Genomic DNA, 406,662 nt, shown 5'->3' on the forward strand with positions numbered 1-406,662 from the left:
GGCCTGCGGTACAGGGTGAGACGGAGCCGGTAGGAGGTCAGGCGCAGGCCGGAGGCCGCGTCGTCGATGGAGAAGGTGTCCGTCCAGATGGTGCTTCTGCCGTCGGTCTGGTCGTCGACGGAGGTCCGTTTGATGTCCTGGTCGCCGGCCGCCCAGCGGCCCATGACGTACCAGGGGGTGTCCGTGCCGTCGGAGTACGTGCCCTGCAGTTCCACCTGCAGCCAGGTGCCGGCCGGGGTGTGGGCGTTCCAGGAGGCGATCGCCTCGGTCGCGGGGACCGAGAGCCGGTGGACCGGGCCGGTCCAGGTGGCGTACTCCCAGGTGGCGGTGGTGCCGGTGTGCGGGTCGGCGTAGTCGGTGGTGCCGGCGGGGGCGGCGATCTGGAGGCCGGGGCGCAGGCCCGCGAAGGGGCGGGTGCCGTGGGAAGCGCCCGAGCGCCAGTCGATGTACGTGGTCCAGGCGCGGTAGTCGACCGGGCGGGTGGAACTCGCGGCCGTGTGTGCGGTGGTGGCGGTGCGCTCCGTCGCGGCGGCCGTCGGGGCGGTGGCGCCGGCCACGGCGGCGGCGACCGCGGCGGTCAGGACGGATCTGCGGGACAGGTGTTCGGCACTGCTCATGAGTGGGAGACCCCCAGGTGTCCGAGTCGGGGCGGGAGCGGGTCCGTGCACGGCAATGGGCCCACTATGGCCGCGGGGACCGGCGCCTGCCAGCACTTCGGCACACGCCACGGCTACCAATATTGGTCTCTGCCAGTGGCATCACCTGGGGCCCTTGCAGCGGGGCGAGCCCCCGGCCCTCGGCACCGGGGGCGAGCCCCTGTGCGTCAGATCAGGTCCATCGCCGCCACCTCGTCCGGCCGGCCGTAGCTGACCGGCCCCTGGAAGCGGCGGCGGGCCGTGGCGAACCACCACAGGGTGGCCACGAGCAGGACCACGGCCAGGGCGACGGGCGCGTAGTTGAAGGAGTCGACGGTGATCGGGGAGGCCTGCGGCAGCATGAACAGCACGCTGCTCAGGGCGATCCAGGTGACGGCCACGATTCCCACCGGGCGGCCCCAGCGGCCCAGGTGCCAGGGGCCCGGCTGGAACTCCTCGCCCAGGCGCAGACGGAGCAGGATCGGCACGGCGTAGGCGAGGAACAGCCCGACGACGTTGACGCTGACGATGGCGGTGAAGGCCGTGTGCGACCACCAGCCGGGCAGGACCAGTGCCAGGGAGCAGGCCACGGCCAGCCAGACCGCCTTGACGGGGGTGCGGGTGCGCGGGGAGACCGAGTGCCACCAGCGGGAGCCGGGCATGGCGCCGTCCCGGGAGAAGGCGAAGATCTGCCGCGTGTTGCTGGTGAGGTTGGCCAGGCCGCAGAAGAGCATGGCACCGATCACGATCAGCAGGAGGGCCTTGGCGGTGCCGAGGCCGAGCGCGTCGATGAGGATCTGCACGGGCGGTGCGTCCGCGGCCGCCACATGGCCGTAGTCGCGAATGCTGAGGACCAGGGCGAGCATGAGGATCAGACCGGTGACGGCGGAACAGCCGATGGCGCGGGTAATGCCTCGCGGTGCGTTGACGGTCGCCCGGACCGTTTCCTCGGACATGTGGAAACTGCCGTCGAAGCCGGTGAAGGTCCAGCTGGTGACCAGCAGGCCGAGCATGCCTCCGTAAAGTCCGCTCGTGAAGCCGGTGTTGTTCGCGAAATGCGTGACGAAGGACGCGGGACGGTGGTGGTCGGGGACGGCCACGAGAGCCGTCACGATCACCACGAGACCGATGAGCAGCCACCATACGGAGATCCGGTTCAGGACGGCGACCAGCTGGACCGTATAGGTGTTGGCCAGTCCCTGGACCACGATGATCAGCGCCGTGATCAGCACCGTCTGGTGCGCCGTGGGCCGGTAGGAGGGCCACTGGAGGGCGATGAAGGCCTGGACGAAGGTGGCCGCCGCGTAACCGGTGGCCGCGGTGCCGCCGACCTGGCCGACGAAGTTCAGCCAGCCGGTGAACCAGGACCAGGCTCCCTCGTGCCGTTTGGCGAGTTTTCCGGCCGAGAAATACAGCGCACCACTCGTCGGATAGGCGGAGGCCACTTCGGCCATCGCCGCACCGATGAAGAGCACCATGACGGACACGCCGATCCAGCCGAATACGAGAATGCGTGGACCGCCCGCGTTCATCCCGAATCCGAAAGACGAGAAAATACCCGAGATGACGTTGATGATGGTGAAGGATATGGCGAAGTTGTCGAACGCCTTGAAGCGCCGGGTGAGTTTTCTGGGATAGCCCATCGCGTGCAGGGTGGCGTCGTCGTCGAGGGCGTTCGGGTCGGCCTCGGCATGGGCCGTCGTCCGCTCCGGCATGTGTCGGCCTTTCTCTCGGTGGGGGGTGGGGCGAGGTCAGGGCGTGGGGGGCACGGGCAGGCCGCAGGCGCGCCGGGCCCGGGAGAGCTGCTCGACGGGGTCGCCGAAGACGCACCACGGCATGCGTGAGGCGTAGGGACCCATGGCGGTGAGGACCGCGCGGGCCTCGAACTCACGCCCGCCCTGGACCAGGGCGTGGGCGAGGTAGGCCAGGTCGAGTACCGGGGTGAAGCGGTGACCGGCCACCGTGGGCAGCCAGTTCTGGTAGATGGCGAGCGCGGTGGAGCGCCACTGCGGCTGTTCCCAGACGCGGCCGGCGAGCAGTCGGGCCGGGTCGTGGCTGTCCACCAGGGCGACCAGCGGCAGCAGCCGCAGCGCGGAGTCGGCCGGTGCCCGCTGGCCGAGGAAGGCGGCGACGTCCCAGGCCGCGTTGACCGAGCCGCCGTACCGGGTGAAGAAACAGGCGAGGAAACGGTGGTGGGCCTCGCGGTGCCAGGGGTCGAGGGAGAGGATGTGGGCGAACAGCCGCCAGGGTCCGGGCGGGGCGGTGAGCAGCCCCTGAGGTGCCGGATCGCGCAGCCGGTGCAGCCGGGCCATGGCCAGTTTGGCGACCCATGGGGTGGGGTCGGCGGGGGCCATGGCCGCGGCCCGTTCGCAGGCGGACAGTGCTATCCGCTCCAGCGGTTCGGCCCGCGGGTCGAGGGTGTCGGCGGCGCGCAGCGCCCTGAGCACGGCCACCCGCGCCCACACCAGCGCGGCCTCGGGTACGGGCTCCTCGGCCAGCCAGTGCTCGGCGAGGTCGGAGTCGGCGGCCTCGGAGGCCACCACCAGCGAGCGGTGGGCCCGAAGCGCGAAGTCGTCGCGGGTCTCGGCGAGGGCGGCCCGGGCGCTCGCCCAGCGGCCGGCCCGGACGTCGACGCACGTGCTCGCGAGAACGCGGTCGTCCGCCGCCGGGTGCCAGACATACTGCCCTTCGAATAACCCAGCGGCCATCTACCCCGTCCGTCCCCGTACGACGCCTCGCAGTTGCGCATCAGGCACTTTACTCATCACCGGGCACAACCGGAACGCCGTTTTCGATATGTCCACCGATGGATTCCCGGCGGGAATAGGGCGGGTTTGGTGGGCGTTCGCTCGGTAGTTCAATTCGACACTATTCGAGGGGTGCCTATCGGGGCAGGTGGGGGCGGCCGCTAGAATGTTCCTCGCACATATGCCGCCACCTCGCCCCGGGAATCGCCATTCACGCCCTCGCCGCCCGCATCCGGGACCTCCCGCCGTCCTGCGGCCCCGTCCGCCTGGTCGGCGTCGACGGGCACGCGGGCTCCGGGAAGTCCACGTTCGCCGGCCACCTGGCCGCGGCGCTGGGCGGCGCCCCCGTGCTGCACCTGGACGACATCGCCAGCCATGAGCAGCTGTTCGCGTGGGACGGACGGCTGCTGACCGAGGTGATCGAGCCGCTGACCCGGGGCGCGACGGCCTCGTACTCCCCCTACGACTGGCGCGCCCGGCGCTTCGGTCCCGCCCGCGCGCTGCCGCCGGCGCCGGTGGTGCTCGTCGAGGGCGTGGGGGCCGGCCGCCGGACGCTGCGCCCGCACCTGGCCCGCCTGCTGTGGATGGAGGTGCCCCGCGAGGAGTCATGGGCCCGGGGGCGGGCCCGGGACGGGGAGGAGCAGCGGGAGTTCTGGGCCGGATGGGTCGAGGCGGAACACCGGCACTTCGCCGGAGACCCGTCGCGGCCCTTCGCGGATCTTCTGGTGCGGCAGTTGGCGCAGGGATACGAGGTGCTCACGACGCCCGCCGGGACCCTTGAAACGGACCGGAGCGTCACTCACCGTGACGGATCACCGGCGATGTGGTGAACCTGTGAAGACCCTTGCGGAGGAACTTGGCTGAGTACCTCAACTCCGCTTGACCGGGGGACCATACAGGTCTTACGTTCTCAATGTGCGGTCGAGACGGACCGCCCGCAGTCGCGAAGCCCCCGGTTGTTCCCCCGTGATCGGGGGCTTCGTTCTGCCCGCGTTCGGTTTTCCGGACGCTGCGTGACGCCGTTCGCTCACCCTCGGTCACCGGCGCACGACGCGCCCCGTCTGCTCCCGCCTCCCCGAACGCTCCCTGCCGCACCCTTCGGCGGGCGGCGGCCCCACGGGTACGATGACCTCGGTGCGACCTTCGAACGGCTGCTTCGCGCACCTGCAACTCCGGTCCGCGGCACAGCGGTTCGGCCAGAGGCTGCCGCCGGGTGGATGCCCGGCGGCGTACGGGGGCACGGTTTGTGGGGGACGTGATGGACTTCGGCACGCAGGGCCCCGAGGCCCCGGCCGACCTCGCCTGGCTGCGCGGCGTGGACGCCTACACCATGGGGGCCTATCCGCAGGCCGAGGAGGAGTTCCGGGCCGCGGTGCGGATGGATCCCGGGATGGCCGACGGCTGGCTCGGGCTGCACGCGCTGCGCGTCGACACGACGACCGCGCTGCTGAAGATGTTCCGGCACCGGGACCGCTTCGGCGAACAGCGCGCCCGGCACCGCCGCACCCTCAACTCCTGGTACTGGCTGGGCTGGTGGGTGCAGCCGGTCCTGGAGAACCCCCGCGATCTGCTGCTCGCGCACGCCTCGCACTGGCTGGACGGGCGGCACGTGCCCGAACTGGACCGGGCGCTCGCCGGACTGCCGCCCGTGGACACCGACCCCCACGTCCGCTTCCTGCACGCCTGCCGCGCCTATCTGGTCAAGGACTGGGAGCAGCTCGTCCGGCACACCGACCCACTGGTCGACGACCCGATGCTCGGCATCGAGGCCGGCCTCTTCGGCGGCATGGCCCGGGTCCGGCTGGAGATGTACGGGCAGGCCGAGCCGCTGCTGTCGGCCTCCCTGATGCGCTGCCGCAGCGAGCAGCCGCAGCGCAAGGAACTCAGATACTGGCTCGCCAGGGCCCACGAGGGCACCGGCCGCAGCGCCGCCGCCCTTCCGCTGTACAGGGCAGTGCACCGGGTCGATCCGGCCTTCATGGACACCTCCGCCCGGCTCGCGGCCATCGCCGAGGGCGACGGATACGACGACACCGCCGATCTCGCGGCGATCACCCTCACCGGCCTCGGGCAGGACTCCGTGGACGGCTCGGACGTCCTGGATCCGCTGTTCGGCACCGAGGGCCGCGACGTGAAGCTCGACCAGCCCGATCCGGCGGCCTCCGGTCTGCTCCCCTCGGCCGCCGACCCCGCGGTACGGGAACGGGCAACGGTCGCCGCCGGACCGCTGCCCAGCGGACCCACCGACCCCGCGCTGCTCGAGGAGGCGCTCGCCGAGCTCGAGCGCATGGTGGGTCTGGAACCGGTGAAACGCCAGGTCAAAGCCCTGTCCGCCCAGCTCAACATGGCTCGGTTGCGGACCGGGCAGGGGCTGCCCGTGCAGCCGCCGAAACGCCACTTCGTCTTCTCCGGCCCCTCCGGCACCGGCAAGACCACCGTCGCCCGCATCCTCGGCCGCGTCTTCTACGCCCTCGGACTGCTCGGCGGCGACCATCTGGTGGAGGCCCAGCGGGCCGACCTGGTCGGGGAGTATCTGGGCCAGACCGCCGTCAAGGCCAACGAGCTGATCGACTCCGCGATCGGCGGGGTGCTGTTCGTGGACGAGGCCTACTCGCTGTCCAACTCCGGGTACGGCAAGGGCGACGCCTACGGCGACGAGGCGCTGCAGGTGCTGCTGAAGCGGGCGGAGGACAACCGGGACCACCTCGTGGTGATCCTCGCCGGCTATCCCGAGGGGATGGACCGGCTGCTCGCCGCCAACCCCGGGCTGTCGTCGCGCTTCACCACCCGGGTGGACTTCCCGTCGTACCGGCCCGGGGAACTCACCGAGATCGGCAAGGTGCTCGCCGCGGAGAACGGTGACCTGTGGGACGACGAGGCCCTCGACGAGTTGCGCTCGATCGCCGGACACGTGGTGGACCAGGGGTGGATCGACGAGCTCGGCAACGGGCGGTTTCTGCGGACGCTGTACGAGAAGAGCTGCGCGTACCGGGATCTGCGGTTGTCCGCGTATCCCGGCACGCTGTCGCGGGACGATCTGGCGACGCTGCGGCTGCCGGATCTGATGCAGGCGTACGGCGAGGTGCTGTCGGGGCGGGGACCGCAGGATCCGTCGGCGCTGTGACGGATCCCGTGGCCCGCTCCTGCCGGCCCGCAGCCGGGCAGGCGGCACATCCCGCGGCAGGCGGCACATCCCGCGGCAGGCGGCATTGCCCGCGGCTGCGTCGGCTACGTGGCCAGGACCTCCTCCTGGTCTCCGCTGCCGCGGGGTTCCGTGAGGCGGATCTCCGTCGCCACCCTGTGAGCGGGGTCGCGTACCTCGCCCACCAGGAGTTCCAGCACGTCCTCCAGGGCCACCACGCCCAGCACCTTGCCGGAGGGGTCGGCGACCTGGGCCAGGTGGGTGGCCGCACGGCGCATGACGGTCAGGGCGTCGTCCAGCGGCAGCTCCGAGCGGAGCGTCGCCATCGGCCGCCATATCCGCTGCGGCACGGCGCGGTCGGAGTCCTCCAGGTCGAGGACGTCCTTGACATGCAGGTAGCCCATGAACGGGCCGTTCTCCGCGGCGACCGGGAAGCGGGAGTACCCGGTGCGGGCGGTGAGCGCGACGACCTCGCCGGGGGTGACCGACGGGCTGACGGTCACCAGCGCCTCACGGCCGAGGAGCACGTCCAGGACCGGGCGGGAGCCCAGCTCCAGCGCGTCCTCCAGCCGCTCCTGCTCCTCGGGGTCCAGCAGTCCGGCCTGGCCGGAGTCCTCCACCAGGCGGTTGAGCTGCTCGCTGGTGAAGGCGGCCTCGACCTCGTCCTTGGGTTCGACGCGGAAGAGCCGCAGGATGCCCTTGGCGCAGGCGCCGAGCGCCACGGTGACCGGCTTGCAGACCCGGGCGAAGGCGACCAGGCCGGGGCTGAGCCACAGCGCGGCCTTCTCCGGCGCGGCCATGGCGAGGTTCTTCGGCACCATCTCGCCGATGACCAGGTGGAAGAAGACCACGGCCGCGAGCGCGATGACGTAGCCGAGCGGGTGGACCGTGCCGTCGGGCAGGTGCATCCAGGCGAACACCGGCTCCAGCAGGTGCGCCACCGTCGGTTCGGCGACGGCGCCCAGGGTCAGTGAGCAGACGGTGATGCCGAACTGGGCGGCGGCCATCATCTGCGGCAGCCGCTCCAGGCCGTAGAGCACCTGGCGGGCCCGTGCGGTACCGAGCGGTTCGATCTGGCTGCGGCGGACGGAGACGAGCGCGAACTCGGCGCCGACGAAGAAGCCGTTGGCGAGGACCAGCAGCGCGGCGAAGAAGAGTTGGAGGACGCTCATCGGGCGGCCTCCACCATGCTCGTGACGGCGTCGGTGACGGGCGCGGTCCGCACCAGGCGGACGCGCTCGGCGCGGTAGTGCCCGACCTGGCGCACGGACAGCCGCCAGCCCGGCAGCTCCGCCCGGTCGCCGGGGGCCGGGATCCGGCCGAGCAGGTCGGCGACCAGGCCGGCGACGGTCTCGTAGGGGCCTTCGGGCGCGTCGAGGCCGATGCGCTTGAGCAGGTCGACGCGGCAGCCGCCGTCGACGTCCCAGGCGGGCCGGCCGTCCTCCGGCGGTGCGGGAGCGAGTTCGGGCACGTCCTTGGCGTCGTGCTCGTCGCGGACCTCGCCGACGAGTTCCTCGACGATGTCCTCGAGCGTGACGACGCCCGCGGTGCCGCCGTACTCGTCGACGACGACCGCGATGGGCTGCTCGCTGCGCAGCTGGGCGAGCAGCGGCTGCACCGGCAGGGTCTCGGGGACCAGCAGGGCCGGACGGGCGATTCGGCGGACCGGGGTGCGCAGCCTGTCGTGCACCGGGACCGCGAGGGCGTCCTTGAGGTGGACCATGCCGACGATCTCGTCGATCTTCTCGTGGTAGACGGGGAAGCGGGACAGGCCGGTGGCGCGGGTCAGGTTGACGACGTCCTCGGCGGTCGCCGAGGACTGCAGGGCGCTGACCTTCACGCGCGGGGTCATGACGTGCTGCGCGGTCAGCTCGCCCAGGGACAGCGTGCGGACGAACAGGTCGGCCGTGTCCTGCTCCAGGGCGCCGGCCTGGGCCGAGTGGCGGGCCAGGGAGACCAGCTCGCCGGGGGTGCGCGCGGAGGCCAGCTCCTCCGTGGGCTCGACGCCGAGGGCCCGCACGAGCCGGTTGGCGACGGTGTTGAGCGCGGCGATCACCGGGTGGAACAGGCGCGAGAAGAGGTGCTGCGGGCCGGCGACGAACCGGGCGACCTGCAGCGGCCTGGACACCGCCCAGTTCTTGGGCACGAGCTCGCCGATCACCATCTGGAGCGCGGAGGCGAGCAGCATCCCCACGACCACGGCGACACCGGAGACGGCGCCCTCGGGGACGCCGATCGCGGTGAAGGGCCGGCTCAGCAGGTCGGCCAGCGCCGGTTCGGCGAGCATGCCGACGACCAGGGAGGTGATGGTGATGCCGAGCTGGGTGCCGGACAGCTGGAAGGACAGCTCACCCAGCGACTCGACGACCGTACGGGCGCGTTTGTCGCCGTCGGCGGCCGCCTTCTCGGCGTCCGGACGCTCGACCGTGACCAGGCCGAACTCGGCCGCGACGAAGAAGCCGTTGGCGAGGATGAGCAGGAAGGCCGCTCCCAGGAGCAGCAAGGAGATGGTCATGATGCCGCCGCCTCCACGTGCGCGCGGACCTCGGTGTCGGGGTCCGCGCTATGTCGGCAGGGGGCGGCGCAGGTACTACAGGACGATCCGTCCATCGCCGGAGGGAGTCACTCCTCGGGTAGCAGGAGCCCCTGGCACCGGTCGGAGCTCAGGGGCGGAGGCGTCGCGAAAAACGCCTCCGTCAACAGATTAATCAAGACCCGGCCCTGTGTGTCAGGGTGGACGTCCCCGAGTCAGCCCTGAGGTTCACCCCTCGGACCGCTCGGGGTCGTGGACGGAGCGGGCCTCGACGAGGGCGCGCAGGGCGCGTGCGTCGGCGATCGCGCGCTGTTTGGCGATGCCGGGCTGGATGCCGAGCGCGGGCAGGCTGGTGCCGTCGCTGAGGTTGAGGAACACCCACGGGTCGCCGGGGCGCAGGTTCACCTGCAGGATCTCCGGCCACTCCAGATGGCGCCTGCTGGCGATGTTGACGACGGTGACCCCGGAGTCGTCGACGACGACCTTCGGCCGGGCGAGCAGCACCAGCACCCCGAACAGGAGTGCGCCCGTGAAGACGAAACTGATGCGCTCACCGGGGCTGAGCTGCTCCAGCAGCAGCGCTACGACCGTGATCACCACGAAGATCGCCACTCCGGCCGTGAGCAGCACCGCACGGGTCTGCGTCGGCCGGAACGTGACGGGGAGTGCGGGCAGGTCGGACATCGTCGTGGACCCTCTCTGACCTTCTGCGTGCCTCTCGTGACCGTCCGGCCGTTCAGAGGCGGCAGGCGTGGATGGCCGTGGTCAGGATGGCGCGGGCGCCGATGGCGTACAGGTCGTCCATGATCCGCTGGGCCTCCCTGGCCGGGACCATGGCGCGTACGGCGACCCAGCCCTCGTTGTGCAGCGGGGAGACGGTCGGGGACTCCAGGCCCGGGGTCAGCGCGACGGCCTTCTCCAGCTGCTCGACCCGGCAGTCGTAGTCCATCATCACGTACGTCCGGGCGACCAGGACGCCCTGGAGGCGGCGCAGGAACTGCTGCACCTTGGGTTCCTCGGCGTCCGCGCCGGTGCGTCGGACGACGATCGCCTCGGACTTCATGATCGGCTCGCCGATGACCTCCAGGCCGGCGTTGCGCAGCGAGGTGCCGGTCTCGACGACGTCGGCGATGACCTCGGCGACGCCCAGCTCGATGGCGGTCTCCACGGCGCCGTCGAGGTGGACGACGGCGGCGTCGATGCCGTTGTCCGCGAGGTGCTTGGCGACGATGCCCTCGTAGGAGGTCGCGACCGTCATGCCGTTCAGGTCCGCCACGCCGTTCGCGGTGCCGGGCTTGGTGGCGTAGCGGAAGGTGGAGCGGGCGAAGCCGAGGGGCAGGATCTCCTCGGCGTTGGCGCCGGAGTCGATGAGCAGGTCGCGGCCGGTGATGCCGATGTCGAGGCGGCCGGAGGAGACGTAGATCGCGATGTCGCGGGGGCGGAGGTAGAAGAACTCCACCTCGTTCTCCGGGTCGACGATCCGCAGTTCCTTGGACTCGCGGCGCTGCTGGTAGCCGGCCTCATGCAGCATGTCCGCCGCAGGGCCGGAGAGTGAACCCTTGTTGGGGACGGCGATGCGCAGCATGAGGTCGGCTTCCTTTGCGTGAAGGGGGTTTCTACGGCTTCTTACAGCAGGCGGGTTACAGATGGGCGTAGACGTCGTCCAGGGAGATGCCGCGGGCGACCATCATCACCTGGACGTGGTACAGCAGCTGCGAAATCTCCTCGGCGGCCGCCTCCTTGCCCTCGTACTCGGCGGCCATCCAGACCTCGGCGGCCTCCTCGACGACCTTCTTGCCGATGGCATGCACCCCCTTGCCCACCAGCTCGGCGGTGCGGGAGGTGGCGGGGTCGCCGTGGGCGGCCTTGTGCTGGAGCTCCGTGAAGAGCTCCTCGAACGTCTTCTTGGACATGGTGCTGCTAACCCTACGCGCTCCGGGCCGCTCCTCAGCGCCAGGGTTCGGATACTGAACGCAGCGTGGCGGCCGTCGCGACCGCCGCGGTCACCGCCTCGTGGCCCTTGTCCTCGCTGGAACCCTCCAGGCCGGCCCGGTCCAGGGCCTGTTCCTCGGTGTCGCAGGTGAGCACCCCGAAGCCGACGGGCACGCCGGTCTCGACCGACACCTGGGTCAGGCCGTTGGTGACGCCCTGGCAGACGTAGTCGAAGTGCGGGGTGCCGCCGCGGATGACGACACCGAGGGCCACGATCGCGTCGTAGCCGCGGCCCGCCAGCACCTTCGCCACCACCGGGAGCTCGAAGCTGCCGGGGACCCTGAGCAGGGTCGGCTCGTCGATCCCCAGCTCGTGCAGGGCGCGCAGGGCGCCGTCCACCAGTCCGTCCATCACCTTCTCGTGCCACTGTGCCGCGATGACGGCGACCCTGAGGTCCCCGACGTTCCGGACGGACAGTTCCGGTGCACCCTTGCCGCTCACGTGTCTCCTCAGTTCCTGGTCTTACTGGTCTTACTGGTTGCCGCAGGTGGCCGCGGTCGCGGCCACGGAGGCCGGCGCAGCCTCGGCCGCGGCGGCCGCCGCGGCCGGGGTGTCCAGCCAGGGCAGGTCGTGCCCCATCCGGTCCCGCTTGGTGCGCAGGTAGCGGAGGTTGTGCTCACCCGCCTGGACGGGCATGGGCTCCCGTCCGGTGACCTTGATGCCGTGGCGCAGCAGCGCCTCGGTCTTGTCGGGGTTGTTGGTCATCAGGCGGACGCCGGTGACCCCGAGGTCCTCGAGGATCTGCGCGCCGGCGCCGTAGTCGCGGGCGTCGGCGGGCAGGCCGAGTTCCAGGTTGGCGTCCAGCGTGTCGCGTCCGCGCTCCTGGAGCTCGTAGGCCCGCAGCTTGGACATCAGGCCGATGCCGCGCCCCTCGTGGCCGCGCAGATAGACCACCACTCCCCTGCCCTCGGCCTGGATGCGTTCCAGGGCGGCGTCCAGCTGGGGGCCGCAGTCGCAGCGCAGCGAGCCGAAGACGTCGCCGGTCAGGCACTCGGAGTGGACACGGACCAGGACGTCCTCGCCGTCGCCGATCTCGCCGTGGACGAGGGCGACGTGCTCGACGCCGTCGGCGGTGGAGCGGTAGCCGTACGCCGTGAAGACACCGTGCCGGGTGGGCAGGTTGACCTCGGCCTCGCGGCGGACGGTCGGCTCGCCGACGGGGGACTCGCTGCCGCGCCGGTAGGCGATCAGGTCCGCGATGGAGATGATCGTCAGACCGTGCTTGCGGGCGAAGACCATCAGCTCGGGCAGGCGCAGCATCCGGCCGTCCTCGCCGGCGATCTCGACGATCGCACCGGCCGGGCGCAGCCCCGCGAGCCGGGCCAGGTCGACGGCGGCCTCGGTGTGGCCGTCGCGGACGAGCACGCCGCCGGGCCTGGCGCGCAGCGGGAAGACATGGCCGGGGCGGACCAGGTCGGTCGGCTCTGCCGTGCCGCTCGCCAGCAACTGGAGGGTGGTGGCGCGGTCGGCGGCGGAGATACCGGTGGTGACGCCGTGGGCGGCGGAGGCGTCGACGGAGACCGTGAAGGCGGTCTTCATCGACTCGGTGTTGTCCTCCACCATCTGCGGCAGCCTGAGCCGGTCCAGTTCCTCGCCCTCCATGGGAGCGCAGATCAGACCGCGGCACTCGCTCATCATGAAGGCGACGATCTCGGGGGTCGCCATCTCGGCGGCGATGACGAGGTCGCCCTCGTTCTCGCGGTCCTCGTCGTCGACGACCACGACGGGACGGCCGGCCGCGATGTCGGCGACGGCCTGCTCGACCGGGTCGAGCGTGAAGTCCTCGCCGGCGTCGGTGCCGTAGGCGCCGGTGCTGTAGGCGTCGGTGTTGTACAGGATGGGTGCCGCGGTCATGCGGGCGCTCCTTCCGGGACGGGCTGCGCGGCTCGGCGGGAGCGCAGCCACCAGTCGCGCATGCCCCACAGGACGAGCGCGCCGTAGATGACGTAGACGAAGCCGGAGAAGGCGAAGCCGTTGGCGAAGTTGAGCGGGACGCCGACGACGTCGACGAGCAGCCAGGCGAACCAGAACTCGACCATGCCGCGCGCCTGGGCGTACATGGCGACGATGGTGCCCACGAAGATGTAGGCGTCGGGCCAGGGGTCCCAGGACAGGGACGGGTAGGCCTTGAACAGGGCGGCGACCACGACCGTGCCGACGGCGGCGGCGCCGAGCAGGACCGCCCGCTCGCGCCAGGTGGCGAACCGTACGGCGATGTGGCCGTCCGCCGCCTGGTCCTTGCCGCGGTTCCACTGCCACCAGCCGTAGACCGCGACGACCATCACGACGATCTGCTTGCCGGCGCTGCCGGAGAGATGGGCGGTGGCGAAGGCGGCGAAGAGGATCAGACCGGACAGGAACTGGGTGGGCCAGCTCCATATGGAGCGGCGCCAGCCGAACGCCAGGCCGATCAGGCCGATGACGTTGCCGATCATGTCGGACCACTTGATGTGCTGGCCCAGGAGGGTGAAGGCCTCGGAGTTGAGCCAGTTCACTTGCCGGCCCCCTGCGCACGGTCGCCGAGCAGCCGCTCGACGTACTTGGCGACGACGTCGACCTCGAGGTTGACCGGGTCGCCGGGCTGCTTCAGACCGAGGGTGGTCAGGGCGAGGGTGGTGGGGATGAGGCTGACGGTGAAGTGGTCGGCGCCGGCGTCGACGACGGTGAGGCTGATGCCGTCGACGGTGATGGAGCCCTTCTCGACGACGTAGCGCGCGAGGTCCGCCGGCAGTGAGATCTTCACGATCTCCCAGTGCTCGGAGGGCGTGCGGTCCAGGATCGTGCCGGTGCCGTCGACGTGTCCCTGCACGATGTGCCCGCCGAGGCGCGCGCCGACGGCGGTGGGGCGTTCGAGGTTGACACGGGAGCCGACGGCGAGGACGCCGAGGCTGGAGCGCTTGAGGGTCTCCGCCATGACGTCGGCGGTGAACTCGTCGCCCTCGTGTTCGACGACGGTGAGACAGACCCCGTTCACGGCGATGGAGTCGCCGTGCTGTGCGCCCTGGGTCACGACGGGTCCGCGGAGCCTGAAGCGAGCGGCGTCGCCAAGGTTCTCGACGGCGGTGACCTCGCCCAGCTCTTCGACGATTCCGGTGAACACTTCCCGGGTCCTCCTGCCTCTTCGGGCACGGACTCCGGGGCTGCCGATGACGACAGAGGACACGAACGAGAACACTCGGTACGGCGACGCCGGACGGCAACTCGCCGTGAGGGCGAGCCCGTAGACGGCGGCGCGCACACATACGTGCCCGCTCGCCGCGCACTGCCTCCCATCCGGACTTTAACCGTCGGTCCAGGAATTCCACCTGGTCAACCGGCCGCTGGAAGCGACCGGGTCGCGGACTGTAACCGCCGGTTCGGACTTTCACCGACCCCGGAGTGCGCTGCTACTGGTACGAAGCCAGTCTGCCACGCCCGCCCGACGTTCATACAGACGAACGGTGTGGGTTCGCTCACAGAGCGCATCGCCGCTCGAGCGGCCCTGACCTCGACCGCGACGCGACCGCGACGCAGCCGCACGGAAACCTGGTCGATCGAAAGGCCCGGCGGCGGGCAAGGGCCGTCGTCACCGCCGCCGGACCGGCCTGTGCAGGAGTCAGACACTAAAAGGACTAGACCAAAGCGTCAACCGTCAACATCTCGGCACCGGGCGCGAGTTCGGGCCCGTTCGCACCTGCCCGTGCCTCCCCACGCCTGCCGGGCCGTGCACACGGCGTGCGCGGTGATCCGGTGGCGCGAGCGGCGGGTGATGATGATCCCGGACAAGCGGGAATGGCTGACCCGGGGCGTTCGTCTGGGAGCGCCGATGACGGAGTGTGCGGAACGTCCGGAGGGACTGAACAGCATGACCATGATCCTGGTGACCGGCGGCACCGGAACGCTCGGCCGCCTCGTCGTCGAGCGGCTGCGCACGGACGGACACGAGGTGCGGGTGCTCAGCCGGCACGCCGAGCCGTACGCCGTCGATCTGCGCGAGGGCGGTCCCGCGCTGGACGCGGCCGTCGCCGGCGTGGACACGGTCGTGCACTGCGCGAGCTCGCCCAGGGGCGGCGACGAGGAGGCGGCCGCCCATCTGATCGCGGCGGCGCGCAGGGCGGGTGTGGGCCACCTGGTCTACATCTCCATCGTGGGGGTCGACCGGGTCCCGCTCGGCTACTACGAGACCAAGCACGCCGTGGAGCAGCTGATCGAGGAATCGGGCCTGGGCTGGACGGTGCTGCGGACCACCCAGTTCCACGACCTGCTGGCCACCCTGTTCCGGGCCCTGGCCAAGCCGCCGGTCATGCTGCTCCCGGCGGGCGTGCGCGACCAGCCGATCGAGGTCGCCGAAGTGGCCGCGAGACTCGCCGAGTTGGCGACCTCCGCGCCGGCGGGCCGCGTCCCGGACATGGGCGGCCCGGAGGTCCGCACCTTCGACTCCCTGGCCCGCGCCTACCTGAAGGCCACGGCCCGCCGCCGCCCGGTACTCACCGTCCCCCTGGCCGGCAGGGCCTACCGAGGCTTCCGCGAGGGCGGCCACCTCACTCCCGCTCAGACCGTGGGCAAGCGAACGTTCGAGGACTTCCTCGCCACGCGTTTCGGGGGCGGTGGCCGCCGGGGCTGATGCCGGTTGAGGGGTGCGGGCGGGGCCGCGGGAGGCGAAGCCGCCGCCGGGCCAGGGGCGCAGGGGGACCCGGGAGGCGGAGCGGCCGCCGGGGCGCAGGGGGACCCGGGAGGCGGAGCGGCCGCCGGGCCACCGGGTCGGGCGGGCGAGGCCGGGTCCGGGGGTGCAGGGGCGGAGGCCCACCGGGACAGGGGCTGGGGTCACCGAGTCTGGCTGACGAGTGGGCAGAGCCTGGGGGTGCAGGAGCGGAGCCCTCACCGGGACAGGGGCGGAGCCCTCACCGGGCCGGGGGTGGGGTCACCGAGTCTGGCTGACGAATGGGCAGATCCTGAGGGTCCGGGCAGCGCCCCGCCGGGGGCCGGGGCAGAGCCCGCCGGGGGCCGGGGCAGAGCCCCGGGCGGGCGCCTCTGGAGTTACCGAGTCGGGTGGGTGGGTGGGCCCGCCGGTGCGAACAACTCGTCCTGCGCGCGTTCCCGCGCCGTCAGCAACGCCCCCCGCAACACGGCCCCGCCCCCCAACGCGCTCGCGCGCACCTCCGTCCGCAGCGGCGACATCCGCCCGACCCGCTCAGCCACGCGCCCGGCGAGCACGTCCCCGCCGGCCTGCCCGATCTCCCCGCCCAGAACCGCGCACCCGGGATCCAGGACGGCCACGACGGAGGCGACACCGAGGGCGACCCGGTCGGCGAGGGCGTCCAGGAAGTCCGCGGCTCGGGCACCGCCCCCCGGGGCGGCCTCTTCCGCGGACCCCTCTCCCAGGGACGCGGCCGCGCGGCGCACCAGCTCGGCGGCGGCCGGCTCCCGGCCCCCGTGCTCCCCCGACAGCCCGTACGCCCCCGCCAGTTCCGTCACCGCCGCCGACCCGGCCAGCGAGTGGAAGCCACCCGCACAGTCCGTCGCCGACGGCACGCCACCGGTACCGGGCACGGGCAGGAAGCCGATCTCGCCGGTGCCGCCGGAGGCGCCGCGGCGCAGCGTCCCGTCCAGGACCACCGCCGCACCCGTGCCGTGGCCGAGCCACAGCAGGACGAAGGTGTCCCGCCCCCGGGCGGCTCCGTCCCGCTGCTCGGCCAGCGCCGCGAGGTTGGTCTCGTTCTCGACGATGACCCGGGCCCGCGGCAGCCGCTCCTGCAACGCGGCCACCAGCCGGCGGTGCCAGGCGGGCAGGCCCGTGGAGTCGCGCAGCTCGCCCGTGTCCGGGTCGATCAGGCCCGGCGCGCCGATGGCCACGGTGTGCAGCTGCTCCGCCCCCGCCTCCTTCGCCACCCGCTCCACCAGCGTGACCGCCTGCTCGACCGCGGGTCCGGTCCCGGTGTCCCCACCGATCGGCACGGACGCCTCGGCCAGCTCCCGCCCGAGCAGGTCGGACACGGTCACCGAGACGCTCTCGGTGCGTACGTCGAGGGCGGCCAGATGGGCGCGGTCGGCGACGATGCCGTACAGCCGTGCGTTCGGGCCGCGCCGCCGCTCCCCCGCCTCCCCCACCACGGTGATCAGGCCGGAGACCGTCAGGCGTTCGACGAGATCGGCGACCGTCGGCCGGGACAGGCCGGTGAGCTGCTTCAGCTGCCCTGCCGTCAACGGTCCCTCCTGCTGCAACAGCCGCAGGGCGAGCCGGTCGTTGATGGCCCGGGCGGTGCTCGGGGATGCGGGCATGCCGGGAATCCTCCCAGATCTGCGGGGCCGCGACGCGGGCGGCGCCGGGTATCCCCTATCTATCAGGCAGGGTCCCTGATAGTTTACGCCCGCGGCAGGACAACGAGCCCGCGGCGGGACACACGGGAGGGGCCGGACAATGAGTGCAGTGGTCGACGAACAGCGCGAGGTGCGGCGCGCCCGGTACGCCGTGGCGGCCGTCTTCGCCGTACACGGCGCCGTCACGGGTTCGTTCGCCACCCGGGTGCCGTGGATCCAGGACCACGCCTCGGTCAGCGCCGGGCAGCTCGGCCTCGCCCTGGCCTTCCCCGCGCTCGGCGCCTCCGTGGCGATGCCGCTCGCGGGCGGCATCACTCACCGCTTCGGCGCCCGTACCGCCCTGCGCGGCCTGCTCGCCCTGTGGACGCTCTCCCTGGTCCTGCCCGCCCTCGCCCCGAACCTCCTCACCCTCTGCCTGGCACTTTTCGTCTACGGCGCCTCGGCGGGCATGGCGGACGTCGCGATGAACGCCCTCGGTGTGGAGGTCGAGAACCGGCTCGGCCGCTCGATCATGTCGGGCCTGCACGGCATGTGGAGCGCGGGTGCCCTGACCGGCTCGGCGGCCGGCACGCTCGCCGCGCACCTGGGCTCGGACGCTCGCCTGCACCACGTCCTGGCGGCCGGCGTGCTGACCGTGCTGGGCCTGGTCGCCTGCACCTGGGTGCTCGATCTTCAGCCGGCCGAGGACGAGGAGCCGCCGCCCCGGTTCGCGCTGCCGCCGAAGTCGGCGCTGCTGATCGGCGCGATCGGGTTCTGCGCGGTGTTCGCGGAGGGCGCGAGCCTGGACTGGTCGGCGGTGTACCTGCGCGACCAGCTGGACACCTCGGCCGGTCTCGCGGCGGCCTGCACCACCGGATTCACCCTCACCATGGCGGTCGCGCGGATCGCGGGCGACAAGGTGGTGGACCGGTTCGGCTCCGTGCGCACCGTGCGGGCGAGCGGTGTCCTGGCGGTGCTCGGCGGCCTGCTCGTCGTCGTCGCGGGTCATCCGGCGGTGGCGATGACCGGCTTCGCGCTGATGGGCCTGGGCATCGCGGTCGTGGTGCCGCTGTGCTTCGCCGCGGCCGGCCGCAGCGGGCCGAACCCCAGCCAGGCCATCGCGGGTGTGGCGACGATCACGTACACCTCCGGCCTGGTGGCGCCGAGCGCGATCGGCGGACTCGCCCAGGCGACCAGCCTGGTGGTGTCGTTCGGCCTGGTGACGCTGCTGGCGTGCGGTCTGGCCGCGTTCGCGGGGGTGCTGCGGGCGGGCGACCGGGACCGCCCGAAGGTCAGCCGGCCGGCCGCAGCAGTTCCCGACCCGCGGCCCTGAACTCCTCGCTCCAGGGCGCGGGGCGCAAGGTGGCCGAATCCAGTCGGACCAGGACGCGGCCTCCGCGGGCGTACGTCACCGCGCCGTCGGCCGAGCAGAAGCGGAAGCCGTACGTCAGGCCGGTCCTGCCCAGCCGGTCCAGCCACAGGTGGACGGCGTACGCACCCGGCCGGGTCACCGGCGCCTCGTAGCTGATCCGCAGCTCCTTGACCGCGTTGCAGGCGTCCCCGGCGGCCGCCCAGTCGCCCTCGAAGCGGAAGCCGTGCCCGTGCCACAGTTCGGACCAGGCCCGTTCCACCAGCAGCGGGTAGCGGGCGTTGTGCAGCAGCCCGAGCGCGTCCAGGTCGTCGAAGTGGACGGCGACGGGGATCAGCCGGCCGTACGACAGGGCGGTGGCGACGGGTGCTTCGGCGGTCACGGCGGGGCTCCTGAACGTGCTGGTGAGGAGGGGGTACGACCCCTCATCCTAAGCGGACGCTCAGGAACGTCGGCAGGGAAGGTGCTGGTCGCTTGCCCGGAACCCGGACAATGGGTTTCGGACATCTTCCCGTTCAGAGAAAGCGAAACCCCACCATGGACCTCGGCGTGCGCTGGAAACTGCACGGTGACGGGCGCACGCCCGCACCAGGAGCGGTGGTCCGGCCCGACGAACGGCTCTCCTGGCCCCGCACGGTCGGACTCGGCGCCCAGCACGTCGTGGCCATGTTCGGCGCCTCCTTCGTGGCCCCCGTGCTCATGGGCCTCGACCCCAACCTCGCGATCATGATGTCGGGCGTCGCGACCGTGATCTTCCTGCTCGCCACCCGCGGCCGGGTGCCCAGCTACCTGGGCTGCTCGCTGTCCTTCGTGGGCGTCGCCGCGGTCATCCGGGCGCAGGGCGGCACGAGCGCGACCGTGACGGGCGCGGTCCTCGTGGTCGGCATCGCCCTGTTCCTGGTCGGTCTCGCCGTACAGCGCTTCGGTGCGCGGATCATCCACGCGGCGATGCCGCCGATCGTCACCGGCGCGGTCGTGATGCTGATCGGCTTCAACCTCGCCCCGGTGACCGCCTCCACCTACTGGCCGCAGGACCAGTGGACCGCGCTGCTGGTGATGCTGTTCACCGGGCTGGCCGTCGTCTGTCTGCGCGGCTTCTGGTCCCGGATCGCGATCTTCCTCGGCCTGGTCTTCGGCTACGCCGTCTCCTGGGTCTTCGACCAGCTCTTCGGCAAGATCCACTCCGTCGACGGCAGCGGCAAGCTCACCGACCACTGGCGCCTGGACCTCTCCGGCGTCGGCAAGGCCGACTGGATCGGGCTGCCGTCCTTCCACGGTCCGGCCTTCCACTGGTCGGCGATCCTGGTCGCGCTGCCGGTCGTCATCGCCCTGGTCGCGGAGAACGCCGGGCATGTCAAGGCGGTCGGCGAGATGACCGGCGACCCGCTGGACGACAAGCTGGGCACGGCCATCTCGGCGGACGGTGTGGCCTCCATGCTGTCGACGGCCGTGGGCGGCCCGCCCAACACCACGTACTCCGAGAACATCGGCGTGATGGCCGCCACCCGCGTCTACTCCACCGCCGCCTACTGGGCCGCGGCCGGGTTCGCGCTGCTGTTCGGCATCTGCCCGAAGTTCGGCGCCATCGTGGCCGCGATCCCCGGCGGTGTCCTCGGCGGCATCACCGTCATCCTGTACGGGATGATCGGGCTGCTGGGCGCGCAGATCTGGATCAACGCCAAGGTCGACCTGCGCAACCCGCTGAACCTGGTGCCGGCCGCGGCGGGCATCATCATCGGCGTCGGCAACGTCACCATGAAGTTCACCGACACCTTCTCCCTCAGCGGTATCGCGCTGGGCACGCTCGTCGTCATCACCGGCTACCACACGCTGCGCGCCTTCGCGCCCGCGCACCTGAAGCAGCAGGAGCCGCTGCTGGACGAGGGCACGTCGTCGTACGACGTGCAGAGGCGGGCCGGCACCCAGCGCGCCCAGTCGTAGGCACGGGCCCCAGGCGCGCACCAGGCGAGCGTTCCCCCGTTCCGGGGAAGCGCCGGGCCCGTCGGCACCCGGTCCGGGCCCGGCCTGGGACGCTGCCCCCATGGGGCAATCGGCACAACTCACCCGTCGGCTGGACACAGTGGACGCGGCCCTCGCCCGAATGCGCGAGCTGGACGCCGCGCTGCCGGAGCGGGACGGGATCGCGGTCTTCAACCGGGTCTATCTCGCCGTCACCGAGGCGGTCGACCGGCGCCTGGCGGCCGGGCGGTTCGCGGACCCGCGGGCCGCGGCCACGCTGGACGTACGGTTCGCCGAGCGGTATCTGGCCGCCGTGGACGCGGCGGCGGAAGGGCGGCGCGCGCCGGCCTGCTGGCGGCCGCTGCTGCAGTTCCGCCGCCATCCCGGTGTGCGCCCACTGCAGTTCGCGCTCGCGGGCATCAACGCGCACATCGGCCACGATTTGGCGCTGGCCGTCGTGGACGCGTGCGGCACGCTGGCGTGCGAGCCGGCCGACCTGGAGGGCGACTTCGACCGCGTGGGCGACCTGCTCGTCGCACTGGAGGAGCGGGTCCGGGAAGACCTGATGCCCGGTCCCGACCTGCTGCAGATCGCCGACCCGCTCACCCATCTGCTCGGCGCGTGGAGCCTGGAACGGGCCCGGGACGCCGCCTGGTCGGCCGCGCGGGCGCTGTGGGCGCTGCGCCGGCTGCCCGACGTGGCCGAGGAGTTCGCTCAGCGGCTGGACGCGGCGGTCGGCTTCGCCGGGCGCATGATGCTCACCCCGCTGCCGGACTAGACCCGACGGGAAGACCGGGACCCGACGGGAAATCCGACGGCCGAAGACCTGCGAAGGCACGTACCGGGGAACTCCCGCGTGATCACTGTACGTTGATCGGTGGAAACGGACGATCACGAAGGAGCTCACCGCCATGGCGATCCGTCTGGGACTCGGCCTTCCGCAGAACCGGCAGTACCACCTCGGCAAGGACGTGCCCGACGTGGCACGCGCCGCGGAACACATCGGCTACGAGAGCCTCTGGGTGTACGAGCGGGCCCTTTTCCCGGAGCCCGCCACCCAGGGGCTGTACGGCATCGAGGGCATGCCCTGGCCCGACTCCTACCGCCATGTGGCCGACCCGCTGGTCACGCTCACCCTGGCCGCGGCGGCCACCGAGCGGGCCCGGCTGGGCAGCAGCGTGCTGGTCGCGCCGCTGCACGCGCCGTTCCAGCTCGCCAAGGCCCTCGCCTCGCTGGACGCGGCCAGCGGCGGCCGGGTGATCGCCGGGTTCGGCACCGGCTGGTCCCTCGACGAGTACGCGGCCACGGGCATCCGGCCGATCAAGGAGCGCGGCAAGGTGCTGGACGAGGTGATCGACGTGTGCCGGGCGGTGTGGGGGCCCGACCCGGTGCGCCACCACGGCAGGATCACGGAGATCGACTCGGCCGCGGTCGGCCCCAAGCCGGCCCGGCCGATCCCGATCCTGCTGGCGGCGAGCACCCGCAAGGCGCGGGAGCGGCTCGTCGAGCACGCCGACGGCTGGCTGCCGACCGCCATGGGCGTCGAGCAGGTCGCCGGCGAGTGGCACGCGGTGCAGGACCTGGCCGCCGAGCGCGGCCGGCAGCAGCCGATCCAGACGGTGCTCCGGGTGAACGCGCGCTACTCGGCCAAGTCCCACGAGGGCGCGAACCGGCGCCCGTTCCACGGCAGTCCCGACCAGCTCGTCGAGGACCTCGTCGCGTACGCGGAGATCGGGCTGGAGGAGATCCTCGTCGACCTGCAGAGCACCGTGCGGGACGCCGAGGAACTGAAGGACGTGGCCGCGGAGGTGTACGAGAAGGCCCGGGCGGCCGGGCTGTGATCCCGGCCGCCCGGGCCTGCCGGGGCTGACCGGCCGAGGAGTTCTCTGCAGCCGGGCTCGTCCCCGGGGTGTCTGTCAGCCCCTGAAGCGTCGCTCTTGGCCGATCGCGAACACACCGGCGGTGCCGCTCACCGAACACGTCGCGGACGACACGCGGTTGCGGTAGCGCCACGGGCCGGTGATCGTCCATTTCGCGCCACCGCTGTTGATACAGGTGACCACGGTTCTGTGCTGGCGTACTCCGCTGCGACTGTCGCACTTCACGTTGCCGGTCTGCCCGGAGTTGCTCGGCCAGGACGAGCAGTCCTCACTCGCGGCGGCGGCGGTCTCCCAGGCTGTGGAGGTGGCGAGGAGGCCGGCCGCGAGAACCGGTACGAGCAGCAGACGTGTCTTGTTCCTCATGTGATCGATTGCCTTCGTTCTCAGAGGTTCCGGGTGGTGAGGCGCTTGCCGTCCTGGGCCACGAGGATGAGGTTCCACGCGGTGGCGTTGTCGCCGCCGTCGCCGTCCCACCAGGTCGCGAACGTGTCGGCCAACCGCCTCAGGTCGGTCTTCGCGCTCTTGTCGGTGTAGGCAGTGGTGAGTTCGACGTCGTAGTCGCGGTCGCCGAGGTGGACGAGAACCGCCTCGGCGGCCTGCTGCGCGGACTGCTTCGCTCCGTTCTCTGCGGCCCAGGACCGGAAGCGGGCCAGGAGGTCCGGGTCGGGTTGGCGGCGTGTCACCGGCCCCGCGGGCGGACGACGCTCCGTTCCCGTTCCCACTGCCTGCTTGCAGCCCATCACCCAGGCTCCGCGGTCCTTCTCCACCACGTTCCGCGGCTGGGCCGTGAGGGACCGGCGGACGCAGCCGCCCCACACCGCCTCGCGGACCGCGGCGCCCTTGCCGCCGTCCTCGAAGAGCTGTTTGCCGGTGCGCCATCCGGCGTCGTAAGCCGCCTCGTAGCCGTGCGCTTCGGTGGCACGGGACGCGGTCGCTTCCGGCTTCGGGCTGCTGCCGCTGTCGCAGGACACGGCGGCCAGTCCCAGTAGGGCCGCCGCGATCGACAGCCCGACCGGCCGTGCCTGTGTGGGTGAGCGCATGCCCCGTTTCCCCTCTCGGTGCCTTTGACGTCCGTCCCGTTAGAGGCCCCATACGAAGACTTGGTTGCTCCATGGAATCGCCTTTACGCACGAGACGGGGTGTGGGTAGGGTCCAAGATCGCAAAAGACCGGGCCGAACTGACCAGGGCCCGCAACACACCTGAATCAGGGGGAACTTTGAGGCTGAGACACAGCCTGGCGGCCGCCACCGCGATAGCCGCCACCTTCATGTCGACGTCCGCATGGGCCGAGCCCGCACCCGCTCCCGTGACGGCGTCCCCCAGCAGCTCACCGCTCGCCGGGCAACCGTCCGCCGCCCCGTCGAAGGAGGCGCCCCCCGCGACTCCTGCGTCCTCCCCGTCCTCCAGGAACACTTCGGCGACCACACCGCCGGCCTCTTGGTCCGGATCGCCGGACACGCCCGGCCCGTCGCCGAGCACGAGTGGCACGCCCGAGGACGATCCGGCATCGGCGACGGAGCTGGAGAAGTTCTGGACCCCGGAGCGGATGGCCCAGGCCGTCCCCGTCGAGGAAGACCAGCTCCTCCCGGAGCGGAAGGCCGGCGCGAGCCGGACCAAGCCTGACGCGGCCCGCGGGAAGGCCGTCAGCGGGACTTCGCCTTCGCACACGTTCGAGGGCATCAAGGAGGTCGGCACGTTCTTCTGGCAGGACAGCGACCTGAAGTACCGGTTCTGCGCCGGCACCGTGGTCCCCTCCCCGGGCAAGGACCTGGTGCTGACCGCCGCGCATTGCTTCGACAGCACCGACCAGACCAAGAAGCTTGTGTTCGTGCCCAAGCACCACCAGGCCGATCCCAAGCCGTACGGGGTGTTCCCGATCAACGTCGGGCAGATCTACGCCGACCCCCGCTACCTGCGCAAGGGCGGTGACCACGACTACACGGACCTCGACTTCGCCCTGCTGAGGACCGAGCCGCGCTCGGACGGGAAGAAGGTCCAGGATGTCGTCGGAGCGATCCCGATCGGATACGGCACCGGCTTCGACCATCCCAGGACCAGGGTGATCGGCTATCCGTGGCTGCCGGACGACGACGGCAAGTACAAGCCGCACCAGGACCCGCTCGACTGCACCTCGCCGATGAAGAAGTTCGCCACCGCAAGCTCCGGTGGCTGGAAGGGCGGCACGTTCTCCCAGATCGACTGCAAGGGCTACGTCCGCGGAACCTCCGGCGGCCCGTTCATCATCGGTGGCGACCACCCGCAGGTCATCGGTGTGACGGGAGGGTGGCAGACCGGCGGGCACAGCGACGACACGTCGTACTCCTCGTACTTCGACAGCGACCTCAAGCGGATCTACGACGCCGCGGTGGCGGGGAAAATGCCTGCCCCGGTCGTGCTGCCGGCCGCGTCGACGTGGAAGCACGCCAGGGACATCGCCTCGGGCTATTTCGCCCTCGGCGGTCCGGTCTCGCAGGACCGCATGGACATGTTCGTCCTCTGGTCGGACGGCGAGCTGACGATCTACCGCGGCGCGGACAAGGGCCTGAACTACTTCGACAAGGAGATCCGGGTCCAGAAGCCGAACAAGCTGTGGGCCGACCACGCCAAGCAGGTCGTGGCCGGTGACTTCACCGGTGACAACGGCTCCGACCTGATCGTGCTGTGGTCGGACGGCGAGGTCACGCTGTACCCGTCGGTGGACGAGCACGGCTTCCACGGCGAGAAGCAGATCGTCGCGCCGAACGAGACGTGGAAGCACGCCGAGGCCATGACCGCCGGCCGGTACGGCGGGAACAAGTGGCAGGACGACCTCGTCGTCCGCTGGTCCGACGGCGAACTCACCGTGTACCAGAACACAGGCACGAGCCTCGGCAAGGAGATCAAGGTCGTCAACCCGAACAAGCTCTGGACCCACGCGGTCGAGATCGGCTCCGGCGACTACACGCAGGGCGACACCTGGGACCTCGTGGTGCGCTGGTCCGACGGCGAGCTGACCTGCTACGACGACTTCACCGGCACCGGTGACACCTGGGGTGAGCACAAATGGAAGGCCCCCAACGACCTGTGGGAGCACGCCATGCTCGTCACGGGCGGGGACTTCAGCGACAACCCGTGGCCGGACGACACGCTCGTCCGCTGGTCCGACGGTGAGCTGAGCCTCTACACCGAGGGCAACGCATCCGGGATCGGCACCGAGCACCAGCTCGTCGCCCCCTGACCGGAACCCACAGCGGGCTCCGCGACCACAGCGCTCGCGGAGCCCGTCGGGATGATCCGCCGCGTGACACGGAGCGGAGGATGCGAACCGGCGGACCGAGCCATGTCGAACGACCGGTCCGGCTAGTCCTCGGGGAGTTCCACGGGCGCGATCTCGTCGTAGACGTCGCCGGGTCCGGGGTTGGCCGCGTCGGTGGCCCCGCCGAGGTGGTGCATGACGCCCCAGACCGCGTTCAGCGCGGTCTGGACGGCGCCCTCGGCCCAGCCCGCGGTCCAGGAGATGTCGTCGCCGGCGAGGAAGATGCCGCGCTTGTCCTCCGGCAGCCGGTCCTGCATGAAGTGGGTGAACAGGCGCCGCTGGTAGCGGTAGTGGCCGGGCAGGTTGGCCTTGAACGCGCCCATGAAGTAGGGCTCGTTCTCCCAGGAGACCGTCACCGGGTTGCCGATGATGTGCTTCCTGATGTCGACCTTCGGGTAGATCTCGCCGAGCGACTTCAGCATGACCTCCATCCGCTCGTTCGCGGACAGCGGCAGCCACTTCAGGCTGTCGTCGCACCACGTGTAGGACAGGCAGATGACGGCGGGCCGGTCCGGGCCGTTGTCGAGGAGGTAGGTGCCGCGGGTCATCCGGTCCGTCAGCGTCATCGACATGACGTCCCGGCCCGTCTCCTCGTCCTTGTCCAGCCAGAACGGCCGGTCGACCGGGACGAAGAGCTTGGAGGACTCCATGTAGTGGGTGCGCTCGATGGCGGTCCAGTGGTCGATCGGGAACAGCTCGTCGTCGCACTGGATCTTGGAGAGCAGCATCCAGGACTGGGCGGTGAAGATCGCCGCCTGGTAGGTCCGGATGTCGCCGCCTGCGTCGGTGACGGTGATCTGGTTGCCCGCGGTGCGGTGCAGCCGGGTCACGGCGGGGCGCGGCTCGCCGTCGACGTGCAGGGACCTCAGCGAGGTGCCGTACGGCCAGTGGACGATCTTCTCCGGCTCGCGCTCCCAGAGCCTGAGCGGCAGCTGCTGAGAGCCCCCGACGATGCCGCGGTGGTGGTCGTCGGCCTCGGTGTAGACGACGCGCAGGATCTCCAGGATGGAGTTGGGGAAGTCGGTGTCCCAGCCGCCGGTGCCGAAGCCGACCTGGCCGAAGATCTCCCGGTGCCGGAAGGACCTGAAGGCCTCGGAGTCGCACAGGAAGCCGTAGAAGGTCTGGTTGTCGAGCTTCTCGACGAGCTGGGACCAGATCTCGCGGATGCGCCTGACGTCCCGCTCGCGCATGGCGCGGTTCATGTCGGAGAAGTCGGCGCCCTCTTCGAGGCACCTGTTCCAGGCGTCGGCCACGTCCCGGTAGACCTGCGGCAGGTCGTCGATGGTCTCGGCGTAGTGCGACTCGCCCTTGAGGTCGACGACGGTCGAGGGGGTCGCCTCCGCGAGCGGGTTCGGGAAGGACCTGGTCTCCAGGCCGACCAGGTCGATGTAGTGCTGGAGGGCCGTGGAGGACGGCGGGAAGCGCATCGCGCCCATCTCGGCGGTCAGGAACTCGTCGCAGCCGTCGAAGCCGACGGTGCGCAGCCGGCCGCCGATCCGGTCGGCCTCGTAGACGACGGGCTTGAGGCCCATCTTCATCAGCTCGTAGGCGGCCACGATGCCGGACAGGCCGCCGCCGATGATCGCGACCTCCGTGCCGTGCCCGGTGGCGGGTATCTGGCCGAGGCCCGCCGGGTGGGCGAGGAAGTCGTCGTACGCGTACGGGAAGTCCGGGCCGAACATGGTGATCGGCGGCTGCTGCTCGTCTGCGTGCTCGACGGCGTTGGGCACCGTGGACGTCATGGGGTACGGACTCCTTGCGCGGGGAAGAGCGGGAAGAACGGGTGGGGGTGGCTGCCGTGAGAGGTCAGGAGAGGGCCCCGTAGAGGGCGGGGCGGCGGTCCCGGAGGTACGGGTTCGCCTCACGGGAGGCGGCGAGCAGGGCCGGGTCCACGTCGGCGAGGACCACTTCCTCGGCCTGACCGGCCCGGGTACGGGCGACTCCGTCGGGACCGGCGAGGGTGGAAAGCCCGGCGAAGTCGAACCCGCCCTCGCGGCCGACCCGGTTGGCGTACGCGACGTACATCTGGTTCTCGAAGGCGCGTACGGGCACGAGGGACTCGGCGACGAACTGGAACGGGTGCATCAGCGCCGTCGGAACGAGCAGCAGGTCGGTGCCGGCCAGGGCGTGGCCGCGGGTGTTCTCCGGGAACTCCACGTCGTAGCAGATCAGCAGGCCGACGGTCAGGCCGTTCAGCTCGGCCTGGACGACCGGCTGCTCGCCCGCGGTGAAGTGCTCGCGCTCGAAGCCGCCGAAGAGGTGGGTCTTGCGGTAGTTGGCCAGGCGCGTGCCGTCGGCGGAGATCAGCTGGGCGGAGTTGAAGACCGCCTCGCCGTCCCGCTCGGGGTAGCCGTAGGCGATCGCCAGACCGTGCCGGCCGGCCAGCTCCGCGATCGCGTCGGCGGAGCCGCCGTCGGCGGGCTCGGCCAGTCGGCCGATGTCGTCGCCGATCGCGTACCCGGTCAGGAACATCTCCGGCGCGAGGAGCAGCGCGGCGCCCGCGGCGGCGGCGCGGCCCGCGGCCGCGTCGAGAACTTCCAGGTTCTCGGCGACGGCACCGGGGTGGCCGGAGCTCTGGAGCAGGGCGGTGCGCATGCGGGATCCTCACCGGTCAAAGGGGGTGTCGGGGGGTCGGTTAGACGGTACGGTCGGGCGGCTCGCGCGGACAAGCGGGAGCTGTTGCGCGGCGGTGGGCGGATCGTTGCGTAGGGGGTGGGATGGGCGGCGATTCGTTGCGTGGGGCTCCGCCGGGGCCGGGGCTCTGCCCACCCGCCCGCCCGACTCGGTTGCCGCAGAGGTGGCCGTCCCGGGGCTCCGCCCCGGACCCCGGCGTGGGCTTCGCCCCCTGTACCCCCAGGCTCTGCCCACTCGCCCCCCGACTCGGTCACTGCCGACGGGGGCCGCCCCCGGGCCCCGGAAGTTACGTCGGGGAGCCCGAGGAGAAGCGGCGGAGCAGTGGGGACAGGACCAGGACGGACTTCGTGCGTTCCACGAAGGGCTCGCCGGCGATGCGTTCCAGGACTCGCTCGAAGTGGCGCATGTCGGCGGCGAAGACCTGGGCGACCGCGTCCGCGTCGCCGGTGACGGTGGACGCGGACACGACCTCCTGGTAGCGCTCCAGGCCGCGCTGGATGGTCTCCGGCGATGTGTTGCGCCGGCAGTAGATCTCGACGTAGCCCTCGGTCTCCCAGCCGAGGGCGGCCGGGTCGACGCGGACGGTGAAGCCGGTGATGGCTCCGGTGGCGCGCAGCCTGTCCACGCGCCGCTTCACGGCGGGCGCGGACAGGCCGACGAGCTGCCCGATGTCCGCGTAGGAGCGGCGGGCGTCCTCGGCAAGGGCGTGCACGATGCGTTCGTCGAGATCGTTCAGCACGGGGTGTGGGTCACTTCTTCGGGATCGGGCGCTCGGTCACTTCTCCGCCGTCACGAGGCTCGGCTCGGCCGCGAGGCGGGAACGGCGGTAGCCGTACACGAAGTAGAACACGAGCCCGACCGCCATCCAGACTCCGAAGACCACCCAGGTGACGGCGGACAGGCTGCCCATCATCCAGACGCAGAAGGCGAAGCCCACCGCGGGCAGCAGCGGCGACAGCGGCACCCGGAAGGTGCGGTGCATGGTCGGGCGGGTCCGGCGCAGCACCACCACGGCCACGTTGACCAGCGCGAACGCAAAGAGGGTGCCGATGCTGGTGGCGTCGGCGAGCTGGCCCAGCGGGATGGCCGCCGCCAGGACACCGCAGAACAGGGAGACGATCACCGTGTTGGCACGGGGCGCCCCCGACTTCGGGTGGACCCGGGAGAACACCTTGGGCACGAGGCCGTCGCGGGACATGGCGAACAGGATGCGGGTCTGGCCGTACAGCACGGTCAGGACCACGCTGGCGATGGCGATGACCGCGCAGAACGCCAGCAGGGTGCCCCAGAAGCTCTGACCGGTGACGTCGCGCATGATCTGGGCGAGGGCCGCCTCGGAGTCGTTGAACTTCCGCCATGGCTTGGCGCCCACGGCGACGGCGGCCACGAGGACGTACAGGGCGGTGACGATGACCAGGGACAGCATGATCGCCCGGGGCAGGTCGCGCTGGGCGTTCTTGGCCTCCTCGCCGGCGGTCGACGCCGCGTCGAAGCCGATGTAGGAGAAGAAGAGCGTCGCGCCCGCGGCGCTGACGCCGCTCATGCCGAGCGGCATGAAGTGGGAGTAGTTGCCGGAGCGGAAGCCTTGGACACCGATCGCGCAGAACAGCACCAGCGCGGCGATCTTCACGCAGACCATGACCGTGTTGGCCCGCGCGGACTCCTTGGCGCCACCCATCAGGAACACCATCGCCAGCAGGACGACGATCAGCGCGGGCAGGTTGAAGACGCCGCCGTCGCCGGGCGGCGCCGACAGGGCCGCCGGGATGGTGACGCCCAGGGTGCCCTTGAGCAGCTCGTTGAGGTACTCGCCCCAGCCGACGGCCACGGCGGCCACCGACACGCCGTACTCCAGGACCAGGCACCAGCCGCACACCCAGGCGATCAGCTCGCCCATCGTTGCGTATGCGTACGAGTAGGAGGAGCCGGAGACCGGGATGGTGCCCGCCAGCTCGGCGTACGACAGGGCCGAGAAGAGGGCCGTGAGACCGGCGATCACGAAGGACAGGGTGACGGCGGGACCGGCCTTGGGGACGGCCTCCCCGAGGACCACGAAGATGCCGGTGCCCAGGGTGGCACCGATGCTGATCATGGTGAGCTGCCACAGGCCCAGGGAGCGTCGCAGGGTGCCGCCTTCGCCGTGGCCACCCTCCGCGACCAGGCGTTCCACGGGCTTGCGTCGCATCAGGCGCGCACCGGCGGACAGGGGGACGGTTCTGCGGTTCTGCGGTGGTGCGCCTTGATCGAGCACGCGCGGCTCCTTGTCGCTGCGGGTCTTCGAGCGGCCGGGACCGGTGGCCCCCGTCCCGCGGGGAGCCACCGAGCGGGGTCCCTGCCACGCCACGTACAGCGCAGAACCTTACGAGCCGGGGCGTTGCCCCTGTAATGCAGCAACCTTGCGCATCCCCGCAAGATCGTTGCGTTCGCGGGGACTGTGCGGGTGTTCGTTGCGCGGGGGCTTTCGTCCGTTGCGCACGAGACGGGCGGGACTGTCCGGAGTCGCCGGACACGTCGGACACGCCACACACGCCGACGGCCCCCGCTGTCCCGGCGAGGGAGAGCGGGGGCCGTGCGGAGACGGAAGAGCGGGGGCCGTGCGGAACGGCGGCCGGCTCAGGTCCAGCTCGCGTGCAGCGGCTTGCCCTCGGCGTAGCCGGCCGCGCTCTGGATGCCGACGATGGCCTTGTCGGCGAACTCCTCCAGGGAGCCGGCACCGGCGTAGGTGCACGAGGAGCGGACGCCCGCGATGATCGAGTCGATCAGATCCTCGACGCCCGGGCGGGCCGGGTCGAGGAACATGCGGGAGGTGGAGATGCCCTCCTCGAACAGCCCCTTGCGGGCGCGGTCGTACGCCGACTCCTCCGAGGTCCGGTTGCGCACCGCGCGCGCGGAGGCCATGCCGAACGACTCCTTGTAGGCGCGTCCGCCGGCGTCGTGCTGGAGGTCGCCCGGAGACTCGTACGTGCCCGCGAACCAGGAGCCGATCATCACGTTGGACGCGCCGGCCGCGAGGGCCATGGCCACGTCCCGCGGGTGGCGGACACCGCCGTCGGCCCACACGTGCTTGCCGTACTTCTTCGCCTCGGCGGCACACTCCAGGACCGCGGAGAACTGCGGCCGGCCCACGCCGGTCATCATGCGGGTGGTGCACATGGCGCCGGGGCCCACACCGACCTTGATGATGTCCGCGCCCGCGTCGATGAGGTCCTTGACGCCCTCGGCGGAGACGATGTTGCCGGCGGCGATCGGGACCTGCGGATCGAGGGCACGCACCAGCTTGATCGCGGTGATCATCGACTCCTGGTGGCCGTGCGCGGTGTCGATGACGAGCGTGTCCACGCCCGCGTCGAGCAGCTGCTTGGCCTTGCCGGCCACATCGCCGTTGATGCCGACGGCCGCGGCGATGCGCAGCTTGCCGTTCTTGTCGACGGCCGGGGTGTACAGCGTGGCGCGCAGTGCGCCCTTGCGGGTGAGGATGCCGGCGAGCCTGCCGTCCTTGTCGACCGCGGGGGCGTAGCGCCGGTTGTGCGCGTCAAGGGTGTTGAAGGCCTCGCGCGGGTCGATGTCGGCGTCCAGCAGGAGCAGGTCCTTGGACATGACCACTTCGAGCTGGGTGAAGCGGTCGACGCCGGTCAGGTCGGCGTCGGTGACGACACCGACGGGCCGCTGCTCCTCGTCGACGACCACGCCGGCGTTGTGCGCCCGCTTGGGCAGCAGGGCGAGGGCGTCGGCGACGGTCTGGTGCGGGGCCAGCACGATCGGGGTGTCCAGCACCAGGTGGCGGCTCTTCACCCAGGAGATGACGTCGGTGACCACGTCGATCGGGATGTCCTGCGGGATGACCACCAGGCCGCCGCGCCTGGCCATCGTCTCGGCCATGCGGCGGCCGGCGATGGCGGTCATGTTGGCGACGACGAGCGGGATGGTGGTGCCCGTGCCGTCCGGCGAGCTGAGGTCCACGCCCTGACGCGAGCCGACCGCGGAGCGGCTCGGCACCATGAACACGTCGTCGTACGTCAGGTCGTACGCGGGCTGGATGTCATTGAGGAAACGCACGTGCTGCACATCCCAGTCGATCAGAGGTGACCCCCGGACAGGTCTGCCAGGGGGAAAGAGCACGTACTTCATTGTCCCATGACGGGCACGTTGTCAGGGCCTGTCATATGGCCCAGGCTGCCGCGGAGGTGTTTAGGACGATCCTCCAAGGGCCGACGATCCGCCGAGGGCCGGGGCGACGGTGAGCGCGGGAGTGCGCTCGGCCGCCTCGGCGAACACCTGCCGCGCCGTGCACCACTCGCCCAGGTTCGCCTCGGCGTACGCCCGCCGGCCCCGTACGACGAGCAGCAGCCCCTGGCGGGCGGCCGCCCGGGGCCGGACGGTGCGGTCGGAGAGGCAGTCGGCGAGCGCGTCCCGGTTGCGGCCGAACCAGTCGGGCAGCGCCAGGGCCCGGGCGGTGCGGTCCATCAGGGCCGCCTGCCCGTGACGCCGTCGAGGTCCAGGGTGACCGGTAGCCGGCCCGCCAGGTCGTCGCTCACCTCGGCTTCAGCCCCCGTCCGGGTCCGCCCGGGCCAGGGCGGGCTTCGGAGCGGGTCCGGCCGTCATCAGGGAGTCGGCGGCCGAGGTGTCCGTGACCAGGCTGGTGACCAGACCGGAGCGCAGCACCGCGTCGATCGCCGGCGCCTTGCGCTGCCCGCCCGCGATCGCGACGACCTCGGGGATACGGCGCAGCTGCTCGGCCTTGACGGTGATGCACCGCTCCCCCAGGTCCCGGCCGATCCGGCGGCCCTGGGCGTCGAAGAGGTGCGCGGACATCTCGGCGGCGACACCGAGCGAGGCGTAGTGCGCGCGCTCCTCGTCGCTGAGCATGTCGTGCACCGTGGAGATGCCCGGCTCCCAGGAGCCGATGGACACGCAGGCGACCGTGACCTTGTCGAAGTACTCGAAGGCCCGGGCGATCCCGGTCTGGTTGCGCAGCGCCGCCGCGGTGGCCTCGTCGGGCAGCAGCATCGGCGCGTAGATGGGGTGGGCGTCCCCGCCGGAGACCTGGGCGGCGCGGCGGACGGCCTCCACCGAGCCGCGTTCGGCGGTCCCGGCGTCGTACACGCCGGTCAGCTGCACCACCGTGCACGGGGGCAGCCGGTCGAGGGCCGCCGCCATGTGGATGGTGGACCGGCCCCAGGCCAGGCCCAGCACATCGCCCTCGTTGACGAGCTCGCCGAGCAGGTCCGCGGCGACCTCGCCCAGGTTCTCCGGGTCGGGGGTCTCCTCGGCGTCGGCCGGGGATTCGACCACGACGGCGTGCCTGAGGCCGTAGCGGGCGCGGAGCGCGTCGGAGCGCTCGGCGTCCAGTTCGGCCGGTACGCGGATCTCGATGCGCACGAGGTCGCGTTCGAGGGCGGTCTCCAGGACCCGGGCCACCTTGAAGCGGCTGACGCCGAACTCCTCGGCGATCTGGATCTTGGACTTGCCCTCGAGGTAGAAACGGCGGGCCATGGCCGCCGCCTGCACCAGCTCAGCGGGTCCCATCCGCACTGCTGACCGGCCCGCCGACATACCCGACACGGCGATCTCCTCACTGCTGTTCACATTCTGGATTCGCCGTTCATCCTTGCAGATCCGGCGCTCTTGATCAGCCCTGATGAGAGCCGTTCACGTACCTGATGCCCAGTGGTTGCACGCCCACGACATGCTCGGTGGTTCCACTCCATGATGGCCTCCGTGGTCGCACGCGTGTGTCCGGTGGCCGTGTGTTCAGTGGCCGCACGCCCACGACGCCCCGGAGGTGGCCGCCTCCGCCTGTGCCCGCAGTGCGCGCACCGCCTCGGCCGGGTCCTGCGCCCCGTAGACGGCCGAGCCGGCGACGAAGACGTCGGCGCCGGCCTCCGCGCAGCGCTCGATCGTGGCGGCCGACACCCCGCCGTCGACCTGGAGCCACAGCTGGAGGCCGTGCTTGCTGATCAGCTCCCTGGTACGGCGGATCTTGGGCAGCATGATGTCGAGGAACGCCTGGCCGCCGAAGCCCGGCTCCACCGTCATGATCAGAAGCATGTCGAGCTCGGGGAGCAGGTCCTCGTACGGCTCGATGGGCGTGGCGGGCTTGAGCGCCATCGAGGCCCTGGCGCCCTTGGCGCGGATCTCGCGGGCCAGCCGCACCGGGGCGCCGGCCGCCTCGACGTGGAAGGTGACCGAGGAGGCGCCCGCCTCGACGTACTGCGGGGCCCACCGGTCGGCGTCCTCGATCATCAGGTGGCAGTCCAGCGGGGTGTCCGTCGCCCGCGCCAGGGATTCCACGACCGGAACGCCGAGCGTGAGATTCGGGACGAAGTGGTTGTCCATCACGTCGACGTGGAGCCAGTCGGCCCCTTCGACCGCCTTCGCCTGCTCGGCGAGGCGCGCGAAGTCGGCGGACAGGATGCTGGGGTTGATCTGCACGGCCATGCCCCAAGCCTGCCATGTCGCCGCGCTCGGCTGTAACGGCGGTCCTCACCGGTTGCGTTTTGTCCAACGGCCGGTGGGGGCTGGTCGCGCGCAGGCGGCGGAGCCGCACGTCGATACGGCCCCGCGCCGGTGGGTCGGCTGCCTCCAGCGGTGTTTCAGGCAGTTCTGCGGATCAGGGCCAGGTACATCGCGTCCGTGCCGTGCAGATGCGGCCAGAGCTGGACGTCCGGGCCCTCGCCGAGGGCCGGGACGCCCGGGAGCAGGGGGCGGGCGTCGATCAGCTCCGTCTCCGGGCGCTGCTTGAGCACGTCGGCCACGACGGCGCGGGTCTCCGCCAGGTGCGGGGAGCAGGTGGCGTAGCCGACGACGCCGCCGACGCGCACCGAGTCGAGGGCGGTGCGCAGCAGGGCGCGCTGGAGGGGGGCGAAGTTGTCCAGGTCCTCCGGGCGGCGGCGCCAGCGGGCCTCGGGTCGGCGGCGCAGGGCGCCCAGGCCGGTGCACGGCACGTCGACGAGGACCCGGTCGAAGCTTCCGGGACGCCAGGCGGGGCGTGTTCCGTCGGCGGCGACGACCTGGTACGGGCCGGGGTTCCCGGCGAGCGCCTTGGCCACCAGTCCCGCCCGGTGGGGCTGCTTCTCGGAGGCGAGCAGCACGGCCCCTCGCTCGGCGGCGAGGGCGGCGAGCAGGGCCGCCTTGCCGCCGGGTCCGGCGCAGCCGTCGAGCCATCGCGCGTCGGGGCCGTCGAGGGGCGCGTTCGCCAGGGCCAGCGCCACGAGCTGGCTGCCCTCGTCCTGAACGCCGGCGCGGCCCTCCCGTACGGCGTCCACGGCGCCCGGCTCCCCGCCCTCGGTGAGCCGCACGGCGTGCGGCGACCAGCGGCCCGGCACCGCGGCCTCCTCGCGCAGCAGCTCCTCGGTGGTGGCCCGGCCGGGCCGGGCCACCAAGGTGACCTCGGGCCGCTCGTTGTCGGCCTCGAGCAGGTCCTCGATGCCGGCGCGGGGTCCGCCGAGGGAGTCCCACAGGGCGGAGACGACCCAGCGGGGGTGGGAGTGGACGACGGCGAGGTGGTCCTCGGGGTCGTCGTCGTAGGGCGGGGCGACCTTCTCCAGCCATCCGTCGAGGTCGTCCCGGGCGACCTTGCGCAGCACGGCGTTGACGAACTTGGCCCGCCCGTCGCCGAGCACCACCCGGGCCAGCTCGACCGTGGCGGACACGGCGGCGTGGCTCGGGATGCGGGTGCCGAGCAGCTGGTGGACGCCGAGGCTGAGCACATCGAGGACGGGCGGGTCGACCTCCCTGAGCGGCCGGTCCACGCAGGCGGCGAGGATCGCGTCGTAGGTCCCCTGCCGGCGCAGCGTGCCGTACACCAGCTCGGTGGCGAGCGCGGCGTCCCGTCCGTCGAACTTTTCGGGTCCCTCCTTCTCGCGCGCCTTGCGCAGCAGGGGCGGCAGGACGAGGTTGGCGTAGGCGTCCCGCTCGTCCACGGCGCGCAGCGCCTCGAAGGCGAGGATGCGGACGGGGTCCTTCTGCGGCCTGCGGTAGGGCTTGGCGGGCTTGCGGGGCCGACGGGGGGTGTCGCTCACGAAAAAGGTGCTCCGGATGTCTGGGGCGCCGCGCACGGATGCGCCGCGCACGAATGTGCTGGGCACGGATGTGCTGGACCTGGGTGCGCGTGGCCCGGGTGTGCTCTCCGACCAGGCTACGTCCCGCAGCCGACCGCTGGTCGGCGGCCGAGGGGTCAGCGGGGGCGGCGCCCGGGTGTCCGCAGGGGCGGCGGGGGCAGCGGCCGAGGAAGCTGTCCGCTCGGCGGCCGACGAGATGGCCTGGTCGGCAACCGATGTGCCTGCCCGCTCGAGCGGCGGCCGACGGCCCCGGCCCAGGCAGCGTCCGACGAAACTGCCCACTCGACGACCGACAGGACTGCCTTATCGACGGTCGACGAACTGCTGCCCGGCCAGCGGTCGACGAGACTGCCCGGTCGGCGCCCGACGAACCGCGCGAAGGCGGACGGGACTGCCCGGTGTTGCGGTCGGCGAGGCCGTCGGTGGTCAGTGTCCGAGGGTCTCGCCCTCGGTGATGCGCACGCCGCGTGCCCAGTCCGCCGCTCGCATCGGCTTCTTTCCCTGGGCCTGCACCCACAGCAGTTCGACGGCGTGGGAGCCGGTGCCGACGTGGAGGTGGTTCTTGCCGGCGGCGAGCGCGCCGGGGGCGAGGTCGGTCCGCTGCGGCGCGAGGGCGACCTGGATCAGTTTGAGCCGTTCGCCGCGGAACGTGGTCCAGGCGCCCGGGGCCGGCGTGCAGCCGCGCACCACCCGGTCGACGCGCAGGGCGGGGGCGCTCCAGTCGATCCGGGCGTCCTCGACGGTGATCTTCGGCGCGAGGGTGACGCCCTCGGCCGGCTGCGGTACGGCCTTCAGGGTGCCGTCCTCGATGCCGTCCATGGTCGCGACGAGCAGCCCGGAGCCGGCGAACGCCAGCCGGGTGAGCAGGTCGCCGCTGGTGTCGGTGGGCCGGATCCGCTCCGTGACGGTGCCGTAGACCGGGCCGGAGTCCAGGCCCTCCTCGATGAGGAAGGTGGAGGCACCGGTGATCTCGTCGCCCGCCATGAGGCTGTGCTGCACGGGCGCCGCACCGCGCCAGGCGGGGAGCAGGGAGAAGTGCAGGTTGACCCAGCCGTGCGCGGGGATGTCCAGCGCGGGCCTGGGCAGCAGGGCGCCGTAGGCGACGACGGGGCAGCAGTCCGGGGCGATCCGTGTCAGCCGCTCCAGGAACTCCGGGTCACGCGGCCGCTCCGGCTTGAGCACCTCGACGCCGGCCTCCTCGGCCCGCTCGGCGACCGGGCTCGCCACCAGTCGGCGCCCGCGTCCGGCCGGTGCGTCGGGGCGTGTGACGACGGCGGCCACCTCGTGCCGCCCGGAGGCGAGCAGAGCGTCCAGGGCGGGAACGGCGACCTCGGGGGTACCGGCGAAGACGAGCTTCATGGGCGGGTGCGGCCTCTCGGTCGGGGCTGGGCGGGCAGCACACCAGTCTATGACCATGAACGGACAGCCGCGGCGGACGAGCGGCGCAGCGCACGCCCGTGGGGGCGTACGCATATGCCCTTACGCCCCCACACCGTGACCAGCGGAGCGAAAGCGCGTTGGTCAAGACAGAGTTGACCACCAGGGGCCGCGCTCGTGCGGCTCGATTCCTTTCAACGCCGGTTCGAGAGGCTTGTTCATGGCCGACCACGCAACCCACGACGCCCAGGCCCGGGCGAGCCTGCACTTGCTGGTGCGGGACATCGAGCGGGTCCGTCGGCAGGTGGACGCGCTGCGCACGCTCACCGCCCAGTTGGGCAACGTCTACCGTCCGCGCCGCTCCGGTCCCTCCACGGGCTTCGTCGTCTACGGACGCGCCCCCGCGCCGACCGTCCGCCTCGCGCAGGAGCTGCGGGACAGTGTCGAGACCCTGGTCACGGCCGCCGTGGACTTCGACCGGTCACTCGGCTTCTCGTGGGACGCCGTGGGTTCGGCGCTCGGCGTCACCAAGCAGGCGGTCCACCGTCGTTACGGCGCGCGCCGTGCCGCCGCGCAGGCGGCCGCCGAGACCGAGCGGGGCGCGGAGCCCGCGGGCACCCGCACGATCAACGTCGGCACCGGTCTTCCCACGATTCCGGCGGTGCCCACGGCCCGCTCCATGCCGACCCAGCCGACGGCAGGCAGCCCGTCGCTGCGCGAGGACGCGCGGCCCACGGCGTTCCCCGGACCGCGCAACGGCTGAGCGCGGGCGGGCAGCACTCACCTGACGGCCACTCACCGATGCACTCCCCGGAGGTTCCGGGAGGGCATCGCACATGGGTGACACGCGCCGGCCACCCGTGACGACCTGTCACCCGCTGCCCGTCAGCTCACCGGGTCCAAGGGGTCCTAAGTCATCTCACCCCTATCCGTCACCGCGGCCGACGTCCGTCACCTCAGCCGATGTCCGGCGGGTCGATCCGCACCCACACCGGCTCACCGCTCCCGCAGGCCGTGCGCGCCGCCTGAGCGGCCTTCAGGGCGGCGGCGAGTGCCGCTCCGCTGCCGGGCGGGACGCGGATCAGCGCCCGGTCCCACTGCTCGCCGGGCGGTGGCGCGCCCGACCGCCGGGGCCGTCCGGGCGGGGTGACCGGAAGCGGCACCGGGCCCAGGATCTCTGCCTCGCGCGGCAGTTCGACCGCGCGGAGGAAGTCCGCGACCACCTCCGGCGGGCCCGACACGGCCGCCATCCGGGAGACCGGGGGGAACCCCAGTTCGGCCCGCTCGGCGCGCTCCCGTACCGCGTGTCCGACGGGGTCCCAGCGCACCAGGGCCTGCACGGGCCGCAGCGTCGGCTCGGCGACCACGACCACCGTGCCACCCGTCTCCTGCGGGCGGACGAGCGCGGCGGCCCCGATCCACCGGCGCAGCGCGTCCTCGCCCGCACGCAGATCGGGGCGCCCCAGCATGGCCCAGCCGTCCAGCAGCAGGGCCGCCGCGTACCCGCCCTCGGCGACCGGCTCGGCGCCCGGTGTGCTCACGACCAGCGCGGGCGCCGCCGGGACGGTGTCCAGCACGTGCTCGCGGCCCGAGGTGCGCACCGGCACGGCGGGGAAGGCCCGCCCGAGCTCCTCGGCGGTCCGGCGGGCCCCGACGACCTGTGCCCGCAGCCGGAACGAGCCGCACTCCGGGCAGTGCCAGGAGGTCTCCTCCCGCCCGCACCATCCGCAGCGGAGCAGGACCGCGTCCTGCCCCTGGAGGGGGCCGGCGCAGTGCCGGCAGCGGGCGGGCGCGCGGCACTGGGCGCAGGCCATCCGTGGGACGTACCCCCGCCGGGGAACCTGCACCAGCACCGGGCCGTGCCGCAGGCCCTCACGGGCGACCTGCCAGGCGAGGGTGGGCAGCCGCGCGGCCCGGGCCGCCTCGTCCCGCGCGAGGTCCCCGTCGCCCACGGTGCGCACGAGCGGGGCCGCCCGCCGCACCTGTTCGCGCGCCGCGACCAGGGGCCGCGCCCAGCCGGTCTCGACGAGTTGGGCGGCCTCGACGGTGCAGCTCCAGCCGCCGAGCAGGAAGCCGCACCCGTCCAGCGCGGCGCGCAGCAGCAGCACCTCCCGCGCGTGGGGCTGGGGTGCGTGCTGTTCGCTCAGGCTGTCGTCGCCGTCGTCCCAGAGGGCGACCAGTCCGAGGTCGCGCACCGGCGCGAACATGGCGGCGCGGGTCCCGACGACGGCCCGTACGGAGCCTCTGCTGACCGCCAGCCACTGCCGGTACCGCTGCTCGGGGCCGGCGTCGGCGGTGAGCAGCGCGTGCCGGCCCTCGCCGAGGAGGGAGGTCAGCGCGGCGTCCACCCGGGCGGCGGCCCGTCCGTCCGGTACGACGACGAGGGCGCCCCGCCCCGATGCGAGCGTCGCCGCGACGGCGCGGGCCAGCTCCTCGCTCCACTGCGGCCCCGGCAGGGTGTTCCAGACGGCCCTGGGGGTGCCGCCGGAGGCCAGTGCGGCGAGGAAGGCGCCTCCGTGCTCGTACCGGGCCCAGGGGCCGGCGTCCGGGTCGGGCGGCGGGGGCAGCGGAGGAGGTGACGGCTGCTGCTCGGCCCGAGCGCTGCGCGGCGGTACGGCGAGTTGCAGTACGTCGGCGACGCTGCCGGCGTACCGGTCGGCGACGGCTCTGGCCAGCCCGAGCAGCTCCTCGCTCAGCACGGGCTCGGGCGAGACGACCTGGGCGAGCGCGGCCAGTGGCCCGGAGTAGTCGGACTCGGCCCGGCGCTCGATCAGGAACCCGTCGATGAGTCCGCCGCCCTCGCGCCGGCCCTCCCGCACGCGGTGCCGTCCGGCGCCGAACCGCACCCGCACCCGCACGCCCGGCTGGGCGTCGGCGTCCAGCTCGGCGGGCACGGCGTAGTCGAAGTAGCGGTCGAGGTGGAGCACGCCCTTGTCGACGAGCACCCGCGCGACGGGCAGCCGCTCGGCGAGCGCCGCTCCCCGCCAGGTGCGGGGCTTGGCGCGGGGCTCCTTCGCCTTGCGCACGCTCTCCCGAATGAGCGCGAGCTGCTCCGGCGGTGCCCCTTCGGCCCCGCCGTCCCCTTCTGTCCGGGACGCCCCGTTCTCGCTGCTCACGCTTGCATTCTTACCAAACGGCACTGACATTGATGCTGATACTCGGGTTCCTCCGTACCGGCTGAGCCATGACGCGCATGCGTCGAGGCCCGGCTCCCGTGACCGGGATCCGGGCCTCGACGGATGGACGGCGTGCAGGCCGAGGGGCTGCTTACAGGCCCGCGGCCTGGCGGAGGGCGTCCACGCGGTCGGTGCGCTCCCAGGTGAAGTCCGGCAGCTCGCGGCCGAAGTGGCCGTAGGCGGCGGTCTGGGCGTAGATCGGGCGGAGCAGGTCGAGGTCGCGGATGATCGCGGCCGGACGCAGGTCGAAGACCTGGTCGATGGCCTTCTCGATCTTCTCGGGGTCGATCTTGTGGGTGCCGAAGGTCTCCACGAACAGACCGACCGGCTCGGCCTTGCCGATCGCGTAGGCGACCTGCACCTCGCAGCGGGAGGCCAGGCCCGCGGCCACCACGTTCTTCGCCACCCAGCGCATCGCGTACGCCGCCGAGCGGTCGACCTTGGACGGGTCCTTGCCGGAGAACGCGCCGCCGCCGTGGCGGGCCATGCCGCCGTAGGTGTCGATGATGATCTTGCGGCCGGTCAGGCCCGCGTCACCCATGGGGCCGCCGATCTCGAACCGGCCGGTGGGGTTGACCAGCAGGCGGTAGCCGTCGGTGTCCAGCTTGATGCCGTCGTCCAGGAGAGCCTTCAGCTCGGGCTCGACGACGAACTCGCGGATGTCGGGGGCCAGCAGGGAGTCCAGGTCGATGTCGCTGGCGTGCTGCGAGGAGACCACGACGGTGTCCAGGCGGACCGCCTTGTCGCCGTCGTACTCGATGGTGACCTGGGTCTTGCCGTCCGGGCGCAGGTAGGGGATCGTGCCGTTCTTGCGCACGTCCGACAGACGCTTGGACAGCCGGTGGGCCAGGAAGACCGGCAGCGGCATCAGCGTCGGCGTCTCGTCCGAGGCATAGCCGAACATCAGGCCCTGGTCGCCGGCGCCCTGCCGGTCCAGCTCGTCGTCGTCGCCCTCGACCCGGGTCTCGTACGCCGCGTCGACGCCCTGCGCGATGTCCGGGGACTGCGCGCCGATCGACACGGACACGCCGCAGGAGGCGCCGTCGAAGCCCTTCTTCGAGGAGTCGTAGCCGATCTCCAGGATCTTGCCGCGGACCAGGGTCGCGATGTCCGCGTAAGCCTTGGTCGTGACCTCACCGGCCACGTGCACCAGACCGGTGGTGATCAACGTCTCCACCGCGACCCGGGAGGTCGGGTCCTCGCGCAGCAGTGCGTCGAGAATGGTGTCACTGATCTGGTCAGCGATCTTGTCGGGGTGACCCTCGGTCACGGACTCCGAGGTGAACAGGCGACGGGACACAACGCTCCCTGGGGTTGCAGCGGCTGCTGGCTGATCATTGGTGGACGGCACGGGGGGCTGCGCCCTGCGCCGTCCGGAAAACAGTTTATCGGTCGCGCTCGGCCACGGGCCCACCCGTCTCGCCTCTCGGGCCCACTGTGACCTGCGGCACGGGCATTGTGCCCAATGCCCGGCGACCTTGAACAGGGTGCCGCCGCCCGAGTACGGAGTCCGGGTGAACCGGCCGGGGCGGGGTTTCAGCGCAGCCGGGCGGCCACGAGGTCCCACACGGTCTCGGCCAGGGCCTCCTTCGGCCCGTGCGGCACGGGGGTCTCGCCGCCGTCGGCGGCCAGCACCACGGCCTCGTTCTCCTCCGCACCGAAGGTCTTGCGCTCCCCCACCTCGTTGACCACGAGGAGGTCGCAGCCCTTGCGCGCCAGCTTCTTGCGGCCGTTGGCGAGGACGTCGTCGGTCTCGGCGGCGAAGCCCACGATCACCTGTCCGGGGCGCGCCCGGTCGGCCGATATCTCCGCGAGGACGTCCGGATTGCGCACCAGGGCGATGGGCTCCGGTTCCTGGTCGTCCTTCTTCTTGATCTTCCCGGTCGCATACGTCGCGGGCCGGAAGTCGGCGACGGCGGCGGCCATGACCACCGCGTCGGCGTCCCGGGTCGCCTTGAGCACCGCCTCGCGCAGCTCCACGGCCGTCCCCACCGGGACGACGTCCACGCCCGCCGGGTCGGGCAGGCCGGTGGTGTTGGCGGCGATCAGGGTCACCCGCGCGCCCCTGGCCGCCGCCGTGCGGGCCAGGGCGTAGCCCTGCTTGCCGGAGGAGCGGTTGCCGAGGAAGCGGACCGGGTCCAGGGGTTCCCGGGTGCCGCCGGCGCTGATGACGACGTGCCGGCCGGCCAGGTCGGGCTCGGTCACGCCCCGGGCCAGGACGCGACGGCAGATCTCGAAGATCTCCGCCGGGTCGGGCAGCCGGCCCTTGCCGGTGTCGACGCCGGTGAGCCGGCCGACGGCCGGTTCGATGACGACGGCGCCGCGGCGGCGCAGCGTCGCCACGTTCTCCTGCGTGGCCGGGTGCTCCCACATCTCGGTGTGCATGGCCGGGGCGAAGACCACCGGGCAGCGGGCGGTGAGCAGGGTGTTGGTCAGCAGGTCGTCGGCGAGGCCGTGGGCGGCCTTGGCGAGCATGTCGGCCGTGGCCGGGGCCACCACCACCAGGTCGGCGTGCTGGCCGGTACGGACGTGCGGCACCTCGTGGACGTCGTCCCAGACCTCGGTGGCGACGGGGTTGCCGGACAGGGCGGACCAGGTGGCGGCGCCGACGAAGTGCAGCGCGGAGGCGGTGGGGACGACACGGACGTCGTGTCCGGACTCGGTCAGCCGGCGCAGCAGCTCGCACGCCTTGTAGGCGGCGATGCCGCCGCTGACCCCCAGAACGACCTTGGGCTTGCTCACCGGGCCTCCCGCACTCGGCACACACGACACGCACGCCTCGGCTCATCGGCGTACGCGTCCATGCTGCATCATCGCCGCTTCGTCGCGGGACGAGCCTGCCCCGCACCCCCGAGCACACCACAGGCCCGGCAGCCGCGCTGCCGGGCCTGTGGAAAAAACACTTACTGCCCCGGGCCCTCGACGGCCTCGGAGGTCAGCAGACCCGCGTTGATCTCGCGCAGGGCGATGGAGAGCGGCTTCTCGTGGACGTGGGTGTCGACGAGCGGACCGACGTACTCCAGAAGACCCTCGCCGAGCTGCGAGTAGTACGCGTTGATCTGGCGGGCACGCTTGGCCGCGTAGATCACGAGGCTGTACTTCGAGTCGGTGGCCTCGAGGAGCTCGTCGATCGGCGGGTTGATGATGCCCTCGGGCGCGGAGATGGAAGAGGACACGCTCTACCTTCCGATGGATGGGAAAGATTCAGTCGGTGTGCGATCACCCGGTGCGACCACCACGGTGACCGTCACGATCACACAACGTCCATCAAGGCTAGCAGCTCGCGCGCCACGTCCTCGACGGAGGTGTTGACCAGGGTCGTATCGAACTCCGGCTCGGCCGCCAGCTCGACCTTCGCCGCCCGCAGCCTGCGCTCGATCACCTCGGGCGGCTCGGTCCCCCGGCCGGTGAGGCGGCGCACCAGCTCCTCCCAGGTGGGCGGAGCGAGGAACACCAGCTGGGCCTCGGGCATGGACTCGCGGACCTGCCGGGCGCCCTGGAGGTCGATCTCCAGCAGGACCGGCTCGCCCGCCTCCAGGCGGTCCAGCACGGCGGCGCGCGGCGTGCCGTAGCGGTTGCCGGCGAACTCGGCCCACTCCAGCAGCTCGCCGTTGGCGATCAGCTTGTCCATCTCGTCGTCGGTGACGAAGAAGTAGTGGACTCCGTGCTGCTCGCCGGGGCGGGGCTTGCGGGTCGTCGCCGACACCGAGAGCCATACCTCGGGGTGTTCTTTGCGCATATGGGCGACGACCGTGCTCTTGCCGACCCCGGAGGGGCCGGAGAGCACGGTCAGCCGCGGACGTGCGTCCGGGGGGACGGGGGACGTCCCCCGGGGTGTTACTGCCATGCAGCGATTATTCCAGCAATCCCGGAGTGCCCGGGACTCCCTTCCCGACGGGGCGGGGTTCAGGAGCCGGTGCTGCCGAACTCACGCTCCAGGGAAGCGATCTGGTTGGAGCCGAGGCCGCGGACCCGACGGCTCTCGGAGATGCCGAGTCGCTCCATGATCTGCTTGGCGCGGACCTTACCCACGCCCGGCAGGGACTCAAGAAGGGCGGACACCTTCATCTTGCCGATGACGTCGTTCTCCTGGCCCTGCTTGATGACCTCGTGCAGGGAGGCGCCGGAGTGCTTGAGTCGATTCTTGACCTCGGCCCGCTCCCGGCGAGCCGCGGCGGCCTTTTCGAGCGCGGCTGCGCGCTGTTCAGGGGTAAGGGGCGGAAGAGCCACGCCTACGTCACCTCGGATGTCGAACTGTCGGATACGGACCGGTGAGGAACCTAGTCGCCCCACACCTGGGGAGCCACGAGCAACACGCTTGCCCGTTCTCCCCCACTGCCTCGAGGGCGTGGGAGGTGGCCCCACTCGACGGAGACTAGCGGTCAAGGACGCCAGAGTCAGCGAGAACAGAGGAAAAGTCCTGGTCAGCCTCAGTGAGGACGGACATTTAGGACATATTGCCTCGGATTTGAGAATGTATCCAGCCTCAAGCAGCCCCGGATCGCGCCCGGAAACTCATCCGGCGGCCACCGCGACCCGGATCTCGTCGGCGAAGCGTTCCGCCGCGTCACGCAGCGCGACGACGTCGGGACCGTGACGAAGAACACCCCGGCTGACGTTCGGGACCACCGTGCGCACCGCGGGGCCGAAGACCGTGGGAAGATCGGCCGGGGTCGCCCCCTGCGCGCCGATCCCGGGCGCCAGCAGCGGTCCGTTGATGTCCAGGTCGTACGACGACAGGTCGCCGAGCGTGGCCCCCACCACCGCGCCGAAGGAGCCCATCGGGCTCTCCCCCGCGTTCTCCCGCGCCAGGTGCGCGAGCATCGTCGCGCCCACGTTCCGGCCGTCGGGCCGGACGGCGTGCTGCACCTCGCCGCCCTCCGGGTTGGAGGTCAGCGCCAGCACGAACAGGCCCGCGCCGCTCTCCCGCGCCAGCTCGACCGCCGGCCCGAGCGAGCCGTACCCGAGGTACGGCGAGACGGTCAGCGCGTCCGAGAACAGCGGCGCGTCCTTGTGCAGGAAGGACTCGGCGTAGGCGGCCATGGTCGAGCCGATGTCGCCGCGCTTGGCGTCCATGACGACCAGTGCCCCGGCCGCCCGCGCCTCCTGGACCGCCTTCTCCAGGACGGCCACACCCCGGGAGCCGAAGCGCTCGAAGAAGGCGCTCTGCGGCTTCAGGACGGCCACCCGGTCGGCCACCGCCTCCACGACCGTGCGGCTGAACCGCTCCAGACCGGCCACGTCGTCGCTCAGGCCCCACTCGGCGAGCAGGGACGCGTGCGGGTCGATGCCGACGCACAGCGGGCCGCGCTCGTCCATGGCGTGGCGCAGCCGGGCGCCGAAGGGTTCCATCGGGCTCATGCCGTCTTCCCTGCCTTCTTCACATCGGCGTTCTTCACATCGGCCGTCGTCACGCCGGCCTTCCTCACATCGGCGCCGACCGCGTCGGCGAGGGTGGCGTACGGGCTGGTGCGCAGGCGCGCGGCGAGCCCCTTGTGGATCGCGCGGCCCCAGAAGGGCCCCTGGTAGATGAAGGCGCTGTAGCCCTGGACCAGCGTGGCGCCGGCCAGGATGCGCTGCCAGGCGTCCTCGGCGTCCTCGATGCCGCCCACGCCGACCAGGGTGATGCGGTCGCCCACGCGCGCGTAGAGGCGGCGCAGCACCTGAAGGGAGCGCGCCTTGAGCGGGGCGCCGGACAGCCCGCCGGTCTCGCCGGCCAGGGCCGGGTCGGAGCGCAGTCCGAGTCCCTCTCGGGCGATGGTGGTGTTGGTGGCGATGATGCCGTCCAGGCCGAGTTCCACGGCGAGGTCGGCGACGGCGTCGACGTCCTCGTCGGCGAGGTCGGGGGCGATCTTCACCAGCAGCGGCACCCGGCGCCCCGGCACGACCCGGTCGGCGGCCTCGCGCACGGCGCTCAGCAGCGGGCGCAGCGCCTCGGTGGCCTGGAGGTTGCGCAGGCCGGGGGTGTTCGGGGAGGAGACGTTGACGACCAGGTAGTCGGCGTACGGGGCGAGGCGCTCGGCCGACTTCACGTAGTCGCCGACGGCCTCCTCCTCGGGGACGACCTTGGTCTTGCCGATGTTGACGCCCACGACCGTCCTGAAGACGGGTGTGCGCGAGGCCAGGCGCGCGGCGACGGCCAGCGAGCCGTCGTTGTTGAAGCCCATGCGGTTGATGAGCGCGCGGTCCGCGACCAGCCGGAACAGCCGCTTCTTGGGGTTGCCGGGCTGCGGCTCGCCGGTGACGGTGCCGATCTCGACGTGGTCGAAGCCCAGCATCGACATCCCGTCGATGGCGACGGCGTTCTTGTCGAAGCCGGCCGCGAGCCCGAAGGGGCCGTGCATGCGCAGGCCCAGGGCCTCGGTGCGCAGCTCCTTGAAGCGGGGGGCGAGGGCGGCGGCGAGCAACGTGCGCAGCACGGGGATGCGGACGGCGAGACGGATCCAGCGGAAGGCCAGGCGGTGGGCCTGCTCGGGATCCATGCGCCGGAAGACCAGACTGAAAAAGATCTTGTACATGGTGTCCTCACGAAGAGGGGGACACCGTTTCCGGTGTCCCCCTCGGGGCTGCTAGTCGCGGGCCGCGGTCAGGAATTCGGCGTGTTCCTGCAGGGAGCGCACGCCCACGTCGCCGTGGTTGAGGGCGTCGATCCCCTGGACCGCCGCGGCGAGCGCCTGGACCGTCGTCAGGCACGGCACGGACCGCGCCACGGCCGCCGTACGGATGTCGTAGCCGTCGAGGCGGCCGCCGGTGCCGTACGGGGTGTTGACGATGAGGTCGACCTCGCCGTCGTGGATGAGCTGGACGATGGTCCGCTCGCCGTTCGGGCCGGTGCCCTCGGACTGCTTGCGCACGACGGTGGCGTTGATGCCGTTGCGCCTGAGCACCTCGGCGGTGCCGGAGGTGGCGAGCAGTTCGAAGCCGTGGGCGACCAGCTCCCGGGCCGGGAAGATCATCGAACGCTTGTCCCGGTTGGCGACCGAGATGAACGCGCGGCCCTTGGTGGGCAGCGGCCCGTAGGCGCCCGACTGCGACTTGGCGTAGGCCGTGCCGAAGACGGAGTCGATGCCCATGACCTCGCCGGTGGAGCGCATCTCCGGGCCGAGGACGGTGTCGACGCCGCGGCCCTGGATGTCGCGGAACCGCGTCCACGGCATGACCGCCTCCTTGACGGAGATCGGCGCGTCCAGCGGCATGGTTCCGCCGTCGCCGTTCTTCGGCAGCAGGCCCTCCGCGCGCAGCTCGGCGATGGTGGCGCCCAGGGAGATGCGGGCGGCGGCCTTGGCCAGCGGCACCGCGGTCGCCTTGGAGGTGAAGGGGACCGTGCGGGAGGCGCGCGGGTTGGCCTCCAGGACGTAGAGGATGTCGCCGGCCAGCGCGAACTGGATGTTGATCAGGCCGCGCACCCCGACACCGCGCGCGATGGCCTCGGTGGAGGCGCGCAGGCGCTTGATGTCGAAGCCGCCCAGCGTGATCGGCGGCAGGGCGCACGCCGAGTCGCCGGAGTGGATGCCGGCCTCCTCGATGTGCTCCATGACGCCGCCGAGATACAGCTCCTCGCCGTCGTAGAGGGCGTCGACGTCGATCTCTATGGCGTCGTCCAGGAACCGGTCGACCAGGACCGGCCGGGAGGGGCTGATCTCGGTGGACTCGGCGATGTACGCCTCCAGGCGCGCCTCGTCGTAGACGATCTCCATGCCGCGCCCGCCGAGGACGTAGGACGGCCGGACGAGGACCGGGTAGCCGATCTCGTCGGCGATCGTCTTGGCCTGGGCGAAGGTGGTGGCGGTGCCGTGCTTGGGGGCGGGCAGGCCCGCCTCCGCGAGCACCCGGCCGAAGGCGCCCCGGTCCTCGGCGGCGTGGATCGCCTCGGGAGAGGTGCCGACGATCGGCACACCGTTGTCCTTCAGGGCCTGGGCGAGGCCCAGCGGGGTCTGGCCGCCCAGCTGGACGACGACACCGGCGACCGGGCCGGCCTGCCGCTCCGCGTGAACGATCTCCAGGACGTCCTCCAGGGTGAGCGGCTCGAAGTACAGCCGGTCGGAGGTGTCGTAGTCGGTGGAGACGGTCTCCGGGTTGCAGTTGACCATCACGGTCTCGTACCCGGCGTCGGACAGCGCGAAGGAGGCGTGGACGCAGGAGTAGTCGAACTCGATGCCCTGGCCGATGCGGTTGGGGCCGGAGCCCAGGATGATCACCGCGGGCTTGGTCCGGGCCGCGACCTCGGTCTCCTCGTCGTAGGAGGAGTAGAAGTACGGCGTCCGGGCGGCGAACTCGGCGGCGCAGGTGTCGACCGTCTTGTAGACCGGGCGGATACCGAGGGCGTGCCGGACCTCGCGGACGACGTCCTCGCGCAGGCCGCGGATCTCGGCGATCTGCTGGTCGGAGAAGCCGTGCCGCTTGGCCTCGGCCAGCAGGTCGGGGGTGAGCTCGGGGGCCTCGGTCAGCTCGTCCGCGATCTCCTTGATCAGGAAGAGCTGGTCGACGAACCACGGGTCGATCTTCGTGTACGCGAAGACCTCCTCGGGCGTGGCGCCCGCGCGGATGGCCTGCATGACCGTGTTGATGCGGCCGTCGGTGGGCCGTACGGCCTCGCGGAGCAGCGCGTCCTTGTCGCCGGTCTCGCCGACGAACGTGAACTGGCTGCCCTTCTTCTCCAGGGAGCGCAGCGCCTTCTGGAAGGCCTCGGTGAAGTTGCGGCCGATGGCCATGGCCTCGCCGACCGACTTCATGGTGGTGGTCAGCGTGGAGTCGGCCTGCGGGAACTTCTCGAAGGCGAACCGCGGGGCCTTGACGACGACGTAGTCCAGGGTCGGCTCGAAGGAGGCCGGGGTCTCCCGGGTGATGTCGTTGGGGATCTCGTCGAGGGTGTAGCCGACGGCGAGCTTGGCGGCGATCTTGGCGATCGGGAAGCCGGTCGCCTTGGAGGCCAGGGCCGAGGAGCGGGAGACACGCGGGTTCATCTCGATGACGATGACCCGGCCGTCGGCGGGGTCGACCGCGAACTGGATGTTGCAGCCGCCGGTGTCGACGCCGACCTCGCGGATGACGGCGATGCCGATGTCGCGCAGGATCTGGTACTCGCGGTCGGTGAGCGTCATCGCCGGGGCGACGGTGATCGAGTCACCGGTGTGCACGCCCATCGGGTCGAAGTTCTCGATGGAGCAGACGACCACGACGTTGTCGTGCTTGTCACGCATCAGCTCCAGCTCGTACTCCTTCCAGCCGAGGATGGACTCCTCCAGGAGTACCTCGGTGGTCGGGGAGAGCGCGAGACCGGTACCCGCGATGCGGCGCAGCTCCTCCTCGTCGTGCGCGAAGCCGGAGCCGGCGCCGCCCATGGTGAAGGACGGGCGGACCACGACCGGGTAGCCGCCGAGCTCGTCGACGCCGGCCAGGACCTCCTCCATGGAGTGGCAGATCACCGAGCGGGCGGACTCGCCGTGGCCGATCTTCCGGCGGACGGCCTCCACGACCTCCTTGAACTGGTCGCGGTCCTCGCCCTTGTGGATGGCCTCGACGTTGGCGCCGATCAGTTCGACGCCGTACTTGTCCAGGACGCCGTTCTCGTGCAGCGCGATGGCCGTGTTGAGGGCCGTCTGGCCGCCCAGGGTGGGCAGCAGGGCGTCGGGGCGCTCCTTGGCGATGATCTTCTCGACGAACTCGGGGGTGATCGGCTCGACGTAGGTGGCGTCGGCGATCTCCGGGTCGGTCATGATCGTCGCCGGGTTGGAGTTGACGAGGACGACCCTCAGCCCCTCGGCCTTGAGCACGCGGCACGCCTGGGTGCCGGAGTAGTCGAACTCGGCGGCCTGACCGATGACGATCGGGCCGGAGCCGATGACCAGGACGGACTGGATATCGGTGCGCTTAGGCACGCTGGCCCTCCATCAGGGAGACGAAGCGGTCGAACAGGTAGGCGGCGTCGTGCGGGCCCGCTGCCGCTTCGGGGTGGTACTGGACGGAGAAGGCCGGCTGGTCGAGCAGCTGGAGCCCCTCCACGACGTCGTCGTTCAGGCAGACGTGCGAGACCTCGGCGCGGCCGAACTTGGTCTCGCTGACCTTGTCGAGCGGCGCGTCCACGGCGAAGCCGTGGTTGTGCGCGGTGACCTCGACCTTGCCGGTCGTACGGTCCTGGACCGGCTGGTTGATGCCCCGGTGGCCGTACTTCAGCTTGTAGGTGCCGAAGCCGAGGGCGCGGCCGAGGATCTGGTTGCCGAAGCAGATGCCGAACAGGGGCGTCTTCCGCTCCAGGACGGCGCTCATCAGCGCCACCGGGCCGTCGGCGGCCGCCGGGTCGCCGGGGCCGTTGGAGAAGAACACTCCGTCCGGGTTGACGGCGTAGACCTCGTCGGCCGTGGCGGTCGCGGGCAGGACGTGCACCTCGATGCCGCGCTCGGCCATGCGGTTCGGGGTCATGCCCTTGATGCCGAGGTCGATGGCGGCGACGGTGAAGCGCTTCTCGCCGATCGCGGGGACGACGTACGCCTCCTGGGTCGCGACCTCCTCGTACAGGCTCGCGCCCTTCATGTGCGGCTGGGCCTGCACACGCGCGAGGAGCTCGGAGTCGGCGGCGGTCCCCGCGCCGGAGGCGCTGTCGAGCGCAGCTCCGGAGAAGATGCCGGCGCGCATGGCGCCGCGCTCGCGCAGATGGCGGGTGAGTGCGCGGGTGTCGATGCCGGAGATGCCGACCACGCCCTGCCGCTCCAGCTCGTCGTCCAGGGAGCGCTTGGCGCGCCAGTTGGACGGCACGCGCGCGGGGTCGCGCACGACGTAGCCGGAGACCCAGATCCGCGCCGACTCGTCGTCCTCGTCGTTCCAGCCGGTGTTGCCGATCTGCGGGGCGGTCGCGACGACGATCTGGCGGTCGTACGACGGGTCGGTGAGGGTCTCCTGGTAGCCGGTCATGCCGGTGGAGAACACGGCCTCGCCGAAGGTCTCCCCCACGGCCCCGTAGGCGCGGCCGCGGAAGGTACGGCCGTCCTCCAGGACGAGTACGGCGGGAAGCGCCCTGTTCCTCTGTGAGGAGCTTCCCCTTGTGGAGGTCGTCATCGTGCGCCTTCCGTGTCGTTGATCATCTGGTTCAGGGTGTCGGCCCACTCGGTGTGCTCGGCGGCGTGGTCGGAGCGGAAGCCGGAGTCGATCAGCTTGTCGCCGTGCGCCCAGGTCACCACCAGCAGTCCGCCCTCGGTGAGGACCTTGCCGGCGATGCCCTTGTCGAGCCGGGCGCCGCGCAGCGCGGCGGCGGGCACGAAGAAGTCGGCCGCCCCGGGGCGTACGACGTCCAGGCCCGCGTCGGACAGGGTGAGCTGGACCCGGCTGCGGGTGCCGAGGCCGTGGGCCACGATGCGGTCCAGCCACTGCCCGGCGGTGGTGGAGCCGTGGTAGCGGCCGCTCATCGTCAGTCTCGCCTCGCCGGTCTCCTCGGGCGCGCCGGGCAGCGGGGGCAGGTCGCTCTGGAGCGTGCCGCGCCACTTCCAGCCCTCGCGCATCAGCCAGTAGACGAGCGCGATGAAGAGCAGGAGTCCGACGAGCCAGCCGATGCGGGCCGGCCAGTCGGTGACGTCGGCCGACTTCTGGGCCTCCGCCAGCAGGATTACAGGTGTCACGTGAGCTTCCCGTCGACGAGCGTGGCCTTGCCCCGGAGCCACGTGTGGGTGATACGGCCCGGCAGCTCACGTCCCTCGTAGGGGGTGTTGCGGCTGCGCGAGGCGAAGCCCGCGGGGTCCACCTGCCCACGGTATGCCGTGTCGACGAGGGTGAGGTTGGCGGGCTCACCAGCCGAGACGGGACGGCCGTGGCCGCCGGCCCGCCCGATCCGGGCCGGCGTGAAGGACATGCGGTCGGCGATGCCCGCCCAGTCCAGCAGCCCGGTGTCGACCATGGTCTCCTGGACCACCGACAGCGCGGTCTCCAGGCCGACCATGCCCATGGCGGCCGCGGCCCACTCGCAGTCCTTGTCCTCGTGCGGATGCGGGGCGTGGTCGGTGGCGACGATGTCGATCGTGCCGTCGGCGAGCGCCTCGCGCAGGGCCATGACGTCGCGCTCGGTGCGCAGCGGCGGGTTGACCTTGTAGACCGGGTTGTAGGTGCGCACCAGTTCGTCGGTGAGCAGCAGGTGGTGCGGGGTGACCTCGGCGGTGACGTCGATGCCGCGGGACTTGGCCCAGCGCACGATCTCGACGCTTCCGGCGGTCGACAGGTGGCAGATGTGGACGCGGGAGCCGACGTGCTCGGCGAGCAGCACGTCGCGGGCGATGATCGACTCCTCGGCGACGGCCGGCCAGCCGCCCAGGCCCAGCTCGGCGGAGACGACGCCCTCGTTCATCTGGGCGCCCTCGGTCAGCCGCGGCTCCTGCGCGTGCTGGGCGACGACCCCGCCGAAGGCCTTCACGTACTCCAGCGCGCGGCGCATGATCACGGCGTCGTCGACGCACTTGCCGTCGTCGGAGAAGACGGTGACCCCGGCGGCCGACTCGTGCATGGCGCCGAGTTCGGCGAGCTTCCTGCCCTCCAGGCCGACGGTGACGGCACCGATGGGCTGCACGTCGCAGTAGCCGTGCTCCCGGCCGAGCCGCCAGACCTGTTCGACGACGCCGGCGGTGTCGGCGACGGGGAAGGTGTTGGCCATGGCGAAAACGGCCGTGTAGCCGCCGGAGGCAGCGGCCCGGGTGCCGGTGAGGACCGTCTCGGAGTCCTCGCGGCCCGGCTCGCGCAGATGGGTGTGGAGGTCGACCAGGCCCGGCAGGAGCACCTTGCCGCCGGCCTCGACGACCTCAGCGCCTTCCGCGCTCAGGCCGGTACCCACCTCGGCGATGGTCTCGCCGTCGATCAGCACGTCCTGCGGCTCGCCGCCGAGCACCTTCGCACCACGGATCAGGATCTTGCTCATGGGGGTTACTTCTCCTCAGTGGTCCGGGTGTGGGTGACGGCGGGCTCGTTGCCGCCGAGCAGCAGGTACAGGACGGCCATCCGGATGGAGACGCCGTTGGCGACCTGCTCGACGACGGTGCAGCGCTCGGAGTCGGCGACCTCGGCGGTGATCTCCATGCCGCGGACCATGGGTCCGGGGTGCATCACGATGGCGTGCTCGGGCATCTTCGCCATGCGCTCGGCGTCGAGGCCGTAGCGCCGGGAGTACTCGCGCTCGGTCGGGAAGAAGGCGGCGTTCATGCGCTCGCGCTGGACGCGGAGCATCATCACCGCGTCCGACTTGGGCAGGGTGGCGTCGAGGTCGTAGGAGACCTCGCAGGGCCAGGTCTCGACGCCGACCGGCAGCAGGGTGGGCGGGGCGACGAGGGTGACCTCGGCGCCGAGGGTGTGCAGCAGGTCGACGTTGGAGCGGGCGACCCGGCTGTGCAGGACGTCGCCGACGACGGTGATCCGCCTGCCGTCCAGGTCCTGGCCGAGTCCGGCGTCCCTGCCGATCAGCCGGCGGCGCATGGTGAAGGCGTCGAGCAGCGCCTGGGTGGGGTGCTGGTGGGTGCCGTCGCCGGCGTTGATGACGACGGCGTCGATCCAGCCGGAGGTGGCCAGGCGGTACGGCGCCCCCGAGGCGCTGTGCCGGATAACCACCGCGTCGACGCCCATGGCCTCCAGGGTCTGGGCGGTGTCCTTCAGGGACTCGCCCTTGGACACCGACGATCCCTTGGCGCTGAAGTTGATGACGTCCGCGGACAGGCGCTTCTCGGCGGCCTCGAAGGAGATCCGGGTGCGGGTGGAGTCCTCGAAGAAGAGGTTGACGACGGTGCGGCCGCGCAGGGTGGGCAGTTTCTTGATCGGCCGGTCGGCGACCCGGGCCATCTCCTCGGCGGTGTCGAGGATCAGGACGGCGTCGTCGCGGGTGAGGTCGGCGGCCGAGATGAGATGACGCTGCATCTGTCAGGCTCCGTAAGGCAGTTCAGGAAAGGGAGATTCCGGGCAGGCGAGGGCGCGGCGAGCCTGCGCGCAGGGGCGTACGGCGGGCCGCACGCGCGCGTGCGCTAGTGCTGCTGACGGCCCTGGGCGGTCGGCTGGGCGCCGAGCAGCACGGTGTCGCGGCCGTCCTCCTCGGCGAGGTGGACCTTGACCGTCTCCCGCAGCGACGTGGGGAGGTTCTTGCCGACGTAGTCGGCGCGGATGGGCAGCTCGCGGTGGCCCCGGTCGACGAGGACGGCGAGCTGCACGGCGCGGGGGCGCCCGATGTCGTTCAGGGCGTCGAGGGCGGCGCGGATGGTGCGGCCGGAGAAGAGCACGTCGTCGACGAGGACGACCAGCTTGCCGTCGATGCCGTCACCGGGGATCTCCGTGCGGGCCAGCGCACGCGGCGGCTGCATGCGCAGGTCGTCGCGGTACATGGTGATGTCGAGCGAGCCGCAGGGAACCTTGCGCTCGGTGATCTGCTCCAGCTTGGCGGCGAGCCGCTGGGCGAGGAAGACGCCCCGGGTGGGGATGCCGAGGAGCACCACGTCGTCGGCGCCCTTGGCGCGCTCGACGATCTCGTGGGCGATGCGGGTCAGCACCCGCGCGATGTCGGGGCCTTCGAGCACGGGCCGCGCGGCGGACGCCTGCGGGTTCGCGTGCGAGTCCTGCTTGTCCATACGAAACGGACCTCCTTCTCCGCCTCACGGGACGGACCTTAAAGGACGTCGGATTTGCGCCATCAACGGTAGCAGGTGCCGCGGGCCGCTCCGGTCGCGCCCCCGGTCACCCCGCACCGTCCCTCTTGTCACCCGTTTGTCACCCCTTCGGCGTAACCGGCTGCCGTTACCACGGAAGAGGCGGGGCGGACCATTCGGCTTGACGCGGCAGAGTAACGCTGCGTAACCTCACAGTGAGTTACCAGCCGCGCGGACGGAACCACTGCCGGCCGCGTCGACACAGTGTCCGGGGAGCCATATGTCCAGCGAATACGCCAAACAGCTCGGGGCCAAGCTCCGGGCGATCCGCACCCAGCAGGGCCTTTCCCTCCACGGTGTCGAGGAGAAGAGCCAGGGACGCTGGAAGGCGGTCGTGGTCGGCTCGTACGAGCGCGGCGACCGTGCCGTGACCGTGCAGCGCCTCGCCGAACTGGCGGATTTCTACGGGGTCCCCGTGCAGGAGCTGCTGCCGGGCACCACCCCGGGAGGCGCCGCCGAGCCCCCGCCGAAGCTGGTCCTGGACCTGGAGCGGCTGGCCACGGTGCCGGCCGAGAAGGCAGGCCCGCTCCAGCGGTACGCCGCCACGATCCAGTCGCAGCGCGGTGACTACAACGGCAAGGTGCTCTCGATCCGTCAGGACGACCTGCGCACACTCGCCGTCATCTACGACCAGTCGCCCTCCGTCCTCACCGAGCAGCTGATCAGCTGGGGTGTGCTGGACGCGGACGCCCGCCGCGCGGTCGCGTCCCACGAGGAGGGCTGAGCCCCAACCTGCCTCGGCAGGCCTCAGGGACTTCAGCAGAAACGTGCCGCCGGGGTGGCCGGAACAACACCGTTCCGGCCACCCCGGCGCCGTTCTGCGGGCCTGAAGGGGCCCAGGTGGACTGGAGGGGCACGCACACGCCGGAGGGCCCGCAGCGGTGTCGCTGCGGGCCCTCCGGCGTGTCTGCGCGTGTCGCGCTCGTTCTCGGCTACGCCTCGCTGCTCGCGTCGCGGCGCAGCGAGGGCTTGAGGTCCTTCAGCCGGCCGAGCAGACCGTTGACGAACGAGGGCGACTCGTCCGTGGAGAACTCCTTCGCCAGCTGCACCATCTCGTCCAGCACGACGGCGTCCGGGGTCTCGTCGACCCAGATCAGCTCGTAGGCGCCGAGCCGCAGGATGTTGCGGTCGACGACCGGCATGCGGTCCAGCGTCCAGCCGACCGCGTACTGCGCGATCAGCTCGTCGATGCGCGTCGCGTGCTGGGCGTAGCCCTCGACCAGCTGCATCGTGTACTCGCTCACCGGAGGCTGCCGGGTGTCGCTGCGGGCGTGCCGGATCCAGTCCGCGAGGACCGTCAGGACGTCGGCGCCGCGCTGGTCGCCCTCGAAGAGGATCTGGAAGGCACGCTTGCGGGCCGTGTTGCGGGCAGCCACGGTTAGCTGGTCACCCGGCCAAGGTAGTCGCTCGAGCGCGTGTCGACCTTGATCTTCTCACCGGTGGTGATGAAGAGCGGGACCTGGATCTGGTGGCCGGTCTCCAGCGTGGCGGGCTTGGTGCCGCCGGTGGAGCGGTCGCCCTGGAGGCCGGGCTCGGTCTCGGCGATGGTCAGCTCGACGGCGGCCGGCAGCTCGACGAAGAGCACCTCGCCCTCGTGCTGCGCGACGGTGGCGGTGAAGCCCTCGACCAGGAAGTTGGCGGCGTCACCGACGGCCTTGCGGTCGATGTGCAGCTGGTCGTAGGTCTCCATGTCCATGAAGACGAAGTACTCGCCGTCCATGTAGGAGAACTGCATGTCGCGCTTGTCGACGGTGGCCGTCTCGACCTTGACACCGGCGTTGAAGGTCTTGTCGACGACCTTGCCGGAGAGCACGTTCTTGAGCTTGGTGCGCACGAAGGCCGGGCCCTTACCGGGCTTGACGTGCTGGAACTCGACGACGGACCACAGCTGGCCGCCTTCGAGCTTGAGCACCATGCCGTTCTTGAGGTCGTTCGTGGAAGCCACGGTTGCTTCAATCTCCTGGACTTACGTGGACGACCCCGGGGCACGCGCCGAGCGGCGCCGGGGAGGTGCGGGTGCGACGTGCCTGCACTTCCCTGGGGTCGCTACAGCGCGAGCAGCTCCTTGGTCGTGATGGTGAGTAGCTCGGGTCCGCCGTCCGCCTCGGGGCGTACGACGAGCGTGTCATCGATCCGGACACCGCCCCGGCCCGGGAGGTGGACCCCCGGTTCGACGGTGACCGGCACGCAAGCGTCCAGTTTACCCATGGCCGCGGGGGCCAACTGCGGGTCCTCGTCGATTTCGAGTCCGACACCGTGTCCGGTGAGCGGCTGCAGGCCCTCCGCGTACCCGGCGGAGTCCAGGACCTGACGTGCCGCGCGGTCCACGTCCCGGTAGGCGGCGCCGGGCGCCAGCGCCTCCCGGCCGGCCCGCTGAGCGGCGAAGACCAGGTCGTACAGCTGGATCTGCCAGTCCGCCGGGGAGGTGCCGATCACGAACGTACGGCCGATCTCGCAGCGGTAGCCCCGGTAGGCCGCGCCCAGGCACACGGAGAGGAAGTCGCCCTCCTCCACCCGGCGGTCCGTGGGGCGGTGGCCGCGGCGGCCCGCGTTCGGACCGGTGGCCACGGACGTCGGGAAGGCGGGGCCGTCGGCGCCGTGGTCGACCAGCCGCCGCTCCAGCTCCAGCGCCAGATGCCGCTCCGTGCGGCCCACGAGGATGGACTCCAGCAGTTCACCGAGGGCCTGGTCGGCGATCTCCGCGCCGATTCTCAGACACGAGATCTCCTCCTCGTCCTTGACGACTCTCAGCTGCTCCACCGCGCTGCCCAGGTCGGCGAGGCGGGTCCGGGGGGCCACCGAGGTGAGGGCCCGGTGGCGGGCCACGGTGAGGTGGTGCTCCTCCACGGCGAGCGAGTCGGCGCCCTGGGACTCGGCGAGGCCGGCGGCGGCGACGGCCGGGTCGCCGCCGGGCTGGGGCAGGACCTGGACCCCCAGCGCCTCGTCGGGACGCCCTTCGTGGGGCCGGTCGTCAGGTGGGCTCTGGCACACCAGAAGGTCCTCGCGCTTTCCGAGGAGCAGGACGGCACCGTGCGGGGCCGCGCCCGCGAGGTACCGCACGTTGGCGGGTCGAGTCACCAGCGCCGCCGCGCTGCCGCCCGCGTTGCAGCGCTCCCGTAGCCGGGTTCGGCGGGCCGCGTACACCTCTGACATGAACCGAGCGTAAGAGTCGTGGCCGGATATTGCCGTTCGGGAGGGGCCGAGTGGGTCTGCCCCCGGCGGTGGGTGCGGATTCTTCGCCGGTGGGCCGAGTCGTACGGGGTGCCCGACGGGTGCGCCGGGGGGCGGGGGCGCTCGCCCTCGCCGGAGGGATGCCTCCCCCGGAGGGGGTGGTACCCCCAGCGCCCACCCGTGCCGCCTGGGGGTACCACTCGGGCGTTGAGCACTGGGGGGAGCACGACTGCCCGCGGCTCTGTCGCTGAGCTGCCGCAGCTACGGCGGCTCTCTTACCAGGTCGGGGGGCTGGCTATGGCTCTGGCCAGGACCTCGTCCAGAAGGTGGGCGGTGGTCGGGATGTCGAGTTGGGAGTTGTCGATGATGGGGAGGCCGGAGCCGTACCAGCCGGCCATGCGGCCGTGGATGCGGGCGACCTCCTCGTCGGTGAGGCGGCGGTTGCCGGTGCGCTCGGCGTTGCGCTCGAGGACGACGTCCAGGCCGGGGAGCAGGACGACCGGGAGCAGGCCGGGTCCGACGTGCCGTTTCCAGCCACCGAGGCCGACGACCGGGCGGTCGGGGAACACGGCGTCGTCGAGGATGCAGGAGATGCCGTTGGCGAGGAAGTTGCGCGCGGCGAAGCCACAGGTCCGGCGGGCGAGGCGGTACTGCGCCTCGGAGTTGTCGTTCCACCCGGACTGCGGGTTGGCGAAGCCGGAGCGGACCCATTCGCGGACGTCGTCGAGGCTGATGTGCGCGGTGGGGACCCGGCGGTGCTCGGCCCAGTGCTTGGCGACGCTCGTCTTGCCGGCGCCGGCGGGTCCGATCAGCAGCACCGCGAGGGTGGTGGTGGTCGGGTCGGGCACGGCGTGGGCGGGCGGTGCGGCCGGGAAGGCGACCGGGCCGCCGGGCGGCAGCCGGACGTGGCCGGTGGCGTCCGGTGGAGGCGGCGGGGCCTGCACCGGTGGCGCGTGCGGAACCGGTGGCTGCGGTGCCGTCGGCGCTCCGGGACGCCCCGGTGCCGGGGGCGGCGAGGGAACGGGGGCCGAGCCCTGGTGCGGGCCCGGGTGGTGCGCACCGGGGTGCGGACCCGGGTGGTGCGCGGCCGGCGGCCAGCCCGCGGCCGGTCCGTGCCCCGGCTGGTGGGGCGGCGGCAGCGGCGGACCCACTGCGTGCTGCATCCGGTGCCACTCCGTCTCGTACAAGGCAATGGGCGCTGGCAGCGGGCCCGTTCCCGCTTCCCTACCGAACGGTACCGTTCCCGGCCGCCGTTTGGTGAACGGCCGGGGACGGCCCGAAGTGCCCGCCGACCCACGGCGTATCGGACGGACCGCCCTTCGGGGGACTTACTGCCCCACCTCGCCGTAGGCGGCGAGCAGCACGGCCGGGTCCGGGCCCTCCAGGACGGTGGGCTTGGCGAGGCCGTCGAGGACGATGAAGCGCAGCAGGTCGCCGCGCGACTTCTTGTCGACCTTCATCGTCTCCAGCAGCTTGGGCCACTGGTCGTAGCGGTAGTGCAGGGGCAGGCCCACGGATTCGAGGACCGTACGGTGGCGGTCCGCCGTCGCGTCGTCCAACCGGCCCGCCAGACGGCCGAGTTCGGCGGCGAAGTGCATGCCCACCGACACCGCGGCGCCGTGCCGCCACTTGTACCGCTCGTTCTTCTCGATGGCGTGTCCGAGCGTGTGGCCGTAGTTGAGGATCTCGCGCAGACCGGATTCCTTCAGGTCGCTCGACACGACGTCGGCCTTCACCCGGATGGAGCGCTCGATCAGCTCGGCGGTGTGCGGGCCGGCCGGGGTGCGGGCGGCCTCGGGGTCCGACTCGACGAGGTCCAGGATCACCGGGTCGGCGATGAAGCCGGCCTTGATGACCTCGGCCAGGCCGGACACGTAGTCGTTGACCGGGAGGGAGTCCAGCGCGGCCAGGTCGCACAGCACGCCCGCGGGCGGGTGGAAGGCGCCGACGAGGTTCTTGCCCTCGGCGGTGTTGATGCCGGTCTTGCCGCCGACGGCCGCGTCGACCATGGCGAGCACGGTGGTCGGGATGGCGATCCAGCGCACTCCGCGCAGCCAGGTGGCGGCCACGAAGCCCGCGAGGTCGGTGGTGGCGCCTCCGCCGACGCCCACGATGACGTCGGAGCGGGTGAACCCGGACTGGCCGAGCGCCTTCCAGCAGTAGGCGGCGACCTCGGCGGTCTTGGCCTCCTCCGCGTTGGGCACCTGGACGGCCACGGCCTCGAAGCCCTGCTCGGCCAGGTCGGCGCGGAGCGCGTCACCGGTCTCGGCGAGCGCCTCGGGGTGGATCACGGCGACCCTTTGAACACCACTGCGGCGCGAAGCGCCTCGTTCGAGGGTGGTGGTGGGCGACGGGTGGGACCTCTCCCCGATCAGACCGGCCAGTTCGCCCAGGAGTTGACGTCCCACCAGGACGTCGTAGGGCTCGGTGCCCGCGGTACCGCCGACGTGGATCCGGGTGACTGCCTCGCTCATGCCTGCTTCAACTCCACTGCGTCCAGGACGGCTTGCGTGACTTCCTCGGGCGTACGGCCGTCGGTGGGCACCACGGCCGCGGCGACCTCCTCGTACAGATGCCGGCGGGCCTCCATCAGCTCGCGCCACTGCTTGCGCGGGTTGACCGCGAGCAGCGGGCGGGCCGCGTTCAGCCCGGTGCGCCTGACGGCCTCCTCCACGTCCATCGACAGGTAGACCACGCGCACTCCGGCCAGCAGCGCGCGCGTGTCCGGGTCGAGGATCGCGCCGCCGCCCAGCGCCAGCACACCGTCGTGCTCGGCCAGCGCCCGGCGTACCGTCTGCTTCTCGATCGCCCGGAAGGCGGGCTCGCCGTCGTCGACGAAGATCTCGGCGATGGTGCGGCCCTGCTCGGTCACGATGTCGTCGTCGGTGTCCCGGTAGCCGAGCCCGAGACGGCCGGCCAGCAGATGCCCGACGGTGGACTTGCCCACGCCCATCGGGCCCACCAGGACGACGACCGGCGTCCCGCTCATCGGATGGACAGGTTGTCGAGGTACGACCGGACATTGCGGCGGGTCTCGGCCACGCTGTCGCCGCCGAACTTCTCCGCCACCGCGTCCGCCAGGACCAGGGCGACCATCGCCTCGGCGACGATGCCGGCCGCCGGCACCGCGCACACGTCGGAGCGCTGGTGGTGGGCCTGGGCCGGCTCGCCGGTGGCGACGTCGACGGTCTGCAGCGCCCGCGGCACGGTCGCGATCGGCTTCATCGCGGCCCGCACCCGCAGCAGCTCACCGGTGGTCAGCCCGCCCTCGGTGCCGCCGGAGCGGCCCGTGGCGCGCTTGATGCCGTCGGCGGTGGTGAGGATCTCGTCGTGGGCCTTGGAGCCCGGGACGCGCGCGAGGTCGAAGCCGTCGCCGACCTCGACGCCCTTGATCGCCTGGATGCCCATGAGCGCCGCCGCGAGCCGTGCGTCCAGCCGCCGGTCCCAGTGCACGTGCGAGCCGAGGCCCACCGGCACGCCGTAGGCCAGCACCTCGACCACACCGCCGAGGGTGTCGCCGTCCTTGTGGGCCTGGTCGATCTCGGCGACCATCGCCTTCGACGCGTCCGCGTCCAGGCAGCGCACGGGGTCCGCGTCCAGCTTCTCGACGTCCGCCGGGGTCGGGTACACGCCGTACGGCGCCTTGGCCGCCGCCAGCTCGGCGACGTGGCTGACGATCTCGATGCCGGCCGTCTCCTTCAGATAGGACCGGGCCACCGCGCCCAGCGCGACCCGGGCGGCGGTCTCCCGGGCGGAGGCCCGCTCCAGGACCGGCCGTGCCTCGTCGAAGCCGTACTTCTGCATGCCCGCCAGGTCGGCGTGGCCGGGGCGGGGGCGGGTCAGCGGGGCGTTGCGCGCGAGCTCGGCCAGCTCCGCCGGGTCGACGGGGTCGGCGGCCATGACCTTCTCCCACTTCGGCCACTCGGTGTTGCCGACCATGATCGCCACCGGCGAGCCGAGGGTGAGGCCGTGCCGGACGCCGCCGAGGAAGGTGACCTCGTCGCGCTCGAACTTCATCCGGGCGCCGCGTCCATAGCCCAGGCGCCGCCGTGCGAGGTGGTCCGCCACCATCTCCGTGGTGATCGGCACGCCGGCGGGAAGGCCCTCCAGCGTCGCCACGAGTGCGGGTCCGTGGGACTCCCCCGCGGTCAGCCAACGCAACCTGCTCAACGGTGCTCCTCATGCTCGCGCCTGGAACTGCGACGGCGCGACCGGGTGCGCGGCCCGGGCCCGCCACCTACGATCCTCCCACGTCCGGGCTCCGGGACCGGCCGCCGGTCCAGCAGGCGGACGGGCGGCGGACGGCGCCGACGGCGCAAGCGGTGGCCGGTCCGCGCCGCCGGCCGGCCGCCGGCGGCGGGAGGTCAGCGTTCCGCGAGCGCCTTCTCACCCGCCCGGCGCATGGCGTCCAGCGGGGCCGGAGCACGCCCCGTCATCTGTTCCACCTGGAGGACCGCCTGGTGGACCAGCAGGTCGAGACCGCTGACGACGGCGCCGCCGGCCATGGACCAGCGGGACGCGAGGGCGGTCGGCCAGGGGTCGTACAGGACGTCGAAGAGGGTGGCGGGCCGCTCGGGTACGGCCGTGGCGAGCGCGTCGGTCGTACCGGCCGGGGTGGTGGCGATCACCAGGGGGGCGCGCAGGGCGTGCTCGGCGTCCGACCAGTGCGCGGTACGGACCTCCACTCCCAGTCGCTCGCCCCACTGGCGCATCTCGGCCGCGCGGGCCTCGCTGCGCACATAGGCGACGACCTCGCCGGTGCAGACGCGTGCGAGTGCGGCCAGCGCGGAGGACGCGGTGGCGCCGGCGCCGAGGATCACCGCCGACTCGACCTGCTCGATGCCGTGCTCGCGCAGGGCGGCGACCATGCCGGGAATGTCGGTGTTGTCCCCGGTGCGCCGGCCGTCCTCGGTGCAGACGACCGTGTTGACCGCCTCGACGGAGGCCGCCGTGTCGCTGATCTCGTCGAGCAGCGGGATGACGGCCCGCTTGAGCGGCATGGTCAGCGACAGCCCCGCCCACTCGGGCCCGAGCCCGTCGAAGAAGGCGGGCAGTGCTTCCTCGTCGATCTCGAACCGGTCGTACGACCAGCCGGCGAGCCCCAGCTCCTCGTAGGCCGCGCGGTGCAGCACCGGGGAGAGGGAGTGGGCGATGGGCGAACCGAGCACGGCGGCCCGGCGGGCGTCAGTTGCCCGAGCTGGCATCGAACTTGTCCTTGAGCTTCAGGAATTCGGCGTACGTCTTGGCGAACTCGGTCTTGTTCATGCCGTCGGTCGCCACGAAGTAGATCCAGCCCTCGTCGGTCGGGTTCAGCGCCGCCTTCAGTGCGTCGTCGCCGGGGTTTCCGATCGGTCCGGGCGGCAGGCCCTTGTGGGTGTAGGTGTTGTACGGGCTCTGGTTGCTGTTGATCTCTTTTTCGCTGATGTGGATGTTGCTCTCGCCCTTCAGGTAGTTGAAGGTCGAGTCGAACTGCAGCAGCTGGTTGGTCTGGGTGTTCGTCGGCTTGAGGCGGTTGTAGACGACCTCGGCCATCATGCGGAAGTCGTCGTGGGTCTTGCCCTCGGCCTGGACGAGGCTCGCGACCGTGACCAGCTCCAGCGGGTTGGAGAGGCCGAGGTCCTTGGCCTTCGCGGCCAGGTCGTAGCGGTTGTAGGCCTGGTCGGCCTGCTTGACCATGTTCCGCAGGACCGTTTCGGGCTTCATGCCCTTGGCCGCGGGATAGGTGCCCGGGTAGAGGAAGCCCTCCAGCGGATCCATGATCTGGCTGCTGTTGTTCGCCCAGCCGGGCAGGCCGAGGGACTTGTACTGCTTCGTGGCGATCTTCTTGGTGGTGCCGTCCGCCAGGTCGAGCTGTTTGTCGATCGCCTCGTACACCTGGGCGTTGCGTTCGCCCGGTTTGACAAGGACATTGCTCTGGCTGCGGGGATCCAGCATCAGCGCCACGGCGCTCGCCGCCGACATCTGCTTCTTGAGCTGGTAGGCGCCCGCCTGGATCTGCTTGCCCTTGGGGTTGTCCGACTGGGCCGCCACGAAGGCGTCGACGCTCTTGACGACGCCCGCCTTCTTCAGCTCGCGCCCGATGTCATAACCCCCGAAGCCCGGCTTGATCTCGACGGTCACGGTCTCGTCGGTGCCGTTGCCCGTGTAGTCCGGCGCCGGGCCGAAACGATTTTGGTAGAACTGGTACCCGTAGTACCCGGCACCGGCCACGCCGCCGCTGAGCACCAGCGCGACGACCAGGCAGGCGCATCCGTTGCGGCGCTTCTTGCCGCCCGTGCCCTTCCCCTTGCCGCCCCGCCCCTTGCGGTCGCCGCGGCCCCTGCCCTCGTTCGGGTCGTCGCCGTCGGGGTCGTCCTCGTCCTCGCCGCCGCCCGCGAAGAAGGCGTGGTCCTCCTGGCCGGGGCCGGGTTCCGGATCCCAGTCGGGTCGCTGTTCGGGTTCGGGGGCCCTGCGGTTCGGCGGCTCCGGCGGCGGATAGGCATCCGGAGTGCCGTAGAGGTCGGGCTGCTCGGCGCCGTAGGACATGGCCTGCTGCGCGTACGGGTCCCCCGGGCCGGCGGCGTACGGCATCTGCGGCTGGGCTCCGGTGCCGTCCCAGCCGCCCTGGTGCTGCTGCTGGTACTGCTGCTGGTCCTGGGCGTGGGGTCCGTACTGCTGGTCGTACTGCTGGTGGCCCTGCTGACCGTAGTGCGGGGACTGCTGGGCGCCCTGCCCGTCGTACTGCTGGTGCTGTCCGTCGTAGCCCGCCTGCTGCTCCTGGCCCCACTCTCCGTAGTGCGGCTGCTGCGGATGGTGATGCCGGCCGCCGTAGGGGGACTGCGGACCGGTGTGGCCCTGCTGTCCTCCCCATCCGCCGTCCCCGTACAACGGGTCCTCCGGATGCCACGGTTCGGAGCCTGGGCCCCGGCCATACTCAGTCATCGATCCCCTAGAGCCGCGAGGCGGCGGCCATGCGGCCTTTCGTCCGGCCACCGTTCCACCTCTTGCTGTGCGCCGGCTGTTCGAACACCGGCGCATCGCGCGGAACGTTACCGTATCGCGATCAGATGACCACTTCGACGCCCTCGCCGGGTGCATTGCCTGACACCCGTTCGGATTCCAGGGCCTGCTGCAGAATGATCACCGCGGCGGCCTGGTCGATCACGGAGCGTCCCTTCCTGGACTTCACCCCGGAGGCCCGCAGGCCCTGACCGGCCGTCACGGTGGTCATCCGCTCGTCCACCAGGCGCACCGGCACCGGGGCGATCCCCTTGGCCAGCTCGCCCGCGAAGGCGCGGACCTTGACCGCGGCCGGGCCCTCGCCCCCCTTGAGGGAGCGGGGAAGGCCGACGACCACCTCGATCGGCTCGTACTCCTCGACGAGCTGCCGCAGGCGGCGGTGGGCCGCCGGGACGTCCCGGCCGGGGACAGTCTCCACCGGGGTGGCGAGGATCCCGTCGGGGTCGCACGAGGCGACCCCGATCCGGGCGTCCCCGACGTCGATCGCGAGCCGGCGGCCTCTGCGCATTTCCGACCGTTTCCTTACTTGGCGGTTTCGGCGACGAGCCGCTCGACGGCGTCCACGGCCTCGCCGACGGCGGCCGGGTTCTGGCCGCCGCCCTGGGCGACGTCCGGCTTGCCGCCACCGCCGCCGCCGAGGGTCTTGGCGGCGGTGCGGACCAGGTCACCGGCCTTCAGGCCGCGCTCGCGGGCGGCCTCGTTGGTGGCGATGACCGTCAGCGGCTTGCCGTTGCCGACCGTGAAGAGGGCGACGACCGCGGCCCGGCCGCCCTGGATGCGGCCGCGCACGTCGAGGACCAGCTTGCGCAGGTCGTCGGGGGTCGTGCCGTCGGGCACCTGGCCGGTGACCACGGCCACGCCCCGCACGTCCCTGGCGGACTCGGCGAGACCGGCGGCGGCCTGGAGGACCTTCTCGGCGCGGAACTTCTCGATCTCCTTCTCGGCGTCCTTCAGCTTGCCGAGCATCGAGGAGACCTTCTCCGGAAGCTCCTCCGGGCGGCCCTTGATCAGCTCCTGGAGCTGGGCGACGACCGTGTGCTCACGGGCGAGGAAGTTGTAGGCGTCCACGCCCACCAGGGCCTCGATACGGCGCACACCGGAACCGATGGAGGACTCGCCGAGCAGCTTCACCAGGCCCAGCTGGGCGGTGTTGTGCACGTGCGTGCCGCCGCACAGCTCCTTGGAGAAGTCGCCGATGGTCACCACGCGGACCCGCTCGCCGTACTTCTCGCCGAACTCGGCGATGGCGCCCTGCTTCCTGGCCTCGTCGATGCCCATGACCTCGGCGCTGACGTCGAGGTCGCGGGCGAGCACCTCGTTGATCTTCTGCTCGACGTCGGTCATCACGGCCGTCGGTACGGCGGACGGCGAGCCGAAGTCGAAGCGGAAGCGGCCGGGCTGGTTCTCCGAACCGGCCTGGGCGGCCGTCGGACCGAGGGCGTCGCGCAGGGCCTGGTGGGTGAGGTGGGTGGCCGAGTGGGCGCGGGCGATGGCCTTGCGGCGCCGGGTGTCGATCGAGGCGTGGGCCTTGGCGCCGACGGTGACCTCGCCGACCTGGACGACGCCCTTGTGGACGTACACGCCCGGCACCGGCTTCTGGCAGTCGCGGACCTCGATCACGGCACCGGAGTCGACCTTGATCCGGCCGGTGTCGCCGATCTGGCCGCCGCCCTCGGCGTAGAACGGGGTGCGGTCCAGGACGACCTCGACCTCGTCGCCCTCGGTGGCGGCCGGGGAGGAGACGCCGTCGACGAGGATGCCGACGATCGTGGACTCGCCCTCGGTGTCGGTGTAGCCGATGAAGTCGGTCTCGCCGGCGGTGTCGGCGATCTCGCGGTAGGCGCCCATGTCGGCGTGGCCGGTCTTCTTGGCCTGGGCGTCGGCCTTGGCGCGCTCCCGCTGCTCCTTCATCAGGCGGCGGAAGCCCTCCTCGTCCACGGAGAGGCCCTGCTCGGCGGCCATCTCCAGGGTGAGGTCGATCGGGAAGCCCCAGGTGTCGTGGAGCAGGAAGGCCTTGTCGCCGGAGAGGACGGTGCCGCCGGCCTGCTTGGTCTCGGTGACGGCGGTGTCGAGGATGTTGGTGCCGGCCTTCAGCGTCTTCAGGAAGGCGTTCTCCTCGGCGATGGCCACCTTCTCGATGCGCTCGCGGTCGGTGACCAGCTCGGGGTACTGCTGGCCCATCATCTCGATCACGGTGTCGAGGAGGTCCTTGACGACCGGGCCGGTGGCGCCGAGCAGGCGCATGTTGCGGATGGCGCGGCGCATGATGCGGCGCAGCACATAGCCGCGGCCCTCGTTGCCGGGGGTGACACCGTCACCGATGAGCATGGTGGCGGTGCGCATGTGGTCGGTCACGACACGCAGGGAGACGTCCGAGTCGTGGGCGTCGCCGTAGCGGACGCCGGTCAGCTCGGTGGCCTTGTCGATGACGGCCATGGAGGTGTCGATCTCGTACATGTTCTGCACGCCCTGCAGAATCATGGCGAGCCGCTCCAGGCCGAGGCCCGTGTCGATGTTCTTGTTCGGCAGCTCCCCGAGGATCTCGAAGTTCTCCTTGCCGGTGCCCTCGCCGCGCTCGTACTGCATGAAGACGAGGTTCCAGATCTCCACGTACCGCTCGTCGTTGACGGCGGGGCCGCCCTCGACGCCGAACTCCGGGCCGCGGTCGTAGTTGATCTCGGAGGAGGGGCCGCACGGGCCGGGCACGCCCATGGACCAGTAGTTCTCCTTCATGCCCAGGCGCTGGATGCGCTCCTTGGGCACGCCGACGACCTCGTGCCAGATGCGCTCGGCCTCGTCGTCGTCCAGGTAGACGGTGACCCACAGGCGCTCGGGGTCGAGGCCGTAACCGCCCTCGTCCTGGGAGCCGGTGAGCAGCTCCCAGGCGAGCTTGATGGCGCCTTCCTTGAAGTAGTCGCCGAAGGAGAAGTTGCCGCACATCTGGAAGAACGTGCCGTGCCGGGTGGTCTTGCCGACCTCTTCGATGTCGGGCGTGCGCACGCACTTCTGCACGCTGGTGGCGCGCGGGTAGGGCGGCTTGACCTCACCCAGGAAGTAGGGCTTGAAGGGCACCATGCCGGCCGGGACGAGGAGCAGAGTCGGGTCGTCCGCGATGAGCGACGCCGAAGGGACGACGGTGTGCCCGCGCTCCTCGAAGAAGCTCAGCCAGCGGCGGCGGATCTCAGCCGACTCCATCAGTGGTCCTCATTCCGGTTGTACGAGTACGTCGGGTACGTCGAGCCGTCGACGTACTTCGGGCTGTCGTGGTTCTCGATGGCGGCGTGCCGCCGGGGTACGGGGAGTTCGGGTCCGACGGGCGCGTCGATGCCGAGCGCCTCGCCGAGTTCGGCCTCCCGCTGGGCCATGTTGTCGCGGACGTCGAGCGCGAAGCCCACGGCGCGGTCCTTGAGCCGGTGACCCGCCTCGAGCGCCTTGTTCGCCGCGGTCGCGGCGACGCTCTCGGGGGTCAGCTGCCTCAGCTTGCGGTTGACCTTGGTGGTCGCCCACACACCGGCGGCGACACCGGTGGTGAACCAGAACGTACGGCGGAACATCGCTAGTCCTTACTTCTCCCGGTTGTTCCGCTTCCCCCGCCGCGCGGCCGGGACGGTGCGGCCCACGATCACGGTACGCCTCGACGTCCTGGCGGGCACGTCCTCCTTGCGGCCGCCCAGCGCCCGGCGCACGCCGTAGCCGAAGGCCGCGACCTTGACCAGCGGGCCGCCGAAGGTGGAGGCGACGGTGGTCGACAGCGCGGACGCGTTCGAGGTGACCTCCTGGACGTCGGAGGCGATCGCGTCGACGCGGTCGATCTGGGTCTGTGCGGAGCGCACCGCCCGGGAGGCGTCGGCCAGCAGCGGAACGGCCTGGTCGGTCACGTCCGCCACGAGCTTGGCGGTCGCCCTGAGCGTCTGGGCCAGCCTCGCCAGCGCGACCGCGAGGAAGGAGACCAGGATCGCCCAGAACACGGCCACCAGGATCCCGGCCACCTCTCCACCGGACACTGTGCGCACCCGCTCCCTGAAACGCGTCTGAACAACGAGCCTGAACATCGAGAAAGTCGTGCCCCGAGCCTATCGCGCCGGGGGTGGGGCTCCGTACCGGATTAGCGCTTGTGCGCGGCGGCGCCGGGAGAAGCGGTTGTACGGACTGAATACGCTTCAGTACGCTCCGTGTTCCATGCGAGACGGCATGCAGGATTCCACGCCGGGCTCCCCGCCCGAAGGGGACGGCACGGACGGACCGGGGCGCGGCCCGGTGGGCAATCTGCCCGTGGAGCTCGACGCGTTCGTGGGCCGCTCGGCCGAACTCGGCGCCCTGGCGCGGGCGCTCGGCACCGCGCGGCTGGTGACGGTGACGGGCGTGGGCGGGGTGGGCAAGTCGCGGCTCGCGGCGCGCGCGGCGGCGCGCGCGGCGCCCGCGGACGGGGTGTGGCGGGTGGAGCTGGCGGCGCTGAGGGATCCGCGGTTCGTCGATCACGCCGTCGTGGAGGCGCTGGGCCTCACCGACCACACGACACGGCCGCCCCGCGAGACCCTGCTCGGCCATCTCGCCCGGCGCCGGCTGCTGCTGGTCCTGGACGGCTTCGAGCATCTGGCGGACGCGTGCGCCGAGCTGGTGGCCGAGCTGCTGCGGCGGGCACCGGACCTGACGGTGCTCGCCGTGGGACGCAGGCCGCTGGGCGTGGCCGGTGAGCGGCTGTTCCCGCTGGCGCCGCTGGCCGAGGAGGACGCGGCCTTGCTGCTGGCCGCACGGGCCGCGCAGCAGGGCGTGACGGTCGCCGCCGGGGATCCGGCGGTACGGGAGGTGTGCCGGCGTCTGGACGGGATCCCGCTGGCCGTCGAGCTGGCCGCGGGGCGGCTGCGGGCGCTGTCGCCCGCCCGGCTCCTGGAACGGCTTCAGGACCGGTTCCGGCTGCTGACCGGCGGCGGCCCGGACGCCCTGCCCCGGCATCGGACCCTGCGCACGACGATCGGCTGGAGCCACGAGCTGTGCGCGCCCGGGGAGCGGCTGCTGTGGGCGCGGCTGTCGGTGTTCGCCGGGCCGTTCGACCTGGAGGCCGCCGAGTACGTGTGCAGCGGCGGCGGGCTGCCCGCCGAGGACGTCCTGGACCTGCTGACCGAGCTGCTCGCGCAGTCGGTGCTGAGCCGAGAGGAGACACCGGCCGGCGTGCGCTACCGGATGCTCGACACCGTCCGCGCCTACGGTGCCGACTGGCTGGCGGCGGCCGGGGACACGGACCGGCTGCGCCGGCGGCACCGCGACTGGTACGTCGGCCTGGCCACCTGGTGCGAGCTGGAGTGGTTCTCGCCCCGGCAGTCCGAGGTGGCCGCCCGGATCGAGGCCGAGCTGCCGAATCTGCGCGAGGCCCTGGAGTACTGCATGACCGGCCCGGACGAGGCGCATCTGGGCCAGTACCTGGCGGGCAGCCTGTGGTTCTGCTGGGCGGGGTGCGGGCGGCCGGCAGAGGGCCGGCACTGGCTGGCGCGCGCCGTCGAGCTGCACGGCTCCCACGAGCAGTCCCGGCTCAAGGCGCTGTGGGTGCTCGCCTATGTGGCGATCCTCCAGGGCGACACGGTGCCGGCGCTGGCCGCGCTGGAGGAGTGCCGCCGGACGGCCGAACGTTCCGCGAGCGCGCGGGCACTGGCGTACACGGAGCACCGCACCGGCTGTCTGGCGCTGGTCTCGGACGACATGGAGCGCGCGGAGACGCTGCTGCGCTCGGCGCTCCAGCGCTACCGGGAGCTCGGCGAGCTCAACAGCGCCGTGCTGATGGGCCAGGTGGAGCTGGCGATGACCCGGGCGTTCCAGGGGGATCTGCCGGACGCGGTGCGGCTGTGCGAGGACGTGCGCCGGGTCTGCGAGGACCACGGGGAGCGCTGGACCCGCGCCTACGCACTGTACGTCCTGGCGTTCGCGGCCTGGCGGGAGGGGAACCTGGCGGAGGCCCGGGAGCTGCTCGTGGACTGTCTGGGCAGCGCGCACGGCTTCCGTGACCTGCTGGGGTCGGTGCTGGCGGTGGAGCTGCTGGCGCTGGTGACCGTGACCGAGGGCGCCGCGGCGGAGGCGGCGGTGCTCCAGGGCGCGGCGGGCGGGATGTGGCCGTCGGTGGGGCTGCGGCTGTTCGGGTCGGTGTACTACAACGCCCCGCACGAGCTGTGCGAGGCGACGGCCCGGGACCGGCTGGGCGACGAGCGGTACGAGGAGTGCGTGCGGCAGGGGGCGGCGCTGGGCCGGGAGGAAGCCGTCTCCCGGGCACTGCGGCGAACTGGTGCGCCGTCGCCGGCGGCGTTGCCGGCTCAGCGCGGGCCGGAGGTCCACGGGAGGGCGGACATGCGTCAGCCCGCCGCCTCGCCCACCCGGAAGGGCGGGGAGACGGCGGGCTGAGCCGAGCCGCTGGTGCTACGTCCGGCTGGTGATCAGCGGGCGTAGTACTCGACGACGAGCTGCTCGTCGCAGACCACCGGGATCTCCTTGCGGTTCGGCTCGCGGTCCAGGCGGAACGCCAGGGCCTTGAGGTTCACCTGCAGGTAGCGCGGGGTCTCGCCCTCGGGGGCGAAGCCGCCCTCACGGGCGATCTGGAAGAGCGTCTTGTCCTTGGAGCGGTCGCGGACCTGGACCACGTCGTCGGGACGGACACGGAAGGACGGCTTGTCGACCTTCTGGCCGTTGACCTGGATGTGGCCGTGGACGACCATCTGGCGGGCCTGGTAGATCGTGCGGGCGATGCCCGAACGCAGGACCAGCGCGTCGAGGCGGCGCTCGAGCTCGACGATCAGGGCCTCACCGGTCTTGCCCTGGACCTTGGAGGCACGCTCGTAGGCGCGGACGAGCTGGCGCTCGGACACGTCGTACTGCGCACGCAGACGCTGCTTCTCCAGCAGACGGACCTTGTAGTCCGAGTTCTGCTTGCGGCCGCGGCCGTGCTCACCCGGCGGGTAGGGGCGGGCCTCGAAGTACTTGACGGCCTTCGGGGTCAGGGCGATGCCGAGGGCACGCGACTTCTTGACCTTGGGGCGGGACTGGTTCGCCACTGTCTTTCGTCTCTTTTCGTAGTGTTCCGGCTTGTCAGGGTTGAGGGAGGTCGCATCCGCAGCCGGGGAATCCCACCGGGTCCGCTCGGGACCTGGAGGGCAGCCGCTCCCCTGGTCTGGGCACATACGTGCAGCACGCGAGTGGCCCACCTCCCGCTCCCAGGGCTCTGGGTGGTGGTGGGCTGCCCGCGACACCGTTCATCGGTGCGCGACGCTCCTGGAGTCCGCTCCCCGGGGCTGGCCCGGGACCGGGTCTCCGGCTGGGTGTCCCGCTCTGACTGCGCGGAACTCAGCACTTCGGGTCAGTCTACAGGGCGTTCAGGTGCGCTTTCGACCGAGGTGCTTGCGCGTCCATTCCACCGCGTCGGCGTAGCGCGCCTCGGCGCCGTGTCTGCTCGGGGAGTAGTACTCGCGGTCCTTCAGGGCCTCGGGGGCGTACTGCTGGGCGGCGATGCCCTCGGGCAGGTCGTGCGGGTAGACGTAGTCCTTGCCGTGCCCGAGCTTGGTCGCGCCCTTGTAGTGGCTGTCGCGCAGATGCGCCGGGACCGGTCCGGCCAGTCCCTTGCGTACGTCGTCCAGGGCGGCGCCGATCGCGGTGGTCGCGGAGTTCGACTTGGGCGCGAGGGCCAGGGCGACGGTGGCGTGGCTGAGGGTGAGCGCGGCCTCGGGGAAGCCGATCATCGCGACGGCCTGGGCGGCGGCCACCGCGATCGGCAGCGCGTTCGGATCGGCGAGGCCGATGTCCTCGCTGGCGGAGATCATCAGGCGGCGCGCGATGAACCGCGGGTCTTCGCCGGCCTCGATCATCCGAGCCAGGTAGTGCAGCGCGGCGTCGACGTCGGAGCCGCGGATGGACTTGATCAGGGCGCTGGCCACGTCGTAGTGCTGGTCGCCGTCGCGGTCGTACTTCACCGCGGCCCGGTCGACGGTCTCCTCCAGCGTGGTCAGGCCGATCTCGCTCTCGCCCTTGTCCAGGGCGGCGCCCGCGGCGGCCTCCAGGGCGGTCAGGGCCCGTCGGGCGTCACCGCCGGCGATGCGCAGCAGGTGGTCCTCCGTGTCCGCGGGGAGGGTGACGGTGTCCTTCAGGCCCCGCTCGTCGGTGAGCGCGCGGCGCAGCAGGCCGCGGATGTCCTCGTCCGTGAGCGGTTCGAGGGTGAGCAGCAGGGAGCGGGACAGCAGCGGGGAGATCACCGAGAAGTACGGGTTCTCCGTGGTGGCGGCGATCAGGGTCACCCAGCGGTTCTCCACCGCCGGGAGCAGGGAGTCCTGCTGGGCCTTGCTGAAGCGGTGGATCTCGTCGAGGAAGAGGACGGTCTCCTGGCCGTACCCGCCGGAGGCGCGGCGGGCGCCGTCGATGACCGCGCGGACCTCCTTGACGCCCGCGGTGATCGCCGACAGCTCCACGAAGCGCTTGTTGGTGGCCTTGGAGACGACGTACGCCAGCGTGGTCTTGCCGGTGCCGGGAGGGCCCCACAGGATCACCGAGGAGGGCCCCGCCGGTCCGGTCGCGCCCTCGCCGACCAGCCGGCGCAGCGGCGAGCCGGGCTTGAGCAGGTGCTGCTGGCCCACCACCTCGTCGAGGGTGCGCGGGCGCATCCGGACCGCGAGGGGGCTGGCGGCCGGGTCCTTCTCCTGACGTTCTTCTGCTGCGGCGGTGAACAGGTCGGGCTCCACGCTGAAACCCTATGGCACCGCACTGACAACGCCGTCGGGGCCGGGTGGTGGGCCCTGCCGGTCAGGCCCAGAGGCTGCTGCCCCAGCGGGTCAGGATCAGCATGGCGATGACGCCGCTGTGGGTGACCGGGAGCACCCAGGTGAACTCGCCGAGGAAGTTCTTCACGGCACGCGGCGCGGGCAGGAAGTCGTTGCGGATGTTGAACGAGGTCACGTACCAGAACATGGTGAGCGTGGCGACCCAGGCCAGCGAGCACCACAGGCACAGCGCGTTGATCCGGTACAGCGACTCGAACTGCAGCCAGGTGACGAAGCACACCCCGAACAGCGTGCCGAAGTTGAACGTCAGCCAGTACCAGCGCGGGAAGGTGGCGCGGGCCAGCAGGCTCATGCCGACGCAGATCACGATGCCGTAGCAGACCAGGCCGAGCAGCGGGTTGGGGAACCCGAACACGGCGGCCTGCTTGCTCTCCATGACGCTGCCGCAGGACACGATCGGGTTGAGGCTGCAGCTGGGGGTGAAGGTCTTGCCGCTCAGCTTGCCTTCGAGGATCTTCTGCTTGTCGATCGTGATGACCCACGCGGCGAGCAGCCCGGCCGCGCCGGTGATCACCAGCAGCAGCGCGAAGGCCCGGCTGCCGCCCACCGTCCGCGGTCCGGCCACCGCGCGGTCCGTCGCGGGGTCCGTGGAGACGTCCCTCACTGTCGTCTTGCTCATCACGCCGATTCCGTCACTGGAGAGGTGGACCTTCTTCGGGCACGGCCATTGTGCCGTACGCGCCGGTGTCTCCACCGTTCGTTGGACATAAGGAAGTACGCACAGGCGTCCCCGAACGTTCGAAATCGCCTGGCAGGACGAATCGGCACCCGCGGGGTTGACGTCGGTGCCCCGGCAGGCGAAGCGCGCCGGTGCGACGGTGGTGAGCCTGGCGGCCGTGTGCCGCCGGGCTCACCGTGCGTCTCCTCAGCCGAGCCGTGACTCCAGCTCCGCCACGATCTCGTTCACGCCGATCGCCGTCTGCTCGCCGGACTCCATGTCCTTGAGCTGGACGACACCCTCGGCGAGGTCGCGCTCGCCGGCGACGAGGGTGTAGCGGGCGCCGCTGCGGTTGGCGTTCTTCATGGCGCCCTTGAGGCCCTTGTTGCCGTAGGAGAAGTCCGCCGCGATGCCCACCTTGCGCAGCTCGGTGATCTTGGCGAACAGCACCCGGCGCGCCTCCTCGCCGAGCGGGACCGCGAACACGCTGGTGGTGGCGGGAAGCTGGAGCTCGACGCCCTCCGCCTCCAGGGCCAGGACCGTACGGTCCACGCCCAGGGCCCAGCCCACCGAGGGCAGCGCGGGGCCGCCGATCATCTCCGACAGGCCGTCGTAGCGGCCGCCGCCGCCCACCGCGGACTGCGAGCCCAGGCCGTCGTGGACGAACTCGAAGGTGGTGCGCGTGTAGTAGTCCAGGCCGCGGACCAGCTTGGGGTCGTCCTCGAAGGCCACGCCCTGGGCCACCAGCAGGGACCGCACCTCCTCGTGGTACGTCTTGCAGGCGTCGCACAGGTAGTCGCGCAGCAGCGGGGCGCCGGTCAGCTGCTTCTGGACGGACTCCCGCTTGTCGTCGAGGACCCGCAGCGGGTTGATGTCGACGCGGCGGCGGGTGTCCTCATCCAGGTCCAGGCCGCGCAGGAAGTCCTGGAGCGCGGCCCGGTAGACCGGGCGGCACTCCTTGTCGCCCAGGCTGTTGAGCAGGATGCGGAAGTTCCTCAGGCCCAGCGAGCGGTACGCCTGGTCCGCCAGGACGATCAGCTCGGCGTCGAGCGCCGGGTCCTCGGCGCCGATCGCCTCCGCGCCGACCTGGGAGAAGTGGCGGTAGCGGCCCTTCTGCGGGCGCTCGTAGCGGTAGTAGGAGCCGGAGTACCAGAGCTTGACCGGCAGGTTGCCCGCCTTGTGGAGGTTGGCCTCCAGGGCGGCGCGCAGCACGGAGGCGGTGCCCTCGGGGCGCAGCGCCAGCCTGTCGCCGCCCTTGGTCTCGAAGGCGTACATCTCCTTGGTCACGATGTCGGTGGACTCGCCTACACCGCGGGCGAACAGCTCGACGCTCTCGAAGCCGGGGGTCTCGATGTAGCCGTAGCCGGAGTTGCGCAGCGGGGCGGCGATCGCCTCGCGCACCGCCAGGTACTTCGCGGAGTCCGGCGGGATCAGGTCGTACGTGCCCTTGGGGGCCTTGAAGGTGCTCACGAAGCCTCTCGTCACATTCCTCGTCGGGGAGCGTCGGCTTGCGCTCCCGGGCCGGCGGCCACCTGCCGCAGATAGGGGTTGGTGGCGCGCTCCTGGCCGATGGTCGTCTGGGGGCCGTGGCCGGACAGCACCACGGTCGAGTCGTCGAGCGGCAGGCACACGCGGGCCAGCGAGTCGAGCATCTCGGCCGTGTCACCGCCGGGCAGGTCGGTGCGTCCGATGGAGCCGGCGAACAGCAGATCCCCGGAGAAGAAGACCGACGGGACGTCCGCGGTCTCGGGCATCTGGAAGGTCACCGACCCCTTGGTATGGCCGGGCGCGTGCGCGACGGAGAACGAGAGACCGGCCAGGTCCAGCCGGGCGCCGTCGGCGAGTTCCTCGACGTCGTCCGGCTCCCCCACGGTCAGCTCGCCCATCAGCGGCATCCCGATGGAACGGCCGAGGGCCTTCTCGGGGTCGCTCATCATGTACCGGTCGGCCGGGTGGATCCAGGCCGGTACGCCGTGCGCTCCGCACACCGGGACGACCGAGGCGACATGGTCGATGTGGCCATGGGTGAGGACGACGGCGACGGGCTTGAGCCGATGCTTCTTCAGTGCTTCCTCGACGCCTTGGGCGGCCTGATGGCCGGGGTCGATGATCACGCACTCCTCACCGGCGGCGGGGGCGACGAGGTAGCAGTTCGTCCCCCAGGCCCCGGCGGGGAACCCGGCAATGAGCACGATCGTCCTTCGTTTGTGTCGATACGGGCGGCTACAGGTGTGGTCAGAGCCTACCGGCGCTGCCGGATCCTCAGCGAACCCATATACGGTACGGGGCACACACAGGCGTTCGGCTCACAGGACGCACCAGTACCGGTCGACACATGAGACGCATGAGGAGAGAACCCGGTGGTCAGCCAGGAGCAGCGGCGGCGTCAGCTCGCCCGGGAGAAGTTCTTGCGGCAGCAGCAGCGGCGTACCGCCGCACGGCGCAAGGCGCGCACGCGCAACTCGGTGATCGCGTCGGTGCTCGGCGTGGTGGTGATCGGCAGTGTCGCGCTGTACACGACCGGTGTCATGAAGAACGACAAGAAGGACGACAAGGCCAACGCGAGCGCGGACGTCACCCCCAGCGCCTCGGCCACCAGCAAGGCACCGGACCCGTGCGAGAAGCCGGCCAAGGGCTCGGTGAAGAAGCTGAGCTGGAAGAAGGAGCCGGCGATGACGATCGACACGTCGGCGAAGTACACCATGAAGCTCGCGACGACGTGCGGCGACATCGATGTGGCGCTGAAGGCGGCCGCCGCGCCGCACACCGTGAACTCGTTCGGCTTCCTGGCCGGCAAGGGCTACTTCGACCACACCAAGTGCCACCGGCTGACCACGAACGGCATCTACGTGCTGCAGTGCGGCGACCCGACGGGCACTGGCACCGGCGGACCCGGGTACACGATCCCGGACGAGAACCTCAAGGACAAGAGCCTGAAGGGCAACGTGTACCCGGCGGGCACGGTGGCGATGGCGAACCAGTACAACGCCTCCAGCAACCAGGGGCGCCACACTGGAGGCAGCCAGTTCTTCCTGGTCTACCAGGACAGTCAGCTGCCGCCCAACTACACCCCGTTCGGTACGGTTTCCGAGGCCGGGATGAAGGTGCTGAAGAAGATCGCCGCCGCGGGTGAGAACACGGGCGCCGGCGACGGGGCCCCGAACGCGACGGTCGTGATCAACAAAGCCACGGTCACGAAATCCTGAGCGTCAACTGCGTAATTTCGGTCGCGCTGGATGCGGACAGGCAAGGCGCCGTTCGCCTATGTTGGCCGTGACGAAACTGTGGACGATGCCCGGGGGAGCTTCGAGGCCCCCTAGCAGGCATCATGTGGAGGAGGCGCTGTGAGCAGCGACCCGTGGGGCCGCGTCGACGAGACGGGGACCGTGTACGTGCGGACGGCCGACGGCGAGCAGGTCGTCGGTTCCTGGCAGGCCGGCTCCCCCGAGGAGGCGCTGACCTACTTCGAGCGCAAGTACGAGGGCCTGGTTGTCGAGATCGGCCTCCTCGAGAAGCGGGTACGGACCACCGACCTGTCGGCGAAGGACGCCCAGGCGGCGATCGACCACCTGCGCGAGCAGATCGACGCGCACCACGCGGTCGGTGACCTGGACGCCCTGCGTGCCCGGCTGGACAAGCTGGTCGAGACGGTCGAGGCGCGGCGCGAGGAGCGCAGGGCGCAGCGCGCCCGTCAGGCGGACGAGGCCCGGCACGCCAAGGAGGCGCTCGTCGTCGAGGCGGAGGAGCTGGCCCGGTCGGACCAGTGGCGGGCGGCCGGTGAGCGGCTGCGCGCGCTGGTGGACACGTGGAAGGGGCTGCCGCGCCTGGACCGCAAGTCCGACGACGAGCTGTGGCACCGCTTCTCCCACGCGCGGTCGGCGTTCTCCAAGCGGCGCAAGGCGCACTTCGCGCAGCTGGACGCACAGCGCGAGGAGGCGCGCAAGACCAAGGAGCGGCTGGTCGCCGAGGCCGAGGCGCTGTCGGACTCGACGGACTGGGGTCCGACGGCGGCCCGCTACCGCGAACTGATGGCGGAGTGGAAGGCCGCGGGCCGCGCCCAGCGGGAGCACGAGGACGACCTGTGGAACCGTTTCCGCGGTGCCCAGGACGTCTTCTTCGCCGCCCGCAGCTCGGTGTTCGCCGAGCGGGACGCCGAGCAATCGGAGAACCTGAAGCTGAAGGAGGAGCTGGCCGAGGAGGCCGAGAAGCTCCTTCCGATCACGGATCTGAAGGCCGCGCGGGCCGCCTTCCGCTCGATCAACGAGCGCTGGGAGGCCATCGGCCATGTGCCGCGGGACGCCAGGCCGCGGGTCGAGGGCCGGATGCACACGGTGGAGCGGGCCCTGCAGGAGGCCGAGGAGACCGAGTGGCGCCGGACGAACCCCGAGGCTCGCGCGCGTGCCGAGGGTCTGACCGGTCAGCTGCAGGCCGCCGTGGACAAGCTGAGGGGCCAGATCGAGCAGGCCCGGAGCCAGGGCAACGCCGCCAAGGCGGACAAGCTGGAGAAGGAACTGGAGGGCCGCCAGGCACTCCTGGACCAGGCCCTGAAGGGTCTCCAGGAGTTCGGCGGCTGAAATCGGGCGGCTGACCGGCCCGTTGCGTCGCGAGAGGGCCCCGTACGGTGCGTACGGGGCCCTCTCGGCGTCGTGGGTACGGCGGTCACGCCCGGCTGCGCGCCGACGTCACCCGGTACACGTCGTAGACGCCCTCCACGCCGCGGACCGCCCGCAGGACGTGGCCCAGGTGTTTGGGGTCGCCCATCTCGAAGGTGAAGCGGGAGGTGGCGACGCGGTCGCGGGAGGTCTGGACGGCCGCGGACAGGATGTTGACGTGCTGGTCGGACAGGACGCGGGTGACGTCCGAGAGCAGCCGGGAGCGGTCCAGGGCCTCGACCTGGATGGCCACCAGGAACACCGAGGACTGCGTGGGCGCCCACTCGACGTCCAGGATGCGCTCGGGCTCGCGGGACAGTGACTCCACGTTGACGCAGTCGCTGCGGTGAACGGACACACCGCTGCCGCGGGTGACGAAGCCGATGATCGGGTCGCCGGGCACCGGCGTGCAGCAGCGGGCCAGTTTGACCCACACGTCCTCGACGCCCTTGACCACCACGCCCGGGTCCGCGCTGGAGCGGCGCTTGCGGCCGCGCCCGCGCGCGGGCGGCATGCTCTCGTCGATCTCCTCGGTGGCCGCCTCCTCGCCGCCGAGGGCCTGGACGAGCTTCTGCACGATGTTCTGCGCGGAGACATGGCCCTCGCCGATCGCCGCGTACAGCGCGGAGATGTCGGAGTAGCGCATCTCGTGCGCGAGCGTGACCAGCGAGTCGCCGGTCAGGATGCGCTGGATCGGCAGGTTCTGCTTGCGCATCGCGCGGACGATGGCGTCCTTGCCCTGCTCGATCGCCTCGTCGCGGCGCTCCTTGGAGAACCACGCCCGGATCTTGTTGCGGGCCCGGGGCGACTTGACGAAGCCGAGCCAGTCGCGGGACGGTCCGGCGCCGGTCGCCTTGGAGGTGAAGACCTCCACCAGGTCGCCGTTGTCCAGAGTGGACTCCAGCGGGACCAGGCGGCCGTTGACCCGGGCTCCTATGGTGCGGTGGCCGACCTCGGTGTGGACGGCGTACGCGAAGTCCACCGGGGTGGCTCCGGCCGGGAGCGCTATGACGTCGCCCTTGGGCGTGAAGACGAAGACCTCGTTGCGGGAGAGGTCGAAGCGCAGCGACTCCAGGAACTCGCCGGGGTCCTCGGTCTCCTTCTGCCAGTCCAGCAGCTGCCGCAGCCACGCCATGTCGTTGATGGCGTCCTTGTCCTTGGCGGACGACTTGGGCGCGTCGGTACGGACCTTGGAGGCGCCGGCGACGGCCTCCTGCTTGTACTTCCAGTGCGCGGCGATGCCGTACTCGGCGCGGCGGTGCATGTCGAACGTGCGGATCTGGAGTTCGACCGGCTTGCCGTTGGGTCCGATGACCGTCGTGTGCAGCGACTGGTACATGTTGAACTTGGGCATCGCGATGTAGTCCTTGAACCGGCCGGGGACCGGGTTCCATCGCGCGTGCACGGTGCCGAGGGCCGCGTAGCAGTCGCGGACGGTGTCGACCAGGACACGGATGCCCACCAGGTCGTAGATCTCCGCGAAGTCACGGCCGCGGACGATCATCTTCTGGTAGACGCTGTAGTAGTGCTTCGGGCGGCCGGTGACGGTCGCCTTGATGCGGGCGGCGCGCAGGTCGGCCTGGACCTCGTCGGTGACGATCGCCAGGTAATCGTCGCGCTTGGGGGCGCGCTCGGCGACCAGGCGGACGATCTCGTCGTACATCTTGGGGTAGAGGATCGCGAAGGCGAGGTCCTCCAGCTCCCACTTGATGGTGTTCATGCCCAGCCGATGGGCGAGCGGCGCGTAGATCTCCAGCGTCTCGCGCGCCTTCTTCTCCTGCTTCTCGCGCTTGAGGTAGCGCATGGTGCGCATGTTGTGCAGGCGGTCGGCGAGCTTGATGACCAGGACGCGGGGGTCCTTGGCCATGGCGACGACCATCTTGCGCACGGTCTCGGCCTGCGCGGCCTCGCCGAACTTGACCTTGTCCAGCTTGGTGACGCCGTCGACGAGCAGGGCCACGGTGTCGCCGAAGTCGCGGCGCAGCTGGTCCAGGCCGTACTCGGTGTCCTCGACCGTGTCGTGCAGCAGGCCGGCCATGAGGGTGGCCGGGTCCATGCCGAGCTCGGCGAGGATGGTGGTCACCGCGAGCGGGTGCGTGATGTACGGGTCGCCGCTCTTGCGCTTCTGACCACGGTGCCAGCGCTCGGCGACCTGGTAGGCGCGCTCGATCTGGCGCAGCGTGGCGTTCTCGATCTTGGGGTCGTTGCTGCGCACTATCCGCAGCAGCGGTTCCAGGACCGGGTTGTAGGGGTTGGCGCGCTGGACGCCGAGGCGGGCGAGGCGGGCGCGGACGCGGTTGGAGGAGCCGGAGCGGGTGGGCTGGCCCGAGGACGCGCGGACGGCCGGGGACTGGGCGGGCTTGGGGCGCGCGAGCTCGGCGGGCTTGTCGACGGGCGCGGCGTGGGCGTGCTCGGCCGTCCCGCGGGCATCGTTCTTCGCGTGCGACGCGCTCGGCGCGGGCTTCGCCGCGGACGCCGAGGCGGACTCGGGCTTGGCGGCGGTCAGTGGCTGGGCCTCGTCTGGCAAGAGGGCTCCTCGTGCGCGATCCGGGTCCCCCGGTCAGGCTCCGGAGATCCCATGGTAGCGATCGGGCCCACCGGCTTCAGCCGCAGGGTAAATCGCTCTGCCTGGTCTGTGGTAGTTTCCGTTCCTCCCGCAAGGGATCGGTTCGGGCCGGACCGCAACCTTTGGGTCGGAAGCCCCCTCCGGGGGAGCGGAGTCACGGTAGCGATCCCGGGCTGCCCGCGGGCTCGCCTTCAGGCCGCTGAGACGGCCTTCTGCAGGAAGAAACGCACGAGGCGGGTTCCGGATTCCTCCGGAGCCCGCCTCGCGGTGTCCTGCGCTTTACATGGCCTTGCGCGGAACCGTCCGCCCTCGCGCGTCAGATCTTCAGCAGGGACTCCAGCGGGGCGCCGGCCAGGGCCGGCTCCAGGCGGGCGCGTCCGCCGAGGAAGCCCAGTTCCATCAGGACCGCCACGCCGGCGACCTCGGCGCCCGCGCGGCGGATGAGCTCTATGGAGGCCTCTGCCGTGCCGCCGGTGGCGAGGACGTCGTCGACGACCAGGACGCGGTCGCCGGCGGCCAGGTCCTCGGCGTGCACCTCGATCTCCGCCGAGCCGTACTCCAGGTCGTAGGCCTGGCTGAGGGTGGCTCCGGGGAGCTTGCCCGCCTTGCGCACGGGGATGAAGCCGAGGCCCGCGCGGACGGCGACCGGGGCGCCGAGGATGAAGCCGCGGGCTTCCAGGCCGACGACCTTGGTGGCGCCCTGCCGGGTGCCGATGCCGGCCAGGGTGTCGGTGAGCGCGGTGAACGCCGCCGGGTCGGCGAGGAGCGGGGTGATGTCCTTGAACATCACCCCCGGCTCCGGGTAGTCGGCCACATCGCGGATGCGGCTGAGCAGCAGCTCCTGGACGTCGGTCATCGCGGTCACCGGCGCTTCCCCGAGGGTCGGCCACGGCCCCGGCTGCGCGAGGCGGGCTGGTTGCGCGGGCCGACGACCGCGGGCGCCGCGTCCTCGGGCTCGTCGGCGAACGACGACTCGGCGGACCGGTCCGCATCCGGCTCGCCCTGGGCGGCGGCCTGCGCCCGCTTGGCCAGGACCCGCTTGCGGAGGGCCTTCATCTGCGGCTCGCGCTCCTTGAGGTCAGCGACGAGCGGCGTGGCGATGAAGATCGAGGAGTACGCACCGGCCGCGAGGCCGACGAACAGCGACAGCGAGATGTCGTTGAGCATGCCCGCGCCGAGCACACCGCCGCCGATGAAGAGCAGGCCCGCCACCGGCAGCAGCGCGACCACGGTGGTGTTGATCGAACGCACCAGCGTGCCGTTGATGGAGCGGTTGGCGAGGTCGCTGTAGGTCCAGCGGGTCTGCCGGGTGATGTCCTTGGTCTGCTCCTTGAGGCTGTCGAAGACGACGACAGTGTCGTAGAGCGAGTAACCGAGGATCGTCAGCAGACCGATCACCGTACCTGGGGTGACCTCGAAGCCGACGAGGGCGTAGATACCGCTGGTGATCGTGATGTCGTGGATCAGGGCGACCAGCGCGGCCAGCGCCATGCGCCACTCGAAGGCGATCGCCAGGTAGATCACGACCAGGATCATGAAGATCGCCAGGCCCTGCCAGGCCTTGTTGGCGATCTGCTCGCCCCAGCTGGGGCCGACCAGGTCGGCGTTGATCTGCTCGGAGTTGACCTTCAGATCCTTGGACAGCTCGTCCTTGATCTGGTCGGACTTGCCGGTGTCGATGCCGGCGATCTGGATGCGCAGGCTGCCGTCACCGAGCTTCTGCACGATCGCGTCGTGGCCGGAGGCCTCCTCCGCGTACGTCTCGGCCTGGCTGACCGAGGTGCTCATGTGCTTCGGCGTGGTGAAGACCGCTCCGCCCTGGAACTCGATGCCCATGTTCAGGCCGCGCACCGCCAGGCCCAGGATGGCCGTGATGGTGATCAAGATGGAGATGCCGTACCAGATCTTGCGGTTCTTGACGAAGTCGTAGCCGACCTCGCCACGGTGCAGTCGGGCGCCGAGGTTGCCGAGTTTCGACATCTCTCACGCCTCCTTCGTCTCGACGGAGCCGGCGGCAGGACCGGAGGGACGGCGGGTGCGGCGCAGCGGCGGCTTGGCTCCCAGACTCTTGGGGTCGAGGCCGGACCAGCGGTGGCCGTGTGCGAAGAAGTTCCTGCGGGCGAGGATCGTCATCAGCGGCTTGGTGAACAGGAAGACGACGACCACGTCGAGCAGGGTGGTCAGGCCGAGCGTGAACGCGAAGCCCTGGACCTTGCCGACGGTGACGATGAAGAGCACCGCGGCGGCCAGGAACGACACGAAGTCGGAGACCAGGATGGTGCGCCGGGCCCGGGGCCAGCCGCGCTCGACGGCGGGGCGCAGCGAGCGGCCCTCGCGGATCTCGTCCCTTATGCGTTCGAAGAACACGATGAACGAGTCCGCGGTGATGCCGATGGCCACGATCGCACCGCAGACGGCCGGCAGGTTCAGCGCGAAGCCGATGGCCGGGCCGAGCAGCGACATGATCACGTAGGTGAGGATCGCGGAGACCAGCAGGGAGGCGACGGCGATCATCGACAGGCCACGGTAGTACACCAGCAGGTAGAGGACGACCAGGGCCAGGCCGATGGCGCCCGCGATGAGGCCGGCGTGCAGCTGGTCACCGCCGAGCGCGGCGGTGACGGTGGTGACGCTGTCCTCCTTGAAGGTCAGCGGCAGAGCACCGTAGGACAGCATGTTCGCCAGGCTCTGCGCCTCCTGCTGCGTGAAGCGGCCGGAGATCTCCGCGCTGCCGCCGGTCAGCGCCTGGCTGACGTACGGGTCGGAGACGACGTTGCCGTCCAGGACGATCGCGAACTGGTTCTGCGGCGACTGGTTCTGGGCCAGCTTGCCGGTGATGTCCGCGAACTTCTTGGCGCCCTTGGAGGTGAACTCCATGGTGACGGTCCAGCCGGAGGCGTTCTGCGTGTTGAAGACCGCATCGGCCTTCTTCACGTCCGTGCCGTCCACGGCGGCGGGGCCGAGGAGGTACTTCTGCCACAGGCCCTGCGAGTTCTGGCCGCAGGCCACGGTCGGGTCGGTGGGCTTGACGCCCTTGCCGGCGGTGGCGCGGGCGTCCTGCTTGGAGCAGTCCAGCGCGGCGTACTGGGCCTGGAGCTTGGCCGCGGCGTCGTTGGAGGAGCCGCTCGCGGACGGGGCCGGGCTGGTGGAGGCCTTGGGGGTGCCGGAGGCCTTCGGGGTGGCGGTGCCGCCCGCGGAGGGGGTGGCGTCCGCCTTCAGGCCGTCGGTGACGGCGCGGCCCTGCTGGCTCGCGGTCGCCGAGGGGGTGGCGGAGCCGGTGGAGGTCGCCTTGTCGCCGGTCTTGTCCGTGGCCTTGTCGCCGGGCTTGCCGGAGGCGCTGGAGGAGGCGCTCGGCGACGGGCTGGCGGCGGCGCCGGTGGAGACCTCGGTGGCCAGGACCGGGCGGAAGTACAGCTTCGCGGTGGTGCCGACCTGCTCCCGGGCCTGCTTGGAGTTCGTGCCCTTGGGGATGTTGACGATGATGTTGTCGTTGCCCTGGGTCTGGACCTCGGCCTCCGAGACACCAAGACCATTGACACGGCGTTCCATGATGTTGACGGCCGTGTCCATGTTGGTCTTGTTGATCGCGGATTCCTGACCGCGCTCGGGGACCGCCCGCAGTGTGATGCTCGTGCCGCCGGCCAGGTCGATGCCGAGACGCGGCGTGGTGTTACCGGAGGCGAACATGCCCCCGGTGAGCGCCACGATGGCGATCAGGATGAGGGCCAGCGAGCGCCATGGCTTGCTCTGGGCGCTCGCGCTCCGGCCCTTCTTAGGTGCTGCCACCTTCTCGTACTCCCTCTCGGGCCGCTCCGCGCCGGTGGGCCCGGGGGGCGGCCATGACATGGTGTCGGGCTCCCGCAGGAAGTGAAACACGTGCCAGGGCGCGCGGGCGGTACCGCGCGCCCTGGGTGGTGACTACTTCGCTTCGGAGTCGCCGTCGGTCTTCTTCGGCTCTTCGTCCGTCTTCGCCTCGGCGGGGGCGTCGGCCGGCTCCTCGGCCGCGTCCTTCTTGCCGAGGTCGATGGGCTTGTCGTCGGAAGCGTCGGCGGCGGGCTCGTCGGTCTCGGTGAGGGAGGAGGCGTCGTCGGGAACGATGTCGGCGTCGGACTTCAGCTCGTGCTCGATGCCGTGGACGATGCGGTTGTACTCGTCGTCGGACAGGACGGTCGCGATGGCGTTCTTGGCGAACAGCAGCTCCACGCCCGGTCCGGCGTCCAGGAGGACCGTGTCGTCATTGACCTCCTTGACCGTCGCGTACATGCCCCCGATGGTGCGGATACCGCTTCCGGGCTGCATCTGGTTCCGCATTGCGGCCGCCTGCTGCTGCTTGCGCTTGGCCGACCGGGTCATCAGGAACATGGCCCCGATGAGCACGATGAACGGGAGGAGGGTCACGAGACTCACGGGTCGGAACTTCCTTCACACGACCGCGAAAGTGAGCGGCCTGATGGTTGGGGGTATGTGTGCTGCCGACAAGGGCGGCATCGGCGGAGTCTAAGCGAGTCCGCGTGCAAGGAACAACGCTCAGCATGGCACCTGGGTTCCTCGCCCGGCCAATGGATCGCCGTCACGCCCCGAACAGGTCCTGTTGTCCGTTTCCCGCGGCTGACGAGCGGGGCGGGGTCAGGCCCAGGTGCGCCCAGGCCGCCGGCGTGGCGACCCGGCCGCGCGGGGTGCGGGCCAGCAGGCCCTCCCGGACGAGGAAGGGCTCGGCGACCTCCTCCACGGTCTCGCGCTCCTCCCCCACGGCGACCGCGAGCGTCGACAGTCCCACGGGCCCGCCGCCGAACAGCTTCAGCAGCGCCTGGAGGACGGCCCGGTCCAGCCGGTCCAGGCCACGGGCGTCGACCTCGTAGACCGCGAGAGCCGCCGCGGCGACCTCGCGGGTGACGATCCCGTCTGCCTTGACCTGGGCGTAGTCGCGCACCCGGCGCAGCAGCCGGTTGGCGATCCGGGGGGTGCCGCGGGAGCGGCCGGCGATCTCGGCGGCGCCGTCGGTCTCTATCTCGACGTCGAGCAGGTGCGCCGAGCGGTGCACGACGCGCTCCAGCTCCACGGGCTCGTAGAACTCCATGTGGGCGGTGAAGCCGAAGCGGTCGCGCAGCGGGGGCGGCAGCAGGCCCGCGCGGGTGGTGGCGCCGACCAGGGTGAAGGGGGGCAGTTCCAGCGGGATGGCGGTGGCGCCGGGGCCCTTGCCGACGATCACGTCGACGCGGAAGTCCTCCATCGCCATGTACAGCATCTCCTCGGCGGGCCGGGACATGCGGTGGATCTCGTCGAGGAAGAGCACCTCGCCCTCCTGGAGGGAGGACAGGATGGCCGCGAGGTCGCCGGCGTGCTGGATGGCGGGGCCGGAGGTGATGCGGATGGGTGCGTCCATCTCGGCGGCGATGATCATCGACAGGGTGGTCTTGCCCAGGCCGGGGGCGCCGGAGAGCAGCACGTGGTCGGCGGTGGCACCACGCGCGCGGGCGGCGCGCAGCACGAGGTCCAGCTGCTCGCGGACCTTCTCCTGGCCGATGAACTCACCGAGGTCCTTGGGGCGCAGGGCGGCCTCGACGGCCTGGTCCTCGCGGTCGGCGGCCGAGCCCACCAGCCGCTCGGCGGCGGGGGTGTCGGTCGTGTCGTCCCAGTTCATGTGGTTCGCCTCAACGGTGGTGGGGTCAGCGGGCACGGTTCAGGGTCTGCAGGGCGGCCTTCAGCAGCTGCCCCACCTGCGGTGTGCCGTCGGCGGCCTCGGCCTGCGGGGCCACGGCGGCCACCGCCTCGTCGGCCTCGCGGGTGGCGTAGCCGAGGCCCATGAGGGCGGCGTGCAGCTGGTCGCGCCATCCCTGGGTGACCGGCGCGCCCACCGCCGGGGCGCCGGCCGGCTCGCCCAGCCGGTCCTTGAGCTCCAGCAGCAGCTTCTGGGCGCCCTTCTTGCCGATGCCCGGGACGGCGGTGAGGGCCTTCTCGTCGCCGGTGGCGACCGCGCGGCGCAGCGCGTCCGGGGTGTGCACGGCGAGCATCGCCTGGGCCAGGCGCGGGCCGACGCCGCTGGCGGTCTGCAGCAGCTCGAAGACCTGGCGTTCGTCGTCATCCGCGAAGCCGTACAGGGTCAGGGAGTCCTCGCGCACGACGAGGGAGGTGTGCAGCTTGGCGGGCCGGCCGACGCGGAGCGTCGACAGCGTGTTCGGCGTGCACTGGACGGCCATGCCGACGCCGCCGACCTCGACGACCGCTGCGTCGGGGGCGAGCGCGGCGACGGTGCCGCTGACGAAGGCGATCATGCCGTACGGCCTTTCGTTGCATGGACTGTGTGGCGGGCGACCGCCTGCTGGAGCCGGTTCTGCGCGGGGGCGCGCCAGATGTGGCAGATGGCGAGGGCGAGGGCGTCGGCCGCGTCGGCCGGCTTGGGCGGCTCGGCGAGCCGGAGCAGCCGGGTGACCATGGCGCCGACCTGTGCCTTGTCGGCGCGGCCGCTGCCGGTGACGGCGGCCTTGACCTCGCTGGGGGTGTGCAGGGCGACGGGGATGTCCCGCCGGGCGGCGCACAGCATGGCGACGGCGCTGGCCTGAGCGGTGCCCATGACCGTGCGCACGTTGTGCTGGCTGAAGACGCGCTCCACGGCGACGCACTCGGGCCGGTGCTCGTCCAGCCACTGCTCGATGCCCTGCTCGACGGCGAGCAGGCGGTGGCTGAGGTCGGCGTCCACGGGCGTGCGGACGACGCCCACGCCGAGCATGGTGAGCGGGCGGCCCGCGACTCCGTCCACGACGCCGACTCCGCAGCGGGTCAGCCCGGGGTCCACCCCCAGTACACGCACGCGCCCCTCCCCTCTTTGCGGCTGAACCGCCGCCGCTCTCGCGGACCTGGCTGAGCACCGTCGTGGTTCCTCAATCGATGGTTGCGGTCCGTGGACGGTGATCTACGGATGACCGCCAGGCTAGCCGCTGCCACCGACAACGCCGGCGGGCCGGTGGTACGTGTCCCACCGGCCCGCCGTAATTCCGCTGAACCCGCGGAGCGTTACGCGCCGACCTTCTCCATGATCTCGTCGCTGACGTCGAAGTTGGCGAAGACGTTCTGCACGTCGTCGCTGTCCTCGAGCGCGTCGATCAGTTTGAAGATCTTCTTGGCGCCCTCCTCGTCCAGCTCGACCTGGACGGAGGGGACGAAGTTCGCCTCGGCGGACTCGTAGTCGATGCCGGCGTCCTGCAGAGCGGTGCGGACCGCGACCAGGTCGGTCGGCTCGCTGATGACCTCGAAGTTCTCGTCGAGGTCGTTGACCTCCTCGGCGCCGGCGTCGAGGACGGCGGCCAGGACGTCGTCCTCCGTCAGCTCGCCCTTGGGGACGATCACGACGCCCTTGCGGTTGAAGAGGTACGACACCGAGCCCGGGTCGGCCATGGAGCCGCCGTTGCGGGTCATGGCCACGCGGACCTCGGAGGCGGCGCGGTTGCGGTTGTCGGTGAGGCACTCGATGAGCACCGCGACGCCGTTCGGCCCGTAGCCCTCGTACATGATCGTCTCGTAGTCGGCGCCGCCGGCCTCGAGACCCCCTCCGCGCTTGATCGCGGAGTCGATGTTCTTGTTCGGGACCGACTGCTTCTTGGCCTTCTGGACGGCGTCGTAGAGCGTCGGATTGCCCTCGAGGTCGACGCCGCCCATACGCGCCGCGACCTCGATGTTCTTGATGAGCTTCGCGAAGAGCTTGCCGCGCTTGGCGTCGATCACGGCCTTCTTGTGCTTCGTCGTGGCCCATTTAGAGTGGCCGGACATCTGCCTGTCTCCTTCGCGTAACCCAACCTCTGCAACGAACTCCAGAGATCCTACAAGGACTCCGGTGCCCGGTCGGCCCGCACCATGTCGACGAACAGGGAGTGCACGCGGTGGTCGCCGGTCAGTTCCGGGTGGAACGACGTGGCCAGCGCGTTGCCCTGGCGGACGGCGACGATATGGCCGTCGTGCTCGGCGAGCACCTCGGCTCGGGCGCCGACGGACTCGACCCAGGGGGCGCGGATGAAGACGCCCTCCACAGGATCGCCCGTGATTCCCTTGACGTCGACCGCGGCCTCGAAGGACTCGTTCTGCCGTCCGAAGGCGTTGCGCCGGACGATCATGTCGATGCCGCCGATGGTCTCCTGGCCCGAGCGCGGGTCGAGGATCTTGTCGGCCAGCATGATCATGCCGGCGCAGGTGCCGTAGACGGGCATGCCGTCCCGCACGCGCGCGCGGAGCGGGTCCATCACTCCGAAGAGGACGGCCAGCTTGGAGATCGTGGTGGACTCGCCGCCGGGGAGGACGAGGCCGTCGACCTCGGCGAGCTCTTCGGGGCGCCGCACCGGCCTGGCCACGGCATCGGCCGCGGCCAGGGCGACGAGGTGCTCCCGTACGTCGCCCTGGAGGGCCAGGACGCCGATGACAGGGGCTTCGTTGGACATGCGTGAGGAACCTTCTCGCGGCTGCTCTTCGCTGCTGACCCGGCTTACCAGCCGCGGTTGGCGTAGCGCTCGGACTCGGGCAGGACGTCGCAGTTGATGCCGACCATGGCCTCGCCCAGATTGCGGGACGCGTCCGCGATGATCTTCGGGTCGTCGTAGAAGGTGGTGGCCTTCACGATGGCGGCGGCGCGCTTGGCCGGGTCGCCGGACTTGAAGATGCCGGAGCCGACGAAGACGCCCTCGGCGCCGAGCTGGCGCATCAGCGCGGCGTCGGCCGGAGTGGCCACACCGCCGGCGGAGAAGAGGACCACCGGGAGCTTGCCCAGCGCGGCGACCTCCTTGACCAGCTCGTAGGGGGCGCGCAGCTCCTTGGCGGCGGCGTACAGCTCGTGGTTGTCGAAGCCGCGGAGCTTGGCGATCTCGTTCTTGATCTGGCGCAGGTGGCGGACGGCCTCGACGACGTTGCCGGTGCCGGCCTCGCCCTTGGAGCGGATCATCGCGGCGCCCTCGGCGATGCGGCGCAGGGCCTCACCGAGGTTGGTGGCGCCACACACGAAGGGGGTGGTGAAGGCCCACTTGTCGGAGTGGTTGACCTCGTCGGCCGGGGTGAGGACCTCGGACTCGTCGATGTAGTCGACGCCGAGGGACTGGAGCACCTGGGCCTCGACGAAGTGGCCGATGCGGGACTTGGCCATGACCGGGATGGAGACGGCGTCGATGATGCCCTCGATCATGTCCGGGTCGGACATGCGGGCCACGCCGCCGTCCTTGCGGATGTCGGCGGGGACGCGCTCCAGGGCCATGACGGCGACGGCGCCCGCGTCCTCGGCGATCTTCGCCTGCTCCGGCGTGACGACGTCCATGATCACGCCGCCCTTGAGCTGCTCGGCCATGCCGCGCTTCACCCGGGCGGTGCCGGTCTCGGGGGTCTGGGCGGAGTCGGAAAGCGTGGTGGACACGGGTGACCTCACTCGGTGAAAAGAGGGTTTGGTGCACCGACGAGGAAACGGGAATGGACCAGTCCACGGCAAGGGCCAATGGGAACCCGGTGGATCCTTTTCACCGCGCGGCGCCCGTTTCGCGCCATCGTGTGGGTGCCCGGCTACCGCTCCCCGTTCTCCTGAACGGCCCTGGTCAGGGTGGTGTGGGCGCTGAGCGGTGAGTCGGCGGAGATCAGCAGCCGGCGGGCGGTGAGGGTGGAGCCGTCCCGCAGCCGCAGTTCCACCGGCTCCCGAAGGGCCACCGCGATGTCCGCGGCCCCGGCGACGGTGCACACCACGTCACCGTCGCCGCCGGGCACCGGCCGGACCCCGCGGCCGGGCGCGGACGCCGTCCGGCGCGAGACCGACCGTACGGCGCTCAGCGGAAGCACGATCTCGTCGAACAGCCCGGCGCGGATCATCAGCGCGCCGGCGGTGAGCCGGTGCGGACGGCGCCGGGTGACGGCCGCGAAGAACAGGGTCAGGTCGATGAGGACCGCCATCCAGACCAGGTGGAAGGGCTGCCAGGCGGGCGGGATCATCGAGACGTCCATGAGCGCCTCGACCACCACCTCCATGCCCACGAAGGCGAACACCGAGCTGCGCAGTACCCCCGAGTGGCCGATGACGACCTCCCCGGGCCCTGCGAGGGGCCGCCTGGTCAGCCAGGCGGTCAGGTCGCGCAACGCCGGTCCCAGCAGGTCCCGCGCGGTCCCCGTCACCTCGATCGCCATGTCGCCCCTCCGGTCGAGCCGCTTCGTCCGGAAACGATCACATCACGGACTGCCACGGCGTGACAGAACGGCACAGGTCATCCCCTGGCCGGAAACATTCGGCGGCGGAGGCTACTGGCGGTCCACCAGGGCCGTCGGTGGTTCGTCGTCCATTTCGAAGGCCATGGGGAACGGGGCGTGTCCGGCCAGTCTGAACCAGCGCACCTTGCGGTGTTCGCGGAGTCTGCGGGCCGCGCCGACGGCGTCGTTGTGGAAGCGGCGGGCCATCGGCACCCTGCGCACCGCCTCGGTCAGCTCGTGCGCCGCCTCCTCTCCCCCGGGCGCCTCGCGGACCGCCTCCACCTGCTGTGCCTCGGCGAAGACCGCCCGCAGCGCCTGGCTCAGCTCGCTCTCGGCGACCTCCCGCTGCTCCTCCTCGGACTGCCGGGCGGCGTGCGCGGCCTCGTACAGCACGATCGAGGCGGCCGGGTCGAGCACTCCGGAGGTGGCCAGCTCCTGGGCCACCGACGCGCGCCGCAGCAGCTGGGCGTCGAGCGCGGCACGTGCGGCGTCGATCCGGGCGTGCAGCCGGTCCAGCCGACCCGCCGTCCAGCTCAGATACAGGCCGATGACGACCAGCGCGACGAGGATCCAGATGAGCGTTGCGGTCACGGGCGGCAAGGCTACAGGGCGCTCCGCTGGGGGCGCCGGGGCCGGTGGGACGGTGGATTTTCAGGTGCCGTGGGTCGGTGTGGCCGTCCTTGGGGGCGGCCGCCCCCAGACCCCCGCTTCGGCCTGAACGGCCTCGTCCTCAAACGCCGGACGGGCTGGACTTCGCCCGCTCCGGCCCGCATCCCCTCGTTCTCAAACGCCGGACGGGCTGCTTTTTCCCGCCCTCAGTCGTGCCCGCAGGCCCGTGGCCCGGTCGTCCGCGGCGACCGCCGCGGCGCCGGCCGTCACGGTCTCGTACACCGACAGGATGTCCGCGCCCACCGTCGACCAGTCGAAGCGGCGGACGTGGGCGCTGCCGTGGGCGCGGAGTTCGGACCGGCGGGCCGGGTCGGCGAGGAGGCGCACGGCGGCGTCGGCGAGGTCGTCCGCGTCCTCGTTGGTGAACAGTTCGCCGGCCTTGCCCTGGTCCAGGACCTGGGCGAAGGCGTCCAGGTCGGAGGCGAGGACCGGGGCGCCGGCGGACATGGCCTCGACGAGGATGATGCCGAAGCTCTCGCCGCCGGTGTTCGGGGCGACGTACAGGTCGATGCTGCGCAGGAAGCGCGCCTTGTCCTCGTCGCTGATCATGCCGAGGAACTCCACACGGGAGCGCAGCTCCTTCGGCAGCGACTGGACCGCCTCCTCCTCGTCGCCGCGGCCCGCGACCAGGAGCCGGGTCTGCGGCCGGGCGGCGAGGATCTCCGGCAGGGCCCTCATCAGTACCGGCAGGCCCTTGCGGGGCTCGTCGATGCGGCCTATGAAGCCGATCGTGTCCCCCTGCCACTCGGGCCGGGGTTCGGCCCGGGCGAAGAAGTCGACGTCGACCCCGTTGGGGATCACCACCGCGTCGCCGCCCAGGTGTTCGACGAGGGTGCGCCGGGCGTACTCGCTCACGGCGATCCGCGCGCTGATCTTCTCCAGTGCGGCCTGGAGGATGGCGTACGCGGCGATCATCGCCCGCGACCGGGGGTTGGAGGTGTGGAAGGTGGCGACGATCGGGCCCTGCGCGGCCCAGCAGGTCAGGAGGCCCAGCGAGGGCGAGGTCGGCTCGTGGATGTGGATCACGTCGAACCGGCCCTCGTGCAGCCAGCGCCGTACCCGGGCCGCCGAGAGGAAACCGAAGTTCAGGCGCGCCACCGAGCCGTTGTACGGCACCGGCACCGCGCGGCCGGCCGAGACGACGTAGGGCGGCAGCGGGGTGTCGTCGTCGGCGGGGGCGAGGACGGACACCTCGTGGCCGAGGCCGATGAAGTACTCGGCGAGGTCGCGGATGTGGAACTGGACACCGCCCGGCACGTCCCAGGAGTAGGGGCAGACGATGCCGATCCTCACGTCCGCTCCCCGTCGGCCGGGCGGGGCTCGAGGTCTCCGAGCCACAAGCGCTGCAGCATGTGCCAGTCCTCCGGATGGTCGGCGATCCCCGTGGCGAAGGCATCGGCCAGCGCCTGTGTCATGGCAGACGTCTTCTCGGCCCGGGTACCTGTCTCCGGTACCTCGATCGGGGGATGGACGCGGCCCTGCATGACGGGTGAGTCGTCGTACCAGAGGGTGACGGGCAGCAGCAGGGCGCCGGTCTGCTGGGCCAGCAGGGCGGGTCCGGCCGGCATGCGGGCCGTCTCGCCGAAGAACTTCACCTCGACCCCGGAGGCGGACAGGTCGCGGTCGGCGACCAGGCAGACCAGGCCGCCGGCGCGCAGTCGCCGGGCCAGCGCGCCGAACGCGGAGCCGCCGCTGTGCGGCAGGACCTCCATGCCGAGGCCCTCGCGGTAGGCGACGAACCGGTCGTAGAGCGATTCGGGCTTCAGGCGCTCGGCGACCGTGGTGAACGGCGTCCGGAGCTCGGTGGTCACCCAGGCGCCGGCCAGGTCCCAGTTGGCCAGGTGGGGCAGGGCGAGGACGACGCCCCGGCCGGAGGCGAGCCCGTCGGTGAGGTGGTGCACGTCCTTGGGGGCGAAACCGGTGCGCACGCGCTCGGGGCTCCAGGCGGGCAGCCGGAAGGACTCCATCCAGTAGCGCAGATACGAGCGCATGCCCGCACGGGACAGCTCCGCCAGGTGCTCGGGGCTCGCGTCGGGCACCACGCGCGCGTAGTTGGCCTCCAGCCGCAGCACGCCCTTGCCGCGCTGCTTCCAGGCGAGGTCGGCGATGGCGCGGCCGAGCCGCACGGCGACCGGCTCGGGCAGCTTCTTGACGGTGCTCCAGCCCAGGCCGTACAGGGCGTCGGTGAGACGGTCCCGGGCGCTCATGTGGCCGCCCCGCTCCCCTGGTTCTCCTGCCGTGCGGCGGCGGCCTCCGCCTCCTCCGACTCGCGGCGGACGGTGACGACCCGCTGGATCAGCGTGACCAGGCTGCCGGCGGCGACGATCCACAGCGCGACCGGCAGCAGGTACTGGATGCCGGGCACGCCGAACTTGTGCAGGCCCGCGAAACCGGCCGCGACCAGCGAGATCACCAGCCGTTCGGCGCGCTCGACCAGCCCGTTGACGGCGACGGGCAGGCCGATCGACTCGCCGCGCGCCTTGGTGTACGACACCACCTGGCCGCTGGCCAGGCAGAAGATCGACACCGCGCACAGCACGTTGTCGTCGCCCCGGCCCGCGTACCACAGCGCGAAACCGCCGAAGATCGCGCCGTCGGCCACCCGGTCGAGAGTGGAGTCGAGGAAGGCGCCCCAGCGGCTGGAGCGGCCGAGCTGGCGGGCCATGTTGCCGTCGACCAGGTCGGAGAACACGAACAGGGTGATCACGACCGTGCCCCAGAAGAACTCGCCCCGGGGGTAGAAGACCAGCGCGCCCGCGACCACTCCGGCGGTGCCGATGAGCGTGACCGTGTCGGGGCTCACGCCCCGGCGGATGAGAAACGCGGCGAACGGTGTGAGGACACGCGTGAAGAATGCACGCGCGTACTTGTTCAGCATGGCCTTCCCGAGGGTCGGTGTCGCCGGGCGGCCCCTGCTGGCCACCGGCGGGCCCAATCGTAGCCACGCGCGCGCGTGGGCGACGTCCGGGCACCCGCGGGGCCGCTCGGCGGCCACCGGCCCGGCGCGCGCGCCCGCGGCCCGCAGGCGCCGGTTGACGCTGTGTGACGGCCGGTCCGGGCGGGATCGGGTCGTTCGTATGGACGCGGCATGACGGGAGTGGAAAGCTCGAATCAACCGCGGGCGTCGCAGGAGCCGCCAGTGACGCGGTGCCGCGTGTCCGCGCCCACAGTGACCTCACCGTGCACGGGAGGCAGGATCATGGGCGACAAGGCGCACACACACCCCGGAGCCGCCGGCAGGGCGATGGCGGCCGACCAACCCACGTCCCTACGGAATGTGGTGCTGGTCGGCCACTCCGGTTCGGGCAAGACGACCCTGGTGGAGGCTCTCGCGCTGACGGCGGGAGCGGTGAACCGGGCGGGCCGCGTCGAGGACGGCGGCTGCGTCTCGGACTACGACGAGATCGAGCACCGGCAGCAGCGCTCGGTGCAGCTCTCCCTGGTGCCGGTGGAATGGGACGGCATCAAGATCAACCTACTGGACACCCCCGGCTACGCGGACTTCGTCGGGGAGCTCCGGGCCGGTCTGCGCGCGGCGGACGCGGCCCTCTTCGTCGTCTCGGCCTCCGACGGTGTGGACGGCTCGACCCGGATGGTGTGGGAGGAGTGCGCGGCCGTCGGGATGCCGAGGGCCATCGTGATCACCCACTTGGAGGCCGCCCGCGCGGACTTCGAGGAGATGACCCGGGTGTGCGCCGAGGCCTTCGGCGCGGACGACCCCGACGCGGTGCTGCCGCTCTACCTGCCGCTGCACGGCCCCGAGGGCCCCGACGGGCACATGCCCGTGACGGGACTGGTCGGGCTGCTGACGCAGAAGCTGTTCGACTACTCGACCGGGGAGCGCAAGGAGTCCGAACCGGGCGAGGACCAGCTGCCGCGCATGGACGAGGCCCGTGCCCGGCTGATCGAGGGGATCATCTCCGAGAGCGAGGACGAGACCCTCATGGACCGCTACCTCGGCGGCGAGCAGGTCGACCTCGAGACCCTGATCAAGGATCTGGAGCGGGCCGTCGCGCGCGGGGTCTTCCACCCCGTGCTGGCCGCCGCCCCCGCGGCCGAGGGCGCGAAACAGGGCATCGGCACGGTTGAGCTCCTGGAACTGATCACCCGGGGCTTCCCCACTCCGCTGGAGCGCGAGGCGCCCGTCGTCACCACGCTCGACGGCAAGCCGCGCGAGCTGGCGCCGTGCGACCCGGACGGGCCGCTGGTCGCCGAGGTCGTCAAGACCTCCTCCGACCCCTACGTCGGCCGGGTCTCCCTCGTCCGGATCTTCTCCGGCACTCTGCGGCCCGACCAGACGGTGCACGTCTCCGGGCACGGGCTGACCGACCGCGGCCACGAGGACCACGACGTCGACGAGCGCGTGGGCGCCCTGTCGATGCCGTTCGGCAAGCAGCAGCGGCCCGTGACGCACGCCGTCGCGGGTGACCTCGTGTCCGTGGCGAAACTGGGCCGCGCCGAGACCGGTGACACCCTCTCCGCCAAGGACGACCCGCTGCTGATGGCCCCGTGGGAGATGCCGGACCCGCTGCTGCCGCTCGCCATCCAGGCGCACAGCAAGGCCGACGAGGACAAGCTCTCCCAGGGCCTGGCACGGCTGGTCGCCGAGGACCCGACGATGCGCCTGGAACAGAACCAGGACACCCACCAGGTGGTCCTGTGGTGCCTGGGCGAGGCCCACGCGGATGTCGCCCTGGAGCGGCTGCGCAGCCGCTACGGCGTGCAGGTCGACGTCGTGCCGCACCGGGTCTCCCTCCGGGAGACGTTCGCGAACCGGTCCGCGGGGCGCGGCCGGCACGTCAAGCAGTCCGGTGGGCACGGTCAGTACGCGATCTGCGAGATCGAGGTGGAGCCGCTGCCGGGCGGTTCGGGCATCGAGTTCGTCGACAAGGTCGTCGGCGGGGCGGTGCCCCGGCAGTTCATCCCGTCGGTGGAGAAGGGCGTGCGCGCCCAGGCCGCGAAGGGGGTCGCCGCCGGGCATCCGCTGATCGACGTCCGGGTCACGCTGCTGGACGGCAAGGCGCACTCGGTGGACTCCTCCGACGCCGCGTTCCAGACGGCGGGCGCGCTGGCGCTGCGGGAGGCCGCGGCGGACGCGAAGATCCATCTGCTGGAGCCGGTGGCCGAGGTGAGCGTGCTGGTCGGGGACGACTACGTGGGCGCCGTGATGAGCGACCTGTCCGGGCGGCGCGGCCGGGTGCTGGGCACCGAACAGGTCGGCAGCGGGCGCACGCTGGTGCGTGCCGAGGTGCCCGAGATCGAGATCGGCCGGTACGCGGTCGACCTGCGGTCCCTGTCGCACGGCACGGCCCGCTTCGACCGCCGCTACGCCCGGCACGAGCCGATGCCGCCACAGGTCGCCGACCGGGTCCGCGAACAGGAGCGCGAGGCCTCGTAGTCGGCGCGCCCGGCGCACAACCGGGCGTCCGCGCAAGGCTGCGGAACGCTTCGCTCCGCAACAGCCCCGACAGGCGGGCGGCTTCGGCCGTCCGCCTCCGCGTGTCAGTGGCTGCGGATACGCTGATGACCTGATCAACAGGTGTGCGGGGCAGGGAAGTCGGGAAGGCCGCAAGGGTCTGCCTGATACCCGGCAGGAATTGTCAGACGGGCCGCGGACGCGGACGCGGCGGCAGTGGGGGCGGTCAGTGACGGACGGATTCGATTTCAGTCCCGGGGCACAGGTGCCCCTGTCGGGTGCGGCGGGACAGACGGCGGCGACCTACGCGCTGGCCGCGGCCGCCTACCGGGACGACGAAGTGGCCCGGATCAAGGAAGCCGACAACGAATGGCACCAGTCCGAGGTCAAGCCGCCTCGCCCGTGGGCGAAGATCTTCCGCCCGCTGCTCGGTGAGGCCTACGCCCGTGCGGTGATCGACCGCATGCTGGGCGCCGGGCGCAAGCCGCTCATCCAGTCCTTCGGCCTGGAACCCCAGGTCGTCGTCGAGCACTGCCTGGCGGCCCACCGCATCCGCCGTGAGCGCGACAACTGGCTCACCGCGGTGACCGTGCTGTGCGGGGTGCTCTTCCTGCCCGGGTTCCTGGTCTGGCTGCTGGTCTTCACCCTGCGCACCACGATGAGCAGGCGGGAGGACAAGCGCGCCGGCCTGCTCGCCACGCTCTTGCTGGTCGCCGTGGGCGCCCTCGCCGTGCTGTTCCTGATCAGGCTGCCGTTCCACGGCTTCTGGGCGTGGTACGCGCGCGTGGCGGTCGTCATGCCGGTCGTCGGCTGGTTCTGGGCCCGGCAGATCTGTGAGCGCACCGCGCGGGATCTGCGGGGGCGCTGGGAGAGCCTGCTGTCGGGCGGCGCCGTGGGTGCCAAGATCCCCGAGGCGGTGCCCGGGAACCCCGGCGACGCGGCCGAGCAGGTCCGCAAGGAGCTCGCCCGGCTCAGCGCCGAGCAGCGGTCCAACTCGGTCTTCTACGCCGGCCCCAAGGGCATACTCGGCATGGGCACACGGTGGGGCAGCTGGCAGCTGGCCGAGGACCTGGTCTCGGCGGAGCCGGGCAAGGACTTCCACCCGTTCCGCAGCTGGGACGTGATCACCGCGATCCAGGGCGGGCTGGCCATGCTGGAGCGCACCCCGATCAACACCGGTGGCTTCCCCAAGCCGTCCATCACGCACTGGATCGTCACACCGATCGGGGAGAAGGCCAAGGAGGTCTCCCGGCCCAGCGGCACGGACGTGGAGGCGTACACGATCCGGACGCACGCCATACAGGACATCTGCAACAAGCAGCAGTTCGGCAGCGGCGACCGGCACTACCTCGGCGTGCAGTGGACGCTGTGGGACGGCCACCTGGTGATCACCATGCTGATCACCGTGACGGTGCTGCACGACACCCTGCGCATCGAGGTCACCGGGCATGCCCTGGGCCCGCTCAACCCCTTGTTCAACGAGAAGCCCGCGGCCAAGGAGAAGGAGGTGCAGAAGCCGTTCCGGTTCTGGGAGACCCGCAAGGTGAAGCTGCCGCTGGTCGACACCGACGAGGTGGTACGTCTCGCCGCCCGCGCACCCCTGACCTGGTACCCGCCGCTGCTCAACTGGCTCGGCGGCAGCCTGACCCTCCCCGAGCCGTTCGGCCTGCGGCACGCCTGGGCCGACCAGCCCTGGCGCCATCGGTTCATGGCCGACGACGCGCTGCGCGCTGCCACTCCCGTGCTGCGGGTGGTGCACGCGGCGGCGCTCAGGACCCTCAGGGAGAACGGCGTGGACGTGGAGAAGTTCGGCACCCGCTCGTCGATCCTCAGCGGGAATGTGCAGGACGTGATCCCGAAGAAGGCGGACGTCTACGACGCGTGATGCCTCCGGCGGTCAGGGGGCCGGGCAGGGAGGCGGATGACCGTTCCAGGGTTACGGGTGACCGTTCCGGAGGTTGCGGGTGACCGTTGCGGGGGCGCTGCCCCCGTACCCCGCTCGGTGCCCCGGCTCATGCCGTCGGCCAGGCCTCCGCCAGCATCTTCCTGGTGTCGGCCAGCAGCTGCGGCAGCACCCTGGTGTGGCCGACGACCGGCATGAAGTTCGTGTCGCCGCCCCAGCGGGGCACGATGTGCTGATGCAGATGGGCCGCGATGCCGGCGCCGGCGACCGTGCCCTGGTTCATGCCGATGTTGAAGCCGTGGGCGCCGGAGGCGGTGCGCAGGGCCCGCATGGCCTGCTTGGTCAGCTCCGCAAGCTCGGCCGTCTCCGCCTCGGTGAGGTCGGTGTAGTCCGCGACGTGGCGGTACGGCACGGTCATCAGGTGGCCGCCGTTGTACGGGTACAGGTTGAGCACCGCGTACACCTGCTCACCGCGCCGGACGATCAGCCCGTCCTCGTCGGACTTGGCCGGTATGGCGCAGAAGGGGCAGCCGTCTCCGGCCCCGGGGCCGCTGGGCTTGTTCTCGCCCTGGATGTAGGCCATCCGGTGGGGCGTCCACAGGCGCTGGAACGCGTCCTGCGTCCCCACTCCGATCTGCTGCTCCGGCTCACGCGTCATGCGTGCAGCATATGGCGTCGGGCCCTGGCCCAGGGCCCGGCCCCCGGTGAGGCAGATCACCGGGGGCCGGGCCGTACGGCTGCCGTGGCCGCCGCCGTCGCCGATCAGACCTGTACGCGGTCCTCGACGACCTTCACGATCTTCGCGATGGCCTCGTCGATCGGGATGCCGTTCTCCTGGGAGCCGTCGCGGTAGCGGAAGGAGACGGCGTTGTTCGCCATGTCCTCGTCGCCCGCGATGACCATGAAGGGGACCTTCTGCTTCTGGGCGTTGCGGATCTTCTTCTGCATCCGGTCCGAGGAGGAGTCGACCTCGACGCGCAGGCCCTTCTTCTTCGCCTCCGCGGCGAACTTCTCCAGGTACTCCACGTGCGCGTCGCCGATCGGGATGCCGATCGCCTGCACCGGGGCGAGCCACGCCGGGAACGCACCCGCGTAGTGCTCGAGAAGCACGGCGAAGAACCGCTCGATGGAGCCGAACAGCGCGCGGTGGATCATGACCGGACGCTGCTTGGAGCCGTCGGCGGCCGTGTACTCCAGGTCGAAGCGCTCCGGCAGGTTGAAGTCGAGCTGGATCGTCGACATCTGCCAGGTGCGGCCGATGGCGTCCTTGGACTGGACGGAGATCTTCGGGCCGTAGAAGGCGGCGCCGCCCGGGTCCGGGACCAGCGGCAGGCCCTGCTTCTCGGCGACCTGGCGGAGGGCCTCGGTGGCCTCCTCCCAGGCCTCGTCGGAACCCACGAACTTCTCCGGGTCCTTGGTGGACAGCTCCAGGTAGAAGTCGGTCAGACCGTAGTCGCGCAGCAGGTTCAGCACGAAGGTGAGCGTCTTGTCGAGCTCGTCGGCCATCTGCTCACGGGTGCAGTAGATGTGCGCGTCGTCCTGGGTGAAGCCGCGGGCGCGGGTCAGGCCGTGCACGACGCCCGACTTCTCGTACCGGTACACGGTCCCGAACTCGAACAGACGCAGCGGCAGTTCACGGTAGGAGCGGCCGCGCGCGTCGAAGATCAGGTTGTGCATCGGGCAGTTCATGGGCTTGAGGTAGTAGTCCACGCCCTCGTCGAGCTGCATGGGCGGGTACATGCCGTCGGCGTACCAGTCCAGGTGGCCCGAGGTCTCGAAGAGCTTCCCCTTCGTCGCGTGCGGGGTGTAGACGAACTCGTAGCCCTCCTCCTCGTGGCGGCGCCGCGAGTAGTCCTCCATGACCCGGCGGACGATGCCGCCCTTGGGGTGGAAGACGGCGAGGCCAGAGCCGATCTGCTCGGGGATGGAGAACAGGTCGAGCTCGTGGCCCAGCTTGCGGTGGTCACGCTTCTCGGCCTCGACGAGGAAGTCCAGGTACTGCTTCAGCTCGTCCTTGGACGGCCATGCGGTGCCGTAGATGCGCTGGAGCATCGGGTTCTTCTCGCTGCCGCGCCAGTAGGCGCCCGCGTTGCGCATCAGCTTGAACGCGGGGATCAGGCGGGTGGAGGGCAGGTGGGGACCGCGGCAGAGGTCCTTCCAGCACAGCTCGCCGGTCTTGGCGTCCAGGTTGTCGTAGATCGTCAGCTCGCCGGCGCCGACTTCGACATCCGCGCCGTCCTCGGCGGAGGCCGAGCCCTTGAGGCCGATCAGCTCCAGCTTGTACGGCTCGTTCGCCAGCTCCTCGCGGGCCTGCTCGTCGGTGACCACGCGGCGGGAGAACCTCTGCCCCCGCTTCTGGATCTCCTGCATCTTCTTCTCGATGGCCTTGAGGTCATCGGGGTGGAAGGGCCTGTCGACGTCGAAGTCGTAGTAGAAGCCGTCCTTGACGGGCGGGCCGATGCCCAGCTTGGCCTCGGGGAAGAGCTCCTGCACGGCCTGCGCCATGACGTGCGCGGTGGAGTGGCGCAGGATGTTCAGGCCGTCCTCGGAGGAGATCTCGACGCCCTCGACGGTCTCGCCGTCCTTGACCTCGTAGGCGAGGTCCTTCAGCTCTCCCCCGACGCGGGCGGCGATGATCGAGCGCTCGCCGGCGAAGAGGTCGGCGGCCGTAGTGCCCGTCGTCACCGTGCGCTCTTCCCGCTCGGAATCGCGTTGGATGATCACACGGACGTCTGACACCGGTCTCTCCTGACTGCAGGTGGGGTGCGGCGCCATACCGGGAGCGCGCGCAATAAGCGATCGTACCGACCCCGGGCCCCCGACCGCGAAACGGTCTTCCCCGGCCGGGTCCCCGCTCGGTCCTCCCGGCCCGCGGCTCAGGGCCTGTCCGGCGGATCACGGCGCGGACGCGGGGCCCGGCACGCCCGTCCGCGGCGTCGCCGCCGGTCGCCGGCTCCCCCAGCGCCGGACGAGCAGGTGCCCCCATCGCGTCGACGCCTCCCCGCCGTGCAGCTGTACGCACGAGCCCCGAGCCATCCGGCTTGACCGGCGCCGCTCCTCACCTGCACCTCGATCCGCCGGACACCCCCTGGTCGCCCCTAATCGCGGTCCTCGTCCGGGTCTTCCTCGCCGAAGAAGTCGGTGTCGTCCGTGGCCTCCTGGAGGGACTTCATCAGCCGGTCGCGTTCCTCGTCGTCCACCCGGACCGGGGCGACCTCGCAGGCGCCGGTGAGGCGGCGGAAGCCGCCTCGGCTCTCCAGGCGGCCCAGGACGCGGACCGGCAGGCCCACCAGGTGGGCGTGGCCGGCGATGCGGTAGTCCTCCTCCTCCAGGGCCACGCGGACGTAGGGCACCTCGGCGCCGGAGATCACCCGCAGCCGTACGGTGCCCTCACCGTGCGGCTGCGACCGGCGCAGGCGGACCACGGTGCCGGTGATCCGGACGGGCACGGACGGCTCCGCGCGCAGATAGCGGGCGCCGGCCTCGCGCAGCACGGGCAGGTCGCCCGGCGAGAACTCGACGGTCCCGGCGGCGCAGTCCGCGGGCACACCGGCGGCGGGCGCCCAGTCGACCGTGATCCTGGCTCCCTCGGTGCCGCGCACCAGCGCGACCAGGGCCTCGGTGAGCTCACGGCTGGCACCGGCCCGTACGGCGCCGTCGAAGGCGTCCAGGGCGCCGGTGGCGCGCCGGTAGTCGACGGCCTCGCGCACGGCGTACAGGGCCTGGTGGAGCCGTACGGCGAGCGGCCGGGCCGGGGCGACCGGGACGAAGGCGGTCAGGCTGCGGCCGCCGGCCGCGGAACCGACGAGGACGTGGTCCAGGGAGGCCGCGGCCGAGCGCCGGTGCCGGGCGCCGTAGTAGCCGGCCCGGGCGCGCGTGGCGAGCGCGGCGGCCAGCAGCATCTGCCGGGCGGCGCCGCGCAGCCGCTCCTCGACGGTCCAGGGCGCGGTGCCCGCCGGGCCGCCCGGGACGTCCCGCCACCAGTGGATCTCGTCGCTGGGCACGGCGAGCGCGACCAGCACCGCGTGGCCGGACGGCGTGCCGCTGCGTGCCAGGGCGTCGAGCGCCTCCCCGAGCAGGTCGTCGCTGTCGGGGAAGGCGCGGCTGACGGGCACCAGCAGGCTCGTCCCGGCGCCGCCCGGCCCCGGCGGCGTCCAGCGGCCGTAGCGTCCGGCGGATCCGCCGCGCCGCTGCCAGCCGTGGCGCAGCAGCAGGGCGGCGAGCACGGCGGGGTCGACGTCGGCGGGCCGGGGAGGACGGTCCCAGGGAGCGTCGACGGGGTGCGGGCGCACCGGGCGCAGCGGCTCGTCGACGGGGCGGTGCGTCATGGTCTGCCTCCGGTCCCGACCCGCGTCATGATCTCGCACAGGGCCCGGTCGTCGAAAATCCGCGAGGTTGGTACGCGCACGGTGGTGCGGTGCCGGCCGGTGATCGGGTGGCCGGCCAGGTTGACCCAGTAGCAGCAGTGCCTGAGGTCGAGCCGGTCGTGCCCGGCCCGCAGCCACTGGTCCTGGGAACGCGGCACGATCATCACGACCAGGATCTTGTGCACGGACACCGGGGTGCGGGCGAGCTTCGCGAGGTGGTCGTTGTCGAGGGTGAAGGAGAAGAAACGTCCCGGCGGGTGGGGTGGCACCTGGTACGTGCACTTCAGCTGCACCTTTATGGTCACCTCGTCGTCGACGGTGTGACCGGGGGCGCTGTGGCTTATGTGCCAGTCGATGCCGTTGTCCGGGAAGGGCTGCGACAGTGAGCAGCCGGCGGCCGCGGCGACCGCGTGCAGATACCCCACCTGCAGTGTCTCCATGCAGGCGGTGGTGGCGAGTGTGCCGCGCAGGGTGCCCGCCCGCTCGGGCAGCAGCCCGCCCCGCTCGGGCTGCGCAACCGTCATGACCAAACAGCCTTCCGCGCCAGGTGAATTTCCGGGTGCATTGCCGGGTGGTTCCCCGCATCCCCGCTGCGGGTCCGTGAACTGCAAAGACCCGTACTCCTGTTGTCTCCTTCCGGCGTACGGCGCAAACGGCCCGGGTATCACCAAACGGGCAGAAGACGGTACGTCAGCTGCCGTGGGTGAGCGAGGAGTTGTGGTCGACATGACGTGCTGCTGGTACGAGGGGCCGCTGGCCGCCTTCGACACCGAGACCACGGGCGTCGACGTCGAGACCGACCGGATCGTGTCGGCCGCCGTCGTCGTCCAGGACGCCCCGGGCGCCCGGCCGCGGACGGCCCGCTGGCTGGTGAACCCGGGAGTGCCGGTGCCCGAGGCGGCGACGGCGGTGCACGGGCTGACGGAGGACCATCTGCACCGCAACGGGCGCTGGCCGGCCCCGGTGATGTACGAGATAGCGGAGGAGCTGGCGGAGCAGGCCGCGCTGGGCCGCCCGCTGGTGGTGATGAACGCGCCGTTCGATCTGACGCTGCTCGACCGGGAGTTGCGCCGCCACCGGGCGTCCTCGCTGGACCGCTGGTTCGAGACGTCGCCGCTGTGCGTGCTGGATCCGCGGGTGCTGGACAAGCACCTGGACCGCTACCGCAAGGGCCGGCGCACCCTCACCGATCTGTGCGCGCACTACGAGGTCGAGTTGGCGGACGCGCACGACGCGGCGGCGGACGCGCTGGCCGCCCTCGAGGTCGTCCGCGCCCTGGGCCGCCGCTTCGCGGCCCGCCTGGACCGCCTGACCCCCGCCGAACTGCACACCCTGCAGACCGGTTGGCACGCGGCACAGGCCCGCGGCCTCCAGGCGTGGTTCGCGCGCAGCGGCACGGAGGAGACGGTGGACCCGGCGTGGCCCCTGCGGCCGGAGCTTCCCGCCGCGGCCTGACACGGTCCTCCGCCGGTGCGCCCGACGGTCTCCGGTGGCGCGCACGGGCGTCATCTCGGGGGCCCGGCGCGATTCCGGCGGGCGCACCGGCACGACTCCGACCGGCGGGGCACACCGGCACGGCTCCGGCGGACACACAGGCCCGTCTCCGGTGGGACGCGGGTGCCCCCCCGTTGCCACGGTTGTGCCCCCGCACGCTTATTGACAGCCGACAGTACCGGCTCGTAACAAGATGGGAGCGCTCCCACGGCCTCGGTCGAGCCTCCCTCACCTCCTCCCACCGTGGATCACGGCGCTCGCACGCAACACGTCCCGCCTCGACCCACCGCGACGAAGGTGAGAACCGCCGTGCACGTTGCTGAACCGCACCTCCCCCCACCGCTGGGCCGCGGGGCCCGGACACCGCTGGGCAGACCGGGATCCACGCGCCGGGCCCTCGCGGCCGCGGCGGCGGCCGCCGCGCTGCTCGCGGGCACCGGCCTCGTCCCTGCCGCCGCGGCCGACACGTCCACCGCCACCGACACGTCCACCGCCTCAGGTACGTCCACCGCGACCGCCACATCCGACGCGGTGGACGTCACCGTCAACGCCGGGCAGGGACTCGGCACCATCCCGGACACCGCCTACGGGCTCAACAGCGCGATCTGGGATGCGCACATGAACACCGCCGACACCCAGGACCTGGTCAAGGCCGCCGGCATCGGCATGCTCCGCTACCCGGGCGGAAGCTACGGCGACATCTACCACTGGAAGACGCACACCGCGCCCGGCGGCTACGTCGCGCCGGGCACCGACTTCGACTCCTTCATGGGCACCGTCCGCAAGGTGGGCGCCCAGCCGATCCTGATCGCCGACTACGGCTCGGGCACGCCCGAGGAGGCGGCCGACTGGGTGCGGTACGCCAACGTCACCAAGGACTACGGCGCCAAGTACTGGGAGGTCGGCAACGAGCTGTACGGCAACGGCCATTACGGCGCCGACTGGGAGACCGACGAGCACGCCGACTCCTCTCCCGCCGCCTACGCCCACGGGGTCGTCGACTACGCCTCCGCCATGAAGGCGGTGGACCCGGCCGTCAAGGTCGGCGCGGTGCTCACCACCCCGGGCAACTGGCCGGACGGTGTGATGGCGAGCGGCGAGAGCGCCGACTGGAACCACACCGTCATCCCGATCGTGGCGGGCAAGGCCGACTTCGTCATCGTGCACTGGTACCCGGGCGGCTCGGACGCGGCCGGGATGCTCCGCACACCGTCCCAGCTCGCGGGCGAGTTGCAGCAGCTGAGGGCGGAACTGGACGCGGCGGGCGCGGGGGACACCCCGATCGCGCTGACCGAGACCAACTCCAACGTCCTGATGGACACCCAGCCCACCGCGCTGTTCGCCGCCGACACGTACTTCACGGCTCTCACCAACGGCGTGTTCACGGTGGACTGGTGGAACACCCACAACGGCCCCGGCGCCGTTTCCACCGCCCCCGACGGGGCCACCGACTACGGCGACATGGGCCTGCTGTCCAGCGGGGGCTGCACCGGCGACGTCTGCGAGCCGCCGGTCAACACCCCGTTCCCGCCGTACTACGCCCTGCAGATGCTGAGCCGGACCGGCCGGCCCGGTGACCAGCTGGTCAACGCGGGATCGACGAGCGAACTGGTGTCCGCGCACGCGGTACGGCAGGCCGACGGCGACCTGAGCGTGCTGCTGATCGACAAGGACCCCTCGGCGTCGCACACCGTGGACCTCCACCTGAGCGGCTACACGGCGGACGGCTCCCCCGCCGACGTGGCGGTCTTCCGAGACCGGGCGTCGTCCATCGACACCGCCACCGGCGACGGCAGGACCCAGACCCTGCCGCCGTACTCGATCACCACCGTCACCCTGCATCCGAAGAGCGGCACCGCCTCCGCGCTGAGCGCGCCGGGCGCCCCGAAGGTCACCTCGGCCACGGACACCACGGCGACCCTGTCGTGGTCCCCGTCCCCCGGCGGCACCCCCGTCCGGTACGAGGTCTACCGCCGGCAGGGCACCACCAGCGAACTGCTCACCGACACGACCTCCACGACGGCGACCGTGCGCAACCTTTCCCCGGGGGCCACGTACACGCTCAACGTGCTGGCCAGGGACGCCGACGGACGGCTGTCACGGGCCTCGGCCCCGGTCACCGTGCGCACCACGTCACCCGCCGAGTCGACCTGCGCGGTGTCGTACCGGTTCATCGGGGGCTGGGGCAGCGGCTTCAACACGGAGGTCACCGTCACCGACACCGGACCGAACCCGATCGACGGCTGGACCCTGGCCTTCTCCTTCCCGGACAGCGGGGTCTCGGTGACGGGGTACTGGAACGCGAAGGTCACCCAGTCGGGCCGGAACGTGATCGCCACCCCGGAGTCGTACAACGGCAAGCTGGCCGCCGACGGCGGGAACTCGGTGTCGTTCGGCATCACCGGTGCCAACTCCGGCGCCTACTCGCCACCGACGGTGTTCACACTCAACGGCACGGTCTGCACCACGGCCTGACCCGGGCCGGCCGGGATCCGGTGCGACCCGGATCCCGATGCCGGACGACAAAAGAGCCGGTCCGCTTGGTGCGGACCGGCTCTTCCCGGTGGGCGATACTGGGTTCGAACCAGTGACCTCTTCGGTGTGAACGAAGCGCTCTCCCACTGAGCTAATCGCCCGGGAACGCACTGAACAATACAGGTCCCGGCGGCCTACGTTCAAACCGCTCCGAGGTACGCCGCCAGCCCGCGCCGCCCGGCACGCATCATCAGCCGGTGGTTGAGCCGGAAGAGCGGCCGCCCCGGCACCGCGAACCGCCTGAGCAGGGGTTTGCGCACGTCGACCTCCTGGTCGTAGCGGGCGACGGTGCCCGTGCCCCGCGCGGTGAGCGTCCAGCGGGCCCAGCCGTCGACGTCGCCGGTCATCGCGGCCTCCAGCACTCCGGCGGCAGGGTCCCGGCGCACCTGGTGTGCGGTGAAGGCCAGGTCGTACGGCAGGAGGGAGCGGATCCGGATCACACCGGTGGTGTCGTCGGTACGACGCACCTCACGCACCTGCCGCCACCAGCGCGGATAGTCCTCGACCCGCTCCAGCGCGGCGAAGACGGCGGCAGGTGGCGCGGGCAGGGTCCACAGGCAGCGGAAGCGGTAGTGGGTCCGGTCCATGGCCGTCAGTCTGCCCGTCCCGGACTTTCGCCCCTCCGTGATCTGAGTACGCGTACTCATGCCGTACGACGTGACGTCGGCCACACTGAGCGCGCGAGCGCCGCCGCCCGTGCGGCGGCGCTCCCCCGACGCCGGCCGGGGCGTCCTGTCGCCGAGCAGCGCCAGGTTCTCGATGGCCGCGAGGCCGTAGAGCGCGGTGTCGTTGCTGGACGCCCAGGCGGCCTCGCCGCCCTCGACCAGGGTGGCCGGCCCGGTCAGCCTCTCGGTCCTCCACGGCGAGGACTCGGTGTAGCCGTCGGAGCCGTGGAACTTGGTCCAGGCGCGCTGGGCGAGCGCGGCGTCACCGGTCTGTACGGCGGTGTAGGCGTCGAGGCGCGAGTGGCCCTGGAAGAGCAGCAGGCTGCCGAAGTCCGAGCCGTAGCGGGCCTTCCGTTCTGCCTTGGTGGCGTTGAAGTAGCGGCAGTAGTCCAGGCAGACCTGGGCACCGCCGGCTCAGCGGCGCCGGTACCGTTCCTCCACGGCGACGGCCGCCGCCGCGACGGTCCCGAGCACCGGGACCGCCAGCGGGGCGATGAACAGGGCGGAGCACACGGTGAGGACCGCTCCGCCGACCAGCAGGAAGGATCCGGCGGGGTCGCGCACGGTACGGCGCCCGGCCGCGCCGAGCAGCTCCCGCCAGCGCTCCCCCGGACTCCAGACGGCCGCCCCGCGCAGTCCGGCCACGGCGACCCCGATCAGCGCGAACAGCCCCGCGGCCCCCATCAGCGGCCCGCCGGGCAGCCCGGTCCGTACGGCCTGGACGTCCACCCAGGCCAGCACCGCGACGACCCAGCCGGCGAGCCCGACCGCCCAGCCTCCGCGCAGGGCGGCCCGGACGTCGGAGGCGAACTCCCGCCGGCCGCCGCCCTGGTGCGTGGCGCGGCGGCGCAGATGCCGGGCTCCGGCGGCGAAGGCTGCCGGGTAGGTGACGACTCCGAGAGAGGCCACCGCGATCCAGACACCGGTCAGCAGACACTCGGCGAAGACAGCCGTCGATGCGGGCGGCCTCGTCCGGTTCGCGGGGCAGGGTGCGCATGAACTGCAGGATGAGGAAGACGAAGAAGGCCTCCGTGGCGAGGTACTTGCCGAGCAGCAGCGGCACGTAGGTGTTGGTCAGCTCCAGCTTCTGGAACATCACGTACTGCGGGATCAGCAGCACGTGGTACGGCAGCAGGAGCGTGCCGATCATGAGGGAGAACAGCAGGTTGCGCCCGGCGAGCCTGATGCGGGCGAAGGCGTACGCCGTCACCGAGGAGGAGATCAGGACGCCGACGACGGCACCGAGCGCGCTCCGTCGTGTAGCGGACGGTGAAGTTGTCCCAGGTGAACTCCGAGGCCCCGTGGCCGGCGGAGAGCGAGGACTTGGGTAGTCCTGGGCGACGACCTTCGGGTCGGTGACGATGCCGGCCTTGACACGGCTGTAGCCGTCCTGCCACCACTCCGTCAGGTCGGCCCTGTCGAAGCCGAGTCCGTCCTTGGTGAAGAACGCCTTGCCGTTCTGGCGGAGGTAGAGGTCGTACAGGTACATGATGCTGAAGCAGCCGGTGTCCCCGGGAACCTTGGTCTTGTCGTGGATCGTCTTCAGGGCCTTGAAGAAGTCGTCCCAGGTCCAGCCGGAGTGCGGCTCCACGCCCGCCTTCTGCCAGACGTTTTTGTCGATCACCAGGGCCATCGTGTCGGAGCCGACCGGAATGCCCAGCTGCTTGCCGTCGACCTCGCCCACCTCGGTGACACCGGCACGGAAGTCGTCCAGCTTGAGATTGCCCGCCTGGATCTGCGGTCTCAGATCGAGCAGGACTCCCCTCTTGTCGTACTTCCGAAGAAAAGTGACGGCGTTTTGGAATACGTCCGGGGGATTTCCACCGGAGGCCTGCGTCTGGAACTTCTCCCAGAAAGACTGATAGGTCTGAAAGTCCGTCTTGACCTTGATCTTCGGGTACTTCTTCTCGAAGAGGGCGATGGTCTGGTCGATCTTCTTGGCGCGCTCCTCTGCACCCCACCACGAGTAACGGATCGTCACCGTCCCGTTCCCGGAACCGCTTTCGCCGCCGCATCCGGTCGTCGCCCCGACCCCGAGCGCGGCCACCGAGGCCCCGGCCGCCTTGAGGATCGTTCGCCTCTCGAGATTCCGGGCGGGTGCCTCCATGCGGGGTGTGTGCGGCCGGCCGTGGCGGGGAGCGGCGTGGAGCTGGGGAGTGCGCGGCAGGGACGGCGTCGGCCGGGGGCGGGGGGCCGGTGCGGCACTTGAGGTGCTTGAGGTGGCTGAGGTGGTCGGTGTGGGATGTCGGGCGACCACCGTGCGGCGTGCGGGCAGCCCGGCGCGGCCGGCGCCAGGGCGTGGTGGCTTTCGCCGTCGACGCTCGCCGGCTTGATCGCCGGATTCGGCGGCCTGGTCGCCGGGTTCGGCCTCCGAGGCCGGACGTCCGACGGCTCCCCGGCCGCCCTCTGGGCGGATCCGCAGGTCCTGCGCGCGTGGGCTGTGAAACAGCTGGTCGGGGTGGTGGCCTCGATCGTCGTGACCGGCGCCGAACGGGCCCCTGGCCCGCCTCCGGAGCCGGCCTCGGAGCTGCGCTGCGGGTCCGCACACGACCGCGGCCCGTCCGCTGGTCGCAGACGGGCCGCCGTGTCCGGGTGGGCGATACTGGGTTCGAACCAGTGACCTCTTCGGTGTGAACGAAGCGCTCTCCCACTGAGCTAATCGCCCGGGCGCAGGAAGAACATTACCGCATGTCAGGGTGTGCCCGGGACCAGAGGCTGCCCCCCGAGGGCCGGTCACTGGTCCTTGATGCTCCAGGGCATGACGAGGCCGAACTTCCAGACGTACACGCCGAGCAGCGCGGCGATGATCACGAGGCCGATCACCGTCAGGATGATGTTGCGGCGGCGTACCTTGGGATCGAGCGCCCGATGGGCCGCCTCGGTGACCTTGCGCTTGGTCCAGCGGAGCACGAGCTGGGCCCACACGAACTCGGTCGCCCAGATCGCCATGCCACCGAAGATCACCACCCAGCCCGGACCGGGCAGCGGGAGCATGACGATGCCCGCGGCGACGACCGCGAGCCCGACGACGAAGACGCCGACCTGCCAGCTCATGTGCAGCACACGCCGTGACCGGATGAACTCGGGCGCCCGCGAACCGAGCCCGCGCCGGTCCTCCCCCTCGCCCGCCTTGGGCTCCATCATCGCTCCGTCCGACGCCGCGGCAACTTCGTTCCGCTCGTCACTCCCCGTATTCATGTGTCTGAACCCTACCGGAGGGAAACCACAAATCGCGTCACCGGAATGGCCCCACCTGCCGCACGGCTTCTCGGCCGGAAGAGTTACCTAAAGCCAGGCAAAACACTCAGAGGGGTTTACAACGGCACCGTAGGTGGCATGTCGATTTCGCCGACGTGCGAATCCCCGAGCGCACACTGAGCGAAAGGCCCTGGCGCTTATGAACACCACGGTCAGCTGCGAGCTGCACCTGCGCCTCGTTGTGTCGAGCGAGTCCTCCCTGCCTGTCCCCGCAGGCCTGCGGTACGACACGGCCGACCCCTACGCCGTGCACGCCACCTTCCACACCGGAGCCGAGGAGACCGTCGAGTGGGTGTTCGCCCGCGACCTCCTCGCCGAGGGGCTTCACCGTCCCACTGGTACCGGCGACGTCCGTGTCTGGCCGTCGCGCAGTCATGGCCAGGGCGTCGTCTGCATCGCCCTGAGCTCCCCGGAGGGCGAGGCCCTGCTGGAGGCCCCAGCGCGGGCCCTGGAGTCCTTCCTGAAGCGAACGGACGCGGCCGTGCCCCCCGGCACGGAGCACCGGCACTTCGATCTGGATCAGGAGCTCTCGCACATCCTCGCGGAAAGTTAACCGACAGGCCCTTCGGGCCCCCTCGACTGCCCGTTGCCGTCCACTCGGGGAGACGGCTCGGGCCAGGACAACCGCATATGGGATGCACCTGCACCGGTTCCCCGCGGGGGGCCGGTGCCGGTGTGCGCGTGTGCGGGTGTCCGCGCGCCGCACGGGTGACGGTGAAGCCACTACCATCGGCCAGCATCGGCGGGCATGTGCCCGATTCCCCAGGCCTTGGGAGCGAAACGTGCTGATCACCCACGACACCCGGTGCGCGCTCGACACCGTGGTGGATCTGGTGAACACCGCACCGGAGGACGAGTCGGCGTCGGACGGGCTGGCGGACGTCGCGGCGCTCCAGGACTTCGTACGAAGCCACAAAATGAGCGATGTCGGGGTGCTGTCGGAGTTCGACCTGTCGGCGGTGCGCAGGATCCGCGGCCGGTTCGCCGGGATCTTCGCGGCGGCTGACCCCCGTACCGCCGCGGGGATGATCAACGAGCTGGTCGCCGCCGCGGGCACCACGCCCCGGCTGACGGACCACGACGGCTACGACTGGCACGTGCACTACTTCGCGCCCGGCGCCTCCGTCGCCGACCATCTGGCGGCGGACTGCGGCATGGCGCTCGCGTTCTTCGTGGTGGCCGGGGAGCAGGAGCGGCTGCGCCGCTGCGAGGCCCCAGACTGCCGTCGTGCCTTCGTCGACCTCTCCCGCAACCGCTCGCGGCGGTACTGCGACAGCCGTACGTGCGGCAACAGGCTGCATGTGGCCGCGTACCGGGCGCGACGCAAGGAGTCGGCGGGCTGAGGCCGCCTCGGTGCGGTGGCCCCGGCGGTGTCGTGGTCCCCGGCGGATGACGCCGAGGACCCACGGGTACGGCTCACAGCAACAGCAGGTCGTGCAACGCAGCCATGAGCAGCAGACACCCGATCACCGCAAGGAAGATCATCAGCGGCGGCTGGGAAAGGGCGAAGAGGCACCCGCGCGGCTCGTCCTTCGGCGGCGCGGCCTCGCTCTGTGTCGTGTCCACCATCTCGCGGCGATGATGGCGCAGCCGGCACCCGCGACGCGATCAACACGCCTGGAATGTACGGGAGTTCGTCGGATTTTTCGATCTTCGCTTCGGATCGGCCCGGGTCCTGATCGTTTCCTGGGAGACCATGATCAGTACGCGCCGTCGTGCCGGCCCGCCGACGTACCGACGTGCCGGACGCGCAGGTCACCGCCGTCGGGCGGCCGTCATATGCCGTGCTTCTTCAGGATGGCCTCGATGTCGCTGAAGTCGTCCTCGCCGCGGGAGGTGCCCTTCGCCGGGCGGGCGGCGGGACGGTCGGCCGGGCGGGTGGCGGGGCCCAGGGACGGTGCCGATGCCGCCGGAGCCACCGCGTCCCCCTGGGCGGCGCGGGCGGCCGCCCTGCGCTCCTTGCGCGTGCCGCCGCGTCGGCGCTCCACCCCGCGGGTCGTCGCGAAGAGCACCCAGGCGCAGCCGAGCAGGCCGAAGCCCGCCCACGCGGTCGGGCTGAAGGCGGTGTCGGCGAGCCAGCCGACGACGCCGGTCATCACCAGGCCGATCGGGACGAGGGAGTAGGCGGCGATACGGGTCGCCGCGAGGAATCGCTTGCGGTAGGCCGTGACCGCGGCAATGCCCAGGCCGGCCGCGGAGACGGCGGAACAGACGGTCTCGGCAATCATCCGGTCCTCCAGGGCAGCGCTCACCGGTCGGGCAGTTCGTCCCTTCCATCCTGCACCGTCCACTCCCCGCAAGGCCACGCCTCGGGCGGACATCAGGGACATCTCCGGGTCTCCTCCTCCCCAGGTGCCGGCCCGGCCCGCCGCTGGACGCTGCCATGGCCGGCCCACCCGCATGATCCTCGGGGTGAGATCCCGTAGGGGCCCGCACGGCGCATCGGCACACACGTGCCGTCCGGCGGTCCGGCCCCTGTCCGCCCGGCCCGGACGCATCGGCACCCGTCCAGCGGCCCAGGGGGCCCGGCCAGGTCCCGCACGGTCAGCCCCCGGTCGGCGGGATCCGGGATCCATCCACAGGGCCCGCCCGCATCGAGCCCTGCCCCACGGCATGGCTCGGCCCGAGTCCTGACCGGAGGCCCCGGTACATCGGGTCCCAGCGAGCCCCGACGTGTCGGCCCCCGCCCCCGTCGGCCCAACCGACCAGGCCGGACCATGTCCCGACCGGTGGCCAGATGGCTGCCGGCTGGGTGACTCCCGGTGGCCGGGTGGCTGCCTGCGGGTGGCCGGGGGTGCCGCCAGTGGCCGGGGGTGCTGCCGGTGGCCGGGTGGCTGCCTGGCGGTGTCCGGGGGTGCTGCCCGTGGGCGGGGGTGCTGCCGGTGGCCGGGTGGCTGCCTGCCAGTGGCCGGCGGTGCCGCCCAGTGGCCGGGGTGCTGCTGGTAGCCGGGGTGCTGCCGGTGGGTGGGTGGATTGGGTGATGGGGTGGGGGGCTGGGAGACTGGGGGACATGAGCGACTCCTCCTCCGCGTCCGCCGTTCCCGTTCTCGACGTCTGGTGCGAGCTGCAGTGTCCGGACTGCCGCACCGCGCTGGACGATCTGCGCGCCCTGCGTTCCCGCTACGGCGACCGGCTGGAGCTGCGGCTGCGGCACTTCCCGCTGGAGAAGCACAAGCACGCCTTCGCGGCCGCGCAGGCCGCCGAGGAGGCCGCCGAGCAGGGGCGGCTGTGGCCGTACGTGGAGGCGGTGCTCGGCCGCGTGGCGGAGCTGGACCGCAAGGGCGAGCCGCTGCTCGTCGAGGTGGCCCGTGAACTGGCTCTTGACGCGGAGGAGTTCGACACCGCGCTCGTCGACGGCCGGCACATCCTGATCGTCGACGCCGACCAGGCCGAGGGCAAGGCGATCGGTGTCACGGGCACGCCGACCTACGTCGTCGGCGGCGAGCGCCTGGACGGCGGAAAGAGCCAGGAGGGCCTGCGCGCACGCATCGAGGAGATCGTGGACCGTCTGCTGGCCGAGGCCGAACGGCCGCACTGACCGACCAGGCCCGGTCGGTCAGCCGGGGTGGGCGGGCCTCCCCTTCTCGTCCCCCGCGTGCGGCTCCTACAGGAGTTCCTTGTAGAGGGCGTAGAGCACCGGGCGGTAGCCGAGGGAGTCGTACAGGCGCTCCGCGGGGGTGTTGCCCGCGAAGACGTTGAGGCCAAGGACGCGCTTGCCCGCGGCCACCGCCTGGGCCTCGGCCAGGAGCATCAGGGAGCGGCCGTGCCCCCGGCCGCGCAAGCGTTCGTCGGCCTCCACGTCGTAGACGTAGGCCTTGTCGTCGCCGACGGCGAGCCAGAGGGTGCCGACCGGGGTGCCCTCGTGTTCCAGGACACTCAGCAGCATGCCGGGGGTCGCCGGCCCCTGGGGCAGCAGCCGGGCGTGGTCGGACTCCGACTTGGCCCATGCCTCGTCGGCGGGTACGCCGCGGTCGATCCAGCTCTGGGCGTATCCGGCCTTGCCGTGTTCCAGCCACGGCCCGTACTCGGCCTCCGTCAGCGGTCTGCCGCGGCTGCCGGCCGGCAGTTCGGGCGCGGTGGTGCCGAGCTGCTTCTCCATGCCGCGGTTGCGCTGGAGGTAGCCGAGGGCCGTGACGAGCCGGACCGCGGCCTCCTCGTCGGCGGGCACGGCGATCTCGATCCGCTTGCAGCCCCAGCCGCGCGCCACCTCCTCGGCGGCGAGCGCGGCCACCGTGCCCCGGCCCCGTCCGCGGTCGGGTTCGTCGATGCGCAGCTCCAGGATGCGGGCCACGGCCGGTCCGAAGACCGGGTGCGTCGAGAGATGGGTCACGCCGACGGGACGGCTGTTCACGCACACCTGGTAGCGGCGTGAACGTGTTCCGTCGGCGTGGTGCTGAAGCGGCTCGGTGGGCCGCAGGGTGGTGGTCATCAGGGTTGTTCTACCCGCGACCGGTCCCCGTGTCAGCCGCATTTCCGCGGCTTCGGCGGATCTCGGGAAGGGCCTACGGGTCCTGGTCGTGCCCCGACCGTTCGTCGAAGACGCGCATGGCCTTGGCGGTCACCGGGCCCGCCGTGCCCGGCAGTTCGCGGTCGTCCACGCGGTGGACGGCCTGGACGTCGCGCAGCGTGGAGGTGAGGAAGACCTCCTCGGCGCGCTGAAGGACGTCCAGCGGCAGGTCGGTCTCCTTGGCGCCGGTCCACTCGATCGCGAGCTCGCGCGTGATGCCGGCGAGGCAGCCGGAGGCGAGCGGCGGGGTGCGGAGCTCGCCGTCGAGGACGACGAAGACGTTGGAGCCGGTGCCCTCGCAGAGCTGTCCGACGGTGTTGCCGAAGAGGGCCTCGGAGGCGCCGTGTTGGTGGGCGCGGGCGAGGGCGACGACGTTCTCGGCGTAGGAGGTGGTCTTCAGGCCGGTGAGCGCCCCGCGCTCGTTGCGGGTCCAGGGAACCGTGACGACGGCGGTGGAGTCGGGGCGGCGGGTCGTCTCGCCGAGAGCGACCACGAGGGTCGGACCGTGGTCGCCGCGGTCGGAGCCGAGGGGGCCGTGGCCGCCGGTGTAGGTGATGCGCAGCCGGCCCAGCGGCATCGGGTTGGCCTCGAGGACGGCGGCGCAGGCGCGGCGGACCTCGTCGTGGTCGGGGTCGGGCAGCCCCAGGCCGCGCGCCGAGCGGCTCAGCCGGTTCAGGTGACGGGTGAGCGCGAACGGCTCTCCGTCGACCGCCTTCACCGTCTCGAAAATCCCGTCGCCCACGGTCAGCCCGTGGTCGAGGACGGAGACGCGGGCGGACTCGATGTCCCGCAGCCCGCCGTCGAGCCAGATCTTCACTGTTGCCGTCCCTCTCCACTGTCCTCGTGCGACCTGTCGTACGGGGTCTCGTACGACAGGTCGTCATGACGTCTCGTACGCATCCCCGTACGTGCCCGACGCTACCGCGAGCAGCCGGGCCGCCTTCAGCTCGGTCTCCCGCCACTCCCCCTCGGGGTCGGAGTCCCAGGTGATGCCGGCGCCGGCGCCGAAGCGCAGGACGGCCGTGCCGCCCGGGGCCCGGTCGATCCAGAAGGTGCGGATGCCGACGGCCAGCTCCCCCACGCCCCGGTCGGCGTCGACCCAGCCGATGCCGCCGCAGTAGGGGCCGCGGGGTGCCGTCTCCAGGGCGTCGATGATCCGCAGCGAGCTCGACTTGGGGGCGCCGGTGATCGAGCCGGCCGGGAAGGCGGCGTCGAGCAGTTCCGGCCAGCCGGCGTCGGCGCGCAGCTCGCCGCGGACCGAGGAGACCAGGTGGACCAGGCCGGGGTGCTTCTCGACGGCGCACAGGTCGGGGACGGTGACGCTGCCGCCGGTGCAGACGCGCCCGATGTCGTTGCGGACCAGGTCCACGATCATCACGTTCTCGGCGTAGTCCTTCTCCAGGAGTTCCGCCTCGGTGCGGGCCGTGCCCTTGATCGGACCGGACTCCACGGCCCGCCCGTCACGGCGCAGGAAGAGCTCGGGGGACGCGGTGGCGATCTCCACGCCGTGTCCGGGCAGCCGAATCGTTCCGGCGTACGGCGCGGGGTTGCCGCGGGCCAGTACGGCGGTCAGGGCGTCCACATCGGCGTCGGGCGCGATCGGCGCGGACAGCACCCGGCAGAGGTTCACCTGGTAGACCTCGCCGGCCGCGATGTGCTCCCGGATGCGGCGCACGCCCGCGGTGTAGGCGGCGAGGTCCAGTGACGACGTCCAGTCACCGGCCGCCGGGCCCCGCCACGCTCCGGGCACCGGGGCGGGCACGGCCTCCTCCCGCACGTCCCGGAAGCGGGCGCAGGTCAGCCGGCCCTCGTAGTCGGCGGCGACGGCCCAGAAGCCGGCGGAGTCCAGGGCCGCGGGGTCGCTGGTGACGTCGGTCAGGCCGGTGGCGACACGGTCACCGAAGCGGGCGAGAGGAGCGAGGTCGTGCACGTGGCCGAGTCTATGGGGGGTGTCCCGCGGGTGACCCGGGCGTGTCCTCCCGGGGGCCTGACATGGTCCTCACCTGGACGCAGCGCAGCACGCTGCACAAACGCGTTTTTGTACTGGCCCGGGAATCCGCTAGAGTTCAACACGTCGCCGGGACGCGCAAGCGAACCGAAACGACAGGCGGACGTAGCTCAGTTGGTAGAGCGCAACCTTGCCAAGGTTGAGGTCGCGAGTTCGAGCCTCGTCGTCCGCTCGAAGGAAGTGGGGACTCCCGGTCCCCTACACTCCTGGTGGAGTGGCCGAGAGGCGAGGCAACGGCCTGCAAAGCCGTCTACACGGGTTCAAATCCCGTCTCCACCTCCAAGGACGATTAGCTCAGCGGGAGAGCGCTTCCCTGACACGGAAGAGGTCACTGGTTCAATCCCAGTATCGTCCACTGGTCCGCAAGGACCTTGATCCGCGAGGGTCCCCGCGCGATTAGCTCAGCGGGAGAGCGCTTCCCTGACACGGAAGAGGTCACTGGTTCAATCCCAGTATCGCGCACGCAGTGCCCATGATCCGCTCCCATACGTGACATCGGAGCGATCGTGGTCCCGAGGACGATTAGCTCAGCGGGAGAGCGCTTCCCTGACACGGAAGAGGTCACTGGTTCAATCCCAGTATCGTCCACACGCCAGGAAGCCCCCGGCCGTCTCGTACGGCCGGGGGCTTCGTCATGCCGCGGATCAGCTGGAGAACAGCATGTGGCCGAAGCTCTTGTGGCGGTGGCCGTGGCCGTGCCCGTAGTGCCCGTGACCGCCGCCGTGCGGGGCGCCCCAGGCGGGGGCGGGCGGCGCCGGGTAGGCCTGCGGGGCCGGCGGAGGCGGCGCCGGCTGGGACCACTGGGACTCCAGGCGGGTCAGCGCCTCCAGCTCGCCGTAGTCGAGGAAGATGCCGCGGCAGCCGCTGCACTGCTCGATCTGGACGCCGTTGCGGTTGTAGGTGTGCATCGGCGCATGACACTTCGGACACTGCATGGTCGGCTCAACTCCTCGCCGTAGGTTCTGCTTCGGGTTCCGCCAGGACAGACTCCGTCCGGCCGCGGCCCGGTTGCACCCTACTTCGCCGGGTCACCGGCCAACTCCACGGGAACACCGCTCATTCGGTCACAGGCGTCCACCACGGCCTCCTCCACCTCGTCCAGCGGCCGGTGCGCCGCGCTCGCCTTGGCGACCGCCAGCGCGCCGGTCTGCACGGTGAGCGCGCGAGCGGCGGTGTCCAGGGCGGCCCACGGGTCGCCGTCCGCGGGAACGGCCGGTCCGCCCGCGGCACGGTAGGCGCCGAGGAAGCGCGTCCACTCCTCGGGCGGCAGCAGTCCGCAGGCGAACCAGGCCGCGGGGCGGGCCAGGTCCCAGGCCGGTACGCCGGTGCCGAGGTCGTCCACGTCGATCAGCAGCCAGGGCCCGCTCGGGGCCGGGTGCCGGACGAGCTGACCGAGATGCAGGTCGCCGTGGCAGAGGGCGCCGGAGGCGGCGGGCGGCATGGGCGCCTCGGCGCGGGCCCAGCCGGGCAGGGCGGCCCAGGCGCGCAGGATCGGGCGCGCGGCGGGGTGGCCGGGGGCGGCGGTGCGCAGCCGGGCCACTGCGCGGGCGGCCTTCTCGGGGCCGCGCATGGAGGGCAGGCCCGGCGGGACGGGGCTGCGGTGGAGGCGGGCCAGGAGCGTGGCGGCGGCTTCCCAGGGCGCGGCCTCGGGGGTGTCGGGGTCCACGGGCGTGCCGTACGGCCAGAAGGTGACGAGGCGGTCGCGGAGTGTGGTGGGAGTGGTGGCCGCGGAGGGCGGCGCGGGCAGCGGGGACAGCAGGATGCCGGGGAGGCGGGCGGCCGTGGTGAGGCGGAGGGTGAGTTCGGTGGGGTCGGTGCCGGGGGCGTGGGCCTTCGCGACGGTGCCGGCGTGACGGACGACCGTGGCATCGGGGCGGGTGGCGAGGACGGTTGCTTCGCAGGGGCAGTTCCTGCCGTCGGCGTGGGCCGCCCTTGCGGCCTGTGCGGTCAGCTCGGGCAGGAGGGGGGCGGTTGTCACGGGACTCCCTGGGGTGCTGCGGCGACCGTGAGCTTACGTGGATGGGTGTACGAGGTGCCCGTGCCCGTGGGGTACTGGGGGCGGTGGAAGTGCTTGCCCGCGCTTGCGGGGTGCCTTCCCCACGCTCGAACGCGCTCGCGCTCGAACGCGCTCGCGCGGGGGCGCCCCCACCGCCCACCCATGCCGCCACGGGCTACCTCCCAGGCGTTGAGGACCGGGGGAGGCACGACTGCCCGCAGCTGCGTACGTCCGTGGGAAATGACAATGCCGGCGCAGCTCCCCAGCTGCGCCGGCATTTTTGCCGTCCGCCGCACCCCCGTCCCCACGGGGTTTCATGGGTGGATGTCCCCGCCCGGACCGCTCTTCCGGGCCTGGGGTCGCCGCTCAGCGCCCCAGCATCACACCCACGGACGACGCCTGTGTGGCCACTGTGTCCCAGCCGTCGAAGACCAGCAGGAGCAGGGCCGCCAGGGGAAGGGCCATCACGGTCGCCACCAGGGGGTGGCGACGGCCCGTACGGCGGGGGCGTGTGCGGAGCAGTGTCCGCGGTGCCGTGTGGGCCATGGTCCCTCTCCTGACCGTCTCGGTTGTCATTGGCAGCGGCGGGTGTCTGACCTCGGGGGACGAGTGCTGCACCCGCCGCTTGACCTCAAATCTAGGCGTGCGGCGACGGCCGGACGTCATGCCCTCGTACCGATTGCCGGGCCTCCCGGAGGATGAGCCATGAGCTGGGGACTACTCCCCAGGGTGGAGACGCGGTCCGTGGTCTCGGGGTCTTCCCGGAGGGGCCGTCCGGAGTGTCCCGGCTTTTCCTGCCCTCGGGTGGTGACTTCGCTCACTTCCGGCATGTCCCGGAGCGTCACCCTCCGCGCCCGTCGCCCCAGCCGGCCCGCCACTCCCTGGCGCCTGCGCGCCGGGTCCCCGGACTCCGCGCCCCTCTCCGCCCGATCACCCTCCGGAGACCCAACCCCCTTTGCGCGTGCGATGGTTGGGATCATGGGCCGAGTCGGGACACTGAGGCCCTCCGGCTCCTGACCGACCTTCAATTGCGCTGCCCCGTACCGACAATCGATCGGGTAGAGCGGGCGCGGCCTCTGCGCGCGAACGGCCCCGGAAACGTAAGCTGTGGCTCGTCACAGGGACCGGGCAGCGGGGATGAACATGGCGATGATGCGCCTGAGGCGCGAGGACCCGCGCGTCGTCGGCTCGTTCAGGCTTCACCGACGGCTCGGCGCGGGCGGGATGGGCGTGGTCTATCTCGGCTCCGACCGGAAGGGTCAGCGGGTCGCGCTGAAGGTCATCCGGCCGGACCTGGCGGAGGACCAGGAGTTCCGCTCACGGTTCGCCCGCGAGGTGTCCGCGGCCCGGCGGATCCGGGGCGGCTGCACGGCCCGGCTGGTGGCGGCGGACCTGGAGGCGGACCGCCCGTGGTTCGCCACGCAGTACGTGCCCGGCCCCTCCCTGCACGACAAGGTGGCCGACGACGGTGCCCTGAGCGCGGCGGAGACCGCGGCGATCGGCGCCGCCCTGTCCGAGGGACTGGTCGCCGTGCACGAGGCCGGAGTGGTGCACCGGGACCTGAAGCCCTCCAACATCCTGCTGTCCCCCAAGGGACCGCGGATCATCGACTTCGGCATCGCCTGGGCGACCGGCGCCTCGACGCTCACCCACGTCGGCACCGCGGTCGGCTCACCGGGCTTCCTCGCTCCGGAGCAGGTGCGCGGCGCCGCGGTCACCCCGGCCACGGACGTCTTCTCGCTGGGGGCGACGCTGGCGTACGCGTCGACGGGCGACTCGCCGTTCGGGCACGGCAGCTCCGAGGTCATGCTGTACCGGGTGGTGCACGAGGAGCCCCAGCTGCACAGCGTGCCGGACGCGCTGGCTCCGCTGGTGCGGGCCTGTCTGGCGAAGGACCCCGAGGACCGGCCCAGCACGCTGCAACTCTCGCTCCGGCTCAAGGAGATCGCCGCACGCGAGGCGCAGGACCTGGGCGATCTGCGTCCGCCCGCGCCGCGCTCCGCCGAGGCCGACCGGCCCACGGGCCGGCTCGTGGACACCTACCCGGACGAGCTGCGCGCCACCTACCCGGAACAGCAGCGGGCCGGCCGCCCCGAGCACCAGCGGCTCCGTCGGCGTCCCCCTGCCTCCTCCTCCAGTACGCCGCCCCCGCGCGGCACCGTTCCGCCCTCGCGGGGTGGCACCCCGTCGCGCACGGCCGGTGCGCCCCGCGACACCGGCGCGCCGCGCGGGACCGGCGTGCCCGCCCGGTCCACCGGTGGGCGGTCCACGCCGGTGCCCCGCAACGGCGGGCGTCCGGTCGGCGGCAGCCGGCCCGCCCCGCGCGGCGGCACCCGGCGGCCGGGGCCGCGGACCACGGCGACGGGCCTGCGGCCGGCCAATCCGAGGCTGCTGCGGCAGCGGCTGTTCGTGTTCGTGGTGGTGACGCTGCTGGTGGCGCTCGGCATCGCGGCGGCGCAGGGCTGCCAGGGACCCTCGCGCGGGCTCGGCGGCGACGGCGGCGTACAGGTGAGGCAGGGGCAACAGGCGGGACCGGAGCACGCGTCGACGGCTACGGCCGACGGGCCGGTCGAGCAGTCGTAGCACCCGGTGCCGACCGACGGCCCCCGTGCCCGTGTCGTTCCTGGGTCGTCGTACGCCGTCCTGCGTCGTCGTGCGTCATCCTGCCTACGTCTCGGGGCGCCCCGTCGCCACCGCGTAGAAGGCGACGGCGGCCGCCGCTCCGACATTGAGGGAGTCGACGCCGTGGGACATGGGGATGCGGACCCACTCGTCGGCGGCCACGAGGGCCTGCCTGGACAGGCCCTCGCCCTCCGCGCCGAGCATCAGGGCGACCCGGTCCATCCGGTGCGGGGCCACGTCGTCCAGTGCCTTGGCCTTCTCGTCGGGGGTGAGGGCGAGGAGGGCGAAGCCGGCCTCGCGGACCGAGTCCAGGCCCCCCGGCCAGCTGTCGAGACGGGCGTACGGCACGGAGAAGACCGCGCCCATCGAGACCTTGACGCTGCGCCGGTACAGCGGGTCGGCGCAGTCCGGGGAGAGCAGGACGGCGTCCATGCCGAGGGCGGCGGCCGAGCGGAAGATCGCGCCGATGTTGGTGTGGTCGTTGACCGATTCCATGACCGCGACCCGGCGGGCCGTGCGCAGCAGCTCGGCGGCCGTGGGCAGCGGCTTGCGCTGCATGGAGGCGAGCGCGCCGCGGTGTACGTGGTAGCCGGTCACCCGTTCGGCGAGTCCCGGATCGACCACGTAGACCGGGGCCGGGACCTCCTCGATGACGTCCCGCATGACGTCGACCCACTTGGCGGACAGCAGCATCGAGCGCATCGTGTAGCCCGCGTCCCTGGCCCGGCGGATGACCTTCTCGCCCTCGGCGATGAACAGCCCCTCGGCGGGTTCGCGTCTGCGGCGCAGCTCGACGTCGGTCAGGCCCGTGTAGTCGGTGAGACGCGGGTCGTCGGGATCCTCGACGGTGATGAGATCGGCCACAGGGTGATACTGCCTTGTCCTGTCTGCGGTGCGGGGGGCTCGGAAGCGGTGGGTTCCCCGGGGCTACTCGGAGGCCGACGGGCCCACGGCGACGACCGCGCCGATGACGATGACCGCGGGCGGCTTCACGTCCTGGGCGCGTACGGTCTCGGCGACCGTCGCCAGGGTGGCGTCGACGCGGCGCTGGGCCGCCGTCGTGCCCTCCTGGACCAGGGCGACCGGGGTGTCGGGGGACCTGCCGTGGGCCACGAGCGTCTCGGCGATCTTCCCGATCTTGTCGACGCCCATGAGGATCACGAGCGTGCCGGTCAGCTTGGCCAGGCTCGGCCAGTCGACCAGGGAACGCTCGTCGTCGGGCGCCACATGGCCGCTGACCACGGTGAACTCGTGGGCCACCCCACGGTGGGTGACCGGGATGCCCGCCGCGCCCGGCACCGAGATGGAGCTGGAGATGCCGGGGACGACGGTGCAGGGGATGCCGGCCTCGGCGAGCGCCTGGACCTCCTCCATGCCCCGGCCGAACACGAAGGGGTCGCCGCCCTTGAGCCGGACCACCGACTTGCCCTGCTTGGCGTGCTCGATGAGCGCGTGGTTGATGGCCTCCTGGGCCATGTAGCGGCCGTAGGGGATCTTCGCCGCGTCGATCACCTCGACGTGCGGCGGGAGTTCGGCGAGCAGGTCGCGCGGGCCGAGGCGGTCGGCGATGACGACATCGGCCTCGGCGAGCAGCCGGCGGCCGCGCACGGTGATCAGATCCGGGTCGCCGGGGCCGCCGCCGACGAGGGCGACGCCCGGCGTACGGGTGCGGTGGTGCGGGGCGACCAGGGTGCCGTCGCGCAGGCCCTCCACCACGGCGTCACGGATGGCGGCGGTGTGCCGGGGGTCGCGGCCGCGCGCGCTCGTGGTGAGCACGGCGACGGTGACGCCCTCGCTGTGGCCGGTGGCCGGGGTCCAGGCGGTGGCCTGGTCGGCGTCGTCGGAGCGGACGCACCAGACGCGGTGCCGCTCCGCCTCGGCGGAGGCACGGGCGTTGGCGTCGTGGTCGCTGGTGGCGATCAGGGCGTACCAGGCGTCCGCGAGGTCGCCGTCCTGGTAGGGGCGCCGCTCCCAGGTGATCTCGCCCGCGTCCGCCATGGCTTCGACGGAGGGGGTCGCCTCGGGCGACACGAGGACGATGTCCGCGCCCGCGGCGATGAGCGCCGGAAGACGGCGCTGGGCGACCTGGCCGCCGCCGAGGACGATCACGCGGCGGCCGGTGAGGCGGAGGCCTACGGGGTAGGCGGGGTGTTCGGCCATGTGGGTGCGGCTCCTCTTGGGGCGGTGCAGAGGTCCTGACGTGCGGATTTTAAGGTGCGCGCGGGTTTTGGCGGGCAGGTGTCCGATGGCTGGGCAGCGTGGCCGGGTACGGCCTTGGGGCGGTCGTGGCCACCCGTTCCGCCTGGGGTCACCTCCCAGGCCCTCAAGGCACTGGGGGAGGAACGGCTGCCCACGACCACCGGCACTGCTGTACCCGGAGTCCCCGCTTCGGAGGTACCGCTACTTCTCTGTTACGCCCGCCGAGTCGAACGTCGCCACCTCGTGCATCGCTCGCGCCGTGCTCTGCACCAGCGGCAGGGCGAGCAGGGCGCCCGTGCCCTCGCCGAGGCGGAGGTCGAGGTCGACCAGGGGGCGCAGGCCGAGCTTGTTCAGGGCCGCGACGTGTCCCGGCTCGGCACTGCGGTGGCCGGCGATGCAGGCCGCGAGCACCTCGGGGGCGATCGCGCGGGCCACCAGCGCGGCGGCACCGGCGCTGACGCCGTCCAGGATCACCGGTGTACGCAGCGAGGCGCCGCCGAGGAGCAGGCCGACCATGGCCGCGTGCTCGAAGCCGCCGATCGCGGCGAGCACGCCGATGGGGTCGGCCGGGTCCGGCTGGTGGAGGTCCAGGGCGCGGCGGACGACCTCGGTCTTGCGGGCCAGGGTCTCGTCGTTGATGCCCGTGCCCCGGCCGGTGACCTCGGCCGGGTCGGCGCCGGTGTAGACGGAGATGAGGGCCGCGGACGCGGTGGTGTTAGCGATGCCCATCTCGCCGGTGAGCAGCGCCTTGTTGCCCGCCGCGACCAGGTCGCGGGCGGTCTCGATGCCGACCTCGATGGCCTTCTTGGCCTCCTCGCGGCTCATCGCGGGGCCGGTGGTCATGTCGGACGTGCCCGCGCGCACCTTGCGGGGCAGCAGGCCGGGCGTGGCCGGCAGGTCGGCGGCGACGCCCACGTCGACCACGCAGACCTCGGCGCCCACCTGGGCCGCGAAGGCGTTGCAGACCGCTCCCCCGCCGAGGAAGTTGGCCACCATCTGGGCGGTGACCTCCTGCGGCCAGGGGGTGACGCCCTGGGCGTGCACGCCGTGGTCGCCGGCGAAGATCGCCACGGCCGCGGGCTCGGGGATCGGCGGCGGGCACTGCCGGGACAGCCCGGACAGCTGGGCGGAGATGATCTCCAGCATGCCCAGCGCGCCCGCCGGCTTGGTCATCCGCTTCTGCCGCTCCCACGCCTCGCCGAGCGCCTTGGCGTCCAGCGGGCGGATCTGGGCGACGGTCTCGGCGAGCAGGTCGTGCGGCTCCTCACCGGGCAGGGCGCGGCGGCCGTACGTCTCCTCGTGGACCACCCAGGACAGCGGGCGCCGCTTGGACCAGCCTGCCTGCATCAGCTCGGGCTCGTCCGGGAACTCGTCGACGTATCCGACGCACAGGTAGGCGATGACCTCCAGGTGCTCGGGCAGGCCGAGGGCGCGGACCATCTCGCGCTCGTCGAAGAAGCTGACCCAGCCGACGCCGAGGCCCTCGGCGCGGGCGGCGAGCCACAGGTTCTCCACGGCGAGCGCGGCGGAGTACGGCGCCATCTGCGGCTGGGTGTGCCGGCCGAGGGTGTGGCGGCCGCCCCGGGTGGGGTCGGCGGTGACGACGATGTTCACCGGGGTGTCGAGGATGGCCTCGATCTTCAGTTCCTTGAACTGCTTGGCCCGGCCCTTCGGCAGCGACTTGGCGTAGGCGTCGCGCTGCCGCACGGCCAGTTCGTGCATCGCGCGGCGGGTGTCGGCGGAGCGGATGACGACGAAGTCCCACGGCTGCGAGTGGCCGACGGACGGGGCCGTGTGCGCGGCCTCCAGGACGCGGAGCAGCACCTCGTGCGGGATCGGGTCGCTGCGGAAGCCGTTGCGGATGTCGCGGCGCTCGCGCATCACCTTGAGCACGGCCTCGCGCTCGGCCTCGTCGTAACCGGGCGCGGCCGGACCGGTGGACTGTCGTGCTTCCGCCACTGCGGCCGTGCTCTCTTCCTGGTGTTCTTCCTGGTCGGCGACCTGGGTGTCCAGGTCGTCCGCGTGCTGGACCACCGCCGGGTCCGGCTCCTCGCCGGGCGCGGCGGGAACGGTGTCGCCGTCGCGGGGGGCGGGGACCATGGCGACCGGGTCCTGCGAGGTCCCCTCGGCGGGCCGCGGCTCCGGTTCCTGAGCGGCCTCCGGCCGCTGCACGGGCTGGGCCTGGGCCTGGGGGTGGGCCTGGGGCTGCGGCTCGGTCTGGGCCTCGGGCTGGTCCGTCGGCACGACGAGCGGGTGCGGGGGCGTCGGGGCCAGGTGCGGGGTGGTCGGCACCGAGCCTTCGACCGGCACGAACTGCCCCAGCGGCAGGCCGGGTCGGGCCTGGGCCGGGACACTGCTGGGGAGCGGGGCGCCGCCGGGGATGTGTGCGTCCTGCGTGCCGTCCTCGGGGAAGGCCGCGGCGGGTGCGGGCGCGGATGCGTGCTCCCCGGGCGCCTGCTCTGTGGTGGGGGGTGCGTCGCTGTGGGGGGCTTCAGGGACTGCCTGGGCCTCGAGGTGTGCCTCGTGATGCCCCTCGGGAGTCGCGGGCGCCTCGGCGACCGCCGGCATCTGGGCCAGGGGGGCCGCCTCGCCGGCCGGGGCCGCCTCGGGAACGACCGGCCGGTCCTGCTCGGCGGCCCGGTGGTGGCCGGCCGAAGGTTCGCCGCCTTCGGCGGGCGTCGCCGGCTTAATCGCACCCTCGGCCTCTGGGTGGGGCGTGGCCTCGGGCTCGGGTACGGGGACGGGCGCGACCTCCGTCGGCTGCGGGGCCGTCTGTGTGACCGACGCGTCCGCGGGGAGCTGCTCGGGGGCGGGAGCCTGCTCGGCAGGAGCCTCCACCGGTCCCGTGACCTGCACGCCTTCCGTGGCCTGCGCGGCCTGCGCGGCCTCCACGCCTTCGGGAGCCTGCACGCCCTCCGGACCGTGACCGGCCTCGGGAACCCCCTCCACCCCGGTGGCCTGCGGGGTGCGGGTCGCCTCGGGCGCCTGCCCACCGTGCGTGGACCGTGCGTCGTCCGGCGCCGGGTCGGCCTCGGCGGCGGGCGCGTCCGGAGCCTGGTCCGGCTCCGCTGCCGGTACGGCCTCGGCCGGAGGCCCCACGTACCCGGCGTCGGGCACCTGTGCGTCCGAGACGCCGTGGGCGCCCACCGGCTCCTGGCCCGCACCGGAAGCGTGCACGTCGTCCACGCCGCCCGTGCCGTCCGTCACCTGCGCGAACTCCGCGCCGTGAGTCTCGTGCGCGGCCCGCGCGTCCTCCTGCACGCCCGTCTGGTCCTGCGGCAGTTGGCCGCCCTCCGCGGCGTGTCCGGCAGCGGGCACGGCGGCACCGGCCTGGGCCGCGAGCCGGGCCACGGCGGCCTGGGCCGCGCCGACCGGCTCGCCGTCTCCCGGAACAACCGTTTCCGCAGCCGCCACCTGTGTCCGCACCGGAGGCGCCACGGGCGCCTGCACGCTCTGCGCGGCCTCCGTACTCTGCGCGGCCTGCACATTCTGCGTGCTCTGCACGCCCCAGGGAGCGGCGCCCTGCGGGGCCGTCTCCGGCGGCTGCTGTACGTCGAGGTACTCGGGCCCGACGGTGGGCGGCCCGGAGTGCCGGACCGGTGCGCCCGCGGGGCCGCGGTCGGCCAGGGAGCGGACGGGGCTCGCGGAGACGTCGGGGATCGGCGGGCCGAGGTGCAGGGGCCGCCGCGGGGGCGTCGCCGCGGCGGGTGGCGCAACGTGCGGCGTGGCGGTCGGGTCGGGGTGCAGTACGCCGGCGAGGTCGACGGAGCCGCTGTCCCGGCCGGCCGTCTCGTGCGGGCCCGGCTGGTGGACGGCCTCGACGACCGGTTCCGGGGCGGGCGGGGGCACTTCGTTGCCCCACGCGCCCTGGGAGCCGGGCAGCAGCAGGTCTTCGTCCTCGGCGGGAGACTCGGAGAGGTAGGTGTACGCGCCGTGCGCGGGGACGCCCGGCTGCTCCACCATGCCTGCGCTCTCCGGCTGCCCCTCGCCCGGGACCTGGCCGGTGTCGGTCATGCGTACCCCTCGCCCATCGGTTAGTGCTTCTACGACCAGCTCACCGGGAACGGCGCACCGACCGCCCCCCAGTGAAGAACGAGCGTCCCCGCCCGGCGGCACGAACGACCCGCCGTAAAAGGCGACAAAGCCATTGAGTGGCATTGTGGCGGTCGTTCGGCCGCGGCGACAGCGTGATCCGCCACGGTCCGCTGTGGACTGCGCCACGTTGCGCGTCCCCTGGTTCTGCCGTACCACACCCACCGCAAAACGGGCGGGTTTTCCGGACATTGACGAACGAAGTTCCGGACCACCCAGTGCGGTACAACGATCGGCCAGCCTACCGCGCGCGGTACGACGATCCGATCACGGGGCGCGGTCGGGGAGCACACCGCAGAGCAGGAAAGCGACGCTCCGCTCCGTCTCCGCCCAGGCGCGGGTGTCGAGTTCGACGGACTGCAGCAGGGCGCATTCGACCTGGTAGCCGTGCTCGGTCAGGTCGCGGCCGACGAGTTCGGCGGCGTCGCGGTTGGAGGCGTGCGCGACGATGCGCTGCGGGCGCCGGTCGGCGACCGCGGAGACCACGGCGGCTCCCCCGCCGCCGACGCGGACGACGTCCGGTTCGGGCAGGTTCTCCAGGATGTGCGGGGCGGTGCCCTGCACCACTTGCAGCTGGACGCCGAAGCGGCGTGCGGTGGCCTCGGTGCGGGCGCAGGACTCCGGGTCGCGGTCGACGGCGATGACGGCGGCGCCGCCGCGGGCGGCCTCGGTGGCGAACGCCCCGCTGCCGCAGCCGATGTCCCAGACGAGGTCGCCGACGCGCGGTCCCAGCCGGGCGAGCTGAGCGGCCCTCAGCAGATCCGTTTCTCCCTCGCCGAGCGGGCCGCCGTGGGAGGCGTAGGAAGCGGCGGGCTGGGTCCAGCCGCGCGGTCCGGCGGCGGGGTCGCGTCCGGCGATCCAGCCGCCGCCCTCGCCGGCCCCGGCCCGGCCGCCGATGACGATGACGACGTTCGGGTCGCGCCAGGTGTGGTCGGCGGCCTTGTCGGAGGTGACGACGGTGACCTGTTCGCGTTCGGTGCCGAGTTCCTCGCAGATGACGAAGGTGCGGTGCACGCCGTCGAGGAGCAGGCCCAGTTCGGCCGGTCCGGCGCCGGGCGCGGTCAGCACGGCGACCTTGGTGTGGGCTCGGCACACGTTCACCGCGCGTCGCAGGGTGCGCTTGTGTGCGACGACGACCTGTGCGTCGTCCCAGGGCATTCCGGCGCGGGCGAAGGCGGCGGCCACGGAGGAGACGGCCGGGACGACCTCGACCTCCAGGCCGAACTCCGGCGCGCGCAGGGTCCGAACCACCCCGAAGAAGGCCGGGTCGCCGTCGGCGAGCACCACGGCGGTGCCCCGGTGGGCGGCGATACGGCGGGCGGCGAGGGCGACGCTGCCGAGGCGGATCCGCTCGGCCGATGGCGGCACCTCGGGCAGCGCCAGGTGGTGGGCGGCGCCCGCCACCAGCGTGGCGGCGCCGAGTGCGCCGCGCGCCGCCTCGGTCAGCGGCGAACCGTCCCAGCCGATCACCGTGACCCGGTCGGCCATCGTCGTCAGTCTCCTGGGGGTCTTCTCAGGGTGTTGTTCGCGAAGGTCGTCAGGGCGACCCGCAAGGCGGCCCCGTGAGAGTACCCCGGTTCGATCGTGCGCCGGAGCGCGGGGCGGGGCGCGTCGCCGAAGGTTGTCGCCGGATCCCGGTCAGTTCCAGTCGGCGTACGACGTGAAGCCGCCGGTGTCCGCCAGCTGCTCGCCCACGCCCTCCAGGTCCTCGGGCAGCAGGCTCCAGACGATGAGGTCGGTGCGTACGTCGGTCCACTCGCCGTCCCCGTTCTTGGCGCGGGCCATCCACGCGCCGCGCAGCACTCCCTCGCTGACGCAGCCGATCTTCTGGGCGACCTGCTGGGAGGCGGTGTTGTCGGCGGCGGTGCGCAGCTCCAGGCGCTCGAACCCGCGGTCCTGGAAGACCCACTGGGCGGTGGCGAGCGCGGCCTCGGAGGCGTAGCCCTCGCCGCGGGCCCAGGGGGCGACGACATAGGCGATCTCGGTGGAGCGCACCCGCCAGTCGGTGTTGCTCAGATGGACCGTGCCGACCAGGCGCTGGGTGAGGAACTCGTCGACGGCGAAGACTATGCCGCGGCCCTCCGCCCGTTCGGCGGGGGCGCGTTCGGTGATCCAGGCGCGAGCGTCGGCCTCGGTGTAGGGGTGGGGCACGGAGGTCCAGGCGGTGACCAGCTCGTCGTTCATCATCTCGGCGAAGGCCTCGATGTCCGACTCCTCGAAGGGGCGCAGGACCAACCGCTCCGTGCTGATGGAGACGTTGGGGAAGGTGCTCGTCATGCGCCGCTCCGTAACCTTCGGTGAACCTTCAGGGACTGCTGAACTGCCCAGCATGCAGCATGGAAGCACCGGAACGCACCACGGGGTCCTCCCCCACTGCCTGAAGGGCGTGGGGGTACCCCCACCTGGTGAGGGAGTTGACCCCGTGCCGGACGCCGGGCGGTGGCGGTGTGCCGGTCAGAAGGCCGGGACGACCGCGCCGTCGTACTTGTCCTCGATGAACTTCTTCACCTCGGGCGAGGTGAGCAGCTCGGCGAGCTTCTTCACGCGCGGGTCGTTCTCGTTGCCCTTCTTCACCGCGAGGAAGTTGGCGTACGGGTTGCCCTTGGCGGACTCGGCGACGAGCGCGTCCTTGGCCGGGGAGAGCTGGGCCTCCAGGGCGTAGTTGCCGTTGATCACCGCGGCGTCGACGTCACCGAGGGAGCGCGGCAGCTGGGCCGCCTCCAGCTCCTTGAACTTGACGTCCTTGGGGTTGGACGTGACGTCCTTGGGGGTCGCCTCGTATCCGGCGCCGGCCTTCAGCTCGATGACGCCGTTGGCCTCCAGCAGCTTCAGCGCGCGGGCCTCGTTGGTGGTGTCGTTGGGGAGGGCGATCGTGGCGCCCTTCTTGAGGTCCGCGAGCTTCTTGACGCTCTTGGAGTAGAGGCCGAGCGGCTCCAGGTGCACGCTGCCGCCGGGGACCGGCACGATGTCGGTGCCGTTCTTCTTGTTGAAGTCGTCGAGGTACGGCTTGTGCTGGAAGTAGTTGGCGTCGACCTGGCCCTGCTGGACGGCCGTGTTCGGGGTCACGTAGTCGGTGAACTCCTTGACCTCCAGCTTGAGGCCGTCCTTCTGCGCCAGGTGGTCCTTGACGTAGGTGAGGATCTCGCCCTGCGGGGTGGGGGTGGCGGCGACCGTCAGGGGGGCGTCGGCGTCCTTCTTGCCGGAGTCGGAGCCCGAGCCGCAGGCGGAGAGCCCGAAGGCGAGGGCCCCGGCGGCCAGGACGGCGGTGGTGATCTTGGCGGTGTTACGCACGAAAAGTGCCTTTCCTTGGTGGTGCGGCCCCGTGTCGGGTGACGGGGAGTTCGGGGGGGAACGTCCGTGAGCCGGGGCGGCGTCAGGCGACCTTGCTCACCTCGGCCGGCGCGGGCTCCTTGGCCTTGAGCAGCCGCAGCCTGGGCACCGGGCCGGAACGGCCGCCGCGCCGGTGCAGGGAGCGGGCGCCGAGGTCGCCGGCGAACTGGATGACGGAGATGACGACGGCGAGGATCGCCACGGTGATCCACATCAGCTGGCTCTCGAAGCGCTGGTAGCCGTAGCGGATGGCGATGTCGCCGAGGCCGCCGGCGCCGACGGTGCCGGCCATCGCGGAGTAGCCGATGAGGGCGACGACCGTGGTGGTGGTGGAGGAGATGAGGGACGGCAGGGACTCCGGTACGAGCACCTTCCGTACGACGGTCCAGGTGTTGCCGCCCATCGACTGCACGGCCTCGACGAGACCGCCGTCCACTTCGCGGACGGCCGTCTCGACCAGGCGCGCGAAGAAGGGGATGGCGCCGATGGCGAGCGGCACGATGGCGGCCTCGCGGCCGATGGTCGTCCCGGTGACCCAGCGGGTGAAGCTCATCAGCGCGACCATCAGGATGATGAACGGCATCGACCGGGCGATGTTCACGATCTGCCCGATGAGCTTGTTGGCGACGACGTTCTGGGTCAGCCCGCCCTTGTCCGTCAGGACGAGCAGGATGCCGAGGGGGAGCCCGCCGGCGACGGCGATGAGCGTGGACCAGCCGACCATGTACAGCGTGTCCCAACACGCCTGGGACAGCAGCGGCTGCGTCTCGGACCAGGTCACAGCTCGGCACCTTCCTTGACCAGAACGGGCTTGCCGTCGCCCACGACGTCGATCTGCAGGCCCTGCTCGCGCAGGAAGCCGATGGGCACGACGTTGTCCTCGTAGCGGCCGGGCAGTTCGATGCGCATCCGGCCGACCTGGAGGCCGCCGACGGTGTCGATGGCGGCGCCGAGGATCGATATGTCGATGTTGTAGGTGCGCGCCAGCTGCGAGATGACGGGCTGGGTGGCGGCCTCGCCGTGGAAGGTGACGTCGACGACGGTCCGGTTCTCGCCGGTGGCGTCGCCGCCGACCGGGAAGAGCGCGGCGGCCAGCTGGGAGCCGGGGGTCGCGAGCAGCTCGCTCACCGTGCCGGACTCCACGATGCGGCCCCTCTCCATGAGCGCCGCGGAGTCGCAGATGGACTTCACGACGTCCATCTCGTGTGTGATGAGCAGGACGGTCAGGCCGAGCTGCCGGTTCAGGTCGCGCAGCAGCTGGAGGATGGAGCGGGTGGTCTCGGGGTCCAGGGCGCTGGTGGCCTCGTCGGAGAGCAGCACCTGGGGATCGCCGGCCAGGGCGCGGGCGATGCCGACGCGCTGCTTCTGGCCGCCGGAGAGCTGGGCGGGGTAGGCGCCGGCCTTGTCGGCGAGGCCGACCAGGTCGAGCAGTTCGAGCGCCCTGCGGGAACGTTCCTTCCCCGACTTTCCGAGGATCTCCAGGGGCAGCTCGACGTTGTCCCGCACGGTGCGTGAGGACAGCAGGTTGAAGTGCTGGAAGACCATGCCGATCCGGCTGCGCGCCCGGCGGAGTTCCTTGCCGGCGCGCGGCCCGCGGCCGGCGAGGGCGGTGAGGTCCTGTCCGGCGACGGTGACCGTGCCGGCGGTGGGACGCTCCAGGAGGTTGACGCAGCGGATGAGCGAGGACTTTCCGGCGCCGGACTGGCCGATGACGCCGTACACCTCGCCTTCGCGGACGTGCAGGTCGACGCCGTCGAGGGCGGTGACCTCGCGGCCGCGCGAGCGGTAGACCTTGGTGAGGCCCGATGTGGTGATCACGTTGGGTTTCCGTCACTGTCGAGTGCGCGGGCGTGGGTGTGCCCGGGCACGGGTGCATGCGGTCGGGAACGCGGCAGGGTTCTCGCCGTGGCGGTGGAACCGGGGAGAACGTGTGCGCGGGGGCGGGGCTCAGCCGCGGGTCCGGACGTACCGGGCGTGCCGGACGAAAGGGCGGACGCGATGAGCGGGCACTCGCTTCGGGGCGCGAGGCTCAGGTGGTGCAGGGGCCCTCTAGAAGGCGCACATTCGACGCTCGGGACACATACAACGAGCACCGGGCGTCATGGTCGCCCCGGTCGCAGGGATGCGGTCGCTCGTCGTGGTCATGCGGCCAGTAAACCAGACCGGCACCGCTGACCCGGCATCGCCGTCCGCATAGTGGACACCCGTGGAACACCCGCGCCCCTCGCCCCCGTCGCCGCCCATGACCAGCACGGACAAGCCCCCCGCGCCACCCGTCCCCGTGCCGCCACCCAGTCCGCCGACGACCCGCTGTGGCCGACACCACGACACCGCCCCACCCGCAGACCGTCCGAACCTCCCCGGTCCGGGCATCCCGCCGCTGCCGCCGGGACGCGAGCCCGCGGCCTCCCAGGCAGACACAGGGACCAGGCCGGGCGGGCAGGAACCCGGGTGGGCGGGGGGCTGGGGGCGGGGTGGGCGTGGAGGGGGGATTGCGTCGTAATAGGGTCACAGCATGCTTGATGCCCTGACGCTGGTGACCGGCGTCGCCGCGTTGCTGCTCGCCGCCTGGTGCGGGTGGGCGGCCTACCGTGACCAGCCGACTAAGGACTGGCACTTCATCGGGATGGCCGTGGTCTCGCTGCTGGCACTGATCCAGCTGGTGATCGGGATCGTGGCGCTGGCTCGGGGCGAGAAGGCGGACCAGGGGACGGCGATCTTCGTGGCGTATCTGCTGGGCGCCTTCGCCTGCGTCCCGGCGGCGGGCGTCATGTCGCTGGCCGAGCGCACGCGCTGGGGTTCGGTGACGGCCGCGGCCGGCGGTGTCGTCCTCGCCGTCCTCGAAGTGCGGCTCTATGACATCTGGGGAGGGTGAGATGGCCACCGTGGAAGAGCAGAAGCCGAAGCGGCTCATCAGCGGGCCGGGCATGCTGCTCGTCTGGCTCTACGGCGTGATGGTCGTCGGTGCGGTCTCCCGCTCCGTCTACCAGATCGCCACCGACTTCGACCGGGCGCCGCTGGCCTACTCGCTGTCCGCCGTGGCGGGCGTGGTCTACGGCTTCATCACGTACTCACTGGTGCGGGGCGGGGAGACGGCCCGCAAGGCGGCGCTCGTGTGCTGCGCCGCCGAGCTCGTGGGCGTGCTGACGGTCGGGACCTGGACGCTCGTCGAACCGTCCGCCTTCCCCGACGCGACGGTCTGGTCGGACTACGGCATGGGCTACATCTTCATCCCGGTGCTGCTGCCGCTGTCCGCGCTGTACTGGCTGCGCACGTCCCGCGACGTCGGCGGCGTCACGCGGTAGCCGCGTAGGTCCCCGCCGGCTTCTCCAGGACGATCACCGGTACCCCGTCGGCACCCTCGGAGGTGCCCACCGGCTGGTAGCCCACGCGCCGGTACAGGCGCAGGTTGCCCTCGCTGCGGTGGCCGGTGTGGAGGCGGAACATGGTGGCGCCGCGCTGCTCGGCGAGCGCGGCCTCGACGGCGCGCAGCAGCCGGGCCCCGATGCCGTGCCCCTGCAGGCGCGGGTGGACGCAGAGCTTGCCGATGGAGGCGGCGCCGTCCTCGGCGACCCGGCCGCGCACCGAGCCGACCACCTCCTCGCCGAGCCGTGCGACGAACACGCAGTCCCCGGCGACCTCCTGACGGACCGAGTCCAGGCTCTGGACCAGCGGGTCGATGCGGTAGTTGCCATACAGCGCCGCCTCGCTCTGGAAGCACAGGTACTGCAGCTTGAAGATCTGCTCCGCGTCCTGCTCGGCCGCCGCAGAGATGGTCACGCTCATGCCCATGTGCGCACGCCTCCCGCTCACCTGATCACCGGTCGTCCATCACTCCTATCCCCGCGGTTCGCGGGCCGCAACCTCCGGCGTCAGCAAACGACGCAGACATCCCAGACATCTGGAGCGTTCCGGTCCGAGACTGCCCTGTGAGATACCCAACTCCCCCGCGATCTCCCGGTAGGTGAGGTCCCTCGGCGACAGCAGCGCCTCCAGCAGCCGGGGGCAGCGGCCGGGCAGCCGGCGCACCGCCTCGCGCAGTGCGCGCCGGCGGGCCGCCGCCAGGACGAGGTGTTCGGGACCGCGCTCACTGTCGTCCGCGGGCTCCAGGCCGTACGGCCGTTCGATGCTGATCGTGCGTCGCGTGCGGCGCGCCTCGGAGCGGACGGCCTTGCGCAGCCAGCCCTGCGGATCGTGCGGCGGTCCGCCCGCCTCCAGACGCTCCAGTAGCCGCAGCCAGACCGCCTGCTCCAGGTCGCCCGGCTCGGTTCCGGCGGCATGTGCCTCGGCCGAGGCCTCGGCGACAAGCAGGGGACGCAGGGAGGCGAGCAGGTCGTGTGTCATATGCGGCACGACGCGGCCGCCCCGGCGAAAGTTGCCGGGACGGCCGTCGATCCACTCCGACGAGGGCGGGGCGGGCTCAGTTGTTGACGGACCGGCGGGCGAGGAAGTCCGCACGGGCGAGCAGTCCGGTGTCGGCGTTGTCGGTGAAGATGCCGTCGATGCCGGTCTCGAAGTACCTCTGGAACACGCCGAAGACGTCACCGTAGGCGTCCGGGTCGCTGCCCTTGCGGAAGGCCGGCGGCAGGAAGGGGTTCTCGTTGCGGACCGTGTAGGGGTGCAGGACCAGGCCCACGGCGTGGGCGTCCCGAACGAGGCTGCTCGGTTCGGTGAGGTTGCCGCTCGCGTCCTTGGGGATGACGAGGTCCACGGTCGGGCCGATGCCCCGGGCGTAGGAGGCCGTCTCCCGCAGGCCCTTCCTGGTGATCAGGTCGGCCACGGTGCGGGAGGCTGCCCCTTCGACGGAGTCGCAAGGGGCAGCCAAGGAGAGCAAGTACGCTGGGTGAGGTGCTTGGTCTCGGGTTGGAGTTCTCTCCCAGACGAAGCTGGGAGACTCTCGCCTGGATCGCTCCGGAGAGTTTGACAGGTCATGCCTGTCCGACGACGACCCTCCCGGCCGCCGGAGCAAGTACGTGACTCGCTCAGGTTGTTGGGGACTTGACTGTCGCCCCCGACGTGCACCGGGCGTACCAGCTACGTTACGGAGTGCTTCGACGGTGCTCCACACCGCAAGCCAAGGACGCATTTCTCCTCAGCGGGATGCGTTCGACCGCGCGCAGCGTCTTCAGCTCGGCGAAGGTGAAGTCCTCGGTGAACCAGCCGGTGGTGGGCACGCCGTCGAGCGTCTTGGTGGTCTTCCGGTCGGCGAACTCGGGATGGTCCGCGACATCCGTGGTGCCGCCGATCTCCGGCTCGTGCCGGCAGACGAGGTGACCGTCCTTGGTGGGCACCAGGTCGCCGGCCTCGACGAGGTCGGCGCCGAGGTCGAGGGCCAGCTCGTAGGAGCCGAAGGTGTGCTCGGGCCGGTAGCCGCTGGCGCCGCGGTAGCCGATGACCGTGGGCACGGGCAGGCTGCCGAGGCCGCCGCGCCGGCGACCCGGGCTCCCGCTCGCGGCGGCCCTGGCCGCGCCGGGCAGCCCGAGGACCGCTCCGCCGGCCCCGAGCACCGCGGCCCCGAGCAGCGCCCTGCGCCCGGTCCCGCTCGCCTCTCCGTCGGACTCCCGCGCCCCGGCCCGCCCGTCCGGCGTCTGCGTCCCCATGGACCGCTTCCTGCCTCTCGTGTCCTGCGTGGCGCGCCGATGGTAGGTGGGCGTGGATGACCTGTGGGAGACCTCGTACCGAACACCGGGGTGACGCGGGATGTCGCCTGGGACACGGCCCGGATGAGGCCCTGCGGCGGGACGGGACGTGCCCTGGGCAGGCCGGCACGCGAGCTCCGTCACACCGCCACACACCGGTTACCGGGAGGCAACGTGCCCGCTCCGCAGGTGAACGTACGTCAACAGTGCGTAAGACCTGGTGAGCCCGATGTGCAATCCGGACCGCGCCGCGAGTATCGTCCTCACCTGCACAGACTCATACAGCTTCCCCAGACAATCCCTTGACACCGGAGGGCCCGTTGTCCCGCTTCGCGCTCATCAAGGCAGTGCTCGGTCCGATCATGCGCCTGATGTTCCGCCCACAGGTGGAGGGCGCGGAGCGCATCCCCGGCGACGGCCCGGTCATCCTGGCCGGCAATCACCTGACGTTCATCGACTCGATGATCCTGCCGCTGGTCTGCGACCGTCAGGTCTTCTTCATCGGCAAGGACGAGTACGTCACCGGCAAGGGACTCAAGGGCCGGCTGATGGCCTGGTTCTTCACCGGCGTCGGCATGATCCCGGTCGACCGCGACGGCGGCAAGGGCGGTGTCGCGGCGCTGATGACCGGCCGCCGGATCCTGGAGGAAGGCAGGATCTTCGGCATCTACCCCGAGGGCACCCGCTCCCCCGACGGCCGCCTGTACCGGGGTCGCACCGGCATCGCGCGGCTGACGCTGATGACCGGCGCGCCCGTGGTCCCCTTCGCCATGATCGGCACGGACAAGATCCAGCCCGGCGGCGCGGGGATCCCCCGGCCGAGCCGGGTCACGGTCCGCTTCGGTGAGCCCATGGAGTTCTCGCGGTACGAGGGCATGGACCGCGACCGCTATGTGCTGCGGGCGGTGACCGACTCGGTGATGACCGAGGTGATGCGGCTGTCCGGGCAGGAGTACGTGGACATGTACGCCACCAAGGCGAAGGCGGCGTAGGCCTCCGGCGGTTGGGCGGTTGTGCGCCGTAGGCGGTTGCGCCGTAGGGGTGCGTGATGTCTTCCGGGTGCGGGTCCGTTGTGGTTGCTCGCGCCCAGGCGGCGGAGCCGCATGTCGATACAGCCCCGCGCCCCTTCAGGTACCTACAGTTTCTGTCCCTTCAGCAGGACCCACGCCGCTGCCGCCGCTCCCAGCAGGACCGCCGCGCCCGCGCCCGAGGCCAGGTGGAGGCCGTGGACGAAGGAGTCGCGGGCAGCCGAGAGCAGTTCCTGAGCGGTGTGTGCGGGCAGGTTCGCTGCCGCCTCCACCGCGCCGCCCAGTGACTCGTGAGCCCGGGACGGCGTACCCGGCGGGCCCGGGAAGCCACGGTAGGCGGCGGTGACGATGGAACCGAGCAGGGCGATGCCCAGGGCCGCGCCGAGTTCGTACGCCGTCTCGGAGACCGCCGAGGCGGCGCCCGCCTGCTCCTTGGGCACACTGGAGAGGATCACGTCGGCGGTGACCGTGAACGAGAACCCGGCGCCCACGCCGACCACCAGCAGGGCCGCACCCAGCAGCGGGTAGCCCGTCGCGGCGTCCAGCGTCGTCAGCGCGGCCAGCGCCAGGCCGACGGCGGCCAGACCGCCCGAGACCACGGCCCGTACCGAGAAGCGCCGGGCGGCCCGGCCGGCCACCAGACCGGCCGCCACCGCGCCCACGGCCGCGGGGACTTCGGCCAGGCCCGCCTCGAACGGCCGCCTGCCCTGTACCAGTTGCAGGTACTGGGAGAGGAAGAAGACCAGGCCGGACATGCCGAGGACGGTCAGCAGATCGGCGAGGACCGCACCGCTGAAGCCGCGGTTGCGAAAGAGCCGGATGTCCAGCAGCGGTGTGGGCAGGGTGAGCTGCCGGCGGACGAACCGGTGCAGCGCGGCCGCGCCCACCGCTCCCGCGCCGAGGACCGCCGGGGTTAACCCGTGCGCGGCGGCCTCCTTCACGGCGTAGACGACGCCGATCACGCCGGCCAGGGACAGCAGGACGCCGGCCAGGTCCCACGGGCCCGGGTCCGGGTTGCGGGACTCGGGCAGCAGGCGGACGCCGACGAGGACGAGGACCGCCATCACGGGCAGGTTGATCAGGAAGACCGAGCCCCACCAGAAGTGCTCGAGGAGGAATCCGCCGGCGATCGGGCCGACGGCCGTGCCTGCGGAGGCGGTCGCGCCCCAGATGCCGACCGCGAGGCTGCGCTCGCGCGGGTCGTGGAAGAGGTTGCGGATCAGGGCGAGCGTGGCGGGCATCAGCGTGGCGCCCGCGACACCGAGCAGCGCCCGGGCGAGGATCATCAGCTCCGGTGTGGTCGCGTAGGCGTTGAGCACGGAGATCGCGCCGAACGCCGTGGCGCCGCCGAGCAGGATGCGCTTGCGGCCGATGCGGTCGCCGAGGCTGCCCATGGAGACGAGCAGACCGGCGATGACGAACGAGTAGACGTCGCCCATCCACAGCAGCTGGGTGCCGGAGGGCTCGAGGTCCTCGCTGATGTAGGGGGTCGCCAGGGCGAGGACGGTCGCGTCGACGGCCACCAGCAGCACGGCGAGCACGAGGACGGTCAGCGCGAGCCACCGGCCCGGCCGCTGCTCCGTCTCCGTCGCGGCCGCCGGCCGCAGGGTGCTGGTCATGGTTCCTCTCTTCGCAGGGCACCGCCGAGCAGCAGCTCGACGATCATGTGGGTGAAGTCCTTGGGGGCGACCCGGCCGTCCTGCGCGGCCCAGGCACAGGAGGCGATCAGCCCGTAGAGCGCCTCGGTGAGCCAGACCGGGCTGAGATCGATGCGGAACTCGCCGCTTTGCTGACCGCGCACGAACACGGTGCCGATCCGCGCGTCGAGCCGGGCCCATCCGGGGTCCCCCTCGGTTTCCCAGAGCTGGTTCTCCCCGTACAGGAAGGCGAGCAGCCCGGCCGCGGGCTGGATCTCGCGCACCAGTCTGCGCACCGCGTCGCTCGCCGGCCCGTCGTCCAGCCGGGCCCTGGTCAGCGCGGCCTCGCACTCGGCGATGCCGAGCGCCTCCAGCGCCCGGACGAGTGCGTCGCGGCCCGCGAAGTGGCGGTGCAGTGTGGCCCGGCTGATCCCGGCGGCCTTGGCGACCTCGTCCATGGTCGCGGTGGACTTGCGGGTCAGCAGGGCGGCTGCACTGCGCAGTACGTGTTCACGATCGAGGGCCATGAGACGAGCATAGCCCATGTGAGACATTCACGTCTCATCATAGGCGCGAGCATCTCAGGTCTGGCGGTCGGTGACGTGGTCCGTCAGTGCCAGGGCAGCTGTCCGCGGTGCTCCCAGTAGGCGCGCGGGTCCTCCACGAGCGTGGCGAGGCGGGCCAGCTGGTCCGGGTCGAGGTCGACGACGGCCGCGTGGAGGTTGGAGGCGAGCTGGGTGACGGTCGCGGCGCCGGAGAGGACGACGCCGGCCCAGGGCTGACGCAGGATCAGGGCGAGGGCCACGGCGTCGCAGCCCAGCCCCGTCTCGGCGGCGACGGCCTTCAGCGCGTCCGGGGCATGGGGCTCGGCGAGCCTGCCGTTGGCCATGCCCTCCTTGACGATCACCGTCAGTCCGGCGTCGTGCGCCTCGGCGAGGGCGGGGCCCACCGAGGTCTCCAGGGCGTTGTACGTCGACTGCACGGTACGGAAGAGGGGCTCGCCGTCGACGGTCACCTGAAGCGCGGCGCGGACCGTGTCGGCCTGGGCGGGGCCGCTGGTGGAGAAGCCGATGGTCAGGCCGGAGGCGGCGGCCTCGGCGAGCCTGGCGTGGAGTTCCTTGTCGGTCAGGGCCGGGCTGTCCGGGGTCAGCGAGTGGATCTGGTAGAGGTCGAGCCGGTCGCCGAGCAGTCCGGCGGTCTCGGCGCGCTGCCGCTCGTAGGCCGCGAGGCTGTGGTCCTTGACCTCGTGCCGCTCGGCGTCGGTGGTCCAGTCGGCGGTGTAGGTGTAGCCCCACTTGCTGCCGATCACGACGTCGTCGATCTCGGGGTGGGCGCGCAGCCAGTCGGCGAGGAACTCCTCGGAGCGGCCGTAGGAGCGGGCGGCGTCGAAGTAGCGGACGCCCTGCGCGTAGGCCGCCTGAAGCAGTTCGTGGGTGCGCTCGCGCAGGGCGTCGACGGTGCGGCCGGCCGGGAGGTCACCGTCGCGGCCGAGGTTGATGTATCCGGGGCGCCCGACGGCGGCGAGGCCCAGGCCCAGGTGACAGGTGGGAGTCGTGGCTGCGGCCAGGCGGGCGAAGGGCATCGCGGGCTCCGTTCGGTCGGCTCCTTACGGCTCAGACCAACGTAACCCGCGATGTCCCGGTGGCGACCGAGGCGCTACTTCTTGGCGTTCGCCCACTGGTGCTGCGCGGCGACGTCCGCCTTCACCTCGGCGAGCTGGACGGCGACCGCGCTCGGGGCGGTGCCGCCGCGTCCGCTGCGCGAGGCGAGGGCGCCGGGGACGTTCAGGACGGTGCGCACCTCGGGGGTCAGACGGTCGGAGATCTTCGCGAACTGCTCGTCGGTCAGCTCGTCCAGCTCCTTGCCCTCGGCCTCGGCGGCCTTCACGCACTCGCCGGCGACCTCGTGCGCCACCCGGAACGGCACGCCCTGCTTGACCAGCCACTCGGCGATGTCGGTGGCGAGCGAGAAGCCGGCCGGGGCCAGTTCCTCCATGCGCTCGCGGTGCACGGTGAGCGTCGCCATCATCCCGGTGAAGGCCGGAAGCAGGATCTCCAGCTGGTCGATGGAGTCGAAGACCGGCTCCTTGTCCTCCTGGAGGTCGCGGTTGTACGCCAGCGGGAGGGCCTTCAGCGTCGCCATGAGACCCGTCAGGTTGCCGATCAGGCGGCCCGACTTGCCGCGCGCCAGCTCGGCGATGTCCGGGTTCTTCTTCTGCGGCATGATCGACGAGCCGGTGGAGAACGCGTCGTGCAGGGTCACGAAGGAGAACTCCTTCGTGTTCCAGATGATGACCTCCTCGGCGATCCGGGAGAGGTTCACGCCGATCATGGCGGTGATGAAGGCGAACTCGGCGACGAAGTCACGGGAGGCCGTGCCGTCGATGGAGTTCGCGGCGCTGCCGTGCTCGAAGCCGAGGTCCCGGGCCACCGCCTCCGGGTCCAGGCCCAGAGAGGAGCCCGCCAGGGCCCCCGAGCCGTACGGCGACACGGCCGTGCGCTCGTCCCACTGGCGCAGCCGCTCGGCGTCCCGGGACAGGGACTGCACATGGGCGAGGACATGGTGGGCGAAGAGCACCGGCTGGGCGTGCTGGAGGTGGGTGCGGCCGGGCATCGCCACGTCCGGGTGGGCCTCGGCGAGGCCGACCAGCGCGTCCTGGAGGTCGGCGATCAGGCCGCCGACGATCCGGGCGTGGTCGCGCAGGTACATGCGGAACAGGGTCGCGACCTGGTCGTTGCGCGAGCGGCCGGCGCGCAGCTTGCCGCCGAGGTCCGGGCCGAGGCGCTCCAGCAGGCCCCGCTCCAGCGCGGTGTGGACGTCCTCGTCGGCGATGGTGCCGGTGAAGGAGCCGTCGGCGACGTCCGCCTCCAGCTGGTCGAGCCCGGCGATCATGCGCCGCAGCTCGTCCTCGGTGAGGAGACCCGCCTTGTGCAGCACGCGTGCGTGGGCGCGTGAGCCGGCGATGTCGTAGGGCGCGAGCCGCCAGTCGAAGTGGACGGACGCGGACAGCTTCGCCAGGGCCTCGGCCGGACCGTCGGCGAAACGGCCGCCCCAGAGCCGTACGTCACCGCTGTTGCTGCTCACTTGGTCTCCTTCGATCGGGCAAGCTGCGCGCCGTGCGTTGCGAGAACCAAGCGCGCACGACGCGCTGGGCGGGAACCGGGCCGGCGCAACCTCGTGCTTTCGGGCAACCGGGCAGGTTCCGTCCCGGCTGGTGCTGAGGGAGCAAGACCATTCGGGTCGCTGACCTGGGGGGCTTCCTGAGCCAGGAATCCCCCTGCTTTGGCTGGGGGAGGGTTCAATTGCGCTGCTCCTAGAGAGATGCGGATGTGCGGCCGCTCCCTGCCCGTGAGCGAGGAGGCGGTTGTCACGCTACTGCCTACGCGAGGTCACGCTTGGCGGCGATCTTCGACGACAGGCTGTGGATGTCGATGAAGCCCTTGGCGGCGGACTGGTCGAAGGCGTCGCCGGTGTCGTAGGTGGCGAGGTCGAAGTCGTACAGCGACTGAGCCGAGCGCCGGCCGGTGACGACCGCGCGGCCGCCGTGGAGGGTCATCCGGATGTCGCCGGAGACATGCCGGCCGGCCTCGTCGATGAAGCCGTCCAGGGCGCGCTTGAGCGGGGAGAACCACTGGCCGTCGTAGACGAGTTCACCCCAGCGCTGTTCGACCTGGCGCTTGTAGCGGGCCAGTTCGCGCTCGACGGTGACGTTCTCCAGCTCCTGGTGGGCGGTGATCAGGGCGATCGCGCCGGGGGCCTCGTAGACCTCGCGGGACTTGATGCCGACGAGACGGTCCTCGACCATGTCGATCCGGCCGATGCCCTGGGCGCCGGCCCGCTCGTTGAGCTGCTGGACCGCCTGGAGGACGGTGACGGGCCTGCCGTCGATCGCGACCGGGACGCCCTTGGCGAAGGTGATGATCACCTCGTCGGGGTCGCGCGGGGCGGCCGGGTTCCTTGTGTACTCGTAGATGTCCTCGACCGGCGCGTTCCAGATGTCCTCGAGGAAGCCGGTCTCGACGGCGCGGCCGAAGACGTTCTGGTCGATGGAGTACGGGGACTTCCTGGTGGTCGCGATGGGGAGGTTCTTCTCCTCGCAGAACGCGATGGCCTTGTCGCGGGTCATCGCGTAGTCGCGGACCGGGGCGACGCACTTCAGGTCGGGGGCGAGGGCGGCGATGCCGGCCTCGAAGCGGACCTGGTCGTTGCCTTTGCCGGTGCAGCCGTGGGCGACGGTGGTGGCGCCGTGCTTGCCGGCGGCGGCGACCAGGTGCTTGACGATCACCGGCCGGGAGAGTGCGGAGACCAGCGGGTAGCGGTCCATGTAGAGGGCGTTGGCCTTGATCGCCGGGAGGCAGTACTCGTCGGCGAACTCGTCCCTGGCGTCGGCGACCTCGGCCTCCACGGCACCGCAGGCGAGGGCGCGCTTGCGGATGACGTCCAGGTCCTCGCCGCCCTGGCCGACGTCCACCGCGACGGCGATGACCTCGGCGCCCGTCTCCTCGGCGATCCAGCCGATGGCGACGGAGGTGTCCAGACCGCCCGAGTAGGCGAGTACGACGCGCTCGGTCACGGGTCTCTCCTCACAGTGCCCTGGCTTCTATGCATGAGTATGCAGAGTCATGCATGATTCGTCAATCGGCGCCGCCTCCGGCAACTCGAAGCGGACGTCCAAATTCCTTAGACAGCCGAAAGAAGTGCCCCGATAATCGTTGGACATGGGAAAGACCTATGAGCGCATAGACGGCAGGCTGCGCACGTTCATCGAGGAGCAGCCCCTCTTCTTCACCGCGACCGCCCCGCTGTCGGGCGACGGCACGGTCAACCTCTCGCCCAAGGGCCTCAAGGGCTGCTTCGCGGTGCTCGACGAGCACACCGTGGCCTATCTGGACTTCGCCGGATCCAACGCGGAGACCATCGCCCACCTGCGGGAGAACGGCAGGATCACCCTCATGTGGTGCGCCTTCCAGGGGCCGCCCAACATCGTGCGCGTGCACGGCCGGGGCGAGCCGGTCTTCCGCGACGACCCGCGTTTCGCGGAGCTCCTCGCCCGCTTCCCGGACATCGACGCCACCGCGCACGGGCTGCGCGCCGTCATCGTCGTCCATGCCGAACTGATCCGGGACACCTGCGGGTACGCGGTCCCCTTCATGGCGTACGAGGAGGACCGCGATCTGCACGGCAGGCGGTTCGCCCGCGAGGACGACGCCTCGCTGAGCGAGTACTTCGCCCGGAAGGAGCACGTAGCCACCAGCCTGGACGGGCTGCCGGGGCTGCCGTTGCCGCTGCCGCCGTCGCCGGTCTGAGCGGCGTGGTCAGCCGGTGCCGCCGCCCACCGCGTCGCCCGGCAGCCGCACCGTGAACGTCGTCGAACCCGTGCGGCTCTCCAGCTCCACGGTTCCGCCGTGGGCCTCGGTCACCGCTGCCACGATCGACAGACCGAGGCCCGCTCCGGCTCCGGCGCCGGCCGAGGGGCCGGTGCGGCGGCGGTCGGCGCGGGTGAAGCGGTCGAAGACGCCCGGGCGGATCTCCTCCGGGACGCCGGGGCCGTCGTCGTGGACGGACAGGGCCGCCGTGGCCGCGTCGGCCTCCAGGGTGACCGTCACCTTCGTACCCTCCGGGGTGTGCAGACGGGCGTTGGCCAGCAGGTTGGCCAGGACCTGCTGAAGCCGGTGGGCGTCGCCGGTCACCGTCACCGGCTCCTCCGGCAGGTCCAGCGCCCAGCGGTGCCCCGGGCCCACGGCCCGGGCGTCGGTCACCGCGTCCAGGACCAGGCGGGTGAGGTCGACCGGGCGGCGCTCCAGGGGACGGCCGGCGTCCAGCCGGGCCAGGAGCAGCATCTCGTCGACCATCTCGCCCATGCGCGCGGACTCGGCGGCGATGCGTTCCAGGGCGCGCGACACCTCGGGCGGTACCGGGCCGGGGTGCAGCAGGGCGAGTTCGGCGTGGCCGCGCACCGAGGCCACCGGGGTGCGCAGCTCGTGGCTGGCGTCGGCGGCGAAGCTGCGCAGCCGCTCCTCGCTGGCGTGCCGTTTGGTGAGCGCGTCCTCGACGTGGTGGAGCATCCGGTCGAAGGCGGTCGAGACCCGGCCCACCTCGCTGTGCGGGTCCGCCTCGGGTTCCCGGGGCGGCAGCGCCACCTCGCCGCTGGCCAGCGGCAGCTCGCTGACCCGGGTGGCGGTGGCCGCGACCCGGCTCAGCGGCCGCAGCGACCAGCGCACCCACAGGGCGCCGACGACTCCGGCTGCGGCCAGGGCGAGCCCGAAGACGCCGCCGGCGACCAGTTCCAGCCGGTGGACCGTGGCCCGTACCGGCTCCATCGGCAACCCGGTGACCAGCACGTCGCCGTCCCGGCCGGGCCAGGCGGCCAGCCGGTAGTCGCCCAGCGCCGACAGGCGCACGGTGTGGCCGTGGCGGTCCACCGGCAGCGTGGCCAGGGCCTCGCGGTCGGCGGCGGTGAGGGGGATGGCGAAGTCGGGGTGGGATCGGGAGGGGACGACCGCCGCGTGGGTCACCGCGCCGCCCAGCAGCCGGGCGCCGAACGTCTCGGCGGCCTGGCGGCGGGTGTCGCCGTGTTCGTCGCCGTCGTGGTCGGAGGGCTTGCCCGTGCCGGTGCCGGTGCCGGTGCCGGTGCCGGTGCCGTGTTCCAGGCTCTGCGCGAAGCTCGGTCCGGTCTGCTCCAGCTGCTGGTCGAGCCGGCCAATGAGGAAGCCGTTCAGCTCGACGACCGCGGCCACGCCGACGGCGGCGCAGCCGACGGCGAGCAGTACCACCAGGCCGAAGGTGAGCCGGGCGCGCAGCGTACGCGGCCGGGGCAGCCGCCCCGCCCGCCGTGCCACCCGTGCGAGCCGCGCCCTCACCGGACCGCCGGCTTCAGGACGTAGCCCGCCCCGCGCACCGTGTGGATCATGGGTTCGCGGCCCGCGTCCACCTTCTTGCGCAGGTAGGAGATGTACAGCTCCACCACGTGGGCCCGGCCGCCGAAGTCGTAGGACCAGACCCGGTCCAGGATCTGTGCCTTGCTGAGCACCCGGCGGGGGTTGCGCATCAGGAAGCGCAGCAGCTCGTACTCGGTCGGGGACAGCTCGATCAGCTCCCCGGCCCGGGTGACCTCGCGCGCGTCCTCGTCCATGACCAGGTCGCCCACGGTCAGCCGGGGGCCGTCGTCCGGCTGCCGGGCCATCCCGGCGCGGCGCAGCAGCCCGCGCAGCCGGGCGACCACCTCCTCCAGGCTGAACGGCTTGGTCACGTAGTCGTCGCCGCCCGCGGTGATCCCGGCGATGCGGTCCTCCACCGCGTCCCGCGCCGTGAGGAAGAGCACACAGACGTCAGGGCGCACGGCGTGCAGGTCCCGCAGCACGGCGAAGCCGTCGGTGTCGGGCAGCATCACGTCGAGCACGACGGCGTCGGGCCGCAGCTCACGGGCGCGGGCGACGGCGGTGGCGCCGTCACCGGCGGCTTCGACCTCCCAGCCCTGGTAGCGCAGGGCGCCGCAGAGCACCTCGGCGAGGTCCGGGTCGTCGTCGACGACCAGGACCCGGACGGGGGTGCCGTCAGGTCGGGTGAGCACGGGGAGACCGGGAGCGGCCGGGCGGGATGCGTTCATGGCTCTTCCAGCATCGCCGGTCGCGCGGCGGGGCGGTGCGTGAGGTGCCTCTGAGTTTTCTGTGAGTGGTGGCCGCGGCCCCCGTTCTCAGAGCTCTTTCAGAGGTTCGGCCCGCACAGTGGCGTCCTGGACCGGTGAAAGGACGTACGACAGATGACCACGGTGTACGAGCGACGGGCCGCACCGCCCGTCCCGGTGGTGCCCCGGCGTTCCCCGGCCGGTGCCGTACTGGCGCTGTTGTGGGCCGGGGCCGCCGGGGTGGTCGGCCTGTGGTGGTACGGCACCCCCTCCGTCGTCGGCTCGGCGGGCCTGCTGACCGGCGCGGGACGCATCGCGGGCCTGCTGTGCGGATACGCCTGCGCGGTCCTCGTCGGGCTGATGGCCCGGGTGCCGCTGCTGGAGCGGAGGGTCGGCTCGGACCGGGTGGCCCGCTGGCACGCGATGGCCGGCCGGTACACGGTCTGCCTGCTGGTCGCGCACGTGGTGCTGATCGTTCTCGGCTACGCGGCCCAGGACCGGGCCTCGGTCTGGCACGAGGCGCTCTCGATCGTCCTCGACTACCCGGAGATGCTGAAGGCCACCCTGGGGACGGTGATCCTCTTCGCCGTGGGCGTCACCTCGGCGCGCGCGGTGCGGCGCCGCACCAGCCACGAGTTCTGGTACTACGTGCACCTGCTCACCTACGCCGCCGTCTTCCTGGCCTTCGGGCACCAGCTGGCGCTGGGCGACCAGTTCAACGGCCACACCGTGGCCACGGCCGCCTGGTACGTGCTGTACCTCGGCGTCGCGGCCCTCGTGGCGTGGTTCCGGGTCCTGGCGCCGGTGCGGCTCAACCTGCGGCACCGGCTGCGGGTCGAGTCGGTGCACCGGGAGGCGCCCGGGGTGTACTCGGTGGTCGTGCGCGGCCACCGGCTGGACGAACTCGGGGCCCGGCCGGGTCAGTTCTTCCGCTGGCGGTTCCTCGCCGAGGGCATGGGATGGACCTCCACGCCGTACTCCCTGTCCGCGCCGCCCCGCCCGGACCTGCTGCGCATCACCGTGAAGGCGCTCGGCGACCACAGCGCGGCCGTGCCGCTGCTGCGGCCGGGCACCCGGGTGTGGGCGGAGGGCCCCTACGGTTCGCTGACCGCCGACCGGCGCACCGCGCACAAGTCGCTGCTGATCGCCGGCGGTGTCGGCATCACCCCGCTGCGGGCGCTGTTCGAGACGCTTCCCGGTGAGGTCACCCTGCTGTACCGGGCGCGCACGGCGGGGGACCTCGCCCTGGGGGGCGAGCTGGAGGCGATCGCGCGGTGGCGCGGGGCCCGGGTGCTGTACGCGCTCAACGGCCCGAGCGGGGAGCGCCCCGCCATCACCGTCGCGTCCCTGCGGGCGTCCGTCGCCGACCTGTCCGGGCACGACGTGTACCTCTGCGGTCCGCACGCCTTCGCGCAGGACCTGTACGAGGTGCTGCGCGCCGCCGGGGTGCCGGACCGGCGTATCCACCACGAGTCCTTCGAGCTGTGAGGCCCCGTTGCACGCGTTGAAGAAGAACCGTCCGCTGCGCCGTGTCGTCCTGGCGAGCGCCGCCACCGTCTCCGGGCTGGTGATGCTGTTGTCGCTGAAGCCGCACACCCCGCCGGAGATCGCCGCGGTGCCCGCCCCGGCCGCGTCCGCCGGCGCCGGTGCCTCCGCGGGCTCCGGCGGCGGATCCGGCAGCGGATCCAGCAGCGGATCCGGCAGCGGATCCAGCAGCGGATCCGGCAGCGGGTCCAGCAGCTCCAGCGGCACGAAGACCGTCACCGGCGAGACGGTGCAGACCCGCTGGGGTCCGGTCCAGGTGCGGATCACGCTGAAGAACGGCCGGATCACCGACGTGACCGCCGTCTCCTACCCCACGGACAACCCACGGGACCAGGAGATCAACAGCTACGCCCTCCCCCAGCTGAGGCGGGAGGCGCTGGCCGCGCAGAGCGCGGACATCGACTCGGTCTCGGGAGCGACGTACACGAGTGGCGGTTACCGCCAGTCGCTCCAGTCGGCACTGGACTCCGCCGGGCTGTGAACACTCGGCGCACGCGCCACGTATGTGTGGGCGGCCAAGGGTCCAATCCCACGGAGGAACCGTGACCACCACGCTCGCAGGAGGCCGCGCCGCCCGGCGCCAGACGATGCGCCGCATCCGGCCGCGCCGCTCCCCCGCCGTGCCGCTGCTGCTCGCCGTCGGGGCGGGCGCGGCGGGCGTCGTCTGGCTGTGGTGGATGAACACCCCCTCCATCGCCGACACGAACGGCAAGATCCTCAACGCGGGCCGCATCACCGGCCTGCTCGCCGGCTACCTGATGGCGCTGGTCGTGCTGCAGATGGCACGTGTGCCCGCCCTGGAGCGGCGAGTGGGCTCCGACCGGGTCGCCCGCTGGCACGCGATGAGCGGCCGGTACATGCTCTGCCTCGTCCTCGCACACGTGTTCCTGACCATGTGGGGCTACGCGCTCCAGGCGGGCCGGTCGCTCGGCGACATCGTCCGGCAGACGATCGACTCGGTCGACCAGCTGCCCGACATGGGCAAGGCGGCCATCGGCACCGGACTGCTGCTGGTCGTCGGGCTGGTGTCCGTCGGCCCGGTCCGCCGCCGGATGCCGTACGACACCTGGTACCACGTGCACCTGTTCACGTACGCGGCGGTGTTCCTGACGTTCTGGCACCAGATCACCACCGGCAACGACTTCGCCGTCGAACCGGTCGCCAAGACCTTCTGGTACGGGCTGTACGGCGGGGTGACCGCGCTGGTGGTCTGGTACCGGATCCTCACCCCGATCCGGCTGAACACGAAGCACCGGATGCGGGTCGAGGCGGTCGTCGAGGAGGCCCCGGGGATCGTGTCGGTACTGATCGGGGGCCGGAAGCTGCACCGGATGGGCGCGGAGGCCGGGCAGTTCTTCCGGTGGCGGTTCCTGGCGCCCGGCATGCGGTTCAGCTCCCACCCGTACTCGCTGTCGGCGGCGCCCCGCCCGGATCTGCTGCGCATCACCGTCAAGGCGATCGGCGACCACAGCGCCCGGCTGCGCGAACTCGAGCCCGGCACCCGGGTGTGGGCGGAGGGCCCGTACGGCGCGCTGACCGCTGCCCGGCGCAGCCGCGGCAAGGTGCTGCTGGTCGCGGGCGGTGTCGGCATCACCCCGATGCGGGCGCTGTTCGAGACGCTGCCCGGCGCGGCCGGTGACATCACCCTCCTCTACCGGGCCAACAGCACCCAGGACCTGGCCCTGTGGGACGAGCTGGCGAAGATCGCCGACGAACGCGGCGCCCGGCTGATGTACGCGGTCAACAGCCCCGACGGCGAACGCCCCGACATCTCCGCCGAGTCCCTGCGGCGGAAGATCGCCGACATAGACCGCCACGACGTCTTCATGTGCGGCCCGCCCGGTTTCGCGCAGTCGGTGTACGAGGCACTGCGCGGCGCGGGGGTTCCCGCGCGCCGCATCCATCACGAGTCGTTCGAGATGTAGCGACGGGACGTCAGGAGCTCATACGCGATGAGGAAGAGCCACCCCGTTCGGCGCGCGGTGCTCGCCGGCGCCGCCACCGTGTCCGGGATCGTGCTGCTGCTGTCGCTGAAGCCGGCCTCCGGCCCGGCTTCCGCCTCGGCCGTCGGCGCGGCCCCCCAGCAGACGGCGGCGGCACAGCCGTCCGCGGCCGCGCAGGAGTCGCCGCAGGGGGGCAGCGGTGCCCAGCGCACGGGCACCCGGACCGTCACCGGGGACGCGGCCCAGACGCAGTACGGCGCCGTCCAGGTCCGGCTGACCGTGAGCGGCGGGAAGATCGTCAAGGCGGAGGCGGTGCAGGCGCCCAAGGGGGGTCTCAGCGACCAGAAGACCGCCATGGCGGTCCCGAAACTCAACCAGGAGGCGGTCGCCGCGCAGAGCGCGGACATCGACGCGGTGTCCGGGGCGACCTACACCAGCGGCGGCTACCGGAAGTCGCTGCAGTCGGCTCTGGACCAGGTCCATGGGTGAGGCCGTGGCGGAGCCGGTGAACGCTCCCGCCGCGGTGCGTCACGCGGAGGAGGTCATGGGGACGGTCTTCTCCTTCGACGTCCGCGGCGGGGAACCCGAGGCGGTCGGTGCGGCGCTGCGCGAGGCGGTCGCCGGGCTGCACCGCGCCGACAGGCGGTTCAGCACCTATCGCCACGACAGCCAGGTCTCGCGGCTGGCGCGCGGTGAACTCACCGTGGCGGACTGCGATCCGGAGGTCGCGGAGGTCCTGGAGCTGGGCGCCGAGGCGGAGCGGATCAGCGAGGGCTGGTTCAGCCTGCGCTACCAGGGGCGGCTGGATCCGACCGGGATCGTCAAGGGCTGGGCGGCCGAACGGGCGGCCCGGCGGATCGCGGCGGCGGGTGCGACCGGGGTGAGCGTGAACGGCGGCGGGGACGTGCAGCTGCTGGGCTCCCCGGAGGCGCAGCGGGCGTGGCGGGTGGGCGTGTCGGATCCGGTGCGCACCGGCGGCCTGGCGGCGGTGGTCTCGGCGGCCGGCGCGGAGGAGTTGGCGGTGGCCACGTCCGGGACCGCCGAGCGGGGGGCCCATATCGTCGATCCGCGCACCGGCCGCTCGGCGGTGACCGACCTGGTGTCGGTCACCGTGGTCGCGCCACGGCTGACCTGGGCGGACTGCTGGGCGACCGCCGCGTTCGCGATGGGCTCGCGGGAGGGGCTGGCCTGGTTGCAGGCGCTGCCGGAGGTGGAGGCGCTGCTGATCACGGCGGGGGACGAGGTGCGGTGCACGGACGGGTTGGCCGCCTGGCTGGGTTGACGCACGCCTGCGGGCCGCGTGCATGCGTCGGCCTGTCGCGCCGTCGTGCCGCGGGGTCGGTGGGGCGCTCACCGAGTGTGCGGGGTGCCTCCCCCACGCTCGAATGCGCTCGCGCGGGGGCACCCCCACCGCCCGCCCGTGCCGCCCCGGGGTACCTCCCAGGCGTCAAGCACTGGGGGAGGCACGACTGCCCGCAGCTGAGCTAGTGGCCGTTCTGGGCCAGGCGCAGCAGGTGGTCCGCCAGGGCCTGGCCGCCGGTCGGGTCGCGGCTGATCAGGAGCAGGGTGTCGTCGCCGGCGATCGTGCCCAGGATGTCCTGGAGCTCGGCCTGGTCGATCGCCGAGGCGAGGAACTGTGCCGCGCCGGGAGGCGTGCGCAGGACGACGAGGTTGGCGGAGGCCTCCGCGGAGATCAGCAGCTCCTGGGAGAGCCGCCGCATCCGCTCCTCCTTCGCCGACTCCCCCAGCGGCGCGCGCGGCGTGCGGAAGCCGCCCTCGCTCGGCACGGCGTAGATGAGGTCGCCGTCCGTGTTGCGGATCTTCACCGCGTTCAGCTCGTCCAGGTCCCTGGACAGGGTCGCCTGGGTGACGCTCAGCCCGTCGTCGGCGAGGAGCTTCGCCAGCTGGCTCTGCGAGCGCACCGGTTGCCGGTTGAGGATGTCCACGATCCGGCGGTGGCGTGCGGTGCGGGTCTGCGGCACGGCGGGACCGGTGGCCCCGGCGTCGGCGTACCCGTTGTCCTGTGCCTGACTCATCGTCGTCTCATTCTCCGGATCGTCCGTCCCCGTCGGCCACGTCCAGGACGCCGGGCAGCGCCCCGAGGAAGGCGTCCGCCTCGTCGTCGCGGAGGTTCAGCGGCGGCATCAGCCGTACGACGTCCGGGGCGGGCGCGTTCACCAGGAACCCGGCCTCCTGGGCCGCCTGCTGCACCTGTGGCGCGTGCGGCCCGGTGAGCACGATACCCAGCAGCAGGCCCGCGCCCCGGACGTGGGAGACCAGCGGGTGGCCGAGGGCCTCGACGCCGCCCCGGAGCTTCTCGCTCTGCCGCTTGACGTTCTCCAGCAGCCCCTCGTCCGCGATCGTGTCCAGGACGGCGAGCCCGGCGGCGCAGGCGACCGGGTTGCCGCCGAAGGTCGTGCCGTGCTGGCCGGGCTGGAGCAGTTCGGCGGCCCGTCCGAAGGCGACGGTGGCGCCGAGCGGCAGCCCGCCGCCGAGCCCCTTGGCGAGCGTGACCACGTCGGGCAGGACTCCCTCGTGGGCCTGGTACTCGAACCAGTTCCCGGTACGGCCGACGCCGGTCTGGACCTCGTCCAGGACCAGCAGGGCACCCGTGGCCGCGGTGATCGCCCGGGCCGCCTTGAGATAGCCGGCCGGGGGCACCACGACCCCGTTCTCGCCCTGGATCGGCTCGACGATCACCAGGGCCGTCTCCTCCGTCACCGCGGCGGCCAGCGCCTGCGCGTCGCCGTACGGGACGTGGGTGACGTCACCGGGCAGCGGCACGAAGGGGGCCTGCTTGCCGGGCTGGCCGGTGAGCGCGAGGGCGCCCATCGTACGGCCGTGGAAGCCGCCCTGGGTCGCGACCATGTGGGTGCGCCCGGTCAGCCGGCCGATCTTGAAGGCGCCCTCGTTGGCCTCGGCGCCGGAGTTGCAGAAGTAGACCTTGCCGTCCCGGCCGAAGAGCTGGAGCAGCCGTTCGGCGAGGGCGACGGGCGGCTCGGCGATGAAGAGGTTGGAGACGTGGCCGAGGGAGGCGATCTGCCGGCTGACGGCCTCGACGACGGCCGGGTGCGCGTGACCGAGCGCGTTGACCGCGATCCCGCCGACGAGGTCGAGGTACTGCTTGCCGTCGGCGTCCCACAGCTTGGCGCCCTCGCCGCGCACCAGCGGCAGGCGCGGGGTGCCGTAGTTGTTCATGAGCGCGCCCTGCCACCGCACGGTCAGCTCCTGGTTGCTCATGACTCCCCCTGTTCGTCCGGCACGACCATGGTGCCGATGCCCTCGTCGGTGAAGATCTCCAGCAGGATCGAGTGCTGGACCCGGCCGTCGATGACGCGGGCGGTGTGCACTCCGTTGCGTACGGCGTGCAGGCAGCCCTCCATCTTCGGCACCATGCCGGAGGACAGCTCCGGCAGCAGTTTCTCCAGCTGGGACGCGGTGAGCCGGCTGATCACCTCGTCGGAGTCCGGCCAGTCCTCGTAGAGGCCCTCGACGTCGGTGAGGACCATGAGGGTCTCGGCGCCCAGTGCCGCAGCGAGTGCCGCAGCCGCCGTATCAGCATTGACGTTGTAGACATGTCCGTCGTCCTGACTGCGGGCGATGGAGGAGACGACCGGGATGCGGCCGTCGGCGAGCAGCGCCTCGATGGCGCCCGTGTCGATGTCGGTGATCTCGCCCACCCGCCCGATGTCGACCGGCTCGCCGTCGATCTCGGGGGTGTGCTTGGTGGCGGTGATGGTGTGCGCGTCCTCGCCGGTGAGGCCGACGGCGAGCGGGCCGTGCTGGTTGAGCAGCCCGACCAGCTCGCGCTGCACCTGCCCGGCCAGCACCATCCGTACGACGTCCATGGCGTCCTCGGTGGTGACCCGCAGGCCCGCCTTGAACTCGCTGACGATGCCGTGCCTGTCGAGGGCGGCGCTGATCTGCGGGCCGCCGCCGTGCACCACGACCGGCTTGAGGCCGGCGTGCCGCAGGAAGACGACGTCCTGGGCGAAGGCGGACTTCAGTTCCTCGTTCACCATGGCGTTGCCGCCGAACTTGATGACGACGATCTTGCCGTGGTGCCGGGTCAGCCAGGGCAGCGCCTCGATGAGGATCTGTGCCTTCGGCAGGGCCGTGTGCTTACGAGTCGGGGACTTTCGCTCTTGTGGGTGATTGACCGTCATAGCCGACTTTCGGAAGGATCTCGGACCAGCCGCCGGGCGGGCGGTGTTGGCCTGCGGAGGCGATGTAAGACTCATCCCGGACTCGTCCGGGGCGAGCAGTCGCCGGTGAAACAGGAACCCTCGTCGGCGACGACGGGGACCCGCGACAACCAAGCGGGCACGTCAAGACGAGTACGCGCTGTTCTCGTGGACATAGTCGGCCGTCAGGTCGTTGGTCCAGATGGTCGCAGACTCACTGCCTGCCGCGAGGTCCGCCAGGATGTGGACCTCGCGGTAGCGCATGTCGACCTTCTCGCGGTCCTCGCCGACGGAGCCGTTCTTGCAGACCCAGACGCCGTTGATGGCGACGTTCAGCCGGTCCGGCTCGAAGGCGGCCCCGGTCGTGCCGATCGCGGAGAGCACACGGCCCCAGTTGGGGTCCTCGCCGTGGATGGCGCACTTGAGGAGGTTGTTGCGGGCGATGGAGCGGCCCACCTCCACGGCGTCGTCCTCGCTCGCCGCGTTGATCACCTCGACCTTGATGTCCTTGGAGGCGCCCTCGGCGTCGCCGATGAGCTGCCGGCCGAGGTCGTCGCAGACCTGCCGGACCGCCTCGGCGAACTCGTCGTACTCCGGGGTGATGCCGGAGGAGCCGGAGGAGAGCAGCAGCACGGTGTCGTTGGTGGACATGCAGCCGTCGGAGTCGACGCGGTCGAAGGTGACCTTGGTGGCCGCGCGCAGGGCCCGGTCCAGGGTCTGGTCGTCGAGGTCGGCGTCGGTGGTGAGGACGACCAGCATGGTGGCCAGGCCCGGGGCGAGCATGCCGGCGCCCTTGGCCATGCCGCCGACGGTCCAGCCGTCCTTGGTGACCACGGAGGTCTTGTGGACGGTGTCGGTGGTCTTGATGGCGATGGCGGCCTTCTCGCCGCCGTGCTCGGAGAGCTGGGCGGCGGCCGTCTCGACGCCCGGCAGCAGCTTGTCCATCGGGAGCAGCACGCCGATCAGGCCGGTGGAGCAGACGGCGACCTCGATGGCGCCCCTGCCGAGGACCTCCGCGGCCTTCTCGGCGGTGGCGTGGGTGTCCTGGAATCCCTTGGGGCCGGTGCAGGCGTTGGCGCCGCCGGAGTTGAGCACGACGGCCGACACCTGGCCGCCCTTCATGACCTGCTCGGACCACAGCACCGGCGCGGCCTTGACGCGGTTGGAGGTGAAGACGCCCGCGGCGGCGCGGCGGGGCCCGTTGTTGACCACGAGGGCCAGGTCCGGGTTGCCGTTCTCCTTGATCCCGGCGGCGATGCCCGCCGCCTGGAATCCCTTGGCTGCCGTGACGCTCACGGTGCGACTCCGATCGTGGAAAGTCCGGTCTCCTCGGGAAGTCCGAGGGCGATGTTCATGCTCTGCACGGCACCGCCCGCGGTGCCCTTGGTCAGGTTGTCGATGGCGCTGATCGCGATGACGCGGTGCGCGGCGGGGTCGTACGCCACCTGGATCTGCGCGGCGTTGGAGCCGTACACGGAGGCGGTGGCGGGCCACTGGTCCTCCGGAAGGAGGTGGACGAAGGGCTCGTCGGCGTAGGCCTTCTCGTAGGCGGCGCGCACGGACTCGGCGGTGACGCCGTCGCGGGCCCTGGCGCTGCAGGTGGCGAGGATGCCGCGGGGCATCGGCGCGAGGGTGGGCGTGAAGGAGACGGTGACCGGCGCGGCCGCGGCCGCGCTGAGGTTCTGGATCATCTCGGGGGTGTGCCGGTGGCCGCCGCCGACGCCGTACGGCGACATGGAGCCCATGACCTCGGAGCCGAGCAGATGGGGCTTGGGTGCCTTGCCCGCCCCGGAGGTGCCGGAGGCGGCGACGATCACGGCCTCGTTCTCGACGAGGGAGCCGGCGTAGGCCGGGACGAGGGCCAGGGAGGCGGCGGTGGGGTAGCAACCGGGCACCGCGATGCGCTTGGACCCCTCCAGCGCAGCGCGGCCACCCGGAAGTTCGGGGAGGCCGTAGGGCCAGGTGCCGGCGTGCGGGGAGCCGTAGAACCGCTCCCAGTCGGCCGGGTCCTTCAGCCGGAAGTCGGCGCCCATGTCGATGACCAGGACGTCGGGGCCGAGCTGCTCGGCGACGGCAGCGGACTGGCCGTGCGGCAGCGCGAGGAAGACGACATCGTGCCCGGCGAGTGCCCCGGGGGTGGTCTCGGCGAGCACCCGGTCGGCCAGCGGCAGCAGGTGCGGCTGGAGCGCGCCGAGCCGCTGGCCGGCGTTGGAGTTGCCGGTCAGCGCGCCGATCTCGACCTCGGGGTGCGCCAGCAGCAGACGCAGTGCTTCTCCGCCCGCGTATCCGCTCGCTCCGGCGACCGCCACACGTACAGCCATGGACCCTCCTCCTCGATGGCATGACTATACGTATCGCTGCACGTTTATGCAATCTCCTCCGCGGGGTCGGCCTTGGGCAGCATGATCCAGCGGGAGACCACGAAGGTCACCGGGATCGCGGCCGCCGAGGCGAGCAGGGGGGCGAACCGGCTGCCGGCGTGCAGCATGTCGACGATCACGTACACACCGGCCGTGGTGATCACGAAATTCGCGGCGTTCGTCAGCGGGAACAACAGGAATTTCCGCCAGGTCGGCCGGGTCCGGTAGGTGAAGCGCGCGTTCAGGAAAAAGGAACCGATCATACTGAGCAGGAACGCGAGAACGTGCGCCAGGAGGTAGGGCAAACGCGTGAGGAACAGCAGGTAAAGGCCGTAGTACGTGCCGGTGTTGACGACGCCGACCACGGCGAAGGTCGCGATCTGTCTCGGCATCTGTCTCGGCATCTGTCTCGGCTTGTTTCTCGGCGTGTTTCTCGGCGTCTGTCTGGACATCCGCCTCGGCGTCGGGCGGGTCGTCGCGGTACGCATCAGGGAATGAGGTCCTTCGTCCGTTCCACGTTGGTCGCCTTCACCAGGAAGTGCGGGCGTCCCTTGACCTCGTAGTAGATCCGGCCGGTGTACTCCCCGATGACGCCCAGCATCACCATCTGCACCCCCGCGAGCGCGGTGACGGCGGTGATGATGGTGACATATCCTGGCGTCTCCACGCCGTTGACGAGCGCGGCGCCCACGATCCACGCCGTGTAGAGCCCGGCACACGTCAGCAGGGCCATGCCGAGGTGGAGGGCGGCGCGCAGCGGCCTGTTGTTGAACGACAGCAGCCCGTCGAGCCCGTAGTTGAGCAGGGACTTCAGGGTCCAGGAACTGCGGCCGTGCTCGCGTACGGCGTTCTCGTACTCGAAGGTGGTGCTGGGGAAGCCCACCCACGCGAACAGGCCCTTGGAGAAGCGGTTGTACTCGGTCAGGGCCAGCACCGCGTCCACCACGCGCCGCGACAGCAGCCGGAAGTCACCCACCCCGTCGACCAGTTCGACGTCGACGAGCCGGTTGACCAGCCGGTAGTACAGACGGGCGGTGAGGGTGCGGGTGAACCGGTCGCCGCGCCTGCTGCGCCGGGCGAGGACCTGGTCGTAGCCCTGGCCGCGCAGCTCGACCATGCGCCCGATCAGCTCCGGCGGGTGCTGGAGGTCGGCGTCCATGACCACCACCGAGTCACCGGAGGCGTGGCGCAGACCGGCGAGCAGGGCGGCCTCCTTGCCGAAGTTGCGGCTGAAGGAGACATAGCGGACGCGCGGGTCGCGGTCGGCGAGCTGTTCCAGGAGGCTGAGCGTCCGGTCGCGGCTGCCGTCGTCGACGTAGACGAACTCCATGTCGTGGCCGAGCGGCAGCAGGTCGTCGGCGACCTTCTGCACGGCGGCGTGGAAGCGTTCGATGACGTCTTCCTCGTTGTAGCAGGGGGCGACGATCGAGATGAGCATGGTTCTCTCCGGGGGCGCGGTCAGAGGGCGCTGGTGGTGCGCTCGCGCGGGCGTGTGGTGGTGCGGAGCGCGGTGCGGTGTGCGGCCCGCCGTCCGCGGACGGCGGTGACGGTGCCGAGCAGGACGAGGGTCAGGAGCGAGACGCCCCCGACGGCCGCGCCCAGCCGCAGGCCGGGCGGGTGGAAGGTGCAGGTGACGCTGGTGGCGGAGCCGTCCAAGGGGACGGCGATCAGGCCGTAGTACGTCTCGGCGGGTGCGGCCGGGGCGCTGCCCGCGGCGCACCGCCAGCCGGCGATCCGGGGAGCGGCGAGGACGGCGGTGCCCTTGCTGCCGGCCGGGAGCTGGGCCCGCACCGTGCCGTCGGAGACGGTCACGTCGGTGGCGCCGGTGGTCTTGAGCCGCTGGACGGCGTCGTGCAGCCGCGCGGTGTCCAGGCAGCCGACCGCGCCGTCCGGGACACTGCCGGTCCGGGTGGGCGACAACTCGATCCGTACCCGGCCGGACGGCGGGGCCGTGCCGAGCCGCTGCATGGCGGCGATCTTGGCGGCGTCGGAGGTGAACCGTCCGGTCAGCGGGCGGGCCGGGGTCGCGGTGAGGCGGGCGGTGCCCGAGAAGTGCGGCGCCCACAGGTAGACCTCGCTGCCGGCCGGGCACTGGGCCGCGACGGTCGGCCGGTGTGCGGCGGCTGCCTTCGTGCGGGGGGCCTCGATCACCACGCCCGGCCGGTCGCCGGCCGCCCGGGCGGGCTGCCCGCCGTCGCCGGTGCGCACGGTCAGCGGGGGCACCGTGTAGACGCGGGTGCCCAGCAGGAGTTCCTGGTTGCGGTAGGGCGACGGCCCGAAGGCGGAGACGCCGGTGCGGGCGGAGGGCGAGGTGGACGGCCGGACGGTGACCAGGGGCGGCACGTCCTGCCGGGACACGGTCACCGGACTGCGGTCGCGGGGGTTCCACCTCTGGTGCTGGTCCGGCGGGGAGTGCACCCGGGCGCCCACGGAGAAGATCGCGTCGGTGACGGCGTTGTCCAGGCTCTGTATGTTCCGGCCGCGTGAGGTCCAGCCGTCGCCGAGGGCGGTGAGGGTGCGGCTGAGGACGTCGGCGGTGAGGCTGCTGTAGTACTGGGCGCCCTGGCCGCCCACCACCATCGGGTCGTTGCCCACGGTCTGCTCCCGGCCTGGGTCGGTGCGGTAGGCGGGCCAGCCGTCGGCCTCGGCTATCGCGTCCGCCTGACGCTGCTGCCGGCTCCCCCAGGGCGCGTAGTCGTCCAGGTGGTCCAGCCGCAGCCGGGTGGCCACGGCGGAGGTGGCGGTGGCCTCGCCCAGCTGGGCGCCGACCAGGAGGACGACGGCGGAGCCGACGAGCAGCCGGCGGCGCCTCCCCGCCGCGGGTGCGCCCTCGGCGGACCCGCCGGCCCGGTCGAGGCCGAGCAGGACCAGCCCGCCCAGTGCGCCGACCGCGGCGAGCGACAGCACCGGCCAGGCGAAGGAGCGCACCAGAGCGCTGCGGCTCGCGACGGCGGCGATGAGGGCGAGCAGCGCGGCGGCCGCGGTCAGCGCGCGCCGGTCGGGCACGCCGTAGGACAGCGTGTGCCAGGCCGCGATCACCAGCAGCGCGCACAGCACGAACGTCTGCCGGTAGGGGCTGCCGTTGGGGGTGGTGAAGGCGTGCCAGGCCAGATGGGTCGGCGTCCACTGCATGGACAGCGTGACGGCGACCGTCAGCAGGCTCCACCCGGCGCGCACCCGTACGGGGGCCGCCCGGTGGAAGGGCAGGGCGAGGGCCGGCAGCAGCGCGGTGGTGCCGACGAAGAGCGCCGGGCTGCCGAATCCGTACGTCGTCGGCAGCAGGCGGGCCAGCAGGTCCTGTGTGGCGACCGGGGCGAAGTGCGTGACCCGGCCCGGGTAGGCGTGTTGGGTGCCGAAGTAGATGACCGTGACCAGTGGCGCGGCCAGGCCGACGCCCAGGGCGACGGTGACCCCGGCGCGGCCCGCCGCGGCGAGCGCCCGCCGGCGCGGGAGACCGGAGAGCCACAGCCGCAGCAGCAGGACGAGGCCGGCACCGATGGTGGCCATGTACGCGGTGTAGAAGTTGGCGATCCACGCCAGCGCCACGATCAGCACGCCGAGCAGCCGGTGCCGTCCGGTGAGTGCCCATTCGCCGACCAGGCACAGCAGTGGCAGGGCGATGAGGCCGTCGAGCCACATCGGGTTGTACGAGGCGTCGGCGAGCGACCAGCCGCACAGGGCGTACGCGGCGCCCAGCAGCCCCGCCGCCCACCAGCGGCCGGGACGCAGCCTGAGCAGCAGCCAGGCCATGGCGGCGCCGGCGCACGCCGTCTTCAGGACGGTGACCACATAGACCGCGAGGTCGATCTCGTTCCTCGGGAACAGGGCCACGAGCAGGGCGAACGGGCTGCTCAGGTACGTGCCGAGGTCGGGCAGGAAGCTGGAGCCGAACCCGGACTGCCAGTTGACGAGCAGGCCGCCGTCGGCCCGGCCGTGCAGCAGGTCCCACAGATGGGCGTGGAACGGCACGTACTGGTTGCCCAGGTCGTTGACCGCGCGGGTGCGCGGGCCGAAGGGATAGCTGCGGGCGACGGCGTCGGCCGCGCAGAACGCGGTGACGGTGATGGCCGCGGCCAGCAGTGCGGCGGCCTGTCGCGGTCTGCCGCGCAGGGTTGAGCGATCCATTCTCGGCGGGCCCCCAGGGAATTCGGTACGTACAGCGCCTCTTGTGGGGACGTCACTCCCGGTGCGCTTTTGGTTCGACCGATTAGACCGGGCGTATTTCCCCATGGTTGGGGCACCTTCGGTGAACGGTGGACGAATGATGAATGACGAATACGCGCGGGGTGCGCCGAAACAATTCGGGACGCACTCCGTTCACCGAAAGGAAAACGGAACGCGTCCCGAGCATGATGCGGGGGTTAAGGAGCCGGGGCTACTTCCGCCTGATCCGCAGGAAGGTGACGGAGTTCGCCGGGAAGGTGTATGTGAAGCGGTCGGTGACGCCGGTGACGGTGGACGTGACCGGCGCGACAGGCGTGGCGGTCTCGGTGTTGACGGCGTCGGGCGCGGCGGCCGGCGTGGTGCCTCGGCCCCGGAAACGACCCTCGCCCCGCCCAGGTCGACCGCAGTACGGGCGGCCGGGGACTGGGCGTTGACGACCTTGACGATCGGTTCGCCGGTCCTCGCGTCGCGGGTGACGACCTGGCGGAACGGCTCGGCCGGCTTGTCGTCGGCGAAGCCGCCCCACTGCTGCCCGTCGAGGTAGAGGGTGACCTGGCGGCCGCGCACCTTGATGTCGATGTCGTAGGCGCGGCCGGTCTCGATCGAGCCCGGCTTGGCGATCAGTGTGGACTTGCCGCCGTCCACGCCCGCTCGACCGCGGTCCGGGTGTTGTTCCGGCCGCCGAGGTTCCACCAGTAGTAGTTCCCGGTGTCCTTGACGCCGAAGGCGATAGGGAAGCGGTATGAGCACGTCAATGGGCCGACAACGCACCCCGTAAGCTCGATCGCGAACCGCGACCACGACGAAGGGCACGGTGATGGAGGTCGAGTTCCAGCCGGTGGCCGACGTACTGGCCCACCTTGCCGGGCGGTGGCGCGTGGAGCGCGAGGTCCGGGACCTGACGAGCGGTGACACGGGGCGCTTCGCGGGGGTCACCGTCTTCAGCGCCCTGGCCGGCGGCGGGCTGCTGCACGAGGAGTCGGGGACATTCACCTGGCGGGGCGTGTCCCGGCCCGCGACGCGTACGCTGCGGTTCCTGCCGGGGAGCGTGCCGGGGACGGCCGACGTGCGGTTCGCTGACGGGCGGCCCTTCCATCTGCTGGATCTGACGACGGGGCGGTACGTGGCCGAGCACCCGTGCGCGGCCGATCTCTACCGCGGCGAGTTCACCGTCCGGGACGCGGGCCGCTGGCGGTCGGTGTGGCGGGTCGGCGGTCCGGCCAAGGACCTGGTGCTCACCACCGACTATGTGCGCGAGGGCTGAGCGCAGGCGCCGTCGAGGCGGAGGTTCCAGCGGCCGGAGCGGCCGCTGACGGTGGTCGCCGACAGCGGGCGGACGTCGATGTTCCAGTAGGTCGAGGGCGGGGCCTTCAGAGCGTAGACCAGGGCGGCGCGGATCACCGAGGGCTCGGCGACGGCGACGATCCGGCCGCCGTCCTCCACCGGCCGGGTGTCGAGCCAGCCGCCCACCCGGGCGATGAAGGCCAGAAGGGACTCCCCGCCGTGCGGGGTCGAGCGCGGGTCGGCGAGCCAGGCGTCCACGGCCTGCGGCTCGCGGGCCATCGCCTCGCCCAGCGTCAGCCCGCGCCAGCGGCCCATGTCGCAGTCCCGCAGCGCGAGCTGGACCAGCGGGGCGTACCCCAGGGCATCGCCGGTGGCCCGGCTGCGCGGGGTCGGCGAGCAGTAGCGCAGCTCGGCCGCCGCCAGCGCCAGCAGCTCTCCGGCGACGCGCTGGACCTCGTCCCAGCCCGCCTGGTCCAGCGGCCGGTCGTCCTCGAACCGCTCCGCGAGCAGCGGTGAACTGCGTGCGGCGGCCACGAACGTCACCCTCAGTGGCATGCGGTGATGGTGATCCTCTTGTGTCAGCAGGTCAAGGGGCGACGAGCCCTGAGTTCTGAGGCGTGCGGTGCCGCTCAGTCGAAATAGTGCGCCATCCACTGGTCCGGCCGTTCGAGCGGGCGGAAACCGAGCTTCTCGTAGACCCCGTGCGCGTCGTGCGTGGCGAGCAGGACGCGCTTGAGGTCGTACGGCCGCAGGTGTTCGCGTACGGCCCCCACGAGCGCCGTCCCGATGCCCTTGCCGCGCACCGCGCGGTCGACATACACGTCGCACAGCCACGCGAAGGAGGCCAGGTCGGTCACCACCCGCGCACAGGCGACCTGGCGCCCCGACACCACCTCGTACACCCCGAAGTTGAGCGACCCGGCGATGGCCCGTTCCTGCTTGTCGCGTGAGCGCCCGAGCGCCCAGTAGGCGTCGGTGGACAGCCAGCGGTGCACCCGCTCGACGTCGATGCGGGCGGGGTCGGCGGAGATCTCGTAGCCCTCGGCGAGGCTCGGCGTTTCGGTCCTGGACGTCGGCGTGTCGGTCATGGGCGAGAGATTCCCAGGTCACGGGAGCGGGCGTCGAGGGGTTTTCGCCGGGAGCACCTCGTCGCAGGCCGCCCGCAGCCGGCGTACCCCCTCCGTGATCTCCGCCGTGCCGGCGACCGCCGCGAAGCTCAGGCGGAGGTGGGGGGCCGGGGATCGGCGCTGAAGTAGGGGCGCCCGGGGATGAGGGCGACGCCGGCGCGCAGGCTGGCGGCGGTCAGGGCGGCTTTGGCCGTGCCCGGTGCCGCGCTGGCGCTGGCGTACGAGCCGGTGCACCTGGGGTGGCACAGCGTGGCGGGGCTGCTGTGGGTGGCGGCCGGATCGCAGTTCCTCGGGCTGGTCGTCTGGTACCGGGGCATGGCGGCCGTGGGCATCCCGAAGGCCAGCCAGTTGCAGCTGGCGCAGCCCCTGCTCACACTGGTGTGGTCGGTGCTGCTGCTCGGCGAGCATCCGACGCCGGCCGCCGCGCTGACGGCCGTCGCCGTGCTCGTCTGCATCGCCGTCACCCAGCGGGCGCGCGGCTGACCGACGCCACCGGTTCCGACCGCACACCGGCCCCGGCCGCTTCACCGGTTCCGGCCGCGCTCCGCGCCGTAGACTCGAAGCCGAGGACGCTGCTCCCGCATGTGGTGAGGAGGCCCTGCAGATGCGAGCAACCGTGGGCGACAAGCTCGTCCAGCACGGCCGAGTGGTCGGCCAGCACGACCAGGTCAGCGAGGTCGTCGAGGTCATGGGCCAGGAGGGCAACCCTCCGTACCGCGTCCGTTTCCCGGACGGGCACGAAGCCGTGATGTCACCGGGCCCCGACTGCCAGGTCCGGCACGAGGAGAAGAAGCAAAGGTCGAAGTAGCCTCAGCGCGGGGGGTTCGCCGGCTGCCGGTAGTGGTCGGCGACCACCCGTGCCATCGCCCCGGACGGGTCCGCGGCGACGTCCTTCGCGGCGAAGAACACCTGTCCGCGCACCTCCGGATACGTCCTGGCCAGGGTGAGATGGCGGGACAGCTCGTCCGGGTTCCGCCAGGCCGTGCCCTGCGTCGCGTCGCCCGCCTTGTACAGCGCCTCCCCCACGTACAGCTTCGTACGGCTGTCCCGCGCGACCTGGGCCCACCAGGGCACCAGCTTCGCGTAGTCGGCGGCCGGCCGGCCGATGGACCAGTACAGCTGCGGGACGATGTAGTCGATCCAGCCCTCCCGGACCCATCTGCGGGTGTCCGCGTACAGGTCGTCGTACGTCTGGACGCCCGCCTTCGTGTCCGAGCCGCGTGTGTCGGTCGAGGCGTTGCGCCACACCCCGAAGGGGCTGATCCCGAACTGGGTGCCGGGCCGCAGCCGCCGGATGCGGGCGGCCGTCTCGCGCACGAGGCGGTCGATGTTGTCGCGCCGCCAGGCGGCCCGGCTCGCGAAGGCGCGGCCGTGGCGGGCGTAGGCCGCGTCGTCGTCGAAGGACTCGCCGGCCACCGGGTAGGGGTAGAAGTAGTCGTCGAAGTGGACGCCGTCCACCGGATACCTCCGTACGGCGTCGGACATCGCCTGCTGTACGAAGGCCCGGACCTCGGGCAGGCCCGGGTTGTAGTACAGCTTGCCGCCGTAGGGCACGACCCAGTCGGGGTGCTTGCGGGCCGGGTGGGAGGCAACCAGCCGGGACGGGTCGGCGTGCAGGGCCACGCGGTACGGGTTGAACCAGGCGTGCAGCTTCAGTCCGCGGGCGTGCGCCTCCTCGACGGCCGTGCCGAGCGGGTCCCAGCCGGGGTCCTCACCCTGGGTGCCGGTCAGCCACTGCGACCACGGTTCGTACGGCGAGGGCCACAGCGCGTCGGCGGTGGGGCGCACCTGGAAGATCACCGTGTTGAGCCGGCGGCGCACCGCCGCGTCGAGCAGGGCGGTCAGCTCTCCGCGCTGCCGGGCCACGCCGAGGCCGGTGCGCGAGGGCCAGTCGCGGTTCGTCACGGTCGCCAGCCACATGCCGCGCATCTCGGCGACGGCCGTGCGGGGGCGGCGGGTGCGGGAGGCGCCCGGTGGCTGGGGTGCGGCCGGTGCCGCGGCGGCCGCCTGCGCGATCGCCCAGGTGGTCAGGGCGGCGACGGTGAACGCCCGTCGCGTCACTCGGCTCGTCACGGGCTCCCCGCACGCCGTGGATCCGCGCCGTCACGGATCGTGTACGGGCTCAGCATGCACGACCCGGGCGATCGATCATCGCTGCGACAGGGGTAACGTGCACGATCGGAGCAGGCACCGCTCACATGGACCGCCTGCCCCACGCCGTAGATCAGCGCCTGCGAGCGCGCCCCAAGAGCGCGCCGGTGTCGCGCATACAACGGAAAGGGACGATGTGACCGACATCGAACGCGTCGGAGTGGTGGGCTGCGGCCAGATGGGCGCGGGAATCGCCGAGGTGTGCGCCCGGGCCGGTCTGGACGTGAAGGTCGCCGAGACCACCGGCGAGGCCCTGGAGTTCGGCCGTGCCCGGCTGTTCAACTCCCTGGCCAAGGCGGCCGAGCGCGGCAAGATCACCGAGGAGGAGCGGGACGCGACGCAGGCGCGGCTGAGCTTCACCACCGACCTCGGCGAGTTCGCGGACCGTGATCTGGTGATCGAGGCCGTGGTGGAGAACGAGCAGGTCAAGACGGAGATCTTCCAGGTCCTGGACCAGGTGGTGACCCGGCCGGACGCCATCTTGGCCTCCAACACATCCTCCATCCCGCTGGTGAAGCTGGCGGTCGCCACCGCGCGGCCGGACCAGGTCATCGGCATCCACTTCTTCAACCCCGCCCCGGTGCAGAAGCTGGTCGAGCTGATCCCGGCGCTCACCACCTCGGAGGGCACGCTGAGCCGGGCGCAGCTGTTCACCGAGAAGGTGCTCGGCAAGCACGCGATCCGCGCCCAGGACCGCTCCGGCTTCGTGGTCAACGCGCTGCTGATCCCCTACCTGCTCTCCGCGATCCGGATGTTCGAGTCGGGCATCGCCAGCCGCGAGGACATCGACAACGGCATGGAGCTGGGCTGCGCCCACCCGATGGGCCCGCTGAAGCTGTCGGACCTGATCGGCCTGGACACGGTCGCCTCGGTGGCGCAGAGCATGTACGACGAGTACAAGGAGCCGCTGTACGCCGCTCCCCCGCTGCTCCAGCGCATGGTCGACGCCGGCCGGCTGGGGCGGAAGACCGGGTCGGGGTTCTACACCTACTAGCGAGTGCGGCGACGCCGCCAAGTGGCGCTGTTCCAGGACGACTTCAGCCGGACCAGCACCCATGGCGGCGCTGCCGTGGGGGGCTCTCGCGGCGCCCGCGAGGTCCTCATCCGCGCGTCCTCGCCCTGCCCATCTGGACTGCACGGAGATACGGCCTGGTGAGCGGCATCCACCGACGCCAAATAGGCTCCGACCTGGGGTTTTATGTCTTTCGAAGCTGTCTGTCGACGGTCAGACAATTCCCCATGATCTGCATGATCAGCGTCAGGCAATTCCCCACTCCCGTGGCCGCGATTCCCCACCGGGGCGCTGACCATCGATGGTGCTGCTGACCGCGCTGGGACCGGCGTGAGAACGGTGCTGTTGATCCGCCGACGATGCCATCTCATCCGCGGAGGCTCGGGCGCTCGTCTAGGGTGACGCAATGGGGTTTGAGCTGCGGGAACGGTGGAGCGCACAGCCGTTGTGGGTGAGATGGGTTCTCGCGGTGTACTTGATCGGCCTCATTGAGGGCACCGGTTCTCACGTCGCCGATCTGGTGCGTGGCGGCATCTGTGCCTATGCAGCGTTTCATCAGGTTTCTGTGCAGGTGTTCTTCGTCAGCTTGGTGATCCTCGATCCGTTGGCTGCCGTGCTGGTGGGGCTTGTGCGGCGGGAAGGGATCTGGCTGGCGAGTGCCGTGATGGTGTTGGACGTCAGCGCGAACTGGTGGGGCAATCGGCACTGGCTGAGGGACGACCCTGCGCAGTTGCTCTGGCTGTTGCCCATCACCGTCTTCGGCTTGTTCGTTGTTGCGTTCGCGGTGCCCTTGCACCGCGCGGTTGCCGGGGCGGCGAGCAGGTCGCCGGCGGCTCTGCCGTCGGCCTGACGGCTCACGATTCTCAACCGCTGCCGCCGGTCTTGGGCCGCAAGGACAGTCTTCGATATTCCCTGTTTCAGGTGGTTTGGGCAGCTTTTAGGTCTTCCTTGCGAATCGGTCGCGTTCCCCATGGGCATGCCGGTGCCCGGGTTGAGGGTCTGGGCCTCTCGGAGCCGTTGCGGTCCCTTGACCTGCGAGCCGAGAGGTCGACGGACGCACCGGATGGCAAGGAGAACATTCACCGTGGTCGACATTGTCGAGATCTACGTGCATTGGTACGCGGGTCGGTCGAAGAGTCAGGTGTCCGCCTCGTTGGGGGTGGACCGCAAGACGATCAGGAAGTATCTGGCGCCGGCGGAGGCGGCCGGGATCACCCCCGGCGGGCCGCCCATGAGCGAGGCGGACTGGGCCAAGCTGCTCAAGAGCTGGTTCCCGGAGCTGGTCGGCCGGAGGCTGAACCAGGTCCGGTGGGGAGAGATCGAGCCGCACCGCGACTACGTCAAGCAGCTGCTGGAGACCACGACGGTCACCACGATCCATCAACGGCTACGGGATGAAGGCAAGTTGAAGGTGTCGTTGTCGACGTTCCGCCGCTGGGTGCACGAGAACCTGCCAGAGGAGGCGGCCCGGTCGAAGGTCACGGTGCTACGGGAGAACGTCGAGCCGGGCTCGGAGGCCCAGATCGACTACGGTTTCCTGGGGCGGTGGATCAACCCGGCCACCGGGAAACGTCACCGGATCTGGGCGTTCGTGATGGTGCCGGCTGATCAACTCCAGCCACCAGGTCATCATGAACGGCCCCAGCTACCGGCCCAACAAGCGGCCGAAGGGAACCACCGAGCCCCCGACCAAGTAACTGAAGCCGACCCCAGGGGCTGGGGAATTACGTGACCACGTCCCCTGGGGAATTACGTGATCGTCGACATTCGGATCGCTGCCCATCTCCACGAGGAGCCGCTCGACGAGGGGGCGCGTAATCGGGTCCTTGTCGAGGACGGGCCAGCCGGTGAGCTGGGATATGAAGCGCGCGAACTCCGACTTACCGCTGCCCGCGTAACCACCGACCATCATGAGTGTCGGCTTGTTCGGGTCACCACCGGTGTGCCGTCGCTTCCAGGCGTCGAGGATGCGCTGCTGCACGCCCTGCCCGTCCGTGTCCTCCGTACCGGGCGAGAGTTGGAGCAGGGCTCGCTCCACAGCCAGCACATGGGCTCCGTTGTGTGGCTCGGTCGACGCGGTGAACCTGAGCGCCCTGGCCTCGTCGGGAAGAGCGTTGCGGAAGCCGAGTTCGGGCTCGGTCGCGCGGTAGAGCAGGCAGTACGCGCGGCGGTAGTGCGGTCCCGGGTAGACCTCACCCTGCTCGTGCTGCCAAAGAGTCTGGAAGTTGGCGGCCGGTACTGTGAGCCCTGCGGCCCGGGCCACCTCACGTAGTTGCTCGCCCGCCCCTTCGAGCGTCAAACCGTGGGCTTCCCGTTGCTGTCTCAGCTTGTCCGGGCGCCACCCCGGGCGACTCTTCCCCACTTCGCCTACCGCCTGCCCATCCCTGGTCATGATCCGGAGCCTAGGTCAGCCTCTCACGAACGCGTGTGATAGCGGATGTTGAAAAGTCAGGTCACAAGCCCATGAGCATTCGATGAGCAACTTCGGCAACAGCTCGTGATACTCCGTGGACCTTTGAGCCGCTGTCATGGTCACACTGACGCGGTCGTTGCTCGCCCGCCTCGGTCTCCACTATCCGTACGAGTTCGGAGGGGCTCCGCAGTGGCTGTCGACGTTGCTGTCCTGCTGATCCTCGGCATCGTGATCGTCTTCTCATGCCGCGGAGGCGGGCTGAAGGCAGGGCACGCCTTGGTCTGTGCTGTTTTCGGCCTCTACCTGGCCGGGACTCAGAACATAGGGCCTTTCGTGAAGGACGTCACGGCGTCGGTCGCGTACCTGCTGTCGGGACTGAGACTGTGATCGCGACAGCGGCCCCCGGTCCCGGAGATTCTGCGCTCCTTGATCGGGCTTCCGGTGCAGATCTGGGCCAGCGCACCCGCCGGTGTCGGCGCTGCCAATGTCTACTCAGCCGATACAACGAGGACCATTACTGCGGCGGTTGTGCACGCGCGACACGGCATCAACCTGCACCGGCTCCCCGCGTACCGCCCGCCGTATGGGCTCGTGCCGACGTCCAGGAAGCTCTGGTCGCTCGCGACTTCGGCAGGCTGTGCCAGCTCGTGCGTACAGTCAGCGGCTTACGGCAGTGCGACATGGCCAAGCTCTCCGGGCTGAGCCAGGCCTTCCTGTCCATGCTGGAGTCAGGCGCGCGACGGCTGACGAACATCGACAAGATCGTCGAACTGCTCACGGGACTCAACACTCCAGCGGAGTTCACCGGCCCCATGCTCCGAACGCCGAACGGTGCGGGTAATGAGTCCGACGAGTGGCCTGACGCGCGTGCGTAAGCGAGTAGTGGAAGGCCCGTCCCACGTGCAGTGCTCCGCAGTACGGCCAAGTCAGGCACGCCGCGCCGGCACTCTTGCGCTGACCTCTGCTTTCAGGGGATGCGCTCAGACCAAGTCCACATGATCGATGACACGCCAGCGATAGGCCCGGTCTTCTCGGCGCATCTCGACAAGATGTAGGTGGTCGACCGGCACGCTGACACTGTCGATGTCGCGGAGCGGGCGGATCGCCTCCCGGACGATGCTGGCGTCCGTCGGGCGGTTGCAGTACGCGATGCCGATATGTGGCCTCAGTGCCGCGGTCGGCTTCCTGAAAGGCAGTTGGCATTGCGCCCCTGTGTCGGACAACTGGGAGTGCAGGTCAAGCACCGGAGTCCACGGGGCAACGCTGTAGCGGACCGCACCGCGGGACGCGGTCATGGGTACGGCCTGGAGCCGGAACCGGCCTGTCGGCATCGCGGCAGTGGTGGCGAGGAGCGTGTCCAGTTGCTCCAGCGATACTTCTTCGATCGTGCCGATCCGGCCAAGGGTCAGATGCAGGCCATCGGCATCGACGGAGTCGAAGTTCAGGTCCCGGATCTTGTCCTGGCAGTGTCGAGCGTGCTCGGCGAGCGCCGAACCGGCGGGAAAGACGAGCATCCAGTAATAGGCGCGCGTCGACGGAGTCCACCCACGCCGGTCCCAGTGGTTGCTCATCTCCTCCACTCGGTCGAAGGCCGCCCAGTCGTGTGCCGCGATGGCCTTGGGGTCAGCCATGTCCGGCGGCGGGGCGGAAGGAAACGCGCTGGTGTCGTGACTGAGCAGCACCCGGTGCCCTTCTCTTACGGCTATCGCTCGAGAGTGCCATCTTGGCAGAGTTGGTCACCGCTTGGGTCAAGGGAGCGTTGTGCCAGCGTCGTAGGGACTCGGCGTAGTCCCTCACAGCCGGCACCTGATGCCAGGCTGCCGCAGTGGCGTGAAGTTCACCGGCGCGCTGGATGACCGATCGTATCGGCGGACCGCCCCCGGCTTCGAGGACCTCCAAGCCAAGCATCATGGCGTGCTCCACGTCCGGCTGAGGGCCGGCGAGGAGCGCAGTGGCCACGTCCAGGCGAACCAAGGCCCGGCTCCAGGCGGAGTCGGACTGCTCGACGAGTTCGTCGACCTGCTCCGCGTACTGGATGACCTCCCGGGTGTTGCCGAGGGCGACATGCGCGGTGGCGGCGTTCGCCAGGGTGCGGGCGATGCTGTACGGGGAGAAGGCTATGCACGGTGTCAGAGCGTGCCCTGTCAAGGGGCTGCCCGACCCTTACGACGCCGCCTCTCCCCGCCAGACGTTCGCGCACTGGGACGCCCCCTTCATCGCGTGGATGGAGGCGAACGGGCTGGAGAGCGACTTCTGCACCGACCTGGACCTCCACGAGGGTCGGCTTCTGTACGACGGATACCGCCTTCTGGTCTCCGCTGGACACGACGAGTACTGGAGCGCCGAAGCCCGCCGGAACGTCACCGCCTTCCGCGACGCCGGCGGCAACATCGCCAATTTCGGTGCCAACACCTGCTGGTGGCGGGTGGACGTCGCTCCGGGAGGTGCCGGGCTGAGCTGCGACAAGTTTCCTCCCGGGGCCTCCGCCTCGACGGACCCGGACAGCTCGTACGGCTGCCCGGACCACTGGTGGGAGTCCGAGCCCGAGAACGCCCTGCTCGGCGTGAGCTACCGCAACAGCGGCGGCCACTGGGACGGCCCACGCGCACCGCTCGGGTTCACCGTGACAGACGGGGACCACTGGATCTTCTCCGGTACCGGCTTGAAGACGGGCGATGTCTTCGGACACGAGGCAGCCCTGGTCGGCTACGAATGCGACGGGGCAGCCTACGAACTCGACGCGGTCGGCCGACCGCGTCCGACGGGCCAGGACGGTACGCCTGAGAACTTCGAGATCCTCGGCATCGCTCCTCTGCCCCCTGACTGGAGCTTCCCTGCCCGTGAACCGGCGACCAGCCCCCGCGCAGCCACCCTCGGCCTGTACACCGCAGCCGGCACGGTCTTCACGGCCGCGACCACGGACTGGGCGCGCCTGCTGACCACCGACCCTCAGGTCGCCTCCATCACCCGCAACGTCATCACTCGGCTCTCCTGACGAAAGGATCAACGTGTCCGAGTACCCGCGTCCACTCAGCGTGGTCATCGGCGTCAACGGCATCGGCATGGGGCACTCCGTCAGGCAGAGTGTGATCGCGCAGTACCTCCGCGACCGCGGACACCTCGTGCGGATCGTCACCAACGGCTCCGCCCGCGTGGAGTACTTCCGCGATCTCGGCTTCCCCACGTGGGACGGGTGGATGCCGACGCTTCCTGCACGGGGCGACCGCTTACACGCAGGGGATGCCGTGCGCGCCAACATCTGGCAGGCACCCGCCGGTGCCGCCAAGCACCTGCGCCTGCGCCGGATACTTCGGTACACCGGTGTCCCGGACGTGTTCATCACCGACTACGAGCCCAACACCCCGCGGCTGGCCTAGCACTTCGGAAAGCCGCTGATCTCCGTCGACCAGCAGAGCAAGTATCGGCACCTCGACCTGCCCCCTGTCGGCCGGTACGCCCGCACCGCTGACGAGCAGCGTCTGCGCTACTTCGCGCCCCACGTCGATCGGTCGTTCATCTGCTCCTTCGTCCCCCTCAAGGCCGACGACCGGAAGCTGGAGTTCATCGCGCCTGTCGTCCCCGACGTGATTCGGTCCGCCCGGGTCAGCACCGAGCCCCTCGCTACGGCCTACTTCTCACGCTACTTCGACCACGGTCCGGAGGAATCCGTCCGGGCCCATGCCGAGGTCTTCCGCAAGCACGTCCCGGATCGCGCCCTTCGCATCTACGCCCAGGCGTCAGAGACCAGGGGTCTGCGCCAGTACGCCGGCGACAGGATCGAGATCTGCACCTTCGACCGCGAGGCGTTCATCGCCGACATGGCACGCTCCGAGGTGGTCTTCTCCAACGCCGGCTTCAACCTCATCAGCGAAGCCTTCGTCCTCGGCAAACCGGTCCACCTGATCCCCCTCCCCACCTATGACCAGCACTGGTGCGCCAAGGTCGTCCACGAAGCGGAACTGGGCACCGCATCACCGCACATCGTCCCCGGAGCTGTACTCGACTTCCTCAGCCGGAGCCGGGAACTTCACAACAACGTCGTACGCCACCGGGACCAGCACCTCCTGGCCGACCCACGGGAACGGATCGCCTCCTGTCTGGAGACACTTCCCGCGACCAGCCAGCGGCCCCTCGCACCGTCCGTGCGGTAGGCGGCCATGGCGACTCCCCCGCTCCTCGTATCCCTCGGCATCGGAGTACCAGCGGCTGCCGTCGTGACCTGCTATCGCTTTGTGGTCTCTCCGGCGGTACGAGCCCTCGCCCGCCGTCGCCGGGTCCTGCTGGCCGTGGTCATCGCACTTCCTCTCGCGGTAATGGCCGCGTTCCGGCCGTCACCCGAGCCCGGCCGACTGCGCTGGTTCGTCATCACCGTGATCGTTCTGCTCACCTGGCAGGGGGCGACCAGCGACTACGACGTCACAGAGCCCATCGAGCCCCAGCGCCTCGACAAACGGCTCCTGCTCCTTCTCGCGGCTGCCTCGTGTCTGTGGCCGGCGGCCCTGTTGCCGTGGATGGCCATGTACTGCGGCAGGCTGCGCGGCTGGAAGCACCACGCGATGATGCCCCTTCGTCTACTCAAGGCGTACCTAGCCTGGTTCTTCGTGGCGATGCTCTTCGGTGCCTCGTGTTCCGTAGCGGCACTGCTGCTGGTCCTCGGCTGCGTCTCGTTCTCCCACTACGTCAAACCGGTATGGAGCAAGGCCCGCCTCGGTCCGCACCTCTGGTCGTGGGCCTGGTACAACCGCACCCACTACCTCATGGCCTCCGCCTACTCCTGGGGTTGGGCACGCTTCCTGCGAGCCGAGACCACGGCCCGAGTGCTGCGCCGGGCACGCGTCCTCGATCGGCCCGTCAACTTCCTCACGATGGCCGTCGAGGCTGCTGGGCTCATCGCGTTCCTCGACCGCCGTCTGCTCATCGTGCTGCTCCTGGCAACCGCCCTCTTCAACGTTGTCGTGGCCCTCGCCTCCGGAATCCTCTTCTGGGAGAACATCGGCGCCAACGTCGCCCTCGCGATCACCGTCACGCTGCTTCCCGGTGCGGAGTACAGCCCGGCGTTCGGCGCGGCCGGCACACTGATCGCGCTCGTCCTGCTCCTGCTCAGCAGCGCCGACCTGCTGTGGCAGCCCTGGCACCTCGGGTGGTGGGACTCGCCCTTCACGGCACGTGTCCACTGGCAGGTCGAGACCGTCTCAGGGGCGAGGTTCGGTCTCTACAACGACTTCATGTGCCCCTACGAGCGCGAGTACGGCCGCGTCCTGGGCTACTTCCTCACCGACGAGCCCGTCCTCCACGGCCACCTCGGCATCGTCTGGGACCGGGAACTGCGTGACCTTCTCGTCCAGGCGGACGGCGACCGGGACCGACTGCACGCGCTCAAGCAAACCCACGGACGCGTGCAGGCGGACGGGCAACAGGCGCGCGAACACATCGCCTACCTGACCAGGATGTTCACCCAGCTCAACGCCGGCGCGCAGAAAGGTCCCCTGTCCCGATCACTACGCCGCCTCAAGGCCCCGGGCGGCCAGCTCTACAGGTGGGGCGACCTTCCTCCCTACCGCGGTGAGGAACCGGTCCGCCGCATCACGATCCGCTACGAGGAGCGGTTCTACCGCCCCTCCACCGGCGACTTCGTCCTGCTCACCAACCGCACCGTGCAGGAGATCGACCTCCTGGCACCCAGCCCAGACCACGGGAGTACCTCATGCGCAAAGTCTTCGTCGACTGCGGCGCGAACCTCGGAATCGTGCTGAACCGCTTCATCCACGAACTTCCCGACCACGACTTCTACGCGTTCGAGCCCAACAAAGACTTGCACCCTTCCATCCACCAGCAGGTCGCGCAGGCGTCCTACTCTCCGCGCGTCAAGATCTCCCAGAGCGCGGTATGGACCCACGACGGGACGATCGACCTCTTCCTCGGCCACCACGAGAGCTCCACCGTGATGCCCGGCAAGCGCGTACCGCCGGTGTACGACCAGCAGATCGACTACAGCTCACCTGTCCCTGTCCGCGCGACCGACTTCAGTTCGTGGCTGCGCCGGACCGTCACCGCCGACGACCACGTCGTCGTGAAGATGGACATCGAGGGCGCCGAGTATCCGGTCCTCAGCAAGCTGCTCGCCGACGGGACGATCAACCTCGTCTCCGTGCTGTACATCGAGTGGCACTACGACCGCTTCCCCGCCATGAGTCGAGCCGACCACGACCAGGTCGCAAACGCCGTATCCGCCTGTGTCGAAGTCCGCGAATGGGACTGACCCGAAGGAGGGGGCACCACGCCATGCACTCGAAGCAGATCTACCTGATCAAGCACGGTGAAACAGAGGAAAACCTGCGGGGCATTTACCAGGGCCAGGCGGTCGGCGGCAGCCTCAGCCAGCGCGGAGTCGACGACATCCGCAAGGTCGGCGACAGCCTGGCAGCAGCCGGCATCACCGTGGACCAGATACTCCTCAGCCCGATGTCCCGCTGTCGGCAGTCCGCCGCGCTGCTGACCGCCACGCTCGCCCCCGCCGACGTACGAGTGGACGAGCGCCTGGCCGCCAAGAACAGCGGCTACCTCGGAGGCCGGCCCAGGGACCTCGCAGCAGCGGAAGCGAACCGCCGAGGCGTCCCCATCCACCAGGTCCGCACGCCGGGCGGCGAGTCGTCCGAGGACGTGCAAGCCCGCTACATGCACCTGTGGGACGACGTCTGTGCGGGGCCGAACCGCACGACCATCCTCGTCGGGCACGGCGGAGGAATCGCCTGCCTGCTGCTACGGCTGACCGGGCAGGGCTTCGATCGCTACCTCGATCACGTTCCCGGATCCGCCGGCGTTACATGGGTTGAGGTTGACGACACCGCTCCTCGAATCCGGCTGATGAACGTGCCGGGTGCGGATCTGCCCGGTCAGCTCGGCACCCGTACCGACCGATGAGAGCGCGGCCGGTACGGGTGCGAGAGATGCGGTCAGGCCTCCTCGGAGCCGCCGAATCGCTCCCGGTAGGACTCCAGATCCTCCTCGGTGATCTTGGTGAAGAGCACCGGCGGAACGGTGAACGCAGTCCCGGCCGGAACGGTGTCCAGGGCCTTGGCCTGCTCGGCGGTCACCCACTTCGCGGTGTCGCCCTCCAGCGCGAAGGCGCCACGCATGGCAGCAGCAGTGGACGGAATGAACGGCTCGGAGACCACCGCATACAGGCGGATCAGGTTCATCGCGGTGCGCAGGGTCAGCGCGGCACCGTCCGGGTCGGTCTTGATCTCCAGCCAGGGCGCCTTCTCCTCCAGGTAGGAGTTGCCCGCGGACCACAGCGCGCGCAGCGCAGCGGCGGCCTTGCGGAACTGGAGCGCCTCCATGTGCTCCTCGTATTCGGCGAGGAGCCGCGCGATCTCCTCACCCAGCTTCGCCTCCGCCTCACCGGCCGAGTGGCCGGCCGGGACCTCATCGCCGAACCGCTTGCGCGAGAAGGAGAGGACGCGGTTAACGAAGTTCCCCAGGGTGTCAGCCAGGTCCTTGTTGACCGTGGCGGTGAAGTGCTCCCAGGTGAACGACGAGTCGTCGGACTCCGGGGCGTTGGCGATCAGGAAGTAGCGCCAGTAGTCGCCGGGAAGGATCTCCAGGGCCGCGTCCGTGAAGACGCCTCGCTTCTGGGACGTGGAGAACTTGCCGCCGTAGTACGTCAGCCAGTTGAAGCCCTTGACGAAGTCGACCTTCTTCCACGGCTCGCGTACCCCCAGCTCGGTTGCAGGGAACATCACCGTGTGGAAGGGGACGTTGTCCTTCGCCATGAACTGGGTGTAGCGAACGGTGTCGTCGGCCTCGTACCACCACGACTTCCAGTCACGGACCTCGCCATCCGAAGCGGCGTCCGCCCACTCCTTCGTCGCGCCGATGTACTCGATCGGGGCGTCGAACCAGACGTAGAAGACCTTGCCCTCGGCCGCGAGCTCCGGCCAGGTGTCGGCAGGGACCGGGACGCCCCAGTCCAGGTCGCGGGTGATCGCCCGGTCGTGCAGTCCCTCGGTCAGCCACTTGCGGGCAATGGAGGAGGAGAGCTGCGGCCACTCCTCGCCGACCGCGTCGATCCACGCCTCGACCTCGTGCTGGAGCTTGGACTGCAGCAGGAAGAGGTGCTTTGTCTCGCGGACCTCCAGCTCCGTGGAGCCGCTGATCGCCGAGCGCGGGTTGAGCAGGTCGGTTGGATCGAGGACACGGGTACAGTTCTCGCACTGATCGCCACGGGCCTTGTCGTAGCCGCAGTGCGGGCAGGTGCCCTCGACGTAGCGGTCCGGCAGGAAGCGGCCGTCGACAGGCGAGTACACCTGACGGATGGCGCGCTCCTCGATGAAGCCGTTGTCGTTCAGCTTGCGCGCAAAGTGCTGGGTGATCTCGACGTTCTGCTGCGACGAGCTGCGCCCGAAGTAGTCGAAGGCCAGCTCGAACCCGTCGTACACGGCCTTCTGCGCGTCATGGGCCTGAGCGCAGAACTCCTCGACCGAGAGTCCGGCCTCCTTGGCGGCCAGCTCGGCCGGCGTGCCGTGCTCATCGGTGGCGCAGATGTAGAGGACGTCGTGGCCGCGCTGGCGGAGGTACCGGGAGTACACATCCGCCGGAAGCATCGACCCGACCATGTTGCCCAGGTGCTTGATCCCGTTGATGTAGGGAAGCGCGCTGGTGACCAGGTGTCGAGCCATCCTCGGATGCTCCATTTCATACGTACGGCGCCGGAGCCGGTGCCACGGCGGGCCAAAGTCGGGGCGCCGCAGCCGTCACGATCGCTCAGCTCGCGGCTTGACGTCACTCACTGTGACGATACGGGTCTGCAGGCCACCGCCATCGTATCGAACCAGCGGTTTGCCCTTCCCGCAGGTTTCGCGCCCTGCTCGCACAGCGCCAAGAAGGCACTCGGCCGTCCGAGACAGGCGGCCAAGCGAGTCTCGTACGGCCGAGGCGCCTCCCATCTTAGAGCGTCCGCAGCGCCGACGGTCTGCATGCACCGCGCTCGTCCCCGTCCGAAGCCCAAGAGGTGGACAGCGTGATCGAATACCGCGAGTTCCAGCAGCTCCGCGTCGTCGTAGTCGGGCAGGGATACGTCGGACTCCCGCTCGCCGTCAGAGCCGCCGAGATCGGGCACCGGGTCGTCGGCTTTGATGTGGACGCCCAGCGCGTCAAGCGGCTCGTACGCGCGGAGTCATACATCGAAGACATCCCGGACTCACGCCTTGCTCCGCTCCTTGCCGCCGGCGTCTATCTCCCGACCATCGACGCGGCCGACTGCGCGAACTTCGACGTAGCGATCGTCACGGTCCCCACGCCCCTTCGGGACGGGGCCCCGGACCTCTCCCACGTCGAGGACGCCGCACGGATGCTTGGCCAACACCTCACACGCGGAGCGACCGTAATCCTGGAGTCCACTACGTACCCCGGCACGACCGAGGAAGTCTTCGGCCCACTCCTCGAAAACGCCTCCCGCCTGACCGCCGGCCAGGACTTCCACCTCGGCTACAGCCCCGAGCGCATAGACCCCGGAAACTCCACGTGGAAGCTGGAGAACACGCCCAAGGTCATCTCGGGCATCGACCCCGCGTCCAAGGAAGCCGTCCACCACTTCTACGCGTCCCTCGTCGAGAGGGTCGTCCCGGTCACCAGCTGCAAGGAGGCCGAGCTGACCAAGCTGCTCGAGAACACCTTCCGGCACGTGAACATCGCCCTCGCGAACGAGCTGGCGATCTTCGCCCACGAACTAGACATCGATGTGTGGTCGGCGATCGACGCGGCCTCCACCAAGCCGTTCGGATTCATGCGCTTCACCCCGGGCCCGGGTGTTGGAGGCCACTGCCTGCCCATCGACCCTTCGTATCTCTCCTGGCGCGTCCAGCGCACCCTGGGCCGCAACTTTCGCTTCGTCGAGCTGGCGAACGACGTCAACAACCACATGCCCGACTACGTGGTCCGGCGCCTCATCGACGGCCTCAACCGGCGCAGGAAATCCGTCAACGGCTCTCGGATCCTGCTGCTCGGCCTCGCTTACAAGGCCAACACCGGGGATGCCCGTGAGACTCCGGCAGCCCGTATCGCCGAGCTGCTCATCGGCATGGGTGCAGTGGTCCAGGCGGCCGACCCTCACGTCCTCGACGACGCTCACCCTCGGGCCGCCGACCTGGAGAGGCTCCAGCGAGTCGAGGTAACCCCCGAGTGTCTCGCGGCAGCCGACGCAGTGGTCCTGCTCGCCGACCACGACGCCTTCGACTTTCCCCTGATCACTGCACATGCCCCGTACATCCTCGACTGCCGCCGTCGGCTCGCCGGCGCGCACGTCGACTCTCTCTGAAGGGAAGCCACGTGAAGATCGTGATCACCGGCGGCGCCGGGTTCATCGGCAGCAACCTGGCCCGGACTTTGTTGGAATTCCGCGAAGTCAGCCAGATCCGTGTGATCGACAACCTCTCCACCGGTGACAAGGAGAACATCGCGGGTCTCGACGTCCACTTCTTCGAGGGCGACATCCAGGACGCCGCCCTCATGGAGCGGGCATTTCACGGCGCGGACGCCGTCGTCCACCTGGCCGCCCTGCCGTCCGTGCCTCGATCCGTAAAAGACCCCCTGGCCAGCCACCACGCCAACGCGACCGGAACCCTCCAGGTCCTCGAAGCAGCCCGTCGGGCCGGCAACCTGCACGTGATCGCCGCATCCTCGTCCTCTGTCTACGGCGCGAACCCGTGTCTCCCGAAGCACGAAGGCCTCACCACCGCCCCGACGAGCCCATACGCGGTCACCAAACTCGCCACGGAGGCATACCTGGGCGCGTATCACCACAGCTTCGGCCTGCCGGTACTCCCCTTCCGCTTCTTCAACGTCTACGGGCCCGGCCAGCGCGCCGACCACCCCTACGCCGCAGTCATCCCCAAGTGGATTAGCGCCGCCCTCAACGGACACGTCGTCACCGTCCACGGTGACGGCACCCAGACACGCGACTTCACGTATGTAGGCACAGTCTGTGAGGTTCTCGCTGACGCTGTCCTGCGCCGGGTCGTCGAACCCAAGCCCGTGAACCTGGCCTTTGGCACTCGCATCTCCCTTCTGAGCCTTATTCCGGAGATCGAAGCCGCAACCGGGCTCCGGGCTGTCACGGAGCACAGAGCCCGCCGTGTCGGGGATGTCCCTCACTCCCAGGCGGACCACTCACGCCTGCGTGCCCGCTTCCCGACGATCAGACCCACACCCCTGCAGGAGGGGATACGAGCAACGGCCAATTGGATCAGTCGCGCAAACGAGCCCTCCGTATGTGGAGGGCGATAACACCGCTGCGGGTTGCCGGGCACCTCGCGGTTCCCCTCATAAATTCCGGGGATCCGAGCATCCATGCCGCCTTCACGTCCCCTATCCGGTCGCGGACGAGCCCGCGACAACGCAAACCGATCATCGTCCGGCTGGTCCTGATCACCTCGCAGGGCAATCGAATCAACGACTCGATGTGGAACAGGCTGAGCTGGCGGCCCGCACTCGCAACGACCGGTGTCCTGAAGAAGGTCGGCGAGAAAGTCAGGACATACGGAGGCCACAGCCGTCGGTACCCCATCTACGAAGTTTCCAGGGAGGACATGTTCCACGTCCTCCGGCACACGTACGCCAGCACCCAGCTCGAGGCAGGCGAGTCGATCGTGAGCGTGTCGGCGTGGCTCGGGCACGCTTCGCCGCAGACCACACTGACGCACTACGCTCACTTCATGCCCGGAGCGGGCAAGCGGGGCCTCGCCGCCATGGACGAGTGGTTCGGTCAAGATCCACAACCGAATGTCCCTGAGAAGTCCCTGGGCGCCCCGCAGGCCCGCAACAGGCCATGAAACCGCAGGTGAGAGCGGTAATCGCGCGCACGGACAACGTGTACGCCGAGTACAAGGAGCCGCTGTACGCCGCTCCCCCGCTGCTCCAGCGCATGGTCGACGCCGGCCGGCTGGGCCGCAAGAGCGGCTCGGGCTTCTACACCTACGGCTGACCCCGGCTCCGGGGGGTCGCGGCCGGCCCGGCTCCAGGGGGGCGCGGCCGGCCCGGCTCCGCGGGACGGGCCTCCGGCTGCCGCCTGGGCCCGGCACCGTACGGCGGGATGCCGTACGGTGCCGGGCCCGCGTCATCCGAGCCGGAGGTGGTGCAGGAGCAGTAAGGCGGCCGCCATGTTCGCGGCCGGGACCTCGCCACGGGCGACCATGTCGGGGACGAGCTTGAGCGGCACCCACTCGCGGCGGTCCGACTCGAAGTCGTCCACGGGATGTCCGACGTACTCGCCCTCGTCCGACCAGTAGATGTGGTGCCGGGCGTCGGTGAGGCCGTTGGACGGCTCCACGCTCATGAGGTGGTGCAGGGTCCCCGGCCGCCAGCCGGTCTCCTCCTCCAGTTCCCGGGCGGCGGCGCGGGCTATGTCCTCGCCGTCCTCGACGACGCCCGCGGCCAGTTCCCAGCCCCAGCTGTCGGTGATGAAGCGGTGGCGCCACAGCAGGAGAACCTCGTTGGCCTCGTTGACCACCGTGGCCACGGCGACGGGCCGCAGCCGTATCAGGAAGTGGTCGAGGTGCCGGCCGTCCGGCAGCTCGACGTCCGCGAGGTTGACGGTGAACCAGCGGTTTTCATACACAGTTTGTTCGTTCTGTTTCGTCCACTGCACGGTTCTGCCACCTTCCGTCGGGTCAGTGGCAATATCGCAGCCGGAGCGGCCGGGCAGCAGGCGCACGGTGCGCCACTCACGGCGCACGGTTCATCACAGCGGCACGCGCAGCGCCCCGTCGATGAGTTCGGCCGCCTCGGCGGTGCCGGCACAGCCGCTGCGCACCAGGTGCTCACGCACCGCCCGCAGCCTGTCCCGCAGCCGCTGCGACTCCATCCCCCGGGCCTGCTCGGCCATCCGCACGGCGGTGGCCACCGCCTTCTCGGCGTTGCCCCGGCGCAGCTCGATCGTGCTGAGCATGGCCAGCCGGTGCACCCGGCCGCGGTCGTGCGCCGGGTTGTCCACGGCGGCCGTGGCGTGCTCCTCGGCGGCGGCCAGCTCGCCGAGGCTGAGCAGCGCCTCCGCCACCTGCACATTGACCAGGCCCGGTTGGACATAGCCCGTCTCGTCGGGCTCGTATCCGCGCCGGATGCGTTCGGCGGCGGCCTCGGCGCGCCGGATGCAGGACAGGGCGCTCGTGCCGTCGCCGAGGTGGGCGTACGCCTTGGCCTGCATCGCGTACAGGTCGGAGGCGAGCGCGGGCGTGATGTGCTTGCCGGCGGCGCGCAGCGCGGCCTCCGCGAAGGCGACGGCCTGCCGGTGCTCCCGCATGAACAGCGACTGGTTGACGAGCAGCGCTATCACATAGGCGCCGAGTCCCCGGTCACCGCTGGCCTTGGCGAGCCTGAGCGCCTGGTGGAAGTAGCGCTGGGCCAGGCCGTGCGCGTCGGAGTCGTACGCGCAGATCCCCGCGATCGCCACCAGACCGCCGGTCGCCCGGTGCAGTTGGCGGCCGGTGGCATCGGTGTAGCCGCCGCGCAGCAGCGGCGCCGCCTCGGCGTTCAGGAATCCCACGATGCGGCTGCGGGTCGCCACACCGCCGGCCTTGCGGTACATCTGCTCGTAGTGCGTGCGGGCCGCGCGCAGCATCTCGATGTCGGCCGGGGTGACCCGGTGCCGGCCGCCCCGGGAGACGTCCACGTCCTCGGGCGGGTTCTCCCACTCCCACACCGGCATCACCGCGGGCGTCCCGGTCACGGCGGGCGCGCCCAGGACGTGCGGACGCTGCTGCTCGTCGGAGCGCCACAGGGCGGTGGCCCGCTCGACGAAGCCGGACAGCGAGGTGCCGTGCGGCGCGGACGGCTCACCGGGCACGCCCAGACCGATGTCGTCGAGCGTGACGGGCCGGTGCAGCCGGGCGGCGAGCACCTCGCAGATCAGGTCGGGCACCTGGCCGCGCGGCCGCTGGCCCTTCAACCACCTCCCCACCGCCGTGTGTTCGTACCGCAGTGCGAGTCCGCGTGCCCTTCCCGCCTGGTTGACGTGCGCGGCGAGACCCGCGTGCGACATCCCCGCCTCGTCCAGGATCGCGTCGAGCAGAGTGTTGGGCTGCATGTCCTGCCCCCCGGTGGCTCGGTGCCGACAGCGTAGTGCGTTCGGTTTCACACGGGGTGTGAACGGAGTGCCCGCATCCGCACCGTACGCGCGCTGTCGCGGAGCGTGGGCAGTCGGTTGACTGAGATGCCTCGTCAAGAGGCCGGCCGGGCCGCCGGCTCCCCCTCGTACAGTGCGGCGGCCCGTATCCGCGCCGCCCGCTCCGCCGCCTGCCCGACACTCCGTGGCGGGGCGGGTGGCTCCGCCGGTTGCGCGGGGCGACTACTGGCTCGGGGCTCTCGGTTGTTCGTCGGCTGCCGGTTCGCGGGGGCTGGTCGCCCCCCGCGGCGGAGCCGCTATCCGTAGAGACCCGCGCCCCTTTCTGCACGCACCTGGAGTACCAGAACCGCTGTGTCGTCCGTGGGGCGTTCGCCCGTGTGCTGCAGGAGCTGGGTGAAGACGGTGCGCAGGACGGTCTGTGGGGGCAGGGGGCCCGCTCGGGTTGCCTCGGTCAGTACCGACGGCAGGGGGAAGAAGCGGCCCTCGGTGTTCCGGGCGTCTTCCACACCGTCCGTGTAGAGGACCAGGGTCTCGCCCGGGAGCAGCGGGCCGGGGTTCTCGGTGGGGAGATCGCGGGGAAGGGGGAACGGGCCCAGGGGCGGCAGTGGTTCCGTGCGGGAGACAGGATCCGCCTCTGTGCCGTTCAGCCGGTACGGCCAGGGGTGGCCGCAGTTGAGCGTGTGCAGGGTGCCGTCGCCGGCGATCTGCAGGAGGAGCACGGTGACGAAGTGCTCGGGCGCCTCGGGGTCCGGTTCCCGGTCGCGGACATGGCGGGCCAGTGCGCGGTCCAGGCGGCGCAGCACGCCCCCGAGGTCGGGCTCGTCGTGGGCGGCCGAGCGGAAGGTGCCCAGCACGGCGGCGACGGTACCGAGGGCGGCGAGGCCGTGGCCCCGGACGTCGCCCATCACGACGCGTACGCCGTGCCGGGTGGCGATCACCTCGTACAGGTCGCCGCCGACGGCCGCGCCCCGGTCGGCGGGCAGCTGGGCCGCCGCCAGGTCCAGCCCGGCCACGCGCGGCGGCAGGGGCCGCAGCGGCACGCTCCGGGCGGCACCCACGGCGGCGCGGGCCTGCCGCAGTTCGCGCAGGAGCGCGCGCCGGGCGTGGAGGACGAGGCCGGTGCCCACCGCCAGGAACGCGGCGCCCGGCCGCATCCGGCGCGGAGCCCCAGCCCTGATGCGGATCACGACGATGACCCCCAGACGGCGCCGACAGCGCGGACCGGCCCTGGGCCCTGTCGTCACATTCCCGTCGTGCCAGACGCCGCCAGGCAGGCGGGAATGCGACGACAGGGCCCAAGAGACCGGTTGCGATTCTGTCGAGCGCACGGGTCGTGGGGGCGGGATCGCCTTCAGTTCTCACCCGAACGAGTGAGCACCCTCCGGACGTGCATTTATGCAGGTCACAGCGGAGGGGCGAGCCCGGCGTACCGGACCCGCCCCTCGGTGACGCGGCCTCAGCCGCGCAGGACCGCCCCGGTCCGCTCGGCGGCCAGGGCCACCGCGGCGTCCCGGGCGGCCGACGCCTCGTCGACGGTCAGCGTGCGGTCGGGAGCGCGGAAGCGCAGGGCGTACGCCAGCGACTTGCGGCCCTCGCCCAGCTGTTCGGCGTTCTCGTAGACGTCGAACAGGCGGATGGCCTCCAGGAGCTCACCGGCGCCCTCGCGCAGCGCGGCCTCGACCTCGGCGGCCGGGACCGGCTTGTCGACGACGAGGGCGACGTCCTGCGTGGCGACGGGGAAGGAGGAGATCCGCGGCGCGCGCACGATCCCGTCCCCGGCCCGCTGGATCAGGTCGAGGTCGACCTCCATCGCACAGGTGCGCTCGGGCAGGTGCATCGCCTTCACCACGCGCGGGTGCAGCTCACCGGCGTGGCCGACGAGCGTCCGCACGCCGTCCACCTCGGCGTACAGCGCGGCGCAGCGGCCGGGGTGCCACGGGGCGTGCTGGTCGGAGCGCACGGTCAGATCCGTACCGGCCTCGCGGGCCACCAGGCGGGCCGCCTCGATGGCGTCCGCCCAGTCGGTCGGCCGGCCCTTGCCCCACCAGCCGGCCTGCTCGCGGGCGCCGGCGAGCACCACGGCGACCCGGCGCGGCTGGTGCGGCAGCGCGGTGTCGAGGGCGGCCAGCTCCTCGTCGGTGGGCCGGCGGTCGGCGGGCAGCCGGGCCGGGATCTCCTCCTGCCCGGTGGGCCGGAAGACCAGGCCGGTCTCGAACAGCGCCAGGTCGTGGCTGCCGCGTCCGTCGTTGCGGCGCAGCGCGCCGAGCAGGCCCGGCAGCATCGTCGTCCGCAGGGACGGCTCCTCGTCGGAGAGCGGGTTGACGAGGCTGACCACGGTGCGGCGCGGGTCGTCGGCCTCCAGGCCGAGCTGGTCGAGGGCGGCCTCGCCGATGAACGGGTAGTTCAGCGCCTCGACGTAGCCGGCGCCGGCCAGCGCGCGGCCGACGCGGCTGTGCAGCCGCTGCCGGTCGGTCAGGCCGTGCCCGGGCAGGGGCCTGGGCAGCGTGGAGGGCAGGTTCTCGTAGCCCTCCAGCCGGATGACCTCCTCGGCCAGGTCGTTCGGGTCGGTCAGGTCCGGCCGCCAGGACGGGACGGTGACGATCAGCTCGTCCTTCCCGCCCGTCTCCCGACCACCGCCCCTCAACGACGCGTTCCACGCGGCAGCAGTTCCTACGACGTCGCAGCCGATCTGCTGGAGCCGGCGTACGACGGTCTCGCGGCCGTAGGTGACGCCGGCGACCTTGTCGGGGTGGTCGGCCGGGATGGTGATGGTGCGCGGCGCGGAGGGCGCGACGACCTCGGTGACCCCGGCGTCGGCGGTGCCGCCGGCGAGCAGGACCAGCAGGTCCACGCAGCGCTGGGCGGCGGCCGAGGCGGCCTGCGGGTCGACGCCCCGCTCGAAGCGGCGGGAGGCCTCCGAGGACAGCCTGTGCCGGCGGGCGGTGCGCGCGACGGCGACCGGGTCGAAGTGGGCGGCCTCGATGACGACCTCGGTGGTGGTGCCCTCGGTGTCGTCGATCTCGGTGTGGGCGCCGCCCATGACGCCCGCGAGGCCGATGGGGCCGCGCTCGTCGGTGATGACCAGGTCCTCGGTGGACAGCGTCCGGGCGACACCGTCGAGGGTGGTGAGCTTCTCGCCGCGCTCGGCCCGGCGCACGCCGATCGCGCCCTGGATGCGGCCGCGGTCGTAGGCGTGCAGCGGCTGGCCCAGCTCCAGCATCACGTAGTTGGTGATGTCCACGGCGAGCGAGATCGGGCGCATGCCCGCCTTCTGCAGCCGGCGCTTCAGCCAGATCGGGGACCGGGCCTCGGGGTCGAGGCCGGTCACCGTGCGGGCGGTGAAGCGGTCGCAGCCGAACGGGTCGGCGATCTGCACCGGGTGCCCGAAGGCGTTCGGCGCCGGTACGTCCAGCAGCGCAGGGTCGAGCAGCGGGCGGCCGTAGGCGATGGCGGCCTCGCGGGCGACGCCGCGCAGGGACAGGCAGTAGCCGCGGTCCGGCGTGACGGCGATGTCCAGGACCTCGTCGACCAGCTGGAGCAGCTCGATGGCGTCGGTGCCGACCTCGTGCTCGGGCGGCAGCACGATGATGCCGTGGCTGCCGTCGTCGCCCATGCCCAGCTCGTCGGCGGAGCAGATCATGCCGTGCGAGACCTTGCCGTAGGTCTTGCGGGCGGCGATCGCGAAGCCGCCGGGCAGTACGGCGCCGGGCAGCACCACGACGACCTTGTCGCCGACGGAGAAGTTGCGGGCGCCGCAGACGATCTCCTGCGGCTCACCGGTGCCGTTGGCCTGGCCGACGTCGACGGTGCAGAAGCGGATGGGCTTCTTGAAGCCCTCCAGCTCCTCGATGGTGAGCACCTGGCCGACGACGAGCGGCCCCTTGAGGTCGGCGCCGAGCTGTTCGACGGTCTCGACCTCGAGGCCGGCCGAAATGAGCTTGGCCTGGACGTCGCGCCCGGTCTCCGTCGCCGGCAGGTCGACGTACTCCCGCAGCCAAGAAAGCGGGACCCGCATCAGATCTCCATCCCGAACGGCCGGGTGAACCGGACGTCACCCTCGACCATGTCTCGCATGTCTTCGACGCTGTGGCGGAACATCAGCATCCGCTCGATGCCGAACCCGAAGGCGAAGCCGCTGTACCTCTGCGGGTCGACGCCGCAGGCGGTGAGCACCCGCGGGTTGACCATGCCGCAGCCGCCCAGCTCGATCCAGCCCTCGCTGGAGCAGGTGCGGCAGGGCCGGTCGGGGTTGCCGACGGACGTGCCCTTGCAGACGTAGCAGAGCATGTCCATCTCGGCGGACGGCTCGGTGAACGGGAAGTAGTTCGGGCGCAGCCGGGTCTTCATGCCGGCACCGAAGAGCGACTGGACCATGTGGTCCAGGGTGCCCTTGAGGTCCGCCATGGTCAGGCCCTCGTCGACGGCGAGCAGCTCGATCTGGTGGAAGACCGGGGTGTGCGTGGCGTCGAGCTCGTCCGTGCGGTAGACCCGGCCGGGGCAGACCACGTAGACCGGCGGCTCGCGGTGGAGCAGGGAGCGGATCTGCACCGGCGAGGTGTGGGTGCGCAGCACGACGCCGCTGTCCTCGCCCTTGCCGCCCTCGACGAAGAAGGTGTCCTGCATGGTGCGGGCCGGGTGGTCGGGCGCGATGTTGAGCGCGTCGAAGTTGAACCACTCGGCCTCGACCTCGGGGCCCTCGGCGATCTCGTAGCCCATGGACACGAAGACGTCCGCGACCCGCTCCATCATGGTGGTCAGCGGGTGCCGGGCGCCGGCCGGCACGCGGTCGTAGGGCAGCGTGACGTCGACGGCCTCCTCGACCAGCACGCGGGCGTCCCGCTCGGCCTCCAGCTCGGCCTGGCGGCCGGCGAGGGCCTTGTTCACCGCGCCGCGGGCCGTGCCGACGCGTTTGCCGGCGTCGGCCTTGGCGTGCGGGGGCAGGGCGCCGATCTCGCGGTTGGCGAGGGCCAGCGGGGAGGCGGGGCCGGTGTGGGCGACCTTCGCCTCGTGGAGCGCGTCGAGGGAGTCCGCGCCGGCGAAGGCGGCGAGCGCCTCGTCCCGCATGCGCTCGATCTCTTCCGGTTTCAACGCCTCGACCTCGACAGGGTCGTACGACTTATTGGGTGCCGACATCTCTTCCCGTGCTTCCGATTGTCCCCCAGCTGACGCTGGGAGGTGCCCCCAGGCTGACAGTCCCCGTCACCGGCTCATGGACATTCCGTCTCCGGTGGTGGGACACAAAGGTGCCAAAGGCCGAGTCTAACGGGGCTGAGGAAAGCGGATGCGCCCGTGGGTCCTCGGCCGGTGTCAGAGCAGGTGCGCCGGGGTGCCCACGGGCAGGGTAAATCGGAACCGGGCGCCGCCGCCGACGGCGCGGCCGACCGTGATCGTTCCACCGTGGGCCTCGACGATGCCCTTGACGATGTAGAGCCCGAGGCCGGTGCCGCCGCGCTTGCTGCCCCGCCAGAAGCGGGTGAAGACGCGGTTCATGGACTCCTCCGGGATGCCGGGCCCCTCGTCGCTCACCGTGACGGACGTGGCCGTGTTCTCGACGTGCTCTGTGTGCTCTGTGTGTTCTGTGTGTTCTGTGTGTTCTGTGTTCTGTGCGTTCTCTGTGTTCTCGCTGTTCCTGGGGTCGTCCCCGTCGCGGGGGGACGGCGCCGCTGTGATGTCAATGGTGACGGTTCCCTCGCCGTGCCGCACGGCATTTTCGATGAGGTTGCTCAGCACCTGGTCGATCTTGTCCGGGTCGGCCCACAGCTCGGGCAGCGGCTGCTCCGTGCGGACCAGGAAGCGGTCGGCGGGCTGGCCTGCGGCGACGTAGGCCTGGACGTGCCGGCCGACCGCGGCCCCCATGTCGACGAGCTGGCGGCGCACCTCCAGGCGGCCGGAGTCGATGCGGGAGATGTCGAGCAGCTCGGCGATGAGCCGGGTGACGCGGTCGGCGTCGGCGTCGACGGTCTCCAGCATCAGCCGCTTCTGGTCGTCGGTGAACCTCTCCCACTTGGCGAGCAGCGTGGCGGTGAAGCCCTTGACGGAGGTCAGCGGGGAGCGCAGCTCGTGCGCCACGGTGGCGATGAGCTCGGCGTGGCTGCGTTCGGTGCGGCGGCGGGCCTCGGTGTCCCGCAGGGAGACGACGACGCGGCGCACGGGGCCGGTGGGGTGGTCGCGGACGTACCGGGCCGAGACCAGGACTTCCCGGCCCCCGTGCAGCAGGAGGTTGCGCTCGGGCTGGCCCACGCGGATGGCGAGGCCGCCGTAGGGGTCGGTCAGCTGCCACCAGCGGCGCCCTTCCAGGTCCTCCAGGGGCAGGGCCTTCTCCAGGTGCTGTCCGAGGGCCTCCTCGGCGGGGACGGCGGTGATGCGGGCCGCGGCGGCGTTGAAGCAGATCACCCGTCCGTGTGCGTCGGCGACGACCAGTCCGTCGGGCAGGTCGTCGGGGTCGACGCCGAGTCCGGTGGGACCGTCGGGGCCGACGCCGAGTCCGGTCGGACCGTCGGTGCCGAGTCCGCCGGGATCACCGGCGCTCCCGGGCGCGGGCGGCCGTCGCGCCTCGCGCCTGCCCGGTGCACCGCTGGTGCCGACACTCATCCCCGTACCCCACCCTTCCCACTGTGGGCCCCGAGCTGGTCAGCCTACTAGTAGTCCGTGACGGAGCGGCATCCTCCGGAGGCGCGCTGTGCACGGGCCGAGGCGTAGAGACATACGGCGGCGGCGGTCGCCAGGTTCAGGCTCTCGGCCCTTCCGTGGATCGGGACGCGGACGACGGCGTCGGCCAGGGCCCGGGTCTCCTCCGGCAGGCCCCAGGCCTCGTTGCCGAACACCCAGGCGGTGGGCCCGCCCATGGTGCCCTTGTCGAGCTCGTCGTCGAGGTCCTGCTCGCCCGCGCCGTCGGCGGCGACGATGCGCACCCCGGCGGCCTTCAGGCCGGCGACCGCCTGCTCGACGGGGACGCCCACGGCGACCGGCAGATGGAACAGCGAGCCGACGGAGGCGCGCACGGCCTTGGGGTTGTACAGGTCCACGGAGGCGTCGGTGAGGACCACCGCGTCGGCTCCGGCGGCGTCGGCGCAGCGCAGCACGGTGCCCGCGTTGCCTGGGTCGCGCACGTGGGCGAGGACGGCGACGAGGCGGGGGCGGGCGGAGAGGACCTCCTCGAACGGCGTGTCGAGGAACCGGCAGATCCCGACGAGACCCTGCGGGGTGACGGTGGTGGAGATGTCCGCGATGACGTCCTCGGAGGCGAGGTGGACCCGGGCGCCGGCACCGCGGGCCTCCCCCACGATGTCGGCGTAGCGCTCCGCGGCCTCGACGGTGGCGAACAGCTCGACGAGCGTCGTCGTCCCGTCCGCTCCCCGGTGCCCGGCGGCTTCACGCACGGCCTGCGGCCCCTCCGCGAGAAACAGCCGGTCCTTGCCCCGGAAGTTCCGCTTGGCCAGCCGCCGGGCGGCGGCGACACGGGCGGAGCGGGGGGAGATCAGGTCGGGCGCGGCGGGGGGCATGGGGAGCTTCACCTTCGGTAGGAACAACACAACGGACCCGCAGGCACAAAGCCCACGGGTCCGTACCGTCACGTCGGCCTAGAGCCGGTGCGGCGTCACGCCGCCTTCGGCGCGTTGACGTCGCTCGGCAGGGCCTTCTGGGCGACCTCGACGAGCGCGGCGAACGCGTTGGCGTCGTTCACGGCCAGCTCGGCCAGGATCTTGCGGTCCACCTCGACGTTGGCGGCCTTCAGACCCTGGATGAAGCGGTTGTAGGTGATGCCGTTGGCGCGAGCGGCGGCGTTGATGCGCTGGATCCACAGCTGCCGGAAGTCACCTTTGCGCTTCTTGCGGTCGTTGTAGTTGTAGACCAGCGAGTGGGTGACCTGCTCCTTGGCCTTGCGGTACAGCCGCGAGCGCTGACCGCGGTAGCCGGAGGCCTGCTCGAGGATCGCCCGGCGCTTCTTGTGGGCGTTGACTGCCCGCTTGACGCGTGCCACTTGATTAACTCCTTGTAGCGGGGTCGTGGTTGTCCTCACACGACCCGGAAACGAATGGGTCCCGGTCCCGACGTACGGCGCGGCGGGTCAGCTGTGCGCGGGGCTCAGCCGACCGGGCGCCGCCGCGTCACTTGCCGAGAAGCTTCTTGATCTTCTTGGCGTCGCCCGGGGCCATCTCGGCGTTGCCGGTGAGGCGACGCGTCAGACGGGACGACTTGTGCTCGAGCAGGTGGCGCTTGCCGGCGCGCTCACGGAGCACCTTGCCGGAGCCGGTGACCTTGAAGCGCTTGCTGGCACCGCTGTGCGACTTGTTCTTCGGCATAGCGCCGTTCTCTCCTCGTCGGTGGCGCTCCGGTGCCCGGTCACGAAAACCGGGCACGGTGGAGCGTCGCTCTCAATGTTTTCGGTTACATCCTGGGACGCGGGTCCCGGGGGTCACGCCTCGGCGGGCTCCTCGGCCGACGCCTCGACGTCCGCGGCGTTCTGCGAGCGGCCGGGGTTGGCCTTCGCTTCGGCCTTGCGGGCCTCCTGCGCCTGGCGGGCCTCGGCCATCGCCTCGGTCTTCTTCTTGTGCGGACCGAGAACCATGATCATGTTGCGGCCGTCCTGCTTCGGGTTCGACTCCACGAAGCCGAGGTCCTGGACGTCCTCCGCGAGCCGCTGCAGCAGCCGGTAGCCCAGCTCGGGCCGGGACTGCTCGCGACCACGGAACATGATCGTGATCTTGACCTTGTCGCCCTGCTTGAGGAACCGGACGACGTGACCCTTCTTGGTGTCGTAGTCGTGCGGGTCGATCTTCGGCCGGAGCTTCATCTCCTTGATGACCGTGTGCGCCTGGTTCTTGCGCGCCTCACGGGCCTTCATGGCCGACTCGTACTTGAACTTCCCGTAGTCCATGAGCTTGCACACGGGCGGGCGGGCGTTCGCCGCGACCTCGACCAGGTCCAGGTCGTACTCCTGCGCAAGCTCCAGTGCCTTCGCGAGCGGCACGATGCCGACCTGCTCGCCACTGGGACCGACAAGTCGCACCTCGGGAACGCGAATCCGGTCGTTGATGCGGGGCTCGGCGCTGATGGATCCTCCTCGGTAGCACCACGCGACGGTCTGGCGGACAGCCGCGTACGTCTGTGTTCGTAAGACCTAACCGCGCCGAAGCAACAAAAATGCCCCGGACGATCACAGGCGGGGCTCCAAGCACTACCGGAGCACCGACGCGATGATCGCGGGGCGCGCTTTCGGGCGACTCCATCGTCCGTACGGAACGATGGTGGCCGCCTGACCGGGTGACCCGCCGTCCCGGAGGACGGTCAGGTGGGAGATCGGAGCCTCCACTTGTGGGCCGAGCACGTGCGTGTCCGGCCGGTCGGAAACCAGATTAGCAGGATCGCTTGACAAGGACTAATCGAGAAACCGTAATCCGGAACCGCCTATCGTGTGGGGCATGAGTGAGACCCCTCCTGAGACCCCCGACTTCGACGCGATGACCCGCGACATCGCCGAGGTCCCCGCCGTCGAGGTGATCGTGACGGTCGCCGTCAACCTGATGAGCGCCGCCGCCGTGAAGCTCGGTCTGACCGAGGAGGGCGACAAGTACAAGGACCTGGACGAGGCACGCAAGCTGATCACCGCGCTCGCCGGGCTGCTGGACGGCAGCGCGACCGAGATCAGCTCCTTCCACGCGGCGCCGCTGCGCGACGGCCTGAAGTCGCTCCAGCTGGCGTTCCGCGAGGCGTCGCTCGTCCCGGACGAGCCGGGCCAGGGCCCGGGCGAGAAGTACACCGGGCCGGTCTACGGCTGACCCGCTTCCCGCCCGCCCGCCGCCCGGCGCGGCGGGCGGGTCCCTTCACTCCTTCACGTACAGGGGCTCGCCCGGCGGCGTCGTCCCGGCCGGCAGCAGTGCCAGGTCGAGACCGCGCACCAGGCGGGCCCTCAGTGTGTCGCTGGCGGCCAGCCGCTCGGCGACGGCGCGGGCGGCCGGGGCCGCGGCGGCATCGGGGTCGAGGACCAGGGCGAGGGTGCCGTCGGCCCGGCCGGGGCCGAGGTGGGCACGGAGCACGGCCGGCTCGGCGGCCACCGCCTCCCGTACGGCCGCCACGACCGCAGGGTCGGCGAGCGGGTCGGTCGTGGTACGGCCCTCGGCGAGCGCGAGCAGCGTGGGCCCGGTCAGCTCGAACGGCACCGGTCCGGCCAGGTCCAGCACCACCGTGTCCGCCTTCTCGTGCGCGGCGGCCTGAAGGGCCTGGCGCAGGGGTACGGCCACGGGGCGGGCCGCCGGGTCCCAGCGGGCCAGGGAGTCGGTGGAGGTGAAGGCGGGCAGCGCCGTGCGCTCGCCGGCCTTCAGGGTCGGCACGGCCATGTCGCTGGTCTTCTCGCGGCGCAGCCCCCGCTCGTCCTCCTCCACCTCGCCGAGCACGGCCACGACGGGGACGAGCAGCCGGGCGCCCTTGAGCGCCTCCAGGACGGGTCCCACGGCGGTGCGGTCCTCGGCCCAGGCGGCGAGCGCCGCGCTCAGCCGGGGGTCGGCGGAGCCGTCGTCGTCGGAGAAGCCGGGGTCGGGAATGTTCTTGTTCGCCACGGCTACGACCCTATCGGGGGCCGTGCACGGTCCTGTCCGGGACCCTTCACGGATTTCTCAGGGTCCCCTGACCCGTGTCTCACGCCGGTCTCACGGCGCGCACAGTCACCGCCAGAAGCATCCCGGGCATGGAGTCCCCGTCCGCCGGCGGCCGCCGTCGCCGCCATGGCCGTCGCGCGCGCCCGTCCCGGCGCCGGCCCCTGCTCTGCGCGGCCCTGGTCTGCGTCACCGTCGTGGGCGGTACGGCGGCGGGCACCGCGTATGTGAGAGCCAGGGGCTCCGCGGGGCCGGGGGCCGTAGGGTCGGCGGCGTCGGCGTCCCCGTCGGCATCCGCGTCGGCATCCGCGTCGGCATCGGCGAGTGGGAGGGCATCGGTGGAGACCGTGACGGACCCGGCGGCGGACCGTACGGCGCTGCTGGCCGAGGCGATGAAGTCGGTGGCGCCGGAGGACGGCGCGACGGTGTCGGTGGCGGTGCTCGATCTCGGCTCCGGGCGGAGCGCCGGCTACGGCGACGGCACGTTCGACACGGCGAGCATCGTCAAGGTCGACATCCTGGCGGCCCTGCTGCTCCAGGCGCAGGACGCGGGGCGGCGGCTGACCGCTCAGGAGAAGACGTACGCCACCGCGATGATCGAGGACAGCGACAACGACTCCGCCTCGGCGCTGTGGCGGATCGTCGGCGGGGCGGACGGCCTGGACGCGTCGAACCGCCGCTTCGGGCTGGCTGACACCTCCGGGGGCGACGGCGCGCTGTGGGGCCTGACGCGGACGACGGCCGCCGACCAGCTCGCCCTGCTCAAGCAGGTGTTCGGCGACGACTCGGACTCCGAACTGAGCGCGGCCTCGCGGACGTACGTCCAGAGGCTGATGGGGCGGATCGCCGAGGACCAGCGCTGGGGGGTGTCGGCGGCCGCCGACGGCTCCGCGTGGGCCCTGAAGAACGGCTGGCTGCCGCGCAGCACGACCGGGCTGTGGGTCGTCAACAGCATCGGTCGCGTGACGGCCGACGGCGACGACTACCTGGTGGCCGCCCTGTCCCAGGGCAACACCACGAAGGAGAAGGGCATCTCGCTGGTGGAGGGGGCGGCGCGGGCAGCGGTGTCGGTGTTCGCGGGCGGGGCCTGATTCCGCTGCCGGGACCGGCCCGGGCTGGGCTGGGGGAGGGACTTTCGCCACACCCCCTAGCGGTGGAAGCGGGCCTCGCCGTCGCCTCCGTCGTCTTCGCGGCGGGCGCGCCACAGGACGACCGCGACGACCAGCAGCACTCCCCCGACGCTGCCGGCGAGAGGCCCGGCCCAGCCGGAGGCGGTGTCGTCCGGCTCGGCGGTGTCGGGGCCGGGGCCGAAGTACCTCTTGCCGTACGCCACCGCGTGCAGGCCCTGCGGTTCGAGGCGGTCCGCGGCCTTCAGGGCGGCCACGGGGTCGACCATGCCGAAGCCGCGGGAGTCGTCACGGCCGCCGACGGGGGCGTTGCGGGCGGTGTCCTCCAGGAGCTTCTTGATCTGCGCGGGCGTCAGCCGGGGGTGGGCGGCCTTGATCAGGGCGGCGGCGCCCGAGACGAACGCGGAGGCCGCGCTCGTGCCCCAGCCCTCGTAGTACCGGTGGTCCGGGTCGGCGATGACGATGTCGACGCCGGGCGCGCTGACCGCGGCGTACCAGCGGCGGGTGGAGAAGTCCGCGCGGGTGCCGTAGCGGTCCACGGCGGTCGCGGCGATCACACCCGGGTAGGCGGCCGGGTAGGAGATGTGGTCGCCCTTGTCGCCGCCGTTGCCGGCCGAGGCGACGACGACGGTGCCCTTGCTCAGCGCGTACTGCACGGCCTCGTCCTCGGCCGGCTCGGGGTGCGCGGAGTCGGAGTCGTCGCCGAGGGAGAGGTTGATGACGTCGGCGCCGTGGTCGGCGGCCCAGCGGATGCCGTCGGCGAGGGCGTTGCCGCGGGTGGTGCGGGCCCGGGTGCGGGCGGAGTCGCCGTCCTCCAGGATCACCCGGACAGGAAGGATCTTGGCCTCGGGGGCGATGCCCATGACGCCGTCGGTGTGACCGGGGCCGTGGCCGTGCCCGGCGATGATGCCGGCCATGGCGGTGCCGTGGCGGGCCCAGGTGCGGTCACCGGGCCGGGCACCGAAGCCGATGAGGTCCTTGGTCGGCAGGACGTTGCCGACGAGGTCGGGGTGGTCGCTCTCGACGCCGGTGTCCAGGACGGCCACGGTGACGCCCTTGCCCTTGGTGACGCGCCAGGCCTGCTGGGTGTGCATGGCGTCCAGAGCCCACTGCTGGGCGCGGATGCCGTCGGCGTGCGCGGCGGTGGCCGGGACGAGGGCGAGGGAGGCGGCCAGGAGGACGCTCAGCGCGCCGCTCCTGCGGGTGATGACGGCTCTCACGAGGGTTTCTCCGTGTCCGTGGCCGAATCGACGTTCCTGCGCAGGGTGCGTTCGATGCGGTCGGCCAGGCCCTGGGCCTCGTTGCCGAGGCCGGCCTGGGCGGGGGCCGTGGTGGCGCCGGAGCGCATCGCGTCGGCGGCGGGCTGTGGGGAGTCGACCATGCGGCCGTCGGCCCAGCCGGAGACGGCGTAGACGACCACAGGGGCCTCGGTCAGCACGGAGATGGTCCAGGAGGCGCGCTGCTTGTCGCCGAAGGCGGCGGCGACGGTGTCCGCGGCGGCGTACGGGCGGGGCATGAGGTCGGTGCGCCGGGCGAGGCCCTCGTTCCGGAACCGGGCGGCGAGGGACCTCATGGCGGGTGCGTCGGCCTTGGTGAAGAGCATCCCGACGGTGGTGACGTAGCTCTGGGTGGCGTCGGTGTAGGTGGCGCGGAGCAGGCGTGCGCAGCCGGCGGGGGCCAGGGCCTTGCGCAGCAGCGGGTCGAAGGCGTTCGCGCAACCGCTGTCGGGTGCCACGGCGACGCGGGTCCAGGTGCGGTCGGCCCCGCCGGGGCCGGCGCCGCCGCCCTCCACCGTGGGCGGGAACAGCTGGTCGACGGGAATGCTGTGCCACAGGCCGCCGGCCGTGGCGAACGCACCGGCCGCGCGACCCTCCCCGGAGTCCCCGGTGAGCCAACTCCCGGTCACGGCACCGCCGATGAGTCCGAGCCCGAGCACGAGGCACGCCGCCGCCACGGCGGTCCGCGCCCGCACCCGTACGCCGAGCGCACGCCCCCGCCCCCGCTCGTCGTAACCCTCGGGCTCCCCGAGCCGGACCTGGGCCCGCGCCGCACCGGGCACGGCGGCGGTCCCCGCGAAGGCGCTCCACGACAGGGCGGGGTCGGGTGCCACGCGCGGGCCCGGCGACACAGTGGCGGACCCCGCGGCTGCCGCCGGGCGCGCCGGTCCCCCGACGCCGGGCACCGGGCCGAGGCCGCGGTCCGGCAAACCGCCCGCTGGGGCACCGGCGGGCGGGCCGCCGACGGCGAACGTGTCCGTGTCCGGGGCGGCGGAGTCCCGTCGGAGGTCCCCGCGGGAAGGCGCGGCCGGCGACCCGGCAGCCGCGCCGGACCGGCGGGCGGAGAGAGGGCGCAGGCGCGCGGTGGTCTCCGACGGGGTCTCGGCGGGTACGGCAGCCCGCGGCGCGGCCGGCGACGGACGGTGTCCCGGCTGCGCCGGCACGGCACCAGGCACATCCCCGTCCGGCAACTCACGCCCGGAGACCGGCGCCACACCGGGACGGACCTGACCCCCACCGTCACCGGCGGCGGACGGCCCGGCATCCGAGGTACGCGGCGCGGCCGGGTGGCCCGTCCGGGTCGGCTCCGAGTGCCGCGGCGGGCCGGTGAGGCCGGCGCGGGCGCCGCTCTCGGCCGCGGCGGGCTCTCCCTGCCCACCGGAGCACGGCCCGGCCGGACGGCCGATCCGTGGCGGCGCGTCGGGGAAACGGGCGGAGGCGGCGGGCGGGGGTGGTGTCATCGGAGCCGTGTCGCGCCGGGCCGGAGGCTCGAACGCCCGGAAGCGGGATCGGGCGGCCGCGGCGCGGGCATCTCCGCCGACGCGGCCGGTGCGCGGGGGCGTGAGGCCGGAGCCGGGTACGGCGCCGGGCACGCCGGGCCCGTTCCACGCGGCGGCCTGCCCCGCCGAACCCGGCTCGCCGCCTCGGTCCGCCGCCTCGCCGCCCGCCGAACCACCCGACACCTCCGGACCGTTGCCGGTGCCTTCCGTCGCGCTCGCCGGCCGCTCGCGTGGCCCCTCGGCTGGGTTCGCCGGTATGGCGGAGTGCGGCTCGCCGGGGGGTTGCGAGGTGCCGTCGGGAGGGGTGGACGGGCGTGGGGGTTTCGGGGGGCGCGGGGGGATCGGGGCGTGGCGCGCTTCCGTGCTCATGCACCCCCCGTTTCCTCGTGCCCGGGCCGTTCTCTCCGGCGCGGTCTTCCTCGTGGCCCCGCCCGGCGGCGGCTCGTCGTCACCGGGCACGCATACCCGTACGAGCGAAGTGCCATCCCGGCTCAAGGGCGCGGCCGCGAGCGTTCCGCCGTTCCGGCGTACGTGCGCGTCACTCTACGGGCTGATCCCAGGTGAGCGGGAACCAGTCCGCGGGCCCGGGGCATCTGCCCGGAACGTCCCCCTACCCTGCGGTAATCCTCTCTGGCAGGCTTCGTTCATGACCGCGCGCGCCGCCGACCGGGCCCGTTACGACCGGGCCACCGCCCATCTCGACGCCCCCGTCGCGATCGTCGACCTGGAGGCCTTCGACGCCAACGCCGACGATCTCGTCCGCCGCGCCGCCGGCAAGCCCGTGCGGGTGGCCAGCAAGTCCGTACGCTGCCGGGCGCTGCTCGAACGCGTCCTCGCCAGGGATGGCTTCGCGGGCGTCATGTCGTTCACCCTCGCCGAGTCGCTGTGGCTGGCCCGCTCCGGGTTCGAGGACGTCCTGCTCGCCTATCCCTCCGCCGACCGGGCCGGCTTCGCCGAACTGGCCGCCGATCCCAAGCTCGCCGCCGCCGTCACGGTGATGATCGACGACCCGGCGCAGCTCGACCTCGTCGACGCCTCGCGCGAGGGCGGACGCGAAGTCGTGCGGGTGTGCCTGGAGTTGGACACCTCGCTGAAGCTGCTCGGCGGACGGATCCGCGTCGGCGCGCGCCGCTCGCCGCTGCACTCCCCCGCCCAGGTCGCCGAGATGGCCCGTACGGTGGCGCGGCGGCCGGGGTTCCGGCTCGTGGGCATCATGGCGTACGAGGGTCATGTCGCGGGCGTCGGTGACGCGGTGGCCGGACGGCCGCTGCGTTCGCGCGCGATCCGGCTGATGCAGGCGGCCGCGCGCCGGGAGCTGGCGGAGCGGCGGGCCGCGGTGGTGCGGGCGGTCCGGGCGGTGGCGCCGGAGCTGGAGTTCGTCAACGGCGGCGGCACGGGCAGTGTCCAGCACACCGCGGCGGAGGACGCCGTCACCGAGATCGCCGCGGGCTCGGGGCTGTACGTCCCGCGCCTGTTCGACAACTACACGTCCTTCCGCGGCCGTCCGGCGGCGCTCTTCGCCCAGCCGGTCGTGCGGCGCCCCGGGGTCGGGGTGGTCACGGTGCTCGGCGGCGGCTACCCGGCCTCGGGAGCGGCCGGTGCGGACCGGCTGCCGGTGCCGTATCTGCCCGAGGGGCTGCGCTACGACCCCCAGGAGGGCCCCGGCGAGGTGCAGACTCCGCTGCTCGGCTCGCCCGCCGACGACCTGCTGATCGGCGACAAGGTGTGGTTCCGGCACGCGAAGGCGGGCGAGCTGTGCGAGCGGTTCGACACGCTGCACCTGGTGAAGGGCGACCGGGTGACGGCGACCGTGCCGACGTACCGGGGCGAGGGCCTCACGTTCCTGTGAGCACCCCCGCCGGGCGGCCGGCCCTCCGGTTCAGCCGGCCGGGCCGATGCTGCTGCCGACGCCCCCGCTCGTGCCGGCGTCGCCGAGGGGCCGTATGCCCTTGGTGATCCTGTCGATGTCGGACAGGGGCGGCCCGTCCGCGCCCGCGTCGAGGACGAAGCGGACGACGACCGGCGCCTCGCTGCCCACGCTGGACGGGAAGACCAGCGACTCGACGTAGCCGCCGGGGCCCTGGGCGGTGCTGACCCGCCAGCGCACGAAGTACCCGGCGCGGCCCGCGACCGCGATCTGACCGGAGGCGACGGCCCGGTGGGAGGTGATGCCCCCGTAGAGGCGCTGTCCGGCCGCGTTCTCGTCGTACGCGAGGTCGGCCGCGTTCTCGATGTCCTGCTCCGCCAGGGCCTTGGGCGGGGCCGCGTCGGTCGCGGTCGCCGTCAGTGTCAGGACCAGGCCGTGCCGGCACAGGCCGGTGCGGGTCGGGCAGTCGTAGGTGCCGTGCGTCGTCATGACCACGTTGTCGTCCGCGACGTACTGCGGCTTCTCCCAGCCGTCGGGCACCGGCAGCGTGATGCCGTTGAGCTGGTCGACGGCGACGGACGGGTCGCCGGTGGCGGTCGCGGACGGGGCAGCGGACGACGGTGACGGGGAGGTCGCGGCGGTGGAGGGGCCGGCCGCCGTGGCGGAGGTGTCCGAGGCCGCCGTCCGCGCGCCGGTGCCGCCTCCGTCGTCGCGGCCGAGCACGACCGCTCCCGTGACGATCGCGGCGACCAGGACGGCCCCGGCGGTGGTCAGGGCCACCGCCTTGGCCCGGGTCGGGCCCCCGCCGGCGGGCGGCGGGGGTGCGGGCGCCGGCGAGGGCTGGGCCTGGGGCTGGGGCTGGGGCGCCTCGGGGGCGCGCTGGTGGTCGGTCCAGGCCGTTCCGTCCCACCAGCGCTCCAGATGCGGGGCCGACGGATCGCGGTACCAGCCGGGCGGGGGTGTCATGCTCACCCCCGGAACTGTAGGAGGACCCTCCCCGGCCCGGCCACAGTGGCCTACAGCGGAGTGACGTACGCCCCCGCGATGCCCCCGTCCACCAGGAAGTCGGTGGCGTTGACGAAGGAGGAGTCGTCGCTGGCGAGGAAGGCGACGGCGGCGGCGATCTCCTCGGCCTGGGCGAACCGCCCCAGGGGGATGTGCACGAGCCGGCGCGCGGCCCGCTCCGGATCCTTGGCGAACAGCTCCTGGAGGAGCGGGGTGTTGACCGGTCCGGGGCACAGGGCGTTGACCCTGATGCCCTCCCGCGCGAACTGGACGCCCAGTTCCCGGGACATGGCCAGCACGCCCCCCTTGGAGGCGGTGTAGGAGATCTGCGAGGTGGCCGCGCCCATCCGGGCCACGAAGGAGGCGGTGTTGATGATGGAGCCCCGGCCCTGGCGCCGCATGTAGGGCAGGGCGGCCTTGCAGCACAGGTACACGGAGGTGAGGTTGACCTCCTGGACCCGCTTCCAGGCCTCCAGCCCGGTCTCCAGGATCGAGTCGTCGTCGGGCGGTGAGATACCGGCGTTGTTGAAGGCGACGTCGACGCTGCCGTAGGTGTCGTACGCCGCCTGGAACAGCGCCTCGACCTGGTCGGGATCGGTGACGTCGACCTTGACGAAGAGCCCTCCGGTCTCCTCGGCGGCGGCCTTGCCGCGGACCTCGTCGACGTCGCCGCAAACAACGTGCGCGCCCTCGGAGGCGAGCCGGCGCGCGGAGGCGAGGCCGATGCCGCTGCCGGCTCCGGTGACGACGGCGGTGCGGCCGACCAGGCGGCGGCAGACCACGGCCTCGGTGTCGGGAATGGTTGCGCTCACTGTGCGGGGCCCTCCGTGCTGATGAAGACGTTCTTGGTCTCGGTGAAGGCGGTCAGCGCGTCCGGGCCGAGTTCGCGGCCCACGCCGGACTGCTTGAAGCCGCCGAACGGGGTCCAGTAGCGGACGCTGGAGTGCGAGTTGACGGACAGGTTGCCGGCCCGCACCGCCTGGGAGACGCGCAGGGCGCGGCCGACGTCCCGGGTCCAGATGGAGCCGGAGAGGCCGTACGGGGTGTCGTTGGCGAGGCGGATCGCGTCCTGTTCGTCGGTGAAGGGCAGCAGAACGGCGACCGGGCCGAAGATCTCCTCGCGGGCCGCGGCGGAGTCGTGCCGCTCCCCGGTGAGGACGGTCGGCGGGAACCAGAAGCCCGGCCCGTCGGGCGCGCTGCCGCGCAGGGCGGGGGCGCCCTCGGGGACGTAGGACCGTACGCGGTCGAGCTGCTGACGGGAGATCAGCGGGCCCATCCGGGTCCGCTCGTCGGCCGGGTCGCCCACGACCACGGCGGTCAGCGCCTTCGCGAGAAGCTCGCGGACCTCGTCGTACACCGGCTCCTGGACCAGGATCCTGGTGCGGGCGCAGCAGTCCTGGCCGGAGTTGTCGAGGAAGGAGAACGGGTCGACGGCGGCCTCGAGGTCGGCGTCGGCGAAGACGACGTTGGGGCTCTTGCCGCCGAGTTCGAGGGTGACGGGCTTGGTGTGCCGGGCGCAGCGCTCCATGACCTCGCGGCCGGTGCGGGTGGAGCCGGTGAACACGATCTTCGCCACGTCGGGGTGGTCGACGAGGGCGCGTCCGGCGGTGTGGCCGTGACCGGGCAGGACCTGGAAGAGGTGTTCGGGCAGGCCCGCCTCCAGGGCCAGTTCGGCCAGCCGGAGCGCGGTGAGCGGGGTGGCCTCGGCGGGTTTGAGGACGACCGCGTTGCCGGCGGCGAGCGCCGGGAAGGACCCCCAGCCGGCGATGGGCATGGGGAAGTTCCAGGGTGCGATGACGCCGACGACTCCGAGGGGTTCGAGGAAGGTGACGTCCCAGCCGCCGGGGACCGGGATCTGCCGGCCGAGGAGGCGTTCGGCGCCGCCGGCCGCGTACAGCAGCAGGTCGCGGGCGTTGCCGGCCTCCCAGCGGGCGTTGCCGAGGAGGTGCCCGGCCTCGCGGACCTCCAGCTGGGCCAACTCCTCGAGGTGGGCGTCGACGACGTCGGCGAAGCGGCGCAGCAGCCGGGCCCGGTCGGCGGGGGCGGTGGTGGACCAGGCGCGCTGGGCGGCCACGGCCCGTTCGACGGCGCGGTGGACGTCGCCCGTATCGGCGGCGGGGACGGTGGCGACCACCTCTTCGGTGGCCGGGTCGAGTACCTGGAGTTCGTGGGACGGGTCCTGGTCGGGCAAGGATGCCTCACATGCGTTCGGGGGAACGGCTCACGCGCGGTCGGGGAAACGGCTCACATGCGTTCGAAAGAGCGGCGCAGCTCCCAGTCGGTGACGGCGGCGTCGAAGGCGTCCAGTTCGACGCGGGCCATGTTGCGGTAGTGCGCGACCACCTCGTCGCCGAAGGCGGCCTTGGCGAGGGGGCTGTTCTCCCACAGCTCGGCGGCCTCGCGCAGGGTGGTGGGGACGTGCTCGTAGTCGGCGGTGTAGGCGTTGCCCGGGCAGGGCTCGGGCAGGGGCAGCTTCTGCTCCAGGCCGTGCAGGCCCGCCGCCACCAGTGCGGCGACCGCCAGGTGCGGGTTGACGTCGCCGCCGGGCAGGCGGTTCTCGAAGCGCAGGGAGCGGCCGTGGCCGACGACGCGGAGGGCGCAGGTGCGGTTGTCGTGCCCCCAGGCGACGGCGGTCGGCGCGAACGAGCCCGGCTGGAACCGCTTGTAGGAGTTGATGTTCGGGGCGTAGAGGAGGGAGAACTCCCGCAGCGCGGCGAGCTGTCCGGCGAGGAAGTGCCGCATGAGGTCGGACATCCCGTCCCCGCCGCGTGCCGCCATGGCGTTGGTGCCGTCGGCGTCGGCGAGGGAGAGGTGGATGTGGCAGGAGTTGCCCTCGCGTTCGTTGTACTTGGCCATGAAGGTGATGGAGACGCCCTCCTGGGCGGCGATCTCCTTGGCGCCGGTCTTGTAGATCGCGTGCTGGTCGCAGGTGACGAGGGCCTCGTCGTAGCGGAAGGCGATCTCGTGCTGGCCGGGGTTGCACTCGCCCTTGGCGGACTCGACGGTGAGACCGGCGCCCGCCATGTCGTTGCGCAGGCGGCGCAGGAGGGGCTCGATCCGGCCGGTGCCGAGGATCGAGTAGTCGACGTTGTACTGGTTGGCCGGGGTGAGCCCGCGGTAGCCGGCGTCCCAGGCCTGCTCGTAGGTGTCCTTGAAGACGATGAACTCCAGCTCGGTGCCGACCTGGGCGGTCAGGCCGTGCTCGGCGAGGCGGTCCAGCTGGCGGCGCAGGATCTGGCGGGGCGCGGCGGCGACCGGGGAGCCGTCGTTCCAGGCGAGGTCGGCGACGACCAGGGCGGTGCCCGGGTGCCAGGGGACGCGACGCAGCGTGGACAGGTCCGGGCGCATGGCGAAGTCGCCGTAGCCGCGGTCCCAGGAGGACATGGCGTAGCCGTCGACGGTGTTCATGTCGGTGTCGACGGCGAGGAGGTAGTTGCAGCCCTCGGTGCCGTGGTGGAGGACCTCGTCGAGGAAGAACCGGGCGGCGAACCGCTTGCCCTGGAGCCGCCCCTGCATGTCGGGGAAGGCCAGGACCACCGTGTCGATCTCTCCGCATCCGACCAGGGCGTGCAGTTCCTCTACGGCGAGCGGAGGTGTGCGGTCTGCCACGGGCGAGCCTCCTCAAGGCTTCATCGACCGGCGCCGGGAGCCATAAGGTATTGCCGGGAACCATTGCCTGGGAAGGGGGCGCGACCGGATGGCGCGGGACACGGGCGCGGAAGGGCCGGGCGACCGGCTCATGGCGGTGCTGCGGCCGGTACGGGCGGGCAACGGTTTCGAGGAGGCCCTGGAGCAGGTGCTTCAGGTGGTGCGGCTCGGCCTGGTGCCGGCCGGCGGGCGGCTGCCCGCGGAGCGGGAGCTGGCGGAGCGGCTGGGGATCAGCCGGGTGACGCTGCGCGAGGTGCTGAAGGTGCTCCAGGAGCAGAAGCTGGTCCAGGCGCGGCGCGGGCGCTACGGCGGGACGTTCGTGCTGCCCCGCACGGACGCGGGCGGCGGCGACGAGCTGCGGCGCCGGGTCGCCGTTGTCGACATCGAGGACGTGCTGCGCTTCCGCGAGGTGCTGGAGGTGGGCGCGGCGGGGCTGTGCGCGGCGCAGGGACTGACGGGTGAGCGGGCCCGGCGGCTGCGCGAGGCGCTGGAGCGCACCTACGACGCGCCGCTTTCGGACTACCGGCGGCTGGACACGCTGCTGCACCTGACGCTCGCCGAACTGTGCGGCTCGCCGAGCCTGGCCGCGCAGTACGCGGCGGTCCGGGCCACGGTGAACGACCTGCTGAACTGCATACCACTGCTGGTGCGCAATCTGGAGCACTCGCAGCGCCAGCACATCGCCCTGGTGGAGGCGGTGCTGGAGGGGGACGCGGACGGGGCGCGGGAGATCACGCGCGAGCACTGCGCGGGCACGGCGGCGCTGCTGCGCGGCTTTCTGGCGTGACGCAGGAGTCCCCAAAGGTATGGACGTACACCTTTGCGGAGCACACCCTCAGGGGCCTGGGAGGACCGTATGACCGGAGGACGACCGCTGATCGGCATCAGCACCTACCTGGAGGCCGGTGCGCGCTGGGGCGTGTGGGAGCTGGACGCGGCGCTGCTGCCGGCCGGCTATCCACGGCTGGTGCAGCGGGCGGGGGGTCTCGCGGCGATGCTGCCGCCGGACGTGCCGGAGCGGGCGGCGTCGGCCGTGGCCCGGCTGGACGGGCTGGTGATCGCGGGCGGCCCGGACGTCGAGCCGGTGCGCTACGGCGCCGAGCCGGACCCCCGTACGGGACCGCCCGCCCGCGTCCGGGACGCCTGGGAACTCGCCCTGATCGAGGCCGCGCTGAGCGCGCGGGTGCCGCTGCTGGGCATCTGCCGGGGCATGCAGCTGCTGAACGTCGCCCTCGGCGGCACCCTGGTCCAGCACCTGGACGGTCACGCCGAGGTCGTCGGCGTCTTCGGCGACCACCCGGTCACACCGGTCCCCGGCACCCGATACGCCGCGGCCGTCCCGGAGGAGACGACCGTCCCGACCTACCACCACCAGGCCGTCGACCACCTCGGCAAGGGCCTGATCGCCTCTGCCCACGCCCCGGACGGCACCGTCGAGGCCATCGAGCCGGCGTCCACCGGCCACTGGGTGCTCGGCGTCCAGTGGCACCCGGAGATGGGCGACGACCCCCGGGTGGTGCGCCACCTGATCGACGCCGCCACCGCTTCCTGAGACGCGCGCCGGCCGCACCGGGACCCAGGCGGCAACCACTTCGCGAGGAGCGCTCTTGCTGCCGCCCCGCGCGACCGTCCACCGCCTCGGCGAGGGCCTGATCGCCTCGGCCCACGCCCCGGACCGCACCGTCGAGGCGGCCGGGTCGACACGCATGAGGCGCGCGGCGGCCGGGCTCCTGAGGTGTGCCGTACCCGAGTGGCCCCGATGCGCGAGTGCGCCCGTGCGCGGGTTGCCCGTGCGCGGGTTGCCCGTGCGCGAGGTGCCCGTGCGCGAGGTGCTTCGTGCCCCCGTCAGCCGGTTCCCGAGCGGGTCAGGGACAGCAGATCGCGGGCCGGGCCCGCCGGGCGGTGGCCGGTGGGCCAGACGGCGCGCAGGTCGCGGCGGAGGGCCATGCCTTCCACCGGGATGGTGACCAGGCGGCGCAGGGAGAGTTCGTCGCCCACCGCCAGTTCGCTCAGCACCGCCGGTCCCGCCCCGCTCACCGCCGACGCCTTCACCGCCGTGGTGGAGGACAGTTCGATCAGCGGGCGCGCCAGGCCGCCCAGCGCAGCGTCGAGGACCTGCCGTGTCCCGGAGCCCTTCTCCCGGAGGATCAGCGGGGTCGAGGCGAGTTCCGCCGCGTCCAGCGGGCGCCGGCGGCGGGCCCAGGGGTGCGCGGGAGCGGTCACCACGATCAGCCGGTCGTGGGCGATCACCACCGAGTCCAGTCCGGCCGGCACCGTCAGCCCCTCCACGAACCCGAGGTCCGCCTCGCCCGCCAGCAGCCGCTCGGCGACCATCGCCGAGTTCCCCGCGAGCAGCGAGACCGCCGTGTCCGGCCGGTGCGCCCGCAGCGCGATCAGCCAGCCGGGCAGCAGATACTCCGCGATCGTCATGCTCGCCGCCACCCGCAGTCGCGAGTCCCGCCGGTCCCGCAGGGCCTGCGTGCCCGCGTCGAAGGCCTCCGCCGCCTCCACGACCCGCCGGGCCCAGTCCGTCACCAGCGCGCCCGCGTCCGTCAGCCGTGAGCCGCGCGGCGAGCGGTCCACCAGCGCCAGCCCCAACTGCCGCTCCATGGAGCGGATCCGGCTGCTCGCCGCCGGCTGGGTGATGCCCAGCTCCCGGGCCGCCCCGCCCAGACTGCCCAGTCGCGCCACGGCCAGCAGCAACTCCAGCGCGCCCAGATCCGGAACCCGGTGGGCCAGCGACGCGGCCACGGACGGCCGCCCGGCCCCGTTCCCTGCGTTCACGCCCGTGTTCCTCATAAAGCCAGCTTATGCCCCGATAGAGACAAACCCCCTGGTGGGGGCCCCGGGCCTGCGAAAGCCTCACATCATGGTCACCGCAGCCCACTCCCTGGCCCCCCGATCGCCGTCCCCTCGGTCGCCGTCCCTCCGGTCGTCCGTCCCGGCCGCGCCCCGGCCCCGCGTTCCCGCGCTCCGCCATCTCGGCCCCAACTGGTACGGCTCGGTCATGGGCACCGCCGCCGTCGGCACGGCGGGTGCCGCGCTGCCGGTCCACCTCCCGGGCCTGCGCGCCGTCTGCACCGCCGTCTGGGCACTCTCCCTCGTCCAGCTGGCGGTCCTGCTGGTGGCCCGCGTGCTGCACTGGGTCCACCACCGCGACCAGGCCCGCGCCCATCTGCTGGACGCGGCGGCGGCCCCGTTCTACGGCTGTCTGTCCATGGCGCTGCTGGCCGTCGGCGGCGGCGCGCTGTCCGTCGGCCGGGACTGGATCGGCACCGGCGCCGCGCTCGCCCTGGACACCGTGCTGTTCACGGCAGGGACAGGCGTCGGACTGGTGGCCGCCGTGGCGGTGCCGTACCTCATGGCCGTGCACCACAGGATCGAGCCGCAGCAGACGACGCCGGTGTGGCTGCTGCCGGTCGTCGCGCCGATGGTGTCCGCGGCCCTCGGCCCCTCCCTCGTGAGCCACCTGCCGGCCGGGCAGGGGCGAGAGACCCTGCTCCTGGCGTGCGTGGCGATGTTCGGGCTGAGTCTGCTGGCGACGCTGGCCCTGCTGCCGCTGATCCTCGGCCGGCTGATCGTCGCGGGACCGCTGCCGCTCGCGCTCACCCCGACGCTGTTCCTGGTCCTGGGCCCGCTCGGGCAGTCCACCACCGCCGTCGGCGCGTTCGCCGATACGGCCCGGGGTGCCGTACCGCCCCCCTACGACACCGGCTTCGCGGTGTTCGCGCTGCTCTACGGCGTTCCCGTGATGGGCTTCGCCGTGCTGTGGTTCGCCTTCGCCGCCGCGCAGGTGGTGCGCGCCGGCCGGCAGGGCATGGGCTTCGCGATGACCTGGTGGTCCTTCACCTTCCCCGTCGGCACCTGCGTGACCGGTGCCTCGGCTCTCGCCCGGCACACCCACCTCGCCGCGTACGACACCCTCGCGGTCGCCCTGTACGCGGTCCTCGTCACCGCCTGGGCCGCCGCGGCCGTGCACACCGCCCGCGGACTGGTCAGCGGCTCGCTGCTCGCAGCGCCCGCGCCAGCACCCGCGGAGCCTCGGCCAGCGACGGCCCGTACCACGTCAGGTGCCGCCCGCTGACCAGCGCGCACGGCAGCCCGGGGAAGGCCTCCGGCCCGTCGCCCGCGGTGAAGCGGTACGGCTCGTCGGGGAGGACGACGACGTCCGGGGCCGCCGCCCGCAGCTCCTGAAGCGGGATGCGCGGGTAGCGCTCGGCGTGGTCCGCGTACAGCTGGTCGACGCCGAGGCGGGCGAGGACGTCGCCGGCGAAGGTGTCCCGGCCCAGCACCATCCACGGCCGGCGCCAGACCGGCACGATCGCGGTCGTACGGCGCTCGGCCCCGTCGTGCTCCGGCGGCGCGGTCCAGGCGCTCTCCGCCTCGTCCAGCCATCGCGGCCGGCCCGCCGCCCCGCAGGCCGCCAGGACCCGCGCCAGTTCCCGGAAGCCCTGCGGCACGTCCCGCACCTCGGTCACCAGCACCTCCAGGCCTGCCGCGCGCAGGGCGTCCAGGTCGGGTGCGCGGTTCTCCTCCTCGTTGGCGATCACCAGGTCGGGGGCGAGGGAGACGATCCGGTCGACGTCGGGGTTCTTGGTGCCGCCGACGCGGACCACCTCCAGGTCCGCCGGACGGACGCACCACCGGGTGGCACCGACCAGCACGCCGGGCAGCGTCGCGGCGACCGCCTCGGTCAGTGAGGGCACCAGGGAGACGACCCTCATCACCGTGTCCGGTCCTGCACCGCCTCGATGTGCTCCGCCACCGCGACCACGATCACCCGGGTGTCGGGCACGGTCGCCCGCCAGCGGTGGCGGACCCCGCCGGTCAGGTACATCGTGTCGCCGCGCGCCAGCCGGTAGGCGCGGCCTTCCGCCTCTATCTCCACCGCGCCGTCGGCGACGTACATCAGCTCGTCGTTGCGGTGCTGGAACTCGCGGCCCGCGTCGTGGTCGCCGGTGAACTCGGAGGCGTGCAGCTGATGATGACCGCGCACCAGGGAGCGCACCCGGGGTTCGGGCACCAGCTCGGGGACCTCGGTGACCTCGGCGCGTACGACGTCGACGCTGCACGCCGGGTCGGCCGCCGCCAGCAGCTCCACGGCGGTGGTGCGCAGGGCGTCGGCGACCTTCTCCAGGGAGCTCCTGCTGGGGCGGGCCCTGTCGTTCTCGACCTGGCTCAGGAAGGGCACCGACAGGCCGCTGCGCTCGGCCACGACGGCGAGGGTGAGGTCCAGCGCGCGGCGCCGCCGCCGTACGGCCGCGCCCACTCGAAGGGACTGCTCTTTGTGGTCGCCCATCGCTCCGGCTCCCTCCTTCGCTCGTCGTTCCGTTCGTCGTTCCGTCCGCCGTCGGCGGGCCCGGTCAGGTCCGGTTCCGGGTCCGGTTCCGGGCGCGGTGTTCCTGATGACTTCTCTGCACCCTACGCATGTTCGGCAAACCGTTTCACGCGGCCGTCACATCCCCGTAAGACGGGAGGGCCGCGGACCTCATGGTTCGCGCCAGCGGTTCGGCGCCGCTGCGGGGGTGCTGTGCGGCCCCCGGAGCGGATCGGCACCGGTGAGGTCTTCCGGAAGCCCACGGGCCCTCGAGCCCAGGGTAGGGGGGTGGCTCTGCGTGGTTGTCCGGATTCCTACCGTGCACAGGCCGAGGGGCGGACCCTTCCCCACGGCGTCAGGACCGTGGAGAGGGCCCGCCCCTCTCAGGTGTACGACTCTCGGACGTACGGTGCGACGGTGGCGGCTTAGCCGGAGGTCATCCGCTGCTCGACGTCCGGGTGCTGCTTCAGCCAGGCGTCGACCGCTTCGTCCTCGTGCCCCTGGCCGCGCTTGTTGATCTCGCTCTCCAGGCTGCCGAGCTCGTCCTCGCTCATCCTGAAGTTCTTGATCCACTTCGTGAGCTGCGGGTACCGCCCGGGGAAGTCCGCGCTGGAGATGGTGCGGATGGTGTTGCCCTCGCCGAAGAGCTTCTTGTCGTCCTTCAGCTTGGTGAGGCCGTAGCGGCTGTACGCCCAGTGCGGCGACCAGAGCACGACGGCCACGGGCTTCTTCTTGGCGTACGCGCGCTTGAGCTCGGCGAGCATCGCGGGCGTGGAGCCGTCGACGACCTTGTACTCCTTGTCCAGGCCGTAGCCGGGCAGGACCTTGGTCTTGAGCAGGTTCATCTCGCCGGTACCGGGCTCGATGCCGATGATCTTCCCGCCGAAGAGGGAGGACTTGCCCTTGAGGTCCTGAAGGGACTTCACGTCCTTGACGTAGGAAGGCACCGCGATCTCCAGGGAGGTCGGCTGGTACCAGGTGCCCAGGTCCCTGAGCTTGTCCTTGCTCTTGTCCCAGTAGTTCTTCTGGGCGTACGGCAGCCAGGCGTCGAAGTTGAGGTCGATGTCCCCGCCGGCCATGCCGGTGTAGACGGGGCCGACGTCCATCTGCTTCAGGTTCAGCCGGTAGCCGCGGCGCTCCAGGACGTGCTTCCACAGACGGGTGACGGCGATGTCCTCGTCCCACGGGAACCATGCGACGTTCAGGGCGCGGGAGGCCTCGGCGGGCTTGGCGCCCGAGCCGCCGGGCAGCGGGGCGAGCTTGTCGACGAGGCCGGGCTGGGACTTCAGCCAGGTGCGCACGGCGTCCTGCTGCCGGCCCTTGCCCGCCTTGTTGATCTCGGCCTCCAGGCTGGTGAGCTGCTTCTCGTCCAGCTTGAAGTTCTTCAGCCAGGTGCCGACGACCGGGTTGTCGGCCGCGAAGCCCTTGCGGGCCAGCGTGTGCACGCCGTCCCCCTTGCCCCAGGCGCCCTTGGGGTCCTTCAGCTTCTTCAGGGAGTAGTCGTTGTACGCCCAGTGCGGCGACCAGAGCGTGACAACGATGGGTTCCTTCTTGCTGTAGGCGCGCTTGAGCTCGGCCAGCATCGCGGGCGTGGAGCTGTCGACGACCTTGTACTCCTTGTCCAGGCCGTAGTCCTTGAGGACCTTGCTCTTGAGCAGGGCCATCTCGCCGGCGCTGGACTCGATGCCGGTGATCTTCCCGCCGAAGAGGGAGGACTTGCCCTTGAGGTCGTCGAGGGAGTCGACGCCCTTCACGTACGACGGCACGGACAGCTCCAGGGACGTCGGGCCGTACCAGGAGCCGAGGTCGTCCAGCTGCTTGCCGTACTTCTTCCAGTACTGGGCGTGGGTGGTCGGCAGCCAGGAGTCGGTCTCGAAGTCGACGCTGCCCTGGGCGAGCGAGGTGTACAGCGGGCCGGCGTCGAACTGCCGGGCGCCGACCTGGTAGCCGCGCTGCTCGAGGATCTCCTTCCACAGGAAGGTGGAGGCGACGCCCTCGTCCCAGGGGATGTAGCCGATGGTGAGCTTCTTGCCCTTGCCGATGTCGTGGCCGTCGGCGGTGGCCGTGGCGCCGGAGCCGGAGCCGCCGAAGACGCCCATGCCGCCCGCGATCAGGCCCAGGACCACCACGCCGATGACGGCGATCTGCGGGCGCGGCCGGTAGGACCAGATCTTCAGGCCCTGGGCGGCCCGCGCCCTGGCGGCGGCACGCCGGCCGAGCGGCGAGACCTGGGTGCCCAGGGCACTGGTCATCCGGTCGAGGTAGATCGCGAGGATCACGATGGCGACGCCGGACTCGGAGCCGAGACCGACGTTGAGCTGGCCGATGGCCTCGTTGACGTCGCCGCCGAGGCCGCCGGTGCCGACCATGCCGGCGATCGCGGCCATGGACAGCCCGAGCATGATCACCTGATTGACGCCGGCCATCACCGTGGGCAGGGCCAGCGGCAGCTGGACGCGCAGCAGAGTGTTGCGGGGCGTGGTGCCGAACGCCTCGGCCGCCTCGACCAGTTCCGCGTCGACCTGGCGGATGCCCAGCTCGGTCATGCGCACGCCCGGGGCGAGCGCGAAGATCAGCGTGGCGACGATACCCGCGGAGGCGCCCGTGCCGAAGAACAGGATGGCCGGGATGAGGTAGATCATCGCGGGCAGCGTCTGCATGAAGTCCAGCACCGGCCGGACGACGGCGCTGACCCGGCTGGAGCGGGCCGCCCAGATGCCCACCGGCACCGAGATCACCAGGGCGATGATGGTGGCGACGAGCACCAGGGACAGGGTCACCATCGCGTCCGACCACAGCTCCATCGAGTCGATGAAGGCGAAGCCGACGAAGGTGAGGACACCGGCGAACAGACCACGCAGCCACCAGGCGAGCACGGCGAGGATGCCGGCGAGCAGCAGCGGCTCGGGCGCCTGGAGGACGGCGTCGATGCCGTCGTAGGTGCCGGTGAAGACGGCCTTGAAGAAGTCGAAGAGCCAGGCCATGTGGTCGAGCAGCCAGTCGACCGCGGAGTTGACCCAGTCGCCGAGCGGGATCCTAGGCACGGGCCACCTCCTTCTCGCCACCCTGGTCCCGCGGTGCGTCGCAGCTCACGGGGGCGGGGTCCGATGCGTCGCCGAGGAAGCCGACGAGCCGCTGCCGGGGTACGACGCCGACGACGGCGCGGTGCTCGTCCAGGACGGCGACCGGGTGGGAGAGCCGGGCGCTGATCGCGCACAGCTCGGTGAACGGGGTGTCCGGCGTCGCGGTGTCGCAGTCGCAGTCCGCCTCGTCACCGCGCACCTCGTGGTCCATGACCGCCTCGGCGGTCAGCACGCGGGAGCGGTCGACGTCCTGGGTGAAGGAGGCGACGTAGTCGTCGGCGGGGCGCAGCAGGATGTCCTCGGCGGTGCCGGTCTGCACGATCCGGCCGTCGCGCATGACGGCGATGCGGTCGCCCAGGCGCATGGCCTCGTTGAGGTCGTGGGTGATGAACACGATCGTCTTCTTCAGGGTGTGCTGGAGCTGGAGCAGCTGGTCCTGCATGTCGCGGCGGATCAGCGGGTCCAGCGCGCTGAAGGACTCGTCCATCAGCAGCAGGTCGGCGTCGGTGGCGAGCGCGCGGGCGAGGCCGACACGCTGCTGCATGCCACCGGAGAGCTCGTCCGGCCAGGACGCCTCCCACCCGGCCAGGCCGCACAGGGCGAGCGCCTCGTCGGCGCGGCGTTCGCGCTCGGCGCGGGGCACGCCCTGCACTTCCAGGCCGTAGGCGGCGTTGTCCCGGACGCTGCGGTGCGGGAAGAGCGCGAAGTGCTGGAAGACCATGCTGATCTTCTTGGAGCGGACCTCACGCAGCTCGCGGGCGCTGAGCGCGGTCAGGTCCTGGCCGTCGAAGCGGACCTGGCCGGCGGTGGGCTCGAGCAGCCCGTTCAGCATCCGCAACAGGGTGGACTTGCCGGAGCCGGACAGTCCCATCACGACGAAGATCTGTCCGGGTTCCACTGTGAAGGACGCGTCGATGACGGCGGCGGTGGTGCCGTCGGCGCGCAATTCCTCGCGGCCGGCTCCTTGGCGGAGCTTCTCCACTGCCTCGTCCGGTCGTCTGCCGAACACCTTGTACAGGTGTTCAGCTTGAAGCCTGGCTGACACACGCACCTCTCACCTCGGGGCCAGGGACGGGAGACGAAGGACGAATAACAGTTGAATAACGCAACCACCTTCGCTCCGGCCCGCGCCTGCCCCCGCACCCCGGCGGCAAACCCGAAAGTGGCCCGCTTCACACTCCGTCACCCTCACCCGTACTGAACCCGCCTTTCCCGCACGAGCCGGTGACTGCCGGTGACTGTCAGTGCCGTACGGCATGATGCGGGACGTGACCGGACGACTGATGCTCCTCGACACCGCCTCCCTGTACTTCCGCGCCTATTTCGGCGTCCCGGAGTCGATCAAGGCCCCGGACGGCACGCCGGTGAACGCCGTGCGCGGGCTGCTGGACTTCATCGACCGCCTCGTCAAGGACCACCACCCCGACCACCTGGTGGCCTGTATGGACGCGGACTGGCGGCCCCAGTGGCGGGTGGAGCTGATCCCCTCCTACAAGGCGCACCGCGTCGCCGAGGAGCATGCCGGCGGCCCGGACGAGGAGGAGGTGCCGGACACCCTCTCCCCGCAGGTCCCGGTCATCGAGGCGGTCCTGGACGCCCTCGGCATCGCGCGGGTGGGCGTCGAGCGGTACGAGGCGGACGACGTGATCGGCAGCTACACCGCCCGCGCGAGCGGCCCGGTCGACATCGTCACCGGCGACCGAGACCTGTACCAGCTGGTGGACGACGCCCGCGGGGTGCGCGTGCTGTACCCGGTCAAGGGTGTGGGCACGCTGCAGACCACCGACGAGGCGGTGCTGCGGGAGAAGTATGGGGTCGACGGCAGCGGGTACGCGGATCTGGCGCTGCTGCGCGGCGACCCGAGCGACGGACTGCCGGGCGTGCCCGGCATCGGGGAGAAGACGGCGGCCCGGCTGCTCGCCGAGTTCGGCGACCTGGCCGGGATCCTGGCCGCCGTCGACGAGCCGAAGTCCCGGCTCACGCCGTCCCAGCGCAAGCGGCTCGACGAGGCGCGGCCGTATCTCGCGGTGGCGCCGACGGTCGTGCGGGTCGCCGCCGACGTCCCGCTGCCGGACGTTGACACGACGCTGCCGCGCGCCCCGCGCGACCCGGCGGCGCTGGAGGAGCTGGCCGGCCGCTGGGGCCTGGGGGGCTCCCTTCAGCGGCTGCTCACCACGCTGGCGGCGTGACGGGATCGCCGACGCCTGCTCATGAAGCCGGGAAAGAGAGGGTGTTCACCGACGGAAGATGCTAACTTAGGTAAGCCTAAGCATGGGGAACAGGGAGGCCGTCATGGCAGATCGTCCGGCGCGCAGGCCGCGCAGGGCCCACACCGCGCAGGTAGTCCGCACCGAACGGCTGACTCCGCACATGCAGCGCGTGGTGCTCGGCGGTGAGGGTCTGGCCGGCTTCTCGGCCGACACCTGCACGGACCACTATGTGAAGCTGCTGTTCCCCGCCGACGGCGTCACCTACCCCGAGCCGTTCGACATGGAGCGGATCCGCGCGGAGTTCCCGCGCGAGCAGTGGCCGGTGACCCGGACCTACACCGTGCGCGCCTGGGACCCCGCGCACCGCGAGCTGACCCTGGACTTCGTGATCCACGGCGACGAGGGCCTGGCCGGCCCCTGGTCGCTGCTGGCCCGGCCGGGCGAGACCGTGCGCTTCATGGGCCCCGGCGGCGCCTACGCCCCGGACGCGAGCGCCGACTGGCATCTGCTCGCCGGCGACGAGAGCGCCCTGCCGGCGATCGCCCGCTCCCTGGAGGCGCTGCCCGCGGGCGCCACGGCGCACGCCTTCGTCGAGGTCGCCGGCCCAGAGGAGGAGCAGAAGATCGACTCCGACGTGGAGGTGGTCTGGCTGCACCGCGGGACACGGCCGGTCGGCGAGGCGCTGGTGGAGGCCGTCAGGGCGCTCGAGTTCCCCGAGGGCCGGGTGCACGCGTTCGTGCACGGCGAGGCCGGTTTCGTGAAGGAGCTGCGCCGGCTGCTGCGGGTGGAGCGCGCGATCCCGCGCGAGGACCTGTCGATCTCCGGCTACTGGCGCCTCGGGCACAACGAGGACGGCTGGCAGGCCTCCAAGCGGGAGTGGAACGCCCGGATCGAGGTGGAACAGGAGAGCGCGGCGCCGGCCGCATGAGGCACGCCCCACCCAGGGCGTGTTTCGAAAGTCCCTCCCCCGCCCTTCGGCCGGGAGGTGCCCCCAGGCCCGCGGCGCCTGGCACGGCACCTCGCCGCGTTGTCGGGACCGTCCACGTACGCCCAGTACGCGGACGACCCTCCGCCTTGCGATGCTCCCCCACTGCCTGAACGGCGTGGGAGGTGCCCCCAGCACCAGACGCCGCGGGCCCCGCCCTTCGGGCGGACGACGCTGCTTTCGAAACACGCCCTGGTCGGCGCATGAGACAGCCACCTCGTAGGCTTCGGGCGATGAGACGCAAGACCCGCACCCCACCCGCTCCCCTGCCCCAGCGACACGGGGTGGACCCGGTGCGGGTGCGGCTGCCCGCCCAGGGGGCGTGGGCCACCGTGCGGGAGCATCTGGTGGAGCGGCTGTCGGGGGCCGGGCCCGGTGTGATCGAGGCGATGTTCGAGGCCGGGCGGATCGTCGGCGCGGACGGGCGGGCGGTCGCGTACGACGCGCCGTACGAGCCCGGGATGTTCGTGTGGTTCCACCGGGAACTGCCCACGGAGGTGCCGGTGCCGTTCCCGCTGGAGGTGGTCCACCGGGACGAGCACCTCGTCGTCGTGGACAAGCCGCACTTCCTGGCCACCACCCCGCGCGGCATGCACGTCGCCGAGACCGCGCTGGCGCGGCTGCGGCGCGAGCTGGGCATCCCGACGCTCGGCGCCGCGCACCGTCTGGACCGGCTCACCGCGGGCCTGGTGCTGTTCACGGTGCGCCCCGAGGAGCGCGGCGCGTACCAGACGCTGTTCCGTGACCGCCGGGTACGCAAGGAGTACGAGGCCGTCGCGCCGTACGACCCGGCGCTCGCCCTGCCCCGGACGGTGCGCAGCCGGATCGTGAAGGAGCGGGGGGTGCCGGCCGCCCGGGAGGTCCCGGGCGAGCCGAACGCCGTGACGCGCGTGGAGCTGGCCGAGCACCGTGCGGACGGCCTCGCCCGGTACCGGCTGGTGCCCGGCACCGGGCAGACGCATCAGCTACGGGTGCACATGAGCGCGCTGGGCGTGCCGATCCTCGGCGATCCGCTCTATCCGGTGGTGACCGGCCCCGTCCCGCCCGGTGACTTCCGGCGCCCGTTGCAACTGCTCGCACGGGAGCTGGAGTTCACCGATCCGGTGACGGGGACGGCCCGCCGTTTCCGCAGCGCCCGGACGCTCGAGGCCTGGTCCGGTGCCACCGGGTGGGCGGGGCAGTGGCCGACGGACGGCACCGGGACCGGCTCTTGGCCCGGTCAGTAGCCGCGCCACCAGCGCAGGAACCGCTGCCAGACGCCCCGGGAGCCACTGTGTTCTCCGGCCTCGCCGGTGCCCGCGGGCGGTACGACGTCGGGCCGTACGGGATCGGGCGGTGCGGGCCAGGGCTGCCGCGCGGGAGTGCCCGCGCCCTGGGGGGCCGGTGCGTCGGCGTGCGGCCCGGATTCCGCCCGTACGGTGCTGATCTCCCAGGCGGCCCGCGGCTGCGGCACCGGCATCGGGGTGTGGCTCGGCTGCGACATCACGTCCTGCTGCGGCTGCGGGGTGAACCGCACCGGCAGTTCGACCAGGTGCTGCGAGGCGATCGACTCGGTCCAGCGCAGCTCCTCCTCGGCGCAGTCCAGCTGCACGTCGGTCAGTCGCATCAGCAGCTTGTCGACGCCGACGTCGGCGATGGCGCGGCCGATGTCCTGTCCGGGGCACTCGTGCGGGCCGCCGCTGAAGGCGAGGTGGGAGCGGTTGCCCATCATGTCGGCCGTCGGGTCGGGGCGTACCCGGGGGTCGACGTTGGCCGGCGCGATGCCCAGCAGCAGCCCGTCGCCGGCGCGGATGCGCTGGCCGCCGAGTTCCGTCTCCTGCTTGGCGAAGTAGCCGAGGATGGTGCTGAACGGCGGCTCGTCCCACAGGGACTGCTCCACCGCCTGCGGCACCGTCATCTGTCCGCCGTTGAGCTGGGCGCGGAAGCCCGGGTCGGTGAGCACCCTGCGGAGGGTGTTGGCCAGGAGGTTGGCGGTGGCCTCGTAGGCGGCGATGAGCACGAGCCGCAGGTGCTGGGCCACCTCGTCGTCGCTCATTCCGGCCGGGTGCTCGACGAGGTGGCTGGTGAAGTCCTCCTCGGGCCGGGCGCGGCGGCGGGCGACGAGCCGTCGCAGGCAGCCCATGATGTACTCGTTGCTGGCGATCGCGGTCTGGGTGCCCTTGAGCATGTCGCGGGCCGCCTGCACGATCCGGTCGTTGTACTCCTCGGGCATGCCGAGGACGTCGCACATCACCGCCATGGGCAGATGCTCGGCGAACTGGTCGACGAGGTCGGCCCGGCCGGTCTCGCAGAACCTGTTGACCAGGAGCTGGGTGGCGCGGCCGATGGTGCGGCGCAGGCTGCGGTGGTCGATGGTCGCGATGGCCGCGGTGACCGCGGCGCGCAGCCTCTTGTGCTCGTCGCCCTCGGCGTGGGAGCAGATCGGCTGCCAGGCGATGTGCGGCATGAGGGGGTGGTCGGGTTTGACCATGCCGTCCTTGAGCGGTGTCCAGACGCGGCTGTCCCGGGTGAAGTGCGAGGGCGTGCGCACCATGTGCAGGTTCTCGGCGTGGCCGAGGACCACCCACACGGGCACGTCGTCGTGGAGCAGTACGGGCGCCACCGGACCGTACTTCTCTCGGAGTTGCTCGTACAGCGCCCGGAGGTCGGGGGCCTCGTGGAGCCGGTGCAGCCCCCCGGGCCCGATGCCGTGCGCGGGGCAGCCGGGGGGCGGGGCCGGCATGCGCTCGTCCGGACCGGTCAGGAACTGGGATTCAGACGTCACAGCGGTCGCTTTCGGGACGAAAGGAGATGAAGAAGGGAAGGAGACGGGGAGACCGGGTCGGTTCAGCGTCGTCTCAGCGTTCGGGTCAGCGGAGCGAGCCGGGTTCGGTTCAGCGTCGTCTCAGCGTTCGGTTCAGCGGAGCGAGCCGGTCATGGTGAGGGAGTGCAGATAGCGCATCAGGGTCAGCAGCACGTCCCGGCTGGAGGCGCGGCGGCGGACGTCGCACTCGACCATCGGGATCTCCTCGGACAGGTCGAGCGCCGAACGCAGCTCGGTCAGGGCGTAACGGGGCGCGTCCGGGAAGGAGTTGATGGCCACGACGAAGGGCACTCCGCGCTCCTCCAGTCGCCCCATGACGTCGAAGCTGACCTCCAGGCGCCGGGTGTCGACCAGGACGACCGCGCCGAGCGCGCCCTCGAACAGCCCGTTCCACAGGAACCAGAAGCGCTGCTGGCCGGGGGTGCCGAAGAGATAGAGCACCAGTTGGTCGGTGATGCTGATGCGGCCGAAGTCCATCGCCACGGTGGTGGCCGTCTTGGACTCGGAGCCGTAGTTGTCGTCGATGCCGATGCCGGCCTGGGTCATGGTCTCCTCGGTGGTCAGCGGCCTGATCTCGCTGACCGAGCCGACCATCGTCGTCTTGCCGACCCCGAAGCCCCCGACGATGACGATCTTCGCCGCGGCCTGGGCCGTGTGCGGCAGATGGTCCTCGGCGCGTGGACCGGGGAGGGTGTCAGAGCCGTTGTAGTCCATGCATCACCGCTTCGAGGAGGGAACGGTCGGGGAGCGCCTGACGGACGATCGGGGCGCGCGCCTGCACCAGTTCGGCCGTCAGCAGTTCGGTGATCAGGACCGTCATCGCGCTGAACGGCAGGTTGAGGTAGGCCGACAGTTCGGCCACGGACAGCGGAGCGCCGCACAGCCGCAGCACCGCCGCCTGCTCCGGCGTCGCGGACGGCGGTGGATCGGCGCGCGCCACGACCAGGGTGACCAGGTCGAGCGCGGCGCGTGCGCCGTCCTCGTCGGCGCCGGCGACCACGTAGAGCCGCTCGGGGTTCTTCTGCCGGCCCTTTTTGGCGGGTTTGGCGGGCGGCGGCGGTTCGGGTGCGGGGTAGCGCCTCTGGCGTCGCGGAGGAGTCATACGGTCTGCCCGTTGCGCCGGGGCGGACTGGTGAGATGGGAGCCGATGCGGACCACCAGGTCGCGCATGTGGGCGCTCATCGTGCCGGGTTCGGTGCGGACGTCGGCGAGCACCGCGAGGTAGGCGTTGGCACCGGCGGACATCAGGTAGAAGTAGCCGCGGTCGATCTCGATGATGACGAGCTTCATCCGGCCGTCGCTGCCCGGGATCTCCACGGCGACGGCGCTCGCCAGGCTCTGCAGGCCGGCGCAGGCCGCGGCGACCCGGTCGGCGGAGTCGGGCTCGCCGCCGTAGCGGGCGATCCGCAGGCCGTCGGCGGAGAGCACCACGATCATCTCGATGCCCGGCACGGAGTCGTGGAGCTGCTTGAGCATCCAGTCGAAGTTGGCGCGCTGCTGGATCACTTGAGGTCCCCCTCGTCGTCGGCCTCGGCGCGGGCCGGCTTCTCGATCAGGTGCAGGAATGCGGTCGGGTCCTGGGTGAACGCGGTGGGGTCGGGGTGCGGGTTGTCCTTCTTCAGGCCGTCCCAGAAGGCTTCGACCCACATGCCCGGCGGCGGTTCCTCCACGGCCGGCTCGGGCTCCGGTTCGGCCGACGTCCACACCGACCGGCCCTCCTCCTCGGCGCGCTGGGCGGCGTACTGTTCGGCGAAGCGCTGGCTGAGCGGGATCTTGACCTTGCTGCGGCGCTGCGGCAGGCCGTTCGCCGTCCACTCGGTGACCTCGGGGACGTCGTCCTCCATCGGCACGGTGGCGGGGATGCGCGGGCTGGTGGGGCGGCGCTTCTTGGGGGCGCGCTTGGGGCCCTCCAGCGCGTCCTCGCCGGGGTGGGGAATGGAGGTGGCGCCGATGCCGTGGGCCAGGCCGGGGGCGGGCTCGGTGGTCATCATGTTGCTGGGCACGATGAGTACGGCACGCACCCCGCCGTAGGCGGAGGGCCGCAGGGAGACCTGCATCTTGTACGCCGTGCACAGCCGGCCCACGACCGCCAGGCCCAGCCGGGGTTCCGCGCCGATCTCCTGGAGGTCGATCCCGGCCTTGGCGGCCTCCAGCATGCCCTCGATCCGGGCCCGGGACTCCTCGTTGAGGTTGACGCCCGCGTCCTCGATCTCGATGGCGACGCCGGACTGCACCTCGATGGCCGTGACGTGCACCTTGGTGTGCGGGGGCGAGTAGCGGGTGGCGTTGTCCAGGAGTTCGGCCGCGGCGTGGATGACCGGCTCGACGTCGGTGCCCTTGATGTTGACCTTGGCGATGGAGTGCAGCTCGATGCGCCGGTACTCCAGGATCCGGGACATGGCGCCGCGCAGGACGCTGTAGAGGGTGACGGGGTTGGGCCACTGGCGGCCGGGGCGGCCGCCGCCGAGGACGGAGACGGAGTCGGCGAGGCGGCCGATCAGCGCGGTGCCGTGGTCGATGCGCAGGAGGTCGTCGAAGACCTCGGGGGTGCGGCCATGGTCCTCCTCCATCTCCCTGAGTTCCATGGCCTGCTGGTGCACGATGGCCTGGACGCGGCGGGCGATGCTGACGAAGGAGCGCTGCGTGGAGTCACGCATGTTCTCCTCCTGGTCCACGATCTTGAGGATCATGCGGACCACCGCGCGCTGCGACTCGGGCAGGTGCCGCCACTCCGGGTCGCCGTCGATGATGTCGCGCATCACCTCCCGCACGGTGTGGTTGCCGCGCAGATAGGCGACCGCGTTGGGGATGATCTCCGTGCCGAGGTAGGTGATCTGGGCGTCGTGGGAGGCGATGCGCCGCTCCAGGTACTCGGTGCGTTGGGCGAACTCCGCCCGCTGGTCCCGGATGGTGCGCCCGCGGCGCACCGCTTCGGCGCCGGTGAGGAGTACCAGCAGGATGGCGACGGCGCCGCAGCAGCCGACGGCGAGGCGGGCGGAGTCCGTCACCAGTGCGACGGCGGCTCCGGAGGCCGCCGCCATGACCATGGCGGGCAGCAACAGCACACGCGTGTAGGGAAGTTCGCGGCCGCCGGGGGGCGATTGGACACTCACCATGTAAGCCCTCTGAGACGAATCGGCTGGGGTTCGGGGCAGCTTCCAGTGGGGTATGTCATGGAACTGTCGGCATCTTCGGGATGTTTGGGAACGAGCGCACGAATACGGATCAACTCGGTGCGCTGCGGGCGAGCTTAGTCCGACCGGATCATCGCCGTGTCATATTCGGCAAGCGCCTGAAACCGGGCGCGGGACAGGAGTACCCTCGGGCCGTTTGTACGCCGCGAATTCGTTCGAACACGAACCGTGACAGCGAACGGACATGCGAAAGGCGCTCGCCGTGCCGGTGAGGGAACAGCGAGGGGCGTGACCTGCGCGGCTCGGCCGCACTCGGTCACGCCCCACGGCTCAGGAACCGGTCAGGACCCGAGGGCCCGGGGCCTACCCGACCGACGAGTAGGCGACGACACCCCGCAGCAGCCCCTCGACCGCCTTGCGGGCGTTCTTCGCCACCGTCGAACCCTCGGCGGGAGCCGCCGCCGAGATCTGGCCCAGGACGTCGATCACCTGCTTGCACCAGCGCACGAAGTCGCCGGCCGGCATGTCCGCCTCGCGCAGCACCTCGTCCAGGCCCTTGCCCGAGGCCCACATGTACGCGGCCCAGGCGAAGCCGAGGTCGGGCTCTCGCTGGCCGACGCCCTCGGCCTGGTTGATCCGGAACTCCTCCTCCAGGGCGTCCAGCCGGCCCCAGATGCGCACCATCTCGCCGAGCGCGGCCTTCGCCTTGCCCGAGGGCAGCTTGGGCGCCAGGGCGTCGTCACCGACCCGGGCCTCGTAGACCAACGCCGAGACACAGGCGGCGAGTTCGGCCGGGCTCAGGCCCTCCCACACGCGCTCGCGCAGGCATTCGCTGGCGAGCAGGTCCAGTTCGCCGTACAGCCGGGCCAGGCACTTGCCGTGCTCGGTCACCTCGTTGCCGCGCAGGTAGTCCAGCTCGCTCAGCAGTGACACGATGCGGTCGAAGGTCCGGGCGATGGTGTTCGTACGGCCCTCGATGCGGTGCTCCAGCTGCTTGGTGTCGCGCAGCAGCCGGTGGTAGCGCTCGGCCCAACGGGCGTGGTCCTCACGGTCGTTGCAGCCGTGGCAGGGGTGGGCGCGCAGGGCGGTGCGCAGCCGGGCGATCTCCCGGTCGTCGGCCGCCTGGGAGCGCCGTCCCCGGTGCCGCTCCGGCCGGATGTGCCCCGCCTTGGTGCGCAGCGCGGAGGCCAGGTCGCGGCGGGACTGCGGGGAGCGCGGGTTGAAGGACTTCGGGATGCGCATCCGCTCCAGCGCCTCGACGGGCACAGGGAAGTCGATGGCCGCCAGCCGCTTGACCTGCCGCTCGGCGGTCAGCACCAGCGGGCGCGGCCCGTCGTGGTGCTCGAAGCCCCGGTGGCCGTTGGACCGGGCGGCGGGCAGGCCCGGGTCCAGGACCAGCGCCAGCCCCGCGTACTTGCCCGTGGGCACGTGGATGACGTCGCCGGGCCTCAGCCTCTCCAGGGCGACGGCGGCCTCGGCGCGGCGCTGCGCGGCGCCCTGGCGGGCCAGCTCGGTCTCGCGGTCCTTCAGCTCCCGGCGCAGCCGCGCGTACTCGGAGAAGTCCCCGAGGTGGCAGGTCATGGCCTCCTTGTAGCCGGCCAGGCCCTCCTCGTTGCGCTGCACCTGCCGGGAGATCCCGACCACCGACTTGTCGGCCTGGAACTGCGCGAAGGAGGTCTCCAGCAGCTCGCGGGAGCGGTGCCGGCCGAACTGCTCGACCAGGTTGACCGCCATGTTGTACGACGGCTTGAAGCTGGAGCGCAGCGGGTACGTGCGCGTGCCGGCCAGGCCCGCGACCTGCTCGGGGTTCATCCCGCGCTGCCACAGCACGACCGCGTGGCCCTCGACGTCGATGCCGCGGCGGCCGGCCCGGCCGGTCAGCTGCGTGTACTCGCCCGGGGTGATGTCGGCGTGCTGCTCGCCGTTCCACTTGACGAGCTTCTCCAGCACCACCGAGCGGGCGGGCATGTTGATGCCGAGGGCGAGGGTCTCGGTGGCGAAGACCGCCTTGACCAGGCCGCGCACGAACAGCTCCTCGACGACCTCCTTGAAGGTCGGCAACATGCCCGCGTGGTGGGCGGCGATGCCGCGCTCCAGGCCCTCCAGCCACTCGTAGTAGCCGAGGACGTGCAGGTCCTCCGGCGCGATGTGGGCGGTGCGCTCCTCGACCAGGGCGCGGACCTCCTCCCGCGCCTCCTCGTCGTTGAGCCTGAGGCCCGCGTACAGGCACTGCTGGACGGCGGCCTCGCAGGCGGCGCGGCTGAAGATGAAGGTGATCGCGGGCAGCAGACCCTCGGAGTCCAGCCGCTCGATGACCTCGGGGCGGCTGGGCGTCCAGATCCGGGAGCGCTGCCGGCGCTCGCGCTCGCGGTCGGCCTCGCGCATGTTCCGGCCGCGCCGGCGGTCGGCGTAGGTGGGGCGGCTGGCCTCCAGGCGAGCCATGCGCGTGAGGTCGGGGTTGACGGCCTTGCGGTGGCCCTCGCCCTCCTCGAACAGGTCGTACATCCGGCGTCCGGCCAGCACGTGCTGGAACAGCGGCACGGGCCGGTGCTCGGAGACGATCACCTCGGTGTCGCCGCGGACGGTGTCCAGCCAGTCGCCGAACTCCTCGGCGTTGGACACGGTCGCCGACAGTGACACCAGGGTCACCGAGGCGGGCAGGTGGATGATCACTTCCTCCCAGACGGCGCCGCGGAAGCGGTCGGAGAGGTAGTGCACCTCGTCCATGACCACATGGCCGAGGCCGCGCAGGGTCTGGGAGCCGGCGTACAGCATGTTCCGCAGCACCTCGGTGGTCATCACGACCACGGGGGCGTCCGCGTTGATGCTGTTGTCGCCGGTGAGCAGGCCGACCTTGCCGCTGCCGTAGCGACGGCACAGGTCGGAGTACTTCTGGTTCGACAGCGCCTTGATGGGGGTCGTGTAGAAGCACTTCCTGCCCTGCTGGAGGGCGAGGTGGACGGCGAACTCGCCGACGATCGTCTTGCCCGAGCCGGTGGGCGCGGCGACCAGCACGCCCTTGCCCGCCTCCAGGGCCCGGCAGGCCTCGATCTGGAAAGGGTCGAGGCCGAAGTCGTACATCTCGCGGAAGCCAGCGAGCGCGGTGGCCTGCTCGGCAGCTCGCCTGCGCGCTGCCGCGTACCGCTCGGCCGGTGAGAGGTCCTGAGTCATCGTGCTTTCGAGCGTACCGGGCCGCACTGACAACAGGACGATCATTATCCGGATCACCCCGGGAACACGGAAAGGCCGGCCGCTCGCGGTGGGGAGCGGCCGGCCGTGTGCCTTCGGCGGGGGGCTCAGGTCACGTCGTCGTAGCCGTTGACCCGGTCCGGGCCGGACTGCTCGGGCAGGCCGCGGCTGGCGCTGACCGGTTCGACGCCGCCGACGTCCTCGGGGGTGAGATCGAGCTCGGAGGCCTCGTCGTCGGACGGACCGGCCTCCTCACGGCGGCGCTTGCGGCGATCGTTGAGCAGTGAGAAGCCGACCGCGCCGAAGTACAGCACCCAGATCGGACCGGCGAGGGCCAGCATCGACAGCGGGTCGGTGCTCGGGGTCGCCACGGCAGCGAAGACGGTGATGCCGAGGATCATGGCACGCCACCAGCCGAGCATGCGCCTGCCGGTGAGTATCCCGGTGAGGTTGAGCATGATCAGCAGCAGCGGCAGCTCGAAGGAGAGACCGAAGACGACCACCATGCGCGTGACGAGCTGGAGCAGGTCGTCGAGCGGCAGGAAGTTCCTGATGGACCCGTTCGGCGTGAAGTCGATCAGCACCTTCGCGGTGGTGGGCAGCACCCTGTACGCGAAGAAGGCACCACCGAAGAACAGCGGGGCGCCGGTGAAGACGAAGGCGTAGGCGTACTTCTTCTCGTGCCGGTGCAGACCGGGCGCGACGAACGCCCACAGCTGGTAGAGCCAGATCGGCGACGCGGCCACGACGCCGGCCATCAGGGAGACCTGGAGGGCCAGCGTGAACGGTGCGAGGAGGCCGTTGATCGTGATCTCCGCGCACTGGTGCTTGCCGCTGGACCTCGCCAGCTGTTCGAACGTCTCAGGGCAACCGATCGAGTCGAGGATGGGCCTCGTCAGGAAGTTGATGATGTCGTTGTAGAAGAAGGCGGCGACGATCGTGACGACGACGATGGCCAGCATCGCCTTCGCGAGCCGGTTGCGGAGCTCGCGGAGGTGGTCCGCGAGAGGCATGCGCCCCTCGGGATCCCTCTCCTTCTTGCGGGCAGGCTTGAGCAAACCCACATCCTCATCTCGTGCGGCAGGCCGGAGGAGCCCGGCCGTGCGTCAGCGCTGGGTGGTGTCCGTCGGCTCGTTGACCGGGCGCGAGCTCGTCACGTCACCGGGGGCGGCCTGGATCGTGCGCTGCGCGGGGGGCTGCTCGTCGGCCGGCGACGGCGCGGAGGAGGTGGCGGTGTGCCCCTCCTCCTTCATCGCCTTGGCCTCGCTCTTGAGGATGCGGGCGGACTTGCCGAGCGAGCGCGCCATGTCCGGAAGCTTCTTCGCGCCGAACAGCAGGATGATGACGACGAGGATGAGAATGATCTCGGGGGCTCCGAGCCTTCCGAACATAAGTCTTTACCTTCTCACCGAGGCGGCTGGGTGGGATGCTGTCCGACCGGTCGGACAGGTGTCCGAGCGATCGTTCTGGCAGCGATCGTAACGCTCAGGGGTGAACGTGAGGCAATCCCTGTGCGTACTCCCGTCCGCGGCCCGGGCCTCGTTCTCCGGTCCGCCTTCAGCAGCGTACCTGGCGCAAGCGGCAGCATGACAGGGCGAAAGCCGTCCGCGCCGCACGCCCACGGAACTCTTACCGGGCGTCGTCCGAGGGGCGTCGTCCGCGGGGCTCACAGCGACTCCGCCGACCGGGCGGCGCTCAGACTCGCCCGCTCCAGCTCCTCGGCGGCCCGGCTGATACGGCGCGCCGACTCCGAGACCTGACTGCCGAGCCGCCGCGCCTCGACGAAGACCCGCACGGCGAGGACTCCGAGGACGGCGAGACCCAGGAAACCCGCGGCTACCGCGAACATCGGCCAGAACATGCCCACGAGACTAGACCGTCGAGTGCAGGCGCAGCGTCCTGACCCCGCCGCCGGTGAGCAGCTCCACGATGCGCTCGCCGGCCGGTTTGCGGACCGCCGCACCGCAGTCGGGGCAGGTGAAGGAGTAGAAGGTGGTGCGCCTGCTGGCGCCGATGGCCAGGCGCAGCGCGCTCGCGGCGAGCTCGAAGCGGCCCCGGCAGTCGGGGCAGCCCGCCCGGAACACCACCGGGGCCACACTCCTCATCCCGGCGAACGCCGCCGCCACCGACATCCCGCGCGCCCCGGACACCACCGACTCGCTCAAAGCCCCTGCTCCTGCCTGTCGTACCGCCCGTCCAACCCGCCGGGCCCCGCGGGCACGCCCCGGACTTCCGGCGCGGCACGCCCCGAGGAGCCCACGGCCTGCGAGGCACCGGGAACGCCCGGGGACCCCGCGGCGCCCGGGGCGCCGGGAACACTCGGAGAGCCGGCAGCGCCCGGGGAGCCCGGGGCGTCCTCGTCGCTGCCGCCGGCCCGCGTGTTCCCGGCGTGGTCGGCGTCCGCCTCGCCCGCCGCGCCGCCCGCGTCGGCCACGCCCGTCACGCCCGTCACGCCCGTCGCGTCGTCGTAGGCCGCCAGTGCGTCGGAGGCCGCCTGGCGGGCGCTGGCGGCCAGGTCGTGTGGAGCGACGATCCGGCCGTCCCGGCCGAGGCGCAGCGCCAGGCGTCTGAGCGAGGCCGGGTCGGGGGTGCGCAGACTGATACGCAGCCCGCCGTCGGGAAGTTCATCTGCGCTGTCGTGCGGGTAGTACTCGGCGACCCAGCGACCGCCCGGGCCCACCTCGACGACGACCTCGGGGTCCTCGGCGGCGGGCTGCACCAGCGCCTCGGACAGGTCGCGCAGCTCTATCTCGGGAGGCGCGGACGGCTCATCGAGGATCTTGATCTCGGCGACCCGGTCGAGCCGGAAGGTGCGACGCGCCTCGGAGCGGCGGCACCAGGCCTCCACGTACGTGTGCCCGACGCTGACCAGGCGGATGGGGTCGATCTCGCGCTCGGTGACCTCGTCGCGCGCGGGCGAGTAGTAGCGGATCCACAGGCGGCGGCGCTCGGAGATCGCCCGGTCCACGTCGGCGAAGACCCCGCCCTCGGACTCGAAGGTCACCGACAGGCGAGAGCTGGCGCCCGCCGCCTCACCGGCCGCCGCCTCCACCTTGGCCGTCGCCCGCAGCAGCGCCTGCCGGTCGCTCTCGCGCAGTCCGGGAAGGGTGGCCACCGCGCGGGCGGCCACCAGCAGGGCGGTCGCCTCGTCGGCGGCCAGCCGCAGCGGCTCGGCCGCCTCGGCGCCGAGCGCGGCCGGGTTGTGCCACCAGATGCGCTCGCCGTCGGTGTCGATGTCGAGCAGGTCGCCGCCGCGGAAGCTGGTGCCGCACATGGGCAGCACGTCGAGGTCCGAGACCAGCTCGTCCTCGGTGATGCCGAAGGCTCGCGCCACGTCCTCGATCCGGGCGCCGGGGCGCTCCCTGAGATACGTCACCAGGGAGAGCATCCGCCGGGTCTGGTCGATGGCGTTCACGGGCCTGACCGGTTTGCCTGCCACAGTGTTGCTCGCTCCCCCTCAGCCCTTGGCCACGGCACGCAGCCGGTCCACCACGTCCGCCCGCAGCTCGGCGGGCTCCAGAACCACCACGTCCGGTCCGAACTCCACCAGCCAGGCGTCCAGCCCGTGCCCGTACGGGATGTCCAACTCGTCCCACCCGTCGCCGAGTTCCCGTACCGCCGAGGCCTTCGCCCGAAGGGGGTAACCCGCGCCCGAGCGCAGCCGGATCCGGGCGGAGCGGTCGGCGATCTCGCCCGCCCAGCTCGCGACGGTCTCGCGGACGGTGACGACGTCGGGGACCGGGGCGGTGAAGCCGGTGCCGCGGGCGCGGACCTTCCCGGTGATCCGGGAGAGCCGGAAGACGCGCTCGGCGCCGCGGTCGCGGTCGAAGCCGGCCAGGTACCAGTGGCCGCGCCAGCACTCCAGCGCCCACGGCTCGACGTGCCGGGTCTCCGGGCGGGCGGCGCTGGCCTTGCGGTAGTCGAAGACGACCGGGCGGCGGTCGCGGCAGGCCAGCATCAGCGGCTCGAAGGCGGCCTCGTGCACCGGGATGCGGGGCTCCAGGGCGCCGTGCGTCTCGTAGGGGTCGACGTCCTCGGGCAGCCCGGCCGCACGCAGCTTCTGCAGGGCGCCGCTGGCGGCCCCGGCGAGGCGGGCCTGCTGCCAGACCTTGGCGGCCAGCCCCAGCGCGGCGGCCTCCTCGGCGTCCAGGGTGATGGGCGGCAGCCGGTTGCTGTCCCGGCGGGCCAGGTAGCCGACGTCGCCGTCCAGGCTCTCGACGGTCTCGATGACCAGCCCCAGCTCACGCAGGTCGTCCTTGTCCCGCTCGAACATGCGGTTGAAGGAGTCGTCGGACCCCGCTTCGAGATAGGCCTCGATGGACTCGCGCAGCTCACGCTTGCTGAGCGGCCGCCGCGCCCCGAGCAGGCACAGCGCCAGGTTCATCAGCCGCTCGGCCTTGGCAATGGCCATCGGTGCCCTTCGCCTTCCTTATGGTGCTTACGACCGATGACCGTACCGCTCCGGGACGCGGTGGCAAAAGCCGAGGGCCCACGCCCGAACAGGCATGGGCCCCAGGTGATCGGAACCCGCTGGATCCGTGTGGGATCCGAAGCAGGTCGGTCAGACCCCGAGCAGGTCCACGACGAAGATCAGTGTCTCGCCGGGCTTGATCGCCGGGGTCGGGCTCTGGTTGCCGTAGGCGAGGTGGGCCGGGATGGTCAGCTGGCGGCGACCGCCGACCTTCATGCCCTGCACGCCCTGGTCCCAGCCCTTGATGACACGGCCGGCACCCAGCGGGAAGCGGAAGGGGGTACCCCGGTTCCAGCTGGCGTCGAACTCCTCACCGGTGCTGAAGGCGACACCCACGTAGTGGACGGTGACGGTCTGACCCGCCTTCGCCACCTCGCCGTCGCCCTCCCAGATGTCCTTGATCTCCAGCTCCGCCGGGGGCTCGCCGCCGGGGAAGTCGATCTCGGGCTTGTCGATGCTCACGTCTCTGGCTCCTGCTTTGTCAGCGATAAGGCAACAGGCACAGTCTTGCATCCCCCGCGCCTCACATCGCGGCGAGGATGTCCACGGTGAACACCATCGTGGAGTCCTTCTGGATGCCGCTGTTCGGCGGCGGATTGTCGCCGTAGCCCAGCGACGGCGGAATCACGATCAGGACCCGGCTGCCCACCTTCTTGCCGGTCATGCCCTGCGCCCACCCCTTGACGACCTGCTGGAGGGAGAACGAGGCCAGGGTCTTCTTCTGGTAGGTCGAGTCGAACTCCTTGCCGCCGTCCCACAGCACGCCCTTGTACTGGACGAGCACCGTCTGGTCCGCCTTGACCGCCGGACCGTCGCCCTCGATGACGTACTCGGACACGAGGTTCTTCGGCGCGGCGGCCTTGGGCACGGTGATGGACGGTGCCTTGCCGTCGGTGTTGGTGCCCACCTTCGGCAGGTCCGCCTTGTTCTGCGGCACGGCCTTGCCCTTGGCCGAGCTCGTCGCGTTGAAGGTGTTCTGCACATCGACGACGAACACCAGCGTGTCGGTGCCCTTGATGCCCGCCTGCGCGTTGCCCTGGGGGCCGTACCCCCAGCTCGGCGGCACCGAGAACAGGAGCCGGCTGCCGGCCTTCTTCCCGGCCAGCGCATAGCGCCAGCCGTCGATGATCGACCCCTGGGAGAGCTGGATGATCAGCGGCGCCTTGCGGTCGTAGGAGTTGTCGAAGACCTTGCCCGAGTCCCAGATCTGCCCCAGGTAGTGCGCCTGGACGTAGTCGTTCTCCGCCACCGTGCGCCCGCCGCCCGCGATCACGATCTTCAGAGCGAGGTCCTTCGACGGCTCACCGGTGCCCTTGGCCACGGTCGGCTTCTGCCCGAACTTCGTACCCGCGGTGATCGCCGGCAGCGGCCCGGAGACGATCTTCGGCGGCGGCGCGGCCGACGTGGCCGAGGCGGACGGCGACGGGGAGGCGGTCTCACTGGCCTTGCCCGAGCCGGCGTTGTCGTTGCCACAGGCGGCCAGAGTGACCAGCCCCGCGGGGACGGAGAGAAGAAGAGAGCGTCGGCGCACGGTGGGGGCCTCGTAATCGATCGGTCTGTTGATGACGTGCGCGCAACTCTACGATGCCGCAAGGGCGCCGTACGCGAAACGTACGGCGCCCGTGTGGCGTTCCGGTAATTCGTGCGGACCGTGCTCGACAGCCCACACACGGCTCACATTCCGGCGATCAGCTTCTCCACCCGGTCGTCCACCGAGCGGAACGGGTCCTTGCACAACACCGTCCGCTGCGCCTGGTCGTTGAGCTTGAGGTGGACCCAGTCGACGGTGAAGTCCCGCCGCTGCTCCTGCGCCCGCCGGATGAAGTCGCCGCGCAGCCGCGCCCGAGTGGTCTGCGGCGGAACCGACTTGCCCTCGAAGATCTTCAAGTCGTTGCAGACCCGGGTCGCTTGGCCCTTCTTCTCCAGCAGGTAGTACAGGCCACGACGCCGGTGGATGTCGTGGTAGGCGAGGTCTATCTGGGCGACCCGCGGATGCGACATGGTCATGTTGTGCTTGGCGCGGTACCGCTCGATGAGCTTGTACTTCATCACCCAGTCGATCTCGGTGCCGATCCGGTCGAGATCCTCCGTCTCGATCGCGTCCAGCGTCCGGCCCCACAGCTCCAGCACCTGCTCCACCGTGCCGGTGCGGATGCCGCGCCGCTCGCAGAAGTCCAGCGCCTTCTCGTAGTACTCCCGCTGCACCTCCAGCGCCGAGGCCTCCCGGCCACTGGCCAGGCGGACCTTGCGGCGGCCCGTGATGTCGTGGCTGACCTCGCGGATCGCCCGGATCGGGTTCTCCAGGGTGAGGTCGCGCATCACCGTGCCCGCCTCGATCATGCGCAGCACCAGGTCGGTGGCGCCGACCTTGAGCAGCATGGTCGTCTCGGACATGTTCGAGTCGCCCACGATGACGTGCAGCCGGCGGTAGCGCTCGGCGTCCGCGTGCGGCTCGTCGCGGGTGTTGATGATCGGCCGGGAACGCGTCGTCGCCGAGGAGACGCCCTCCCAGATGTGCTCCGCCCGCTGGCTCACGCAGTACACGGCCCCGCGCGGCGTCTGCAGCACCTTGCCCGCACCGCAGAGCAGCTGCCTCGTGACCAGGAACGGAATGAGGATGTCCGCGAGCCGCGAGAACTCCCCGTGCCGCGCCACCAGGTAGTTCTCATGGCAGCCGTAGGAGTTGCCCGCCGAGTCGGTGTTGTTCTTGAAGAGGTAGACGTCGCCCGCGATTCCCTCCTCGTGCAGGCGTCGTTCCGCGTCTACCAGGAGTCCTTCCAGAATGCGCTCGCCGGCCTTGTCGTGGGTGACCAGTTCGATCACATTGTCACATTCGGGTGTCGCGTATTCCGGATGTGAGCCCACGTCGAGATAGAGCCGGGCGCCGTTTCGCAGAAAGACATTGCTGCTGCGGCCCCATGACACGACACGGCGGAAGAGGTACCGCGCCACCTCGTCAGGCGACAGACGGCGCTGTCCCCTGAACGTGCACGTGACACCGTACTCGTTCTCCAGCCCGAAAATGCGGCGGTCCATGAGTGAACATTACGCCCGATCCCCCGAGCTGAAACGGGGTTCGACAGCACGATTTGGATCATTTTCCGATGAAGCAGCAACGACCGCACTCCCGGCGGGAGCTGCGAGGACCCGCCCGGTGGCCACAAGCACCAGCAATGACACGGCCCCCGCCGCGCCCGGCACCGCGAATCCCCACAGCGCGCCGCCCGCCTGGACCACGGGCCCCGCCACCCCTGTCCCCACCGACGCCCCCACTGTGAACGTCGTCACAAGCCAGGAGAACGCCTCGGTGACCGTCCCGCTCGGCGCGTGCCGGTCCACGATGATGAACGCACACGCGATGCACGGCGCCAGGAACACCCCGGACAGCACCGTCAGCGCCACCATCGCCACCGCACCCGGCATCAGCATCAGCGGCAGATAACACATCGCCAGAAGGGCCACCAGCACCCGCAGTCGCCGCTCGGGCACACCGCTCCACCGCCGCGCCCCGTAGACCGTCCCGCCCATCAGCGCGCCCAGACCCAGCGCCGCCATCAGCCAGCCGTACACCGCGTCCCCGCCGTGTCCGTCCGCGTACGGCACCGCCGCCACCGTGATGGACCCCAGCGCGATCCCGACGAACAGGAACGCCCCCAGCAGCGCCAGCAGGCCCGGCGAGCGCAGCGCCCCGAGCCAGTGCGCCTCCCGCGGCGCCGAACGCCACTGCCGGGACGGCGGCGAGAGGACCACCGACAGCGCGCCCAGCACCCCGACCACGTTCAGCACCACCAGCGCGGCCCGCGCCGACCACAGCGAGACGCACAGCGTCACCAGCAACGGCCCCACGGTGAACATGACTTCCTGCGCCACCGCGTCCATCGCGTACGCCGTGTGCACCTGGCCCTCCTTGCGCAGGACACTCGGCCACAGCGCGCGCAGACCGCCCTCCAGCGGCGGAGTGAACAGCCCGGCCGCCGCCACGGCCGCCCAGGCGAGCACCGGCGGCTCGGTGCCGGTCAGGGCGAAGACGGTCATCGCCAGGGCCGAGGCGACCGCGGCCGGCAGCTGCACCCGCGGCTGTCCGTACAGGTCCACCAGGCGGCCCAGCACCGGCTGGCCGACCGCGTTGGCCACCCCGTACACCGCGGCCAGCGCCCCCGCCAGGCCGTACGTCCCGCCCTCCGCGCGCACGAACAGCACGATCGCGATCGCCGCGGTGGCGTTCGGCAGCCGCCCCACCAGCGTGCCCGCCAGCAGCCGGGTGGCGTGCCGCGCCCCGAGGATCTCCAGATACCCCGCGAATCCCGCGGCCATCGCACGCCTCCCAGGCTCAGGTTTTACGTATAACGTCGTCCGCCATACGTACCATGTGCGCAGTTCACCGGTCCAGACGCCCGGACCCTCGGGCCAGGACCACCGGAAACGACCGCACGACGACGACCGCGAACGACCGGACGACGAGGAGCAGGCCCGCGGTGGCACCAGCAAGCACGCGCCCCACCAGCCGTGACGTCGCCCAGGCCGCCGGAGTCTCCCAGGCCGCCGTCTCACTCGTCCTCGGCGACAAATGGCGCGGCCGGGTCTCGCAGGCCACCGCCGAACGGGTACGGCAGGCCGCCCACGACCTCGGCTACCGGCCCAACCTCGCCGCCCGCAACCTGCGCCTCGGCCACACCCGCACCGTCCTCCTCGTCGTCCCCGCCCTGACCACCGAGTTCTTCGCCGGCGTCTACACCGGCGCCGCCCGCGTCGCCGCCGAACACGGGTTCGGCGTCGTCCTCTACCCCTCCCCCGAAGGCATCGGTCCGGCCCGCAACCCCTTCGCCTCCGCCCAGGCCGCCCTGGACGGCGTCATCGCCTCCTCCATGGCCGCCGACGCCCTGACCGCCATCCGCGGCGACCAGCTCCCCCTGGTCATGCTGGACAGCGACCCCGAGGGCAGCCTCGGCGCCGCCACGGTGAACCTGGACATCGCCGACGGTGTACGCCAGGTCGCCGACCATCTGCTCGCCCTCGGCCACCGGCACTTCCTCCACCTCGCGGCGGACGTGCCCTCCTGGACCTTCGAGGTACGGGCACGGGAGCTCGCCGCCCGCGTCGGCGCCGTACCGGGCACCTCCGTCGGCACCGCCCGCGCCCCCATCTCCATCGAGGACGCCCACGCCGCCACCGAGGCCGCCCTGAGCGCCCCCGGGCGCCGGCCCACCGCCCTGGTCTGCGACGACGACAAACTGGCCGCCGGCGCCTACAAGGCCCTGCGCCGTCTCGGCCTGCGCGTACCCGACGACATCTCCGTCACCGGCCTCGACGACCTCGCCCTCGCCGGCGCCATCGACCCCGAGCTGACCACCGTCCGCCTGGACGCGGAACTGTTCGGCGAACGCGGCATGCACGCCCTCCTGGCCGTGCTGGAGGGCCGCGCACCGCTCGGCGGGGACATCCCCGTCGAACTGGTGGTACGGGGCTCCACGGCCCCGCCCAGAGCCTCCTGAGACACCGGTGCCCCGGAGCCGGCGTCCGTGACGTCGGCTCCGGGGCACCGGAGCGAGGGACTGCTCGTGAGGACCACCCGGAAGGGCTACTCCTCCTCGGAGCCCGAGGAGTCGGCCGAGTCGTCGCCGTCCTGCGAGGTGTCCGCCTCGCCACCCTCCAGCAGACGCGCCAGCTGGCGGCCCACGATGCGCTTGAACTTGCGCTTCTGCGGACGCGTACGGTCCAGCACCGCCACCTCCAGGCGCTCCGCGGGGATCTCCCGCTCGCTGCCGTTGGTGTCGCGGGACAGGGCCTGCACCGCCAGCTTCAGCGCCTCGGCCAGCGTCATCCCGTCCCGGTGACGCTGGTCGAGATAGCTGCTGATCTGCTCCGCGTTTCCACCGACCGCGACCGAGCCGTGCTCGTCCACGATCGACCCGTCGTGCGGCAGCCGGTAGATCTGGTCGCCCTCCGGGGTCTCCCCCACCTCGGCGACCACCAGCTCCACCTCGTACGGCTTCTCCGCCGCACTCGAGAAGATCGTGCCCAGCGTCTGGGCGTAGACGTTGGCAAGACCGCGGGCCGTGACGTCGTCCCGGTCGTAGGTGTAACCCCGCAGGTCGGCGTAGCGAACACCACCGATGCGCAGGTTCTCGTACTCGTTGTACTTGCCGGCCGCGGCGAACCCGATCCGGTCGTAGATCTCGCTGAACTTGTGCAGCGCGCGGGACGGATTCTCACCGACGAACACGATTCCGTCGGCGTACTGCAGCACGACCAGGCTGCGACCGCGGGCGATGCCCTTGCGGGCGTACTCCGCCCGGTCGGCCATGGCCTGCTGAGGTGACACATAGAACGGCGTCGACACCGGTTATCCGTCCCTTTCTGTAGAAGTCACTCGATCACCCTGGACAAGAGCGGCCACCGGCTACAGCAGCGCCGCCCGCGGGCCGTCGGGCTGCTCCAGACGCCGCTGGAGCACCGAACGGGCGATCTCGGAGGCCTCGTCGTCGGTGAGCCGGCGGAAGCCGTCCTCGGTGATCACGGTGACGATCGGATAGATCCGGCGGGCGACATCGGGACCACCGGTCGCCGAGTCGTCGTCTGCCGCGTCGTACAGGGCCTGCACCACCAGCGTCGTGGCCTCGGCCTCGGACAGGTCCTCACGGAAGAGCTTCTTCATCGCGCCGCGCGCGAAGATCGACCCGGAACCGGTCGCCGCGAAGCCGTGCTCCTCGGAGCGGCCGCCCGTGACGTCGTAGGAGAAGATCCGGCCCTTCTCGCGGTCCAGGTCGTACCCAGCGAACAGCGGCACGACGGCCAGTCCCTGCATGGCCATGCCCAGGTTGGAGCGGATCATGGTCGACAGCCGGTTGGCCTTGCCCTCCAGCGACAGCTGCGCCCCCTCGACCTTCTCGAAGTGCTCCAGCTCCAGCTGGAACAGCTTCACCATCTCCACGGCGATACCGGCGGTGCCGGCGATACCGACGGCCGAGTACTCGTCCGCCGGGAACACCTTCTCGATGTCCCGCTGCGCGATGACGTTCCCCATGGTCGCCCGGCGGTCACCGGCCAGCACGACGCCCCCCGGGAACGTCGTGGCGACGATGGTCGTGCCGTGCGGAGCCTCGATCACGCCCTGCACGGGCGGCAGCTGCCGCTTGCCCGGCAGCAGCTCCGGCTGGTGCTCGGAGAGAAAGTCCATGAACGAGGAGGACCCAGGCGTCAGGAAGGCAGCTGGTAGACGCCCGGTGCTACGAGTGTTGGCTTCCACGCGTTTCCTTCCAGGTAGTCGGCAGCTCGGTACGCGGCTCCGGGATCGTCCCGCAACAGGCCGAGGCCGGAATTGCAGTTGAAGCACAGTACGCCACGGACCCTACCCGCCTTGTGGCCGTGATCCACATGAACGGCGGAAGCCTGCGGGCGGCTCGCACGGAGCCCTCGCCCAGCCCCCCGCGCACGGTGGCACCGCCCGGAAGCGAAGGCTGCGCGCGGTGTGGCCTCACCGCACCGCACGCAGCGCTTCGCCGACCGGATCGTCCGCCGGGGCTCCACCCGCCCTCCTTCGAATCGAAGGAGGAAGCGGCCTACTGGCCGCCCTTCTGAACGAATGACCGCACGAAATCCTCTGCGTTGGACTCGAGCACATCATCGATTTCGTCGAGGACGTCGTCCACGTCGTCGCTCAGCTTCTCGTGGCGTTCCTTGAGGTCCTCGGCGGCCTGTGCGTCCTGGACCTGCTCCTCGACCTCCTCGGTCGAGTGCGTGGCCTTCTGCTGCCCGCCACCGGTGTCCTTCGTTGCCATAACCCTCACCCCGCTCAGTTCGCCCGACATGGTCGGCATTACGGCCGATCGGTGATGATCAGACCCTACAAGCCGGGTCCGACATCGGCCCCGTGGTTTCTCCAACGTACGGGGGCCGTCTCGATGATTCCCGGCCGGAGGGATTTCCACCCTGTCCGGCCGGTCCGCCTCCGGGTACCCGCTCAGCCGCCGGACAGGACCCTGACCAGGTCCTCCGCGGTGCGGCAGCGGTCCAGGAGCTCCTTGACGTGATTACGCGTTCCGCGAAGCGGTTCCAGGGTCGGGACGCGCTGGAGCGAGTCGCGGCCGGGCAGGTCGAAGATGACCGAGTCCCAGGAGGCCGCGGCGACGTCGTCCGCGTACTGCTCCAGGCAGCGGCCGCGGAAGTAGGCGCGGGTATCCTCAGGCGGCTTCCTGCGGGCCCGGTCGACCTCGGACTCGTCCAGCAGGCGCTTCATGCGTCCGCGGGCCACGAGACGGTTGTACAGGCCCTTCTCGGGGCGCACGTCCGCGTACTGGAGGTCCACCAGGTGCAGGCGGGCGGCGTCCCAGTCCAGGCCGTCGCGGCGCCGGTAACCCTCCATGAGCTCCCGCTTGGCGACCCAGTCCAGCTCGCCGGCCAGGCTCATGGGGTCGTTCTCCAGCCGGTTGAGGGTGTCCTCCCACCGGGCCAGGACGTCCTTGGTCTGGTCGTCGGCGTCCGCGCCGAAGCGCTCCTCGACGTACTTGCGCGACAGCTCGTAGTACTCCATCTGGAGCTGGACCGCGGTGAGTGTCCGGCCGCTGCGGAGCGTGATCAGACGCTTGAGGGACGGGTCGTGCGAGACCTGGTGGAGGGCGCGTACGGGCTGGTCGACGGCCAGGTCGACGGCGATGAAGCCGTCCTCGATCATGGACAGGACCAGGGCGGTCATGCCCAGCTTGAGGTAGGTGGAGATCTCGGAGAGGTTCGCGTCGCCGATGATCACGTGCAGCCGGCGGTACTTCTCCGCGTCGGCGTGCGGTTCGTCGCGGGTGTTGATGATGGGGCGCTTCAGCGTCGTCTCCAGGCCGACCTCGACCTCGAAGTAGTCGGCGCGCTGGCTGAGCTGGAAGCCGTGCTCGTGGCCGTCCTGACCGATGCCGACGCGGCCGGCGCCGGTGATGACCTGGCGGGAGACGAAGAAGGGCGTGAGGTGGCGCACGATGTCGGAGAAGGCGGTCTCCCGCTTCATCAGGTAGTTCTCGTGCGTGCCGTAGGAGGCGCCCTTGTTGTCGGTGTTGTTCTTGTAGAGATGGATCGGCTGGGCGCCGGGCAGCTGGGCGGCGCGTTCGGCGGCCTCGGCCATGATGCGCTCGCCGGCCTTGTCCCACAGGACGGCGTCGCGCGGGTTGGTGACCTCCGGGGCGCTGTACTCGGGGTGGGCGTGGTCGACGTAGAGCCGCGCGCCATTGGTGAGGATGACGTTGGCCAGGCCGATGTCCTCGTCCGTGAGCTGGCTGGCGTCGGCGGCCTCGCGGGCGAGGTCGAAGCCGCGGGCGTCCCGCAGCGGGTTCTCCTCCTCGAAGTCCCAGCGGGCCCGGCGGGCCCGGTGCATCGCCGCCGCGTAGGCGTTGACGATCTGGGACGAGGTGAGCATGGCATTGGCGTTGGGGTGACCGGGGACGGAGATCCCGTACTCCGTCTCGATGCCCATTACTCGCCGTACGGTCATGCGGCCCTCCTTGCCCGGCGGCGCCCTCGGTCGTGGGCGGCGCTCAAGTACCGCTGGTGCTCGGGTGCCTGTGCGGTGCCCGTCCCCGCACTGCGCGACCCGGCGGTACGAAAGAGCCTAGAACGCCTTTGCGCTGGTGGGGAGATCATTTGCGTCATTGCCTGCTCCGTGCGTGCGCCCCGAAAAACAGGTCGGCTGCGGGTACCCGCCGAGGGCACCCGCAGCCGCCCTGCTTTTACAGGTACTGTCCGGTGTTCGCCACCGTGTCGATGGAGCGTCCGGTGTCCGCGCCCTGCTTTCCGGTGATGAGGGTGCGGATGTAGACGATCCGCTCGCCCTTCTTTCCGGAGATCCGGGCCCAGTCGTCCGGGTTGGTGGTGTTCGGCAGGTCCTCGTTCTCCTTGAACTCGTCCACGCAGGCCTGGAGCAGGTGGGAGACGCGGAGGCCCTTCTGGTTCTTCTCGAGGAAGTCCTTGATCGCCATTTTCTTGGCGCGGCCGACGATGTTCTCGATCATGGCGCCGGAGTTGAAGTCCTTGAAGTAGAGGACTTCCTTGTCGCCGTTGGCGTAGGTGACCTCCAGGAAGCGGTTCTCCTCGGATTCGGCGTACATCTGCTCGACCGCGGTCTGGATCATGGCCTGGACCGTGGCGTCCTTGGCGCCGCCGTGTTCCGAGAGGTCGTCCGCGTGCAGCGGAAGGCGCTCGGTGAGGTACTTCCCGAAGATGTCCTGGGCCGCTTCGGCGTCCGGACGCTCGATCTTGATCTTCACGTCGAGCCGGCCGGGGCGCAGGATGGCCGGGTCGATCATGTCCTCGCGGTTGGAGGCGCCGATCACGACCACGTTCTGCAGGCCCTCCACGCCGTCGATCTCGGCGAGCAGCTGGGGGACGATGGTGTTCTCCACGTCCGAGCTGACGCCGGAGCCACGGGTGCGGAAGAGGGACTCCATCTCGTCGAAGAAGACGATGACGGGGGTGCCCTCGCTGGCCTTCTCCCGGGCTCGCTGGAAGACCAGGCGGATCTGCCGCTCGGTCTCGCCGACGTACTTGTTCAGGAGCTCGGGGCCCTTGATGTTGAGGAAGAAGCTCTTGCCGGCGGCCTGGCCGGTGACCTCGGCGACCTTCTTGGCCAGCGAGTTGGCGACGGCCTTGGCGATGAGTGTCTTGCCGCATCCGGGGGGACCGTAGAGCAGCACACCCTTGGGCGGGCGCAGTTCGTGCTCCTTGAACAGGTCCGGGTAGAGGTACGGCAGCTCGACGGCGTCGCGGATCATCTCGATCTGGTTGCCGAGGCCACCGATCTGGTCGTATCCGATGTCGGGCACCTCTTCGAGGACGAGCTCCTCGACCTCGCTCTTGGGCACGACCTCGTAGACATAGCCGGACCTGGGCTCGAGCAGGAGGGCGTCGCCGGCGCGGATGGTCACGTCCAGCAGCGGCTCGGCGAGCCGCACCACCCGCTCCTCGTCGGTGTGCCCGATGACCAGGGCGCGCTCACCGTCCTCGAGGATCTCCTTGAGGGTGACGATGTCGCCGACGCGCTCGAACTCCATGGCCTCGACCACGTTGAGCGCTTCGTTGAGCATCACTTCCTGGCCGCGCCGGAGCTCGTCGACCTCGACGCTGGGGCTGACGTTCACCCGCAGCTTGCGGCCGCCGGTGAAGATGTCGGCGGTGCCGTCCTCGTTGGCCTGCAGGAAGACGCCGAAGCCGGCGGGCGGCTGGGCGAGCCGGTCGACCTCTTCCTTGAGGGCCACGATCTGGTCGCGGGCCTCGCGGAGAGTGTTCGCGAGGCGTTCGTTCTGCGCGGAGACGCCGGCCAGGTTGGTCTGCAGCTCGACGATCCGCTCTTCGAGAATCCTCGTGTGTCGCGGAGAGTCGGCGAGCTTGCGTCGCAGGACGGCGATCTCCTGCTCAAGGTAGGCGATCTGCCCGGCCGGGTCTTCGGACCCTCGTCCCGGGCGGATGCCGCGGTTCATGTCGTCGTCGTGGGCTGCCACGGTCCTCACCTCCTCCAAGGGGAGCTGGACGCTTCCAGACCCTACCTGGGTGGGTGTCGATTGAAACCCCTAGATCACAAAGACGGTCGGGGTGTGTCCGATCTTCACCCTTGCGCTCTCCCTCACGCCAGGGGAATACCCACCGAACATGATTGGAAAGCGAACAGAGATAGTCTCGAGATGTTCAACACCCGTCAGAGCTGGCCTGATTCCCGTGCGGCTCGACGTGATACGGCAGGAGAGATGAACGTGCAGCAGCGGACCGCGGACGGTGGCGAGGCACTGGAGGTCTGGATCGACCAGGATCTGTGCACCGGTGACGGCATCTGCGCACAGTACGCGCCGGAGGTCTTCGAGCTGGACATCGACGGCCTGGCCTATGTGAAGGGCGCGGACGACGAGCTCCTGCAGGAGAAGGGGGCGGCAACGCCCGTGCCGCTGGCGCTTCTCACGGACGTCGTCGACTCGGCGAGGGAGTGCCCGGGCGAGTGCATCCATGTGCGTCGCGTTTCGGACAAGGTCGAGAGGTACGGACCTGACGCGGGGTGACCGCACGAGCGCCTGCCGTCACTACTGTCTGATTTCTCACACCCCTGCGGGCGCGGTGTCAGACGCCGCGCGCCTGTGCGGGCGCGGAGCGGACGAACGCGCCGTTCTGCCACCGCCACTTCACGCTGTCCTTCACATCGGGGCAGCAATTGGGCACGTCGGGCGAGGAGTAGCCGAGGAGGGTGGCCGTTATGTCGCCGGCCCGCACGGCGAAGTCGGTGACGGTGTACCGGTCCTTGGGGTCGACGAGGGTGGCCACCACGCGCGGCGCCTTGGCCCCTTCGGCCTGGGTGAGGACGTAGACGGCGTCGGGCGGGGTGCCCATGGAGGCGTCGCAGTGCACGACGGCCACGGTCTCCGGCCGGCCGTCCTGGTCGAGGTCCCCGGAGGCCTTCTTCGCCACGACGGCCTTCACGGGGCCGCACTGGAGCGGGAAGGTCACGCCTGTGGTGGCGGGTGCGGCGGCCGCGGGCGCGCTCTGGGCCCGGGTGCCGGCGTCGGCGGTCTGGGCGGCGGTGGCCGAGCTCGGCTGAAGGGCCGAGGAGAGGGCGATGACACCGGCGACGGCCGTGGCGGTGGCCACCCAGTGGATGGGGCGCGTGTGCGTGTGTGCCAGTTCCGGAACGGCGGGGTGCTGCACTAGGAGTGTCTCCTGTGAGGGCTGTGCCGGTGGGGGTGGCCAGCATCGTGCCACACGTCACAGTGCGGGGGAACGGCGGGGTGGGTTCTTGTGACCGGCCCGTGCCGCCGCCGGGCGGCGGCGGCAGGTTCCTGGTGCGGGTTCAACGCGGGGGCGCCGTGGCGGAGTTCCCTGTTCGGCAGGGGGAACTCCGCCACGGCGCCCGTTCGTTGGCTGCGGCAGGGGGCCGCGTCAGCGGCCGGTGCCTCCGTCGGCGTTGGGGCCCTCGTAGTCCTCGCCGTAGGCGCCCTTGGCGGGGCGTCGGCGGCGCATGGGCGGCTCGACGCCGTCCGCGAGGCGGCGGGCGGTGAGCAGGAAGCCGGTGTGCCCGATCATCCGGTGGTCGGGGCGGACGGCCAGGCCCTCGATGTGCCAGTTGCGGATCATCGTCTCCCAGGCGGTCGGCTCGTTGAAGCAGCCGATCTCGCGGATGGACTCCACGGTCCGGGCGAGCTGGGTGGTGGTGGCGACGTAGCAGCACAGGATGCCGCCGGGGACGAGCGCCTTGGAGACGGCCTCCAGGCACTCCCAGGGGGCGAGCATGTCGAGGATGACGCGGTCGACCTCGGTGTCGGACAGGTTGTCCTGGAGGTCGCCGACGGTGAGCTGCCAGGCGGGGTGCGGGCCGCCGAAGTAGCGCTCCACGTTCGCCTGGGCGATCTCGGCGAAGTCGGCGCGGCGCTCGTAGCTGTGCAGCATGCCCTGGTCACCGATGGCGCGCAGCAGGAAGCTGCTGAGCGAGCCGGAGCCGACGCCGGCCTCCACGACGCGGGCGCCGGGGAAGATGTCGGCGAAGGCCAGGATCTGCCCCGCGTCCTTGGGGTAGACGACGGCTGCCCCGCGGGGCATGGACAGGACGTAGTCGGGGAGCAGGGGACGCAGCGCGAGGTAGGCGACGTTGCCGGTGGTGCGGACAACGCTGCCCTCGGGTGCGCCGATCAGTTCGTCGTGCGGGAAGGAACCCTTGTGGGTGTGGAAGTTCTTCCCGGCCTCGAGCGTGAACGTGTAGTGGCGGCCCTTGGGGTCGGTCAGCTGTACCTGGTCCCCGACCTTGAAGGGCCCGCGGCGGCGGGCAGCACCGGTCGGTTCGGACATGTGACCAGCCTACCGGTCCCCGGGGGGCCCGCCGACCACGTGGGCGGCGGTCTCTAGGCGGACGCGGAGGGCCGGGCCATGGCCTTCACGAAGGCCCGCTCGACGTCGGCGGCGGACAGCACGCCGTAGATCTCCCCGGTCTCCTCCACCACGAGGTACTCGGTGGCCGGGGTGGCGCGCAGCACGTCCAGGAGCTCCTCGCCGGCCAGCTCGGCGGAAACGCGCATGCCGTCGGTGAGGTCCTGGGCGAGCGCGCTGGCGTAGACCCAGGGGCGGCGGTGTTCGGGTACGCCGACGATGGCGGACTCGCGGACCAGGGAGAGCGGCTCGCCGTGGCCGTCGACGACGACGAGCGCGCGGGCGCCGGCGGCGTTGGCGCGGCGCAGGGCCTCGGCGAGGGAGGTGTTGGTCTCGACGGGGACCGCGCGCCGGGTGAGGGTGCGGGCGCGCAGTTCGGGGAGGTGTTCGCGCAGGCGGGCCATGCGCAGGCTGTTGCCGGCGCCGGTCCAGATGATCGCGGCGATGATGGCGGCGAGCAGGGCGTCGGTGACGGTGTCCATGCCGACGCTGTCCTCGGCGGTGGAGCCGAGGGCGCCGGACTGGCTGAGCAGGGGCAGGCCGATGAGGACGGAGACGGCGAGGAGCCGGCCCACCCAGGCGGCGGCGACGGTGCCGGTCATCGGCCGGCCGGTGATCTTCCAGACGACGGCGCGGAGCATGCGGCCGCCGTCGAGAGGCAGGCCGGGCAGCAGGTTGAACGCGGCGACGATGAGGTTGGAGACCATCAGGGCGGCCAGCAGCACGCCGAGGACCGTGCCGCGTTCGACGGGCTGGAGGGCGAGGTAGAAGACGCCGGCGAGGACCAGGGAGAGCAGGGGGCCGACGAAGGCGAGGACGAACTCGCGGCCGGGGGTCTCGGCCTCCTTCTCGATCTCCGAGACACCGCCGAAGAACTGCAGCTGGATGCGGCGGACGGGGAGTTTGAAGCGGATCGCGGCGAGGGTGTGGGCGAGCTCGTGGACGAGGACGGAGCCGTAGAAGGCGACCGCGAAGAAGAGGGAGACGAGGTAGCGGGCGGCGCCGAGCTCGGGCAGCACGCGGTCGAGCTGGCCGCCGAAGACCCAGGTGATCAGCGCGGCGACAAGGAACCAGCTGGGCCCCACGTAGACGGGCACGCCGAACGGCCGCCCCATGAGCAGCCCGCCTCCGGGCTCCCGGGCCCGCCGGGGCGGCGGTGCCTGGCCGGCACCACCGGCGTGGGCGTGGGCGCGGTCGGGGTGGGTGTCGTGCTCGGCGGGGCCGGGGGTGGTCGCGGGGTCGGTACCGGTGCCGGGGCCGGCGGCGCTGTCCCGGAAGGACTCGTCGACGGGATCGGCCGGGCCGTCCGGGTGGCGGTCGCCCCGGTCGTCGGGGGCGGAGGAGTCCCGCGCGGGAGGTCCGTTCTCGTCCGGGGCGTGCTCGTCTCCCGCTCCGGGGCCGGGGTCGTGGCCGGGTGACTCCGAGCGGGCGGTGCCGTCGTGGGGTGCCGGGGCCGAGGGGCCCGTGCGGGGTTCGGTCGGCTCGTCGTTGCCGGACCGCGGCTGCCCGCTCCCGCCGCTCACGTCCACGGTGTCCCCTCGTTCGAAGCGCGTCTTCCGTGCCTGGCGGCCGGAAGGTCTCGGGTCGATGGTATGCGGCCGTGGCGAACGGTTCCGCCCGGCACCCCTGTGTTCTGCCCGCTGCCGTGCCCGTCGTCACCCCGGGCCGGGCCCCGCGGCTGGGTCACTGTCAGTGGCGGGCCGTAAGGTCTGTGGCATGGAGACGACCACGGCGGGCGGGACGGAACCCGACGGTACCGAGACCGCACCGGCCGCTGAAGGCACGCCGGCACCGCCACCGGCCCCGGACCGGACGCCGACCGTGACGGCGGACACCCCGATGCCCGCAGTGGACGGGTTCGGCGCGGACGGGGCCGATACGGACGGGGCCGATACGGACGGGGCCGGTGGGGACGGGGGCGAGGCGGCGAACCGGGCGGCCGGCGCCGCAGCGAGCACGACTGCGGAGAGCGGCGACGCGGGTGTGGGCCCGGCGGCGCAGGCGGTCGCCGGCACAGTGAGCACGGCCGGGCCGGTTTCGTTGTCGCCGTCTCGGGCCGGGGACTTCATGCAGTGCCCGTTGCTGTACCGGTTCCGGGTGATCGACCGGCTGCCGGAGAAGCCGAGTGAGGCGGCCACGCGGGGCACGCTGGTGCACGCGGTGCTCGAGCGGCTCTTCGACGCGCCGGCCGCGGAGCGGACCGCGCCCCGGGCCAAGGCGCTGATCCCCGGCCAGTGGGACCGGCTGCGGGAGTCCCGGCCGGAGCTGGTGGAGCTGTTCGCCGACGACATGGACGGCGAGCGGCTGGCCCGCTGGCTGACGGAGGCGGAGCAGCTGGTGGAGCGCTGGTTCACGCTGGAGGACCCGACCCGGCTGGAGCCGGCCGAGCGGGAGCTGTTCGTCGAGACGGAGCTGGACTCGGGGCTCAGGCTGCGCGGGATCATCGACCGGGTGGACGTGGCGCCCACCGGCGAGGTACGGATCGTCGACTACAAGACGGGCAAGGCGCCCCGGCCGGAGTACGCCGAGGGCGCGCTGTTCCAGATGAAGTTCTACGCCCTGGTGGTCTGGCGGCTGAAGAAGATCGTTCCGCGGCGGTTGCAGCTGGTGTACCTGGGCAGTGGTGACGTGCTGACGTACGACCCGGTCCCGGCCGACCTGGAGCGGGTGGAGCGCAAGCTGCTGGCGCTGTGGGAGGCCATCCGGCTGGCCACCGAGACCGGTGACTGGCGGCCGCGTCCCACGAAGCTGTGCGGCTGGTGCGACCACCGCGCCCACTGCCCGGAGTTCGGGGGCACTCCCCCGCCCTACCCGCTGCCGCTGCCCCGGGGACGGACCGCTGCGCAGGTGCAGGGCAGAATGGGGCCGGAGTAGGGCCCCAGCGAAGGAGACTCACGTGGCCATCCGCGTCCTACTGGTCGACGACCAGCCGCTGCTGCGCACCGGGTTCCGGATGATTCTGGAGGCGGAGCAGGACATCGCGGTCGTGGGCGAGGCCGGAGACGGCCTCCAAGCCCTGCACCAGGTGCGGGCCCTGCAGCCCGATGTGGTGCTGATGGACATCCGCATGCCGCGGATGGACGGGGTCGAGGCGACCCGGCAGATCACCGGGCCCGGGCGGGACGGCCCGGCGAAGGTGCTGGTGCTGACCACCTTCGACCTCGACGAGTACGTGGTGGAGGCGCTGCGCGCGGGCGCGAGCGGCTTCCTGCTGAAGGACGCCCCGGCCAACGAGCTGGTGCAGGCGATCCGGGTGGTCGCGGCCGGCGAGGCGATGCTGGCGCCGAGCATCACGCGCCGGCTGCTGGACAAGTACGCCACGCATCTGCCGTCCGGGGACGAGCCGGTGCCGGACACCCTGCACACCCTCACCGAGCGTGAGGTCGAGGTGCTGAAACTGGTTGCGCGCGGGCTGTCCAACGCGGAGATCGCCGCGGACCTGTTCGTCAGCGAGACGACGGTCAAGACGCATGTCGGGCATGTGCTGACCAAGCTGGGGCTGCGCGACCGCGTGCAGGCGGCGGTGTACGCGTACGAGAGCGGTCTGGTGCGGCCCGGAGCGCAGTGAGCAGGGCGGCACAGCGGAAACACTTCCTACGACGCGAGGCGCCCCTCCCCGAAGTTCGGGAGGGGCGCCTCGTCGTACCGGCGGCGGTGTGGCTCAGTTGCTCACGCCGCGGCCGAGCGTCCACAGCTGCAGCGTGGAGGAGGAGTTGAGCGCGTACGCGGTGCCCGTGATGGCGTCACGGGCGGCGACGTACTGCTTGCCCTGCCACAGCGGGATCACCGGGACGTCGCGGGCGACGATGTTCTGGATGTCCGTCAGGCTGGAGGAGCCGCGGTCGGCCTCACGCCGGGACTGCGGGATCAGGGTGTTGCGGATCTCGCTGTTGGCGTACGGCGAGCCGAGGAAGTTGTCCTTGTCGAGGAACGGCGCGAGGAAGTTGTCGGGGTCCGGGAAGTCCGGGAACCAACCCATGCCGTAGACCTCGTACTGGCCCTTCTGCTCCGCCGGGCGGAACTTCCCCCACGGCGTGCCCTGGATGCTGACGTCGAACAGACCGCTGGCGTTGAGCTGCTGCTGAAGGATCTCGAATTCCTTCTTGGTGGCCGTGCCGTAGTGGTCCGTCGTGTAGTGCAGCGTCAGCTTCACCGGAGTGGTGATGTTCGCCTTGGCCAGCAGGGACTTGGCCTTGGGGACGTTCGGGTCGCCGTACTTGTTGAAGAACGAGTTGGAGTGGCCGGTGACGGTGGCCGGCACCAGCGAGAAGAGCGGTTCGGCCTGCGTGCCGTAGACCTTGGCGACGAGTTCGCTGCGGTTGATGACCTGGGCCATCGCCTGGCGCACCGCCTTGCTCTTCACCGACGGGGCGTCGGTGTTGAAGGCGAGGTAGCGGATCTCCAGGCCGGGCATCTCGACGAGGTCGACGTTGCTCTCACCGGCATTGGACAGCTTCTGGATCTGCTCCGGCGACATGGTGCGGGTCATGACGTCGATGTCACCCTTGTTCAGGGCGTCACCCATGGCGTCCGGGTCGGAGAAGGAGCGGATCTCCACCTTGTCGTTGTTGAGCTGCAACGTCCCCTTGTAGTTGGGGTTCTTGGTGAAGACGGCGTCGACCATCTCCCCGTTCTTGACGTCGGCCTTCATGGTGTAGGGGCCGGAGCCGTCCACGGCGAAGCCCTCGCGCAGCTTGTTCTTCTCGTAGTCCTTGGGGTTGACGATGCCCGCGACGGGCGTCGTCAGCTTGTACGGGAAGGTGGCGTCCGCGGTGTTGAGGTGGAAGATGACCTCGCGGTCGCCCTGCGTCTCGACGGTGTCGATGGTGTTGAGCAGGCCGGCCACACCGCTGTCGCCCTTGATGGCGCGGGCGCGGTCGATGGAGTACTTCACGTCGGCCGCGGTGAGCGGGTCGCCGTTGGCGAACTTCAGGCCGTCGCGCAGGGTGCAGGCGTAGCGCTCGTTGCCGCTGTCGGTGAATCCGCACTTCTCGGCTGCCTCGGGGACGGGGTTGCCGTCGCCCTTGGGCATGATCATCAGGGTCTGCACCGTCTGGCGCAGGACGTTCCAGAGCCCGGCGTCGTAGGCCCACGCCGGGTCGAGGGGTGCGGGGGCTTCCTTGGAGGCGGCGAACCGGTCCGTGGTGCCGACGACGATGGCGTCGTCACTCTGGCTGCCGCTGTCGGACCCGCCGCAGGCGGCGAGTACCGGCGCGAGCAGACCGGCCACGGCCGGCAGCACCAAAGTCTTGCGGTTCATGCTCGAGTTTCTCCAGGGCTGTCATATCCGTGTACCCGGCATGCAGGGGTGGTGCGGCCGTTCACGGGAGTGGGGCGATGTTCTCGCGACGAGATTAGTCCGCGCCCGCAGGAGGGTTCGCGGCCACCGGAGTTGAGTCGCCATCACGCAGCGGAATCAGGTGTGGACGCACCGAAAACGCGCCACTGGAATGATTCGTGCAGCCTCTCATCAATCGGGACACAAAGACGCGCGGACGGCGCCTCGCACGAGGGGGGCTGCACACGCCGACGCCCCTGTCGACCCCCTATTGAGTGGTGAACGTCACACCACTGACTCGAGGCGGGGATATCGGGATTCGGCCATCCCGTGGCCGGGGCCCTGCTCGGGCCTCATCGACGAGACACCCCCTAGCCCTCCCCTAGCCCAGGTACGTCATCAGCCCCTGGAGGAACGGCAGGTCGACCTCTTCCAGCGAGGTCACGACGGTGCGCCGGGGGGCCGGGGCGATGGGGGCCACGGAGGGGACGGCGACCACACGGCAGCCGGCGGCCTCGGCCGCGGCGACCCCGGTGGCGGTGTCCTCGACGACCGCGCACCTGGCCGGATCCACTCCCAGGCGGGTGGCGGCCAGCAGATAAGGCTCCGGATGCGGCTTGGTGCGTGCCACCTCGTCACCGGCCACCGAGAAGGAGAAGTACTCGGGCCCGAGCGAGATCATGACGCGGTCGATGATGCGCCGGTGGGAGGCGGAGACCAGGGCGGTGGGGATCTCGTGCGTCGACAGCTCCGCCAGCAGCCGCGCCGCGCCCGGCATCAGCGGCAGGGCGCGGTCGATACGGTCCTCGAAGCCCTGGTTGAGCAGCACCGTGAGCTCGGCGAGGGTGATGGCGGCGCCGGTGGCCTCGATGAGGAAGCCCGCGCTGCGGGTCATGGGGCCGCCGACGACGACATGTCTCCAGGCATCGTCGAGTCTGTGGCCGAGGGCCGCGAACACCTCCACCTCGACGTCCCACCAGAAACCCTCCGTGTCCACCAGGGTTCCGTCCATGTCGAGGAGCACTGCCTCCAGGGCGGAGCCTTCGGCCGTGCGGGTGCCTGGCGCGGGGACCGTACTGGTCATCCGGCGTACCTCCTTGAGGGACGATCAGGCCGGTTCCCGCGCGGGGAACCGGCCTGCAGTGGACCGACCAGTCTACGACGTGGAAGGGACAAACGCCTCGTCGAGACCGCGCCCGGCCGGGATGTCCCCTGTTCAGCGGTCTCAGCGCGCGTTGAAGTACTTGGCCTCCGGGTGGTGGATCACGATGGCGTCGGTGGACTGCTCGGGGTGCAGCTGGAACTCCTCGGAGAGGTGCACCCCGATCCGCTCGGGCTCCAGGAGCGCGGCGATCTTGGCACGGTCCTCCAGGTCGGGGCAGGCGCCGTAACCGAGGGAGAAACGGGCTCCCCGGTACTTCAGAGCGAACATGTCTTCGATGTCGCTCGGGTCCTCCCCGGCGAAGCCCAGCTCGGCGCGGACGCGTGCGTGCCAGTACTCGGCGAGCGCCTCGGCCAGCTGCACTGACAGACCGTGCAGCTCCAGGTACTCACGGTAGGAGTCGGACGCGAACAGCCGGGCCGTCTCCTCCCCGATCTTCGAGCCGACAGTGACGACCTGGAAGCCGACGACGTCCCGCTCCCCTGACTCCTCCGGGCGGAAGAAGTCCGCCAGGCACAGGCGGCGGCCGCGGCGCTGGCGCGGGAAGGTGAACCGGGTGCGCTCGTTGCCCTCCTCGTCCAGGACGATCAGGTCGTCGTCCTTGGACACGCACGGGAAGTAGCCGTGGACGACGGCCGCCTCCAGCAGGTTCTCCGTCTGGAGCCGGTCGAGCAGGCCGCGCAGCCGGGGACGGCCCTCGGTTTCCACCAGCTCCTCGTACGTCGGCCCGGCGCCGGTGCGGGCCTGGCGCAGGCCCCACTGGCCCTTGAACAGGGCGCCCTCGTCCAGCCAGGAGGCGTAGTCCTTCAGCGGGATGCCCTTGACCACCCGGGTGCCCCAGAACGGAGGCTCCGGGACCGGGTTGTCGGTGGCCACGTCCGAGCGGACATGACCCTCCTGCGGCCGCTGCTCCTCCTCCACCACCGCCGCGGTGGCGCGGACCCGCCGCTGCCGCAGTTCGGGCAGCTTGGCGCCGGGCACGCCGCGCTTGACGCCGATCAGGGCGTCCATCAGGCGCAGGCCCTCGAAGGCGTCGCGGGCGTAGCGGACCTCGCCCTGGTACAGCTCGTGCAGGTCCTGCTCCACGTACGCGCGGGTCAGGGCGGCGCCGCCGAGGATGACCGGGTAGCGGGTGGCCAGGCCGCGGGCGTTGAGCTCCTCCAGGTTCTCCTTCATGATCACCGTGGACTTCACCAGCAGCCCGGACATGCCGATCACGTCCGCCTTGTGCTCGTCCGCGGCCTCCAGGATCGCCGAGACCGGCTGCTTGATGCCCAGGTTGACCACGTTGTAGCCGTTGTTGGACAGGATGATGTCGACCAGGTTCTTGCCGATGTCGTGCACGTCGCCACGCACGGTGGCCAGCACGATCGTGCCCTTGCCGGCCTCGTCGGTCTTCTCCATGTGCGGCTCGAGGTGGGCGACGGCCGCCTTCATGACCTCGGCGGACTGGAGCACGAACGGCAGCTGCATCTGCCCGGAGCCGAACAGCTCACCGACGACCTTCATGCCGTCCAGCAGGGTGTCGTTGACGATGTCCAGCGCCCTACGGCTCTGAAGCGCCTCGTCCAGGTCGGCTTCCAGGCCGTTGCGTTCGCCATCGATGATCCGCCGCTTCAGCCGCTCCTCCAGCGGCAGCGCGGCCAGCTCCTCGGCCCTGCCCGCCTTCAGGGACTTGGCGGTGGCGCCCTCGAACAGCTGCATGAGCTTCTGCAGCGGGTCGTAGCCCTCACGGCGGCGGTCGTAGATCAGGTCCAGGGCGGTGGTGACCTGCTCCTCGTCGAAGCGGGCGATCGGCAGGATCTTGCTCGCGTGGACGATCGCGGAGTCCAGGCCGGCCTTGACGCACTCGTCCAGGAAGACGGAGTTCAGCAGGATCCGGGCGGCCGGGTTCAGGCCGAAGGAGATGTTCGACAGACCGAGGGTCGTCTGCACCTTCGGGTGCCGCTTCTTCAGCTCGCGGATGCCCTCGACGGTGGCCAGGCCGTCCTTGCGGGACTCCTCCTGACCGGTGCAGATGGTGAAGGTCAGGCAGTCCACGAGGATGTCCTCCTCGCGGATGCCCCAGTTGCCGGTCAAGTCCGCGATCAGCCGCTCGGCGACCTCGACCTTCTTCTCGGCGGTACGGGCCTGGCCCACCTCGTCGATGGTCAGCGCGATCAGCGCCGCCCCGTGCTCCCGGGCGAGCTTCGTGACCTTCGCGAACCGCGACTCGGGGCCGTCACCGTCCTCGTAGTTGACGGAGTTGATCACCGCGCGGCCGCCGAGCTTCTCCAGCCCGGCCTCGATCACGTCGACCTCGGTGGAGTCCAGCACGATCGGCAGCGTGGAGGCGGTGGCGAACCGTCCGGCCAGCTCGGCCATGTCGGCGACGCCGTCGCGGCCCACGTAGTCCACGCACAGGTCGAGCATGTGCGCGCCCTCGCGGATCTGCTCCCGGGCCATCTCCACACAGTCGTCCCAGCGGCCCTCGAGCATGGCCTCGCGGAACTTCTTCGACCCGTTGGCGTTCGTCCGCTCCCCGATCGCCAGATAGGACGTGTCCTGGCGGAAGGGGACGGTCTGGTAGAGGGAGGCGGCGCCGGGCTCCGGGCGCGGGCTGCGCTCCAGCGGGGCCAGGTCCCGCACCCGCTCCACCAGCTGCCGCAGATGCTCCGGGGTCGTACCGCAGCAGCCGCCCACCAGCGACAGGCCGTAGTCGCGGACGAAGTTCTCCTGCGCGTCCGCCAGGCCCTCCGGGTCCAGCGGGAAGTGCGCGCCGTCCTTGGTCAGGACCGGCAGACCCGCGTTCGGCATGCACAGCAGCGGGATACGGGAGTGGCGGGTGAGGTAGCGCAGGTGTTCGCTCATCTCCGCCGGGCCGGTGGAGCAGTTCAGGCCGATCATGTCGATGCCGAGCGGCTCCAGCGCGGTCAGCGCCGCGCCGATCTCCGAGCCGAGCAGCATCGTGCCGGTCGTCTCGAACGCCATCGACACCAGCAGGGGCACCTCGATGCCGGCGGCCTCCATGGCCCGGCGGGCGCCCAGTACCGAGGCCTTCGTCTGGAGCAGGTCCTGCGTGGTCTCCACGATCAGCGCGTCCGCGCCGCCCGCCAGCAGCCCCTCGGCGTTGGCCTGGTAGCCGTCGCGAATGGTGGCGTAGCCGACGTGGCCGAGGGTGGGCAGCTTGGTGCCGGGGCCGATCGAGCCGAGCACCCAGCGGGTGCGGCCGTCGCGGGCGGCGTACTCGTCGGCGACCTCCCGGGCGATGCGGGCGCCCGCCTCGGACAGCTCGTGGACCCGGTCGGAGATCTCGTACTCCGCCGCGGCCGTGTGGTTGGCGCCGAAGGTGTTGGTCTCCACGCAGTCGACGTCCGCCGCGAAGTAGGCGTCGTGGACCGAACGGACGATGTCGGGCCGGGTCAGGTTCAGAATCTCGTTGCAGCCTTCCAGGTTCTGGAAGTCCTCGAGCGTGGGCTCCTGGGCCTGGAGCATGGTGCCCATCGCTCCGTCGGCCACCACCACTCGGGTGGCGAGCGCCTCGCGGAGGGCGGACACACGGGTCCGGCTGTCGGCGGAAGGGGTCGGCGGCAACGAGGCCATGAAGGGGCTCCCTTAGGTGCGACGGCTGTCGGCTTTGCGCCTTCCCCGGTGGTTCGCGAGGACTCACACCGGAGCCTCCCGGGGAAGGCGCACGCGGCAAGCCTAGCCGGGTCGGCCACCCGATGGTCAGAGCGTCCACCACGCGGACGAGGATGACCGCCGGGCCACTCGCGGGAGGCCCGGCTCGTAACAGGTGTCGACCGACCATTAGCGGAGAGTCGACATGGACCGGTAGTGTTCGACATTGCCGAACGGCGGCGACGAAATCGGCCGCCGGCGGTCGAAGGGGACGGAGGCAGGACGGCGATGGCACGGAACATCCAGTCGCTCGAACGGGCGGCCGCGATGCTGCGCTTGCTCGCGGGCGGCGAACGACGGCTCGGCCTGTCGGACATCGCCTCTTCTCTGGGCCTCGCCAAGGGCACCGCCCACGGCATACTGCGCACCCTCCAGCAGGAGGGGTTCGTGGAGCAGGACGACGCCTCCGGCCGCTACCAGCTCGGCGCGGAGCTGCTGCGCCTGGGCACCACCTACCTCGACGTGCACGAGCTGCGGGCACGTGCCCTGGTGTGGACGGACGACCTGGCGCGCTCCAGCGGTGAGAGCGTCTACCTGGGGGTTCTGCACCAGCAGGGCGTGCTGATCGTGCACCACGTCTTCCGCCCGGACGACAGCCGGCAGGTGCTGGAGATCGGGGCGATGCAGCCCCTGCACTCCACGGCCCTGGGCAAGGTCCTGTCGGCGTACGACCCGGTCGCGCACAGCGAGGCCGTGGAGGCCGACCGCAAGGCGTTCACGGACCGGACCGTGTGCGACATGGAGGACTTCGAGCACATCCTCGACCTCACGCGCGCGCGGGGGTACGCGGCCGACGTGGAGGAGACCTGGGAGGGCGTCGCGTCCATCGCGGCACCCATCCACGACCGGCGCAGGATGCCGGTCGGCGCCGTCGGGATCACCGGAGCGGTGGAGCGGGTGCGCCGGGACGGCGAGCTGCGCCCCGAGCTGATCGCGGCCGTGCGGGACTGCGCCCGCGCCGTCTCGAGGGATCTGGGCGCCGGGCGGTTCTGAGCGCCGCGGGAAGGCCGCGGGAAGAGCGCGGGAGGCCGGTACACCGTCGGTGTGCCGGCCTTTCGCGTGCCCGCGGCGGACTTTCACGTGCCCGTGGCGGACTTTCACGTGCCCGCGGTGGACGGGTCCCGACCCGGCGATCAGTAACGATCGCGCTTTCGACTACAGAACTCTTGACGCCCGTGTCACAGCGAGGTGAGACTCGCGTCCATCGGTCGGCATTGTCGAACACCTTGCGGCAATACGCGCTAGAGTGTGGCAGCGCCAAGGGCCGGCATCGCTCTCACCCCCGAGGGCGCCAGACCCCCGGAGGGACCCGGGGTTCGGCTACCCCTGGACGAAGGACAAAGGAGTCGCGGGTGTCCAGCTCCGACATCTTCATCGGCGAGACCATCGGTACCGCCATACTCATCCTGCTCGGCGGCGGCGTGTGTGCCGCCGTCACCCTGAAGGCCTCCAAGGCCCGTAACGCCGGCTGGCTCGCCATCGCCTTCGGGTGGGGTTTCGCCGTGATGACGGCCGTGTACATCTCGGGCCCGCTCTCCGGGGCCCACCTGAACCCGGCCGTGACGGTGGCCCTCGCCATCAAGGACAGCGACTGGTCGAACGTACCGACCTACTTCGCCGGTCAGCTGCTCGGCGCCATGATCGGTGCGGCCCTGGTGTGGGTCGCCTACTACGGCCAGTTCCACGCCCACCTGACCGACAAGGAGATCGTCGGCGGCCCGGGTGCGCAGGCCACCGCCGCCAAGGCGGTCGAGGCCCAGGAGAAGGGCGCCGGCCCGGTGCTCGGCATCTTCTCGACGGGCCCGGAGATCAGAAACGTGGTGCAGAACCTCGCCACCGAGATCATCGGCACCGTCGTGCTGATCCTGGCGGTCCTGACCCAGGGCCTGAACGCCAAGGGCGACGGCCTCGGTGTCCTCGGCGGCCTGATCACCGCGTTCGTGGTCGTCTCCATCGGTCTGTCGCTCGGCGGCCCCACGGGCTACGCCATCAACCCGGCCCGTGACCTCGGCCCCCGCATCGTGCACGCGCTGCTGCCGCTGCCCAACAAGGGCGGCTCCGACTGGAGCTACGCCTGGATCCCGGTCGTCGGCCCGCTGATCGGCGGGGCGATCGGCGCCGGTATCTACAACATCGCGTTCGCCTGACGACCGCCGCGCTCGCGGCCCCCGGGCGGCGAGCGCCGCGGCGGACCTCATGCGTCCGCACCACCGCGCCGTACCACAGCACCACTGATCACCGACCACGGACCACGGACCTTCAGGACCTCAGGACCCTCAGGAGCACACAGTGACCGACGCCAACACCGCCGGCATCGCATCCCACGGGCACGGCCCGTTCATCGCCGCCATCGACCAGGGCACCACCTCCTCGCGCTGCATCGTCTTCGACCGGGACGGCCGGATCGTCTCCGTCGACCAGAAGGAGCACGAGCAGATCTTCCCCAAGCCGGGCTGGGTCGAGCACGACGCCGCCGAGATCTGGACCAACGTCCAGGAGGTCGTCGCCGGCGCCATCGAGAAGGCCGGCATCACCCGCGACGACATCAAGGCCATCGGCATCACCAACCAGCGCGAGACCACCGTGCTGTGGGACCGGAACACCGGTGAGCCCGTCCACAACGCCATCGTCTGGCAGGACACCCGCACCGACGCCCTGTGCAGGGAGCTCGGCCGCAACGTCGGCCAGGACCGCTTCCGCCGCGAGACCGGCCTTCCCCTCGCCTCCTACTTCGCCGGTCCCAAGGCCCGCTGGCTGCTCGACAACGTCGAGGGCCTCAAGGAGCGCGCCGAGGCGGGCGACATCCTCTTCGGCACCATGGACACCTGGGTCATCTGGAACCTGACCGGTGGCACCGACGGCGGCAAGCACGTCACCGACGTGACCAACGCCTCCCGCACCATGCTGATGAACCTCCACACCATGGAGTGGGACGACAAGATCTGCGAGTCGATCGGCGTCCCGATGCAGATCCTGCCGGAGATCCGCTCCTCCGCCGAGGTCTACGGCGAGATCACCGGCGGCAAGCTGGGCGATCTGCTCGGCGGCATCCCGGTGGCCTCCGCGCTCGGCGACCAGCAGGCGGCCCTGTTCGGCCAGACCTGCTTCTCCGAGGGCGAGACCAAGTCCACGTACGGCACCGGCACCTTCATGGTGATGAACACCGGTGACAAGATCATCAACTCCTACGCGGGCCTGCTGACCACCGTCGGTTACAAGATCGGCGACCAGGACACGGTCTACGCCCTGGAGGGCTCGATCGCCGTCACCGGCTCGCTGGTGCAGTGGATGCGCGACCAGATGGGCCTGATCTCCACCGCCGCCGAGATCGAGACGCTCGCGCTCTCGGTCGAGGACAACGGCGGCGCGTACTTCGTGCCGGCCTTCTCCGGCCTGTTCGCCCCGCACTGGCGCTCCGACGCCCGCGGTGTGATCGCCGGCCTGACCCGGTACGTCACCAAGGCGCACCTCGCGCGCGCCGTCCTGGAGGCCACCGCCTGGCAGACCCGGGAGATCGCCGACGCCATGACCAAGGACTCCGGCGTCGAGCTGGCCACCCTCAAGGTCGACGGCGGCATGACCGCCAACAACCTGCTGATGCAGACGCTCTCGGACGTCCTGGACGCCCCCGTGGTGCGCCCGATGGTCGCCGAGACCACCTGCCTCGGCGCCGCCTACGCCGCCGGCCTCGCCGTCGGCTTCTGGACCAGCACCGACGACCTGCGCGCCAACTGGCGCCGGGCCGCCGAGTGGACCCCCCGCATGGACGCGGAGACCCGCGACCGTGAGTACAAGAACTGGCTCAAGGCCGTCGAGCGGACCATGGGCTGGCTCGAGGACGAGGAGTAAGAAACCGCAATGACCAGTCAGTCCACCCTGCAGTCCGTGCCTGCCCTGGGGACGCGTCCGGCCTCCGGCTCCCACGCGAGCCGGGCCGAGACCCGGGAGCAGCTCTCCAAGGCGACGTACGACCTCCTCGTGATCGGCGGCGGCATCCTGGGCATCTCCACCGCCTGGCACGCCGCGCAGTCCGGGCTCAGGGTGGCTCTGGTCGACGCCGGCGACTTCGCCGGCGCCACCTCCTCCGCCTCCTCCAAGCTCCTCCACGGCGGTCTGCGCTATCTGCAGACCGGCGCGGTGAAGCTGGTGGCGGAGAACCACTTCGAGCGCCGTGCGGTCTCCCGCCAGGTGGCCCCCCACCTGGCGAACCCGCTCACCTTCTACCTCCCCGTGTACAAGGGCGGGCCGCACGGCGCGGCAAAGCTCGGGGCGGGCGTGTTCGCCTACTCCGCGCTCTCCGCGTTCGGTGACGGCGTGGGCCACCTGCTCTCCCCCGCCAAGGCGGCGCAGGACGTGCCCGAGCTGCGCACCGAGAACCTCAAGGCCGTGGCCGTGTACGGCGACGACCAGATGAACGACGCGCGCATGGCGCTGATGACGGTCCGCGCGGCCGTCGAGGCGGGCGCGGCCGTCCTCAACCACGCCGAGGTCACCGGCCTGCGCTTCACCAGGGGCCGGGTCACCGGTGCCGAGCTGAAGGACCGGCTGTCCGGCGACGAGTTCGGGGTCGACGCCCGGCTTGTGCTGAACGCGACCGGCCCGTGGGTCGACCACCTGCGCAGGATGGAGGACCCGAACGCCGCGCCGTCCATCCGGCTGTCGAAGGGCGCGCACCTGGTCCTGAAGCGCACCTCCCCCTGGAAGGCCGCGCTGGCCACCCCGATCGACAAGTACCGGATCACCTTCGCCCTCCCCTGGGAGGACATGCTGCTGCTCGGCACCACCGACGAGGAGTACGAGGGCGACCCCGCGGACGTCGCGGTCAACGACAAGGACATCGCGCAGATACTCGACGAGGCCGCGTACTCCGTCCGCGACCAGCAGCTCGAGCGCGACCTGATCACGTACGCCTTCGCGGGCCTCAGGGTGCTGCCGGGCGGCCCCGGCGACACCGCCAAGGCCAAGCGCGAGACCGTGGTCACCGAGGGCAAGGGCGGCATGCTGTCCGTGGCGGGCGGCAAGTGGACGACCTTCCGGCACATCGGCCGTACGGTGATGAAGCAGTTGGAGTCGCTGCCCGGCCGGCCGCTGGGCGAGGACTTCGAGCCGATCTCGACGCTGCCGAGGAAGCTGCCGCTGCCCGGCATCGCCAACCCGCGCGCGGTGGCGCACCGGCTGCTGGTGGACCGTCCTGCGCCCGGCCCGCGGATGGCCGCGGACACCGCCCGGCACCTGGCCACGCACTACGGCTCGCTGGCGTTCGACATCGCCCGCCTGGCCAACGAGAACCCGGAGCTGGGCGAGCGGGTCCACCCGGACGCCCCGGAGATCTGGGCGCAGGTCGTGTGGGCCCGGGACCACGAGTGGGCCGAGACGCCGGACGACGTGCTGCGCCGCCGTACGACGCTGACGATCCGCGGCCTGGCCACGGACGAGGTGCGGGCCAAGGTCCAGGACCTGCTCGACAGGAAGTGAGCGTGGTCGCCGTGGGGCACCGCCAGGCCCCGCCGGCCTGAGGACCGAGGGCCGGCCCCCGCCGCATCGGGGGCCGGCCCTCGCCGTTCCGGGTCCCACGCGTTCTGGATCATGGGTGTTCGACCGTCTCGGACGGGGCAGTGATGCGTTCACTCCCCCGTGCAAGGGGGCTGCTGGCGCCCCCGCGGCACGCCGTAAGGTTGGTGGGTCAAGCGAGGGCACGTCGGAAGGAGGCACTGGGTGATCGAGCTCGAGGGGGTTCCCGAGCTGATCGACCCGGTCATGGTGGCCGCGTTCGAGGGCTGGAACGATGCCGGCGACGCCGCCTCCACCGCGGTCGCGCATCTGGAGAGGGAGTGGAAGGGCGAGGTGTTCGCGGCGCTGGACGCCGAGGACTACTACGACTTCCAGGTGAACCGCCCCACGGTGTTCATGGACGGCGGCGTGCGCAAGATCACCTGGCCGACCACACGGCTGTCGGTGGTCCGGATCGGCGGCGACAAGCCGCGTGACCTGGTGCTGGTGCGCGGGATCGAACCGTCCATGCGCTGGCGCTCGTTCTGCAACGAGCTGCTCGGCTTCGCGCACGAACTGGGCGTGGAACTGGTGGTCATCCTCGGTGCGCTGCTCGGCGACACCCCGCACACGCGTCCGGTCCCGATCAGCGGGACCACGTCCGACACGGACCTGGCCCGCCGGATGGACCTGGAGGAGACCAAGTACGAGGGCCCCACGGGCATCGTCGGCGTACTGCAGGAGGCCTGCACGCACGCGGGTGTCCCGGCGGTCTCCCTGTGGGCGGCGGTCCCGCACTACGTCTCGCAGCCGCCCAACCCCAAGGCCACGCTGGCCCTGCTCAACCGCCTGGAGGACCTGCTGGACCTGCGGATCCCGCTCGGCGAGCTGCCCGAGGACGCGCGCGCCTGGCAGGTGGGCGTGGACCAGCTGGCCGCCGAGGACAGCGAGGTCTCCGAGTACGTCCAGACGCTCGAGGAGGCCCGGGACACCGCCGAGCTGCCGGAGGCGTCGGGCGAGGCGATCGCCCGCGAGTTCGAGCGGTATCTGCGGCGCCGGGACGGCGGCGGTCCGTCGTCCGGCGGGCACGCCACGGCGGACGGCGGCGAGGGCGGCTCCTATCTGCGGGACAGCCCCAGCGGACGGACCCGGCCGCCGAAGCCCCCGAAGCCGGAGACCGGGACGGGCCCGGAGACGGGGCCGGACACCGACGACGAGGACTCCTCGGAGGACTGACCCGGACCAGGACAGACATCAGGGGCGGTGCGCCGTGCGGCGCACCGCCCCTGATGGTGTCGTCGGCCGGGTGCCGGCCGTCGGAGAGCCGTCAGAGGGCCACGCCCAGCAGGGCGTCCACGGCCCGCGAGACCAGGCCCGGAGCACCGGTGTCGGTGCCGCCGTGCTCCTGCTGGAGAGCCACCCAGCGGTCGACCGCGGTGAGCGCGGCCGGTGCGTTCAGGTCGTCGGCGAGGGCGTCGCGGATCTCCTCGACCAGCGCGTCGGCGGACGGGCCGTCGGGCCGGGAGACGGCGGAGCGCCAGCGGCCGAGCCGGGCCACGGCGTCCTGGAGGACCTGGTCGGTCCACTCCCAGTCGGAGCGGTAGTGGTGGGCGAGGAGCGCCAGCCGGATGGCGGCCGGGTCGACGCCGTCGCGCCGCAGCCGCGAGACGAAGACCAGGTTGCCCTTGGACTTGGACATCTTCTCGCCGTCCAGCGCGACCATGCCGGCGTGGACGTAGGCCTTGGCCATGGGGAACTCGCCGGTGAGCACCTGGGCGTGCGAGGCGCCCATCTCGTGGTGCGGGAAGGCGAGGTCGGAGCCGCCGCCCTGGACGTCGAAGCCCATCCCGAGGTGGTCGAGGGCGATGGCCACGCACTCGATGTGCCAGCCGGGCCGGCCGCGGCCGAGCGAGCCGCCGTCCCAGCTGGGCTCGCCCTCGCGGGCCGCCATCCACAGCATCGCGTCGAGCGGGTTCTTCTTGCCCGGGCGGTCGGGGTCGCCGCCGCGCTCGGCGGACAGCAGCCGCATCGCGGCGGCGTCCAGGCGGGAGACCTCGCCGAAGTGCGGGTCGGACTCGACGGAGAAGTAGACGTCGCCGTCGAGCTCGTACGCCGCGCCCAGGTCCCGCAGCCGTTCGACCAGCGGGACGATGCCGGGTATCGCCTCCACGGCGCCTATGTAGTGCTTCGGGGGCAGCATTCGCAGGGCGGTCATGTCCTCGCGGAACAGGGCCGTCTCCCGCTCGGCCAGCTTCACCCAGTCGACGTCGTCGCGCTGCGCCCGCTCCAGCAGCGGATCGTCGACGTCGGTGACGTTCTGGACGTAGTGAACCTGCCGCTTGGTGTCGAGCCACACGCGCTGAACGAGGTCGAACGCGTTGTAGGTCGCCGCGTGACCCATGTGGGTCGCGTCGTACGGCGTGATGCCGCAGACATAGATACGGGCGACGGGACCGGGCTGGAGGGTGACCAGACCGCCGGTCGCGGTGTCGTGGATCCTCAGGTCGCGGCCCTGACCTGGCAGGGCGGGGACCTCGGAAGCGGGCCAGGCATGCATGTCATGAGCGTAACCGGACCGCGGTCCCGTCCACGAACCGGACCGCTCCGGATGACCGGTAAGGCACTCTTGCGGGATCCCGGCGCGTGTGCTCGGCCACGCGCCGGGCGGCCCCGCTACACCGGTGGCCAGGGAATCGCCGGCCAGTCGCCGTTCGGTCCGGGGTGGGTGCCGGAGGCGAGGAGGGCGTCCACACGCGCGCGCGTGGCGTCGATCTCGGCCGGAGTGATCAGGTCGGCCAGCCGGACGGCGAGACGGCCGCCGTCGCTCAGGGCGTCCTTGAGGCCCTTGAGGACGTCGAGGGACTCCGGGGGCAGGGGCTCGCCCGCCCAGCCCCACAGGAGGGTGCGCAGCTTGTTCTCGACGTTGAAGGTGACGCCGTGGTCGATGCCGTACAGCCGCCCCTGCGCGGTGGGCAGCAGATGGCCGCCCTTGCGGTCGGCATTGTTGATCACCGCGTCGAGCACGGCCAGCCGGCGCAGCCGCTCGTCGTCGGCGTGCACGAGCAGCGCCGTGCGGCCCTCGCCGACCTCGGCGAGGGCGATCGCCTTCCAGCCGGGCCCGGGTTCCTCGGCGTCGACCAGCGCGAGCAGCTCGGCGTCGCCGCCGTCACCGTCGCCGTCGGTGGCCACCTCGATCCACAGCTGGACCATGCCCTCGCCGTAGGGGCCGTCGCGCAGCACGGTGGGCGGGATCAGGTCCCAGCCGGTCGCCTCGGAGACCTCGTAGGCCGCCACCTCGCGGCCGGCCAGGGTGCCGTCGGGGAAGTCCCACAGCGGGCGCTCCCCGGCGACCGGCTTGTACACGCACGACGCCTCCCGGCCGTCGTGGGCGATCGTGCAGAACAGCGCCGCGTTCGAGGCGTCGCGGATACGGCCGCGCACGGTGAGCTCGCCGTGGCAGAGCAGCTCGACGGAGGCCGCGTGGGACGGGGGTGTCACGCCCCGCGGCGGTATCCGTTCTGGCGCGGACATACGTGTCCTTCCGGGTCCAGGGGCAGGCTGCACAGCGGGCACGGCGGCCGCCCGGCGTTGACGACGTCGAGGGCGCGTTTGGCGAAGGCCCTCGCCTGGGCGCCGGTGAGACGGACCCGCAGCATCGGGGGGCCGTTCTCCTCGTCCTGGAGCAGCCGCTCCTCGGCCTCCGCGAGGTCCTCCTCGGACTCGGCGTCGAGCTCGACGAGGGCCTGTGCCTCGACGATCATGCGCTGCTCCTCGCCGTCCCAGGCGAGCGCCATGGTGCCGACGCGGAACTCCTCCTCGATGGGGGTGTCCAGCGGGGCGGTGTCGGTGATCTCGGTGGGCGCCATCGCGGGGACGGCGGCGTTGCCCCCGCTGCGGCGCACGACCTCGTCAAGCAGCTCGTCCATGCGTTCGGCGAGCGCGGCGACCTGGGTCTTCTCCAGGGCCACGCTGGTCACCCGGGAGCCGGCGGTGGCCTGGAGGAAGAACGTACGGCGCCCGGGCAGTCCGACCGTGCCGGCCACGAAACGGTCCGGGGGGTCGTAGAGGAACACCTGACGGGACACGTCCTGTCTCCATGGGAATCGTGGGAATCGGGGAAAACGATCGGGAAACGACGGAAAGGGACGGCTGGGGCGAAGAGGGCGAAGGCGACGAGTGCTGTGGGAACGGGCGGACGCTTCGGGTCGGGACGCCGACGGGGACCGCTTCACCCTACTGCGGCCGACGATCACGGTGCGCCCGCGCCGCCTCCGACCGGTGCGTCGTCACCGGGCGGCTCCTCGCGCGGCACCAGGGACGCGAAGTCGCCGGTGTCGCCGAGCCGCACGAGGAACGGCCGCAGCCGGGTGTAGCGGATCGCGGTGACGGAACAGGGTTCGACGGAGATCCGCTGGAAGAGGTCGAGATGCAGACCGAGCGCGTCCGCGACGAGGGACTTGATGATGTCGCCGTGGGAGCACATCAGGTACACCGCGTCGGCGCCGTGGTCGCGCTCCACGCGCGCGTTCCACTCGCGTACGGCCTCGGCGGCGCGGGTCTGCATCGCGCGCAGGGACTCGCCGCCGGGGAAGGCCGCCGCCGTGGGATGTGCCTGCACCACCTCCATCAGCGGCTCGTCCTTGAGCTCGCTGAGCTTGCGGCCGGACCAGTCGCCGTAGTGGCACTCCCCGATCCGTTCGTCGGTGTGCGCGGCCAGGCCGGGCCGCGCGTCCAGGAGCGGCTGTACGGTTTCCTGGCAGCGTTGCAGCGGGCTGGTGACGACCTCGGTGATCGGCAGCCCGTCGAGCCGGCCGGGCAGTGCGGCGGCCTGCTCGGCGCCGCGTTCGTCGAGGGCGACGCCGGGCGTCCAGCCGGCGAGCAGGCCCGCGGTGTTGGCGGTGGAACGTCCGTGCCTGACAAGGATCAGCGTGGGCATGCGGCCAGAGTAGGCGTACGGGCGGCTCCGGCGTCGGCCGGACGAAAGGAGAACACACTCCGTGATCGTCGACTGTTGCATCTACCGTGACGGGCACCGCGCCGAGGGTCCGCGGGACTTCTCCGACGCCCTGGCCGAGGCGCGGACGGCCGGGGGCTTTGTGTGGATGGGGCTGCACGAGCCGAGCGCGGAGGAGTTCGACCTGGTCAGCGCCGAGTTCGCACTGCATCCGCTGGCGGTGGAGGACGCGCTGAAGGCCCATCAGCGGCCCAAGATGGAGATCTACGACGACTCGCTGTTCGTGGTGCTGAAACCGGTGGTCTACGAGCCCCGCAGCGACGCCGTCTCGACCGGCGAGATCATGATCTTCCTCGGTGACTCGTTCGTGGTCACGGTCCGCCACGGCGAGGGTGTCGGGTTGAACGTCGTACGGCGCCGCCTGGAGCGGGAGCCGGAGATGCTCGGCAAGGGCCCGACGGCGGTGCTGTACGCGATAGCCGACTCGGTCGTCGACCACTACCTGGACGTGGCGACCGAGTTGCAGACCGACCTGGAGGAGCTGGAGGCGGAGGTCTTCTCGCCCGAGCGGGGCAGCTCCCGGCACACGGCGTCCGGGATCTACAACTTCAAGCGCCAGATCACCGAGTTCCGGCGGGCCACGGGTCCGCTGGGACTGCCGATGTCCCGGCTCGGCGGCACGGCCCAGAGCGCCTTCGCCACGGCCGTCCCGTTCGTGGACGACAAGGCGCGGCCCTTCTTCCGGGACGTCAGCGACCACCTCACCCGGGTCAACGAGTCCGTGGAGAGCCTGGACCGGCTGGTCTCGGACATCCTGTCGGCGCATCTGGCGCAGACCAGCGTCCAGCAGAACGACGACATGCGGAAGATCTCCGCATGGGCGGCCATGGCCGCGGTCCCGACGATGATCGCCGGGATCTACGGCATGAACTTCGAGCACATGCCCGAGCTGCACTGGATCTGGGCGTATCCGGCGGTGATCGCCCTGATGGCGGTCCTGGAAGTGCTGCTGTACCAGCTGTTCAAGCGGCGGGGCTGGCTGTGACGCGGGGCCGGGTGTGACGGCGGGGTCCGCGACGACGCGGGAGGCGGCCGTGCTCAGGCTAACTCGGGGGCCGGGGTGCGGGGACCGCCGAGGGCGTCGCGCCGCTCGGGCATGGCGAGGGTGACCATGCGGTGCCAGCCGGCGAGGCGTTCGTAGGCGTAGACCGCGTGGATGCCGGCCGCCAGCAGGGCGGAACGCGTCCGTGACCACCCGAGGATGCGGCCCATGCGGGCCATGACGGCCAGGCTCACGTCGCGGTGGACGCGGATCTCGGCGAGCGCGCAGGTGCGCAGGGTCCGCTGGATGGTGCGGCCGTGTCCGGCGGCGGCGAGGCGGAGCAGTTCCTCGTGGCAGTAGGCGAGGTGGTTGTCCTCGTCGCCGGCGATCATCTTCACGGCGCGGCCCAGGTCGGGGTGGTCGCCGAAGTGCCGGCGCAGCAGGTCCATCTGTTCGCAGGCGCGCTGTTCGGTGACCCGGCTGTGCGCGAGGTAGACGATGATGTCGGTGTCGCTGAGCGGCTCGTCGGATCTGAGCCGGTCGTGCGCGAGGCCGATGCCCCGCCGTTCCAGGAGCATGGTGTAGTCGGTCTCCGGGGGCACCGCGACGAGGTCCAGGCCGCGTTTCCTCAGCAGGGCGCGGAAGATCCGGCCGTGTTTGTCCTCGTCCGCCCCGTGGCGCGCGATCTTGGGGGCGAGTTCGCGGGCGGTCGCCGGCACGAGCGCGGCGATCCGTCCGTTCTCCCAGCCGCCCTGCGCCTCTCCGCCGGCCGCGATCGAGCAGAACAGACGGAACGACTCGTCGTGGTCGAGGATCTCCTGGAACAGACCCCTGGGTGAGAGCATCGTGGGCCACCTCCCTGCCGGACCGCCGGACCGTCGCCAAGGACGAGTCAAGGCGAGTCAAGTGGGGGTGCGGGGGTGCCGCAACAGGTGCGGGGGCGGGCTGCGCCGAACGGAGCAGCGGCACGCCGGAGCCGGCCGGGTGCGGCGGGGCGTAACCGCACGGCCCCGGGCGCGTTGTTCTGGGTGACGGCCGTGGCGGGGAAGACCCCCCGAGCCCCCACCACGGCCGCAGAAAACCTGGGGAGGCCGCCGACGGGCCTCCGACCGCGCAGTGCCGCTGCCCGCCGTCTGCTTTCGGCCGCCCGCTGCCTGCTTTCCGCCGCTGCCTACGCCAGCCCGGCGCGCTCCAGGGCCTCGGTGCCGGCGCGGAGCGCGGCGATCCGCTCGTCCAGGGTGAAGCCCGCGGGGGCCAGGGTGAGCGTGGTGACGCCGGCCGCCGCGTAGGCCTGCATCCGGTCCGCGATCCGGTCGACGGAGCCCAGCAGCGTGGTCTGGTCGATGAGCTGCCGCGGGACGGCGGCCGCGGCGCCCTCCTTGTCGCCGGACAGGTACTTGTCCTGGATCTCGGCGGCCTCCTTCTCGTAGCCCATGCGCTGCGCGAGCTGGTTGTAGAAGTTCTGCTTGCGGCTGCCCATGCCGCCGACGTAGAGCGCGGTGTAGGGGCGGAAGGTGTCGGCGAGGCGGGCCACGTCCTTGTCGTCGCCGAGGGCGAGCGGCAGGGTCGGGCAGACGTCGAAGCCGTCCATGGTCCGCCCGGCCTTCTCGCGGCCGGCGCGCAGGTGCTTGAGGGCCGTCTCCTCGAGGTGGTCGGAGGAGGGGAAGATGAGCAGCGCGCCGTCGGCGATCTCGCCGGTCTGCTGAAGGTTCTTGGGGCCGATCGCGGCGATGTAGAGCGGGATGTGCTCGCGCTGCGGGTGCACGGTCAGCTTGATCGGCTTGCCGGGGCCCCCGGGCAGCGGAAGCGTCCAGTGCTCGCCTTCGTAGGTCAGCCGCTCGCGGCTCATGGCCCTGCGGACGATCTCCACGTACTCACGGGTGCGCGCCAGCGGCTTGTCGAACCTGACGCCGTACCAGCCCTCGGAGACCTGCGGGCCCGAGACGCCGAGGCCGAGGCGGAACCGGCCGCCGGAGAGGGAGTCGAGCGTGGCGGCGGTCATCGCGGTCATCGCGGGCTGCCGGGCGGGGATCTGGAAGATGGCCGAGCCGACGTCGATGCGCTCGGTCTGCGCCGCGACCCAGGCGAGCACGGTGGCCGCGTCCGAACCGTAGGCCTCGGCCGCCCAGCACACGGCGTAGCCGAGCCGGTCCGCCTCCCGGGCGACGGCCAGATTGTCCGCGTCCATCCCGGCACCCCAGTAGCCGAGGTTGATCCCGAGCCGCATACCGATCCCCTTACCCATGAGTAACGTGCCCTGTGCGCCAGACCCTAGCGCGTGGCCGTGGCGTACGGCAGGCCACGACGCGGGTGTGACCCGTGCCTCCCCGGCCCGGCGGCACGGGGGAAAGTCGGGTTGTCCACAGGTAACCCATGTGCCGGCCGTGGCCAGTAATCTCGGCGTTCATGGAGCAGAGGCATCTCGGCCGTACGGGCCTGCGCGTGTCCCGCATCGGCCTCGGCACCCTGACCTGGGGCCGGGACACCGACGAGCACGACGCCGCGGACATGCTGAAGGCGTTCTGGGAGGCGGGCGGCACCCTCGTCGACACGGCCGACGTGTACGGCGACGGAGAGGCCGAGTACCTGCTCGGGCGGCTCATGGAAGGCCTCGTGCCCCGCCACGACCTGGTGGTCTCGACGAAGGCGGGCAGTGTCCCGGACCCGGACCGCCGCTTCGACGGCTCCCGCGGCCATCTGCTGGCGGCGCTGGACGCCTCGCTCGCCCGCCTCGGCACGGACTACATCGACGTGTGGCACGTGCACGCCTACGACCCGCGCACCCCGCTGGAGGAGACCCTCCAGACCCTGGACCTGGCCGTGAGCAGCGGGCGGGTGCGCTACGCCGGAGTCTCCAACTTCTGCGGCTGGCAGCTGGCCAAGGCGGCGACCTGGCAGCTGGCCGCGCCGGGCGCCCGTACCCGGCTGGCCAGCACCCAGATGGAGTACTCGCTGCTCCAGCGCGGAGTCGAGCGCGAGGTGCTGCCGGCCGCGCTCGACCTGGGCATCGGCCTGCTCCCCTCCTCCCCGCTGGGCCGCGGCGTACTCACCGGCAAGTACCGCAACGGGACCCCTGCGGACTCCAGGGGCGCCTCCGAGCACCTCGCGCCGTTCGTCGAGCCGTACCTCGACGACACGGCGAGCCGGATCGTGGACGCCGTGACCACGGCGGCGGACGGGCTGGCGGTGACCCCGCTCCAGGTCGCCCTCGCCTGGGTCCGGGACCGGCCCGGCGTGGCCGCCCCGATCATCGGCGTGCGCACCGCGCAGCAGCTCACGGCGGCATTGTCAGTGGAGGCGCTTAGTCTTCCTGACGAGATCTGCCGGGCGCTCGACGACGTGTCGGCGCCCGTGCACCGCTATCCCGATCACGACTGGAGCACGCTGTGAGCACGGAGCCGGAGACCACGGAGGGCACCGAGCCGGGGACCCCGGACACCGCGCCGCAGGACGCCGCCCCGGACGACGGCCCGGCGACGCAGAACACCGACCCGGCGTCCGAGAGCACCGACCCCGCGGCGGAGAACCCGGCGACGGAGAACACCGACCCGCCGGCCGAGGTCCCCGGCTCCGGCACCGACACCGGCGCCGCGGACGACGGTGGCGCCGCGGACGACCGTGGCGGCGCCGCGGCCGAGAAGTCCGAGGCCGAGGCCGAACTCACCGCGCAGCGGATCGAGCGGGAGCGGATCGAGCGCCGGAAGGCGGAGAAGAAGGGGCCGATCGAGAGCGGGAGCAAGCTCAGCGGCACAGCGGCCGATCTGCTCGCGGCGGTGCGGGCCGTGGAGAGCGGCGCCAAACCCCCGGCCACCGCCTTCGCCACGCCCGAGGCGGAGCCGGTACGCCGCAGACCCGCCCCCGAGCCGGTACAGCGACCGGGGCCGGTGTCGGCCGAGGCGGCCACCGCTCCCGCGGCCCCCGCGCCGCAGACCGTCCAGGCCGTGCGCCAGGTGCTGAGCGAGGGCGGCGCCCCGGAGACGCTCGCCCTCCCGGCGGCCGCGGCCCTCGGCGAGGGCGCCGAGGAGCGGCTGCGGGCCGACCCCTGGCAGTTGCTGCGCGTCACCGGGGTACGGCCGGAGCAGGCCGACGGCTTCGCGCGGGCCCTGCTCGGCGCGGACTGCGGCCCCGAGGACGAGCGACGCGGCCGGGCGTTCACCGTCTGGCTGCTGGAGCAGGCGGCGCTGGCCGGTCATACGTCACTGGAGGCTCAGGCCCTCACCGCCGCCCTGGCCCAGCGCGGGGTGCCCGACCCGGACGCGGCGCTGCAGGGCGCGCTCGCCGAGGGCGACGCCCTGGTGTTCCAGGACGCCCTGGACGAGCCGGGCGCGCCTGCCGCCCAGGACGGCGACGAGGACGACTCGGAGCGCCCGGTGCGAATCCTCGTCGGCCTGGAGCGGTACGCGCTCGCCGAGGAGAGCCTCGCCGACGGGCTGGCCCGGCTGGCCGACTCGGTGCCGAAGGAGGACGGCCCGGCGGAGGACTGGGAGCGGGCCGCCGCCTCCGCCCAGGGCTCCGCCGCCGAGCTGATCCGCGCGGTCGCCGCGCACGGCCTGGTGCTGCACACCGGCGGCGAGGCGTCGCGCGTCGAGCCGGCCCGTCTGCTGGACGAGGCGCACCGTCTCGGGCTGCGCGCCTGGGCCGCCACCCACAGCCCGCTCGGCCGCGACGGCTTCGCGGAGCTGACCGCCCAGGAGCGTGGCCCCGCGCGAGCGGACGGCCCCGCCGTCGTCACCGTGGCCGGCCTGCTGTCCGGTGCCGAGGGACCCGGTCGGGACGCCGACGGCGCGCTCGACCTGGACCTGCTCGTCGTGCTCGACGCCCCGCAGCTGGACGTGGAGACGGCGGCGCTGCTCGTGGAGTCGCTGCCGGACGGGGCGCGGCTGGTGCTGGCCGGGGACCCGGCGGTGCTGTGGTCCGTGGGTCCCGGGCGGGTCTTCGCGGATCTGCTGGCGGCCCGGGTCTGCCCGCACGTCGCCTCCCGGGTGCCCGACCCCGGACCGCTGGGCGAGCTGGTCTCCGGTATCGGCGTCGGCGAGCTGAACCAGGTGGAGGCGCCGGGCAAGGAGGTCGTGATCGTTCCGGTGCGGGACGCCGGCGAGGCCGTGCACCGGACCGTGCAGCTCGTCGCCGACTCGGTGCCCCGGGCGATCGGCGTCCCGTCCGAGCAGACCGTGGTGATCACCCCCGGTCACGGCGGTGCGGCGGGCACGCGCGCGCTCAACGCCGCGCTCAAGGAACGTCTCAACCCGGGCCCCGGCCGTTTCGGCGGGTTCGACCCGGGTGACCGGGTCGTCTACTCCCCCGTCCCCGGCCGTGTGTTGCCCGGCCATGTGGTGGGAGCCGACGCCGACGGCCTGCGTCTGTCGTGCTCCGGCGCCCCCGTGGTAGTGCCGAAGGAGCGCGTGGACGGCTGGGTGCGGCACGGATGGGCGCTGACCGCGCACCAGGCCGTGGGCAGCCGGTGGCCCGCCGTGGTCGTGGTGCTGCCCGGCGACGCGGCGCAGGCGCTCAGCCGGCCGTGGGTCTACACGGCGTTCGGCCGGGCGGGCCGGCATCTGTCCGTGGTGCACGGCGTGGAGCAGGCGCTTCCGCGCGCGGTGGCCGAGGTGCCGGCCAGACCCCGCACGACCAGGCTGCCCGTCCTGCTGGGCACGCAGACGCACGCGGAAGCACAGGCACCGGCACAGGCACCCGCAGGGGACTGAGACGAGGCAGCGCCCGGGCGGTGGTCACGGAATCCACCTTCCGTGACCACCCCGGCCGACGGCGGACTGCTCAGCGCTCTCGCGCCTCCAGCGGCTCCAGTTCCTCGTCGTCCAGGTCGTCGTCCTCGTCGAGATCGGTGTCGAGGTCGTCGTAGTCCTCGATCTCGTCGTCCTCGACGCCGTCGCCCCCGTCCGGTTCGTCCTCGTCCACGTCCAGTTCCTCGTCGAAGACCGCGCTGACGTCGAAGCGGCAGACCACCCGCTGCGGATCGACGTGCTCGAAGGGCGCCTCGAGCCATTCGCCCGGGTCCGCCGGCTCGTCCGAGGCCGTGACCCACAGGGTCGAGTCGCCCTCCTCCAGGCCGAACTCCTTGTGCCGGGAGGCGATCTCGTCCGGTTCGAACTCGCCGAACAGGGTGCCGAGCGCCCCGTGCACCGTGCCGGAGGCGCCCTCGCCGATGCCCGTGCCGGTCTCGACGTCCGCGGCCTCCACACGCTGGGCCTGGGACAGCAGCCGCTGAGGCTCGGCCACGGCGTAGTCGCGTCGGATCAGCACGCTGATCGCGTTCGGCTCCTCCGGGCCCGTGTACGGCGGCAGCGTGTCGTCACCGGGGATCTCGAAAGGTGTGACCTCGTCGTAGCGGTCGTAGAGCAGCTCGTCGTAGGCCTCCGCGGCCGCGGCCAGCTGGTTGAACGCCTCGTAGACGGCCGGGTCGTCCTCCCCCGACCTGCGTTCGACCGCGGCGAGATGGCGGTCGAGCGCGGCCTTGACCGCCTCGGCGGCGGCGCGTACCTCGGCAGCGGTGGGCTGCGCAGCATCAGACATAGTGCAGACGCTATCCGTACCGGGCCCCAGCCCGCACAATAGATGCGATGCCGGAATACGAATTTGTCGACGTGTATGTACCGCGCGGGGTCTCCCGCAAGGAGACGACGCGTCTGCTGACGGACCACGCCGAGTACGGACACTGGGAGTTGTACCGTCTGAGCCTGCTGCGCGACGGCAGCCGCAGGGTGCGGTTGCGCCGGAGGATCATCCGCCAGGTGCGCGCCACGTGGTGAGCTGAGACGGACCGGACCACAGCGAGCCCCGCATACGCGGGGCCCGCTGTGTCGTGCACGCGCACGCGTGTGGCCGTCGGACGCGTTCGGACACCCTTCTCACCGGACCGGGCGCCCTCCCCCGATCAGGCCGAGGCCCGCGCCCTGCGGTACAGCACGGTGCCGGCCAGCAGCGCACCGGCGCCCGCCGGCAGGGCGAGGCCCATCGGCAGGTCACTGCCGGTGTGGGCGAGCTGGGCCCCGCTGCCCGGCGCGGTGACGGTCTGCGTGCCCGGCTGGTTGACGTGCGTCGAGCCGCCGGGCGTGTTCCCGCCCGTGGCGGGCGGCGTGCCCGGGTGACCCGGTGTGCCCGGAGTTCCGGGGTGACCCGGCGTACCCGGGTGACCGGGCGTCCCGGGATTCCCCGGGTGGCCGGGGTGGCCAGGGTGACCGGGGTGGCCAGGGTGACCGGGGTGCCCCGGGTGACCGGGCGGGTTGCCGCGGCCGCCTCCCGGAGGCGTGTGGTGCCCGCCGGAACCACTCGTGTCGGCGCACTCGTTGCCCAGGGCGGCGTTGCCCACGCCGATCACATTGACGCTGTTGCCGCACACGTTGACCGGTACGTCGACCGGCACCTGCACGTGGTTGCCGGAGCCCACGCCCGGTGAACCGCCGGTGTGTCCGCCGGCGTGCGCGCCGCCGCCCGAGCCGCCGTGCCCGTCGTGCCCGCCGGACGAGCCGCTGCCGCCGCCCTGGTTGACGCATGTGTTGCCCGCCGCCGGGTTGAGCAGCCCGACGACGTTCACCGTGTTGCCGCAGACGTTCACCGGCACGTGCACCGGCACCTGCACGGTGTTGCCGGACAGCACGCCCGGCGAGCCGGACGCGGCACCGGCCGCGCCCGCGTCGGCGTGTGCCGCGCCGCTCGCGGCGGCGATGACGCCGGTGGCCGCGGCCACGGTCAGCAGGCCCTTGCGGGTGACCTGTCGCATTTTGCTGAATCCCTGCCTTCGACTTTTCCTTGCGAACCTTCCGGAACGCGCGTTCGCGTCCGGCGGGAATCCGCCGTCGTGACCGCGCGAGAAAACCGGTCGGCCCCGGAGCGCATGGCGCACGCTCCAGGGCCGACGAGTTCAGACCCCCACGGAGTCGATGGAGTCAGACCCTCACGGGGCGGGCCACGACGTCACTTGTTGATGCAGGTGTTGCCGAAGGCGGGGTTCAGCAGCCCGATCACCGAGATCGTGTTGCCGCAGACGTTCACCGGCACGTGCACGGGCACCTGGATGACGTTGCCGGAGACGACGCCCGGGGACTGCACGGCGGCGCCCTGAGCTCCGGAGTCGGCGGCGGCCAGGCCCGCGCCCGCGAGGACCAGCCCACCGGTGGCAACCGCGGCAGCGACGACCTTCTTGATCATTATTCCTCCTAGTTGGCAATAGCGATCTCATGTTGCCGATCGCATTACCTGTAACGAGGAGGGAGTAATGGAGCTACGAGCTTATGGTCGCATTCACCCTTCCCGGTCGTCGCCGCACACGCGGCCGATTACCGATGTCAACCGAATGATGACCGGGGTCAGGACGCGTCGATGAACCGGTCCAGGACCCGCACGCCGAACTTCAGCCCGTCCACCGGCACCCGCTCGTCCACGCCGTGGAACATGCCCGCGAAGTCCAGCTCCGGCGGCAGCTTCAGCGGCGCGAAGCCGAAGCCGCGGATGCCCAGGTCGTCGAAGGACTTGGCGTCGGTGCCGCCGGAGAGCATGTACGGGACGGCCTTGGCGGCCGGGTCCTCGGCGAGCAGCGCCGACTGCATCGCGGCCACCAGGTCCCCGTCGAAGGTGGTCTCGACGGCCTTGTCGGAGTGCACGTCCTCGCGCTTCACCTTGGGCCCGAGGATGCGGTCCAGGTCGGCCAGGAACTCCTCCTCGTACCCGGGCAGGAAGCGTCCGTCGACGTGGGCCGTGGCCTCGCCCGGGATGACGTTGACCTTGTAACCGGCGCCGAGCTGGGTGGGGTTGGCGGTGTTGCTCAGGGTCGCGCCGATGAGCTTGGCGATGCCGCCGAGCTTGGCGAGGGTGCCCTCCATGTTCTCCGGGTCGAGCTCGGTGCCGAGGGCGTCGCCGAGTTCGTCGAGGAAGGCCCGGGTGGTCTTGGTGACCCGCACCGGGAAGTTGTGCCGTCCGAGCCGGGCGACGGCCTCCGACAGCTCGGTGATCGCGTTGTCCCGGTGGATCATCGAGCCGTGCCCCGCCGTGCCGGCCACGGTCAGCTTCATCCAGTGCATGCCCTTCTCGGCCGTCTGGATCAGGTAGAGCCGCCGCTGCTCACTGACGGTGAAGGAGAAGCCGCCGACCTCGCTGATGGCCTCGGTGACGCCCTCGAACAGGTCCCGGTGGTTGTCGACCAGGTGGCGGGCGCCGTACGTGCCGCCCGCCTCCTCGTCGGCGAGGAAGGCGAGCACGATGTCCCGCGGGGGCCTGCGTCCGCTGCGCAGCCGGTCGCGGACGACGGCCAGCGTCATCGCGTCCATGTCCTTCATGTCGACCGCGCCACGGCCCCATACGCAGCCGTCCGCGACCTCGCCGGAGAAGGGGTGGTGGGTCCAGTCGTCGGCGTTGGCCGGTACGACGTCGGTGTGGCCGTGGATCAGCAGCGCGGGCCGGGACGGGTCCTCGCCCTCGATGCGGGCCACGGTGGAGGCCCGGCCCGGGTGCGACTCGAAGATCTTCGCCTCCAGTCCCACCTCGGCGAGCTTCTCGGCGACGTACTCGGCGGCCTTGCGCTCGCCCGGCCCCGAGTGGTCGCCGTAGTTGCTGGTGTCGATCTGGATCAGCTCGCGGCAGAGGTCCACGACCTCGTCCTCGCCGGTGACGCCCCTGGCCGTGTCCGTCTCGCTCACGCTGCTTCCTCCCGCTGTGTACCGGTGGCCCACCTCGGGTGAGGGTGGTCCACCTCGTGTGCCGGTGGTCAGCTCATCCTCTCCCCTGCCCCGGCCCCGGCCCAAGAGCGGTCCCGCCCCGTCACACCCCGTTCGCAGCGGACCATGGTCTCCACCGGCGGTGATCGGTGATCGGGCACGCGCGAAAGCCTGGTAATGTTTACGTCGTCGCCGCGGGGAGAACCCGCTCGGCGCGCATCCTGTCCGGGTGGCGGAATGGCAGACGCGCTAGCTTGAGGTGCTAGTGCCCTTTATCGGGCGTGGGGGTTCAAGTCCCCCCTCGGACACAACAAGGAGCGGTGTCGACCGGAACGGTCGGCACCGCTCCTTCATGTGCTCACACGTGGACCGGCTTCGTGCGCTCATACGTGGGCCGGCGCCATGTGGTCCGTGAACCAGTCACGGGCCAGGTCGGTGACCTGTTCCAGTGCGCCCGGCTCCTCGAAGAGGTGGGTCGCGCCGGGCACGACGGAGAGCCGGTTCTCGCAGGTCAGCTGGGACTGGGCGGCTCGGTTGAGGTCCAGCACGGTGTGGTCGGCGCCGCCGACGATGAGCAGCGTGGGAGAAGTGACCACCGCCAGCCTGGGACCGGCCATGTCGGGCCGGCCGCCGCGGGAGACGACGGCGGCGATGCGCGCGTCCGGTTCCGCGGCGGCCCACAGGGCGGCGGCGGCCCCGGTGCTGGCGCCGAAGTAGCCGATGGCGAGCCCTTCGGCGGCGCTCCGGCCGCTCAGCCAGCCGGTGGCGTCGGCGAGCCGGGCGGCGAGCAGCTCGGTGTCGAACACATTGGCCCGGTCGCGCGCCTCCTCCTCGGTGAGCAGGTCGAACAGCAGCGTGCCGAGGCCGGCCCGGTTCAGCCCGGCGGCCACGAACTGGTTGCGGGGGCTGTGCCGGCCACTGCCGCTGCCGTGCGCGAAGAGCACGACGCCGGACGCGTCCGCGGGCACGGTCAGATGCCCGCCGAGCCGTACGGTGCCGGCCACCACCTCGACCTCCTGGTCCACGGACTCGGGGTCCCCGCCGGACGCCTCCGTGACGGAGGGCTGCCGCCGCAGACAGGCGACGACGTCCTCGTCCTCGAGCTGACCGAAGTCCTCGTAGAACTGGCCGACCGCGAAGAAGCCGGGCGGAGTGTCCAGGGAGATGAGCTCGTCGGCCTCCCCGGCGAGCCGTGCCGTCCAGTCCGGCGGTGCGACCGGCACCGCCAGCACGGTCCGCGCCGCCCCCCTGGCCCGTACCGTCCGGCAGGCGGCCCGAGCGGTCGATCCGGTGGCCACCCCGTCGTCGACCACCACGACGGTCCGGCCCTCGACGGCGAGCGGCGGGCGTCCGCTCCGGTAGCGCTCGGCGCGCCGGACCAGTTCCTCGCGCTCGCGTTCCTCCACGCGCGCCAGCGCGTCCGGGGGCACGCCCGCCCCGCGCATGACCACGTCGTCGACGACGCGGACGCCGTCCTCGCCGATCGCGCCCATGGCCAGCTCCGGCTGGGAGGGCACCCCCAGTTTCCGTACCAGGCAGAGGTCCAGCGGTGCGCCGAGCGCCGCCGCGACCGCCGCGGCGACCGGTACGCCCCCTCGGGGCAGCCCGAGCACCACGACGTCCTGGCCGGCGAGGTGCGCGAGGCGGGCACCCAGCCGCCTGCCTGCTTCGTCACGATTCGGGAAGAGCACCGCTGAACTCCCTCACTCCCTGGGCGACCAGAGCGGAGCGGGAGGTGTGGCCTCCGGTGCCCCCATCGCCTCGATGTCGCCCGCGGCGTTGCGCAGCAGCTCGCGGCCCAGCGCGATGAGCGCCCGGCCGGCGGCGAGTTCGTCACCGATCTCGGGCACGGCCGAGTCGTAGGGGTTGCGGCGGGCCTCCGCGCAGGTCTCCACGACGTTGTCACCGGTGTCCAGGACGATCCGGGCCGTGGTCTCCGGGTCGTGCTCGGACAGGTACAGGTTCAGCCGCCACTCCTTGACGGACTGGAGCCGGCTGTCGACGGGTCGCGTCATCGTCCGTCTCCCCTCGGTTCCCGGGGCGGGACGGCGGCCCGGTGCGGACACCGGCACACCGTTCCGCCTCTTCCACTGTGCCTCGCGCAGCCGGTGACCGCACGGGTGTCCGAAGCGGGCCGGGTCGAGGGCGGGGCAGGGCCGGGGCTCCGGCGGAAGGCGGGCAGAATGTGGGCCATGACCACACGTTCCTGCCCGTGCGGGCGGTCCGAGCCGTACGAGAGGTGCTGCGGCCGCTACCACGGCGGCACCGCCGCCGCGCCGACCGCCGAGGCCCTGATGCGCTCGCGGTACTCCGCCTTCGTACGTGGGGACGTGGGGTATCTGCTGCGGACCTGGCATCCGCGGACCCGGCCCGCGCGGCTGGAGCTGGACCCGGGGATGCGCTGGACGGGCCTGGAGATCCTCGGCACGACGGACGGTTCCGCGTTCCACACCACCGGGACGGTGACGTTCCGGGCGTCCTACCGGGGCGGTGCGCTGCACGAGCGCAGCCGGTTCGAGCGGGTCGACGGGGCGTGGGTGTACGTCGACGGGGACCTCCTGAAGTAGCCCGCCGGCCGTGGCGACAGGCCGCCGGGACGGCTAGGGGGTGTCTCGTCGATCAGGCCGTCAGGGAGCGGTGGCTGGTGGTGGGGGTACCTCCCACGCCGTTCAGGCAGTGGGGGAGCACCGCGAGGCGGAGGAGGGAGTCGATGCGGAGCATCGGCGACCGACGACAACGCGGCGAGGTGCGGTGCCGGCCACCGCGAGCCCGGCATGATCGGCGAGACACCCCCTAGGGCGCCAGGATGTCCAGTTCGTGCAGGGCGCCGACGGTGATCTCCCGGGTCAGCCGTTCCGCGCGTTCGGCGTCGCACTCGCGGACGGCCTCGGCGACCTGGACGTGGAGGGTGACGGCGGCCGGGTCGGGGTCCTCGAACATGACCTCGTGGTGGGTGCGGCCGGCCAGGACCTCGGCGACGACGTCGCCGAGGCGGGCGAACATCTCGTTGCCGGAGGCGTTGAGGATCACGCGGTGGAAGGCCACGTCGTGGAACAGGTACTCCTCCAGCCGGTGGCCGCGTGAGTTGGCCACCATGCCGAGGGCGCACTCGGTGAGCTCCGAACACTGCTCGGGTGTGGCATGCATGGCGGCGAGCCCGGCGGCGACCGGTTCGACGGCCGAGCGCAGCACGGTCAGCGAGCGCAGCTGGCGCGGGCGGTCGGCGCCGGCCAGACGCCAGCGGATCACCTGCGGGTCGTAGACGTTCCACTCCGACTGCGGGAGCACGGTCACGCCGACGCGGCGGCGGGAGGCGACCAGGTGCATGGACTCCAGGACCCGTACGGCCTCGCGCATCACGGAGCGTGACACGTCGAAACGCTGCGCCAGCTCGTCGGTACGCAGGACGCTGCCCGGCGGGTACTCGCCCGCGGTGATGGCGGGGCCGAGGGTGTCCAGTACATGGCCGTGCAGCCCCCGGCCCGGTGTGCTCATGCACTCAGCGTACGGGGTGGGTCACGGATCTAAAAAGTCAGACTTATATGTCACAGACTCTTGAATTCGTCGTACCTAATGGGTTTCAGTGTGGCGACGCCGGATGTCGGCGTCCCATGTCGAGGAAGACAGCGAGGCAGTGATGCGCACCCCCCACGTCGTCGTGGTGATGGGCGTCGCCGGCACGGGCAAGACCACCATCGGTCCCCTGCTCGCCGACCGGCTCGGCGTCCCGTACGCCGAGGGCGACGACTTCCATCCGCAGGCCAACATCGACAAGATGACGGCCGGTGTTCCGCTCGACGACGACGACCGGTGGCCGTGGCTGGACGCCATCGGCGCCTGGGCGCACGGGCGGGCGGGTCTCGGCGGGGTGGTGAGCAGCTCGGCGCTGAAGCGGTCCTACCGCGACCGGCTCAGGGCAGCGGCTCCCGGCGTCGTCTTCGTCCATCTGACGGGCGACCGGAACCTCATCGAGGACCGGATGACGCACCGCCAGGGCCACTTCATGCCGACGGCGCTGCTGGACTCCCAGTTCGCCACGCTCCAGCCGCTCGAAGCGGACGAGCGGGGTGTCGCGGTGGATGTCTCCGGGTCCCCGGAGGAGATCACCGCGCGCGCCGTGGCCGCTCTCGACGACCTCGACAGCTCCACGCGGCCGGCCCGGGTCGAACCGTCCCCGCGGTAAGGCCTGTCCCCCACGGTCACCGACCGCCGCACCACCTGTCCCCACCGTCCCACTTCACCCCCAAGGGAAACCCGTGACCAGACTCAGCGTCGAGATGCTGGCAGCGGACGCGCCCCCGCCGATCACCTCGGCCGGACACGCTCAGCTGGGCATCGCCGTCCTGGCGGGCATCGCCGTCATCGTTCTGCTCATCACCAAGTTCAAACTGCACGCCTTCCTTTCGCTGACCATCGGGTCACTGGTGCTCGGCGCGGTCGCCGGGGCACCGCTGGACAAGGCCATCACCAGCTTCACCACCGGCCTCGGCTCGACGGTCGCCGGCGTCGGCGTGCTGATCGCGCTGGGCGCGATCCTCGGCAAGCTGCTCGCCGACTCCGGCGGCGCGGACCAGGTGGTGGACACCATCCTGGCGAAGGCCGGGGGCCGGGCGATGCCGTGGGCGATGGTCCTGATCGCCTCCGTGATCGGCCTGCCGCTGTTCTTCGAGGTCGGCATCGTGCTGCTGATCCCGGTCGTGCTGATGGTCGCCAAGCGCGGCAACTACTCCCTGATGCGGATCGGCATCCCGGCGCTGGCCGGTCTGTCCGTGATGCACGGCCTGATCCCGCCGCACCCCGGCCCGCTCGTCGCCATCGACGCGGTCAAGGCCAACCTGGGTGTGACGCTGGCGCTGGGCATCCTGGTGGCCGTCCCCACGGTGATCATCGCCGGTCCGCTGTTCTCGAAGGTGGCGGCCCGCTGGGTCGACGTCCCCGCCCCCGACCGGATGCTCCCGCAGCGTGCCTCGGACGACCTGGAGCGCCGTCCGGGCTTCGGCGCGACGCTCGCCACCGTGCTGCTGCCGGTCGTGCTGATGCTGGCCAAGGCGCTGGTGGACATCGTCTTCGACGACCCCGCCAACATGACCCAGCGCGTCTTCGACGTCATCGGCTCCCCGCTGATAGCACTGCTGGCCGCCGTCATCGTCGGCATCTTCACGCTGGGCCGCCCGGCCGGGTTCACCAAGGAGCGCATCACCTCCACCGTCGAGAAGGGCCTGATGCCCATCGCGGGCATCCTGCTGATCGTCGGTGCGGGCGGCGGCTTCAAGCAGACGCTGATCGACTGCGGGGTGGGCCAGATGATCCTGGACATCTCCAAGGACTGGTCGATCCCGGCGCTGCTGCTGGCGTGGCTGATCGCGGTGGCGATCCGGCTCGCGACCGGTTCGGCGACCGTGGCGACCGTCTCGGCGGCCGGTCTGGTCGCCCCTCTGGCGGCCGACATGTCGACCACCCACGCCGCCCTGCTGGTCCTGGCCGTCGGCGCCGGCTCGCTCTTCTTCAGCCATGTCAACGACGCCGGCTTCTGGCTGGTGAAGGAGTACTTCGGGCTGAACGTGGGGCAGACGATCAAGACCTGGTCCGTCATGGAGACGATCATCTCCGTGGTGGCCGGCGGTCTGGTCCTGCTGCTGTCCCTGATCATCTAGAGCATCCGGGAGTACGGCCATGACGGCTCACCCCCTCTTCGACATCGGCGGCCGTACGGCCCTGGTCACCGGCTCCTCCCGCGGGATCGGGCTGGCCCTGGCCCGCGGGCTGGCCGAGGCCGGCTGCACGGTCGTCCTCAACGGACGCGACGGCGAGGCGCTCGCCAAGGCCGCCGCCGGCCTGCCCGGCGACCGTGTGCACACCGCCGCGTTCGACGTGACCGACGGCGCCTCCGTGGCGGCCGGGATCGCGGACGTCGAGGAGCGGGTGAGCCCGCTGGACATCCTGGTGAACAACGCGGGCATGCAACTACGCGCGCCGCTGCTCCAGTTCACGGACGCGGACTGGCACCGGATCCTGGACACCAACCTCACCAGCGCGTTCCTGGTCGGCCGGGAGGCCGCCCGGCGGATGACGGAGCGGGGCCACGGCAAGATCATCAACATCTGCTCGCTGCAGAGCGAGGTGGTCCGCCCCGGCATCGCGCCGTACGCGGCGACCAAGGGCGCGCTGAAGATGCTCACCAAGGGCATGTGCGCCGACTGGGGCCCGTACGGGGTGCAGGTCAACGGCCTCGGGCCCGGCTACATCGAGACCGAGCTGACCCGGCCCCTCGTCGAGGACGAGGAGTTCAGCGCGTGGGTGCGCCGCCGCACCCCGGCCGGCCGCTGGGGCCGCACCGAGGACCTGGTGGGCGGGGTGCTGTTCCTCGCCTCCCCGGCCGCGGACTTCGTCTCCGGGCAGGTGCTGTACGTCGACGGCGGCATGACGAGTGTGCTCTGAAGCGGCCCTGGGAGGCGCGGGCGATGCGTGCGGTGGTGATCCACGGTCAGGGTGACCTGCGGGTCGAGGATTTGCCGGTGCCGGTGCCCGGCCCGGGGCAGGCGCTGGTCGCCGTCCGCTACGGCGGGGTGTGCGGCTCCGACCTGCACTACTGGCGGCACGGCGGGGTCGGCGACTTCCGTCTGAAGGAGCCGATGGTGCTCGGCCACGAGGTGGTGGGCACGGTCGTCTCCTACGGCCCCGAAGCCACCGGCCCGCGGCCGGGTACGGCGGTGGCCGTGCACCCGGCGACCCCGTGCGGCACCTGCCCGGAGTGCGCGGGCGGGCGGCGGAACATCTGCCGTGACACCCGCTACCTGGGCAGCGCGGCCCGCTTCCCGCACGTCCAGGGCGCTTTCGCGGCGCGAGTGGCCGTGCCCGCCGAGCAGTTGAGACCGCTTCCGGCCGGGCAGTCGCCGCGCCGGGCCGCGCTCGCCGAGCCGCTCTCGGTGGCGCTGCACGCGCTGCGGCGGGCGGGCGAGGTGGCGGGACGCCATGTGCTGGTGACCGGTGCCGGGCCGATCGGCTGCCTGGTGGTCGCGGCGGCGAAGGCGGCGGGCGCCGCCCGCGTGACCGTCACCGATCTGCTCCCGCGGGCGCTGTGGTACGCCTCGGCGGTGGGCGCGGACACGGTCGTACGGGCCGACGACCCGGACGACGCCGGGTGGCCGCCGGAGGTGGACGTGGCCGTGGAGGCCTCCGGGGTGGCGGCGGGGCTGGACACCTGTCTGCGGCTCGTGCGGCGCGGCGGGGTGGTGGTCCAGCTGGGCATGCTGCCGCCCGGCCGGTCCCCGTTCGCCGGGAACCTGGTGGTCAGCCGGGAGATCGAGCTGCGCGGCGCGTTCCGCTTCGACACCGAGTTCGACGAGGCCCTGCGGCTGCTGTCCGTCGAACCCGCCTTCGACGCGCTGCTGAGCGCGGTGGTCCCGGTGGACGACGCCGAGTCGGCGTTCGTGCTGGCGGCCAACCGCGACCGCGCGTGCAAGGTGCTGCTGCACTTCGGGGACTGAGCGGGCCTCACCCCTTCCACAGCGGGTGCTCGCTGTCCGCCCACTCCCGGCGCACCAGCCCGGTGCGCAGGCCCCGGCGGGCCTCAGGGTCGCCGAGGGCCATGCCGATGTGGCCGGCCAGGACGATGCCGATGGTCAGGGCCAGCCAGTCGTGGACGAAGGTGGCGCTGGTGCGCCACTGCAGCGGGGTCAGGTGGGTGAACCACATCAGCAGGCCCGTGCCGAGCATGACCAGGGTGGCCCCGGCGATCCAGGCGGCGTAGATCTTCTGGCCGGCGTTGAACTTGCCGGCCGGCCGTGCGGAGGGGCGCCGGTCGCGGCGCAGGGCGGCGCGCAGCCAGACCTTGTCGTGCGGGCCGAAGCGGTTGAGGAAGCGCAGGTCGGCGCGGAAGGCGCGGGAGGCCAGGCCCAGCAGGACGGGCACCGGCAGGGTGAGGCCGGCCCACTCGTGGACGCGGACGACCAGTTCGCGGCGGCCGACGAGCACGGCGAGCTGGGGAATGTAGAGGCAGGCGGCCGTGACCACGCAGATGCTCATCAGCAAGGCCGTGAGGCGGTGCACCCATCGTTCGGCGCGGGTGAAGCGGCGGATGTCGGTGCCGGGCGGGGCGGGGGTCTCAGCTCGTAGGGACATCGCTGCGTCCGTTCGAGCGGCCGACCCAGGCGTCGACGTCGTAGCCCCGCTCCTCCCAGTAGCCGGGCTCGACCGCGTCGGTGACGGTGATGCCGGAGAGCCACTTGGCGGACTTGTAGAAGTACATGGGGGCGACGTAGAGGCGGACCGGGCCGCCGTGGTCGTGGCCGATGTCCTTGTCCTGCATGCGCAGGGCGACCAGGACGTCGGCGCGGCGGGCCTGGGCGAGGGTCAGGCTCTCGGAGTAGGTGCCGTCGAAGCAGGTGAACCGCACCGCCTTCGCCGTGGAGCGGACCCCGGCGGCGTCCAGCAGGCGGGAGAGGCGGACGCCCTCGAAGGGTGTGCCGGGGACCCGCCAGCCGGTGACGCACTGGACGTCGCGGACCATGCGGGTCTGGGGCAGGGCTCTGAGGTCGGCCAGCGTGTACGACGTCGGGTGGTCGACCAGGCCGTCGACGGTCAGGCGGTAGTCGGTGCCGTCCTTGTGTGGGACGGAGGCGGCGACCGAGTAGTAGCGGAAGCCGCCGCCGTTGGGCAGCAGGCCGGTCAGGCCGGTGGGGTCCTTGCCGGAGGCGGCGCCGAGGACGCCCTCCAGTCCGCGTTGCAGGGTGGGCGCCGCGGCCACGCCGAGGGCGCCCAGGGCGAGGGTGCCGAGGAAGACGCGGCGGCCGACGGGGCGGCCCTCCGCCTCGGACGGTTCGGGGTTCACCCCTACATTCGAGCACCCGTGCCCCGTGGGGGCCAGGGATCACGGGTGCCCGTCAGACTTCCGTCATCGTTTCCCGTGCCACGGCGCCACGAAGCCGTGACGCTACGTCGGCGTGGCACCACGGCTTCGTGGCGCTACGACGCCGACTCGGCCGCCTTCTCCAGCTGGAACGCCTCGTTGCCGAGCCCGATCCCGGCGTGGGCCTCGGGGCGGCGGACGCGCAGGACGGCGCCCTGCACCAGGCCGACCACGGCGGCGAGACCGATGATGCCGGGCAGGAGCCGGCTGAGCGCCGAGTCCGGGCCGGTGCCGACCAGGACGTCGAAGTCCTTGACCGTGTAGAAGGCGATCACCAGCAGGGCGATTCCGGCCAGCGCGGAGGTGACCAGCCGCCAGGCCTGCGCGGCCGCCGCACCGCGCCGGGCGAAGAAGACGATCACCGACAGGGAGGCCGCCGCCATCAGCAGGATCACGCCGAGCGCACCGATGTTGCCGCCCCAGGTGAACAGGCGCAGCACGGGGGCGGTCGGGTCGCCGGTCGGCTTGCCGTCGGTGACCGCGAAGGCGACCACCACGACCAGCGAGAAGACGGTCTGCGAGAGCGAACCGGCGGCGGGGGCGCCGCTGGTGCTGGAGGTCCGCCCGAACGCCGCGGGCAGCAGTCCCTCGCGGCCCATGGCGAAGGCGTACCGGGCGACGACATTGTGGAAGCTGAGCATGGCCGCGAACATGCCGGTCACGAACAGGATGTGCAGTACGTCCGTGAAGGTGCCGCCGAGCCGTGACTCGGTGAGCGAGAACAGCAGCCCCGCGCTCTCCTTCTGCGAGGTGCCGACGATCGCCGACGGTCCGGTGGCCACGGTGAGGGCCCAGCTGCTGACCGCGAAGAAGACGGCCACGCCGGCCACCGCGAGGAACATCACGCGCGGCACCAGGACGTGCGGGCGGCTGGTCTCCTCGGCGTACACGGGGGCCTGTTCGAAGCCGAGGAAGGCGGCGATGCAGAAGCACAGCGCGGTGCCGATGCCGGCGCCGCTGAGGGTGTCGGGGTTGAAGGCGTGCAGCGACAGGCCCTCCTTGGCCGGGTCGCCGATCGCGGCCGCGTCGAAGATCACGACGAGGACGACCTCGATCACCAGCAGCACGCCGAGCACGCGCGCGTTGACGTCGATCTTCAGCCAGCCGAGCGCGCCGACGACGGCGACGGCCGCGAGGGCCGGTATCCACCAGGCGAGGGTGACGTCGGCGTAGGTGGCGAACAGGTTGGAGACCTCGAAGCCGAAGATGCCGTAGATGCCCGCCTGGAGGGCGTTGTAGGCGACGAGGGCGACGAGGGCCGCGCTCGCGCCGGCCGTGCCGCCCAGGCCCCGCGAGATGTAGGCGTAGAAGGCGCCCGCGTTGTGGACATGGCGGCTCATCTCGGCGTAGCCGAGGCTGAAGAGGACCAGCACCACGCCGAGGATCACGAAGAGCAGCGGCTGGCCGACGATGCCCATCACCGCAAATGTGGTGGGCATGACACCGGCGACCACCATGAGCGGGGCGGTCGCGGCCAGGACGGAGAGCAGCAGGCCCCCCGTGCCGAGGCGGTCGGCGCGCAGCGCGCGCTCCTGCCCCTTGAAGGTGCTGATGCCGCCGCCGTCGGCGGTGGGTCTGCTCGTGCTCGAACTGCCCGTCGTCATCGGGGATCGTCCTTTCGGCCTCGGGATCTCGACTCGCGCTTCGGTCGTACTGCGTCGTACGTGCGGGCTTGCGGCTTGCGGCTTGCGGCTTGCGGCGTTCGGGCTTGCGGCGTACGAGTTCGGCGGGTCACACGGTGCCGAGCGCACCGGCGCGGGCGGTGCGGAACGCGACAACGGGGTCCCGCTCGGGATACGACCACGGGGCGGGGGTGGCGTGGTCCCCGATGCGGTGGAACAGGGCGGCAGCCTCGGCGCCCCGGCCCTCGCAGTACTTGGCGTGGGCCAGGTAGTTCAGGTCGACCATGCGACGTGGGTGCCCCTCCTGCCCCCACTCCAGCCACCAGTCGAAGGCCGTCTTCATCACCTGCCGGGCCCGCCGGCCGGCCCAGTGCCCGGAGGAGCCCGGGTCGGGCGGCGCCTGGCCGCCGGCGGCCAGGGCGCGGTAGCGCTCGGCGTGCGCGACCACGGGCAGGATGGCCAGCGGCGAGTCGGCGGGTGCCTGCTCGGCGGCCCAGTTGGCGAAGTCGTAGACCTCGTGCAGCGGGTCCGGGCCCGCGGCCGCGTGGCGCTCGGCGAGCGCCGCCACCATCACATGGTGGGCGTGGTGGTGGTCGGGGTGGCGCAGGCGCACCTCGTCGAAGAGGCGGACCACGTCCTCCTCGGCGCCGAGGCTGCGTTCCAGCAGGAGCAGGCCGAGCCACGGAGTGGGGTCGGCGGGCGCGAGCGCGCTCGCCGCCCGGCAGGCCTCGCGGGCCCGCTCGGGTCTCTCCTTGCCGCGCAGGGCGCTCTGGACCAGACACAGGCCGAGCAGTACGGAGGCGTCCGCGGACTCGGGCTCGGCGAGCAGCCAGTCGCGGACCCACGGGGCGGCGTGCGGCTCCTGGGCGAGCACGGTGACGCGGTGGCCGCGGCGGTCCCAGTCGTCACCGGTGCGGACGAGCAGCGAGCGGACCGCCTGCCACCGGCCCTGAGCCAAGGCCGCGCGGGCACCGACGAGTTCGGTGTCGTCGAGAGCGTCGTCGAAGACCTGGGCCGCACGCTTGCGGCCGCGGCCGAGGGGAGGCGGGGGTGGGGACACCGCGGGACTTCCTCACGCGCTCTTTATCTGTGCTGTGTTCAGACTGGGCTCATGTCGCTGCGGCGCCGTGGCCGTGTGGTGCGGTCGGCCTTGTTGCCCCGGCCGTCGGCTCGCCATCGACTGATCACGGAAAGCAAACCCTCAGCCCCTGCTCGGAGTCAAGGGCGATCGGCGCGTTACACGCGTCAACTGGACTAGTCCATGCGGCACTTGTGACGGAAACCGACACCCGCGCCGTCCGGGCGGCCGCACGATCCGTCGCGGGGTCAGGTCCCGGGCCCCGCCTCACCCGTGTGGCCCACGCCATGGCGCGGGCCCGGGGCGCGTCCCACCATGGCCGTACGGCCGTGCCGCCGCCCCGGCGCCGCGGGCTCCCGTGGCCGGGCCGACTGCCCGGATCCGGGTCCGCGCGGCGGCGGGCCGCGCCACGGGACGCTACAGTCGGCCACTACGCACCCCGTGGCCCGACCGGATGATCGAGGTACGCAGCGTGTCGGTTCTGGTTCTGATTCTCGCCGTGAGCGCCGCCTGCTGCCTGGGCTTCGGATTCGTGCTCCAGCAGAACGCGGCCCAGCGGGCGCCGCTCAGCGACTTCCTCTCCCCGCGGCTGCTGCTGGACCTGGTGAAGGTCCCCCGCTGGCTCGGCGGTCTCGGACTGATGATCGTCGGCATGGTGCTGGGCGCGATAGCGCTGGGCCGGGGCGAGATCTCGCTGGTGGAGCCGCTGCTGGCGACGAACCTGCTGTTCGCGCTCGCGCTGTCCCGCAGACAGACCCGGCAGCCGCTGGGCCGGCAGGGCTGGTGCGGACTCGTGCTGCTGGCGGGCGGTGTGACGGCGTTCATCCTCGGGGGCCAGCCACGCGCGGGCAGCGCCGTCACCGACCCGCTGCGCCACTGGCTGATCATCGGCATCGTGGTGGGCCTGGCCCTGCTGCTGACCACCTTCGCCAAGCGCTCCCGGCTCAGCTGGGGGCCGGTGCTGCTGGCGGTGGCCGCCGGACTGCTGTACGGCGTGCAGGACGCGCTGACCCGGGTGAGCGGGCAGCGGTTCTCGGCGGGCGGCTGGACGGGGCTGCTGACCGGCTGGCAGCCGTACGGACTGCTGGTCATCGGCATCCTCGGGCTGATCCTGGTGCAGAGCGCCTTCGAGACGGCGCCGCTGCGCATGTCGCTGCCCGCGCTCACCGCCGCCGAGCCCCTGGCCGGGATCGCCTGCGGAGTGGGCTTCCTCGGCGACCGGCTGCGCACCGACGTCGGCGCGCTGACCTGGGAGGCGGCCGGCCTCGCCGCGATCGTCACGGGCATCGTCCTCCTCGGCCTGCACCCGGCCATGCCCTGCGGCCCGGCGGTGCGCACCGAGCGGCGCGACCTCCAGCGCCGCTGACCTTCGGCCGTTCGCGGCGGCCGCTGCTTGGATACCGGTATGAACCCTGCGGAAAACCCCGAGGAAAACCCTGCGGACGAGATTCTCGACATCGTCGACGTCGACGACCGGGTCGTGGGGCGGCTCCCGCGCGGCGCGGTCTACCGCGAGGGGCTGCGCCACCGCTGCGTCTTCGTGCAGGCCCGGGACGCCGACGGCCGGCTCTTCGTGCACCGCCGCACCGCGACCAAGCTGGTCTTCCCCTCCCGCTACGACATGTTCGTCGGCGGGGTCGTCTCCGCCGGCGAGAGCTACGACGACGCGGCCCTGCGCGAGGCCGAGGAGGAACTGGGGGTGACGGGGCTGCCCCAGCCGGAGTATCTGTTCAAGTTCCTGTACGACGACGGCGCCGGCCTGAGCTGGTGGTCGGCGGTGTACGAGGTCCGCTGCGAGCTGCCGGTGCGGCCGCAGGCCGAGGAGGTCGCCTGGCACGCCTTCCTGCCGGAGGAGGAGGTGGAGCGCCGGCTGGGCGAGTGGGAGTGGGTGCCGGACGGTCTCGCGGCCTACGAGCGGCTGCGGTCCTACCGGTCGGCCCCGGCCGAGTAGGGTCCCTCGCGTGATCGGATTCGTACGGAACGCCCGGCTGTGGTTCGCCCCCGAGGAGGTCAGGCAGGACGGCAGCACCCCCGACTACCGCTTCTCGCTGGCCAACGAGCGCACGTTCCTGGCCTGGCTGCGGACCGCCCTCGCCCTGATCGGCGGCGGTTTCGCGGTGGACCAGTTCCTGCCGCACCTGCGCTGGGCCTGGCGCATCGGCCTTGCCCTCGCCCTGCTGGCCGTGGGCGTCCTTTGCGCGCTGCGCGCGATCAACCACTGGGTGCGCTGCGAGCGGGCCATGCGGCGGGGCGAGGATCTGCCCACGTCCCGGTTCCCGGCCCTGCTGAGCCTGGTGGTCGCGTTCGTGGCCGTGGCCATGGTCGTCGTGGTCCTCGCCGGCTGGGCGGGCTGAGATGGGCGCGACGAGCGGTGTGGCGGGCGCGGGCGGGGACGGTACCGGCGGCGACGGCGCGGGGGCGGCGGAAGCGGTGCGGGATCCCGGCCTGCAGCCGGAGCGGACGCGGCTCGCCTGGCGGCGTACGACGCTGTCCAGCACCGTGGCGACCGTACTGGCCGTGAAGGCGGCCCTGCACGGCGGCGTGTCGACCGCCGGTGCCGTCGTCTGCGGCCTGTGCTGTGCGCTCTGGCTGGGCTTCCTGCTGGTCGCCCAGTTCCGCATCCACTCCCTGGCGCGGACGGCCGTCCCGCCGGCCATGGCCCCGCGGCTCGCCACGGCGGCGGTGCTGTGCACGGCCGGCGTGGCGGTGTGCGCGGTTGGCCTGATCGTCTGAAGCGTGCCGCGAAAGCCCCACGCTCCCAGGGCATGTTTCGAAAGTAGCGTCGTCCGCCCGAAGGGCGGGGCCCGCGGCGTCTGGTGCCGGGGGCACCTCCCACGCCGTTCAGGCAGTGGGGGAGCATCGCAAGGCGGAGGGTCGTCCGCGTACTGGGCGTACGTGGACGACCCCGACAACGCGGCGAGGTGCCGTGCCAGGCGTCGCGGGCCTGGGGGCACCTCCCGGCCGAAGGCTGGGGGAGGGACTTTCGAAACACGCCCTAGGGGCGCAGGGCCCGCAGCAGCAGGTCGGCCAGGTGGTCGGCGACCTCCTGCGGGGAGAGCGGGCCGTCGGGGCGGTACCAGGTGGACAGGTGGTGGACGGAGCCGAAGTGGTAGTCGACCACCAGGTCGGCGGGTGTGGCTCTGGAGAAGACGCCCTGTTCCTGGCCCTCCTCGATGAGCGCGCGGAACCGCTCGTGGTAGCGCCGGCGCTCGGAGCGCACCTGCTTGTTCTTCTCCGGGCTGAGGTGGTGCATGGAGCGGAAGAAGATCATCGCGTCGTCGAGGTTCTCGATGGTCGTCACCACGACGTCCGCCGCCGCGTCCCGCAGCCGCTTCTCCACGGGGGCGTCCATGCCCGCGAAGTGGTCCAGGCGCTCCTGCTGGACGCGCAGCACGCGCGCGTACACCTCGTGCAGCAGGTCGTCCTTGGAGCCGAAGTAGTGATAGAGCGCCCCCTTGGTGACGCCGGCCGCCTCCACGATCTCCTGGACCGAGGTGCGGTCGTAGCCCTGCTCGGCGAAGAGCCGGGTGGCGGCCGCCAGGAGCCGCTGCGGCACAGGAGTCCCGGCTGAGTCCGTCGTCCTGGGCACTGCCGCCACCTGCCTTTCCGTTCTGCTGCTAGTCGTCGTCGGTACGGGAACGCAGCTCCCGACGGAGGATCTTCCCACTCGCCGTTTTCGGCAAGTCGGTCAGTATCTCCACCTGACGCGGGTATTTGTAGGCGGCCAGTCTCTCCTTGCAGTACACCGCGAGTTCATCCGGGTCCGCCGTGGCGCCCGGACGCAGGCTGATGTAGGCCTTCACGGTCTCCCCGCGGTAGCCGTCGGGCACCCCGACGACGGCCGCCTCGCGCACCGCCGGATGGGTGTAGAGCACGTCCTCGACCTCGCGCGGCCACACCTTGAAGCCGGAGGCGTTGATCATGTCCTTCTTGCGGTCGACGACGTACAGCCAGCCCTGCTCGTCCATGAACCCGATGTCACCGGTGCGCAGCTCGCCGCCGGGGAAGGTCTCGGCGGTGGCCTCCGGGCGCCGCCAGTAGCCGGACACCACCTGCGGCCCGCTGACGACGATCTCGCCCGGCTCGCCGAAGGGCACCTCCTGCCCCTCGTCCCCGACGATCCGCACCACGGTGTCGGGGCCCGGCACGCCGACCGCGAGCGTCCCCGAGACCGGGTCCACGGGGGCCTCCCGGCCCGGCGGCACGGAGGCGCAGGGAGCGGTGCACTCGGTGAGGCCGTAGCCGTTGCGGATGTACGGCCCGAAGCCGGCCCGGAACTTCTCCACCAGCGCGGGCGGCAGGGGCGCGCCGCCGGAGGAGATGACCTGGAAGGAGGAGAAGTGGTCCGGGGCGACGGCCGGGTGGGCGGCCAGCGCCATGAAGGCCGTGGAGGGGCCGACCGTGTAGTGCGGCCGGTGCTCGGCGAACGCGTCCAGGACGACGCCCGCCTCGAAGCGGTACGCCAGCACCAGCGTGCCCGCGCTGTTCAGGCAGGCGCCGAACTGGCAGATCATGCCGGTGATGTGGAACAGCGGCGCCAGCGCGAAGTAGACCGGTGCCTCGGGCAGGCCCAGGCCGGTGCGCTGCCGTTCGGCGTTGTACATGATGTTGGCGTGCGTGTTGGTGGCGCCCTTGGGGGTGCCGCTGGTGCCGGAGGTGTAGCTGATCAGCGCGACGCCGTCGGGGGCGGGGTCGCGGTCCTCGGGCGCCCGGTGACCGGCGCGGGCGACGGTCACCAGGTCGTCGGCGTCCGGCGCCTGCGGGAGCCGTTCGAAGGTGAGCACGCGGGCGTCGTCGCGGGTCTGGAAGTCCAGCTCGCAGCCGGTGAGCGCGATCCGCACCGGGGAGTCGGCGGCCGTGTCGCGCAGATACGACTCCCAGGCCCGGTCGGAGCAGATCAGCGCGGCCACCTCGCCGTCCTTCAGGACGTGGGAGACCTCGGCCGACTTGTACATCGGGTTGACCGGGACGACGGTGGCGCCCGCCTTCCAGGCACCGAGCACGGCGAGCACGAAGTGCGGGGAGTTCTGGAGCAGGACCGCCACCCGGTCGCCCGGCCGAAGGCCGCGCGCGGCGAGGTGGCCGGCGACCGAGTCGCTCAGCTCGTCCACCTCGCGGTAGCTGAGGCGGGCGTCGAAGTAGGCGAGGAAGGTGCGGTCCGGGGCCTGGGCGGCCGACCGGCGCAGGGCGTGCACGAGGGAGTCGGCGGGGTCGACCGGGGCGCGCTGGGCCTCGTCGAGCAGGTGCAGCCAGGGCTTGGCCGCGTAGCGGGAGGCATACGCGCCGGTCACCGGGCCTCCTCCCACCTCTGCTGGATGCGGTTCATGTTCGTCAGCCAGCGGTCGGGGTCGGCGGCGCGGGCCCGGTAGAAGCCGGCGACCTCGGGGTGCGGCAGGATCAGGAAGCGGTCCTCCTCGATGCCCTTGAACAGGGCGTCGGCCACGTCCTCCGGCTCGATGGCGGTCGGCTGGAGCACCAGGTCACCGGCGCTGCCGGTGGCGGCCAGCATGTCGGTGCGCACGCCCTGCGGGCAGATCGCGTGGACGTTGATCCCGCGGTGCCGGTACGTCAGCGACAGCCACTCGGCGAAGGCGTAGGCGCCGTGCTTGGTGACGCTGTAGGGGGCGGCGCCGATCATGGTGAGCAGTCCGGCGGCGGAGACGGTGGCGACGAAGCGGCCGCTGCCGCGTTCCAGCCAGGCCGGGAGCAGTGCCTCGGCGGCGCGGACGTGGGCCATGACGTTGACGTCCCAGGCACGCGCCCAGACGTCCTCGCCCGAGGCCTCGGAACCGCCGGAGGCGACGCCGGCGTTGGCGCAGTAGACGTCGACCGTGCCGCCGAGCGCGTCGCGGGCCTCGGTGATGATCGCGGAGGCGTCGCCCGGCAGCGCGATGCCGCCGATCTCCTCGGCCACGGCCCCGGCCCGCGCGGCGTCGAGGTCGTTGACGACGACCCTCGCGCCCTCGGCGGCGAACCGGCGGGCCAGCGCGGCCCCGATGCCCCCTCCGGCCCCGGTGACGACCACTCCCGCACCCTGAACGGCTTGCACCATCGGTCTCCTTCGACACGGCTGCGACGCATCGGCGCATCGGCTCTGCCACAACACACTAACCGGTCGGTATGTGCCAGGGAAGAGGCGACCCGCAACCGGCGCCGCCAGTGGTGTGGACCATAGACGGTACCGACGGTTCGTTCCCTGCCGCCCGGGGCGCGCGCTAGCGTGCGTGACCATGACACGTGCAGCGATCACGGAGGTCACCGCATGAAGCTGTCCAGACGGAGTCTGCTCGCCACCACCGCCGCCGTCGCGGCCTCGACCGTCCCGGCCGCCCAGGCCCAGGCGGCCCCGCAGGACCGGGGCCGGCCGCTGCGCACCGGCTTCGAGCGTCTCGCGGCGGGCGGCTACGCGCAGCTCGCCGGGCAGCGGGTCGGCATCGTCACCAACCCGACCGGCGTCACCCGGGACGTGCGCCACATCGTGGACGTCATGCACGCCGACCGCCGGGTGAACCTGGTCGCCGTCTTCGGCCCGGAGCACGGCTTCCGCGGCACCGCGCAGGCGGGCGGCTCCGAGGGCCGCTACGACGACCCGGCCACCGGGCTGCCGGTGTACGACACGTACAACAAGAGCGGGCAGCCGCTCGCCGACGTCTTCACCGCCTCCGGCGTGGACACGGTCGTCTTCGACATCCAGGACGTGGGCGCGCGCTTCTACACCTACATCTGGACGCTGTACGACTGCATGGAGGCCGCCGCGCTGGCCGGGAAGCGGTTCGTGGTGCTCGACCGGCCCAACCCGGTGACCGGGCGGGAGGCGCTGGGCCCGGTGCTGCACAAGGAGTTCGCGACCTTCGTGGGACGGCAGCCCATCTCCCAGGCGCACGGCATGACGGTCGCGGAGCTGGCGCGGCTGTTCAACGGGGAGTTCCTGGCCACGCCGGTGCCGCTGGAGACCGTCCTGATGACCGGCTGGAAGAGGTCGGAGTTCTACGACGCCTCCGGGCTGCCCTGGGTGCCGCCGAGCCCGAACATGCCCACCCCGGACACCGCCCTCGTCTACTCCGGGACCTGTCTGTTCGAGGGCACCAATCTGTCCGAGGGCCGCGGCACCACCCGCCCCTTCGAACTGCTCGGCGCGGAGGGCGTCGACGGGCGCTGGGCGGACGCGGCGAACGCGCTCGGGCTGCCGGGCGTGCGCTTCCGGGAGGCCTACTTCGCGCCCACCTTCTCCAAGTTCCAGGGCAAGACGGTCGGCGGGGTGCAGATCCACGTCCACGACCGGGCCGCCTACGACCCGGTGCGCACCGGGATCGCGCTGCTGGTGACCGCCAAGCAGGTCTGGGACGGCTTCGCCTGGCGCTCGGACAACTGGATCGACAAGCTCACCGGCTCCACGCAGGTCCGCACGATGATCGACGCCGGGGCGGACACCGACGAGGTGGTCGCCGGCTGGCGGGACGAACTGGCCGCGTTCCGCAGGATGCGCGCGGAGTATCTCCTCTACCGGTGAGCGGGGAGGCGATTCCTGTGCCCGGATGAGCCGTGACGTATGGCCAACTCCTCCTGTTGGCAGGACGATGCACCACACATCGCACCGCTTCGGGGGACGAGGGGGTCGGCAGCCATGGCGGATCCGGGGATGAGCGTGGCTCCCTACTGGGAGCTCACCTTCGACGCGGACGGGGACGTGGACGGCCCCGAGCGGGACCGGCTGCTCGCCGGGGTCACCGCCCGGGGCGTGCGCGACCTGATCGTCTTCGCGCACGGCTGGAACAACGACCGCTCGGGCGCCACCCGCCTCTACAGCGCCTTCTTCGCCCCCGTCCCGCGGCTCGCGCCGGCCGCGCGGATCGGGTACGTGGGCGTGGTGTGGCCGTCGATGCGCTTCAGCGACGAGCCGATCCCCGACTTCCCGCGCCCCGGCGCCGCCGCGCCGGTGCCCCGCCCGGCCCTGGACAAGAACACCCGGCACGCGCTCCTGGAGACCTTCCCCGGCCGGGCCACGGTGGTCGACCGGCTCGCGCGGATACTGGACCAGCATCCGCGCGAGGAGGCGGGCCTGGAGGAGTTCGGGCGGCTGGTGCGGCTGCTGGTCGAGGTGGTGCCGCCGGGGCCGCAGGGCCTGTTCGCGGCGGACACGGAGGCGGAGGGCGTGCCGCAGAGCGAGCCGGGGATCTTCTCGCGGCCCACGGCGGACGTCTGCGCCGAGTTCGCGCGGGCCCTCGCCCGGCTCGAGGCACCGGACGGACGGGAGTCCTTCTCGCTGCCGAACCCGTGGGACGGCGCCAAGGAACTGCTGCGGCAGGCGACGTACTACGCGATGAAGCGCCGGGCGGGCACGGTCGGCGAGCGCGGGCTCGGCCCGGCGGTCGGCCGGCTCGCACAGGCGGCGCCGGACCTGCGGGTCCATCTGGTCGGGCACAGCTTCGGCGGGCGCCTGGTGTCGTTCGCGCTGCGCGGGCTGCCCGCGGGGGTGCGGGCGGTGAAGTCCGTGACCCTGCTGCAAGGCGCCTTCTCGCACTACGCGTTCGCCGCCCGGCTGCCGGACGACCCGCGTGCGGGCGGGGTGCTGCAGGGCCAGGAGCACCGGATCGACGGCCCGTTGGTGTGCTGCCACTCCCGCTTCGACTCGGCCCTCGGCACGTTCTATCCGCTGGCCTCGCGCATGGCGGACGACGACCGGTCGGTGCTGGGCGTCGACGTGGGCGCCGCGCTGGGGGCCAGGTGGGGTGCCATGGGGCACGACGGGGTGCAGGCGGTGCCGGGCACGCGCGCGTGCACCCTCGCCGCCGCCCTGGGCGCGCCGCTGCCGGCGTCCGGGTGCGTGAACGTCGACGCGGCCGAGGTGGTCCGGCGCGGCGGGCCGCCGAGCGGCGCGCACAGCGACATCGTGCACCCGGAGCTGGCGCGGCTGGTGCTGGCGGCGGGCCGCGTCCGCTGACCCGCCGCCAGCCCTTGTCGTCGGACCCGGGCGGGCCTCACCGGTGGGAGGTGAACTCCACCACCTGCTGATAGGTGGGCCGGTTCTGCCAGCTGATCCGGTAGTGCTTGATGCCGCCCAGGGGACGCTGGGCGATCGAGTCGGCGCACCACTGGTCGCCCGCCGAGCACTGGTCGTCGCCCGGGTAGACCTGGGCCGCCGTCATGCCCGCCGCCTGCTTCAGGGTGCCGAGCAGGACGTCCCGGCAGCCGCTGAGGCCGCCGCCGCCGCAGTACTTCTGTGCGAGCGGTCCCGGCACCGGCTCACCGAGCACCGCCCGGATGTCCTTGTCGACATAGCTCCACCAGCCGTACTGGAAGGAGCTTCCGGCGTGCGCGCCGGTGGGGCCGTGCCCGGCGGACGGGGCCTCGTCGATGGGCAGGTTGCCGGTGAAGGCGGTGTACAGGTCGCTGCCGAGGCCCGGTTCGAACTCGGCCTTCACCAGCAGCGGCCACCAGGCGTCCAGGATCCGGATCGCGTCGGCGTCGGCGTACGTCTTCGAGCCGGCCGAGGTCTCGGTGCGCCGGGCGCCCGCGGACACCCAGGCCCGCAGCCTGCTCACCGCCGTCGCCGTCGCCGGGTCGGTGACCTGCGCGCTGTCGATCACCTTCAGCAGCTTCGGCAGCACGTCCTCGGTCCGCAGATCGGCCAGGGCCGCGTCCGCCATGGCCTTGGTGAGCCCCGCTCTTGTCACGCCGCCGGACGCGGCCGGCTTCTTCACCCGGTCCTCCAGCAGGTTGCCGCGGTGCACCGACCCCTCGCCCCAGGGCGCGGCCGTGTAGCCCTCGGCCTGCTTGTTGTTCCAGGAGATGTAGTAGTCCTGGTCGATGGAGCTGGGGTGCGCGGAGGACGGGGTGTAGTCGGCGGTGTTGGTGGCCGGGTCCCAGTTGCGCCACTCGTACGCCGGCCGCGCCCACACCGGGAACTCGGCGTCGACGCCGCTCGCCCGCACCGGGTTGTCGCCGCTGTTGTAGTAGGCGGTGTGCCGTGAGTCGGCGTAGAACCAGTTGAACGTGTAGTTGATGTGCTGCGCGGCCTGCTGGAAGTCCTGCGGACCCTTGACGAAGCCGGGGTCGTTGAGCATCTGGAAGCCGATGATGGAGTCGGCCTCGTGCAGATAGGAGGAGCGCAGGGTGGTGTAGGCGACCTTCTTGCCGCCGACCGTCGCGCGGTACTGGACGGGGCCGTACTTGGTGCGCCACACGCGCATGGCGTACGAGCCGGCGGCCGTGCCGTCGGCGACGGTGGGCTTCCAGGCGTTCTTCTGCTCGACCTGGTCCATGGCCGTGCAGGTGCCGTGGTAGAGGTAGTGGTGGTCGTCCTGGCACAGCTCGACGGCGTACGTGTCGATGATGTCCTGGCCGGAGGTCGTGGCGCTCCACGCGTAGTCCTGGCCGCGGCCGAGCTCGACGTACATGCTCAGGCCCGCGAAGGAGGCGCCCCGGGCGCTGATGCCCGGTCCCTGGATCTCCTGGAGCAGCAGCAGCTGGGGCGCGAAGTAGCCGGTCTGTGGGCCGAAGACGGCGACCGGGTGGCCGCTCGCGGTGTGCTCGCCGCTGACGACGAGGGCGTTGGACATGCCGCGCCGGGCGGAGGAGAGGGAGGTCTTCGCGGCGGTGGTCGAGGCACTCTCGGCGGCGGTGGTCGCCGCGCTGCCGCCGCGGTCGTACACGAGCGGCTCCTGGGTCACCGAGCCGGCGTCCGGCAGCGCCTCGCCCTGGGGGCTGTCCGGCTTGGCCGCGTACGGGAAGCTCCGGCCGTCGTGGACCGTGAGGACGGCCTCGGGGTCGTTGCGCTCGCGGAAGGACTCCCAGACCCTGGTGCCCTCCTCGACGCCGTACTTGGCCTGGGCGGCCAGCAGGGAGAGGGCGTTGTTCACCTCGCCGCCCCCGCCGGAGCCGAACAGCGAGCCGACCACGGAGGCCAGCGCGACCAGGTCGGTGACCTTGAAGTGCTCGATGGTACCGGCGTTGGTGATGGCGTCCTTGTGGCCGGTCAGGACGTACTCGCCGGGGAAGTAGCGGCCGGAGTCGGAGGCGTCGATGTAGGCGTTGACGCCCGCGAGATAGGCATGGACGTCGGCGAGGGCCTGCTGCCCGCGCGCACCGTTGCCGGCCACCGCGTTGTCGATCTGCGCCTGGAGGTCGGCCTCGGTGTACGGGGCGTTGCGGTAGAACTGCTGCTCGAGGCCCTGGTTGGCGGCTGCGCCGCCCGCGAAGGAGGTCAACTGGCCGCGGCCGACGTGCCGGAAGACGTCCATGAGCCACAGCCGGTCCTCGGCGGCGGCGTACCCGGCGCCGAACTCGGTGCCGTAGCGGGTGGTGCCCGTGATGTGGGGCACACCGGTCTTCTTGTCGCGGACGATGGTGACGTCACCGCGTCCGGCGGGCTTCTCGGTGGAGGCGACCTGGTCGGCGGGGACTCCGAACGAGGCGTCGTCGAAAAAGGCGTTCACCTTGTCGTCGGTGAGTGCCGGGTAGCCCTTGGCCAGGTCGGCGTAGGGGCCGAGCTGATCCTCGGCGTGGCCGGGCTGGGTGCCGAAGGCCTGGTTGAGGAGGATCTGGGCGAGCGTGGCGTTGCCGTTCTCACCGGGCGGCAGGATGTCCGAGCACCGGCCACCGCAGTAGTCGTTCGCGGCCGTCGCCGCGGGTCTCGCCTCGGCCGCCACCGCTGGGGAAAACGGTGACAAAAGACCGGTAATGAGGACGCATACGGATGCCCTCTTCAGGAACCCGTGGAATCTGCGGGGAGTTCTCACTGTGTCGAGCGCGAAGTGTGGGGTGCGCCGTGGCATGGCAGCAGCTCCTCCCGACGGGGGTGGGGAGGGACGTTACCGGCGGTATCCCCGAGTTGGAAGATGAGCATGCGTCACTTTTTGGAGTCGTCTCGTGGCGGACATGACGGTCAACCGGGGCGGAGTTATGGCGGACATCGGAAATCGGATGGAGCCGGATCGCCGGTCGGCACGTCTACTCGGCGACGTCCGTACGACGACTCCGTTCGACGGACCGTGCGACGGGCCGTACGACGACGCCGAAGTGACCGAAGTGCAGGTGCAGGTGTGACGGAGGTGCAGGGCGATGGCCGGTTTCCGGAGTCTGGCGAGACAGGTGAGGGACCCGCGGTGCGATCTGGCGCTGCGACGCTACTCACTGCGCAAGTGCCTTGAGCGGTTCGCTCCCTACGGGCACAGGGCGACCTGGGACCATCTGTGCTCGCGGGCCGGGTTCGGCCCCGAGGACCGCTCCCCCGACCCGGCGCGGCTCGTGGCCGCACTGGAGGAACTGGAGGAGGCGCGTTCGGTGTGGCTCGACTACGAGGTCGAGTTCGCCCGCCGCCGCAGAAGGGAGAAGCACGACGGGCTGCGCAGGCCGGGCAGCGTGGACGACTGGCACCGGCTGACCTGGGGTGGTTTCGGGGTCGCCTGGTGTGACGACCCGCGGGTGCACCCCGCCGAACCGCTGGCCGAGGTGCTGCGCCGGCTGATCGCCGCGCTGGAGCGCGAGCCGGGTGCGGGCTGCCCGGTGTGCGGCGGGGAGCGGCTGGTCTGGAAGTACGGCCTGGACCATGAGCCGTCGACCGGGCCGGTGTGCGTGGACTGCGGCATCCTGGTGCCGCGGCCCGTCCTCACTCCCGAGGCGCTGGCGTGTGCCAGGCGGGGCAGGCTGCTGGTGTCGGCCTGAGCATGGCGAGGAGTTGGCAGCTACTCGCTGGGGAGCGTACACGAGGACGGTTTAGCTCGATCGTGTGATGGTCGGCCTGCGGGCCTGCGGGCTTGCGGGCTTGCGGGGGCCTGGGCCGTACGGACTACGGTGATCAAGCGATCTGGGACGCCAGGTACGGCGCTGGCGTGCGGGGCCCCCGCTCCACCGGAGTGATGGTTCGGGGCCTCCCCGTCGCCTCTGGCCGTACGCACATGGCCAGGTCGTGAGGGAGCCGGCCTCTCGGGATCGGACCACGGACAGGATCCGTGTCGCCACCCCGGGGTCGAGTACGCCGGGGACCTGGGGGTACCTCCCACGCCGTTCAGGCAGTGGGGGAACGCCCAAGACCGTTCGGGGCGTGCGGCTGAGCGGGCTCACTCCTGCTCAGTCCACAGAAACGGTCCGCAGGGGGTGCCGCACCTCTCCGGAGACGGGGGGAACGGTCGTGATGCAGGTCTGTCTCAACGGGTCCCGCACGGCGGCGGACGGCGCGGTGGTGCCGCTGACGCCGGAGGCGATGGCCGAGTCGGCGGCCGGCGCCGTCGCGGCCGGGGCCACGGAGGTCCATGTCCATCCCAGGACGCCGTGCGGGCGGGAGAGCATGTCGCCACGCGTGGTCGCGGCGACGGTGGAGGCGATCCGGGCACGGGTACCGGTGCCGGTCGGGGTGACCACGGGCGCCTGGACGGAGCCCGATCCCGCGGCCCGACCGGCGCGCGTGCGCGACTGGACGGTGCTGCCCGATGTCGCCTCGGTCAACTGGCACGAGCCGGGCGCGGAGGAGCTGGCCGCGGCGCTGCTCGCGCGCGGCGTCGGCGTGGAGGCGGGCATCTGGTCCGGCACGGACGGCGCGGCCCGGTTCGCGGCCTCGCCGCTGGCGCCTGGCGTGCTGCGCGTACTGGCGGAGGTGACGGACCCGGCCCCGGAGACGGCTGCGGAGTCCGCCCGGGCGCTGCTCGCCGAGCTGGGTGACGCGCACGGGCGGCCCGTGCTGCTGCACGGCGAGGAAGGCGGCGCGTGGTCGGTGCTGCGGGTGGCCGGGCGGTTGGGGCTGGCCGCGCGGACCGGTCTGGAGGACACGTTGGTCCTGCCGGACGGGGAACGGGCTCGGTCCAATGCTCAGTTGGTGAGTGAGGGATTGGTGCGGTACGGGGCGGGGCGGCGGAGGCGATCGTCATAGCTGCGGGCAGTCGTGCCTCCCCCAGTGCCTGACGCCTGGGAGGTACCCCCCCACGGCGGCACCTGTGGGCGCAGCGGCGCCCGCACGGTAGGTAAGCGCACCGCCGGCTACGGCTGCCGGTTTCGTTCCACCATCAGGCGGGAGCCCACCTGGCGTTGGCCGATCGCGTCGTCGGGGTTGGAGAGCACGCAGGTGTCCAGGGACAGGCAGCCGCAGCCGATGCAGTCGGTGAGGTGGTCGCGCAGCCGGTTGAGCTGCTTGATGCGCTCGTCGAGCTCGGTGCGCCAGGCCTCGGACAGGCGGGCCCAGTCCTCCCGGGTGGGAGTGCGTTCCTCGGGGAGTTCGGCGAGCGCCTCGCGGATCGTGGCCAGCGGGATGCCGACGCGTTGCGCCGCCCGGACGAAGGCGACCCGGCGCAGGGTGTCACGGGTGTAGCGGCGCTGATTGCCGGCGGTGCGGCGGCTCCTGATAAGGCCCTTGGACTCGTAGAAGTGCAGGGCCGAGACCGCGGCGCCGCTGCGCGCGGACACCTGCCCGACGGTCAGCTCGTGGATCTTCTCGGGAATCTGGGGCACCCCTCAGAGCCTACCCACCGTGTCGCTCCCCGTTCTCCGTTGACATGGGCCGCCGACCCGAGCATGCTAAGCAGTTGCTTAGACATGATGTGCGACGCGAGAGGCCGGGACATGGCAGAGCCGAGGATCTTCACCTCCGCCGACGACCTGAAGGCGGCGGTGGGCGAGCAGCTGGGGTACACCGACTGGCTGGAGATCGACCAGAAGCGGATCGACCTGTTCGCCGAGGCGACCGGCGACCACCAGTGGATCCACGTGGACCCGGAGAAGGCCGCGGCCGGCCCGTTCGGCACCACCATCGCCCACGGTTATCTGACCCTGTCGCTGCTCCCCCTGTTCGGGCCGCAGCTGATCGCGGTCGAGGGCGTGAGGATGGGCGTCAACTACGGCACCAACAAGGTGCGCTTCCCCGCCCCCGTCCCGGTCGGCTCACGGCTGCGCGCCACCGCGACGATCTCCGGCGTGGACGACGTGGCGGGCGGGGTGCAGGTGACCGTCGCGTTCACCGTGGAGCGCGAGGGCGGGGACAAGCCGGTGTGCGTGGCGGAGTCGGTGTCCCGGTACTACCTGTAGGACCACGCCCTTCGCCCTGTCCGCGGGGCTACGCCTTGTGCCCCGTCCACAGGGCTATTTCGCCCCCACCATGCGCAGTACGAGGTCGGCGTAGAGCGCGCCGACCTCCTCGGGGGTGCGGGGGCCGTTCACGCTGAACCAGCGGGCCACGTCGATGCACAGCGACAGCACGGCGAGGGTCGTGCCCTGCACGTCGAGCACGTCGAACTCGCCCGCGGACACACCGTCCTCGATGATCCCGCGCACCTCGGCGTCGACCTGGCGGCGCAGGGCGACGATCTCGGCGCGGGCGTCGGGGCCGAGCGCGTCGAGTTCGTACTGCACGATCCGCGCGGTGGTGCGCCGCCCGGCGTGCCAGCGGACGAAGGAGCTGACGGCGTCGGCCAGCCGCTCCTTGGCGCTGCCCTCGCGCTGTGCCGCCGTGCGCAGGATGTCGAGGGCCTTGTCGTGGCCGATCCGGCTGATCCGGTGAAGCAGCTCCTCCTTGGTCTTGTAGTGGATGTAGAGCGCGGCCGGGCTCATGCCGGCCCGTCCGGCGATGTCGCGGGTCGTCGTCGCGTGGTAGCCGCGCTCGGCGAAGGCCTCCACGGCGGCGACCAGCAGCCGCCGGGCCGCGTCAGGGCTGACCTCGTCCCACGGCTCCGCTTCGCCGCCGGTCGTCTCCTCCGCCGTACTCATCGCTCGCTCGCCCCTCTCGGTGACAGGAGCACCACCATACCGCCGACGGTGAGCGGGCGCTTAGTGCGGCCTGCGGCGGGGGTTCACAGCTTCTCGAAGGGGTCGTGCTCGGCGAGCAGCTTCTCCAGGCGGGCCTGGTCGACCCGGCTGACGATCTGCCCGGCCTCCTGCCGGTCCCGGATCACCTTGGCGAGGGTGAAGGCGGAGGTGACCAGGTAGAGGACAGCGATGGCGAGGAAGGCCCGCACCCAGGCGTCGGTGTTCAGCTGGTAGATGCCGACGGCGGTGGCCGACATGGCGACGGCGAAGGACGCGACGGCCTGGCCGTAGAAGGCGACCGTGTTCTGCTGCTTGACGGGTGTGTCACTCATGGCAGAGAGCATCGGCGAACGTGGCCTGCGCCACATCCGCCGAGATACTCAGAACATACTCAGAACGCCGAAACGCCCGTCAGCGCCCGGCCGATGACCAGCTTCTGGATCTGGCTGGTGCCCTCGTAGAGGGTCATCACACGGGCGTCGCGCAGCAGCTTGCCCGCCGGGTACTCGTCGATGTAGCCGTAGCCGCCGAAGACCTGGAGGGCGTTGTTGGCGGCCCGTACGGCGGCCTCGGAGGCGAACAGCTTGGCCTTGGAGGACTCCACGGCGAACGGCTGCCCTCGGTCGATCAGATCGGCGACCCGCCAGGTCAGCAGGCGGGCCGCGTCGACGTCCACGGCGATGTCGCTGATCAGCTCCTGGACGAGCTGGTGGTGGGCGATGGTCCTGCCGAACTGCTCGCGTTCGCCCGCGTACCTGACGGCCGCCTCCAGCGCGGCCTGGGCTATGCCGACGCAGCCGGCGGCCACCGACATCCGGCCCTTGGCGAGGGCGGACATGGCGACCGAGAAGCCCTTGCCCTCGGGTGCCAGCATCGCGGAGGCGGGGACGCGCACGTCCTCGAGCACCAGCTCGGCGGTCGCCTGGCCGCGCAGGCCCAGCTTGCCGTGGATGGTGCGGCGGGTCAGGCCGGGAGTGTCGGTGGGGACGAGGAAGGCGGTCACGCCCTTGTGGCCGGGGGCGTCGGTGGAGCGGGCGAAGAGCAGCACGACATCGGCCCAGGTTCCGTTGGTGATGAACATCTTGGTGCCGTTGATGACGTAGTCGTCGCCGTCGCGCACCGCCCGGGTGGTCAGGTTGCCCGCGTCGGAGCCGGTGCCGGGCTCGGTGAGGCCGAAGCAGCCGACGTACTCGCCGGAGGTCAGGCCCGGCAGCCAGCGCCGCTTCTGCTCCTCGCTCCCCCAGGCGGCGATCGTCTTGGCGACCAGGCCGAGCGAGACGGACACGATGCCGCGCACGGAGGAGTCGCCTCGGCCCAGCTCCTCGGTGACCAGGCAGTACGCCAGATGGTCCCCGCCCGAGCCGCCGTACTCCTCGTCGATGGTCAGGCCCAGGAAGCCGATCTCGCCGAGCTTCTTCACGATGGCGCGGTCCACTTCCTCGGCGCGGTCCCAGGCGACCACGTCGGGTGCGATCTCGCGCTCCACGAAGTCCCGGGCGAGCCGCCGGATCGCGGTCTGCTCCTCGCTGAGCTCCAGGTTCACCACGAGATCACCCCACAGACGACGTCGGACGACGCCAGACGGACGCCGGATGGACGCCAGATGACAGATCTTGAAAGCCGTACATTTAAATTAGCACTGCTAGTTTAATGCCGCAGCCCTACTATGTGCGCCATGGCCCGACCACGCAAGCCCCTCCTCAGCACCGACCGCATCGTCGCGACGGCACGGGACCTCGTGGACGGTGAGGGCCTGGCGGCCGTCTCCACGCGCCGGCTCGCCGCCGAACTCGGCGTCAGCGGACCCTCGCTCTACAACCACTTCCGCACCAAGGACGAGATCCTGGAGGCGGTCGCGGACTCGGTGAGCGCCCAGGTCGACCTGTCGATGTTCGAGGACGGCCGTGACTGGCGGAGCGCGCTGCACGACTGGGCCGTCTCCTACCGGGCCGCCCTGCGCGACCATCCGAACATCGTCCCCGTCCTGGCCCGCGGCCCCGGCCGACGCCCCGCCGCACTGCGGCTGGCCGACGCGGTCTACGGCGCGATGGTCGGCGCGGGATGGCCGCCGGCCCAGGCCACCTCCATCGGCGCGCTGATGCGGTACTTCGTCATGGGCTCCGCGCTCGGCTCCTTCGCCGGGGGCTTCGTGGGCGACGCCGGCGCCTACGACCCCGCCGACTATCCGCACCTCGGCCAGGCCCACCTGCTGGCCGACCAGCAGGAGAAGATCGACGAGCGGGCCTTCGAGACGGGGCTCACCGCCCTGCTGGACGGCCTGGCACAGCAGTACGAGCAGGTCGGGCGGACCGCGCAGGCGACGTAGCCACACGGTGGCGGCACAGTTCGGCAACCGCCGAACCGTCCGTGCCGCATGCTGGACGCATGACCACCAGGGACCGTACCCACGACCCCCAGGCGCCCGGCCTGGCGGCGCTCGCCGGGCTGATCGCCGACGAGACCCGGGCGGCCTGTCTGCTGGCGCTGCTCGACGGGCGGGCCTGGACCGCGGGCGAGCTGGCCCGGCACGCGGGCGTGGCCGCGTCGACCCTCAGCGAACACCTGGGCAAGCTCGTCGCGGGCGGCCTGCTCAGCGAGGAGCGCCAGGGCCGGCACCGGTATGTGCGGCTGGCCGACGCCCGGGTGGCCCAGCTGGTGGAGGACCTGGCCGCCCAGGTCTCCCCGGGGGCTCCGCGCCGCCCCCGCTCGCTGCGGGAGTCGAGCGCCGGGTCGGCGATGGCCCGGGGCCGCACGTGCTACGACCATCTCGCGGGGCGGCTGGGCATCGCGGTGACCGATGCGCTGACCGTGCGCGGACTGCTGCGGCAGGACACGGGGTTCGCGCTCACGGAGGCGGGGCTGTTCTGGTTCGACTCCGCCGGCATCGGCCTCGACCGCGGGGGCCGCCGTCCGCTCGCCCGCGCCTGCCTCGACTGGACGGAACGCCGCCCGCACCTGGCGGGCGTCGCGGGTGCGGCCCTGTGCCGGCACGTCCTGGACACCGGCTGGTGCGTACGCATCGGCTCGGAGCGTGCCGTCAAGGTCACACCGACCGGCGAACGCGCCCTCTCCGACCTACTGGGCATCGAGGCATCGGCCCTGCGCTGAACTCGCACCGCTCCGGCTCCCTCCGGCTCGGCCCGCTCCCGTCCGTCCCCGTCCCTCCAAGCGGTCCGCCGGTCCCACCGAGCCGCCCGAACCCCTGGCCGGCCCGGTCCACCGAGCAGACCGGCCCCGCGGAATCCACCGCGCCGTCCCCTACTCCGCCCGATCCCGCCGGGGCTCCGGTCCGCCGGGCCACCCGGCCCCACCAGGTCCTCCGCCCGCCCGGTCCCCCGGTCCGACAGGTCCGCCGGGCCGTTCGCACTCCACGCGACCCCGTCGTGCCCGCCGGAGCCGACAGGCTGCCCGGTGCGCAGGTACGCCGGTGCTGGACGGTCCACCGTCCGGCCGGTTCAGGCGTGCCGGGGACCGCAGGGCTTCGTGTCCGAAATCCGCGAGCTCTTTGTCTCTGCCCCGCCTAGCCTCGGGAGGCATGATGAACGTTCCCCAGTCCCGACTCGCCACTGCTGCCGCCACGGTGACCGTGGTGTTGTGGGCCTCCGCCTTCGTGTCCATCCGCAGTGCGGGCGCCGCGTACTCGCCGGGCGCGCTGGCGCTGGGGCGGCTGCTGGCCGGGGCCGTGGCGCTCGGCGCGATCTGTCTGGTACGGCGGGAGGGGTGGCCGCCGCGGGCGGCCTGGCGCGGGATCGCGATATCCGGGCTGCTGTGGTTCGGCTTCTACATGGTCGCCCTGAACTGGGGCGAGCAGCAGGTGGACGCCGGGACCGCCGCCCTGCTCGTGAACGTCGGCCCGCTGCTCATCGCCCTGCTGGGGGCGCGGCTGCTGGGCGATCCGATGCCGCCGCGGCTGCTGGCGGGCATGGCGGTGTCGTTCGCGGGCGCGGTGACCGTGGGCCTGTCGATGTCCGGCGAGGGCGGTTCCTCCGTGCTCGGGGTGGCGCTCTGCCTGCTCGCCGCCGTGGCGTACGCCTCCGGGGTCGTGGCGCAGAAGCCCGCGCTGGGCCGGGCGAGCGCGTTGCAGGTGACGACGTTCGGCTGCCTGGTCGGGGCGGTGGCCTGTCTGCCGTTCGCCGGGCAGTTGGTCCACGAGGCCGCCGACGCCCCGCTGTCGGCGACGCTGAACATGGTCTATCTCGGCGTGTTCCCGACCGCGCTCGCCTTCACCACGTGGGCGTACGCCCTGGCCCGCACCACCGCGAGCCGGATGGGCGCGACGACGTACGCCGTGCCCGCGCTGGTCGTGCTGATGTCGTGGCTGGCGCTGGGCGAGGTGCCGGGGCTGCTGACGCTGGCGGGCGGCGTGCTGTGCCTGGCCGGCGTGGCGGTGTCGAGATCGCGGGCCCGGACGCGGGCCGGGTCGGGAACCGGGGCGGCGGCGCCCGGCGCCGCGGTCCCGGAGACGGTTCCGGAGCCGCGGCCCGAGCGGACCTGAGGGTTCAGCGTGAGCGAGCCCTGCCCGCGCCCCTGCCCCACCACCGCGCCAGCGGGCAGGGCTGGACGCAAACGCGACATCACCGCCAGTGATGCCCCGTTGCGCGGGCCCGGGACTTCAGTCCCGGGCCATTGACCAGCGGCACCATCAGGAGGGACACGAGACCGCCGCTGAAGACCGCGGCGATCTGGTAGCCAGCGGAGGCCCGACTGCACTAGAAGACCACCAGCGCCCGGCCGCCCTTCCCGGCCGTCATGTTCTCGAAGGCCGCCGGGATGCCGTCCAGGGCGATCCGATCCGTCACCAGCGCGCCCAGGTCCAGGCGTCCGGCGCGGACGTGCTCGGCGAGCACGGGCAGGTCCTCGGCCGGGTCGGAGTTGCCGTAGACGCAGCCGGAGAGGGTGCGGCCCCAGTGGAAGATCTCCAGGGCGTTGAAGGCGACCTGCTCCTCCTTGCCGCCGATGCCCACGACCGTCGTACGGCCGCCGCGGCGGGTGGACTCCCAGGCGGCGCGGATGCTGACCGCGCGGCCCACGCACTCCACGGAGACGTCGACGCCCTGCCTGCCGGTGAGGGCGCGGATCTCGCGGGGGGTGTTCTCGGAGGCGACCACGTAGTCGGTGGCCCCCGCCCGGCGCGCGAGTTCCTCCTTCTCCGGGGAGACGTCGACGGCCACGATCTTCGCGGCGCCCGCGATCCTCGCCGCCTGGAGGGTGGCCAGGCCCACTCCGCCGACGCCGAACACCGCCACCGTCTCCCCCCGCCGGACCCGCGCCGAGTGGTGGACGGCTCCGTAGCCGGTGAGGACGGCGCAGCCGAGGAGGGCGGCGTCGGTGAGCGGGACGCCGTCCGGGAGAGGCAGGACGCAGGGGGCGGCGACGACCGTCTCCTCGGCGAAGGCGGCGACGTTCAGGCCGGGGTGGAGGTCGGCTCCGTCGGTGGTGCGGGCGTGGACGGCGGCGGCGCCGTTCAGGGCGTTGGCGCACAGCCAGACCTCGCCGAGCGAGCAGGCGTGGCAGCTGCCGCAGGAGGGCGCCCAGTTGAGGACGACGGCGTCGCCGGGCGAGACGTGGGTGACGCCTTCCCCGACGGCGACGACGGTCCCGGCGCCCTCGTGACCCAGGACGGCCGGGACGGGCACCCGCATGGTGCCGTTGGTCAGCGACAGGTCGGAGTGGCAGACCCCGGCGGCGGCGAGGCGCACCCGGACCTGGCCGGGGCCGGGTTCGGGCAGCTCGATCCCGGTGATCTCCAGCGGGGCGCCCACGGCGGGCAGGACGGCGGCACGTACGGCCATGGCTCGTGACTCCCTTAGAACTGGAGGGACTTGGTCTGCAGGTACTCGGTGAGCCCGTGCGTGCCGAGTTCACGGCCGACGCCGGACTGCTTGTAGCCGCCGAAGGGGGCGAGAGGGTTGAACCGGCCGCCGTTGATGTCGACCTGACCGGTGTCCATCCGGCGGGCGAAGGCCACCGCCTCCGCCTCGTCGCCCGCCCAGACGGCGCCGGCGAGCCCGTAGACCGTGCCGTTGGCGATGCGCAGGGCGTCCTCCTCGTCCTCGTAGGGCAGGACGCACAGGACGGGACCGAAGATCTCCTCCTGGGCGACGGTCATGTCGGGGGTGACGTCGGCGAGGACGGTGGGGCTGACGAAGTAGCCCTGCTCGCGCGGGGATCCGGGGCCGCCCGCGACCAGCCGCGCCCCCTCGGCGACGCCCTTCTCGATGTAGCCGCACACACGCGCCCGCTGCCTGGCGTTGACCACCGGGCCGATCCGCTCGCCGTACTTGGCGGCGGCCGCCGCGGCCAGCTGGACGGCCTCGTCGTACTGGTCGCGGTGGACCAGCATGCGGGTCCAGGCGCTGCACGTCTGACCGGAGTTGGACATGACGTTGGCGACGCCGACGTTCACCGCCTTGGCGAGGTCGGCGCTGGGCAGGATGACGTTCGCCGACTTGCCGCCGAGTTCCAGGGCGACCCGCTTGACGGCGGCGCCCGCGACGGCACCGATCCGCTTGCCCACGGCGGTGGAGCCGGTGAAGGAGACCAGGTCGACGTCCGGGTGCTCGGCGAGCGCCTGTCCGGCGACCGGGCCGAGTCCGGTGACCAGGTTGAAGACACCGTCCGGGATCCCGGCCTCGTGCACCGCCTCGGCGAAGAGCTGGGCGGTGAGCGGGGTGTCCTCGGCGGGCTTGAGGACGACGGTGCAGCCCGCGGCGAGCGCCGGGGCGACCTTGGCGACGATCTGGTGCAGGGGGTAGTTCCAGGGGGTGATGGCACCGACCACGCCGACCGGCTCGTGCAGGACCGTGGAGTTGCCGACCCGCTCCTCGAAGGCGTACGTCGCCGCCAGGTCGGCGTAGGAGCCGGCGACCGCGATGGGCACGCCCGCGTGCACGGTCTGCGAGAAGGCGAGCGGGGAGCCCAGTTCGACGGTGACCGTCTCGGCGATCTCTTCCTTGCGGGCCACCAGCACGTCCCGGAGGGCGGCCAGGCGGGCGGCCCGCTCGGCGGGCGGGATGGCGGCCCAGGCGGGGAAGGCGGCGCGGGCGGCGCGCACCGCCGTGTCGACGTCCTCGGCGGTGCCGGCCGGGACGGTGGCGATGACCTGTTCGTCGGCCGGGTTCACCACCTCGATGACGTCCGGGCCCGCGGCGGGGCGCCAGGCGCCGCCGATGTACATGCCGTCGTGTGCCTTCATCGTGCTGGTGCTCCTCCGGTGCGGGGCGTCCTCCGCGTCCCCGGGGGCCACGGGCGTGTGGTCCGGGGGCGCGTCGTCGCGCGTCACAACCTACCGACAGCCACATAAACTAGCGCCGATAGTTTTTTCGCACCAGACACCCCGGCCCGCACCAGACACCCCGGCCCGCACGGAGGCCGCTGGGAGGTCACTGCCCGCCGACAGCCGTACCGCCGACCCGCCCCGCCCCGCCCCGGCTCACTCCTCCAGGTCGGGGACGTGGTCGGGGGCCGGGCAGATGCGATCGCCGTGCTGGTCGAAGACGAACAGGTGGGCGAGGTCGACGAGGAGGGGGACCTGCATGCCGTGGCGGAGCTGGATGTCGGGGGTGGTGCGGACCACCAGGTCGCCGGGCAGGCGCGGCTCGGTGGCGGAGGCGAGTTCCGGTAGTACAGCGGTGGTCCCGGTGGGGCGCTCGAGCACGCCCACGGAGCCGGCGCGCAGGGCGCCGGCCCGTTCACGCAGGCGGTCCAGGACCGTGCCGTCGCGGCGGCGGCGCCGGTCCGGGCGGCCGGCGGGGCGCGGGGCCTCCAGGTCCGGTACGACGGCGGGCTGGGAACCGGTGTTGAAGTGGACGAGGACCTCGTGGCCCTGGAACTCCAGGTGCTCCACCAGTCCGGTGATCGGCACCTCGCCGGACCGGGCGGCGGCGGGCTTGGCGATCCGTACGGCCTCCGAGCGCAGGCCCACGATCACCTCGCGGCCCTGCTGCACGCGCAGCATCTGGTGGTCCAGGGACAGGGGTTCGGGCAGGCGCAGGAACTGCTTGCCGAGGCTGATGGTCATGGCCCCGCCGAGCGGGGCGCGGACCAGGCCGCGCAGCAGGTTGATGCGCGGGGTGCCGATGAAGGCGGCGACGAAGACGTTGCGGGGCAGCGCGTAGACCGTGCGCGGGGTGCCGACCTGCTGCAGGACGCCGCCGCGCAGGACGGCGACCCGGTCGCCCAGGGACATGGCCTCGGACTGGTCGTGGGTGACGTAGACCGTGGTGACGCCCAGTTCCCTGGTGAGCTGGGATATCTCGGCGCGCAGATGGTTGCGGAGCTTGGCGTCGAGGTTGGACAGCGGCTCGTCCATCAGGAAGGCGGAGGGGTGGCGGGCGATCGCCCGGCCCATGGCGACGCGCTGGCGTTCGCCGCCGGAGAGCTGGCCGGGAAAGCGGTCGAGGAGGTCCTCGATGCCCAGCATCCGGGCGGTGGCGTCCACCCGGCCGCCGGGGTCGACACCGGGGGACTCGATGCGCAGCGGGAAGCCGATGTTGTCGCGGCTGGTCATGTTCGGGTAGAGCGCGAAGTTCTGGAAGACCATCGCCATGTCCCGGCCGGCGGGCGGCAGGTCGTTGGCGTACTCGCCGTCGAGCAGCAGCTGCCCCTCGGTGATCTCCTCCAGACCCGCGATCATCCGCAGGACGGTCGACTTGCCGCAGCCGGAGGGCCCCAGCAGCACCAGGAACTCGCCGGGCGCTATGTCGAGCGAGAGCCGGTCCACCACACGGGTGCCCTTGCTGGAGTACGTCTTGCTCACGTCGTGCAGAGAGATGGCGCGTGTCATGTGATGCCTTCGGGGACTCACCGGAGCGCTGGTACTGCGCGTGTGGAACACCTCGTGCGGGTCGTACGGGGCGTCTGAGTCACGGAAGCTAACGGAATGTAGGCACCCGGGGGAAGACGTCCGACACCTTCGAATATTTTCGTCCGGCGGGCGAGAAAGCGGACGGTCACATTCACTGGCGGGCGGCCGGTTCGGAGCCGCCGCCCCCATGGCCGGGCCGCCGCCACGACCCCGCCCGCCTCACTTCGTCGACGTCAGATGCGCGAAGACCACCACGTTGCTGGAGTAGCCGGTGCGACGGGTGTAGAGGCCGCCACAGGTGATGACGTGCAACTCCGGGCGGCGGGCGGTGCCGTACACCTCTTTGTCGGGAAAGCGGTCCTTGTCGAAGATCCGCACCTTGTCGACGGTGTAGACGGCGGTACGGCCGTCCGCGCGCCGGACCTCGATGTGGCGGCCCCGCTCGACCTGGCCGAGCGCGGCGAAGACGGCGGCGCCCGTCCTCGTGTCGCGGTGCCCGACCGCGATCGCGGTGCCGGACTCCCCCGGTGCGGGACCGTCCTCGTACCAGCCGACGAGCTTCGGCTTGTCGACCGGCGGCGTCCGAAGCTGCCGGTCGGCGCCCAGGCCGATGCCGACGACGGGCGCGTCGATCCCGAGCGAGGGGATGCGCAGGGAGGTCGCGCGGGAGCGGGGCAACGGCGTGGGCGGGGGCGCGGGGGACTTCGCGCCGTCTGCGCCGTCGCCGTCCGGGCCGCCACGGGAACCCTGGTCGTCCGGGCCGTCGCCGGAGCCACTGCCGGCCGTCTCGCCATCCGCCTCACCGGCCGCATCACCGGCCGCCTCACCGCCGGCCGAGCCGGCCGACGCCCGGGCGCCGGTGGCCCTGTCCGCCACGGGGTGCCCGTGGTGTCCCTCGCACCGGACCCCCGCCGTGACCAGGACGGCCGCGAGCACGGCCGTGCGGGCGAGACGGTAGGCGCGGGTCCGGTACCAGGGCCTGCGTCTGCGCCTACGCGGCACCATGGGGGCGCCGGCGGATCAGCCGGACGTACGCGACCCCGCTGACCACGACCAGCCCGACGGCCGCGGCCCCGGCCACCGGGGAGAAGGCCTGGGCCGTGTCGACCAGGCCGCCGCCGCCCGCGTGCACGCCGCCCTTCGGACGCGGCGGGTCGTCGCGGTCGATTCCCGCCCCACCGTGCTCACCGCGCTGGTCGTCGCGGCCCGGGTCGTCGATCTGGTTCGGCCCGTGTCCGCCGTCGTGGCGGTTGTCCTCGTGGCAGCTGACGCGGAAGATCTTGTCCGTGGGGGCGGGCACCGCCTGCGTCGGGCCGGCGGGGAATCTCAGCCGGTACTGTCCATTGGCCAGTCCCAGCGGCTCGGTCTGGCCGACACCGCCCGCGAGCGTGATGGAGCCGTCGTAGCCGTCCCCCGTGGGCAGCGGGGGCTGCGGCTCGATCCGGTACGCGATACTCGTGTCGGTACCGAAGTTGGTGGCGTCCAGATAGAACCGGCAGACCACAGGGTCGTCCTTCGGGACGCCGAAGGGGACACCCAGCCGGTGGATCCTGATGTCGCCGTTGGTCTGCGCCACGGCGGACGGCGCCGCCAGCCACGGGGCACCTGCCAGCGTCAGGGCCGTCACGGCCGCGGCGGCGCCGACGCGGGAGCCGAGGGTGCGTCGGAGTGTCAGAGTGGGCATGCGCGTTCCTCCGAGTCAGACGATTTTCATACAAATCGCACTTTCATCTGACTCTCTTTCACGCCCTCTCCCACGAGCACCGCACCCCCGCCCGACGCGCCGTCAGGTGTCCCTCGTCCGGCGCAGTCGCGCGCCGCCGTCCAGGGCGCGGGCCGCTGGTCACCGCCCGGCGCGCCCCGGACGGAGGAGACCGAGGACTGTCACGCTGTCGCGGTGACTCCGACGGGCACTCCGTTCAGGACGGCGTTGCCGCTGAGCGGGTCCAGCATGCTGCCGTCCAGCAGCTGGTTGACGTTGACGCCGGGGACCGTGGCGGCGTGCGCCAGCCGGGTTCCGGGGCGGTCGTGACCCCAGCCGTGCGGCAGGCTCACCACTCCCGGCCGTACGGCGTCCGTGACCTCCGCCGGGGCGGTCACCTCTCCCCCGGCGCCCTTCACCCGCACGGGCGCCCCGTCGGTCACGCCGAGCCGTTCGGCGTCCTCGGGGTGGATGTGCAGGGTGCAGCGGTTCGAACCGCCGGTCAGCGCGGGCACGTTGTGCATCCAGCTGTTGTTGGAGCGCAGATGACGGCGGCCCACCAGGACCAGCCCGGCGGCCGGGCGCTCGCGCAGGGCCGCGCGCAGCCGCGGCAGATCGTCGGCGATGGGCGGCGGCAGCAGCTCGACCTTGCCGGAGACGGTCTTCAGCGGCTGGGGCAGCCGGGGCCGCAGCGGACCGAGGTCGATGCCGTGCGGGTGGGCGAGCAGTTTCTCCAGGCTCAGCCCGTCGGGCCGTACACCGAAGCCGTCGCCGTAGGGACCGAGGCGCAGCATCATGTCCAGGCGCCGTTCCGGGCCGGTCTCGCCGGTGAGCTGCCCGGCGAGTTCGCGCGGGTCGCGGCCGTTCACGGGCGAGTGCGGCTCCTTGACCGCCTTGGCCAGCGTCTGCCCGATCACCATCTCGTCGACGGCGGCGGGATCGGTGCCGTGCATGCCGGTGGCGGCCAGGGTCAGCCGGGCGAGGATCTCGGTCTCGGCCATCCTGCCGGGTTCCAGGGGGACGGCGGGGCGGGTGTAGCGGACCTGGTTGCGCACGGCGAGCGTGTTGAAGGCGAAATCGTGGTGCGGGCTCTGCGCGGGCGGGGGCGGCGGCAGCACGACGTGGGCGTGGCGCGAGGTCTCGTTGAGGTACGGGTCGACGCTGACCATGAAGTCCAGCGAGGCCAGCGCCTTGTCGAGGCGGTCGCCGTCCGGGGCGGACAGCACCGGGTTGGCGGCGACGGCGATCAGGGCCCGGATCGGCTCGCCCTGCGGCGTCGCCGTGTCGATCTCCTCGGCGAGCGCGGAGATCGGCAGTTCCCCCTTCGCCTCGGGGTGTTCGCTCACCCGGGAGTGCCAGCGGCCGAGCGCGAAGCCGCGGCCGGGTCCGGCGGGCCGGGGCGTCCGGTCGGTGGCGGCCTGCGGGAAGAGGGCGCCGCCGGGCCGGTCCAGGTTGCCGGTGAGGACGGTGAGGACGTCGACGAGCCAGCTGGCCAAGGTGCCGTGCGGGACGGTGCAGGTGCCGATGCGGCCGTAGACGGCTGCGGTGGGGGCGGCGGCGAGGTCGCGGGCCAGGGTGCGGATCACGGCGGCGTCCACGTCGCACGCGGCGGACACGGCCTCGGGCGTGAAGTCCTTCACGGCCTCCCGCAGTTCCTCGACGCCCTGGACGTGCGGGGTGAGGTGCGCGAGGTCGGTCAGGCCCTCCTCGAAGAGGACGTGGGCCATGGCCGCGAGCAGCAGGGCGTCGGTGCCGGGGCGGATCGCCACGTGCCGGTCGGCGAGCGCGGCGGTGCGGGTGCGGCGCGGGTCGACGACGGTGAGGGTGCCGCCCCGGGCCCTGAGCGCCTTGAGCTTGCCCGGGAAGTCGGGGGCGGTGCACAGACTGCCGTTGGACTCCAGCGGGTTGGCGCCGATCAGGAGCAGGTGGTCGGTCGTGTCGAGGTCCGGGACGGGGATGGCGTTCGCGTCGCCGTAGAGGAGTCCGCTGGAGACGTGCTTGGGCATCTGGTCCAGTGTGGAGGCGGTGAACAGGCTGCGGGTGCCGAGGGCGGCGAGCAGCACCGGCGGGTAGAGGGCGCCGGCCACGGTGTGCACGTTGGGGTTGCCGAGGACCACGCCGACGGCGTGCGGCCCGTACCGCTCGACGACCGGCCGGATCCCCGCCGCCACCGCGTCGAACGCCTCCTCCCAGGTGGCCTCGCGCAGCACGCCGTCCCTTCGCACGAGCGGGGTGCGCAGCCGGTCCGGGTCGCCGTCGACGGCCCCGAACGAGGCCCCCTTCGGGCAGATGAACCCCTTGCTGAACACGTCCTCCCGGTCGCCCCGGGCGCCCGTGACGCGACTGCCGTCGATGGTGAGCGTCAGCCCGCAGGTGGCCTCGCACAGGGGACAGATTCGCAGGGCGGTGCGGGACACGGGTCCTCCCGGGGTTGCGGTGGGTCGCGGCGACGGCGCCGTACGACGCATGGCGCATGACGCACGAACGAGGCGAGCATACCGAGCGGTATGCCCGCTGGGGAGCCCCGGATTTCAGTCCAGCACACGGCCCAGGTACGCCCGCAGCAGCTCCCGTGCCTCCTCGATGATCTTCTCGTCGCCCTGCGGATCGACGCGGAAGGCGAGTTGGACGAGGGTGTCGGCGGTTTCGACGGCCACCAGGAAGACGCGGCGCAGGTCGTCGTCCGGTTCGCGGCGCAGGTGGCCGGAGAGCAGGTGGATGAGGCGGTCGGCGACGCGGTGGTTGGGCCCCGCGTGGCGGGCGCCGAGGGGAATCTGGTTGCCGAAGTCGACGAGGGAGAAGCCGGGGGCGGTCCGCTTCATCTCCAGGTACTCGTCGAGCACGGCGTCCATGGCCACGCGCCAGCCGCCGCCGGCGGAGTCGTCGGCCGACCCTGCCGCCGGTCCCTCGGCCGTCCCGGTGGCCCTCTCCTCCAGGCGCTGCTTCAGACGCTCCTTGACGCGCTCGGTGTACCGCTCGAGGTTGCGCTGGGCAAGCGCGTCGGCCATCGCGCGCTTGTTGCCGAAGAAGCGGTAGACGGAGCCGATGGGCACGCCGGCGCGCAGGGCGACGGCACGCGTACTCAGGGCGTCGTAGCCGACCTCGTCGAGGAGATCGGCGCAGGCGTCGAGGATCCTGGTCAGCCGTTCGGCGCTGCGCCGCTGCACGGGTGCGCGGCGGAGCGAGGTCGCGTGGTGCACGGACGTCATGATGCCGCTCCACGCCGATCCGGTGAAGCGCGCCCTCCCCCACCGGGCCCCGAGCCCGTCCGGCGCATCCCGATGCCGCCACCCGGGCACCGGGGCCGTCCGACGCGCACCCGCCACCCAGCGCGCGGGGCGCCGTGGTGGTGACCCCGCGGGTGCCGGAGAGCGCGTCGGCGGCGGTCGTGGTGGTGACCGCGGACCGTTCCTGTGGACTGAGCAGGAGTGAGCCCGCTCAGCCGCACGCCCCGAACGGTCTTGGGCGCTCCCCCACTGCCTGAACGGCGTGGGAGGTACCCCCAGGTCCCCGGCGTACTCGACCCCGGGGTGGCGACACGGATCCTGTCCGTGGTCCGATCCCGAGAGGCCGGCTCCCTCACGACCTGGCCATGTGCGTACGGCCAGAGGCGACGGGGAGGCCCCGAACCATCGCTCCGGTGAAGCGGGGCCCCGCACGCCGGCACCGCACCCGGCGTCCCAGATCGCTTGATCACCGTAGTCCGTACGGCCCAGGGCGCCGCAAGCCCGCAGGCCGACCATCACACGATCGAGCTAAACCACCCCCGTGCACGCTCCCCAGCGAGTAGCTGCCAACCCCCTCATGTCACCGCTCCCGGGGCTCGCGGTGGCGGCCGTGGCGTCGCTCACCGCGGCCGGAACGGCGGAGCCGACGGCACGAACCCCGTCGGCGGCGCGATCGATCCCGGCCGCGCCCACCGGACCCGCCGCCCTCGCCACGCTCGCGGTACCGGTCGGACAGGGGAGGCCGGGCGCCGATGCGTTGGAGGCGGTGCCCGCCCCGTCCGCCGCACTCGCCACGATCGCGGTACCGATGCCGCCCACCGGACGCCCGTCACCCGCCGTGCCGGTGCTGCCCGCGCGGCCCACCACACTCGCCGTACCGACACCGCCCGCCAGGCCCACCGCGCCCACCGTGCCCGTGCTGCCCGCGCGGCCCACGACGCTCGCCGTGCCGACACCGCCCGCCAGGCCCACCACGCCCGCCGTGCCCGTGCTGCCCGCGCGGCCCACGACGCTCGCCGTGCCGACACTGCCTGTCCGGCCCACCGCAACTGCCGTGCCGACACTGCCCGCCCGGCCCGCCACGCTCCCCGCGCTCGACGGGCCGGAAGGGCAGGGGGCGTCGGGCAGGGCTGGTGTTGGGGCCGGTGTCGTGGGGGTCGGGGGTGAGGCCGTTATGTCGGCGGTGCTCTGGACCGGCTTGCCGCCGACCGCCCATACCGTGCCGTCGTCGGCGTACAGCCGGGCGGTGACGTGGTGGGTGCCGTGCGGGACCAGGCGGGCGGAGAGACGGAACTCGGGGGCGCGCAGACGGCCGACGAGCCGGCCGTCCACCAGCACGTGGGCCACGCCCCGGCCGACCGTGGCCCGCGCCGCGGTGCCGGCCGGCGAGAAGCGGAAGCGGCGGACGGTCAGCCGCACGTCCCAGCTGCCGCCCGCGTCGGGCCGCACCTCGACGCCCACCTCGGGCGCGGCCTTCCTGTCCACCTCACGGTAGGGCCGCCCCACCTCGTCCGTGTGGTCGATGAGTTTGCCCACGGGTGTGGGCGATTCCCCCTGTGCACTCCCCCGCGCACCGTTCCCACCGCAGCCCGCCGACCCGGCGAGCAACAGGACACAGACCGCGAGCGCAGCGAGAGACCGGCGCGTCCACGACGTCATGGTGCGGAGCGTAGAGCAGCCCTCCGTCGGCCGGATCCCCCTCAGGTCTGGTTCTCGCCCCTCCCGGAAGGAGGTCTTCAGGCCCTCTTGCGCACGGGAAAACGCAATCCTACGGTGATGCATAGGAATCAGAGCTTGTGCGCAAGGGAGCGACGATGAGCAGCGGGGACGCACGCAAGATCGCCGAAGGACTGACCTATCTCCACGGCTTCGGCAACGAGCACAGCTCGGAGGCGGTGCCCGGCGCCCTGCCCGAGGGCCGCAACTCCCCGCAGCGCGCCCCCCTCGGGCTGTACGCGGAGCAGCTCAGCGGCACGGCGTTCACCGAGCCGAGGACGCACAACCGCCGCTCGTGGCTGTACCGCATCCGCCCCTCCGCCGCGCACCCCGCGTTCACCCGCACCGGCAACGGCTCGCTGCGCACGGCGCCCTTCACGCAGGCGGTGCCCGACCCCAACCGGCTGCGCTGGAACCCGCTGCCGGAGCCCGGGCCGGACACGGACTTCCTGGCCGGCCTGTGGACCCTCGGCGGCAACGGCGACGCCACCCAGCGCACCGGCATGGCCGTGCACCTGTACCACGCCAACCGCTCGATGGAGCGCGTCTTCAGCGACGCGGACGGCGAGCTGCTGATCGTGCCGGAGCGCGGCGGGCTGCTGCTGCGCACGGAGTTCGGGCTGCTGCACGCCGAGCCGGGCCATGCGGCGCTGATCCCGCGCGGGGTGCGCTTCCGCGTCGAGCTCCTGGACACTGAGTCCGATGGCGGGCAGAGCCCGACCGCCCGGGGATACGTCTGCGAGAACTACGGCGCCCCCTTCCGCCTGCCCGACCTCGGCCCCATCGGCGCCAACGGGCTGGCCAACGCCCGTGACTTCCGTGCGCCCGTCGCCGCCTACGAGGACGTCGAGGGCCCGGTGGAGGTGGTGAACAAGTTCTGCGGCAACCTCTGGACGGCGACCTACGACCACTCCCCGCTCGACGTCGTCGCCTGGCACGGCAACCATGTGCCGTACGTCTACGACCTGCGCCGCTTCAACGTGATCGGGACGATCTCCTACGACCACCCGGACCCGTCGATCTTCACGGTGCTGACCTCGCCCTCCGACACACCCGGCCTGGCGGGCGTGGACTTCGTCGTCTTCGCGCCGCGCTGGCTGGTGGGCGAGGACACCTTCCGGCCGCCGTACTTCCACCGGAACGTGATGAGCGAGTACATGGGCCTGATCGAGGGCGCGTACGACGCCAAGTCCGAGGGCTTCGTGCCGGGCGGCGGATCGCTGCACAACATGATGTCGGCGCACGGCCCGGACCGGGAGACCTTCGACCGGGCGAGCGCGGCCGAGCTGAAGCCGCAGAAGATCGACGACGGGCTGGCGTTCATGTTCGAGACGCGCTCGCCGGTGACGCTCACGCCGCACGCGATGCGCGCCGAGCACCTGCAACAGCGCTACGACGACGTCTGGCAGGGGCTGGAGGGGCACTTCCGCCGCCCCTTGCACTGACGATTCCCGCCAGGTACGGATGGCCCGTGACCTCCTTCGCTCCGGATTCGATCGTCCTGAACCGCAAGCTGCCGCTGTGGTACCAGGTGTCGCAGTCGCTGCGCGCCTCGATCCTCGGCCGCTCGCCCCGTGACCCGCTGCGGCTGCCCACCGAGGAGCAACTGGCGGGGCACTACGGGGTGAGCGTCCTGACCATGCGGCAGGCGCTGAAGGAGCTGGAGGACGAGGGGCTGATCACCCGTCACCGGCGGCGCGGCACGTTCATCGAGCCCGCGGCCACCCGGAGTTCCCCGGTCCGGCTGCTGGGCTCGGTGGACGCGATCGTGGCCCAGCAGTCGGGGATGGCGACCGAGCTGCTGGACCACGGCGCGGCGCCCGTACCCGCCGAACTCGCCGAGTTCTTCCCGGATCTGGAGGAGGTGGCGACATACCACCGGCTGCGCAGCGACGAGAAGAGCGGTGAGCCGACCAACCACGCCCGCAACTACGTCCGCCCGGAGCTGGCCGCGCGCATATCACCGGACGACCTGGCGCGCTGGCCCATGACGAAGGTGCTGCGGGACGTGGTGGGCGCGGGCATCAGCCGGATCACGGACACGGTGGAGGCACGGCTGGCCGACCCCGAGACGGCACGCCTGCTCGACGTGCCCCTGCTCAGCCCGATCCTGCACTACACGGGCATCACCTACGACACGGCGGGACGCCCCCTGGACGTGGCGGTCATCCACTACCGCGGCGACCGCTTCTCCTTCACGGTGACGCTGGATGCCACCTGAGCCACCCGGGCACGGCCCCCCGGGGTCCCTGCGCCGTCGTACGATGCCCGGCGTGACGCTCGACGACGCTCCGCTGCTCGCGGACCTCATGCCGTGGTCCGTCGCACCGCCGCGGCTCGGCCGGGGGTGGCCGACGGCCCCCGACCCGGCCTGTCTGAGGGCCCGTTGGGACGCGCTGCTCAAGGCCGAGGGCCCCGATCGCGAGGCGTTGTTCGAACCGACGCGTGCGCGCACACCGCACACGGCGGTCGGGCAGCTGCCGGGCGGGGCCGGCGGCACGGAGAAGCTGGTCCGCGCCTCGGGGCCGTGCCCGGAGCCGGTACGGGTGCTGGCGGCCCCCTTCGACGAGCAGTGGCTGATCCCCGACCACCGGCTGATCGACGCGGCCCGCCCCGAGTTGTGGCGGGTGGCGGACGCCCGGCAGGTCTTCACGGTGGAGACGGCCGCCGCCGCGGGCGCCCCGGAGCCGCCGCTGCTGGCGACGTCCCTGCTGCCGCTGCTCCGGCCGGGCCGCGTCCGTCCCCTCTACCGCCGCCCCGGCGGCGAGGAACCCAACCTGGCTCCCGGCCTGCCGGAGCATCTGGCCGCGCGCCTGGGGAGCGCCCCGGACCCGCTGGACGTGCTCGCCTGGATCCTGGCGGCGGCGCGTCCCGGGCCGGACGGTCTCGCCGTCCCGCTCACCGGGGACGCGGGGCTCTGGGCGGAGGGCGTGGAGGCGGGCCGCCGGATGCTCTGGCTGATGCTCCGCGACGGCGAGCGGCCCAAGCTGCCCGGCGGTCGGCGCCCCTACGTCCGCGCGCCGCTGCCGGCCCGCCCGCTCACCCTCCACTACGACCGCGACGAGGAGGCCCTCCACCTCGACGAGGGGCGGATCGCGCCGGTGCCTCCTCAGGCCTGGGACTTCGAGTCCGGCTCGGTCCGGGTCCTGGAGCAGTGGTTCGCGGCCCGGACCGCGGAGGGCGAGGCGGGCACGCTCGCGGCGATCCGCCCGGGGGCCTGGCCGCAGGCGTGGACCTCGGAACTGCTGGAGCTGATCACCGTCCTGGCGCTGCTGGCCGAACTGCGGCCCCGGCGGGAGGCGCTGACCGTCACGGACCCGGTCACCGCGGCCGAGCTGCGGTCGGCGGGGGTCCTGCCGGTCCCGGGCACGGCCCGCCGACCGGCCTCCGTCCTCGACCACCACGAGGAGGGCCCGGAGGGCCAGTTCGCCCTCCTCTGAGCCCCGCCGGGTCAGTCACCCGCGGCACGCCGACGCGTCCGCCCCCCGACCCACCGCCCCGCACCGCACCCGACCGGCCGGGGCCGCCATGGCAGCACGCGAACGTCGTCGGCACGCGCACGCTTCCGGCGTCCGCTCACCGTGTCCGGCCCGGTGGCGCCGGCGCTCCGCACGGCGGGCGCCGCTACGCCGGCCGGGGGGTACGCCCGGCTTCGGCCCCGCCCCGCCCGCTCGGCCCCGACCCGCCCGCTCGGTCCCGGCCCGCCCGCTCGGTCCCGGCCCGGATCGGCGCGTCCGACCCGTGGCCCACCCCGTCGCCGGAACCCGCGCCTGGTGCGCGGTGCCGACCGCGGCGCGCGGCCCTCGCCGCGCGGCGGCCCGCGCTCCGCGGGCGCCGAGTGGGCGGCGGTGCTGACAAGGCAGGCGCCGGCGGGTCATGATCCACGTCATGGACCAGCTTCCCCTGCCCCTGGAGGGCATCACCGTCGTCGCCGTCGAGCAGGCTGTCTCGGCGCCGTTCGCGACCCGGCAGCTCGCCGACCTCGGCGCGCGGGTCGTCAAGGTGGAGCGGATCGACGGCGGCGACTTCGCCCGCGGCTACGACACCGCCGCCGGGGGGCTCGCCTCCCACTTCGTGTGGTGCAACCGGGGCAAGGAGTCCATAGCGGTGGACCTCAAGGACCCGCGGGGGCTGGCCGTGGTGCGGCGGCTGGTGGCGGACGCGGACGTGTTCGTGCAGAACCTCGCCCATGGCGCGGCGGCCCGGCTCGGCCTGGACGCGGCCACGCTGTGCGCCGCGCACCCGCGGCTGGTCGCCGTCGACATCTCGGGGTACGGCTCCGCCGGCCCGTACGCCGGCAAGGGGGCGTACGACATGCTCGTGCAGTGCGAGGCGGGGCTGGTGTCGGTGACCGGGACGCCGGAGCAGCCGGTGAAGGCGGGCATCCCGGCGGCGGACATCGCGGCGGCCATGTACGCCTTCTCGGGCGTCCTGGCGGCCCTGCTGCGGCGCGCCACGACCGGGCGCGGCGGGCCGGTCGAGGTGTCGATGCTGGAGGCCCTCGCGGAGTGGATGGGGCATCCGATGCACCATGCGATGCACGGCGGGGCCGCCCCGGCGCGCACCGGTCTCGCGCACGCCGTCATCGCCCCCTACGACGCCTACGGGACGGCCGACGGCGGGCGGGTGCTGCTGTCGGTGCAGAACGACCGGGAGTGGCGGCGGCTGGCCGAACGGGTCCTGGACCAGCCCGGGCTGGGGACGGATCCGGCGTTCGCCACCAATGCGGCCCGGGTCGCGAACCGTGAGCGTACCGACGCACTGGTCGCGAAGGCCCTGGGGGCGCTGGACGCCGACGAGGCGCTGGCGCGGCTGGAGGGCGCCGGCATCGCGTGTGCGCGGCTGCGGGACGTGCACGAGGTGGCGGAGCATCCGCAGCTGGCGGCGCGGGCGCGGTGGCGGGAGGTGGGGACGCCCGTCGGGCCGCTCAGGGCGCTGCTGCCCCCGATCACCCTGCCGGGCGGGGCCGAGCCGCGCATGGGAGAGGTGCCCGCGCTCGGACAGCACACCGGGATGCTGCTGCGAGCCGTGGGGATGGCGGAGGACGAGATCGCAGCGCTGCGCCGGGACGGTGTGGTGGCCTGAGCGCGGGGCCTGGTGAGCGGGTGAGCGGTTCCGGGGACACCGGTGGCGCCCTCGGCCGTCAGGGGACGACGGTCGTGGGCCGTGCGGGACGCCGGCCGTGCTCAGCGGCCGCCGAACAGCGAGCGGCGCAGCCGGCGCAGCGGCGCGAACAGCGAAACCCGGCGCATCCGGTCGCCCCTGCCCGTGCGGTCGTGCGCGTCACGCGCGATCAGCTCGCGCATCAGCGACGTCGCCTCGGCCGCCTCGCGCTGAGGGACGGCGGGGCCGCCCAGCACCGCCAGATGGCGGTCGAGGCGCGAGCTGGTCGCACTGCTCCCGCAGGTGATCGCAGGGACCCTGGCCCTGCTGCGCACTGTTATCTGCTCCATGTCACTCCCCACCCGTACGAGTCCACCCGGCCCAGGCAGAGTAACCCTATCGCCCCATCCGGGCATGCGTGTATCACGGTCACAGGATTCACCTTCCCCGTAAGGGTGTTGACGGCTACTCTCCGAATCCGACCGATTTCAAGGCGAGTTGGACAATGGGCTGGCCAGTGGGCCGAGCTGATCCACCGTCGGGTTCGACGGTCACGGCGAGTGATGCCGCGGACCGGTCGAGACCGGAGGCGACCAAGGGCGTGTCACCCGCGAAGAGCCCGAGGGATCGCGGCTGTGCGCCGGGGCGCATGAGCCACAGCTGGCGTACCCGGCCCGGGGGCGGCGAGGAGTATCCGCTCAGGGTGACGACGGCCCGGCCCTCGGCGGCGGATGCGATCACTCCGATTCCGCGCCCCCGGGCGTCGTGGCCGGTGGTGGCGCGTGCGTCGGGGGCGCCCAGAACGTGGGCGATCTCACGCGCCCGGTCCCGCTGGGCGTCCAGCTGGTCCCGGGTCCGTTCCGCCTGGACCGCGAAGAGGGCGGCGACGACGAGGGCCGCGGCGGCGGTCGCCGTGGCGAACGGGACGAACAGGGGGCGCGGCCGCGGCGCACGGGTGCGTGCGGGCGGCGGCTCGGTGCCCCAGACGTGCGGCGGCAGTTGGGGGGTGCGCCCACGGGCGGGAGCCGGCTCGCGCCGGGTGTTGCGTCCGGCGCCCGGGACGTCCCGTCCGGCGGGTGCGGGGTCCTGCGGGGTGCCGCGTACGGCGGCCAGCACCCGGTCGCGCAGCGCCGGGGGCGGCGGGGCCGCGGCGGACCAGGCCAGCCGCACGGCGTCCTCGGACAGTGCCCGCACCTCGGCGGCGCAGCGCGCGCAGCGCGCCAGGTGCCGCTCGAAGCGGATGCGCTCGGCCCGCTCCAGCGCGTCGAGGGCGTAGGGCGCGGCCAGGGAGTGCAGGTCCTCGCGGCGCAGGAGGCGGTCGAGAAGGCTCACGCGACACCTCCCAGGCACTGGCGCAGCCGGGTCAGTCCGTCGCGCATACGGGTCTTGACGGTGCCCAGCGGCAAGGAGAGCCGCTCGGCCACTTCACGGTAGGTGTAGCCGTCGTAGTAGGCCAGGGTGACGGACTGGCGCTGCAGGGCGGTGAGGCGGTCCAGGCAGCGGCGTACCCACTCGCGTTCCAGGCCGGCCTCGACCTCCTCGGTGACCTGGTCGAAGGCCGGGAGCCCGGCGCGCAGCGCCTCGCGCTGCTCGCGCTCGCCGGCGGCGCGGGCGCTGCGCACCCGGTCGACGGCGCGGCGGTGGGCGAGGGTGAGGACCCAGGACAGGGCGCTGCCGCGCGCGGGGTCGAACCTCGCGGCGGAGCGCCACAGTTCGAGCAGCACCTCCTGGGTCACCTCCTCCGACTGCGCCCGGTCGCGGACCACGCGCCGCACCAGCCCGTACACGGGCGCGGACACCAGCCCGTACAGCTCCTCGAATGCCTTCTGGTCACCGTCCGCCACGAGCACCAGAAGTTCGTCCGCCTCCACCCGGTCCCCCTCTCCCCGGCCGCATCCCGGCCGTCCCGTCACATCCGGCACTCGCAAGGAACGCACCTCCCGACGGAGTTACGGATCGACGGCCCCGAAACGCGGGTCGGGCAGGCGGAAAAAGAAAACTCCCCCTCGACCAATCCGCCCCGCCGCCGTCTCCGAATCCCGGGTGTCAGGCAAGTTGGCACCGAGGACGGACGGCATGACACCTCTTATCTCCAGGAGCGGTGCGGGGCGCAAGGGCCTCGTCACCCTCATCTGTGGTGCGCTGGCCGCCGGGGGGCTCGCAGCCGCCGGCGTGGCCACGCTGGAACCGGGGGCGGCCTCCGCCTCCTCCCACCGGGAGGCCCCGCTGATCTCGGGGACCCCGCAGTACGACAACACGGACGTGTACGCGTTCGTGAGCCCGGACAAGCCCGACACCACGACGATCGTGGCGAACTGGATCCCCTTCGAGGAGCCGGCCGGCGGGCCGAACTTCTACACGTTCGCGGACGACGCGCAGTACGACATCCACATCGACAGCAACGGTGACGCGCAGGGCGAGCTGCTCTTCCGCTACACCTTCCGGACGCACCGGAAGAACGGGAACACCTTCCTCTACAACACGGGCCCGGTGACCAGCCTCGACGACCCCGACCTCAACATCACGCAGACGTACGACATCGATCTGATCCGGCTGAAGAACCAGCACGTGGTGTCGAGGACGAAGCTGGCGGACGACGTGCCGGTCGCGCCGTCCAACGTCGGCAAGGCGTCGATGCCGGACTACGCCAAGCTGCGCTCCCAGGCCGTGCACAGGACGGCGGGCGGTGCCCAGACCTTCGCCGGTCAGGCGGACGACCCCTTCTTCCTGGACCTGCGGGTCTTCGACCTGCTGTACGGCGGGAACCTCTCCGAGGTCGGCAACGACACGCTCAAGGGCTACAACGTCAACACGATCGCCCTCCAGGTGCCGAACGACCTGATCCGCGAGTCGGCGCAGCAGCCGGTCGTCGGCATCTGGTCCACGACCCAGCGCCGGAACGCGCGGGGCTACTACACGCAGGTCTCACGCCTGGGCAACCCGCTGGTCAACGAGGTCGTGAACCCGCAGAAGGACAAGGACAGGTTCAACGCGTCCTCGCCCTGGAACGACGCGCAGTTCCTGAAGAACGTCACCAACCCCGAGCTGCCCAAGCTCATCGAGGCGATCTACAAGATCAAGGCACCGGCCGAGCCGCGCAACGACCTGGTCGACGTGTTCCTGAAGGGCGTCAAGGGCCTCAACCAGCCGCCGAACGTGCGTCCGGCCGAGGAGCTGCGCCTGAACACCTCGATCAAGCCGAGCATGCACCCGAAGCGGCTGGGTGTCCTGGACGGCGACAACGCGGGCTTCCCGAACGGCCGTCGCCTCACGGACGACGTGATCGACGCCTCCCTCCAGGTGGTCGAGGGTGAACTGGTCGGCGCCAAGAACGACCTGGGCGACGCGGTCGACGAGAACGACAAGAAGTTCGAGAAGTCCTTCCCGTACGTCGCCGAACCGACGTCCGGTTCGCGCGGTCCGCTCGCCAAGGGCACGACCGGCGGCGCGGACGTGCGCAGCCAGATCGGCGACGCGCTGAAGCCTGCCGGCTCGCCGGCCGGCGGCTCCGGCGACACGGTCCTGATCGCCGCCTCGGCGGCCTCGGGCGCGGCCGGGATCCTGCTGATCGGCACCGCCCTCGCGTGGTGGCGCCGCCGGATGCAGCGCCCGTACTGACCCGCGACCGCACCCCACCGACCGGCGCGGCCCGTACCTCCCGTCCCCCACGGCGCGGGCCGCGCCGCCCCACGCGACCACCACCCAGCGACCGAGGAGAGGGCATGTCCCCGCGTACGAACGACAACGAGCCCACCGGGCACCCGGCGGACACGGACGAGGCCGGTCTGCCGCAGACCGGTCCGGCACCCTCGGACGTGGGGCACGACGGCCCGAAGCCCGACGGGCACGACACCCCGGGGCCCGACGAGCACGACGCCCCGGAGCCCGACGAGCGCGTCGCCGCGGTGCGCCGGCTCGGCGCCGCCGGGCGCCGATGGCGGGCCGCCCGGCTCACCGGTTGTGCGGCCCTGCTGGCCGTCGCCCTCACCGGCGGGGCCATCGCGGCCGGGGCCGCGCGGGACGGGGCGCCCGCGGCCGCGGCCGCGACCGGTACCGTCTCCCCGGCCCCGCTGAGCGGCGGGAACCTCGACGCGAGCGTCGCCGCCCTCCAGGCCCATCTCCGCTCGCAGCCGCGCGACGTCGGCGGCTGGGCCACCCTGGGGCTGGCCTACGTGGAGCAGGCGCGGACCAAGGGGGACCCGTCCCGGTACCCGCAGGCGGAGCAGGCGCTCGAGCACGCGCTCCGGCTGGCCCCGGACGACGACCAGGCCCTGGCCGGCCGCGCCGCGCTGGCCGCCGCCCGGCACGACTTCAAGGGCGCCCTGACCTACGCGGACCGGGCCCTGGAACGGAACCCGTACAGCGAACGCGCCCTGTCCTCCCGTATCGACGCCCTGGTCGAACTGGGCCGGTACGACGAGGCGTCGAAGGCCGCCGACACCGCCGACACCCGGCGTCCCGGGGTGCCGGTCTTCACGCGGTACGCCTACGTCCACGAGCTGCGCGGGGAGGTCGGCGCCGCCCGGCGCGTCCTGGAGCGGGCGCTGTCGAGCGCGACCTCGCCCGGCGACGTGGCGTACGTCGCCTCCCAGCTCGGCCGGCTCGCCTGGAACCAGGGCGACTACAAGACCGCGCTGACCCGCTACGGCCGCGCGCTGGCCGCCGACGACACCTATCTCCCCGCCCTGGAGGGCCGCGCCCGCGCGCAGGCCGCGAGCGGCGACCTGGCCGGCGCCGTGAAGGGCATGGAACGCGTCGTCTCCCGCTACCCGCTGCCCGGTCCCCTCGTCGTGCTCGGCGAGTTGTACGAGGCGCGTGGCGCGGAGGGCGACCGGGCGAAGGCCCGTGACCAGTACGCCCTGGTCGACGCCTGGACCGCCCTCGCGCGGGCCAACGGCGTCGACGCCGATCTCGACACCGCGCTCGCCGCGGCCGACCACGGGAACAAGAGCGACGCGCTGCGCGCGGCCCGCGCCGAGTGGGCCCGGCGCCACACCGTGCACACGGCGGACGCCCTCGCCTGGGCCCTGCACGTGGGCGGCAGGGACCGGGAGGCGCTCCCGTACGCCCGCCGGGCCACGGCCACCGGATACCGCGACGCGTCCTTCCTCTACCACCGCGGCACGATCGAGCTCGCCACCGGCCGCCGTGAGCAGGGCCGCGCCCTGCTCACGGCGGCCCTGAAGCTGAACCCCGGCTTCTCGCCCCTGGGCGCGAGGCAGGCCCGCACGGCACTGGAGGCCGCGAAGTGACGCTCCGCCGACCGCTCGCCGGCGCCGCCGCCGTGCTCACGGCCGCCTGCGCGCTCGTGCTCGTCCCCGCCGCGAACGCCGTGGCGCACCCCCTCGGCAACTTCACCGTCAACCGCTACGACGGACTCGTGGCCGCCCCGGGGCAGTTGCGCGTCGACCATGTCGAGGACCTCGCGGAGATCCCGGCCACCCAGGCCCGGCCCGGCATCGAGCGGCTCGGCATGTCCGAGTGGGCCCGGCGGCGGTGCGCCTCGGCCGCCGAGGGGAGCGGGCTCACCGTCGACGGGCGCACGACCGGCCTGTCCGTCCGCGACAGCCACGCGCTCACGCGTCCCGGGCAGGCCGGGCTGAGCACCCTTCGCGTGGAGTGCCGGTTCACCGCCCCGCTGCCCGACGGCGACACCGTGGTGCTGCGCTTCCACGGCGCGGGCGCGTCCTCCGGTCCGGGCTGGCGGGAGATCACCGCACGCGGCGACCGGATGACGCTCACCGCCACGGACGTGCCGAAGGAGTCCGTCTCGCACGAACTCACGGTTTACCCCAAGGAGTTGCTCTCGTCACCGGCCGACACCGCCACCGCGTCCCTGCGTGTGCGCCCCGGTGGCCCCGCCCTCACCGAGGAGCGCCGGGCCGCCCCCGCCGCCTCCGTGCTGCCCCGCGGCGCCGACCGCTGGACCCGCGCCCTGGACGGCCTCGTCGCCCGCCACGACCTCACTCTCGGCTTCGCCGCCCTCGCGCTGGTCGTCGCGATCGGACTGGGTGCGGCGCACGCCCTCGCGCCCGGCCACGGCAAGACCCTGATGGCCGCCACGGCGGCCGCCCGCGGCGGCCGGGCCCGCCTGAAGGATGTGCTGCCGCTGGCCGCCTCGGTGACGGTCACCCACACCCTGGGCGTGGTCGCCCTGGGGCTGCTCGTCACCGCCGGCTCGGCGGCGACGCCCTCCGTGATCGCCTGGCTGGGCACGGCGAGCGGCGCCCTGGTGATCCTCGCGGGCGCGAGCCTCGCACGACGAGCCTGGCGCCACCGCGCGCACGGGCGCACCCACCGCCCGCACCGTCACCACGACCACCGTCACAGCGGTCACCCGCACGCCGTGGAGCACACCCATGGTGGGGTCACCCACACCCACCCCACCGCTCCCACCCTGCGCGGCACGATCCTGCTGGGATTCGCCGGAGGGCTCGTGCCCAGCCCCTCCGCCGTGGTCGTCCTGGTCGGCGCGGCGGCGCTCGGGAAGGCCTGGTTCGGACTGCTGCTCGTCGTCGCGTACGGCGCGGGGCTCGCGCTCACCCTGACCGCCGCCGGGTTCGCCGTCGTCAGGCTGGGCAGCGGAGTGACCCGGGTGATGGACAGGGGCCCGCGGTGGACCACCCACCCGGTGACGGCCCTGGTGCGCCGGACCATGCCCTTGACCTCCGCGCTGGTCGTCGTGGCCCTGGGTGCCGCACTGGTGTTCAGGGGGGCGGCATCCGCGCTCGGCTGAGCTGCTTCTTTGACGTCCTCGCCCTCTTGAAAGAGGTGGATTCCCACCCGGGCGGGTCGAGGTTCACGTGATCAAGTTCACGTTGCGCATCCCCGCAGACCTGCATGAACGGCTGACCACTCAGGCCACTGCCGACCGGCGGTCCCTCAACTCCGAGCTGCCGCACCTGCTCGAGGTCGGCCTCGTCACCGTCGCACCCCGGACGCCGGACCGCCCTGGCAGTGATTCAGCTCCCCCCCACCCCGCCACTGCGGAGCGGACATTCACCCCGGCCGTGAGGGACGGAGACCCCGGCGGGCGGGGCCTCCCCTTCTCCTTCGGCGTCGCCGTGAGGGCTCAGGCCGCGTTGGTGAGCACCGGCAGGTAGCCGCCCGACTGGCCGGAGGCCGTCGGGTGGTAGGACTCGCCGATGTTGAGCCAGTTGACGCTGTGCAGCCAGGAGCTGCCGGAGCAGATCTCGTGGCCGCTGAAGGTGGTGCGGACGTCGCCGAAGGTGAAGCCGTGGTTCGCGGCGACCTTGGCGATGGCGGCGTCGAGGTGGTCGGCCGCGTCGTTGATGGCGGAGCGCTTGGTCTCGGAGAGACCGAGGCAGAGCTGTCCGAGCAGGTAGAAGCGGGGGTAGCCGATCACGACCACGTGGGCCTTCGGCGCCTTGCCGCGGATCACGGAGTAGAGGTTGTCGAGCTTGCCGGGCAGCGTCGTGTCGACGTAGGCCTTGGCGGTGTCGATGCGGGACAGGCAGCTGCTGTCGGACTGGAGCACGCACGTCGTCATGACGTCGGAGAACCCGGCGTCGTTGCCGCCGATGGTGATCGAGACGAGGGACGTGGCGGAGCCGAGCGGGCCGAGCTGGTTCGCCAGAACATCATCCGTTCGGGCGCCCGAGCAGGCGGTGAAGGCGAACGACGAGGGTGAATGGGCGGCGTTCCAGAGGTAGGGGTACGCCTTCGTGCTGCGGTCGCAGTCGCCACTGGAGCTGATGTAGCTGCCGGCTCCGACTCCGGAGGAGTAGGAGTCGCCGAGGGCCACGTAACCGCCGCTGAAGGCCTGTTCGGACGCCTGCGCGGAGGCCGCCCCGGTGAGGGCCAGCCCGACGGTGAGGAGGAGGGAGCCGACGTATGCGGCAATTCGGGATCGTCTCATGGAACCTCCCTTTAGCAGGATCTCTGCTTCAACCGTGGTAGCAGCTACGCGTGTTGACTGGAAGTGTCCATGCCAAGACCGTTTCCGACCCTCAACCAACCCGGAGGTGACGGGAGATCGAACACTGACGGCATGTCAGCCGAAAGAGTGAGGTCGGATCCGGTGAAGGAGGGTTCAAAGACGGACAAGAACCCGCATGTGGGGCTTCCGCGTCTTGACGGCCCCCTGGAGGCTGCGCGACATTGAAGCCCGGCATCCGGCGCTTCGGGGGGCAAAGTCGCCAATGCAGACCATCCGCATCAAGACAGCTTCAACAGATGCTTCGAGAGACGGTGCCGAGCGGGCGCGGCCAGGGCCGGGGAGGGACCTGTCGCCGCTGCTCGCGGGTGCCGCGACGGCCGTCGCGGGGACCGGCGCGCTGCTCTCGCTCACCGACTCGGGCTCCCCGCTGCGGGGCCCGCTGACGCTCTTCTTCCTGCTCGCGGCGCCGGCCGCCGCCATCGCGGCCGGCCTCGCCGGGCTGGATCCCTTCGGCCGCACGCTCGCCGCACTGGCGGGCGCGGTCGTCCTCGACATGCTGGTGGCCCAGGGAATGCTGGCCGTGCACCGGTGGTCCGTCCACGGCGGAGTCGTGGCCGTCACCGTGTTCAGCTCCCTCGTTCTCCTGCTGGTGTCCGTACGGCGGTGGCGCGGCCGTACGGCGAGAAGACAGGGCTCCTGACGTGGACATCAGCGTGTACCGCCCCGGCGAGCTGAGCGAGGCCGACCGGGCGGCCTGGACGGCGATGCAGTCCAAGGCCCACCTGCACGGTTCCGAGGAGCTGGCGAACCCTTTCCTCTCGCCCGAGTTCGCGCTCGCCATCGGCAGTTGCAGACGCGGGGTGCGGATCGCGGTGGTCCGCGAGGACGGGGAACCGGCCGCGTTCTTCCCGTTCCACAGATCCGCCGCCGGCGTCGGCCGGGCCATCGGGCTCGGCGTCTCCGACTGCCAGGGCCTGGTGCACCGCCCCGGCTTCACCTGGGACGCCCACGAGCTGCTGCGGGCCTGCGGGCTCGCCGTGTGGGAGTTCGACCACCTGGTGGCGGGCCAGCGGCCGTTCGAGGCGGCCGCCTCCGGCACGTTCCCGTCCCCGGTCATGGACGTCGACCAGGGCTACGACGCCTATCTGCGCGAACTGCGCGCCCGCTCCCCCAAGTTCACCCGGACCACGCTCGCCAAGGAACGCAAGCTCGGGCGGGACGCGGGAGAGGTGACGTACGTCCACGACGAGCGCGACCCGGCCGCGCTGGAGAAGCTGATGGCCTGGAAGTCCGCGCAGTACCGGCGGACCGGGCGCAGCGACCGCTTCGCGCACGCGTGGATCACCGCGCTCGTCACCCGGCTGTTCCACACCCGCTCCGACCCGTTCGCCGGGGTCCTGTCCGTGCTCTCCGCGGACGGCCGGCCGATCGCCGCGCACTTCGGACTGCGCACCGAACGGGTGCTGGCGTGCTGGTTCCCGGCGTACGACCCGGCGTACGCCAAGTGCTCCCCCGGACTGATCCTGCATCTGCGCATGGCCGAGGCGGCCGCCGCCGACGGCATCGCGTATCTCGATCTCGGCCGGGGCCAAAAGGAATACAAGGATTCCCTCAAGACGCGGGAACTCACCGTGTCCGAGGGTTGGGTGACACGACGTCACCCGATTGCGGCCGGCCACCGGGCGCGACGCGCCCCGATCCGGGCGCTGCGCAACGCGGTGCAGTCTCGGCCGGAACTGTTCGAACCCGCGGACCGAATTCTCAAACAGATGGGAAAGATCCGTTCCAGGCGGTGAACATCCGGTACAAATCCGCGTAACGGAAAAACCAACAAAAGCGTGAGGTCTCGTTCCAGACCTTGCCATACTGGTTCAATCATCAATACCGTCGTACATCTCACCCGCATCGGTGACGTCCGCACGCGGTTCCAGGGGAGGGCTTTGAACCGGGACGTTCCGGAGCGGGGCGCGGTAGGGGGGTGCCGTGCCCGGTGACCTCAGGAATCACCGGGCCGTGCCGCGCGACCGGCTGCCGTTTTTCGGCATTCCGGCAGCTTTGCCAGCTCACCCGGCGTGCACGGAGATCCGAATTCCGTCGTGCTCCGCGTGAGAGCCCCCCTTTCGACCCGGATAAACAGCCGGACCGCCCGGGGGCGGGCGGTCCCGCCGGACGAGAGGGACCAGACTCATGAGCTCCGTTCTCCATCCGCCGTCCTCGGACCGAGATCCGTTCGTCGACGCCCAGTACCGGCCGATCTCCTCACACCTGGCCATCGCGCCACCGGTGAGCGTGGTCATTCCCGCCATGAATGAGGCGGAGAATCTGCCCTACGTCTTCAAGACACTTCCGGACTGGATACACGAAGTCGTTCTTGTCGACGGCAATTCCACCGACAACACCGTCGATGTCGCCCGTGAACTGTGGCCGAACGTCAAGGTCGTCCCGCAGCGGGGAAAGGGCAAGGGTGACGCCCTGACCACCGGATTCGAGGCGTGCAGCGGCGACATCATCGTGATGGTCGACGCGGACGGCTCGGCCGACGGCGGCGAGATCGTCTCCTACGTCTCCGCCCTGGTCTCGGGCGCCGACTTCGCCAAGGGCTCCCGGTTCGCCAACGGCGGCGGCACCGACGACATGACCTTCATCCGCAAGCTCGGCAACCGGGTGCTGTGCGCGGTGGTCAACCGCAAGTTCGGCGCCCGCTACACCGACCTGTGCTACGGGTACAACGCGTTCTGGCGGCACTGCCTGGACAAGATCGAGCTGGACTGCACCGGCTTCGAGGTCGAGACGCTGATGAACATCAGAGTGGTCAAGGCCGGGCTGAAGGTGCAGGAGATCCCCAGCTACGAGTACCTGCGCATCCACGGCGCCAGCAATCTGCGCGCCGTGCGGGACGGATTACGGGTGCTGAAGGTGATCCTGAAGGAACGCTCCAACCGGCGTGAGCTGCGCCGGCAGGAACGCCACTCCCCGCTGCTCGGCTCCTACCCGGGAGAGGTGTCTTGAGCGGTCCCGACATCTCCGTCGTGATCTGCGTCTACACCGAGGACCGCTGGGAGGACATCCTCGCGGCGGTCTCCTCGGTGCGGGCGCAGTCCCGGCCGGCCCTGGAGACGCTGCTGGTCGTCGACCACAACCCGGCGCTGCTGGAGCGTCTGGCCGGGGAGTACAAGGCGGCCGGGGACGTGCGGGTGCTCGCCAACGCGGGCCCGCGCGGCCTGTCCGCCGGCCGCAACACCGGCATCGCCGCCTCCGGCGGCGAGGTCATCGCCTTCCTCGACGACGACGCCGTGGCCGAACGGGACTGGCTGCGCCGCTTCGCCGAGGGATACGCGGACCCGCGGGTGATGGCGGTGGGCGGCCGGACGATGCCGGTCTGGGCGTCGGGCCGCCGGCCCGCCTGGTTCCCGGAGGAGTTCGACTGGGTGGTGGGCTGCACCTACAAGGGCCTGCCGCCGGGCCGGGTCCCGGTGCGCAACGTCCTCGGCGGCAACGCCTCCTTCCGGCGCACCGCGTTCGACGCGGCCGGCGGTTTCGCCACCGGCATCGGCCGCGACGGCGACAAACGGCCGCTGGGCTGCGAGGAGACGGAGCTGTGCATCCGGCTGGCCCGGGCCCGGCCGGACGCGGTCATGCTGATCGACGACCGCGCGGTCATCCACCACCGGGTGCCCGGCGCCCGCGAGCGCTTCCGCTACTTCCGCACCCGCACCTACGCCGAGGGCCTGTCCAAGGCGCTGGTGGCGCGCAGCGTCGGCGCGGACAAGGGGCTGGAGTCCGAGCGCCGCTACACCACCCGGGTGCTGCCCGCCGGGGTGGCCCGCGGGCTGCGCGACGCGCTGCTGGCCCGGCCGGGCGGCGCGGGCCGGGCCGGCGCGATCGTCGCAGGGGTGCTCACGGCCGCGGGCGGCTACGCCGTCGGCAGCGTCCGGGCGCGCCGGGGCGGCGCCCGCTTCCGGGTCGTGGAGATCGAGGACGGCAAGGGGGCAACGAAGGGGGGAAGAGCCGTATGAACACACCCGTGCCGGTGCTCATGTACCACGCGGTCGCCCGGGAACCGAACGAGGCCACGCGGGGCCTGTCGGTGTCACCGGAGGCGTTCGCGGAGCAGCTGGCGGTGCTGGAGGACCTGGGCCGCCGCCCGGTCACCACCGCGGAACTGGCGGCCCACTGGCGTGCGCCGGGCGCCGCGCCGCTGCCGCCGCACCCGGTCCTGATCACCTTCGACGACGGCTACGAGGGCGTGCACCGGCACGCCCTGCCGGCGCTGGCGGGGCACGGCTTCGCGGCCACGCTGTTCGTCTCCACCGGCTGGATCCGGGGCGAGCACGACATGGGCGGCGGCCTGGACACCATGCTCGACTGGGACCAGGTGCGCGAACTGGCGGCCGGCGGCGTCGAGATCGGCGGGCACAGCCACACCCATCCGCAGCTCGACCAGCTCGACGACGACACGCTGTGGTCGGAGCTGATCCGCTGCAAGGAGATCGTCTCCGGGGAACTGGGCGCCGTGCCCGTCTCGTTCGCCTACCCCTACGGCTACTCCAGCCGCCGGGTGCGGGCGCGGGTGCGGGCGGCCGGCTTCGCGCAGGCGCTCGCCGTCGGCAACGGCCTGGCCCGCCGCGCCCAAGGCCCGTACGCCCTGCAACGGCTGACCGTGCGCCGCTCCACCAGCACCGAGGAGTTCGAGCGGCTCGTCCAGGGCCACGCGATCACCCGGAACTTCGCCAGGGACCGCGCCCTCACCAAGGGCTACGCCATGGTCCGCAGAGCCCGACAGGTCCGCCGGAAGGCCATCCGTACCCGTGTCTGACACGACGACCACCACCGAGGCATCGGCCACCGAACCCGAGGCGCCCGAGCAACCGCGGCGCCGGCTGCGGCTGCCCGGACGCGGCCGGTCCACCGGCGGCAACCAGCTGTTCCGCAACGCCTACGCGCTGATGCTCAACACCGGGATCTCCGCGGTGCTGGGCCTCGGCTTCTGGCTGGTCGCCGCCCGCTACTACTCCGAATCCGCCGTCGGCCAGGGCTCGGCCGCGATCGCCGCCATGAAGTTCCTCGCCGGGCTCACCGCGGTGACGCTCACCGGCGCCCTGGCCCGCTTCATCCCGGTCGCCGGCCGCGCCACCGGACGCCTGATCGCCCGTACGTACGCGGGCAGTTCGCTGATCGTGGCGTGCGCGGCGGCAATCTTCCTGCTCACGCTGGACACCTGGGGGCCGTCGTACCGCTTCCTGCACGGGACGGTCAACGGGCTCGGCTTCATCGTGGTCGTGATGGCCTGGAACCTGCTCACCCTCCAGGACGGGGTGCTGACCGGGCTGCGCAGCGCGCCGTGGGTGCCGGTGGGCAACACCGTGTTCTCGGCGGTGAAGCTGGCCCTGCTGGTGGGGCTGGCCGCCGCGATCCCCACGACCGGTGTGTTCGTCTCCTGGGGCCTGGCGATCGCCACCTCGATCGTGCCGCTGGGCTGGCTGGTGTTCCGGCGGCTGGTGCCCCGGCATGTGACGGCCACCGAGGAGCACGCCGAGCCGCCGTCGCCGAGGGAACTCGGGCGGTTCCTGGCGGGCGACTACACCGGCTCGCTGTTCTCGCTCGCCGTGGTCTACCTGGTTCCGGTGATCATCGCCTCGCAGGTCAGCTCCGAGGACAACGCCTACTTCTACATCACCACCACCATCGGCGGCACGGTCAACCTGCTCGCCATCAACATGGGTGCCTCGCTGACCGTGGAGGGCTCGCACGACCCGGCGCGGCTGGCCGCCAACACCCGGGCGGCGCTCAAGCGGATGGCCCGGATCATGGTGCCGATCTGCGGCCTGCTGTTCCTGCTGGCCCCGCAGATCCTGCACGTCTTCGGCGACGGCTACGCCCACGCCGCCACGCCGCTGCTGCGCTGGTTCGCCGTCGGCGCCCTGCTGCGGGTGGTGATGGAGACGTACTTCGCGGTGCTGCGCGCGCAGAGCCGCACCGCCGGACTCGCCTGGCTGCAGGGCCTGCTGTGCGCGCTGGTGCTCGGGCTGACGCTGCTGCTGCTCCCCCGGATGGGGCTGACCGGCGCGGGCGTCGCGGAGATCTCCAGCCTCGCCGTGATCGTCGCGATCGCCGCGCCCAAGCTGCTCAGGACCGTCCGCGCCGCACCGGCCGCCGCCGTCCCCGAGGACGCGGCACCCGACGGGGACCTCGCCGTCCTGGGGGCGGGCGAGGTCCTCGACCGGACCGCAGCGCACCGGCGGCCCGCGTGGGCGCTGGATTCGGACACCCTCGCCCTGGGCATCCACGTCGACTTCGACCACGCGGAACGACGGCCCGACGTACGTCCCGGACCGGGCACCCCGCCCGCGGGCACCGCCGTGACGGGAGCGGACGGGCCGGCGGAGTGGGCGCTCGAGCCGCGGCGGCCGGATCCTCTCGGGCTGCCCGTCGAGGACCGGGAACCCGGTTCGGAGGCCTCGCTCGGGCCGGCCGACCGGGAGGTGGACGCGCCGTTCGCGGCCGAGGAGCGGGCGGTGGTGCCGGACGCGCTGCCGCTCACCCCCGGGGAACCGGCCGCCGCACCCGAGGAGGAAGCGGTGGCCGCGGCGGAGGCGGCCGGACCGGCGACGGCGGACCCGGCGGCCGAGCCGGGGAAGACCCCGCGCCCGGGACCGCGGGCACCGGCGGCCGACGCGCCGCCCCGCTCCTGGCGGGAGCGCCTGGCGCCCACCCGGCCCGGAGTCGTCCTCGGCTGTCTGCTGACCGCCGCGCTGCTGCTGTACTGGGTGCCCGCGCTACGGCTCGACGACGCCGCCCTGGACCGGATGGGCGGGCTGGGCCTGATCTCGGTGCTGCCGCTGCCGACGCTGGTCGGTGCGGCCCTGCTGATCACGGTGTTCGCCGTGCTGCTCCGGCTGCGCCGCGAGCACCGGGCGCTGCTGCTGCTCACCCTGCTCGCCACGGTCGTGTCCCTGCACGCGCTGCCCGCGGTGATCGAGACCGAGCCGCGGTTCGCGACGGCCTGGCAGCACCTGGGGTTCATCGACTACATCGACCGCACCGGGGCGGCCGTACCGGACCTGGACGCGCGCTGGAGCTGGCCGGGCTTCTTCGCGGTGACCGCGTTCGTCGCCCGGGCCTGCGGGCTGAGCGACTTCACCGAGGTCATCCGCTGGTGGCCGCTGACCGTCCAGCTCCTGTACCTGGCACCGATGTTCCTGCTCACCCGCTCGCTGCGGGCGAGCTGGCGGGCCAGGTGGACCGGGGTGTGGATCTTCGTGCTCAGCGGCTGGGTGGGCCAGGACTACTTCTCCCCGCAGGGCTTCACCTATCTGCTCTATCTGGCCTTCGTGGCGATCCTGCTGGTCTGGTTCCGGGCGCCGCGCGTGCTGTGGACCAAGGCGCGCCCCGGCGAGGCGGAGGTCGAGCCGGCGAACCGGCGGCAGCGGGCCGTGCTGCTCGTGGTCGTGATCGGCCTGTTCGCCGCCGGCGTCCCGGCCCACCAGCTCACGCCGTTCGTGATGCTGGGCGTGCTGGCCGTCCTGGTCCTGGTCGGCCGGTCCGAACTGCGCGGACTGCCCGTCCTGTTCGCGGTGCTGGTGGTGTTCTGGCTGGGCTTCATGGCCGAGCCGTACTGGTCCGGGCACTTCGACGAGCTGTTCGGCGGGGTCGGCGGGGTCGGCAGCAATGTGTCGACGTCCGTCTCCGGCCGGATCCAGGGCGGCGACTCCACACACAAACTGGTGTTGTACACACGGGTGCTGCTGGCCGGGTCGATCATGCTGTTCGCCTGCTGGGGCTGGTGGCGGCGGCGCGAGCACAAGTACCGGGAGCGGTCGCTGCCGGTGCTGACCTTCGTGCCGTTCCTGGGCTTCGGCATGCAGTCCTACGGCGGCGAGATGGCGCTGCGCGTCTTCATGTTCGCGCTGCCCGGGGCCGGTCTGCTCGCCGCCCTCGCGCTGTTCCCGCGCGCCGGGGTCACCGCCCGGGAACGCGAGAAGGACCGGGTGAGCCTCGCGCCGGTCGCCGCGCTGCTGGCCGGGCTGCTGCTCATGGGCGGCTTCCTGGTGGCCCGCTGGGGCAACGAGCCGTTCGAGCGGATCCGGCCCGGCGAGGTCACGGCCATGGACTACGTCTACGCCCACGACCGGCCGACCGTGCGGCTGCTGTGGCTGAGCAACGACCCGGTCACCAACGTCACCCCGGCCATGCCGTGGGGCGCGCGGGACATGGAGCGCGTCAACTATGTGCCGACCCTGGCACCGGCCGATCCGGTGCTGGTGTCCGGCCTGGTCAAGGCGCTCAAGGACGCGGGCCCCAACTCGTATCTGATGATCAACAAGAGTCAGGTCACCTATCTGCAGATGGACGTCGGCTACTCGGCCACCTGGCCGTCGCGGCTGGTCGAGAACCTGGACAACCGCCAGGAGCTGAAGAAGGTCCTCACCAACGACGACGCGACCCTGTACACGCTGCGCAAGCAGCCCGCGGGGGCGGTGCCGAAACCGGATCCGGGGCCGATCGGGCCGAAGGTGACCTGGACGCCGTGGTCGGTGGTCGGCGGACTCGCGGCGCTCGCCCTGGTCGTGATGCTCACCGCCCGGGAGATCGTCCGGGTCGCGATGCGGCCGAGCGTGCGCCAACTGCGCTGGCTCCAGGGCAGTTTCTGGTTCTCCCTGCCGCTGCTGGCGGTGCTGCTCGCCTCGCTGGTGCAGCGGTTCATGACGATGGGGAAGGGCTGAGCGGCGGGACGGAACGGTGGCTGGTGAAGTGGCTCGGACGGTCTACCGTTCGAGCCACTTCACTTCGTACGCCCCCATGTCGAACCGCCTGCCGTCGACCTGCGCGCTGATCGGCCGGTTCAGGGTGTTGACCACCAGGACGGTCTTCGCGCTCGCCAGGACCCGGACGTTGGGCACGTCGTCCGGGGCGATCTGGACCGCCTGGTACGTCGTCCCGGGCGGGAAGGCCTTGCCGAAGCGCGAGAGCAGGTCGTACATGGGCAGTGCCCGGCCGCCGGCGGCGCTGTCGGTGGGCGTCCACAGGCAGCCGGGACAGTCGGTGCCCTTCTCCTCCTCGGGGTTCCAGTAGAAGCCGGAGGAGGCGCCGCCCTTGACCATGGCGATCAGGCCGGCGGCCTGGACGGCGGCGCGGTGCGCCTCGGACCAGCCCTTGCGGTCGTCGTTGCCGTCGGCGGGCTCGACGTAGTACTCGGCCCACCACAGCGGCAGTCCGTGCGTCCGCTGCCGCACCCATCGGCCGACCGCCGTCAGCTTGTCGGTGGCGGCGAACTCGTTCGGCAGCAGTTCGTCGTCCTTGGTGTAGCTGGAGCCGTCCACCACCACGAAGTCGGCGCCCGCCTTGTGCGTGTTCCAGTAGGAGAAGGCGTCCAGGACCCGCTGGTCCATCGCCCCCCAGGGGCCGCGCAGGGCGGTGGAGGCGTCCTCCTTCTGCCGTGGGTCGACGCTGTCCATGACGAGGTACGGCCCGCCCACCATGATCTTGGGGTCGACCTTCTTGAGCGCCCGGTAGACCAGGTTGTACAGCTCGGTGTAGCCCTCGTAGTCCCAGCCTCCCCGGGCGTTGTTCCAGAAGCCCTTGAACTCGTTCCAGACCAGGAAGTGGCGTACGTCCGGGTAGCGCCTGGCGACGGTCGCGGCGAGCGCGGCGTAGTCCTTGTAGTGGTCGGGTGTCGGGGCGGTCTCCAGGGCGGACTGGCTCCAGTCGGTGTTGTCTACGCCGGGCTTGCCGCCCTTCATCCAGTCGGGGGCGCAGCACAGGGTGATCACCGGGACGCCGCCGGACTTCCGCATGAAGTCGACCCGGCGGTCCAGGGCGTCGAAGTCGTAACGCCCCTTGACCGGTTCGGGGTTGTCGGCGCCCCAGCCCATGATCGCCTGGTTCTGCGGTGGTCCGCCGCCCTTCGACAGCAGCCCCTCGACGCGGTCCGTGGCGGCGGCGCTGCCCTCGTCGGCGCTGAACTGGGTGTGGGTGAACCCCCAGCCGACGTACGGCTCGTCCGCGTCCCGGGGGGTCACGGGCGTGCCGTGCACCTTGGCGCCGTCACGTGTGGTGCCCTCGCTGCTCGCGCCGCCGGGCAGCGCGTTGACCAGGGCCACCACCAGGGCCACGACGGCCGCACCCACACCGAGCAGCGCGGTGAGCCGCCACCGCCCCGCCCCCGAATACCACCCATGACGTCCCATCAAGGACAACACTAAGGGTGGAATTCGCCCCTCCGGGAGGGTTTGCGCAGGCTCGTGGCACGGGTTCCGGCGGACCCGTCCCGGCGGGAGGGCCGACACGTGAGGCGTGCGCCGGAAACGGGGTGCGCGGGGCGGTCCGGTGACGGATCATGGCGGCATGTCTGCGAACCCACACGACGCTCTGCCGATCCGGCTCAACGTCGACGACTCCGACTCACCGTCCGACGTCGTCGACGCGCTGTTCCTCGGCCGCTTCGCGACGGGCGAGCAGCCGTACTCGCACGCGGCGAACATCGACCGGGTGCGCTCGGGTGCCACCCTGCTGCCCGACGGCGCCCGGGTGCTGCGCATCGCCCGGGACGACGACCGCAGCGCGACCCTCGCGGAGGGCGACGGCTGGACCCTGCTGGTCTCCCGCTGGAACCGGGGCGCCGACGTCACGGTCACGGCGACCAGCGCCGAGCTGGCCAAGAAGGTCCTCGACCAGGCCACGGACGGCGCGGCGGACGAGCCGGAGCCGCAGCCTGAGAACGTGACGATGGGCTTCTGGTACGTCTCGCCCCGGCGCGGCCCGTACCGCACCACCCGGCAGATCTCGGCGGGCACCTGGGACGAGGTCCGGGCCAACTACACGGCGCCGGTCGCGGACGCCATGGAGCGTCTGATGAAGACGACCCCGCAGGACATCGCGGGCCGCCTGCTCCTGCTGCACGGCCCGCCGGGCACCGGCAAGACCTCCGCGCTGCGCACGCTGGCCCGCTCCTGGCGCGACTGGTGCCAGGTGGACTGCGTCCTGGACCCCGAGCGCCTCTTCTCCGACGTCGGCTACCTGATGGACATCGCCATCGGCGAGGACGACTCGGCGGGCAAGGGCCGCTGGCGGCTGCTGCTGCTGGAGGACTGCGACGAACTGATCCGCGGCGAGGCCAAGCACACGGCCGGCCAGGCGCTGTCCCGGCTGCTGAACCTCACCGACGGGCTGCTCGGCCAGGGCCGCAACGTCCTGGTGGGCGTGACGACCAACGAGGACCTGGAGCGTCTGCACCCGGCCGTGGTCCGCCCGGGCCGCTGCCTGGCCCGTATCGAGGTCGGGAAGCTGACCCGGCGGGAGGCGGTGAACTGGCTGGGCACCGAGGAGGGCGTCGGCCGCGAGGGCGCGACCCTGGCGGAGCTGTACGCGCTGCGCCGGGGCACGTCTCCCACGGCCCTTCCGGAGCCGCGCGAAGGCGCGGACGCGGGGCTGTACCTGTAGCCGGCGACTGGTGGTGTTCGATGCGCCCGGTGGTGTTTTGATGGGCGTATGACCCTGTTCGTCGGGACGTCCGGCTGGCAGTACAAGGACTGGCGGGGGGTGCTGTACCCGGAGGGCTGCCCCACCCGGCTGTGGCTGGAGGAGTACGCGGCCGCGTTCGCCACCGTGGAGATCAACAACGCCTTCTACCGGTTGCCGGAGCGGGAGACCTTCGAGTCCTGGCGGGAGCGCGTGCCGCCGGGCTTCGTGGTCGCGGTCAAGGCGAGCCGCTATCTGACGCACATCAAACGGCTCAAGGACCCCGAGGAGCCGGTGCACCGGCTGATGTCGCGGGCGGCCGGCCTCGGCGACCGGCTCGGCCCGGTGCTGCTCCAGCTGCCGCCCACGCTGCACGCCGACCCCGGGCTGCTGGACGCCGCTCTCGCCGCCTTCCCGCCCGGTGCGCGGGTCGCGGTCGAGCCGCGCCACGACTCGTGGTGGATGCCGGAGGTCCGCCGGGTCCTTCAGCTGCGGGGCGCGGCCCTGTGCTGGGCCGACGCGTACGCCCGCCCGGTCACACCGCTGTGGCCGACCACCGACTGGGGCTACGTCCGCTTCCACGTGGGCCGCGCCCGGGCCTGGCCGCACTACGGCCGGCGGTCCCTGGAGACCTGGGTCGACCGGGTCGCGACGACCTGGCCGGACGAACGGGAGGTGTACGCGTACTTCAACAACGACCCGACGGGGGCGGCGGTCCAGGACGCGGTGGTCTTCGCGAGGGCCGCGCGGCGGGCGGGCCTGACGGTCACCCGCACACCGGACCGGGTGTCCGTGCAACGCCAGGCCTGAGGCGCTGGGAGCGGCTCACCGCTCGTAGGCCGCCCGCAGAGCGTCGCGCACGGCGGCGAGCGCCGCTTCCTCGGCCAGCCCCAGCCGCCGTACACGCTCCGCGTAGGCCTGGGCGGCCGTCGCGGCCTCGCGCTCGGCGGCCGAGCCCGCGGCGGCGACGAACGTGCCGTTGCGCCCCCGGGTCTCGATCACCCCGTCCGCCTCCAGCGCCCGGTAGGCCTTGGCGACGGTGTTCGCGGCGAGCCCGAGCGACTCGGCCAGTCCGCGCACCGTCGGCAGCCGGTAGCCCACCGGCAGCGACCCCGACCGCGCCTGCTCGGAGATCTGCGCCCGCACCTGCTCGTAGGGAGGTGCGCCGTCGTCGATGTGGATCTTCAAGGTCACGTGGTGATTGTCCCGCACCCGGGGCAGGCCGCACGAGCTCGCGCGCGCTCGGGGCGGACCGCCGGAAAATGGGAGGCGCCCGGCCGGCTCCCGTCGTAGCCTGCGCCTCCATGACCGTGATCGTCCGTGACCTCCACTCCGACGCGCCAGGCGACCTGGAAGGCTTCGTCCGTGTCCGGCACCTCGCGCTGCCGTACCTGCTGTGCACCCCTCAGTCCCTCGCCCACGACCTCGCCCACATGCATCCCGACGCCCACTACCGTCCCCTCGTCGCCGTGGCGGACGGCGAGGTGATCGGCACGGCGCAGGTGCACCTGTCCCACGACAGCGCCGAGCCCGGCCAGGGCAATGTCAACGTGTACGTGCACCCGGAGCACACCCGCCGGGGCGCCGGCACCCTGCTGGTGCGGGCCGCCGAGGAGCACCTGGCGGCCCACGGGGCGGTCAAGCTGCTCGCCTGGGTGCTGGACGAGCGGGGCAACCGTGCCTTCGCCGAACGGCACGGCTACAAGAGCAGCCGTTCCGCCCACTTCCTCCGCCTGGACCTGGCGGGCGGCACGCTCCCGCCGCTCCAGGACCCGCCGCCGGGCGTGGAACTGCGCCGGGGCTCGGACTTCGCCGGCGACCCGCGCCCGCTGTTCGAGCTGGACGCGGAGACGACGGCCGACGAACCGAGCGACGTGGACTACGAGTTCACCGACTACGAGGCATGGCTCGCGGAGACCTGGCGGCATCCGCTGTTCGACGCCGAGCTGACGTCGGTGGCGGTGGTCGACGGCCGCCCCGCGGCGTTCTCGGCGGCCCGCACGGACGGTGCCACCCGGTACGGCACCGTCATGACGGGCACCGCCCGGGCCCACCGCGGCCGGGGCCTGGCCAAGCTCGCCAAGAACGACTCGCTGCACCGCGCCCGGGCCGCCGGGTACACGGAGGCGTTCACGGGCAACGACACCGGCAACGGGCCGATGCTCGCGATCAACAGGTGGTTCGGGTACGAGGTGTGCGCGACGGAGGTGCGGTATGTCCGTGAGCTCGGCTGACGCGGCGGGACCGGCGGGGGCGCCGGTCACCGTGGTGCTCGTCAAGGGCGGCCGTACGAAGCTCAGCTACCCGGGCGAGCTGGTGGCCGACGACGGCACGCGGATCGCCGTCCGGGCGCTCTGGGCGGGCGAGGGCGTACGGGACTTCGGCTTCGTGCGCTTCGAGCCCGGTGACGTGTTCACGGAGTACTACTGGCGCGACCGCTGGTACTCGGTGAAGGAGGTCCGCGACGGCGGAGGCCGGCTGAAGGGCTGGTACTGCGACATCACCCGCCCGGCCGAGTTCTCGGGTACGGAACTGGTCGCCGAGGACCTCGACCTGGACCTGTGGCGCTCCGCGGACGGCACGGACGTACGGCGCCTGGACGAGGACGAGTTCGCCGAGAGCGGCCTGGCCGAGCGCGATCCCGGGGCGGCCGCCCGCGCCGTGGCCGCGCTCGACGAGCTTCAGACGCTGGCCCTCGAGGGCGGCTTCACCGCGCTGCTGGCCTGAAGGACCCCGGGCCGCGCTGCCGGCCTGCAGGACCCCGGGCCTCACACCGTCGCCACCACCGCGTACCGCTCGTCGTCCACCGCCCTGCCCCACAGGCGCGCGTCCTGCGAGAGACGCTCCACGCGGGTGTGCTCCGTGAGAGGTGCGAGAAGAGTGAGGAGGCGTTGTGTGGGTATGCCGACGGGGGTGACCGTGCCCCAGACGCCCTCGACCAGGACCAGCCGTCCGGAGGGTCGCAGCAGCTCCCGCCAGCGCCGCAGGGCGCTCGCGGGGTCCGGCAGTGCCCACAGCACATGGCGGACGAGGACGGCGTCGAAGCGCCGCCCGCCCACCGGCGGGCTCGCCGCGTCACCGGTCAGGAACACCGCGTCCCGGCCCGCGGGCTTGGCGCGGGCCCGCTCGAGCATGTTCGCTGAGAGGTCCACTCCGGTCACCCGGTGTCCGCGCTCGGCGGCGAGGAGCGACAGGCTGCCCGTGCCGCAGCCGAGATCGAGGATCTCGCCGGGGGTCCCGGGCAGCCAGCCGTGCAGGCGCTCGGCCCAGGCGGCGCGCACCCGCGGGTCGCGCAGCCCATGATCCGGCTCGTCGTCGAAGACGGCTGCCTGCGCGTCCCAGTCCACGGGGGCCGGGCTCGTCGGGTCGTGGCGGTTCGTGATCGGTTCGCTCATGCGGCCAAGAGTGACACCCGCCACTGACAACCGAATCGTGACAGCCGCCACAGACAGACCCGCACCGATGAGGAACTCTCGCCCGCAAGGTCTACCTCCGTGAGAACACGGAACCCGGTAGGCGTCGAAGGAGGCAGCGATGCGCCGTACGACAGTGCAGAAGCCCCTGAGGAAGACGGATTCGCGCCGCCTGCGTGGCGAGGAGGTCGACGAGCGTCCCGGCGGACGGCCGGAGGTCCGCAAGGACATCGCGCGAACGTGGTGGCCGGACGGATGACCTGCGGACCAGCCGATGAGACGCGTCAGACGAGCCGTTTGCGGTAGTGGATCCGGTCGTAGGGTCCCTCCACCCGGCGTTCCACCACTTCGTAGCCGTACCTCGGATAGATCTCCTGGTTCTCCCACATCATCGCGTTGGTGTAGAGCCTGATCTCCTCCAGCCCCAGCGCACGCGCGCGTGCGTCCACGAACTGAAGCAGTCGCCGTCCCACTCCCCTGCCGTGTGCGTCGGGATGGACGGCGATGCTGTCGAGGAACAGGTGGTCCGCGCGGGCCTCGATCACGACGAGGCCGACCACCCGGCCCGCCGCCGGTTCCCGCGCGACGAACACCTTCCCCGCGGCCACGTCCGCCGCGTGATCGGCCTCCATCGGCGCCGGTACCACACCGATACGCTCGATGTAGGGCCGGTAGGCCGCGTCGGTCACGGCCCGCACGGCCGGTACGTCGGCGGCGGCCGCCGCCCTGATCCCCTCGCCGGTCCGCTCGCTCCGCATGCCGGGCACGCTACCTACCTGAGCGCAGTCTCAGCACTCCCTTAACGCGAGCATAAGGATCTCCCTCCACCGCCCTCAGCAGGCGATTCGGCGGTTCTCCGGGGCTAGTTTCGGATCACCCCACGGGATCCGCCCTCCCGTACCAGGACCGTCCGGACCGCTTCCGAGGAGTTCCTCATGCCCGCACGCCGCAAGGCCGCCGCTCTCGCCGCCCTCGGCCTGGCCCCGCTCGCGCTGACCGCTCTCGCCGCCGCGCCCGCGTCCGCGCACGGCTCCATGGGCGACCCGGTCAGCCGGGTCGCCCAGTGCTACGCGGAGGGCCCCGAGAACCCGAGGTCGGCGGCGTGCGGGGCGGCGGTCGCGGCGGGCGGCACCCAGGCCCTGTACGACTGGAACGGCATACGGATCGGCGACGCGAACGGCCGGCACCGGGAGCTGATCCCGGACGGCAAGCTGTGCAGCGCGAACAACGAGGAGTTCAAGGGCCTCGACCTGGCCCGCGCGGACTGGCCCGCGACCGCGGTGCGCAGCGGCTCGTACCCGTTCAAGTACCGGGTGACCGCCCCGCACAAGGGCACCTTCACCGTCTACATCACCAAGCCCGGCTACGACCCGGCCAAGCCACTGGCCTGGGCCGACCTGGACCTGGAGCATCCGGTCGCCACGGTCACGGACCCGGTCGCCTCGGGCGGCTTCTACACGTTCTCCGGCACGCTGCCCGAGCGCACCGGGCGGCAGCTCCTGTACGCGGTGTGGCAGCGCTCGGACAGCCCGGAGGCGTTCTACTCCTGCTCGGACGTCACCTTCGGCGGGAGCGGGAACGGGAACGGGGACAGCGGCGGCGGGTCGGCGAGCGGTTCGTCGCCGGCGCCGACGGCCTCCGCGCCGACCGAGCGGCAGATCGAGGACGGTGCCGGCAGGTCGACGATCGAGCACCACGGCCACGGGGACGCCGACGCCCGTACGACCACGGACCCGACGACACACCCGGCGACGCACCCGTCGGCGACCGCTTCCGGCGCCCCCGTGCCCGCGGGTGCCAACCGGCCCGAGGCCGCCGCCGGTGTACGGACCCGGACCCAGAACGCCGGTCTCGCCGAGACCGGCGGCGACGGCAACACCCCCTATGTGGCGGTCGGCGGCGCGGCCGCCCTGGCGCTCGGCTCGGCGGCGCTGTTCGCCTCGGTCCGGCGGCGCGCCGCGCACGGGGGCCGGCGGGGCCGCTGAGGCGGCCGGACGATCGCGGGGCCTGTCCGGCGGCTCAGGCCGGACAGGCCCCGCACGTGCGCGTCGGGTCCGGTCGTCAGTCGAAGACGGACGCGCAGGTGGTGGCGGTGGCGTGCGGCGGGTCGAGGGCGTTGGCCACCTCGTGGAAGGCGACGCGGTCGAAGAGCCCGATCGCCAGGTGCTCGGACAGGTCGATCGGGCACAGGTCCTGCAACAGGACGTTGCGGACGTCGGAGCCCGTGAGGTACTGGCTCCGCCAGGGGGTCGCGACCTCGTCGTACTTGGTGGCGATGACCGTGTAGTGCACTCCGGGCACGGTGTCGCCGCCCTCGTTGAGCTTGGTGAGGAAGTCGGACCCGGCGATCTGGTCGGCGAGACCGGGGGTGGCGGCGGAGAGCAGGTCGCTCGCGCCCGGGAAGTACGGCAGCAGGTTGGTCAGGCCGCTGAGGGTGGTGCCGTGGTTGTCGGGCGCGAGGCCGACGAGGGCGTTCACCTTGGCGGCTCCGCCGAGGAACTTCAGGTAGTAGCGGGGCATCATCCCGCCCTGCGAGTGGCCGACGAGATCGACCTTGGCGGCACCGGTGGTGGTGAGCACCTTGTCGACGAAGGCGGACAGCTGCCCGGCCGACGTGTCGATGGGGCCGAGGCCGTGGAAGAGCGGCACTCCCGGCAACTGCCCGTAGTCGAGCGAGAAGACGCAGTACCCGCGGTCCTTCAGGTACGGCGCGAGGGACAGCCAGTTGTCGACGGAGTTGCCCAAGGTGCCGTGGACCAGGACGACGGGGCGGGGGTGGGCGGCGGACGGCCGGCAGTCGTAGTCGTTCCAACCGCTACTGGGCGCGTCGGAGGCGTGGGCGGTGGCGGCCGGGACGGTGGCGACGGCGGCGGCCAGGACGAGGGCGGCCAGATATCTCAGGGCGCGCTTGGCGGGCAGCATCGTGTGATCTCCTTGCGGCTCAAGGGAGGTGCGACGGCACTGCGCCCTGTGATCCGGATCACGAGGATGCTGTTCACTCGTCAAGTTACGGACGAGTAGCCCACGTGTGAAGTTACGCGTCAGTAAAAACTTCCAGCGATAACCGGCGAAGGCCGGGGGCCATGGGGTAGTGGACCTGACGAACCATCACCAAGAGGGACAGAAGCCGCTCGTACGGCGCGATCCGCGCCGGTGCCCCCGGTCGCCGGAGTCACGCGGCCAGGGTGCCCGGGATCACGGCACGGGGCCCGAACCTGGCTCGCGCGCGGTCCGCGACCTCCTCGATGCGGCGGACCTTCTCGTCGACGGGGTCGAAGGTGAGCTGGTAGGACGCCTGTTCGGCGGAGTCCAGGCCCTCGGCGCGCAGGGCGAGGGCGCGGACCCGGGCGCGCTGGAGGCCGAGACCCTCGTACATGCCGTACGCGGCCCTGGTCAGCGTCGTGGTGTGGGCGGTGGGTTCCGGCAGCGTGCGGCTGCGGACCGTCGCGGAACGGTCGGCGTAGCGGACCGTCAGGGTCAGAGTGCGGCAGACCTTGTCGAGGGCGCGCAGCCGGGCGCCCAGTTCCTCGCCGGCCGACAGCAGGGCCCTGCGGTGGCGGTCGGGGTCCAGCTCGTCGCGCTCGAAGGGGCGCTCGGTGGCCAGGGAGCGGGAGACGGCGCCCGGGACGACCCGGCCGCGGTCGACGCCGTTCGCCCTCTCGTGCAGCTCGCGGCCGGTCTTCGCGCCGAGCAGGCGCTGGAGCGTCGACAGGGGCGCGGCGGCGACCCGGTCCAGGGTGTCCAGGCCGTACTCGCCCAAGGTGCGGGCCGTCGCCGTACCGACGCCGGGCAGCGCGGTGACGGGCTTGCCGGCGAGGAACTCGGCGACGGCGTCCTCGGGCACCGCGCACGTCACCCCGGGCCGGGCGTCGTACAGGGCCATGCGGGCCAGCATCGGGCCCGGCCCGGCGCCGATCAGGCAGTCGACGCCGTACCGCGCGAGCGCGCGGACCCGGATCACCGAGGCCAGTTCGACCGCGTCGCGCCCGAAGTACCGCTCGGCGCCCCGCAGATCGGCCAGCGCCCCGTCCGGCGGCAGCGCCTCGATCACCGGAGTGAACTCCTCCAGCAGCCCGAGCAGCCCCGGCAGGGCCGCCTCGTGCATCGGGGGCAGCTGGAAACGTACGCAGAGGATGGTCATCCCGCGCTCCCTGGAGACTGGTGCCACAACTTCCTTCCGCTCGCGGGCCCTTCGCCCGCCGGGCGCAGATCCGCCCATGGGTGCATCTCGTAGCCGGTGGACATGCGGATGCTCCGGTCGCGGCCGGCCCGCGCCGGGTCCCGCGCGTCCCCGCCGTCGCCTTCGCCGTCGGGGGCGCCCTCCGGTCCCTCCGGGACGGGGCGCGCCAGCCGGGCCGCCACCTCCTCCAGGCCGCCCTCGGCGCGCAGTTCGGCCAGTTCGGCGAGGTTCCAGGCGGCGGATCCCACCACGCTGAGGCTGCGCGGGCCGCGCCGCTGCACCACCCCGCGCACCAGCAGCAGCCAGGAGTGGAAGACGGTGTGCGCGCAGGCGTCGTGGGAGTCGTCGAAGAAGGCCAGGTCGACCAGGCCGGTGCCGTCGTCCAGCGTGGTGAAGATGACCCGCTTGCCGGACCGGATCGGCGGGGTCTGGGTGGCCGCCTTGGCGCCCGCGACCAGCACCGTCTCGCCGTGCCGGGCCTCGCGCAGCCGGCGCGCGGAGACCACGCCCAGCTCGTCGAGGAACGCCCGGTGGTCGTCCATCAGGTTCCGTGAGGCGTCCATGGACAGCACACCCAGCTCGGCGCTGAGCTTCTCGGCGTCGGACAGGTCGGGCAGCCCGGCCGCGGCCGTCTTCCGGCCGCCGGCCAGGGGCAGTTGGCCGCCGCCCCTGCCCCGGGCGCCCCGGTGCAGCTCGGTCAGGTGCAGTTGCAGGTCGCGGCGGTTGGCGCCGAACGCGTCCAGCGCGCCCACCTGGGCGAGCCGTCCGGCGATCGGGCGGCTCGGCCGGGCCCGCTCCCAGAAGTCCAGCAGCGAAGCGTACGGCTGCCCGTCCGCGATCCGCGCCGCCTCGGCCTCGCTGATGCCGTGCACGTCGGAGAGCGCCAGCCGAAGTCCCCAGACACCAGGTGAATCGGGCCGCACCGCCGATCGCGAATAAGACACCAGTTCGATACGGTGTGCGACTCCCGACCTGTTCACGTCCAACGGCAGGATCGGCACCCCGCGCCGCCGCGCGTCCGCCAGCAGCAGCCGCTTGGGGTACATCCCGGGGTCGTGCGTGAGCAGCCCGGCGTAGAAGGCGGCCGGGTGGTGGGCCTTCAGCCACGCCGACTGGTACGTCGGCACGGCGAAGGCCACCGCGTGCGCCTTGCAGAAGCCGTACGACCCGAAGGCCTCGACGATCTCCCAGGTCCGCCGAATCGTTTCCGCGTCGTACCCGCGCGCCGCCGCGTGCTGGGCGAACCACACCTTGATCCGTCCCTGCGACTCCGGGTCGGACAGCCCGCGCCGCACCCGGTCCGCCTCGTCGCGCCCGCAGCCGGTCATGATGTGCACGATGTGGATGATCTGCTCGTGGAAGACGACCACCCCGTAGGTCTCCTTCAGCGGCTCCTCCAGGTCCGGGTGCGGGTAGCGCACCGGCGCCCGCCCGTGCCGGGCCTCGATGAACGGCCGCACCATGTCGGCGGCGACCGGACCGGGCCGGAAGAGGGAGATGTCGACGACCAGGTCGTGGAAGGTCGCCGGCTGGAGGCGGCCCACCAGGTCCCGCTGGCCCGGCGACTCGATCTGGAAGCAGCCGAGGGTCTCGGTGGAGCGGATGAGCCGGTACGTCGCCGGGTCGCCCGGCGGTACCGCGTCCAGGTCGATCCGCTCCCCCGTGGTCCGCTCCACCTCCGCGACCGCGTGCGCCATCGCCGACTGCATCCGCACGCCCAGCACGTCCAGCTTGAGCAGCCCGAGGTCCTCCACGTCGTCCTTGTCGAACTGGGACATGGGAAAGCCCTCGCCGCTGGTGGGCATCACCGGCGTACGCGCGAGCAGGGAGGCGTCGGACAGCAGCACGCCGCAGGGGTGCATGGCGACCCCGCGCGGCAGGGCGTCCAGGGCCTCGACCAGCTCCCACAGCCTGCCGTACTTCTCCCCTTCCCGCCGAAGCTCCCCGGCCAGCGCCCTGAGTTCGGGCAGTTCCTCCAGGGCCGCGCGGGCGTCGCGGGCGCGGATGTGCGGGAAGGACTTGGCGATGCGGTCGATCTCGGCGGGGTCCATGGACAGGGCGGCGCCGACGTCCCGGACGGCGTGGCGGACGCGGTACGTCTCCGGCATGGCGACCGTGGCGACCCGCTCGGTGCCGAACCGGTCGATGATCGCGCGGTAGACCTCGAGCCGGCGCGCGGACTCCACGTCGATGTCGATGTCGGGCAGCACGAACCGCCGCCTGGACAGGAAGCGCTCCATCAGCAGCCCGTGCTCGACCGGGTCGGCGTGGGCGATGCCGAGGAGGTGGTTGACGAGGGAGCCCGCTCCGGAGCCGCGCGCGGCGACCCGGATGCCCATCTTCCGCACGTCGTCCACGACCTGGGCGACGGTGAGGAAGTAGGAGGCGAAGCCGTGGTACGCGATGACGTCCAGCTCGTCGTGCATCCGCTCCCAGTAGTCGCGCCGGCCGGCGTAGCCGCGCACCACCATGCCGGCCGCCGCCCGGGAGGCGAGCGTGCGCTGGGCGGAGCGGCGGGCGGCGCCGACGAGGTGCGGCTCGGGGAAGTGGACGGTGCCCAGGCCGAGGTCGTCCTCGGGGTCGACCAGGCACTCGGCGGCCGTGGCCCCGGTCTGCTCCAGCAGGCGGTGGGCGGCCTCCCGCCGGAAGCCCGCGGCCTCGACGATCCGCTCGGCCGCGTGCAGCATGGCGGCCGGGTCCTTCAGCCAGGCCTCGCCGGAGTCCAGCTCCTTGGTGGGGTCGATGGGGACCAGGCGGCGGGCGGCGTCCAGGACGTCGGCGACCGGACCCTGGCCGGGGTCGGCGTAGCGGACGGCGTTGCTCAGCACGGGCCGGATCCGCTGCTCGGCGGCGAAACCGACGGTGCGGGCGGCCAGCCGCAGCGAGCCGGGTCCCGTGCCCTCGCGGCCGTGCCAGACGGCCTCCAGGCGCAGCGCGTCGCCGTAGGCCTCGCGCCAGGGGGCGAGGAGCTTCGCGGCCCGGTCGGGGCGGCCCGCGGCCAGCGCCCGGCCCACGTCGGAGTCGGGGCCGAGCAGCACGGTCAGACCGTCGGCGTGGTTGTCGGACCAGGGCAGCAGGGGGGTGTCGGGAGCCGTGTGGGCGGCGGTGACCAGGCGGCACAGATCGGCCCACCCCCGGGCACCGTCCCGGGCGAGGAAGGTGACACGAGGAGTCGACTCGTCGATGAAGGCACCACCGCGCACCGGGGTGCGGCGACGCTCGCCCCTTTCCCCTCGGACCGCTCCTTCCTGCCGTCGCGGCCCGTCCACCGCCAGTTCCGCGCCGAACAGCGGGCGGACGCCCGCCGCCGCGCAGGCCTTGGCGAAGCGGACCGTGCCCGCGAGGGTGTCCCGGTCGGTGAGGGCGAGGGCGTCCATGCCCCGCTCGGCGGCGCGCTCGGCCAGCCGTTCCGGGTGCGAGGCGCCATAGCGCACGGAGAACCCGGAGACGGTGTGCAGATGCGTGAAGCCCGGCACACGCACCTCCCGCACTCGTGAGCCCCCAGCGGCTCTCGAACATCAGTTCCAACTCTCACCCCCACCATAAACCAATTCCCGAACATCTGTGCGACATCCGTTCGAGCGTGTCCCACCTGCGCAAACGCATGCGGCGACCGCCCACGCGGTCCTGCGACAGCCCCCACGCGGTACGGCCCCGCCCCCTCGCGCGCGCGGGGGCGGGGCCGTACCGGAGCCGTCGGAGTGATCAGCCGATCTGGGTGCCGGTGGCCGACAGCGCCTCGGTGACCGGCTGGAAGAAGGTCTCGCCGCCGGAGGTGCAGTCGCCGCTGCCGCCGGAGGTGAGGCCGATCGCGGTGTCGCCGTCGAACAGCGAACCACCGCTGTCACCGGGCTCGGCGCACACATCGGTCTGGATGAGGCCGCTGACCGTGCCCTCGGAGTAGTTCACGGTGGCGTTCAGGCCGGTGACCGTGCCGGTGTGCACATGGGTCGTCGAGCCGCTGCGGGTGACCTTCTCGCCGACGGTGGCCTCGCCCGCCTTGGTGATCGTCTGCGTGGAGCCGTCATAGAGGTCGACGGCGCTCGGGTGGTCGACGTTCGCGGTGTACCTGACCAGGCCGAAGTCGTTGCCCGGGAAGCTGGACCGCTCGTTGCCGCCGATCACCGTGCCGCTGGAGTCCGACCAGGTGGAGATGGCCTCGGTGCAGTGGCCGGCGGTGAGGAAGTACGGCTGCCCGCCCTTGACCACGTTGAACCCGAGCGAGCAGCGGCCGCCTGAGCCGGTGATGGCGTCCCCGCCCGCGACGAAGGGCTTGAACTCGCCCTTGGACCGCTTGAGTTCGGCCTTGCCGCCGAGGCCGTCGACGACCTTGGAGAGCGTGGCCCACTCGGGCGCCGAGACCGTCCGGTCGGCGGTGACCACGACCTTGTTGGTGACCGGGTCGGTCGCCCACGAGGTGCCGGGGACGGTCGCGTCCTTCTTCAGCGTCGTCCGGGCCGCGTCCAGTTCGGCGAGGGTGTTCTCGACGACTCTGGCCCTGGCCCCCGCCTGCCGGACCGTCCTGGCCGCCGTCTCGTCGAGCACATTGACCACGAGGGTCCCCGACTTCGCGTCGTAGTACGTCCCGGCCGCGTCGCCGCCGAGGTTCTTCAGCAGCGTCGAGGCGAGACTTCCGGCCGCCGGGGCCGACAGGGTGCGAGCCTCCGGGGTCTTCGCGGGCTCGCTGGCGTTCGCACTCTGGAAGGTGAGTCCCGCGGCGACGAGTGCGGCGATGCCCGCACCTGCCACGGCGATTCGGCGCCTGGGTATGCGTCGGTGCTTCAACTGACGTCCTCCTGTGGGGGGATCGGCCGGCGAGGTTGTGGGGACCTCGCGGGCCGGAAGGCGGTTGAACGGCGCCTACTATTCCGAGGCTCACAGGGGGCACACAAGGTCGAGTTCTGGACGCGTATACGTCAACCGGCGTACGCCCCTCGTCGCTTGACCGTCCGAGGTCACACCGCCTCGTTCGCACTGCAAACATTACGGGCGAGTAACCAACCGGCGTTTCCGTGAGTTCTGTCCTGTCCTGATCTCGCCCCTGCGGAGCCCCGCCCTGACCGGTCGTTCACACCCCGCGCACAACGGGAAGCCCCCGTACGCCTGTTGCGTACGGGGGCTCCACCTGCTGCCGGCTGCGGGTGCGGTCCGGGCCGTGCGCACGGCCCGGGAGGTCGAAACATCACGTCAGTAGACGTGGACCCCATAGGCGCTCAGCGCCTCGGTGACCGGCTGGAAGAAGGTCGTACCGCCGGAGGTGCAGTTGCCGCTGCCGCCGGAGGTCAGACCGTAGGCGATGCCGCTGTTGGAGTACAGCGGACCGCCGGAGTCGCCGGGCTCGGCGCAGACGGTGGTCTGGATGAGGCCGTAGACGATGTCGCCGCCACCGTAGTTGACCGTCGCGTTGAGGGCGGTGACACGACCGCTGTGGATGCCGGTGGTGGAGCCGCGGCGGTAGACGGTGGTGCCGACGGACGGCGTGGCGGCGCTCGTGATGTCCACGCTGCCCACCCCGCCCGGCTTGCTCACCGAACTGTTGGTGTAGCGCACGATGCCGTAGTCGTTGCCGGGGAAGGAGGAGCCGGCGGTGGTGCCGAGCGTGGTCGAGTGCGACGAGTTCGACCACCAGGTGCCGGCCCCGTCGGTGCAGTGACCGGCGGTCAGGAAGTAGTAGTTGCCGCTGGAGTCCCGGACGTTGAAGCCCAGCGAGCAGCGCCAGCTACTCGCATAGATGGCGTCGCCGCCGGAGATCAGCTTGTTGAACCGGCCCGGTGTGCGCTTGATGGTCAGGGCCTTGGAGTTGGCCCCCGCCTGCTGTTTGATCTGGTCGATCTGAGCCTGGGAGACCCGGCTGTCGACGGTGACGACCACCCGGTTGGACTTGCTGTCGACCGCCCAGGCGGTGCCCGGCACGTCGGCCTTGAGCACCGAGTCGCTCGCCTTGGTGAGCTGGGCGGCGCTGAAGGTGTTGGTGTCGGACGCGTTCGCGCTGGGGACCGCGAACGCGGCGGCGGCCACGAGCCCGGAGGCGATGGCGATCAGCCGAGTCCGTCTCGTGATACCGCTACGCGGGGCAGTGCGCTTGATCCTCACGTTTCGTTCCTCCACAAAGGAAGTCGGGGGCCCGCGTGGGGTCGGGGCCCGGTGAGGCGCAGCCAGGGCACGGCAACCGGATTCCGGACACGTTGTGACCCTGACAAGCGCTGGGGGGAGTATTCGGCCGAACGACCGGTCGGCGCAAGGGTGCCTTTCGGCCGTGCGACTCTGTGCGATTCGAGTGAACCGTGTGCGATCGGGGTGATATGACGGCAGGTCAGTCGCTCAGAGCGCGCTCCCCCGCGGCTATCGCGAGGTCCAGGGTGTTCCCGGGCGGCGGGAACGGGCAGACGAAGTGGTCCACGAACGCGCACGGCGGCAGTACGGCCCGGTTGAAGTCGACCGTGGTACGCCCCTCGGCGTCCGGCGCTCCGGGATACAGGAACCGGAAGCGGAAACTGCCGTTCCCGCTGGTGGCGTCGGCGAACACCGCCCACAGCCCGCCGTCCGGCTCCCGCGCGACCTGGAGCGTCAGCTCCCGGCCGTCCAGAGTGAACGCCAGTTCCCCGGCGAGGGCGAGGCCGCGCTCGCGTCCGTCCGCGTTCGGCACGCGCACGGTGCGGCTCTCCTCGTACGGGGTGAAGCGGCCCGGCACCGACCAGCGCGGGTCGTGGTCGCCGGCCACGATGCCGCGGAACGCCCGGCGCGCGGCGGAGGCGGGGTCGAAGTCCCGTATGCCCCATATCCCTTCACGGACCAGCACGACCAGCCGCCGCTCGCCCAGCGCGACCCGGGCGTCCGCCACCGGTCCGGTGTCGGCGCCGAGCCGCACCTCACCGGCCAAGGGCCGTCCGTCCACGGTCAGTCCGTCCCCTCCGCCGGCGGTGAGCACGACCGCGTCGCCGTCGGGCGTCCAGATCCCGGGGATGTCCGGAAGTCGACCGTCCGGACAGTCCTCGAACCAGTACGTTCCGGTCAGCGCGAGCGGGCCGTAGGGCGCCGACACCGTCTCGGTGCGCCGTACGTGCCACTGCTTCCACCGGTCGGATGCGTCCGTCATGTGATCACCCTTCCATGCGTGGCCGGGCGGCCAAACCGAGGGGTGAGCACAGAGCATCGCTCTTGGATGTCCGCATCCCCCGCCCGGACGACACCGCCATGGGCCCGCGGGCGGGCGAGACACTTCCCCAGGTCCTGTCGTCACATTCCCGTCGTCCGCCCGCGGAGCAGGCGGGAATGTGACGACAGGGCCCAGGGCCTTTCGTTTGGATCAGGCCGGATTCTGGGAGCGGGGTCCGGTGCTGGGGGTGGGGCACCTCCCACGCCGTTCAGGCAGTGGGGGAGCATCGCAAGGCGGAGGAGCGCGTCATGGCGGAGCCATGGCAACCGACGACAACGCGGCGAGGCGCGGTGCCAGGGGCCGCGAGCCCGGCGTGATCCAAACGCAAGGCCCTAGCAGTCGCAGCCGCAGTCGCAGCCGTCGCAACTGCAGCAGTTCCCGCAGCAGTCACAGCAGTCGCCGCAGCCGTCGCACCCGCCGCAGTCGCAGTCGCAGTTGCTGCACCAGCCCTCACGCCGCCGCCGCGACCACGGCCCCTCGAACTCGTCGGCGCAGCACACCTGGCAGGTGCAGCACAGCCCGACGGCGGCCGCGCACCCGGCGAGGAGACCGCGCTTGCCGGGTCGCGGGGGTTCTCCGCCGAAGGGGTTGCCGCCGTCGGGGTGGGGGTGGCCCGGGCCGTACGGGGAGTGCGGATCATGGGGTGCCCGGGGGTCCTGGGGCGCGTACGGGCCCTGGGGCGGACCGAAGGCGCTGCGCGCGGCGCCGGCCTCGGCCGCTCCGGGAGCGTGCCCGCACATCGCGGTTCCGAAGGCGCGGTCCACGGAGCGCGGGAGCTCGTGGGCGAACAGCAGATGGGCGAGCCGGCCGTCCTCGAACTCCACGTCGCGCAGGGCGAGCCGGACGCCGTGCACCGCGTCGTCGGCGAGCCGGCGGGCCTCGGTGAGCGAGGTGCCGGTCACGGTGAGCGGGTTCCAGGCCCCGCGGGCGGCGTCGGCCTCGCGGTCCTCCACGGCGTCCAGGAGATGGGCGAGCCGTCCGAACAGACGCCCGACCTCGGCGAGCGGTTCGGCGTTGCCCGGCCGGCCGGCGAGGACCGCGGTGTGCGCGAAGGCGGCGGCGGTCGCGGTCTCGGTCGGCTCGGTGACGGTGAGGACCGGGGTGCCGGGCCCGGCCAGCGTCTCGATGCCGACCTGCCGGTCCACCGCGTCGACCAGGACGGCGGTGTCGAAGCCGACGTCGGCTCCGGTGCGGGCGCCGGCGCGCCCCCAGCTGCCGGCCACCTTCCGCGCGGCGAGCGCCACCGGCCGGCGGGCCAGCAGCCCGTCGCCGTCGGCGACATGGTCGCGCACCTTGGCGGAGGCGAGCACCAGGGAGACGGCCGCCGCGAGCCGTGCGCCCTCACCCTGTGCGACGGACGCGGTGCGCATGCCGCGCAGCGGGCACGGTCCGGCCGTACGCCGCCCCACCCCGCGCCTGCCGCTCTTTCCGCCCCTGCCGTCCTGGTCGGCCGGTACGGACTGAGCCTCCGTCAGAACGGATATGAGAAGGCCGTCGTAGTTCGTCACCACCCGCGCCAACTGACCGTGGTCGCCGCGCAGCGCCAGGCACAACCCGCACAAGTGCGCCACCCATTGGGTCGCGAGACGGTCACCGAGCCGGTGACGGCATGGCCTGACGATTCCGAACACGACGATCCCCCGTGGTGTGTACGAACGCTGAGCTGCCGCATCGTATCGGCCGGTTCGTTCACCCGTACGCACTGTCCCTCACCCGTGTGCCGGGGACAATCATATTTCACTCTCAGTCAGCAGCCGTGTAGGTCATGACCCTTGGGGCACAAGGCTCTCGACGGATTCGCTGTGCACCAGTACCGTCACAAACCCCCCGCGCGGCGTCTATCCACTTGGCGCGCCGTCCGCATCATGGATGACCATAGGGACGCGGAAAGCATGAAAGACCGCTGTGAGAGGAGGCGTCCATGGGATCGGTACGCAAGGCGAGTGCGTGGCTCGGCCTCGTCGACGACAACGAAGACGAGCGCTACTACGACGACGACTACTCCGAGGGCACCGAGTCCGGGGACGCCTGGGTCACCGACCCCCGGGTGAAGGTGGCCACGGACACGGCCGAGGAGAAGGGCCGCCGGATCGGCACCGTGACCCCGGACAGCTTCCGGGACGCGCGTGCGATCGGCGAGCTGTTCCGGGAGGGCGTGCCCGTCATCATGAACCTGACGGCGATGGAGCCGGCCGACGCCAAGCGCGTGGTCGACTTCGCGGCCGGGCTCGTCTTCGGCCTGCGCGGCTCCATCGACCGCGTGTCCACCCGGGTGTTCCTGCTCTCGCCCGCCGACACCGAGATCGTCAGCGGTGACCCGGGGGCGCACCGCTCGGACGGCTTCTTCAACCAGAGCTGAGGCAGGGCCGCACGCCGGCCCTGCCCTGCCCGGGCCTCACCGGAAGGCGTCGAGACCGGTGAGCGCCTTGCCCAGCACGAGCTGGTGCATCTCGACGGTGCCCTCGTAGGTGAGCACCGACTCCAGGTTGGTCGCGTGCCGCATCACGGGGTACTCCAGGGAGATCCCGTTGGCGCCGAGGACCGTCCGCGCCGTACGGCAGATCTCGATCGCCTCGCGTACGTTGTTGAGCTTGCCGAAGCTGACCTGCTCGGGACGCAGGCGGCCGGCGTCCATGCGCCGCCCCAGATGGTGGGCGAGCAGAATCCCCTTGTGCAGTTCGACCGCCATGTCGGCGAGTTTGGCCTGGGTGAGCTGGAAACCGCCGATGGGCCGGCCGAACTGTTCGCGCGACCTCGCGTAGTCCACGGCGGCCTCGAAGCAGGAGCGGGCCGCGCCCATGGCGCCCCAGACGATGCCGTAGCGGGCGTGGGACAGACAGCTGAGCGGTCCGCGCAGCCCGGTGACCTCGGGCAGGACGGCGTCGGCGGGCAGCCGTACGTCGTCGAGCACGAGTTCGCTGGTGACGCTGGCCCGCAGGGACCACTTGTGCCTGATCTCGGGGGCGGAGAAGCCGGGAGTGTCCGTCGGCACGACGAAGCCGCGGATGCCGTCCTCGGTCTGCGCCCAGACGACGGCGACCCCGGCCACGGACCCGTTGGTGATCCACATTTTGCGTCCATTGAGCACCCAGTCGCCGCCGTCGCGCTTGGCGTGGGTGCGCATGGAGGCGGGGTCGGAGCCGTGGTCGGGCTCGGTGAGGCCGAAGCAGCCGATGACCTCACCGGCGGCCATGCGCGGCAGCCACTGCTGCTTCTGCTCCTCGGAGCCGAAGCGGTGGATGGCGTACATGGCGAGGGAGCCCTGCACGGAGACCAGGGAGCGGATGCCGGAGTCGGCGGCCTCCAGCTCCAGGCAGGCGAGCCCGTACTGCACGGCGGTGGCCCCGGCGCACCCGTACCCGCTCAGCGACATCCCGAGCGCCCCGATGCTCCCGAGCTCGCGGGCCAGCTCCCGGATGACCGGCAGTTCGCCCTTCTCGTACCACTCGGCGACATGGGGCAGCACGCGGTCGGCCGCCCAGCCGCGCACGGTGGCGCGGACGGCGAGGTCCTCCGGCTCCAGCAGATCGTCGATCCCGAGCGGGTCGGTGGGGTCGAAGGGGGGCAACGACGACTTCGGGGACGGGGACATGCGGGCACCCTCCGGAACGGCGACTGAAAACTAGCAGCGCTAGTTATGTGGCTCTGGCCCGACGGTACGACGCGCTGTCCGCCGCGTCCACCCCGCGGGTGATCACGTCCACCGCGTCGGTGATCACATCCGCCCTGCCGATGATCACACGGACACGCTCGACCGTGCGACCTCCCGCTGGGCGGGCAGCTCCACCGCCGCCTCGTCCGCCTCGCCGCACTGCATCACCCGCGGCAGGCGCAGCGCCGCCGCCGCGCCCAGCAGCAACAACGCCGCGCTCACCAGCAGCGTCACATGCAGCCCGTGCACGAAGGAGTCCCGGGCCGCGCGCCGCAGGGACTCCCCCGCCGGCCCGCCGAGCCGCGCGGCGACCTCGTAGGCCTCCCCCAGCGAGTGCGACGCCGCCTCCGACTCCGCCGCCGGAACCCCCGGCACCTGCGCGAGTCCGGGTGCGTAGGCGGCGTTCATCACCGTGCCCAGCAGGGCGATGCCGATGCCCGCGCCCAGCTGGTAGGACGTCTCGCCGATCGCCGCCGCCCCGCCGGCCCGCTCGGCCGGCGCCTCGCTCAGCATCGACTCGTACGCCCCGAACAGGGTCGTCTCCAGGCCGAAGCCCAGCAGCACGAAGCCGGACAGCAGCAGCCCGGCGTCGTCCCGGCCGCCCATCGCGGTCAGCACCACCACCGCGGCGGCCGTCAGGCAGAAACCGGCGCACACCATCAGCCGCGGCCCGAACCGCCGCAGGATCCGCGCCCCCAGCAGCCCGGCCGCCATCGCGGCGAACGTCAGCGGCAGCAGCCGCAGTCCCGTCTTCAGTGGGGACAGCCCCAGCACCAGTTGCAGGTACTGCGCCGCGATCAGCTCCAGGCCGACCAGTGCCAGCATCGCCAGCACGATGCAGCCCACCGCCGTGCTGAACGCGGGCCGCGCGAACATCCCGAGGTCCACCAGCGGATGCGCCCGGCGCCGCTGCCGCCGGACGAACGCCACCAACAGCACCACGCCCACCACCAGCGGCCCCAGGGTGAGCACGCTCAGCGCCGGTTCGTCGCCGCCGAGCCGCTTCACCCCCAGCACCGTCCCGAACAGCCCGGCCGCCGCCATCAGCGCGCCGACCACGTCCCAGGGCCCGTCCCGCCCGCCCGTCGACTCGGGCAGCAGCAGCCGGCCCACCGGCAGGCTCACCAGCATCAGGGGGATGTTGACGAGAAAGACCGAACCCCACCAGAAGTGCTCCAGCAGGAAGCCGCCGAGCAGCGGCCCGACCGCCGCGCCCACCGCCGCGACCGCGCTCCAGACACCGATCGCCAGCGCCCGCTCGCGCCGGTCGGGGAACACCTGCCGCAGGATCGACAGCGTGGCCGGCATGATCATGGCACCGCCGACCCCGAGCAGGGCCCGGGCGAAGATCAGCGTCTGGGGGTTGGGCGAGAAGGCCGCCACGGCGGAGGCGACGCCGAAGAGGGCGTAGCCCAGCAGCAGGATCCGTCTGCGGCCCACCCGGTCGCCCAGCGTGCCGAACAGGATCAGCAGCGAGGCGCAGACGAGGGGGTAGGTGTCGACGATCCAGAGCAGTTCGATGGCGCCGGGCCTGAGGTCCTCGGTGACGGCGGGCACCGCCACGTGCAGGACGGTGGCGTCCACCGCGACCAGCAGCAGGCTGACGCAGAGCACGACCAGGACGACCCAGCGGTTGGCACCGGCCCCGGCCGCCCGACGGCGCAGCCGAGCGGCGGCCGCGGTCGTCCCGGACATGTACGTACCTCCCAGATGAACCCTCGCCGTCGGCGGGCCCGCGGGGTGGGGACTCCCCGCGGCGCGGCCGGAGAGGAGCGGTGGTCTCCGGCCCGCGCGACGATGTGCGAGTGACTCGTCAGCGTACGCCAGTCCGATCCGGTGCCGCGTGGCCCACCTCTCAGACTCCGCGGCCAACCCGTGTGGCGTACGCCACTGACCTCCCGGCCGCCAGGGCTTGCTCCCCACCAGGCTCTGGGGCCGGTTGTCCGGCCCGCCGGGCGTCCGGTCGATAATCGGGTCCGTGACCGATCTTGCAACGCGCGTGGCGGTGGCCCGTCCCACGGCCCTGCGCCGGGCCGCTCCGGCGCTCCTCGGGTACGCGGCCGTCCGCGCCCTGGGCCTGGTGGCCCTGGCCGTCTGGAGCGCGGTGCGCGGCAAGAGCGCGTACACCCTGCTGACCGCCCGCTGGGACTCCCTCTGGTACGCGAGGGTCGCCGGGGGCGGCTACGGCTACGAGGTACGGCTGCCCAACGGCGACGTCCACTCCGACCTGGCCTTCTTCCCGCTGCTGCCGTGGCTGGAGCGGCTGCTCGCCTCGGTGGGGCCGCTGTCGTACGCGGACGCGGGCTTCGTGGTGAGCCTGCTCGCCTCGCTCGCCGCGGCCTGGGGGATCTTCGCGGTGGTCGATCATGTGTACGGCCGAAAAGAAGAAGGCGCGCAGCGCGGCCTCGGAAGGGTGGTCGCGGGAGACGGGCGGGCCGGAATCTGCGCCGTGCTGCTGTGGGCTGTACTGCCGGTCGGGATCGTGCAGTCGATGGCGTACAGCGAGTCGCTGTTCACGGCGCTCGCCGCCTGGTCCCTGTACTGCGTGCTGACCGGGCGCTGGGTGACCGCGGGTGGCCTGGCGCTGCTGGCGGGGCTGACCCGGCCGGTCGGTCTCGCCGTCGTGGCCGCGGTGTGGGCGGCCGGCGTCACCACGTTCGTGCGCAACCGGAGCACGTTCGCACACAGCCGGAGTACGACGGCGGCGAACGGCGCACAGCTGGCGGCACACGCCCCCGCCGTCCCCGGCCACGCTCCCTCCCGTCTCCTCCTCGGCATGCTGCTCGCGCCGCTCGGCGCCGCCGGTTACGTCCTGTGGGTGGGCCACCGCACCGGCGGGGGCATGCTCGGCTATCTCGATGTACAGGCCGGCTGGCGCAACGGCTTCGACGGCGGATACGCCTTCGCCCGCTTCGTCGCCGACAAATTCACCTCCTTTCCCTCGGCCCTGGCGGGGCTGGGACTGATCGCCGGGGTGGCCGCGGTGATCTGGCTGTACGTCATCGGCGTACGGCAGGGGCAGCCCCTGCCGCTCCTGGTGTACTCGGGAGTCGTCACCGCGCTCGCGCTGTGCGCGTCCAGTTACTTCGGTTCCAAGCCGCGCCTGCTGCTGCCCGCCTTCCCGTTGCTGCTGCCCCTCGCCCTCGCGCTCGCCCGGGCGCGCGCCTCACGGTCGGCGCTGGTGGCCGGCGCGGTCGCGGTGGCCTCGGCGCTCTACGGAGCGTTCTGGCTGAACGGCTCCGGCCCCCCGTGACCGCCGCCGATCGCCCACCGATCGCCCGCCGATCGCCCGCCCGTCCGATGAGCAGACGGGTAATTACATCCGAGCTTCCGGTTAACGAATTCATAAGCGCGATATAAGCAACTGCCGGAATGATCAGAGGTAATGTGCTCCAGAAGGGGCCCCGGATTGCGTAATCCGTGGAAATAAAGGCCCGTTGAGAGCAATCCCACATCACATCGTCATCACAAACCCCGTGATTCGTCCGGGAACTGAGCTCACTCGCTGTAACGTCGATTAGGTGCGTACCGAAGGAACCCTCACCCGCCTGGACCGGGTGTTCGCCAGGCTGGACCGTGAGCAGCAGCGGCCGGCGCACATCGACATGCCGAGAATGAGCAGGCACCGGGTCGTGCTCTTCTCGGCGACCCTGGCCTTCTACCTGGCGATCGTCTGGGCCGTGGTGACCACCTCCTGGCTGGTCCGCCTGGACTGGCAGGTCATGTTCTTCCGGCCGTACCAGCAGTGGCCGCAGATCCACGCGTTCCTCGACTACTACGTGGTGCTGGGCCAGCGCGGCCCCACCGCCGTGATGGTCTCCGCCTGGCTGGGCTGGCGCTCCTGGCGGCAGCACACCCTGCGCCCGCTGCTCACGCTCGCCGCCTCGCTGCTGCTGCTGAACCTCACGGTCGGCGCCGCGAAGCTCGGCATGGGGCGCCTCGGACCGCACTACGCCACCGTCATCGGCTCCAACGAGATGGGCCTGGGCGGCGATATATTCCCCAGCGGCCACACCGCCAACGCCGTGGTGACCTGGGGCATCCTGGCCTATCTGGCCTCCACCCCGAGAGCGCGGCGCTGGCTGTCCGCCCTGTCCGCGGTGACCGCGCTCGGGGTCGGCCTCACCACCGTCTACCTGGGCACGCACTGGCTCAGCGACGTGCTCCTCGGCTGGGCCGCGGGTCTGCTGATCATGCTGGCGCTGCCGTGGTTCGAGCCGCTGATCGCCAGGGTCGAGACGGCCCTGTTCGACCTGCGCGACCGCTGGCGCGCCCGCCGTGGCCGCCGTGCCCCGGTGCCCGTACCGGCCCACGCCGCGGGTTCCCCGGCCCTGCTCAAGCCGCGTGCCACCGCCGCGGACGAGGCCGCCGCGGCCCGCGAGCCGGTCGGCGCGAGCCGCTCGGGCTCGCGGAGCCCGGTCCACCTCGCCCCGGGCCGCCCGCACCTGACCCGCTCGGAGCGCACACCGGTCACCCCGGCCGGCAGCCGCCGCCCGCCGCACTCCGAGCGTGTGCCCCGCGGCACGACCTCGGCGGCCCGCCCCTGACGGCCAGGACGGCGCCTCGGCGGCCGCGTCAGCCCTTCCAGGCGCGGGCCACCCGGCCGTCCGCCACCTCGAAGTTCAGCCGCCCGAACCGGTACTCCATGGTGATGATCGCGCCCGGCGGCAGGGACCTGACCGTCGACCAGCCGCGTTCCCGCGCGAGTTGCTCGGCCCGCCCGGCCTCGAGGCCGACGTATGTCTCCGGATTGTCCTGGGGCTCCGCGGGCGGAGTGGGAATCGGTGCCATACGGCCACGCTAGGCTCCCGGCCCCGGCCGCGGAAGCCCAGGATGGCGGTATCAGCCACCTACGTCACTCCTGTCACATTTCTGTCACAGGATCACGACGGCCGGACGGAGGAACTCCGTCACCCTCAAGGGCGGTTCCGTTCCCCTTCCGCAGACATTCGAACGCAATTTCCGCGGGCCCGGCCGGCGTCCGGAAAACCCCGGCGGAAAGCGCCGCGACATCGACCGCGGGTCCGCTCCCGGCACGCCCCGCGAGGATCCCGGAAGGCCATTCCCACCCCATTGGGAACCGGTGCGCGAGGGCCGCGGAGACACAGGCATTTCACAGCGAACGGCCCCGTCCGGTCGGTCGACCGGACGGGGCCGTCGCCTGGACGGGCCGTGGCTCACAGCACGAGGAGCTGCCCGGGCACGATCAGGTCGGGGTCGTCCCCGACGACGGACGTGTTGAGGGCGTAGAGCCGCTGCCAGGTGGTGCCGTGCCGGGCGGCGATACCGCTCAGGGTGTCGCCCGCGCGGACGGTGTACGTGCCGCGTGAGGCACCACGGTCCGTGTGCTCCGTCGCGCGCTGCGGCGCCGCGTTCCGCGCGTCGTGCTGCGCCGACCGGTGCGCCGCGTCCTGCGCCGATCCGTGTGCCGACCCGTAGGACGAGCTGGACTTGTGGGACTTGTGGGACTCGGGGGTCTTGTAGGTCTTGTGCTCCGTGTGCGCCGACCCGCTCCGGGCCGGTCCCGCGTCCGGCGCGCTGCCGGACGCTCCGGCGCGGGCCGAGCAGACCGGCCACGCGCCCCAGCCCTGGGCCTGCTGGACCCGGGTGGCCACGGTGATCTGCTGGGCCCGTGAGGCCTGGTCGGCGGTGGGCGCGTAGGCCGTGCCGCCGTAGGCGCGCCAGGTGCCGGCGGCGAACTGGAGCCCGCCGTAGTAGCCGTTGCCGGTGTTGATGTGCCAGTTGCCGCCGCTCTCGCACTGAGCGATGCGGTCCCACACCCCGCCGTCCGCCGCCCGGGCCTCGCCGCTCGCGGCCAGCAGACCGAGAGGGGCGAGCAGGGCCGCCCCGGCGAGGGCCGCCGTCGTCCGGGCCCTACGGGCGCCGTCGCGCTTGGTGTCGGCGGGTGAGACGTGGGAAGCGGCGTAGGTATCGGCACATTCGGACATGGACATCCCTCTCGACGGACCCGGGGTCCCCCAGGGCGGGGCGCGCCTCGCACGCATGGACGCGGTCGGCGCGCTCGCCCCGTCCGCCGGTCGGGGTCGTACTGGGTGCTGCTGGGATGGTGCGGTCGGCGGACGTGCCCGGGTGGTGCTCTGTGCACACGGCCGAGGAATGTAGGGAGCATGAGCAGCGCGGATCAACCAATTGCCTGTTCTGGCAGGCCAGTTGCCGGTTACCGCAGGTATCGACTTTTTTCGGCCACCCACTTCATTCGCTGATTTCCGGATTTGTCGGCCACCGGCACGGTGGACCTGTGACTCACTTCACCCCGTCAACCCCCCTTGACTTTTGGTGAGTTGACAGGGAGTGCCGGATTCCGCACCGGTCGTGACCCTGTGCGCAGGATGGTTCGATTCCGTTCTCCGGAGGGCGTGACTCCCGCCACAGATCGTCCGTTGTCTTCTTCATGAGCCGGGGGCCCTCCCGGTTCCCGGGCCGGGAGCCACCCGGTCCCGTCACGTACCGCATCCCCAGGGAGCCACCCGTGCCGCGCATGCTCGACGTCAGCGACGCCGTACGCGCCGAGATCGGCGACGAAGAAGCCGACCGGCTGCTCGCCGGAGAAAACGCCCCGGGCAGTTACGACTGCACGTCCTGCCGCACCCCCGGCGACTGCGAACAGGAGCGGACCAGCACCGTCCTGTTCGTCGGGGACGAGACCGCCGTCCTCGCCTTCGCCCACGCCACCTGCCTGCCCTCGCAGGTCGTCCAGGTCACCGAGGAACAGCTGCGGGGCGCGGTCCGCTCCATCAACGCCGGCACGAGCGCCGTCGGCGGAGTGCCCGCGCAGGGCGCACCGCAGCAGGGCGAACCCCAGCAGGCGGGGATCCAGCAGAACGGGATCCTGGAGCCCGGGATCCAGGAGCCCGGGTTCCAGGAGCCCGGGTTCCAGGAGCCCGGGTTCCAGGAGTCAGGGTTCCAGGAGCCGGGGTTCCAGGAGTCGGGATTCCGGCAGGGCGAGCCCCAGAAGGTGGTGCCCGAGCAGGCGGTGCTCGGCGTGACCAGCGGACTCGTCCTGATCGCCGGGGAGTTGCACCCCGCCCTGGTCGTCGAGCCGACCGCGCCCATCGTGCGCCCGGGGACGTCCGGCCCCGGCGACGACTTCCTGACGCTGCTCGCCGAACAGGGCTACCGGCCCGTGGCCGACCTCGACTCCGTCCCGCAGGTGCTGCACGGCTGGTCGGTGCTGCTGGCCATGGGCCAGCTGCACGCCGTCCTCCAGCCGGGCGGTGGCGCCGGCCGGCCGACGGCCTGGTGGCAGGCGCACCAGCCGCTCCAGGTCAGCGACGGCTGGCGGGCCGCCGCCAACAAGCACCAGCAGGTGCTCCTGTTCGCGGCGCCGGTCGGTTCCATCGGACGCCAGCCGCGGGAGGACCTGCTGCGCGACGCCCTGGACAAGGCCGCGGCCGCGGGCCGGCTGGTGGCGGCCACGCTGCCGCTGGCCGGGACCTGAGGCGCATCCCTTCCGGTCCGGGGTCGTTTGCACATACGTGCACGCATATGACGTTCCCCGCCGCCAGTCCTACTCGACGACCCGGTCCGTGCGGCCGGTCCAGGACCCCCATGGCGGCCCATCGGCCACGCCGATCTACGACGCGCTCTACGCCGAGTACGTCAAGTCCTACCGAGCGCTGCCGGGTGACCGCAGCGGCGAGGAGGATCTGGGCTTCGTCGCGTTCGGGAACCTCCCGCACAGTACGGGCTCCCAGGCGTACATCGCCTACAGCGCCGGGGCCTACAGCACCCGGCACGGCACCGGCCAGCAGCAGGCGCAGTGGCAGCGCGTGGGCACGATCGGGCGGCAGGAGAACGGGACGCACCACGTCCCGGCGGCGCTGCCGCCCGCCCCGCGCCGCGGCCTGTGAGACCCGGCAGGCCCCACGAACCGGAAAGGGCGGCCCCCCTGACAGGGCCGCCCTTTCCGCCGTCTCCGCTGCTGCCGGGTCCCCCGGACCGACCGCTGCTTCTACTTCTTCTGACTTCTCCTACTTCTTCTTCGAGCCGCGCTTCTCGCGCACCCGCACCGAGATATGGATCGGCGTGCCCTCGAAGCCGAACTCCTCGCGCAGCCGGCGCTCGATGAACCGCCGGTAGCCCGCCTCGATGAACCCGGACGCGAACAGGACGAACCGCGGCGGCTTGGTGCCGGCCTGGGTGCCGAAGAGGATGCGCGGCTGCTTGCCGCCCCGGATCGGGTGCGGATGGGCGGCGACCAGCTCGCCCAGGAAGGCGTTGAGGCGGCCGGTCGGCACCCGGGTCTCCCAGCCGGCCAGGGCGGTCTCGATGGCCGGGACCAGCTTCTCCATGTGCCGTCCGGTGCGCGCCGAGACGTTCACGCGCGGGGCCCAGGCGATCTGCGCGAGATCGGTCTCGATCTCCCGCTCCAGGTAGAAACGGCGCTCCTCGTCGAGCGTGTCCCACTTGTTGTAGGCGACGACGAGCGCACGGCCCGCCTCGACGGCCATGGTGATGATCCGCTGGTCCTGCACCGAGACGGACTCGGAGGCGTCGATCAGCACGACGGCGACCTCGGCCTTCTCCACGGCGGCGGCGGTGCGCAGCGAGGCGTAGTAGTCGGCGCCCTGCTGGAGGTGGACACGCTTGCGGATGCCGGCGGTGTCGACGAACTTCCAGGTCACACCGCCCAGTTCGATCAGCTCGTCGACCGGGTCGCGGGTGGTGCCGGCCAGCTCGTTGACGACGACGCGCTCCTCGCCGGCCACCTTGTTCAGCAGCGAGGACTTGCCGACGTTGGGGCGGCCGATGAGGGCCACCCGGCGCGGGCCGCCGACGCCGGTCCCGCCGAACGTCTCCCGCGGCGCCTCGGGCAGCACCTCCAGGACGCGGTCCAGCATGTCGCCGGTGCCGCGGCCGTGCAGCGCCGAGACCGGGTGCGGCTCGCCGAGGCCGAGCGACCACAGGTACGCGGCGTCGGCCTCGCCGCTCGGGCCGTCCACCTTGTTGGCGCACAGCACCACCGGCTTGCCGGCCTTGCGCAGCAGCCGTACGACGGCCTCGTCGGTGTCGGTGGCGCCGACCTTGGCGTCGACGACGAAGACGACCGCGTCGGCGGCCTCGATGGCGTACTCCGCCTGGGCGGCCACGGAGGCGTCGATGCCGAGGACGTCCTGCTCCCAGCCACCGGTGTCGACGACCTTGAAGCGGCGGCCCGCCCACTCGGCCTCGTAGGTGACCCGGTCGCGGGTGACGCCCGGCTTGTCCTCGACGACCGCCTCACGGCGGCCGATGATGCGGTTCACCAGGGTCGACTTGCCGACATTGGGGCGGCCGACGACGGCGAGGACGGGCAGCGGGCCGTGCCCGGCCGCCTCGATGGCGCCCTCGACGTCCTCGACGTCGAAGCCCTCTTCCGCGGCGAGCTCCATGAACTCCGCGTACTCGGCGTCGCCGAGCGCCCCGTGGTCGTACTCGTGCTCGGCCGAGCCCTCGGGCTGGATGTCGTCGTTCATGAAGTCCGTACCTCGTCGTTCGTGGTGATCGGTGGAGCGCCACGGTCCGTGGTGATCCACTACTCGAGTGTCGCTCAGCGCCCGGTCAGGCGCCTGGCGTTTTCCAGGTGGGCGGTGAGCTGCTTCTGGATGCGCTCGGTGGCCTCGTCCAACGCCCGGCGCGTACGCCGTCCGCTCCCGTCGCCGGCGTCGAAAGGGTCGCCGAAGACGACGTCGATGCGGGAGCGCAGCGGGGGCAGCCCCTGTATCAACCGTCCGCGCCGCTCGGAACTTCCCAGCACGGCCACAGGGACGACCGGCGACCCGCTGCGGACCGCGAAGTAGGCGAGCCCGGCGCGCAGGGAGGCGAAGTCGCCCTCGCCTCGGGTGCCCTCGGGGAAGATGCCGAGGACACCGCCCGCGTCCAGGACGCCGATGGCGCGGGTGATCGCCGTGCGGTCGGTGGTGTGCCGGTCCACCTCGAGCTGGCCGATCCCGGTCAGGAACGAGCCGAGCGGGCCGACGAACGCCTCCTTCTTGATCAGGAAGTGCGTCGGCCGGGGCGCCACGCCCATGACCATCGGGCCGTCGATGTTGTGGGAGTGGTTCACGGCGAGGATCGCCGGGCCGGTCGCCGGCACCCTCCAGGCGCCGAGCACGCGCGGCCGCCACAGCCCATGCATCAGGCCGACGCCGATGCGCCGCCCGACCTCGGCGCCCCGCTCGGACGGAAGGCTCACCTCGCGGCCCGCTTCTCCTCGACGAGGGTGACGACGCACTCGATGACCTGGGGCAGCGTCAGGTCGGTGGTGTCCACCTCGACCGCGTCGCCGGCCTTGGCCAGCGGGGATGTCTTGCGGCTGGAGTCGGCCGTGTCCCGCTTGATCAGGGCCTCGCGGGTGGTGTGCAGGTCGGCGCCCTTGAGCTCGCCGCTGCGGCGGGCGGCGCGGGCCTCCGGGGAGGCCGTGAGGAAGATCTTCAGGTCGGCGTCCGGCAGCACGGTGGTGCCGATGTCGCGGCCTTCGACGACGATCCCCGTCTCGGCCGAGGCGGCCAGGGAGCGCTGCAGCTCGGTGATCCGGGCCCGCACCTCCGGCACCGCGCTGACCGCGCTGACCTTGGAGGTGACCTCCTGGGTACGGATCGGGCCGGCCACGTCCACACCGTCGACGGTGATCGTCGGGTGGGCCGGGTCGGTGCCGGAGACGATCTCGGCCTTGCCGGCCACGGCGGCGACGGCGGTGGGGTCGTCGATGTCGATCCCGTTGGTCACCATCCACCAGGTGATCGCCCGGTACTGGGCGCCGGTGTCCAGGTAGCTCAGGCCGAGCTGCGCGGCGACGGCCTTCGACGTGCTCGACTTGCCCGTGCCGGAGGGGCCGTCGATGGCGACAATCACGGGCTGGGCGGTCCGGGCGGCGCCGTTTTCCACAGCGGGGCACCTTCCTGGGTGAAGAGTGGTGTGCGGGTATACGGGACGCCGAATCCTCGCAGCGCCCCGCACAAGGTTACTGGCTTCCCGAAGCCCTCCATACGGGTGAGGCCCCGGCCCCGACAAGACGCTCGGGCACCCGCCCCCGCGCGACGAGCGAAAGCCGTCCCCGGTGCGCCGGGTGAGGGCCCGCCCCCGGCACCCGACCCCGGCAAGACGGACAGGCCCCGGCCCCGGCGCCCGGCCGCGGGCATCCGGCCCCGTCGCCCGATCCCGGCGACGGCCGGGCTCGCGTGTCGAACGCGCGACGGGGCGGCTGCTACTGGCGGATGGCCCAGCCCCGCTCGCGCAGGGCGGCTGTGAGGACCGGGGCCGCCTTCGGCTCGACCATCAGCTGGACCAGACCCGCCTGCTGGCCGGTCGCGTGCTCGATGCGGACGTCCTCGATGTTGACACCGGCCATCCCCGCGTCCGCGAAGATCCGGGCCAGCTGGCCGGGCTGGTCGTCGATGAGGACGGCGACGACCTCGTACGTCCGCGGCGCGGACCCGTGCTTGCCGGGAACCCGGACCTGGCCGGCGTTGCCCCGCCGCAGCACGTCCTCGATGCCCACGCTGCCCTCGCGGCGCTTGGACTCGTCGGAGGACTGCAGCGCGCGCAGGGCGCGCACCGCCTCGTCCAGATCGGCGGCGACGTCGGAGAGGAGGTCGGCGACCGGCCCCGGGTTGGCGGACAGGATGTCGATCCACATGCGTGGGTCGGACGCGGCGATCCGGGTCACGTCCCGGATGCCCTGCCCGCACAGCCGTACGGCCGCCTCCTCGGCGTGCTCCAGGCGCGCGGCGACCATGCTGGAGACCAGGTGAGGCATGTGGGAGACCAGGGCCACGGCACGGTCGTGGGCGTCGGCGTCCATGACGACCGGGACCGCACGGCAGTGCGAGACCAGCTCCAGGGCGAGGTTGAGCACTTCGGTGTCGGTGTCCCGGGTGGGGGTGAGCACCCAGGGGCGGCCCTCGAAGAGGTCGCCGGTCGCGGCCAGCGGTCCGGACTTCTCCCGGCCCGACATGGGGTGGGTGCCGATGTAGCGGTTCAGGTCCAGGCCGAGCGACTCCAGCTCACGGCGCGGGCCGCCCTTGACGCTGGCCACGTCCACATAGCCGCGGGCCGCATCCCGGCGCATGGCGTCGGCGAGCACCCCGGCCACGTGCGCCGGCGGGGCGGCCACGATGGCGAGGTCGACGGGCCCGTCCGGGGCCTCGTCCGTGCCCGCGCCCAGTGCCGCGGCCGTGCGGGCCTGCTGCGGGTCGTGGTCGGCCAGGTACACGGTCACGCCGCGCTGGGCCAGGGCCAGGGCGGCGGAGGTGCCGATGAGCCCGGTTCCGATGACAAGTGCGGTCCTCATTGGGCGATGTCCTTGCGCAGGGCGGCCGCCGCGCCGAGGTAGACATGGGCGATCTCGGCGCGCGGCTTGTCGGACTCGATGTGCGCGAGGACGCGGACGACGCGGGGCATCGCGCCCTCGATGTCCAGTTCCTGCGCGCAGATCAGCGGTACGTCGACGATGCCGAGCCTGCGGGCGGCGGCCGCCGGGAAGTCACTGTGCAGGTCGGGCGTGGCGGTGAACCAGATGCTGATCAGATCGTCGGTGGTCAGGCCGTTCCGCTCCAGGACGGCGGTGAGCAGGGCCTCGACCTGCTCGCTCATGTGGCCGGCCTCGTCCCGTTCCAGCTGGACGGCCCCCCGGACCGCTCGTACCGCCACGGCGCTGCTCCTCGCTGACGTGCTGATCTGTGTCGCTGTTGACGTGTGTGTCGCTTCTCGGGCGTCCAGCCTAGTCAGAGCGCGTGCGAGGGGCGTGCGACCGCTCGCTCACTGAGACGGGCAGGCGAAGGACAGGGGAATCAGCGATGACGAGTGCGCGCCGAAAACACCATTTGCGCCACTCACTCCCGATTTGCTTCGTCTTGACGCTCTTCGATGCGAAGATGCTCTTGCTTGCTCCGCCCCGGAGCTCTCCCCCTTCCCTTCCCCTTCCCCTTCCTCGGCGACCCCCGGAGTGATCCCATGACCCACGGCTCGACGCGGCGCACGGTTCTCGCCACGGGTGCGGCGGCACTCGCGGCGACGGGGTGCGGCACCACGGGCAGCGGAACCGAGAACTCCACGGACACGTCCCCGGCGGCCGAGACCACTCCCCCCGCCCAGGCCGAGGCGTCCCCTTCCTCCCGCTCCGAGGCCGACGCCTCCCTCAGCGCCTCCGAAGTGGCGCAGGACCTGTCGAGGACCAGTGACATCCCGGAGGGCGGCGGCAAGGTCTTCGCGGAGCAGAAGGTGGTGGTCACACAGCCGGTGAAGGGCCAGTTCAAGGCCTTCTCGGCGGTCTGCACCCACCAGGGCTGCACGGTCGCCAAGGTCGCGGAGGGCACCATCGACTGCCCCTGCCACGGCAGCCGATTCCGCATCACCGACGGCTCGGTGGCCGGCGGCCCGGCGACCCGGCCGCTGGCCGCCCGGAAGATCGAGGTGCAGGGAAATTCGATCCGTCTGACGTGAGGTTCCGCGTACGCTCCCGGGCATGCAGCCCGAGGACCCCGGCCACCGCCTGGTACGCGATCACACGATCTTCGCCTGTGTCATGGGCTCGCGGGCCTTCGGGCTGGCGACGGATTGCAGCGACACGGACCGCCGGGGCGTCTTCGTCGCCCCCACCGGGCTCTTCTGGCGGTTCGACAAGCCGCCGACGCATGTGGACGGACCCCTTCCCGAGCAGTTCAGCTGGGAGCTGGAACGCTTCTGCGAACTGGCGCTGCGCGGGAACCCGAACATCCTGGAGTGCCTGCACTCCCCGCTCGTGGAGCACACCGACGACACCGGCCGCGAACTCCTCGCCCTGCGCCAGGCGTTCCTCTCCCGCCGGGTCCACGCCACCTTCACCGGCTACGCCCTCGGCCAGCGCCGCAAGCTCGACGCCGACCTGCGCACCCACGGCGCCCCGCGCTGGAAGCACGCCATGCACCTGCTCCGCCTCCTGACGAGCGCCCGCGACCTGCTGCGCACCGGCGAACTGACCCTCGACGTCGGCGACCAGCGGGAACCCCTGCTGGCGGTGAAGCGCGGCGAGGTCTCCTGGTCCGAGGTGGACTCCTGGATCGCCCGCCTGGCCACCGAGACCGAACAGGCCGGCCACGGCACCCCCCTCCCCGAGGAACCGGACCACCGGCGCGTCGAGGACTTCCTCATCCGTGTCCGCCGCGCCTCGGCCCTCCCGAGGACGCCGGTGAGCACCGCCCGCAACGTGTAGGGCGGCGGCTCGGTCAGCCGTCCCGGAGGGCCCCGAGCGCGGCGCCCGTCAGGCAGGCGATCGAGTCGCAGTCGCCTCAGGCGCAGGCGGCCTCCTAGAGGTCGACCTCCTTCATCAGCATGCCGACCTCGGTGTTGGACAGGCGGCGGAGCCAGCCGGACTTCTGGTCGCCGAGGGTGATGGGGCCGAAGGCGGTGCGGACCAGCTTGTCGACCGGGAAGCCGGCCTCCGCGAGCATGCGGCGGACGATGTGCTTGCGGCCCTCGTGGAGGGTGACCTCGACCAGGTAGTTCTTGCCGGTCTGCTCGACGACCCGGAAGTGGTCCGCGCGGGCGTAGCCGTCCTCCAGCTGGATGCCGTCCTTCAGGCGCTTGCCCAGGTCGCGCGGGATCGGGCCGACGATGGCGGCGAGGTAGGTCTTCTTCACGCCGTACCTGGGGTGGGTCAGACGGTGCGCCAGCTCGCCGTGGTTGGTGAGCAGGATGACGCCCTCGGTCTCGGTGTCGAGCCGGCCGACGTGGAAGAGCCGCGTCTCGCGGTTGGTGACGTAGTCGCCGAGGCACTGCCGGCCCTCCGGGTCCTCCATCGTGGAGACGACGCCGGCGGGCTTGTTCAGCGAGAAGAACTGGTACGACTGCGTGGCGACCGTCAGGCCGTCGACCTTGACCTCGTCCTTCTCCGGGTCGACGCGACGGCCCTGCTCCAGGACGATCTCGCCGTTGACCTCGACCCGCGCCTGCTCGATCAGCTCCTCGCAGGCCCGCCGCGAGCCGTAGCCGGCGCGCGCGAGGACCTTCTGCAGCCGCTCGCCCTCCTGCTCGGCGCCCGGGAAGGTCTTGGGCAGCTTGATGTCCTTCTTGCCGGCGTACCGCTCGCGGTTGCGCTCCTCGGCGCGCGCCTCGTACTCGCGGGAGCGCGCGGGAGCCGTACGGCCGCCTCGGGGCTGGGCCTGCTTGGGCCCGCCCTTGGCGCCGCCGCGGGCCGTGCCGCCGCGCCCCGACTTCGGGCCGTCCTTGGTGGCGCCGGGGCCGACGTCGTAGCGGCGCTCCTCGGGGCGGGGCTTGCGGGGGCGGCCCTGCCCCTGCTTCTGGTCCCTGTCGTTGCCGGCACCGCGGTAGTTACCGCGCCCGCCGCTCTTGCCGCTGCCGCTGCTTCGCATCAAAGTTCCGTCGTCGTCGTGTCAGTCGTCGTGTAGGTCGTCGTCGTGTCGGTCGTACGCGTCCCGGGACCGTCGTCCGGGTCCGGGGCGTCCGGGTCGAACGACGGCACGCCTTCCTGGGTCTCGGCCTCGATCGCGTCCGCCTCCGGGAGGAAGGGCGCGAGCTCCGGGAGCTCGTCCAGACCGCGCAGGCCCATCCGCTCCAGGAAGTAGTTCGTCGTCCTGTACAGGATCGCACCTGTTTCGGGTTCCGTGCCCGCCTCCTCGACCAGCCCGCGCTGCAGCAGGGTGCGCATCACGCCGTCGCAGTTCACTCCGCGCACGGCAGAGACCCGGCTGCGGCTCACCGGCTGGCGGTAGGCGACGACCGCCAGGGTCTCCAGCGCGGCCTGGGTGAGGCGGGCGGTCTGGCCGTCCAGGACCAGCCGCTCGACGGCGGGCGCGTACGCGGCTCGGGTGTAGAAGCGCCAGCCGCCCGCGACGAACCGCAGTTCGAAGCCGCGTCCCTGCACGGTGTACTCGTCGGCCAGCTCGCGCAGCGCGTCCGCGATCTGCCGCTTCGGCCGTTCGAGGATCTTGGCCAGATGGTCCTCGGTGGCGGGTTCGTCCACGACCATGAGGACGGCCTCCAGGGCGGGCTTGAGGTCCAGGCCGGCGACGGTGCCCAGCCCGGCCGGAACCTCGGTGGTGTCCTCGCTCACGGCTTCCTCTCCTCCTCGGTCTCCTCGGGCGGCCGGTCGAACTCGTCGGTGACCATCGGTGCCGCGTCCTCGCTCCCGCCGGTCCAGCGCACCATCAGCTCGCCGAGCGCGGCCTCCTGCTCCAGGGCGACGGCCTTCTCCCGGTACAGCTCCAGCAGCGCGAGGAAGCGGGCCACGACCGTGAGGGTGTCGTCGGTGTCCTCCACCAGCACCCGGAAGCTGGCCTCGCCCAGCTCCTTCAGCCGCGCGATCACGATCCCGGCCTGCTCCCGCACGCTGACCAGCGGGGCGTGGATGTGGTCGACGTACACCTGCGGCTTGGGCTTGGGCTGCATCGCCTTGACCGCGAGCCTGGCGAAGCCCTCGGGTCCGATGCTGATGACCACCTCGGGCAGCAGCTCGGCGTGCTCGGGCTCCAGCCCGACGGTACGGGGGTATCGCCGGGCCTCCTCGTCGATGCGCTCGTTGAAGATCTCCGCGATCTGTTTGTACGCGCGGTACTGCAGCAGCCGCGCGAACAGCAGGTCCCGGGCCTCCAGCAGCGCCAGGTCGGCCTCGTCCTCCACCTCGGCGGCGGGCAGCAGCCGGGCCGCCTTCAGGTCCAGCAGCGTCGCCGCCACCACCAGGAACTCGGTGGTCTGGTCCAGATCCCAGTCCGGCCCCATGGCCCGGATGTGCGCCATGAACTCGTCGGTGACCTTGGAAAGCGCCACCTCGGTGACGTCCAGCTTGTGCTTGGAGATCAACTGGAGGAGCAGATCGAAGGGACCCTCGAAGTTGGTGAGCCGCACCTTGAAGACGCCGTCGGAGGAACCGTTCTCCTCCGGGACCTCCGGTGGTGTCTTCTCCAGAACCTCCGGTGCGGCGGGAATCTCGGCCAGGGGCTCGGGTTCCAGGATCTCCGCGGGAGGCGAGACGACCGGCTCGGCCGGCGGAGCCGGTCGCGGCGCCCCCGGCCCCTGCCCCAACGCACGCCGACGGCCGGCGTTTGCGCCGGGAGCGGGTACGTCGTTGGAGGTCATGGCCCCCGCAGGCTACCGCTACCGCCCGCGCAGCCGGCGCACGAGGATGCTGGCGTCCCCGCGGGTCTCCAGGTCGGCGAGGACGACCGCCACCGCCTCCCGGACGATCCGGCCGCGGTCGACGGCGAGGCCGTGCTCGCCCCGGAGCACCAGGCGGGCGTGCTCCAGGTCCATCAGTTCCTCGGCGGACACGTACACCGTGATCTTCTCGTCGTGCCGTTCCCGGCCGCTGGGCCGGCGTGACGCGGCCCGGCCGCGCTTGCGCGGCTGCGCGGCACCGTTCGCGGCGGAGGCGTCCTGCGCGGCCTGGCGCCGCGTGGAGCGCTCCGCAGCCGGGCCCGCCGCGCCCCGGCTGCGGGACTCTCCGGCCTCGGCCGGCTCGGCGTCGGCCGCCACGTGCTCCGCGCCCGCGCCGTCACCGCCCTGTGCGGGCACCGACTGCGGTGCGTCCTCGGCCGCCGCTGCCGCCGGGTCGCTCTCCCCCGAGGGGGCGGGCACCCTGGCCTCGCCGCCCGGCTGGCGCCGGGGAGTGGACGCCTGGAGCGCCGTCCCCCCTGTCGTACGGAAAAGTTCGTCGGCCCCCGGCAGACTCACTCGGCGTGACACCGGGCGAGCACCTCCCTGGCGAGCTGGCGGTAGGCGGCGGCCCCGACGGAGTTGGAGGCGTACGTGGTGATGGGCTCACCGGCGACCGTGGTCTCCGGGAAGCGGACCGTGCGCCCGATGACCGTGTGGTACACGTGGTCGTCGAACGCCTCGACGACCCGCGCCAGCACCTCGCGGCTGTGCACGGTGCGCGAGTCGTACATCGTGGCGAGGATGCCGTCGAGCTCCAGGTCCGGGTTGAGGCGCTCCTGGACCTTCTCGATGGTCTCGGTCAGCAGCGCGACACCGCGCAGGGCGAAGAACTCGCACTCCAGCGGCACGATCACCTTGTGCGCGGCCGTGAGGGCGTTGACGGTGAGCAGGCCGAGCGAGGGCTGGCAGTCGATGACGATGTAGTCGTAGTCGTCCATCAGCGGCTTGAGCGCGCGCTGCAGCGTCGACTCGCGCGCGACCTCGCTCACCAGCTGGACCTCGGCGGCCGACAGGTCGATGTTGCTGGGCAGCAGGTCCATGTTGGGGACCGCCGTCTTCAGCAGGACCTCGTCCGCCGACATGCCCCGCTCCATGAGCAGGTTGTAGACGGTGAGGTCGAGCTCCATGGGGTTGACGCCGAGACCCACCGACAGCGCGCCCTGCGGGTCGAAGTCCACGAGCAGCACGCGCCGGCCGTACTCCGCGAGCGCGGCACCCAGGTTGATGGTCGACGTCGTCTTGCCGACGCCGCCCTTCTGGTTGCACATCGCGATGATCTTCGCGGGGCCGTGGTCGGTCAGCGGGCCCGGGATGGGGAAGTACGGCAGCGGGCGTCCGGTCGGGCCGATGCGCTCGCGGCGCTGGCGGGCCGCGTCGGGCGCGAGCGTGGCCGCGTACTCGGGGTCGGGCTCGTACTCGGCGTCGGGGTCGTAGAAGTGCCCCTCGGGCAGTTCGTCGTAGTCGGCGAAGTGGTTGTGGGGCGCGCCACTTCCGTCGCCGGCCATGGCGTTCACGTGATGGCCATCCATGCTCTGGTGTGCTGGCTGGGTCACCCCTTGCATCCGGTGACCCTGGTGGGCTGCGAAGGTGCGCACAGCAACGGAGCCGACAGCCTCGAGCCCCGCGGGGCCCTGGCCCCGTGCAGGCATTCCTGGTTGACCACCCCCGGGAGAAAATGTCGACTCATTCACAAGTCGTCTTACCTCCTTGGTGACCAGGAAACTTCTAGACAGGTCAGCGTGGCACCATGCCGACGGTTGGCGACTCTATGGCGTGTCGGCGGTCCGCAGCAACACAATCAGCCGGACCCGGCCTGATGTGTCGGCAATGAAACATCCCTCTGTCAAGGGCGTACGACCGTCGCACGGCAGGTTTCACCGGTGCGTGAATCGGTCGAACGGTTGCTTTCGAGGCGAGTTGACCGAGTGCGGCGAAGTGACCATACACACATCCGGCCGGACCTTGTGGGGCAAGGTCCGGCCGGTTGCGTGGCGTTGACGACACGTGTTGACGTATCGCCTTTTACTCCAAAGTGACTTGACGACCGCTCGGCCGCGGGCTCAGCCGAGCAGGGTCTCCAGCTCGACGTGCTCCAGGCCGTGCGCCTCGGCGACCTCCCTGTAAACCACCTTGCCGTCATGGGTGTTGAGGCCCTTGGCCAGCGCGGCGTCGCGGCGCAGCGCCTCCACCCAGCCGTTGTTGGCCAGCGAGACGATGTACGGCAGCGTGGCGTTGGTCAGCGCGTAGGTGGAGGTGTTGGGCACCGCGCCGGGCATGTTCGCCACGCAGTAGAAGACCGAGTTGTGGATCCGGAAGGTCGGCTCGGCGTGCGTGGTCGGGTGGGAGTCCTCGAAGCAGCCGCCCTGGTCGATCGCGATGTCGACAAGGACACTTCCCGCCTTCATCCGGGACACCAGCTCGTTGGTGACCAGCTTGGGGGCCTTGGCGCCCGGGATGAGGACCGCACCGATGACGAGGTCGGCGTCCAGGCAGGCCTTCTCCAGCTCGAAGGCGTTGGAGACGACGGTCTGGATCTTCGTACCGAAGATCTTGTCGGCCTCCTTGAGTTTGTTGATGTCCTTGTCGAGCAGGGTCACGTGGAAGCCCAGGCCGATGGCGATCTGCGCGGCGTTCCAGCCGGAGACGCCGCCGCCGATGATGACGGCCTTGCCGGCCGGCACGCCCGGGACACCGCCGGGCAGCACACCGCGGCCGCCGTTCTTGGCCATCAGGTGGTAGGCGCCGACCTGCGGGGCCAGCCGGCCCGCGACCTCGGACATCGGGGCGAGCAGCGGCAGCGCGCGGCCCGGGAGCTCGACGGTCTCGTAGGCGATCGCCGTGGTGCCGGACTCCAGGAGGGCGTCCGTGCACTCCTTGGAAGCGGCCAGATGCAGATAGGTGAAGAGGATCTGGTCCTTGCGGAGGCGGTGGTACTCCTCGGCGATGGGCTCCTTGACCTTCAGCAGCAGGTCGGCGGTGGCCCAGACCTCGTCGGCCGTGTCCAGGATCTGGGCGCCGGCCGCCACGTACTCCTCGTTCGGGATCGAGGAGCCGACGCCGGCGTTCCGCTCGACGACGACCTGGTGGCCGTTGCGCACCAGCTCGTGCACGCCGGCGGGGGTGATGGCCACCCGGAACTCGTTGTTCTTGACCTCGCGGGGGATGCCGACCTTCACGTCGATCACGGTCCTTGGCTCAGGGAATGTGGGGCAATAGTGACGTACCCCGGCATGCGGGGGCATACCAGGAGACACCGCAGGAGAACGAGCGGCAGAGCCAGTTTAATGAAGGCGTTCGCGCTGTCTAGCCTTTCATTGCATCAATCTTCAGCGGATGTGCTGCGGATTTCGCAGGCATCAGCAGCGTGTTCCCGTGGTGTGTCGTCCGTGTCGTCCGTGTCGTCCGTGTCGTCCGGCTCGTCGCCCGCCGGGGGCCCGCCGTCCGGCCGGATCTCGCCGGCGAGCATGCGCTCGGCCGCGCCGCGATGCAGTGCCGCGGCGGCCGGGTCGCCGAGCCGCTCCAGTGTGTCGGCGAGCCGCAGTTGGAGCGCGGCCTGGAGTCGCACGTCCCCGGCGCGGCGGGCCCACTCGACGGCCTCGTGGCAGGTGCGCAGGCACTCCTCGGGCCGGCCCGCGTACTCCTGAACGCGGGCCAGCTCGCTCAAGGCCCGGGCGTGGGCCGCGACATCGCCGGTCCTGCGGTGCGCGGCGACGGCGGCCCGCCAGTTGCGCAGCGCCTCGCCGTAGCGGCCCGCGTAGGTGTGCGCGGTGGCGATCCGGCCGTACAGCCGGGCGGCGTCCGCGTGTTCGCCGCGCGCCAGCCGCTGGGCGAGGGCCCGGCCGTACCAGTCGGCCGCCCGGTCGTGGTCGCCGAGCTCCTGGTGGGCGCTGCCTACGGATTCCATCGCGCGGCCGGTCGCGTACGGGTCGTCCGCCGCGCGTCCGGCGTCCAGCGCGGCCCGGTAGCGGGCCAGCGCCTGGGCCGTACGGCCGGTGCGGGCGTCCAGGTCGGCGAGGTTCAGCAGGGCGGCGGCCTGCTCCCGGGGCAGGTTCTGCCGCTCGGCCACGTCCAGGACCAGGCGGTGGATGCCGTACAGGTCACCGGCGGCCGCCTGGGTGCCCAGGTGGGCGACCATGGCCCGCACCAGCTGCGACATCAGGCGGCGGGCCAGGGTGTCGAGCTCACCGTCGGCGACCGCGAGGCGGGCGGCGGCGAGCAGCGCGGGCCGGCGGGCGAGCAGCCAGTCCTCGGCGGCCCTCGGGGTGGCGAAGCGCAGCGCGGGCGGCAGGCTCTTGAGCCGCTCGCGGGTCTCGGGGCTGTCGGTCTCGGTGATCGCGCGGCAGGACTGCAGCAGCCGCACGGTCCGCTCCAGCATCCGGGCCCGGGCCAGCTGCAGCTCGGCGGGCCGGTCGTGACGGTCGGAGAGGGACTTCAGCAGCGGATGCAGACAGCCGGGCACCTCGTAGCGCGGCAGCGGTGCGGGGGCGGTCCGCACCAGGCCGAGGGCGGCGAAGTCGTCGAGCAGCTCACGGGCCCCGTCGAGCGAGCAGCCGGCGAGCGCGGAGGCGGTGTGCGGGTCGATGTCCCCGGCCGGGGCGAGGGCGAGCAGGCGCAGCATCCGGGCGGCGGAGCCGGGCAGAGCGGCGTGCACGAGCCGCAGGACGCGGCCGAGCGGGTCGCCCTCCTCCGGGTCGGCGTGCAACTGCTTGGCGAGGTCGGAGACGGCCGCCTTGGGGCGCGCGGCGAGCCAGCCGCCGGCCAGGGCGAGCGCGGCCGGATGGCCCTGGCACACCTCGACCAGATGCTCGGCGGCGCGCGGGTCGACGGTGATGCGCACCGGGTCGACGGTGTGGCCCAGCAGCTCCACCCCGGACTTGGTGTCCAGTCCGCCCAGGGTGCAGGGGCGGACGTCGGCGATGCCGGTGAGCGGACCCCGGGCGACCGCGACGAGCAGGCAGTCGGCGTTGTCGGGCAGCAGCGCGTCGACCTGGTCGGCGCCGGCCGCGTCGTCGAGCAGGAGCAGGACGCGGCGCTCGGCGAGGGCGTCCCGCAGGGACTTCGCCAGGTCGTCCTCGGCGGCACCGGGCGGGGTGGGCAGGCCGAGCGCGGTGAGCAGGTCGCGGGCGGCGCGCTCGACCGGCACCGGCGTGCCGCCGGGCTCGGTGAGCCGGGCGCGCAGCAGACCGTCGGGGTAACGGTGGGCGACCTGCCGGACCAGCTTCTCGGCGAGCGCCGTACGGCCGGAGCCGGGCCGGCCGGCGATGAGGAGCACGCGCGCGCGGGGGGCCTTCCGGCCGGAGATGGTGTCGAGGCCGGCCCGCTCGATGTCGGCGCGCAGCTCCTTCAACTCCCGTGTGCGGCCCAGGAAGAGGCGTGTCATGGTCGCCGACGCCCGGTCGTCTCCCGACAGGTTCATGCCGCCTGCGTCCACCGCCTCGTCCGTCACGGGCCACACTCCGTCCCACCGCAACGCGCAAGCCCGCCGGGACTCCGGTACGGGCCATTGAAGAGCCTAGTTCACGCTCTGCGACGTTCCGGGAGGAGCACGGCGGGCACGGCGACCGCATCGCCCGATCGGATCAGGCGATGGTCACACCGGACGGCGACACGCTGTGCGCCGGGCCCGTACGGCTCGTCCGGGCCCGTACGGCTCATTCGGGGGCCCGGCGCAGCAGCAGGTCGCACAGCACTCCCGGGGACTGCGACTCCACGCACAGATGCGTGGCACCCCTGGTCTCCACGACGCCCAGAGCGAGGTCGTCCGGCTCCGTACCCGAGGCACCGTCCGGCTCCGTGCCGCGCGCGTCGTCCGGTGCCAGGGCCACCAGGCCGCCGCCGGTGCTCAGGGACCAGGTGCCGGTGGTGTCCTTCGTCCCGTCGGTCCACGGGCCGGGGGTGACCATCCCGGCGGGCACGTCCGTGGCCCGGAATCGGCCGTCCGCGTCGAGATGGAGCCGGCCCCCTCCCTCCTCCACCTCCCAGGTGCCGACGAGCGCGGAGCGGGACGGGACCGTCGCCAGGTGCACCTGCCGGCTCTTCAGGGCGGTGACCGCCCACGTGCCGGCCGCCGCCGTCACCGCCAGGACGAGCGCGCCCCGCGCGAGGCGCCGGCGCGCCGGCGTCACGACTCGAAGGGGCGGGCCGGCCAGGGCGCCTCCGCCGGGCGCAGCGCGTCCAGTCCGTCGCCCTGCCGAACCGCGACCAGCGCCAGGACGCCCACGACCAGGGAGTTGTTGTGCAGCTCGCCCGCGAGCACGCCACGCACCAGGTCCGCGACCGGCACGCGGGCCAGCTCCATGTCGGTCTCCTCGTGCTCGGCCGCGAACCGCTCGCCCTCCGCCTCTGACAGGTCGCGGGCGAGGAAGATCCGTACGGCCTCGTCGCAGCCGCCGGGAGTGGTGTACACGTCGGTCAGCACGCGCCAGTCCTCGGCCTTGACGTGCGCCTCCTCGTACAGCTCGCGCCGGGCGGCGTGCAGCGGGTTCTCGCCGGGCACGTCGAGCAGGCCGGCCGGGATCTCCCACAGCCGCTGCCGCACGGGGTGGCGGTACTGGCGGATGACCAGGACCCGGTCCTCGGAGTCCAGGGCGAGGACGGCCACCGAGCCGGGGTGGACCTGGTAGTCGCGCGTGGCCACGGAGCCGTCCGGCATGACCACGTCGTCGGTCCGGACCGAGGTCTTGGCGCCGGTGAACGGGGTCCGCGTCCCCCGGATCTCCCACTCCTCGGGGCTGTCCTTGATCGTCATGCCCTGCCCTTCCCCACGCATACCCACGCGTACCTCGCACGTACTCACGTACACAAAAACCGGGGTGCCCGCCTTTGAGGGGTGGGCACCCCGGCAACCGTACAACCGGGTGTGCTACTTCGAGTTCTTCCGCTCGACCGCGGCCTTCACCAGGCCCGCGAACAGCGGGTGCGGGCGGGTCGGGCGCGAGCGCAGCTCCGGGTGCGCCTGGGTGGCGACCAGGTAGGGGTGGACGTCCCGCGGGTACTCCGCGTACTCGACGAGCTTGCCGTCCGGGGAGGTGCCGGAGAAGACGATGCCCGCCTTCTTCTCCAGCTCGGCGCGGTAGGCGTTGTTCACCTCGTAGCGGTGGCGGTGGCGCTCCTCGACGTACTCCTTGCCGTCGTAGACCTCGCGCACGATCGAGCCCTCGGCGAGCTTGGCCGGGTACATGCCGAGCCGCATGGTGCCGCCCATGTCGCCCTCACCGGCGACGATGTCGAGCTGCTCGGCCATGGTGGAGATCACCGGGTGGGCGGTGGCCGGGTCGAACTCGGTGGAGTTGGCGTCGGAGATGTCGGCGAGGCTGCGCGCGGCCTCGATCACGATGCACTGCAGGCCCAGGCACAGGCCCAGCAGCGGGATCTTGTTCTCGCGGGCGTAGCGGATGGCGCCGACCTTGCCGAGCACACCGCGGTCGCCGAAGCCGCCCGGGATGCAGATGCCGTCGACGTCACCGAGCTGCGCCTCGGCGCCGGCCGGGGTCTTGCAGTCGTCGGAGGTGACCCACTTGATCTTCACCCGGGCCTTGTTGGCGAAGCCGCCGGCGCGCAGCGCCTCGGTCACCGACAGGTAGGCGTCGGGCAGGTCGATGTACTTGCCGACCAGCGCGAGGGTGATCTCGTGGTCGGGGTTGTGGACGCGGTCCAGCAGGTCGTCCCAGGTCGTCCAGTCCACGTCACGGAAGGGCAGGTCCAGCTTGCGCACCACGTACGCGTCCAGGCCCTCGGAGTGCACGACCTTCGGGATGTCGTAGATCGAGCGGGCGTCGGGGCAGGCCACGACGGCGGCCTCGTCGACGTCGCACATCAGCGAGATCTTCCGCTTGATCGCGGTGGGCACCTCGCGGTCGCAGCGCAGCACGATGGCGTCCGGCTGGATACCGATGTTGCGCAGGGCGGCGACCGAGTGCTGGGTCGGCTTGGTCTTCAGCTCGCCGGACGGCCCGATGTAGGGCAGGAGCGAGATGTGCACCACGAAGACGTTGTCCCGGCCGACCTCGTGGCGGACCTGGCGGACGGTCTCCAGGAACGGCAGCGACTCGATGTCGCCGACCGTGCCGCCGACCTCGGTGATGACGACGTCCACCTCGTCGGTGGCCATGCGCCGGATGCGGTGCTTGATCTCGTTGGTGATGTGCGGGATGACCTGCACCGTGTCACCGAGGTACTCGCCGCGCCGCTCCTTGGCGATCACCGTGGAGTACACCTGGCCTGTAGTGACATTGGCGGTGCCGTCCAGGTCACGGTCGAGGAAGCGCTCGTAGTGTCCGATGTCCAGGTCGGTCTCGGCACCGTCGTTGGTGACGAACACCTCACCGTGCTGGAAGGGGTTCATCGTGCCCGGGTCCACGTTCAGGTACGGGTCGAGCTTCTGCATCACGACGCGCAGGCCACGGGCCTTGAGCAGCATGCCCAGGCTGGAGGCGGTGAGGCCCTTGCCGAGCGAGGAGGCGACACCCCCGGTGACGAAGATGTGCTTGGTCGTCGTGGCTGTGCTGTTCCGGAAAACAGTGGGCGGCATGGCCAAGAGGGGGCTCCCGTGGTCGCGGTCTGTCGTGCGGTACGGCGGTCCGGCCCGGGGAACCCGGGTTGTCCGGCTGGGGTGCCGTCGCTGCGGTTCGGGGGTTTCGAGCCCACCGGTCCACGGGCTACCAGGGTATCAGCGCCAGAGGGCGATGGCTTCCGGCCACGCTCCGTGCACGCCCCGACACGGGCGCCCACCGCTTACAGTTTCCTCACCCGTGGCTCACCCGTTCGGCGCATGCGGGTTGCCGGGAGCGGCGCGCGGATCATGTACGTGCGTCGTATCCTGCTCGGACACTCGCTGCCGAGCCCGGCCGGCAACACGGCACACCCCAGCCCGTATACACCGGAACAACAAGAGCTCGTCAGTTCGTTGAGCGAAGGTTGTCGTTCTGCCCCCAGGGCCGAGCGGCGGTCGTTCCACCGCTCGACGACGCTTTACAACCACCCCTTGACCGCACTAGCGACAGCCCCTTTCGTGGGGTGTGACGTGGCCGTTCGACTGGAGTTGCACGTGGCCGGGCGCATCGAAGACTACGCACTCATCGGAGACATGCAGACCGCCGCCCTGGTCTGCCGGGACGGGACGGTCGACTGGCTGTGCCTGCCCCGCTTCGACTCGCATGCCATCTTCGCCGGTCTGCTGGGCACCGAGGAGCACGGCTTCTGGCGGCTCGGCCCCGCCCACCAGGCCGACGCGAAGCCGCCGGCGGCGGCCCGGCGCAGCTACCGCGGCGACTCGCTGATCCTGGAGTCGGAGTGGGACACCCCGCGCGGCACGGTCCGGGTGACCGATTTCATGCCCCCGCGTGACGGCGCCCCGCAGCTGATCCGCATCGTCGAGGGCGTCACGGGCCGGGTCCCGATGCGCTCGGCGCTGCGCATGCGCTTCTCCTACGGCCGGGTGGTGCCGTGGGTGCACCGGCACGAGTCCCGCACGGTGGCGGTGGCCGGCCCGGACTCCGTGTGGTTCGACACGGAGGTGGAGACCTACGGCGAGTCTCTGACCACCTACGCGGACTTCACCGTCGCCCCCGGTGACCGGGTCGCGTTCACGATCTCCTGGCAGCCCTCGCACAAGGAGCCGCCGCCGCTGCCGGAGCCCGAGCAGTCGCTGGAGGCGACGGAGGACTTCTGGCGCGAGTGGGTCGCGCACTGCACGTACCACGGGCCCTACCGCGAGGCCGTGATCCGCTCCCTGATCACGCTGAAGGCGCTGACGTACGCCCCGACCGGCGGCATCGTCGCGGCACCCACCACGTCCCTTCCGGAGGACATCGGCGGCGTGCGCAACTGGGACTACCGCTACACCTGGCTGCGGGACGCGGCGATCACCCTGTCCTCACTGCTGCGCACCGGCTACCGCGAGGAGGCGCGCGCCTGGCGCGAGTGGCTGCTGCGGGCGGTCGCCGGCGACCCCGACAACCTGCAGATCATGTACGGCATCGCCGGTGAGCGTGAACTCGGCGAGGCGGAACTGGACTGGCTCCCCGGCTACGAGAACTCCGCGCCGGTCCGGGTGGGCAACGGCGCCGCGCACCAGCTCCAGCTGGACGTCTACGGCGAGGTCACCGAGGCCCTGCACCTGGGCAACATGACCGGCCTGGCCCGCAACGACTACGCCTCCCTGCTCCAGCTCAAGCTGATCCGCTACCTGGAGAAGCACTGGCAGGAGCCGGACGAGGGCATCTGGGAGGTGCGCGGGCCGCGCCGCCACTTCGTGCACTCCAAGGTCATGGCATGGGTCGCCGTGGACCGCACGATCAAGCTGCTGGAGTCCGGCGACGTCGACGGCCCGCTGGAGCGGTGGAAGGACCTGCGCGACGAGATCCACCGGGACGTGTGCGAGAAGGGCTACGACAAGGAGCGCAACACCTTCACGCAGTCCTACGGATCGCGCGAGCTGGACGCCTCCCTGCTGCTCATCCCGCAGATGGGCTTCCTGCCGCCGGACGACAAGCGGGTGATCGGCACCATCGAGGCGATCCAGCGCGAGCTGTCCACGCCGGACGGCTTCATCCTGCGCTACCCCACCGACGGCGAGCACCGCGGCGTCGACGGCCTCCCCGGCGACGAGGGCGCCTTCCTCGCCTGCTCCTTCTGGATGGCCGACGACCTGGCGATGATCGGCCGCGTCGACGAGGCGCGCAAGCTCTTCGAGAAGCTGCTGTCGCTCCGCAACGACCTGGGCCTCCTGGCCGAGGAGTGGGACCCGCGCCTGCAACGCCAGGTCGGCAACTTCCCCCAGGCCTTCAGCCACGTCCCCCTGATCGACACGGCCCTGAGGCTGACGGCGAGCGGCGCGTACGGAGGCTAGTGCCGGGGCAGACGAAGTTCGTCGCGACGGGGCGAACGTCGCCTGTCGCGGCACTGGGTACCCAGGTGGCTGCGGGTGTGCCTGCCCGCAGCGCCGCAGGCACAGGTACCGTCCGCTTACATGGACCGCAGTCTCGACACCGAGGGCGCCGGCATCACCGTCCAGCGCGCCCTCGACCTCCCCGGCCTGCGCAGCGGCCTCCCGGAGGTCCTCGCCGGCGCCGACCGCCTCACCCGCACCGTCCGCTGGGTGCACGCCGGCGAGGTCCCCAACATCGCCTCCCTCCTCAAGGGCGGCGAGCTCCTGCTGACCACCGGCTACGGCCTGGGCACCCGCCCCGCCGACCAGCGCGCGTTCGTCCGCACCCTCGCCGAGCGCGGCATCGCGGCACTGGTCGTCGAGCTGGGCCCGCGCTTCACACGCCTGCCCGCCGCCCTCGTCGAGACGGCACGCACCGCCGGGCTCCCGCTCGTCCAGCTGCACCGCGAGGTGCCGTTCGTGACGGTCACCGAGGAGATCCACACCGAGATCGTCAACGGCCACTACGCGCTGCTCCAGCGCGCCGAGGAGGTGCACCGCCGCTGCACCGAGGCGCTGCTCGGCGGCGGCGGAGTGCCGCAGGTCCTCGGCATCCTGGCCGACTTCGGCGACAACCCGGTGTTCCTGGAGACCCCAGAGGGCCGGCTGCTGTACGCGGCCGGCTCCGGGCCCGAGGGAGCCGATCCGCTCCAGGTCTGGGAGGGGCTGCGCGGCCAGCACAAGGACGTCCCGCCCCCGGCCGGCTCGGTCCTGGTGGACGTGCCCGGTGGCGGCCCCGGCTCGGGATCGGTGCGCGCGCGGCTCGTGCTGCTGCCGGTCCGCTCACCGCTCGCGCCGGTGCACCGCATGGCCGCCGAGCGGGCGGCGGGCATCCTGGCCGTCGTGCTGATGCAGGCCCGTCAGGAGGAGGAGCTGGCGGCCCGCGGGCGCGGCGACTTCCTCACCGATCTCGCCGAGGGCCGTGTCACCGCCGAGGACGCGCCCGCGCAGGCCCGCGTCCTCGGGTTCAAGCCGGGCGGCAGTCCGCTGCTGCCCGTGGTCATGCGGCTGGGCGACGCCCTCGCCCCGGGCGGGGGCTGGGCGGTGCTGGCGCGCGCGGTCGCCGAGGAGCTGGCGGCGGTGGGCGTGCCGGTGCTGCTGGGCGTGCGGCCGGTCGAGGGCCGGGTGCCGCTGCTGGTCGGGCTGCGTTCGGAGGCGGAGCGGGCGGCGGTCGCCGGCCGGGTCGCCGGGGCGCTGCGGGCCGGGGTGGAGCGGGCCGGGATGCGACGGCCGGGCGGGCAGCCGCCGGTGGTGGTCGTCGGGGTGGCGGGGGGCTGGGCGGCGGCCTCGGCGGGTCTCAGGCACGCGGCGGAGACGGCGGCGGCGGCGCTGGGGCTGCCGGAGCGGGACTGGTACGACGCCCGCCGCCTCGACATCGACTTGCTGCTGTGGCGGTTGCGCGACCACCCGGACCTGGCTGCCTTCGTGGACCGGGCGATCGGCCCGCTGCTGGACCACGACCAGCGCTCCAAGCCGCCGCTGCTGCCCACCCTTCAGACGTATCTGGCGCACGCGGGCCGCAAGGCGGAGACGGCCCGCGAGCTGCACCTGAACCGGCAGACCCTCTACAACCGCCTCGCGCGTATCGGGGAGTTGCTGGGCACCGACCTCGACGACCCGCAGACGGTCCTGGCGTTGAGCCTCGCCCTGCGCGCCCGCCGGCACGTTCCCTGACGTCTCCGCACGTTCCCCGGCTCCCCGGCCGCCTCCCGGCGTTCAGTAGCCTCCGGCCGAGCGGCCTCGGCCAAGGCCTGTCCGGCGGATCAAGGTGCGGGTAAGCGGCGGCGCCGATCGACCCGGGTGAGCGGGGGCTGGTGCGTCCGGATGAAGGCGGAGGAGGCCGTCCACGCGATGGGGGTGCCCCCGCGCGAGCTCGTTCGAGCCGGGGGGGGAGCCGGCAACCGCCGACAACGCCGCTGGGGCCCCCACGCCCTTATGGCAGTGGGGGACGGCGTGCCAGGCGCCGCGAGCCCGGCACGATCGGCGAGACACCCCCTAGGGCTGGGTCAACTCGTCGTAGATGCTCAGTACTTGGGCGACGGTCTCGTCCTCGGTGGGCCAGGTGGCCGCCTGCCGGGCGCCCAGGTCCCGTAGCGCCTGCCGGCGTTCGGGGTCTCCGAGCAGCCGCAGCACGGCGGCGGCGAACGCGTCCGGGTCCCGGTGGGGCACGAGTTCGGCCGCCTCGCCCACGAGTTCGCCGATGCCGCCGGTCCGCGCGGCGACGAGCGGCACGCGCGCGTGCAGGGCCTCCTGCGCGAGCACGGAGCGGGCCTCCTGGCTGCCGGGCAGCAGCGCCACGTCGGCGGCGGCGAGCAGTTCGCCCACGTCGTCGCGGCGGCCGACGAGCCGTACCGGCAGCTGCTCGTCCTCGATGCGTCGTTGCAGCAGGGCGCGCAGCGGTCCCTCCCCCGCGATCACGACCAGCGGCACGGGGTCCGCCAGGCGCCAGGCGCGGGCGGCGTCCAGCAGCAGCTCGTGGCCGCGGTGCGGGTCCAGGGAGGCGACGGACAGCAGCAACGGCCGTCCGGTGGCGCCGAGTTCGGCCCGCACCTTGGAGCGGGGGCGCTCGGGGTGCTCGTAGCCGGTGCGCGGCCGGGGCAGGGCGACCGCGGCGAGCCGGGCGTCCCGCGCGCCCCGGTGGCGGGCCCGGTCCACCAGCTCGGAGGTGGTGCCCAGGACCAGGGTGGCCGACTTGACCACCCGTCGCTCCAGCACGCGCAGCAGCTGCCCGCGCGGGCCCTCGGCGCGGGCGTGGTTGTGCCAGGTGACGACGAGCGGGGTGCGGCGGCCGCTGAGGGCGAGCGCCGCCCGGAAGGAGGCGTGCAGCCCGTGCGCGTGCACCAGGTCGGCGCCCGCGCAGGCCGTGCGCAGCGCGGCCACGGACACCGGGTCGCTGCTGCGCGGCACGGGGACGTGCTCGGCGCCGACCGCGGTGAATCCGTAGGCTCGATCGGTCTCGGCGGGGGCGCACACCGTGACCCGTACGCCCCGCGCGACCAGCCCCGCGGTCAGCGACCGCACATGCACGCTGCTGCCGGCGTTGCCGCCGCCCAGCACCTGCACGGTGCGCAGCGTCGACTGACCGTGCGGTACGCGGCTGTTCACGGGGCTCACGCGGCCGGGGCTCCTGGTTCGGCGTCGGGCGGTCACGGGGAATCGCGGGGGAACGTACAGAAGGTATCGAGCCGGGGGGCCGAACCGCGCGCGCCCGCTCCGCGTGCTGCCCCCGGCTCAAGGATGCCAGTACGTACGGGTGTTCCGGACACGCCGGGCCCCGGCGAACGCGACGGCACGCCCCGACCCGACAACCCGGCGTCACTCACACGAGTGAACCTGACAGGCCCATGCCGACGCCGGTCCCCTCTCGGAAGACGCGCCGGCCCAGCGCCGCGGGCGTGCCCGTCGGCGTCGGGGCTCCCGAGCGACACCTCTCAGGCGACCGATCCACGCCGGAAAGGAAGGGGACCCTCCTCAGCGACCCGGGTCGCCTCGGACGGCACACTCCCCCTCGGACGCGCCACACCACCTCCGGCCTGCGTCGGCTCGGACGACCCACCTCCAGCGCGCGCCCCGGCCCGGCGACCCCGTCGTCCCGGACCACGCGATGCACCCCTGGTCGACCGACTCGCCCCACCGGCAGCGACCCGCCCGAGGCGGCCGGTCCGCCTCGGCGGGGACGACGACGCGCCTCGGGCGCCGCACCGGTTCGCCATCGGTTCGCCTCGGCCGCGCCGGCCGCCTCACCAGGCGCCGGCCGCCCGCCGGCTCACTCGGTCGCCGTGGACGGCCGCGGCCACGAACGCGGCGGCGTGGGCGAGAAGTCCGGCGCGTCCGTTGCACAGGACGGCGGCGGTGCCGAGGGTGGCTCCCAGGGCGTGCGCCCCCGTGTCGCCGAGCATGGTGCGCTCCCCGAGGTCGTCGGGCAGCACCGCGGCAGCGGTCCCCGTGGCGACGGCGGCGAGTTCGGCGCCCGGTCCGCGCCGCAGCAGTCCGGGTGCGGCGAGCGCGAGCACCGCGCCGGCGGCGCGGCCGGGGCGTACGTCCACGAGGTTGACGGCGTGCGCGGCCCCGGCGATCACCACGCCCGCGAGCACTTTGTCGGCCGGCCGTTCCTTCAGCAGCGAACCGGCGAGCAGTCCGGCCGCCCCGATCCCGACCAGCTTGACCGCCCCGCTGGTGATCTCGCCGTGCCGAAGGGCCGTGAGGTGCGCGCGGAATCCGCGCCGTGGGTCACCTGCGCCGGCGATGTCGTCGTAGGCTCCGCAGGCCCCGGCGGCCAGCACCGCGAGCCCGGCGGCCGGCCGCACCCGCGCGGCGGCGACCGCGGCCGCCAGGGCCGTGGCGGGCCCGGCGTACAGGTCGACCGTGCGGCCCGCGTGGTTCGTCCGCTCCCAGCGCCGGCCGCCGCCGGGAGCGGTGGCGCGGAGGGCGGCGGTCGTTGCACGGCCGAGGCCGGCGGCCAGGGCGAAGGAGGCGGCGAGACGGGAGATCATCCCGCCAGCCTACGCACGCCCGCTCACAGCCGTGCCATGCCTACTGATCCGCGCGGGCGGTGGCGAGCAGTTCCTCGGCGTGCGCGCGGGCCGTCTCGGAGTCCTCCTGGCCGGCCAGCATCCGGGAGAGTTCGCGGATGCGGTCCTCGCCCTCCAGCACCTTCACGCCGGAGCGGGTCACCGACCCGTCGTTCGTCTTCTCCACCAGCAGCTGCCGGTCGGCGAAGGCGGCGACCTGGGGCAGGTGGGTGACCACGACGACCTGCGCCGTCCTGGCCAGCTTCGCCAGCCGCCTGCCGATCTCCACGGCCGCCTTGCCGCCGACACCGGCGTCCACCTCGTCGAAGAGGTACGTCGGCACCGGATCCGTCCCGGCGAAGACGACCTCGACGGCCAGCATCACGCGCGACAGCTCACCGCCGGAGGCGCCCTTGGCGATCGGCCGGGGCGGCGCACCCGGGTGCGGGGCGAGCAGCAGCTCCACCTCGTCGGCCCCGGACGGCCCGTAGGCGACCGTGCGGCCGTCCACCTCCACGCCGTCCGGGTCCTCGGTCTGCCGGATGTCGAACGACACGCGCGCGTGCGGCATGGCGAGCGAGGCCAGCTCGGCGGTCACGGCGGCGGCGAACCGCTCGGCGGCCTCCGTCCGGGCGTCGGTCAGCGCCTGGGCGAGACCGCCCAGCTCGGTGCGCAGCGCGTCCCGCTCGGCGGTCAGCTCCCCGATCCGCTCGTCGTCGGAGTCCAGCTCGGTCAGCCGGGCGGCGCTCCGCTCGGCCCAGGTGAGCACGGCGGCGACGTCCTCGCCGTACTTGCGGGTCAGCGCGGTCAGCACGGCCCGCCGCTCCTCGACGGCCGCCAGCCGCAGCGGGTCGGCGTCCAGGTCGTCGGCGTACCCGGCCAGCTCCCCGGCCACGTCACCCAGCAGGATCCCGATCTCGCCGATCCGGTCGGCGAGCGCGGCCAGCGCCGGGTCGTGCGCGCGCACGGCCTCCAGGGCCCGCTGGGCGCCCGCGACGAGGGTGGCCGCGTCGATGCCCTCGGGGTCCTCCGGGTTGCCCGCGAGAGCGGCGTGCGCGGCCGTCGCGGCGGACGACAGGGCCTCGGCGTGCCCGAGCCGCTCGGCCTCCTCGGCCAGCTCGACGTCCTCCCCGGCACGCGGTTCCACGGCGGCGATCTCGTCCAGGCCGTAGCGGAGCATGTCGGCCTCCTGGGCCCGCTCCCGCGCGCGCGTGGTGATCTCCTCCAGCTCGGCGGAGACCGCCCGCAGCCGCCGGTAGGCCTCGGTGTACTTGGCCAGCGGCACGGCGACGGCGTCGCCCGCGTACCGGTCGAGTGCCTGCCGCTGCCGGGACAGCTTCAGCAGGCCCTGCTGGTCGGCCTGCCCGTGCACGGCCACCAGGTCGTCGGCGAGCTCGGCGAGCAGCCCGACGGGCACGCTCCGGCCGCCCAGGTGCGCCCGCGAGCGCCCTTCGGCGGAAACGGTACGGCTGATCAGCAGCGCCCCGTCGTCGAGTTCGGCACCGGCCTCCTCGGCGCGTACGACGGCGGCGGCGTCCTTGGGCACGGTGACCCGCCCCTCGACGACCGCCCTGTCCGCTCCGATCCGCACGAGCGCCGCGTCGGCCCGCCCGCCGAGCAGCAGTCCCAGGCTGGTGACCACCATGGTCTTGCCCGCGCCCGTCTCACCGGTGACGGCGGTGAACCCGGGCGACAGTTCGACGACGGCATCGTCGATGACTCCGAGCGACCGTATCCGCATCTCCTCCAACACGGAACAGACCATACGAGGTCCGGGGCGGGGAGTGCACACGGCCCGCCCATGTCACTCCGGCGAGTGGTGCGGCGCCCCCCGCCACCCGGTGGTCGGCAACGCGAACTTCGCCACCAGCCGGTCGGTGAAGGACGCGTGGTGCAGCCGGGCCAGCCGCACCGGCACGGCCCCGCGCCGCACCTCCACTCGCGCCCCGGGCGGCAGCTCGATGGTCCGCCGGCCGTCGCACCACAGGACCCCGGGCTGGATGTGCGGCAGCACCTCCACGGCGAGCACCGAGTCCGGCGAGGTGACCAGCGGCTTCGCGAACAGCGCGTGCGCGCTGATCGGCACCATCAGCAGGGCCTCCACCTCGGGCCACACCACCGGTCCCCCGGCGGAGAACGCGTACGCCGTGGAACCCGTGGGCGTCGACAGGACGACCCCGTCGCAGCCGAACCCCGTCACCGGGCGCCCGTCGATCTCCAGGACGACTTCCAGCAGCTTCTCGGCGCCGGCCTTCTGCACGGCCGCCTCGTTCAGCGCCCAGTCGGTGTGCACGATGTCCCCGTTGCGGTGCACGACGACATCGACGGTCATCCGCTCCTCGACCTCGTAGGACCGGGCCACCACCCGGTCGACCACCCGATCGAGGTCGTCCCGTTCGGCCTCCGCGAGGAACCCGACGCGCCCGAGGTTGACGCCGAGCATCGGCACCCCGGAGGCCCGCGCGAACTCGGCGCCGCGCAGCAGCGTGCCGTCGCCACCGAGCACGATCAGCAGCTCGCAGCCGTCCAGGCACTGCGGGGTCGCCTCCTTGACCAGCCGCACCTCCTCGGGCAGCGGCAGGTCGCGCGCCTCGTCCTCCAGGACCCGTACCCCGATGCCGTGCCGCAGCAGGCCCTTCACCACGAGTTCCGCGCTGCGGATCGCGGCGGGCCGCCCGGTGTGGGCGAGCAGGAAAACAGTTCGCGCTCGGTTCTGTGTCAACGCGGCCCCTCCGCCACTGCTCGGTCGACGTCGGCCGGGTCCAGAGCGGGCGCCCCGGCGCGCAGCCAGAGAAAGTACTCGACGTTCCCGGACGGCCCGGGCAGCGGGCTGGCGGTGACACCGTTCACCCCGAGCCCCAGCTCCCACGCCTTGTCCGCCACACCCCGCACGGCCTCCGCCCGCAGCTGCGGACTCCGTACGACACCCCCGCTGCCCAGCCGCTCCTTCCCCACCTCGAACTGCGGCTTGACCATCATCACCAGGTCGGCGTCCGGCGTCACGCACCGCGCCAGCGCGGGCAGCACCAGGCCGAGCGGGATGAAGGACAGATCCCCCACGACAAGATCCACAGGTTGCCCATCGATCGCCTCGAGCGTCAACTCGCGTACGTTCGTACGGTCCTTGACGGTGACGCGTTCATCGCTCTGCAGCGACCAGGCGAGTTGCCCGTAGCCGACGTCGACGGCGACGACGTGTGCGGCGCCCGCGCGCAGCAGGACGTCGGTGAAGCCGCCGGTGGAGGCGCCGGCGTCCAGGGCGCGCCGACCCTCGACGACGAGCCCCCGGGGGACGAACGCCTTGAGCGCGCCGGCGAGCTTGTGGCCGCCCCGGGAGACGTAGTCGGGGTCGCCGTCGTCGGCGGCGACGACGATGGCGGCGGCGGTCTCCACCTGCGTGGCGGGCTTGGTCGCGACGGTCTTGCCGACGGTGACCCGCCCGGCGGCGATCAGCTGGCTGGCGTGCTCACGCGAGCGCGCGAGCTTCCGGCGGACCAGCTCCGCGTCCAGACGGCGGCGTGCGACTCCTGCCACGTTCGGTTCAGCTCCTGTGTCGGTACGGCTGTGGGTGCGCCGGTGAGGGCGCGGGGGGCGCCGCAGGTCCCGGGCGGGCGTCGAGCGCGGTGAGCGCGTCGCGCAGCGCCCCGTGTACATCCTCGTACACCTCCGCGTGCCCGTCGGTGGCGAGGTGGTCGACGTCGCCGAGCCGCTCCAGGGCCGCGTCCACGCCGGCGTTGCCGGTGGGGGTGCGGGGGACGTCCAGGGGGGTGGGGTCGTCGGAGGCCGAAGGGGCCTCAGCGGGTTCCGCCGGGGCGTGCGCCGGTTCCGCGGCTGGGCCGTGCGCGGGGGCCCCGGTGTCCTGGTCCCCGGCCGCCGCTTCGGCCGGGGCCTGAGTCTCGGGCACAGAGTCGCTCATGCCCAGACGCTACCTCGCGGCGCTGGGGTACCGTCGGTCGCGATGGCCACGATCGAGGAGTGCCGCAGAGCACTCGAGAAGCTCTCCGACAACATGGCGAGCGCGGAAGGGGACGTCCGTGAGGCGGCGGCCCTGGACCGCTCGGTGAGCTGCCACATCAAGGACCTCGACGTCAGCTTCGTGGGCCGCATGACGGGCGGCCGGATCCAGGTGCGGGACACCGTCCAGGGGCCGCCGCCCGAGAGAGCCCAGATCCGGCTCGCGCTGGCCGGCGACGACCTGGTCGCGCTGGTGGGCGGGGAGCTGAACTTCACCACGGCCTGGGGCTCGGGCCGGGTGAAGCTGGAGGCGGGCCTGCTGGACCTGTTCCGGCTCAGGAAGCTTCTGTAGCGCCGGCTCCGCGCCCGGCCCCCACCCGTGGTGCCGTCGTGCGGGCCCGTGCCGTACGCGCCGCCGGCACCACCAGCGGAGTCCCCGTCTCGGGGTCCTCGATGACCTGGCAGCGCAGCCCGAACACCTCCCGCACCAGCTCGGCCGTGACGACGTCGTTCGGCGCGCCCTGGGCGACGACCCGCCCGGCGCGCAGGGCGATGAGGTGGGTGGCGTAGCGGGCGGCGTGGTTGAGGTCGTGCAGCACCGCGACAAGGGTGCGCCCCTGCTCCTCGTGCAGCTCGGCGCACAGGTCCAGGACATCGATCTGGTGCTGGATGTCCAGATACGTCGTCGGCTCGTCGAGCAGCAGCAGCGGCGTCTGCTGGGCGAGGGCCATGGCGATCCACACCCGCTGCCGCTGACCGCCCGACAGCTCGTCGACGTACCGTTCGGCGAGCTCGGCGACGCCCGTCCGCTCCATGGACTCCCGTACGACCCGCTCGTCCTCGGCCGACCACTGCCGCAGGAGGCCCTGGTGCGGGTAGCGGCCGCGGCCCACCAGGTCACCGACGGTGATCCCGTCGGGCGCGATCGACGACTGCGGCAGCAGGCCGAGCGTCCGGGCGACCTTCTTGGCGGGCATCGACTGGATGACCCGACCGTCGAGCAGCACCCGTCCCTGAGTGGGCTTGAGCATCCGGGACAGCGCCCGCAGCAGCGTGGACTTGCCGCACGCGTTCGGGCCGACGATCACCGTGAAGGAGTTGTCGGGTATCTCCACCGACAGCTGCTCGGCGATGACCCGCTGGTCGTAGGCGAGGGTGACGTTGTCGGCGGACAGACGGTTCACGGTGCTCCTCTTGCTGTTCTCGTGCTGCTCGCTGACGGAGTCGTGGCCGGGCTCGTCGCCGGGCGCATGGCCGGGTGCGCGGCCGGGCTCGTGGCGGGTGGTCATATCCGGCCCTTCCTGCGCTCGGCGACCAGCAGCCAGAGCAAGTACCCGCCGCCGAGCACACCGGTGACCACGCCGACGGGCAATTGGTCGGCGCCGAAGGCGCGCTGCGAGGCCCAGTCGGCGGTGACGAGCAGGGCGGCGCCCATGCACAGGGACGGCACCAGGTTCGGACCGGGCATGGGGGCACCTCCCGCGCCGTTGAGGCAGCGGGGGAGGGTGAGGCGCCGGGCGAGCTGCGGGGCGGTCAGGGCGACGAAGGCGACCGGACCGGCCGCGGCGGTGGCGGCCGCGGTGAGCAGGACGGCCGACGCCATCAGCAGCAGCCGTACGCGCTCCACGCGCACCCCGAGGGCGTACGCCGTGTCGTCGCCCATCTCCAGCATCCGCAGCCCGCGCGCGTTTGCGAGGACGAGCGGGAGGAGCACGGCGCACAGGATCAGCAGCGGCCGGACCTGGCTCCAGTCGCGTCCGTTGAGCGAGCCCGTCGTCCACACGACCGCGCGGGCCGCGTCGACGAAGTCGGCCTTGGTGATCAGGTAGCCGTTGACCGCGGTGGCGACCGCGTTGACGCCGATGCCGACCAGGACCAGCCGGTATCCGTGCACGCCCCGCTTCCAGACGAGGAGGTGGACGGCGAGCCCGGTCACCAGGCCGCCGGCGAGCGCGCCGAGAGTGACCGCGGTGGCGCCGCCGGAGAACAGGACGATCACCATGAGCGCGCCGGCCGTCGCACCCTGGGACAGGCCGAGGACGTCGGGACTGCCCAGAGGGTTGCGCGAGACGGACTGGAACAGCGCCCCGCCCAGTCCGAGGCAGGCGCCGACCAGCAGCCCGACGAGGACGCGTGGCAGCCGCAGTTCACGGACGATGAACTCCTGACCCGGGTTGCCCTGGCCGAACAGCGTCTTCAGCACGTCCGAGACCGGGATCGGGAAGTCGCCGGTGCCGATCAGCACGACGCTCGCGGCGAGCGCGGCCAGCGCCAGCAGGAGGACGACGGCCAGCGCCCGGACGTCCAGGCGGAAGGACAGCCCGCCCGGAGTGCGGACGACCCGTGCGGTGCGCGGCACCGGGGCGGTGCGAGAAGCGCGGGCGACAGCGGTGACGGAAGTCTGGGTGGTGGTGCGGGTCGTCTTCACAGCTGGGCCGTCCTCCGCCGCCGTACGAGCAGGATGAACACCGGGCCGCCGATGATCGCGGTGACGACCCCGACCTGGACCTCGGCGGGCCGGGCGACGAGCCGTCCGACGACGTCGGCGCCGAGCAGCAGCACCGGCGACAGGATCGTGGCGTAGGGCAGGATCCAGCGCAGGTCGGGTCCGGTGAAGGAGCGGACGACGTGCGGGACTATCAGCCCGACGAAGACGATGGGCCCGCAGGCGGCGGTCGCGGCCCCGCACAGCACGGTCGCGGCGAGCATGGCCAGCGCCCGCGTGCGGTTGAGGTTCACGCCGAGGGCGCGGGCGGTGTCGTCGCCCATCGCGACGGCGTTGAGCGGCCGGGCGAGCAGCAGCGCGAGGACCGTGCCGGCCAGGCAGAACGGCAGCACCTGGACGATGGTCGCGTCGGTGGCGGAGGCCAGGGACCCCACGGTCCAGAAGCGCATCTTCCCCAGCGCCGCGTCATCCATGATCATCACAGCTTGGAGATAGCCGTAGAGCGCGGCACCGATCGCGGTTCCGGCGAGCGCGAGCCGTACGGGCGTGGCGCCCCGGCCGCCGCCGAGGAACCACACCAGCGCGCCCACGACGGCGGCGCCGAGGAAGGCGAACCAGACGTAACCGCTCAGGCTGGTGACACCGAAGCAGGTGATCGCGGTGACCACGGCGGCCGACGCGCCCGCGTTGATGCCGAGGATCCCCGGGTCGGCCAGCGGATTGCGGGTCAGCGCCTGCAACACGGCCCCGGACAACCCGAGCGCGGCCCCGGCCAGCAGACCGAGGAGGGTCCGGGACAGCCGCTCGCCGACCACGACGTCGCCGTAGGTCCCCGAGTCGTGGAACAGACCGTGCCAGATCTGGTCCAGGGAGAGCTCCTTCGCTCCGACCGCGATGCTCGCCAGGGCGACGAGCACCAGGATCACGGCGGAGAGAAGGAGCCCGAGGGCTCGCGCCCCACGACGGGTCGGTGGCGCCGCGGCCACCGCCGCGCGCTCTTCCGGAGGACTGTCGACCAACACGAGGTTAGGTTAGCCTACCCTCGCTATCGCCTCGACAGGGCGTCAGCGTACGCGCCGGAGGGCCGGCCGCTTCACAGTCCCAGCCGCGCCAGCGCCTTCCCCCCGTCCAGCTCGCACGCGCTCTCGCCGCCCGCCGTCCATGCCGCCGCGCACAGCGCGCGCAGCCCGTCCAGCGACTCCCCGTCGCCGGTCAGCTCCACCCGCTCCGCACCGGCCCTCGCCGTCCACTCACCACACCGGAAACCATCACCCTCCCGGGTGATCTCCGGCTGCCCGGTGAGCAGCCCGCGCAGATCCGCGTCCACATACGTGGGCCGGTGCTGCGGCGGCGCGGCGAGCAGCCGCGCCCCGTCGGTGACCCCGGTCAGCACCAGCAGCGAGTCGACCCCGCCGTTGAAGGCGCCCTCGATGTCCGTGTCCAGCCGGTCCCCGACCACCAGGGGCCGCCGCGCGCCCGTGCGCAGGATCGTCTCGCGGTGCATCGGCGGCAGCGGCTTGCCCGCCACCTGCGGCTCCGCGCCCGTCGCGATCCGCACGACCTCCACCGCCGCGCCGTTGCCGGGCGCGATGCCCCGCGCACTCGGGATCGTCAGATCGGTGTTGGAGGCGAACCAGGGCACCCCGCGCGCGATGGCGTAGCAGGCCTCCGCGAAACGCCCCCAGCGCAGCTCCGGCCCGCCGAAGCCCTGCACCACCGCCACCGGGTCGTCGTCGGCGGACTCCACCGGCTCCAGACCGCGCTCGCGCAGCGCCACCCGCAGCCCCTCGCCACCGATGACCAGCACCCGCGCCCCCTGCGGCACCTGGTCGGCGATCAGCCGGGCCACCGCCTGCGCCGACGTGACGACATCGGACGCCTGAGCCGGTATGCCCAGCTCGGTGAGGTGCGCGGCCACCGCGTCCGGGGGACGCAGCGCGTTGTTGGTGACGTACGCCAGGTGCATGCCGCCCGCGCGGGCGGCGGCCAGCGAGTCGACAGCGTGCACGATCGCTCTGCCCCCCGCGTACACCACCCCGTCCAGATCGAGCAGGGCCGTGTCGTACGCCTCGCTCAGGGCCTGCCCACTGCCCTCGGGCCTCGTCCTGACGCCCTGGCTCATTCCGCATCGCTCCTCGTGGTACCGGCTTTCCCCCGATCATCCCCCATGCCACCGACACACGTACGATGCCGGGATGAACACAGCAGGTCACTCACCGGCACCACCGCGCCGGGGCCTCGAACTCACCCCGTTCCGAGGCCTTCGCTACGACCCCGAACGGGTCGGCAGCCTCGCCGCCGTGACGTCCCCGCCGTACGACGTCGTCGTACGCCCCGACGGCCTGCACCACCTCCAGTCCGCCGACCCCTACAACATCGTCCGCCTGATCCTCCCCCAGGCCGGCACGCCCTCCGCCCGCAACGAGCAGGCGGCCGACACGCTGCGCCGCTGGATGTCCGAGGGCGTCCTGACCGCCGATCCCGAACCGGGCCTGTACGTCTACGAGCAGCGCGACGGCGACGGGATGCTGCAACGCGGACTGATCGGCGCACTGCGCGTGTCGGACCCGGAGGACGGCGTGGTGCTGCCGCACGAGGACGTGATTCCGCACGTCGTCGCCGACCGCGCGGCCCTGATGCGGGCCACCCGCACCAACCTCGAACCCTTGCTGCTCACCTACCGGGGCAACGGCTCCACCGCGGCCACCGCCGTCGTCGTCGAACGCACCGCCGCCCGGCCTCCCCTGCTGGCGACGACCACCGAGGACGGTTTCCGCCACCGCCTGTGGGCCGTCACCGACCCCGCCGACCTGGCTGCCATCAGCGACGACCTGGCCGGGTACCAGGCGCTGATCGCCGACGGCCACCACCGCTGGGCCACCTACCGGCGGCTGCGCGCCGAACACCTCTCCCCCAGCGCCTGGGACTACGGCCTGGTCCTCCTGGTCGACACCGCCCGCTACCCGCTCAGGGTCCGCGCCATCCACCGCCTGCTGCACGGCGTACCGGTCGCCGACGCGCTGTCCGCGCTGGACGGTCTGTTCCGCATACGGCGACTGGAGGTGCCCCTGGCCGAGGCCCTGACGGTCCTCGCGGACGCCGCCTGCGCGGGCAACGCCTTCCTGCTCGCGGGCGACGGCGCCTTCCACCTCGTGGACCACCCGGACCCCGCCCTGCTGGCCCGCACGGTTCCGTCCGACCGCCCGGCGGCCTGGCGCACGCTGGACGCGACCGTCCTGCACGCCGCGCTCCTCGAGCACGTCTGGCACATCCCCGAGGACGATCCGACCCGTATCGCGTACATCCACGACACGGCCGCCACCGTGGCGAAGGCCGAACGCGACGGCGGTACGGCCGTCCTGCTGCACCCGGTCCGCGAGGAGGTCGTCCGCGACCTGGCCCGCCAGGGCGTCACGATGCCCCGCAAGTCGACGTCTTTCGGCCCGAAGCCGGCGTCGGGGCTGGTGCTGCGGGCGCTGGACCTGTGACACAGGAGACACACGAGAGGGGTGGCCCCCGACCGGTTTCCCGGCCGGGGGCCACCCCTCTCCTGTCTCTGTCTCTGTCTCACAGCAGCTGTCCCACAGCCGGAGTCAGACCTCGCGGTCGTCCTCGCCGCTCTTCGGGCTCTGCTGGGAGGCACCCTCGGACGGCTCCTCGGACACGTTCTCGGACACGTCCGCGCCCTCGCTCTCGTCGAGCGCGTCGGTGAACTCCACGCCGTCCAGCTCGGCCAGCCGGTCCGAGGCGTCGGTGCTGCCGTCCCGGTCGGCCTCGACGGCCTTGGCGAACCACTCCCGCGCCTCGGCCTCCCGGCCGACGGCCAGCAGCGCGTCGGCGTAGGCGTACCGCAGCCGCGCGGTCCAGGGCTGCACGGAGTTGGAGGCCAGCTCGGGGCTCTGCAGGGTCACGATGGCCGCGTCCAGCTGCCCCATGTCCCGCCGGGCACCGGCCGCGACGAGCCGCATCTCCACCTGCCCGGCCTTGTCGAGCTTGTGCACCTCCGGCGCACCGGCCATGTCCAGCGCCTTCTCCGGCCGCCCGAGCCCACGCTCGCAGTCGGCCATGACCGGCCACAGGTCGACGTTGCCGGTCATCCGCCGGGCGGCGCGGAACTCGGCGAGCGCCTCGGCGTACTTCTGGCTCGCGTACGCCGCGAAGCCGGCCGCCTCCCGTACGGCGGCGACACGCGACGCCAGCCGCAGGGCGACCCTGGAGTAGCCGTAGGCGGCCTCGGGGTCCTCGTCGATGAGACGCGCGACCATCACCAGGTTCCTGGCGACATCCTCGGCGAGCGTCTTGGGCAGGCTCTGCAGCTCCTGCCGCACGTCCTTGTCGATCTCCTCGCCGGTGACCTCCTGCGGGATCGGCAGCCGCTTGATCGGCTCGCGGTCGCGGTCGCGGTCACGGTCGCGACCCCGGTCCCGGTCCCGCTCGTCACGGAAGCGGCCGCCGCCACGGCGGTCGTCGCGACGGTCCTCACGGCCGCGGAAGCCGCCGGGACGCCCGCCCCGGTCGTCACGACGAGGGCCGCGTGTGCCACGGTCGCCTCGGCCACGGAAGCCACCGCGCTCACCGCGCTCGCCGCGCTCACTCCGGTCGTCCCGGCGGTCA

At 72.0% G+C, this 406,662-nt stretch carries 359 protein-coding genes, 8 tRNA genes, 13 pseudogenes and 1 riboswitch (1 of these 381 cut by a window edge); of the genes and pseudogenes, 124 read left to right on the forward strand and 256 right to left on the reverse strand.

Annotated elements, in window-relative coordinates:
* From R2S09_RS02930 to R2S09_RS02940, 3 genes are all read right to left on the reverse strand, one after another.
* Positions 1-617, reverse strand: the beginning of a protein-coding gene (locus R2S09_RS02930) for a peptidase C39 family protein (RefSeq protein ID WP_306188428.1). It extends 754 nt beyond the left edge of the window; 617 of the gene's 1,371 nt are visible here — the first part of the coding sequence; it begins with the start codon at positions 615-617; the stop codon falls past the left edge of the window.
* A gap of 206 nt (positions 618-823) precedes the next feature.
* A complete protein-coding gene (locus tag R2S09_RS02935; RefSeq protein ID WP_372337708.1) occupies positions 824-2,350 on the reverse strand; it encodes an amino acid permease in 1,527 nt (508 codons plus the stop codon).
* A gap of 36 nt (positions 2,351-2,386) precedes the next feature.
* Complete coding sequence (locus R2S09_RS02940; protein ID WP_306188430.1) at positions 2,387-3,343, reverse strand: hypothetical protein; 957 nt, start codon at positions 3,341-3,343, stop codon at positions 2,387-2,389.
* A 248-nt stretch (positions 3,344-3,591) separates the two neighbouring features.
* On the opposite strand from R2S09_RS02940, the gene R2S09_RS02945 reads away from it, so the two are divergent.
* Positions 3,592-4,212 (forward strand): uridine kinase, encoded by a 621-nt coding sequence (locus tag R2S09_RS02945; protein WP_306188605.1) that lies wholly within the window; start codon positions 3,592-3,594, stop codon positions 4,210-4,212.
* A gap of 428 nt (positions 4,213-4,640) precedes the next feature.
* Complete coding sequence (locus R2S09_RS02950; RefSeq protein WP_316739647.1) at positions 4,641-6,506, forward strand: AAA family ATPase; 1,866 nt, start codon at positions 4,641-4,643, stop codon at positions 6,504-6,506.
* Positions 6,507-6,610: 104 nt separating this feature from the next.
* Here the strand turns inward: R2S09_RS02950 and R2S09_RS02955 are convergent, their stop codons facing one another.
* The 9 genes from R2S09_RS02955 to R2S09_RS02995 all read right to left on the reverse strand — a co-directional run bounded on the left by R2S09_RS02955 (position 6,611) and on the right by R2S09_RS02995 (position 14,149).
* Positions 6,611-7,696 (reverse strand): hemolysin family protein, encoded by a 1,086-nt coding sequence (locus R2S09_RS02955; RefSeq protein ID WP_306188434.1) that lies wholly within the window; start codon positions 7,694-7,696, stop codon positions 6,611-6,613.
* Entirely contained in the window at positions 7,693-9,039 is a 1,347-nt protein-coding gene (locus R2S09_RS02960; RefSeq protein WP_306188436.1) for a hemolysin family protein, read from the reverse strand. The genes R2S09_RS02955 and R2S09_RS02960 overlap by 4 nt, the downstream gene beginning before the upstream one ends.
* Before the next feature lie 246 nt (positions 9,040-9,285).
* On the reverse strand, positions 9,286-9,741 hold the full coding sequence (locus R2S09_RS02965; protein WP_306188438.1) for a PH domain-containing protein: 456 nt from the start codon (positions 9,739-9,741) through the stop codon (positions 9,286-9,288).
* Positions 9,742-9,793: 52 nt separating this feature from the next.
* Complete coding sequence (gene hisG, locus R2S09_RS02970) at positions 9,794-10,642, reverse strand: ATP phosphoribosyltransferase (protein WP_306188439.1); 849 nt, start codon at positions 10,640-10,642, stop codon at positions 9,794-9,796.
* A gap of 55 nt (positions 10,643-10,697) precedes the next feature.
* A complete protein-coding gene (locus tag R2S09_RS02975; RefSeq protein WP_007491392.1) occupies positions 10,698-10,970 on the reverse strand; it encodes a phosphoribosyl-ATP diphosphatase in 273 nt (90 codons plus the stop codon).
* Between the two features lie 34 nt (positions 10,971-11,004).
* Complete coding sequence (gene ribH, locus R2S09_RS02980; protein ID WP_306188442.1) at positions 11,005-11,490, reverse strand: 6,7-dimethyl-8-ribityllumazine synthase; 486 nt, start codon at positions 11,488-11,490, stop codon at positions 11,005-11,007.
* 30 nt (positions 11,491-11,520) lie between these two features.
* Positions 11,521-12,903: a bifunctional 3,4-dihydroxy-2-butanone-4-phosphate synthase/GTP cyclohydrolase II gene (locus tag R2S09_RS02985; RefSeq protein ID WP_316739648.1), complete on the reverse strand. Its 1,383-nt coding sequence runs from the start codon at positions 12,901-12,903 to the stop codon at positions 11,521-11,523.
* Positions 12,900-13,544 (reverse strand): nicotinamide riboside transporter PnuC, encoded by a 645-nt coding sequence (gene pnuC / locus R2S09_RS02990; RefSeq protein WP_306188446.1) that lies wholly within the window; start codon positions 13,542-13,544, stop codon positions 12,900-12,902. The genes R2S09_RS02985 and pnuC overlap by 4 nt, the downstream gene beginning before the upstream one ends.
* On the reverse strand, positions 13,541-14,149 hold the full coding sequence (locus tag R2S09_RS02995; RefSeq protein ID WP_306188447.1) for a riboflavin synthase: 609 nt from the start codon (positions 14,147-14,149) through the stop codon (positions 13,541-13,543). The genes pnuC and R2S09_RS02995 overlap by 4 nt, the downstream gene beginning before the upstream one ends.
* Positions 14,150-14,304: 155 nt before the next feature.
* A riboswitch (FMN riboswitch) is annotated at positions 14,305-14,435 on the reverse strand.
* A 458-nt stretch (positions 14,436-14,893) separates the two neighbouring features.
* Here R2S09_RS02995 and R2S09_RS03000 point away from each other — a divergent pair.
* Positions 14,894-15,652: an SDR family oxidoreductase gene (locus tag R2S09_RS03000; RefSeq protein WP_306188449.1), complete on the forward strand. Its 759-nt coding sequence runs from the start codon at positions 14,894-14,896 to the stop codon at positions 15,650-15,652.
* Positions 15,653-16,065: 413 nt separating this feature from the next.
* On the opposite strand, the gene R2S09_RS03005 is transcribed toward R2S09_RS03000, so the two are convergent.
* Entirely contained in the window at positions 16,066-17,307 is a 1,242-nt protein-coding gene (locus R2S09_RS03005) for an ROK family transcriptional regulator (RefSeq protein WP_316739649.1), read from the reverse strand.
* A 139-nt stretch (positions 17,308-17,446) separates the two neighbouring features.
* On the opposite strand from R2S09_RS03005, the gene R2S09_RS03010 reads away from it, so the two are divergent.
* Complete coding sequence (locus tag R2S09_RS03010; protein WP_316739650.1) at positions 17,447-18,658, forward strand: MFS transporter; 1,212 nt, start codon at positions 17,447-17,449, stop codon at positions 18,656-18,658.
* On the opposite strand, the gene R2S09_RS03015 is transcribed toward R2S09_RS03010, so the two are convergent.
* Entirely contained in the window at positions 18,618-19,076 is a 459-nt protein-coding gene (locus tag R2S09_RS03015; protein WP_306188453.1) for a thioesterase family protein, read from the reverse strand. The two genes, R2S09_RS03010 and R2S09_RS03015, sit on opposite strands and share 41 nt — an antisense overlap.
* A gap of 155 nt (positions 19,077-19,231) precedes the next feature.
* On the opposite strand from R2S09_RS03015, the gene R2S09_RS03020 reads away from it, so the two are divergent.
* The 3 genes from R2S09_RS03020 to R2S09_RS03030 all read left to right on the forward strand — a co-directional run bounded on the left by R2S09_RS03020 (position 19,232) and on the right by R2S09_RS03030 (position 22,494).
* On the forward strand, positions 19,232-20,635 hold the full coding sequence (locus tag R2S09_RS03020; RefSeq protein ID WP_306188455.1) for a uracil-xanthine permease family protein: 1,404 nt from the start codon (positions 19,232-19,234) through the stop codon (positions 20,633-20,635).
* A 100-nt stretch (positions 20,636-20,735) separates the two neighbouring features.
* Positions 20,736-21,431 carry a DUF5995 family protein gene (locus R2S09_RS03025; RefSeq protein WP_306188457.1) on the forward strand — a complete coding sequence of 232 codons (696 nt, stop codon included), beginning with the start codon at positions 20,736-20,738 and terminating at the stop codon, positions 21,429-21,431.
* 133 nt (positions 21,432-21,564) lie between these two features.
* Positions 21,565-22,494: an LLM class F420-dependent oxidoreductase gene (locus R2S09_RS03030; RefSeq protein ID WP_306188458.1), complete on the forward strand. Its 930-nt coding sequence runs from the start codon at positions 21,565-21,567 to the stop codon at positions 22,492-22,494.
* Positions 22,495-22,569: 75 nt separating this feature from the next.
* On the opposite strand, the gene R2S09_RS03035 is transcribed toward R2S09_RS03030, so the two are convergent.
* Together R2S09_RS03035 and R2S09_RS03040 are read right to left on the reverse strand one after the other, a co-directional pair.
* Complete coding sequence (locus R2S09_RS03035; RefSeq protein ID WP_316739651.1) at positions 22,570-22,896, reverse strand: hypothetical protein; 327 nt, start codon at positions 22,894-22,896, stop codon at positions 22,570-22,572.
* Positions 22,897-22,916: 20 nt separating this feature from the next.
* Positions 22,917-23,573, reverse strand: a complete 657-nt coding sequence (locus R2S09_RS03040; RefSeq protein ID WP_306188462.1) for a hypothetical protein — start codon at positions 23,571-23,573, stop codon at positions 22,917-22,919.
* Positions 23,574-23,750: 177 nt separating this feature from the next.
* Between R2S09_RS03040 and R2S09_RS03045 the strand changes: the two genes are divergently transcribed.
* On the forward strand, positions 23,751-25,751 hold the full coding sequence (locus R2S09_RS03045) for a trypsin-like serine protease (protein ID WP_316739652.1): 2,001 nt from the start codon (positions 23,751-23,753) through the stop codon (positions 25,749-25,751).
* A 122-nt stretch (positions 25,752-25,873) separates the two neighbouring features.
* Here the strand turns inward: R2S09_RS03045 and R2S09_RS03050 are convergent, their stop codons facing one another.
* The 10 genes from R2S09_RS03050 to fmt form a co-directional block, all read right to left on the reverse strand.
* Complete coding sequence (locus tag R2S09_RS03050; RefSeq protein WP_316739653.1) at positions 25,874-27,571, reverse strand: NAD(P)/FAD-dependent oxidoreductase; 1,698 nt, start codon at positions 27,569-27,571, stop codon at positions 25,874-25,876.
* A 64-nt stretch (positions 27,572-27,635) separates the two neighbouring features.
* Entirely contained in the window at positions 27,636-28,424 is a 789-nt protein-coding gene (locus tag R2S09_RS03055) for a carbon-nitrogen hydrolase family protein (protein ID WP_306188467.1), read from the reverse strand.
* Positions 28,425-28,749: 325 nt separating this feature from the next.
* Positions 28,750-29,202 carry an Lrp/AsnC family transcriptional regulator gene (locus R2S09_RS03060; RefSeq protein WP_306188469.1) on the reverse strand — a complete coding sequence of 151 codons (453 nt, stop codon included), beginning with the start codon at positions 29,200-29,202 and terminating at the stop codon, positions 28,750-28,752.
* Positions 29,203-29,238: 36 nt separating this feature from the next.
* Positions 29,239-30,714: an amino acid permease gene (locus R2S09_RS03065; RefSeq protein WP_306188471.1), complete on the reverse strand. Its 1,476-nt coding sequence runs from the start codon at positions 30,712-30,714 to the stop codon at positions 29,239-29,241.
* A 362-nt stretch (positions 30,715-31,076) separates the two neighbouring features.
* Positions 31,077-32,519 (reverse strand): GuaB1 family IMP dehydrogenase-related protein, encoded by a 1,443-nt coding sequence (locus tag R2S09_RS03070; protein ID WP_306188473.1) that lies wholly within the window; start codon positions 32,517-32,519, stop codon positions 31,077-31,079.
* A 132-nt stretch (positions 32,520-32,651) separates the two neighbouring features.
* The gene (locus R2S09_RS03075; RefSeq protein WP_306188475.1) at positions 32,652-32,927 is read right to left on the reverse strand and encodes a barstar family protein; all 276 of its coding nucleotides are present in this window, start codon (positions 32,925-32,927) and stop codon (positions 32,652-32,654) included.
* A 78-nt stretch (positions 32,928-33,005) separates the two neighbouring features.
* The gene (locus R2S09_RS03080) at positions 33,006-34,049 is read right to left on the reverse strand and encodes a sugar-binding transcriptional regulator (RefSeq protein WP_306188477.1); all 1,044 of its coding nucleotides are present in this window, start codon (positions 34,047-34,049) and stop codon (positions 33,006-33,008) included.
* Between the two features lie 165 nt (positions 34,050-34,214).
* Positions 34,215-34,901, reverse strand: a complete 687-nt coding sequence (gene rpe, locus R2S09_RS03085) for a ribulose-phosphate 3-epimerase (RefSeq protein WP_306188479.1) — start codon at positions 34,899-34,901, stop codon at positions 34,215-34,217.
* Positions 34,902-35,056: 155 nt separating this feature from the next.
* Positions 35,057-36,484 carry a transcription antitermination factor NusB gene (locus R2S09_RS03090; protein WP_316739656.1) on the reverse strand — a complete coding sequence of 476 codons (1,428 nt, stop codon included), beginning with the start codon at positions 36,482-36,484 and terminating at the stop codon, positions 35,057-35,059.
* Between the two features lie 465 nt (positions 36,485-36,949).
* Positions 36,950-37,882, reverse strand: coding sequence for a methionyl-tRNA formyltransferase (fmt, locus tag R2S09_RS03095; RefSeq protein ID WP_306188483.1), 933 nt, complete (start codon positions 37,880-37,882; stop codon positions 36,950-36,952).
* Positions 37,883-38,120: 238 nt separating this feature from the next.
* Here fmt and R2S09_RS03100 point away from each other — a divergent pair, with 238 nt between their 5' ends.
* A complete protein-coding gene (locus R2S09_RS03100) occupies positions 38,121-38,663 on the forward strand; it encodes a hypothetical protein (RefSeq protein ID WP_306188485.1) in 543 nt (180 codons plus the stop codon).
* Between the two features lie 193 nt (positions 38,664-38,856).
* Here the strand turns inward: R2S09_RS03100 and R2S09_RS03105 are convergent, their stop codons facing one another.
* The 14 genes from R2S09_RS03105 to pyrR all read right to left on the reverse strand — a co-directional run bounded on the left by R2S09_RS03105 (position 38,857) and on the right by pyrR (position 55,655).
* Positions 38,857-41,016, reverse strand: coding sequence for a primosomal protein N' (locus R2S09_RS03105; protein WP_316739657.1), 2,160 nt, complete (start codon positions 41,014-41,016; stop codon positions 38,857-38,859).
* A gap of 151 nt (positions 41,017-41,167) precedes the next feature.
* Positions 41,168-42,376 carry a methionine adenosyltransferase gene (gene metK, locus R2S09_RS03110; RefSeq protein WP_306188488.1) on the reverse strand — a complete coding sequence of 403 codons (1,209 nt, stop codon included), beginning with the start codon at positions 42,374-42,376 and terminating at the stop codon, positions 41,168-41,170.
* A 236-nt stretch (positions 42,377-42,612) separates the two neighbouring features.
* Positions 42,613-43,818, reverse strand: a complete 1,206-nt coding sequence (gene coaBC, locus R2S09_RS03115) for a bifunctional phosphopantothenoylcysteine decarboxylase/phosphopantothenate--cysteine ligase CoaBC (RefSeq protein ID WP_316739658.1) — start codon at positions 43,816-43,818, stop codon at positions 42,613-42,615.
* Positions 43,819-43,979: 161 nt separating this feature from the next.
* Positions 43,980-44,252, reverse strand: coding sequence for a DNA-directed RNA polymerase subunit omega (gene rpoZ, locus R2S09_RS03120; protein WP_004933985.1), 273 nt, complete (start codon positions 44,250-44,252; stop codon positions 43,980-43,982).
* A gap of 77 nt (positions 44,253-44,329) precedes the next feature.
* A complete protein-coding gene (gene gmk, locus R2S09_RS03125; RefSeq protein ID WP_306188493.1) occupies positions 44,330-44,923 on the reverse strand; it encodes a guanylate kinase in 594 nt (197 codons plus the stop codon).
* A 59-nt stretch (positions 44,924-44,982) separates the two neighbouring features.
* Complete coding sequence (locus R2S09_RS03130) at positions 44,983-45,306, reverse strand: integration host factor (RefSeq protein ID WP_003977346.1); 324 nt, start codon at positions 45,304-45,306, stop codon at positions 44,983-44,985.
* Positions 45,307-45,591: 285 nt separating this feature from the next.
* Positions 45,592-46,437: an orotidine-5'-phosphate decarboxylase gene (pyrF, locus tag R2S09_RS03135; protein ID WP_316739659.1), complete on the reverse strand. Its 846-nt coding sequence runs from the start codon at positions 46,435-46,437 to the stop codon at positions 45,592-45,594.
* Positions 46,434-47,594, reverse strand: coding sequence for a quinone-dependent dihydroorotate dehydrogenase (locus R2S09_RS03140; protein WP_316739660.1), 1,161 nt, complete (start codon positions 47,592-47,594; stop codon positions 46,434-46,436). The genes pyrF and R2S09_RS03140 overlap by 4 nt, the downstream gene beginning before the upstream one ends.
* 51 nt (positions 47,595-47,645) lie before the next feature.
* Complete coding sequence (gene carB / locus R2S09_RS03145; RefSeq protein ID WP_306188497.1) at positions 47,646-50,954, reverse strand: carbamoyl-phosphate synthase large subunit; 3,309 nt, start codon at positions 50,952-50,954, stop codon at positions 47,646-47,648.
* Complete coding sequence (gene carA / locus R2S09_RS03150; protein WP_306188498.1) at positions 50,947-52,128, reverse strand: glutamine-hydrolyzing carbamoyl-phosphate synthase small subunit; 1,182 nt, start codon at positions 52,126-52,128, stop codon at positions 50,947-50,949. Before carA ends, carB begins: the two co-directional genes overlap by 8 nt.
* A complete protein-coding gene (locus R2S09_RS03155; RefSeq protein WP_316739661.1) occupies positions 52,125-52,685 on the reverse strand; it encodes a hypothetical protein in 561 nt (186 codons plus the stop codon). The genes carA and R2S09_RS03155 overlap by 4 nt, the downstream gene beginning before the upstream one ends.
* Positions 52,682-53,968 (reverse strand): dihydroorotase, encoded by a 1,287-nt coding sequence (locus R2S09_RS03160; RefSeq protein WP_306188502.1) that lies wholly within the window; start codon positions 53,966-53,968, stop codon positions 52,682-52,684. The genes R2S09_RS03155 and R2S09_RS03160 overlap by 4 nt, the downstream gene beginning before the upstream one ends.
* Before the next feature lie 5 nt (positions 53,969-53,973).
* A complete protein-coding gene (locus R2S09_RS03165; protein WP_306188504.1) occupies positions 53,974-54,954 on the reverse strand; it encodes an aspartate carbamoyltransferase catalytic subunit in 981 nt (326 codons plus the stop codon).
* Between the two features lie 104 nt (positions 54,955-55,058).
* Complete coding sequence (gene pyrR, locus R2S09_RS03170) at positions 55,059-55,655, reverse strand: bifunctional pyr operon transcriptional regulator/uracil phosphoribosyltransferase PyrR (protein WP_306188506.1); 597 nt, start codon at positions 55,653-55,655, stop codon at positions 55,059-55,061.
* Between the two features lie 298 nt (positions 55,656-55,953).
* On the opposite strand from pyrR, the gene bldD reads away from it, so the two are divergent.
* Positions 55,954-56,457: a transcriptional regulator BldD gene (bldD, locus tag R2S09_RS03175; protein ID WP_030166512.1), complete on the forward strand. Its 504-nt coding sequence runs from the start codon at positions 55,954-55,956 to the stop codon at positions 56,455-56,457.
* Positions 56,458-56,665: 208 nt separating this feature from the next.
* On the opposite strand, the gene nusB is transcribed toward bldD, so the two are convergent.
* The 13 genes from nusB to R2S09_RS03240 all read right to left on the reverse strand — a co-directional run bounded on the left by nusB (position 56,666) and on the right by R2S09_RS03240 (position 69,916).
* Positions 56,666-57,109, reverse strand: coding sequence for a transcription antitermination factor NusB (nusB, locus tag R2S09_RS03180; protein ID WP_306188508.1), 444 nt, complete (start codon positions 57,107-57,109; stop codon positions 56,666-56,668).
* Positions 57,110-57,111: 2 nt separating this feature from the next.
* Entirely contained in the window at positions 57,112-57,678 is a 567-nt protein-coding gene (gene efp, locus R2S09_RS03185; protein WP_030166504.1) for an elongation factor P, read from the reverse strand.
* Between the two features lie 101 nt (positions 57,679-57,779).
* On the reverse strand, positions 57,780-58,886 hold the full coding sequence (locus R2S09_RS03190) for an aminopeptidase P family protein (protein WP_316739664.1): 1,107 nt from the start codon (positions 58,884-58,886) through the stop codon (positions 57,780-57,782).
* A gap of 293 nt (positions 58,887-59,179) precedes the next feature.
* Positions 59,180-60,067: a Pro-rich N-terminal domain-containing protein gene (locus R2S09_RS03195; RefSeq protein ID WP_316739665.1), complete on the reverse strand. Its 888-nt coding sequence runs from the start codon at positions 60,065-60,067 to the stop codon at positions 59,180-59,182.
* A gap of 165 nt (positions 60,068-60,232) precedes the next feature.
* Entirely contained in the window at positions 60,233-61,378 is a 1,146-nt protein-coding gene (aroB, locus tag R2S09_RS03200; RefSeq protein ID WP_316739666.1) for a 3-dehydroquinate synthase, read from the reverse strand.
* The gene (locus R2S09_RS03205) at positions 61,375-61,893 is read right to left on the reverse strand and encodes a shikimate kinase (RefSeq protein WP_306188515.1); all 519 of its coding nucleotides are present in this window, start codon (positions 61,891-61,893) and stop codon (positions 61,375-61,377) included. Before R2S09_RS03205 ends, aroB begins: the two co-directional genes overlap by 4 nt.
* The gene (aroC, locus tag R2S09_RS03210) at positions 61,890-63,074 is read right to left on the reverse strand and encodes a chorismate synthase (protein ID WP_306188517.1); all 1,185 of its coding nucleotides are present in this window, start codon (positions 63,072-63,074) and stop codon (positions 61,890-61,892) included. The genes R2S09_RS03205 and aroC overlap by 4 nt, the downstream gene beginning before the upstream one ends.
* Positions 63,075-63,268: 194 nt before the next feature.
* On the reverse strand, positions 63,269-64,108 hold the full coding sequence (locus tag R2S09_RS03215; protein WP_316739668.1) for a shikimate dehydrogenase: 840 nt from the start codon (positions 64,106-64,108) through the stop codon (positions 63,269-63,271).
* A complete protein-coding gene (gene mltG / locus R2S09_RS03220) occupies positions 64,089-65,825 on the reverse strand; it encodes an endolytic transglycosylase MltG (RefSeq protein WP_316739670.1) in 1,737 nt (578 codons plus the stop codon). The genes R2S09_RS03215 and mltG overlap by 20 nt, the downstream gene beginning before the upstream one ends.
* 121 nt (positions 65,826-65,946) lie before the next feature.
* Positions 65,947-66,411, reverse strand: a complete 465-nt coding sequence (gene ruvX, locus R2S09_RS03225; protein ID WP_306188522.1) for a Holliday junction resolvase RuvX — start codon at positions 66,409-66,411, stop codon at positions 65,947-65,949.
* 14 nt (positions 66,412-66,425) lie between these two features.
* The gene (alaS, locus tag R2S09_RS03230; protein WP_316739672.1) at positions 66,426-69,098 is read right to left on the reverse strand and encodes an alanine--tRNA ligase; all 2,673 of its coding nucleotides are present in this window, start codon (positions 69,096-69,098) and stop codon (positions 66,426-66,428) included.
* Positions 69,098-69,457, reverse strand: coding sequence for a hypothetical protein (locus R2S09_RS03235; RefSeq protein WP_306188526.1), 360 nt, complete (start codon positions 69,455-69,457; stop codon positions 69,098-69,100). Before R2S09_RS03235 ends, alaS begins: the two co-directional genes overlap by 1 nt.
* 9 nt (positions 69,458-69,466) lie before the next feature.
* Entirely contained in the window at positions 69,467-69,916 is a 450-nt protein-coding gene (locus R2S09_RS03240; protein WP_316739674.1) for a DUF948 domain-containing protein, read from the reverse strand.
* A gap of 178 nt (positions 69,917-70,094) precedes the next feature.
* Here R2S09_RS03240 and R2S09_RS03245 point away from each other — a divergent pair, with 178 nt between their 5' ends.
* A complete protein-coding gene (locus tag R2S09_RS03245) occupies positions 70,095-72,290 on the forward strand; it encodes an AAA family ATPase (protein WP_316739676.1) in 2,196 nt (731 codons plus the stop codon).
* Positions 72,291-72,322: 32 nt separating this feature from the next.
* Here the strand turns inward: R2S09_RS03245 and rpsD are convergent, their stop codons facing one another.
* The 5 genes from rpsD to R2S09_RS03270 form a co-directional block, all read right to left on the reverse strand.
* The gene (rpsD, locus tag R2S09_RS03250) at positions 72,323-72,937 is read right to left on the reverse strand and encodes a 30S ribosomal protein S4 (protein ID WP_030166464.1); all 615 of its coding nucleotides are present in this window, start codon (positions 72,935-72,937) and stop codon (positions 72,323-72,325) included.
* Between the two features lie 318 nt (positions 72,938-73,255).
* On the reverse strand, positions 73,256-74,611 hold the full coding sequence (locus R2S09_RS03255) for a replication-associated recombination protein A (RefSeq protein WP_316739679.1): 1,356 nt from the start codon (positions 74,609-74,611) through the stop codon (positions 73,256-73,258).
* 61 nt (positions 74,612-74,672) lie between these two features.
* Positions 74,673-75,329: a vitamin K epoxide reductase family protein gene (locus R2S09_RS03260; RefSeq protein WP_030166458.1), complete on the reverse strand. Its 657-nt coding sequence runs from the start codon at positions 75,327-75,329 to the stop codon at positions 74,673-74,675.
* A gap of 246 nt (positions 75,330-75,575) precedes the next feature.
* Positions 75,576-76,838: a histidine--tRNA ligase gene (hisS, locus tag R2S09_RS03265; RefSeq protein WP_316739681.1), complete on the reverse strand. Its 1,263-nt coding sequence runs from the start codon at positions 76,836-76,838 to the stop codon at positions 75,576-75,578.
* Positions 76,839-76,849: 11 nt separating this feature from the next.
* Positions 76,850-77,560 carry an MBL fold metallo-hydrolase gene (locus R2S09_RS03270; protein WP_306188536.1) on the reverse strand — a complete coding sequence of 237 codons (711 nt, stop codon included), beginning with the start codon at positions 77,558-77,560 and terminating at the stop codon, positions 76,850-76,852.
* A 168-nt stretch (positions 77,561-77,728) separates the two neighbouring features.
* Here R2S09_RS03270 and R2S09_RS03275 point away from each other — a divergent pair, with 168 nt between their 5' ends.
* Entirely contained in the window at positions 77,729-78,574 is an 846-nt protein-coding gene (locus tag R2S09_RS03275; RefSeq protein WP_316739683.1) for a peptidylprolyl isomerase, read from the forward strand.
* A gap of 138 nt (positions 78,575-78,712) precedes the next feature.
* Positions 78,713-79,942 carry a DUF349 domain-containing protein gene (locus R2S09_RS03280; RefSeq protein ID WP_306188539.1) on the forward strand — a complete coding sequence of 410 codons (1,230 nt, stop codon included), beginning with the start codon at positions 78,713-78,715 and terminating at the stop codon, positions 79,940-79,942.
* A gap of 85 nt (positions 79,943-80,027) precedes the next feature.
* On the opposite strand, the gene relA is transcribed toward R2S09_RS03280, so the two are convergent.
* From relA to pgsA, 16 genes are all read right to left on the reverse strand, one after another.
* Positions 80,028-82,547: a GTP pyrophosphokinase gene (relA, locus tag R2S09_RS03285; protein ID WP_306188541.1), complete on the reverse strand. Its 2,520-nt coding sequence runs from the start codon at positions 82,545-82,547 to the stop codon at positions 80,028-80,030.
* A gap of 355 nt (positions 82,548-82,902) precedes the next feature.
* On the reverse strand, positions 82,903-83,442 hold the full coding sequence (locus R2S09_RS03290; RefSeq protein WP_306188607.1) for an adenine phosphoribosyltransferase: 540 nt from the start codon (positions 83,440-83,442) through the stop codon (positions 82,903-82,905).
* Positions 83,443-83,447: 5 nt separating this feature from the next.
* On the reverse strand, positions 83,448-84,566 hold the full coding sequence (gene secF, locus R2S09_RS03295) for a protein translocase subunit SecF (protein ID WP_316739686.1): 1,119 nt from the start codon (positions 84,564-84,566) through the stop codon (positions 83,448-83,450).
* A 3-nt stretch (positions 84,567-84,569) separates the two neighbouring features.
* On the reverse strand, positions 84,570-86,372 hold the full coding sequence (gene secD, locus R2S09_RS03300) for a protein translocase subunit SecD (RefSeq protein WP_316739688.1): 1,803 nt from the start codon (positions 86,370-86,372) through the stop codon (positions 84,570-84,572).
* Positions 86,373-86,504: 132 nt separating this feature from the next.
* Positions 86,505-86,993: a preprotein translocase subunit YajC gene (gene yajC / locus R2S09_RS03305; protein WP_306188543.1), complete on the reverse strand. Its 489-nt coding sequence runs from the start codon at positions 86,991-86,993 to the stop codon at positions 86,505-86,507.
* A gap of 163 nt (positions 86,994-87,156) precedes the next feature.
* Positions 87,157-88,227: a Holliday junction branch migration DNA helicase RuvB gene (gene ruvB, locus R2S09_RS03310; protein WP_306188544.1), complete on the reverse strand. Its 1,071-nt coding sequence runs from the start codon at positions 88,225-88,227 to the stop codon at positions 87,157-87,159.
* A 25-nt stretch (positions 88,228-88,252) separates the two neighbouring features.
* The gene (gene ruvA / locus R2S09_RS03315; RefSeq protein WP_306188545.1) at positions 88,253-88,858 is read right to left on the reverse strand and encodes a Holliday junction branch migration protein RuvA; all 606 of its coding nucleotides are present in this window, start codon (positions 88,856-88,858) and stop codon (positions 88,253-88,255) included.
* Positions 88,855-89,394, reverse strand: a complete 540-nt coding sequence (gene ruvC, locus R2S09_RS03320; RefSeq protein ID WP_306188546.1) for a crossover junction endodeoxyribonuclease RuvC — start codon at positions 89,392-89,394, stop codon at positions 88,855-88,857. Before ruvC ends, ruvA begins: the two co-directional genes overlap by 4 nt.
* Positions 89,395-89,597: 203 nt before the next feature.
* Positions 89,598-90,350, reverse strand: a complete 753-nt coding sequence (locus R2S09_RS03325) for a YebC/PmpR family DNA-binding transcriptional regulator (protein ID WP_306188547.1) — start codon at positions 90,348-90,350, stop codon at positions 89,598-89,600.
* A 50-nt stretch (positions 90,351-90,400) separates the two neighbouring features.
* Positions 90,401-91,012 carry a pyridoxal 5'-phosphate synthase glutaminase subunit PdxT gene (pdxT, locus tag R2S09_RS03330; RefSeq protein WP_316739692.1) on the reverse strand — a complete coding sequence of 204 codons (612 nt, stop codon included), beginning with the start codon at positions 91,010-91,012 and terminating at the stop codon, positions 90,401-90,403.
* A 44-nt stretch (positions 91,013-91,056) separates the two neighbouring features.
* Positions 91,057-91,971, reverse strand: coding sequence for a pyridoxal 5'-phosphate synthase lyase subunit PdxS (pdxS, locus tag R2S09_RS03335; RefSeq protein WP_306188550.1), 915 nt, complete (start codon positions 91,969-91,971; stop codon positions 91,057-91,059).
* Between the two features lie 143 nt (positions 91,972-92,114).
* The gene (locus tag R2S09_RS03340) at positions 92,115-92,726 is read right to left on the reverse strand and encodes a hypothetical protein (protein ID WP_316739693.1); all 612 of its coding nucleotides are present in this window, start codon (positions 92,724-92,726) and stop codon (positions 92,115-92,117) included.
* Positions 92,727-92,837: 111 nt separating this feature from the next.
* Positions 92,838-93,386, reverse strand: coding sequence for a hypothetical protein (locus R2S09_RS03345; protein WP_306188553.1), 549 nt, complete (start codon positions 93,384-93,386; stop codon positions 92,838-92,840).
* A 183-nt stretch (positions 93,387-93,569) separates the two neighbouring features.
* Positions 93,570-94,748 carry a glycosyltransferase family 4 protein gene (locus R2S09_RS03350; RefSeq protein WP_306188555.1) on the reverse strand — a complete coding sequence of 393 codons (1,179 nt, stop codon included), beginning with the start codon at positions 94,746-94,748 and terminating at the stop codon, positions 93,570-93,572.
* Entirely contained in the window at positions 94,745-95,662 is a 918-nt protein-coding gene (locus tag R2S09_RS03355) for a phosphatidylinositol mannoside acyltransferase (RefSeq protein ID WP_306188556.1), read from the reverse strand. Before R2S09_RS03355 ends, R2S09_RS03350 begins: the two co-directional genes overlap by 4 nt.
* Positions 95,659-96,390, reverse strand: coding sequence for a phosphatidylinositol phosphate synthase (gene pgsA, locus R2S09_RS03360; protein ID WP_037868126.1), 732 nt, complete (start codon positions 96,388-96,390; stop codon positions 95,659-95,661). Before pgsA ends, R2S09_RS03355 begins: the two co-directional genes overlap by 4 nt.
* Positions 96,391-96,654: 264 nt before the next feature.
* On the opposite strand from pgsA, the gene R2S09_RS03365 reads away from it, so the two are divergent.
* Together R2S09_RS03365 and R2S09_RS03370 are read left to right on the forward strand one after the other, a co-directional pair.
* Positions 96,655-98,853, forward strand: a complete 2,199-nt coding sequence (locus R2S09_RS03365; protein ID WP_306188558.1) for an elongation factor G-like protein EF-G2 — start codon at positions 96,655-96,657, stop codon at positions 98,851-98,853.
* 247 nt (positions 98,854-99,100) lie between these two features.
* A complete protein-coding gene (locus R2S09_RS03370) occupies positions 99,101-100,756 on the forward strand; it encodes a hypothetical protein (RefSeq protein ID WP_316739694.1) in 1,656 nt (551 codons plus the stop codon).
* Positions 100,757-100,883: 127 nt separating this feature from the next.
* Here the strand turns inward: R2S09_RS03370 and R2S09_RS03375 are convergent, their stop codons facing one another.
* From R2S09_RS03375 to R2S09_RS03390, 4 genes are all read right to left on the reverse strand, one after another.
* Positions 100,884-101,432: an HIT domain-containing protein gene (locus tag R2S09_RS03375; RefSeq protein WP_306188561.1), complete on the reverse strand. Its 549-nt coding sequence runs from the start codon at positions 101,430-101,432 to the stop codon at positions 100,884-100,886.
* 104 nt (positions 101,433-101,536) lie between these two features.
* Positions 101,537-103,513 carry a threonine--tRNA ligase gene (thrS, locus tag R2S09_RS03380; RefSeq protein WP_306188562.1) on the reverse strand — a complete coding sequence of 659 codons (1,977 nt, stop codon included), beginning with the start codon at positions 103,511-103,513 and terminating at the stop codon, positions 101,537-101,539.
* Positions 103,514-103,872: 359 nt separating this feature from the next.
* Positions 103,873-105,102 carry a hypothetical protein gene (locus R2S09_RS03385; protein ID WP_306188564.1) on the reverse strand — a complete coding sequence of 410 codons (1,230 nt, stop codon included), beginning with the start codon at positions 105,100-105,102 and terminating at the stop codon, positions 103,873-103,875.
* Positions 105,099-105,665 carry a DUF4365 domain-containing protein gene (locus tag R2S09_RS03390; RefSeq protein WP_306188565.1) on the reverse strand — a complete coding sequence of 189 codons (567 nt, stop codon included), beginning with the start codon at positions 105,663-105,665 and terminating at the stop codon, positions 105,099-105,101. The genes R2S09_RS03385 and R2S09_RS03390 overlap by 4 nt, the downstream gene beginning before the upstream one ends.
* Positions 105,666-105,867: 202 nt before the next feature.
* Here R2S09_RS03390 and R2S09_RS03395 point away from each other — a divergent pair, with 202 nt between their 5' ends.
* On the forward strand, positions 105,868-106,596 hold the full coding sequence (locus tag R2S09_RS03395) for a 3'-5' exonuclease (RefSeq protein ID WP_306188610.1): 729 nt from the start codon (positions 105,868-105,870) through the stop codon (positions 106,594-106,596).
* 348 nt (positions 106,597-106,944) lie between these two features.
* Entirely contained in the window at positions 106,945-109,110 is a 2,166-nt protein-coding gene (locus tag R2S09_RS03400) for a cellulose binding domain-containing protein (protein WP_316739695.1), read from the forward strand.
* 89 nt (positions 109,111-109,199) lie between these two features.
* On the opposite strand, the gene R2S09_RS03405 is transcribed toward R2S09_RS03400, so the two are convergent.
* The 6 genes and pseudogenes from R2S09_RS03405 to R2S09_RS03430 form a co-directional block, all read right to left on the reverse strand.
* Positions 109,200-109,271 (reverse strand) — tRNA-Val (locus R2S09_RS03405).
* Positions 109,272-109,310: 39 nt separating this feature from the next.
* Positions 109,311-109,757, reverse strand: coding sequence for an SRPBCC family protein (locus tag R2S09_RS03410; RefSeq protein ID WP_316739696.1), 447 nt, complete (start codon positions 109,755-109,757; stop codon positions 109,311-109,313).
* A 138-nt stretch (positions 109,758-109,895) separates the two neighbouring features.
* Positions 109,896-110,225, reverse strand: a pseudogene (locus R2S09_RS03415) (Tat pathway signal sequence domain protein); the annotation flags it as partial.
* Between the two features lie 24 nt (positions 110,226-110,249).
* Positions 110,250-110,768 carry a hypothetical protein gene (locus R2S09_RS03420; protein WP_306188568.1) on the reverse strand — a complete coding sequence of 173 codons (519 nt, stop codon included), beginning with the start codon at positions 110,766-110,768 and terminating at the stop codon, positions 110,250-110,252.
* Positions 110,769-110,781: 13 nt separating this feature from the next.
* Positions 110,782-111,084, reverse strand: a pseudogene (locus R2S09_RS03425) (carbohydrate ABC transporter permease); the annotation flags it as partial.
* Between the two features lies 1 nt (position 111,085).
* Positions 111,086-111,942 (reverse strand): annotated as a pseudogene (locus R2S09_RS03430) (ABC transporter substrate-binding protein); the annotation flags it as partial.
* 135 nt (positions 111,943-112,077) lie between these two features.
* Between R2S09_RS03430 and R2S09_RS03435 the strand changes: the two are divergent.
* A complete protein-coding gene (locus tag R2S09_RS03435; RefSeq protein ID WP_316739697.1) occupies positions 112,078-112,455 on the forward strand; it encodes a hypothetical protein in 378 nt (125 codons plus the stop codon).
* Here the strand turns inward: R2S09_RS03435 and R2S09_RS03440 are convergent.
* A tRNA-Val gene (locus tag R2S09_RS03440) sits at positions 112,429-112,500 on the reverse strand. The two genes, R2S09_RS03435 and R2S09_RS03440, sit on opposite strands and share 27 nt — an antisense overlap.
* 68 nt (positions 112,501-112,568) lie before the next feature.
* Positions 112,569-113,033 carry a TIGR02611 family protein gene (locus R2S09_RS03445; RefSeq protein ID WP_306188569.1) on the reverse strand — a complete coding sequence of 155 codons (465 nt, stop codon included), beginning with the start codon at positions 113,031-113,033 and terminating at the stop codon, positions 112,569-112,571.
* Positions 113,034-113,232: 199 nt separating this feature from the next.
* Here R2S09_RS03445 and R2S09_RS03450 point away from each other — a divergent pair, with 199 nt between their 5' ends.
* Positions 113,233-113,646: an SsgA family sporulation/cell division regulator gene (locus R2S09_RS03450; RefSeq protein WP_004002642.1), complete on the forward strand. Its 414-nt coding sequence runs from the start codon at positions 113,233-113,235 to the stop codon at positions 113,644-113,646.
* 229 nt (positions 113,647-113,875) lie between these two features.
* Positions 113,876-114,436 carry a CGNR zinc finger domain-containing protein gene (locus tag R2S09_RS03455; RefSeq protein WP_306188571.1) on the forward strand — a complete coding sequence of 187 codons (561 nt, stop codon included), beginning with the start codon at positions 113,876-113,878 and terminating at the stop codon, positions 114,434-114,436.
* Between the two features lie 73 nt (positions 114,437-114,509).
* Here the strand turns inward: R2S09_RS03455 and R2S09_RS03460 are convergent, their stop codons facing one another.
* Both R2S09_RS03460 and R2S09_RS03465 read right to left on the reverse strand, forming a co-directional pair.
* On the reverse strand, positions 114,510-114,662 hold the full coding sequence (locus tag R2S09_RS03460; RefSeq protein WP_189898003.1) for a hypothetical protein: 153 nt from the start codon (positions 114,660-114,662) through the stop codon (positions 114,510-114,512).
* 206 nt (positions 114,663-114,868) lie between these two features.
* A complete protein-coding gene (locus R2S09_RS03465) occupies positions 114,869-115,321 on the reverse strand; it encodes a hypothetical protein (RefSeq protein WP_306188573.1) in 453 nt (150 codons plus the stop codon).
* Between the two features lie 782 nt (positions 115,322-116,103).
* Between R2S09_RS03465 and R2S09_RS03470 the strand changes: the two genes are divergently transcribed.
* The gene (locus tag R2S09_RS03470; protein ID WP_316739698.1) at positions 116,104-116,631 is read left to right on the forward strand and encodes a DsbA family protein; all 528 of its coding nucleotides are present in this window, start codon (positions 116,104-116,106) and stop codon (positions 116,629-116,631) included.
* Positions 116,632-116,697: 66 nt separating this feature from the next.
* Here R2S09_RS03470 and R2S09_RS03475 read toward each other — a convergent pair whose 3' ends face one another.
* From R2S09_RS03475 to R2S09_RS03485, 3 genes are all read right to left on the reverse strand, one after another.
* A complete protein-coding gene (locus tag R2S09_RS03475; RefSeq protein WP_316739699.1) occupies positions 116,698-117,522 on the reverse strand; it encodes a GNAT family N-acetyltransferase in 825 nt (274 codons plus the stop codon).
* Positions 117,523-117,595: 73 nt separating this feature from the next.
* Positions 117,596-118,417: an aminotransferase class IV gene (locus R2S09_RS03480; protein ID WP_306188578.1), complete on the reverse strand. Its 822-nt coding sequence runs from the start codon at positions 118,415-118,417 to the stop codon at positions 117,596-117,598.
* 63 nt (positions 118,418-118,480) lie between these two features.
* The gene (locus R2S09_RS03485) at positions 118,481-119,530 is read right to left on the reverse strand and encodes a chorismate-binding protein (protein WP_316739700.1); all 1,050 of its coding nucleotides are present in this window, start codon (positions 119,528-119,530) and stop codon (positions 118,481-118,483) included.
* A 177-nt stretch (positions 119,531-119,707) separates the two neighbouring features.
* On the opposite strand from R2S09_RS03485, the gene R2S09_RS03490 reads away from it, so the two are divergent.
* The 5 genes from R2S09_RS03490 to R2S09_RS03510 all read left to right on the forward strand — a co-directional run bounded on the left by R2S09_RS03490 (position 119,708) and on the right by R2S09_RS03510 (position 120,196).
* A tRNA-Gly gene (locus R2S09_RS03490) sits at positions 119,708-119,780 on the forward strand.
* Positions 119,781-119,816: 36 nt separating this feature from the next.
* A tRNA-Cys gene (locus R2S09_RS03495) sits at positions 119,817-119,890 on the forward strand.
* Between the two features lies 1 nt (position 119,891).
* Positions 119,892-119,963: transfer RNA gene (locus R2S09_RS03500), tRNA-Val, on the forward strand.
* 35 nt (positions 119,964-119,998) lie between these two features.
* Positions 119,999-120,070: transfer RNA gene (locus R2S09_RS03505), tRNA-Val, on the forward strand.
* 54 nt (positions 120,071-120,124) lie between these two features.
* Positions 120,125-120,196, forward strand: a tRNA-Val gene (locus R2S09_RS03510).
* A 56-nt stretch (positions 120,197-120,252) separates the two neighbouring features.
* Here the strand turns inward: R2S09_RS03510 and R2S09_RS03515 are convergent.
* From R2S09_RS03515 to R2S09_RS03525, 3 genes are all read right to left on the reverse strand, one after another.
* The gene (locus R2S09_RS03515) at positions 120,253-120,543 is read right to left on the reverse strand and encodes a zf-TFIIB domain-containing protein (RefSeq protein WP_306188580.1); all 291 of its coding nucleotides are present in this window, start codon (positions 120,541-120,543) and stop codon (positions 120,253-120,255) included.
* Positions 120,544-120,623: 80 nt separating this feature from the next.
* Positions 120,624-121,586, reverse strand: a complete 963-nt coding sequence (locus R2S09_RS03520) for a phosphotransferase family protein (RefSeq protein WP_306188582.1) — start codon at positions 121,584-121,586, stop codon at positions 120,624-120,626.
* A 384-nt stretch (positions 121,587-121,970) separates the two neighbouring features.
* On the reverse strand, positions 121,971-122,150 hold the full coding sequence (locus R2S09_RS03525; RefSeq protein ID WP_306188583.1) for a hypothetical protein: 180 nt from the start codon (positions 122,148-122,150) through the stop codon (positions 121,971-121,973).
* 591 nt (positions 122,151-122,741) lie between these two features.
* Between R2S09_RS03525 and R2S09_RS03530 the strand changes: the two genes are divergently transcribed.
* Positions 122,742-124,187 carry a serine/threonine-protein kinase gene (locus R2S09_RS03530; RefSeq protein WP_316739701.1) on the forward strand — a complete coding sequence of 482 codons (1,446 nt, stop codon included), beginning with the start codon at positions 122,742-122,744 and terminating at the stop codon, positions 124,185-124,187.
* Between the two features lie 84 nt (positions 124,188-124,271).
* Here the strand turns inward: R2S09_RS03530 and R2S09_RS03535 are convergent, their stop codons facing one another.
* The 8 genes from R2S09_RS03535 to R2S09_RS03570 all read right to left on the reverse strand — a co-directional run bounded on the left by R2S09_RS03535 (position 124,272) and on the right by R2S09_RS03570 (position 135,665).
* Positions 124,272-125,090: an RNA methyltransferase gene (locus R2S09_RS03535; RefSeq protein ID WP_316739702.1), complete on the reverse strand. Its 819-nt coding sequence runs from the start codon at positions 125,088-125,090 to the stop codon at positions 124,272-124,274.
* A gap of 63 nt (positions 125,091-125,153) precedes the next feature.
* Positions 125,154-126,386: a uroporphyrinogen-III C-methyltransferase gene (cobA, locus tag R2S09_RS03540; protein ID WP_316739704.1), complete on the reverse strand. Its 1,233-nt coding sequence runs from the start codon at positions 126,384-126,386 to the stop codon at positions 125,154-125,156.
* A gap of 240 nt (positions 126,387-126,626) precedes the next feature.
* On the reverse strand, positions 126,627-130,439 hold the full coding sequence (gene cobT, locus R2S09_RS03545; RefSeq protein ID WP_316739706.1) for a nicotinate-nucleotide--dimethylbenzimidazole phosphoribosyltransferase: 3,813 nt from the start codon (positions 130,437-130,439) through the stop codon (positions 126,627-126,629).
* 345 nt (positions 130,440-130,784) lie between these two features.
* Positions 130,785-132,005: a precorrin-6y C5,15-methyltransferase (decarboxylating) subunit CbiE gene (gene cbiE, locus R2S09_RS03550; RefSeq protein WP_306188590.1), complete on the reverse strand. Its 1,221-nt coding sequence runs from the start codon at positions 132,003-132,005 to the stop codon at positions 130,785-130,787.
* 150 nt (positions 132,006-132,155) lie between these two features.
* A complete protein-coding gene (locus R2S09_RS03555) occupies positions 132,156-132,794 on the reverse strand; it encodes a GNAT family N-acetyltransferase (RefSeq protein WP_316739707.1) in 639 nt (212 codons plus the stop codon).
* A 177-nt stretch (positions 132,795-132,971) separates the two neighbouring features.
* Positions 132,972-133,808 (reverse strand): MetQ/NlpA family ABC transporter substrate-binding protein, encoded by an 837-nt coding sequence (locus R2S09_RS03560; protein WP_316739708.1) that lies wholly within the window; start codon positions 133,806-133,808, stop codon positions 132,972-132,974.
* Between the two features lie 82 nt (positions 133,809-133,890).
* Positions 133,891-134,628 carry a methionine ABC transporter permease gene (locus tag R2S09_RS03565; protein WP_306188595.1) on the reverse strand — a complete coding sequence of 246 codons (738 nt, stop codon included), beginning with the start codon at positions 134,626-134,628 and terminating at the stop codon, positions 133,891-133,893.
* Positions 134,625-135,665 (reverse strand): methionine ABC transporter ATP-binding protein, encoded by a 1,041-nt coding sequence (locus R2S09_RS03570; protein ID WP_306188597.1) that lies wholly within the window; start codon positions 135,663-135,665, stop codon positions 134,625-134,627. The genes R2S09_RS03565 and R2S09_RS03570 overlap by 4 nt, the downstream gene beginning before the upstream one ends.
* A 697-nt stretch (positions 135,666-136,362) precedes the next feature.
* Here R2S09_RS03570 and R2S09_RS03575 point away from each other — a divergent pair.
* Entirely contained in the window at positions 136,363-136,722 is a 360-nt protein-coding gene (locus R2S09_RS03575; protein WP_306190189.1) for a hypothetical protein, read from the forward strand.
* On the forward strand, positions 136,703-137,152 hold the full coding sequence (locus R2S09_RS03580) for a hypothetical protein (RefSeq protein WP_306190190.1): 450 nt from the start codon (positions 136,703-136,705) through the stop codon (positions 137,150-137,152). Before R2S09_RS03575 ends, R2S09_RS03580 begins: the two co-directional genes overlap by 20 nt.
* On the opposite strand, the gene R2S09_RS03585 is transcribed toward R2S09_RS03580, so the two are convergent.
* From R2S09_RS03585 to R2S09_RS03595, 3 genes and pseudogenes are all read right to left on the reverse strand, one after another.
* The gene (locus R2S09_RS03585; protein WP_306190191.1) at positions 137,142-137,639 is read right to left on the reverse strand and encodes a GNAT family N-acetyltransferase; all 498 of its coding nucleotides are present in this window, start codon (positions 137,637-137,639) and stop codon (positions 137,142-137,144) included. The genes R2S09_RS03580 and R2S09_RS03585 overlap by 11 nt on opposite strands.
* Before the next feature lie 45 nt (positions 137,640-137,684).
* Entirely contained in the window at positions 137,685-138,191 is a 507-nt protein-coding gene (locus R2S09_RS03590; protein WP_306190192.1) for an RNA polymerase sigma factor, read from the reverse strand.
* 76 nt (positions 138,192-138,267) lie between these two features.
* A pseudogene (locus R2S09_RS03595) lies at positions 138,268-139,447 on the reverse strand (glycerophosphodiester phosphodiesterase family protein).
* A 410-nt stretch (positions 139,448-139,857) separates the two neighbouring features.
* On the opposite strand from R2S09_RS03595, the gene R2S09_RS03600 reads away from it, so the two are divergent.
* Positions 139,858-140,478, forward strand: coding sequence for a 1-acyl-sn-glycerol-3-phosphate acyltransferase (locus R2S09_RS03600; protein ID WP_229903396.1), 621 nt, complete (start codon positions 139,858-139,860; stop codon positions 140,476-140,478).
* Positions 140,479-140,621: 143 nt separating this feature from the next.
* On the opposite strand, the gene R2S09_RS03605 is transcribed toward R2S09_RS03600, so the two are convergent.
* The 5 genes from R2S09_RS03605 to R2S09_RS03625 all read right to left on the reverse strand — a co-directional run bounded on the left by R2S09_RS03605 (position 140,622) and on the right by R2S09_RS03625 (position 146,724).
* Positions 140,622-142,133, reverse strand: coding sequence for an MFS transporter (locus tag R2S09_RS03605; RefSeq protein ID WP_316739715.1), 1,512 nt, complete (start codon positions 142,131-142,133; stop codon positions 140,622-140,624).
* Positions 142,130-142,678, reverse strand: coding sequence for a TetR/AcrR family transcriptional regulator (locus tag R2S09_RS03610; RefSeq protein ID WP_306190195.1), 549 nt, complete (start codon positions 142,676-142,678; stop codon positions 142,130-142,132). The genes R2S09_RS03605 and R2S09_RS03610 overlap by 4 nt, the downstream gene beginning before the upstream one ends.
* A gap of 83 nt (positions 142,679-142,761) precedes the next feature.
* The gene (locus R2S09_RS03615) at positions 142,762-143,733 is read right to left on the reverse strand and encodes an aldo/keto reductase (RefSeq protein WP_306190196.1); all 972 of its coding nucleotides are present in this window, start codon (positions 143,731-143,733) and stop codon (positions 142,762-142,764) included.
* Positions 143,734-143,807: 74 nt separating this feature from the next.
* On the reverse strand, positions 143,808-145,235 hold the full coding sequence (gene argH, locus R2S09_RS03620) for an argininosuccinate lyase (protein WP_030166305.1): 1,428 nt from the start codon (positions 145,233-145,235) through the stop codon (positions 143,808-143,810).
* A 295-nt stretch (positions 145,236-145,530) separates the two neighbouring features.
* Positions 145,531-146,724 (reverse strand): argininosuccinate synthase, encoded by a 1,194-nt coding sequence (locus R2S09_RS03625; RefSeq protein ID WP_306190198.1) that lies wholly within the window; start codon positions 146,722-146,724, stop codon positions 145,531-145,533.
* 145 nt (positions 146,725-146,869) lie between these two features.
* On the opposite strand from R2S09_RS03625, the gene R2S09_RS03630 reads away from it, so the two are divergent.
* The gene (locus R2S09_RS03630) at positions 146,870-147,457 is read left to right on the forward strand and encodes a pyridoxamine 5'-phosphate oxidase family protein (protein WP_306190199.1); all 588 of its coding nucleotides are present in this window, start codon (positions 146,870-146,872) and stop codon (positions 147,455-147,457) included.
* 9 nt (positions 147,458-147,466) lie between these two features.
* On the opposite strand, the gene R2S09_RS03635 is transcribed toward R2S09_RS03630, so the two are convergent.
* Positions 147,467-148,990 carry a HAMP domain-containing sensor histidine kinase gene (locus R2S09_RS03635; protein WP_316739719.1) on the reverse strand — a complete coding sequence of 508 codons (1,524 nt, stop codon included), beginning with the start codon at positions 148,988-148,990 and terminating at the stop codon, positions 147,467-147,469.
* Between the two features lie 17 nt (positions 148,991-149,007).
* Positions 149,008-149,757, reverse strand: a complete 750-nt coding sequence (locus tag R2S09_RS03640; protein WP_306190201.1) for a response regulator transcription factor — start codon at positions 149,755-149,757, stop codon at positions 149,008-149,010.
* Between the two features lie 153 nt (positions 149,758-149,910).
* Between R2S09_RS03640 and R2S09_RS03645 the strand changes: the two genes are divergently transcribed.
* The 5 genes and pseudogenes from R2S09_RS03645 to R2S09_RS03665 all read left to right on the forward strand — a co-directional run bounded on the left by R2S09_RS03645 (position 149,911) and on the right by R2S09_RS03665 (position 154,545).
* On the forward strand, positions 149,911-151,263 hold the full coding sequence (locus R2S09_RS03645) for a ferredoxin reductase family protein (RefSeq protein WP_316739721.1): 1,353 nt from the start codon (positions 149,911-149,913) through the stop codon (positions 151,261-151,263).
* Between the two features lie 7 nt (positions 151,264-151,270).
* On the forward strand, positions 151,271-151,801 hold the full coding sequence (locus R2S09_RS03650; protein WP_316739723.1) for an FMN-binding protein: 531 nt from the start codon (positions 151,271-151,273) through the stop codon (positions 151,799-151,801).
* A gap of 61 nt (positions 151,802-151,862) precedes the next feature.
* Positions 151,863-153,245, forward strand: a complete 1,383-nt coding sequence (locus R2S09_RS03655; protein WP_316739725.1) for a ferredoxin reductase family protein — start codon at positions 151,863-151,865, stop codon at positions 153,243-153,245.
* 27 nt (positions 153,246-153,272) lie between these two features.
* Positions 153,273-153,743 (forward strand): annotated as a pseudogene (locus tag R2S09_RS03660) (FMN-binding protein); the annotation flags it as partial.
* A gap of 1 nt (position 153,744) precedes the next feature.
* A complete protein-coding gene (locus tag R2S09_RS03665) occupies positions 153,745-154,545 on the forward strand; it encodes an FAD:protein FMN transferase (RefSeq protein ID WP_316739726.1) in 801 nt (266 codons plus the stop codon).
* A gap of 202 nt (positions 154,546-154,747) precedes the next feature.
* On the opposite strand, the gene R2S09_RS03670 is transcribed toward R2S09_RS03665, so the two are convergent.
* From R2S09_RS03670 to R2S09_RS03710, 9 genes and pseudogenes are all read right to left on the reverse strand, one after another.
* Positions 154,748-155,299: an arginine repressor gene (locus tag R2S09_RS03670; protein ID WP_306190206.1), complete on the reverse strand. Its 552-nt coding sequence runs from the start codon at positions 155,297-155,299 to the stop codon at positions 154,748-154,750.
* Between the two features lie 7 nt (positions 155,300-155,306).
* A complete protein-coding gene (locus tag R2S09_RS03675; RefSeq protein ID WP_316739728.1) occupies positions 155,307-156,503 on the reverse strand; it encodes an acetylornithine transaminase in 1,197 nt (398 codons plus the stop codon).
* Positions 156,500-157,429, reverse strand: coding sequence for an acetylglutamate kinase (gene argB, locus R2S09_RS03680; protein ID WP_306190208.1), 930 nt, complete (start codon positions 157,427-157,429; stop codon positions 156,500-156,502). The genes R2S09_RS03675 and argB overlap by 4 nt, the downstream gene beginning before the upstream one ends.
* Positions 157,430-157,591: 162 nt before the next feature.
* Complete coding sequence (gene argJ, locus R2S09_RS03685; RefSeq protein WP_306190209.1) at positions 157,592-158,743, reverse strand: bifunctional glutamate N-acetyltransferase/amino-acid acetyltransferase ArgJ; 1,152 nt, start codon at positions 158,741-158,743, stop codon at positions 157,592-157,594.
* Positions 158,740-159,768 (reverse strand): N-acetyl-gamma-glutamyl-phosphate reductase, encoded by a 1,029-nt coding sequence (gene argC, locus R2S09_RS03690; protein WP_306190210.1) that lies wholly within the window; start codon positions 159,766-159,768, stop codon positions 158,740-158,742. Before argC ends, argJ begins: the two co-directional genes overlap by 4 nt.
* Positions 159,769-159,812: 44 nt before the next feature.
* Positions 159,813-160,199, reverse strand: coding sequence for a GtrA family protein (locus tag R2S09_RS03695; RefSeq protein WP_316739729.1), 387 nt, complete (start codon positions 160,197-160,199; stop codon positions 159,813-159,815).
* 95 nt (positions 160,200-160,294) lie between these two features.
* The gene (locus R2S09_RS03700; RefSeq protein ID WP_306190212.1) at positions 160,295-161,245 is read right to left on the reverse strand and encodes a glycosyltransferase family 2 protein; all 951 of its coding nucleotides are present in this window, start codon (positions 161,243-161,245) and stop codon (positions 160,295-160,297) included.
* A 20-nt stretch (positions 161,246-161,265) separates the two neighbouring features.
* Positions 161,266-163,932: a YfhO family protein gene (locus R2S09_RS03705; RefSeq protein ID WP_316739730.1), complete on the reverse strand. Its 2,667-nt coding sequence runs from the start codon at positions 163,930-163,932 to the stop codon at positions 161,266-161,268.
* Between the two features lie 250 nt (positions 163,933-164,182).
* Positions 164,183-164,708, reverse strand: a pseudogene (locus R2S09_RS03710) (alpha-N-arabinofuranosidase); the annotation flags it as partial.
* An 80-nt stretch (positions 164,709-164,788) separates the two neighbouring features.
* On the opposite strand from R2S09_RS03710, the gene R2S09_RS03715 reads away from it, so the two are divergent.
* Positions 164,789-165,235: a DUF6314 family protein gene (locus tag R2S09_RS03715; protein WP_306190214.1), complete on the forward strand. Its 447-nt coding sequence runs from the start codon at positions 164,789-164,791 to the stop codon at positions 165,233-165,235.
* Here R2S09_RS03715 and R2S09_RS03720 read toward each other — a convergent pair.
* The 3 genes and pseudogenes from R2S09_RS03720 to R2S09_RS03730 form a co-directional block, all read right to left on the reverse strand.
* Positions 165,217-165,810, reverse strand: a complete 594-nt coding sequence (locus R2S09_RS03720) for a histidine phosphatase family protein (protein ID WP_306190215.1) — start codon at positions 165,808-165,810, stop codon at positions 165,217-165,219. The genes R2S09_RS03715 and R2S09_RS03720 overlap by 19 nt on opposite strands.
* A 74-nt stretch (positions 165,811-165,884) precedes the next feature.
* Positions 165,885-166,343 (reverse strand): GNAT family N-acetyltransferase, encoded by a 459-nt coding sequence (locus R2S09_RS03725; RefSeq protein ID WP_306190216.1) that lies wholly within the window; start codon positions 166,341-166,343, stop codon positions 165,885-165,887.
* Positions 166,344-166,361: 18 nt separating this feature from the next.
* Positions 166,362-166,579, reverse strand: a pseudogene (locus R2S09_RS03730) (hypothetical protein); the annotation flags it as partial.
* Between R2S09_RS03730 and R2S09_RS03735 the strand changes: the two are divergent.
* A pseudogene (locus tag R2S09_RS03735) lies at positions 166,569-166,865 on the forward strand (EamA family transporter); the annotation flags it as partial. The pseudogenes R2S09_RS03730 and R2S09_RS03735 sit on opposite strands and share 11 nt — an antisense overlap.
* Positions 166,866-166,986: 121 nt before the next feature.
* Positions 166,987-167,190, forward strand: coding sequence for a DUF1918 domain-containing protein (locus tag R2S09_RS03740; RefSeq protein WP_030182915.1), 204 nt, complete (start codon positions 166,987-166,989; stop codon positions 167,188-167,190).
* Between the two features lie 2 nt (positions 167,191-167,192).
* Here R2S09_RS03740 and R2S09_RS03745 read toward each other — a convergent pair whose 3' ends face one another.
* Entirely contained in the window at positions 167,193-168,455 is a 1,263-nt protein-coding gene (locus tag R2S09_RS03745) for a family 10 glycosylhydrolase (RefSeq protein WP_316739735.1), read from the reverse strand.
* 214 nt (positions 168,456-168,669) lie between these two features.
* On the opposite strand from R2S09_RS03745, the gene R2S09_RS03750 reads away from it, so the two are divergent.
* The 3 genes from R2S09_RS03750 to R2S09_RS03760 all read left to right on the forward strand — a co-directional run bounded on the left by R2S09_RS03750 (position 168,670) and on the right by R2S09_RS03760 (position 171,277).
* Positions 168,670-169,527, forward strand: coding sequence for a 3-hydroxybutyryl-CoA dehydrogenase (locus tag R2S09_RS03750; RefSeq protein ID WP_316739737.1), 858 nt, complete (start codon positions 168,670-168,672; stop codon positions 169,525-169,527).
* 424 nt (positions 169,528-169,951) lie between these two features.
* Entirely contained in the window at positions 169,952-170,395 is a 444-nt protein-coding gene (locus R2S09_RS03755; RefSeq protein WP_306193183.1) for a hypothetical protein, read from the forward strand.
* A gap of 234 nt (positions 170,396-170,629) precedes the next feature.
* Entirely contained in the window at positions 170,630-171,277 is a 648-nt protein-coding gene (locus R2S09_RS03760) for a hypothetical protein (RefSeq protein WP_316739740.1), read from the forward strand.
* A gap of 33 nt (positions 171,278-171,310) precedes the next feature.
* On the opposite strand, the pseudogene R2S09_RS03765 reads toward R2S09_RS03760, so the two are convergent.
* Positions 171,311-171,937: pseudogene (locus tag R2S09_RS03765) on the reverse strand (ATP-binding protein); the annotation flags it as partial.
* Positions 171,938-172,147: 210 nt separating this feature from the next.
* On the opposite strand from R2S09_RS03765, the gene R2S09_RS03770 reads away from it, so the two are divergent.
* Both R2S09_RS03770 and R2S09_RS03775 read left to right on the forward strand, forming a co-directional pair.
* On the forward strand, positions 172,148-172,345 hold the full coding sequence (locus tag R2S09_RS03770) for a hypothetical protein (protein WP_316739742.1): 198 nt from the start codon (positions 172,148-172,150) through the stop codon (positions 172,343-172,345).
* Positions 172,346-172,638: 293 nt separating this feature from the next.
* Positions 172,639-172,833 (forward strand): helix-turn-helix transcriptional regulator, encoded by a 195-nt coding sequence (locus tag R2S09_RS03775; protein ID WP_316739744.1) that lies wholly within the window; start codon positions 172,639-172,641, stop codon positions 172,831-172,833.
* A 105-nt stretch (positions 172,834-172,938) separates the two neighbouring features.
* Here the strand turns inward: R2S09_RS03775 and R2S09_RS03780 are convergent, their stop codons facing one another.
* Positions 172,939-173,640, reverse strand: coding sequence for a 2'-5' RNA ligase family protein (locus tag R2S09_RS03780; protein WP_316739745.1), 702 nt, complete (start codon positions 173,638-173,640; stop codon positions 172,939-172,941).
* Between the two features lie 269 nt (positions 173,641-173,909).
* On the opposite strand from R2S09_RS03780, the gene R2S09_RS03785 reads away from it, so the two are divergent.
* The 5 genes and pseudogenes from R2S09_RS03785 (at position 173,910) to R2S09_RS03805 (ending at position 178,879) form a co-directional block, all read left to right on the forward strand.
* The gene (locus tag R2S09_RS03785; protein WP_316739747.1) at positions 173,910-174,953 is read left to right on the forward strand and encodes a N,N-dimethylformamidase beta subunit family domain-containing protein; all 1,044 of its coding nucleotides are present in this window, start codon (positions 173,910-173,912) and stop codon (positions 174,951-174,953) included.
* Positions 174,954-174,993: 40 nt separating this feature from the next.
* Positions 174,994-176,109, forward strand: a pseudogene (locus tag R2S09_RS03790) (glycosyltransferase family protein).
* Positions 176,110-176,190: 81 nt separating this feature from the next.
* Entirely contained in the window at positions 176,191-177,711 is a 1,521-nt protein-coding gene (locus R2S09_RS03795) for a hypothetical protein (protein ID WP_316739748.1), read from the forward strand.
* Positions 177,663-178,217, forward strand: a complete 555-nt coding sequence (locus tag R2S09_RS03800; RefSeq protein ID WP_316739750.1) for an FkbM family methyltransferase — start codon at positions 177,663-177,665, stop codon at positions 178,215-178,217. Before R2S09_RS03795 ends, R2S09_RS03800 begins: the two co-directional genes overlap by 49 nt.
* 23 nt (positions 178,218-178,240) lie before the next feature.
* Positions 178,241-178,879 carry a histidine phosphatase family protein gene (locus tag R2S09_RS03805; protein WP_316739752.1) on the forward strand — a complete coding sequence of 213 codons (639 nt, stop codon included), beginning with the start codon at positions 178,241-178,243 and terminating at the stop codon, positions 178,877-178,879.
* A gap of 32 nt (positions 178,880-178,911) precedes the next feature.
* Here R2S09_RS03805 and metG read toward each other — a convergent pair whose 3' ends face one another.
* Positions 178,912-180,636: a methionine--tRNA ligase gene (gene metG / locus R2S09_RS03810; RefSeq protein ID WP_316739753.1), complete on the reverse strand. Its 1,725-nt coding sequence runs from the start codon at positions 180,634-180,636 to the stop codon at positions 178,912-178,914.
* A 341-nt stretch (positions 180,637-180,977) separates the two neighbouring features.
* Here metG and R2S09_RS03815 point away from each other — a divergent pair, with 341 nt between their 5' ends.
* The 4 genes and pseudogenes from R2S09_RS03815 to R2S09_RS03830 all read left to right on the forward strand — a co-directional run.
* A complete protein-coding gene (locus tag R2S09_RS03815; RefSeq protein ID WP_316739755.1) occupies positions 180,978-182,273 on the forward strand; it encodes a nucleotide sugar dehydrogenase in 1,296 nt (431 codons plus the stop codon).
* 11 nt (positions 182,274-182,284) lie between these two features.
* The gene (locus R2S09_RS03820) at positions 182,285-183,241 is read left to right on the forward strand and encodes an NAD-dependent epimerase/dehydratase family protein (protein WP_316739757.1); all 957 of its coding nucleotides are present in this window, start codon (positions 182,285-182,287) and stop codon (positions 183,239-183,241) included.
* Positions 183,242-183,543: 302 nt separating this feature from the next.
* Positions 183,544-183,786 (forward strand): tyrosine-type recombinase/integrase, encoded by a 243-nt coding sequence (locus R2S09_RS03825; RefSeq protein WP_316739759.1) that lies wholly within the window; start codon positions 183,544-183,546, stop codon positions 183,784-183,786.
* Positions 183,787-183,821: 35 nt separating this feature from the next.
* Positions 183,822-183,938: pseudogene (locus R2S09_RS03830) on the forward strand (3-hydroxyacyl-CoA dehydrogenase family protein); the annotation flags it as partial.
* Between the two features lie 132 nt (positions 183,939-184,070).
* Here R2S09_RS03830 and R2S09_RS03835 read toward each other — a convergent pair.
* The 10 genes from R2S09_RS03835 to infC all read right to left on the reverse strand — a co-directional run bounded on the left by R2S09_RS03835 (position 184,071) and on the right by infC (position 195,129).
* The gene (locus R2S09_RS03835; protein ID WP_306190218.1) at positions 184,071-184,601 is read right to left on the reverse strand and encodes an NUDIX hydrolase; all 531 of its coding nucleotides are present in this window, start codon (positions 184,599-184,601) and stop codon (positions 184,071-184,073) included.
* Between the two features lie 93 nt (positions 184,602-184,694).
* Positions 184,695-186,035, reverse strand: coding sequence for a transcriptional regulator (locus R2S09_RS03840; protein ID WP_306190219.1), 1,341 nt, complete (start codon positions 186,033-186,035; stop codon positions 184,695-184,697).
* 335 nt (positions 186,036-186,370) lie between these two features.
* Positions 186,371-187,261, reverse strand: coding sequence for a PP2C family protein-serine/threonine phosphatase (locus tag R2S09_RS03845; protein WP_372337755.1), 891 nt, complete (start codon positions 187,259-187,261; stop codon positions 186,371-186,373).
* Between the two features lie 269 nt (positions 187,262-187,530).
* Positions 187,531-190,089, reverse strand: coding sequence for a phenylalanine--tRNA ligase subunit beta (gene pheT, locus R2S09_RS03850; RefSeq protein ID WP_306190220.1), 2,559 nt, complete (start codon positions 190,087-190,089; stop codon positions 187,531-187,533).
* Entirely contained in the window at positions 190,089-191,207 is a 1,119-nt protein-coding gene (gene pheS, locus R2S09_RS03855; protein ID WP_316739762.1) for a phenylalanine--tRNA ligase subunit alpha, read from the reverse strand. The genes pheT and pheS overlap by 1 nt, the downstream gene beginning before the upstream one ends.
* A gap of 174 nt (positions 191,208-191,381) precedes the next feature.
* Positions 191,382-192,665 (reverse strand): ATP-binding protein, encoded by a 1,284-nt coding sequence (locus R2S09_RS03860; RefSeq protein WP_316739764.1) that lies wholly within the window; start codon positions 192,663-192,665, stop codon positions 191,382-191,384.
* 47 nt (positions 192,666-192,712) lie between these two features.
* Positions 192,713-193,576 carry an RNA methyltransferase gene (locus R2S09_RS03865; protein ID WP_306190223.1) on the reverse strand — a complete coding sequence of 288 codons (864 nt, stop codon included), beginning with the start codon at positions 193,574-193,576 and terminating at the stop codon, positions 192,713-192,715.
* 95 nt (positions 193,577-193,671) lie between these two features.
* Positions 193,672-194,055, reverse strand: coding sequence for a 50S ribosomal protein L20 (gene rplT / locus R2S09_RS03870; RefSeq protein ID WP_006141703.1), 384 nt, complete (start codon positions 194,053-194,055; stop codon positions 193,672-193,674).
* Positions 194,056-194,182: 127 nt separating this feature from the next.
* Positions 194,183-194,377, reverse strand: a complete 195-nt coding sequence (gene rpmI / locus R2S09_RS03875; protein ID WP_007829094.1) for a 50S ribosomal protein L35 — start codon at positions 194,375-194,377, stop codon at positions 194,183-194,185.
* A gap of 113 nt (positions 194,378-194,490) precedes the next feature.
* Positions 194,491-195,129, reverse strand: a complete 639-nt coding sequence (gene infC / locus R2S09_RS03880) for a translation initiation factor IF-3 (protein WP_078917512.1) — start codon at positions 195,127-195,129, stop codon at positions 194,491-194,493.
* Between the two features lie 367 nt (positions 195,130-195,496).
* Between infC and R2S09_RS03885 the strand changes: the two genes are divergently transcribed.
* On the forward strand, positions 195,497-195,853 hold the full coding sequence (locus tag R2S09_RS03885) for a DUF1844 domain-containing protein (protein ID WP_306190224.1): 357 nt from the start codon (positions 195,497-195,499) through the stop codon (positions 195,851-195,853).
* Positions 195,854-195,898: 45 nt separating this feature from the next.
* Here the strand turns inward: R2S09_RS03885 and R2S09_RS03890 are convergent, their stop codons facing one another.
* A complete protein-coding gene (locus R2S09_RS03890) occupies positions 195,899-196,630 on the reverse strand; it encodes an SseB family protein (RefSeq protein WP_306190225.1) in 732 nt (243 codons plus the stop codon).
* 128 nt (positions 196,631-196,758) lie between these two features.
* On the opposite strand from R2S09_RS03890, the gene R2S09_RS03895 reads away from it, so the two are divergent.
* Entirely contained in the window at positions 196,759-197,757 is a 999-nt protein-coding gene (locus tag R2S09_RS03895; protein ID WP_316739779.1) for a serine hydrolase, read from the forward strand.
* Positions 197,758-197,813: 56 nt separating this feature from the next.
* On the opposite strand, the gene mycP is transcribed toward R2S09_RS03895, so the two are convergent.
* Positions 197,814-199,013: a type VII secretion-associated serine protease mycosin gene (mycP, locus tag R2S09_RS03900; protein ID WP_316739781.1), complete on the reverse strand. Its 1,200-nt coding sequence runs from the start codon at positions 199,011-199,013 to the stop codon at positions 197,814-197,816.
* Positions 199,010-199,852: a hypothetical protein gene (locus R2S09_RS03905; RefSeq protein WP_372337760.1), complete on the reverse strand. Its 843-nt coding sequence runs from the start codon at positions 199,850-199,852 to the stop codon at positions 199,010-199,012. The genes mycP and R2S09_RS03905 overlap by 4 nt, the downstream gene beginning before the upstream one ends.
* A 1,363-nt stretch (positions 199,853-201,215) precedes the next feature.
* Between R2S09_RS03905 and R2S09_RS03910 the strand changes: the two genes are divergently transcribed.
* Positions 201,216-202,418 carry an amino acid deaminase/aldolase gene (locus tag R2S09_RS03910; RefSeq protein WP_306190229.1) on the forward strand — a complete coding sequence of 401 codons (1,203 nt, stop codon included), beginning with the start codon at positions 201,216-201,218 and terminating at the stop codon, positions 202,416-202,418.
* A 30-nt stretch (positions 202,419-202,448) separates the two neighbouring features.
* Here R2S09_RS03910 and R2S09_RS03915 read toward each other — a convergent pair whose 3' ends face one another.
* Genes R2S09_RS03915 through R2S09_RS03930 form a run of 4 tightly spaced genes read right to left on the reverse strand, consistent with a single transcriptional unit; the run spans position 202,449 to position 207,050 of the window.
* Positions 202,449-203,402 (reverse strand): DUF2510 domain-containing protein, encoded by a 954-nt coding sequence (locus tag R2S09_RS03915; RefSeq protein ID WP_306190271.1) that lies wholly within the window; start codon positions 203,400-203,402, stop codon positions 202,449-202,451.
* Between the two features lie 50 nt (positions 203,403-203,452).
* Positions 203,453-204,253 carry a 3-oxoacyl-ACP reductase gene (locus tag R2S09_RS03920; protein ID WP_316739784.1) on the reverse strand — a complete coding sequence of 267 codons (801 nt, stop codon included), beginning with the start codon at positions 204,251-204,253 and terminating at the stop codon, positions 203,453-203,455.
* Positions 204,250-205,632: an aldehyde dehydrogenase gene (locus tag R2S09_RS03925; protein ID WP_306190231.1), complete on the reverse strand. Its 1,383-nt coding sequence runs from the start codon at positions 205,630-205,632 to the stop codon at positions 204,250-204,252. The genes R2S09_RS03920 and R2S09_RS03925 overlap by 4 nt, the downstream gene beginning before the upstream one ends.
* A 53-nt stretch (positions 205,633-205,685) precedes the next feature.
* Positions 205,686-207,050 (reverse strand): glutamine synthetase family protein, encoded by a 1,365-nt coding sequence (locus R2S09_RS03930; protein WP_306190232.1) that lies wholly within the window; start codon positions 207,048-207,050, stop codon positions 205,686-205,688.
* Between the two features lie 88 nt (positions 207,051-207,138).
* On the opposite strand from R2S09_RS03930, the gene R2S09_RS03935 reads away from it, so the two are divergent.
* Both R2S09_RS03935 and R2S09_RS03940 read left to right on the forward strand, forming a co-directional pair.
* The gene (locus R2S09_RS03935; RefSeq protein WP_316739787.1) at positions 207,139-207,876 is read left to right on the forward strand and encodes an FCD domain-containing protein; all 738 of its coding nucleotides are present in this window, start codon (positions 207,139-207,141) and stop codon (positions 207,874-207,876) included.
* Positions 207,877-207,945: 69 nt separating this feature from the next.
* Positions 207,946-208,641, forward strand: a complete 696-nt coding sequence (locus tag R2S09_RS03940) for a gamma-glutamyl-gamma-aminobutyrate hydrolase family protein (protein ID WP_316739789.1) — start codon at positions 207,946-207,948, stop codon at positions 208,639-208,641.
* 293 nt (positions 208,642-208,934) lie between these two features.
* Here the strand turns inward: R2S09_RS03940 and R2S09_RS03945 are convergent, their stop codons facing one another.
* A complete protein-coding gene (locus R2S09_RS03945; RefSeq protein WP_372337756.1) occupies positions 208,935-209,888 on the reverse strand; it encodes a LysR family transcriptional regulator in 954 nt (317 codons plus the stop codon).
* 70 nt (positions 209,889-209,958) lie between these two features.
* Between R2S09_RS03945 and R2S09_RS03950 the strand changes: the two genes are divergently transcribed.
* Positions 209,959-211,173 (forward strand): TDT family transporter, encoded by a 1,215-nt coding sequence (locus R2S09_RS03950; RefSeq protein ID WP_306190237.1) that lies wholly within the window; start codon positions 209,959-209,961, stop codon positions 211,171-211,173.
* Here R2S09_RS03950 and R2S09_RS03955 read toward each other — a convergent pair.
* From R2S09_RS03955 to R2S09_RS03970, 4 genes are all read right to left on the reverse strand, one after another.
* A complete protein-coding gene (locus tag R2S09_RS03955; RefSeq protein WP_306190238.1) occupies positions 211,085-211,813 on the reverse strand; it encodes a helical backbone metal receptor in 729 nt (242 codons plus the stop codon). The two genes, R2S09_RS03950 and R2S09_RS03955, sit on opposite strands and share 89 nt — an antisense overlap.
* Positions 211,813-212,388, reverse strand: coding sequence for a helix-turn-helix domain-containing protein (locus R2S09_RS03960; RefSeq protein WP_030179540.1), 576 nt, complete (start codon positions 212,386-212,388; stop codon positions 211,813-211,815). Before R2S09_RS03960 ends, R2S09_RS03955 begins: the two co-directional genes overlap by 1 nt.
* Positions 212,389-212,831: 443 nt before the next feature.
* Complete coding sequence (locus R2S09_RS03965) at positions 212,832-215,450, reverse strand: ABC transporter permease/substrate binding protein (RefSeq protein ID WP_316739794.1); 2,619 nt, start codon at positions 215,448-215,450, stop codon at positions 212,832-212,834.
* Entirely contained in the window at positions 215,443-216,534 is a 1,092-nt protein-coding gene (locus R2S09_RS03970; RefSeq protein ID WP_306190240.1) for a glycine betaine/L-proline ABC transporter ATP-binding protein, read from the reverse strand. The genes R2S09_RS03965 and R2S09_RS03970 overlap by 8 nt, the downstream gene beginning before the upstream one ends.
* Before the next feature lie 238 nt (positions 216,535-216,772).
* Between R2S09_RS03970 and R2S09_RS03975 the strand changes: the two genes are divergently transcribed.
* From R2S09_RS03975 to R2S09_RS03985, 3 genes are all read left to right on the forward strand, one after another.
* The gene (locus tag R2S09_RS03975; RefSeq protein WP_316739932.1) at positions 216,773-217,678 is read left to right on the forward strand and encodes a 5'-3' exonuclease; all 906 of its coding nucleotides are present in this window, start codon (positions 216,773-216,775) and stop codon (positions 217,676-217,678) included.
* A gap of 103 nt (positions 217,679-217,781) precedes the next feature.
* Positions 217,782-218,627: a siderophore-interacting protein gene (locus tag R2S09_RS03980; RefSeq protein WP_306190241.1), complete on the forward strand. Its 846-nt coding sequence runs from the start codon at positions 217,782-217,784 to the stop codon at positions 218,625-218,627.
* Positions 218,628-218,917: 290 nt separating this feature from the next.
* Positions 218,918-219,910, forward strand: coding sequence for an RluA family pseudouridine synthase (locus tag R2S09_RS03985; RefSeq protein WP_316739797.1), 993 nt, complete (start codon positions 218,918-218,920; stop codon positions 219,908-219,910).
* Here the strand turns inward: R2S09_RS03985 and R2S09_RS03990 are convergent.
* The 16 genes and pseudogenes from R2S09_RS03990 to R2S09_RS04065 form a co-directional block, all read right to left on the reverse strand.
* On the reverse strand, positions 219,904-221,448 hold the full coding sequence (locus tag R2S09_RS03990; RefSeq protein ID WP_399143914.1) for a cytochrome P450: 1,545 nt from the start codon (positions 221,446-221,448) through the stop codon (positions 219,904-219,906). The two genes, R2S09_RS03985 and R2S09_RS03990, sit on opposite strands and share 7 nt — an antisense overlap.
* Positions 221,449-221,580: 132 nt before the next feature.
* A complete protein-coding gene (locus R2S09_RS03995) occupies positions 221,581-222,201 on the reverse strand; it encodes an ATP/GTP-binding protein (protein ID WP_306190243.1) in 621 nt (206 codons plus the stop codon).
* Entirely contained in the window at positions 222,182-222,589 is a 408-nt protein-coding gene (locus tag R2S09_RS04000; protein WP_306190244.1) for a DUF742 domain-containing protein, read from the reverse strand. Before R2S09_RS04000 ends, R2S09_RS03995 begins: the two co-directional genes overlap by 20 nt.
* A complete protein-coding gene (locus R2S09_RS04005) occupies positions 222,586-222,993 on the reverse strand; it encodes a roadblock/LC7 domain-containing protein (protein ID WP_030179561.1) in 408 nt (135 codons plus the stop codon). The genes R2S09_RS04000 and R2S09_RS04005 overlap by 4 nt, the downstream gene beginning before the upstream one ends.
* Positions 222,990-224,603 (reverse strand): ATP-binding protein, encoded by a 1,614-nt coding sequence (locus tag R2S09_RS04010; RefSeq protein WP_316739800.1) that lies wholly within the window; start codon positions 224,601-224,603, stop codon positions 222,990-222,992. Before R2S09_RS04010 ends, R2S09_RS04005 begins: the two co-directional genes overlap by 4 nt.
* Before the next feature lie 381 nt (positions 224,604-224,984).
* A complete protein-coding gene (locus R2S09_RS04015; RefSeq protein WP_306190274.1) occupies positions 224,985-227,837 on the reverse strand; it encodes an RNA helicase in 2,853 nt (950 codons plus the stop codon).
* Positions 227,838-227,917: 80 nt separating this feature from the next.
* On the reverse strand, positions 227,918-228,868 hold the full coding sequence (gene tatC, locus R2S09_RS04020; RefSeq protein WP_306190246.1) for a twin-arginine translocase subunit TatC: 951 nt from the start codon (positions 228,866-228,868) through the stop codon (positions 227,918-227,920).
* Between the two features lie 48 nt (positions 228,869-228,916).
* Entirely contained in the window at positions 228,917-229,201 is a 285-nt protein-coding gene (gene tatA / locus R2S09_RS04025; RefSeq protein ID WP_306190247.1) for a Sec-independent protein translocase subunit TatA, read from the reverse strand.
* A gap of 275 nt (positions 229,202-229,476) precedes the next feature.
* On the reverse strand, positions 229,477-229,671 hold the full coding sequence (locus R2S09_RS04030; protein ID WP_306190248.1) for a hypothetical protein: 195 nt from the start codon (positions 229,669-229,671) through the stop codon (positions 229,477-229,479).
* A 10-nt stretch (positions 229,672-229,681) separates the two neighbouring features.
* The gene (locus tag R2S09_RS04035; RefSeq protein WP_306190249.1) at positions 229,682-229,975 is read right to left on the reverse strand and encodes a hypothetical protein; all 294 of its coding nucleotides are present in this window, start codon (positions 229,973-229,975) and stop codon (positions 229,682-229,684) included.
* A gap of 209 nt (positions 229,976-230,184) precedes the next feature.
* A pseudogene (locus tag R2S09_RS04040) lies at positions 230,185-231,249 on the reverse strand (helix-turn-helix transcriptional regulator); the annotation flags it as partial.
* An 18-nt stretch (positions 231,250-231,267) separates the two neighbouring features.
* Positions 231,268-232,221 carry a WYL domain-containing protein gene (locus R2S09_RS04045; RefSeq protein WP_316739803.1) on the reverse strand — a complete coding sequence of 318 codons (954 nt, stop codon included), beginning with the start codon at positions 232,219-232,221 and terminating at the stop codon, positions 231,268-231,270.
* A 150-nt stretch (positions 232,222-232,371) separates the two neighbouring features.
* Positions 232,372-232,743: an FKBP-type peptidyl-prolyl cis-trans isomerase gene (locus tag R2S09_RS04050; RefSeq protein WP_030179581.1), complete on the reverse strand. Its 372-nt coding sequence runs from the start codon at positions 232,741-232,743 to the stop codon at positions 232,372-232,374.
* Positions 232,744-232,804: 61 nt separating this feature from the next.
* A complete protein-coding gene (locus tag R2S09_RS04055; protein ID WP_316739806.1) occupies positions 232,805-233,812 on the reverse strand; it encodes an FKBP-type peptidyl-prolyl cis-trans isomerase in 1,008 nt (335 codons plus the stop codon).
* Positions 233,813-233,955: 143 nt separating this feature from the next.
* Entirely contained in the window at positions 233,956-235,317 is a 1,362-nt protein-coding gene (gene pafA / locus R2S09_RS04060) for a Pup--protein ligase (protein WP_306190252.1), read from the reverse strand.
* Positions 235,318-235,326: 9 nt separating this feature from the next.
* Positions 235,327-236,595 (reverse strand): MFS transporter, encoded by a 1,269-nt coding sequence (locus tag R2S09_RS04065; RefSeq protein ID WP_316739808.1) that lies wholly within the window; start codon positions 236,593-236,595, stop codon positions 235,327-235,329.
* A 161-nt stretch (positions 236,596-236,756) separates the two neighbouring features.
* Here R2S09_RS04065 and R2S09_RS04070 point away from each other — a divergent pair, with 161 nt between their 5' ends.
* The gene (locus R2S09_RS04070; protein ID WP_316739810.1) at positions 236,757-237,773 is read left to right on the forward strand and encodes a LacI family DNA-binding transcriptional regulator; all 1,017 of its coding nucleotides are present in this window, start codon (positions 236,757-236,759) and stop codon (positions 237,771-237,773) included.
* A gap of 86 nt (positions 237,774-237,859) precedes the next feature.
* On the opposite strand, the gene prcA is transcribed toward R2S09_RS04070, so the two are convergent.
* From prcA to arc, 6 genes are all read right to left on the reverse strand, one after another.
* Positions 237,860-238,621, reverse strand: a complete 762-nt coding sequence (gene prcA, locus R2S09_RS04075) for a proteasome subunit alpha (protein WP_306190255.1) — start codon at positions 238,619-238,621, stop codon at positions 237,860-237,862.
* A gap of 60 nt (positions 238,622-238,681) precedes the next feature.
* Entirely contained in the window at positions 238,682-239,527 is an 846-nt protein-coding gene (gene prcB / locus R2S09_RS04080) for a proteasome subunit beta (protein WP_030179593.1), read from the reverse strand.
* Entirely contained in the window at positions 239,479-239,808 is a 330-nt protein-coding gene (locus R2S09_RS40515) for an endonuclease domain-containing protein (RefSeq protein WP_372337758.1), read from the reverse strand. Before R2S09_RS40515 ends, prcB begins: the two co-directional genes overlap by 49 nt.
* A gap of 32 nt (positions 239,809-239,840) precedes the next feature.
* Entirely contained in the window at positions 239,841-240,059 is a 219-nt protein-coding gene (locus R2S09_RS04090) for a ubiquitin-like protein Pup (RefSeq protein WP_030179596.1), read from the reverse strand.
* Between the two features lie 182 nt (positions 240,060-240,241).
* Positions 240,242-241,753, reverse strand: a complete 1,512-nt coding sequence (gene dop, locus R2S09_RS04095; protein WP_399143915.1) for a depupylase/deamidase Dop — start codon at positions 241,751-241,753, stop codon at positions 240,242-240,244.
* 235 nt (positions 241,754-241,988) lie between these two features.
* Positions 241,989-243,755: a proteasome ATPase gene (gene arc / locus R2S09_RS04100; RefSeq protein WP_306190256.1), complete on the reverse strand. Its 1,767-nt coding sequence runs from the start codon at positions 243,753-243,755 to the stop codon at positions 241,989-241,991.
* Positions 243,756-243,998: 243 nt separating this feature from the next.
* Between arc and R2S09_RS04105 the strand changes: the two genes are divergently transcribed.
* Complete coding sequence (locus R2S09_RS04105; protein ID WP_306190257.1) at positions 243,999-244,304, forward strand: ferredoxin; 306 nt, start codon at positions 243,999-244,001, stop codon at positions 244,302-244,304.
* A gap of 58 nt (positions 244,305-244,362) precedes the next feature.
* On the opposite strand, the gene R2S09_RS04110 is transcribed toward R2S09_RS04105, so the two are convergent.
* From R2S09_RS04110 to R2S09_RS04120, 3 genes are all read right to left on the reverse strand, one after another.
* Positions 244,363-244,944: a hypothetical protein gene (locus R2S09_RS04110; RefSeq protein ID WP_306190258.1), complete on the reverse strand. Its 582-nt coding sequence runs from the start codon at positions 244,942-244,944 to the stop codon at positions 244,363-244,365.
* Between the two features lie 231 nt (positions 244,945-245,175).
* Positions 245,176-246,078: a tRNA (adenine-N1)-methyltransferase gene (locus R2S09_RS04115; protein WP_306190260.1), complete on the reverse strand. Its 903-nt coding sequence runs from the start codon at positions 246,076-246,078 to the stop codon at positions 245,176-245,178.
* A 53-nt stretch (positions 246,079-246,131) separates the two neighbouring features.
* On the reverse strand, positions 246,132-247,685 hold the full coding sequence (locus R2S09_RS04120; RefSeq protein ID WP_306190261.1) for a site-2 protease family protein: 1,554 nt from the start codon (positions 247,683-247,685) through the stop codon (positions 246,132-246,134).
* A 310-nt stretch (positions 247,686-247,995) separates the two neighbouring features.
* Between R2S09_RS04120 and R2S09_RS04125 the strand changes: the two genes are divergently transcribed.
* Positions 247,996-249,030 (forward strand): RecB family exonuclease, encoded by a 1,035-nt coding sequence (locus R2S09_RS04125; RefSeq protein WP_399143918.1) that lies wholly within the window; start codon positions 247,996-247,998, stop codon positions 249,028-249,030.
* A 22-nt stretch (positions 249,031-249,052) separates the two neighbouring features.
* Positions 249,053-249,724, forward strand: a complete 672-nt coding sequence (locus tag R2S09_RS04130; protein ID WP_316739815.1) for a response regulator transcription factor — start codon at positions 249,053-249,055, stop codon at positions 249,722-249,724.
* Between the two features lie 93 nt (positions 249,725-249,817).
* Here R2S09_RS04130 and R2S09_RS04135 read toward each other — a convergent pair whose 3' ends face one another.
* The 3 genes from R2S09_RS04135 to metH form a co-directional block, all read right to left on the reverse strand.
* Positions 249,818-251,416, reverse strand: a complete 1,599-nt coding sequence (locus tag R2S09_RS04135; protein WP_306190263.1) for an ABC transporter substrate-binding protein — start codon at positions 251,414-251,416, stop codon at positions 249,818-249,820.
* 400 nt (positions 251,417-251,816) lie between these two features.
* Positions 251,817-252,518 (reverse strand): HAD family phosphatase, encoded by a 702-nt coding sequence (locus R2S09_RS04140; RefSeq protein WP_306190264.1) that lies wholly within the window; start codon positions 252,516-252,518, stop codon positions 251,817-251,819.
* Between the two features lie 141 nt (positions 252,519-252,659).
* Positions 252,660-256,178, reverse strand: coding sequence for a methionine synthase (gene metH, locus R2S09_RS04145; RefSeq protein WP_316739819.1), 3,519 nt, complete (start codon positions 256,176-256,178; stop codon positions 252,660-252,662).
* Positions 256,179-256,484: 306 nt separating this feature from the next.
* Between metH and R2S09_RS04150 the strand changes: the two genes are divergently transcribed.
* The 5 genes from R2S09_RS04150 to R2S09_RS04170 all read left to right on the forward strand — a co-directional run bounded on the left by R2S09_RS04150 (position 256,485) and on the right by R2S09_RS04170 (position 262,982).
* Positions 256,485-257,249, forward strand: coding sequence for an IclR family transcriptional regulator (locus tag R2S09_RS04150; RefSeq protein ID WP_030179212.1), 765 nt, complete (start codon positions 256,485-256,487; stop codon positions 257,247-257,249).
* 359 nt (positions 257,250-257,608) lie between these two features.
* Positions 257,609-258,403 (forward strand): MIP/aquaporin family protein, encoded by a 795-nt coding sequence (locus R2S09_RS04155; protein ID WP_306190266.1) that lies wholly within the window; start codon positions 257,609-257,611, stop codon positions 258,401-258,403.
* Positions 258,404-258,545: 142 nt separating this feature from the next.
* On the forward strand, positions 258,546-260,105 hold the full coding sequence (glpK, locus tag R2S09_RS04160) for a glycerol kinase GlpK (RefSeq protein WP_306190267.1): 1,560 nt from the start codon (positions 258,546-258,548) through the stop codon (positions 260,103-260,105).
* A 9-nt stretch (positions 260,106-260,114) separates the two neighbouring features.
* Positions 260,115-261,731 carry a glycerol-3-phosphate dehydrogenase/oxidase gene (locus R2S09_RS04165; protein WP_306190268.1) on the forward strand — a complete coding sequence of 539 codons (1,617 nt, stop codon included), beginning with the start codon at positions 260,115-260,117 and terminating at the stop codon, positions 261,729-261,731.
* Between the two features lie 240 nt (positions 261,732-261,971).
* Positions 261,972-262,982, forward strand: coding sequence for a PAC2 family protein (locus tag R2S09_RS04170; RefSeq protein WP_316739823.1), 1,011 nt, complete (start codon positions 261,972-261,974; stop codon positions 262,980-262,982).
* A gap of 91 nt (positions 262,983-263,073) precedes the next feature.
* Here the strand turns inward: R2S09_RS04170 and mshC are convergent, their stop codons facing one another.
* From mshC to R2S09_RS04190, 4 genes are all read right to left on the reverse strand, one after another.
* Positions 263,074-264,303, reverse strand: a complete 1,230-nt coding sequence (gene mshC / locus R2S09_RS04175; RefSeq protein WP_316739825.1) for a cysteine--1-D-myo-inosityl 2-amino-2-deoxy-alpha-D-glucopyranoside ligase — start codon at positions 264,301-264,303, stop codon at positions 263,074-263,076.
* 116 nt (positions 264,304-264,419) lie between these two features.
* Positions 264,420-265,277, reverse strand: coding sequence for an SCO1664 family protein (locus R2S09_RS04180; protein ID WP_306192544.1), 858 nt, complete (start codon positions 265,275-265,277; stop codon positions 264,420-264,422).
* Positions 265,241-265,831, reverse strand: a complete 591-nt coding sequence (locus R2S09_RS04185) for a DUF3090 domain-containing protein (protein ID WP_306192545.1) — start codon at positions 265,829-265,831, stop codon at positions 265,241-265,243. The genes R2S09_RS04180 and R2S09_RS04185 overlap by 37 nt, the downstream gene beginning before the upstream one ends.
* A gap of 164 nt (positions 265,832-265,995) precedes the next feature.
* Positions 265,996-266,682, reverse strand: a complete 687-nt coding sequence (locus R2S09_RS04190) for a histidine phosphatase family protein (protein WP_306192546.1) — start codon at positions 266,680-266,682, stop codon at positions 265,996-265,998.
* A gap of 61 nt (positions 266,683-266,743) precedes the next feature.
* Here R2S09_RS04190 and corA point away from each other — a divergent pair, with 61 nt between their 5' ends.
* Positions 266,744-267,745 carry a magnesium/cobalt transporter CorA gene (gene corA / locus R2S09_RS04195; RefSeq protein WP_306192547.1) on the forward strand — a complete coding sequence of 334 codons (1,002 nt, stop codon included), beginning with the start codon at positions 266,744-266,746 and terminating at the stop codon, positions 267,743-267,745.
* A 53-nt stretch (positions 267,746-267,798) separates the two neighbouring features.
* On the opposite strand, the gene R2S09_RS04200 is transcribed toward corA, so the two are convergent.
* Positions 267,799-268,587, reverse strand: a complete 789-nt coding sequence (locus R2S09_RS04200) for a ferritin-like domain-containing protein (protein ID WP_316739832.1) — start codon at positions 268,585-268,587, stop codon at positions 267,799-267,801.
* A 326-nt stretch (positions 268,588-268,913) separates the two neighbouring features.
* Positions 268,914-269,969, reverse strand: a complete 1,056-nt coding sequence (locus R2S09_RS04205; protein WP_306192549.1) for an LLM class F420-dependent oxidoreductase — start codon at positions 269,967-269,969, stop codon at positions 268,914-268,916.
* 179 nt (positions 269,970-270,148) lie between these two features.
* Here R2S09_RS04205 and R2S09_RS04210 point away from each other — a divergent pair, with 179 nt between their 5' ends.
* Together R2S09_RS04210 and R2S09_RS04215 are read left to right on the forward strand one after the other, a co-directional pair.
* Positions 270,149-271,132, forward strand: a complete 984-nt coding sequence (locus R2S09_RS04210) for an aldo/keto reductase (RefSeq protein WP_306192550.1) — start codon at positions 270,149-270,151, stop codon at positions 271,130-271,132.
* Positions 271,129-273,447: a helix-hairpin-helix domain-containing protein gene (locus tag R2S09_RS04215; protein ID WP_316739835.1), complete on the forward strand. Its 2,319-nt coding sequence runs from the start codon at positions 271,129-271,131 to the stop codon at positions 273,445-273,447. Before R2S09_RS04210 ends, R2S09_RS04215 begins: the two co-directional genes overlap by 4 nt.
* 70 nt (positions 273,448-273,517) lie before the next feature.
* Here the strand turns inward: R2S09_RS04215 and R2S09_RS04220 are convergent, their stop codons facing one another.
* Positions 273,518-274,273 carry a hypothetical protein gene (locus R2S09_RS04220; protein ID WP_316739837.1) on the reverse strand — a complete coding sequence of 252 codons (756 nt, stop codon included), beginning with the start codon at positions 274,271-274,273 and terminating at the stop codon, positions 273,518-273,520.
* A gap of 47 nt (positions 274,274-274,320) precedes the next feature.
* Between R2S09_RS04220 and R2S09_RS04225 the strand changes: the two genes are divergently transcribed.
* Positions 274,321-274,509 (forward strand): DUF5703 family protein, encoded by a 189-nt coding sequence (locus tag R2S09_RS04225; protein ID WP_027758838.1) that lies wholly within the window; start codon positions 274,321-274,323, stop codon positions 274,507-274,509.
* Positions 274,510-274,634: 125 nt separating this feature from the next.
* Here R2S09_RS04225 and R2S09_RS04230 read toward each other — a convergent pair whose 3' ends face one another.
* From R2S09_RS04230 to R2S09_RS04240, 3 genes are all read right to left on the reverse strand, one after another.
* On the reverse strand, positions 274,635-275,480 hold the full coding sequence (locus tag R2S09_RS04230; protein WP_306192553.1) for a chaplin: 846 nt from the start codon (positions 275,478-275,480) through the stop codon (positions 274,635-274,637).
* A gap of 194 nt (positions 275,481-275,674) precedes the next feature.
* Complete coding sequence (gene chpH / locus R2S09_RS04235) at positions 275,675-275,908, reverse strand: chaplin ChpH (protein ID WP_306192554.1); 234 nt, start codon at positions 275,906-275,908, stop codon at positions 275,675-275,677.
* A 158-nt stretch (positions 275,909-276,066) separates the two neighbouring features.
* Positions 276,067-277,392, reverse strand: coding sequence for a M20/M25/M40 family metallo-hydrolase (locus R2S09_RS04240; protein WP_316739844.1), 1,326 nt, complete (start codon positions 277,390-277,392; stop codon positions 276,067-276,069).
* Between the two features lie 241 nt (positions 277,393-277,633).
* On the opposite strand from R2S09_RS04240, the gene R2S09_RS04245 reads away from it, so the two are divergent.
* A tRNA-Leu gene (locus R2S09_RS04245) sits at positions 277,634-277,718 on the forward strand.
* A gap of 75 nt (positions 277,719-277,793) precedes the next feature.
* Here the strand turns inward: R2S09_RS04245 and R2S09_RS04250 are convergent.
* Together R2S09_RS04250 and R2S09_RS04255 are read right to left on the reverse strand one after the other, a co-directional pair.
* Positions 277,794-279,101, reverse strand: a complete 1,308-nt coding sequence (locus R2S09_RS04250; protein WP_306192556.1) for a phosphoribosyltransferase family protein — start codon at positions 279,099-279,101, stop codon at positions 277,794-277,796.
* Between the two features lie 12 nt (positions 279,102-279,113).
* A complete protein-coding gene (locus R2S09_RS04255) occupies positions 279,114-279,425 on the reverse strand; it encodes a dsRBD fold-containing protein (RefSeq protein ID WP_306192557.1) in 312 nt (103 codons plus the stop codon).
* Between the two features lie 177 nt (positions 279,426-279,602).
* Here R2S09_RS04255 and R2S09_RS04260 point away from each other — a divergent pair, with 177 nt between their 5' ends.
* Positions 279,603-279,977 (forward strand): YchJ family protein, encoded by a 375-nt coding sequence (locus tag R2S09_RS04260; protein ID WP_316739849.1) that lies wholly within the window; start codon positions 279,603-279,605, stop codon positions 279,975-279,977.
* Positions 279,978-280,203: 226 nt separating this feature from the next.
* On the opposite strand, the gene R2S09_RS04265 is transcribed toward R2S09_RS04260, so the two are convergent.
* On the reverse strand, positions 280,204-280,905 hold the full coding sequence (locus R2S09_RS04265; RefSeq protein ID WP_316739850.1) for a FadR/GntR family transcriptional regulator: 702 nt from the start codon (positions 280,903-280,905) through the stop codon (positions 280,204-280,206).
* Between the two features lie 142 nt (positions 280,906-281,047).
* Between R2S09_RS04265 and R2S09_RS04270 the strand changes: the two genes are divergently transcribed.
* The 4 genes from R2S09_RS04270 (at position 281,048) to R2S09_RS04285 (ending at position 284,897) form a co-directional block, all read left to right on the forward strand.
* On the forward strand, positions 281,048-281,593 hold the full coding sequence (locus R2S09_RS04270) for a gluconokinase (RefSeq protein WP_306192560.1): 546 nt from the start codon (positions 281,048-281,050) through the stop codon (positions 281,591-281,593).
* Positions 281,594-281,666: 73 nt separating this feature from the next.
* The gene (locus R2S09_RS04275; protein WP_316739851.1) at positions 281,667-283,064 is read left to right on the forward strand and encodes a gluconate:H+ symporter; all 1,398 of its coding nucleotides are present in this window, start codon (positions 281,667-281,669) and stop codon (positions 283,062-283,064) included.
* Between the two features lie 19 nt (positions 283,065-283,083).
* Positions 283,084-283,848 (forward strand): SDR family oxidoreductase, encoded by a 765-nt coding sequence (locus R2S09_RS04280; RefSeq protein WP_316739852.1) that lies wholly within the window; start codon positions 283,084-283,086, stop codon positions 283,846-283,848.
* A gap of 23 nt (positions 283,849-283,871) precedes the next feature.
* A complete protein-coding gene (locus R2S09_RS04285; protein WP_316739853.1) occupies positions 283,872-284,897 on the forward strand; it encodes an L-idonate 5-dehydrogenase in 1,026 nt (341 codons plus the stop codon).
* 7 nt (positions 284,898-284,904) lie between these two features.
* On the opposite strand, the gene R2S09_RS04290 is transcribed toward R2S09_RS04285, so the two are convergent.
* The 4 genes from R2S09_RS04290 to R2S09_RS04305 form a co-directional block, all read right to left on the reverse strand.
* On the reverse strand, positions 284,905-285,531 hold the full coding sequence (locus R2S09_RS04290; RefSeq protein WP_316739855.1) for a cytochrome b/b6 domain-containing protein: 627 nt from the start codon (positions 285,529-285,531) through the stop codon (positions 284,905-284,907).
* Entirely contained in the window at positions 285,515-286,240 is a 726-nt protein-coding gene (locus R2S09_RS04295; protein ID WP_316739857.1) for a molybdopterin-dependent oxidoreductase, read from the reverse strand. Before R2S09_RS04295 ends, R2S09_RS04290 begins: the two co-directional genes overlap by 17 nt.
* Before the next feature lie 134 nt (positions 286,241-286,374).
* A complete protein-coding gene (locus R2S09_RS04300) occupies positions 286,375-287,922 on the reverse strand; it encodes an APC family permease (RefSeq protein WP_316739858.1) in 1,548 nt (515 codons plus the stop codon).
* A gap of 127 nt (positions 287,923-288,049) precedes the next feature.
* Positions 288,050-289,000 (reverse strand): hypothetical protein, encoded by a 951-nt coding sequence (locus R2S09_RS04305; protein ID WP_316739859.1) that lies wholly within the window; start codon positions 288,998-289,000, stop codon positions 288,050-288,052.
* A gap of 490 nt (positions 289,001-289,490) precedes the next feature.
* Between R2S09_RS04305 and R2S09_RS04310 the strand changes: the two genes are divergently transcribed.
* From R2S09_RS04310 to R2S09_RS04325, 4 genes are read left to right on the forward strand one after another with little or no spacing between them, the layout of a single operon-like run.
* Complete coding sequence (locus R2S09_RS04310; RefSeq protein WP_306192568.1) at positions 289,491-290,384, forward strand: DMT family transporter; 894 nt, start codon at positions 289,491-289,493, stop codon at positions 290,382-290,384.
* 39 nt (positions 290,385-290,423) lie between these two features.
* Entirely contained in the window at positions 290,424-290,969 is a 546-nt protein-coding gene (locus tag R2S09_RS04315; RefSeq protein WP_316739860.1) for an NUDIX domain-containing protein, read from the forward strand.
* A 10-nt stretch (positions 290,970-290,979) separates the two neighbouring features.
* Positions 290,980-291,372, forward strand: coding sequence for a DUF202 domain-containing protein (locus R2S09_RS04320; RefSeq protein ID WP_316739861.1), 393 nt, complete (start codon positions 290,980-290,982; stop codon positions 291,370-291,372).
* 1 nt (position 291,373) lies between these two features.
* Positions 291,374-291,751: a DUF202 domain-containing protein gene (locus tag R2S09_RS04325; protein ID WP_316739862.1), complete on the forward strand. Its 378-nt coding sequence runs from the start codon at positions 291,374-291,376 to the stop codon at positions 291,749-291,751.
* A 262-nt stretch (positions 291,752-292,013) separates the two neighbouring features.
* On the opposite strand, the gene R2S09_RS04330 is transcribed toward R2S09_RS04325, so the two are convergent.
* From R2S09_RS04330 to R2S09_RS04340, 3 genes are read right to left on the reverse strand one after another with little or no spacing between them, the layout of a single operon-like run.
* Positions 292,014-292,607, reverse strand: coding sequence for a TetR/AcrR family transcriptional regulator (locus tag R2S09_RS04330; RefSeq protein ID WP_306193072.1), 594 nt, complete (start codon positions 292,605-292,607; stop codon positions 292,014-292,016).
* Positions 292,608-292,635: 28 nt separating this feature from the next.
* Complete coding sequence (locus R2S09_RS04335; protein ID WP_316739863.1) at positions 292,636-294,309, reverse strand: AMP-binding protein; 1,674 nt, start codon at positions 294,307-294,309, stop codon at positions 292,636-292,638.
* Positions 294,306-295,070, reverse strand: a complete 765-nt coding sequence (locus R2S09_RS04340) for an SDR family oxidoreductase (RefSeq protein ID WP_306193076.1) — start codon at positions 295,068-295,070, stop codon at positions 294,306-294,308. The genes R2S09_RS04335 and R2S09_RS04340 overlap by 4 nt, the downstream gene beginning before the upstream one ends.
* Positions 295,071-295,280: 210 nt before the next feature.
* On the opposite strand from R2S09_RS04340, the gene R2S09_RS04345 reads away from it, so the two are divergent.
* Together R2S09_RS04345 and R2S09_RS04350 are read left to right on the forward strand one after the other, a co-directional pair.
* Positions 295,281-296,528 carry a DUF1343 domain-containing protein gene (locus R2S09_RS04345; RefSeq protein ID WP_316739864.1) on the forward strand — a complete coding sequence of 416 codons (1,248 nt, stop codon included), beginning with the start codon at positions 295,281-295,283 and terminating at the stop codon, positions 296,526-296,528.
* A gap of 114 nt (positions 296,529-296,642) precedes the next feature.
* On the forward strand, positions 296,643-297,959 hold the full coding sequence (locus R2S09_RS04350; protein WP_306193080.1) for a serine-threonine protein kinase: 1,317 nt from the start codon (positions 296,643-296,645) through the stop codon (positions 297,957-297,959).
* A 37-nt stretch (positions 297,960-297,996) separates the two neighbouring features.
* Here R2S09_RS04350 and R2S09_RS04355 read toward each other — a convergent pair whose 3' ends face one another.
* Positions 297,997-300,792: a penicillin acylase family protein gene (locus tag R2S09_RS04355; protein WP_316739865.1), complete on the reverse strand. Its 2,796-nt coding sequence runs from the start codon at positions 300,790-300,792 to the stop codon at positions 297,997-297,999.
* A gap of 286 nt (positions 300,793-301,078) precedes the next feature.
* Between R2S09_RS04355 and R2S09_RS04360 the strand changes: the two genes are divergently transcribed.
* The gene (locus R2S09_RS04360) at positions 301,079-301,681 is read left to right on the forward strand and encodes a hypothetical protein (RefSeq protein WP_306193087.1); all 603 of its coding nucleotides are present in this window, start codon (positions 301,079-301,081) and stop codon (positions 301,679-301,681) included.
* 466 nt (positions 301,682-302,147) lie between these two features.
* The gene (locus R2S09_RS04365) at positions 302,148-302,882 is read left to right on the forward strand and encodes a 3-keto-5-aminohexanoate cleavage protein (protein WP_316739866.1); all 735 of its coding nucleotides are present in this window, start codon (positions 302,148-302,150) and stop codon (positions 302,880-302,882) included.
* Between the two features lie 107 nt (positions 302,883-302,989).
* On the opposite strand, the gene soxR is transcribed toward R2S09_RS04365, so the two are convergent.
* Positions 302,990-303,457: a redox-sensitive transcriptional activator SoxR gene (gene soxR / locus R2S09_RS04370; protein ID WP_306190796.1), complete on the reverse strand. Its 468-nt coding sequence runs from the start codon at positions 303,455-303,457 to the stop codon at positions 302,990-302,992.
* 111 nt (positions 303,458-303,568) lie between these two features.
* Here soxR and R2S09_RS04375 point away from each other — a divergent pair, with 111 nt between their 5' ends.
* Positions 303,569-304,030 (forward strand): MaoC family dehydratase, encoded by a 462-nt coding sequence (locus tag R2S09_RS04375; protein WP_306190797.1) that lies wholly within the window; start codon positions 303,569-303,571, stop codon positions 304,028-304,030.
* Between the two features lie 54 nt (positions 304,031-304,084).
* Here R2S09_RS04375 and R2S09_RS04380 read toward each other — a convergent pair whose 3' ends face one another.
* The 3 genes from R2S09_RS04380 to R2S09_RS04390 all read right to left on the reverse strand — a co-directional run bounded on the left by R2S09_RS04380 (position 304,085) and on the right by R2S09_RS04390 (position 306,290).
* Positions 304,085-304,708 carry a TetR/AcrR family transcriptional regulator gene (locus tag R2S09_RS04380; RefSeq protein WP_306190798.1) on the reverse strand — a complete coding sequence of 208 codons (624 nt, stop codon included), beginning with the start codon at positions 304,706-304,708 and terminating at the stop codon, positions 304,085-304,087.
* Positions 304,709-304,791: 83 nt separating this feature from the next.
* Positions 304,792-305,079 carry a YiaA/YiaB family inner membrane protein gene (locus R2S09_RS04385; protein ID WP_306190799.1) on the reverse strand — a complete coding sequence of 96 codons (288 nt, stop codon included), beginning with the start codon at positions 305,077-305,079 and terminating at the stop codon, positions 304,792-304,794.
* Between the two features lie 59 nt (positions 305,080-305,138).
* On the reverse strand, positions 305,139-306,290 hold the full coding sequence (locus R2S09_RS04390) for an acyl-CoA dehydrogenase family protein (protein WP_306190868.1): 1,152 nt from the start codon (positions 306,288-306,290) through the stop codon (positions 305,139-305,141).
* A gap of 123 nt (positions 306,291-306,413) precedes the next feature.
* On the opposite strand from R2S09_RS04390, the gene R2S09_RS04395 reads away from it, so the two are divergent.
* From R2S09_RS04395 to R2S09_RS04405, 3 genes are all read left to right on the forward strand, one after another.
* Positions 306,414-307,073 carry a TetR/AcrR family transcriptional regulator gene (locus R2S09_RS04395; protein WP_306190800.1) on the forward strand — a complete coding sequence of 220 codons (660 nt, stop codon included), beginning with the start codon at positions 306,414-306,416 and terminating at the stop codon, positions 307,071-307,073.
* A 59-nt stretch (positions 307,074-307,132) separates the two neighbouring features.
* Positions 307,133-307,855 carry a helix-turn-helix transcriptional regulator gene (locus tag R2S09_RS04400; RefSeq protein WP_306190801.1) on the forward strand — a complete coding sequence of 241 codons (723 nt, stop codon included), beginning with the start codon at positions 307,133-307,135 and terminating at the stop codon, positions 307,853-307,855.
* A gap of 427 nt (positions 307,856-308,282) precedes the next feature.
* Positions 308,283-309,242, forward strand: coding sequence for a DMT family transporter (locus R2S09_RS04405; protein WP_399143916.1), 960 nt, complete (start codon positions 308,283-308,285; stop codon positions 309,240-309,242).
* A gap of 214 nt (positions 309,243-309,456) precedes the next feature.
* Here R2S09_RS04405 and R2S09_RS04410 read toward each other — a convergent pair whose 3' ends face one another.
* From R2S09_RS04410 to R2S09_RS04445, 8 genes and pseudogenes are all read right to left on the reverse strand, one after another.
* A complete protein-coding gene (locus R2S09_RS04410; RefSeq protein ID WP_306190802.1) occupies positions 309,457-310,539 on the reverse strand; it encodes a Zn-dependent alcohol dehydrogenase in 1,083 nt (360 codons plus the stop codon).
* 14 nt (positions 310,540-310,553) lie between these two features.
* Entirely contained in the window at positions 310,554-311,942 is a 1,389-nt protein-coding gene (locus tag R2S09_RS04415; protein WP_316739867.1) for an aldehyde dehydrogenase family protein, read from the reverse strand.
* A 237-nt stretch (positions 311,943-312,179) separates the two neighbouring features.
* Entirely contained in the window at positions 312,180-313,532 is a 1,353-nt protein-coding gene (locus R2S09_RS04420) for an ABC transporter ATP-binding protein (protein WP_306190804.1), read from the reverse strand.
* Between the two features lie 240 nt (positions 313,533-313,772).
* A complete protein-coding gene (locus R2S09_RS04425; RefSeq protein ID WP_316739868.1) occupies positions 313,773-314,558 on the reverse strand; it encodes a class F sortase in 786 nt (261 codons plus the stop codon).
* Positions 314,545-315,237, reverse strand: coding sequence for a hypothetical protein (locus R2S09_RS04430; protein ID WP_306190806.1), 693 nt, complete (start codon positions 315,235-315,237; stop codon positions 314,545-314,547). Before R2S09_RS04430 ends, R2S09_RS04425 begins: the two co-directional genes overlap by 14 nt.
* Before the next feature lie 200 nt (positions 315,238-315,437).
* On the reverse strand, positions 315,438-317,672 hold the full coding sequence (locus R2S09_RS04435; protein WP_316739869.1) for a molybdopterin oxidoreductase family protein: 2,235 nt from the start codon (positions 317,670-317,672) through the stop codon (positions 315,438-315,440).
* Between the two features lie 114 nt (positions 317,673-317,786).
* A complete protein-coding gene (locus tag R2S09_RS04440; RefSeq protein ID WP_316739870.1) occupies positions 317,787-318,464 on the reverse strand; it encodes a TetR/AcrR family transcriptional regulator in 678 nt (225 codons plus the stop codon).
* 1,167 nt (positions 318,465-319,631) lie between these two features.
* A pseudogene (locus R2S09_RS04445) lies at positions 319,632-320,141 on the reverse strand (hypothetical protein); the annotation flags it as partial.
* A gap of 155 nt (positions 320,142-320,296) precedes the next feature.
* On the opposite strand from R2S09_RS04445, the gene hmgA reads away from it, so the two are divergent.
* From hmgA to R2S09_RS04465, 4 genes are all read left to right on the forward strand, one after another.
* Positions 320,297-321,643 (forward strand): homogentisate 1,2-dioxygenase, encoded by a 1,347-nt coding sequence (gene hmgA, locus R2S09_RS04450; protein WP_316739871.1) that lies wholly within the window; start codon positions 320,297-320,299, stop codon positions 321,641-321,643.
* A 26-nt stretch (positions 321,644-321,669) separates the two neighbouring features.
* A complete protein-coding gene (locus R2S09_RS04455; protein ID WP_306190810.1) occupies positions 321,670-322,419 on the forward strand; it encodes a GntR family transcriptional regulator in 750 nt (249 codons plus the stop codon).
* A 43-nt stretch (positions 322,420-322,462) separates the two neighbouring features.
* Complete coding sequence (locus R2S09_RS04460; protein ID WP_306190811.1) at positions 322,463-323,638, forward strand: type ISP restriction/modification enzyme; 1,176 nt, start codon at positions 322,463-322,465, stop codon at positions 323,636-323,638.
* A gap of 448 nt (positions 323,639-324,086) precedes the next feature.
* Positions 324,087-325,283: a CaiB/BaiF CoA-transferase family protein gene (locus tag R2S09_RS04465; RefSeq protein WP_306190812.1), complete on the forward strand. Its 1,197-nt coding sequence runs from the start codon at positions 324,087-324,089 to the stop codon at positions 325,281-325,283.
* Between the two features lie 101 nt (positions 325,284-325,384).
* Here the strand turns inward: R2S09_RS04465 and R2S09_RS04470 are convergent, their stop codons facing one another.
* The 3 genes from R2S09_RS04470 to R2S09_RS04480 form a co-directional block, all read right to left on the reverse strand.
* On the reverse strand, positions 325,385-325,651 hold the full coding sequence (locus R2S09_RS04470) for a hypothetical protein (protein ID WP_030178883.1): 267 nt from the start codon (positions 325,649-325,651) through the stop codon (positions 325,385-325,387).
* Positions 325,652-325,766: 115 nt separating this feature from the next.
* Positions 325,767-326,633 (reverse strand): anti-sigma factor, encoded by an 867-nt coding sequence (locus R2S09_RS04475; RefSeq protein ID WP_316739876.1) that lies wholly within the window; start codon positions 326,631-326,633, stop codon positions 325,767-325,769.
* Entirely contained in the window at positions 326,630-327,172 is a 543-nt protein-coding gene (locus R2S09_RS04480; RefSeq protein WP_306190814.1) for a sigma-70 family RNA polymerase sigma factor, read from the reverse strand. Before R2S09_RS04480 ends, R2S09_RS04475 begins: the two co-directional genes overlap by 4 nt.
* A 205-nt stretch (positions 327,173-327,377) precedes the next feature.
* Here R2S09_RS04480 and R2S09_RS04485 point away from each other — a divergent pair, with 205 nt between their 5' ends.
* The 4 genes from R2S09_RS04485 to R2S09_RS04500 all read left to right on the forward strand — a co-directional run bounded on the left by R2S09_RS04485 (position 327,378) and on the right by R2S09_RS04500 (position 332,404).
* Entirely contained in the window at positions 327,378-328,919 is a 1,542-nt protein-coding gene (locus R2S09_RS04485) for a DUF4331 domain-containing protein (protein ID WP_316739878.1), read from the forward strand.
* A 104-nt stretch (positions 328,920-329,023) separates the two neighbouring features.
* On the forward strand, positions 329,024-330,553 hold the full coding sequence (locus R2S09_RS04490; RefSeq protein WP_316739880.1) for a tetratricopeptide repeat protein: 1,530 nt from the start codon (positions 329,024-329,026) through the stop codon (positions 330,551-330,553).
* Positions 330,550-332,037, forward strand: a complete 1,488-nt coding sequence (locus R2S09_RS04495) for a nickel transporter (RefSeq protein WP_316739882.1) — start codon at positions 330,550-330,552, stop codon at positions 332,035-332,037. Before R2S09_RS04490 ends, R2S09_RS04495 begins: the two co-directional genes overlap by 4 nt.
* A gap of 67 nt (positions 332,038-332,104) precedes the next feature.
* Complete coding sequence (locus tag R2S09_RS04500) at positions 332,105-332,404, forward strand: Arc family DNA-binding protein (RefSeq protein ID WP_316739883.1); 300 nt, start codon at positions 332,105-332,107, stop codon at positions 332,402-332,404.
* Here the strand turns inward: R2S09_RS04500 and R2S09_RS04505 are convergent.
* The gene (locus R2S09_RS04505) at positions 332,374-333,180 is read right to left on the reverse strand and encodes an SGNH/GDSL hydrolase family protein (protein ID WP_316739885.1); all 807 of its coding nucleotides are present in this window, start codon (positions 333,178-333,180) and stop codon (positions 332,374-332,376) included. The two genes, R2S09_RS04500 and R2S09_RS04505, sit on opposite strands and share 31 nt — an antisense overlap.
* A gap of 283 nt (positions 333,181-333,463) precedes the next feature.
* Here R2S09_RS04505 and R2S09_RS04510 point away from each other — a divergent pair, with 283 nt between their 5' ends.
* From R2S09_RS04510 to R2S09_RS04535, 6 genes are all read left to right on the forward strand, one after another.
* A complete protein-coding gene (locus R2S09_RS04510; protein WP_306190820.1) occupies positions 333,464-333,901 on the forward strand; it encodes a hypothetical protein in 438 nt (145 codons plus the stop codon).
* 1 nt (position 333,902) lies between these two features.
* Positions 333,903-334,997: a GNAT family N-acetyltransferase gene (locus R2S09_RS04515; RefSeq protein ID WP_316739886.1), complete on the forward strand. Its 1,095-nt coding sequence runs from the start codon at positions 333,903-333,905 to the stop codon at positions 334,995-334,997.
* A gap of 391 nt (positions 334,998-335,388) precedes the next feature.
* Positions 335,389-336,210, forward strand: coding sequence for a glycosyltransferase family 2 protein (locus R2S09_RS04520; RefSeq protein WP_316739888.1), 822 nt, complete (start codon positions 335,389-335,391; stop codon positions 336,208-336,210).
* Positions 336,207-337,217 carry a glycosyltransferase family 2 protein gene (locus R2S09_RS04525; protein ID WP_316739890.1) on the forward strand — a complete coding sequence of 337 codons (1,011 nt, stop codon included), beginning with the start codon at positions 336,207-336,209 and terminating at the stop codon, positions 337,215-337,217. Before R2S09_RS04520 ends, R2S09_RS04525 begins: the two co-directional genes overlap by 4 nt.
* Complete coding sequence (locus R2S09_RS04530; RefSeq protein WP_316739891.1) at positions 337,214-338,017, forward strand: polysaccharide deacetylase family protein; 804 nt, start codon at positions 337,214-337,216, stop codon at positions 338,015-338,017. Before R2S09_RS04525 ends, R2S09_RS04530 begins: the two co-directional genes overlap by 4 nt.
* Positions 338,010-341,924, forward strand: a complete 3,915-nt coding sequence (locus R2S09_RS04535; RefSeq protein WP_316739893.1) for a lipopolysaccharide biosynthesis protein — start codon at positions 338,010-338,012, stop codon at positions 341,922-341,924. The genes R2S09_RS04530 and R2S09_RS04535 overlap by 8 nt, the downstream gene beginning before the upstream one ends.
* Positions 341,925-341,966: 42 nt before the next feature.
* Here R2S09_RS04535 and R2S09_RS04540 read toward each other — a convergent pair whose 3' ends face one another.
* On the reverse strand, positions 341,967-343,388 hold the full coding sequence (locus tag R2S09_RS04540) for a GH39 family glycosyl hydrolase (protein WP_316739895.1): 1,422 nt from the start codon (positions 343,386-343,388) through the stop codon (positions 341,967-341,969).
* A gap of 157 nt (positions 343,389-343,545) precedes the next feature.
* Between R2S09_RS04540 and R2S09_RS04545 the strand changes: the two genes are divergently transcribed.
* Together R2S09_RS04545 and R2S09_RS04550 are read left to right on the forward strand one after the other, a co-directional pair.
* Complete coding sequence (locus R2S09_RS04545) at positions 343,546-344,640, forward strand: DUF5925 domain-containing protein (RefSeq protein ID WP_030178926.1); 1,095 nt, start codon at positions 343,546-343,548, stop codon at positions 344,638-344,640.
* A gap of 48 nt (positions 344,641-344,688) precedes the next feature.
* Positions 344,689-345,468: a DUF72 domain-containing protein gene (locus R2S09_RS04550; protein WP_316739897.1), complete on the forward strand. Its 780-nt coding sequence runs from the start codon at positions 344,689-344,691 to the stop codon at positions 345,466-345,468.
* Between the two features lie 15 nt (positions 345,469-345,483).
* Here the strand turns inward: R2S09_RS04550 and R2S09_RS04555 are convergent, their stop codons facing one another.
* On the reverse strand, positions 345,484-345,852 hold the full coding sequence (locus R2S09_RS04555) for a GntR family transcriptional regulator (RefSeq protein WP_306190828.1): 369 nt from the start codon (positions 345,850-345,852) through the stop codon (positions 345,484-345,486).
* A 110-nt stretch (positions 345,853-345,962) separates the two neighbouring features.
* Here R2S09_RS04555 and R2S09_RS04560 point away from each other — a divergent pair, with 110 nt between their 5' ends.
* Complete coding sequence (locus R2S09_RS04560; RefSeq protein ID WP_306190829.1) at positions 345,963-346,892, forward strand: GNAT family N-acetyltransferase; 930 nt, start codon at positions 345,963-345,965, stop codon at positions 346,890-346,892.
* Positions 346,873-347,385 carry a DUF402 domain-containing protein gene (locus R2S09_RS04565; protein WP_306190830.1) on the forward strand — a complete coding sequence of 171 codons (513 nt, stop codon included), beginning with the start codon at positions 346,873-346,875 and terminating at the stop codon, positions 347,383-347,385. The genes R2S09_RS04560 and R2S09_RS04565 overlap by 20 nt, the downstream gene beginning before the upstream one ends.
* Positions 347,386-347,426: 41 nt before the next feature.
* Here the strand turns inward: R2S09_RS04565 and R2S09_RS04570 are convergent, their stop codons facing one another.
* Positions 347,427-348,053, reverse strand: coding sequence for a class I SAM-dependent methyltransferase (locus tag R2S09_RS04570; RefSeq protein WP_316739899.1), 627 nt, complete (start codon positions 348,051-348,053; stop codon positions 347,427-347,429).
* A gap of 139 nt (positions 348,054-348,192) precedes the next feature.
* On the opposite strand from R2S09_RS04570, the gene R2S09_RS04575 reads away from it, so the two are divergent.
* Positions 348,193-348,330 carry a hypothetical protein gene (locus tag R2S09_RS04575; protein ID WP_306190832.1) on the forward strand — a complete coding sequence of 46 codons (138 nt, stop codon included), beginning with the start codon at positions 348,193-348,195 and terminating at the stop codon, positions 348,328-348,330.
* A gap of 25 nt (positions 348,331-348,355) precedes the next feature.
* Here the strand turns inward: R2S09_RS04575 and R2S09_RS04580 are convergent, their stop codons facing one another.
* Entirely contained in the window at positions 348,356-348,829 is a 474-nt protein-coding gene (locus tag R2S09_RS04580; RefSeq protein ID WP_316739900.1) for a GNAT family N-acetyltransferase, read from the reverse strand.
* 177 nt (positions 348,830-349,006) lie between these two features.
* On the opposite strand from R2S09_RS04580, the gene R2S09_RS04585 reads away from it, so the two are divergent.
* On the forward strand, positions 349,007-350,056 hold the full coding sequence (locus R2S09_RS04585) for a lytic polysaccharide monooxygenase (protein ID WP_316739901.1): 1,050 nt from the start codon (positions 349,007-349,009) through the stop codon (positions 350,054-350,056).
* A 76-nt stretch (positions 350,057-350,132) separates the two neighbouring features.
* On the opposite strand, the gene R2S09_RS04590 is transcribed toward R2S09_RS04585, so the two are convergent.
* The 7 genes from R2S09_RS04590 to R2S09_RS04620 form a co-directional block, all read right to left on the reverse strand.
* Complete coding sequence (locus R2S09_RS04590; RefSeq protein ID WP_316739902.1) at positions 350,133-350,993, reverse strand: alpha/beta fold hydrolase; 861 nt, start codon at positions 350,991-350,993, stop codon at positions 350,133-350,135.
* 250 nt (positions 350,994-351,243) lie between these two features.
* Complete coding sequence (locus tag R2S09_RS04595; protein WP_316739903.1) at positions 351,244-352,212, reverse strand: DNA polymerase thumb domain-containing protein; 969 nt, start codon at positions 352,210-352,212, stop codon at positions 351,244-351,246.
* The gene (locus R2S09_RS04600; protein WP_316739905.1) at positions 352,209-355,727 is read right to left on the reverse strand and encodes a DNA polymerase III subunit alpha; all 3,519 of its coding nucleotides are present in this window, start codon (positions 355,725-355,727) and stop codon (positions 352,209-352,211) included. Before R2S09_RS04600 ends, R2S09_RS04595 begins: the two co-directional genes overlap by 4 nt.
* Before the next feature lie 229 nt (positions 355,728-355,956).
* On the reverse strand, positions 355,957-357,036 hold the full coding sequence (locus R2S09_RS04605) for a S1 family peptidase (RefSeq protein ID WP_316739906.1): 1,080 nt from the start codon (positions 357,034-357,036) through the stop codon (positions 355,957-355,959).
* 402 nt (positions 357,037-357,438) lie between these two features.
* On the reverse strand, positions 357,439-358,344 hold the full coding sequence (locus R2S09_RS04610; RefSeq protein WP_306190838.1) for a S1 family peptidase: 906 nt from the start codon (positions 358,342-358,344) through the stop codon (positions 357,439-357,441).
* A gap of 220 nt (positions 358,345-358,564) precedes the next feature.
* Complete coding sequence (locus R2S09_RS04615) at positions 358,565-359,347, reverse strand: DUF1684 domain-containing protein (RefSeq protein ID WP_306190839.1); 783 nt, start codon at positions 359,345-359,347, stop codon at positions 358,565-358,567.
* A 392-nt stretch (positions 359,348-359,739) separates the two neighbouring features.
* Positions 359,740-361,038: a DUF5685 family protein gene (locus tag R2S09_RS04620; RefSeq protein ID WP_316739908.1), complete on the reverse strand. Its 1,299-nt coding sequence runs from the start codon at positions 361,036-361,038 to the stop codon at positions 359,740-359,742.
* Positions 361,039-361,328: 290 nt separating this feature from the next.
* On the opposite strand from R2S09_RS04620, the gene R2S09_RS04625 reads away from it, so the two are divergent.
* Positions 361,329-361,766, forward strand: coding sequence for a cell division protein SepF (locus tag R2S09_RS04625; protein ID WP_306190841.1), 438 nt, complete (start codon positions 361,329-361,331; stop codon positions 361,764-361,766).
* 36 nt (positions 361,767-361,802) lie between these two features.
* On the opposite strand, the gene R2S09_RS04630 is transcribed toward R2S09_RS04625, so the two are convergent.
* A complete protein-coding gene (locus R2S09_RS04630) occupies positions 361,803-362,999 on the reverse strand; it encodes an acyl-CoA dehydrogenase family protein (RefSeq protein ID WP_306190842.1) in 1,197 nt (398 codons plus the stop codon).
* 144 nt (positions 363,000-363,143) lie between these two features.
* Positions 363,144-364,754, reverse strand: coding sequence for an MFS transporter (locus R2S09_RS04635; protein WP_316739912.1), 1,611 nt, complete (start codon positions 364,752-364,754; stop codon positions 363,144-363,146).
* Between the two features lie 283 nt (positions 364,755-365,037).
* Here R2S09_RS04635 and R2S09_RS04640 point away from each other — a divergent pair, with 283 nt between their 5' ends.
* Positions 365,038-366,312 (forward strand): hypothetical protein, encoded by a 1,275-nt coding sequence (locus R2S09_RS04640; RefSeq protein ID WP_316739914.1) that lies wholly within the window; start codon positions 365,038-365,040, stop codon positions 366,310-366,312.
* Positions 366,313-366,580: 268 nt separating this feature from the next.
* Positions 366,581-367,606: a phosphatase PAP2 family protein gene (locus R2S09_RS04645; RefSeq protein ID WP_306190845.1), complete on the forward strand. Its 1,026-nt coding sequence runs from the start codon at positions 366,581-366,583 to the stop codon at positions 367,604-367,606.
* A gap of 28 nt (positions 367,607-367,634) precedes the next feature.
* On the opposite strand, the gene R2S09_RS04650 is transcribed toward R2S09_RS04645, so the two are convergent.
* Positions 367,635-367,850, reverse strand: coding sequence for an I78 family peptidase inhibitor (locus R2S09_RS04650; RefSeq protein ID WP_306190846.1), 216 nt, complete (start codon positions 367,848-367,850; stop codon positions 367,635-367,637).
* 386 nt (positions 367,851-368,236) lie between these two features.
* On the reverse strand, positions 368,237-369,007 hold the full coding sequence (locus tag R2S09_RS04655; protein WP_316739915.1) for a transglycosylase family protein: 771 nt from the start codon (positions 369,005-369,007) through the stop codon (positions 368,237-368,239).
* 542 nt (positions 369,008-369,549) lie between these two features.
* On the opposite strand from R2S09_RS04655, the gene R2S09_RS04660 reads away from it, so the two are divergent.
* Positions 369,550-370,518 carry a hypothetical protein gene (locus tag R2S09_RS04660; RefSeq protein WP_316739917.1) on the forward strand — a complete coding sequence of 323 codons (969 nt, stop codon included), beginning with the start codon at positions 369,550-369,552 and terminating at the stop codon, positions 370,516-370,518.
* Between the two features lie 37 nt (positions 370,519-370,555).
* Complete coding sequence (locus tag R2S09_RS04665) at positions 370,556-370,930, forward strand: hypothetical protein (RefSeq protein WP_316739918.1); 375 nt, start codon at positions 370,556-370,558, stop codon at positions 370,928-370,930.
* A 120-nt stretch (positions 370,931-371,050) separates the two neighbouring features.
* Here R2S09_RS04665 and der read toward each other — a convergent pair whose 3' ends face one another.
* The 5 genes from der to aroH all read right to left on the reverse strand — a co-directional run bounded on the left by der (position 371,051) and on the right by aroH (position 375,710).
* Complete coding sequence (gene der / locus R2S09_RS04670; RefSeq protein WP_306190850.1) at positions 371,051-372,535, reverse strand: ribosome biogenesis GTPase Der; 1,485 nt, start codon at positions 372,533-372,535, stop codon at positions 371,051-371,053.
* Between the two features lie 74 nt (positions 372,536-372,609).
* Positions 372,610-373,293 carry a lysophospholipid acyltransferase family protein gene (locus tag R2S09_RS04675; protein ID WP_399143917.1) on the reverse strand — a complete coding sequence of 228 codons (684 nt, stop codon included), beginning with the start codon at positions 373,291-373,293 and terminating at the stop codon, positions 372,610-372,612.
* Complete coding sequence (gene cmk, locus R2S09_RS04680) at positions 373,251-373,946, reverse strand: (d)CMP kinase (RefSeq protein WP_306190851.1); 696 nt, start codon at positions 373,944-373,946, stop codon at positions 373,251-373,253. The genes R2S09_RS04675 and cmk overlap by 43 nt, the downstream gene beginning before the upstream one ends.
* 319 nt (positions 373,947-374,265) lie before the next feature.
* Complete coding sequence (locus tag R2S09_RS04685; protein ID WP_316739919.1) at positions 374,266-375,351, reverse strand: prephenate dehydrogenase; 1,086 nt, start codon at positions 375,349-375,351, stop codon at positions 374,266-374,268.
* Positions 375,348-375,710 (reverse strand): chorismate mutase, encoded by a 363-nt coding sequence (gene aroH / locus R2S09_RS04690; RefSeq protein ID WP_316739920.1) that lies wholly within the window; start codon positions 375,708-375,710, stop codon positions 375,348-375,350. The genes R2S09_RS04685 and aroH overlap by 4 nt, the downstream gene beginning before the upstream one ends.
* A 303-nt stretch (positions 375,711-376,013) precedes the next feature.
* On the opposite strand from aroH, the gene R2S09_RS04695 reads away from it, so the two are divergent.
* Together R2S09_RS04695 and R2S09_RS04700 are read left to right on the forward strand one after the other, a co-directional pair.
* A complete protein-coding gene (locus R2S09_RS04695) occupies positions 376,014-376,502 on the forward strand; it encodes a Rieske (2Fe-2S) protein (RefSeq protein ID WP_316739921.1) in 489 nt (162 codons plus the stop codon).
* A 22-nt stretch (positions 376,503-376,524) separates the two neighbouring features.
* A complete protein-coding gene (locus R2S09_RS04700) occupies positions 376,525-377,250 on the forward strand; it encodes a DNA polymerase beta superfamily protein (RefSeq protein WP_316739922.1) in 726 nt (241 codons plus the stop codon).
* Between the two features lie 94 nt (positions 377,251-377,344).
* On the opposite strand, the gene R2S09_RS04705 is transcribed toward R2S09_RS04700, so the two are convergent.
* The 10 genes from R2S09_RS04705 to R2S09_RS04750 form a co-directional block, all read right to left on the reverse strand.
* Positions 377,345-378,409 (reverse strand): pseudouridine synthase, encoded by a 1,065-nt coding sequence (locus R2S09_RS04705; protein WP_306190857.1) that lies wholly within the window; start codon positions 378,407-378,409, stop codon positions 377,345-377,347.
* Positions 378,409-379,110, reverse strand: coding sequence for an SMC-Scp complex subunit ScpB (gene scpB, locus R2S09_RS04710; protein ID WP_306190858.1), 702 nt, complete (start codon positions 379,108-379,110; stop codon positions 378,409-378,411). Before scpB ends, R2S09_RS04705 begins: the two co-directional genes overlap by 1 nt.
* Complete coding sequence (locus tag R2S09_RS04715; protein ID WP_316739923.1) at positions 379,107-380,132, reverse strand: segregation/condensation protein A; 1,026 nt, start codon at positions 380,130-380,132, stop codon at positions 379,107-379,109. Before R2S09_RS04715 ends, scpB begins: the two co-directional genes overlap by 4 nt.
* A gap of 18 nt (positions 380,133-380,150) precedes the next feature.
* Entirely contained in the window at positions 380,151-380,738 is a 588-nt protein-coding gene (locus R2S09_RS04720; RefSeq protein ID WP_316739924.1) for a hypothetical protein, read from the reverse strand.
* The gene (locus tag R2S09_RS04725) at positions 380,723-381,859 is read right to left on the reverse strand and encodes a ParA family protein (protein WP_078917385.1); all 1,137 of its coding nucleotides are present in this window, start codon (positions 381,857-381,859) and stop codon (positions 380,723-380,725) included. The genes R2S09_RS04720 and R2S09_RS04725 overlap by 16 nt, the downstream gene beginning before the upstream one ends.
* A gap of 411 nt (positions 381,860-382,270) precedes the next feature.
* Entirely contained in the window at positions 382,271-383,395 is a 1,125-nt protein-coding gene (ald, locus tag R2S09_RS04730) for an alanine dehydrogenase (protein ID WP_306190861.1), read from the reverse strand.
* A 134-nt stretch (positions 383,396-383,529) separates the two neighbouring features.
* Positions 383,530-385,656 (reverse strand): tetratricopeptide repeat protein, encoded by a 2,127-nt coding sequence (locus tag R2S09_RS04735; RefSeq protein ID WP_316739925.1) that lies wholly within the window; start codon positions 385,654-385,656, stop codon positions 383,530-383,532.
* A 205-nt stretch (positions 385,657-385,861) separates the two neighbouring features.
* A complete protein-coding gene (locus R2S09_RS04740) occupies positions 385,862-386,335 on the reverse strand; it encodes a hypothetical protein (RefSeq protein WP_306190863.1) in 474 nt (157 codons plus the stop codon).
* Positions 386,332-386,958 (reverse strand): NUDIX hydrolase, encoded by a 627-nt coding sequence (locus tag R2S09_RS04745; RefSeq protein ID WP_306190864.1) that lies wholly within the window; start codon positions 386,956-386,958, stop codon positions 386,332-386,334. The genes R2S09_RS04740 and R2S09_RS04745 overlap by 4 nt, the downstream gene beginning before the upstream one ends.
* Positions 386,959-387,072: 114 nt before the next feature.
* Positions 387,073-388,740: a CTP synthase gene (locus R2S09_RS04750; protein WP_316739926.1), complete on the reverse strand. Its 1,668-nt coding sequence runs from the start codon at positions 388,738-388,740 to the stop codon at positions 387,073-387,075.
* 516 nt (positions 388,741-389,256) lie between these two features.
* Here R2S09_RS04750 and R2S09_RS04755 point away from each other — a divergent pair.
* Positions 389,257-391,059 (forward strand): glycoside hydrolase family 15 protein, encoded by a 1,803-nt coding sequence (locus R2S09_RS04755; RefSeq protein ID WP_306190871.1) that lies wholly within the window; start codon positions 389,257-389,259, stop codon positions 391,057-391,059.
* A gap of 120 nt (positions 391,060-391,179) precedes the next feature.
* Complete coding sequence (locus R2S09_RS04760; RefSeq protein WP_306190866.1) at positions 391,180-392,811, forward strand: PucR family transcriptional regulator; 1,632 nt, start codon at positions 391,180-391,182, stop codon at positions 392,809-392,811.
* Positions 392,812-393,132: 321 nt separating this feature from the next.
* Here R2S09_RS04760 and R2S09_RS04765 read toward each other — a convergent pair whose 3' ends face one another.
* The 6 genes from R2S09_RS04765 to R2S09_RS04790 all read right to left on the reverse strand — a co-directional run bounded on the left by R2S09_RS04765 (position 393,133) and on the right by R2S09_RS04790 (position 399,564).
* Positions 393,133-394,251 (reverse strand): glycosyltransferase family 4 protein, encoded by a 1,119-nt coding sequence (locus R2S09_RS04765; protein ID WP_316739927.1) that lies wholly within the window; start codon positions 394,249-394,251, stop codon positions 393,133-393,135.
* A 626-nt stretch (positions 394,252-394,877) separates the two neighbouring features.
* Positions 394,878-395,630 carry a hypothetical protein gene (locus R2S09_RS04770; protein ID WP_306192986.1) on the reverse strand — a complete coding sequence of 251 codons (753 nt, stop codon included), beginning with the start codon at positions 395,628-395,630 and terminating at the stop codon, positions 394,878-394,880.
* A gap of 40 nt (positions 395,631-395,670) precedes the next feature.
* Positions 395,671-397,413 carry a DNA repair protein RecN gene (gene recN, locus R2S09_RS04775; RefSeq protein ID WP_316739928.1) on the reverse strand — a complete coding sequence of 581 codons (1,743 nt, stop codon included), beginning with the start codon at positions 397,411-397,413 and terminating at the stop codon, positions 395,671-395,673.
* Positions 397,414-397,452: 39 nt separating this feature from the next.
* Positions 397,453-398,370 carry an NAD kinase gene (locus R2S09_RS04780; protein WP_030179052.1) on the reverse strand — a complete coding sequence of 306 codons (918 nt, stop codon included), beginning with the start codon at positions 398,368-398,370 and terminating at the stop codon, positions 397,453-397,455.
* Positions 398,367-399,182: a TlyA family RNA methyltransferase gene (locus R2S09_RS04785; protein WP_306192990.1), complete on the reverse strand. Its 816-nt coding sequence runs from the start codon at positions 399,180-399,182 to the stop codon at positions 398,367-398,369. The genes R2S09_RS04780 and R2S09_RS04785 overlap by 4 nt, the downstream gene beginning before the upstream one ends.
* A gap of 7 nt (positions 399,183-399,189) precedes the next feature.
* The gene (locus R2S09_RS04790) at positions 399,190-399,564 is read right to left on the reverse strand and encodes a hypothetical protein (RefSeq protein WP_306192992.1); all 375 of its coding nucleotides are present in this window, start codon (positions 399,562-399,564) and stop codon (positions 399,190-399,192) included.
* 42 nt (positions 399,565-399,606) lie between these two features.
* Between R2S09_RS04790 and R2S09_RS04795 the strand changes: the two genes are divergently transcribed.
* Positions 399,607-399,954: an SCP2 sterol-binding domain-containing protein gene (locus tag R2S09_RS04795; RefSeq protein WP_306192994.1), complete on the forward strand. Its 348-nt coding sequence runs from the start codon at positions 399,607-399,609 to the stop codon at positions 399,952-399,954.
* On the opposite strand, the gene R2S09_RS04800 is transcribed toward R2S09_RS04795, so the two are convergent.
* The 4 genes from R2S09_RS04800 to R2S09_RS04815 all read right to left on the reverse strand — a co-directional run bounded on the left by R2S09_RS04800 (position 399,938) and on the right by R2S09_RS04815 (position 404,170).
* Positions 399,938-400,891, reverse strand: coding sequence for an ABC transporter ATP-binding protein (locus R2S09_RS04800; RefSeq protein WP_316739929.1), 954 nt, complete (start codon positions 400,889-400,891; stop codon positions 399,938-399,940). The genes R2S09_RS04795 and R2S09_RS04800 overlap by 17 nt on opposite strands.
* Complete coding sequence (locus tag R2S09_RS04805; protein ID WP_316739937.1) at positions 400,888-401,961, reverse strand: iron chelate uptake ABC transporter family permease subunit; 1,074 nt, start codon at positions 401,959-401,961, stop codon at positions 400,888-400,890. The genes R2S09_RS04800 and R2S09_RS04805 overlap by 4 nt, the downstream gene beginning before the upstream one ends.
* 65 nt (positions 401,962-402,026) lie before the next feature.
* Positions 402,027-403,070 (reverse strand): iron chelate uptake ABC transporter family permease subunit, encoded by a 1,044-nt coding sequence (locus tag R2S09_RS04810; protein WP_316739930.1) that lies wholly within the window; start codon positions 403,068-403,070, stop codon positions 402,027-402,029.
* Between the two features lie 71 nt (positions 403,071-403,141).
* Positions 403,142-404,170 carry an HAD hydrolase-like protein gene (locus R2S09_RS04815; RefSeq protein ID WP_316739931.1) on the reverse strand — a complete coding sequence of 343 codons (1,029 nt, stop codon included), beginning with the start codon at positions 404,168-404,170 and terminating at the stop codon, positions 403,142-403,144.
* 73 nt (positions 404,171-404,243) lie between these two features.
* Here R2S09_RS04815 and R2S09_RS04820 point away from each other — a divergent pair, with 73 nt between their 5' ends.
* Positions 404,244-405,536: a DUF1015 domain-containing protein gene (locus R2S09_RS04820; protein WP_306193002.1), complete on the forward strand. Its 1,293-nt coding sequence runs from the start codon at positions 404,244-404,246 to the stop codon at positions 405,534-405,536.
* Between the two features lie 105 nt (positions 405,537-405,641).
* Here R2S09_RS04820 and R2S09_RS04825 read toward each other — a convergent pair whose 3' ends face one another.
* Positions 405,642-406,421: a tetratricopeptide repeat protein gene (locus R2S09_RS04825; protein WP_306193006.1), complete on the reverse strand. Its 780-nt coding sequence runs from the start codon at positions 406,419-406,421 to the stop codon at positions 405,642-405,644.
* Between the last annotated feature and the right edge of the window lie 241 nt (positions 406,422-406,662).

It is taken from the genome of Streptomyces sp. MK7 (assembly GCF_032658145.1).
GTDB classification, from domain to species: Bacteria; Actinomycetota; Actinomycetes; order Streptomycetales; family Streptomycetaceae; genus Streptomyces; species Streptomyces spiralis.

Coding starts and splice junctions, on each gene's coding strand:
- R2S09_RS03100 (WP_306188485.1), top strand. CDS start 38,121: ATGGCCGACCACGCAACCCACGACGCCCAGGCCCGGGCGAGCCTGCAC.
- R2S09_RS04325 (WP_316739862.1), top strand. CDS start 291,374: ATGGGCGCGACGAGCGGTGTGGCGGGCGCGGGCGGGGACGGTACCGGC.
- bldD (WP_030166512.1), top strand. CDS start 55,954: ATGTCCAGCGAATACGCCAAACAGCTCGGGGCCAAGCTCCGGGCGATC.
- R2S09_RS04630 (WP_306190842.1), bottom strand. CDS start 362,999: ATGTCCCCGTCCCCGAAGTCGTCGTTGCCCCCCTTCGACCCCACCGAC.
- R2S09_RS03460 (WP_189898003.1), bottom strand. CDS start 114,662: ATGGTGGACACGACACAGAGCGAGGCCGCGCCGCCGAAGGACGAGCCG.
- aroB (WP_316739666.1), bottom strand. CDS start 61,378: ATGAGCGAGGCAGTCACCCGGATCCACGTCGGCGGTACCGCGGGCACC.
- R2S09_RS04460 (WP_306190811.1), top strand. CDS start 322,463: ATGCCCGGCGTGACGCTCGACGACGCTCCGCTGCTCGCGGACCTCATG.
- R2S09_RS03590 (WP_306190192.1), bottom strand. CDS start 138,191: ATGACACACGACCTGCTCGCCTCCCTGCGTCCCCTGCTTGTCGCCGAG.
- ruvX (WP_306188522.1), bottom strand. CDS start 66,411: ATGCGCAGAGGCCGCCGGCTCGCGATCGACGTCGGGGACGCCCGGATC.
- R2S09_RS03010 (WP_316739650.1), top strand. CDS start 17,447: ATGAGTGCAGTGGTCGACGAACAGCGCGAGGTGCGGCGCGCCCGGTAC.
- R2S09_RS04315 (WP_316739860.1), top strand. CDS start 290,424: ATGAACCCTGCGGAAAACCCCGAGGAAAACCCTGCGGACGAGATTCTC.
- R2S09_RS03375 (WP_306188561.1), bottom strand. CDS start 101,432: ATGACGCGTGAGCCGGAGCAGCAGATCGGAGTGGGGACGCAGGACGCG.
- R2S09_RS04505 (WP_316739885.1), bottom strand. CDS start 333,180: ATGAGACGATCCCGAATTGCCGCATACGTCGGCTCCCTCCTCCTCACC.
- R2S09_RS04265 (WP_316739850.1), bottom strand. CDS start 280,905: ATGAGCACACCGGGCCGGGGGCTGCACGGCCATGTACTGGACACCCTC.
- R2S09_RS04230 (WP_306192553.1), bottom strand. CDS start 275,480: ATGCGACAGGTCACCCGCAAGGGCCTGCTGACCGTGGCCGCGGCCACC.
- R2S09_RS04465 (WP_306190812.1), top strand. CDS start 324,087: ATGGACCAGCTTCCCCTGCCCCTGGAGGGCATCACCGTCGTCGCCGTC.
- R2S09_RS03195 (WP_316739665.1), bottom strand. CDS start 60,067: ATGCAGCACGCAGTGGGTCCGCCGCTGCCGCCGCCCCACCAGCCGGGG.
- R2S09_RS03340 (WP_316739693.1), bottom strand. CDS start 92,726: ATGGCGATCGAGGTGACGGGGACCGCGCGGGACCTGCTGGGACCGGCG.
- R2S09_RS04715 (WP_316739923.1), bottom strand. CDS start 380,132: ATGACCTCCAACGACGTACCCGCTCCCGGCGCAAACGCCGGCCGTCGG.
- R2S09_RS03740 (WP_030182915.1), top strand. CDS start 166,987: ATGCGAGCAACCGTGGGCGACAAGCTCGTCCAGCACGGCCGAGTGGTC.
- R2S09_RS04355 (WP_316739865.1), bottom strand. CDS start 300,792: ATGCCACGGCGCACCCCACACTTCGCGCTCGACACAGTGAGAACTCCC.
- R2S09_RS03395 (WP_306188610.1), top strand. CDS start 105,868: ATGACGTGCTGCTGGTACGAGGGGCCGCTGGCCGCCTTCGACACCGAG.
- R2S09_RS03410 (WP_316739696.1), bottom strand. CDS start 109,757: ATGGACCGGACCCACTACCGCTTCCGCTGCCTGTGGACCCTGCCCGCG.
- R2S09_RS04135 (WP_306190263.1), bottom strand. CDS start 251,416: ATGAACCGCAAGACTTTGGTGCTGCCGGCCGTGGCCGGTCTGCTCGCG.
- hmgA (WP_316739871.1), top strand. CDS start 320,297: ATGAGCAGCGGGGACGCACGCAAGATCGCCGAAGGACTGACCTATCTC.
- R2S09_RS04655 (WP_316739915.1), bottom strand. CDS start 369,007: ATGTCCGAATGTGCCGATACCTACGCCGCTTCCCACGTCTCACCCGCC.
- cobT (WP_316739706.1), bottom strand. CDS start 130,439: ATGACCGACACCGGCCAGGTCCCGGGCGAGGGGCAGCCGGAGAGCGCA.
- R2S09_RS02965 (WP_306188438.1), bottom strand. CDS start 9,741: ATGTCCGACCTGCCCGCACTCCCCGTCACGTTCCGGCCGACGCAGACC.
- R2S09_RS04545 (WP_030178926.1), top strand. CDS start 343,546: ATGTCTGCGAACCCACACGACGCTCTGCCGATCCGGCTCAACGTCGAC.
- ruvB (WP_306188544.1), bottom strand. CDS start 88,227: ATGAACTGGGACGACACGACCGACACCCCCGCCGCCGAGCGGCTGGTG.
- R2S09_RS04685 (WP_316739919.1), bottom strand. CDS start 375,351: ATGAGGACCGCACTTGTCATCGGAACCGGGCTCATCGGCACCTCCGCC.
- R2S09_RS02985 (WP_316739648.1), bottom strand. CDS start 12,903: ATGACCGCGGCACCCATCCTGTACAACACCGACGCCTACAGCACCGGC.
- R2S09_RS03675 (WP_316739728.1), bottom strand. CDS start 156,503: ATGAGCAACCAGGAGCTGACCGTGCGGTGGCAGGGCGCGCTCATGAAC.
- R2S09_RS04530 (WP_316739891.1), top strand. CDS start 337,214: ATGAACACACCCGTGCCGGTGCTCATGTACCACGCGGTCGCCCGGGAA.
- R2S09_RS03895 (WP_316739779.1), top strand. CDS start 196,759: ATGGAGTCCCCGTCCGCCGGCGGCCGCCGTCGCCGCCATGGCCGTCGC.
- R2S09_RS03475 (WP_316739699.1), bottom strand. CDS start 117,522: ATGACCACCACCCTGCGGCCCACCGAGCCGCTTCAGCACCACGCCGAC.
- R2S09_RS04280 (WP_316739852.1), top strand. CDS start 283,084: ATGACGGCTCACCCCCTCTTCGACATCGGCGGCCGTACGGCCCTGGTC.
- hisG (WP_306188439.1), bottom strand. CDS start 10,642: ATGCTGCGCATCGCCGTCCCCAACAAGGGTTCACTCTCCGGCCCTGCG.
- R2S09_RS04000 (WP_306190244.1), bottom strand. CDS start 222,589: ATGACTCCTCCGCGACGCCAGAGGCGCTACCCCGCACCCGAACCGCCG.
- pdxT (WP_316739692.1), bottom strand. CDS start 91,012: ATGTCCAACGAAGCCCCTGTCATCGGCGTCCTGGCCCTCCAGGGCGAC.
- R2S09_RS03390 (WP_306188565.1), bottom strand. CDS start 105,665: ATGACGGTTGCGCAGCCCGAGCGGGGCGGGCTGCTGCCCGAGCGGGCG.
- R2S09_RS03720 (WP_306190215.1), bottom strand. CDS start 165,810: ATGCCACTGAGGGTGACGTTCGTGGCCGCCGCACGCAGTTCACCGCTG.
- cobA (WP_316739704.1), bottom strand. CDS start 126,386: ATGGCCGAACACCCCGCCTACCCCGTAGGCCTCCGCCTCACCGGCCGC.
- R2S09_RS04635 (WP_316739912.1), bottom strand. CDS start 364,754: ATGTCCGGGACGACCGCGGCCGCCGCTCGGCTGCGCCGTCGGGCGGCC.
- R2S09_RS04010 (WP_316739800.1), bottom strand. CDS start 224,603: ATGGTGAGTGTCCAATCGCCCCCCGGCGGCCGCGAACTTCCCTACACG.
- R2S09_RS03840 (WP_306190219.1), bottom strand. CDS start 186,035: ATGCAGCCCAACACTCTGCTCGACGCGATCCTGGACGAGGCGGGGATG.
- R2S09_RS04770 (WP_306192986.1), bottom strand. CDS start 395,630: ATGATCTCCCGTCTCGCCGCCTCCTTCGCCCTGGCCGCCGGCCTCGGC.
- R2S09_RS04550 (WP_316739897.1), top strand. CDS start 344,689: ATGACCCTGTTCGTCGGGACGTCCGGCTGGCAGTACAAGGACTGGCGG.
- metG (WP_316739753.1), bottom strand. CDS start 180,636: ATGGCTCGACACCTGGTCACCAGCGCGCTTCCCTACATCAACGGGATC.
- R2S09_RS03605 (WP_316739715.1), bottom strand. CDS start 142,133: ATGACCAGCACCCTGCGGCCGGCGGCCGCGACGGAGACGGAGCAGCGG.
- R2S09_RS03575 (WP_306190189.1), top strand. CDS start 136,363: ATGCTTGATGCCCTGACGCTGGTGACCGGCGTCGCCGCGTTGCTGCTC.
- R2S09_RS04115 (WP_306190260.1), bottom strand. CDS start 246,078: ATGTCCGAACCGACCGGTGCTGCCCGCCGCCGCGGGCCCTTCAAGGTC.
- R2S09_RS03005 (WP_316739649.1), bottom strand. CDS start 17,307: ATGCCCGCATCCCCGAGCACCGCCCGGGCCATCAACGACCGGCTCGCC.
- R2S09_RS03445 (WP_306188569.1), bottom strand. CDS start 113,033: ATGAATACGGGGAGTGACGAGCGGAACGAAGTTGCCGCGGCGTCGGAC.
- alaS (WP_316739672.1), bottom strand. CDS start 69,098: ATGGAGTCGGCTGAGATCCGCCGCCGCTGGCTGAGCTTCTTCGAGGAG.
- ruvA (WP_306188545.1), bottom strand. CDS start 88,858: ATGATCGCCTTCGTCAGCGGCACCGTCGCCGCGCTCGCCCCCGACGCA.
- R2S09_RS04015 (WP_306190274.1), bottom strand. CDS start 227,837: ATGATCGTCCTGTTGTCAGTGCGGCCCGGTACGCTCGAAAGCACGATG.
- R2S09_RS03050 (WP_316739653.1), bottom strand. CDS start 27,571: ATGACGTCCACGGTGCCCAACGCCGTCGAGCACGCAGACGAGCAGCAG.
- R2S09_RS04105 (WP_306190257.1), top strand. CDS start 243,999: ATGAACGTGCAGCAGCGGACCGCGGACGGTGGCGAGGCACTGGAGGTC.
- R2S09_RS03435 (WP_316739697.1), top strand. CDS start 112,078: ATGTCGGGCGACCACCGTGCGGCGTGCGGGCAGCCCGGCGCGGCCGGC.
- metH (WP_316739819.1), bottom strand. CDS start 256,178: ATGGCCTCGTTGCCGCCGACCCCTTCCGCCGACAGCCGGACCCGTGTG.
- R2S09_RS03985 (WP_316739797.1), top strand. CDS start 218,918: ATGAGACGCAAGACCCGCACCCCACCCGCTCCCCTGCCCCAGCGACAC.
- R2S09_RS04625 (WP_306190841.1), top strand. CDS start 361,329: ATGGGATCGGTACGCAAGGCGAGTGCGTGGCTCGGCCTCGTCGACGAC.
- R2S09_RS03205 (WP_306188515.1), bottom strand. CDS start 61,893: ATGAGCGGGACGCCGGTCGTCGTCCTGGTGGGCCCGATGGGCGTGGGC.
- R2S09_RS03865 (WP_306190223.1), bottom strand. CDS start 193,576: ATGCCCCCCGCCGCGCCCGACCTGATCTCCCCCCGCTCCGCCCGTGTC.
- R2S09_RS04800 (WP_316739929.1), bottom strand. CDS start 400,891: ATGACCACCCGCCACGAGCCCGGCCGCGCACCCGGCCATGCGCCCGGC.
- cbiE (WP_306188590.1), bottom strand. CDS start 132,005: ATGGCCGACCGGGTCACGGTGATCGGCTGGGACGGTTCGCCGCTGACC.
- R2S09_RS03260 (WP_030166458.1), bottom strand. CDS start 75,329: ATGAGCAAGACGACAGTGAGGGACGTCTCCACGGACCCCGCGACGGAC.
- R2S09_RS03215 (WP_316739668.1), bottom strand. CDS start 64,108: ATGCCAGCTCGGGCAACTGACGCCCGCCGGGCCGCCGTGCTCGGTTCG.
- R2S09_RS03960 (WP_030179540.1), bottom strand. CDS start 212,388: ATGGGCGACCACAAAGAGCAGTCCCTTCGAGTGGGCGCGGCCGTACGG.
- R2S09_RS03525 (WP_306188583.1), bottom strand. CDS start 122,150: ATGGCCCACACGGCACCGCGGACACTGCTCCGCACACGCCCCCGCCGT.
- secF (WP_316739686.1), bottom strand. CDS start 84,566: ATGTCGAAACTCGGCAACCTCGGCGCCCGACTGCACCGTGGCGAGGTC.
- R2S09_RS03245 (WP_316739676.1), top strand. CDS start 70,095: ATGCAGGATTCCACGCCGGGCTCCCCGCCCGAAGGGGACGGCACGGAC.
- R2S09_RS03995 (WP_306190243.1), bottom strand. CDS start 222,201: ATGGACTACAACGGCTCTGACACCCTCCCCGGTCCACGCGCCGAGGAC.
- R2S09_RS03695 (WP_316739729.1), bottom strand. CDS start 160,199: ATGCCGAGACAGATCGCGACCTTCGCCGTGGTCGGCGTCGTCAACACC.
- R2S09_RS04225 (WP_027758838.1), top strand. CDS start 274,321: ATGCCGGAATACGAATTTGTCGACGTGTATGTACCGCGCGGGGTCTCC.
- R2S09_RS03945 (WP_372337756.1), bottom strand. CDS start 209,888: ATGAGGAACACGGGCGTGAACGCAGGGAACGGGGCCGGGCGGCCGTCC.
- recN (WP_316739928.1), bottom strand. CDS start 397,413: ATGGTCTGTTCCGTGTTGGAGGAGATGCGGATACGGTCGCTCGGAGTC.
- tatA (WP_306190247.1), bottom strand. CDS start 229,201: ATGTTCGGAAGGCTCGGAGCCCCCGAGATCATTCTCATCCTCGTCGTC.
- R2S09_RS03465 (WP_306188573.1), bottom strand. CDS start 115,321: ATGATTGCCGAGACCGTCTGTTCCGCCGTCTCCGCGGCCGGCCTGGGC.
- R2S09_RS04125 (WP_399143918.1), top strand. CDS start 247,996: ATGCCCGCAGTGGACGGGTTCGGCGCGGACGGGGCCGATACGGACGGG.
- R2S09_RS04560 (WP_306190829.1), top strand. CDS start 345,963: ATGACCGTGATCGTCCGTGACCTCCACTCCGACGCGCCAGGCGACCTG.
- R2S09_RS04255 (WP_306192557.1), bottom strand. CDS start 279,425: ATGACGCGACCCGTCGACAGCCGGCTCCAGTCCGTCAAGGAGTGGCGG.
- pheT (WP_306190220.1), bottom strand. CDS start 190,089: ATGCGGGTCCCGCTTTCTTGGCTGCGGGAGTACGTCGACCTGCCGGCG.
- R2S09_RS03715 (WP_306190214.1), top strand. CDS start 164,789: ATGGAGGTCGAGTTCCAGCCGGTGGCCGACGTACTGGCCCACCTTGCC.
- R2S09_RS04650 (WP_306190846.1), bottom strand. CDS start 367,850: ATGGCACCGATTCCCACTCCGCCCGCGGAGCCCCAGGACAATCCGGAG.
- mshC (WP_316739825.1), bottom strand. CDS start 264,303: ATGCATGCCTGGCCCGCTTCCGAGGTCCCCGCCCTGCCAGGTCAGGGC.
- R2S09_RS04420 (WP_306190804.1), bottom strand. CDS start 313,532: ATGACACGCGCCATCTCTCTGCACGACGTGAGCAAGACGTACTCCAGC.
- gmk (WP_306188493.1), bottom strand. CDS start 44,923: ATGGCAGTAACACCCCGGGGGACGTCCCCCGTCCCCCCGGACGCACGT.
- R2S09_RS03775 (WP_316739744.1), top strand. CDS start 172,639: ATGGCCAAGCTCTCCGGGCTGAGCCAGGCCTTCCTGTCCATGCTGGAG.
- R2S09_RS04815 (WP_316739931.1), bottom strand. CDS start 404,170: ATGAGCCAGGGCGTCAGGACGAGGCCCGAGGGCAGTGGGCAGGCCCTG.
- R2S09_RS04485 (WP_316739878.1), top strand. CDS start 327,378: ATGACACCTCTTATCTCCAGGAGCGGTGCGGGGCGCAAGGGCCTCGTC.
- R2S09_RS04540 (WP_316739895.1), bottom strand. CDS start 343,388: ATGGGACGTCATGGGTGGTATTCGGGGGCGGGGCGGTGGCGGCTCACC.
- R2S09_RS02955 (WP_306188434.1), bottom strand. CDS start 7,696: ATGAGCGTCCTCCAACTCTTCTTCGCCGCGCTGCTGGTCCTCGCCAAC.
- R2S09_RS04065 (WP_316739808.1), bottom strand. CDS start 236,595: ATGGCCGCGGGATTCGCGGGGTATCTGGAGATCCTCGGGGCGCGGCAC.
- R2S09_RS04565 (WP_306190830.1), top strand. CDS start 346,873: ATGTCCGTGAGCTCGGCTGACGCGGCGGGACCGGCGGGGGCGCCGGTC.
- argB (WP_306190208.1), bottom strand. CDS start 157,429: ATGACGGTCAATCACCCACAAGAGCGAAAGTCCCCGACTCGTAAGCAC.
- R2S09_RS04405 (WP_399143916.1), top strand. CDS start 308,283: ATGATGAACGTTCCCCAGTCCCGACTCGCCACTGCTGCCGCCACGGTG.
- R2S09_RS03615 (WP_306190196.1), bottom strand. CDS start 143,733: ATGCCCTTCGCCCGCCTGGCCGCAGCCACGACTCCCACCTGTCACCTG.
- R2S09_RS04590 (WP_316739902.1), bottom strand. CDS start 350,993: ATGCTGCCCGCCAAGCGCGCCCTGAGATATCTGGCCGCCCTCGTCCTG.
- R2S09_RS03860 (WP_316739764.1), bottom strand. CDS start 192,665: ATGAGTGTCGGCACCAGCGGTGCACCGGGCAGGCGCGAGGCGCGACGG.
- R2S09_RS03975 (WP_316739932.1), top strand. CDS start 216,773: ATGCTCCTCGACACCGCCTCCCTGTACTTCCGCGCCTATTTCGGCGTC.
- R2S09_RS04470 (WP_030178883.1), bottom strand. CDS start 325,651: ATGGAGCAGATAACAGTGCGCAGCAGGGCCAGGGTCCCTGCGATCACC.
- R2S09_RS02935 (WP_372337708.1), bottom strand. CDS start 2,350: ATGCCGGAGCGGACGACGGCCCATGCCGAGGCCGACCCGAACGCCCTC.
- R2S09_RS03805 (WP_316739752.1), top strand. CDS start 178,241: ATGCACTCGAAGCAGATCTACCTGATCAAGCACGGTGAAACAGAGGAA.
- R2S09_RS03755 (WP_306193183.1), top strand. CDS start 169,952: ATGGGGTTTGAGCTGCGGGAACGGTGGAGCGCACAGCCGTTGTGGGTG.
- R2S09_RS04350 (WP_306193080.1), top strand. CDS start 296,643: ATGGCGGATCCGGGGATGAGCGTGGCTCCCTACTGGGAGCTCACCTTC.
- R2S09_RS03450 (WP_004002642.1), top strand. CDS start 113,233: ATGAACACCACGGTCAGCTGCGAGCTGCACCTGCGCCTCGTTGTGTCG.
- R2S09_RS04490 (WP_316739880.1), top strand. CDS start 329,024: ATGTCCCCGCGTACGAACGACAACGAGCCCACCGGGCACCCGGCGGAC.
- R2S09_RS03610 (WP_306190195.1), bottom strand. CDS start 142,678: ATGGCCCTCGATCGTGAACACGTACTGCGCAGTGCAGCCGCCCTGCTG.
- R2S09_RS03530 (WP_316739701.1), top strand. CDS start 122,742: ATGAACATGGCGATGATGCGCCTGAGGCGCGAGGACCCGCGCGTCGTC.
- R2S09_RS04430 (WP_306190806.1), bottom strand. CDS start 315,237: ATGCCCACTCTGACACTCCGACGCACCCTCGGCTCCCGCGTCGGCGCC.
- R2S09_RS04795 (WP_306192994.1), top strand. CDS start 399,607: ATGGCCACGATCGAGGAGTGCCGCAGAGCACTCGAGAAGCTCTCCGAC.
- R2S09_RS04790 (WP_306192992.1), bottom strand. CDS start 399,564: ATGAGCGACTCTGTGCCCGAGACTCAGGCCCCGGCCGAAGCGGCGGCC.
- R2S09_RS03935 (WP_316739787.1), top strand. CDS start 207,139: ATGGCGCGGGACACGGGCGCGGAAGGGCCGGGCGACCGGCTCATGGCG.
- R2S09_RS03025 (WP_306188457.1), top strand. CDS start 20,736: ATGGGGCAATCGGCACAACTCACCCGTCGGCTGGACACAGTGGACGCG.
- R2S09_RS04510 (WP_306190820.1), top strand. CDS start 333,464: ATGCAGACCATCCGCATCAAGACAGCTTCAACAGATGCTTCGAGAGAC.
- R2S09_RS03980 (WP_306190241.1), top strand. CDS start 217,782: ATGGCAGATCGTCCGGCGCGCAGGCCGCGCAGGGCCCACACCGCGCAG.
- R2S09_RS04165 (WP_306190268.1), top strand. CDS start 260,115: ATGACCAGTCAGTCCACCCTGCAGTCCGTGCCTGCCCTGGGGACGCGT.
- R2S09_RS04210 (WP_306192550.1), top strand. CDS start 270,149: ATGGAGCAGAGGCATCTCGGCCGTACGGGCCTGCGCGTGTCCCGCATC.
- R2S09_RS03165 (WP_306188504.1), bottom strand. CDS start 54,954: ATGCAGCGTCATCTCATCTCGGCCGCCGACCTCACCCGCGACGACGCC.
- R2S09_RS03950 (WP_306190237.1), top strand. CDS start 209,959: ATGGTCACCGCAGCCCACTCCCTGGCCCCCCGATCGCCGTCCCCTCGG.
- R2S09_RS03385 (WP_306188564.1), bottom strand. CDS start 105,102: ATGACGCACCGCCCCGTCGACGAGCCGCTGCGCCCGGTGCGCCCGCAC.
- dop (WP_399143915.1), bottom strand. CDS start 241,753: ATGACCGTACGGCGAGTAATGGGCATCGAGACGGAGTACGGGATCTCC.
- R2S09_RS03725 (WP_306190216.1), bottom strand. CDS start 166,343: ATGACCGACACGCCGACGTCCAGGACCGAAACGCCGAGCCTCGCCGAG.
- R2S09_RS04190 (WP_306192546.1), bottom strand. CDS start 266,682: ATGCCCACGCTGATCCTTGTCAGGCACGGACGTTCCACCGCCAACACC.
- R2S09_RS03160 (WP_306188502.1), bottom strand. CDS start 53,968: ATGAGCAAGATCCTGATCCGTGGTGCGAAGGTGCTCGGCGGCGAGCCG.
- R2S09_RS04570 (WP_316739899.1), bottom strand. CDS start 348,053: ATGAGCGAACCGATCACGAACCGCCACGACCCGACGAGCCCGGCCCCC.
- R2S09_RS04180 (WP_306192544.1), bottom strand. CDS start 265,277: ATGTCCGCGCCAGAACGGATACCGCCGCGGGGCGTGACACCCCCGTCC.
- rpmI (WP_007829094.1), bottom strand. CDS start 194,377: ATGCCGAAGAACAAGTCGCACAGCGGTGCCAGCAAGCGCTTCAAGGTC.
- R2S09_RS03705 (WP_316739730.1), bottom strand. CDS start 163,932: ATGGATCGCTCAACCCTGCGCGGCAGACCGCGACAGGCCGCCGCACTG.
- R2S09_RS03640 (WP_306190201.1), bottom strand. CDS start 149,757: ATGAACGCATCCCGCCCGGCCGCTCCCGGTCTCCCCGTGCTCACCCGA.
- R2S09_RS04415 (WP_316739867.1), bottom strand. CDS start 311,942: ATGAAGGCACACGACGGCATGTACATCGGCGGCGCCTGGCGCCCCGCC.
- pyrF (WP_316739659.1), bottom strand. CDS start 46,437: ATGAGCCCGATGGAACCCTTCGGCGCCCGGCTGCGCCACGCCATGGAC.
- R2S09_RS02940 (WP_306188430.1), bottom strand. CDS start 3,343: ATGGCCGCTGGGTTATTCGAAGGGCAGTATGTCTGGCACCCGGCGGCG.
- R2S09_RS03325 (WP_306188547.1), bottom strand. CDS start 90,350: ATGTCCGGCCACTCTAAATGGGCCACGACGAAGCACAAGAAGGCCGTG.
- R2S09_RS04520 (WP_316739888.1), top strand. CDS start 335,389: ATGAGCTCCGTTCTCCATCCGCCGTCCTCGGACCGAGATCCGTTCGTC.
- R2S09_RS03665 (WP_316739726.1), top strand. CDS start 153,745: ATGGGTGAGGCCGTGGCGGAGCCGGTGAACGCTCCCGCCGCGGTGCGT.
- R2S09_RS03915 (WP_306190271.1), bottom strand. CDS start 203,402: ATGACACCCCCGCCCGGCTGGTACCGCGATCCGTCGGCCCCGCATCTG.
- R2S09_RS03235 (WP_306188526.1), bottom strand. CDS start 69,457: ATGTTCCGCCGTACGTTCTGGTTCACCACCGGTGTCGCCGCCGGTGTG.
- R2S09_RS03035 (WP_316739651.1), bottom strand. CDS start 22,896: ATGAGGAACAAGACACGTCTGCTGCTCGTACCGGTTCTCGCGGCCGGC.
- R2S09_RS03055 (WP_306188467.1), bottom strand. CDS start 28,424: ATGCGCACCGCCCTGCTCCAGAGCTCCGGCCACCCCGGTGCCGTCGCC.
- R2S09_RS04385 (WP_306190799.1), bottom strand. CDS start 305,079: ATGAGTGACACACCCGTCAAGCAGCAGAACACGGTCGCCTTCTACGGC.
- R2S09_RS04380 (WP_306190798.1), bottom strand. CDS start 304,708: ATGAGTACGGCGGAGGAGACGACCGGCGGCGAAGCGGAGCCGTGGGAC.
- R2S09_RS04150 (WP_030179212.1), top strand. CDS start 256,485: ATGGCACGGAACATCCAGTCGCTCGAACGGGCGGCCGCGATGCTGCGC.
- R2S09_RS04340 (WP_306193076.1), bottom strand. CDS start 295,070: ATGGTGCAAGCCGTTCAGGGTGCGGGAGTGGTCGTCACCGGGGCCGGA.
- R2S09_RS03955 (WP_306190238.1), bottom strand. CDS start 211,813: ATGAGGGTCGTCTCCCTGGTGCCCTCACTGACCGAGGCGGTCGCCGCG.
- R2S09_RS04030 (WP_306190248.1), bottom strand. CDS start 229,671: ATGTTCTGGCCGATGTTCGCGGTAGCCGCGGGTTTCCTGGGTCTCGCC.
- der (WP_306190850.1), bottom strand. CDS start 372,535: ATGAACGACGACATCCAGCCCGAGGGCTCGGCCGAGCACGAGTACGAC.
- R2S09_RS03140 (WP_316739660.1), bottom strand. CDS start 47,594: ATGTACAAGATCTTTTTCAGTCTGGTCTTCCGGCGCATGGATCCCGAG.
- fmt (WP_306188483.1), bottom strand. CDS start 37,882: ATGAAGCTCGTCTTCGCCGGTACCCCCGAGGTCGCCGTTCCCGCCCTG.
- R2S09_RS03800 (WP_316739750.1), top strand. CDS start 177,663: ATGCGCAAAGTCTTCGTCGACTGCGGCGCGAACCTCGGAATCGTGCTG.
- R2S09_RS04595 (WP_316739903.1), bottom strand. CDS start 352,212: ATGACCATCCTCTGCGTACGTTTCCAGCTGCCCCCGATGCACGAGGCG.
- R2S09_RS03365 (WP_306188558.1), top strand. CDS start 96,655: ATGGGCGACAAGGCGCACACACACCCCGGAGCCGCCGGCAGGGCGATG.
- R2S09_RS04260 (WP_316739849.1), top strand. CDS start 279,603: ATGACCACACGTTCCTGCCCGTGCGGGCGGTCCGAGCCGTACGAGAGG.
- R2S09_RS04140 (WP_306190264.1), bottom strand. CDS start 252,518: ATGACCAGTACGGTCCCCGCGCCAGGCACCCGCACGGCCGAAGGCTCC.
- R2S09_RS03355 (WP_306188556.1), bottom strand. CDS start 95,662: ATGAGCGCCCGGGACCGTCTCACCGACGCCCTGTACGGCCTGGGCTGG.
- R2S09_RS03700 (WP_306190212.1), bottom strand. CDS start 161,245: ATGCTCATCTCGATCGTCGCCCCCTGCTACAACGAGGAAGACGTCATC.
- R2S09_RS04440 (WP_316739870.1), bottom strand. CDS start 318,464: ATGACGTCCGTGCACCACGCGACCTCGCTCCGCCGCGCACCCGTGCAG.
- R2S09_RS03630 (WP_306190199.1), top strand. CDS start 146,870: ATGGGAAAGACCTATGAGCGCATAGACGGCAGGCTGCGCACGTTCATC.
- R2S09_RS04400 (WP_306190801.1), top strand. CDS start 307,133: ATGACCACCAGGGACCGTACCCACGACCCCCAGGCGCCCGGCCTGGCG.
- pheS (WP_316739762.1), bottom strand. CDS start 191,207: ATGTCGGCACCCAATAAGTCGTACGACCCTGTCGAGGTCGAGGCGTTG.
- R2S09_RS02950 (WP_316739647.1), top strand. CDS start 4,641: ATGGACTTCGGCACGCAGGGCCCCGAGGCCCCGGCCGACCTCGCCTGG.
- R2S09_RS04760 (WP_306190866.1), top strand. CDS start 391,180: ATGGACCGCAGTCTCGACACCGAGGGCGCCGGCATCACCGTCCAGCGC.
- R2S09_RS02975 (WP_007491392.1), bottom strand. CDS start 10,970: ATGTCCAAGAAGACGTTCGAGGAGCTCTTCACGGAGCTCCAGCACAAG.
- R2S09_RS04425 (WP_316739868.1), bottom strand. CDS start 314,558: ATGGTGCCGCGTAGGCGCAGACGCAGGCCCTGGTACCGGACCCGCGCC.
- R2S09_RS03020 (WP_306188455.1), top strand. CDS start 19,232: ATGGACCTCGGCGTGCGCTGGAAACTGCACGGTGACGGGCGCACGCCC.
- R2S09_RS04580 (WP_316739900.1), bottom strand. CDS start 348,829: ATGCGGAGCGAGCGGACCGGCGAGGGGATCAGGGCGGCGGCCGCCGCC.
- R2S09_RS04725 (WP_078917385.1), bottom strand. CDS start 381,859: ATGCCTGCACGGGGCCAGGGCCCCGCGGGGCTCGAGGCTGTCGGCTCC.
- R2S09_RS03190 (WP_316739664.1), bottom strand. CDS start 58,886: ATGTCAGAGGTGTACGCGGCCCGCCGAACCCGGCTACGGGAGCGCTGC.
- R2S09_RS03825 (WP_316739759.1), top strand. CDS start 183,544: ATGTTCCACGTCCTCCGGCACACGTACGCCAGCACCCAGCTCGAGGCA.
- R2S09_RS03940 (WP_316739789.1), top strand. CDS start 207,946: ATGACCGGAGGACGACCGCTGATCGGCATCAGCACCTACCTGGAGGCC.
- R2S09_RS04695 (WP_316739921.1), top strand. CDS start 376,014: ATGACCCACGGCTCGACGCGGCGCACGGTTCTCGCCACGGGTGCGGCG.
- R2S09_RS03000 (WP_306188449.1), top strand. CDS start 14,894: ATGACCATGATCCTGGTGACCGGCGGCACCGGAACGCTCGGCCGCCTC.
- R2S09_RS04045 (WP_316739803.1), bottom strand. CDS start 232,221: ATGGCCATTGCCAAGGCCGAGCGGCTGATGAACCTGGCGCTGTGCCTG.
- R2S09_RS04205 (WP_306192549.1), bottom strand. CDS start 269,969: ATGCGGCTCGGGATCAACCTCGGCTACTGGGGTGCCGGGATGGACGCG.
- R2S09_RS03910 (WP_306190229.1), top strand. CDS start 201,216: ATGACCGCGCGCGCCGCCGACCGGGCCCGTTACGACCGGGCCACCGCC.
- R2S09_RS04345 (WP_316739864.1), top strand. CDS start 295,281: ATGAAGCTGTCCAGACGGAGTCTGCTCGCCACCACCGCCGCCGTCGCG.
- R2S09_RS04200 (WP_316739832.1), bottom strand. CDS start 268,587: ATGCTCTCACCCAGGGGTCTGTTCCAGGAGATCCTCGACCACGACGAG.
- R2S09_RS04220 (WP_316739837.1), bottom strand. CDS start 274,273: ATGTCTGATGCTGCGCAGCCCACCGCTGCCGAGGTACGCGCCGCCGCC.
- R2S09_RS04615 (WP_306190839.1), bottom strand. CDS start 359,347: ATGACGGACGCATCCGACCGGTGGAAGCAGTGGCACGTACGGCGCACC.
- R2S09_RS04705 (WP_306190857.1), bottom strand. CDS start 378,409: ATGCGAAGCAGCGGCAGCGGCAAGAGCGGCGGGCGCGGTAACTACCGC.
- R2S09_RS03645 (WP_316739721.1), top strand. CDS start 149,911: ATGACCACGGTGTACGAGCGACGGGCCGCACCGCCCGTCCCGGTGGTG.
- R2S09_RS03030 (WP_306188458.1), top strand. CDS start 21,565: ATGGCGATCCGTCTGGGACTCGGCCTTCCGCAGAACCGGCAGTACCAC.
- R2S09_RS03075 (WP_306188475.1), bottom strand. CDS start 32,927: ATGGACCGCACCGCCCGGGCCCTGGCGCTGCCCGACTGGTTCGGCCGC.
- R2S09_RS04745 (WP_306190864.1), bottom strand. CDS start 386,958: ATGACGATCAAGGACAGCCCCGAGGAGTGGGAGATCCGGGGGACGCGG.
- R2S09_RS04290 (WP_316739855.1), bottom strand. CDS start 285,531: ATGTCCCTACGAGCTGAGACCCCCGCCCCGCCCGGCACCGACATCCGC.
- R2S09_RS04270 (WP_306192560.1), top strand. CDS start 281,048: ATGCGCACCCCCCACGTCGTCGTGGTGATGGGCGTCGCCGGCACGGGC.
- pyrR (WP_306188506.1), bottom strand. CDS start 55,655: ATGGACAAGCAGGACTCGCACGCGAACCCGCAGGCGTCCGCCGCGCGG.
- R2S09_RS03670 (WP_306190206.1), bottom strand. CDS start 155,299: ATGAGTCAGGCACAGGACAACGGGTACGCCGACGCCGGGGCCACCGGT.
- R2S09_RS04090 (WP_030179596.1), bottom strand. CDS start 240,059: ATGGCAACGAAGGACACCGGTGGCGGGCAGCAGAAGGCCACGCACTCG.
- R2S09_RS03470 (WP_316739698.1), top strand. CDS start 116,104: ATGAGCGACTCCTCCTCCGCGTCCGCCGTTCCCGTTCTCGACGTCTGG.
- rpe (WP_306188479.1), bottom strand. CDS start 34,901: ATGGCCGTGCAGATCAACCCCAGCATCCTGTCCGCCGACTTCGCGCGC.
- R2S09_RS03515 (WP_306188580.1), bottom strand. CDS start 120,543: ATGCAGTGTCCGAAGTGTCATGCGCCGATGCACACCTACAACCGCAAC.
- R2S09_RS03885 (WP_306190224.1), top strand. CDS start 195,497: ATGAGTGAGACCCCTCCTGAGACCCCCGACTTCGACGCGATGACCCGC.
- R2S09_RS04585 (WP_316739901.1), top strand. CDS start 349,007: ATGCCCGCACGCCGCAAGGCCGCCGCTCTCGCCGCCCTCGGCCTGGCC.
- R2S09_RS03290 (WP_306188607.1), bottom strand. CDS start 83,442: ATGACCGACGTCCAGGAGCTGCTGCTCAGCCGCATCCGCGATGTGGCC.
- R2S09_RS03555 (WP_316739707.1), bottom strand. CDS start 132,794: ATGACGAGCACCTTCCCCAACGTCTCCATCAGCACGGAGCGGTTGGTC.
- R2S09_RS04285 (WP_316739853.1), top strand. CDS start 283,872: ATGCGTGCGGTGGTGATCCACGGTCAGGGTGACCTGCGGGTCGAGGAT.
- mltG (WP_316739670.1), bottom strand. CDS start 65,825: ATGACTGAGTATGGCCGGGGCCCAGGCTCCGAACCGTGGCATCCGGAG.
- R2S09_RS04300 (WP_316739858.1), bottom strand. CDS start 287,922: ATGACGACGGGCAGTTCGAGCACGAGCAGACCCACCGCCGACGGCGGC.
- pafA (WP_306190252.1), bottom strand. CDS start 235,317: ATGGACCGCCGCATTTTCGGGCTGGAGAACGAGTACGGTGTCACGTGC.
- R2S09_RS03040 (WP_306188462.1), bottom strand. CDS start 23,573: ATGCGCTCACCCACACAGGCACGGCCGGTCGGGCTGTCGATCGCGGCG.
- argC (WP_306190210.1), bottom strand. CDS start 159,768: ATGGCTGTACGTGTGGCGGTCGCCGGAGCGAGCGGATACGCGGGCGGA.
- R2S09_RS04700 (WP_316739922.1), top strand. CDS start 376,525: ATGCAGCCCGAGGACCCCGGCCACCGCCTGGTACGCGATCACACGATC.
- R2S09_RS04375 (WP_306190797.1), top strand. CDS start 303,569: ATGGCAGAGCCGAGGATCTTCACCTCCGCCGACGACCTGAAGGCGGCG.
- R2S09_RS03600 (WP_229903396.1), top strand. CDS start 139,858: ATGTTCCGCCCACAGGTGGAGGGCGCGGAGCGCATCCCCGGCGACGGC.
- R2S09_RS04750 (WP_316739926.1), bottom strand. CDS start 388,740: ATGCCGCCCACTGTTTTCCGGAACAGCACAGCCACGACGACCAAGCAC.
- chpH (WP_306192554.1), bottom strand. CDS start 275,908: ATGATCAAGAAGGTCGTCGCTGCCGCGGTTGCCACCGGTGGGCTGGTC.
- carA (WP_306188498.1), bottom strand. CDS start 52,128: ATGACGACCTCCACAAGGGGAAGCTCCTCACAGAGGAACAGGGCGCTT.
- R2S09_RS03580 (WP_306190190.1), top strand. CDS start 136,703: ATGACATCTGGGGAGGGTGAGATGGCCACCGTGGAAGAGCAGAAGCCG.
- R2S09_RS04575 (WP_306190832.1), top strand. CDS start 348,193: ATGCGCCGTACGACAGTGCAGAAGCCCCTGAGGAAGACGGATTCGCGC.
- R2S09_RS04410 (WP_306190802.1), bottom strand. CDS start 310,539: ATGGCCGTACGTGCCGCCGTCCTGCCCGCCGTGGGCGCCCCGCTGGAG.
- R2S09_RS04395 (WP_306190800.1), top strand. CDS start 306,414: ATGTGCGCCATGGCCCGACCACGCAAGCCCCTCCTCAGCACCGACCGC.
- R2S09_RS02960 (WP_306188436.1), bottom strand. CDS start 9,039: ATGACCATCTCCTTGCTGCTCCTGGGAGCGGCCTTCCTGCTCATCCTC.
- R2S09_RS04360 (WP_306193087.1), top strand. CDS start 301,079: ATGGCCGGTTTCCGGAGTCTGGCGAGACAGGTGAGGGACCCGCGGTGC.
- R2S09_RS03585 (WP_306190191.1), bottom strand. CDS start 137,639: ATGGGCATGAGCGTGACCATCTCTGCGGCGGCCGAGCAGGACGCGGAG.
- R2S09_RS04820 (WP_306193002.1), top strand. CDS start 404,244: ATGAACACAGCAGGTCACTCACCGGCACCACCGCGCCGGGGCCTCGAA.